The following is a 411,933-nucleotide window of genomic DNA, read 5'->3' as shown; positions in this document are numbered from 1 at the left end:
GCGCAGCAGTTCGCGGATCACGGCAGTCAAGTATTCGGCATTGCCCTCACCATCCACGATGCCGCAGGGCTTGCCGCCAGCAGCCTCGCCAAAGCTCACACCCTTCAGGAAGCGGATGGACTCTTTGGCTGTGTCCGGCTGGTTCTTGCTCAGGAACTCTTTCTGGCTGCGCCGGGCGGAAAACAGGTTGTTGTCCGTGGGCAGCGTCTTGTCCCAGCTTCGTATGATGTCCGGAAGGGCAGCGCCTTCCGTCTTTGATTTCGTATAGCTTTTCAGCGCACCTATGCTGTCCGTCACCTTGTCGAACTTGCCCACCTGCAGCGCATCGCTTATCTCGATGTCCATCTGCCCGGGTTCGTTCACCTTGCGGCTGATCTTGGTGATACGGCTCTGACGGTAGCCTTTTTCCGGGAAATACTTCCGGCTCTCCAGCTTCACCCGTCTGCCCACAAACAGGTCTATGCCGTGCTCCTCGATGTATACCGGGTCTGTCGGGGCTTTGTAGGCGGCAATGTCCAGCCAGTGGTCCCGATTGTACTCGTCCACCGCAACCGCAAACTCCTCTTCGGCCAGCCGGTAATACTCATCCGGCATCCGGATATTCCACAGGATATAGGTGTCGCCTGCTCGGGGCACCAGCTTGCCGCCCGGCAGCTGGGTGTCGTCATCGTAGGGCCAGATGGTGATCAGTTCGAATTCACGTGCCGCGCTGTCGTAGTTCACCTCAAAGTAGTGGTCATCGCTTTCTCCCAGTCCGGCAAGGTCGCCCGTCTGGAACGACACACGTTTGGTTTCTCCGGCCAGCTCGTACAGGTTGGGGTCAAAGTCCAGTTCCCCGTCCCGGAAATAATAGACGGTGAATTTGTTTCCTTCATCGTCTGCCACCTCCTCGCTGCGAACCGAGCTCACCGTACCGACCCGACGGGGGAAGATGCCGCTGAAAGCATCCTGCTCGTAATGGTCATAGATGCCATATTCCTCCACGCCCTGCTCGATGTACTTCCTGCCGCCGGGAAGCATCAGACGCGGGCTGCCGTATTTCTCCGCATCGATGTTGCGGGTCGAGCCTACCGGGAACAGGCGCGTATAGAATTTGGCCGTGTTGCTCGTATCTCTTTCCAGGGAGGTCAGCCCCTTGCCATAGCCAAGGGTGATTTCTTCCCCGTGTTCGCAGCGGCACACGTTCACAGTCTGCCCCTCAACCCACCATTCCACCTTGCCGCCTGCCTTTTCCGCGATGGCTTTCAGCGCTTCGTCGCAGTACATCCCCTCGTAGTCTATCGTGATCAGCTCCGTACCTTCCACCGTACCCGTCTTCCAGTCAGTAATGTGGCCCATGCCGTTATTGATAGCCTTCACCACCATCGCCACATGCTCGCGGGGCGTGGCCGTCAGGGTAAACAGGGGGTTGGTGTCCCCGTCCGTCGTCTCCAGCACCAGGAACCGCTTGATCAGGCTCTCGATACCGTACAGCTTCAGGTTATACTCCCATTCACCATCGCTCACCTGCTTCGGCGTGTAGCGTTCTGTCAGCCAGTACCGTTCGCCCAGATAGTCCGTGTAGTCGTTCACGTCCAGGGGCAGGAAGGCATAATAGCTGAACGACAGGGAAAGCACATTGTCTCCCTGCACTTCCTTGCTTTGCGTCGAGCTGTCGTTCACGGCCACATCCGCACGCTTGGTTCCGGCTTTATCATATATCGTTAGAAGCATATTCTAATAGCGTTTGAATGGTTATATAATCGGTTTCGGTTCCCGGAACTTTACCCGGAACTTTCCGGCATGCACACCTTCCGTCCACAGATAGGTCAGCGGGGTGAACTTCGTACAGTCGGCATACTTCACCCGCAGCTGCAGATCCAGCTGGGGGAAACGGATCTCCAGCCAGCCGTCCTTCCCTTGCTTCAGGAAATTCACAAAGGCAAAGTACTGCTTCATCCAACCTGCCTGGGTCTTGTTGTAAAGCGCAAAATGCAGCGTCACGTCACGCGCTTCATTCCGTGGGGTCAGCACGGGGCTGTATTTTTCCCCGTGCTCTTCCCGTATGTCCACAGCCGTATCCTTCTTGGCCTTGCTCGGGGTCAGGATGGCCGTCAGGTTCTCCATGCCCCCGCGCCGGTCTTCCACCAGGAACACGCCGTATTCCGTCCAGATGTCCGTGCCGTTCACCAGCACCAGTCCGCTCAGTATATTGCCCATATCACTTCACTTTTAGTCCGTCACGTATCATTTTCTTTATCACTTCCTTCAGTTCGCCCAGGTGTCCGGCACTCACACCGGTGTTCTCGGCTATCCGGGCCAGATGCCCTTCAGCCGTGTCCATCTTCTCCACCACGCTTTCCAGCCGGTCGTCCATGCTGCTCCAGTGCTGCAGCCCGCCGGTGAACATGCCCTCCAGCTTCGTGCCCTGGTCCTGCGTCATGGCCGTAAAGCCGCCCGCTTTCGCACTTTGGCTCGTACCGCCCTGCTGCGTCTTGTCATAACCGGTGGCTGCCGCCAGGTTGTCACGCAGGGCAAGGGCTTCATCCATATACTGCATGTACTCTTCCATCAGCGCGTTCCGTTCCGCCTCGGTCAGTTCGTTGTCCTCCATGGCCTTGCCGAACTTCTCCCACCAGCCTTTCAGTTTGTCGCTGTACATCTCACCGATCTTGTTGCTCAGCATCGCCCGCATGAAGTACTCGGATATATCCTCCGCCGCATCCTTGGCACCGTACTTCATGTTCATCAGGTTGTCGATGAAGCTGCTGTACATACCGTCGAACGAAATGCCCGTCAGCCCTTCATACAGCTGGTCGGTCAGTTCCTCCAGCTTGCCGGCCTGGTCTATGTAGTCATCCAGTTTCTCGGTCAGTCGCCCGCCATAGCCTCCCTTACCGGTATTCTGGATTTGCGTCCACATATCCACGTTGCTGCGCAGTGCCTTCATTTCCTCCGGGCTCAGGCTCCACAGGTTCCCGTCCCACTGGCGGCCGATCTGTCCGCTCAGTTTGTCTATCTGTGCCTGGTTGAAACCGCCCCAGTAGTAGTTCCAGCTGTGGTGACTTCCGCTGTAGCGTGCCTGTTCCTTTGCTATCTGCAGATAGTTTGCATTCGTTTCTTTTTGGTATTTGTAAGCATCCCGGTAAGCTTCCACCGATTTTGTCCCCTTGCTTGCCTTAATGGTATCGGTCAGGTCTTCGATGGAAGTCTGCAGTTTCTCGTTCCGGTCCGTAAGACGGTCTATAGCCGCCTGCACTTCCCTGGCGTTCCCGCCGATGCCGAACAGTTTGTTGAAACCTCCGAAAGACACCGTGTTCAGCAGTCCTCCGATACCATTCACAAGGGAACCGCCTATCTGTTTGAACAGGTCTCCGCTGAGGATATTGTCGAGTATTCCGGTTATCGCATTGAAAATGGTATCTATCAATGATGAGATAATCGGGCCAATACCGTCTTTCAGCAAATCCAGTATGGAGAGAATGGCCGATATGATTTGTCCGATGACTCCGGCACTTGACAGGGTTTCGGACATCCGGCTGATGGCATCGCCGACCTTGCCTCCGATATTCAGTTTTGAAAGACCGGTAAGCATGTTCTGGATTCCTTCAAATGATCCCTGCAAGGTTCCGCTCGCAAAGCCGTGCAACCCGTCGGATACCATGTTCAACCCGTCAACCGTGTCCCGGGAGGCACTTTTCACCTCCCCGGCAAGCGCCTTCATTTCAGAGGTGGCGTTCAGGTATTCTTCGTCAGCTGAAATGCTGGACGATTGGGCCATTTGAAGAGCGATTTTAGTACGTTCTATTTCTGCCTGGTTACCGCTTTCAAGAGCCTTGTTGTAATCGGTCTGCGCTGCTTTTAACCGAATGAATGCCGCTTCCTGCTGCAGTTCCGCATTTTGCACGCGTGTTACGGCATCCCCCAAAGCGTGCATCTGCGTTTGCAGCCGGGCAAAATCCAATGTCCCGTTGCCACCGGGGAGCATGCTTTGAATCCGTTCGATGGCATCGTAAACGACCTGCTGGTCTGCGGCTCCCGTTTTTTTGAACTCATCCGTCTTGACATACTGTTTAAGCTCGCCAAGCAGGTTCTTCATCTGGTCTGCAAGCAGACCGGTCAAATCCCCGAACGCTGCTCCCCAGTCTATCTTCTGGGTAAGGGCTTCCATGTCCACTTTGTGCACAGCCGCATCACGCTGCTTCTCCAAAGTCAGCCTTTCTCCCTGGGACTGTGCCTTGCGGATTTTCTCGGCATATTCTTCAGCGATGGCCAGTTTCTGCTGCTGGAAGGTACCGTATTCCTTCAGATAGTCACGCATGGCTTCCGCCTCTTCCCTGTACACGTCCGCCTCCGCTTTTTTCCTTGACTCGGTGTTTGAGGCACGGGCTTTTTCAAGTTCATCCTGTTGCTCCCGGGTAAGTCCGTTATCTCCGGTGGAAAGACCGGCTTCCTTGTTCTCACGCTTCCAGTCGGCTTCCTGCCGGTTTATCTCTTCTTTCCGGGCGTTATAGTCATATTCGATTTGTGCCAGTTTCTTTTCGGTACCGGCTTGCATACGGTCTATCTCTTCCTTCCGGTTCTCGGCCTGCAGGGCGGCAAGATCCTGCGCCAGCCTGCGCTCTGTGGCAAGCCGTTGCTTGGCTTCCGCTTCCGGATTCTTCCCGGACTGTTCGGGGTCGGTATGTCCGCCGATATTTCCTTTTTTGGCTGCTTCTGCCGCTTTCTTTACCTCTTCCTCCGCTTTTTTCAGATAACCGTCGCGTTTGTTTTCGGCATTTTTCAACAGTATGTCATAAGCTTCCTGATCATGTTTCTTAATGGCAGCCTGTGCATCATAGAACTGCCCGGATTCTGCCATGCTTGACTGCATGATATATTGTCCCCATTTCCCGAAAAAACCCATGGCGCTTTCCGCCTCTTCCGGTTTCTGCGCCTTGATTTTATTCACCTCTTCATCGGCTTCTGCAGCTTTTTTTACAAGGTTCTGGACATTGGCCTGGTGCAGCAGGACCTGTACATAGTCCTCGCTCTTTTGGATAAGGGTATCATACCATTCGGAAAGTGTTTTATAATACCCGAAAGATTCCCCGTACTTGCGGTTCAGTTCCTCTACCTTCGCCTTTTCCTGTTCCTTGCTGCCGGTGAAGTTCTTTATTTCATCGATGACCGATTTCAGTTCGAAGCGGGTACGCACCATCTGGGCACGGCCGTCCTTCTCTATCTCGGTCATTTCCTTGACTGATACGTTGAATTCATCCACGCCTTTTTTGGCACTGAACAGGTTTTTCGTCCAATCCCAGATTTCATCACCGTACATTACCAGCAGCATGATGCCGGTGGTCATGGCCGTCTGCCAGGAAAAGAGCGAGGACAGGACCTGTTTCCATACCGGTGTGCCTTTCTTGCCTGACTTCTGCAGCTCATCATATTCCTTACGGGCACGGGCCAGTTCGTCCGTAAAAGTCGGCAGGTTGTTGGATATGGCCAGAAAGAACATCTGCGGTCCCATGGCCAAAGAAGGCATTTCACGGGCCATCTGCTGGATGCTGTTGTGAAGCCCGTTGAACTGGCGCTGTGCATTGGGCATGTCTGCAGGGGTGACCTGCACGGATTCCGATTCCTCCTGCAGCAGTTTCAGTTTGCCGCGCAATTCCTCAAGCTGCTTCTCCAGTGCATGGATCTGCGCGATATTGGCACTCTGGTCCAGATTGGGGGCAGCCGTCTCCCCGGCAAGGCGCAGCCTTTCCAGTTCAGCCTCCAGCAGCCTGACGGTATTACGCAGTTCCAGCGCCTCACGTTCGGCCTTGTTCATGCCGGGCGTGAGTTTGTCCTTCATCAAAAATTCAACTTCTACAGGTTTGCTCATTCCAGTTTGCTTTGAAAAAATCCTACTATATCGTTCGCTTCATCCTCGGCGCTGTGTTCCGGTCTGGGAGCACCGTTTCCGCCGCCTTGCTTTTTCCGCACATACCGCGGCGCGTCGCTCAGCATCATGATCAGCGTCTGGTAATTCACCCCATCAAGGATGTAATCCACGCTCCAGCCGGTCGCCGATGCAATCTGCCACACGAAGCCGAAAGGGCTATGGGAACCTTCATACCGGGTTCTTAACTCCCCTTCCTTGCCTGGCTCAGTCTCGGAGTCATCGGGTTCGCCCGCGCTGTCGAGCTGATAATACGCATAAAATCCTTCGTGCCCATCAGACGCTCGAATGTTCGGAACATGGCCGTCAGATAACGCCACTCCACAAAGTTCCGCAGTACCCACGCTGTCACCCCGATGCCCACGTGCCGCGACACGTATCCCCGGCATACCGTATAGGCCAGCAGGCGGCTCACAGCCTTACCATGCTCCGCCACAAAGGCCAGTTCCTCGGTCTTGTCCTTCGGTTGCCAATCGGGTTTGACACCCGTCTTCAGGTATTCCCGCGCCAGCAGAATCTGACCCCGCAGCCTCGGACGCTTCATCGTCACACGCACCTCCACCGGGCGTTTCAGCCACGGAAGCTTCCACCTTTTAAGAGGTACGGACACGCCGCTGTCAAGCAGCGCGTCCGCACACTCCATCTCTATCAGTTGTTCCAAACGGTCAGCCATACGTTAGCCCTCCTCACTTTGGAGCGATGCTGCAGCCGCGGCTTCCGCCGGCGGCAGCTTGTACTGCCCCCACTCGTCCGGTATTGCTTCCGTATCGAACACGCCGTAAGGCTGCGAACCGTCCTCCGGCATCGCCACTTCGAGCGTAACCTCTATCTTGGAGGTTTCTGTAAGGGTCAGCTTGCCTGCAGGATTGGAAAGCAGCGTGGCGTTGGGAATCAGTACGCTCTGTCCGGACACGAGGGAGAGTTCCCATGGTCCCTGCATGACAAGCACCTCCGACGGGGCTGTCCAGCCGATCGGAGTTTTCTTTTCCGAGTCTTCTTTCTTATAATGCAGGCTGCCGCCAAGCAGTTTGTGCAGGTTCGAATAGTTCATCTGGATCACATTGAACGTCGGGGCGATGCCGCCGTTACTCTGTGGGATGACCAGCACCGGGGCACCCTGCACCTGTTCGGCCTCGATCTTCGCGGCCTCGGGTTTCTTGCCGCCCAGGTCAAACGAGTTCTTTTCAATATACCCGATTGTGAAATCCTTATACTTTACGGCTCCTATGCCGTACATGAAATTCTTGTTCATCGTTTATAAAGTTTGATGGTTAATAACACACCGGCCAATAAGCCGGCCAATACACCTGTGATAAACGTCCGCATCCGGTTCGGAGGGCGTTTTTCTACTGTTTGAACGTCATTTGAAATTTCGCTCTTGGTTTCGCTACGGATGCGCGCCAGCTCTTCTTCATACCATAGCACCAGCTGCTGCAGACTGTCACACGAGGCTTCGGCCACGATGTTCCCGCTGTCGTCGCTGCCTACGGTCAGATTCGCCTGTCCGCTCTTGCCACGGTACACGGCACCTTCAGGAAGTTTACGGAGGCTGTCCGCAGGTATAGACAGCTTCACCGAACTCGCCGGTATACCCGCCATCACCAGTCCCGCCCGTCGGCTTCCGCTCGCGCTGTCGGTGCTTGCCGATTCCGTCTGTATCTTCTCCACCGTCGTGCTCTTCCTGCTGCTTGCGCAGCCCGCCAAGCACAGGACAGTCATCATGATGGCGGCAACTGTTGGCAGTGTCAATGGCCTTGCGCAGTCGCGCCATTTCGCGCTTGTTGGCCTGCAGGTCTTTTCTTGTTGCATTCAGTTCTTCTTTTAAGGGTACCACAATATTGCTCACCAAAACGCGGGTGGCATGTTCTGCGTTATCCACACGCACACCCTCTGCGTCGGCTTCGGCTTTCATCGCTTCCGCTTTCGCTTTCCTCACCGTAGCACGCAGGGAACCGATGGCTGCTGCAGTACCCACAAGGCCGCCGCTAAGAATAATGTTCATGATCTCGCTAAAGTCCATACCACCCGTTTTTTAGTCAGTCAACCTTTTATTCTGCTTCCTCGCGTTTCTTTCGGAATAGTCCGATAACCCATTGCACCAGTCCCGTGTCGGCTACCCCATTGGCTACAAGTGAGGCACCAAAACCATAGAGCAAGGCAATGTCCCAGCTCACATCACTCACAAATCCGGCATCAAGCCACCACAGTAGCATCGCGCACACCAAGCCCACACACCAGCTCACCAGCTGCGTCACCCAGCCTTTCATGTTGGGGAACAAACCTTTCAACCCTTCAGTAAGCACCACCACACCGCCGACGAAACCGGCAAAGGTGCCAATCATTGCGTCATAGTCCGTTGCCGGAACATCGGCCCCTTGGGCCATCACAGCCGATACTGTTCCCAGCATCAGCATCATAAACAGCATAATTCGTTTCATTGATTGCTTCTTTTATTATTGGTTAATACCTATTTCTTTCAGCCATTTCTGTACATCGAAACTGGGGCAGGCTTTGGCCGCCAGCTCGTTGTGTCCCACAATGCGCACATCCGGGAATCTGCGATGGAAGTCCTTCACATACTTCTCCAGTGCCTTTTTCTGGCAGCCGGTGCGGGTGTCCTTCGGGGTCTTGCCGTCCTTGGCCACACCGCCGGCATACACAATGTGGCGGCTCACGCTGTTGTACCCCTTGGCTCCGTTGGTCACTTCCCAGGGATCCACCTGCGCATCCTCGTTGTTGTTCACCAAGCGTTCCACACCGCCCTGCAGGTGGAACAGGTCGGTGTAGCCCACCTGTTTCCAACCTCTGCCACCCTGGCTTACGGGCGAAGTGTGCCACTTCCGGATGTCCGCCGATGATACCTCACGCCCCTCCGGGGTTGCCGTACAGTGAATTACCAGATACTTCAATTTTGCCATACCATCTTATCCTTTCTGGTTTTGGGTAATGGTAATCTTGGCCGTCTTGCTGCGGTCGGCATTGAGCGTAAGGGTCAGTGTACCGGTTTTCTGACTGCCACTGTTTGCACCGGCCGAAATCTTCACGCCTTTATCCGTCGCTTCCACCTTGAAGCCGGCAGGGGCACTGCCTATCTCATATTCTCCGCTGGCGGTCACGGTCACTTCTTCACTGCCACCGGTTGCCTCAAGGGTCACACTGGCAGGGTCAACTGAAATCTTCTTCTCGCTCGCCTTGAACACGGGGTTGCTTCGCTTGTCCAGCACCACCACTTCTTCACCGAAGGCAATGTTCGTGTCAGCCTTCATCAGCATCTTGAAGAAGTACAGTTCGCTCGCGTTCGAGATCTTGTCAATCTGAATCACGTCTTCATCGTCCTGCAGGTTCACAGCCGCAAACAGGTTGCCGCCGGCATCGGGCGAACAGAGGGTGCACACAATCAGATCATCGGGCCAGGCCGCAAGCGTCTCAATGGTAATGCCCTTGTAGCGACGGGCATTCACATCGGTTTCGCTCGTGTTCTTGGACTCGCGCTGGGTCAGCTCGTCATCATACTTGTCAAAGTCGTTCACGCTCATCAGAATGCGGAGGTCCGGGTTGTTGCGGATGGCCACGGGAATCTTCGCACGCATGGCTTTCAGTCTGCCCAGCATGGTCGATTCTGCGCTGTCCACCACAATCACCTCAGTATCCTTGGCCATCTGGGTCAGGATGCCGTTAAACAAGTGGTCGTCATCATCCCCATATTCACCGTTCACATAGTGGTCACCCAGTTCAAACTGTACCCGCTTGGCCAACTCGGCAAGCAGGGCGTTCTGCGCTTCGGGCGGAAGTTCCGAGAATACCAGGTTGCCCTTCGGCTGCCATTTGCGCCAGATGTTCTCGAACGTGCGGGGGTTAAACACCGTAAAGGCCATGAAGTCCACCGGGTCAAGACTCTTTTCGTCGTAGTTGAAGTTGCCCTTCGAATCCTCCACGCCGGGGTTCTCCTTGCGCTTCTGGAGCATCTTGCCGGTCTTCAGGCGCGGCAGGCTGATTTTCTTCTCCACACCGGGAATCACCATGATCAGCCCCTTTTCCACAATCTCATTGCTCGTAGCGGCAAGCGTCAGCAACTGTTCCAGTACCTCGCCGCTGTAATTCGTGTTTCTTACAATTATTGCCATAGTTCAATCACTTTTTACGTTTGTCCTTAATTTCTCGCATACGCCTGTTCCAGGGGCTTTCTTCACCATTCGGTTCCAGATGCAGGTCTTCCATCACACGGCGCTTTACCGGCAGTTGGGCCAGGGCCTTTTCGCCGTTCTCGCGGTCATTGGCCAAAAGGTTTTCGTAGATGGGGCGGGTAGTCGCATCAATGCGACCGTCCTGCTCGGCTGCGTCAAGCAGCTGCTTGCGGGCGGCAAGGTCTTCGGCTTCAGCCTTGTCTTCGTAGGTCTTCACCTTGGCCTTCAGGTCGGTGTTCTCTTTCGTAAGGATAGGTACCTTGCCTGCCTCTTCCTCCAGTTGGTCCATCAGGCGGAACACATCCGCATCACTCGCGCAGTCCTTGAAGCGCGGGCGTTTCTTTACGTCTTCCAGATTCATGTCTTCTCTGTTTTTTTGTGGCTCAACGAGCCGGTTATTGAATAAAGTATATATCTGCGCCGGTGTACTGTCTGCCGGCACGGGGTCTGCATCATAGATGTCGTCTATGAAACCAAGGTCCAGGGCTTCCTTGGCGGTCAGCCAATGGTCCTCGCCGTCAAAATAGGTCTGTTTCACTTCTTCCTTGCTCATGCCCAGCCGCTCGGCATAGATTTCACTCAAGCTGCCTTCCAGGCTTTCTATCTCTTCCATGCAACGCTGCAGGTCCTGCTTGTTGCCGTAACACCCGCCGCTCACACTGTGCAGCATCAGACGGGCATATTTGCTCATTTCTACGGGCTTGCCGCAAAGGGCTATCACACTGGCCATGCTGGCGGCTATGCCATCCACATAAATGCGGATGTCGGCCTGGCTATGGCGCAGGGCGTTGAATATCGCAATGCCGCTGTACACTTCCCCGCCGTTGCTGTTGATACGCACATGGATGCGTCGGCTCACGCGTTCGGCTTCCATCAGTTCCTGGGCTATGCGCCCGCTTTGCACCTCCGTATAGTCTCCGATGTCCCCGTACAGGAATATCGTACTGGTGCCGTCGTCACTCGTTGTAATATTGAAAAATCTGCTCATCGTCATGTCTTTACCAGCGGTTTCCCCGCCTTTCGATGGTGCGAAAATAGAACATTCCCATGGCACCAAGAAACCGCGTCCGCATCATAACGTTTTCTGGCGTTATCATAACGCTGTAACCCGTCATCATGCGTACGCGCTTTTACAAACCCCGCTTTTTCATGCAATTTTGTAACGTGATTTACAACTAAAAAGGACGATTTATGGCAGATTTGACGAATGCCCAGAAAAAGGAATGGGCAAAAACTTTGTACCTCAAGGAAAACCTCACACAGCAGGAAATCGCCGACCGGGTGGGCGTGTCACGGGTGTCCGTGTCCAACTGGGTACGGGCCGGGAAGTGGGAGGAACAGAAGGTGGGGCTTACGCTCACAAGGCAGGAACAGGTGGCTAACCTCTACCGGCAGGTGGCCGAAATAAACAAGGCCATCGCCGAACGGCCCGAAGGGGAACGGTTCCCCTCATCCAAGGAGGCTGACATCCTCGGGAAACTGTCGGCGGCCATACGCAACATGGAGCAGGAAGTGGGCATTGCCGACATCATCAGTGTCCTCACCGGGCTCATCGACTGGGTACGGGCGGCCGACCTCGAAAAGGCAAAGGAAATTACACGCCTGGCCGATGCGTACATTAAAGACAAATTATAAAGGGATAGACAATGAAACAGACTGACAGACTCGCTCTCCTCGATTGGGAGAAGTACAAAGAAGACATCGCAAGGGCTACACCGGTCGATAGGAACATGACGGCAGCCGAACGGGAAAAACACCGGGAATATCTTGAGAAACATCCCATAGAATGGATCAAGTTCTTTTTTCCGAATTATGTCAAATATGAATTTGCCGACTTCCAGAAAAAGGCTATCCGGCGGATCATTGCACACGATGAATGGTTTGAGGTGCTTTCTTGGAGCCGTGAGCTGGCCAAATCCACCGTCACCATGTTCATCGTCATGAATCTCACGCTTACCGGACGCAAAAAGAATGTGATTCTGACCTCCAACAGCAAGGACAATGCGGTGCGCCTGCTCGATCCCTACCGGGCCAATCTCGAAGCCAACGGACGCATCATGGCATACTACGGCAAACAGGAACTGCCGGGCTCATGGACCGAGGATGAATTCACCACCAAAGGGAAGGTCTCTTTCCGCGCACTGGGTGCCGGACAATCTCCGCGTGGTTCGCGAAACGAGGCCATACGTCCCGACGTACTGCTGGTCGATGACTTTGATACGGACGAGGATACCAAGAACCCGGACATCATCCAGAAGCGCTGGGACTGGTGGGAAAATGCGCTGTATCCCACAAGGTCCATTTCCGAACCTACACTGGTCATCTTCTGCGGAAACATCATCGCCAAGGACTGCTGCGTGGTGAGGGCGGGCGAAATGGCCGACTCCTGGGACATCGTGAACATCCGCGACAAAAACGGTTTTTCCACATGGCCGGAAAAGAACTCGGAAGAGGACATCGACCGCACACTGTCCAAAATATCCAAAAAGGCGGCACAGGGAGAATATTTCAACAACCCGATTTCCGTGGGAGAGGTATTCGAAAACATTGCATACGGCAAGGTTCCGGCACTCTCCAAATTCAAGTTCCTCGTGGTGTATGGCGACCCGGCACCGGGCGAAAGCAAGGGTAAGAAAGGCAAATCCTTCAAGACGGTTTCGCTCTGTGGCAAATTGGGTGGCAGGCTTTACGTCATCAAGACTTTCCTGGCACAGGCGCTCAATGCGGAGTTCATTGACTGGTATGTCCGGATGCTTGAATTTGTCGGGGGCAAGACCAATGTCTATTGCTACATGGAGAACAACAAGCTGCAGGACCCTTTCTTCCAACAGGTGTTCAAACCGCTGGTGGCAAAAGTACGCCGCGAACAGAAGATTGCGCTGTTCATCCGGGGCGACGAGGAGAAGAAGACGGACAAGGCTACGCGCATCGAGGCCAACCTTGAACCGCTCAACCGCGAGGGGAACCTCATCCTCAACGAGGCTGAACGGGACAATCCGCACATGAAGGAACTGGAGGATCAGTTCAAGTTGTTCACCCTGACCATGCGCTATCCGGCCGACGGACCGGATGCGGTCGAAGGGGCGAACCGTATCATTGACGAACTGATCAGGCGCATTGAACCGCCCGTATTCCGATCACGGAAGGATGTAAGAAAACGGAATAAGAAAAGATTATGACAACTCTAAAACAATAGGACTATGAGCAAATTTGTTGAACTTACCGATTACGATGCGAGCATCCACCGAGACATCCTCGACGCACTGGTTCGCGAAGACGAAACGGTCATTGAGGTTTGCGAGGACAGGGCCATTGCCGAAATGCGGTGTTATCTGGGCAAACGCTACGACTGCAACAAGATTTTTGCAGCCACCGGCGAGAACCGTAACCAGCTCGTGCTGATGATGGTCATCGACATGGCGGTCTATCACATCTTCTGCATCCACAACCCGCAGAAACTTTCCCAGGTACGCAAGGATCGTTACGAACGGGCGGTGGAATGGATGAAGGCGGTGGCCGACGAGGACATTTCAATCGAAGGGGCTCCGCTGCTGCCCGAGGAACAAAGGGCGGGCAGGTCGGATTTCCGCATTCAAAGCAACCGCAAACGAACGAACCACTGGTAAAAAGCAAGCATCATGAAAAAGAAAAACAGAAAAAACAACAAAGCCGGCATCATCACCGTAGGGGGAAACTTCACGTTGCCGGGACAAAAGAGACCGAATGTGATTGTGCTCACACAGCCCAAACGCTTCGGGCTGGACATTTCCGACTACATGGCAGCCGTAAGGGTGGCCGAGAATGTCGATTTCTCGCGACGTTACAAACTTTATGACCTCTACGAGGACATTCTGATGGATACCCACCTTTCCTGTGTGCTCGAAAAGCGAAAGAATGCCGTGCTGTGCTCCAACATGGAATTCCGGGTGGACGGGAAGCCCGACGATAAAATCAACGAACAGATACAGTCGCCCTGGTTCAACCGGCTGGTGGGTGACATCCTTGATGCGAAATTCTGGGGCTTCTCGCTCTGCCAGTTCTACAAGCTGCAGGAGTGGGTGGATTATGACCTGGTACCACGCAAGCATGTGGATCCGGTCAGGGAACTCATCCTGCGCCACCAGACGGACATTACCGGCCATTCCTGGAATGAATATACCGACCTGCTGTTTGTGGGTTCACCGTCCGATTTGGGGCTGTTGGCCAAGGCTGCACCTTGGGTCATCTACAAACGTAACACTACGGGCGACTGGGCACAGTTCTCCGAGGTATTCGGCATGCCTATCCAGGAATATATCTATGATTCCGACGACGACGAGTCACGCCAGCGGGCCATGGAGGATGCGGCCAATGCCGGAAGTCTGGCGCAGTTCTTCCATGCCAAGGACACGGAACTCAAACTCACGGAAGCCGGAAACAAAACAGGGTCTGCCGATGTCTATGAACGCCTCTGCGAGCGGTGCAACAACGAAATTTCCAAACTGATACTGGGCAATACGCTGACCACCGAATCGTCCGAAAAAGGCACGCAGGCTTTGGGTACGGTTCATAAGAAAGTAGAGGACAAGGTACTGGAGGCCGACCGGAAGTACGTGCTCAACGTGCTGAATTACGACATGACGGACATTCTGCTGCGCATGGGCATCAACACCGAAGGGGGTACGTTCTGTTTCCCCGAACCGAAGGAAACGGATGCCGGTACCAAAATATCCATCCTCACGCAGCTGAAGAAGAACTTCAACATCCCCATCGACGACGACTATCTCTATGAGGAATTCGGTATCGACAAACCGGCCAATTACGAGCAGCTGAAGGCGGAACAAAAGACGGCTGAACAAGCCGACCAGATTCCAAGCCCGAAGAAGGAGCCGGAGCCAGCGAATAAGGGACGGGATGATGAACCGACACCGAAACAGAAAAGAAACTTCCGGAACTGGCTCAAAGGTTTTTTCGTGAAAGCCCCGGCAGACGGGGCAGCTTTAGACTGGTAGTCGACAGACTGTATGCGGCTGATAATGGCAGCATCTCCATGGAGTTTGACTTCTCCGAAGAGGTGCTGCGGCGTGCCTTGCTGAACATATACAGCAGGGACTTTCATCCGGCAACCGAAATCGAAATCAACCTGTTCAATGAAATATGGGCAAAGATGGACAAGGCGGCAAAGGAAGGGTTCAGCAAATCCAAGGCCATTACTCCGGACGAGGATTTCAGAAATGCCATACTCCGGAACAATGCCGTATTCTCGGCATTCAAGGTACATCGTATGCAGAATGACATGGCACGACTTTTATTGGATTCAAACGGCATTTTAAAACCGTTCGACAAATGGGTACAGGAAGTCTTGCCCATTGCTTCCCATCAGGTTCGTCACTGGCTGCAGACGGAGTATGATACGGCGGTCATCCGGGCGCATCAGGCGGCTGACTGGCAACAGTTCCTGCGCGAACGCGATATTCTGCCCAACCTCAAATGGCTACCGTCCACCTCCATTCATCCGGGGGCTGACCACCGCCCGTTCTGGAATACCATCCGGCCGATTGATGACACGTTCTGGAACATCCACCGACCGGGCGACCGGTGGAACTGCAAGTGCGACCTCACTGCCACCGACGAGGAGCCGACACCACTTCCGGACGAAGACGACAAGAACAAACCCCAGCCCGGACTGGATAACAATCCGGGAACGGACGGCAAACTGTTTTCCGACAATCATCCATATCAGGCAGAAGCCCACAAGGGTGCCCAAAAAGCGGTGGATAAACTTATGGCCCGTATTGACGAGATGATTGCGGAAATGCCGGACTACCTTACCGGGGAGGAAAAAATGGCCATTGCCCGGAACAACCTCGAAATGGAAAAGGCTCTTAAAATCAAAAAAGGAAAACCTATGGATGTGGATAAGGCGGACAAACAGAATGCAAATCCCAAACATGTGGAAGAGTATATTTTGGATTCCAAAGGAATATACCGCGATAAAAGGGGAAACAGATACCGGAAGAACAGCGATTACGATAAAAAACGGGATACTCCATACAGTATCAACTGCCAGACTTGCGCACCGGCATACGCTTTACGATTACGTGGATGGGATATTACCGCCAAAGGCAATGTCGCAGGGTCTAAACTTGAATATCTGAGTAATGGACGTGCTTTTGAAGTCTGGAAAAACACCGACGGTACTCCGGCGCAACATATAAGTATAAACAGCTGGCTTGCGCACAAAGGATACCTGAAAATGACCCCTAAAAGGTACATGGAGTATTTCAATGAGGTATGTAAGGAAGAAGGCGTGTATGAATTGTGCATCGGCTGGAAAAGTGGAGGAGGTCATGCTACAATCCTGCAACGGTTTGCGGATGGTGAACTAAGGTATATCGAACCCCAAAGCGATAATTCTGCCGGTTCAGGAATGGAATGGAAAGACGTAAAATATTTATGTGAAATAGGAGCTGCGACTTCCCACAACTGCAGGGGAGTCCTGAGAATTGACAATAAGCTATTCGATGTCTCCTTCCTCGATATTTTCGATACATGAATCGATAACGTCAAGGGATAACGGACCGGTTATTTCGGTTGCGTCTTTACCGTCATACAGATAGACGAAAGGATAACCGGTACAGGAGTCCCCCGGAAACTTGAACACATAGGCTTCCTGGCCTTCATAAATACCAAGGTATTCGAAGGTGTCACCGTATTGCTCAATAAGTACACGGGCCTCGTTCTTTACTTGTTCCGGTATATTCATAACGCATAAAAGGCATATTGGAAGCCTCGGTTGCAAAGTTATAAATTATTCTTGAATTACTGATGATTATGGACATAAAAGATTTTACGGAAATGATAAAGCGGAAACGTGACAGGCTGGACAGTATGATGCGCCGCAAAATGCCAGTCATGGTAGGACGAATGGCCAAAGACCATTTTCAGGATAACTTCCGGCAGGGTGGATTTGTCAATGGCGGTCTTCACCCTTGGCCCAAAGCCAAACGGCTGTCCTCGGGAGGTTCCGATGCCGCCAGCAATTATGGAACGCTGCTCTCCGGCAGGAAACATCTGTTCAAATCGGTCGGATATACACCTGCAGACTACCGGGTAAGGGTATTCAACGAGGTGGTCTATGCACCCATCAACAACTGGGGCGGGGAAATCGATGTCACCGTCACAGACCGCATGAGGCGCTTTGCATGGGCCAAGTTCTACAAGGCTTCGGGAAAAAGAAAAAAAGCCGGCACAGGGCAAAAGAAACGCGTCAAACGACGTTCCAAGCCGAAGGAACTGAATCCGCAGGCACAATTCTGGAGGAACATGGCGCTTACCCAAAAAAAGAAACTGCACATCCGCATCCCGCAGCGCCAGTTCATGGGCGAAAGCGAAGAATTGAACCGGCGTATCCGGGAAAAGGTGGACCAGGAAATTACCAACATTTTAAACCAATAACGATATGGACGAAATTTTTATCGCAATCATGGAACAGATTGCACAGGAAATGCCGGAACTCTCTCTCATCGACGAGGACTACGGACAATTGGAAATGGGAGCAGAAGAAGACCAGTACCCGGTCACTTTCCCTTGTGTATTAATCGGAAATACAAACTCCGACTGGCACGACCTCGGATACGGGGCACAGAAAAGCGAATCCGCACTGACCGTCCGGCTGGCCATCGATTGTTACGACGATACAAGCTACGCATCCGGCACGTATGACAAGGTGAGGGAAAGGCAGCAGCTGGCCAAGAAATTATACAAGTCGCTGCAGTGTCTGCAATGCACGGACAACGCTTCGCCGCTGGTACGCGAGAAAAGCCGTTCGTATGCCATGCCGCATTACATCAAGGTCTATGAAATGACGTTCTCATTCACACTGCACGATGAATCGGCCATGCCGTCATCTTATGGGGAATAGTTCCAGCTGGGCGGCAGTCAGACGGGGGGCTTTCACCTTGGGAACAGGCTTCAGATTGTAGTCTGTTCCCTCACGTGATTTCCGGCGGATGATGGTCATGATACGTTCCTCGGATATAAAGAATTCGCGCTCCGACAACACTTTTAAAGCATCGTCGAACCGCAACCGCTGTATTTCTGTCCAATAGTAGTAACGACGGCATAGTGCCTCGTCACGCAGCTTGATCAGTTCTTTATCCCGTCCTTTGCCCATACATTTTATTTCTCTTACAAAAATAACTGATTTCCATCTATTTTAAGAACAAAAGCGCCGCAATTATAACAACTGCGGCGCTTTCTGTTTATAGGGTTAACGGGTTTCGGCTACAAACGGCAGAAACTGGGTTCAATGCGGGTCCATACGCCGTTTTCAGGGTTGCGGCGGCTGAAGTAGTAGTTGGTGGCATTGCGCTGCACTACATTAGCTTCCTTGAACAGGCGCATGATGTCTGCATACTCTTCATCGAACTTATCTTCCAGTTCATACAGCTTTGAAATGCTCTTGTAGTCCAGGTCGCCCATCTTGTTGCGCTCCAGCAGGGTCATGGCCATCTGATACATCGGATCATCAGAACCTTTCTCGCTGTTCTGCATGTAGCGCTTCAAATAGTCAATCAGACGGTCGGCTGCCATGTCGGCTCGTTCATCGAAGCCTTTCACCTTGTTGCTTTTCACTTCCAGACGGAAGTCTCCGTCCGTAATGGTATAGCTGCGCTGTTCGTCGCTTTTCACCTGGCCGTATTCCTTCATCACCTTGGTAAAGGCATCGGCTTCTTTTTCCAGCCATCCGCGGAACCCGGTCACGGCATTCACCATCTCAAGAACGTTGGTCTTTACTTCGTGCATAAACTCACCGCGTAATGCCTCGTAAGTTTCACGACGGGCGATGCGGTCTTCTTTCTCTTCTTGCTGCAGCTGGGCCATGAGGGCTGCTCGCTGTTCTTTACTCAGGGACTTGATGTCCACACTTTGATTGTTCTTTTCCATTTTAAATCATTTTAGTTGTTAATCAGCTATTACTTTGTCATCCTTCAGCAGCAAAGCGAATGTCCTGTCTCTTTCTGCTTTGGTTTCAAACTTCTTGTATGTCTTCCAGCCACCGTTTATGCCGGTACACATCTTTATCCTCGGGCCTGGATAATCATCCTTTCGTATTATACAGAACCCCGCTTTTATCAGCTTGTCTTGGTCATCTATCCTCATAATCATCCTGCTTTTCCGGTTCATCGTCTATCAGCATGGCCTCCCCATTGGCATACGCCCAGTCGGCCAGTTCGTTGAAAAACTCCGCTGCATCCTGGTTCTCCATATCGGATGTCGTAAGGGTCACGTCTTTTCTTATGCGCTCAAGCGCTTCATGTGCTTTTTTATCCATATTGCTCTATTTATCGGTTAAACCTCCTTTTCGTTGGATAGCCCGCAGTTTGATGGCCAGTTGTTCCAGCTCGGCTGTACTAACCTGAACAAAGGGCTTGCCGGCTATCCGGGGGTTGTTGCAGAATTCGTTCACCCGGTTCCAGTCGGTGGTGTCTATACCCAACTGTTGCATCAGCTTCAGGCAGACGCTGCGTTTCCGTCGCAGTTCCTCGCGAAGTTTCTGCCGCCATTCGTCTTGTCCGCTCAGTTTCTCCAGAGCAGTACAACAAACTTCATACTCCTTGGCCGTCATTTCCTTCAGACTGTCTGTCCGGTTCCACGTGTACTGCAGCACGATTTGTTTTTTTGAATTCCTCCCGATCGCCCTGATAAGGCAGTTTGTTGAACAATGCATAGAACCGGGCGAAATTGGTTACTTCCTGTACCATATCATCCTTTCACTTTTTTCTCCACTGAAAGAATTGCCAAACTTATCATCATAAGTTTTACAGACTGGCTGTCCTCTTCAAACAAATCAATATCCGCAACCACAGGCTCACCGCTCATGGTGTTCCATATTTGCTCTACCTCTTTCGTCTTCTTTTGATTCATCAAAAAGAGATACGCGTCATACTCGGAACGGTCAAATTCAAATACGACCTGAACTTTCTGTTTTTCTTCCATACATTCACTATTAAAAGGTTATTCAAACAATACTTTAATGCCACACGAACTGGCTACGTCAAGCTCCAGTTTGGCTCCCTTGCTCAGTTCCCAGTCCTTCAGCATGTAGATATAGTCACAAGCCAGCAACAGGGCAATGTCGGCCCGCATGTGGGCTCTCCAATGAGCTTCATCCGGCAATCCGTTCCTGAAAGGGTTTACAGGATCATAGCCTTGTGCCATCAGTTTCTCCTCGGCACGGCTGAAGGCTTCCTTGCGCTCATTCATATCATAGTGCGCGATGGCTCCGCTGATGTACACTTTCCCGGCACCGGTCGCTTCACCACGTTGAAAAGCCTTGTGTCGTTCCCACCGTTCCGGAACCACCACACTGTAGTTGCACGATTGGCAGCAGCAGCCTTCTTCTTTCACCGGGAACGGATTGTATCCGTAGCCCTCATACTCTTTGCCGCAGATGCAGCACACTTTCTTTTCTTCTTTCTTTTCCATCACTTCAAATCTTTAATGTTTATTTGGCAGGACGGATGCCATACCTGAATATTCCGAGCAAACATCACATCCCTGGTTTCTATCACTACGTGTCCCTTTGTCTTGGCCTGCGCAGACGGAGGTCGCTTTGTATGTTACGTTCTACCCAATCGTCCACCACGGCCTCCGCTTCCTGTTCTTTCAGGAGTATCTGGTACAGCTTATTCTCCCATTCCATCATTCAAATAATCCTCCATATTATCGTCCTTCAATGTTTTGGCAGCACCTTCTTCCCATATCACGTAGGGCTCACCGGGCCGCTCCATAAAGCGGCTTTTGCACCAGGCTTTGAAACAGCTTACCATGATTTTCACATCGGCATCATATTCCACCTTGCGGGCGCTTCTACCTGCCGGATGAAGCCCCTCGGCATGGCTGATGAAGATAAACAGTTTCTTGGGATGACGTTCCTTGAACTCCTTGTAGGTTTTGTAGTTCAAGCCGCTGTATTGGAAGCTGTCGATAATCACGATTCCGGGACTGCCTCTGCGCCGTAACCGTTCCTCCAATTGCTCCATCGGTTCCCGGTCAAGGATAATCAGCTTCTTTTTCACTTCACCCATCTTGTGCCGTTTCAGGCTCATCTGGAACGACAAACCGGTACTTTCTTCCAAACTGTCATAAATTACGCGTCCGAAGCTACACAGGTACTTGGCCAGCTGCATCACAAAGCTGCTCTTACCGTTTCCGCTGGCTCCCCAAATAATCCACACGCCGCTCTTGGCCGGGTTGCCTATCGAGGTTTGCCAGTCCCCGGAAAACTCGAACCGGGGAATCTTCATGTTCAGCACCTCACCGGGACTGTAGGCTCTCTTCAGTTTCACGGTTACCTCCTTTCAATTCTTCAATAAGAGCATCAGCATAGTCCACAGCAAGTCTGGCAACTTGTTTTATAGACATTATACCTGATGAATTGCTTCTTACTACCGGAAGCATGCTTTTGGCAATTTCATATCTGCGCTGTTCCCAGTCTATCTCATTCGCTTTTCTCATCTCGCGATGGATACCGATAACAGCATCCATCGCTTGCATTTCTATCTTGCTTATCATGCCTGCATCCTCCTTAATTTTTCGATTTCGGTATATACGCGCCGCAAGCCGCCTCCGGTGCTATGAACAATCTTGGCAATGTCGGCACCGTCCGGGGCATTGATTTTTGCGACGATGGCAGCCTGTGCCTTCAGAAACTTTTCGCGTTCCTGCGCATCGTCCGGGGTCACCTTGCTGTAGGAGTCACCGTAGCGGCTCAACATTTCGGTATAGCCCACCTTCTTGCCTTCGATGGCGCGGTTGATCTTCTCCTTTAATCCGTCGGCACCCATCATATACCAGGCACAGCAGCGTTCCGTAGCGTTCCAAAGCGCCTTTAACTCCAGGAAGGCTTCATACTGCAGGTCCCCGGCTTCATCCAGGATAACCAGGGGCGTATCAATCGTGCGCAGGTAGGCCACCAGATCCTCATACACGTCGCTATAGCGTCCGTTGCTGGTCACACCGAATTCCTTGGCAATGTAGCGTATCAGCTTCAGTTTGGTCTTCACCTGGCTGCAGTCCACATATACGGCGTGCTTGTGCTGCTTCACGTAAGCTTTCGCTGTAAAGGTCTTGCCGATATTGGGCATATCGCACAGGATGGCACTCAGCCCGCTTCCCTGGCACACTTCCAGCTGCTTGCTCACAAACACGTAGGTCGGGGTCTGTGCTGCCAGCCAAGGTATTTCTGTACGCAGTTGCACGCCTAATCTTCGGGCTATACCTACCCAGTTGGCATCACTGACCTGCTTTTCATAATTGCCCCGCTTGATGGCATTGTAAACGCTGGGGGCTATGCCCAGTGCCGTGGCATGGCGGTTGTCACTGGGATAATTTTCACGGTCGGCGGCTATCGCTGCCACAATACGTTGCTTTACTTCATTTGTTATTTCCATTTGAATGCTGTTTTAAATTCGTTCTAACGTCGTTAATTATATCTTGGCTACTGCATCATGCTCGAAGGCACTGATGTCCATATAGGCTGAGTAATCTTCTTCCTCGGCTTGTGCAGGAAGGGGAACGGCTTCCGCCTGTACCTCTGTTATCAGCTTTGCTTCCTCTTTGGCAAGGATGCCCACACGCTTGATCTTGCCGTCCTTCATCATCTTGTCGAATTGAGCTACATACTTGGACTGTTCGGTATAGGCTGCCTTGTCGTACTCGGTCTGCTCGGCTGTATTCTCATTGTAACGGGCTACGGGCTTGCAGGTGGCGATATATCGTCCGTTCTGGTAGATATATACCTCGTTGATGGTTCCGTCGGCATCGGGCAGATAATAGGCATCTACCTTGTAGTTCCTCGGCTCCAGCTTTTCGATGATTTCCGGGCTGGGCAGTCCGTATTGGTTGTACATCACCGTGCAGTAGGTGTTCTGCCGGATGGTTGTTTCGGTGTGCTGTCCGATGAACCGGTAAAGAACGGCCTTGTCCCAAGGTGCAAGGTTCGGGTTCTGATGGGCGCAAAGCACATCCCAACGGCTCATGCCCGGATAGCGCTTTTGGTTGGGGTGAGGCTGCGCGTTGAAGGTCTGGATGGCGCGTATATCATCGGCTACCAGTTCTTCATAGCTATAGGTCTTCACCTTGTAGGTGTTGTTCTTTTCGTCATACACCTTTTCTTCCTTCGGGCGGTTGGCCTCCAGCTTGGCATACCATCGGCCGATACCTACCTGCGTGCGTTTCTCCACACCGTATTTCTTTTCGCGGTTCTTGTGCTCGGCACGTTTTTCACGAGAGTTCCCGGGGTTACACCAGCGGATCAGGGGGAAAACGGTACCGGCTTGCATCAAGCCGTCGGCAAAGTCACTTACCAGGTGGTGTTCCACTTCCAGCTCGGCGGGGATATACATGCCGTTCCGGTCCAGGGTCTGGAACATGTTTCGCATGCAGTCCAAAAACAACTCGGTAGTCTTGTACCGGTTGTAGGCATATCCCACCACAGCACCGCTCACCACATCGTAGGCATAATAGGCTTTCACTCGGTTGCCATCCTTCATTGGGCGCGGCAGGTCGCGGTCGTCAAGAGAAACCTTACTCAAGGAATATTCACCGATGCTGCGCAGATGATAAGGACGGTAGGCATTGTTGAAATCCCATTGGCTCATGTGCAGCTTACCGCGAAGGGCCTTGTTCTTGGGGTTGTTCAGGTAGTTGGCTACTGTGGCCGGGCTCAATACCAGCGGATTTCCATCCTTGTCGGTAAAGTCTGCCGGATTCAACACCTCGCCGGTTTCGGGGTCATATAGCTCCAGTTCTCCTTGTACAAATAGATTGTACTGCTCCCACACAGTGGTATTGAAAGGCTGCTCCGGTTGGGCATCGATGCTCAGCAGCAGGCGTTCAATGTCGTAGGTCACCTTCCTTCGGTTCTGGTTCATGAACTTGCGGCTGATAAGGCTTTCGTAGCCGTTGGCCTTGAAGTCATTCACACGCTTCTTGAAGCGGTTGGAACTCACAGGCAAGGTATGTCCGAACTCTGCTTGATAGTAACTGATGGCTCCTGCCAGTTCGCCCCAGTTCACCGGCCCGGCCTTCATGGCCTTTCGCATAAACGTGGCATCCTCCATGGCACGCATCACTGCCTCAATTACCGAAGCGTTTACCGTATATTCTTGGATGTGTTCCGGTGGCAGTGTATCTCCGTTGTCAAAACGGAACCGGGTGTAAAAATCCCGGGCTTTCGCATCGATGTGGTAATGGCTGCCGAGCCAATTTCTTATAACGTCCTCTTTCATGTCTCCGTATTTTAGTTTTATCCTTTCCTGAAACCGCAGTGGCATGGTCGCTATCTCTACCAGTGCATAGCTTCCAAGCCCCTTGCCGGGTCGCACTACGTTGATTTCTTTCTTGGCCGCTAATTTCTTGTAATTGGGTACCGACAGGATGGGAGCAAGTTCTTCTTCGGAAAGAGTGGAAGGATGAACGCCTTTCATCGTGCGGCTTCTGCTGTAGTCAGCCTTCCCGTTCACCATCACCGGTCGGTCGTCGTAGGTCAGGTCATTGTAGGATATGCACAATATCTTTCCATAATACTCCATTTCATTTCTGTTTATAAGGCGGCTGCCATCTGTTGGGTCTCGTGCTGCAGCTGCATGAAGTCTGATACAAACTCACATTGGTAGGTTTCGGTCCGTTTTCCGTCCACGTATACGTCCACATCGTTGGTCTTCCGGTGGACTACCAGTTTTACACGGGGACCGAAGGTGCAGGTCATGGTTTTCTCGCACTCTTCAAAGGTGGTTTCGCAGTTCGGGATGAAGTTCCCGTCAGTCAGTTTGCCGCCTCGCTTCAGGGCAAGAGTGCGTATCCGGCGCGCCTGATCGCTGTCACGGACAAAATTCAGTGCTTGCCACACAGCCTGACGGCTGCATCCGAATGTCTTCATCAAGAAGGTCTTGGTCTCGTTATCTGTCAAAATCTGCTTTCTCATATCGTCATACTTTTTAATCGTTATCGTTCGTTCAAAGGTTTTCAACGGCTTCCGCTATTTCCTAATCACCCGTCAGTATTTCATGAAGGCGTGTCCCTTTCTGCAGTTCTTCGACCAGCACCTGCATCGCTTCCTCACACACACAGCTCACATTCTCTATCACCCGGTAGGCATCCGAGTTGCTTATCTCATCCTCCGTCATGAATTGTCCAGCCAGCTCCATCGCCTGGTCGGCAATATTCTGCGTATGTGCCGTACTGCCTATCATCGTGCGCAACTTCTGTTTGAACAGACTCTCTGCTGTTCTCGGATTGAAATTCTTTGCCATAACTCTAAATTTTAAAAGTTTATATCGTGGGGCGCGGGGAATCGAACCCCGACGGCTTTCTACGCTTTCTTATTTCGATTTACCAACTCTCCGGCCGTGCCTGCCGCCCCTGCCCGTCTTTCCGGGCTGCCAGTTATCCGGCAATCTATTTGCCTTGTTCTTCTATCATCGAAAGGACAACCATCCTGTCTTCATCCCAAAGCGGAAGCCCCAATTCAATGGTCCGTTTCACCACTTCCATCTCACCGACCAGCCCTACCGCTTCTTTGCGGAAATCGGTATCGTCATACGCATGCGCCTTTCCAATCAGGAAGTCGGTCAGGTTGCCGATAACTTCCTTTTGCCGTTCACATTTCATCTCATAGTTCAGCACCCGTACATGGACATCGCGGATAATCCGGCTGTCCCCATGTTTCTTGAAATCTTTGCAGAACTCATCCTTGTTCATCGAAGTGTTCAGATAAACCGCATGGATGTAATCAAAATCCTCTGCTGTAGGGGTTATCCCCGTCCGTTCCATAAATTCTTGCTGTGTCATAAACTCACTTATTTTATTGTATTATTCTGCATCTTCAATTTTGAAAGAAAAGCACTTATCCGCCAATACTCTTTTTACAAAGTCTAAGTCGTATCTATCAGCTGAAAAGAAAACTGCCTGATAATCTACACTGGGATAAGCCTTGATTGCTGTTGTATCTACCATCTTCTTGACCAGTCCGTAAAGAGTTTCGGCGGTCTCTGCTGTTGCTTGAGCTATAATTACTTTTGCTTTCATTTACTTTAATCCTTAAAATTCGCTAATCACACGCATTTTTTGTATATTTGGCGCGCTGTTTACATCTTAAACACGCTGCAAATATAGTGATAATTTTCAACCCTCGAAATAAAAACGGGGATAATTTTCAATTATGGGCAATATTTTATCAAGAATACAAGAAATAGCCTCCAATGAGGGGATAACTATTGGCGCCATGGAAAGAACTATTGGCGCAAGTAAAGGCGTGCTTTCAAGAGCAATCAATAACGGGACCGACATTCAAGCCAAATGGCTTAGTATAATAGTTGAAAATTATCCCCGATATTCAACAGGATGGCTGCTAACTGGTGCAGGAAGCATGTTGAAAGATGATTTGAACGGCATTAAAGCAATAGACGAAGCCAATCCTTCGTTCATGCCTACCACATCCATGAACCCATCTGTCGGCACACCATACTACGATGTGGACTTTATTGGGGGATTCGATGAGGTGTTCAACTCTCAGGTAAACATACCCGCCACCAACATCGTAATAAGGGGATTCGAAAAAGCCAGCCTCTGGTGCAATGTCACCGGCCACTCCATGGAGCCCAAAATAAACCATGGCGACATCATCGCCCTGCGACAATGCACACTCAACGACATCCAGTATGGAGAAATCTATGCAGTGGTATTGGACACCATCCGTACCATCAAAATCCTGCGCAGGTCGCCGGATCCAAGCAAGTTGCGCTTCATTCCCATTAATACAGAGGACTACGATGAGCAGGAATTCGACAAATCACGCATCATGAATGTCTTTGAAGTCATTGGAAGCATCAGCAAGTTCTTCTAATGAGGAAGCACATGCGTCATATCACCCAACAGGCACAATAAGACGCACGCACACACTTTTCAAGGCATTTACAGAGTATCAGAATGCAAAAACAACTGTAAATCAAAGGCTTCACGCTATATATATAATGTGTATCGATAAAATAAGTGTCGTTTTTCCTATCTGAAAACAACGAAAAACGGCACTTATTTTCTTTTACTACATTCTTTCCTATTTCGGGCGAACCCTACAAAATCCGAAAAAGTAACCCTAAAAGTAACCCTAAACTCATTAAAGTAGTAACCCTAAACAGTAACCGTAATAGTAACCCTAAACTCAAAATTACCACCCGTAAGGGCATAAAAAAGGGGAGCCATAAGCTCCCCAATCAGCATTCAAAGAAATAACGCCTACAAGCCTTTCTAACGGCGTTATTATGTCGTTCTAACCATTGCCCTTACTACCGCCCGAAATGAGCGTAGATTGCTTAATTATAGCCTTTTTCGTGCATATTGTGCCGTTACCAGACAGTCCGGCATGAAGCAGGTAATTCTTGGTTGCTCCCACCTGATCTGCAGTCAGAACCGTATAAACAGCCGATATACTGCTGAAATACCAATCTTTCTGCTTCGTCCCGTCTATTTTATGCAGCAAATGCACATGAATCACTTTTGCCATATTCGTTTCTATTATGCTGCAAATATACCAAATAATACTTATTTGGAAGAATTTTAAGGCAACATCTTTAAAAATAGGCACAAAAAAACGGCCACACAGCCGTTCACACCATCATATAACAAAATCCATCAACCCAGCCATAAAACGGCCACACAGCCGAAAATAAAACCCTTCCAGGCCGTTTTAGCCCCATCTGCAAGCCCGATGTAAAGCAATCCCCCGAATATCCGAAGAAAAGCCCCTCAAACGTAAAGCAGATGTAAGCCATGTAAAGAGAAAAACCGCTTCGAAATATTCAGCCCATTTTCCCGATCATGCCTAAACCCTTTGGTTTTCAAAACCTTTCGCCCATTTTTCCCGACCATTGAAAAAACCGCTTCGTTCTATGCCCCATAAAACAATCTGCTATAAAAAGAGAAAAGAGGATGATTATTTCTCTTGGGAGGGTAAAATGAGGTGGTAAAGTGTCTACTTAGTATCCTTATTTCATGGTATCACAGGTCTGATATATTATCTATTTGGATTAGAAAACTCTTTATACGAAAATGACGATATATTCAGCTGCAAAGTGCAATATCTATCTAATAGATAGAGTCACTTCGATGTTGAAAGCTGTGACGGATGAGTAGAGAATTAGCCACGAACTGACGAATAAGGAAATGAATACATAAAGACACAATGAAACAATAAACTGACGGACAGGGAGAATTAACGGCGGGTGGCTTTGCCAGTTAATCAGATTGTAGTGTCGAAATAGGTAGAGATGAATTATAATCAGGGAATGGAACAAAGAATAGCCATATTTACTTTTATTTTGTATAACTTGGGTATAACAGAATTTATTGAAGAAATACCCTCGGATGTTACTTGCGTCTTAAATGCATCCTATCAGTGTCTTTCTAAGATATTTATTTCCATGTATTACCTTTCGGGTTTTAATTTTATCGGCACTTTCTTCATTACGAGCCTAAATCCCTGCTAAGAGACTAATGCGGAAGCCGTGAGAGATAATTTCATATCCACTTTGCGTTCTGCAATAATAGTAGTAGCTGACCAATGTTTGCCCTAGGGGATTGTTTGTAAGTTATTTTGAAAAGTACTTATTGCTAAGCTCATTCATTTTCAATAGGCATTCTACCTTGTGTATCTTTGCTGAATCGATTTCCATCTTCAACTGCCGTATTACCTCCCCACCCGTTTCATTGACAATTCCGATTAGTGCATCTTTTATAATATTCGGTTCAACACGGTTAAGAGTACGTCTATGTATCTGCTCTAATAATACTTCGGGATCTGTCACGCCATTAAGTATACACTCTAATGTCTTTTTATAACTTTTTGAATCTGTTATTACACCATTGTAGACAGACATTCAACTTGGTAAATTTGTAGACAAATTTTTTGTTTAAGTCGAATATCCGACGGTCATACTGACAAAGGTGCTGAATTCCCGTTACTCTTCCTGCCAGGAAGTTGTTTGATAAAATATGAATTCTCTAACTTTTTTGAAAAATAACTTTCAAGAACTCGCCAAATAGGCATCCGATAGACTCTGGTACTTTTTATTGCAACTTCGCCTATTGCATTTTCAATTAATAAATTACGAAATTTATCTAATTTGCTAGTTAAGATACCAAACTTCTCTTGAATTTTATCTCCATTCTCACCTAATATGCACACAAAAACACTATCTTTGTGAACTTCAAGACCACAATTTTTCTCATGGGACATAAGATTTATGGCATAGAACACCATAAATAAAAAAGTATTTTTGGTTCACACACTGAGACCATTTCACCAACAAGGATAAGAGTAGTCTTGTTTTTTATCTAAGCTTAAAAACAGGATTCAATTATAAAACTCGCATCCTGTAGTTTCTTACTTTATACAAAATAGTGGACGGTGTAAGATATAAGATGATTATAGCTGAATCCTGTTTCTTATTTATATAATATTTTGAGCACTTCCTATTAAACAAAACTGTATGGTGAACTTTTTGTCGTCATTATCTTCACCAAAAGTATTTCTACTTTACCTTTTTTGTTAATTCATTTAATTGTTCTTGAGCTTTATATATTTCCAAACGTTCCTTGAGAAATTTAAAAATTGAAGGGTGAACGGAGAACTCGTTTATCTTATTCCAACCGTCCCCCAACGAGTATATCAGTTCGTTGACAAAGGACTCGTCAGGGGTTATGTCGCTGAGTATTTCTCGCACATACACTTTGTGGTTAATAGAGTGAAAATTTCCCTTTGTATTTGGACCAGCGCAATACTTCCACAACTTCGCATCCTGTTTCCAGTAATGTACATTAACGCATGCAGCCAATGTTTCCTCACTGCGACCTGCAGTTCTGAAGTCTTGCCCTTTCTTGATATTATACTTGCTAGTTACAAATCGCATCAGTTTCCGGGTAAGTTTCTCTTCCGGTGGAGCTTCCTTGCCCAGTTTCTTAATGTCTGAATAGAACAAGTCATGGGACACATTATCTGCATATTCACGAATACGCTGCTTGCATAGTACCTTCGACTCATTGCTTTGCACCATATTCATGAGGTCATGGTATACCTCAACTGGTACTTGTATATTCTTTAATCCCACGAGTGCCCGGTATATTTCCTCCATTTCAGGGAAGACAAACTCACAAGTGTCATAAATGTTGTATGTGATACCATCCTTCTCAATGCAATAGATAAAGTTCTCGTTATATCCCTTCTTAAATGCAGGAATATGATATTCGTGCGATTCAAAATTCTCTCCCAAAACTGTAATCACGCCATCGTGAGTCAATCGAGGTTCTCCAACCTTGTAAGCTATCGATCCGTCTTTGCCAATGGTAAGTTGTACAAAGTAATACAGATTATTTTTCTTTTTCTCTGCATATGTGATGACGCATCCTTTGAAACGGTCTATCATATACTGAGGCAGTGCCTCCTTTATACAATAGTCCTTAATCAGTATCTGACGGAAGATATTCTTGATAGTGGCCGCCTCAATCTCTGATTTAATCATCACATCTTGGGTAGGAATTTTCTTTTCTATCAGTTCCATTTTCTCTTTCAAACGTCTATAATCCAAAGTTTGGCGTTCGCTATCAGAAAGTTTTTCCTCCTGGTCTTTGTCACCAACGATACGAATGCAGATTTGTTTCCTACTCTTGTCCTTCTCATGGTAACCTTCAAAGCTATTACCAAACAGCTTTTTGATATACTCCCTTGATTTCTGCTCTATCAAATTTCGTAACTTTTCCACACCTGTTTCGGTGGTATGACAGGCTATCTCAATCCATGAGGTAGAGAGCATATCACGCAACAGTTCATCTTCTTTCCTGAACTCTGCATCCTGTGCTTTCAATAATGTAGGCTTTTTGTACTCTATTGGATTAACAGACACGTACTTTGAATAGGTTGTAAGAAAGTCCTGCAGCACACTTCGAATAAGGTAAGCTTGCGATTCCTCAAAGTGCTCTATATCACCGAACCCTAGGAAAGGTATGTGGTTCTTGTTATCTTTTCTAAAAACAGACGGATGGTTATAGTATTCCTTCGTTCCCTTCTTTTTCTTGGAAGAAAAATAGATTCGTTTTTCATCAAACTCCAAATGATATACTAGAGAATCTTTCTTGTTCTTCTTTTTTATCTTGTCTTCCTCGGCAAAAGTCAATGTGCGCGCAGTCAAGAGATTATCGTAATCGAAACTTATATGCAGGCCCAACTCCTCACCCGCACTTCTCCCTTTATTATATATGCTGCTGCAAGTGCCACAAATCAGTTTACCATGGGCATAGCTCAAGGCTTTATTACGATTTGGAATCATTGACAACAATAGGTTCAGCATATTGTTAGTATAGATACCCTCATCGTAAGCAGGACGATAGGTAATCTGTTTAATTTTGACATTAACATTCTTCAGACATTCTTGCAGCAGTGCCATTGTGAGTTTCTCCTTCTTGGATGAAGCAAATAGGAATATGCGGTGCTTGGATGATTCGCCAGGTTGTGTATTCTTAGCCATTTTGTTGAAAGCACAGATAGCACTGTTCGGGTACAAGCCTTCCAGTTTGCAATAAATACTTGTAATGTTGTCGAAGTCAACATTACCATATTCTATCTTGAAGAAATCGTAATCCTCCAGAAACTCTTTCCAGAGAAATTCCACTATCATGTGATTGGTTTTTATCTTTTCCATAGTTATTTAAGTTGTTAATCTATCAAGAATATTCTGCACGTTCTTGTCGATGACGGAACCTGTCTCAACATCTATCAGACCATTTATAACTGGTAACTGGGGATCACTTCCGAGGGTAAGTGAATGTGAGTAGTTACCAGCATATCGAGGCACATTGACTATGACATACTTACCACCACAATCCTTTATCTTGCCTTCCCAAGCCTGTGCTTTCACATGCCTGTTGAAGTCACCATCCACCATGTATTTTACATCTACATACAGTCGGTCGTTCACTACCCAGTCGGCCCTCTCCCAAATCTCCTCTCTTGGTGAGCTTATGGTACAACCTGCGCTCTCCAATATAACCTTGAACACTTGCTCACCGAAATAGCCAGTGTAAACCTGTTGAATAATCTGTGGTGAGATGACCCATGCCTTGCTCTTCCATGCAGTGCAATAGCCGTTCTTTTCAAAGTAGTCTCGTATGAATTGCTGCCTCATGATAGCATCCATGTGAACGCACGAGTCTGTATAGTTCAGGTTCATCTTCTTTACCTCCTCTGTTTGCACATAATACATGCGCATAGAAGTCTCAATATCCTCCCTGTTGTCAAATTCTGGATGCTTCATCACATACTCGCGAATCTTATGCACCCTATTACGAGCCTGACGGGCATATTCGTCAGTACCCTTGAAACTAATACCTATCAATTCACTAATATGTCGTTCTCTACGGTGTTCTCGATTTTTGAATGCAATGTCAACTTCTGACTCTTTACCATTAATTCGGTCAAGTATAGACGGATCTTCATCTATCGACTTGAGCACATGTTTCAGCAGCTCTGTCTGAACTTCTGGTTTTCTGGCGATAATCATAGAGTATGCCATATCCTTACCTATAGCCACATGGATGGTCTTGTTAAACACCGTCGAACGAGTGATACGTCCCAGTGCCTGTACTGCCCATTTTAAGCAGAAGGCATCATAGGCAGGTGTGCCTTTCAATGCTGCTTTTATTTGTATCTCTCTATGTTTTAACATTTCGGCCAGGTCATCAAGTATACGATGATGCCTTCTGCGGAGCAAGTCACGTTGGAAGTCAGATTTTTCTTTCAATACCAACTGGTTGTCAGTTCCCAGAATACTTAACGAGATGCAAGCTTTGAGGTAGTCATCCACATCCAACAGAGGGATAAAGTTCGTAGGCTTATCCATAATGATACCATCAAAGTTGCAGCGAGTGTCCTTGCGGTCTTTTGTATTTGGGGCTTCCAAACAGTGTTTCTTTCGGTACTTGGCATCGGTATCAAACAGATAGTTCACGCCTACAGCGCCAGACTGGTAGCATACAAAGCAGAACATCTTTAGTGCTGGCTGTTCGGCCAACAGTTTCTCTACAGCCTCCAAGTCATTTTTGAAATACTCACCACTCAAGAAACAGACGTTCAATTCAGGATAGATATCCGCGCGCCTTCTTGTTGTTTCATCGTCAATAACATGCTGGTCCATGACGTTAACTCCAAATGTCTCGCCACGCTTTGTCACTCTTGCCTGCTGCAGTATATTCAACACTTTCTTTATCCCTATACTACTCTTACCTGTATATGAGAATGGCTGGAAGTACAACCATGCTCTGGCTTCAGACTTCTTCATGAACTTCATATAATGATTCAACATATTCACTATTCGAGCAGAGTTGTTCTTGTCAAACTTGTTCTTACCATCCATCACGAAGTCTAAACAATCCTTCAGTGCTGAACTGCACTTACCGAGGTAATCCTCCAATATTTCTTTTGGTCGAGTCTCTTCTTCATTGTAGAGAGAGAACTCCACCTTTGGGTTTGCATAGTTGAGAGCAATATATTCTTCGATCTTATGCAAAGTCTCATTGCCCATCTTCTCCACCTTCACGCCTTGCTTTGCTATATAATTGAAATCATAGTTGTGGATAGGTGTCTGACAGTCAGCGGTAGCACTACACATTATCACCCGGTTGTGATTAACCATGTCCAACAGCACATTTTCAGGCATGCACCTCATTTCGTGATAGTCGAAGCAGCACGAATAGCGGTCGTTGTCATGAGAATATATCTCGATGAAGCTGATACCCTTGTCATAGATAGACTTGCCATCGGTTTCTTCACTGTTATTAGAGCGTGGAGTCTGGAAAGTGGTTCCGTTGCGTAATTCTTGCAGTGCAGAGCGATACTCCGTATTGCCTTCGTTTACGCCCATATATTTAATAATGTGGTAAAATGCCAAATCACCCTCCAAATCAACAGCTGTATTTGTACCTTTTTTCTTACGCAACTCGTTTTCTATTGAAGCATACACTTCTGCATGCTTATCCACAATTTGTACAAAGTCCTTCAAGAAGAGCATTATACGGTTTGCCACGAATGACAAAGTTTTGTCATTTTGATCTTTAGTTTTCTTCTTCGTGAGCAGGTAGGATGTGTATTCCTCCTTATTATTGTGAACAGAGAGAACAACATTCTCAGCAGAGAAAGTCTGGTCTTCGTCGTAAAAGATAAAGTTGCCATGATTTACATTTTCCTCCAATTCAAGCCCGCTCAATATTTTCTGAGGATTAATGCCATCAATCAACTCTTTCTTTTTCGTCCTTATTGCCTCCAACATGTCCTGAATGTTCATCTTGTGGTCTGCCCATTCAGGCATCTTCTGCATATCCATCACTTCTTGGTAGTGCTGACAGATAAAGTAGCACAATCCCCAGAAGTTAAAACGTCTTCTGCGACCACACTCACAATCAAACAAACGCTTCATTGCAGCCTCTTTCACACGATCAGACTCATCAATAATTACCAATGAGTTCTTTATATGCTTCCAGTAAGGCTGTGTACCTTTACGTACCAACTTTGGCGATGCCGTGGTATGCAGCTTTGAGGCAGTCAGCACGATAATCTTGCTCTTGTAAAATAATAGTTCTGGATATAGTTCCTCCAGAATCGGACATTCTGTGAGTATATGTGAGGCTATCACCTCATCAGTCTCTTTCTTGTATTTCTGTCGGATAGGAGTAAACACCTTTCTGCGTACTTTCTCCATCAGACGCAGGCGGTTCTTGCCAATCTCCTCAACCATCTCGTCCGTAACATCGGTGTACGAGTATAAACGTTTCAGGTTTGCAAATGTCCTTTCACCTTGAAACAGTTCGTTCCCCTCCATCTTTATACGGATATCAGGGTCGGTGAAGGCACGTTCCCACTGCTCCTCTTGTGAGTACACACGTAAGATGTCATGCTTCTTTAGTTTGAGACCATTCTTTTTTAGATTCTTTTCAATATCCTCGATGGTAGCATCCAACTGTTTCTTGGCATCAGTCACATAGATGATACGTCTAGCATCTTCCTTCTTCAACTCCTCGGCCATCATCTGGCAGGAGTTATACGTTTTGCCAGCACCAGTAGGCAATGGCATTACAAACAGGCCGCGATTAGGTTGTGCAGCCCTAAGCAGTTCTTCGAAAATATAATTGGTGTTTTCAGTCATGTAAATTACATTGTATAAGGTTACGGGATAAAAGTACGAAAAATAGTGCAGCTTCAGAAAGGAATCAAACGAAAATCTGAATACTTTCAAAGAATCTACCTTTGTCACAAGCGTAATTCATAAAAAAATACTGTATTTGTAAAAACAGAGATTGTACCTATTAAAATAGATCATCACAGATAATCACTACCTATTTGCCGATACAGAAGCTCACCTGTTTTTATTTACTTACAAAGGTGCGAAAACCGTGAGATTTTCGCCAAAAATACTAAATGTAAAAGGCTTTCACGAATATATTTTGTTGGCTAAAAGAAATAGGAGAAGAATATATTTTAAGGATAGCTTCTTGGTGAAGCCATTTCTTTTCTTCCCTTTATTTGACTTTACTTTAATGGACTTATATATGATACGGGGGTAAAGTAGAGGTAATCCTCAATTCCGCAATATTTGGTGGAAATATGTATTTGGGCAAAATTGGAATAGTTATGCTTAATGAACATTATGCTTTGGATTCATAATTATTTTTTTTCTTATAACATATCATTAAATAAATAAAAAGTGGTATATTCGCATATTATATGATATATTGCTTATGACAAAGAATACGATGGGAACCAAGTTACCCAGAAAATTGGAACAGAAGATGCAAGTGGTAGGAGAGCAGATTAAGCTGGCCCGCTTGCGCAGAAATCTGAGTGTGGTTCAGGTAGCAGAACGGGCTACCTGCTCTCCACTTACGGTGTCTCGAATAGAAAAAGGTGTACCAACAGTAGCAATAGGCATCTACTTACGTGTGCTGTATGCTTTACAGCTTGATGATGATATTCTGTGGCTTGCTAAAGAGGATAAACTCGGAAAGGCTTTGCAGGATTTGAATCTGAAGACAAGAGAACGCGCATCAAAAAAGGAATAAACGATGAAGAAATTGTATGTATATGCCGATTTCAACTGGCTCAAAGAGATAGAACTCATTGGTGAGTTAGGCTACGAATCCCTTCGTGGTTCAGATAGTTATAGCTTTACCTTCAATGATGAATGGTTGAAAAAGTATGGAGATTTGTTTTTGAGCGATGATCTGAATAATTACCCAGGTCAGCAATACACGCAGCCAGGGAAAGATATATTCGGATGCTTCTCTGATGCCTTACCGGATCGTTGGGGACGTACTTTGTTGTTACGTTGCGAGCAGATTTCGGCGGCAGAAGAAAATAGACCGGTACAACGACTGTCATCTTTCGATTTTCTTACCGGTATCGACGACTTTTCTAGAATGGGCGGTTTTCGCTTTAAGGAAGATAAAAATGGAGAATTTATAAATGTAAGTGAGTCATTGAAAATTCCGCCCCTGACAGATCTCCGGGAGTTGATAACGGCCAGTACGGAGATCGAGAAAAGCGAAGAAGAGAACATTCTTCCGGAAAGGAAGTGGATTGCTCAACTCGTAAAGCCGGGTTCTTCCTTGGGGGGTGCAAGGCCAAAAGCAAGTGTGGTTGATACGGATAAAACCCTATATATTGCTAAATTTCCTTCACGCAAAGATGATTACGATGCCGGGCTTTGGGAACATTTTAGCCATCAACTTGCCATGAAAGCAGGAATAAATGCTGCAACAACCAAAGTTTTGTCCAACGGGGAGAAATATCATACATTACTTTCCCGACGCTTTGACAGAACTCAAGAGGGGAAACGTATCCACTTTGCATCAGCAATGACATTATTAGGGCTTAATGACGGAGATAATGCTGCTACAGGCCATGGCTATCTGGATATTGTTGACTTTATTATTCAGAATTGCACAAATGTAGAAGACAATCTGCAGGAACTTTACCGCCGTGTAGCTTTCAACATCTGTATCGGTAATAGTGATGACCATTTTCGCAATCATGGTTTTCTTTTGACTGCAAAAGGATGGACATTATCGCCTGCATACGATATGAATCCCACTCTGAATGAATATCAAAGTTTGCTTATTTCATCAGCTACTAATAAAGCAGACCTTCGTTTTTTACTTGGTGCTTGTGAAGATTATATGCTTAATCTCAAAATTGCTGAAAAGATTATTTCAGAAATGGTTGAAGTCGTGAAAAACTGGCGAGGATTGGCGATACGATTTGGAATATCTAAAAGGGAGATGGATATGTTTGGTGAAATGTTGGATGAACGCTACAAGCAGGTAAGATAATAAGAGATCTGATTGGTGAGTAATGGGAATACAAGGTACTTCTCTGGCTGAGATATAATAGGGTTTCATTTTTTCAACACCTCGCCGCGCTTCTTTTCATAGCTTATCATTGATGATAAGGTCGTAGCCGACAAAATCTAGTGATATCGATTTTATTCGTAGGATATGCTCGGGCAACAAGACTATAGCTTCTCCTATGGTCAAATGATAATTCTTTAGATTGATTTCAAGGTCGATGTATCCTTTCCTGCATATAAATAGTGTAGCAGAATAGGCGCATATATAATTAAGGTATCTGTGGAAAGGTTCCATCGCTTTCCCAGAATGTCCATTTTTTATTTTCTTCAACCGCAAGGTGCTTTTGGTAAACAGAGTATAGGTTTACATTCATTTGTATAACGATTGTTTTTTTATAAATATACAAGTAATTTGGATCGTTCCACTATATTATTTGTGAAAAAATGTACGAAATGACCAATCTGATGACTTTTAGACCTTTATTAGCCTTTAGCGGACCTCTTCTTTGCACTGTAAAAATTAAAAGGATTATCAATTTAATAAAAAGGATAAGTATGAAAATGAAATTAATGGCATTGGCTGTTCTGTTTTTACTAGGCAGTCAAATGGGATGGGCTCAGACTGCTGCTTTTCGTTTTACCAAGGAAAAGAATAATCGGGTTGAAGAGTATCTTTTCTTCGATAATGAAGATGATTTCAGGGATGTCGGGCGGAGTTTATTGCTACAATCGACCAACCTGCGATTTTAAATACCGACGGATCAGTGACCTTTGACATGGATGGAACTTCTTGAATAAGGATGACCCGGCAACCGTCAATCTGAGTTTATGGTGGTAAAGTCAGTTAAACAAGACTCATGGCTTGTTTGAAGTGTTCCTGGGCAAAATCTGCCAGATACACGACTTTGATTTGACTAACATGACATTTGTCCGGACTAAGCAAGGTTAGGTGATAATAGATGTGGAAACATTTAATGCTACAGCGCAATCCGGATATGACCTGGTGGAAAAGCATCTGGGCGATTTGCCGGAGAAAGCCATAATATTTTCATCTGTCTGATTTTAAATCGGTAAATATCGAGTTCTCAGTAGTTAAGAATATGGAATGTTGGTTGCAGGGGTAATACAAACTATACAACAATCGAGTATTAGAATACTTGTAGATAATGGTAAATAAGCAACCTTGATATGACAACTGAAGTAAAGGTGGGCTATAATGCTGCTGAAATGAAGAAAACAGTGAAAGAGATGCTTCGATATATGTCCGGTACTAGCTGGGAGCATGATGTTGTAATGACGCTTTCCGATTATCAGTAAGTATATGCCAGATTGTTTTTATTATTTTGTGGACTATGGATGTGAACCGAAGGATATGCGAGGAGTTGATTGCCGACTGAATATAGGGTGATATCGTATACATTTTATATTTTGTATAAGTTAGTTGATTGACTCGAACGATTTAAGCAAAAGAAAGCTTTGGTTGGTGTTTATATGTACCTTGTTTCGCAATCTGCCTTCTCCGTACGAATTATATCACAACTTATTCAGGATGAACTAGAAGTTTCTTAAATACTATTTCTCATGTGATAAGAATGAATTGCTGGATTAAATCCATAATCATTGATTTAACTTGATTTGTTCTTATAAAAAAAGATATCTATTTTATAAAGTGAATATCCTTTTTTGCAATATATATTCCAAAATAATAAAATCTGTTGAGGAATTGAGTGAGGATTGCTGGTGATAACTCTTTTTTTACTAACTTTTTGCTTTATATGTTTTTAATAATCAGTGATTTAATGTAGATATATAAAATTATTTATTTGAGGAATCATACCTCATATACTTGTCATTATGTCTTCATATACTTTTGCAAATGGAATCTGAAGTGAATGGCTTCATTCTTTCTGATAACCAGAAATATAAAAGTGAAATTAATATGGATGAAAAAAAGTTTAAAAATTTGTCATTTAATGACATGCCGCAAGCGGTTGAATTTCTTATTGATAGAATATTATCAATGAGTGAACAAATTGGAGTCATTTCGGAACAGATTGGTCATGCCATTCCCGATCAATGGATGACTATTGATGATTTGACGAAGTATTTGCCAGATCGTCCTTCTGCCCAAACTGTTTATACTTGGGTAGGACAAAAGTTGGTCCCTTATAATAAAGTGGGTAAACGTCTGTACTTTCTGAAGTCCGATATTGACAATTGGTTGAAAGATGGTCGTCGAAAGACGGCTGCTGAGATTGCTGTCGAAGCTACTGCTCGTTTTGAAAAGGATACTACTCCTAAAAAGAAATAAGATTCTATTTTTATTTGATAGATGTGACATATGAATAAGGTCGAGTATATTTTGAATGAATTGCCGAAACCTGTTGCGACTCTCTATGACTATATAAAAGAGAATCCGGGAGTTTGTTTGGACACCATAAAAGAAAATTCCGGATATAGTATTATAACTATCAGGAGGTTTATTAGAACTTTGATATCCGCTGAACTAGTAATCATTGATCCGTCAAGTAATCTGTATTATGTTATAAAGTGAATAGTGCGTATTGCAGGTTATTTATGCTTCGTTAAATTTGCGTATTGCAGAAAATATCATTGAATTTGCACATTAGTAAAATGATGAATTATTGAATGTCGAAATATTTGACGTAAATTGTACACCAAACAGCTTGCCTGGAAATAGTAGGTAGCAGGCATTAAGGCACTTCTGATAGAAGGTGCCCGACGAATAGGTAAGTCCACCCTTGTGGAGGAGTTCGCAAAAAATGAGTACTGGGGCTACCTTTTAATAGACTTCAATAAGGTGAGCGACTCGGTTATTTCAGTTTTCAACAATTACATGAATGATCTTGATACTTTTTTCTTGATTCTATCTTCGGAATACGGCGTGAAAATTTATCCGAAGGAATCTATTATCATATTTGATGAGATATTACAATTTCCGAAAGCCCGGCAAGCGATAAAGTATTTGGTGGCAGATGGGCGGTTCGACTATGTAGAGACAGGTTCGCTCATCTTCATAAAGGAAAATGCAAAAGATATAGCCATTCCCTCGGAAGAGAGAACACTATTTATGTACCCCATGAACTTCGAGGAGTTTGCTTGGCTAATGGACGAAGAACCATTGATAATATATATACGTCAATGTTTTGATAAAAAGGTACCTTTGGAGCAGGGATTTCATGCCAAAACCATGCTGTTGTTCCGGCAATATATGATTGTGGGTGGTATGCCGAAAAGCTTGTCAGCATATAGGTCTTTTAGTAAAGTTTCTATATTAGCTTAAATCGCTTTTGTATTCTTTCGGGCTTATGCCGGTATGTCGTTTGAAATATTTCCCGAAAAACGATTGGTCCGGAAAGTTCAGGGCTTCACTAACTTCTTTGACCGATAGGTTTGTGGTTCTCAAAAGAATACCTGCCTCGGTTACTATGTAGTTGTCTATCCATTCGGCAGCCGATTGCTGGCTGGTTTCTTTTATCAGATTGGAGAAGTACCTCGGTGTCATCTGAAAATGCTCCGCATAAAACTGTATGTTGCGTTCCTGTTTATAGTGGACTGCTACGAGCTTCAGAAACTCTTGGAATATCTTTTCTTTTTTCCCAGTGACCTGCATTGTGTTTATCACTCCAGTGTAGAGTTGGTATATCTCATATAATAATGTTGTAATCAAGGTTCGCACTATGATTTGATTGTGGGTAGTCTGAGGACTGTTAAACTTTTCACTGAAGATTTTTAGGTAAGATAGTAAGAAGTCTGATTGGTGGGGAGTAATCGGGATACAAGGTACTTCTTTGGCTGAGGTATAATAGGGTTTCATTTTTTCAACACCTCGTCGCGCTTCTTTCCAGAGCTTATCACTGATGATAAGGCTGTAGCCGGTAAAATCGGGTGATATGGATTTTATTCGTAGGATATGCTCGGGCAATAAGACAATAGCTTCGTCTATGGTAAAATGATAATCCTTCAGATTGATTTCAAGGTCGATGTATCCTTTCCTGCATATAAATAGTGCAGCAGAACAGGAGCGTATATGATAAGGTATCTGTGGAAAGGTTCCATCGCTTTCCCAGAATATCCATTCTTTATTTTCTTCAACCGCAAGGTGCTTTCGGAAAACAGAGTATAGGTCTACATTCATTTGCATAACGATTGCTATTTTTTACAAATATACAAGTAATTTGGATAGTTTCACTATATTATTATTCAAAAAATGTACGAAATGACCAGCCTGATGACTTTTAGACCTTTGTTAGCCTTTAGTAGACCTCTATCTTTGCACTGCAAAAATTAAAAGGATTATCAATTTAATAAAAAGGATAAGTATGAAAATAAAATTAATGGTGTTGGCAGTTCTGCTTTTACTAAGCAGTCAAATGGGATGGGCTCAGACTGATGCTTCGCGTTTTACCAAGGAAAAGAATAATCAGGTTAAAGAGTATCTTCCCTTTGATAATAAAGATGATTTCAGGGATGCCGGACGTGGGTTTATTGCTACAATCGACCAACCTGCGATTTTAAATACCGACGGATCAGTGGCTTTTGACTTGGATGGATGGAACTTCTTGAATAAGGATGCCCCGGCAACCGTCAATCCGAGTTTATGGCGGCAAAGCCAGTTGAACAAGACTCATGGCTTGTTCGAAGTACTTCCGGGCAAAATCTACCAGATACGCGGCTTTGATTTGGCTAACATGACCTTTGTCCGGACTGAGCAAGGTTGGGTGATAATAGATGTGGAAACGTCTAATGCCACAGCGAAAGCCGGATATGACCTAGTAAAAAAGCATCTGGGTGATTTGCCGGTGAAAGCTATAGTATTTACGCATCCGCATGTTGACCACTATGCAGGTGTAGAAGCAATTATAGAAGGAGCTCCTAACAAGGATATAGAAATTATTACTCCGAAAGGATTCTTTGAACATGCTATCAGTGAAAATGCCACTGCCGGTACCACTATGGGGCGTCGTGCCGTGTATATGTACGGTGCGCTGCTGCCTAAAGATGAGAAAGGAAGTGTCGGCAGCGGGCTTGGGCAAGTCAATGCTTACGGAAAACAGAGTAACGCGCTACCTACTATCGAAATAGCCCGAACCGGAGAGAAGTTGAACATCGACGGATTAGAGATGGAGTTTATTTTTGCCGAAGCTACGGAGGCTCCGACGGAGATTATGATTTACCTTCCTCAGTACAAAGCATTCTGTACGGCAGAAGAAATGAACCACACACTTCATAATCTGCTGACGTTGCGAGGAGCGCAAGTACGTAACGGGCGTAACTGGAGCAAAACCATCGATGAAGCGATCCGTCTCTATGGTGATAAAGTGGAAGTGTCGTTCGGTACTCACCACTGGCCTACATGGGGCAACCGGGAGATTGTAACCTTTTGGGAGAACCAGCGTGACCTTTATCGTTAGCTGCATGACCAAACGTTACATTTAGCAAACAAAGGATATACTCCTGTTGAAATAGCCGAGATGATTAAACTTCCGGAAAGTATTGATAAACAATTCTATAATCGGGGGTACTATGGGACGGTAAGTCATAACGTAAAGGCACAGTATCAGCTCTACTACGGTTGGTTTGATGGAAATCCGGCTAATCTGAATCCGCTTCCTCCCTCTGAGCAAGGTAAAAAATATGTGGAGCGATGGGAGGTACAAAAAGAGTGCTTGAAGTGGCCCGTGCATCTTACGATGCAGGTGAATATCGCTGGGTCGCAACTCTGTTGAATAATCTGGTTTTTGCCCAACCTGACAATGGGGAAGCCCGTGAACTACTGGCAAAAACATACGATCAACTGGGCTATCAGGCTGAAAGCGGTCCTTGGAGAAATTTCTATCTGACGGGAGCACTGGAATTGCGTCAGGGAGCTAACAAGGTGGTGTATCCTTTGAATGTGTCTGCCCAAGTGCTGGACATGACCGGACTTGAAGAATTGCTGGATCTACTTGCCGTACAAATTGACGGAGAGAAGGCTGCCGGAAAAGAGATGGCTATTAATTTGAACTTTAAGGATAGGGGAGAAAATGCTTCACTGATTCTTAAAAACGGGGCGCTTACAAATCGTATCGGATACCAGATACCGGATGCCACAGCAAACATAGCCATCGACAAAATAGACTTTATTAAAGTCATGCTCGGTGAAACGTCTCTTGAAGTATTGGTTCGGGAGAATAAAGCTGAGATAGAAGGAATGGTTACTATATTGTCAGACTTGAAGAGTGTGACTAGCCCAGCAGACAAATATTTCAATATCGTTGAGCCATGACCGATTGAACCTCTCATTAAATTAAACAACTAAAGAGTCTGCATTTACACAAGGCGCGTGTATTTGCAGATTTTTGCAGTTAAATCATTTTTTTTGTTACTATAAACTTTGATCTATGTTTATGCGCTAGAAACTATGTTGCTAAAACTTCTTGTTTTTTAAGTAAGTGAGGGAAAAATACTTCTTTCAAATTTAGGAATGGACTGCAAAAAACCAGCGGATATAATGTTTAAAATTAGTAAAATTGTAAAAAAATACAAATGTGAGGATTGAAAAACTAACTCACTTGATTCTTCTAAATTATAAAGAAACGTTTAAAATATATCGTTATCATAGGATTCCTCCCGGAGGGTGCAGTTGTAGGGGCTGTTTATATTTTTTCTCGTCTGAAATTATAGTGAAATCCTTAACTGTGATAGTTAGCTGGATTGCTTTGGTATATTTGAAATTTCAAAGTTGGAAATTAGGGAAAAAGATGGCAAAATAAGGGAACGTTTGATAAGGGAGGACAAAGAACGTATAATGGCGTGAAAGGAACAAATATGTTATTTCTATTTACACCCATTCGGGTATAAATAGATATGTGTATGAATAAAAATACCCCCGAAAGGGTATATGATTAATGTGAGGTTAAATATCTATCTCAGATATTTTTAATGTTATAATTACGATTCTGTTGAAAAAAGTATGCTCCATATCACAATTAGTAGATTTGGTAGAATTCCATAATATCGAGCATTCTAAATAGTGTTCCATTGATGTCGCTATGCCAACTTTGATGAAAGTGCCCATAGAACCAATGTGATACTGGGTGGCGATCAGCCTTTAGCCGATCATAAAGTCTATCCATTGTAGTCCGTTCAGAAGTTACATCGGATAGTAGATTTTTATCTGTTGCAGTCCACTCGTCTAGATTGTTCTTGATCAATAACTCGCAGAACGACGGGGCGGTATGTGTAATAGCTGTATCAACAGTATATTGGGCACTAATGGTAATCATTTTCTCCTTGTCGAATATCGGTGCCTCAGTGCTCCAATACAGATTTCTTGTTAGTTTATCCGCTTGACTATCAGAAACAGATCGCACCTGTCTTTTCTCCCATACCTGCAAGCGATATTGACGATCAATGGAAATGCCTCCCCCCACACATAATACGGTATGAGAGCAAGCTTGAAGGATAGTATAATCGGGTACGGCTATAAATCTCTTATGTCTGAAGGTGTAACCATCAAAATATGCCGGATTGTCATGGTTTCCACGAATGAACACTATCCAGTTGTTTGCTTCGTTCATGCGTTTGGTATTTCGTTTCACCATATTCTCGTAACTTTCTTGCTTTTCAAAGCCAAATCCACAATCGCCTGCCACAATCAGCACGGTATTTCTCATTTGGTATTGTATACAGAGTTTGAACACCAACTGATTGAAGTTACCATGAATATCGCCCGAAACCACTATGCCTTGGCTTCCGGAAAAGAAAGAGTAAAAATATTGCTATCATTCATATTCATGTTTCAAATTTTCCCAGTAAGGCTTTAATGTCGTTTGCAGGTAGCGAACTACATCTGAAAAAGACAATTCGCTTTTGCTTGTAATCTTACGAATGAAGGCTTTCCATCTGGCTTGCATTTCGGCATTGCCGGGATATTCTGCTTTGAAGAACATTGTATCAGTCTTATATTCGGTATGGCGATTCTCAAAAGTCCGTTTGGTAGCCTCTTTTAGTACCTCTACATCATACTGATTAGTAGATAAGATCTGATAAAGGTCGTAATAGTCCTTCATACGGCTACTTTGGTCTGCCAAGTCAATCACGGCGGGCATCTTTTCGGCAATAACAGTTTCTATAGAGTAAGCCAAAATATTGGCAACTGGAAGATGCTTGAGCAAGTTTGGATAATCTAGAGGTATTGCTTCGGGAGTAACCACATCACCGAACCCGATATCCATAGTCATTACCTGTACGATGGTATCCATTGTTACCGGAATGCTCAATCTGATGCCATGGTAGTCCTTGAATTCAGTTATATTTTGTGCCGTAATGTGAGAAAGGTCGAAATTTACACCGTCCTCTTCACAAGGAACAGCACAAATTTCTTTGAATACACTGATTATTTTTTTACCGTCGTTACTGATGTTAGCCCCCAAAAAATCAATATCTAATGTAGGACGAGCAGAGAAACGTTCGTATGCATACATAAGAGCTCCTCCTTTCAAATAGAAATTGTTTCTATAATGGGTTAATGAAATACGATAGAGCAACCGTTCTTGAAAATAACGGGTTAATATCGTTTGGAAAAATACTTTTTCCACTCTAGCAACATTGAGTAAGCGTGCTCTAATAGACTTTCCGTAGTTCTTTATATCATCGCTCATAGCTTTATCTCCAAGTATTTTTCAAGAGTCTTTGTTACACGTAGCTTGTTTGCATAGTCCATCAGTAGGGTTAGGTTTCGATTGGGAAGAGCCAAATAGCTGTTGACTACTTCAGAACAAACATCAATTCCAACCTTATTTCGGTATTTAATGGCATCGCAAACAGAGCGTTCCACATTATATACTTTAACTTTATAACCACTAACAAACTTCTCTTCCGTGCCAAGTTCTAGGATTGATTCGGTAAGGAAGTGAAGTGCAATTGGTGGATATTCCGGAAGGCGAATCTTTCTACCTCTTTTTATCGCTACATGATAGGCTTGAGGCAAAGAAGTTGTGAGCCCATGGATATTCCATGCGGAAAATAAGCATAGAATACCATCTGGTATCACGACTTCAAGGTCTATCATAGTATCGGCTAACTGTTCCATTGTGGCATACACACCACGACGAATACAGACCATATTGCCTTGACGGGCATCTTCAAGTATCTTGTAGTATGATCCGCGGCCCTTTTCCTTGGCTTCAGAAGAAGTGACGAATCGACTCCTATTTTTAGTTGTGTCCATATCAAATTTTATTTTATTGATGTACAAATGTACTACAAATAATCAAAAGTGTAGTGTGTTTGTACAAAGAACAACTATCTATAGCTCATATTTAACATTTGAAGACCTACTTTATATAATGCCTAAATTTTTTATATACTAAAGTATATACCACTCATCCTCACAAAATAGTTGTATAAAGATTTGGCTGTATCAGGAAATAACCTAACTTTCGCAAACTTTTTTGATGCTGAGAAAGCAAAATCGGAATGAAAAACACAGACCTACCACCTGTATATATTCCCTATTAGTTAAATTGATTTATATGCGTAGTGATATGCAGAAAGGGAAAAATATGATGAGTTTTAAGAAGTACAGTTCCATTGAGAATTCCTTCAACCGTCAGTTTATGGAGTGTGTGATGACAGAAATGCCAACGGACTTACAATATGTAATTCAAGAAAAGGTACATGGTGCCAATACGAGTTTCCTGTGCGATGGGGTAGAAGTCCTATTTGCTAAGCGTACATCCGTATTACTTCATAAATATCGTATCCAACGTGTCATAGGCAAGAAAAATCACTCAAATTTTTGCTATAACTTTGCGCCTAATTTTTTAAAATAATCAAAATTGGCCTTAAAGTACTATATTGTGTATTCAGACAGATGAAGTATTTTGATGCATTTGTTAAATATGAAAAGAGTAACAATCTTGTAAGGATAAAGATCTTTACTTTGTTTTTGCTGAAATTACTTGTAAATGGACTATTTTTGTTTCAACAAAAAAATAATTGATGGAACCTAATATTCTTGTAGACGACATATTTAATTCACATTATAAGTTTTACTCTTCGCTTCATAGTGAAACGATCAAGCAACAGGCGGGCCAGATGTGCCAGGTAGAAGCAGATTATCAGGGACGTGTTTTGTACGAGCTTATTCAGAATGCTGTTGACCGTGCCGAGCACCGTATAAAAATAGTTCTTGAGGGCAAAAGGTTATTGGTTGCTAATGACGGTCAATGGTTTACTTTCCGGCATAATTACGACTATCAGGGAGGAAGTGTGCCTCGTGGAGATTTTCAGGCACTATGTTCCATTTCTACCTCTGCCAAGGAAATGAAAAATAGCATTGGTAATAAAGGAGTAGGATTTAAGTCAACTTTCTCTGTCTCTGCAACAGGTTACGTAAATGTCCATACCTCGGGGCAAATCATTGGACATAATACTTTGGTCCCTATTTCGTTCAGACTCTATAATTTGTTTGATAACAAAGAAGAAGTGAGTCGGCTGCTACTTGCTGATGACATAAAAGAGTTTATTGCCAGAAATATAGATATTTCGCAAAAAGAGAACAGTCTTTGGGGAGTTCCCGGATACTATTTCCCTGTTCAAATACCTTTGTCCAAAGAAGATAAAATCAGTGATTGGTTTGCAGAGGGCTTTGTAACTGTTATTGAAATACCGGTGGAAAATTCTAAAGAAATAGCGAATCTGATTAAGGAGATACAAGAAAGCCATTTCAGATTTATCGCTACAAAGTATAGGAATAGACATCTCGATATTATTTTTGAGCAATCGGGCGAGCTTCCGAAAAACATGTCGACAGAAAGCGGCTGCCGTCTATTTTCTGCACAAGTCTTGCCAGAAGTGATGGATAAGGCAAAGGTCGCTGGTATAAAGTTGAGTACATCTGCCGTTTCTGTGTATTTCCGCAGTCATGAAGAGATAAAGTCATCTCCCGGGAGACTTTATAACTACTTGGCAACTAATTTGCCTTCGCCTTTTGAGGGAGTAGACTTTAATGCAGATTTTTATACGACAGTAGACCGAAAATCTATAAATATGGATGGTCCGGTAGGTGAATATAACAGAGAACTATTGAAAGCATGCTATCAGTTCTATTTTTTATTGTTGGCACCGGATATTACATTTACTAATCCTTGTATTGAGGTGCCTGAAAGTACGGGAGTTCTTGCTGGATCGGCAGAATTTCAATGGAAATGGATAAGGTATAATAATGGAAATGACAACCAATCACTGGAAATTTTGCGAGAGATATTGCATGTAGCTAATAGTGATAACTCGTACACTGTTGACATTATGTGTAAAATTGCTGCTCAGTATTTCTCAGTCCGGCAGGTGGATGAAGAGGGAGCGAGAATGTTCTTCGATGTAGTCATCCAGATAGCATGGAGTGTTATCCATTATTATAATTGTAGCAAGGATAGTAGTTATAAGTTCCTGAAAGAAGTGGGAAGATGGCTAAAAATCAATTCTGTCCAGGTTCTGCCAGATGCAGATATCAAAAGTGAAATTCTCTATCGTCGTAAAGATGAAAAGGGTGACATTACTCTTCCTGATGTTTTGGGTGTTAACATCACCTCTTTTGAAGTTGGTGATGATTCGATAAATAAAGGACTTGGAATTTCCAAATTCAATGAATACAGTGAAGTTTATAAATACTTCAAGCAATGCTCAAATGATGGACAAATAAACAGTGAACAAATTTCAGAAGGTGTCCAGCTTGATCTGTTCTCTGCCTTATGTGCGCTGATTCGTAACAGTAAAGAGCGTGAGCGATGTTCTGCTGACCGTATGAGACATTTTTATACGAGTCAGTCCAGAGAGAATTACAGGGTTGTCAACCAAGCTGCCTTTGCGTTATCAACTTTGTTCTATAAAACCGTAGATGGAAAGTACAAGCCTGGTCAATTGCTTCGTTGTAAGGATATAGACGCAGAGTTTTTAGGCCGTATATCAGGGAGTGATGACGAAAAAGAGATGTTATTAAAAATGACTGGTGTTTCGTTTCAAGAGAATTTCTTTTATGCTGATCGGCGTATATTTGATTCTTTGAGTGAGGGACTTGATTACCTCCCTGCATTGATTGATGTAAAAACGGATACAGACAAACTTCAAGGTAAGGATATACTAACCAATATCAATGTTTTCAGGTACAAAAACGGTAAATGGATAGATTTGCACCCTTCTGTGATTAACCCCCGTTACGATTTTCTTAAAAAAGTGCCTGAAGAATCTAAGTTGACAAAAGAGCTGGATAAATTACTTGTTCGTCAGTATGCCGATTTTCCTGACGAGTATGTGAATGTCTTGGTCAAACACATGAATGCTTGCTTAGTTGATTATGCCAGTGAAATCATACAGTTTTACCAACGGTATGCACCTGTATTATTCATAGATCGGAAACATTACCTCATTATGAAAGACAGGCAGTTAAGTTGGGCTGACAGAAAGGATTTCTTTGTAGTTGAAAGTAAATCTATGTTTGAGTTGTGGACTAGAAACATACCTGGCAAAGCAGTTCTGTGCTATACGGCTGCTGATGGAACCATGCCGCAGGCAATACGTCCGAGATTGATAAAACCAACGGTGAGTGATTGTTCCTTCAAAGTAGAAGGGCCTGATAATGAAGATCTGAAAAAGCGTCTATACCAGAAAATAATCTATCTGATTTATCTGGTTTCAAATCATGCACAGTCCGAAGTTAATTATTTGGATGATAACTGTAAACTGAAAGAGCTGCGTGATAAGTTACACTCTTTATGTATCAAGACAGGTAGTGGTCTCTCCCGTAAAGTAACTTTCGACGAAACGGAACTTAATAATCCGGTCGAGTATGCAATTAATGATTCCTGTCTGTATTTAGAAGCGGGATGCGATAAAGATGTGCAGGCAAGGGCTGTATCAAGATATTTGTTTAATAATACATCTGTTGCCGATTCTCTTGAGCTTGTGCTGTTTCATAAGACCGAAGAAGAGTTAAGACGTTCGATAGGTGGTCAAAACTTGAAAATGTTACATAAACTCTGGCAAGAAGATTATGAAACTAAGTGGAGGGCATTTGAAAATGAGCTGGAGCGTCGCTTTTCATGTCTGAACTTAAAAAATGATAGTAAATGGTTTTGTTTTGATGCGCAACATGCTAAGTAAAGTGGACGAAAATGGTATGTTGGAAGCGCTCCAAGAGGCTGTGAGAGTTCTTGTTACGGCTGAGCCTTATGAAGATTATTTCCCTGAGTTCCATTTGGAAATAGATTACGGATACGTACAATCTGAAGCAGACAAGCTTTTACAGGTACTCTCTCTTCATTATCTAGAAAAAGAAAGTGAACTTTTAGACCGCCTTAAAAATAGAAAAGGCAGATTGTCTAATCCTGAATTTGTTGCTGGTGAGATAGAAAGACTGAAAAAACAATATAATGATTTTGAAGAGAAATATTTGGGTATAAATAAGCCGGACAAAGATTATGAGAAGGAGGGTAGGATAGAAGCTATTTATCGGAAGTATACAGGACTACCGCCAATTGATTGCGTATCCGTAGAGTTACCGGTGGATGGAGAACTGGAAGAGAAGCGCCCCGAACATACGGGAAATATCTATCATGATGAAAAGATCGGTAAGGATAAAGGAGAGCAATGTCATGTAACTGGCGTACAAGGTGAAGAGTTGGTATTGGTTGAATGTATCCGACGTTTTATTAAGGAATGTCCCGGTAAAGAAGAACAGGCGAGGGCTATTTGTCGCATAGAAGCTTTTATAAGAGAATATACGAATACTCCAATACAATCAAAAGTAGTAGAGGAGTGTTATAAGGTAGCTGGGACGTCGGGCATTACTCGTGCGTTGATTTCTTTATGTTATTATGCAATGGATCATGAATATGCTCCATTCGATTTGGTATGCTTTGTTGACGGAATACCTAAAGTGATTGAAGTAAAATCAACATCAGGACATTCAAGGCAGTTCTCTATTTCGCAACGGGAGGTAGCTTTTGCTTGTAAGTTAGAGAGTAGTTATGAGTTGACCAGAGTTGTTGACGGAAAAATTCTATTTATGGGTAATCCTTTTCCTCAATTGGCTGATAAACTGATCGAGATAGGCAGTGAGAAGTTTAATATTCGAGCGAAAGGCTATTTGTTTGAACTAAAAAACGAATAGAACTTTATTTATTTCTATAAACCTTATTTTTTTATTAAATAGCGCAATATATTGCGTATTGTATTTGCTTTATAACTATTAGATAGCTATATTTGCATCAAATACGCATTATATTGCACTATGAATATAGGAATCATAATAAAAGAAAGGCGTAATGTTTTAAACATTACTCAGGAATATCTCTCGGATATGTCTGGGGTGGGATTGAGGACCATTGGACAAATAGAAAAGGGACAAGGGAATCCTTCATTGGCTACTCTTTCTAAAATTGCAGATATTTTAGGAATGGAAGTCGTTCTACAACTAAAAAAGGCGGGTGTTAAATGAGAAAAGCTGAAGTTTATGAAAGCCATATTTTGGCAGGAATATTGGAACAGACGGATGAAGGAGAATTCGTATTCCGTTATGATGATCGTTACTTTGCTGATACTGGTAAAAGGGCTATATCCTTGACTCTACCTAAACTAAAACAGGAGTATCGAAGCCCGGTCTTGTTTCCATTCTTCTTTAATATGCTTTCTGAGGGTGCAAACAAGCGTATTCAGTGTCTGGAGTATAAAATTGATGAGCATGATCATTTTGGTTTATTGCTGGCTACTGCAGGCAAAGATACGATAGGGACTGTTACTCTAAAAAAAATAGATTGATATGAAAAAAATAACTTGCTGCCCTTCTACTTTAGCTGACGGTTTTACAACATACAGCCCTTCAGCTTGTAAGAAACTTTTTGCCGGGAAGAAAGTCAGCCATGTGATGAATTTCAGCTATGATGATGACCAGTATGCTGCCATAGCAGAAAATACTGTGCGTATATCTGTTTCTGGCGTACAGGAAAAGATGTCTGCAGTCGAAGAAAACGGTAGTATAAGATTGGCGGTTGAAAATGAGCAAGCCCGATATATTATTAAGCCTGCTCCGGAAAATAAGGCATTACGGGATAGAAAACAAATCCCTGCCAACGAACATTTGACTATGCAAATAGCCCGTCAGATTTACCGGATTCCAACAGCAGAAAACGGAGTTATATTCTTTTCTGACGGTACGCCAGCTTATATTACCAAACGTTTTGATATCCTTGACGATGGATCGAAGGCGCCACAGGAAGATTTTGCATCATTAATACAAAAAACATCGGAAACTCATGGTGCGGACTTTAAATATACAGGTAGCTATGAAGATATTGCATTGAAAATAAAAGAGCTGGTTCCTGCCTGGCAAGTAGAGATGGGGAAATTTTTCTCTCTTATATTGTTCAATTATCTATTTTCTAATGGGGATGCGCACTTAAAGAATTTCTCATTGCAGCAATCTAAAGACGGGGACTATTTACTGTCGCCGGCGTATGATCTAATGAATACTTCTTTGCATACGAATGATAGTGATTTTGCTCTGGAAGACGGACTCTCTGTTACATTAGAGAAATCAGATATTTATGAGAGTAAAGGGCATCCATGCCAGGAAGATTTTGTTCACTTCGGAAAAAAGATAGGATTATCAGATAAACAGATAGATAAATTGATCTCACCTTTCTTGGTTGAGCAACCCAAAGTATTGGAGCTTATTAATAACAGTTTTCTTGAAGAAAAACAAAAGCGGATATATTTGAGTAGCTATAAAGAACGATTAAGCAGGTTACAGAGAAAATCAATCTCCGAATAATCAGTAATGGACTGTTATTATTGTTAGAAGAAAATGCTATTTCAATCCTTTTTCGTATTCTCATTAGAACTAGTTTGTAAAACTCAATAAATTTTGCGAATATTGTATTTAGCTATTAGAGAACTTGACAATCCAGCTAGGAAATGATTTGTAATATATAGAGTTTACTAAACTCTCTTCCTGGTAAGTAAATTAATTATCAGGGGTTACGCCTGTACCTATATGTATCATCTATTTATGTTCTATTTCCACATTTTTAGCTTTAATACGCACAATAAGTTATGCATAATTTGGACGTTATAAAACTATATTTTAGGGGTGAGTTCAAAATATTCTCTTACCATTCCAGGCTCTCCAAATTCTCCATTCCTTCTATATGCTGAAAATTTATTTTCTGTGAGTTCATCTATATCCCAATAGCTATTATGACCCAAATAGATTACACCAAAACTAGGAGCAGAGAAAGTCCATGAACCATTAACTGTACTTTGTTGTTCTTTTCCATCTTTATCTGTAGTTATTAAGGTTCTTGCATATGTCCCATTGTTAGAAAACGTATATACGTTTTGATAGCTGACTCCCTTATCATTAGTTGTCTTCTTACTAATCCAAGTAATATCACAAATCAAACTGATTATACTATTTTCACTTTCTGTATATTGGTTTTCTTTTTATATTTATTGATATTGTGATATGTTTATGGATGTTTTTACCTTAAAATAATTATCTTTGCCCCAGTGATTTATATCTAGTGTGATAAATAGAGATTCATTATAGAATAAATGAGTCTATAATATTGATTTATTGTAATTTACAGGAAACGAACAGTTGTCGTTATAGCGATATAGTGTGATATATTTATCGAATATTTGTCACATTATTGTCACGTGTACTGTGCAAGTGATTGATAATCAGCTATTGTTGCTTTTGAAGAAGTCAAATGATTCCGATAAGTAAACAATAATAAACAATAAGCAAAAGCGTGCAGCTCAATGGGGTGCGCGCTTTCTGCGTTTAGCAATAATGGCTAATGGCATCAAGATGGCTATGGCGTAAAGTGCATTAGCCCGTGTCTTAGTGCTGACCTGCGGCAAAGATGCAAATAGAAAGGCGATAAGCAGAACGGCAATAATGGGCGAGTGGTATGAATGGAAATCCCATAGGTTTATTGTTCTGTTTGAGAGTTAATGATGATGCGCCAGTAGCCAGTTTTATCAGAACCTTCATGAGTCAAAATTCCCATATCCCTAAGGCTCTTGATGTTTTTTTCTATAGTGCGTTTAGTTACACCAACCTTGTTAGCTATATTATCGGCTGTGATTGATGGGCAAGAAATAACGAGGTCGATTATCTTTTGTGCAGTTTTACTAACTTTCTTCGGCGTTTCCGATGTGTCTCCGAACTTATCCGCATTTACACCGAATATTTTCTCCGAACTTTTTTCGTTTACAAGGTACTTGATGGTACTATTTACTCTGTCGGCCACTTTCTCAACAGGTATTCTTCCGTTTTTATCCCAGTCCAGATTATAAAAGGTCGTGAAGAAAGAAGTTTGGACAGCTATTTTTATTTTAGATTTTCAATGGGTTGGTATAACCATTTGGGAAACAAATATTTAATGTGGTATTTTAGAAATAGCGATAACGATTGGTAATTGTGCGATTTTCAGCGGTTTGTGATGCTTCTCTGTTAAATAATTTTCTTTGATGTAAAGGTAGAACAATTTTTTGATGTACAATGATAGGGGATAGAAAATATTACACATTTTGAGCAAAACAATAGTCCAAAAGTCAAAGAGACAAATGGGCTACTAAAGTTAGTTTTAATAGTTATTCTACCTCAAAAGCATTTTTGAGGAATATCTCAATCTTATTGAAAGGAATTGCATCCAGATTATCATATAAGTCGGTATGGTTCGCACCGGGGATAATCAGCAGTTCTTTGTTCGTTCCTGTCAGCCGCTTATAGGCATCTTCGCTGAAATAACGGGAATGTGCCTTTTCACCGTGTATCAGCTGTACGGCACTGCGGATTTCGTCTATATATGTGAGAACCGGCATATTGACGAATGACAGGATGGCAGTCTTGTTAATCCCCTCATTGGAATTGGGGGAGCGGCGATGATAGCCCCGCTTCGTTTTGTAGTAATCTCAATATTGGTGTACGAAGAGCGGTGCGTCGGCAGGTACAGGGGCTACGACACCACCGTCACGTTGATAATTACCATTCTGATAATCTTTCGTGCTGCCGACAACAATCCATGATATTTCTAAAAAATGCAATGTATCCAGATAGGTTTGAGAAACTTGTTCACTGACAATGCAAAGCACAGGATGTCCGTCTGATGTATTGGCTTGCCAACTCAATTTCCCGTAGGTGTCAACGACAATCGTATATTCATCGGATGAACGTGCGATGTGTATTGATTCTTGAAGAACAGGCTGTTCTCCTATTCTGTCGCTCTCCTCCTTGACAGCCGGACATTCAAGAGCAGCGGTCACTCTACCCGATAGTTTGGAGCAAAGTCCAAATTTATCCAATGCAACTTCATATTCGTCTGTGCTTAATTGCCCAACCATAGGGCAATCTATCCGACCATCAATAGAGGTCATCATATGAACAATGATATAAGGTTTCATATTTTAAATAGTTTTTAATTTACTTAGCTTCAATCTTTTTGATAAATCGGGCCGGATTGCCTGCAACCACTGTCATAGGCGGTACATCCTTCGTTACGACACTGCCGGCTCCGACAATTGCGCCGTAGCCGATACGTACACCCGGAAGAATGGTCGAATTGATGCCTATCCATGCCTTGTCCCCGATGACGATCGGACGACCATAGGTCGCACTGCGGTTCTCCGGTTTCGGGTCATGATTGATTGTAATCAGATTGACTTTTGGACCGATGAATACATCGTTGCCGATTGTGATACCGCCACGACCGAAGAATGTGCAACATTGCTGGATAAAACATCCCTTTCCGATAGTAATAGGTTTACCATAATCAACATAAAGCGGTGGCAATACTGTAGTACTTTCTTCGAGCGGTTTGCCGAGAATCCGTCCCATATAATCATGTACTTCTTCAGGGGTGCGGTAATCCGTATTCATCTCGGTAGCAGTCTTGATAGTAGCGAAAATGTCGGCACTCAATGCTTCATAACCCGGTTCGCTCGGCGAAACCATTTTGCCCGACAAATCTTTTTCAAAAATATCCTTCATTTATTATTCCTTATTTAATGGTGATACCTCCGTCTACAATTAAACCATGTCCATTCATATATGTCACCTGCGGACTGCACAGCCACAATACTGCATCAGCGATTTCCTCAGGTTTCCCAAAACGTCCGTTCGGAATCTCCTTTGTGAAAGCACTTTCTAACTGTGGGTTGCAGCTTATCAACTCATCCACTATTGCAGTCTGTATAACTCCCGGACATACGGCATTGATGCGAATGCCTTTTGCTGCATAATCAATTGCGGCAGTTTTTGTTAATCCGAGAACAGCGTGTTTGCAAGCTATATAGGCAGCCTGTCCGGGAAAGCCGACCACGTCTTCAGCCGATACGGTGTTGACGATGGTTCCGCTTCCTTGTTTCAGTATCAACAGAATTTCATAACGCATACAATTCCATACTCCTTTCAGGTCTACAGCCACTGTGCGGTCGAACTCGTCATCGGTAATTTCTGCCATCGGGCGTTGCGGAGTTTGTATTCCGGCATTGTTAAGAGCTGCATCCAAACGCCCGTAAGTGGACATAATCCAATCAATCATTTCTTTCACCGCCTGTGTGTCGGACACATTAAGACGATAAGTTGTCGCTTTGTACCCTTCAGCGATCAATTTTTCTGCCTGTACTTTCGGTTCGTTAATATCTGACAAAACGGTAATATAGCCTGCACGGGCAAACGCTTCAGCACAAGCAAGGCCGATTCCCATTCCTGCACCAGTCACCAAAGCCACTTTTTCTTCCATTGTTTTTGTTTCTGCCATAATTATCTAATTTTATCTGTTATAAGTTCTAATTGTTTTCTGATGCAAAGGTAAGAGGGTTATGGCATTATGACTTTGTTGTGTGGTTCAAAGTGTTTTGTTAGGAAGTCCATGAATAAAAAAGTCCCGCAATCTATGCGAGACTCATTTCATGTTGCAGTTTCCCTGTAGGAGGAATACCATATTTTTCTTTATAAATCTTCGAGAAGTGTGAAAGATTCTTGAATCCGACCTCAAAACAAATCTCAGACACTTTGCGCTCGCCTTTTCGTATCAACTCGTGAGCGGCTTCGAGACGGCGGTGGATTAGCCACTCTCGCGGTGAAAGCGAGCTGCATTTTTTAAAATCGCGTTTGAATGTGGAAAGGCTACGACCTGTATAGTTGGCTATTTCTTCCATTGAAATGTCATTCATGTAATTGCTCTCCAAAAAATTCAGGATGTCAATTTTCCAAGGGTCAGTAAAGTCAAAAACCGAAGCATATAGATTCTTGTTTGTTTTGAGCAACACATATATTCCCTCAACCATTTTCAGTTGCAACAGTTCATCTGTCGGTTGAATATCCGAATCGAAATAAGGTGTCATGGATTCGAACAGGCTTATGATGTCGGGACGGTTGGGCGGTAACTTATAGAGACTTACTTTCTCTCTTTTGGCATCCTTTGGGATTAAGTTCGGTTCTATCTTGTTGTAGAAGCTACGCAGGAATTTCGGCGTAAACATTAGAAAAATAGCTTTAAACTGCTCTCCGTTCCACGCCTGCTTTGTCATCCTGACGCTGAAATCCTTACGAATAAAGGCACAGTCGCCTCTATGCAGCCTTGTGGTTTTGCCTTTTTCTTCAATTGCCATTTCACCGGAATAAATATAAACCAGCACATGAGAATGGTTCCGGTGTGTGCAACTCATTCCTCCATCAAAATACATCGCAAAAAAGATGTCTGAATAACGTAGTGTATTGATTCCGTCTGTCATTTCCTTTATTTGATTATAACTATGATTTCTTTTGCAAAGATAGCTCTTTTCAAAAGGAATCATTTTGTTGTATGGTTCAAAATAACAAGAAAGGTATAGCTTTTTGACTCAAAGGCTTCGTCCTTTTTTATGTGGTTGTAGCGGTTGCCTGGTAGTTCAGGAATTAATCTATCAAAAAATGGAAATAGGATTTTTCGGAGAGTTCAATTGGTGTTAAATTATGCTCCTTGTGTATTTGTTCCCATTCTTTTCTTATAGGCAGAGCCTCTTTATTTTACCAACTTCTTTGTCAATCTGAATGAAGTAGTTATTTAGGGTATTTATTGGATGAACCTACAATCATTCTGCCCTCCCGCAAAAAGCAAAAGCTGATGAAATGGCAAATTATCATTTTGTATTTTCTGATGCACGTAGAATCAAATTTCTTCATATAAGCGGAGGGATAAACGGAAAGAATTTGTGGAATTGCCATTAGAAAAATTCAAGTAGAAAGAATACAAGATGAAATTATACCAAAGAGAAAGAGAACATCTCAACATCGGAGTAAAATAATGAAAAAGTGTCCAATAAACAATCTTTTTCATGCTTGCGGTTTTTCCCGTAAATGCAAGCAAGTAGAGAGAAAAACAGTCTCCAGTCACCCTATTTCCCCTTCAAATAGATGTCGATGGCACGAAATAAAAGTGTCTCCGGTAAGAAGTTAACTTCATACTTGCAAAGAACTAACTTTTTGCAAACAGAAAGGTAACTTATTAGAGGGAAAGAAGTGAATATCCTACCAATTACCCCTGTGTTATTGCATTTTTATGCAATAAATAGTCTGCTTGGCGGGCTGTCCTGAAGAAATTTAGCAGAAGACGTGTTAGCAGAAAGGAGGTGTATTGAAATAAACGGATTTAAACAGGCAAAGAAAGGTAACATTATGACACTTGAAGGGTTTGCCAAAAAACGAACTGTCATCCCATACAAGAATAAGGTTCATCCGACGGGTGTGTGGTTGTCATTCAAACTTATGTTGTTGATTCATGCTAATATTCAAGTCTGTTTATAGGGCGAAATGCAAAAGTCTGTTCATTAAATTAAAATGTCTAAAGTGCCGATTTATTAATAACAAGGTCTTTTTAGGGGTTTAGAATGTCGAAGAAGAAAAAAATATTATATTTGCAGATATAGACAAAAAGATGTACTATTATGGAAAATAAAGATCTGAATTGTCTTAAGGGCGGGTTTCTGCTGCCGCTTCTTGCTGAGACAAACGTAAATGCAAAGAATTTGTGGTGATTTATATTAAAGAATAAGTTTATGCTATGAGTACCTTCCGTTCCATAGAGGAGTTGGTTAAAAGCCTTGACCGCGAGAAAGAGCTTCTAAAAGAGATGTTTGCCAAGCGGAAGTCGCTTTCGTTCCGATATGATTATGCATTAGAGATGACTGACTATAAAGAAGAGCGCATCCGCTATCTGATAGATTATGGGGTGATTCGTGATACAGGTGATTTTTTGGAGATGGAAGATATTTATTTAAAATTCTTTGAAGATATACTGGAAGTGAATGAAGAGATAAATGTCTCTTATGTGCAGGACTATCTGGTGCGCCTCAATGAAAACATAGATTACTATCTGAAGGAAAATAACGAAAAGCGAAAGTATAATTATCAGCGTGAGGTGAAGCGCTGCCTAAAGAATATCGCCCTTACTACTGTTCGCAATGTGTTGGATCTGAAACGTAACATGGACAATACGTACAAGAATGAACCCAACTACCAGATCAAAAAAGCCAAATTGACAAGGCTGAGTGAAAAGTTAAGAAATATCTCTTTACTGATAACCAAATGTGAAGAGCTGATCGACCATCAACAGCCTGTGTTTTTTCGTATAGCTATGGATGTACAGATGCAGGATGTAGTGAGTGACGTAAAATTACAATTGAATGACTCTTATCATAATCTGCTTGAAATTCATAGACAGATTGTCCATTACCTGAATCTGATAGATTATCAAAACCGTATCTTTGAGAAGATAAGAAAGTTGAAGTACCTGAAAGACCAGTTCCTACTGGAAGAGAACACTAACATCCGGCAAGTGCTTTCGGGAAGAAATCCCGTATGGATGGAACCTCAAATCAATTATCGCATTAAACTTTCTGTAGATGCTTTGCGTACATCTGATGAAGCGTTTCAAATCATCCGGAAACTGGCGGCACGGCAGAAGATCCGGAAGAACACTTTGAAAAATCTGGCAGCACCCATTCCCGAAGGATACCTGGACGGGCAGTCGGAGGTGGTTGATATGGTGAATTTGCAGGAGGTGTACAATGCCTTTGAGGCCTCGGGCGCTCACCTGTTCTATTTTGTGATGAACTACCGCTACCGCAAAGATGTGACCAGTGAGGATAAACTGATTTATTTTTGTCAGTTAGCTTCTCAATATGCTGATAGGCTTAACTTTACAGAGTGTTATGAACACTCGGGTGAAGTGGAGTATCCAATTATTTATCCTAAATAACAAGAGTTTGAACGATGAAATATACAGAAGAAATTTTCAATACGCTTAGTCGTGGAGGGTTCATCTCCTCCAATAGCATTTCTGCCCAAGTGAAGCGTTATTACGATGTTATAGAGGAGGATTTCCCCGATTATTATGAATATTATAAAGGGATAGGATTCTATCTGGAAGGAGGCGATGGCTACTATCATTTTACGCGTCGGGAAGCGAAAGTGGATTTGGAACGAAAGCTTGAAGCCGCACAACGTTGGATTGAGTATCTTAGTTTTCTGAAAACCTATCATTCGGCTTTTGGACCGGGTTTCTTGTTTCGTGCTGCCGACATTGAGATTCAAATAGGCTGTGACCTGGAGTTGAAAGAGAAAGTCGCAAAGATATTCCCTGACAAAAAGAAGCATGAAGAAGTCGTTGCCAAGTTGATATCCGAATTGGAAAGAATGGGATTTGTTGAAAAAGAAAATGAAGTGGATGGGACTTACAAAGTGTTGACTGCTTTTCATTATATGGAAGAATTGATTGATTGTATTACCATATCGGAGGAGGTGCAAGATGAGATACCTGAATAAAATTATTTTTCTGAACAGCGCTCATATTCCTTATACAGAAGTTTGTCTGGATGGTAATGTTCATTTCATTGGTACGCAGGGAGTCGGAAAAAGTACGTTACTGCGCGCTCTGTTGTTTTTCTATAATGCGGATAAACTGAAATTGGGTATCCCTAAAGAAAAAAAGAGTTTTGATGCTTTTTACTTTCCTTATTCAAATTCCTACATCGTTTATGAAGTAATGCGTGAGAATGGGGCTTATTGTGTGGTAGCTGTTAAGTCGCAAGGCAGGGTTGCCTTTCGTTTTGTGGATGCACCGTTTGAGAGCTATTGGTTTGTCAATGAACAGAATGAAGTATATGCAGACTGGAGCCGTATCCGCGAGCATATTGGGAAGAAGTGTCAGGTCACTCCGCTGGTGAGCGGTTACGAGACTTATCGTGATATCATATTCGGAAATAACCGCAAGCAGGAGCTGTTGATTTATCGTAAATTCGCAATAGTGGAGAGTGCAAAATACCAGAATATTCCCCGTACTATACAGAATGTTTTCTTAAATTCCAAGCTGGATGCTGATTTTATAAAAGATACTATCATTCGTTCGATGAGTGATGAAGATATTTCTGTGGATTTGAGTTTTTATCGAAGTCAGATAAAGGAATTCGAGCAAGAATATAACGACGTGATGCTGTGGTTTACAAAAAATAAGAATGGCGAAATACCTATACGCAAGATAGCAGACAAAGTGATGAATTCATATCGCGATTTAATTTATACCCATAGGCAAATTGAGGAAGAGCGTGCTGAACTGAATTATGCGGAAAAACAGGCTTTACAGGAATTGCCTCAGTTCAGGGAGAAGATTACTAATACGGAGGCAGAGCGGGAACGCGGATTAAGGTTAATCAGTGAACTGCAACAGAAACGCAAAAAGGAAGAGGAGGTATTGATTGGCGATATTAGAGTTGTTGAAGAGGATTTGAAGAAAGCGCGCCGGCAACGGCAGTACTATGAACAAATAGGTATTGAAGAATTGATCCGACGAGTATCACAAGAAGAGTTTCAAAATCAGGAGCTGGAACGTATGCGGATTATGAAATCCGAGTTGACGCGCGCCTATCAGGATGTATTATCTAAGTATCGTTCGTTGACTGAAAATCTGGAGATTGACTTTCGTTCGTTTGAAAATAACAAGCAATCACTGATACTCGAAAAAGGAACTGCCGTCAGCAGGCTACAGGAAGAGGCCATGCAAAATCTTCGTTCGGAAGAAGAGTGGGTGCGTTCGGCATTCGAAGAGAAATTGCAAGCGGTAGATGCAAAAATGTTACAACTGCGTGATGAACAAGCGCAAACGGGAAGACAACAAGTGAAGGCCTCTTACGAAGCACCTTATAAAAAAGAAATATCCGACTGTGAAGAAAGTATCGGGGAGTTAAACCAAAGAGACCAAGAACTGAATTTTCTGATACACCGGCATCAAATGGATATAGATCGTTTGAGGCAGGAATGTGGCATCTTGCGGAAAGAGTTGGAAATGGAAGCTCAAAATAAAATAGAAGATATATGTAAAGAGAAAGAAAATCTTGAGGAAGAACTGAGAGTGCTGAATGCTTTGATTGAGAAACGGAAGGGCTCTTTTGCCGAATGGCTGGAGAGCAACAAACCCGATTGGCAGGATAGCATCGGCAAAATAGCTAATGAGGAGGCGGTGCTATATAATAATGGGCTGAATCCTCGTTTAACGGATAACTCCGGCACTTTGTTTGGTGTGTCGCTCAACTTGTCTGCCATAGAACAAAATATCCGTACTCCCGAAGATTTGAAACAGGAACGATTGGCGAAGCAGCATATACTTCAAGAAAGCAATAACCAATTGGTGCATTTATCGGAGGAACTGAATAGTGAAATAGAGCGTTTGGAGAAGAAATATTCCAAACTGGTGCGCGAAATAGCAGACAAACAACATTTGCTGGAAGCTGAACGAATGCAACTCCCCACTAAGCTAAAGAATCTCCAAGTGGCTCTTTCTTCCTGGAGGACAAAAGAGGGAGAATGGAAACGTATTCGTACCGAAGAGATTCAGGAAGCGTTGAACGAAATAGCCCATCGGCTTTATCGAATAGAAGAGGAAAAGAAGAAGATAGTAGACGAGCGGGAACGCAGGTTAAAGGCTTGTCAGAAGAACTATAAGGAACAAAAAACAGGACTTCAAAAAGAGTTAGAGCAGTATGTATCGAATATAAAGTCCGAAATCAATCTTCGGAAGCAACAACTGGAAGAACGAAAAAAGGAGTTAAGACAAGCGCAGGAAACAGAACTTGGTGGCAAAGGCGCAGATACGGTAACAATTCGCAAGTACGATGCCAGAATAGAACAGATCCAAAAGGAGTTGGTCTACATCCGTGAGCACCGTTCACAAGTTACGTATTATGAAAAGGATAAACAGGAACTTTTTGACAAAGAACCCTTCATGCGAAGTTGTAAGAAAGATCTTGAAGACAAGTTGGCAGCACTGAACGAACGTTTCGATTTGCGTGAAAAAAAATTACAACTTCAACGGAAGAATGTGGAAGAAGCATTGACTAAACTAAGGCAGGGATTACAGCTATTGGAAAACGGGCTGAATAAGGTAGAGGTTTTTCAAGAAGATGATATTTTTTGTCCGCCGGGATCAATGGAGGTGGGTGAAAAGAATACTAAGAAAAGTTGTGACGCAATAGTGGAGGGATTGAAGTCACTGATTATATCTGCTATCAGGAAGAAAGAGGAGTTTAGAAAAGTTGTCATACAGTTTAAAGGATATTTTTCAGCGAAGAACACTTTTCACTTCCGTACCGAATTGATCAGTGAGCAAGATTATTATGACTTTGCTTCAAACCTATGCGAGTTTGTGGATAATGATAAAATATCCGATTATCGGAAACACATCAGCGAGCGATATACAGATATCATTCGTCGCATATCGAAGGAGGTAGGCGATCTGACACGCAATGAAGGGGAGATACGTAAAACGATTGATGCCATCAATACTGATTTTATAGAACGAAACTTTGCCGGAGTAATCAAAGAGATTGCCCTTCGTCCTTTACCGAGCAGTGATAAGTTGATGCAATTGCTGTTGGAAATAAAGCGGTTCAATGATGAGAATCAACATTCTATGGGAGAAGTGAATTTGTTTGCACAAGACTCTCGGGAGAATGTCAATGCAATAGCGGTGCGCTATCTGCTTTCGTTTATGAAGCATTTGCTTGAAGATCCCGGACGGAAGCAACTGGCACTGGCGGATACCTTCAAGCTGGAATTTCGAGTCAAGGAAAATGACAATGATACGGGTTGGGTGGAGAAGATAGCCAACGTAGGTTCTGACGGCACAGATATTCTGGTAAAGGCAATGGTGAATATCATGCTTATCAATGTGTTCAAAGAAAAAGCGTCGCGTAAATTTGGTGATTTCAAGATACATTGCATGATGGACGAGATAGGTAAATTGCATCCTAATAATGTAAAAGGCATTTTGGACTTTGCTAATTGCCGAAACATTCTGCTGGTGAATAGTTCGCCAACTACCTATAATGTAGAAGATTATCGTTATACTTATTTGCTAAGCAAAGACGGGCACTCGAATACGCGGGTAGTTCCATTGATAAAATACTCAAGTAATCGGTAAGATTGGAATGCGTTCGCAAAATTTAGAGAACATGGCTATCAAAAAAGAAAATAAACTTCATCTGGGTGAAGCACGTTTGTTATTACGGATGATGAACGGTGATACGATTTCTTCCTCTCGTTTTTCATTTGCGTTGACGGAAGATCTATTGGGAGAAGGAATTCTTATCCAAATATCCAACGGACGTTTTAGGAAATTTAGGATAAACGATGCTGATGGATGTCGTGTATATCTTGCTCAGCACTATGACATTAAAGGAGGGTTGGAGGAGTGGATCAAGATAAAAGAACGTCAAAATGCGGTGTCTCGTGCAGAACAGGTGTCCGTAACCGGTGATTCTAAGACTAAACATACCCGTTCTTTCAGGGGTTTTCTTATCAGTAGTTATGTTCCGATAGAAGCAACTCTGAATGGCGAAGCTTTTTTAATTCAGCCGTTGCGGGGAACTTCCTTCTTTATTGAAGACTTTGAGCATTTTCATCTTCCCGGAGATGTCATAGTGATAGGCATGGAAAATGGAGAGAACTTTCAGCATATCCGCGAACAACAATATTTGTTTGAAGATATGAAAGTACTTTTTGTCTCTCGTTATCCTCAATCAAAAGATTTGCGTACCTGGCTACAGATGATCCCTAATCGTTATATTCATTTTGGCGATTTTGATTTAGCGGGAATTCATATCTTTCAGAAGGAATTCTATATTTTCTTGGGAGAGCGTGCCGAATTTTTTATTCCGGCGGATGTGGAGGAACGGTTGAAAAATGGCAATCGATGGCTTTATGATGTGCAATATGCCCGGTATAAATCTATGGATATTTTGGATAAACGGTTGTTGCCGCTTGTAGAGATGATCCATAGGTTCCGGAAGGGATATGAGCAGGAAGGATATATTGTTAGATAATGAGAGATTGAACAAAAAGTAGACCACATAATGAAGAGAAAGCAATTAAAAAAAGTGCTTTGTCTTCAATGCGGGACGGAATCATGGCATTCTGTAGAGAATGAATGACTGTTTTTGCATCGAAGTGCGTAAGCAGCATAGTTGGATATGCTGTAGCAGCCTTCTGCTATCTGAAGCAATTTTAACTCTTCGTTTGAAAACCAAGCTATCTCTTAGTTGTTGTACTCTGCAACGGTATAACGGACGGAGATATGTTTGGAAAATCAGGTGATTTAGAGGATATGAGGAAATGGCGGGTATGGAAGCTGAAATTGATAGATGCCCGTCTTTATTTTGTCAGTATATTCGTGGGATTGTTGACAGGGCTTGTTGCTGTACCCTATCACTATCTGTTACAATTCTTTTTTAATACTCGTAGAAACTTTTTTGATTCACAGCCACATTGGTATTGGCATATTCCTATCTTTTTGTCTTTATGGGGTATCCTCTTATTTGTGATGTGGCTGGTGAAAAAGATGCCGTTGATCACCGGTGGGGGGATTCCTCAAACCCGTGGAGTGATTAACGGACGTATCTCCTACAAGCATCCTTTTATAGAGTTAGTATCTAAGTTTGTGGGAGGAGTGTTGGCGTTGAGTGCCGGTTTATCTTTGGGACGTGAGGGGCCCTCCGTGCAGATCGGTTCTTATATCGGTTGTCTGGTGTCTAAATGGGGAAGAGTGCTTGCCGGTGAACGAAAACAACTGCTTGCCGCCGGTGCAGGTGCCGGATTGGCTGCTGCTTTTGCCGCTCCCTTGGCTTCTTCGTTATTGGTCATTGAGTCTATCGAACGTTTTGATGCACCTAAGACCGCCATAACCACTTTGCTCGCCGGAGTGGTGGCAGGTGGTGTGGCGAGTATGATCTTTCCCATTAACCCTTATTTCCAGATTGACGCTATTTCTCCCGGACTGGTTTTTTCTTCACAAGTCAAATTGTTCTTATTGCTGGCTGCGGTAATTTCCGTATCCGGTAAGATTTATTCGGTTATTACAGTTTGGTTTAAGCGACTTTATCCGGCCATCAAGCATCCGGCTTATGTGAAGATGCTCTATTTGTTGTTTATTGCTTATTTAATTTCACTCACGGAAGTGAATCTGACCGGTGGAGGTGAACAATTTTTATTGGAGCAGGCGATGCATGCTGACACCCATATTATGTGGATTGTAGGTATGATGATTTTGCATTTTGTTTTTAGTGTGCTTTCGTTTTCTTCCGGATTGCCGGGAGGAAGTTTTATTCCCACTCTGGTTACCGGGGGACTGATCGGACAGATCGTTGCTTTGATTCTGGTACGTCAGGGCATTATCGGATACGAAAATATCAGCTATGTCATGCTGATATGTATGTCTGCTTTTTTGGTTGCGGTGATCCGGACTCCTTTGACAGCAATCGTTTTGATTACCGAGATCACCGGACATCTGGAGGTTTTCTACCCCTCCATTGTTGTGGGAGGGCTGACCTACTATTTTACGGAGATGTTGCAGATCCAGCCGTTTAATGTGACACTTTATGATGACATGATCAGTTCTCCTGACTTTCAGGAGGAGAAGCGCTATACTCTTTCTGTCGAAGTGATGAGTGGTTCGTATTTTGATGGAAAGACGGTAAGCGAATTACTATTGCCGGAACGTTGTGAGATTATCAATATACACCGTGATCGGAAAGATATACCCCCGGCAAAGCAAAAACTTGTTCCGGGGGACCAGGTGCAGATCGAGATGGATGCACAAGATATTGAGAAATTATACGAACCTTTGGTAAGTATGGCCAATATCTATTGAGCTTGTTCTCTCAGCCAGGCTATTTCTTCGGGCCACAGTGTTTCGTCAATGGTCTCCAGAATTAATGGCATATTGTCGAAACGGGGATCTTTCATTAGTTTCTCAAAGAAAGCGAAACCGATTAGTCCCTTACCGATGCTGTCGTGACGATCTATTCGACTACCTAATTCTTTTTTGGAATCATTGAGGTGCATCCCCCGCAGATATTCAAATCCGACTACTTCACCGAATTCTCCGAAGACATCATCATAATCATTCAGAAAGTCATAACCGGCTGTAAAAGTGTGGCAGGTGTCCAGACAAACCCCTACACGACTTTTATCCTCCACGCGGTCGATGATGTACTTCAGCTGCCAGAATTCATTTCCCAGGTTGCTTCCTTGTCCGGCAGTATTTTCAATAACGGCAGTTACTCCTTGGGTCTTTTCCAAAGTCAGATTGATGCTTTCTGAGATCCGATCCAGACATTCTTCCACCGGTATCTTGTTGAGGTGGCTGCCGGGATGGAAGTTCAGCAATTTCAGTCCCAATTGTTCGCAACGTTGCATTTCGTCAAGGAAGGCAGCCCGGCTTTTGGACAGTCCCTCTTCTTCGGGATGTCCCAGGTTTATCAGGTAACTATCGTGCGGGAGAATGTATTCGGGGGCGAAGCCGAATTTCTCACAATTTTCTTTGAAGAGACGGATACTATCTTCGGTTAGTGGCTTACTGACCCACTGGCGTTGATTTTTAGTAAAGAGGGCAAATGCGTTGGCCCCGATTTCGTGTGCATTGACAGGAGCGAACTCAACGCCTCCTGATGCACTGACATGTGCTCCGATATATTTCATATTCTTTTCTTTGATTCATATGCAAAGATAACATTTCCGTAACAATATATGTTTTGCCCCATAACAATATATGTAATGAGTGATTACATATATTGTTATGGGGCAAAAGCTCTGATGGTATCCGACGGTTAAGCCAGATTGCCTATTTCATCCAGATTCTTTTGGATATCATCATCTGTAAGCGAATAGTTTACCAAGTCACCGGACAGGTATTTGTCATACGAAGCCATATCGATCAGTCCGTGACCGGACAGGTTGAACAGAATCACTTTCTCTTCTCCGCTTTCTTTGCATTTGTTTGCCTCACGAACGGCGGCTGCGATGGCGTGGCAAGATTCCGGAGCAGGAATAATACCTTCAACCTGTGCGAACAGGCATCCGGCTTCGAAAGATTCCAGTTGGCTGATATCGACAGCTTCCATCAGTTTGTCTTTGAGGAGTTGCGAAACGATCACTCCTGCACCGTGGTAGCGAAGTCCGCCGGCGTGGATGTTGGCCGGAGCAAAGTTGTGCCCCAATGTAAACATAGGCAACAGTGGGGTATATCCTGCTTCGTCGCCGAAGTCGTATTGAAACTTACCGCGGGTCAGCTTCGGGCAAGATGCCGGTTCGGCAGCAATGAAGCGTGTTTTTTTACCTTCAAGGATGTTATGGCGCATGAATGGGAACGCGATGCCACCGAAGTTGGAACCACCACCAAAGCATGCGATCACCATATCGGGATATTCACCTGCCATTGCCATTTGTTTTTCAGCTTCCAGGCCGATCACGGTCTGGTGCAGGGTGACATGGCTCAGAACGGAACCTAATGTATATTTACAGTTTGGAGTAGTTTGAGCCAGTTCGATGGCTTCAGAGATGGCGGTACCCAATGAGCCCTGATGATTCGGGTGTGCAGTCAGAATATCTTTTCCTGCACGGGTCGACATCGAAGGCGAAGGAGTCACCTGGGCACCATAGGTCTGCATGATGCTACGGCGGTAAGGTTTCTGCTCATAACTGATTTTCACTTGATAAACGGCTGCTTCCAAACCGAAAAGTTTGGCGGCGTAAGCCAGAGAAGCTCCCCATTGTCCGGCACCGGTTTCAGTTGTTACATTCTGTACACCTTCTTTTTTACAATAATAAGCTTGTGGAATGGCCGAGTTTAATTTGTGCGAACCCATCGGGCTGACACTTTCATTCTTGAAATAAATATGTGCCGGTGTGCCTAATGCTTTTTCCAGCCCATAGGCACGGACCAATGGAGTACTGCGGTAATATTTGTACATTTCACGAACCTCTTCCGGTATTTCTATCCATTGGTCGGTTTGGTTCAGTTCCTGGCGGCAAAGCTCTTCCGCGAAGATCGGATACAGATCTTCTGCCTTTAATGGCTGTTTGGTTCCCGGATGCAACGGGGGCATCGGCTTGTTCACCATGTCGGCTTGTATGTTGTACCAGTAATGCGGAATTTCTTCTTCAGGCAGTATGTACCTTTTTTTCTTGTCGCTCATAATATTGTAGTTATTTGATTATTCTGATGCCAAAAGTAAGTATAATTTTTAAGAATTATATGATTTCAGCAACAAAGAATCGGATATGTTTGTTATTTTAGTTAAGTTTGTGCGACTCTATTAATATGCAATCCGATGAAGATTTATCATAAATTCTTTTTGTACCAGAATAAATTGTTGCAGCCTTACGTACGACTTTTGTTACGATTAATGGCAATTATCACCTATCTGGCTTCCATCATGCTGATAGTCGGAGTGATTTACGAACATGGCTTTACGCTCTCTGCCCATGAAGTTACGAAAATACATCTTCTTTATAAGACGGTTTGGATTATATTCCTGATCGACGTTACGCTGCATATCCTGCTTGAATATAGAGATACGAAAAAGAATTTCCGGAAGTTGGCCTGGATACTGAGCTGGTTACTGTATCTGACTTTGATTCCTGTTATCTTCCATCGGCCCGAGGAGGGAGGGGCTATTCTGCATCTGTGGGAATTCCTGCACGGTTACTTTTACCATATTGTCTTGCTGTTGCTTTTCTCCTTACTGAATTTGTCTAATGGGCTGGTACGATTGTTGGGCAGGAGAACCAATCCTTCTTTGATTCTGGCTGTCAGCTTCCTGGTGATTATATTTATCGGATCGGGGTTGTTGATGTTGCCTCGTTGTACTGTGGAGGGGGTTACCTTATCGTGGGTCGACGCGTTGTTTACTTCTACCAGTGCCGTCTGCGTAACCGGGTTGGTTCCCGTTGACGTATCCGCTACTTTTACGCCGGCCGGACTGACAGTTATCATTCTTTTGATTCAGATCGGTGGTCTGGGAGTGATGACACTGACCAGTTTCTTTGCCATGTTCTTCATGGGAAATACTTCTTTGTACAATCAGTTGGTCGTACGTGATATGGTAAGTTCCAATTCATTGGGGTCGTTATTCTCTACTTTATTGTACATATTAGGTTTTACATTGGTCATTGAGGGGATAGGCATGCTTTCTATCTGGTTCAGTATACATGGTACGCTGGGGATGGATGTTCAGGATGAACTGGCTTTTTCTGCCTTTCATTCCATCTCTGCCTTTTGTAATGCCGGATTTTCTACGTTGCCTGGTAATTTAGGCAATCCGATGATTATGACCCAGCATAACTGGCTGTATATAACCGTGTCTTTCCTGATTATTTTTGGTGGAATCGGATTTCCGATTCTGGTTAATTTTAAAGATATTATAGTTTACCATGCCCGTCGTTTCTGGCGTTTGATCCGTACCCGCCAGTGGGACAATCATCAGGTACATCATCTGTTCAATCTTAATACTAAGATTGTATTGATAATGACTGTTCTGCTACTGGTTTTCGGAACGCTTGCCATTGCTTTTTTCGAGTGGAATCATTCGTTTGCAGGCATGTCGGTTGCCGATAAGTGGACACAGGCTTTCTTCAATGCCACTTGCCCCCGAACCGCCGGATTCAGCAGTGTAGACCTGACTTCACTGAGCATACAAACCATCATGCTTTATATAGTCCTGATGTGGATCGGTGGTGCGGCACAGTCCACAGCCGGTGGTGTGAAAGTAAATGCTTTTGCTGTTGCCTCACTCAACCTGATCGCTGTGCTGAGAGGAACCGAAAGAGTGGAGGTATTTGGCCGTGAGTTGTCACATGACTCCATCCGACGTTCCAATGCTGCGGTAGTCGTTTCTTTGGGAATCTTGTTTGTGTTTGTCTTTATTCTGAGCATACTGGAACCCAAGATGTCTATCATGACCCTGACGTTTGAATGTGTGTCGGCTTTAAGTACGGTTGGCTCCAGTCTGAATGCCACTCCTTTGCTGTGTGATGAAAGTAAGTTGCTGGTATCTCTGCTTATGTTTATCGGCCGTGTAGGATTTATCACTCTGGTGCTGGGCATCGTGAAACAGAAAAAGAATACAAAATACCGTTATCCGAGCGATAACATTATCATAAACTAATCAGTTGAATTTATTATGAAATACATTATTATTGGTCTTGGAAACTACGGTCATGTGCTGGCTGAGGAACTTTCCGCCTTAGGGCACGAGGTGATAGGGGCCGATTTGGACGAAGGACGGGTAGATAGCATAAAAGATAAGATTGCCACCGCCTTTGTAATCGATGCGACGGACGAGCAGTCTCTTTCCGTTTTGCCTCTTAACAGTGTTGATATGGTGATTGTTGCCATTGGTGAGAATTTCGGAGCTTCAATCCGTGTGGTGGCTATGTTGAAGCAAAAGCAGGTGCAACATATTTATGCACGTGCCATCGACGGAGTACACAAAGCAGTGCTTGAAGCATTTGGACTGGAGAAGATACTGACTCCGGAAGAAGATGCCGCCCGAAGTTTGGTGCAGTTGCTGGATTTTGGTACAAAGATGGAAACTTTCCGGATAGATTCGGAATACTATGTAGTCAAATTCAATGTTCCCGAGAAATTTGTAGGCTATTTTGTCAATGAGTTAAATCTGGATGAAGAGTTTCATTTAAAGCTGATAGGACTGAAACGCTCCAATACCATCAAGAATTGCTTGGGCATTTCGTTGGTAGAGCACAAGATAGTGAACGAATTGCCCGAGAATGCCAAGATTCGTCCGGATGACGTATTGGTATGCTACGGTAAATATAATGATTTCCAGAAACTGTGGAAGGCATTGTGATAGACAAATAACGGAAGACGACGAATCATTGATATAAAAATGCGCCATAAATGTTATTGTCTAACATTTAAGGCGCATATAAAAAGAGAGAAAATTATTCTTTCAATGCTTCTTCCAGATTAATACCCAAGGCACAGGCTACTCCTGCACCATAAGCCGGATCAGCTTTGTAGCAGTTGCGCACATGCCGTTGTTTGATAAACAGTTCTGCATCGCCCATAGCACGTGCGGTATTTTCGAACAATAATTGTTGTTCATCCGCAGGCATCAGTCGGAATAAGTCACCCGGTTGGCTATAGTAATCGTCATCGTATTCGCGTTCGTTATAGTTGAATACATCTCCATGAACCTTCAGAGGCGGTTCCTTTTTATCCGGAGAGTCTTGCCATTCACCATAGCTGTTCGGTTCGTAGCCTTTGGCCGAGCCATAATTGCCATCCACTCGCATAGCTCCGTCGCGATGGAATGCGTGGAACGGGCAACGTGGCTTGTTCACCGGAATCTGTTCAGAGTTTACTCCCAGTCGATAGCGTTGTGCATCGCCGTAAGAGAATAGGCGTCCCTGTAACATCTTGTCGGGAGAGAAACCGATACCTTCAACAATGTTCATCGGGTTGAAAGCCGATTGTTCTACTTCTGCGAAATAGTTTTCCGGGTTACGGTTCAGTTCAAGGATACCTACATCCTGTAACGGGAAATCTTTGTGCGACCAAACTTTGGTAAGGTCAAACGGGTTGATGCGATAGTTGTCAGCCTCTTCTTCTGTCATCAGCTGGATCTGGAATTTCCATTTCGGAAAATCACCTCGTTCGATACTTTCGTACAAGTCACGTTGATGTGATTCACGATCTTTGGCTATGATGGCTTCAGCTTCCTGATCAGTCAGGTTCTTGATGCCCTGCATGGTTCTCAAGTGGAATTTAACCCAGATACGTTTGTTCTCAGCATTTAGGAAACTGTAAGTATGACTGCCGAATCCATGCATGTGGCGATAAGAAGCCGGAATACCGCGCGGACTCATTGTAATGGTTACCTGATGGAGGGCTTCAGGCAATAGGGTCCAGAAATCCCAATTGTTATTGGCACTACGCATGTTGGTGTGTGGGTCACGTTTTACTGCATGGTTCAAATCGGGGAATTTCAGAGGATCGCGCAGAAAGAACACAGGGGTATTGTTACCTACCAGATCCCAGTTTCCTTCTTCTGTATAAAACTTCATGGCAAATCCACGGATATCGCGTTCTGCATCGGCGGCTCCGCGTTCTCCTGCTACAGTTGAAAAACGTACGAAACATTCTGTCTGTTTACCTACCTGGCTGAAGATAGCGGCTCGTGTGTACTTGGTGATATCGTGTGTGACGGTAAATGTGCCGTAAGCTCCGGAGCCTTTAGCGTGCATACGGCGTTCGGGGATCACTTCACGATCGAAATGAGCGAGTTTCTCAATCAACCATGGATCTTGTAGCATGATTGGCCCGCGGGGGCCTGCTGTCTGGCTGTTTTGGTTGTCGGCAATAGGACGACCATTAGCTGCTGTAAGTTTTTTCTTTTCCATATAGTTTTGGTTTTTACCGGAAGCAAAGCTTTCAATGATGTGAAGTCTTTTACAGCCCCTCTTCCGTGTTATTACTTGACAAAAGTAGCGCTAAATTGTTTACTCGTCAAATAGATAATTTCAATCCATGGATAGGTGATATCTATTTCTATCAAAGATATCAGTTTTACTTGGATTTGCAATGTTTCGTGGGGAAAAATATAAGATGTAAGTGATTCTATTTTTTCCAGCCGATTGTTTCCAAAAACCATTGGGTATTAGTCTCGTTCAGTTTTTGCTCCTTGAGCATTTCCGGCATTTGACTATAGTTTCTTTTGAATGCTTCTATCAGTTTGTTAAAACGTTCGGGCGAGTAATTCAGTGCAATGCTGGTCGCTTCGGTCGCTCCCATGGCAGGGGTCAATACGATCCCGGCATCCCGGTATTTGAGAGCAGTAACAGCCTTGCTGAATCGTTTGAATTGTGAAACCATTCCGTCATTTAATTCCGGGATAGAAGTCGGATATTGAATTTCTATCGTGTTTCCCTGGCTGCACGATGTTTCCGGTAGAGTGATCAGTAATGCCAATTCATCACCGATGTATTCATATTCTGCTTTGCTTCCATTCACGGTGATTGCTTCCGGAATGGCGGAACCTAATACTTTTATCTTAAACTGACGGTTAGGCGGCATGTTGCGATAGCTGCCTTTCCGAGGAGCAATCGTTACGGTTAAAAGATTATCTTTTCGTTCACAGGCTATCCGGGTACGGGCATATTCGTCGGCATAATATTTATCATTGCCGTTGTCTTCATAGAAACAGAACGAACCGCTTCCTCCGGGGAATACATTTACGATAATCTCTTCGTTATTGCTGTTCAGATTCTTCACCCGGTTGTAAAGAGGGAGTACGGAGCCCGCTTTTACGTATACCGGATATTCGGTCAGTGTAAACGAGCGCTCTACTGTCTGTCCTCCTTTCAACAAGGTTCCGGTTGTCCATTCAAACCAGTCGTTACCTTCCGGCAGCCACACCTTTACTGTGGAAAGTCCGTTTTGCATGGGAGTAGTGATGGGGGCTACCAAAATCTGGTCGCCAAACATGTATTCGTTTCTGAAATCGTATGCCTCTTTGGCTTCAGGATAATCGTAATACATCGGGCGGCAGATAGAAATACCATTATCGTAAGTCTCCCGGGCCATCGTATATATATAAGGAGCCAATTGGTAGCGGAATAGGATCGAGTTACGTAAGGCTTCGAAATAATCCCCTTTGAAATTCCATAATTCTTTATTCAGGACCGCATCCTTTGTAGAGTGAGTTCGCATCACGGGTGTCAGAGCACCGTATTGCATCCAGCGGGTGAAAAGTTCCGGATCGAGTATTTCTTTTTCACCGCCTTTGAACATGTGCCCACCGATGTCATGGCTCCAGTAACCATACAATACATTGGAGGCGCAGTTAGTAAAGTAAGGTTGGAATTCAAGCGATTTCCATGATATGACAGCATCTCCCGAGAAGCCGATCTGGTAACGGTGATTGCCCAGTCCTCCCCAGCGATGATAGAGCATCGGACGCGTATCACGGTTACGCTCCATATCCGAGAAGAAAACATAATTGATCCACCAGGTATTACTGAGGCTGTCCACTTTCTTGTCATACATCCATTGCTGCCAGTCGAGCCACCAGAAGTCTACTCCTTGTTTTTCCATGGGGCGGAGTACCTTGTTCAGCATACCGTTCATAAAATGTTTGTCCGAAACTACCCAGGGGATAGGTTCGTGTTTAGCCGTATCTATTCCCATCCATTGTGCCATCTCCGGATATTTTTCTTCATAAGGGGCCACACCATCGGCAGGATGTAGATTTAGGGTAATCTTTAAGTCATTGTCTTTCAGATAACCGAGGAATTTGGCAGGATCCGGAAAGAGTCGGTGATTCCATGTCCATCCTGTCCATCCGCCGAACCCCGGTTCGGTATAGTGCCAGTCCATGTCTACCACCAATACATCCAAAGGAATGTTATAAGTGTGGAAGTTGTCCACCAATTGCCGCATCTCCTTGTCCGAATAACTCCAATATCTTGACCACCAATAGCCGAATGCGTACCGGGGTGGTAGAGGAACTTTTCCCGCAAAGGCTGTATAATCTTTCAGGGCAGCTTTGTAGTCGTGTCCATAGGCCATGAAGTACCAGTCTTGTCCGTCTTTATTTTCACGTGTCTCTACCCAGGGCCATTCCGAATCATCAAACAGGAAATTCTTTGAATCGTCAATCAGAGTCCATCCGTCTGTTGAGAGAAGACCGTCTTCCAGCTTCATGTCCTGATGGCTGTATATGTTGTGGTTTCCTTCAAAACCATCCAGTGTGCGGTCCGTCCCTTTCAGGTTTCCCTTTTGCGTTGTACCGGGTGTCCACTCGAAGGGCAACATTCCTTTGGCCGATGTAATCGTTAAATTATCTTTCGTAAAAGGACCTTTCCCTTTTTTATATTTCAATTTCATACGGGCGGTACTTATCACTACCACCGCACTTTTATTTTGTACCGTGTACTCCGGAACCGGTAAGTTACGGTGGATTGCTACAAATGATGGGGCGTCGGTAAACGTACCCGAAGGACTCCATTCCATACGGATAACTCCATCTGTGAGAATGCTAAAACGTACGTTCCCATCACAATAGGCTATTGTGTTCTGAGGAGTTGCGGCCGAGAGTGAAAGGCTGAATAGAACTCCTTGCAATGCCAGTAAAAAATAGACTGCTAAATGTTTCATGTTGTATTTATGTTAGTTTTTCACAAAGATAAGAGTAATATTCATATATTTGTAATAATGAATTTTAAATCTTTTTATATCTTTGCAACCTGTGTAATAATTATCGTTCCTTTAGTTACAACAGATGATAGTATGAAAAAAGACGGTTTCTCACAAATTTATGATGTTTATTTTCCGAAGTTACTGCGTTTTACCCAAACGTATCTGATTTCAGAGGATGAATCGGAGAATATTGTCCAGGAAATCTTTATCTATTTATGGGAACACAGAGATATCATCGAAACACTTCAGAACCTGAATGCCTATCTGTTTACATTGGCAAAAAACCGTTGTATCGACTATTTTCGTAAAGAGATGGTTCGTGATATCCGTAAAGGTTCGCTTTCGGAGATAGAAAACAGGGAACTCCAACTGAAACTATATTCATTGGAAGCATTTGACAACGATCGCCTTTCGGATGCTGACATTGAGGAGATATTGAATAATGCCATCAATCGCTTGCCGGAGCGTTGCCGTGAAATATTTATTATGAGCCGTTTGCAGAATCTCCGCTATAAAGAGATAGCTATACGGCTGAATGTTTCTCCCAATACGGTTGAGAATCAGATTGCCATCGCATTGCGCAAGTTAAAAGAAGAACTGAAAGACTACTTTCCCCTTTTTGTTTTCATTATCTGAAAAAGAATCCCTATTTTTGTCAAGTTATTAGGAATTACTTATTTTATATTCAAAACACAACAATGAAACACTTAGTTATTTGCATCGTCCTGATGGTGGGCGGTGCTTGCTGCTTTGCACAGCAAAAGAAAGTGGCTGCCCATAAGGCCACGAGTGGTAATCCTGTACTCCAGGGGTGGTATGCCGATCCGGAAGGCATTATTTATGATGATACTTATTGGATCTTTCCAACTTGGAGCGACGTTTACGAAAAACAGACTTTCTTTGATTGTTTCTCTTCCAAAGACCTTGTGAACTGGACCAAATATGCTTCGGTTCTGGATACTACAGCCGTTAAATGGGCTAAGAAAGCGATGTGGGCTCCTTCGGTGATTAGTAAAAATGGAAAATATTATTTCTTTTTTGGAGCGAACGATGTTCACGAAGGAGAGATTGGTGGCATTGGCGTGGCAGTCAGCGATCGTCCGGAAGGACCGTACAAAGATTTGCTGGGCAAGCCGTTGATTAATGAGATAGTGAATGGAGCGCAACCGATCGACCAGTTTGTGTACAATGATGACGGGCGTTATTATATGTATTATGGTGGTTGGGGACATTGCAATGTAGTGCAGTTGAACGATGACTTTACAGGATTGGTACCTTTCGAAGACGGTACTATCTATAAAGAAGTGACTCCGGAAAATTATGTCGAAGGACCGTTTATGTTCAAGAAAGACGGCAAATATTATTTTATGTGGAGTGAAGGAGGTTGGGGAAGCCCTGATTACTCTGTAGCTTATGCTATTTCCGATTCTCCGTTCGGTCCTTTTAAACGTGTAGCCAAAATTCTGGAGCAGGATTCTTCAGTGGCAACCAGTGCCGGACATCACTCGGTGTTGCATGCTCCCGGGTCGGATGATTATTATATTGTTTATCATCGTCGTCCGCTGAATGATAATGCGCGCGATCACCGCGCGACTTGCATTGACAAAATGACTTTTGACAAAGACGGATTTATTAAACCTGTGAAGATGACTTTTGAGGGTGTACCTCCACAGAAGATCAAGAAGAAATAAGGAAATCGTTTGGGAGATGTGCCGGAAACAGAATGGCACATGAACAAAGCTGGTTTTGTAAACGGCCGCAGATGCTGACTTTTTCAAACTGTCGATGACATTTGAAATTGCATCTGAGGCCGTTTTATTGTTTGGGGTCAGTAGGGTATCTTCGGGCGAATACGGTGATCGTTAAGAGTGAGAAAGTGCATTAAGAAGTCCATTGTTTGATGGGATGTGCTTTTTTATGAAGTGGTGAAGTCATGACTGAAAAATCTTCTGGTCTGCATGTAAAGTTCATCTTAGCCGCTAAGATGGACATCTTGGCTGCCGAGATTTGCATCTTGGCGGCTAAGATACACATCTTGAGTGCTGAGATGGACAGTATGATATGAAGAATCCCATTTTCTTTAGTATTCTGACGAACTTTGATCAGGGACTTTTGTGTGTTTGATTTTAATCTTGTGATGGGCTTGTTCAGAAGAGGTTTCCGGAGAGGGAGAGGTATAAACCGATGAAAGGCCGGGACAGGGGATTGTGATGTTTTATTCTGGCTGCACGGGTCTGATTGCAAAGAAAAAAAGTTTTTTGAAAAAAAGTTGTTTTTCTTTTAGTGGATTTTAAAGGCTGTTACGCCTTATTAATAGAAACCCTAAAAAATGAATGAACTAATAGATAAATATTTTGCAGGAGAAATGACTGACCGGGAGAAAAAAGACCTTTTCGACCGGATAGAGACGGATGAAACTCTGAAGAAAGAATTTCTCCGGATGCAGAATGTAGTGGCGTTGACCGGAATACTCTCCCGGCAGGACGATCCTGAAGTCAGCCGAAAAGGGAAGCAGCATTTCGCGCAACTCCTGTTTCGTAAAAGATTGAAGCGGACAATTATCGTATCTTTGAAATATGCCGCTGTTTTTGCGGTGTTGATTGCAGGTACTTTCTATGTCACAAAGCAATACTTGTCAGAGGAATTCGGTAAAAACTATACTATGATTACAGCTCCCAAGGGACAGCGGGTAAAAGTGGATTTACCGGATGGAACCGTTGCTTGGCTGAGTCCTTGCAGTAGTCTCCGCCTGTCGGCATCTTTTAATGAGTCGGACCGTAAAGTAGAATTGGATGGTGCTACTTATTTTGATGTGGCAAAGAATCCTGAAAAGCCGTTTGTCGTTTCGGCCAAGGGCTATCGGGTCAGAGTGCTCGGAACTAAATTCAATATATCGGCCTATAAGAATAGTGCTGAATTTGAGACGGACCTTGTAGAAGGCTGTGTTCATATTTATGATCCGGCAGATATAAGGAATGAAGTATTTCTGCAACCCAAAGAGAAGGCGGTGCTGTGGGGAGACCGTCTGATGAAGCGGGAATCGGACTTTGATAATGAAGAATACCTGAAGAACGGAATAGTGAGCTTCCTGTCGGAACCTTTCGGGAGAGTGCTGAACAGCGTCGCTTTATGGAATGACGTAAATTTCAAGATAGAACGTTCGGTCAATGCAACCCAACGCATTTCCGGTAAATTCCGGCAAAGTGATTCTTTGGAGAGCATCTTAAAAGCTTTGCAAGGTGCCATGCCTTTCAAATACAAGATAGTTAGTGAAGAAGAAATTATTATTTATTGATAAATACGGATGATACTCTAACTAAAAACAGATGCCTATGAAATAGAAAAACAGTATGAAGTGAAAAAAAGGAGGAAATGGTCTGGTACACCTTTCCCTCCCGATAAAGTCAACACATTTGGCTGGTCCTAATAAAAAACAACAAAGTATTAACCTTATTACATTGCAAAAGTATGAAAAAAAACTTATTGCTGTTATCTTATGCAATTAAACAACGTGAAATTATTCAAATCTTGCGAATTATGAAATGCACAGTCTTGCTATTATTTCTGCTTATCCTTCAGGCACATGCCGGTGTAAGCTCGCAAAATGCAAGGGTAAACATGTCTCGAAACCAACTTCCGTTAAAGGAGTTTATGGCGGAAATTGAAAGACAGACAGACTATCTGTTTATCTATAGTGATGCAGAAATCAATGCTTCTCGCCAGGTAAGTGTGAAGAAAGGTACTCATAGGGTGGCCGATTTACTGAACGAGGTGCTCTCTAAGAATAATATTTCTTATAATTTCGCAGATAATTATATTTCTCTTCATGTACGCAAAGAGGCTGAAGCACAGTCTTTGGCTGCATCTCCCCAACAGAAAAAGAATACAATTCAAGTATCGGGAACCATCGTAGATACCGCAGGTGAGCCTATAATCGGGGCTAACATCAAATTGAAAGGTGCTCAGGGAACCGGAACGATTACGAACGTGGAGGGTAACTTTAAATTGGAAGTGCCTACCAATGGTGTACTGATCGTTTCCTTTATCGGATACCAACAGCAGGAAGTGCCGGTGAACGGAAAAACCATGCTGAGAATTAAAATGGCGGAAGACGCAGAAGTGCTTGATGAAGTGGTGGTAACAGCTTTGGGTATCAAACGCGAAGAAAAGGCATTGGGTTATGCTGTCCAGAAGGTGGGTGGAAGTAAGTTGTCCACTGTGAAACCTGTTAACATCGCTACTTCACTGACCGGTAAGGTTGCCGGTCTGAACGTAACCAACAGTACGGAGTTCAATACGGCTCCGACCCTCAAACTGCGTGGTGAGACTCCGTTATTGGTTGTGGACGGTGTGCCGTATAGCAATATCTCTCTGAATGATATCGCGGCGGATGACATTGAGTCTGTTGACGTATTGAAAGGAGCTACTGCATCGGCTTTGTATGGTGCCCGCGGAGGTTCGGGAGCTATCATGGTGACTACAAAGAAAGGTAGCCAGGAAGGACTGAATATTTCGGTAAACAGTAGTACGATGTTCAATGCCGGCTATCTGGTGTTGCCGGAAGTGCAACACGGATACAGTACCGGTCAGGGAGGTAAATATACCGCTGCTGACTTTGTTTGGGGTGATAAATTGGATATCGGCCGTACAGCCGTACAGTATGACCCGTATACTTATGAGTGGAAAGAGATGCCGTTGGTTTCGAAAGGTAAAGACAACTTTAAGAACTTCCTGGAAACAGGTTTCATCACCAATAACAATATCAGTATCAGCCAGACCGGTAAATACGGTAGTTTCCGCTCTTCTTTGTCGCATGTTTATAACAAGGGACAATATCCGAACCAGAGATTGAATAAGATTACTTATTCGGTAGGTGGAGACATGAAGTTCGGCAAACTGAGTTTCGAAGGAGGCGCGATCTACAACAAGCGTTTCTATCCCAATGGTGAAGGAGCCGGTTATGGCGGCGGCGGTTACATCTACAACCTGTTGGTATGGACAGGTACCGATTATGATGTGCGCGACTATAAAAACTATTGGAGAAAGAAAGACGAAGAACAGAACTGGATGAATGACGTGTGGTATGATAACCCTTATTATCTGGCGCATGAAATGACTTCATCGAATGATTATGATAAAGTAAATACTTACTTGTCGGGTAAATATGACATCATGCCCTGGCTGAACTTCTCAATGAGAGCCGGTGCCGATGCTTATGCCAGCCGTACGGAAAAGAAAAACGCAATGAGTGCCCGCGGCGGATGGGACAAGAACGGATACTTCTATACATCCAAATCTACCGGATTCAGTTTCAATGGTGATGCCTTGTTATCTGCCAACCACAGTTTTGGCGATTTTGCCATCGATGGTTTTGTCGGAGGTACCATCTATTATTACTATGATGATGCCATATCATCGAATACCCGTAACGGATTGAGCATCCCGGGCTATTATTCGCTGAAAGCATCGGTTGACCCGATTGCTTCTTCAAGTTCATACAAGCAAAAACAGGTGAATTCTATTTACGGAAAATTCTCTGCTTCCTGGAAGAGCACCGTGTTTGTGGATGTTACGGCACGTAATGACTGGTCGTCTACTTTGCCCTCGGAAACACGTTCTTATTTCTATCCGGCTGTATCGGGAAGTATCATCATGTCGCAGTTACTGAAGATGCCCGAATGGCTGAACTTCTGGAAACTGAGAGGTGCCTGGACTGTAACGAAGAGCGACTTGGGTATTTATGATACGAATCAGGCTTACAGTGTAAGCACCAACGTATGGGACGGAATGAATACTGCCGTATATCCGGAAATGATTCGCAGTTCAACCCTTGAACCGACTGCTGCGCGTTCTTACGAAATCGGTACTGCTTTCAATGTATGGAACAACCGTTTGCGCTTTGATATTTCTTATTATAACAAGCTGAAATACAACCTGACACGTGAAGCTACAATCAGTGGATCGTCCGGTTTTACCAAAACATTGGTGAACTATGATGAAGAGCAGGTTCGTCGGGGAGTGGAAGTTTCGTTGACAGCGTCTTTGATCCAATCAAAAGACTGGAATTGGGAAGTGAATGCTAACTGGGCCCGTGACCGTTACTTCTATGCTAAGGTTGACCCGGTGTACTCTACACAGAAACCTTGGGTAGCTGCCGGTAAACGTTGGGACTGGTATGGCATCTATGACTGGGAACGTGACCCTCAGGGAAACATCATTCATGAAAACGGTTATCCCGTACAAAGCAAATACCAGTCGGTAATGGGTAATGAATATCCGGACTGGATCTGGGGTCTCAGCACTACCTTGCGCTATAAAGAATGGACTTTGGGAATCTCGCTGGACGGACGTGTAGGCGGTATGGCTTATTCTCGTACGGAGCAGACCATGTGGAACACTGGTGTACACCCCGATAGTGATAACAAATGGCGTTATGATGAAGTGGTGAACGGCAAAAAGAACTATGTGGGCCAGGGTGTGAAAGTGGTATCGGGTAAGGTTGAATACGACACAACCGGAAAGATTATCAGTGATACGCGTGTGTTTGCACCGAACGATACACAGGTTTCGTATGAAAGCTATATCAAGAACTACAATCCGTGGTCGGGTGGCAAGGTTTACCAGAACGTTCACGACTGTACATTCCTGAAATTGCGTGAGCTTTCATTGTTGTACACAATGCCCAAATCAGTATGTGATAAACTGCATATGAAAGGCGTTACACTCGGTTTGATCGGACAGAACTTATTGATCTGGATGAAAGAGTTTAAGTATGCTGACCCGGATGTGGATTCGGATGACCTGAATTCACCTTCTATGAGATATGTCGGATTTAATGTTAAGTTTGATTTGTAAAAATGGAAATTATGAAACTAATAAATAAAACGTTGCTTTTACTTACAGCAAGTGCCGCTATCCTGGCATCTTGTAACAAGTTTGATGATTTGAATACGAACCCGGATGCCGCAACCAAGGTGACAGCCCCCATGTTGGCGACAAAACTTATCCTGAATATCACACAACAGGGTGCTGCAAAGAATTTTGTATACCACAGTATGCTGAGCAAGCAGATCGCATGGTCGGAGAATGCTTCGGATGAACAGTACAATTTGTTTGGCAGAACCGATTTTGACGGTTATACCATTCTCACAAACTGCCAGAAGATGATTGATGCGGCCAATGATGGAGATAAGGACTCGTATGCTGCTTTGGCTAAATTTATGAAGGCCTATAAGCTGTTCTATAAATCATTGGAAGTAGGCGATATTCCTTACAGTGATGCTTTGAAAGGCGAAGAGGGAGTTCAGAAACCTAAATACGATACACAGAAAGAGGTGATGCGCCAGGTATTGGAAGATTTGGAAGAGGCTTACACTTTATTCTCATCGGGTGATGACTTTGACGGTGACCCTATCTTTGGCGGTGACACTGAAAACTGGAAAAAGACCGTGGTTGCATTCGAACTGAAGGTACTGACCCACTTGTGTAAGAAAGAGGCGGACGCAGACCTGAAAGTGAAAGAACGCTTTGCCCGACTGGCTGCCTCGGGTTCGCTGATGACATCGAATGCAGATAACTTCCAACTGGTATATTCTAATAAGGCCGGACAGCTTTATCCGTTCTACTATACACAAAACAAGCATTCTGACTATCTGATGATGTCGAGCGTGATTATCGATAACCTGAAAAAGTTCAATGACTACCGCATGTTCTATTATGCTTCTCCTTCGAAAGCCCAGACAGACAAAGGGGTGAAAGAGTCCGAGTGGGATGCTTATCTTTCGGTAGATCCTTCGGACAGCTATTCAAATATCTCCGTTCTGTACGGAAAAGGTGAATTCTGCCTGGCTAACCTTCGTTATACCCGTATTCCGGAGGGCGAACCTCTGATGCGCCTGAGCTATGCGGAGCAGAACTTTATATTGGCTGAGGGAGCTGTACGCGGCTGGATTTCGGGAGATGCTTCTACTTATTATAAGAAAGGTATAGAAGCCAGCATGAATTTTATAGCGGACAACACGCCTGATAAGGAAGAGTATACTCATGGACGTACCATTACCCAAGAGTATATACAGGAATACTTGGCACAACCGGTCATCCAGTTATCCGGTGATAAGGAAAAAGACCTGGAGATGATCTTATTGCAACGTTATCTGGCCTCGTTCCTGCAACATCCGTATGATGCTTACTATGACTACCGCCGTACAGGATATCCGGTATTGCCTATCAATCCGAATACGAACCTGAATACAGAAAAGGATAAGATCCCTACAAGATGGATGTATCCGGAGGCTGAATTCAGTTATAATCCGGATAACGCCAACGAAGCTGTTCAGCGTCAGTACAACGGTTCGGACGATGTGAATAAGTTAATGTGGATTCTCCAGTAAATTATTATTCATTTGAAGGTAAACGCACAGGTATATCCTGTGCGTCCTTCTTTATACCCAAATAATCATAACCATGAAACAAATTTATTTATTGTTGGCTATCCTGTTGGGAAGCCTTCAGCTGGCAAGTGCACAGCAGCAAACTCTCCGGTTCAACAAAGACGGTAAATTCAAGATTGTCCAGTTTACCGATGTTCATTATATCTATAATGACCCCCGTTCGGACATATCGGTTGAGCGTATCAATCAGGTACTGGATTTGGAAAAACCCGATCTTGTTCTTTTCACAGGTGACGTGATTTATGGCAAACCCGCGGAAGAAGGGATGCGTACGGTATTGAATCTGGTATCTAAAAGAGAGATTCCTTTTGCCGTAACTTTCGGGAATCATGATAACGAGCAGGGATTGACCCGTGAAGAGCTGCTGAAGATTATCCAGTCCGTTCCTTACAACCTGACACAGACCACTCCGGGAATTTCGGGGGTGACCAATTTTATCCTGCCTGTGAAGTCGTCGGACGGAAAACGCAATGCAACGGTTCTTTATTGCATCGACTCCCATTCTTATTCACAGATAAAAGGGGTGAACGGATACGATTATATCAAATTTGACCAGATTCAGTGGTATCGTGAGAACAGTAAGAAGTTTACTGCGGAAAATAATGGCGTTCCGGTTTCGTCGTATGCATTTTTTCATATAGCTTTGCCGGAGTATAATCAGGCAGCCTCTTCCGAAAGCGCAATACTTTATGGTATTCGTAAAGAAAAAGCATGTGCTCCCCAGTTAAATTCGGGCTTGTTTACTGCCATGAAAGAGATGGGAGATGTGAGAGGTGTATTTGTGGGACATGATCATGATGACGACTATGCTGTGTCATGGAAGGGCATCTTGCTGGCATACGGACGTTATACCGGCGGCAATACAGTCTATAACCATCTGACAAACGGTGCGAGGGTGATAGAGCTGGATGAAAACGCAAGCAGCTTCCGTACATGGATACGCCTGAAAGAAGGGATTGTACAACAAGTGACCTATCCTGCCGATTTTACTAAAGAATAAAGGTTGCACAAAAGCATGATGCGATATGACACTGCCGCCACGATGGGATATGTTTTTGGAGTGAAACAGCCGCAAGTTTGGACAGGACGTCCGATGATACAGGTTTTCAAGTAAAACAGTACTGTCACAACCCGAAGAAAAACAATGCACATAATATAAATTGGATAAAATGAAAAAGATTTTTTTTATGACGCTTTTCCTGCTGGTAACTATGGTGGGGCAAAGTAAAGGTAAAGGTGAATTTACGGTTCTGCAATGGAATGTATGGCAGGAAGGTACAATGGTTCCGGGAGGATATGATGCAATCGTTAACGAGATTGTACGTTTGCAACCCGATTTTGTGACGTTCAGTGAAGTACGCAATTACCATAACACTCGTTTCAACGACCGTATTGTGGCTTCTCTCAAAGAGAAAGGGCTGGATTATTACTCTTTCTATACTTATGACACAGGCTTGCTGAGCAAACATCCGATCACGGATTCACTGACTGTATTTCCGGAAAACGGAGATCACGGAAGTATCTATAAACTGACCAGCTCGGTGGACGGACATAAAGTGGCTGTTTATACGGCGCATTTGGACTATCTGGATTGTGCATATTACAATGTGCGTGGTTATGACGGTTCCAGTTGGAAAGAGATACCTATTCCGACTACTGTGGAAGAGGTGCTCAAAGTGAATGTGGCATCTCAACGCGATGACGCTATCAAGATGTTTATCGCTGAGGCCAAAAAGGACATTGCAAACGGATATAGCGTGATTGTAGGCGGTGACTTCAACGAACCTTCACATCTGGACTGGATTGAGGAAAACAAGAATCTGTACGACCATAATGGTCTCGTAATTCCCTGGACAGTGACAACATTGTTGGAGAAGGACGGATTTATAGATACATACCGCCATATTTACCCGAATCCGCTGACTCACCCGGGATTTACATATCCGGCAGATAATCCGCTGAAAGAACCCGGTAAACTGACATGGGCACCGAAAGCGGACGAACGTGACCGCATTGATTTTATTTTCTATCAGGGAAAGGATATTGAAGCAAAGAAAGCGGTGATCTTTGGTCCGAAAGGTTCTATTGTACGTAACCAGAGAGTACAGGAGACTTCAAAAGACAAATTCCTGCTTCCGTTGGACGTATGGCCGACCGATCATAAAGGACTGTTGGTAACGTTTAAGATGAAGTGATGTTTCACCACAGAAGACATAGAGTAACACAGAGTGAATTTTAAGTCATTGATTATTGACATAAATGCTCTGTGTTACTCTGTGTCTTAAATCTCCCCACGCATCCGGTCTTCGAACGCTGCGAGCGCTGCTTTGGCACCTTCCCCCATTGCGATGATAATCTGTTTGTAGGGAACGGTGGAGACATCTCCGGCAGCATAGATCCCCGGAACATTGGTGCGGCAGTGGGAGTCTATTATGATTTCACCCGGACGGTTTACTTCTACCGTCTCCCGGAAAATACCGCTGTTGGGCATCAGTCCTATCTGTACAAAAATGCCGTCTAACCCGATTACCTGTTCCTGCTCTGTCTGACGGTCTTTGACACGGATGCCGGTAACTTTGTCGCCATTGCCTATCACTTCGGTGGTCTGCGAATGGACGAAGACTTCTACGTTCGGCAGGCTTTTCAGTTTCTCCTGCAACACTTGGTCTGCTTTCAGTTCATCCATAAATTCGAGTACCGTGACTTGGGAGCAGATGCCTGCCAGATCGATGGCAGCTTCGATTCCGGAGTTTCCTCCTCCTACGACAGCCACATGTTTTCCTTTGTAGAACGGGCCATCGCAATGCGGGCAGAATGCAACTCCCCGGCCGATGTATTCCGCTTCGCCCGGTACATTCAGTTTACGCCAGCTTGCACCGGTGGCAACGATTACTGCCGGAGCAGAGAAACGCTCGCCCCCTTTGGCTGTGAGCACTTTGTCTTTGCCTTCAAGCTCGAGCTTTTCAAGCCGGCGATGTTCGAGCAGGTCGATAGGGTATTGTGCCATGTGCGTTTTCAAGTTATCGGCCAACTGACTTCCGGTGGTTGAGGGAACGGAAATCAGGTTCTCTATGCCGACTGTCTCTTTTACCTGTCCGCCTATTCTTTCGGCAATAACGGCTACATTCAGGCCTTTGCGGGCCGAATAGATGGCAGCGGCGGAACCTGCCGGACCTCCACCGACTACAATCACGTCATACTTCCTGATAGAACTTTCACGGGCGCTTTGTTCCACTCCATATTGTTCTTCCAGTTTGCTCAACAGTTCGCCAAAGTCGCCGCGGCCTACATGAATCAGTTTGCCGTCTGCGAATACAGAGGGAACTCCCTGTATTTTCAAGGCTTCTACTTCGGCTTGATTGATGGCACCATCCACCGTCTGGTGCTGGATCCGGGCGTTGAGTGTGGTCATGGCATTGAGTGCCTGCACTACGTCGGGACAGTTGGTACAAGTCAGTGACACATAGGTTGTCAGGCGGATAGGTCCTTTCAATGCTTTTACCCGGTTGCAAATCCCTTCGTCCGGGAAGTTTTTGCCTTTTCCGTCCGCGTTCAGTACGGCGAGTAGTAATGAACTGAATTCATGTCCGTTGGGGACGGCGCGGAAAGTGATGCCCGTCCTTTGGTCGTCTTTGAGAAGCGTAAATTCCAGTCCTTCGCCCTCATGGATCCGGCAAGATAGTTTCTCTGAACAAGATGCCACGTCGTTCAGAAGGTCCAGGAGTTCGTTGCGGCTTTCGTGCTGTGGTGAGACAGTGATATCGAATGTGTACTTCGCCTCCAATCCGGAGAAGATGGTACGTAATTGTTCTTTTATAGCTGAGTCTAACATTATATTGAAGATTGATTAGGGTAAAAAAGACCGGCATTGGGGGATGCCGGTCTTCATAGAATTACTGCTTAGATCTTACCGACCAGATCGATGCTCGGCTTCAGGGTTGCTTCGCCTTTTTTCCATTTGGCGGGGCAAACTTCTCCGTCGTGGGTAGCCACAAACTGTGCGGCTTCTACTTTGCGGAGTAATTCATCGGCATTACGCCCGATGTTGTTGTCCTGTATTTCGGCAATCTTGATCTTTCCTTCCGGATTTACGAGGAAGGTTCCGCGATAAGCCATTCCGTCTTCTTCGATCATCACGCCAAAGCCACGGCTCAGTACGCCTGTCGGGTCTGCCAGCATCGGATATTTGATCTTACGGATACTTTCCGAAGCATCATGCCATGCTTTGTGTACAAAGTGGGAGTCGGTGCTTACCGAGTACACTTCCACACCCATGGCCTGGAATTGCTCATACTTTTCGGCAACGTCTACCAATTCTGTCGGACATACAAATGTGAAGTCTGCCGGATAGAAGAAGAAAATAGCCCATTTTCCCTTTACGTCTTCGCTGCTTACTGTTTTAAAACTTCCGTTTTGAAAAGCCTGTACTTTGAATTCAGGCATCTGTGAGTTGATAATTGGTTCCATAATTGTTTCTTATTTAGATTCATTCTTTATTTGTTTACGTTGCAAAAGTATGGCAAAATTTCCCGTTTCAACAAAAAATCCCATTGATAATATTTATCGGCTGATAGATGAAATCTTATGGGGTATGCAGCTCCATGTGTTTTTTGCCTGGTATAAGGACGGAACGTTCATATTGTAACTTATTTCTTTAGTCCTCTTCCGGAAAGAAAGTAAAAACGCTGATTGGCTGACAAGCCCTTTGGAGATTCGGATCAAACCGGCGGGAGCGGAGTGCAAAAACTGAGTTTTTCTTCCTCAAGAAGCAGGCTTGGGCGGCGCGAAAGCCGGTGTTTTCATCCAAAAGAGCCGGTGTTTCCGGAAAAAGAAGTAAGCATTTGGTCCGAAAGACGTAAGCAACTTGAGAAAATGCTTACTTCTTTTTGGAATATCTCTATATGTTTTCTCTCATTCCATATATTGTTCCCGTTTGAGAGATGAAAAGAGAGAGATTTTTTTCTGGTTGACCTTTGATTATGAAGGTGCCGAAACAGATAAAAGGGAAGTGCCGGACTTAAATAATACCCTTTTTGTTCTTATTCTTATAGAATAAGTGTTCTCTTGCCTGAAAATAGAGATTAAAGGTGATAAAACGGAAAAGGCTGACTGGGAAAGGAGACGAAAAAAACGTTCTACTGCATTCTTGCCCGGAAAAAAGCGAATCTGGGTCCATTCGATTATCAATTTGACAGAATGGCATTTTAAAGCCTTCGCCGTAGAAAGAGGAGGGAAGGGTGCTTGGAAGAGAAGGTGATATGGAAGCAAAGAGAGCGCAGACAGGTGTAGTCTAATCAAAATAGAAATAAGTTTGCGTTTTGTTAAAGTTGTATTCACGTTTAAACTTCTATCTGACTTTTTAGTCATATAGACAGTTGCAACAAAAAAGACAGATGATTATTTGATAATTTAAAAAAGAAAAGAACAATGAAAAGAATAAGTTTTTTGTTAGTGGCCCTTTTGATGGTAGGGGGAATGGCGATGGCACAAGGCCCGCGCAGAGGTGGTCAGAATATGGATCCGAAGGAACGTGCCGAGCGCATGACTGAACGTATGGCGAAAGAATACTCTTTGAACGAAACCCAGAAGAAACAACTGTTGGAAGCCAATATGGCTCTGATGGAGAAGATGGGAACACGTCCCGGAAAGATGAAACCCGAAATGAGGCAAGGTAAGGAGGGGCAGAGTCAGGCTACTGACAGCTGCACTTGTAAACAGGATAAAAGAAAAGCTCCCCGCATGTCGAAAGAAGACAGAGAAAAGATGCGACAGGAGATGAAAGCTTCGCGTGAGGCTTACGATGCCAGTCTGAAGAAAATAATGACGAAGGAGCAGTATGAGGCCTATACTAAGCAGAAGGCCGAACGCGGACCGAAAAGAGGAGGTAGAAAGTAAATTTCAGTATGGATGATCAGTGATGGACCGGCGTAGCGGTATAGGGCGCCGGTTCCTCACTAATTGTCAGCTACTAATTACCGAAATACTTGTATATTTCCACTGCTTTTTGTTCCTTTGCCGTACGATTTAATAAACAGATGATTCAAATATGAAAAAGCTTATTTATCTGCTTGGGTTGACAATGCTTATGGTTATCGTTGCGTGTTCCGGTACAGCTGAAAAGAAACAGAGCGATATCCGTGTCTTGATGCAAGATAGCACCGATGCACATGGCTTGCAGCGGATGACAGCCCGGAAGAGTGAGATAGATATTAAATACAAAGGCAAAGAGTACCATTCGTTTATATCCCGTACCCCTAATGATTCACTTCCCCGGGTAGTGAGCCAGATGGGAAATACATACGTTGACAATCAGATTGTTCTGAGGCTGACACGCGGGAATGAACGTATTTTTAGCAGGACTTTCACCAAGAAACAATTTGCGTCTCTGATAGGAGAGGACTTTATGGCAAAGTCCATTCTGGAAGGAATTGCTTATGATAAAACAACTCCCGAGGGATTTGTCTATGCCGCCAGTATTTGTTATCCTCAAACGGACTTGTATGTGCCTGTCTCCATTACGATCTCGACCGAGGGGAAGATCAGCATGAAGAAAGAAGAACTTCTGGAAGAGGTATACGAGGAGGATACTTCTGGCCGTTAAAAAATACAAAAAGAGTTTACCCTTTTGTTTATTACCAAATCTTTCCCGATTCTATCTCGTTATTTGCAGTGTAAAATAATTCCGAAACTTATTATTTACACTAAAAATAACGATTATGAAAAAGATTCTATCTATTCTTGCTTTGGCTATCATAGCCGTTCAATTTGCGTTTGCAGGTGATATCATTACGAAAGACGTGATGACACTGCCTCTTCCGGCACGCAACTTTATTAATCAGCACTTTTCTAATCCGCAGATTTCGCATATTAAGATAGAAAATGAGATTCTGCAAACAAAGAAGTACGATGTGTTGTTGACTAATGCAACCGAGATCGACTTCGATAACCGGGGAAACTGGATTGAAGTGGATTGTAAGAAAGCCGCTGTTCCCGCATCGATTATCCCCGGCTTCGTGAAGGAGTATTTGAAGTCCAATGGATATAACTCTGAATTTGTAACTCAGATAGAACGTGACCGCAGAGGTTATGAAGTCGAGCTTAATACGGATTTGAGTCTGAAGTTTACCAAAGACGGCCGTTTCCGTAAAGCGGAATATTGATAAATTGGAATAAACCTGTTAAAAAAAGACCTTGATTATGAAATCGTTGAAATTTAGTTTGTTGGCAGCTGTGCTGCTGTCGGTAGTGTTTGCTTTCAGTTCGTGTGGTGATGATGACGATACAGGATATCTTCCGCCGAGCCAGGCCATTCAGGATGCACTGAAGAAGCTTTATCCCAATGCCACTGCCATTAAGTGGGAGCAGAAGGGTGTTTATTATGTAGCCGATTGTCAGGCTGACGGCAGAGAAAAGGAAGTATGGTTTGATGCCAACGCCACCTGGCTGATGACGGAAACCGAGTTGAACAGCATCAATAATCTGCCCCCGGCAGTGCTGACGGCTTTTATGGAGTCGAGTTACAGCAATTGGGTGGTGGATGATGTAGCGATACTGGAATATCCGAATGAACCTTATACGGAATTTGTGGTAACCGTGGAACAGGGTAAGAAGATTGATTTATACTTTTCGGAAGGTGGCGGTTTGCTCCACGAAAAAGATGTGACCAACGGTGACGATACTCACTGGCCCAGAACTTAAAGGTTGAATCTGCCGACCGAGGCACGTGAATAGTAAAAACAAGAGGATGTGCAATCTGTGGTGAGTCATGCACACCCTCTTGCGCTTTATGGAGAATGGCCTTTTACATCGGCTTGTAATCCTTTGCCAGTCCGCCTTCGCTTGTTTCTTTATAAAGTGAAGGGAGATCGTGGCCGGTTTGTTTCATTACCTGTATTACCTTGTCGAAAGAGACGCGATGTATTCCGTCGGTGAATGACGAGTATAGATTGGCGTCCAGTGCACGTGCGGCTGCGTATGCGTTCCGTTCGATACAGGGGATTTGTACTAATCCGCACACCGGGTCGCAGGTCATGCCCAAGTGATGTTCCAGACCCATTTCGGCGGCATATTCAATTTGCGCAGGACTGCCTCCGAACAATTGGTTGGCTGCGGCCGAAGCCATTGCGCATGCCACGCCTACTTCTCCCTGGCAACCTACTTCCGCTCCGGATATGGAAGCGTTCTGCTTAACGATGTTGCCAATTAGTCCGGCCGTTGCCAGTGCGCGAAGAATGCGCATCTCACTGAAATCACGGCTCTTGGCAAGATGATAGAGAACGGCAGGCATTACTCCGCATGAGCCGCAGGTTGGTGCCGTTACGATTTTACCTCCCGAGGCATTTTCTTCACTTACGGCAAGTGCATAGGCAAAAACCAGTCCGCGGGATTGCAGGGAAGCTTTGTATCCGGTGGCCCGGATATAATATGTGGAGGCTTTGCGTCTCAGGTTCAACGGGCCGGGCAGTACACCCTCTTGTTCAAGACCACGCTGGACGGACTCTTTCATCGTATTCCATACTTCTCTCAGGTAGTCCCATATATCGGGATCTTCGCATTCTTTCACGTATTCCCAGTAACTCTTTCCGGTGTGTTCGCACCAATCCAGAATTTCGGTCATGCTGTTCATGCCATATACTTCCGGGCTTTCAATGGAAGCTTGTTTGTTGTCTTCGGCCAATGCACCTCCGCCAACGCTGTAAACGGTCCAGTTTTCAAGTTCGTTGCCATCAGCGTCGAGCGCAATGAAGTTCATTCCGTTGGGGTGGAAAGGTAGAAATATTTTAGGTTGCCATATAAGATCTACCGGTGCTGTCGGTTCCAATGTGTCGATGATGGCTACATCCGTCATGTGCCCTTTTCCTGTCGCAGCCAGGCTTCCGTAGAGGGTTACTTTGAACGATGCTGCTTCAGGATGTCGGGTGAGGAACATTTCTGCTGCCTTGCGAGGCCCCATGGTGTGGCTGCTCGAAGGCCCGGTTCCAATGCGATAGAGTTCTTTTATTGATTTCATATTAGCTAATTAGGTTGTTGCGCAAAGGTAATTGTTTTTTCAAGATTTTTGGTAACTTAATACCATTTCTTCTTACGGAAAAACCAGTATACGGCTGCGCCTACCAATATCATCAATATCCAGGCGTATACATATCCATACCGCCAGTCCAATTCGGGCATAATCTTGAAGTTCATTCCCCATACACCGACAAGAAAAGTCAACGGGATGAAGATGGTAGAAACAATGGTGAGCCGCTTCATGATGTCGTTCATCCGCAGATCATTGTTCGATATATAAAGGTCTACCAAAGACGATAACGTTTCCCGGCATATTTCGATTGTTTGCAATACGAATTGCAGATGGTCGTTGACATCATTGAAGAAGGCACGGTTCACTTTGTGCATCAGGGAGTTTTCCGCCCTCAGCAGTTTGACGTATTGTTCTTTTAACGGAAGAATGGCTTTTTTCATCAGCATATATTGCCGGCGGAGTGCCTGTATCTGGATGCCGATGTCGTTTCCGTCACTGATGGTGAGTAGCTCTTCTTCCAGGTCTTCCAGCGAGTCGTCGATGGTGGATACGGTGGAAATGTAGTTTCCCATCACGCTGTTCAGCAAAACGCTGAGCAGGTAGTCACTTTGCCGGCTCCGGATTTTCAGTACGTCATTGTGCAGGGCGGAGGTAACGTCATCGAAGAAGTCGGTTTCATTTTCCAGAAAGGTAAGCACAAAGTTGCTCCCCTGTATGATACACACCTGTTGCTGCTCCAATTCATCCATCTCATCTTCGGGGCTTGTTTCTTCTCTGTTGTTGAAGCGGAATATTTTCATGATCAATACCGTATACTTGTCATGCTCTTCTATCTTTGTGGGATGTTCGGCATTCAGAATATCCTGAAGGGTAAGAAAGTCTATTTCGAAGTGGCTGCATATTTCGCGGATGAGCTCGGTATTCTGAAGCCCGTGTATCTGCAGCCAGTTGATTTCTTCGTGGTTGAGTGCATTGGCTACAGCCTGGAAATCGGTGCCCGATACTTCCTGCATTTCGAGGGCATTGTAGGTACACAAATGCAGGTGAGTGGGAGTCTGGCTCTCACCGGTATAAACTAATCTTTCACTTAACAGGTTATTCTTCATATTCTTTGTTCTTTTATGCCAAATCGACTACCGTGATACCTGCTCCCCCAAATTGGACATGCTCGTCGGCGAAGTGACGGATACCCGGTACGGTTTGCAGATATTGGCGGATTAGGGTACGCAAAATTCCCGTTCCGGTTCCATGCAGAATACGTACCCGGCTCATACCGAACAGGATGGCGTCATCCACAAAATAGGTAACAGCCTGTAAGGCTTCGTCCCCCCGCATTCCCCGCACATCGATATCTTGCTTGAAGTTCAGCTTCTTCTCGTACATGCTGTCCTGGGTCTGGTTGCTGACAAAAGTACTTTTAGCAGGCTCCTGTTTCTGAGGAGTTGCATTGCTTCGTTCCAACCGTTCCAGCTTTACGGTTGTTTTGATACTGCCGAAAGCTACGACTGCATTCTTTCCGTTGATCTCAAGCACTTCTCCGACAGAACTCTGCCCTTTGATGCGTACCGGACACCCTTCGGTGATGGGAGCTACTTGGGGAGTTTGCTGTGCAGCTTGTTGTTCTTTCGGAACATTCTGCTTTTTTTCTTTCTTCCGGTTTTGCTTTTCTTTCAGCTTTTCCATCTTTCGGGCTATCTTGTCCTCCTGTTCTTGGGAAGTCAGGCTGTCCATCGACTCGCGGAACTCTGCCAGTTCCTGACGGACGAGGCGTGTCTTTTCTTTTTCAGCCTGTGCCTCTTTAATGGTACGTATGGTGTTCTCGATACGTGCGTTCGATTCTTGCAATAACCGTTCGGCTTCTTCTTTGGCCTGGCGGATGATTTCCTTTCTCGACTTTTGCAACTCTTCCATTTCCGATTGATAACGGGCGATGGTTTCTTCCATCTGTTTTTCACGTTGACGGATGGTTTGGCGTTTGCCTTCCCAATAACGCTTGTCCCGCACAATGTCCTGCAAGTATTTGTCAGCATTGATGTACTCGCTTCCCACTATTTCGGAAGCATCGGCAATGACATCTTCCGGTAAACCGATTTTCCGGGCTATCTCTACTGCGAAAGAACTTCCGGGATTACCGATTTGAAGTTGGAACAGTGCCTGCATCAAGTGGCGGTCGTAGAGCATAGCTCCGTTTACCACACCTTCATGGTCTTCTGCAAAGTGCTTCAGATTTTGGTAGTGTGTAGTAATAACGCCGAAAGTATGCTTTATGTTGAATCGTTTCAGAACAGCTTCCGCAATGGCCCCGCCAATCTGGGGTTCTGTACCGCCTCCGAATTCATCGATCAGAATCAGGCTGCGTTCATTGCAACTCTTCATCATGATCTTCATGTTCGTCAGGTGGGAAGAGTAAGTGCTCAAGTCGTCTTCAATGGATTGTTCGTCGCCTATATCGATGAAGATGCTGCCGAACAGACCGGCGTGGCTGCGTTCGTGCATGGGTACCAGCATACCGCATTGTAACATGTATTGCAACAGTCCTACGGTTTTCAGGCAGACTGATTTACCTCCGGCATTAGGGCCGGATATAATGAGGATGCGCTGTTTGGTACTCAGTTCTATATCCAGGGGAACTACCTTTTTTCCGTGCTTGGCAAGGGATAATTGCAGCAGTGGATGAACAGCCATGGTCCAATCCAGTAATTGTTCGTTTTCCAGACTGGGCTTGATGCTGCTGGTTTGAATGGCAAAGTAACTTTTGGCGCGAATGAAATCGATTTCGGCCAGAAATTCGTACGATTGGAGTATCTCCGGAATGGAAGGACGCAATGTATTGGAAAATGTGGTCAGGATACGGATGATCTCGCGACGCTCGTCTCCCTCCAGTTCGCGGATGCGGTTGTTGGCTTCTACCACTTCTGCCGGTTCGATGAATACAGTTTTACCACTGGCCGATTCATCATGGACGATACCTTTGATTTTGCGTTTCAGCCCCGGGGCAACCGGAATTACCAATCGACCGTCGCGCATGGTCGGAGTAACGTCTTTATCCACATATCCGTCCGATTGAGCGTTACGCAGGATGCTGTTCAGCGAGCGTGAAATACTCCCCATCGTATTAGCCAATTCCCGGCGGATGCGTGACAGTTCGGTCGAGGCGTTGTCCTTGATTTTACCGTATTTGTCCAGAATGCCGTCTATCTTGGTGATAAGTTGCGGGAATACGGCAATATCTCCTGCGAGTCTTTTCAGGCTGGGGTAAGGGTGGTCGGATTCTTCTTCCTCGTTCCGTTGCAGAAAACGTACGATGTCGCGGATTGTCTCTAACGAACGCCGCAAGTCGAACAGTTCCTGTTCGTCCATGTACATGCCTTCTACCCGTACCCGTTTTAATGACGGACGGACATCGAAGAAAAACTGATCCGGGAAGTTATCTTCTTCTTGTATGATGCGGACAAACTCTGTGACTTGGTTCAGCAGTTCTTCAACAGTTTCAAATTGATCGGAGAAGTTCATTTCCGATACTCTCTCTTCTCCCAACGTACTGAGACATTTGTCCTTTAATAATTGTCTGATCTGGTCGAATCCTATTTTTTGCTCAAAATTCTGGGGATATATCATGTACTGTCTTATTTATCTGTATAACGCTTTAAGTTGAAATGTGCCGCAAAAATACGATTATTTCGCGAAAAAAATGCCGAAACGTTTGCAGATTTGAAAATGATTCGTACCTTTGCAGCGCTTTAAGAGAAAAGCACTATTGAAAAGTAGTTTTGGAGAGGTGGCAGAGTGGTCGATTGCGGCGGTCTTGAAAACCGTTGTACTGCGAGGTACCCGGGGTTCGAATCCCTGTCTCTCCGCAACAAACGCTGAAAATCAGCAAATTGTAAAACAAACACCCAGTTTTACACCCAAGAATGTAAAGTCGGGTGTTTTTGTTTTATTTAAGATAATACAACCACTACATAATAAAAGAGTAGCGATATTAAAAGAATCCGATGAGAAAAGACTAATATTTATCTATCCATTCAGTTTGATTTTTCAGGACTTTACATCGTCCTGAAAGTATTTGTTATTGTATTCCAACGTCAGGAGTGGATTATAATACAAGTTTTTTGTGTGGATAGAATTTCGTTTTGCTTAATGTACGAAAGTACTTATCTATAAACGCATGAAATATTAGCACAATGAATCATTGGAAATCAACTTTGGCCGTGATAGGAATAGGCCAACTCATATCTATTTTAACAAGTACGATTGTTGGCTTCTCCATTATTTTTTGGATTAGCAACGAATTTAAATCCCCGACAGCTTTATCTCTGGCTATTTTAGCTGGATTTTTACCACAATTTGTATTAGGCTTGTTTGCCGGGGTCTATGTTGACAGATGGAATCGAAAGAAAACGATGTTTTATTCGGACTTGTTCATCGCGTTCTGTACCCTATGTCTTTTTATTGTGATAACCAAGGGTTATAAAGACCTTTCTTTTTTTTATCTATTGACTGCTTGTCGTTCAATAGGCAGTACGTTTCATGCACCTGCTTTACAGGCAAGCATCCCTCTACTGGTTCCCAAGCACCATCTTGTCAGGGTATCAGGTTTGTACCATTCCATTCAATCCTTCAGTGAGGTGATAGCTCCCGTTGTAGGGGCAAGCCTCGTTGTTTGGCTTCCCATACAGTATATTCTGCTCATAGATGTGATCGGAGCTGTTGCTGCTTGTCTGACCTTACTTTGTGTCCAGATTCCTTCTCTTCAAAAAACGAAAGTTCTTCCAGATTTCAAAAAAGAACTGACGGAATGTTGGCATACCTTGCGGCGTACAATGGGCATTTTGCCTTTATTCGTATGCTTTACGCTGGTGACTTTTGTCCTTATGCCTGTTTTTACGTTATTTCCTTTTATGACGCTTCTGCATTTCAACGGAAACATTTTGCAAATGGGAGTTGTGGAAATGGGTTGGGGCTCAGGGGCATTGTTGGGCGGTTTAGTACTTGCCTGTAAGGCTTTGAAAAGCAAGCAAACATTAGTGATGCATACGGCTTATGTGATATTGGGATTGTATCTGATTAGCGCCAGTTATTTACCATCAAGCGCATTTATAGGTTTTGTTTGCCTAACATTTACAGGAGGCATAGCCTATTCCATTTACCATGCGCTTTTCATCGCTATTATTCAGCAGAACTTGGCTTCGGACATGCTTGGACGGACTTTTTCTCTCATCTTTAGTTTGAGTACCTTTCCATCAATGCTGGGTATCGTAGCTTCAGGATATTGGGTGGAAGCATGGGGTATCACATCCGTCTTTATGATCAGCGGATGGGTTATCTTTCTGATTGGAGTGGGTGCAAATTTTATTTCTTCAATCAAGCAGTTGGATAATTACGCATAGTATTATTTATTAAAGAATTATTATATGACAAAGAAAGAACACACTACGATTACAGAGTTATTTCAAGTTTTGGACTTGTTGGAAAGCCTGGACATGCAGTTTTGGTTGGATGGAGGCTGGGGAGTGGATGTCTTGTACGGACAGCAAACCCGCTTGCATAGAGATATTGACATTGATTTTGATGCCAATTATACAGACCAACTCCTTGATCTTTTGCAGGAGAGAGGATATCAAATTGAAACAAATTGGTTGCCCACCCGTATGGAACTGTATAGCAAAGAATTAGGCTATATTGATATCCATCCTTTTGTCTTGAATGCGGACGGCACTTCCAAACAAGCCGACTTGGATGGAGGCTGGTATGAATTTCAACCGGACTATTTTGGAACAGCAGTCTTTGAAGGCAGAAGCATCCCTTGCATTTCTGCAAAAGGGCAACAAGTATTCCATTCGGGCTACGATTTAAGAGAGAAGGATATTCACGATTTATCTATAATTAAACAATGTATAACAACAATGAGCCTAACAATTAGATAAGAACAAGAAAATGACAGAAAAACAAATTGTCTGGTATATCTTACTTACAGAAGTAAAGATAGACAGTGACACCCAGTCTGTCACATCCCTGAGTGTAGCTCCATTGGCAGTCTTGCCGGAATTCCAGCGTAAGGGAATTGGGGGGGATGTTGATTCAGTAAGCCCATCAGAGGGCAGCACTTTTGGGTTACGGCACAGCAGTCGTATTGGGGCATAAAGAGTATTATCCTCGATTTGGCTATCGCAAGGCTATCGATTTAGGAATTGAATTTCCTTTCGAAGTCTCTCATGAATATTGCATGGTGGCTGAATTAATACCTGGAGCTACTGAGAATGTGAAAGGTATGGTTTGTTATCCAACTGACTTTAAATAGTTTAACAAGTAAAATTCATTATATAACTCGGACTGGGTATTTCAATTTCCCAGTCCGTATTCTGATAGTACTTATTCAATTGGAAGATTGTGTTGCTTCAAGAATGAAAGTTTATCCCAATACCCTCTTTGAAAGACGATTTTGTTATCTTTTACATGAAAAAATCCGCATCCACGAAGTCCAAGAGAGTCTTTCCATTCCATGATAGCCCATTCGCCATCTTCAAAAATATTTTCCACCATACAAACCATTTTAGCAGTGGCAAATTCATTCACAAACATTTTGTAGATTGATTCTTTACCTATTATTGGGTCGTTTGCGACTTGATGATTTACTGCATTAGTAGCATACAGCTCTGCTATATGATAAGCATCTGCTTTGTTAAAGCAATCTATCCATTTTTCCAAAACTTCTTTAGGCTTCATTTTTTATAAATTCTTAGGATTTTGATTCTGTAATAAAAACAATCTGTTTGGATGCATAGATACTTGATTTTATTAATAATAGGCTATTCTATATTCTAAATCCTCTGGATTTTTGCTCTCTCTGCACCGAGTTACGTAGATTCTGCTGTAACTTTTCCCATTGTTCCTTAAACCATTGTACTATGGGTTGTCGGTTTATGGTCAGCATAAGCTTACCACTATCCATCGGATGTTTCTCAACCCTAAAAATATCATTCTTGATGTCAAATTTCCACCTGTGTTCTTCGGAATAAATTTTGCCACTACATTGTATGGATTCTTTCTTTGTCAAGAGGTTTTCTATCATGTCTTTGGTAAACCCGATAACAGCGCATAATTTTTCCATTCTCAACATCTCTTTGAACATGGGAAACCATTTGTGGGCTTTTTCAAGCAAGGTGCTCAATCGTGATATTTCCTTGTCTTTGCCTTCAAGTTCTTGATTATGTATTCTTTGAAGATTACGAATTTGTCTGCTATGCTGTTCCTGTATTTGTTGTATCTGAATTTTTAATTCATCAGTAGCTTTGTCCCGTTTGGTAATTTCCTGATGTAGCTGCTCGATGTGATGTTCCAGTTCTTTCAGCTTACCGCTTCCGAAAAGAGAACCTACACCGCTTGCTATGGCGGTAGCAGCATTGGTGGCTGTTTTCTTTAGTTTGTCCGTGCGTATCTCTGCTTTTACCTGTTTGAGTTCCTGTTCGGCAAGGCTTACTTGTTGTTCCTTGTGTCGCTTGGTTTCCTCTATACGTTGCAGTTCGGCTTTCTGCTTCTCAATGATGAAATCATTTCGTTCCAGATGCTCTTTACCTGTGACAGCTTTTGCCTGTCCACGTTCCATCAGGAGAATATCGGAAGCAAGGGTCTGCATGGTTGCCATATCCTCGTCATTGAGCTTTCGGCTCTTTCCAGTTTCATGGTTCATCCAGTCGAATACGACATGAGCATGATAATTTGGTTTGAACCATCTGTTACCGACTTGGAAGCTCTCCTTGTCTTCTGCTTCCGGCTGACCGTTCAGCCAATGCCCTTCGTCTTTATGCAGGAAAATCTGTAGCGGAGTGATGCCCCAGCGTCTTTGGCACTCTTCACCGAATTTGCGTACATCAGCCAGTGTGGTGTCCGGTCTGATAAGCAATACTCCTTCACGGATGGGTGAGCATCCCGCCACCTTGATAATCTTTCCATTCTTTCCCTTGCGTTCCCTTTCCTTTTCCTGCATGGCACGTCCGGTCTTTTCCTTGACCATTTGCTTGATATTGTCATAATGAGTTCGCAGTTCGGGAGTGCCGAAGTCGGGATTTATCCACTGTTCGTTATCGGTGGAAAGTTCGGGAACGACATAGATTCTGGACTCCCCGATATTACGCATATACTCGGCAGTCCTTCGGTTGTGTGCCTCGCTCGATGCGATGTTGCAAGGCTTGATATGTATGCTTGATTTTGTTGCCATAGCTTCTTTCCTTTGTTTACAATTGATTTACTTTGCTCGCTTTCGCAGAGGGGTTCTTAGGGGTAACCCATAAGCGGAGATTGTAAAGAGAGGGTCACTCTTTGCTCGGGGTTCTCAGGGGTGAAACGCCCTGAGTGGGTCATTAGGGCAAAGCCCTAATCCCCTCGGGAGAGCCCACAACTACGAAAGCGAAGCGTGTAGTTATAGTGGGCTATAACTGGAAGCCGTTCTTCTTTTCCGGTGATTGGCTGCGCACCCCTTTGGCGGACTGGAGCTGCCTTTTTCTTTCAATCTGTTTCTGTAAGTATTCGTTCAAGTCCTTGCATCCTCTGTAAATCTGCGAAGCGTCCCGGATGTACCGCTCTCTGCCGTATTCCATGCGGATTTGCCGGAGTGCTTCCAGTCCTGCATGGTCGTTGTCGAAAAAGCAGTGGATGCGTTCGTAATTGCCCAACGGATAGAGAGCCTTGTTTACATTCGATACGGAGTTCAATACAATGTAGTCCTGCCCGTCCAATTCCGGATAATTTGGGCAGCTCTCTTGTCTCAATGTCAAAAAGGAGAGGTAGTCCATAAATCCCTCGAACACATAACAGGTATTCCTCGCTTTTCCCGACTGCCTGATGTGGGAGATTTCCTTTGGGGCGATGCAGCCCTTGAAATAGCGGTTGCGGATTTCATATCCACACGAACCATTGGGAAAGGCGATGGCAAAGTACCGCTTGCCGTTGTGAGTGAAACGTGCTTCACTACATTCTCTTTTCGCCAGTTTTATGTTAATTCCTCTACCTTGTAAGTAGGCAAGCAGGGCAGTAGATGACAGCGGAACAATCTCCAACTGTTGGAAGCTCGGCTCGGAAGAGTTTTGCTTTCCAAAAGAGAAAGATACCGGGCGCACGTGCGGTGTCTGCTCTGCTATCCGTTTCAAGATGTAAGGTACATGGTCGGTAGCGTACAGGTGTGCAGCCAGTTCTATGATACCACCACCTTTACCCAAACCGAAGTCATACCATTGTTCACGTTCGGTATTTACCTTGAACGAGGCTTCGGCTTCTTCCCTTAACGGTGATTTATACCACAGATTGACACCTTGTTGCTTGACGGGAGAATATCCTAAACTATGCAGATAATCCGCTATTCTGATTTGCTTGGCTGTCTGTATATCCATAAAATGATTGTTTTAGTAGTTGGTGAATTGGTTTATTTTTCTTTTTGCCCGTACCTTTTTAGGAAGTACGGTCTATAATCACTTCACTAAATTCTCGTATATATAGGATACGGTAATAAAGTGAAGTGATTTAGTCCCATTCCCCAAGCACTTCACTATATTCCTAATATATACACCCCGAGAATAAAGTGAAGTGATTGCAGGGAAATGGGCTAATAGTGGAAGTCAGGCATGAATGTGTATTTTCTGCCTGTCTCCTGCACTATCATCCGTTTGTTGCGGAGCATGGTGATGAGCGATACCGCCTTTTTATGGTTCAGCTTTACACCCACTGACATATAGGTCTTGATTAAGGCATCTTCCAGTTCCTTGTAGCCGTATTCCTCTTTCAGCCCGAAAACGGCTTCCAATGCGATACGGTGCTGCTGCTCGGTGATATGCCTGTAAGGGTCGAACTTCTCTTCTTCGGGTCTTCCCGGCTTCTTTGTTTCAGGTTTGTATCCCTCAATGAGTTCGGGAAGGGCTTTGTCGTTGATACGGAATGCGAAAGGCTCAAAGTCCATTGCCCGGATGTGAATGGCTGAAACATGGCTGATGTCACCGTTGCCCTTGTCCTTTTCTACCTGCAATACGGTTTCCGCCTTGTTGTTCAACTCCGTACCAATGTGCCCTCTTGCGTTCTCATCCCCTTTGTTCTGATGCAGTATCGTATGGATATGTATCTGCCTGTCGTCCGTCCACTGCATCAGCTTGGATATGATGCGTGTTGATTCACTGGGGCTGTTGATGTCATACACCATATCCCGTATGCCGTCTATAATTACAAGACCGATTTCGGGTGTATTGTAAATAGCCTGTTCCACAATCCTGATACGCTGCTCAGGCGTGTATTTTCTTAAGGCAAGAAATTCAAGATTCTCATTGTCCCTATCATCTGGCAAACCAGCCATTCGCAAAATGCGCGTCATGACTTTCAGACAATGGTAAGGGCTTTGCTCTGTATCAACATAAAGCACTTTCCGCTTATCTTCAGGCAGTTCAGCCACATACCGCAGCACTGTGCCGTTCTTCAATGCAGCGGCTACGATAGCCGATACATTGAACGTTTTTTTACTTTTGGCTTTGCCGATGGATGCGCTGAAATTACCCAATGTCCCAATGACAGAATCATGTACTTTAAGGATTTCAGGTGCTTTCTCATAACTTTTCGACAGGCTCAAACGTGAGGCTTGCCAAAGGATTATGGCTTCTTCAGCCGATATTTCCTTAGTCTCTTTCATATAGTCCATAGCCATGCCTCCCGTTATTTCCGTCCTCCTGTTTTCTTTCCAGCCAGTTCAAGGGCAAGCTCAACATCCACGATAATCTTACGTCCTATCTGAGTGATTGCCTTGTCAATCTTTCCGCTTTTCTTGATACGGTTGGCGGTGGGTAGGCTGCACCCGAACAGTTTGGCTATGCCCAGTATTCCGTACACATATTTTCTTTCTGTGTCTGTAATGGGCTGTGGCTGCGTTTCCGTTTGACGGGAAGCGTGCTTACTTAGGAATATGAACTCTTCACCTGTCATCTGCCAGACGGGTTTTGATAATAATTCTTGAAGATTTTTCATCGTTCAATCTATTTAGTCGTTTAACAATCAGCCCTGCGCACTGGCTGTTATCTCTGTTCTCGAACGATGCAAAATTAGGTAGGGTTGTAAGTGGTAAGGATGTGGTTGATATAAATGGAATATCTTGTTATTTATCTGAATATAAGATAATAAAAATACCACTCAAAAATTTAATTTGAGTGGTAAAAGTGGTTGTTTCGTAAAATGTCAGGGCATATCACAGATTATCGGAATATACCATCCATTTCTTTGGCAAATTTCCGGTTGCTGTCACTGGGGAAATCGGAAACAGGCTCTTTGTACTTTGACTTGTAGTAGCTTTCCTCAATATCCAATATTTTCAGGATATTCCTCTTCCAATTCTCCCTGTCCTGTTTGGGCAGTTTTTCGCTCATCAGGAATATCAGATAGCAGGTACGTATTTTTTCTCTCGGTCTGATTTGGGGTTTGGTGTCGCTTGGTAGCAGGTTCATGCAGGTATAGAAATCATGTTCGGAAATATTCTCGAACTGTTCTCCCACGCAGGTTACATGAATGAGCGAAAGCAGTTCCATATTGAAATACTCAGTCTGTTTCGTTCCCAGCACTTCTTCCTGTATGTTGGGGGCATTTGGTTCTTGTTCGGCTGGCTCTTCCGGCTCGTTTGTTTCATCAAATACATATTTCGCCAGTGTCTCTTTGAGGTGGCAGCCCAGCCGATAGATTTCATTGAAACGGCTTTTTGCATATTGCAGGGCTTTCTCTCTGGTCTGTTTTTGCAGATCGTAGAGTTCGGTCAGCTTGTTTTTTTTCTCCTCGTATTCATCTTTGCACCGTTCATATTCCATTTCCGCACGCTTTTCATCCTCTGCAGTGTGTTCCCGATAACCTATGGAATCGTATCGGTGGTATGCTTCGTTTAGCGGAGCATGGAGCTTGGTCGTCTTGTATTGCTGTTCTTCTATGGCTTCTTTATAGATTTCTGAAACTCGGAAGCAGATATTGTAAACGGTCTGTTCATCCGGCATACATCCTTTCTTGTAATAACTTATGTTTTCGCATACTTCCTTTTTCAGGCTATTCAGAATCAGTGTGTATTGCTCCTGTGGAAGATGAAACACCAGTTCAAGAATGGCTGTTTCAAGAACCGTTACATCATTGTAGTCCAGATAGAACTTGGTAATGAATTTCTGCTTTTCAAAAGAGAAACCTTTATTATCAAACCAGTCTTTATATATTCTGTTCAATTCTCCGTATCGGGGAATCAGCGTTGTAATTACATCTTTCATGGACGCAACTATTTTTGAGTGTTATTGTCTTTGTCAAGGAAAGAGGCCAGTTCTTCTTCCACTTCTTCCACGCTGGGCAACGCTGATTTCAGTTTCTCGGGAATCGCTTTGCTCAATTGGTAATCGCTGATGCCGATGGGCTGGTCATAGCCTGTCAATGCGTATTGTGCCACAACTTCGTCTTTTCCCTTGCATAGCAACAACCCGATAGTCTTGTTGTCATTCTCTCCCCTCAGTTTATCATCCACCACATTGATGTAGAAGTTCAGTTGTCCTGCATACTCCGGTTTGAATGGGGTAGCCTTTAATTCTACCACGATATATGCGTGCAACGGAATGGAATATAGAATCAGGTCGGCAAAGAAATCGCTGTTTCCGACTTGGAAGTGCTTCTGCCGGGCAACGAAGGCAAAACCGTTGCCCATTTCCAACAGGTAGCGGGTAACGTGTTTCACCAGCTGTTCTTCAATATCCCTTTCGTCTGCTTTTTCTTTGGCTCCTGCCAAATCAAAGATGTACGGGTCTTTGAGTAGGTAATTGGCAAGGTCGCTTTGTGGAGCCGGAAGTGTGGTCGTGAAATTGTTTACCTTGTTGTTGCTGATTTGTCGGCTATACAAATCACTGTCAATTTGCATTTTCAATACATTGCTGCTCCATCCCATTTCCACAGACTGCTTCATGTACCAGTAGCTTAGACCTAAAGGTAGCGAACTGTCAAGTATAGTCATTTGGCTTGTCCAGTTTATTTTGGCTATAGGAGAGGTCAAGAAAACTTCTTCTATTTCCCTGATTCCCATCCTGTAAATGGCAGACACGGTTTTTCCCACATCTTCAAATTGCGCAGGAACTTCCTGCGTAATTGCTAATGATTGACAATCAATCGATTGTATTTGCGCAGTAAGTTCCTGCGTAAATTGCTTGTCATTCAGTTTTAATACTTCATTGGTCACACTCTGTATGGTTGGGACAGACAGGCTTGCATCTGTTTCTATGAAACTTTGCAACGCTCTTAAAGGATATGCTTTTGCAAACTGGCACATATAGGTAAGGTTACGTTCCGAATAGCCTTTCTTTTCAGGGTAATGCAGTCGGATAGCCTTTGCCAACTGCTTGATGATTTTGCTTCCCCATCCGTGCAGCTGCTGGTGATAAAGGATGTAATTGCCTATCTTCCAGTAATGGAACAGCATTTGTGCATTGGCTGCAACAATCAGCCTTACTTGTGCCTGTTCTATTTCCGAACCGACCGCTTGTATGAATGCATCAAAATTCGTTTTCTCTATGTTGGATTCCTTGTTGCTCATATTGTGATGATAATTTCTACAAATATAGTCATTGGTAACTATCTATGAAACTGTTTGATACTTTTATAGTTGATTAAACTTGTTCATGGCATTTGCCTTAATATCATCCGCTATGTCAATGTAGGGTTTCATAGCTTTGTAGTCGCTGTGTCCCGTCCATTTCATGACCACCTGTGCCGGGATTCCGAGAGCCAGCGCATTGCAGATGAATGTCCTTCTTCCTGCATGGGTACTGAGCAAAGCGTATTTGGGTGTGACTTCATCAATACGTTCATTTCCCTTGTAGTAGGTTTCCCGTACAGGCTCGTTGATTTCTGCCAGTTCGCCCAGCTCTTTCAGGTAATCGTTCATCTTCTGGTTGCTGATGACGGGCAGAGCCATGTAATTCTCGAAATGGATGTCCTTGTATTTGTCCAGTATGGCTTTGCTGTATTTGTTCAGTTCAATCGTCAGGCTGTCGGCAGTCTTGACTGTGGTTATTTCGATGTGGTCGGACTTCACATCGCTTCTTTTCAGATTGCGAACATCCGAATACCGCAAACTCGTAAAGCAGCAGAACAGGAAAACATCACGCACACGTTCCAGGTATTGCTTATCCTTGGGTATCTGGTAGTCTTTCAGCTTGTTCAGTTCATCCCAAGTCAGGAAGATTACTTTTTTCGAGGTGGTTTTCAGTTTCGGTTTGAACGTATCGTATGCAATGTTCTGATGATGTCCTTTCTTGAAGCTCCAGCGCAGGAACCATTTGAGGAATCCCATTTGCTTGCCGATGGTGCTGTTTCTCATATCCTTGGTGTCACGCAGGAAGTTGACGTATTCGTTCAATCCAAACTCGTTGAAATAGTTGAACGTTGCATCCTCCTTGAACTCTTTGAGGTGGTTCCTCACTGCTGCAAATTTTTCATAGGTGGATGCCGTCCAGTTATTCTGGTTACCGCACTCTTTTACAAACTCATCGAACACCTCCCAAAAGCTGACAGGGGCTTCTTCCGGCTGTTCTTCGCTGGTGTCTTTCATTCTCATGTTGAAAGCTTCCTTCAACTGTTGGGTCGTTGGCATGACCTCCTGCACCTCAAATTCCTTGAAAATATTCTGGATTTCGGCATAGTATTTCAGCAAGTCCGTATTGATTTCGGCTGCACTTTGCTTTAGCTTGTTGGTACATCCGTTCTTTACCCGCTGCTTATCTGCATCCCATTTGGCTACGTCAATCCGGTAGCCCGTTGTAAACTCGATGCGTTGGCTGGCAAAGATGACACGCATACGGATGGGTACGTTCTCTACGATTGGCACACCGTTCTTTTTCCGGCTCTCCAATGCAAAAATGATGTTGCGCTTGATATTCATAATTGGGTGCGTTTGAAATTCTACACCCAAATATACACCCAATTATTGAGATAGCAAAAGATATTTAGAAACATTTACTTTTACTCTATATTGTAATTTACACTTGATTATCAGTCGTTTGCAGTTTTATGATATTCTGTGAAAGTATAAGTTCGAGAGCCTGTCTCTCCGCAAACTTATCGAATGGTAAGTGGATAAAAAGCCTACAAGTTCACAACTTGTAGGCTTTTTACTATTTATACTTTTTATTTCCAGAACACCTGAGTGAATAAAAAGGTATGATAATGCTACCATTTTATAATCAGACATTGCCGTATTGATGGAAATTATATTATTTTGACCGGTAGAAAATAAGCTATGAGACTCACAGACCCTAAATGCAAATACATTTTTGCCTTCATTCTTTTATTGGGGGTCTTCTTATGTGGGTATAATTCCAAACAGTGGTATGTCACAAATCATCGGATTAAAAAAAACATTTCTCTTATTTATTCTTGTTCAAAAGATAAAATCGGGCATGGACGCTTTGAAGAACTTGTAAAACAAGAGTTTAAAGCGCAGGGTATAGAGCCTGTGTTTGATGAATTTTACCTTGATTGTGACCGTTTCGACCAGAAAGTAGAAATGGAACATATGGGTAATTATCTTGAAATTCTGAAAACTAAGCCGATAGATCTTATTTTAGCGGTAGGGGACCAAGCTGCTTTTTCTTTGTTATCGACCCGTCATCGCCTTCTCTATTCTATTCCTGTGGTAGCCTGCAACGTGCATTTCCCTGATGAAAATCTTATAAAAGAGTACGAATCCAGAAAGGTATATGTGTTGAGAGATACTCCGGACTTTAAACGCAATATGGATTTTATAAAGTCTTTGCAACCCCATGTAAATATGGAGATTGTTTATAATATTGATTTAACTGCTCTTGGGCATAAATCTTTTGACTTGCTGAATCGGGTTATCGACAGAAAGAATGTGCAGATTTGGGGGCATAAGTCAGCGTTTTCTATGGAGTATGAATACAAGGAAATGAGAGAAATGATAGAGTATTACAGTCTGATGCCTGCTGTCGCAAATCATAATTCAGAAAAGGAGGAACTGACTGTGAGCCTCTGCCCTTTCCGGTACATAAAAGGTGCTTCTTTGCTTGTTATGATGGAAAATTCGAAATGTGAGCAAGAGAGGAAGGCATTCTTACTTGATAAATTTGATCTGGTATCGCTTCCGATAGTAAATGCTCTGAATATACCTTCTTTCAGTTGTGTACGCGAGGGATTTGGAGATGGGAGTAAAATTGTAGGTGGTTATATGGCTACTGAAGAGATCTCTGCACAAGCTGTTACCGGTTTATCCGTCCGGCTAATGAATAAAGAGAAAATAGGTATGCCTAAGATAAGGGATCTGGAGAAAGAGTATGTGCTGGATTGGAGTGTCTTTTCGTCCTATAATGGTTATGATATTGGAAATGTGGCAAAGGATGTGCGTATTATTAATTATCCGTTCTATGACCATTACCGAAAGGAGGTTTATTTATTGGGTGTGCTATTTATTCTTGCATTCATTTTCATATCAATCAGCCTGTTGCGTACACGCCGACGTTCTCTGATAGAACGTAAGAACTTACAAATATTGGAAGAAGCACACAAACGGTTGACTCTTTCTGCCGACGGAGGGCAGATTTCATTATGGAATATGCAGGGAGATGACATTGAGTTTGATGATAATTATACGCGTCTGACAGGTATGGGAAAAAGGAGGGTTAAGAGAAGTACCTTTTTAGAGTATGTACATCCCGATGATTCTCAGTTATTGAGTTCTTTTTACGGAGCACTTTACAAATCTCCGGGCATGCAAATACAACGGGCACGTTTTTGTTTTGATGAAACGGAAGAATATCAATGGTACGAATTGCGCTGCCGGAGTCTGAAAGATGTAGAAGGCGAGATGATGCTGGCAGGTATCATGCAGAATATTCAGGAGGCGGTAGAACGTGAGCATCAGTTGATTCTGGCTAAACAAATGGCTGAGAAAGCTGAATTGAAACAATCTTTCCTTAATAATATGAGTCATGAAATTCGTACCCCGCTCAATGCAATTGTCGGATTTACGAATGTGTTGATAGGCGAAGGTTCCGAAGAGATAGATCCGGATGAAAAGGCAAGTATGCTTGATATCATCAATCATAATAATGAATTGCTTTTGAAGCTTATTAATGATGTGCTGGAAATATCCCGTCTGGACTCCGGAAGTCTGGATTTCGAAATAAAGGAATGGGATATGACAGAGATTATGAAAGAGATTTATCTGACGTATCAGCCGTTAATTCAGCCTTCCTTGCAGTTTCATCTTGAATTGGGTAATCCGGTTCCTTTACTTGTGCATATTGATCGTTTCCGTTTTACTCAGGTTATCTCCAACTTTTTGAATAATGCAAATAAGTTTACTCAAAATGGTCATATAACATTGGGATGCAAAGTGGACGAAGAACATCATGAAGTTTGTATATATGTAAAAGATACCGGTAAGGGAATCGATGAAAAGGAACTTATGATGATTTTTGACCGTTTTTATAAAACAGACGAATTTGAACAGGGAAGCGGTCTCGGACTTGCTATTTCTAAAGTTATTATCGAGCGATTGTCAGGGCGTATAGAAGTGCATTCAGAGAAGGGGAAAGGCAGCTGTTTTGCAGTGATTTTATCATTGGTGGATGTACGGAAGGATCATTTGGATGAGCTTTTATAAAGTGTCGTGGCGGGTGATCCGCTTGATCTGATTCAGCGGGGTCGGTTTCATGATAGTGTACCCTCTGTACTTACATAAAAATCCCCCTCTGTCCTTTGAGGCAGAGAGGGATTTCAACTTATTATTTTCTCAATGTTTATTTACGGAAAGGCGGTTTTACTACCACAGCTTTCAGCTTACGGCCACGCATATCGATGCATATCTCCGTACCGACCTTGCTATATTCAGGCTTTACATATCCCATGCCAATACCGATTTTACGGGTTGGAGACATTGTGCCTGAAGTCACAATCCCGATCTTATCACCTTCAGCTGTTACCAGTTCGTAACCATGTCGGGGAATACCACGGTCGATCATTTCAAAACCTACCAGTTTGCGGACTGTGCCCTCAGCCTTCTGTTTTTCAAGCATTGGGCGATTTGTAAAGTTCTTGCCATCCACGAATTTAGTAATCCAACCAAGTCCGGCTTCAATAGGAGAGGTAGTGTCATCCAGATCATTGCCATACAGGCAAAATCCCATTTCAAGTCGAAGTGTGTCACGTGCGCCAAGTCCTATCGGCTTAATGCCAAACTCGGCTCCTGCTTCGAAAACGGCATTCCAGATCTTTATGGCAGCATCAGGATAGAAATAAAGTTCAAATCCACCGGCTCCGGTATATCCCGTGTTAGAAATAATCACATTTTTCTCACCGGCAAACTCACCAACCTTAAATGTATAATAAGGAATATCGGAAAGGTTAATGTCTGTCAACTTTTGCAGAGCTTGAATAGCTTTCGGACCTTGTACGGCGAGTTGCGCCATATTATCAGAAGAATTTTCCAGTTCGGCTCCTTCTGTATTGTGAGAGACGCACCAATTCCAGTCTTTCTCTATGTTTGAAGCGTTGACAACCAATAAATACTTTTCCGGTTCATATTGATAGACCAGCAGGTCATCAACAATACCGCCGTCTTCATTCGGAAAACAGGTATATTGAATTTTGCCCGGCACCAAAGCTGCCACGTTATTTGAGGTCACTTTCTGCAAAAAAGCCAATGCATGAGGCCCTTTCACCCAAAATTCACCCATGTGGGAGACATCGAAAACACCGACACTATTACAGACAGTAAGGTGTTCGTCAATGATACCGGTGTATTCAATAGGCATGTTATATCCTGCAAACTCGTGCATCTTAGCACCAAGTGCGATATGTTTCTCGGTAAATGGAGTGGTTTTCATGAAATGAGAATTTAAGAATTATATAAATAATGATTATTTAGAAGCTACAAGTTCAGCAATCTTCACAATGACTTTCATTGCCTTTTCCATGTTCTGGATCGGAACAAATTCATAGCGGCCGTGGAAGTTCAGCCCACCTGCAAAGATGTTAGGACAGGGTAAACCTTTGAATGACAATTGGGCTCCATCCGTTCCTCCACGAATTGGTTTCACATTCGGCTTCACGCCTACAGCCTCCATTGCGGCAAAAGCAGTATCGATAATATGCATCACAGGCTCAATCTTTTCTCGCATATTATAGTATTGGTCACGCAACTCAAGAGTGGCGGTACCTTTACCAAACTCTGCGTTGATCTTGTTTACCAGATGCTCTATTTCTTTCTTGCGATCTTCAAATTTATTGCGATCATGGTCACGAATGATATAGGATACAGTACTCTGCTCTACATCCCCCTGGATACCGATAAGATGATAGAATCCTTCGTATCCGGAAGTATGTTCCGGAGTTTCATGCCGGGGAAGCATGGTGATGAATTGGTTGGCTATGCGAATAGAGTTAATCATTTTATGTTTCGCATAGCCCGGATGTACATTACGTCCCTTAAAAATGATTTTGGCAGCAGCGGCATTAAAGTTTTCAAACTCCAATTCCCCGACTTCTCCTCCGTCCATCGTATAAGCCCATTCACATCCGAATTTCTGAACATCAAACTTATGGGCACCTTCACCTATTTCTTCATCCGGATTGAAACCGATCCGGATTTTGCCATGTTTAATTTCGGGATGTTCTTGCAGATAGACAACGGCTGATACAATCTCGGCAATACCTGCTTTGTCGTCTGCTCCTAATAAGGTTTTACCATTGGTGACAATCAGATCTTCTCCTTTGTGATCAAGCAATTCGGGAAATTGAGCCGGTGAAAGCACAATGTTTTCTTCGGCACAGAGTACAATATCCGAACCATCATATTTTTCTACAATGCGTGGAGTTACATTTTTTCCACTCATGTCGGGACTCGTATCCATATGTGCTATGAAACCGATAACAGGTAATTCCTTGTCTGTATTGGCCGGCAATGTTGCAAAAAGATAACCGTTTTCATCCAATGTTATATCTTCTAACCCCAAAGACTCTAATTCGGACTTTAGATATTCGGCAAATACCATCTGTCCCGGAGTACTGGGAGTAAGTCTTGTCAGTTCGTCCGACTGTGTGTCAAAGCTTACATACTTTAAAAAACGTTCTACTAAATTCATATCATTAAGAATTAATAATTTGCTAATCTATTATTTTTCACGCCTGTAAAGGTAAAAAAAGAGCCGTGAACTGCCAAGCAATTCACGGCTCTTTTTAATACATTATTCTATATTTAATCACTAATAGCTACTTAGAAACAGCTGGAGCCATCGAAACAATGGGTGCAGACCTTACATTTTGGCAGTCCGATAGCTTCAATTAGTGTTTCAATCGTATTGAATTTGAGGGAAGAAAGTCCAAAACGCTCAGCAATAATACTTACCATTTTTTCATATTCCGGTGAACCGGTAGTAGCATATTTATCCAGGTTTTTGTTTTCATCTCCTTCCAAGTCTTTTATTATTTGTCTGGTGATCAGTTCCATATCTGATTTTGAAGCAGTAAACCCAATAAAGGGACAGCCATAAATCAGCGGTGGACATCCAATACGCATATGTACTTCTTTTGCACCATAATCAAAAAGTATTTTCACATTATCGCGCAACTGCGTACCGCGTACAATGGAGTCGTCACAAAAGATGATACGCTTGTCCTGAAGCATTGCACGGTTAGGTATTAATTTCATCTTTGCCACCAGAGAACGTAATTCCTGCTTACTCGGAGTAAAACTACGAGGCCAGGTAGGAGTATATTTAGTAATGGCTCTATGATAAGGAATCCCTTTCCCTTCTGCATAACCTAACGCCTGTCCAATACCCGAATCCGGGATTCCACAAACGCAATCGGCGTCAAAATTATCCTGTTCTCCCATTTTCATTCCGCTCGTGAAACGCACTTCCTCTACATTACGGCCTTCATAGCATGAATTGGGAAAGCCGTAATATACCCAAAGGAATGAACAAATCTGCATTTTATCGTTGGGCTTACGGAGTTGTTCTAAACGGTCCGCGTGCATACGGACAATCTCACCGGGACCCAAATAACGTTCTATTTCAAAATCAAGATTCGGAAAACTGTTGGATTCACTGGTAGCAGCATAAGCCCCCTCTTTTTTACCGATAATTATAGGAGTACGTCCCCATTTGTCACGTGCGGCAATCACTCCATCTTCTGTTAACAGAAGCATGGAACACGATCCCTTGATATGGTTATATACGTTTTCAATCCCTTCAACGAAGTTTCTTCCTTGAATAATCAATAAAGCAATAAGTTCAGTCTGATTGGTGTTACCCGAACTAAGTTCGGCAAAATGCATGTTTTGTGAGAGTAGTTCCTCTTCAAGTTCTTTGAGGTTGGTGATCTTTGCGACTGTAACAATGGCGAATCTGCCAAGATGTGAATTGATAATAATGGGTTGTGCGTCTGTATCACTGATAATGCCTATACCGGCATTTCCTTTAAATTTATCAAGTTCCTCCTCAAACTTAGTCCGGAAATATGAACTTTGTAAATTGTGGATCGAACGGATAAATCCTTGTTCTTCACTATATGTCGCCAGTCCTCCCCGTTTTGTTCCCAGGTGTGAGTTATAGTCTGTGCCGTAGAATAAATCGGTCACACAGCTCGTTTTCGAGACTGTTCCGAAAAAACCTCCCATATGATTCTTTTTTGATGTTGTTTTTAAAAAGATGGCGCAAAAGTACAAAAAAGATTCGTGTTGGCATAGGTTTCTATAAGAAATCAGTTTTTCAGGCGATCCTCCAGAAACGCCTGTAAAATACGGGCATGATTATAAACCGGTTCCTTAGAAGCATATAAAAGAGTGACTGTTTTATAAGGATGTATCCGGACTAAAAAATCAGCTACTTTATCGGAGGTTTCAAGCTCTTTCCGGTACATTGCCGCAAATTCTTCCCAATGTCCTGAGATATCTCCGTGAAACCATTTTCTCAAATCGGAAGAGGGAGTCAGTTCCTTCGCCCAATAATCATACTTTAAATATTCTTTTTTCATTCCACGAGGCCAAAGCCGGTCAACCAGTACACGATAGCCATCCTGTTCCGAAGGATCTTCATATACACGTTTAATTCTTATCTGATTCATATCAATGATCTTTTGATTATAATAACTTAATAGAAATAGAAAAAGTTTATGGAAGAAAGGACAAATCATAATACCTTAAGAAAATGTGAGTTTTAAAATATAAACATTGTAAGTACATCGTTCTTCAAGTGGAGATTGATAAGAGAAGTTATGAAAGATGAAAATCGGAACATAAGGAATTAACAAACCATTCATTTTGTTTGTAGAGCTTCATATTGGTATTATACCTATTTAATTATTATAATCTGCTGAGAAACAATTTTATGTGAATAGCTCTGCAAAGCGATCTAAACGCTCTTTTTCTATTCCAATTATAAATACCTATTTTACAAAGGTTTGCATTTAATTCAAAATTTACTTCCCAGAAATAGGCTTGCGGAAATTTGCAAGCTACAAAAATAAATTATATTTTTGCGGCTGTTTTTGCAAAACCGGTTTACATGAATCGGATCGATAAAACAATTATTGGCGAATAATTAACTATTAATGTTTAACCAAACCAATTTAAAATTTAGAAAAAATGAAGAAAAGTATTATTATGTTTGCATTAGCAGCATTGATGAGCACAAGCGTTTTCGCTCAAAACAATGATGCAGAACGCCTTCCGGGGTACAAAACAACTTTCGAAGGTAATGGATTTTGGAATAATTGGTATATGTCTTTAAACTTTGGTGCGCAGTCTCTCTTCGCTGAAAACTCTAAAGATGCAAAATTCAGAAACACTATAACTTTTATGCCGACTCTTTCGGTAGGTAAATGGTTCAACCCTTATTGGGGAGTTCGTTTGCAGGGTACAGGTGGCTCATTGCATGGATTTACATCTGGAGCTAATTCAATGTTACATTATCAATATGGTGCCGTTCATGCAGACTTTATGTTTGGACTGATCAATTTCTTCGCTCCTTATAAAGAAAATCGTCGTTTTGACATCGTTCCTTTTGCAGGTATCGGTGGAGCATTCATCCGCAAAGGTGACCAGTCATTTACAATCAATGCAGGTATTCAGGCACGCTACCGTATTTCAAAGCGTTTCGATATCAATGTTGAATACCAGGGAGCTATTTTAGACGACGATATGGTAGTTCGCGGCGGTTTCCCGAACGATGGAATCAGTGGGCTGACAGCCGGCGTTACTTTCCGTTTCGGAAAAACCGGTTTCAAGAAAGGTTACTCTTCACGTCAGTACAATGCAATTAAGAGCAACTATTCTGACTTAGAGGCAAACTATACTTCTTTGAAAAAAGAAAATGCTGCACAACAAGCCGAAATAGCTGAGTTGAAAGCACGTAAGCCGGAGGTTATCAAAGAAGAAACCGTAATCGATAATTCAGAAATCAAGGCTCTCCCAAGTACTATCACTTTCCCGTTCAACAGCAGTAAAATTGAACTCTCACAGGAAGTAAGTATCTTCAATATTGCTGAATTCTTAAAAGCAAATCCTGAAATCCGTGTTCGTCTGACTGGTTACGCCGACAAACGTGGTTCGGAACAAGCTAACAGAATTGTTTCTGAAAGACGTGCCAATGCAGTGACAGAGGTATTTGTCAATAAGTACGGAATTGCTAAAGATCGTATCACTACAGAATTCAAAGGTACCAGCACTAAATTTGAAAATGATGACTGGAACCGTGCAGTAGTTGTGGAATTGATTAAGTAATAACAATTATACTACCTTTTTTAAGAAGGCGCATTGATAGATCATATCAATGCGCTTTTATTTTTAATGGCCTTTTTTCAGCTCTGCCGCACATTCCGCGCAACATCCTTTTAATACATAATTTATGCTTCGTACGGCAAATCCTTCAGGCAAATCTACTACGGGGACATGAATGTTTTCAAGGCAGAAAGTCTTATGGCAATATTCACAGTAAAAGTGCGTATGCAAATCTTTCACGGCACAAGTACATTCACTGTCACAAACCGCATATTTTAAAGATCCTGTACCATCATCTACGCTATGTGCCAGATGTTGGGAAACAAACAGGGTAATCGTTCGGAATATGCTCGACTTATCCACAGTATCCAGTTTGTTCTCCAAATCAAGAAGTGAAACAGCTTGTTCCGCATCTATCATAGCTTTTAAAACCAGCATCCTTATGGCAGTAGGTTTTATTCCTCTCTGTTCTAATATCTTCAAACACAAATTTTCCATTCTCATTTAATCATTTTCTGTATACGAATAGCATTCACTATGGCAATCAATGTCACACCTACGTCTGCGAAAACTGCTTCCCATAAAGTCGCAATACCACTTGCTCCCAATACCATTACCAGCAATTTTACTCCAAATGCCAGCGATACATTCTGCCAGATGATGCGGCGCGTACAACGTCCGACCTTTATGGCAGTCGCCACTTTCGAAGGTTGATCTGTCTGGATAACCACGTCTGCGGTTTCAATAGCGGCATCACTTCCTAACCCTCCCATCGCAATACCTACATCACTTAAGGCAAGTACCGGAGCATCATTCATTCCGTCACCGACAAAAGCAATCCGGTTATCTTTGTTTTCCTTCAGCTTTTCCATATGCTCTACCTTTCCTTCCGGTAGCAGATCACCATACGCCCGGGTAAGTCCCAGTTTGTTTGCAAAAATGCTAACAATACTCTGTTTATCACCTGACAAGATCTGAATATTCTTAATATTTAACTCTTTAAGTGATCTGACAGTATCTGCTGCATCGTCCTTTAACACATCGGACAATGTAATGTAACCTATATATTTATTTCCGACAGCACATACGACTGTTGTTTCCGTTATCGAAAGAATATACGCCGGAAACTCAATGGAATATTTCGACAACAATCTGGCGTTACCGACCAACACATTTTCTCCGTCAACCTCAGTCATTAACCCATAACCTGCAACCTCTTCTATATTCTTAGCAGCAGTAAGGCCAATCTTTTTCTTTTCGGCATAACTAACAATAGCTTTGGCTATCGGATGAGTACTATTTTTCTCAACGGAAGCTATTATACGTATCAGTTCTTCTTTTGAAACGCCTGGAATAACTTCACAGGATTCCACTTCAAAAACTCCTTTAGTCAGAGTACCTGTTTTATCAAATACGACTGTATTGACACGGGTTATGGCATCCAGATAATTTCCACCTTTGAACAAAATACCTAAACGGGAGGCTGCTCCGATTCCTCCGAAATATCCTAATGGAATACTGATAACCAATGCACACGGACATGAAATCACCAGAAAAACCAATGCCTTATACAGCCAATCATTAAAAACAAATCCGAATAACGGGTTTATGAATGAATAGATATATGGGATCAGCACAATCAAAAAGGCAAGGCCGATAACAATAGGGGTATATATACGGGCGAATTTTCTAATAAACAATTCGGCCGGTGCTTTACGTTCAGAAGCGTCCTCTACAAGTTCCAGAATACGAGCCAATGCGCTTTTATCAAAAGGCTTTGTCACCTTCATCCGGATCACTTTGTCTGTAACAATCATACCGGCAAGTACCTCCTCACCCTTGCGAATATCTCGTGGAACACTCTCTCCGGTAAGGGCCGCTGTGTTGAATGCTGCTATTTCGTTAAGCATAATTCCATCCAACGGTACACGTTCACCGGCTTTTATTTCGATAATTTCGTTTATAAAGACTGACTTCGGATTGACTGTAACGATCTCGTTCCCTCTCACTACCATTGCCTTTTCGGGTCTGACATCCAACAAGGCACTGATATTACGTTTAGCCTTGTCTATTGCTCGATCCTGAAATAATTCACCAACTGAATAGAACAGCATGACAGCAACTCCTTCCGGATATTCCCCGATATAAAAAGCGCCTAATGTTGCGACTGACATCAACGTAAACTCACTGAAGTAATCTTTCTGGAGAATACTTTCCCATGCTTCCTTTATCACAGGTAAGCCGACAGGCAGATAGGCCAATACATACCAAACCAAAGAAACTGTATTTTCCTTGAAAAAAGCAATATCCAGTTGATTCATTATACCGCCTGCTACCAACATCACCAATGAAAGCATTACTTTCCAATATTCGCCTATGAAGCCATTTGCTTCCTGGCAATTTCTGACCCGCATATTTGCATTCGTTTCACATTTGCATTGTCCCATAATCATGTTTATTATTAGGTTTATGATGCAAAGGTAGCGGATTGCAGGTGCAACAAAGTTGCAAAAACTCAACCGGAAAAGTTTCGAAGGCATTTCGGAATCCGGGAAGGTACTTTTTACATCAAAACAGGTGCAAGGAATTTAACCAGAAAATATCCCCCGGCAATTAGCCATAGATACAACAGGGAAGCAAGTATAAATGGTTTGGCACCAGCTTTTTTGAATTTGTCAATGCTGGTTTCGGCTCCCAATGCAGTCATCGCCATGGTAAGCAAAAAAGTATCCAGATTATTGATGAAAGTGATCAACCCTTGTGGCAGTAAATCAAAAGAATTAAAACCGATAACTGCCAGAAAACCGATGGCAAACCATGGAATGGATATGTCTTTCATGCGGCCGCCTTGTCCGCCTGTTTTCACTGCTGCCCTGGATACCATGAAACTGGTGATCAACAGTACCGGAACCAGCATCATTACGCGGATCATTTTCACGATAATGGCAACATCGGAAATTTCTTTTCCCATCGCATTTCCCGCACCTACCGTATGTGCAACTTCGTGTAACGTAGCACCGGTAAAGATTCCCATTTCGTTGGGCGACAACATAAAAGTTCCGTTTCTATATAATATAGGATAGATAAACATTGACAGAGTACCAAAAATAACTACGGTGGACACAGCTACCGCAGTTTTGTATGGCTTGGTCTGGATGGTCGATTCAGCCCCTAAAATAGCGGCTGCACCACAAATGCCGCTACCAATGGAAGTCAGTAGTGCGACCCCACGGTCCATCTTAAGCATACGTCCAATTAAGATACCTCCGAGAATAGTTGTAGCTACTACAATGGCATCGATAAATATGGCAGGTAGCCCCACTGCCAGCACATCCTGAAAAGTCAATTTAAAACCATAAAGAATAATGCCTATCCGTAAGACACGTTTTGAGCAGAACTGAATACCCGGTACCCATGTTTCCGGAAGATTGTTTCTGAGGCTATTGGCATATAGCATACCTAAAATAATACCTACGATCATCGGACTGAAAGAGAGTCTTTTTATGAACTCCATGTCGCCTATGTAAAAGGCTGCACATGAAAACAGGGCTATTAACAAGACCCCGTGAAGCATACTGTTTCTTTTTTCGCTTAACATAAATGAATTTATTTATAGTGTTTTTATTAGTACACCACAAAGTAAGCACTTTAAATCGGGACGCAAGCAATTAAAAAATTTATACCCCATAACTTATCGTTATTTCTGTTCTTGAAAATATGTTCCGGTTTTGTTATTATAAAAAAGCCCCATCCAAAGTATAATCTATACGCTTGGGATGGAGCTTGATTTTAGGAAAAGTCAGTCAGACTGATCACTATCCTTTTATTTTTCTGCAGGCATTGCCGGTGTTGTGGGCCAATATGGATTTTGGTACAGTGGAGATAAATGGACGGATGTATGGTCAGAAGCTGTCAACAGGAATTGTTTAATTGGCAATGGTTGTAAATAATGGGCCATATGCCAGGTATAACCATCCTTATATAAATTTTCGGATCCCATATTTTTCTGATAAGGCCGGAGATACTCACTTAAACTGGCATTTGAGACATTTGCCGATGAACTACCGTCAGCAACCAACTGATCGACATACCACTGTTCCATCGGAGTGTTCCAAAGATGGAATCCTTCCACATGATATGGTTCTGTAATCATTTGATCCAATGATCTCCAACGTATCAAATCCATCCAACGCAAACCTTCCACCATCAATTCACTACGACGTTCACGACGAATATTATACAACACAGGGTCAGTCAGCAATGCTCCGGCGGAATAAGCTCCCCAATCTAACTTTTCTTTAGTCATATCTGTCGCATCAATGGTCACTTGTGGATCAATAGCTGCGCCTTTGAAGCCCGCTGCTGTACGAATCGTTTTCCAATATTCCAATATTTTTCCAGAAGTGATATTGCGCGTCAACTGATATTCAGCTTCTATATAGTTCAATAGAGCCTCTGTGGCACGAAATACGATTGATCCGGTATAACCTTCATAATTACCACAAAGCTTTTTATCAAAAGTACCGCCTTTTCGAAGAGCATAACCTGTGCTATAGCCTTTCTCGGCATTAGTCGATAAGATGACCGGATAGGGCTCATTCTCCACACCCATATTTTCTTCTGCATCCATATTCTTAAATAAGTTTTTCTGATTTGGTTCTTTTAAGAATATGTACAAACGAGGATCGGCATTTTTCCTAACCAATGCCAGCGTCTCATCATTATAAGAAAAACCGTCATGCGAAGCATAGCTGGGCTTACCATCCTTCATTACGAAACCTTCAACCATGCTGCGGGTCAAGCCAATGCCATGATTTCCGTGCTGAACAGGAACTTCCACCTGGTTCATAACACCTAACCCTTTACTATATTCACGCCACAATAAAACATCCGTATATCCGGACATGTCGATGTTGCCGAACATACTAAAATAAGGATTATCAGGATCTGATTCCGATTGAGGCACTAATCCCGTATTTGAGGTCAAGTGTCCTTTGTACTTATCAGCGATGATTTCCGCATTCTTTGCCGCTACTGTAAAAAAGTAGGTGATTTCATTATCAATATTGCCGGAAGGATATTCGTAATTCGCATTATAATCTTTAGCTTTACCGGGCCAGCCTTCGCCGTTCGGAACAAAAGCAGTACCTTTAAAATAGTTCAGCCACGAACCTTCGAACAATGCTACGCGTGATTTCAGCAAAATAGCTACATCTGGTGACAATCGGTTATGGCGATCATCAAAATTATCACTCATATATATTTGTGCGCTATCCAAATCTGTGAGAATAAAACGAGCCACTTCGTTACGTGGGCTGCGCTTGTTGGCTGCCACCAGAATCGCTTCGTTATCGGGCATAGCTTCTTTCAATATGGGTAAATCGCCCCATTGTTGAAGCATACTGAAATATCTGTAAGCACGGAAAAAGTAAATCTCACCAATATATTGACGAATGTTACGGTCTGAACCGGCGATTTCGTTTTTATTGTAATAATTGAGTATCGTATTCAAAGAATAATTGATACTACGAATATTATCCCACGACCAGTTACTATTGGTCTGACCTACTTTCCATTGATCTGTTGCGTATTTGCCGTCCGCAGAAAAGGTAGCTTGATTATCTGTATGGTTGTCATATCCAAATGTACCATAACCTCCGCTATGAGAGGGCAATATGTCGGCGTATAGCTGATTAGCTATACTCTGAACCTGGTTTTCATCCTGATAGTAGTCTTCAGGAACAACGTAAGAAGGTGGTTGCTTATCTAAAAAATCTTCACACGCAACAACTGAAGTAGCCAGTACGGCTACAGCTAAAAATTGTAAAATATTGAGTTTCATAATTGTTCTCCATTAAAATGTTACACTTAATCCGCATGACAGAGTTCTTGATAAAGGATAGCCATTGCCTCCTGAACCACCGGAAATTGTTTCTGGGTCAAACTGGTCAACCAGACTTGTTCCAGTCCACAAATTTTCTCCGGAGAAATAGATGCGTAAATTTTGAACTCCATACCGGGCAGTTAACTTTGTAGGAAATGTATATCCTAACTGTAGATTTTTCAAACGAATATAAGCCGCATTCTGCAAATAGCGAGTCTGAGTCTGTAGATTCTTATTACTATACAATGGACGAGGTAAATACGAATTAAGATTAGGACTCTGATAGCCCTCCTGAACCGACCATGTGTTATCGTTACGGAAGTAATCATCTACACCTTCAAGACCGGTAGAATGCCACATTCCACTACTGGTTGCACCAAACATGTAGGCGCTTCCCTGCCAGTAATCACGTTTCATGACTCCTTGGAAAAACATACGAAGATCGAAACCTTTCCAAGTAGCATTTAGATCGAGGCCAAACAGATAGCGAGGAGTTGTATTACCTATTACGGTCCAGTCTCCGGTATCATTCAATGTTCCCGAACCACCTGAAATCTTGCCATCGCCGTTTAGATCAGCATACATAATGTCGCCTGCTTTCCAATCAGATCCTAACGCGTTCTGTCCACCATTGGGCATTGTTGCCAAATGAGCCTGCATCTCTTCATCGGTTTTAGCGAGACCAACTGTCTTATATCCCCAGATTTCATTGATATAACGTCCTTCAATATACGTACTGACTGCTTGAGTTGGATTATTCGGGTATCGCGTGATTTTCGTACGGGCATCCGAGATATTAAATTTCGCGCCATAGGTAAAGTCATTTTCTAACCGGTCATTCCAACCAATCGTAAGTTCCCATCCGGAGGTTCTCAAGTCCGTATTATTCGTAACCGGTACCGCTGTTCCTAATAGAGCCGGTAGCTCGGGAGCATTACCAACCATGTCTTTTGTGTCACGGATATACCACTCGAATGTTCCCGTCAAGCGGTTATTTAATATTCCCCAATCCAATCCTAAATTATAACTCTCAATTGTTTCCCAAGTCAATGCGGCTGAAACGAGACCCGGAGCGGAAGCGGTGTTCGGCTTACTTCCGTTCATTAACCATCCACCATTCGAAGAACCCACTGACATTGTCTGGAAAGTCTGATACCAGTTCGTTGTATTCTGATTTCCCAATAAACCATAGGAGGCACGAAGCTTAAGTACATCGATCGTATTATTCAAAGGCTCGAAAAAGTTTTCACGTGCGATATTCCATCCTAAAGAGAAAGAGGGGAACGTTTTCCACTGGTTTCCTTTGCGGAAACGTGAAGTGCCATCTGCACGCAGATTTGCTTCTAAAAGATATTTACTGTTATAACTATAATTGACACGCCCGAAAAAACCTGCTGTGGCCCATTCATTACGAGATCCGTTAACAGAAGGGGTAACCGGATTTCCATCGTAATCCAGACCGTTAGTCAAGTCTACCTGGGGTTTATTCGGAAACATGATGCCATTACGTGTCAGTCCGAATTGAGTTTGTTTCAGGTTCTCAGCCTGAAAGCCACCCATCACATGAAAATCATGCTTTTGGTTGAACAGATGAGTGTATTCTGTATATACGTTGAAATTATAATAATTTTCTTTATACTGACTCTCATGTACATTCGACGATTTGTCACACGCATAGGCATTGCCATTGGCGTCATGATTATAAAGCACTTGCTTATTCCAGTTGTTATTAGCCGATTTTATACGATAATTAAAATCTACGTGAGTAATCCAATTCTTTATCGGTTCAAGGGTGAAGCTCACCTGATGGTATACATTGTCCGTCTGAGTCTGATCGACTCCTCCTTCTTCCAATCCTAGTAGGGGGGAGGGGGCATAAAAATAGTAACCGTTTGGGTCGTACATAGGTAAAATAGGCCATCCTTGACGTGCCATATCCCTATACAGATCACTGGTCATTGTTGCCGGCCGCTTGTAATCTTCCCTGGTAAATCGCATCGTATAATCAAACTTCAGCCATTTAGTCAATTCGGAAGCAATCTTTGCGGTGCCATTATAACGTGATAATCCCTCTTCCCCCAAATTCATAAAACCACCTTGATCCAGATAACTGAATGAAGCGTAATAATTCAGCTTTTTGGTTCCTCCGCTGGCATTAAAGTTATGCTCTTGTGAGAAGGTCCACTTCTTGAAGATCATATCATAATAATCAATATCATCTATCCCGTTATCGTAACCATCTTGCCAATATCCATCATTCCCGGCTGCAATAGAGTTTAAGATCGTTCCATCCTCGGTTATACGTTGCGCAGGTCCATAAGGTTTGGCATTGTGATAGGCAACAATCTTTTTCATACGATCATTGTTGATGTAGATTCCACCTCCCCCATTGGTGTTGGTATCATTGATCCAACTGGCAAAATCAACCGAATTCATCATATGGTTCATATTAATGGGGTTTCCCCAGCGGAAACTATTATTATAGTTTACCTGGGTTTTGCCTTCCGTGCTTCCTGATTTGGTTGTGATCAAGATTACACCGAATGGTGCACGTGAACCATATATTGATGATGCAGCCGCATCCTTCAAAACAGAAATATTGGCAATGTCCTGAGGATTAATGGAATTAAGATCACCTTCCATTCCATCAACTAAAACCAAAGGTTCACCGCTGGTTCCCTGTCCGATAGTGGTAGTACCGCGAACATTTACACTTGGTTTATCTTCCAGGCTACCGTTCGTCTGTGTGATTCGTAGTCCCGGAACCATACCTTGCAATGCTTGTGCCGCATTTGTCACCGGACGTTCTTTCAACTCTTTGGCTGAAACAACGCTGACGGACCCTGTCAGGTTTACCTTTTTCTGGGTACCGAATCCCACAACCACGACTTCATCCAAAACCTCCGAATCTTCTTTCAAAGTAATATTATACGATTTTCCCGGAGACGTTTTTATTTCCTGAGACTTATAGCCGATATATGAAATTACGACTATCACACCATCCGGGACAGATAGAGAAAAGTCCCCCTCTAAATTTGTCACGACTCCATTAGTGGTTCCCTTTTCTACGACGCTGGCTCCAATAACCGGCTCTCCATTGGCGTCCGTCACTTTGCCGGAAATTGTATTTTTCCGCTGAAAAGCCTCTTTTACTACATCATTAGGCTTGCCCGATGTTGCAAAGACGGCCGAGGGAGCAAACCCGGCAGACAGCAATAAAGCTAATAGTAACTTACAATTGTTTTTCACTTTCATGTTTTTCATGTTTTTAATTTTTCTATAAAATTAACGTTAACTAAATTAATGTCATTGAATTAAGTATATCAAGTTTGGCCAAAAATGATTATATCTCCGAATCTAACGCAGTTTCTTTCTTCTATACGGGTTGTTTCGAATTCTTATCGAACATGTCTTTTATTTCCTCAAAGTTTTCAATGATTGTAGGATCGAAATCTGTGCTATTCATGTATTTCAGTAATGAAACAAGCATTTGTTTTGCTACCGGTCTGTTCTCTAAATCAGATTGCAAATCGAAAGTGGCTAATACCAATTTGCCTCCATGCACTTTGCCTTCATACAAAGAAGCCAGACGGCGATTATTAGTAAAGTTATCGACCATTTCTACAATGGGAGTTCCTCCCTGTATACTATCTGTTATCATGGTTTTGGAGTTCTTATTTAAATCCCACCATTGCCAATCGGTGTGCATGTCTGTCGGAAAATCAGCCAATGCTTTATGAGCCGGATTACATAATACTCCCATTGTCCCGGCCTGATTCGGAAAATGTACCGGGCTCCAGAATACAGGTACGAATTTGCCTTCGATACCTTTCATCTTTTTCCAATCCGGATTGAAAAGGACTTTTTGCCCTTCATTCAGCCATGCCATGGCCTGATCATAATTACGGGTATATTTCACATTACCCCATTCTACTTTTTCTCCTTCAGGATAAACCCATATGTTCCATCTGTTTACATAATCTGTTCCGATTACTTTTACACACACTTCCAGTTTTGAAGCATTCTGTATGTCTGTCAAGGGTACCGATATCTCACCCAATTTTCCATTATAACCAAATTTCAATTCTCCTACTTGTATTTCACCATGCTTTACAGAACGTCCTTTATCCAGAATATCCCAATGCAGTGTTTTGTTTGTCAGAATATCGTTTCCGTAATTGCATAACTCGATCTTAGCTTGAAACATTTCATCGTTTTTATATACTGCTTTAGGAAAGCGCAATAACGGCACCACCGGTGAACAAAACTCCCGGAAGGCTTTACCGTCGATAATTCCTTTACTTTCCCAGAAGGCATTCAATAGTCCGACGAGTGCTGTTCCTTGTCCCGGAAAGTCATGTAAATCAAGTAATTGAAAACCACTGATTCCATCAGTTTTCAATGCACGCTCAATTTCTTCTTTATATAAGATTGCGGCTAACTTTCCGGAAGCCATTAAATAATCGGGTGCTTTATCAAGTAATTTCTTTTTTTCAAGATCATTCTTCACAGCCATAAAATTTAAGGGTTTCAGAACTCCGGTATATTTGGAAATCTCGGTTAAATCCGGATAAACCGAATATTGGCCTATTTCGTGCGTAATCAGAGGGACCTGTATACCTGCAACCGACTCACTGTAATCTTTATCGAATGTAGGGGATAGTTGATTGAAAACTCCCTGTCCCCGTACCCAGCCTTTATTGGTCCACTGCGTGACAAAGAAATCATCGTTTGATTCCGGCCATCCGCCATGTCCGCCTTCGAACGTAAACGAAGTTGTTACGTATAAGTGTCTGTTATCCTTTGCTTTCAATTCGTCTAACATTACAGACAGAATGGTGAAATCTCCCTGCAATTCGTTTCCCAGGCTCCAAAGGCAAAAAGAGGGGTGATTGCCGTAATTTTTGATAATCCGGTCTGCTTCTTCTCTTAAAAAGCGTACGGCACTTGAATCCTGCCCAATTGTAAGTACCCATGCAGGAAGTTCAACCTGTAAATAAAATCCCATTTCATCTGCTGCTTCAAAAGCTGCTTCGGGAGGGCACCAGGAATGAAAACGGAGATGATTCAGCCCATATTCTTTGGCTGCGGCATATACTTTTTGCCAGCCTTCTTTATTCATTGGAGGAGTTCCGGTTAATGGGAATATGCAACACTCCAATGTACCTCTTAAGAACAAAGGTTTATTGTTCATCAACATTTTATCACCGTTTGTTTCCAATTGGCGCATACCGAAATCTTCTTTTATTTCTGATACTCTTCCATTGGCCTCCAATGTGACCGTAGCCTGATACATTTCAGGAGTAAATTCATTCCATAATATCGGGTTATCTCCCATGTTGTAAAGCAACTCAACCGATGAGGCTCCGGCTTTCACATCCATCTTTTTTACCTGCTCTTCAAGTTGTTGAGAGCCGTTTCTTGCAGATACTTTCATCGAAAGCAATGCATGTTCTGCGGCAGGTGTATTGTTTGAAAACGAAATAACGGCTTTTACCTGTTTGTTTTTTACATCGGGATATAGTTGTACGCTTTCTAAACGTATTTTTTCCATGGCCCGGACAGTCATATCTCCTAAAATACCATTCCATTTAATTTGTGTATGATCTGTATATGCATGTGCCATACCATTGGAGATATCATAACGCTTGCGATTATCGACGCGTATGGTCAGAATATGCTTTTTACCGCATGTCATATAAGGAGTCAGATTGTAGCGGTGTGGCGTGCTTAAGCTTTCTTCATGTCCTTCGACTTTCTTATTATCTACCCAAACCTGAGTATCCCACAAGGCTCGTTCCAAATCCAGAAACAGCTCTTTATCATTCCATTGGGCAGGGACCGAGATCTCTCTTGAGTACCATGCAACTCCTACGTAATTGTGCAAACGTGTGAGATATAATAACTGGGGTTTTGACAGTGCAGGTTCCAAGGCATTGGGGGTTCCAAGTCCGGCATCGTCAGTTGTACCCGGTAACTGCATGGACGTTTCAAACAGGTTGCCTTGCCATGATTCTTTTATTCCAACATCTGTACTGTCCAGCCTGACAGTCCACTCTCCGGAAATATCCAACTGTTTCTTTTCAGAAGAACATGATGTCGACAGAATAATGATCAATAAAGAAAATAGTAGTTTTTTCATATTATTACATTTTAAATATTACAAATAGCTGATCTTTCAACATTGCAAAATAGCTAAGAAAATATAACCTTGAAAATGTAAGAAAGGACTGTTATGATGTATAAAATCTCTAATTTTAAGTGATTATATCATTGATTATCTTTAGAAATACCCTAATAACCAGTGTTTTTAGATTAATTCAATAAAAAGAGTCGAAAAATATCTCGTTTTATAATAAAGATGTATATTTGCAAAAAGAGTGTAACTATGGAACGCAAAAAAGAAGGATTTACCAATCAAAGAGCGATTGTTCTTCCTGAAGCTATAAAAAAAATATTGGTCGGCAACGAGCTGACTAATTTGTTGTATGTAACGGATATCGGGTATTATCCACATGCCACCGGACACTATCGAGCCAGAAGATATGGTTCGCAACAGCACATTCTTATATATTGCACTGAGGGAGAGGGCTGGTATAGCATTCACGGTCAAAGACAGAAAGTATGCAAAGACCAATTCTTCATTATCGAAGCGGGCTTGCCACACATTTACGCCGCTTCAGAAAACAGTCCATGGAGTATATATTGGTTGCATTTCACCGGAGAAAAAAGTCATTTGTTTAATTCATTCTACAACAAACTGCATAAAATAGATGAATCTCCCAACGCACGTATTAAAGATCGGATGCAGTTGTTCGAAGAAATTTACCAGAATCTGGAAATGGGATATAGTATTGAAAACCTGGAATACACTACACTGTGTCTATGGCATTTTATAGCTTCCTTCAAGTTTGTTTCACAGTTTAGAGAAATTAATCGGGCCAAACAAGGAGATGTCACTCAGGAAGCGATCAGTTATATGAGAAAGAATATCGAAAAGAAACTCTCGCTGGATGATATAGCCGGCAGTGTCAACTACTCATCTTCGCATTTCGGACAAGTGTTTTTAAAGAAGTCCGGATACACTCCTTTAAATTACTTCAATCAATTGAAAATACAAAAGGCCTGTCAGTTACTTGACTTTTCAGACTTGAAAATAAAAGAAATAGCAGAACAACTTGGCTTTTATGATCAATACCATTTCTCTAAAGTATTCTATAAGCAGATAGGCGAGACACCAAGCAGTTACAAAAAAAGGAATAAAGGATAAAAAAAGAAAATGCAAAAGTGCAGCTGATAAATGTAGGAAAGTAGTACTTAAAGTTTGTTTATAAGGCAAATTGAGTGTATCTTAGCAGGCAAGATGTATATCTTAGCGGCCAAGATGCAAATCTTAGCTGCTAAGATGCAAATCTTAGCTGCTAAGATGCACATCTTGCGACGCAAGATGAACTTATCGCCTAAGGGAGGCCATTTACTGAAGTAGCCGGAGCGACTTTGTCCGGCATACTTGGCAAGTTTTTACCTTTACTTCCGACAAGCCCACTCTTTATCGGTTTTCTCTATTCACCTTTTAAAAACATTGCAAGCTATGGCTGAATATCAAATGCAAGAACTGACTCTTCCCAATGAGGAAGACAAGAAAATTCTTTTCCCGCGCATGAAACTGTCCGGGCAAGTAGACTTAAATTACATTGCTTCACACATTAATTATGCAAGTTCTTTTACCCCGGGGAATATCATCGGACTGACGAAGGCTTTGGCGCAGGCCATTGCCTATGAAATGGGGCAGGGACATTCAGTGAAAATCGACGGACTGGGTATCTTTACTCCTTCACTGGGGTTACGTGACGGAGCTGAGCGTGAGAGTGGTGAGAAAGGTGGTAAAAAACGTAATGCCATGAGCATCTGTGTAAAGAATATCAATTTTCGTGCTGACAAACAACTGATCATTGAAACAGGAGACCACTGTATGCTGGAGCGTTCGGAATGGAAGTTCAGGCACTCTTCGCAATTCTACTCAGAGCAGGAACGGCTCAAGATGGCACAAGACTATCTGGCTGTGAATCATTTTATGAAAGTGGCGGATTATTGTCGCTTGACGGGGTTGTTGCGTGACAAGGCTGCACGGGAGTTGAAACGCTGGACCAAACAACCTGAAACAGGTATTGATTATCGGGGACAGGGCTCGCATAAGATATACATGGTCCGTTCCAACTTATGAGTGTGTCCTTACAAAAAAGATAATCAGTGCATACGCATCGCGTTGCCGGGACATATCGGTATTTTTGCGGAAGAAACCTGATTCCGACTCGTCTTAAAATGACTTCATGTTATTATTGTGTGAAGTTGTTTTAGGGCAAGTAAGATACCGGACACCATTGATTGCGGATATGTATCGGACAGATTTTAAATGATCTGCTTTCTTTATAATATGCATCCGCTCTTTTCTTCTCTGTTTACGAAATATTTTTATCTCTAAATAATCACTATTTACATCCATATAAACTCTCGTATTTGCATTATATTCCATATTCTGCGTTTATTGATTTCTTTGAATTAATATATATTTGTATTTTTGATTCACTTTTATATCACAATGAAAAGAATGATTATATTGATCAAGAAGTGAAGTTTTTACTCTCTATGAAATAATAATGTAATTAAATAGTGATAGATGTATCACTGTTTTCAGTGACAAAAATGTATTTAATATCGTTTTATGGTGGCAAATAGTGAAGCGAATAATACGTGATTGATAAATTTTGAAATATTTTTTCTGTTAAGTATTTGAAATGATAAATCTATGCGCTATATTTGCTGTTACACTAAAAGATACTAAATGAAGAATTGCTCTTATTGAAATAATGTTAACTGTACGGCTAACGCTATTGGATCCGTTAAATAAGAATTCAATAAGAGAAAGAAAAGATATATTTGATAATAAAATTTTATAGGGGTATTACACTTACATAACAAATTACTTTATTATAGGTACAAGAATATTGGGGGGAGATGCGAGGATATTACAGTAAGTCAATTGACATTATTATTGCTCAAATATCAGTTGAAAAACGAGATTTATACAGGATAAGCTGCATTGGATGTTTTGTTCACTGAATAATAACCGGAATTGACGTTAATATAAAAGTTCTATATATGAAAAAAATATATCTGTTATTATCATTTCTTTCTGCATTCTTTTTGCTCTCGGCTTGCTCAGATGATACTGAGCAATGTTTATATTCTCCTAAAGTATTTGATACCGGTAATTTATTGAGTAATAAAGTAAAAGAGGAATTCTTGAATTTTGATTATCCTGCTGGAATTGTTCCGGTTCTTTTTGCGGCAGATAGCATAGAGCCCATTAAAATGGGTGCTTATGCTGACGAATGTTTTGATGCTCTTGTGGATTCAATATCTGAATCAAAAGATTTTAAACGTAGGGGAATGCTGGTACTTGTGTCCAGGAATCCGGAGCTGATTCAAATTCGTTTGGGGAGTCGGTATCGGGTTTATTGTAATATGACTGGCGCAACTTCCGGAGTCGATTACTTAAACTTGCAGAAACAAATACGGGAAAAAGGTATAGAAGAAACTCTTCCGTTGTTTTTACAAAATACATCAGTTCGCATTCAAGAGTTGAATGCTTTACCTTCGTATAAAAAATATCGAATAAATTCTGCCGTATCGGCTATTTCTACTTGCCTGGAATACATAGGAACTCCCTCGGAGAACTTTTATGGAAAATGTGTTTTAACTCCTATTCTGAAGACAACGTCATTGGGGTACTATGTTTTTAAATCTTGGCTGCTGACCTTCATGTTTGTATGTCTGATAATGCTTTTGTGTCGTTGGGCATTGTTTTTAGTAGTGAAGCGTTTATTGCAGAAACATGTTATAGGCCTTATTTGGTCTCAAAAGATTATCAATTGGGGATTAGGATTGTTGTTTTCTATTTCAGCAGCGGCTTCGGCTATTATTTTATCCAGCGGACGTATGGAAGATGCGATCGCATTACAGGCCATCGGAGTTCCTTTTATAGAAAATTTTCAGATAGCGGCTGCCGATTATGTGTTGAAAACATCTTTTGTGGCTGCGTTCTTTTTTGTGTTGATGTATGCTTTGAAACGTAATATAGTATCAGATATATTTTTATATAGCCTCTTGGAACCAGAGAAGCAACAGGCTATTTATCATAATTTGAGTGATGCTCAAAAGACTACTTTGGTTATAGGGCATGAAGCGGATCTCAGCAAAGTTGAAGAAAGTTCTGAACCATATTCCGAATTATTCACTTCTCGTGTTTCCCAACGGGAAACCATGACTATTGTTTCGTTGGCGATGGCAGCTTTATTTTTGATTCCGCGTCCATTGATAATTATGGGCATTGCTTTAACCATTTATCCTTTGGCCGGACAATGTGCGAAGATCTATCATGTTGTAAGTAATAATACACTTCCTGAACAAATAAAAAGAGATAGGAGGACATCGTTAATAACTAATTTGCTTATCATTTTTATTATAGCTTTTATTACTGTTTTGATGGGATTGTTTTTTAATCCTATGCCGGATAAAAAAGAGATTGATTTAAATGAGGCAAGAACCGAACTGGTCACATCGGATAGGCTTGAGGGGAATTATACCGTTAGTAAATCTATTGCCGGACAAGTTCAGGTATCCAGTGGAATTATAAAAAAAATAAAAAATGGTGCGTTTCAATTATTGATAACCGGCAAGTCTTCACCTAAAGTGTACAAACTTGGTTTTGACGCTGATGAAATGATATTTGTTTCTGAGGAATTGGGTAATGGGATCATTCATTATGACAAAGATTTGGATAAAATTAAAGTTGTATTTACTATAAATGAACATACGACATGGACAATTTCAAAATGATTTATTCGATTCCATTTCTGTTTTTTACTTTTGTATCTTGTAGTAACTCGTCAACAGAAATGGTTGCTAAAAGTAAGTATGATGCTCAAATTGCTGAGTATAAAGAGTTAAATGAACAGCAAGCTGCTGTTATAGAAGATAACTTAGAGAAAAGTAAGATCATCAATAATGTAGTGACAGAGTTGAACCAAATAGCCGGGAATACGCAATCTTTACGTGTGAATGTAGAACATGGGGTCGGAGAACTAAGCCAGGCTGAAGAGATTAACCGGAAACTCCAGATTTTGAAGAAACGATTGACCGCTGTCGAGGGGAAGCGTAGTGACAGCAGTAAGAATCTGTTGGCAACGATGGATAACCTGAAAAGTATTATAGAACAAAAAGAAATTGAAATAAATAATCTCAAACAAGAGATTGCGAATCAACAACAGACCATTGCTAATCAGAAAAACACAATAGCTAATCAGCAGGTAACGATTGATGCCCAAAGTCAGGAACTGATGGCTAAGCAACAGGAAATGTGGTACAAATTAGGTGTTGAACTGCATTCAGTTGTAGAAGAATTGCCAAAAGTGAAAGGCAGGAAGGATAAGCGAAACATTAAAAACACCAGATATTATATTCTTAACAAAGCAAAAGAGTGCTTTGAGCATGCTGCACAATTGGGACATTCGCTCGCAAGTTCGAAAGCCCGGCAGATAGAAGGTGAGATGAGCAGGTTATAATACGTGATTTTATTGTTTTTCTGTTTTTAATTAGTAGAAAACATTAATTTTGCATTCGATTTAAATCCGATTCGAATGTCACAACTTCCAACGTTAATAGCCGACCTCGCTCTGATTTTGATTTGTGCCGGTGTTATGACTTTGTTATTCAAGAAACTGAAGCAACCACTTGTGCTGGGTTATGTCGTTGCCGGTTTTCTTGCCAGTCCACACATGCCTTATACGCCTTCGGTGATGGATACAGCCAATATTAAAACCTGGGCGGATATTGGAGTCATCTTTTTGCTTTTTGCCCTTGGACTGGAATTCAGTTTTAAAAAGATAGTGAAGGTTGGAGGTACGGCTGTCATTGCTGCCTGTACCATTATCTTCTGTATGATTCTGTTGGGGGTTGCTGTCGGGATGGGCTTTGGTTGGCAGCGTATGGACAGTCTGTTTCTGGGCGGGATGATTGCTATGTCTTCTACTACCATCATCTACAAAGCGTTTGATGATTTGGGGTTGCGGAAGAAACAATTTACCGGTTTGGTGCTCAGTATTCTGATTCTTGAAGATATACTTGCCATTGTGTTGATGGTGATGCTTTCAACGATGGCTGTCAGCAATAATTTTGAAGGAACAGAGATGTTGAGTAGTATCGGTAAACTACTTTTTTTCCTTATTCTTTGGTTTGTGGTAGGTATTTATGCCATACCCGAATTTCTGAAACGTTGTCGGAAATTGATGAGTGAAGAAACATTGCTGATTGTTTCTCTGGCTCTCTGTTTCGGTATGGTGGCTATCGCTGCCAATACGGGCTTTTCTGCTGCATTCGGTGCCTTCATAATGGGGTCTATTCTTGCCGAAACAATTGAGGCCGAATCTATTGACCGATTGGTGAAACCTGTGAAGGATTTGTTTGGAGCTATCTTCTTCGTATCAGTGGGAATGATGGTAGATCCTGCAATGATTGTTGAATATGCAGTTCCAATTATAGCTATTACATTGGCAGTAATCTTGGGTCAGGCTTTTTTCGGCACAATGGGCGTTATGCTGGCGGGACAACCTTTAAAGACAGCCATGCAGTGTGGTTTTAGCTTGACACAGATAGGGGAGTTTGCTTTTATTATCGCTTCTCTCGGTTTGTCCTTGCATGTGACAAGTGATTTTTTATATCCGATCGTAGTTGCTGTTTCTGTTATCACCACATTTCTGACTCCTTATATGATCCGTGTTGCCGAGCCGGCTTCAAATTTTGTAGACCGTAAGTTGCCCGAGTCGTGGCGACGTTTCCTGATGCGGTATACTAACGGTTCCCGGACCGTCAATCATGAAAGCCTTTGGCGGAAATTACTATTTGCCTTGGCACGGATTCTGGTGGTTTACTCCATTGTCAGTATTTCTGTGATTACCCTTTCATTTCGTTTTGTGGTGCCCTTGTTTCGTGAACATCTTCCGGGTATCTGGGGACCACTGGCGGGAGCTGTTTTTACTATTTTGTGTATATCTCCTTTCCTGCGGGCCATTATGGTGAAGAAAAACCATTCGGCAGAATTCATGACTTTGTGGAATGACAACCGTGTCAACCGGGGACCTTTGGTTTCTACGATTGTGTTTCGTGTAGCTGTTTCCGTTCTGTTTGTCATGTTCGTGATTACCCGTCTCTTTAAAGCGTCTGTCGGATTGATGTTCGGAGTTGCCTTGTTGCTGGTAATCCTGATGGTTCTTTCACGGCAGCTGAAGAAACAATCTATTTTGATAGAACGTAAATTTTTTCAAAATCTCCGTTCCCGTGATATGCGTGCCGAATACCTGGGGGAGAAAAAGCCGGCTTATGCCGGGCATTTGTTGTCGAGAGATTTACACCTGACCGATTTTGAAATTCCCGGAGAATCGGCTTGGGCCGGAAAAACATTGCTCGAGCTGAATTTGGGCAAAAAGTATGGAGTGCATGTTGTTTCTATTCTACGGGGAAAGCGTCGGATTAACATTCCGGGAGGTTCTGTCCGTTTATTCCCGATGGATAAGATACAGGTTATTGGTACTGATGATCAGTTAAATACATTTGCAGAGGAAATGTCTCATGTTTCTGTCATTGATTGGGATGTGTTTGAGAAAAGTGAAATGACATTGAAACAATTGTTGATTGATACTGATTCTGCTTTTCTGGGCAAAACGTTGCGTGAATCAGGTATCCGGGATAAGTACCATTGCCTGATAGCCGGTGTGGAGCGGGGAGGAGAGGCTTTGATGACTCCTGACGTAAATATTCCTTTTGAAGAAGGAGATGTGGTATGGGTGGTAGGTGAGAATGAAGATGTATACCGGTTAATAGGGCAAAATTGTGATAGAAAACGTTAACAGGATACTGGCATATCATAAAAAAATGCGATATTTGCGAAATGATTCAGATAGAGACTATACTTGATATACTTGTTAAAGGATTCGTGATTGGCATTGTGGTTTCTGCACCGCTGGGGCCTGTAGGTGTCCTTTGTATTCAGCGTACTTTGAATAAAGGACGCTGGTACGGATTCGTTACCGGTCTGGGTGCTTCGTTGAGTGATATTGCTTATGCCCTTCTAACGGGATATGGCATGAGTTTCGTGTTCGATTATATCAATAAGAATATTTTTTATCTACAGCTTCTCGGAAGCATTATGCTATTGGTTTTTGGTATATATACATTCCGTAGCAACCCGGTACAATCCATCCGTCCGGTATCAGCCAATAAAGGTTCTTATTTCCACAATTTCATCACCGCTTTTGCGGTTACACTTTCAAACCCTCTTATAATTTTCCTTTTCATCGGTTTGTTTGCCCGTTTTGCATTTGTGCAACCCGGTGTGTTGGTTTTTGAAGAGATAACCGGTTATCTGGCCATAGCTCTCGGAGCATTGGCATGGTGGTTCGGAATTACTTTCTTTGTCAATAAAGTGCGGACACGATTCAATTTGCGTGGCATCTGGATTCTGAACCGGGTGATCGGAAGTATTGTGATGGCTGTGTCTGTGTTTGGATTGATATTCACTCTGTTGGGGGAATCTATCTATTAATGTAGGAGAAAAGAAAGAAGATGAAAATAGCGCAACAACTGAAAGAAAAGAATATTGCCGAGTACCTTATATATATGTGGCAGGTAGAAGATCTGATCCGTGCCAATGATTGTGATATCGACCGGATTAAGGAGAACATTATATCCTGTTACAAGATTGGCGATGAAGAACGCCGTGAGTTGACGGAATGGTATTCTAATCTGGCTTCAATGATGCGGGAAGAGGGAGTCCGTGAGAAAGGACATCTCCAGATAAACCGAAATGTAATCATTAACTTGACCGAACTGCATGCAGCTTTGCTGGCGTCGTCTAAGTTTCCTTTCTATAGTTCGTCTTACTTCAAAGCACTGCCTTTCATTGTAGAGTTACGAAATAAAAACGGTCAAAAGGAAGAACCGGAACTTGAAACCTGTTTCGAGGCTTTGTATGGGATGATGTTATTGCGTTTGCAGAAGAAGCCTATCAGCCCGGAGACTACAAAGGCAATGGAGGCTATCAGCAGTTTCCTGTCTATGCTGGCTAACTATTACGACAAGGACAAAAAAGGAGAGTTAAAATTGGAATAGAAATGAATACGATTCACCACAGAGTACACGGAGGACACAGAGTTTTAATCTCTTGTTTATTAAGATATTTAAGAAAAAGATATTCTCTGTGTTCTCTGTGTCCTCCGTGGTGAATTAAACTCAAAAAAAGATAGAAATGAATATATTAGTCACCGGAGCCAACGGGCAACTTGGTAATGAAATGCAGGTGCTTGCCAAAGAAAACCTGCAGCATACGTACTTTTTTACGGATGTGCAGGAGTTGGATATTTGTGATGAACAAGCTGTTTATGCCTATGTGAGTGAACACAAAATTGATGTCATTGTGAATTGTGCGGCTTATACAGCGGTGGATAAGGCGGAAGATGATGCTGAATTTTGCGACAAACTGAATAATGTCGCACCAGGATATTTAGCTCGGGCGGCGCAAGCCAACGGAGCTGCGATGATTCAGGTTTCTACCGACTACGTGTTTGATGGCACAGCCCATATCCCTTACACAGAAGATCAACCCACTTGTCCGGCCTCAGTTTATGGCTCTACCAAATTGACCGGTGAGCAGAACGTGATGAACCATTGTGAAAAAGCTATGGTAATCCGTACGGCATGGTTGTATTCTATCTATGGCAACAATTTTGTGAAAACAATGATTCGTTTAGGACGTGAGCGTGAGTCTTTGGGGGTTATATTTGATCAGATCGGTACGCCGACTTATGCCAATGACTTGGCTCTGGCTATTTTTGCAGCCCTTAATAAAGGTATTGTCCGTGGTATCTATCACTTTAGCGATGAGGGAGTTTGTTCTTGGTACGACTTTACAATAGCCATTCATCGTTTAGCGGGAATCACTTCATGTAAGGTGAAACCATTGCATACTGCTGATTATCCGGCAAAGGCACCTCGTCCGCATTATTCCGTACTCGATAAGACGAAAATAAAAGAGACATTTGGCATTGAAATCCCGCATTGGGAAGAAAGCCTGAAACGTTGCATTAATCAATTAAGAGTGGAGAATCTGTGATTCTTCATCCTCAATTCTTGAAATATGGCAGATAATACAGAAATATTAAGAAGGCGCACTTTCGCCATTATTGCACACCCGGATGCCGGTAAGACTTCACTGACTGAGAAATTGTTGTTGTTTGGCGGACAGATACAGGTGGCAGGAGCAGTAAAAAGTAACAAGATTAAAAAGACGGCGACTTCCGACTGGATGGAGATCGAAAAACAACGTGGTATCTCAGTCACTACTTCGGTGATGGAATTCGATTACCGGGACTATAAGATTAATATTCTGGACACTCCGGGACACCAGGATTTTGCCGAAGACACATACCGCACTCTGACGGCAGTGGATAGCGTTATCATCGTGGTAGATGGCGCGAAGGGTGTGGAAACCCAGACTCGTAAGTTGATGGAGGTTTGCCGGATGCGGAATACACCGGTGATTATCTTTGTCAACAAGATGGACCGTGAAGGGAAAGATCCGTTTGACCTGCTGGATGAATTGGAAGAAGAACTGATGATTCAGGTGCGCCCATTGTCGTGGCCTATCGAACAGGGTGCCCGTTTCAAAGGAGTTTATAATATTTACGAACAGAAACTCGATCTTTATCAACCCTCTAAACAGGTGGTAACGGAAAAAGTGGAAGTGGATATTCATTCCGAGGAATTGAACAAGCAGATTGGTGATACGCTGGCTGATAAATTACGTGGTGATCTGGAGCTGATTGAAGGTGTGTATCCTGAATTTGGTGTAGAAACTTATTTGCAGGGAGAGTGTGCTCCTGTATTTTTCGGTTCGGCTTTGAATAACTTTGGTGTGCAGGAATTGCTCAATTGCTTTGTTGAGATTGCTCCCGCTCCCCGTCCGGTACATGCTGAAGAACGTGAGGTGATTCCCGAAGAACCTAAATTTACCGGTTTTATTTTCAAGATAACAGCTAACATCGACCCTAACCATCGTTCATGTGTGGCATTCTGCAAGATTTGTTCTGGCAAATTTGTAAGAAATGCGCCTTATTTGCATGTGCGCCATGGCAAGACGATGCGTTTCTCTTCGCCCACCCAATTTATGGCACAGCGTAAGACAACTATCGATGAGGCCTGGGCGGGAGATATTATCGGTTTACCGGATAACGGAACGTTTAAGATTGGCGATACGCTTACCGAAGGCGAACAGCTTCATTTCCGTGGTTTACCGAGTTTTTCACCGGAGATGTTCAAGTATATTGAGAATGCCGATCCGATGAAGCAGAAACAGCTTGCTAAGGGCATCGACCAGTTGATGGACGAAGGTGTGGCCCAGTTGTTTGTCAACCAGTTCAATGGCCGCAAGATTATCGGTACAGTGGGGCAATTGCAGTTTGAGGTCATTCAGTATCGTTTGTTGAACGAATACAATGCTTCTTGTCGCTGGGAGCCATTAAGTCTGTACAAAGCATGCTGGATTGAGAGTGATGATCTGGAAGAACTGGAAGCATTCAAAAAGCGTAAATATCAGTATATGGCCAAAGACCGCGAAGGGCGTGATGTCTTTCTGGCCGATTCGAATTATGTGCTTCAGATGGCACAGATGGATTTCAAAAATATTAGGTTCCACTTTACGAGCGAGTTCTGATTCGCTTTACGAAATAAATTGGATTAAGACGGTGGGCGGGTTGCAGAACAGTGCAACTTGTCCACCGTTTGTTCTCTTTCTGACAATATAAAAACACCTTGTTAACGCATTCTTATGGTATAATTTTCCCTAAATAAGGGGCGATGTTGCCTTAAAAATTTTACCTTTGTAATCTAAACAAAAACTCGAAGTCATGAAGTATAAATTGTTAGTCCTTGATGTAGACGGGACATTGCTTAATGATGAAAAGGAGATTACTCCACGTACCCTCGCTACCTTATTGAAAGTGCAGCAGATGGGTGTACATCTTGTTTTAGCATCGGGCAGGCCTACCTATGGGATTTTGCCATTGGCTAAAAAACTGGAATTGGGTAACTATGGCGGATATATTGTGTCTTATAACGGTGCGCAGGTTATTAATGCAAAAAATGGAGAAGTATTGCTTGAGCGGCGTATTAATCCGGAAATGTTGCCCTATTTGGAGAAAAAGGCACGTAAAAACGGATTTTCTATCTTTACATACACCGAAGATCGGATGATTGCCGATTATGCTAATAATGAACATATTCTTTGGGAAGCACGTCTCAATGGGATGGAGCTGATTGAGGAACCCGAATTTTCGGCAGCTGTAGATTTTGCTCCTTCCAAATGTATGTTGGTCAGTGATGATGAAGAAGCATTGGTAGCTTTGGAAGAACATTGGAAGAAACGTTTGAACGGTGCACTCGATGTATTCCGTTCGGAACCTTATTTTCTTGAAGTGTTGCCTTGCGGTATCGATAAGTCTACCTCTTTGGGAGCACTGTTGTCCCACCTTGATATTACACCCGAAGAAACGATTGTGATAGGCGACGGTGTCTGCGATGTTTCGATGATACAGTTTGCCGGATTGGGTATTGCCATGGGGAATGCCCAGGACTCTGTGAAAGTTTGTGCCGATGTGGTGACTGCATCTAACGAAGAAGACGGAGTTGCCCTTGCCGTAGAAAAGGCGATTCTTGCAGAGATCCGTCCTGCCGAGATTCCACTTGATCAGTTAAACGAGCGTGCTCGTCACGCATTGATGGGGAATCTGGGTATTCAATATACTTATGCGTCCGAGGACCGGGTTGAGGCTACCATGCCGGTGGACGAACGAACCCGACAGCCTTTTGGCATTCTGCATGGAGGGGCTACTCTGGCATTGGCCGAAACAGTAGCCGGATTGGGGTCGATGATTCTTTGCCAGCCTGATGAGATTGTCGTTGGTATGCAAGTCAGCGGTAATCACATGTCATCTGCCCACGAAGGAGACACGGTGCGGGCTGTCGGCACCATCATCCATAAAGGTCGTTCATCTCATGTCTGGAATGTGGACGTATTTACGTCGACCGACAAGTTGGTGTCTTCTATTCGGGTGGTGAATAGTATATTAAAGAAGAGATGACGTCAGAAGAAACAAATAATTGTGAGATTATAGATGAGTTGATCCGGCAGGGAAGAAGTTTTGCGATGTATCGCAATCCGGGGGAAGAAGAACCTCACTTTCTGATGCAGACTTACGGAGAAGTACGTTTGGTTCGGGAAATGGAAGAACTAAACGGACAGACAGGTTTTGTTATCGCTCCTTTCCGGGTTACTCCGCAATGTCCTATCATACTGATTCAACCGGACTGTCAAGAAATTCCTTCCTGTGCAGGCAGCCCGCGCAGGAGTGTGCAGCCTGTCTGCACAGAGGTGTGCAACCGGTCTGCACAAAACGAACGGCCTGTGAGAGCAAAAGAAGCTTATGCAGCCTGTTTTGATATTTTTATCCGGGCTTTACGGGCACATACTTTTGATAAGCTGGTGCTGTCCCGCAAAGTGACGGTGAAGAAAGAACCGGGGTTCTCTCCTGCAAGCGCTTTCTATAAAGCTTGCAGGCGTTATATTTACTCCTATGTCTATCTTTGCTATACTCCGCAAACGGGAGTGTGGATGGGCAGTACACCGGAAATCATTTTATCGGGTGAGAAGGGAGAGTGGAATACTGTGGCATTGGCCGGAACCCAGTCTTTACAAAATGGTGAACTTCCTCAGCATTGGGATGAGAAGAACCGGGAGGAACAGGAATATGTAGCCGCATATATCCGTAATCAACTCCGATCGTTAGGTATTTCTCCGGTGGAGAAGGGACCTTATCCGGCTTTTGCCGGAGCTTTATCGCATCTGAAAACCGATTTCCGTTTCTCACTGAACGATAGTCGTAAATTGGGGGATTTGTTGAAGCTATTGCATCCTACTCCGGCTGTGTGCGGATTACCCAAGGAGGAAGCCTATCGGTTTATTCTCGATAATGAAGGCTATGACCGCAGTTATTATTCCGGATTTATCGGCTGGCTCAAACCGGAGGGGAAGACAGACCTGTATGTCAACCTACGCTGTATGAATGTGAAAGAGGATACTCTGACACTTTATGCCGGAGGTGGGTTACTGGCATCTTCCGAATTGGATGATGAATTTCAAGAGACTGAAAAGAAGATGCAGACGATGAAGAACTTGAACTCTTTATAAATAACTTAATAGAGCGATGTATTCAGATAAGGAAAACATATTGCAGTTGGTAGCGTTGCTTCGGGCACACGGAGTGACGAAAGTGGTCTTATGCCCCGGAAGCCGGAATGCTCCGATTGTACACACACTTGCCGGACATCCTGATTTCACCTGTTATTCGGTAACAGACGAGCGGAGTGCCGGTTTTTTTGCTATCGGGCTTGCCTTACATGGCGGAAAACCTGCGGCAGTCTGTTGCACATCCGGTACGGCTCTGCTGAATTTGCATCCTGCCGTGGCGGAAGCCTATTATCAGAAAGTACCTTTAGTAGTTATTTCTGCCGATCGTCCCGCAGCCTGGATTAACCAGATGGATGGGCAGACTTTACCGCAACCGGGTGTCTTTCAGTCGTTGGTGAAGATGTCTGCGAACTTGCCTGAGATACATACCGACGAAGACAAATGGTATTGTAACCGTTTGCTGAACGAAGCATTACTTGAACTGAATCACCATGGCAAAGGACCTGTGCATATTAATGTACCGGTTTCGGAGCCTTTGTTCCAGTTTACGGCAGATGTTCTTCCCGAAGAGCGTGTTATAACACGTTATCAGGGACTGAATGTTTATGATCGCGATTACGACGGTCTGATTGATCGGCTTAATAAATACAACCGGCGCATGATAATTGTCGGACAGATGAATCTGATTTACCTGTTTGAGAAGAAATATTCAAAGATGCTGTATAAGCAGTTTGCTTGGTTTACCGAACATTTGGGTAACCAGACTGTTCCCGGTATTCCGATCCGGAATTTTGATGCTGCTTTATATGCCATGTCTCCGGAAATGCAGGAAAAGATGATGCCCGAACTGGTAATCACTTATGGAGGACATATCGTCTCCAAGCGGATGAAAAAATTCCTTCGTCAACATCCGCCCAAGGAGCATTGGCATGTGTCGACGGATGGTGAAGTGATTGATCTGTTCCAAGGTTCACTCACGACGGTCATTGAAATGGACCCGTTTGAGTTCCTTGAGAAAATAGCTTTCTTGCTGGACAACCGTACACCAGAGTATCCTCGGCAATGGGAAAATTTTTGCAAAGAACTTCCCCAACCAGAGTTGCCCTATTCGGAGATGTCTGCCATAGGAGCGTTGATAAAGGCTTTGCCTGCTTCATGTGCTTTACACCTGGCCAATAGTTCGGTTGTACGCTATGCTCAACTATACCCTTTACCCGATACAATAGAGGTTTGCTGTAACCGTGGAACAAGTGGTATCGAAGGTTCCTTATCGACAGCAGTCGGTTATGCCGCCGCCTCCGGAAAGTTGAATTTTGTGGTCATTGGAGACCTGAGTTTTTTCTACGACATGAATGCGTTGTGGAATAATCATTTCGGAAGTAATCTCCGCATACTTCTCTTAAATAATGGGGGAGGGGAAATCTTCCATACTCTGCCCGGTTTGGAAATGTCCGGCACTTCGCATCGTTTTGTGACTGCCGTACACAAGACGTCTGCTAAAGGGTGGGCTGAAGAACGTGGCTTCCTTTACCAGGAAGTGCAGGATGAAAATCAGCTGGACGAAGCAATGAAGGTTTTCACCCAAGCCGAGTTATTGACTCAGCCTGTGTTAATGGAAGTTTTCACAAACAAGAATAAAGATGCACGTATTTTGAAAGACTATTATCATCAACTAAAAAAATAAGATTATGATTAAGCAAGGGGTGATGTTGATTGGTGGCTTATTGCTGTTTGTTATAAGCCCACTTGTGGAGAAGGTTGGGGCCATGTCTCCCGGGAATACCGTATTACAGGAGGTGATGACTCATGTAGATACAATCGATTTTAGGTTGGCCTCTGCCGAAGAAGCTAAACGCCTGATAGCGGTTGAGGATCATTATACGCGTAACTGGACTCCGTTTGATATTGCAGCCCGTCTTGAGAATCCCGAAGGAAAAAGAGAAGATCTCGTCAGTCTGGCTATTGGTGAAGTTCGTGGATGGACTCCCCGGGAGGCGCAACAGATTGAACGGATCAGAAAAAGCCTGAATGACACGATTCGTAAGTATGGTTACCGGATTCCTTTCCCGAAAGAAATAATATTGGTAAAAACAACAATGAAAGATGAAGGAGGAGCCGGAGGGTATACTCGCAGTAACTGGATAGCACTGACCGACGTTACTTTTCAGCGGGGAAACGAGCAGTCGCATACTCGTCTGTTGGTGCATGAAATTTTTCATATCCTGACACGTTTCAACCCCGGATTCAAAAAGAAAATGTACGAGGCTATTGAATTTAATATTCTGCCAAAAGAGATTGAATTGCCCGAAGATATTCGGGAATACCGGATTTCCAATCCCGATGTCAGCCGTTGGGACAGCTATGCCACTTTTACAATCGATGGTAAACCTCAGAATTGTACCATGATTATATATGCCAACAGGCCCTATACCGTTGGTAAGTTCTATCAGTATATCAATGTCGGTTTGATTCCTTTGGATAAAGCATTCAAACCAGTTCGGGAAAATGGCAAGACGGTTATTTATCCGTTGCAGAAAGCTGCCGACTTTTTTGATAAGGTTGGGCGGAATACCGGATATGTTATCGATCCGGAAGAGGTGATGGCAAATAATTTCGCTATCGCAATGTTGAACAACCCCAATGTAAAGACACCCGGACTCCAGAAGAAAGTACAGGAATTATTAAAGAAATAACCATTAAAATGAATAAAGATGGAAACGAAAAGAGAGTGGACTCCTATTAAAGAATATGAAGATATTCTATTTGATTACTATAATGGCATTGCTCGTATTACAATTAACCGCGAGCGTTATCGCAACGCTTTCACACCGACCACAACGGGTGAGATGAGTGATGCTTTGCGTATTTGTCGTGAAGAGCCTGACATTAATGTCGTGGTACTGACCGGTGCCGGTGACAAAGCTTTCTGCTCGGGAGGTGACCAGAATGTAAAGGGACGAGGCGGATACATCGGTAAAGACGGGGTGCCCCGTCTGAGTGTGTTGGACGTACAGAAGCAAATCCGTTCGATACCTAAACCGGTTATTGCCGCTGTCAACGGATTTGCTATCGGTGGCGGACATGTACTGCACGTAGTATGTGATCTTTCCATTGCCTCCGAAAATGCAATCTTCGGCCAGACCGGACCTCGTGTAGGTAGCTTCGATGCAGGATTCGGCTCTTCTTATCTTGCCCGTGTGGTGGGACAAAAAAAAGCTCGTGAAATTTGGTTCCTTTGCCGCAAGTATAATGCTCAGGAAGCTCTGGATATGGGACTTGTCAACAAGGTAGTGCCTTTGGAAAAACTGGAAGACGAGTATGTCCAATGGGCCGAAGAGATGATGCAGCTCAGTCCATTGGCGCTCCGCATGATTAAAGCCGGCTTGAATGCCGAACTTGATGGGCAGGCAGGTATTCAAGAGTTAGCCGGTGACGCGACTCTGCTTTATTATCTTACCGATGAGGCACAGGAGGGCAAGAATGCATTCCTTGAAAAGCGCAAACCAGATTTTAAGCAATATCCTAAGTTCCCATAAGTAAAAAAGGCCTTCTTGATGGGAGGCCTTTGCTTTATAGTATTCCTATGTATACAATAAATATTATTCCCCGTATCCTCCATTTCAAGCAGCCGGCAGGAACTTCCCGCGGTACCTATACTACCCGGAAGGTTTGGTATATCTATCTTTCTACGACAGAGTATCCGGAACGTGTCGGAGTGGGAGAGTGTGCTCCGTTGCCTAAACTGAGTTGTGACGACCTGCCGGATTATGAACAAATACTCTGCAATGCTTGCCGGTGTTTGGAGCAGACAGGCGAACTGGATACGGAAGTTTTGCGTGATTATCCTTCGATTCTGTTTGGACTTGAAACAGCTCTTCGTCATTATGAAACTCAGAGTTGGGCATTATGGGATACTCCTTTTTCCCGGGGAGAAACCGGTATACCCATCAACGGACTTATCTGGATGGGCGATTTTGATAGGATGTTGCAACAGATCGAAGTAAAGATGCAGTCAGGATACCGTTGTATCAAACTGAAAATAGGTGCGATAAACTTCGAAGAAGAATTGGCACTGCTGAAGCATATCCGTGCTCATTATTCGGCGAGGGAAATAGAGTTGAGAGTGGATGCCAATGGTGCTTTTTCACCCATTGACGCTATGGAAAAACTGAATAGGTTGGCTGAATTGGAACTACACTCCATCGAACAGCCCATCCGTGCCGGGCAGTGGGAGGAAATGGCCCGCCTGACAGCAGACACTCCGCTTCCCATTGCATTGGACGAAGAACTGATTGGCTGTAATACTCCCGAAGGAAAACAAGATTTGTTGACGTCTGTCCGTCCTCAATACATTATATTGAAACCATCTTTACATGGTGGAATCAGTGGTGGTAATGAATGGATTGCAGAAGCGGAAAAGCAGCATATCGGTTGGTGGATTACTTCTGCACTGGAATCGAACATCGGACTGAATGCTATTGCACAATGGTGTGCTACTTTCCGTAATCCGCTGCCTCAGGGATTGGGAACCGGACTGTTGTTTACAGACAATATCGAAATGCCCCTTGAGATTCGAAAAGATTGTTTATGGTTTTGTAAATAAAAGAAATACTTATGATATTTAATCGGGAAGAACAACAGCTGATGCTGGAAGGCAATTTGCTTTCCCGGGAAGATGTAAAAAGACTTGTTGCCAATTGTACAGACGCAACGCCGGTATTTCTGTGTGAACTCTACCGTTTTCTGGACGATTGGTTCAACGATTCTCCTTATCTTACTGTAAAGACGTCCGGTTCTACCGGAACACCTAAACAAATGAAGGTCCTTAAAGACCGGATGATGCAGAGTGCCCGGTTGACTTGTGAGTATCTGGGGCTTCGGCGGGGGGATAGTGCGCTATTGTGTATGCCTTTGCAATACATTGCCGGAAAGATGGTTGTGGTGCGGGCTTTGGTTGCCGGGCTGGATCTGGTTGTCCGCACTCCTTCCGGTCATCCGATGGCGGATTTGGATCAGCCGTTACGTTTCTCGGCAATGGTTCCGCTGCAGGTTTACAACACTTTGCAGATAGCCGCGGAAAGAGAAAGGCTCTGCCGGACCGATATTCTTATAATTGGCGGTGGTGCGATAGATGCCGGTCTGGAAGCTGAGATACGCCAATTACCGGGTGAGGTGTATTCTACGTACGGCATGACGGAAACCCTGTCGCATATTGCTTTAAGACGGCTGAACGGACCGGATGCGAGTACTCTTTATTATCCTTTTCCTTCGGTACGACTTTCTTTGTCACCCGAGCATACATTGATTATTGATGCTCCGCTGGTTTGCGATACGATTTTGGTGACAAATGATGTGGCGGAAATAAATTCGGATGGTAGCTTTTCTATCCTGGGCAGAAAAGACAATGCCATCAACACCGGAGGTATCAAAGTGCAGGCGGAGCAGGTGGAAGATATACTGCGTCCCTGGATACATGTTCCCTTTGCCGTCACTTCCGTTTCCGATGCCGCATTAGGGGAGGCTGTTGTTCTTTTGATAGAAAATGGAGGGTATACGGAACGGTTGGAGGAGAAGATGAAAGAGCTTCTTACCAAGTACCAGTTGCCTAAAATGGTTTTTTCAGTGGGCGCTATACCCTTGACGGAAACAGGGAAAATAAATCGTGCCGGTTGCCGGCAATTAGCTGCTACTTATCAGGTGGGGCGTTAAGTGTTTTTTCTTTTTCAGTTGTATCATATACGGAATGGCTTTAAATTTAATAACCAACACATATAAACTAATGAATAAGATTTGCTTTTTTATCGGAACTTTTATTACCCTGCTTCTGGCGGGTTGCAGTTCCAGTCCGATTTCACATGTCCGTTTGGCTACCTTCAACATCCGTTACGATAATCCGGGCGATAGCCTGAATTCTTGGAAATACCGTAAAGACCGGGTTTGTGAGTTTATCCGTGAAAAACAACCGGATGTACTGGGTATGCAGGAGGTGTTACATCATCAGTTAGAAGACTTGTTGGTCGGACTGCCCGATTATGCCTATGTAGGCGTGGGACGTGAGGATGGAAAGACTCAAGGTGAATATGCTCCGGTTTTCTATCGGAAAGATAAATATGATTTACTGGACAGCAATACATTCTGGTTGTCCGAACATCCGGATAGTGTCGGTAAACTTGGTTGGGATGCTGCTTGTACCCGTGTTGCCACCTGGGCTAAACTGAAGGAGAAATCCACCGGAAAAGAATTCCTGATGGTAAATACTCATTTTGATCACGTAGGGACAGAAGCCCGGAGGAACAGTGCATTGCTTATTATTGATAAGATAAAAGAGATAGCCGGTACACACCCCTCTATGATGACCGGAGACTTTAATGTTTCTGAGGAATGGGAAGCTTATAAAACAATTACATCCAATGAGTTCATATTGAAAGATGCGTGGAAGATAGCTGCGAAACAGACAGGAGAAAGCTATACTTTCCATGATTTTGGAAGGGTACCGGTGGCTGAGCGGGAGAAGATCGATTTTATTTTCGTAACTCCGCAAATAAAGGTGGCGGATGCGGAAATTATTTCTTCCGCGATTACAGACTCTACCTATTTGTCTGATCACAACGCGCATTTGGCCGACCTGGAATTCTAAACCACACAAACAGATTACATGACCATGAAACAAAACTTGCATTTGTTATTTGTCGCTTTTATACTGATGAGTTTTTATAGTTGTACTCCAAAGACTGAGTTATCCTCTCCGGACGGACACATCAAGGTGGCTTTTGCAACAGAACCTGACGGAAAGATGGTTTATCGGGTGGCGGTCAATGATACTCTTTTGTTGGACAACTCATCGCTTGGTTTCGAGGCGAAAGACGGGATTGACCTTAATCAAGGATTTCGTGTCGTGAAAACTACGTTTACAGATAAAGATGAAACCTGGACCCAACCGTGGGGAGAGAATAAAACGAACAGGAATCATTATAATGAAATGGCGGTTTTCTTGAAGAACGATGCCAATATAGAGTTAACTCTTCGTTTTCGTGCATTTGATGACGGTATAGCTTTTCGTTATGAATATGAGGTGCCCGGCGTTGACTCTTTGCTGGTCACCGACGAATTGACTGCTTTCCGCTTTCACGAAGATGGAATTTCCTGGTCAATTCCGGCCAGCTTCGAAACCTATGAATTGTTGTATTCGGAACAGAAGATCAGTGAAGTGAAAAATGCCAATACTCCTTTCACTTTCAAAACTCCCGGTGGGATATATGGCAGCATTCATGAAGCTGCTCTTTATGATTTTCCGGAGATGACACTAAAGCAGGATGGAGGCCATGCTCTAAAGTCGGAACTTGCTTCATGGCCCGACGGTATCAAGGCCCGTAAAGGGAATAATTTCATGACATCATGGCGTACCATTCAGATTGCTCCGGCAGCTGTCGGCCTGATTAATTCATCCTTGATTCTGAATTTGAATGAACCTTGTAAACTGGAAACTACCGACTGGATTAAACCGATTAAATATGTTGGCGTTTGGTGGGGAATGCATCTGGGGGTAGAAACCTGGAAGATGGATGACCGTCACGGAGCCACAACCGCTAATGCGAAAAAGTATATCGATTTTGCTCATGACAATAATATCGAAGGGGTATTATTCGAGGGGTGGAACGAAGGCTGGGAGAGCTGGGGTGGTATGCAGAATTTTGATTTTACCAAACCGTACGCTGATTTTGATATTGATGAAATAGCCCGTTATGCACGTGAGAAAAATGTTCAGATCATCGGACATCATGAAACCGGAGGAAATATTCCCAACTACGAACGCCAGATGGAAAAAGCGATCAAGTGGTATACCGAAAAAGGTATTCATATACTGAAAACCGGTTATGCGGGTGCTTTTCCCGACGGACATTCGCATCACGGACAATACGGAGTCAACCATTACCAAAAGGTAGTTGAAACGGCTGCTCGTTACCATATGACTTTGGATGCGCACGAGCCTATCAAAGATACGGGAATACGCCGTACCTGGCCCAATATGATGACTCGTGAAGGTGCCCGTGGGATGGAGTGGAATGCCTGGAGTGAGGGAAATCCTCCTTCCCATCACGAGATGTTACCGTTTACCCGTTTACTGGGTGGCCCAATGGATTATACTCCGGGTACTTTCGACATATTGTTTACACAGACGAAAGATTCTCCTAAACGCCAGAAGTGGAATGACCAGGATAAAGGCAATAGCCGTGTCAATACGACACTGGCCAAACAGTTGGCAAATTGGGTTATCTTATATTCCCCGTTACAGATGGCTTCTGATATGATCGAGCATTATGAAGGACATCCTGCTTTCCAGTTCTTTCGTGATTTCGATCCGGACTGTGATGAATCAAAAGCATTGGCCGGTGAGCCGGGAGAATTTGTAGTGATAGTGCGCAAGGCTAAACAGAATTATTTCCTGGGAGCTTCTACGAATGAGGAACCACGGACTTTACCGGTCAGCCTTGATTTTCTGGAAAAGGGGAAGACCTATAAAGCAATAATCTATGCTGATGGCGAGCAGGCTGATTGGAAAAACAATCCGACCGAATATCAGATTACGGAACAGGAGGTGACGGCAAGAGACACAATAAATATCCGCATGGCCGCCGGTGGTGGGCAAGCCATCTCATTTATGCCCTTGCAGAAATAGAAACAGCATGATAAGAGGGAGGTAATCCTTCAATTCCGAACGCAATATTTTCAGGGCTTGCCCTATGCGATAATTGACAGTTTGCGGAGAGACGTTTAGTTTCTCCGCAATTTCTTTATGAGTCAGTTGTTGATTTCGGTTCATTTCATATGCCTGACGAAATTCTGCCGGTAGCTTTCTTAAAGCTTCTTCATACAACCTGAAAAGTTCGTTTTCCAGATAAAAGTCAGGTGAAGAAAATTCGCTTTCATATTTTTCGGCAATTTCCAGATGTACCTTACGCTTTATTTCGAAATGGGAGATTTTATTAAGTGCCTTGTTCTTGACAATAGTAAAAAGAAGAGTTTTTAAGGTTAGTTCCGGAATGAGGGTTTTTCTGTTTTCCCATAACCACATCATGGTGTCCTGCACGATTTCTTCCGATTCACTCAGTGTGACGTACTGAGAACAAAAGACGCATAGTCCGCGAAAGTAATGGCGGTAAACATTGTCAAATACTTCTTCGCACCCTTCTCTCAAGGCTGATATAACGGCATTATTATCATTTATGTTTAGGTTAGTCAGAGTCTGTGCCATTCTTTTTTTCATTGTTATTAGCGAACAAACGTAGCTAAATTTTCGGTACTGACAAAATGATTCTTCGAAGAAAAAAAGTTTGTGTTTTTATTTAGTAACTTTGCTTTCTGAAATGTATTATACATAACAACGTATGATATAGGTATAAAAGATTTGGTTAATACAATGGATGAAACAAAACTACTGAACTACTTGAAAGGAGAATCAGATGCTGAAGAGTGTCTGGAAGTAGAGACATGGTACCATGACTCTGCGGAACATAAAAAACAACTTGAACAACTATATTATATGCTTTTTGTCGGTGAGCGCAAAGCGGTGATGGATGCGGTGGACACCGAAAGTTCACTGAGCGCTTTGAAGGATCGGATGAAGCAGAAAGAGCCGGATAGAAAATCGGTGGGTAAAATGCGTGTTTCAAAATGGAAGCGTTATGCAGTACCTTTGGCTGCCTTTTTGTGCGGTTTACTGATTTCTACCGGAGCTTTGTATTGGATGTCTTCCGGCAAGTCTGCCGGATATGTTTTTGCTACGGAAGCCGGTCAACGGGCACGTGCTGTTTTGCCGGATGGCACGAAGGTGTGGTTGAATGCTTCAACGCAGCTTGTTTATAAACCTTCTTTCTGGAAGCGGGAAAGATTGGTTGATTTGAATGGTGAGGCTTATTTTGAGGTCTCTCATAATAAGCACAAACCCTTTGTTGTTAATAGTAAAGATGTCAGGACTTGTGTGCTCGGTACAAAATTCAATGTCCGGGCACGCTCGTCCGAAGCAAAGGTTGTGACGACTTTATTGAAAGGATTGGTGCAAGTGCAGCTGCCGGGACAGTCCGAAGAAGAAGGGATCTTACTGAAACCGGGACAAACGTTGAGTGTGGATACCCGTACGATGCAGTTGATGCTTACCGAAGCTGATCGTCCGGGTGATGTGTTGCTTTGGATTAACGGAAAACTGAAATTCGAACAAGCTACACTCGTGGAGATTGTGCAATGTCTGGAAAAGCATTTTGATGTACATTTCATTATTTCTGATGCACAGCTGAAAAAAGAACGTTTCACCTGTACTTTTAGTACGGATGATGATATCAGACAAATTCTTTCTATACTTGCTCTTACCAAACGTTTTGATTATAAATGTGAGGATAATAACATAATATTGACTCCCAAGGCGGGTAGATAGCGATTTATTATTATAACCTAAATCACTAAAAGGGACTGTTTCCAATGTGGAATGGTTCCTTTTTTTTATTTCTCAATCTGTATTCTTATTCTTTTTTTATTCTTTTTTTGAAAAAAGTCGCTTCTTGATTTAGTATGCTTATAGGTTGAAATGTATTATTAGCAGAAAAGTGAATATAGTTAACCCTAAAATCTGTAACGATGAACAAGGACCCTTAATTAAAAACCAACCTTAATATGAATTAGCAGTTTTCTTTTGCTAAACCTTTCAATTTTTACCTAAAACATTTTCTAATTAAAAAAGAACAAGATGAAGAAATCAGTGAAACACAAGTTTCAGTACTTGCTATTTTTTCTATTGTCGATGCCTGCTTTTATTTTTGCTTCAGCGCAAGATATCCGGGTAAATATCGACTTCACTAAAGCCCCTTTAGGTAATGTCCTGGATGAAATCGGACATCAAACCTCATTATCTATCGTGTATAACACCAGGGATGTTAACCCCAATCAACCCGTTTCCGTTAAAGCTACTAATGAAAATATTACGTCTGTGATGAATCGTTTGCTTCGGGGGACGGGGATTTCCTATTCTATTATGAACAAACACCTCATTCTTTCAGCTAATGATAAGGATAAAGCTATTCAGCAGGAGAAAATCACGGTTACGGGAAATGTCTCGGACGCTAAAGGCGAACCATTGATCGGAGTAAGTATACTGGTGAAAGGAACATCCAACGGGACAATCACCGATATGAACGGACACTTTTCAATATCGGCTGCCAAAGGAGATGTCATCGAGATATCCTATATCGGCTATGCTTCGCAGGCCATTACAGTGACAGACTCTAAGCCACTGAAAATTGTGATGCAAGAAGACACGGAAGTGCTTGACGAGGTTGTTGTAACGGCTTTAGGTATCAAGCGGGCACAAAAGGCATTGAGCTACAATGTGCAACAAGTGGGTGGCGATGCCATCAATACAGTGAAAGATGCCAATTTCATTAACTCTTTGCAGGGCAAAGTTGCCGGAGTAACGATTAACAATTCCGCCGGTGGTGTCGGTTCGGCCTCCAGGGTAGTGATGCGAGGTACTAAGTCTATAACAAAGGATAACAATGCCCTTTATGTAATCGATGGTATTCCAATGTTCAATGTCAGTTTTGGCAAGAGCGAAGGTTCCTTTGCTACTCAGAGTGGTTCGGACGGTGTGGCCGACCTTAATCCGGATGATATTGAAAGTATTAATATGCTGACCGGTCCTTCCGCAGCTGCTTTATACGGCAATGCGGCTGCCAATGGAGTTGTATTGATTAACACGAAAAAGGGATCTGCCGAGAAGACAACTCTGACAGTCAGCAATAATACCATGTTCTCTGATGCGTATATTATGCCGGAGATGCAAAACCGGTATGGAAATAATCCGGGAGAATTTGCAAGCTGGGGCAATAAAACCAGACAGAGTTATGATCCTGCCCGTTTCTTTAATACCGGAGTGAATGTAATTAATGCCATCTCTTTCTCGACCGGAACAAAGAAAAACCAGACTTATGCATCGGCTTCAACAACGAATGCAACCGGTATCCTGCCTAATAACAGTTATAGCCGTTACAACTTCTCAATCCGGAATACGGCTACTTTCCTGAAAGATAAACTGACTCTGGACATCGGTGCCAGTTACATCATCCAGAATGATAAAAATATAACGGCACAGGGACAATATTTCAATCCGTTGCCGGCATTATATCTGTTTCCTCGTAATGATAATTTTGAGGAGATCCGTATGTTCGAACGTTATAGCGAGAGCCGTGGGGTGAATGCGCAGTTTTGGCCTTATGGGCATCAGGGGCTGAGTTTGCAAAACCCGTACTGGATTATGAAACGCATGAACCGTAAAACAGAAAAGAAACGTTACATGATCAATGCAAGCCTGACTTATAAACTTACGGATTGGCTGAACGTTGCGGGCCGTGTTAAAGTAGATAATTCGGATATTCGTTTGACTCAGGAGCGTTATGCATCTACCCTGACTACTTTTGCGGGAGCCAATGGTTTCTACTCGGACCAGAACCGTACAGACCGTAATACATATGCTGATATTATGGTAAATATCGATAAGAGGATAGGGGATTTCTCGCTGAATGCCAATATCGGTGCATCTATTAAAGATTTGGTTTACGAACAAATGGGTAATGAAGGCGATCTGGCCGGTATACCCAATTTCTTTACAGTGAGAAATATTAATTATGAAAGTAATTATAAGCCCAAACAGTTCGGATATCATGATCAGTCCCAGGGAGTATTTGCGAATATAGAATTAGGTTGGCGCAGCATGGCATATCTGACCTTGACCGGACGGAACGACTGGGAGTCGCAGCTTGCCTTTACTAAACACTCCTCTTTCTTCTATCCTTCCATCGGCGGATCTGTCGTTCTGTCGGAGATGTTCCGGTTGCCCGAGTTCATCTCTTATGCGAAACTGCGTGGTTCATACAGTTCGGTGGCTTCGTCTTTCGAACGTTATTTATCGAATCCGGGCTTTGAGTTCAATGAACAGTCCCATCAGTGGGGCTCTTCAACAACTTTGCCTGCCACTAATCTGAAGCCGGAAGACACACGTTCGTGGGAGGTGGGTTTAAATGCCAGATTATGGAACCACTTCAGTATAGATGCCACTTACTATCATTCGAATACGTATAACCAAACCTTTAACATCACCCTGGCGTCGTCGAGCGGTTATTCTTCGGCTATTGTACAGACAGGTAATATCCAGAATTATGGTTTGGAACTGGCATTGGGATATAATAATACATGGAGGGATTTCAGTTGGAACAGCAGCCTGACTTATACCATGAATCGTAATAAGGTGAAACGTCTGGCCAGTGGCGCGACGAATCCGATAACCGGTGAAATCATCGATATGCCGGAGTTGCGTATGGCTGTGTTGGGAGCCGACGGATATGGTCCCAGAGTCATCCTGAGAGAAGGTGGAACGATGGGGGATCTGTATGTAGATAAAGGGCTTCGTACGGATGGTAACGGAAATATCTGGGTAGATCCCCAGACAGGTAAAGTCGGAGTGCAGGACTATGCCGAACCTAAAAAAATAGGTACGATGAATCCTGATTTCAATATGGGATTCAGCAATACCTTCTCTTATAAAGGCGTCAGCCTGGGCGTGGTTCTGACCGCGCGTGTCGGTGGATTATGCGTGTCGAACACTCAGGGTATACTCGATTATTACGGTGTGTCCAAAGCTACAGCCGATGCACGTGATGCCGGCGGAGTGTGGATCAATAACGGATTCGTAGATGCCAAGTCTTATTTTCAAACCATCGGAGGCTCTACCGGAGGATTGGGACAATACTACACTTATAGTGCGACGAACGTACGCCTTTCTGAGTTGAACCTGAGTTATACATTACCTCGTAAGTGGTTTAACAATAAAGTGGGCATAACGGCAGGTATCGTAGGAAAGAATCTTTGGATGATTTATTGTAAAGCACCGTTCGATCCGGAAATGACCCCTTCCACTACCAGCAATTTCTATCAGGGGGTAGATTACTTTATGCAGCCGAGCACACGTAATATTGGCTTCAATGTTAAGTTTCAATTTTAAAACAAGTCGATTATGAAAAATAAAATATTAAATATGGCTTTGGCCGCAGCTATCACGCCACTCTTGTGTTGCTGTACCAGTAATTTTGAGGAATACAACACTAATCCGTACGAACCCCATTCACTTAATCCGCCCATGCTGTTTGCAACAATGATTACTACCGGAATCAATGTACAGCAGAATGACAATCAGATGATTGACCAGATGGTAGCGGGACCTTTTAGCGGCTATCTGACAATGGCTAACTCATGGGGTGGTTCTAACTTCAATACATTCAACCAGACGGAATCCTGGAATCAGATTCCTTTCAATACGCCTTTTGAGAAATTCTATTCCAACTACTTTAAATTGGAAACGGCAACCGGCGGAAAAGGTCACTATTGGGCAATGGCGAAGCTGCTTCGCGTAAATACAATGTTGCGTGTGACCGATTGTTACGGCCCCATTCCCTACAGTCAAGTGGCCAATGGCAAAACGGCTGTTGCATACGACAGTCAGGAAGATGTATATAAACACATGTTTGAAGATTTGGATTATGCAGTACAGATATTGGGCGAATTTGTAGACGAGGTCGGCGGATTGAAGCCGTTGGAGGGCTATGATCCGGTCTATAATGGAGATTATAATAAGTGGATGCGTTTTGCTAATTCGCTTAAATTGCGTCTGGCTGTCCGTATCAGCAATGTGGCGCCCGAACTTGCCCGTGCGAAAGCTGAGGAAGCGGTAAAGAGTGCCCGCGGACTGATAGATACGAATGATAATAATGCATATGTCGGTGTAGGTGCCGAACCCAATCCGCTGTGGCTGGTAGCCTCCAGTTGGGGCGAAATCCGTATCAATGCCACTATTGCCAGTTATATGAAAGGGTATTCCGATCCTCGTAGCGCAGTCTATTTCACGACATCCAAGTTGGGAGGCAATAGCCCGTATATGGGTATGCGTTCGGGATTGGAAGGAGTGAAGCCGGCCACTTATGCAGGATACTCTATGCCCAATTACGATCAGAAAGACGATATGTTGATGTTCTGTGCGGCTGAAACAGCCTTTTTGCGTGCTGAAGGTGCTCTGCGTGGTTGGGATATGGGAGGTAGTGCCCGTGACTTTTACGAACAAGGTGTTAAACTTTCATTCGACCAGCGGAAAGTGGGTGGAGCAGAAGAATATCTGGCAAATGCAGTGGCAGTGCCTGAACCTTTTGTCGACCCGACTAACCCGGTTAAATGCAATTATACACCGAAAACCAAGATAACGATTGCGTGGAATGAAGGTGCTCCTACAGAAGAAAAACTGGAGCGTATCATTACTCAGAAATGGATAGCCAATTTCCCTCTGGGCTTTGAAGGTTGGGCCGATTATCGGCGTACAGGTTATCCGGAAGTGTTTCCATCTGTCAGCAATTTGAGTAACGGAGTAATTGACACCAACCGGCAATTGCGGCGTTTGCCTTTCCCATTGTCCGAGAAGCAGGGAAATGCTGCCAATGTTTCGGTAGCCGTCTCAATGTTGGGGGGCCCGGATACTGGGGCTACCGACCTTTGGTGGGCTAAAAAGAATTGATGTTTAAGCTAAAAAGAGAAAAGAAAATGAAAAAGAGATATTTAAATATAGTGGTTTTTGCGTTGTTCGTCAGTATGCTTCTGGGTTGCAGTGACTGGACCAAACCCGAAGCAGAGGATTTTTTTGAAATGCCGGGAAATGACTACTACGAGAATCTGAGAGCTTATAAACGTTCGGAGCATTCGGTTGCGTTTGGCTGGTTTGGAGGCTGGACAGGTGTGGGAGCTTCGATGGTGGGGAGTCTGATGGGACTTCCCGATAGTGTGGACTTCGTTTCCATCTGGGGAAACTGGAAGAATCTGGATGAAGCCCGGATGCTGGATAAGAAAAAAGTGAAAGAACTGAAAGGTACGCGTGCATTGATGTGCTTTATCGTAGCTAATGTAGGCGATCAGTTGACTCCCGAAGAGTATAAAGAGAATTATAAAGAATATTGGGGTTGGAAAGATGGAGATCAGGAAGCTATCGACGGCGCGATCAGAAAATATGCAAATGCCATTTGTGACTCCATCGATAAGTATGGATATGATGGTTTCGATATTGATTATGAACCTAATTATGGGTCTCCCGGAAATTTAGCCAGCTATCCCGAAAATATGCTCACTTTCGTAAAGGCGTTAGGAGAGAGAATAGGACCCAAATCGGGCACGGGGCGACTGCTTGTGATCGATGGTGAGCCACAAAGCATTCATCCGGAAACCGGACCTTATTTTGATTACTTTATCGTGCAGGCATACTCCAACCTTGCGGGTAACTCCGATACTAATCTTGACAGGCGGCTGGCCGGTACAATTGCCAATTTTAAAGAGGTACTCACTCCCGAGAAAGTGGCTAATATGTACATCGTCACAGAAAATTTCGAATCCTATGCTCCGACAGGAGGAGGCGATTATGTAGATCGTTACGGAAATAAAATGCGGGCACTTGCCGGAATGGCACGCTGGACTCCGGTCATTGATGGTAAACAAGTTCGAAAGGGCGGAGTAGGGACGTATCATATGGAATATGATTATCCGGGCGACGTTGAATACAAATATTTGCGTGAGGCAATCAGAATTATGAATCCCGCTGTAAAATGACTTAAATGAATTTGATTATGAAAAGAATAACAATAAAATCTTATTTGCTTGCTTGTGTTGTTCTGCCGATGATTCTGGCTGGATGCGAAGATGCCGATTACCGTGTGATTGACAATGCTATTTATCTGAATGAAGCATCCGAGAATGGTTCGGCAAAGGTTACGGTTGATCCTGAAAATGTTACCACAACTACTTTGACCGTACGCATGGGGCAGCCTGTTGCCGGAGATGTAACTGCTGTTTTGACGATTGACCCCTCTATTCTTAAAGAGTACAATGAAGCCAATGAAACTTCGTACGAGGTTCTTCCTGAACAATATTTTTCTTATGATAAAGAGATAAAGATTCAGGCGGGTGATGTAAGTGCGGTACCATCAGAATTTAAGGTGAAACCTTATTCGAATGAAAACGGAGAACTCTATGCCATTCCGGTATCCCTCACCGAAATTCAAGGACCGGTGTCTACGATCGGGCTTTCGTCGAAGTTTATTATTTTACTGGACAAGCCGCTGATACAGTCCGTACCGTTTATGAATACGGCCAATGCTGTAAAACCGTCCAAAGAAGGTTTGTGGGGAGTGACAACCAACGAATGGTCGCTTGAAGCCTGGGTACAAATGGATGGCTTTGACATTAATAATCAGGCTATCTTCAATTCGGGGAGCAAAGACCATGAGGTATATATCCGTTTTGGTGACGCTATGATTCCTTATAATTCATTGCAGGTGAAAACGCTGGGAAGTCAGGTTAATACGGTGACTTTGTTTGAGAAAGACAAATGGTATCATCTGGCGTTCGTCTATAATTCTTCCGGATTGTTATCGATTTATATTAACGGGGTGCTTGATGTGACTTTACAAACGAAAGGAGGCCCGGTACGGTTCGACACGATGAACATGGTTTCAAGCGGCAGCTACTTCCGGAACAATTGCCAGATGGCTCAGGTACGTCTTTGGAAGACAGCGATCAGCCAGACACAAATTCAGTCTAACATGTATTTTGCCGTGAAACCCGCTGATCCGAATCTGATAGGCTACTGGAAAATGGACGAGGGCAAAGGAAATGCTTTTGCCGATTGTACCGGACACGGATACGACCTCACGGCAGGAGGGACTCTTGTATGGAAAGAGCATGTTCGTTTTGATAAACAATAACTATGTAAAAGAAGAATAAGATATGAATAGACATTTGAATTTTGTGACCTTAATCTGTTTGATAACAGGGTTTGTATCATTGGCTTCGTGTAGTAACGATGATGATGAAATGAACAAATATCAAAAAATATATATCAGAACGGGAGTAGCACCGGGGGCTGAAATGAGTGCTGTAGTAGTGGTAGATCGCGTAAGTAATTCATCTACCGCTGACCGTTCTGATTTTGAAATACAACTGTGTGCCGTACAACCGGTTTCACGGGAGGTCATCGCTACTTTAGGTATCGATACCCTGAAAGTAAATGCTTATAATTCGGCTAAAAAGACGAAATGTGAGTTATTGCCCGGAGATAATTATGACATTGAGAAAAAAGAGTCCACTCTGAAAACCGGACAGACTGTGGCCGAGTCTTCTTTCCGTGTGGTTTTGAAGAACATAGAGAAATTGAGTAACCCTGACGGATACGTACTCCCGGTGATGCTTAAAGAAGTTACCGGTATGGACGGACAGGCTGTAAGTACATCTATGAATACGGTCTATATCCGGATTTATGCCAGCATACTCTATACCGGCTATACGAAGCCTGCAGACTGGGCGGCAGTGGACCGCAGTGCATGGGATGTAAGTTGCAGTAATGCATACGCAAACGATGATGCCAGATATGGTGCACATCTGGCTATCGATGGTGAAGCAAATACATCTTGGTTTTCGTGGGGAGTAGCCAATGCTGAAGAGTGCTGGTGGAATACAGTATTGCCCTGGCCTGTTACTTTGGCAGGATTTTCGGTTACTAAACAGAGTGCTTACGGATCGTCATACAATCTGAAAAGTGCGGAGATCAAAGTCAGGAAAGACGGAGCGACAGAATGGGTGACTTATCAGAGGACTTTGACTTTCAGGAGCTTTAAAGGAAACGAGCCGCAGTATGCAGTCATCGAACCACCTATCGGGGATGTTAAAGAGTTCAGGATTAATTGTCTGAGCCCGGATAGCTATACCGGATTTGCGGAAATAAATTTATTTGTGAAGCAATAGAGGTGTTTAGATTGTAGATAAGGGGGAGAAGCATCGGGGCCATGGGGTTTCGGTGCTTCTTTTGTGTACTTCATCCCGACAGAGCAAAAAAAAGAACCGGTAAGGATTAGTGATTTTGTGAAGTCAGTTGTATTATTATATAGTGAATGCAACTTCTTGTCGTAATTTTGGGCTATGTTTTTAATATCCCCTATCTTTGCTTACTGGAATTGTTAACCGATGGAATTATTATAAAAAACTAACTGATGAATAAAAAGCCGATAAGCCCTGTATGTTGGGTGCCTACTGTTTACTTTGCGATGGGATTGCCGTTTGTGGCCCTTTCGATGGTTTCTGTCCTTATGTTTTCCGATATGGAGGTGTCGAATGCACAGATTGCTTTCTGGACTTCTCTCATTATGCTTCCCTGGACATTGAAGCCTTTATGGAGTCCGTTTCTGGAGATGTTTAAGACGAAGAAGTACTTTGTTGTCGCTACAGAAATCATTACCGGACTGGCATTTGCGTTGGTGGCACTTTCGCTGCCGTTGCCCGATTTTTTTCGTTATGCCATCGCTCTGATGGGGATCATTGCTCTCAGTGGTGCGACTCATGACATTGCGGGTGACGGAGTATACCTGACGGAGCTGACTGCTACCCAGCAAGCCAAGTATATCGGTTGGCAGGGAGCTTTTTATAATCTGGCCAAGATACTTGCCAACGGAGGCTTGGTTTGGCTGGCAGGTATGCTGAAGGATGAATTTGGAGTGGTACATGCCTGGATGATTGTGATGTTGATGTGTGCGGGTATTATGATTTTGATCGGGCTTTACCACATTCGGATTCTGCCTTCGGGAGGAGGTGCTTCCGGTGAAGTAAATACGGTGAGAGATACATTGAACGTGCTTTGGGAAGTTATTCGTTCTTTTTTCCAAAAAAAACATATTGCTTTCTACATTGTCTTTATCATTTTGTACCGATTTGCCGAAGGATACGCCCTGAAGATTGTACCGTTGTTCCTGAAAGCACCGGTTGCAGATGGCGGATTGGGGCTTAGTACTCAGGACATCGGATTGGTATACGGTACGTTCGGAGCAGGAGCATTTATCCTCGGTTCGCTCTTGGCGGGTTATTACATTTCGGCTTACGGACTTCGGAAGACCTTGTTTTCTTTGTGTTGCGCTTTTAATATTCCGTTTTTGGTATACTTACTGTTGGCACTTTACCAACCCTCTAACCTGTTGATTATCGGTACGACCATTGTATTTGAATATTTGGGGTACGGATTTGGTTTCGTCGGATTAATGCTCTTTATGATGCAGCAAGTAGCCCCTGGCAAACACCAGATGGCACATTATGCTTTTGCCACCGGTATCATGAATTTAGGAGTAATGCTTCCGGGGATGATGAGTGGATATCTGAGCGACTGGCTGGGTTATCGTGATTTCTTTGTCTGGGTGCTGATCGCTACCATACCGGCTTTTGTCGTCACTTGGCTGGTGCCTTTTACGTATCCGGACGGAAAGAAGAAATAAAAGAGAATTTCAATATAAACGATATATATACATAATATTAATTTAATCGAATCATGGAAGAATTTAAAATTGCAGGTGCTGCTTTGCCGGCCATGCCTTGGGAAGAACGTCCGGCAGGATGCAAAGATGTAGTGTGGCGTTGTTCGGCAAATCCGATTATTCCGCGCGACTTGCTCCCTACTTCAAACAGTATATTCAACAGTGCCGTAGTCCCGTTTAAGGATGGCTATGCAGGAGTGTTCCGTTGTGATGATACCAACCGTCGCATGCGTCTGCATGTGGGGTTCAGTAAAGATGCCGTTCGTTGGGACATCAATGAAGAGCCGTTGAAGTTTCAATGTGATGATGCGGAGATCGGGAACTGGGTTTATGGATATGATCCCAGGGTTTGCTTCATTGAGGACCGCTATTATGTGACTTGGTGCAACGGTTATCATGGTCCTACTATTGGTGTTGCTTATACCTATGACTTTGTAACGTTCCATCAGCTGGAAAACGCCTTTATTCCTTTTAACCGGAATGGAGTTTTGTTTCCTCGTAAGATAAACGGCCGTTTTGCCATGTTGAGTCGTCCGAGCGACAATGGACATACTCCTTTCGGAGATATTTTTTATAGTGAATCTCCCGATATGGAATTTTGGGGACGCCATCGTCATGTAATGTCTCCGGCTCCGTTTGAAGACAGTGCCTGGCAGTGCACCAAGATCGGTGCAGGACCTATTCCGATTGAAACATCAGAAGGCTGGTTGCTGATCTATCACGGTGTATTAGCTTCATGCAATGGTTTTGTGTATAGTTTCGGTTCCGCATTGCTTGACCTTGATGAACCCTGGAAAGTGAAATTCCGTTCGGGGCCTTACTTGATTTCACCCCAGAAAGAGTACGAATGCATGGGCGATGTGCCTAATGTCTGCTTCCCGTGCGCAGCGCTTCATGATTCGGAGACCGGACGAATTGCTATCTATTACGGATGTGCAGATACGGTGACGGGACTTGCATTCGGATATATTCCGGAAATTATAGAATTTACAAAACGTACAAGTATCATCTGAATCGGATAAAAGAGAAAGGGTGTAGCTATCCCGTCGGGATGGCTACACCCTTTTGTCTGTATGGCTACACCCTTTAGATAAAAGGGCGTAACCCTGTTTGGAGTTATCCGTTGTATGCTGTCAGCATCCAAACCATTTTCTCCTGTTCCTTCAGGTAGTCGCTCATCATAGCCACTGTTACCTCATCGTTGTGTGAAGAGGCGAGAGACAGGACTTTACGCTCTTCTGCTATCAGATACCCGTAAGTTTCAAGAATATGATTCAACGCGTCATCGGCTTTGCTCACTCCGTCCACTTCCTTGATTTGTGCCATCTTCAGGTAGTCACTGTACTTATTGGCAGGAGTTCCTCCCAGCATCAATATGCGTTCGGCAATTTCGTCCACCTTTTCGGCAGCTCCGTTATAGAGGTCTTCGAATTTACCGTGCAGTACGAAGAAACCGTGTCCTTTGATATTCCAATGAAATCCTCTTAAGTTTGCATAGTGAATTTGAAAATCGGCAAGTAATTGCTGCAATGATACTACGATGTTGTTAGCTCCCTTTTCATCCAAATGTGTATAATTTAAAGTTTTCATAATGCTATTGTTTTTTTGAGTTAATACTATATATCTTCTTTTTATCTGGAACAAAGATACGGCACAAAATGATTCGTGTCAAACTGAAAATTTCTATCTTTGCATTGATAGATTCTATATCTTTAATAAATCAGAGAACGATGACTATACAACAATTGGAATATATTCTGGCCGTCGATCAGTTCCGGCACTTTGCAAAAGCTGCCGAGTATTGCCGGGTGACGCAACCTACTTTGAGTGCGATGATCCAGAAACTGGAAGACGAATTGGGAGTGAAGCTGTTCGACCGCAGTATGACTCCGGTCTGTCCCACTGCCATCGGTAAGAAGGTGCTGGAACAGGCACGCAAAATCCTTTCGGAAACTACCTGCGTCAAGGAGATTATCAATGAGGAACAGCATTCTTTGTCCGGTACGTTCCGGCTGGCCGTATTGCCTACGATTGCACCTTATCTTTTGCCCCGTTTTTTTCCGCAACTGATGGAGAAATACCCCGATCTTGATATACGGGTCATGGAAATGAAAACACCGGATATCCGCAAGGCTTTGCTGACCGGTGAAGCAGATGCCGCTATCATTGCCAGCCTGCTGGATGATGCTGCATTAACAGAGGAGACTTTGTTTTATGAGCAGTTCTTCGGTTACGTTTCGAAAAAGGAACCATTGTTCAAACACGATGTGATTCGTACGTCCGACGTGACCGGAGAGCGGCTTTGGCTTCTTGACGAAGGACATTGCTTTCGCGATCAGTTGGTCCGTTTCTGCCAGATGGAAGCGGTAAAGGTCAGCCAAATGGCCTATCGCTTGGGCAGTATGGAGACTTTTATGCATATGGTGGAGAGCGGTAAGGGCATTACATTTATTCCGGAGCTGGCAGTGATGCAACTGAGCGAAGAACAGAAGGAACTGGTCCGTCCGTTTGCCATCCCAAGGCCCACTCGCCAGATTGTCCTGGTTACACGAAAAGACTTTATCCGTACCAGCCTGCTGCAAGTATTGAAAGAAGAGATCCAGGCAGCAGTCCCCAAAGAGATGCTTACTTTACAGGCTGTTCAGTGCCTGGTATAAAAAAAACAGCGGCGATATTTTCACAAACATCGCCGCTTTATTTCTTTTATATATCAGAATTATTCTTAGTTTTGTCAAATTTGTGCAGGTGTCTTCTGTTGTTTTATTGAGAATGAAATGATTTTATTTTTAAGTTCTTATCTTCATTGATATCTATTGTGATATACTGTATGTTGTCATAAATCGTGTTTACACGGAGCTTTATTCCTTTTGCTGTCGGCAACAGATCGGCTATATTGGCCAGTTTGAAGGAGACGAGGCTTGAACCCAGTTTACTGGGAGAGTCGTCAAAGGCGTTATGCCTGAATTCCAGACAGATATATCCGTCGTCTTCAACAGGACCTGTAATTTCGTTTTGTACCAGATTCAGCATGTGCTTTTTATTCTCGTCCATACTGCCCAGATACTGGTATTCGATGGTGAGATAATCCTTTGTAAGTGCATGCGCCGTGACGTTGATGCGGTCGTCTCCAATGCTGTCCGCCGTTGCTTCCGTCAGCGGGATGATATCCTTTGTCAGTATATCTTCTATCGTGAATATCTTACCGTTTTCATATCCGGGTTTTTCTTCTCCTTCCATCTTCACGTAACCCACAAAAACCCTCTGTCCTTCTGCGACGGTGTATTTCCAGTTGCGAATATCGGCCGTATCTGCGGGGAATACGTTATTTCCGTTGTCCAAGGCAATAAAAAAATCCCTCGGGGTGTCCGCATTGGGAATTTTCATTGTACCGATGGCCAGTACCCCACCCGGAGGACAAGTGACCCAATAATCATTGTCTTCATTGTCCAGACAAGACTGCAGGATGGGCAGTAGTGCCAGAATGAGGGTAAAAGTTACTAATTTAAATTTTCTCATAAGTTCCTGTTGGTTTTAGTATCCTATTTATTCATTGAGATTTATTCTTCGCTGTATTGAAGAAATGCGGGGAGCCGTGAAATATTGCATCGTAAAATGTTAAAGAAACAAAAGTGATAAAAGAGTTGTTCTCTCAGTGCAGTATTTCTATCTTTGCTGCATTTATAAGGTAAACACGTGTTTAGGAGAATGAATGAATTAGAGCTGTCGGAACGTTGCAGGCAGGGAGATAATCGTGCCCGCAAAGAACTTTATGAGCAGTACGCAGGGCGCATGCTTGGTGTCTGTCTTCGTTATGCCGGAGACAGAGACATGGCACAGGACTTGGTACACGACGGTTTCCTGAAAATTTTCGACTCCTTCGACAAGTTTACCTGGCGGGGTGAAGGCTCTCTTAGAGCATGGATGGAGCGTGTAATGGTGAATACGGCTTTACAGTTCTTAAGAAAGAACGATGTGATGAACCAAACCATGGCACTGGATGAAGTTCCCGAAACTTATGACGAACCCGATGCTTCGGCTGTCGAAGCGATTCCTCAGAAAGTGCTGATGCAATTTATTAACGAACTCCCCGCCGGATATCGTACCGTATTCAACTTATACACCTTTGAAGATAAGTCGCACAAGGAAATCGCACAGATGTTGGGGATTAATGAAAAATCTTCGGCTTCACAACTTTTTCGGGCAAAGAGTGTATTAGCCAAGAAAGTAAAGGAATGGTTGATGATCAACGGTTGACGTATGTCTTCGGACACCAAGTGAACCCGGGATTTCTAAAATAGAATAGAATGATGAAAGAAAACGAAAAATGGATAAAGGCATTCAAAGAGAAGCTCGAGGATTATTCCGAGCCGATACCTGCTTCCGGTTGGGAACGACTGGAAAAGGAGCTGATGCCCGTAACCGAAAGACGAATATATCCGTACCGCCGATGGGCCGTTGCCGCGGCTGCCGTAGTGTTGGTGGTGACGACTGCTGTAAGTTTGTATTTCCTGAATAGTCCGGTCGCAGATGAAATTCGCTATGCGACGGCTCCTTCATTGGCTGTCAATCCGGATATATTGCCGGAACCGGCTTTACCGGATGTACAGGTCGCCGTGTCCGAGCCAATGAAGCCGGCGGGAGGGACAGACGTGAGTTCCGCTTCTGGATATTTGGCGAAAGGGAATGATCCAAAGATCACTCCGGAAGCCTTTCCGGGGGCAGAGAAACATCCGGAGGCTGTGGTGGCGGAGAAGCCTGCCGAATCACAGTCTGAAGCAACTGCTGTAACGGAGAAAAAAGAGAGTACTGCCTCACAAATAGAGAAAAGGAAAGAGGCCCGGAGGCCATCCGGTAAAGACAAATACCAGTTGCCTATTGAGAGTTCTTCTGCAAAGCGGAATGGAAAATGGTCGATGGGAGTAGGGGTAGGCAATGGGGGAGGACTTCCGACGAATGGTTCGGAAAGTTTTGCACCCCGTCCAATGAGCAACAGGGTAGACCTGATGACAATTATGAATGGGGCCGTGAATATTCCCGCAGATCAGGAAGTTGTATTTGAAGGGGGAGTTCCTTATCTGAAGTCCAGTACGACTACCGTGATGGATTATGAACATCATCAGCCGGTAAGTTTCGGATTGTCCGTACGTAAATCCCTTCCGAAAGGTTTCTCCGTAGAAACCGGATTGACTTATACGTTGTTGTCTTCCGATGTCAAGCGACAGGGAGATAACAAGATGCAGACTCAGAAACTGCATTATATCGGTATCCCGGTACGCGGAAACTGGAATTTCCTGGAAAAGAAATACTTTACGCTTTATGTATCTGCCGGTGGAATGGTTGAGAAATGCGTATATGGAAAACTGGCGGGCGATAAGGTGAATGTGAAACCTTTGCAATTTTCTGTAGCAGGTGCAGTAGGAGCTCAGTTCAATGCAACGGAGCATGTGGGATTTTATGTGGAACCGGGAGTTTCGTATTTCTTTGACGATGGTTCGAAAATACAGACTATCCGAAAAGAAACACCTTGTAACTTTAATTTGCAGGCAGGATTGCGATTCACTTATTAAAGTAAGGCAGATGTAAGTCGGAGTGGCGGTGGTGTTTGAACAGAGTGGCGGTGGCATTTAATCGGAATGCCGGTGGCACTTCATTAGAATGGCGGTGGCTCTCTGGAGTGATAAAAAAATAAAGGGGATGGGGCTGTGTCCTCTGTGTTGAAAAGACTCTTGATACACTCTCATCCCCTTCTTAATGATAAGCTAATTTACTTGTACTGTCCGGAAGTATTGCCTGAATAATTTTTCGGCCTTTTCTATTTGCTCCGGAGTGTTTTCTTTCACTCCTTTCAAGAGATATTCTTTGTCCATCGCTTCGTATTTATGAACTCCTAAAGTATGATAAGGCAATATCTCTACACGCTGAATCATCCGGTACGTTCCAAGATGTTCTCCCAACTGCCGGATATCGTCTTCGAAGTCGCTGTAGCCGGGCACTAATACATAGCGCAGCCAGAATGGCTTTTGATTGGTTTCGAGCCAGGCGGCGGTTTTCAGTGTTTGTTCGTTACTTCTTCCGGTCAGAGACTGGTGGTGTTCCGGATTGAACTCTTTGATATCCAATAAAACCAAATCAGTTAACCCCAAGAGTTCTTCAACATCATTGTTCCACAGTCCGCCGTTAGTGTCGAGGCAGATGTGGATTCCAGCTTCCTTCAGTCTTTTAAAAAGTGGGATAAGAGCTTTCGCCTGAAAAGTGGGTTCTCCACCGGAGAAAGTTATTCCTCCTTTCTTACCGAAAAAAGCTTTTTGGCTGACAGCCATGCGGACAATTTCATCCGGATGGGTTGGCGCACCTCCTTTGGCTTCGATTGTGTCCGGATTGGCACAATACAGGCACCGGAAGTTACACCCCTGAAGGAAAACGACGAGCCGGAGACCCGGCCCGTCGAATGTTCCCATTGACTCGTATGAGTGTACGTTTATCATTCAATTACATTCTTTCGTGGAAACTTCGGCTGATAACTTCCAGCTGGTGTTCGCGGCTCAGCTTCACGAAGTTGACGGCATATCCTGAAACGCGGATAGTCAGTTGTGGATACTTTTCGGGATGTTCCATTGCATCCTGTAGCATTTCACGGTTCAGTACGTTCACGTTCAGGTGGTGTGCGCCTTTGGTGAAATATCCGTCCATCATGGTCACCAGGTTGTCGATACGATCCTCTTGAGTTGCGCCTAATGATTTCGGAACGATAGAGAATGTGTTACTGATGCCATCCTGTGAATCACGGTAGCGCAACTTAGCTACTGAACTGAGCGAAGCAATCGCACCATTCTTGTCACGTCCGTGCATGGGGTTGGCACCCGGTGCAAAGGCGATGCCTTTGGCACGTCCGTCGGGAGTGGCACCTGTTTTCTTACCATACATCACGTTCGAAGTGATGGTCAGCAACGAGAGGGTAGGACGGGCATTTTTGTATACCGGGAGTTTCTTCAGTTCTTCGCTGAAGAAGTATACCAGGTCTACACCCAAGTGGTCTACACGGTCATCATCGTTACCGAAGCAGGGGAAAGCACCTTCGATATCGAATCCTTCAGTCAGGCCGATGTCATTGCGGCGCGCTTTCACATGCGCATATTTGATGGCAGACAGTGAATCGATAGCGATTGAAAGTCCGGCTACACCATAAGCAAGGTTAATGCGCGGATCAGTATCTACGAAAGCCATCTGAGCCTTTTCGTAATAATACTTATCGTGCATATAGTGGATGATGTTCATGGCCTCGTTATATACACGGGCGATCTGTACCAATACCTTTTTATAGTTGGCCATTACTTCTTCGAACTTCAGCGTTTCGCCTGTCAATACAGGGATGTCTTTTACCATGACAGTGCCTGTGTTTTCGCAACGTCCTCCGTTGATTGCCAGCAACAATGCTTTTGCAAGGTTGGCACGGGCGCCGAAGAACTGAATTTGCTTTCCGATTTCCTGGTAAGAAACACAACAAGCGATACCGTAATCGTCCGATTGGCGGACCTCACGCATCAGGTCATCGTTTTCGTACTGTACGGATGAAGTATCGATGGATACTTGTGCACAGAATGCCTTGAAACCTTCCGGCAGTTCAGGACTCCATAGTACAGTCATGTTAGGTTCCGGTGACGGACCTAAGTTGTAGAGTGTCTGTAAGAAACGGAAAGATGTTTTAGTGACCTTTGTACGTCCGTCGTTGAAACGTCCTCCGATGGATTCGGTTACCCATGTCGGGTCACCTGCAAAAATATCGTTGTACGACTGCATACGCAAGTGACGTACCATACGGAGTTTGATAACGAACTGGTCGATCAACTCCTGAGCGAATGTTTCCGTAATAGTTCCCTGGCTTAGTTCATATTCCAGATAGATATCGAGGAATGAAGACACGTTACCCAATGACATAGCAGCACCGTCCTGCTCTTTTACAGCAGCCAGATAAGCCATGTACACCCATTGTACGGCTTCTTGTGCGGTATATGCCGGGCGGCTGAGATCCAGACCGTAGTATTCACCCAACACCTTGATTTCTTTCAGTGCCTTGATCTGTTCGGCCACCTCTTCGCGGAGGCGAATGCGGGCTTCTGTCATCGGACCTGTAAGATTATGGAGGTCCTCTTTCTTGGCTTCGATCAGACGGTCGAGACCATAAAGGGCAAGGCGGCGATAGTCACCGATGATACGTCCGCGTGCATAATTATCAGGAAGCCCGGTCAGGAATCCCAAAGAACGGAATGAACGGATTTCATCAGTGTATACATCGAATACTCCGTCGTTGTGCGTCTTGCGGTAATGAGTGAAGATATCCTTTACTCTATCATCCACCTCTACTCCGTTTTCACGGCAAGCCTTCATTACTACATTAATTCCGCCGAACGGTTTGATGGCACGTTTCAGTACCTGATCGGTTTGTAATCCGACGATCAGTTCGTTCTCTTTATCGATATAGCCGGCAGGGTGGGAGGTTATAGTAGATACTGTAGTGTAATCAAGTGCGCGAATTCCATTGTTGTTTCTCTCTTCTTCGAGAGCTTTGAGACAGTTGTTCCAGACAGCCTTAGTGCGTTCAGTAGGTCCTTGCAGGAAAGAAGCATCCCCTTCGTAAGGAGTAATGTTGTTACTGACGAAATCTCTGACGTTGATTTCTTTGCTCCAAAGTCCATCTTTAAAGGTCTTATTCAATTCCATAAAATTAATCAGTTAGTGGTTAGTTATCCTTTAGAGCGTGCAAATTTACGATCTTTTTTCGGTTTAGGGATATAAAAGGTTCCTATTTTATGTTGAATAGCATAAAAATACCTACTTATAGGGAGGTTGTGTTCCTCTCTGTTGAAGTACTCTTTCCAAATATTTTTTGCGGAAAAATTTGCAGATTTGAAAATGATTCGTACCTTTGCAGCGCTTTAAGAGAAAAGCACTATTGAAAAGTAGTTTTGGAGAGGTGGCAGAGTGGTCGATTGCGGCGGTCTTGAAAACCGTTGTACTGCGAGGTACCCGGGGTTCGAATCCCTGTCTCTCCGCAGAACCCCAAAGACAAAAAGGGGTCAAAGTATGACAAATCCCGTAAAATCAAGGTTTTACGGGATTTTTTATTTCTCTTCTCGGACATCCGAAATACACAGAAAAGCCCTGTTTAGACAGAGTACCGTTACTAAATCGTTACTGAAAATTGACGGTTGATTTTAGTGACGATTTTTAGGGTAGTCTCTGATTTGTTGTCTGTTGTCTTTAATATGTCTGCTCGTAACTCAATTATTAATCATTTCTTTGCCACTAAAAGTTTTTACCCTCGGCAAAAAGGCAGAAAAAGGAGGTATTATGAGCAAGAGTGCATTCAAGATTCTTTTCTACATTCGAAAGGATCAAGTAAACAAAGAAGGCAAGTCGGGAATCATGATCCGTTTGACTGTCAATGGCGAAATCGTACAATTCAGCTCCAACTTGGATGTAGTGCCGGAGTTGTGGGATGTCAATACGTAAAGAATGGCGGGCAATTCCTTGAAAGCATGCTAACTCAATTTCCTGTTGGACGATGTGCGGGCGACATTTCGGGTCTGTCAAACGTGATGCTAAAATTTGGGAGGATTTCTTGAAAGGCATGGGGATTCCTTTTGAAATGCCCCATCTGAAAAATGGCCGGACGAAAGTCGATGATACAGAGTTTTGTAGGATATTCGGAGTATATACAGGTTTGAGGATAGACATTCTCTCTATCTACGCTTATCGTTATTCAGTTGTTCTCTTATTTTATTAATACCAGGTGTGCCCGTAATTTCATATCCTAAATTTCGATAGAATTTTAAACGTAATTCATACTCTTCATTTTCCGATTGTTTTACGTCTTCCTGAATGATTTCTGCTCCAAGTTTTTTGCAATGTCTTCTATGTAATAAATAATTTCACTTCCTAAACCTCGGTTACGGTAATCAAATACTGCAAGAAGGGAATCAAGATAAAATATGTTTTCTCAGTGAATATACTTTTGTAACAGATACGGCATTCAGCGATTGTTGCTTTCCATTTAAAATCAGGTAGTACCAGATGCAATACAAAGTCTATATTTTTTATATAAAGGCCTTTGTCTGTTATCGTAAAGGAGACTACGTATGCTATCTTGTTCCTTTGTCTGTAAACTCCTTCGCTGATTTTCTTCAACTCAGCCATGATAGCTTCACACTTAGATATATGGGTTTGTAAAACCGTGATTTGCAACATTTGCTTATGGGATACCTTACTCAACTGTTCATATTTCTCTTTGTAATATCGAGTATTATACATTCTTTTATACCTCCATCGCTCCCGAAGTTCTTGTAACTTGTAACAGGCTTCACTGCACAAATCCAGGAAACTACATGAATCTCCCTGTTAGTCCTTCATATAAAAACGGTAGTTCGCCAGTTTAAGAGTTCTTATTTCTCTTAAATTATATCAAAAATAAGTGTTTGATAACAGCAGGTTCTTCTTTAAATTTGGTGGTAAGTTTTCTTTTACTCATGGAATCTAATTCCGTTTTCGGAAGTGTAAGCTCTCGTTTATAGTTGACAAAAAAGCAAGTATCCCGGCTTTCCCCCGAAGAGTCCATCCATGAGGTGAAGAAGCAAATTTAAAAATAAACCATCTGAAAATCAATATCTTTAAAAAGTAAGATTTCTATCCTCAAAAGCTTTGTTTTAACACAGAGTTAAAGCTTGTTCTTTGGATGTGAATAACAAGTTCTTTAAATGCAAAAGCCTTATTATTTGCGCATAAGAACCTGACAACCTGCAAAAGGCGTTAACAATGTTAATTGAAGAAAGGGATAAGGATGAAGATACCGGTTCAGACGGCGCAAATTCACTTCCGAAACTTGAGTTATCTTATTCAGCCGGTGTCTATTTTTTCTTATTAAAGCAAGCAAAAAGGATAATTATCAACTTGAAAATAAAGAAATAAAGAATTTACCACCAAATTTGAAGAAGAACTTAACAGCAGTTGTATCAATATGAAGATACAGCCGCTGTATATTTGTATGAAAATATGTAATTTCTCAGATAAGTTCATATTTTTTGCCTATTTCATGGAAGGCGTTTATCAGCCTGTCACAGTCTTCAAGCGTATGTGACGACATCACGCCAATTCTAATTCGGCACATATTAGGAGGTACAACCGGTGGAAATATTGCATTTGTGAAGATATCTCTGTCGTAGAGTTCCTTTGTCATCCGGGTCAATATGTATTCGTTTCCTACAATAACAGGAATAATAGGTGTGATCGAGTTCAAAGTATTAAAGCCAATTGCTTTCAATCCGTTTCTTACATATTCAGCATTCTGTTTCAGTGCATTCTGAATATCCGTATTACGCATCTCTTTGATTACTTCAAGGGATGCCGCACATATACTCTGGGGTAAAGAGGTGGAATACATGTTACTACGAGCATAAACTCTCAGGTAATCAATAATGTTTTGTTTGGCAGTTATAAAGCCTCCTATCGCCCCTATTGCTTTACTGAGCGTTCCTGTAACGATTATATTTTCGCGCTCTTTTATGCCGTAATAGCTTAGCGTTCCGGCTCCGTCTTTCCCAATTACTCCCGTGGCATGGGCATCATCTATTAAAAGCAATGCATTATATTTCTTCACAATCTCTAGGATAGCCGGAATATCGGCAATATCTCCATCCATACTAAATACTCCGTCGGTTACCACCATCATGCCATCTTTGTATTGCCCGACATTTTCTTTTAATATTTTTTCGAGTGCTTTAGGGTCATTATGCTTATATCTTACCATTTTGGCGCCAGACATAAGAGCTCCGTCAATTAAACTGGCATGGTTGAGTCTGTCATATACCAGCAAGTTGTTAGGGCGTATCAATCCTACTATCACACCTATATTGGCAGTGAAGCCGGAAGAGAATAATATAGTGTCATCAAAACCGGTCAGCTTGGCTATCTCTTTTTCCAATTCATTTTGGAATATTGTCGTTCCACTCAATAGTGGAACCCCGCCACTTCCTATTCCATAGTCAGTTGTTACATGAACCGCTTTTTCTACTACTGACGGCATGCCGGTAGCATCCAAATAACTATTGGAACCGAACATTAGCATTTTCTTTACTTTATTAGTTTTTCTATCAACAACCTCGACCTCCCTGCCGCAACCGGAAACCATCGGGGATTTGACGTAGATGTGTAGCGAGTTCTCTTCGTGTAGTTGGAGTTCTTTTTGGAAATTGGAAACTTTCTCCATAATACTGCCACCGGGGCTATTCTTACATATCGAATAGTCAATTTTGAACCCAGATATGTTCTCTTTCATTTTAGTATTTATACGTTATAAATTTGTTTGCAAAGATAATGACAAAAATAAAATAAGCAAATTAAATAGTCTATAATTAAATTGCTAAAACAACTACTTGCTAATATTTGAATTACTTGTTTGTTGCTTGTAAGGCGTAAAATACCTATATTTGCAACATATCTCTTGTTTATACAAAACAAACATGTGGGGGAGAATCAAACTGTTGGATAAACAAACATAAGCCTTCTTTGAACTACCCAACCGATTCTTTAGGGATGAAATGTTATTGGAGGGAACAAAAAATACCTCCCGACTTTTGGTGATTAAATTTTTTATTATTTAATAAGTACTATATAATAATGATGGGACAGGGGGATAAAAAAACTCGCATAAGGAGAACCAATGAGCAATTGGACAAGGAGGTGATATCTGAATTTGAAAAGCTTGTAGGTGAACTTGGTTTTGGAAACGTCAATTTGAGTGCCTTAATGAAAGCTGCTGACTTAGAGGCTAATGTATTTTATAGAAGATACGGTTCGATGGATAATCTTTATGATAGACTGGCCAAACAATACGACTTCTGGATCAATAATACTATTGATATTTCTACGCTTAATACGTTGGGACCTAAAAAGTTTTTTGCAGAAACGTTCAAAACATTGTTCAGGAATCTGTCAGAGAACAGTGTGATGCAAAAGCTGCTGCTTTACGAAATGACGACTATTAATAGTACTACAAAGAGATCTGCGGAAACACGGGATGTTATGAACTTAAGCTTAATAACATTTTACGAAAATCTTTTTGCGTCTGCGAAAATCAATATTAAAAGTATTGCGTCAATCCTAATAGGAGGAATTTATTATCTGATATTACATAGAGAGTGTGCTAAAATCTGCACGATAGACTATAAGACTAAGGAAGGAGAAAATGCTTTTTCAGAAGGAATCGACTTTTTAGCTGATATTATTTTTGATAGGTTGGAGATGTATGACAGAGATAAAAAGGCAATCCGGCAAATGATATCGGATGGTATAAGTGAATCCAAAATATGTAAGTATATGGGTATCAATAAAAATGACCTGAAAACATTGCTTTCGGAATAATCGCAGGAGACTATATGGGCAGGTGCTTAAGGAAATTCTGAAATTTTACGGCCTTCCTAATTTAGCAATATACTTAATGGCAATATCCATACGTAAAGACGAAGGTATTGCCATTATTCTTTTCATATAATGCAATCTCAATAATCGCCTTCATGTTTTCAATAAGATTCTAAATAGGTGTATATACGTCTTTTTATCAATCAGTTATACTTCTTTAATTATAATTTCTCTCAATAATAGATTTCATTATTTGTTTATGAATATATAATTATTAGAAAATATATTTCATTTTTTAAGCAAACTATTTTTCGTATATTGTTTTTGTTATATATTTGCATGCTGAGGACTATATAGAAGCCATGCACTTTTATAATGAAATGAAATCGTAGTTTTCTTGTAGTCTGTATTAAACAAATTATTAACATTTAAACTCCTAAAACATGGCATTTAGAGCAACCTTAAGCTTTGCAGGAAAAGAGTTTGACGTGCTGGATTGCACGTACAGTCTCAAGAGAGATGTGGATTCCAAAGGACGCCCATCTTCAAACATTTATGGCGGACAAATTCGTCTGCATGTGGAATCGACTGATGATACTTCGATTCTGGAGAACATGACCAATCAGTTTAAACCTCATTCCGGCAGCATCGTCTTCAAAAAAGGAGATGAAGAAGCCAAGATGAAGGAACTTACCTGGGAAAACGGATACATTACCGAATTTACCGAAAACATCGACATTGTCGGCTCACAGCCGATGACTATCACTTTTGTCGTATCGGCTCAGGTAATCAAGATTGGTGGCGCACAATTTGAACAGAATTGGCCGAAGTAATCATTTAGTATTCATGTAGGTAACAGAAGCCATCTGCTGTTTTTTTTAATATGTGGATGGCTTCTGTAGCTTAAAAACAAAAAAGACAAATGGCAATACTTGAATATGGAATTGGTGGTAATGAAGTGAAAGTTGATACTTCCGAAGCCATCGCAAACATTCCGGAGAATCGCTCCCTCATAGTTGAACAGTTAACTGCTGACGAACCTGTAACTCCTGAAGCGGTCAAAGGCTTAAGCACTATCGAAGAGGTGTTTGCGCACTTCTTACCCAACATTGATGTTGAATTTGAAAATGAAGAAGGGCAACCGGTAAAAGAAAACTTTAGATTTAGCTCAGTGGCGGACTTCAGTGTGAAGAATATGACACAGAATAGTCCATTCCTCCATAAGTTGGATACGGAGAAAACATTCTACGAGGGGATGGTGACGCAATTGCGCTCTAATAAAGTTCTACAACGGGTGTTGGAGAATCCAGAATCCAAAAAGGCGTTTATCAGCGCACTGGAAGCATTGAGTAACGAATTAAAGACCGAATAAAAGACAATAAGAACTATGGAAGATAATAAAAATAAGTCTGAAGTTCAGGCGCAAGAAACCGTTCAAGTTTCCTATAAAGAGAAAAACGGGGAATCCTCTCTGGCTTCGGCACTGGATGTGTTGTCCAGATTCGGCGGCTTCAATTTTCTGGAATCAACAGTGGATGGTGTTCAAAACCTGAACCCCGAGCGTAAGGCACGCAAAAAGATATTCTTAACCGATGAACAGAAGCAAGAAGAACGGGAAGCGCTGAAGAATAAGATAGATATGTGGATCGACCTGCTGAACTCATCATCGGCAGTGACGGAAATGATTGCCACTTCTAAAGCTAAATCGGAAGCTGCCGCATCGCATCTTGCCAAAAGCCAATTGGTGGCAGTGCAGAGTGTGAGGAATATGGAACAGGCATACCGTGGAGTGATGTTGTTCTATAAGAATACGGAAGCGGACAAAGTGAACAACGTGACGATAGTCAATGCTTCCAAAGAACAACTGACCGACCTCGACAATCCCCGCTTCATTGATTTCGTTGCCCGCGAACTAAAACAGAACTATGACAAGTTGGATTTACGTCAAAATTACTCACTGTTAGCCATTCCGGGCTATCTTGGTTCGAATAAGGTGCTTGAAAAATGGGCGAAAATCGCTTATGAGAATAAAGTGATGCTCTATACGGACTTTGCCGACCTTGATAAGCCGGAAGATGTGGTGGAACTGTTCTCTTCCTCCAATATGGCAAGTGGGGAGGCCTTCAAAAGCAATACCTGCATGACCTGCAACTGGCTGGTGGGACGTGCCGGATATCGGGAAATCGGTGAAGAGGAAGACCTCCATGTTTCTCCGTCTATTGCTTTGATGGGTAAAGTTTACACCACTCTGATGTCTCAGGTAACTGCCGGTAAGAAGTATGGCGGCATTAATGAAATAGATGCGGTGGTATTCCCGTTGAAGAAAAGCGAAATCTCACAACTGGAGAAAATGGGTTTAATTCCGATGGTTAATGAATATGGTAAAGTGATGGCGTTCTCCGCAAAGACATTGTTCAACGGTGACAATCTGGGATTGCAAACTTATTCTGTGGTACGTGTATTCGACTATATTACCAAGGTGTTGTTTGATTTCCTGAACCGCCGTTCGTTCGAGAACTGGAGTTCTAAAACCGAACGTGACCTGAGAGGGCAGATTGTACAGTATCTTGATAGTGTACAGGGAGCCGACCGCCTTATCGAAAAATTCAAGATAATCCGTTTCGAGCAAGACCAAAAGCAGAAGGACCGTATTTATCTGGATATTCACATGACTCCGTTCTTCCCTGCCAAGAGCTTTGTTATCAAGTTGGACGGCACGAAAGGTGATGATGGTACAAACTGGAATACAAATTACGAACAGGCGTAATAAGAATAAAATATGGATTTTTTGAACATCAATGAAACAGTTCAGAGCGTAATCCGAATATCAAAAGGTGTCGCCCGTGAGTATGGCAATGCCAGCTATGCTCCGGCACACCTTTTGTTTGCCTTGATGCACAAAGAGGTAGGTCTGCGTTCGTTTGTCGAATCGTTGGGTAAGGATGCGGATTACTTGCGCGAATGGGCGGAGGTAAGAATAGAGGAGTACCCCAAGGCTGCCGGCGCAGGCGAGATAATGCCCGATCCGAAAGTTAGCGAACTGTTTGAGCAAGCCGATAATGTACGAATCAAGTGGGGACTGCTGGAAATCAATCCACTTTGCCTGCTGGCAGCCATTGCTACACCCGAAGCAGGTTTCAGTACGGACGAGTTGCGCTCGTTCCCTATTCGGGAGCGTGAGATACATGACCTCTTCACGAGCGGAATGGGTAATATGAAAAAATCCGTAAGTACGCAGACTGACCTTCCGGGGATTGAAGCCCCCCTATGGACAGCCGGGGCGGGCAATTTAGATAAGTACTGTACGGATAAGACTGCTCTTGCGGCAGACAAGAAAGTATATCCTATCGTGTGCCGTGACCGTGAGACACGCATGATGATGGAAATTCTGGGGCGGATGGGTAAGCCCAACGTGCTCATCATCGGCGATGCCGGTGTGGGTAAGACTGCCTTGGTAGACGGTTTGGCATGCAGCATCATTGAGGGTACAGTTCCCCAATATCTAAAGGACATGACTATCTATGAGCTTGACACAGGAACACTGATTGCGGGTGCTACCTACAAAGGGGAGATAGAAGAACGGCTGAAAGGAATCATCAAAGAATTGTCGGCTCACGGCAATGCGATTCTCTTCATTGATGAAATACATACGCTGATCGACCCCAAGTCGGGCAACAGCGGAGCGGCAAGCATCCTGAAGCCGGAGCTTGCCAAAGGAAATATAACGGTAATCGGAGTCACTACGGTGGACGAATACCGTAAACTAATTGAACCGGACCATGCCCTTAACCGGCGTTTTGAAGTATTGCAAGTATCGGAACCTGACCTTGCATCCACCGTAAATATGATACAGGCAGCTTTGGAAAGATATGAAAGCTACCACGGTGTGGGGGTAGATGTAGATTCGTTGCCGGAATGCGTGGCACTCGCCAAGCGTTATGTCAAGGAACGCCGTTTGCCGGATGCCGCTATTGATTTGATAGACCGTACCCTCTCTGCGGTTAAGATGATTAACCAGAGCGGGGAAAAAGATATAAAGGGACTGGCAGAGCAGCTTGCCGCAATTGAAGCGGCGGAAGACCAGCCCGAAGCGGAGCGCACGGAGAAGTTGCGGTTAGTCAATTTCACCATGAAGAACCGGTTAAGCCCTATCCTTCTGGGAATGCTCTCCGATGGACAGAATGAACCGGAGTCATCAGACTACGGTGAATGGATGGATTATATTTTAAGTGTACTTGACCGATTACGTGAATTGACCAAAGAGAAAATCGGGAAAATCACTTCCCATGAAGTGGCAGCCGTTGTTTCTTCTTCTACAGGTATCCCTATCGGCAAGATAGAGTCGGGCGAGAAAGAGAAGTTGCTCAATATGGAAGATATTCTGCGTCGTAGAGTTGTTGGACAGGACAATGCGCTGAAGGTATTGACAGATGCCATTGTCGAATCACGAAGTGGAATGAACAAACCGGGACAACCGATTGGCTCATTCTTCCTGCTGGGACCTACCGGAACCGGTAAGACCGAGTTGGCAAAAACATTGGCAGAAGCACTTTTCAATGACGAAAAGGCGATGATTCGTTTTGATATGTCAGAGTTTAAGGAAGAACATTCGGCAGCCCTGCTATTGGGAGCGCCTCCGGGATACGTGGGCTACGAAGAAGGTGGCGTACTCGTGAACCGGATACGTCGTCAGCCTTATGCGGTGGTGCTTTTCGATGAGATAGAGAAAGCCCATTCTTCCGTTTATGACATCTTCCTGCAAATCATGGACGAAGGCAAGCTACACGACCGTTTGGGCAAAGAGGGTGATTTTTCCAATTCTATCGTACTGTTTACGTCCAATGTAGGTAGCGAATGGCTTAGCAAGCAGATTAATGAGGGTAAGAATCCTTCTACCACTGACCTGATGGAAGTCATGGGCAGTTATTTCCGTCCGGAGTTTCTTGCCCGTTTGTCGGAAATCGTGCCTTTCTCTCCTATTAACGAAACAATGCTGGTTCGTATCTTTGAGATACAGTTAAAGGGAGTTATAGCATTGCTTGAGAAGCAGCATATTGACATTGAGATTACGGAGAAGGCAAAGAACCTGCTTGCTACCCGTGGCTTCACTCCGAAATACGGAGCACGTCAGGTGGCGGGTACGATACGTAACTATATCCGCCGTCCTATCTCAAAGATGATTGTTGCAGGAACATTGACGGCAGGGAATACAGTTGTTGTCGATGTGGCGGATAATGGAGATATTGATTGGAATGTGAAATGATAAAATGAAGATACTATGTTTGGACATAAAAGTTTTTTGAGGATAGGTGCTTTGAGCGATTCCAGTATTTCGGGATTGTACAAAGACAGTTACGAACTGGAGAGTTGCAGTTTCAACTTCTCACAAGGGGTAGACACTAACGGCAGTCCGCAGACAGAGGTTCGTGGTGGTACACTTTATCTCACCTATAGCGGATTGCCTCAGGAAGATATGCTTCACTGGATGTTAGGTTCGACAAAATACGAAGATGGAGCCATTGTTGTGTGTGATGACAATAATGAGCCTTTAGAGAAAATTTTCTTTGAGCAGGCAGCTTGCGTTGGTTTGGAGATAGATTATGTCCAACAAGGAAAAGGATATATACAAACTAAGATAACATTACAGGCACGTAAAATCAAAGTGGGTGAAACTACCCTTGAAAATCGTTGGACAATAAATAAATAGGCGTTATGGAATTATTTAGTTTACCCAAAATAGACAGTGACCTGACCGCATGGTTCATCCTTGACGGCAAAGAGTATGAGATGAGCCAATTTAGCATAAGTTTCGGACAGTCGGTTGATCATAAAGGTCAACCGCAAGACGAAGTCCGTGGCGGTAGAATGCTTGTTGTTTTGACGCAGGCGCTACCGGACAATCTTTATCGTTGGGCAATGACTTCATCTCCTAAAAACGGGGAGATTGTATTTCGTTCTAAAACCGCCAATTCACCTTTGCGGATAATGTTTAATAATGCGTATTGTGTGAGTTTTCAGCGTCAGGTTGGTAATGCTTCCGGTATGATTTCAAAACTATTAATTTCTCCTGATGAGATTTTGATGAATGGAATTAGCTTTGATAATCACTGGGGTTAAATAGGTGTAGATATGGCTTATAGAAATGAATATAAAACGCAAAGTGAATTTAATGTCATCTTGGAACGGGGGGATGACTATGAAGGATTTGTAGTTGGCTTGGGATATACTTGGATGAGTAGCAAGGTAATTCTACCGGTAAATCAAAACGGATGGAGTCCAATATCTCGGAATGTTTCGGTGGACGAGAGTTTTCATACGATAGTCTCAGAAAGGAAATACGATACCTCCCAATATGCCTATGAAAAAAGTCTGATGCAAGATCCAACAAAAGTTTCCGAAAAGGTCCGTGACTTAATAGTTAAAAACAAAGGTAATAATATCACTGAGATAAATTTAGGCCAAGAAAAGCAATATTTGCCCACGGATAATAGTCAGATAGGTATTGTAATTACTGACACTGGCAGTCGGTACGAAATTGTGATTAGTGCCACGGATAACTCAAATGGAAAGACTTATGAGGCAAAGTATGAGAGTTTGACGGACTTGGTGTCAGCGGTACGCGATTCTGGTAGCCTGCCTGCTGTAAATAAGGAAGGACCCAATCTGGAAGGACTGGCAGGGTTAGGATTCGGAATTGCTGAAACAGCCGGAAATTGGGCTGAGAAGATTATGGATAATCGAGGTGCGTACTTACCTAAGCAGATGCGTTTCTCGCCCAAAACGCTTCCGCCGATTATAAGATTGCCTTTAGGGAACTATCAAGTCCCCGCTAAAGGTATGAGTAGAGTGCGTGGAGTAGGTAAAGCTTTGGGATGGGCAGGAATGGTGCTTACTGGCTATCAAGTTGTGCGTGATGTGCAAAATGGTCGATTTGCCGTAGCAGGTACAAGAATTGCCGTAGCAGGTTTAGCTTATGGCGTTACTTTTATTCCCTATGTCGGTTGGGTATTAGCTATCGGTATCGGAGTGGCTGATTATACTTGGGGTGACGAGTTCTATGACTGGATAGACAATAGAGCTTCTGAATTGGAAATGTGGTGGGACGGTGTAAGATTAGCATTATGATTCTGTATGATTATTTATTTTACTGTTCCTACAAAATGGGTATGAGGTCACATAACTTTGACGGATTACCTGTGTTAGCAGGCATGATGATGGTAACTCCTAATATGATGTTACATTTAGCTATATTGCAAGTTGTATTACAGACATTAGAAATTCATTGGTTTGAAGAATTGTTAGCTCTAGGTTGGTGGGGACATATTATCTATTTAGGATTTTTTGTCGGTGTCTATTGCTATTATTGGTATAATGGTAGATATAAAAGAATAATTGAGAAATATAATTTAGAAAAAAATACTTATTGGAAAAGGCATCCATTTGTGACAATCTTATTGTACGTAATCACAAATTTTGTGGTGTTTTTCATAGTTGTATGTATTAAAAAGGGATATATATTTTGATTAGTGCATATCATGCAGAAAAGAATTAGCATTATGATGTCTACGGTTGTTCATTTGATTGCTCGTACAAAATGGGAATACGCTCGAATAACTTTAATAGATTACCGGTTTTAGCGGATATGATTAATAGTGTTAGATTATTATCAAGGATATAATCATTGGAAATGGGAATTTTAATTAAAATATAGATTTATGCAAACGCACCTGTACCTTCATAAAGAGAACACCGACCTACCCCACGACGAGTACCGGGGGAAGTATCCGCTGAAACACTTTGATTACGGATTGAGCCGTAATGTGGGGCGTAAAGGTGAAATCACTTCCGGCTTATGCGGCGGAGAAATACGGATCGTCATTGACGAATTTGCCGACGCTACCCTGCTGGGATGGCTCTTTGACACCTTCCGTAAAGAAGATGGGGCGATTGTTACATTAGATGAACACGAAACGACCTTTGCCAAACTGCAATTTTCGGGCGCATCGGTAAGGAGCTATCGTATGAACTACGATTCGCGGGTTAAAAAAGGTGTGGTGACTATCATTGTGATAGAAGCCAAAGAGATTGTAACGGACAATGACTTATTTTTTAAAAACAAATAACTATGGGCTTTTTCGACAGGCTGTTTAAAGGAAAAGAAGTGTTTGCGGACAGACGCAATCCGGATATGGTATGCGAGATGACGCTTTGCGGAGAGTCGCACATCTTGTCCGAGTTTGATATTGCCTATGAGCCGGATAATTCCTCGAAAGAATATATGGAAGCATACGCCGTGTTCTCGGAGCCGGTAAATGCGGAGGTGGAGAACTGGATAATGCAATCGAACAGAAAAGAGAACGGAGTAGTCCGATTCTACCGCAACAGCGATGCGATGGACGAAGGCGCACTGTTCGAGATAAAATTCAGTGATGCAAGTTGCGTGCATTATCGCAATGTATCGCAGGGAGACACATCGGTAAAGACCATTGTGATGACTTTTCCGTCTGTCCGGATGGGAGGTGATGAATTTGAACTAAAACGATAATACTATGGCTATATACTCACTACATGAAATGGCAGGACTACTCAAAACGGGTCTTTGGCAAGGCGGTGAAGTCGAGAAGCTCGGATACATCGGGACGGCAGTTCCCCATGCTTCCCCCGCACCGGCTTGCGGGCTGACGGGAGTATATATCAGTTATGATACCATGTTGGAGAGATGCGAAGTCTCGATGCAAGGCGGCGGGTGTGAATTATTCATTTCACAATACCACCCCTATACCGGAACTTATATGACCTATGTTCTGGAAAGCAATCTTTCCGACAGGAGATTACTTTTGGCTAAGTTGGAGGAGATACTGGCAGACCGGAGGAATCCCTACCTATGGTCGCATAACTTGTACAAAAGAAATTCATTCGGCATCGAGCGCCGGTATGACACAGGACATAGCAGTATGTGGGGCGGTAGAATAGCCGTACCACGACAAAGTAAATTCTTTGGAAGATGAAACAGAAATACTATAAACTACCGGTACGTTTGGAAAAGCTCTTCGAAGGAGATATCCGGCAACTGGAAAGATGTTCCGAACTGGAATCCATCGACCAGCACATCGAACTGTTGCTGACCACCTGTCCGGGTGAGCACCGTTTCGACCCCAAATACGGTTGTCGGATCTGGGAGTTGGACTTTGAGCGCATTGTTTCTACCGAACAATGGAAAGAACTGTTTACCGGATACGTGATGCAGGCGATTTCCACTTATGAGAAACGCATTTCCGACATCACCCTCTCGGTAAACCTACAAGAAGTAGTCAGGGAGGAAGTTCTGGATAACCGGATGATACGTAAGCGGGTAGATATTACAGTACTCGCCACATTGAATTCCACCGGTGCTCCCTGCGGTTTCGGTTACAAATTATACATGGGACCTTTATCAAACGAATAATCAGGCAGTTGAAATATAAAATTAAAACGTATGGCAAATCTATTCACAAAAGAAAGCATTAAAGCCCGGATGTTCAAACAGGCGGCAACCCTATATGACATACGAAATATAGATGGCATAGACCCCCTTATCCGACTGCTGATTGAAGCCTTGTCGGGCGAAATTTTCAAGCTGTCCGGTGATATGCACGCCATTGAAAGCCGATTGTTGGAGAAAGTCGCTTCCGCCCTTACTCCACACACGGCATTGGTTGCCAAACCCGCCCATGCTATTGCTGCTGCCCGACCATATACACCGCAAGCTACTGTATCTCCCACAGACCTGTTTTCTTATAAAAGCACGGAGATAGTGAAGAAGTATAAGATGAAAAATCTCTTCTTTACTCCGCTGCATGAAACCCGCATAATCAATGCCGAACTGAAGTTTCTCGTGACGGCGGATGAATTTTGCACAATCACTCCCGAAGGAGAACGTGACGCCACTGCCCGCTTTCGTTCCGATGTGCCGGTAATGGGGCGGAAAATCAGTATCGGGATGAAAATAGGCAACAATGTAACTACCCTCAACGACTTGCCGTTATATATAGATATACCGCTTGTAGCAGATAAAAGCAGTTATCTGAAATTACTGCCGTACTGCCATTGCACGATTGCCGGTATTCCTGTAGAAATTAAAGGGGGAATCGAGTACGACCCCACACGTTCGGTCAGTGAGAAATACGATCTTGGCAGGTTGATTACGGAAGAAATAACCAGCAAATATGCTTCCCATTACCTGACATTGAAAGCTCACGGATTAAAAGTCAGAGATTTGTCACGTAGCAGAGTGCCCGAAGAAATCTCTTTCCTGCTGCCAAGTGATTTCATTGCTGAATGTGATGCGGATACTGTTTGGATAGATATAGAATTTCCCACCGCTTTTTCAAAAGAAATACTGGAACAGATAAAGGTGCAGATGAACACTTTTATCGTAGTAAACAAATATCCGGCAAAGATTACCAGAAAGGTAGATTCCGTCTCGGCCATTCTCCCTTTGGAAAAGACGGAATTTGAATATTTCCTGTTTGTGGATTCGATTACCGATAACCACGGAGACCAGCTTAGGGAAATTTCCAGCACACAGGATGAAGGTAGAGCCGGCTGTTATTCGGTCAGAAGGGGCGGTTGCGAACGCTTCAATGCGATGGATGCCAAAGATTTTCTGAACCGTCTGACAGACCTGCTATATGACGAAAGCATGGCCTTCTCTTCGACAGACAAAGACGGGATGAAAGAGGTGATCGAGCAGATAGAGGAACGGGTAAACCAATTGGGAGATAAGAATAAAGACGGAGTCGGAGGACAGGAAATGCTGTCGTATGTAGTCATAGACCAACGTTATGACAAGGATACCCGGTTAACTGTGGATTATACTCTTACTAATGGCGAATTTGCCAATGACATCTATGCGGGAGAACCGTTGAATGACTGTGCAAATCCCGATATAGACAAAGATACGCTGCAGTTTGTCACTTCCGTTCATGGAGGAAAGCCGTCCCCATCCGTAAAGCGCCGGATGGATATGTACCGATTCATGCTGTTGTCACACGGCAGCATATACACGAAAGAGGATATACGCAACTTCTGCATGGCAAGGTATGGCGACAGCATTCGCTCTGTGGAGGTAAAGCTGGGGTATGCAGCCGGTAAAAAAGAAAGCGAAGGTTTCATAAGGACACTGGACGTGTATCTACGGTTATCGGAGGGGATGCAAGGATTGGACAGGGAAGAGTTCGTTGTCGATTTGGACAGTGAGCTCAGGCGGTTGTCTCCGGAGACCTATAACTACCGTGTTTTTATTAACTCATAGTATTCACCCATAAAACATATTAACTATGGCATCGACAAACTTGGACGCTGTAAGCGTGGAGATAAAAGTAGCAGGAAAAGTCTGCGATTATGTGACAATGGAACTCTTTCAGTCGGTCAGCACACATCACCGTTTCAAAATCAAAGTGAACTACCGTCCGGACAAGCCAAGTGTCTGGGCTATCGGTCCCGATGTGATATTCAAGCAACTGGGTGAGAAGGTATCCATCCTCATGACCCATCATGAGAGCGGAGAGAAAACGGAATTTCACGGACTGATTTCTGATATTCATGTGGAAGGCTTCGACGGTAATCAGGGATTTGTCATTCTGGAAGGGGGAAGTCCTACCATCCTGCTTGACAGAGACCCCTCTATGGACTGTTATATAGAACAAAACCTGAATACGATAGTCAGCGACATACTTGACAAGAGCGGGGTGAAAATGAATGTGACCAACAATCCCAAACATACGGACATCATCCCCTATGTCGCCCGCTATAAAGAGACAAGCTACGGGTTTCTTTCCCGTCTGCTGCGCTCCTACGGCGAGTGGTTCTATTACAACGGGGAAACGCTACAGATAGGAGATCCGGAAATAGATACGGAAATCCGTGCAGGGTATGATGTAGATCTGACGGGTATCAACATCAATGCCACCATCCGTTCGCTAAACCATAGTACCTATGAGTTCGACCCTGTCAATGATAAGTTCTATTACGACTTTAGCGGAACGCCTAAAGGCGCTACCCTTGGTTCCCGTTCGGCTGAGAAATGCAGTGAACCTATCTTCCCTACCGAAGCGAGACTCCCCTCGATAAGACCCGCATATAGTGCAATGGATTTGGAGCACTACGGGGATGCCGGATTTCACCGCAACTATTCCCAATTGTCTCAAATCAGGGCTACGAGCCGTTACTGCGGCATCCGGCTGGGAGAATTGGTGGTTACCCGTGTACCCGAAAGTTTCCCGGGAGTTAAGATTCCCGATTTGGGACGTTACCGCATCACGGAGATTACCCATACGGTAAACAGTAAAGGACAATATAGCAACACCTTCTGCGGTGTGCCCGGCGGTACGCCCGTCATGCCGTGGGGAGACGCCGTGATGCCGATAGCTTATCCGGAGATGGCAAGAGTGTTGAGCAATGACGACCCCAAGAATCAGGGGCGTGTCAAGGTGCGGTTCATGTGGCAGGAGATAGACGGCGGCGAGAGCTACTGGATGCGGGTGCAAAGCCCGGATGCAGGCAAGAGCGAGCAAGTAGCCAAGAACCGTGGTTTTGTGTTTATTCCCGAGCCGGGTGATTTGGTGATGGTAGGCTTCGAACAAGGTAATCCCGACCGTCCCTATGTGACAGGCAGCCTTTTCTATAAGGCTAATTCAGAGGGAGCAGCAACGGATAACAGTGTAAAGAGTATGCGGACACGCAGTGGGCATACGCTGGAGTTCAATGATGATGAGGGTGGAGACTGGGGCATTACGATTAAGGATGGTAACGGTTGTATACTCCATTTAGACACTAAAGGAAAGAATATTGAAATCACCGCACCGGAAACCCTGTCTTTGACAGCAAAGAACGTCAGCATCAATGCTGAAGAAAATGTTCAGATTGCAGCTAAACAGAATGTAGATGTAACTGCCGAAGCCGATATAAATCTTGCAGCCAAGGGCAATTTGATGCAGCAGACTGATGGTGACATGTCAGCATCCGCAAAAGGAAGCATCAATGCCGAAGCAAAAGCCGATGTCAATCTCTCCGGTCAAAATACAACGGTAGACGGCAAGACCAAAGCGACAATAAACGGTGCAGAAACATTAGTATCGGGCAAGATGACAACTGTGCAGGGAGCTGCCCACAAAATAGATGTAATGTAAAACATAGAACGTAAGCTTATGAAACAGATTGTGACAGTGACTTTAAATCATATATGCCCAATGGTCACAGGTGTAACGCCCCATATGGGAGGTCCAATCATAGGTCCCGGTTGTCCGGGAGTATTGGTAGACGGAACCCCGGTATCCCTTATGGGAGATGCCTGCGTATGCTGTGGTCCTCCTGACATGATAGCTCAGGGATATCCGGGAGTAATGGTTGACGGCGTCCCTGTTGTCGTACAAAACTGTATGACTGCCCACGGAGGTGTGATCCCGGTAGGAGTGCCCGGAGTCGTCATCGGTAGCGCCACCCCTATAAAACCGATTACGATGAATATCCGGAAAATACCGTTCCCGAAAATCCGTACAGTTGATAGCGTAGGCGCTGCAGTTACAGGCAATTCAAAGAAAATGAAAGAAGCCAAAAACAATATCGCAGAATTAAAAAAAGAAACTTCGGGTCAGACTCCAATGATTTATAATCTTAGATGGGAGAAAGAAGGCGTCCGTCTTTATTCCGATAGAATTGACGAAGGTACGAAAATGGTAGCCGATGTTACCAATATTCCGGATGGAGACACTGTGAAAATTAGTGTTCTGATTGATGAGGATAATCGTATTGTCAAACAGTTTGAAGGAACAGTAAAAAACGGAACGGTTGAAATAGACTGGGATATACTATCCAAACACTTTAAAAAGGAGGAGTAAAATATGGATGATGTTAAATTAGGTAGCTATAAATTTAGCGCTGAATATCAAGACATAAAGGTAGAGTCTCCAAAGCTTGACATCATTGACGGTATCAGGCTCTTTCCAATGCGATTCGGCATCTATTGCGACAGCGAGGAAGCAAAAGCAAGCGTTTACCCTTCCGGTAAGCTCACACTTCTCGATGGCCGGGGCGGTGCGATTCCTGTAGTCAAAGGTTATGGCTATCATTTGAGTCCGATGATTTTACGCAATGGTTGGCTATATGTATATAGCCATAATACGGAATCCGTATATATCTATGAATGCACAAATAATAAATATACATTAACAGGGATAAAAAAGAAAGATAATGCGTCTACGAAGAAGGATTGTATGGAAAAACATATAAACCAGACCAATGATTTCATCCTTTTACTCTCAGACGATGTGGTGCAGTTGTTTTATACATCCATTGAATTATCCGATTCTTTTATTAATGAAACTTATTATAATAAACAACCGATAGGTTCTGTTTTCAAATGTAAGGAATGGAGCGATGGTACAACTAAGAGTGATATTGAAAGAAGACATGTCGATGCTGATTCCATCTGGTTTATGCCGGATAAGACAGTGATGCCGGAAGACGGATATGCTAATGCAATAGCTTATGATTACGAACGGCTTATAGATTCTGTAAAAATACAACATCAGGAAAAAAGAACGAAATTCCGGGATGTATTTTTTGTTTTAGACGACCCTCTCGGTTGTGTAGAAAAACTTATCCATGATTTGAACGATGCGCGCATCGAGCATGAATCCTTGATTCGTTCTATCAAGATAGGAGTGTCTCCTGAAAAAATCAAGCGCTTACTTATGAAGAGCGCCGGAATGCAAGGTTTAGAAAATGGGGAGATAATCTATCTCTTATCCGAGATGGACTTGTTACAGGGAGAAGATTTTGATACCCGGAAAGAAGAGATTAAGCAAGCCCAGTATATACATACTCTGCTACTTTATTTCTATAATTTTGCCTATTCTAAAGAAGAAAATCACTTAAAAGCAGGAGCAAAAGCATTAGACCGGGATTCTATCGAAAAACTGTTAGCTACCGAAGAACGAAAAGAAAGCAGAGCAAAAATTGAAAATCTGCGTAAACTGATTGCATTGTATATTAATAGTCCCATCTTCACCCGACTTTGCGAACGGTTTACCGTAGATACAGTCAATATAGCAGCCGACGAAAATGATGTGATGCATTCTGAAATGAAATTTAAACTTCAGAGTTCCCTAATGACTATCTTGCTGGCGCTATCACCTGTTCCCCATATAAATGATAAAGGGCTGGATTTACCGGATGTATATAAAAAATACAATGATCCTTGCGCTTCTACAATAAAATCCATATTCGATGCTTTTATTGGAGAAGGTGACAATAAAGTAGGTTTATTACTAAAAGATATTCCTACTCTTGCTTCGTTAAACCTTGATATAGCAAGAGATACTAATGCAGCATATAAAGAGAAAAATAGCGCTGGGGTAGATGGAAGTTTTTCTGCATTTATGCTACTGATAGACAATGCAATAAATACTTTTTGGAGAATAGCATACGAAACAAAAAAAACAAAATTAGTGATAGACAGATTTCTAATAGATCGGGATAACCTGTTAATAGAGTTTGATAAAGGAGATGTCACCAGACGCCTCAATGAGATTGGACGTAGCCGACTAGACGAAACAGTAATTGATGGCAGAGGTTATATTCGAATTAAAGTAAAAAAACCAGAGGATTTAACAAAACCTGTTTATATTAAAACTATCGCCAAAAATCCAAAAAAATATCAAAAGTTTCTCAAGCGTATGTCATGTAATAAGTCTTATTTAGCTATATTTTCTTTTATACAGCTATCTGCTATTGTGGAGGGATATGACAAAGAAAATGAAGAACTAAAAACACTAGCTCAAACTGTTGGATTTGCATCTGCTATTGCAACAATACAACGTCGTTTTATTGAAACAGGGTTGGATTTGAGAGCATCAGTTTCGAATAGACAGGCGTTAATCTACCAAGCGTCTTTGGAACGGATTAGATTACAAATAACAGTACTTGGTGCTGTAGGAATGTTTGCTGATGCCGCTACTGCAGTATTTGATGGGATTGCCCGTATAAATAGGAATGACAAGGATGCTGCTACATTTTATTTTATATCAGCTCTATCCTTTGCTACAGGCGGAGGGCTGGCTCTATTGGGTCTTAAATTTGCTTGGGCTGGTGGTCCTTGGACCATTCTTGTTTGCGCCGCAATTGGATTGATATGTGGTTTCATTGCTAGTTATTTGATAGATAGCGATATTGAGACATTTATAAAACAAACAGTCTTATATGAAGATATAACAAAGAGTCTCACGGGAGAGCCTTACCAGCAAATTCAAAAACTTTCTTCCGTAGAAATCAGAACTAATATTTTCAATAATAGATTCCACAAAAAGAAAAACAATAAGCACCTTAAAGCTTTATCAGATTATAGATATCAGCTCGAAGCGTTTTTCTATACCCAGGTAATGATACCATTTTTCAGTGCTAAAATAGAATACAGACGGAAAGAATATGTTTATTCTGCAGATTCACGAGTACGTCCTCCTTTGTATGACGAGGTGCTGGTACACATTTATAGCGACATTACACAAATAGCGATGAATCTTTCTGGAATAAAAATGCGTGTTAAGTTCGTTAAAAAAATACCGGTGGGTGAGAATCCATATTTTGATGTAGATTTAAAAGAAGTGAACAGTAAAAGTCAGAATAATATTCCTTATTCATCCTACTTTCATGGCCAAGAACCTATAATGACCGACAGTTTTTATCATTATATTTTTCGGGATGGAAACCTTGCGAACACTTTCTATGCCAGTCCAGAACTATATATATTATTATATGTGAGTTTTAGGCACAATGATGGAAGTATTACTCCAATGCCCCGTAACGGAGAAGAGACATTTCTTATCTACAGGTATAAAGTTGATATTCCCCATGTACCTTTAGATTCAAGAAGGCTTCTTTATCACGAAGCAAAGACCGTATTAGAACAAGTATTTATATCTCCAAACAGTAAAGATGTGTGGAATTTTTAAAAATAGAAACAGTTATGGAAATGGAAACAGATAGAAACCGCCCCTCTACAATCAGAATTATAGCCGGAATCATTGTATTGTTATGCGGATTTCCGGTATTTGGGGTTTGTTGTTATGGAATGTGGCGCTTTACAAATTGGTCTTATGAGGAGCTATGGATTTTTGAGTATGTATGGGGTAAGCTATTAATACTCTTCGTATCCGGAATGATATTTTTGATGTCGATAGGACTGATTTTGGTAGGTGTATTAATCGCAACAAAGATATGGATGGGGAAAAGCAGAATGATGGAGCATATTATATATCCCTTTCCAACTGTATTAACGGCTGAGCTTGCCGATAGCATGAATGTAGAAAGAGCTGATGATAAATTTTTCGTCTTCAATCCGAGTTCCTTAATCCGGAGTACTTTGATAGTCATCGGGGGGATTCTTTCATGCGTAGGAATAATCGTCATTTATCGAGAAATAAATGATCCATCTAGTGATCTTTATTCACCTCCCATAAGTGGAGGAATAGTAGCCTCTTTTTTTCTGCTTTTAAACGGATTACTTGCTCCTTCCCGTCGTTTTGTACTAGACAGAATGAAGGGTACTGTGACTTTTCCCCGCCATTTGTTTTTTCCACGTTGTACCATTCTCTTTTCAAAAGTAATTCCGGGGTATTCTAACGGAAACTTAGGTTTTGCACATCCTTACAGTGGAATTGTCATTCCTGTCCTTGGTGCGTATGATTCCGGCTGGTGGTCATTTTATGTCCTCTATATGGATAAAAATCGTCCGTTACCTCAAGGGGACACTTTCGATCCTTACAGGGAGAAAGACTTTTTACGCCGGAAGGCAGAAGGATTCCCTAAACCGATATATCCTAATACCATACTTGTTACAGATGCTTATATGGGTTATATATATGGTACGGATGAGTTTAAGCAGAGATTATCTAAAATAAAACACAGAATAGTATATTATTATGACAGAGTGTCATGGTATTGTCAGAAGCATGAAATAGAAATACCGAATGATAACGATTTGGTCTTAATCGGCATCTGGAAAAAACAATTTGTATTTAAGTTGTTTGCTCCTGAAAATGTGGAATATATCGTACTTCCCGACGACACTGTATTGACCGACTGTTTTCTTTGTGATAGTAACACAGCGGAGGTAAAATATATCAAATAACCTGATAGCATGAAAGTACAGAAGTCATATAATCCATTAGAACAAGTATTTATATCTCAGATTAACTTAAAACAAGAGTAGAAATATGAACTCATTCTTCCAAACCCTTGCCTTAACCTACCTGCTCTACCCGATACTGGGATTGTTGCTGGTAGGCTTAGGCATTTTCATAGCCAAGAAGAACGCCTTGCTGGGCAACAAGCGGCTGGTAGGTTATACCGTCGGTGCAATCGTCATCCTGACGCTCCCTGCTTTGCTGGGATTTCTTGACTACGGTTTCATGCCCTACGGCTACATCTTCCTTGCCATGTTGTATCTCCTTCTGGGCAGTTATAACATACGAATGATTGCGTGGGTTTTTAAGGACGACTACAAGTACCGCCACGAAATCATTCTCACCGGTTTTATACTGGTAGTATCCATGTTGTTCTTCACCCTTGTCTTCAATCTCTGCAATGAACTGAAATACGGTCTGTGGGCATCCACCTGTCTGCTTCCATTCGTCATTGTCTCGGTATTTATCCGCACCTACCGAATCTTTATCGCCATTCCGATTCCCGTGTATGAAGTATGGAGATACACTGACGATACCGGGCAGGAGGGATATTTTGACCCGGGCAGCCTGCAAGTCCTGCAAATAGAGCTATACAAGCAAGAAAGCGACCGGGAACCGGTCAAGCTCAGTGTGAAAGCACCGGACGAAATGCAATTCGGCACATGGTTTCATCGGATGATTGACGACTATAATCTGAAATCTCCGCAAGCCCCGATAGACGACTATGCAGCAAAAGAGGGAGGATGGATTTTCTACCGGAAACCCACCTTGCTATCTCCCCGGCATTACATAGACTTCAACCTTACCGTAAAGGATAACCGCATCCGCAGCCGTGATGTAATTGTTGCTAAACGGGTAATGGAACATAATGAGAACTAAGAATATAAAAATAAAACTACATACTATATGGCAAAGAAAAATTTAGTAAACTGGTCGGACTGTATGCCGCTGTCAGCCGCCATCTTCAACCAACATGACGATTACTTTCTGGACAGCATTCGCGACAGCATAGAAGTACGAACCAACAGTTATAACTACGGGCTGTTGCCCGCACGGCAAAACAGGGATGGCGAAAACGGCATCCGTATCAGCCAGCACGTGACCGGACACATTGAAGTGCGGCTGAAATCCTGTGAAGCAATCACCTCTTCGGGCATCCGCATCCAATTTGATGCCACCGAAACGGGAAGCGAATTAGTGAAGAACTATTCTGTAGAATCGGATACCCGTAAGAATATCACGCAATGGGACATTATCCTCTCCGTGGATCCGTTCCACCGGGTAGGCTCGGGTGACCCCAATCCGGAGGAAGTTCCACCCCGCCATCCGAACGCCTTGCCCTCCTATCGGCTGTTTGTGATGCCCAAAGGAGAAATCAATGTGAGTGAGCTGGGGGCGCATTACCTGACCATCGGACGTATCCGCAAGGATGCCGAACGATTCATGGTAGATGCCGACTTTATCCCGCCCTGTACGACGATGAAAAGCCACCCCGAACTGCAAGAGTATCATGCCAAGTTCGGAAATATGTTCCGCTCACTGGAGAATTACAGCAAAATTATCATAGCCAAAATACATAACAGGGATAATCGCGGCGAACTGGGTGCGCACATCTCTCTGATATGTCGGGAGATGCTCCGCTATCTCGCCACCCTGCAATTCAGTTATACCAATAAAGGGCTGTACAATGCTCCTATTGATGTACTGGATTCCGTATCGAGTCTGGCGCATATCATGTATGTAAGTTTCAGCTACCTATCAGGGACGCAAAAGGAGGAAACGCAGAAATATTTCTACGAGTGGAGCGACGTAACGCCCGGTTCGTTCGACGAGCAACTCGCCGATACGTTGGAGATGCTGTACGAACATACGGATATCCGGGCTTCGATGGTTCGTGCCTATTCGTTTATGTACACACTTACCGAATTGTGGCAACGGCTCAGTACGCTGGAATATATCGGTCAGCATAAGGAGAATATTGTGGTATCGGAACGCACTACGGGGAACAATACTACGGGACAGAACAAAACATGGAGCATAATGGATTGATATGGAACATCGCTTACCCAAAGAGATAAAGGGGCTTCTTCCGCCCAATACAATGGACACCGACTTCAAGGCAGAGCTATACGGAGCCTTGCTGTCGGAAGCCGGGTTCGACACCGCTCAAATTATGATGGTGCGTGACGGTAATAACCTGAGCAATGTTTCGAAAGATATCCGATCGGTGAAGCATAGGAATCATGTCGGCATAGCGGAGGGGGCATACATAGAACTAAAGACCAACCGCCGGGGGATTTATGATTCGCTGCCGGAGGGATTGTTCCATGAGGCGCTCTTTCCCGGCAAGGTGAAAAATTTGGGACTTATTCTGGAAGAGATGCAGCAACATCGTAACGAAGAGTTCTTTATCCGACGTTTTTTCAGCCTGCTGGAGAGCGAAGTGGACAGAGAAGGGATACAGGCACAATTGCTCGAATTGCGGTATGATAAAAAGAACAAATATTCTGATTATGCGAAACTCTTTGCCGCTTGCTGGCCGGTCATTCATATTTTGTCCAGACAGGGGGCGTTGCTGTTCATCAAGTTCATGCCGCATATCCATTCGATCCGGGGCAGACTGGAAGAGGTAAGCGACGCACTGTCGCAGATTCTGGAAGCTCCGGTAAAGGTACGCCCCAAAATGGTGCAACGGACAATAAGGGCACAAAAACCGAACCGGCTGGGGAACATGAGACTGGGAGCAAACAGTGTGAATGTGGGGGTGCTTAATAGTGCTGAGGCTGATTTGCATATACACATAGGCGACCTGCCAACTCGGGAAGTCGAAAGGTTCCTGCCCGGCAACCGCTCCCGCAAAGCCCTTGAAATGCTGGCGGATATTTTTCTTGGCGCGTGGCAGGAGTTCGATGTGACGGTCAGCGTTAGCCCTGACGAACGCAAGACTTATTTAAAACCGACGGGTGACGCCAGTCCGTGTTACCTCGGGATAAACACTTATTTATAAGAATTATGAAAGCAAAGAACAGTGAGAAAATCATCCGTGGATATTTGGAGTTTGCCGGCGGACTGTTAATCAGTACGGCTTTGAGCATGGCACTGCTCACAGGCTTTATCCATACGAATGGAAGCGAATATAAGCTAATGGAATCCAAAACACAAGAATACGATAAGATTTACGCCAGACAGATTGCCCTGGTGGATAAGGTGGATTCGCTGTATAACTACCTGGTGCTGATGGGCAGTAACGACCGGCTGAATCAGGTGGTGCTCCAAAAAGTTATCAGTACACGCAAGATGGAACTTATCGAGGAACTGCAAATAATGGATAGCAAGGATGTACTTCTGTACAAAAAACTGGCTTCGCAAATCAACGTGTTTCTGGACACCAAAGAAGCCATACGTAAAGCGGTTATTGAAGAAAGCCTTGTGAGAAAAGACCTGATGCGGTGCATTCAGGACAATAAACAGGCTACCCGAAAGCTGACATTGGGAAACATTAGTGTAGAAAAGTAAAATAGGAAAGATATGAGCATAACCCCTAAAAATAAAAGCAGCAAAACCGTTAGCGAGCGTGAACGCTTTATCGGATTTGTATATGTGCTTACCCTGTTTATTGTTATCACAGGAGCCTGTGGATTTATTCTTTTCAAGTATGCAGGGACACGCCACATCTTCTCCAATAAAATAATGGTCATTAAAAAGATGGAGCGGCAAAAGGAATTTCAAAATATACAATCAGTACAGATTGTGAGCGCAGATACCCTATTTTCACGTATTGAACAGTTTGAGCCGGGCGTCAATGCCTCTTATGAGGAAAATGATATCAAGTTCCTGATAAACGACCTTGCCAAACAATGGGAAAGAAACAGTTTTGACAAGCGCAATAAGATGTTCTGGCATCTCGCTTCGGTATATGAAATGTGGTTTGCCGACAAGAAAGAACTATGGAGCAAGCAGGATAACATAATAAAATTCAAGAAGAATCTGGAGGAGTGCGAAGTCGGACTCCAGAAGAAGGAAGGCGAACTTAAAAATAAAGGAGGCAAGCCATGATGAATAAATTCCTAAATACTAAGGTTCTCTATATCTTTATCTCCGTTATCATACTTATTATGGTTTTTCTGCTGGTAATGAGAGCTTGCTCGCAGAAGCAGCCGATTCAGGCTACTGTAACTCCGTCTGACCCTGTCGTGGGGGAAGAAATATTTTTTTCCGATTCCACGTCGGGAGCGAGAATCTGGTACTGGGAGTTCGGAAACAACGAGACATCCACACAACGCAGCGGACACCATCGGTTCAAGCAAAAAGGGGTGTACAAAATACGACTGACCGTCAACGGAAATCTGGAACGCTACTTTGATGTGAGGGTAAAAGAGAAGACCAATACGGAAGACCTGCATCTGGTTCATATCATAGCTCCCAAGGAAGCTATTCAGGGAGAAAATATCATCTTCCGTGGCGAAGGACACGACGAACAATGGCGCTGGGAGTTCGGAGAGACGGGGATGATTGATTCCCGTGAAAAAACGGCTCTTTATGCTTATACCGAACCCGGAGAGTACGAAGTATTGCTTAATACGGAGAATACCCGGTATCCCATCAGACACCGGATAAACATTCTGCCCTACTATTCGGAGAATGATTCTACCGATGTAATGGTGCTCATCGGTTTAGACATCAAAGAGAAGTTGCAGAACATTGCAGACGGTAAACCCTTTAATGTAAACTACAACTATGTAGTGGACAAGTATTTTAATAATAACCCGAACACGCTGGTTATTATCAACAACAATAAATATAACGACTTTTATTCTTATTGCCAAGGACTGCACCATATCGGCAGAAAAGAAACGATTATCCAGAATGTCATCGTAGAGACGGAGGATGAAGAGAGCGGATATATCACCCAAATAACGGTTATGCAAATCGAAAAAAAGAAATGAAATGAGAAAGTTATTTGTCCTATTGATTTCTATCGTCGTTTTATCGGCTTGTGCTCCCGTACACCGCTTCACTCAACTGAGGAAGCTCCCTCGTGAATATTCTGAAAATTATTCCATAGAGGGGATAAAGGCACCCAGAAGCGCTGCCCACCGCAAACCGTGGATTGTCTATTCGGACAGGGTGGAGAATGCCGCCTATGTCAATCCGGGAGGCAGGGTAAAGTCTGCCGAGGTAGGATTACTGGATACGTTCTTAGTTATCAAGACCAAAGGAGATTATTTGCGGTTGATTAAATATAACCCCACAAATATCAAGCACAACCGTATGACCCAACGCAAAAAGGCGGAATATGTGGGCTGGATGCACCGCTCCCGACTGATACTTTCACCTTCTTCCATTACCGATGTACAGTCGGGACTGCATGACAAATTGTTGACTGCGATTACCGACACCACGGCAATCATGCAATCCGCAACTTATTTTACAACCGCCGATTCATTGAAAGTGTTTGGCGATCCGGAGCTACAGAATCAAACCGGCGTGGTGGGTATCCACGCTATTATATACGCGCTCAAGTATTCTGTTGACAGACGCAGTGTATTGGTATCGAAAACTCCTTCTCTCTCTGCCGATAAAATCGGTGAGCAGGTTATCGGATGGATTCCCGCCGTCATGCTGCAAGAAATCGGACATCAGGTGTTCACAGGAACGGCGTTTTCCAGAGTGCCGGCTTTGCAAAAGACGCTGAAATATGCTCCTATGATATATCCTTACCATACCGATTCCACCTGCTCGTTCGTCAGCGGAACATTAGAACCGGTTATTGACAAGAAGGACAACCACGTGTTCAACATCAACGGAAAGAGAATCTCTTATACCCGTGGAAATCAAATCAAGCAAGAATTGAAGCGAATAAATATCCTGTTCGCAATGGAACAGTCTTCCCGGCTACCGGAACAATACCCGATGCTGTTGAATGCCATACAGAATCTGGGACCGTTTTTTGCCGGTTCCGGTGAATCGTTCTCCTATCAATTCGGAGCGGCGGTAGCTACTCGCCGGGGCATGGAGACAATTCCCCTGACTGCTGACTACGAGATACTTATAGACCGATTGGTAAAAATGGCATCACATGTAGCTGACACAGAAAGTACTCCTTTGCCTGCATGGAAGGCAATGAGAAGTGCATTGGAACTTATCGGCAATACACCTGAAGCGGTTAATCTGATTATATCAGTCGGTGAAACGGGAGAACAGCAAGAGAATGCTCCCTCTTCCATTGTGAAAACCCTGAATGAAAAGAACTGCCGCCTGCTCGGTTGGCAACTGTACGCCTCGAACGACGATAAGTACAACAACTATGTGCTTCAACTTTCAAACATGATTGAACATTACGCCGAGTACCGCACTAAAAACAAGCGGAATATGATTTTGTATGCCGACCAGTTTTGCCGCAGCAACCTGCTGCGGGAAGCAGGCCCGAATTTTCTCATGCTCGACTATCCCTATGCCAGCATGACACAAGGCGGTTTCCTGTTTCCGGAGAAAGGTGAAACCCTGCCAATGGAATTGTTTGCCGGAGCGGTAGATTCCATCGTAACGCAGATAAAAGCGGATCACCAACTGCTCTCTGAAAGCATAGACCGTGCATTTGCCACGGTTGGCAACGGTAAAGACCGTTTAGACAGTCTTCTGATTGCAACCTATCATCTGCCTCAAGGGGTAAAACCGAATAAGGAGTTTAAAAAAATATTTGGTGATGTTGCTCCGGTATGGTATAGGAAAACAGGAAGAATTACCGTTCCGGACAGTTTGATGCGCTATTACCTGCTACTTTCCGACCCGGAACTGAAACAGACAATAGAACGCTTGGAAACACTCTGTGCAATAGAAGTGGATGTGAAGGACACGAATAAGCCAAAGAAAGGTAAAGTTAAACAGTTATGCCGCTATTTAAGGGAAAGGGTACTCCCCGATGAGGTGGAAACTATCGGCGCATCACCCGCAAATTCCGAAAGCAAAGTAGATACGGTGTATGTATCTACCGGAAAAATACGCCGCCACCTTTATCGCTTTTATATGTCAGAACTGCGCAACTGCCGGATCTGCAAAAATAAGCGAAAGGAAATCAGGCGATATTCTCTTTCTTATGCACACAGTCAGATATTTGGAGTTCCGGCTAACAGCTCTGTGCTTGATGACATAACGGTGAAGGATCTCAAAAAGAAAAAACAGTTAACCGACAAAGAGTTGGACGAACTTATTCAATATTTTAAAGAGAGGAAAGAAAATATGGCTAAGAAATACGGAGAAGAAAAAATAACGATGGAAGGACAAAGCTATTACTACATAGCTTCAGAACTGTTACCGTAGGAGAAAAAGTATTTTCCAAAGAAAAATAGCGTAATAAATTGTGATACGAAAAAATCATAAGCCGGCGTTTTGTGATGAAAATCCAATAGATTGCCATTTTGATGTGAAAAGCTTTCCTGCCGGGACAACGGTGCATAGCGACGATACGAATATCATCCACCTGATATTCTGCATGAAAGGGCATGCACGGATTACCAGCACATTCTTCTATGATGAAATCCTGTGTGCGGGAGAGGTAATGTTCGTTCCTTGTGGGAGTGAATACAGTGGCATGGCGTTAAGTGATGTTACGCTGCAGGTTCATAAATTTTTCATCCCCGCAGCATTTCAACAGTTTTTGTAAACAGTATTTGGGTGATACGCCCGGCAATTTGAGAAAATCAAAGCAATAACTTTCGGTATAATTTTTCCGATGATTAATTTATATGATAATATGCCAACTATCTGTGATAGACTATCCTGACAATACCTGTATCTTTGCACCCAAAACCAGAAATAGAATTTGTATGCAAGAAACGTATGAAGAAATGATGCAGGAAGTGGACAAACGGGTATCCGGCATTGACCTGAACGGAAAGCATATCATTAGATTGTAAGACTATTATTGTCTTCCTGAAAGAAAAATTGAGTGAAATGAAAGTGCTTGTAGAATCAATGCCTTTCAGTGATGAAACCGAAGAAATCTCTTTTTTCAAGTATCAAAAAACGATGTTGCTGGGACGGCTGATCTTATTTTCACAAGATACTCAATGTGGAAAGCCAGCGTCCGCTGGACGAAACTTTCTGGATAAGATACGGGAAAGGTTGAACAAGCGGATGCAGCAGGATGACGAGAAGAAAAGGAAGCGGAAATAGCAATACTCTTACGGTTTTTAACTACTTTTGCAAATGATTGAAAATAAAACGAATATGAGATGAATAGAAATTTATTAGTGACGGCAGCGGCTCTATTGCTGCTAACAAGTTGTGGAGAGCAGAGTAAATATGAAAAGGCGATTGCCGATTTCGTGCAGACAGATAAAAGAGGTATTTGGACGGATTTGCAATTCAAAGTAATTGAAATGGGTGAACGAACCGACCGACATCACAGTCAAGGACAGTGTAGCTATCTTTGAAAGTTCTAAAATTCCCTTTTCTGATAAATGAATTATTTTAGACCTTTTGTTCTTAATATTTTGCTTGATTTGAACTAAATTCTCATTTTCCATTTCTCTTATTATGTTTTTAACTGTTATGTGAGAAAAGCAATAATATTAGCTAAATCTAAAACAGTCAATGGCTTTTTGGATACAGATAATGCATAATATGCTGAAAAACAGATTGCTTTAAACAGTACTTTTTCATCACTGTATAGTTTGTTTCCATCTATGTACAACTTGTCGCTTATTCTTCTAAATCTTGTTGCACCTGCTAAATAGCCTAATTTTATAACTTCATCCATTTTTTTAAGTTTTATGAAAGTACTTTTGTATGTACAAATATTTTTTTAATAAAACTTGCATATGTAAAAAAAAAGATAAGATTTGGATGTAAGGTGCAAGTATATATTTATATAGCTTGCACCTTACACCTAAGCTGAAACATTTATATTTAGCCATTTGCATAATTCAGAAAAGGTTTGTATCTTTGAAATGAAGTTTTAGACAGACAGCAAACAGCCAAAGAACGATAGATAAACGTCTTTTTTGAAATCTAAATTGTACCTCCTAAGGCATTGATGTATTGATAAAGAGTTGAATTAAGGCGACTAAGTAGATGGATTCAGTACCCTGTCTCTCTCTATATATAAATATTGATAATCAATATTTTACGGAATAAACACCCAACTTTACGTCCAAACTGTAAAGTTGGGTGTTTCTATTTTAAGGCTTAGTCTGAATGACTTTTATAGATATTCAATTATCCGAAGCTTTATGACGAATGTTATAGATAAGATAAATTCTGTGTGTCTGCTTTCTGACGATACAATACAAGCGTTGAAAGAGAGTGTGACCTTATGCCATTTTCCCAAAAAACATTTGTTGATAAAGGAAAATACATTTTGCAAGTTCGCTTATTTTATAGAAAAAGGGATGACCCGTTCTTTCTGGCTTGTGAACGGAGAAGAAATAACTACTTCTTTTTCTTGTGAAGGGGGAATTGTCTTTAGCATGGATGAATTATATTATAATAAGTTGAGTGAAGAATTTGTAGAAACACTTGAAGACGTTGTTGCATACAAAATATCACTGGCTGACTTGAACAGGTTTTTTCAAACCAATATCGAACTGGCTAACTGGGGACGGATTATCCATCAAAATGAATATAGACGTTTGCAGCGTTCACATAAGGAACGGCTTGCATTGCCGGCCAAAGAACGTTACGAAGAGTTTAAGCAGCAGTTTCCTCAAGTGTGCCAGCGGGCTAATTTGGGATATATCGCATCATATCTGGGGATCAAGCTTTCTACACTTAGTCGTCTTAGGGCCCAAAAATGATTTTTATACGATAAGATTTTGCCATAGAACAAATTTTATGTTTTTCAAGTTGCGTAACTTTGCCGCATTATTATGTAACCGTTAACAAAAAACAAATTTGTAAATTATCATGCAAAAAGGAACTACTACTGCATTTTTAGACACAAAACCTCATTATGAACTTCTTGACGGATTGAGAGGGGTCGCTGCTCTCATGGTAATATGGTACCATATATTCGAAGGTTTTGCAACAAGTCCCATGGACCAGCGATTTAATCACGGATATCTGGCTGTCGATTTCTTCTTTATCTTATCGGGGTTTGTTATCGGCTATGCTTATGATGACCGTTGGAAAACGATGAAAACAAAAGACTTTTTCAAACGCAGATTAATTCGTTTGCATCCGATGGTGGTTCTGGGAGCTGTTTTGGGTAGCATTACGTTTTGCATACAGGGTTGTGAGAAGTGGGATGGTTCACAGGTTTCCATTTCGATGGTAATGTTGGCTATGCTTATGGGAATATTTTTGATTCCTGTTGCGCCGGGGGCAGGTCCCGAAGTCCGTGGAAACGGTGAGATGTACCCTTTGAATGGTCCCAGTTGGTCTTTGTTTTTTGAGTATATCGGAAACATACTATATGCATTGTTTATTCGCAAGTTGTCTACGAAGGCTCTCACGGTGCTGGTTGTATTGGCCGGAATCGGACTGGCTTCATTTGCCATATTCAATTTTTCCGGTTATGGTCACTTGGGTGTGGGATGGTCAATGGCAGATTATAATCTGATCGGAGGTTTCCTGCGTTTATTGTTTTCATTCTCTATCGGATTGTTGATGACGCGTGTTTTTAAACCGCTTCAGGTTAGAGGTGCCTTTTGGATATGCAGTCTGGCAATTATTGTTTTGCTTTCCATGCCTTATATCGGTGGTAGTGAATTTCCGTGGATGAATGGTATTTATGATTCTGTATGTGCCATCATTATTTTTCCGTTACTTGTCTATCTGGGTGCTTCGGGAAAAACAACAGATAAAAAGTCATCTAAAATCTGTGAATTCTTAGGAAACATATCTTACCCGTTGTATATAGTACACTACCCTTTCATGTATCTGTTTTATGCGTGGGTATGGAGTAAAGAACTCAGCTTTTCACAGGCGTGGCCGATGGCATTGGTTGTATTTTTCGGAAACATCTTACTGGCTTATCTCTGCCTGAAGTTCTATGATGAACCAGTCAGAAGATGGTTGACTAAGAAGTTTCTGGCAAAGAAATAAAAATAACATCACTGTATCATAAATGAAGGGGTTGCAAAAATCGTTTTTTGCAACCCCTTCATTTATGCCCGGCATATAAACTTAAAGTCTGACCCTCTGCTCCCCATTATCCTGCGTACAGAGATGGGCCAAAGAATAAATTTAATCTTTCCATCTTATACAAGACAGATTTCAGTGTATATAAGAAAATCAATTCTCGTATATTCCGATTAGCCCATCCGCCGTGATGGTTTCTGCATTTATTTTTAGTTTCCGGCATCTGCTATTATTGTAGAAGCGGATGTGGGCTTTGCCGTCCTTGTCCGTACTAACTGAGGGATTCCAGTAAAGAGTACGGCGATAATCGGGAACGGGAGGAAGTGCGGAGTAATTCGGCTGATAGAACTCTTTGACCGGACTATATCCGTCAAGCCATGTTTTTCTGACACCTTTGCCTGCCTCTGTCGGTATTTTGCCTTCCGGATAGGTTTCAATCAATACGGCGCAACCATATAAGTCGGATACATCGAAGGGTGAAAGCCGTGGGTCTGCATACCGGCAAATAGTGGAAAGGTTTTCAGTAATATAAATCGATTTGATGGCTTCAAGCCTTATATATTTGTATTTATTATAGTCCATCTCAGTATGTCGGGTACATTCATAATTGATAACGAAGAGCGGCATTTTACTTTTGTAATATAGATAATTCCTTTGTGGGACAGGACTGAAATTCTTATTCATATTCAGCATCAGTTCGTGTATGTCGTCACCGATGAATTTTCCGCTGTCCTTTATGTCGTCCAGTTCAGAATGGACGTCATAATAAGCTATTGATTTTGAACGACTGTCGTAAATCTCTTTTTCTTTACTTCTTTTTTTAGCTTTGATGGTCACCTCTTTCAATCGATAGTTCTTTTCGTGGTTGCCTGCTTTAGCCAGTGAATCTGTATAGGCGGCAAAGAAGGTTTCGATGTCGTCTTCTGTCAAGACATTTGTTTCTTTATCCAGAATAGTATCTTCTTCTTTTTTCGTATTGGCGATGTTCACCTGCATGTCGGCATAATGATATTTTGCGGGGGGAGGGCTGAACAATCTGTCTAATAGAATACGATAATCTTTCTTTTTTCTGTTGACTGTCACTGCCAATATCAAGTCCCATTTCCCATAGATATCCGATATCAGTGAAAAACGTCCTAAACTATCGGTAGTAATAGCCTCGATGAAGCTGCTGTTTTCTTCATTTTCTCCCCGTTTTTTCAAAAAGCACGATACTTCTACGTTGGGTTTTGGAAGTTGCCGGACGAAAGAAACAACCTGGCCCCGTGTTTCGATACCTCTTTCGGGACCATATTTGAGGTTGAGAGATTCAATTCCGGTCATTTGCTTCCAAGAGTAGCGGCGCCAACCCTGTATCCTCAATAACAGATCGATTGCCATGCGGTGTGTGTCGTCTTCCGCTTCAAAATAATAGCCGGGATTGCGGACATACCCTTTTATCTCGGACATTAATAGGAGGTCGGTTAGTATATTGCGTCCTGATTCCACTTCATTCATGCCATCTCTTACGGATAAAGCAAATGTGTTTTGTACCGGTTGCATTTCAGCTCCGGTTAAGGTAAATTCCAGATTTACTAATTCATAGGGATTGTATGTTTCTTTGTCTGTCCGTGCTTTTATAGATAATCGTTTTTGAGGGTGAATGAATATCAAACGGTCGGACAGGACTTCTCCGCCACCATTGAATAACGCGATACGGGAGACTCCAGGTGTTAATCTGCTTTTATCTATTTTGAAGCGAATGATTTCATTTCCTTCAACGTCGATCAGACAAAACTTGTGAAGCTTTCCTCCGCTGATAACTGCTAATCCCAATAGAGTGGCGGGAGTATTGGGATTCTTTTGCAAAGCAATTTCCACACTGTCTGTGTATGACAGATTATCAACATGTAGCGCATACCCTGCTGGCAGGGCTTCCGGCATATTAAACTGGTGTTTTTTACCATTAAACTCGACGACTGCTTTTTGTTTATCACCTGTAGGTGTGTAATTGAAAACTCCCCGTCCGTCATGGATTGCGGTGAAATGGGCTGTTTCCTGTTTTTCGTCGTTGATAACAGTACCACTCAATGTTATGGGGTTGCCATAGGCATCTGTCGCTTCGAAAGCGATTTGTGACTCTATTCCCTGAATCAGGTTTCCACTTTCGGGGAAGAACTTTAAATTTACTTTTTTGCCTTTTGTCGGTTTGGGGCGCTCCATCGGGTAATTTCCTGTTGAATATTTCCGCATCTCTTTTTCAGCGAAGTTTCCTTCTGTTTGGGGCTTGTCGAAGACCGGCAGAAGTCTTGAAAAAATAATATCTTCCCCAAAGTTAAGCATGTATTTCGTATAGGCACGAACCTCGTAAAAGCCCGAATAAAAGGGTATTTGGTTTAAAGTGAAATCTCCGTGACATTGACCGTTCTCTATTTTTAATATCCGTTTGTCGATTATTTCACCTCCGGGATTCAATAATTCGACATATAAAGTTTTACTCAGGTTTGTGGCCGGGTATAGATCGGAGGTGACCAGAAAACATTTAAACCAGATATCATCACCTTGATAATAGCTGGTATTATCGAATTGCAGGTAAACTTTCTCCTGTGGAATATGTTTTGAGAAATTTTCTATCAGACAGGCGTATTGGCTCAACTTTTGGACAAGGCTGTCTTTGTTTTGTGCAGATACATGAAGACAAAACAGGCATAGGAATAAGTATCCCGTCCATTTTTTTGTTGTTTTCATCTTATTATAGCTTGGTTAAACGGTTATTCTTATTTTCTGCTATATCTTGTTTCAGGTAAAGTTCCTTACTGTCATGCCGGGATTTACCTCTTGCAGGGCTTTTATCAGTTCCTGAGGTGACTCCGGGTCTACCATGACAAATCCAGTGGCATGTTTGATTTTTATTTTCTGTATACCCAAGGCATGGGGAGTATATGTAATACTGGTGATATGATTGAAAGAGCGTTTTTGATGGAAGCCGTTCACAATTTGCAGCATTCCGTTTTCTTTGACGATGTATCTACTGGTTGCTTGCGAAAAGTAGATTGTCGCACCCGGACCTAAGCATGCAGCGCCTATCCATATTGCCTGAATTGTTATGAAACTGATGACAATGCAAGCTACTATGCCTATAGCGAATAGCCAAAGCCCTATCTTGGGATTTCTTGCTTTAAATGTTTGTTCCATCTTTTTTAAGATTATGTTTGTAACTGTCTGATAAAGATAGGAAAAAATAGAATAAAAGAATGAAATAACTTTCTTTTTTTGAGTATTGGCTATGAAAAGATTGATTTGGGTCCTATCCGTGCAGAGATAGACCGGAAAAATAATTCTTTGCCGGTAAACCATTAATTCTGCCTTTTTATCTATTTTTGCCACTTGAGAATTTTTTTAATATTAATCTAACTATCATGAGACGAAAAGCGACTTTACTATTGCTCGTAACATTCGGACTACTGCTTGGCGCAGTGGCACAGGAAAAAATGAAAACAGTGATCGAACCCTTGAAAAATGAAAGATGGTGGGGAGGATTCGTAGCTTTAGGTAACCAGATGCCGTTTGGTGATCATTTGCGGATGCAGGATATGTCACGCAATAATATGAATAATCAGGTAGTTCCGTTCATGCTTTCTTCCGAAGGCCGATATATATGGGCCGAGAAATCTTTCTGTTTTGAGGTGAAAGACGGACAATTGATTATCTATTCGGATTCGGAAAAGATAGAACCGGTAAAAGCGGGGAATACACTGAAAGAAGCTTTACTGGCAGCTTCGGCGAAACACTTTCCACCTTCGGGACAGATACCGGAACCTGCTTTCTTTTCTCTTCCACAGTATAATACATGGATTGAACTGATGTATGATCAGAATCAGGAGGACATTATGAATTATGCCCATAAAGCCGTAGAAAACGGATTTCCCCAAGGCGTATTCATGGTAGATGATAACTGGCAGAGATATTATGGTAACTTTGACTTCAAATCCGAAAGATTTCCTGACCCGAAAGGAATGACCGACGAACTGCACAAGATGGGATTCAAAGTAATGCTGTGGGTTGCTCCTTATGTATCGCCGGACAGTCCTGAATTCCGTGAACTGGAAGCAAAGGGATATTTATTGAAAGATAAGAATGGACGTACAGCCATCATCCATTGGTGGAATGGTTACAGTGCCTGTTATGACACCACGAATCCGGAGGCTATGAATCATCTGAAGGAACAGTTAAAAGCCAATCAGGAGAAATATGGTATCGACGGATTTAAATTTGATGGTGGAGACGTTGCTTATATGACAGGAGAATATGCTTTTCATGATAAAGAGGCCGATGTGAATACTTTTATGGAGAAATGGGCCGAGATAGGTTTGAGCTTTCCCTACAATGAATTGCGTGCTGCCTGGAAGTTGGGTGGTCAGGCATTGGTACAGAGGCTGGGCGATAAGGATTATTCCTGGCGTGCGACTCAGTTGCTAATTCCCGATATGACTGCCGCGGGATTATTGGGACATTATTATACTTGTCCGGACATGGTAGGCGGAGGCCAGTTTGGTGCTTTTCTGAATGTGAAGAAGTTTGATGAAGAGTTGATTGTACGCTCCTGTCAGGTACACGCCCTGATGCCGATGATGCAATTCTCCGTGGCTCCCTGGCGCATCCTGAGTAAAGAAAATGTAGCGATTTGTGCTAAGTATGCCCATTTGCATCAACAAATGGGAGATTATATTCTGGGATTGGCAAAGCATGCTTCCGAAACGGGTGAACCTATTGTTCGGCACATGGAATACCAGTATCCCCATCAAGGATTTATCGATTGTAAAGACCAGTTTATGTTGGGTGACAAATACTTGGTTGCTCCGATGCTGACTTCCGGGACAAGCCGTACGGTGATGCTGCCCAAAGGTAAATGGAGAGATGATCGGGGGAAGGTATTTAAAGGTCCGAAAACAATAACAATAGATGTCCCGCTGGAGCGCTTGCCGTATTTTGAGAAGCTGACTAAATAGTAATTTCTATAATTAAAGAGAAAAGCCACACTAACATTACATAGCGTGGCTTTTGTTTTGGGTTTAAACTACTTTTGTGTTATTTTACACGAATGATGTTGTAATTCAGGTCGCTGGCAGATACTTCCAGGCTGTCGTCAGCCAGGGTAAGGGTAGTATCATTAGCGATTACGAAATAAACAGGTTCGCTTCCGTCACTCGGGTTCAGTTTAAGAGCCGTTTTCTTTTTATTCTTTACGGTTTTCTCCACTGTCACCGGTTTTCCTTTAGAAGTGAAGGTTTTGTCTTTACCTTTGCCTTCGGCATCCAGATAAGTGACGTCCAGTGTATACGTTGTATCGGCCGCATTCGCCAGTGTGTTCAAGGTTAACACGTAGCGGATACCCGGACCGTCAGCAGCGGGAAGTACACCTTCGTAAACCTGAGTTTCTTCCATAGTGGGTTCCATAACCACTGCCAAACTGTCTGCGGCTGCTTCTTCAGCTTTTGTTCCTTTTGATTGGCAGGATACCAATGCAGCAACAACGGCTGCCAACATAATTACTTTTTTCATTGTTAAGTGCTTTAAATTAATATAAAAAGTGAGTGCTATTCCTACTCTTCTTCTTTCTTTATGACAAGCAGCTTATCGACCCTCCCGCGGTCCATGTCCACTACTTCGAACTGCAGGTTTTTATAAATGAATATATCTCCGGCTTTTGGAATGCGTCCTATCAGGAACATCGCCAGTCCGCCCAATGTGGTAAAGTCTTCCGACTCGATGTCATCATAGGAGAGAATTCCCATCTCTTCCATAAAGTCCCCGATGTTCATCGAAGCTTCTACCAACAAAGAGCCGTCCTGTCTGCGAACGATTTCCTCTTCTTCAGTATCGTCCTCTTCCAGAATGTCTCCAAAGATACTTTCGGTCAGGTCGTGCAGGGTAATAATGCCCTCCGTGCTGCCATACTCGTTAACAACAACTCCGAACTTATTTTTGTTCTTCTTAAATAGCTCTAAAACTTTTTTTGCGTACAAACTTTCCGGTATAAATAGTGCCGGACGGGTGATTTCTTTCAGATCAAACTCCTGTTCGGTGCCTACCATTAAGATAATATCTTTTACAGAAACGACGCCTGCTATCTCTTCTGTATTATCATCGATCAGCAGGTATTTGCTGAAGTGTTTATCTTCGATGGTCTGAAGGACTTTTTCTTTACTGTCTGTCGTATGCAGAACGATCAGGTCGCGACGATGGGTCATCAGTTCGTTGGCACGTTTATCCGAAAACCGGAATACATCGCGCAACATTTCGGTTTCTTCTTTGTCGATGACTCCCTGTTCCGAACTTTGATGCAGAATCATTTTCAATTCTTCTTGGGTCATCAGCCGCTCTTCACTTTTCAGCCCAATCAGCTTATTAAGCAGGCGGGTAGAGATGCTGAGTAACCATACGAAAGGATAAGAAATTTTAGTCAGCAGAATCATGACGGGGCTTAACAGGGTTGCATAGCGTTCCGGATTACTAAGAGCAATGGATTTGGGAACCAGCTCTCCGATGATCAGCGACAAATAAGTAATGATGACTACTGTGGTAATCATAGCGAGATCTTTTGCATAAGGTTCGGCTCCCGGAATCATAGCGAAAAGGGGAACTACATCGTCGGCAATGGCCACTCCACCATAAGCACCCGATATGATACCGATCAGCGTAATACCAATTTGGATGGTAGAAAGAAATTTTTCGGGTTCTTCCAATTGTTTCAGTACTCCCCGTGCTGATTTATTTCCTTTGCTTACCAGGGTTTCAAGGCGTGCTTTACTTGAAGATACTAAGGCGATCTCGTACATGGCAAAAATACCATTCAGTACGAGTAAAAGAATAATGATTAAGAATTCCATATAGATGTGAATAGTTTCATGACCGCAAATTACACTAAAGTACGGACTCATGCAAAATCTATCGAAATTATTAATGAATTTTTTCAAAAAAAGTTGAGGCCGACCCTCCGGATGTGGGGGCCGGCCTTATGCAGGATCAGAAAATGTTGTATCCGGGTTTATTTATTCTTGGTGTATTCGTCAGCTTTTTCTTTAGCACGGGCTACGCGTTTGGCTGTATCCGGATGTGAAGAGAACATTTTCTGGAATTTGGATTCTTTCGGGGCTTCGGCCGATAATTCCAATAATTTGTTCAATGCATTGTACATTGCGTATGGATCGATATTATGTTTGATGCTAAATTCAAAACCATAGTCGTCCGCCTCTGTCTCCTGTTTCTGAGAGTATTGCGCACCGGCCAATGCTTCCGCCATGGCACCCAGTTCAGAATCTGACAGTTTAGCTACAGTCGAGCTGGCAGCTCCTGCGGCATTTTTTACGGCCGAACGGAGATAAGCATTCTTCATTGCATCTTTTGAGTCTGTATGAATCACGTGTCCGATTTCGTGTCCTACTACAGCCATTACTTCATCGTCTGTCATAATGTCCATCAGACCGGCACAAATGCGTACACTGCCGTCACCACATGCAAAAGCGTTCACATCCACAACCTCGTATACGCCGAAATTTACTTTCAGTCCGTCCACTTCTTTGATGTGTCCGGTCAGTTTCTCCAGTCGTTTGCCATACTCACTGTCAGCAGCTGTCAGCGGATTGTGGGTATCCATCCATTGCATATATTCTTTGCTCATAGCTGCAATGTCGGCATCCGACAGCGTGATTGCCTTAGCTGCGTCACTTCCTGCCTGTACCACTTTGCCTACATTGATTTTTTTACCGCCGATTTTAAATTGTGCCGAGGCAGTCGTGAAGCACATTCCACATAACAGTGCTGCGATAAAAACAATTCTCTTTTTCATTTTAGTAAGTTTTTGTAATTAATAATATAGTTGTCTATGTGTTTAATATTCAAATGTGATTCCTAATGTAGGCATTAAAGTTCCGCTTTTTTGAGAGATGTATTTCATCTTATAGCGTTGTTCGGCTATCGGAGCCGACGGATTTTCGATGACTCCCGTACTCATCAATATGTCCGGCTGGCGGAACTTGCTGTTTGTCACATTTTGCAGGTCAATGTAAAAACCGAGCATACAGCGTTTCAAATAGAATGTTTTGTCAACGCGGACATCCAGTTGCCCAAAGGCCGGCAAGCGTCCTGTGTTATATTGGCCGTAATCATAATAGGGCCGTCCTTGGGCATTCCATGCCGTCACCAGAGAGGATTTGTCAATATCGTAAGGTGTGTAGGGGGCTCCGCCGATGCAACTGACCTTCATTCCCAGACTCCAGTTGTGAGGAAAGTTATAGGTTCCACTCATATTGAATATGTATCGGTTGTCCCAGGCGGAAGCTATGTACTCGGATTCTTTGTTGTTGCGGTATTCACTTTTGAATAACGTGAACGAAGTGGACAGATTCAGCTTTTTGGCTATCAGCCATTTCATCAGTATTTCTGCTCCATATGCCCTTCCTTGTGAGGTAGAACTTAATGCTTCATTCCCGATCACTCCGTAATCGTTTCCTTTACAGGCCAGAGGTATCCCGTCGACAATAGAGAATGGTATTTTATCATATTTTTTATAGAAACCTTCAATAGATAACTCGAAGGTATTGCGCGGACGCCAACTCAGCCCTATGCTTTCCTGACTGACTCTCATGTAACGGAGGTATTTGTTGACCAGTTTGCCATTGTTATCTTTGAATCCCAATCCGGTATAAGGAGGCAACTGATAATACAGTCCGGCATTCCCGCTCAAGTAGACTCCATCCGTCAGCCGGTAGGAGAGTGACAGGCGGGGAGACAACTGATCGGACATTCCCTTCATGCCGGAAGAGAAGTTGTTGGCATCAGTCCGTACTCCGAGTGAGGTGGTAAACCGTTCGTCGGGTGTAGCATAACTAATGGTTCCGAATAATCCCCAGCGCCAAAATCCCAAATAGGTATGATAATCGAAGGTCTTGCCTCCATCGATATAAACCCGCTGGAAAGTGGTATTGGTATATTGCGAATAGTCCAGGTTAGCTCCCAAATTTACTTTCCAGTTTCCGAACGTCGAGGCATTTTCTATCCGGAACTTGGTCTCCTGTTCCACCGAGCGTAATTTCAATGACAGTTTTTTTGCACTACTTTCGTCGTTGTTCAGATATTTGGTGTTGCGGTTATTCAGATAACTGTGGCTTATAACAACAGATTGTACATGGGCTCCGGCATAATGACGGTATACCGCTCCCAGTGTGAAGGTTTCCTGCTGAATTTTAGGTAAATAGCTGAGGATATATTCGGCTTTTTCTCCGTCGAGTTTCGTGTTCAGTTTCATGTTGTCGATGCCGCCAAGCCCCAGTACAGTCAGTTCGTTAGTCGTATTGAAACGGGTTTTCAATTTGAATTGCGCATCTGTAAATGTAGGCAGAAATGGTAGGCCCAGCATATCGAACAGGAATTGGAGGTAAGACTGCCGTACTGAAACCAAATAGGAAGTCTTTTTGCCAAGATGTCCGTTAGATGCTAAAGATACCTCCGAGGCACCCAGTGTCGCCTTGAGTGAATTGCGTTCCATGTCGCCGTCACGCAATTTGAAGTCAAGCACCGAGCTGAGTGAATTGCCTTTGTCGGCAGGAAAGGCTCCGGTATAGAAATTCACTTCACGGATCAAGTCGGCATTGATGATTCCTACGGGACCACCCGATGCCCCTTGTGTACTGAAATGATTAATGTTAGGTATTTCCACTCCGTCCAGATAGAATCGGTTTTCGGATGGAGAACCACCCCGGACAATCAGGTCGTTCCTGTATCCTGCCGGAGAGAAAGCAACCCCCGGATATGACTGTACGATGCGTGAAATATCCCGGTTGGCCCCCGGACTTTTCTCAATTTCCTGCAGGCCGATGATGCGTAGTCCGACAGGACTTTCCAGATCATGCCGGAAAGGGGAGGCGGTGACTGTGACTCCTTCCAGTTCGGTCAGGTTCTCTTCCGTTTCGATTTGGATGGTAAGATCTTTAGTGGAGACAATATATTCGGGGGTAAGTACCGTTTTATATCCTACCGCAGATGCCTGAAGGCGATAAATACCGGGGGGGACTTCCTGGATGTTGAAGTGCCCTTCAGCATCTGTCACCGCTCCACGTCCCAGCCCCAAGATCAGTACATTGATAAATTCCAGTGGTTGACGGCTGGCTTTGTCAATTACAGTCCCCTTGATTTTGTGCGTTGGTTGCGCACCGGCTGCCGTGAGCAAGCCCAAAAGAAACAGGAAGAAAACAGTTTTTTTCATTGGCCTGGTTTCGATATACTTTGTGAATTCTGTGCAAAGTTATATAAAAAAGGTTTTGGCTCTCGTTTTTATCTGCTATTTTTGTGGGGAAGTTTTAAATATAAATTATGAAAACCATAAAGCTGATTACTTGTAATGATGCCGTTCAAGCTCATATCATTCAGGGAGCACTTGCTAACGAAGGCATCGACTCTCTGTTACATAATGAAAATATGTCGACATTGTTGCGAGGTTATGTCCGTGACATCTCCGGAGTAGATGTTTTGGTGGCCGATTGTGATTACGAAGCGGCCGTGCGATTGTTACAGCAGAATCAGATGATTCCTGAAGAACAGAAGTTTTGTCCTTTCTGCGGTTCAGATCAAATCAGGTTTGTTCTTAAAAAGGAGCACCGGATGAAAGCCATCAGCGCTGCCATCGCTTCTATGCTGGCAGGTGTTCCGCCGGGAGATAATCATTGGGAATATATTTGCAGCCACTGTGGAAAAGCTTTTGAGAAACCGGTTGCGGAATTCAATCCTGTTGTTCCCGAAGTGGGGGATTAAAATGGTAAACTCTAAAAAACATAGATTAAAAATGAAAAGAAGAAACTTTATTTTGGCTTGTCTGCTCTTACTCGCTTTACCTCTTAGTGCTGCAAAAGTGGATACGCTGATGGTGAAGAGCCCCTCTATGAATAAGGAGGTTCAAGTAGTGGTAGTGACTCCTGATGTTGCTTCTGGAAAACAGGCAGTGGAGTATCCCGTGCTCTATTTGTTGCACGGTTATGGCGGCCATGCCAAGACTTGGATTCAGATAAAACCGAATTTACCGGAAATCGCAGATGAAAAAGGGATTATTTTTGTATGTCCCGACGGGAAAGACAGTTGGTACTGGGATAGCCCCAAGAATCCGGCGTACCGGTATGAAACATTTGTTTCTTCGGAGTTAGTGAGTTATATTGACCAGAATTATAAAACGATTGCCGACCGTAAGGGGCGTGCCATCGCCGGACTCAGTATGGGAGGACATGGGGCTATGTGGCTCGGCATCCGTCATAAAGATGTGTTTGGAGCAGCAGGAAGCACCAGTGGAGGTGTCGATATCCGCCCTTTTCCGCAGAATTGGAGTATGAACAAACAGTTGGGTGAAATGGCTTCCAATAAAAAGGTGTGGGATGAACATACGGTAGTCAATCAACTTGATAAAATTCAGAATGGCGATCTCGCTTTGATTATTGATTGTGGTGAAGATGATTTTTTTCTGAATGTAAACAAAGACTTTCATAACCGGTTGTTGGGGCGCAAGATCAATCATGATTTTATTACCCGTCCCGGTGAACATAACGGGAAATACTGGAATAATTCCATTGATTATCAAATCCTCTTCTTCAGTAAGTTCTTTGCCAAGAAGTAGGGAACAGGTGATAAAGAGCATTCTGGGATTATAAGTGCCACTCTTCTCCCTCCGTATATGAAGCCTGGGTAGGTTTGGATGGGGCATTACTTCACTACTTCGTGAGGGCAGAGGCAAAGCCGTTCTTCTTATTCAATATTGATATTGATGGTTCTCGTATCTGTTTTCGTTTCATTGTATGCATTACCGTTTATATCGATCACAGTACCCGTAGAGGTAGTCTTTGCTATGATTCCGGTTGGTTTGCCGTCTTTATCCAGTTCATAAGTGTATTTTGTATATTCCTCCTCGTTTCCTTCCGGAGTGTTTCCGGTAATCAGATACTTTGACTGGGTGCCCAACAGTCTGGCATAAATAGCGTCGGTGTGGAGGGACAGGGGGTAAATATCACAAACCTGCAGGCAGGGAAGCTGATACAGGTTCTTCGTATTTCCCACCTGATAATTGGTTTGCTGGCCATTGGCTATGATATGGCTTAAATTTCCGTTATCGTATGCCAATTCCACAGAAGAATAAGGCGTACCGTCTATTTCTTCGTCGATCCGGGTAAGATATTCGCCGGAATATGTGAATTTATACTTTCTGATCTGGCTGGACAATTTATAAGTGCATTCGGTGGCATATCCCGTATCCCCTAAAATATAGGTACCCGTATTCCCGTTTTCATCTGTCAACGTCACTTCGTTGCCGGAGTAGGAAAGAGTCACTTCGTGTGTCAGGCTCTGTCCGTAGAACTCCTGTACAGTGGTGTGGGTCGTTAATTTATTGTTATTGAATACGTAAGTATCCGTGCGGTATACATCGCCTCCGTCACTGTGCAAATTTTCCTTCAGGGTCATTTGGTTGAAATCGGGAACCGGGGGAAGATTCTGCTCTTCCTTATCATCGGTACATGCCGAAACAGCCATGACAGAAAATGATAAAAGGAAACAGTATAAAAGTTTATTCATATCAATAATGTTTTATTCGCCTGCAAATGTAGTTAATAACCTCTTTATCTACCACGATTATGGTATAAAAATGCCTTCAATGTGCGATTTCTTCCCCGGTCGGATTCTTCTATCTTTGCAACATATAAAAATTGGACACTGACAATGAACTCTAAATATAGATAGCAAATGGAAACGAAGAAATTACATTTTGAGACTTTACAACTCCATGTTGGACAAGAGACTCCCGATCCGGCAACCGATGCACGTGCCGTACCTATTTATCAGACAACTTCCTATGTATTCCGGGATTCGGCCCACGCTGCCGCACGTTTCGGATTGCAGGACCCGGGGAATATTTATGGACGTCTTACCAATTCCACTCAGGGAGTATTGGAAGAGCGTATAGCGGTTCTCGAGGGTGGAGTAGGCGGTCTTGCCGTTGCTTCCGGAGCCGCAGCCGTGACATATGCTATCGAGAATATCATTCGTTCCGGTGACCATATTGTAGCTGCCAAGACCATTTATGGGGGCACATACAACTTGCTGGCACATACTCTGCCTACTTATGGAGTAACAACCACTTTTGTAGATCCGTCCGACCTTTTTAATTTCGAACGGGCTATTTGTGAAAATACAAAGGCGATATTTATCGAAACTCTGGGAAATCCCAATTCCAATATTATCGATATGGATGCCGTAGCCGCCATTGCCCATAAATATCGGATTCCGCTGATTGTGGATAATACTTTCGGTACGCCTTACCTTATCCGTCCCATTGAGCATGGAGCAGATATTGTAATACATTCTGCCACTAAATTCATTGGTGGACACGGCAGTTCGTTGGGAGGGGTTATTGTCGATTCCGGTAAATTTGATTGGGTCGCTTCCGGTAAATTCCCTCAACTGACCGAACCTGATGCAAGCTATCATGGTGTACGGTTTGTAGATGCTGCCGGGGCAGCTGCCTATATTGTCCGTATACGTGCCGTACTGTTGCGCGATACGGGAGCTGCCATCAGTCCGTTCAATGCTTTTATTCTGTTACAGGGATTAGAGACTTTGTCTTTGCGTGTAGAACGACATGTAGCCAATGCTTTGAAGGTTATTGATTTTCTGGTGAACCATCCGAAGGTAGCAGCTGTTAATCATCCATCGCTGCCCGATCATCCGGATCATGCTATCTATCAGCGTTATTTCCCTGATGGAGCAGGTTCTATCTTCACTTTTGAGGTAAAAGGAGGAATGGAGGAAGCACAGAAATTTATCGATAGTCTGCAGATATTCTCTTTGCTGGCCAATGTGGCCGATGTGAAGTCGCTGGTGATTCATCCCGCCACTACCACACACTCGCAACTGAATGCACAGGAGTTGGCGGAGCAGGGAATTAAGCCCGGAACGGTAAGACTTTCGATAGGTACGGAACATATTGAAGATATTATTGATGACTTGCGTCAGGCATTAGAGAAAATTTAAAAAATGGATATAGCAGCATTATTATCAGGAGGAGTAGACAGTTCGGTTGTGGTACACTTGCTTTGTGAGCAGGGATATAAACCTACACTTTTTTACATAAAAATAGGGATGGACGGAGCGGAATACATGGATTGTTCCGCCGAAGAGGATATCGAGTTATCTACTGCCATAGCCCGGCGTTACGGTTTGGAACTGGAAGTTGTGGACCTGCATCGGGAATATTGGGATAATGTGGCTGCTTATGCCATCGAGAAGATACGGAAGGGACAGACACCGAATCCGGATGTGATGTGCAATAAACTGATCAAGTTTGGATGTTTTGAACAGCAGGTAGGAAAAGATTTCGATCTTACGGCAACCGGACATTATGCTACGACTTTGCAACTGGGGGAGAAAACTTGGTTGGGTACAGCTAAAGATCCTATAAAAGATCAGACCGATTTTCTGGCTCAGATTGATTATCTGCAAGTTTCAAAGTTACTGTTTCCGATAGGAGGACTGATGAAGCATGAAGTTCGCGAGATAGCTTTGAAGGCCGGGTTGCCCAGTGCCCGCCGGAAAGACAGCCAGGGAATTTGTTTTTTAGGCAAGATAAATTATAACGATTTCGTCCGTCGCTTTCTGGGTGAAAAAGAAGGGGCGGTGATCGAACTCGAAACAGGTAAAAAGATTGGAACCCATCGCGGCTATTGGTTTCATACCATTGGCCAGCGAAAGGGGTTGGGATTGGGGGGAGGCCCCTGGTTCGTTGTGAAAAAGGATATTCAGGATAACATTATTTACGTCTCACATGGGTACGATGCTGATAAACAGTACGGATACGAATTCAGGATGAAAGACTTCAACTTTATCACAAGTAATCCGTGGAAAGATTCGACAGGTGAGGAGGACGTTACGTTTAAGATCCGGCATACACCGGAGTTTATCAAAGGCCGTTTGATACAGGATGCAGACGGTTACCGGATTATCTCTTCCGAGAAATTACAGGGAATTGCTCCGGGACAGTTCGGGGTGATTTACGATGCCGAATCCAGAATTTGTTTCGGGAGTGGTGAAATAGGATAATGCCCCTCCCGAAAATCTTTCTTTCGTTTTTTCAAATATAATATTCCGCCAAGTCAACAATGCCTGCCCGCATGGCATATTTGATGGCCTCGTGCACATTGTTCACTCCCAGTTTACGGAATATATTCTTTCGGTGACTGTTGATGGTATGGAAGCTCAGATTCTTCTCTGCGGCTATCTCTTTGGTCGTTTTTCCCAAAGCTATTTCTTTCAGGATTATTTTTTCTGTCGGTGTAAGCAGGCGGTCTTCCTGCGGCACGAAAGTATGCACGGATGAAGCAGTGTTTGTATTTCCGCTTCCCGATAACAGCAGATTGCTTACGTGATTGCAGATAAAGCGTTCTTTGCGTGATGCGCATTGCAGAGCCGACATAATTTCTTCTTTGGAGTTATCTTTCAACACTACTCCGAACGCATGGCTGCTGAACAAGACCTGCCTCAGGAAGCCGATACTCAATTCGTCGGAGAACAAGAGCCAGTCCGACTCTTTGAATCGTTCCTGAAGGATAATCAGTTCATCCGCACCGGAAAAATCGAACAATGTATAATCTAAAATAACCACCGCTTGCGGATGAATGCGTAATAGCTGAACCAACTCTATTTTATTGTCGGCTTCCAGCAACAGGCTTACTTCTTTCTGCTTGCTTAACAAAAACATCATTCCTGCTTTCGTGATGTCCTGGTTATCTGCGATGATATATTCTCTCATAATCTATCCATAAAAAAACTCCGTTGCAAATGTACACTTTTTGTGCGATTTGCAACGGAGTTATGTGAATTAGTTACGAGTAGAGGGCCACTCGTTACTTTTATTACCATGAACGGCCTTTAAATACATCCGACTGACTCAGCGGAACGAGGTTACCGCTCAGAGTTAATGTATTGGAGTTGAAGTTCGGGTTAATGGTTACAGTAGCGTTATTTCCACCGTTGGTCAATGTGATAAATACCTGAGCCGAGATACCGATACCCTGTACGCTGAAGTTACAGTTTACGTTTCCTCTTTTATCGGTAGTCACTTTTACGTCCGAAGTAGTTCCATCCACAGTTACACCACCAATTCCGTTAGGGCCGGGGTACGGAGTGTTGAATGCCACCTGCACAGTTGCTCTCTGTCCATTCAGCATCACAAAGTTAGTGTTTGACGACACGAAAGCGGTCTGGCCACGTTTGAAAATCACTTGGTCGGCTTCCAATACAAACTGTTTGTCTTTGATAGCTTGTACGGCTTGTTGATACGCTACTTGGTCGGCAGCCTGTTCTTCGGCTTTCAGTCTGGCTCTTTCGGCGTCTCTTTGTGCCTTGCGGTCTGCCCGACGCACCTCCCTGTTAGACTCTTGTGCATACATCATGGTCGATGCACTTACTAATACCAATGCTACTAATGCAATAAACTTTTTCATAACTTTTTTTTGTTTAGGTTTAAAACTGTTGTTCGTTTATTCCAAGAACAACTCCCTTTTCAGATTGTTCACTTGCGTCTCACAATTTTATATCCGATAGCGGCAATCGTAATGCTCATTAACGGACTGATAATGTTGAAGAAGCAATAAGGAAGATAAACCAGTGTCGGAACACTTAATATCGTGGCCTGTGTCATTCCGCAGGTATTCCATGGTATCAAGACGGAAGTTACTGTAACAGAATCTTCCGTAGTCCGGCTGAGCAGACAGCTTTCATAACCTTTCTTTTCATATATATCCCGGAACATGTTTCCGGTCAGGATAATGCTGATATATTGGTCGGCTGTGGCGAGGTTCAGGAAGATACCCGAACAGACCGTAGAAGCCACCATGCTAACCGTATTTTTCATGAAGCGGACAAATACGGAAGTGATACTTCCCAACATTCCGCTGGCAGTCATGGCTCCTCCGAAGCACATGGCACAGATGATAAGCCATACCGTATTCATCATGCCCGCCATGCCGCGGGTGGCCACAAGTTCGGTGAGCGCTTCGTTGCTTGTCTGTAGGCTGGTTCCTCCATAAAGGGTCATCATCAATCCTTTAAAGATGGACTGAATACCTTCGGAATTCTGAGCACCGGATATTTCTTGCAACAGATCGGGTTGGAAGAATACCGCAAATACTCCTGCCAATGCTGCCGACAAGAACAAGGTGATAATGGAAGGTACCCGACGGGCAATCAGTATGCCTGTTCCTATCGGTACAATCAGCAACCATAGCGTAATGTGGAATTTTCCTGCCAGTGCTGCCGAGAACTCTGCTATATGTTCTGTATTTCCGGCATTGTGTGACAGCCCGGCTACAGTGAAGATTATCAAGGTGATGATTAATGATGGCACAGTGGTTATCAGCATATAGCGGATGTGCTTGAACAGGGGGGTGTCGGTAACCGAGGCGGCTAATATCGTAGTATCCGATAATGGTGAGATTTTATCTCCGAAGTAAGCTCCCGAAATAATAGCTCCGGCGATCCATCCTTCTTCAAAACCTTGTGCTTTCCCGATTCCCATCAGGGCGATCCCGATGGTGGCAATCGTGGTCCAGGAACTTCCGGTCATAACCGATACCAATGCGCAAATAATGCAGGTAGAGGTCAGGAAAAAACTGGGATGAATGATTTGTATGCCGTAATAAATCAGTGTCGGAACTACGCCACTGATCATCCACGCACCACTCAGGGCGCCAATAATTAAGAGGATAATCAGTGCAGAAGATACACCGGTAATATTGTTCGTAATAGCCAGTTCAAAGTCTTTCCATCCTATCTTGTAGAATCCCATGCCGATCAGTACACAAACAGCTGTTGTGGTCAGGAGGGACACCTGGCTGCCTCCGCTGAGTGCATCGCTGCCAAATGTGCGTATGGTGGCAAATAGCAGGGCAACCAGTACGATCAAGGGGATCAACGAGACAAGGGGCGAGGGGATTTTTTTCATGATTCTTCTTTTCCTTTTTTATTTTCAAGCATCTATTCCTGTAAATGTTTTCAGTGCGTAACCTATCAGGAAGCTGATACCGGCTACACTGAAACTGAGTACCACCATTTCGGTAAATCTTTTGCGGAAGCTCTCTCCGCGTGCCACGGAATAGTAGTAATTGAACAATGCGATGATCATTAAAGCCATGGCCAACATTACCCCTAAAGCTATCAGTACGTTTTCAATCAGGATGAACGGAGCAACCAGTGCCGCCACCGTGATGATATAGGCGATTCCCGTATAGATAGCTGCTTTCACCGGGTGTTTGTTTTCTCCGCCTTCCGATTTGGTCGAGAGGTATTCGGACGAAGCCATTGATAAAGCTGCCGCTATTCCGGTGATGCTTCCGGTCAGGGCAATCAGCCTGGAGTCGCTTAATGCCAAAGTGAAACCGGCCAGTGCTCCGGTAAACTCTACCAAGGCATCATTTAGGCCGAGTACTACCGATCCCATATATTCAAGCCGCTCTTCGTTGATCAGTCCGATTAGTTTCTGTTCGTGGATTTCCTCTTCTTTGGCCAACTGCTGGAGATCCGGAAAATCGGTATATTTGGCATAATCATGATGTGCGTTCTCTTCGCTCGATTCCATCAGCTTAATTGCAAATGTAATACCCAGGACCCGTGCCAACCAGTAGTATTTGGCTATACGCATCCGGTCGGGTGCTACATCGGTTCCTGTATACTTCTTCAGTGTGGCATAATGTGCCTTTTCTTCTTCTGAAATCAGGCGTAATACTCTGCGGTTCGATTCGTCTTTTTCAATAGAGGCCAGCCGTTCGTATACGATGCTTTCGGTTTTTTCGTTTCTTTGGAAACGGATAAACTCTTCATTCATTTCTTTATTCAGGTTCGTTTTCATAACTCTTAATTTTGCAAGATATCCTGTCTTCTGCACCACCAATAGCGGATAAATAATATCCCTGTGAACATAAGTGCCAGTGAGAGTCCGGTGTAGAAAACCGAGATGAACGTGTCGGGTAACAGATGTAGCGAACGAATGGTAATTCCCATCGCTATCATGAAGCACATGACAATCCAGCCCTTTGCGTCAAAAAAAGAGAAGGGGCAATTTTTTTCCTTTTTCTTTTGTTCGATCCGGCGGGTATGTTTATAGTAGAGCTTTCGGAAGACGAGAATAAAAAACAATAGGAAGACGACCGTAGCTTCGCCTACCTTGAAGTGCCAGTGTCGTGAGTCATTGAGCCAGGTCACAATACCTATACGCAGGAGATTGGCCCCCGCTATTATCCAAACGATACCGGCTGTGATTAATAATACTTGTCTGTTTACTCCGTACTTCATGTCTATATAACAATTATTAGGTGACTTCGGATTATCGTTTTGAGAAAAAAGTAATCAGCAGTGAACCGATGGTCAATGCTATTCCCGTACCAACAACTCCATGCCAACCGAATGCCTGCCAGAATGTTCCTGCCAGAAACGTCCCCGTAGAGGCACCTATGAAGTAAGTGGTCATAAAAATCGTATTAATGCGGTTAGAAGCACTCGGACAGAGTTCGAAGATGCGGGTCTGGTTGCTTAATTGGATACATTGCATACCTATATCGATGATAATGATGCCGGCAACTATACCCCAATAAGAGTTTTCCCCTGCAAACAGCAGGAACCAAGCCAATAAAATCAGTCCGCATCCGATGAAATTGAATCGTCTGACCCCGACTCTCCGTACATACTTTCCTACGAGGGAAGCTGACAAAGCACCGGCAATGCCACACAACCCTAACATACCGATGACATGGCTGTCGGCATAGAATGGGGCACCTCCCATCTTAAATGCCAGACACGACCACATAGCCAGAAATGAACCGAAAGCAAGTGCAGCACGGACAGAGAAAATGCGAAGTTCGGGATATTGCTTCAATAATGAATACAAAGACTTCATTAAGTCGCTATACCTCCCCTGAAAGTTAGGGCGTATGTCCGGCAATACCCGCATGACCACAATGCCACATAACAGCATCATACCTGCGGCGATATAATACATTTCGCGCCAGCCAAACAGTTCTCCTATAAATCCGCTGACCACTCGTGAAGCCAAGATGCCGGTCAGTAATCCCGAAACTACGATCCCTACGTTCCGTCCCTTGTTTTCCGGACGCGAGAACTGAGAGGCTATCGGGATAAATATTTGTGGCATCACCGAACAGATACCTGTGAGAAGCGAAGCACAAAGAATGATATGGATGTTGGGAGCCATTGCGATGACGAGCAACGAGAGAATCAATACGGAGAAACTGGTAAGAATGATACGTTTCCGCTGGTATAAGTCACCTAAAGGAACGATAAACAATAATCCGAGCGCATAACCGATCTGTGTCACCATGGCGATCAGATTGGTTTTAAACTCCGAAACGCCCAGTTCATGGCGAATCATGTTCAGTAAGGGCTGGTTATAGTAAAGGTTGGCTACCGATATGCCTGCAACAATGGCGAGTGTCCAGAGTATCGAAGCTGGTAATCCACCATTTTCTTTCAAAATCTGTTTCATGGCGCAAAGTTACCATTTTGGGGGCTATTCCACAAAGAACGTTGTTGAAATTGTATTTCCTTCGTCGTCTACTGCTGTCAGCGAGTGCTTTCCCGGAGCAGGGCGTAGAGAGAATTTATGGAAGTCTTGTGTCTGCATCAGGTAGGTTTCGTCCAGATGCCAGTAGACAGTTGTGTTGGGATGGCTGTGGACCAATTCGACGGTCAGCTGTCCTTGGTTACCATCCATCTGTTTAGGCAGATGGATCCGCGCTCCCATCGGAGGATAGATAAACTGCATCGGCTGGAAACGGTCTTCTCCGCATCCGGGTTTGAAGGGGGGGAGCGGATGATACTCAGGATGATGCTGTTTATAATACCACTCCCATACGGGTGGAAGGGTAAACCAGTTTTGGCGGGCAACCGGTTCACTGTCAGCACAGTTTTCATAGATACGGAACCGTTCATCTGCTGATAGGGTGACCGGGTGGTGATAGGGGCAGGCTTCCGTTCTGAGGCCTTCCGGAAGAATAAACAGGGTATCTGTTTCTTCACAAAACCGTCCTTTCAAATGTCCGGATTGCCGACAGATCTCTGCTTCAACCAGTTTACCTTGTGGCCGCTCGAACCAAGGAGAGGAGGGGAGCAGATTGAATACATCGAACAGGACAGGCCCCGCTGTACGGGCTCCTACCAGTCCGGGCTTGCCTTCACCCGTAGCATTTCCGACCCATACACCTACGGCATATTTTGGAGTTACCCCCACTGCCCAGGCATCCCGGAAACCATAACTGGTACCCGTTTTCCAGGCAATGGTTTGCATGGAAGGAATGGTACGCCAGTCTATCTCTTCGGGGCGGTTTACTTCTTTGATGGCGTCAAATGTCTGCCAGACTGCTCCGGGTTGGAATGGCGGATGTTGAATGATGGCCGGGGATCGGTGGGCGGAGAGGGAGTCCGATAATAATAAGGTACAAGGGGTCTGTACCAGTCCGTTGAGGCTGCGTCCCATATTGGCATAGGCCGAAGTGACATCCCAAAGGGTAGCTTCCGCTCCTCCCAGAATCAAAGAAAGTCCGTAGTGTCCTGAGGGACGGTTTAAGGTGGTCAGCCCTATCTGCTTCAGAAAATTGTGGAACTTGGGTACTCCATACCGTTGTAACATTGTGACCGAAGGAATGTTGAGCGAACGTGCGATGGCTTCCGAAGCCGGTACGGCACCTTCGAATTGCTGGTTGAAGTTTTGTGGAGTAAAGCCATTAATGTTGACCGGAACGTCCGGTAACAGAGTATTGGGAAGAATCTCTCCTTCCTGTAGCATTGCATAATAAAGAAAGGGCTTGAGAATGCTTCCTGTGCTGCGTGGTGACCGGATTACATCTACCTGGTTACCGCTCTTTTTCTTGTCGAAGTGTACATTGCCGCAATAAGCAATGGCCTGATTGGTACGAATGTCAATTACGAGGATGGCCATATTTCGGATATCACTTCGCTTGAATTCGCTGTTCCACCGTTCTACCAGACTTTCTATCTGAGTTTGTATACCCTTGTCGATGGTCGATACGGAATATTCTCCATTTCGGGTCTGATAGAAATGGTCTGTCAGATGGGGGGCTATCTGTGGAAGAGGCAAAGGTTCCTGGGGAAGTGGCTCACTGATAGCCAGTTCATAAGTGGAAGTATCGAGAATACCTTTTTGGTGCAGGTGTGTCAGCAGTCGGTTTCGTTTGTCAAGTAATGCTTGCCGGCTTTTCGAAAGGTGGATCATGGCGGGAGAGTTGGGAAGTACGGCAAGCATAGCCGATTCCGCCCAGGACAGTTCTTCTGCCGAGTGTCCGAAATAGCGCCATGCAGCAGCATCCAGTCCCACTACATTACCTCCGAAGGGGGCATGCGAAACATAAAGTGACAATATCTTCTTCTTGGAATAACGGAACTCCAGCCGGGTGGCTCCTATCATCTCGATCAGTTTTTCCTTGAATGTACGCGGCTTGTTCCGTGCCAGCCGAATCGTTTGCATCGTAAGAGTGCTTCCCCCGCTGACGATTCGCTTGTGTCTGAGATTTTGCAGGGCGGCTCTGCCTATTGCCAAGGGGTTGACTCCCCAATGGCGGTAGAATTGACGGTCTTCAAATTCAACCAGACAGGTAGCTACTTTTTCCGGTGTGTTGTCGCGCGGAGGGAAACGCCATTGTCCATCCGTGGCGATACGGGCACCGAGAAGTTCCCCATTACGGTCGACCAAGACAGTAGAATAGGGAGAGGTGAATAATTGCCGGGGAAGACAAAATAAGTATAGGAGAAGTAGGAGGAAGAGAGAAATCTTCCACCAACTTTTGAAATATTTCTTCCACCCCCTCCCTTGTGGGGAGGGGGGAAGATTGTTTGGTTTAAGAATACGGTTCATCAGGTTTTATTTGATAGTTTTACCTGATGACTTGCGTCCTTCCGGCCTGTGTCCTTGCCTGTGCATTAGCATCATACATCGCTTCACACTGGATAGCCGGCATAACAAAATCACCGGCATAGGTCGCCTGTAAGCGGACGGTAAATGTTTTGGCTTGTCCCTGCTGTAAGTTAAAGTAGGTCAGTATCCGGTCATCGCGAATATCCTGATAGCTATAAGGAGCAGAGGTTGTAATCTGTCCTGCCATTCGTTCATTAAAGATCTCCCAGCCGGCAGGAATGATATGTGTCAGTGCCAGATTCGTATAATCCGTCGTACCACTGATGTTGGCTACAGTTACCACTGCCATAAAGTCCGTACCCTGATTCAGAGAACGTGTATCTATCGGCGAGCCGTTATTGTCTAAATACCTTACGTTCAGGCGTAGATTATTGGCCATCGGCGGCAATGTGTCGTTCAGTAATTGGGTACGTGTGATCAGATCTGCGTTTAGAGACCCTTTCCCGTTATTTTTCAGGATTACTTTTCCTTCATGTGGTGAAGTGGGGAGTGATGCCTCGTATATGGCTTTGGCTGATTTTACAGCCGGTTGCTGTTTGCCATTCAACGTCCAGTTAAAGTCCAGCGTACCGGACAGTTTTTCTGCCAAACGTCCCATTGCCATCAATGAAAAGGCAGTAGACTGTGTGCTGAACCATGTCTCTTGTGCCAGGTTGTGTGAAACGATTTTGGCTTGTTCCATGGCCTCACGCTGGCGGTTCATCAGCAGTAAGGTTTCAAGTATCATTGCTTCGTCACGATCGGATGAACCGTATACATAGTTATTCGATGAATAAGGTTCTACGGTTGTCTTAGCACTGAATACCAGTTCACCGGCTGCTTTCTCTTTGCCGTTGAGTGCATAGGCGGCTGCCAAACGCCATTTGGCTTGTTGCGAGAGTGCCGGCAATTCTTTCATCCGGTTCATGGCTCCATGTTCAGGTGATCCCGCCATAGCCAGTGTGTAAAGGCGGAAAGCCTGCTGGAGGTCTGCCTGCCAATACCACCAGTTCTGCTCTTGTGTGACGGGTTGCCAATTCTGGGATGCTGCCTTTTGGAAGCGTTTCCATTTGTTCAATACATTACTGTTCACTGCATAACCCTTTTCTTGTGCCAATACCAGGAACATACCTGCATAAGAGGTGATCCATTCGTTTGCCGAGGCATCTCCCGGCCAATAGACGAAACCTCCGTTGGGAAGTTGACGCCCGTATAGTTGACGGATAGCTTCCTGTACATTGGTTTTTATCTTTTCCGATTCCTCGTTGTCTACTGTTTTGAACTGGCTGACGAACAGCAGCGGAAGGGCTTTTGAAGTCAGTTGCTCTGTACAGTTGTGCTGATAATTGTATAGGAAATCGAAACGGCGGCTTATGTCGACAGACGGGATGCGTGAGACCTCCAACTGTATACTGTTTCCTTCCGAATCGTTACTTAACTGGTAATGGAGCTCTTCACTCTTTCCGGTTTCCACCCATTTACTCTCACGCAAAGTGACTACCGGATTCGGATTACGTACCTCTATCTCGATTGTTTCTTTGGTACTTTGTCCGTTACCGTTAGCAGCCAGATGGATGGTAGCTTTCCCGGTTTTCGTACCTGTCTTTAATTTAAAGAAGATAAGCCGGTCACCGGTTTGGTTGAAAGTAAGCGTCTGTTGCTTGCTGCCGTTCACTTGTACTCCGGCACCGGAAGCCTGTATGGATACGTTTACATTCTTCACACTGTTTTCCAATGCGAATACGTTAACAGGAACTTCAATCTCTTCGCCGATACTCAGTACACGTGGCAGTGTCGAAAGAATCATTAACGGAGTGCGTACAGGAGCAGTTTTTTCTACATTTCCGTATGCTCCGTCCTGACCGGCCACTACCATGGCACGTACGGAACCTACATACATTGGTAAAGTGATCTGGTGAGTGCGGCTTTTTCCTTTGGCAATACTGAAAGGACCGATGAATTTCACTACCGGCTTGAAGCGGTTTGCTTTCTGGTCCGATGGCTTCAGGGTTTCATCACCGCCTGTGCTGAACATCGATCCATAGCTTCCCGCTGTGGCTCCCAGTACATCGTCATACATATCCCAAGTACGGATTCCCAGTGCCTCACGGGCATAGAAACTGTTCCAGGGATCCGGTGTCTTGAAGTTGGTTAAATCAAGCAGCCCGTCATCTACAATAGCGAGCGTATAAGTCATCGGTTTACCGTGCCTTTCGCTTACGGTCAGGTTGAATGCCTGTTCGGGACGAAGCACTTCCGGCATCTTGATTTGCGGCTCAAGAACCGTTTGCTTATCAGTTACGAATACCGGCATTATACCGTACATGCGGATAGGGAGGTCGTTTACCGTTTGCGCATGGGGTTGCAGCAGGCTGATATGAAGATAAACATTCGGAGCCATTTCGGGAGTCACCTTAAACTGATATTTGGTGTCCTCCTTCCCCGATACTTCAATCCACTCCCGTTGAATTACGGATGAACCGTTTTCAAGTGTTACCAGTGCTCTTCCTCCTGCGGAAGCCGGCAATATGGCTGTTACGGTTTCTCCCGGTTCGTAGGAGTCCTTGTCGATGGAGAAAGATAACATCTTGATACCACTCGGGTCACTCTTATTGGAACGTCCCCGCCAGTCAGGCCAGTCCACATAGATGGTACCTCCCGTAGCATGTCCGCTTTCGCGGTCTTTCACGTAAACCAGATACCGTCCCCAATCCGGATAATTCACTCTGAAGCTGAATTGTCCCTTTCCGCCTACTGTGTTGAGCCGTCCTGTAGCTACGGGGCTGATGGAGCTGCTGTTGATGTATGTTTCGAATGATTCGTTATCGTTTTCCCACCACCAACTCCAACTGATGCGGTATATTTTGTATTCCAGCCCGGAACGGTTCACCGGTTTTCCGTCGGGACTGACTGTAATGACATCAAACACATGATCTTTATCTGTTTCGATATATCTGCCCTGCGGTTGGTTCAGGTTGATACCTACGTATGACGGGAAAGGAGAGTAGGGGACAGACTGAGTTTGGATACTGGCATCTCCACCCGGCTCGAATACCTGAGTCGTGATGTTGGCTTGAAGCATGCCCGGGGCATTTTCCGAGGTAGGAAGTTTCAGCATGAATCCGGCATTGCCACTTTCGTCCAGTGTACCACTGAATACATCGGTTCTTACCGAGGTGAATTCCGTAGCCGGATTATTGAAAATGTAAGTTCCATAATTCTTGAATTGGGTGTTGACTTTCGATAAAGACATTTCTACCTTTGCCTTCAGGCGTGATGCAGTGGCTCCTGTCAGCCATGCTGACGAAAGGTGTGCCTGTACTTCTTTATCTGAAGCTTTCAGGATTTCTCCCGGCAATTTCAGGTTTATTTTCAGGCGGTTCGGCTTGATGGTTTCTACCCGAAGCGCTTTGTGAAAGGCAGTACCTCCCACCTTTATGTACGCATTCCATAGTCCGGTTGGGTCTTCTGCCTGCGTCGGTATCTTGAATGTATAGAATCCATTCAGTCCGTTGGTTGAAATAAGTTTGCTATAAAATTGCCCCCTTGGATTATAGAGCTCCAATGCTACAGGATGTTTGTCCGGGATACGTTTGGCACGATCTTCCAGAATAAACGAGATATGCAGAGTGTCTCCCGGACGCCATACTCCTCTTTCACCGTACACAAATCCTTTCAAGCCTTTTTGGATGTCCTTGCCGCCCACATCAAAGCGGCTGGTGGACTGTTCTTCTCCGTCTGCTACTTTTACGTAGGCTTTTTGCTTGTCTGATTCCGCTACTACGATGAAAGGCACCCCTTTCGTTTCAATTGTGGCGAAACCTTCCGAATCCGTCACTGCTTTACCTACAGGCTGTAACTGGAAATTGTAAACAGTGACTTGGGCTTTTTCCACCGGTTTGGTATCCAGGATGTTGTTTACTGCTATCCAAAGTTTATTCATTGAATTGCGTTTCACAATCATGCCGATGTTGGAAGCCAGCACATTACAAGTGGCTATCCGGTCAGATGTCATGTAATAAGACGGGTGACAAGGGTTGTCCCGTTCATCCCATCGGTACTGACTCCAGTCGGCATTTTCATTTCCGCTGAAATAATAATATGTTTCGGGTTTGTCCCAGACTGCTTCATCTTCTTCCGGAAGAGTGCCGGATGTGACTTTGGTCAAAGATTCGGTTTCCTCGGAAAATTGCATTCTCGGGCTTTCACCACCACAAGGGTAGGCCGAATACTCCTGTTTGAACGAAAGGATGACACGATAAATAGCACCCGGTTCCTGATGGATCAGACCTGCCAGGTCAATAGAATAGTTTTCCCATTTATGAAGGTCTTTTGATGAATCTTTGCCTAAAAACAATGTTTTTTTGTAAACCAGTCTTCCGGATCTTCTTAATTCATTGGCCGAAGAAAGCGAATTGTTTTGCATAAACATCAGTACATTGTTTTCAAAGATGCGGATAACCCGCAAATCTACTGCATACAGGTTGACGGCCCGGAACGGAATGACAAGGTTTTTTGAGTCGGGAATGATGGCACCTGCAGAGGCTATTTCTACCTGAGGTTTCAGACTCAGTTCGCCAAAAGAGATAGAGTGTGAGTTTCCCAGTGCTTTTCCTTGGCCGTTTTTTATGCCTTCGTGTATTTTCAGTGTAAGCTTGCTGAGCTGACTGGCTTCAAAATAAACATTCACACGGTTATCCGTTACCTGAAAGATATACGAAGAAATCTCCGGTATTTCGATCAGTCCTTTTAAATCCTGAGCATCCGAAACCGGGTCTGAGAAGACGATTTGTATTCCGTTTTCCGGTTGGTCGATGCGTTCGGCAGAAAGGAAGCGGAAACTGTCTTTGGCAGGAATAGTGATTGTTTCACTTTGCTTCCGGTCAATTCCGGCGGACTTTCCGTCTGCTGTGATTTCAAGTTCGTAGTCTTGTTTATTTCTTTGGATATTGCCGATGACGAAGCTATAGGCTGACGGATTGGAGGTGGACTCTACGGTGACTGTCGGAGAAGACAGCCCGCCACTGGCAGAAAGCATTTTTTCTACCTGCTCCTTAGTCGTTTTATCGCTGAAACGGATCTCTCCTTTCACAGTTACTTTATCGGGTGAAGAGGCGGTTATTTCAAGCGGAGCTGTATGTAATGTGAAATTGCTTTCCTGTACCCGGAAGGAGAAGTCGAATGATTTCAATTTGCTATCCACTTCAACGAAATTTCCCAGCTGGAATGTTCCTTGATACAGTTCTCCCGGTTTCAGTTGTCCCTCTTCCGGAAGAAACTCGACAGTATTATTACTGACCCAATAGGCCTTCCCTTTTATCGAAGGAGTGAAGCGGAACGGATTATCCTTTAGTTCATTGTTTAAGTCCACCATCGGCTGGTCCTGCGTCAACTCAATCCGTATGGGAGAAGATTGAGAAATGACACCGCCCGTATAGGCATTGACGTAAGGAGCGTATTCCGAAGACGGAATAATTTCTTTAGCGCTGCGTGTGCAAGCGAATAATCCTGCGATGATGATCATAAACACACAGGAGAATAGAATTAAAAGATTCTTTTTCCCTTTCATAATGAATCATGTTTAGTTAGTTATTATTTTATCATTCGTTCGTTTTTATCTCTACTTTCAAGATTTGGATTTACAAAGATACAATTTATCCGATAGAAAGTGTCGCGAGGCTCTGTTTTTTGGTTTGCCCGGCAGACGTGTAGCTTACGTCATCTATAGTGAGGGCATGTGGCGCTTCGGATGTAGTCATCATTTACACACCGAGGTAAATGCTTTTACATACCGGGGTAAATGCCTTTACACGCCGGGGTAAATGCTTTTACATGCCGGAGTAAATGCTTTTACATGTGCCGGTAAGGGCTTGGTAAATGTAATCAGTTGATTTTTAGTTGATATCTTTGGGGGAGATTCGGATAATCATTACCCGCTTTGTGTTGTTGCTTACTTTAAACCGATTGTCCGTTCGTTCTCCTATCAACCAGGCAATTCGTTCTCCGCAACACAACACCCATTGTTTCTTCTTGTCACTCAGGGAGAACTTCCGGTCCGTCAAATAGTCGCTTACACGCTTTTTGCCGATCATTCCAAAAGGAATAAACACATCACCTTGTTTCCATTTTCTTATACACCATGCTGCATCCATCTTGTCTGCATCAAAGCAAGCTGTTTTTTTATCTTTGGGAATTATAAATTCAGGAGTATAATCATATACTTCCGTAACCAGACGGAAAGGTGGTTTGGCTTCTTCCTCCTTTATATCTTCTTCAATTAGCAGCAATTCCCTGTCTTTTATGACTTTCCACCCTTTACCGATGAAGACTTTTCCCGGCTGTCCGTCGAGTGATTGTTGTATACTTTCTATTTGGGCGGCGTTGAAACCGAGCGGATGCAACAGTTCGAAGAGGATGGCTCCCGGTACCGGTTCTTGCAGTAAGGCCTCTATCCGGATACCTTCGGAGGTCAGCACGCGTGTCCGTGCTTCTTCTATACCTTTATTGTATAGAGTCGCCGTGTCATTCAGGTAGTTAGTCGTGCGGATAATGCTCTCTTTAACCGATGGATTGATTTCCTGCATCAGAGGTAACAGGTTCAAACGAATTTTATTCCGGGTATAATCATCCAAAAGATTGGTACTGTCCGTTACGTAATCCTGATTCATGCGTTGCAGGTATGCGATTATTTCATCGCGGCTCAGGCAAAGCAAAGGGCGTACGATGTTTCCGTTCTTTGGACGGATTCCGAGCAGTCCGTTAATGCCGGTACCCCGGATCAGATTCAGTAATACGGTCTCTACGCTGTCGTCTTTATGGTGAGCTACTGCGATAACAGCTGCTCCACGCTGTTTCCTGAGCGTTTCGAACCACTCGTAGCGTAATTCACGGGCAGCCATCTCGATAGAAATGTGTTTGTCGGCGGCATATTGAATTGTATCAAAATGTACGGTATGTAAAGGTACTTCCGCTTCATGGCACAACCGGCGTACAAATGCTTCATCTCTGTCCGATTCTTTATCCCGCAGATGGAAATTGCAATGGGTAGCTTCACAGGTGTACCCCATTGATAGCAACAATCGTAGCAAAGCCACAGAATCGGCTCCGCCGCTTAGTGCTACCAATACCTTGTCATTCAGATAAAAGAGCTTCTCTTTTTCGATGTATTGTGCTATTCTATGTTGTATCATATTGCAAAGATAATAGTTTTGTCAATATGGATAAGAATTCTCTCTTATTTAAAAACAATCTAAATAATTTGCATGCCACAAAGTTATGAATTATCTTTGCGCCAAAATTAGAGGTACACACACTATGCGATTGTCCGAATTAAAAACAGGTGAGAAGGGAGTCATAGTCAAAGTGCTGGGACACGGCGGCTTCCGTAAACGGATTGTGGAGATGGGTTTTATCAAGGGAAAAACCGTAGAAGTATTGCTTAATGCTCCACTGAAAGACCCGATCAAATACAAAATAATGGGTTATGAAATCTCTCTGCGGCGACAGGAGGCTGATATGATCGAGATCATCAGCGAGCAGGAGGCTAAGTTACAAACACAGGAATCTGCTTATCATCAGGGATTGACTGAAGATATTGACGTAAAAGAGGAAGATTTGAAGCGGGTTGCCCTTGGAAAACGGCGTACGATAAATGTGGCGCTGGTCGGTAATCCGAACTGTGGTAAGACTTCTCTTTTCAATCTGGCTTCAGGAGCCCACGAACATGTAGGCAATTATAGCGGTGTGACCGTAGATGCCAAAGAAGGATATTTTGATTTCCAGGGTTATCACTTCAAGATAGTCGACTTGCCCGGTACTTACTCTCTGTCAGCTTATACTCCCGAAGAAATTTATGTCCGCCGCCACATCATTGATGAAACGCCGGATGTGATCATTAATGTGGTCGATTCTTCCAACCTGGAGCGTAATCTCTATCTTACTACCCAGCTTATCGATATGAATGTACGCATGGTAGTAGCCCTCAATATGTACGATGAACTGGAAGCCAGCGGTAATACCCTTGATCACCGCCTGCTGGGCAATTTGTTCGGTGTTCCGATGGTACCTACTGTTTGCAAGAAAAATATCGGAGTAGACCGTCTTTTCCATGTCGTTATCAATCTCTACGAAGGTGCCGACTTTATTGATAAAAAAGGGCATATCCATCCGGAAGTGGCTAAGGAAATCATGGATTGGCATCAGACCCTGCCTAACTTTAAGGATCACGGTGAACATCCTGCCGACTATACCCATGGTAAAGAACCGGTGGGCAAAGTATTCCGCCATATTCATATCAATCATGGCCCCGATTTGGAGAAGGCTATCGATGCGGTGAAAGAAGAAATCTCAAAGAACGAATTTATCCGCCATAAATATTCTACCCGTTATCTGGCTATCAAATTGCTGGAGAATGATCCTGAAATAGAACGCTTCATTCATACTCTGCCCAATGCCGCAGAGGTGGAAAAGAAACGGGATAAAGCGGCCCGGCGTATACAGGAGACAATGAATGAAGATAGCGAATCTGCTTTGACAGATGCTAAATATGGTTTTATCAGTGGAGCGTTGAAAGAAACTTTCACCGACAATCATCTGGAGCAGGAACAGACAACGAAGGTGCTCGACTCCATTGTGACCCATCGCATTTGGGGATATCCCATTTTCTTCCTTTTTATGTATCTGATGTTCGAGGGTACGTTTGTAATTGGGGAGTACCCGATGATGGGTATCGAGTGGCTTGTCGAGGTGATGGGTAACCTGATTCGGGATAACATGTCCGAGGGCCCGCTGAAGGATATGATGATTGATGGTATCATTGGTGGAGTCGGAGGAGTGATTGTATTTCTGCCCAACATCCTGATATTGTATTTCTGCATTTCCTTGATGGAAGATTCGGGTTATATGGCTCGTGCCGCATTTATTATGGATAAAATCATGCATAAGATGGGCTTGCACGGTAAGTCGTTTATTCCTTTGATAATGGGTTTCGGGTGTAATGTGCCTGCAATAATGGCTTCACGTACCATTGAGAACCGGAAGAGCCGTCTGATCACCATGCTTGTCAATCCGTTGATGTCGTGCAGTGCCCGTCTGCCTATCTACCTGGTATTGGTGGGTGCTTTCTTTCCTAATAATGGCAGTTTGGTTTTATTGGGAATTTATGTTATCGGAATCGCATTGGCGGTTGTTATGGCTCGTTTGTTCAGCCGTTTTCTGGTGAAGGGAGATGATACTCCGTTCGTGATGGAACTTCCACCTTACCGCATGCCGACTATGAAGTCTATCTTCCGGCATACATGGGAAAAAGGCGCGCAATACCTCAAAAAGATGGGAGGTATCATTATGATTGCTTCCATTATCATTTGGTTTTTGGGCTATTATCCGGATCATAATGCTTATCCTACCCAGGCGGAACAGCAGGAAAACTCTTATATCGGGCAGATAGGTCAGGCAGTGGAGCCTGTACTTGAGCCGTTAGGATTCGATTGGAAGCTGAGTATCGGTCTTCTTTCCGGTGTGGGTGCCAAGGAGTTGGTAGTAAGTACGCTCGGTGTACTTTATACCAATGATGCCGATGCCGATGCGGTCAGTCTGGCTGAACGGATTCCGATCACTCCGCTTGCAGCATTCAGCTATATGCTGTTTGTGCTGATCTACTTCCCGTGCATTGCCACGTTGGTGGCCATCAAGCAAGAGTCCGGTAGTTGGAAGTGGGCTATCTTTACGGCAGGATATACCACAGCATTGGCATGGATTGTTTCATTTGCCGTTTATCAGATAGGAGGATTGTTTTTATGAATTGGCAAGAATGGGTTGTCGGGTTACTGATTATATTGTGTGTAGCCCGCATCCTCTATGGTATTTATGTTTTTTTCCGTCGTGTGAAAGAAAATGATAACCCTTGTGCAAGTTGTGCAAGTGGCTGTGAATTAAAGGATATGATGGATAAGAAGCGGAAAGAGTGTTCGTCTAAGAAAAAAAAGACAAAGAAAAATTGCTGCGGATAGTTTGGTAGTTTCAAAATTTGTACTACCTTTGCAACCGCAAACGAGAAACAAGGTTCCTTGGATGAGTGGCTTAGTCAGCGGTCTGCAAAACCGTGTACGGCGGTTCGAATCCGCCAGGAACCTCAATCATTACTTTAAATCCCTTGAAAGTCAAGTGCTTTCAAGGGATTTTTCTTTGTTGGATTCCAATCTGGGAACCAATAAATTCATTCTTTCCACACTATTGCAGCAAAAAATATTAGGGAGCAAGTTGCAGAATTGATAATAGGACACAATCCTCCAAATCCATATACAAGCCATTTGAGCATATCCGACAGATGAGGATTCCATATTTCCGTATAATATGTCGTAAGACATATAAAAATGCAGTACATAGTAGAGTGTATTGCATTTTTCTTATATTTGCAAGTACTTTCATGAAAGGTAAAAAAGACCATAAAAAAATGAAAACGAAAAAGTTATCAAAACTACTACTGTTGTTCTTGTGCACAATTAATCTTATTGGTTGCAACAATGAAGAAACGGAATCTGTCTGCCATTTGGAGTTGACTGTAAATTCATGCAAAATCATATTGGGCGGTAGTGAATCTGTAAAGCTGACGGCCCATGAAAACACGACATTGGATATAACTGATGGTGAAGTGGCTGATGCTGTTTATACATGGGGTGGAAATACGGAAGCCTCTGATATCAAAATTACAGGTAAGCGGGATGGAGAAACCAATATTATCGTTACCGATCATGAAACAGGAGAGACTGCCACGATAAAAGTGGAAGTGACCAAAGCGCCGATGCCTCACCTTGCACTTAAAAAAGGGAATCGGAAAAATGTTTTTGACCGTATGGATTTTTATCTAACAAATGATGGTTCGCAATCTATAACGATGGGATTACTGTCAGAGGTATGCGATTCAATAGTCTGGACAGTGAATGGACAGAAAGGCAGCTATCGGTTGTATGAACGTGAAAGTGGAGAAGGAGTAGTTAAGAGCCATTTGGTTATGGAGTGGGGGCACTGCTTTATATTCCCCGGAGATTATGAAACTTGCCTTACAGCATGGAAGGATAACAAGGTGCTTTACCAAGACATACTTTCGGTTACTATCATTAATGATAAAGATTTTCTGGGATTTAATTGGAAGGATGTGACTAATACTTCACAGGCGTGGACTTCTTATGCTGATGTTATCGGCAGTAACCCTGATTTGATGACTACTTATCGGTTTAATGCTGGTGTCCCATCAGTGGAAGTTGCATACTTTAATGTTACAAGCGACAAATATCTGAGCCAAAGCTATGATGTGCTTTATAACTACTTCTGTTCATTCTATTCGCAACCTACTTACGAAGATAAAAAGGATAAGCAAAAGATCTTTCGATTATATAAGGAACTGTTTTCCGAGCAAAAGGTATATCCGAATGCCTATCCGTGCGCTATATGGGTTACAGATAACGCCAATGCGGTTTTATTACTTGACGAAGACGATTCGGCACGCTATATCGTTTATGCAGAACCAAGACAGTGATAAAATTATTTTTTATGAAGGAAGCCCTCAGTGAAGTTTCTTCATTTAAATTCACTACATTGGTGCTTTGTGATTTATTAGTAATAGTCATAAAGTGGCACTATCCCGGTTAGTTGGTTGATAATATCTAAATTTAAAGTGAGGGTGCGTATGGATACTGATTTTGTAAATTTGACAACAGAAAACCTTGCCGGTGAGCATTTATGTTGTATTATCCGCAGTAAAAAGCCACATCAGGGTATTGAAGCAAAGCGGCGATGGCTTTCTGACCGGCTGAATGAAGGTCACGTCTTTAGAAAATTGAATGCAAAGGCTACGGTTTTTATCGAATATGCTCCCCTTGAAACAGCTTGGATCCCCATAACCGGTGATAACTATTATTACGTATATTGCTTATGGGTTTTAGGTAGTTACAAAGGAAAAGGGTATGCAAAGTCATTGATGGAGTATTGTTTGGCTGATGCCAAAGCAAAGGGTAAATCCGGTATTTGTATGCTGGGAGCAAAAAAACAAAAATCCTGGCTTTCTGACCAATCATTTGCGAAGAAGTTCGGTTTTGAAGTTGTTGATACTACTGATAACGGATATGAATTGCTTGCGCTTTCTTTTGACGGAACAATACCCCGGTTTGCGCAAAATGTAAAGAAGCAGGAGATTGAAAGCAACGAACTGACGATTTACTATGATATGCAATGTCCCTATATCTGTCAAAACATTGAAATAATAAAACAGTATTGCGAAATGAATGACGTTCCCGTATCTTTCATTCAAGTGGATACGTTACAAAAAGCAAAGGAATTGCCCTGCGTTTTCAATAACTGGGCTGTATTCTATAAAGGAAAGTTTGAGACTGTGAATTTATTGTTGGATGTCGACTATTTAAAGAGGATACTCAAAAAGTGAAAATGTAAATTCGGATATGCTTTGTGAGCTTTGCTGAAGGTGTCAATCATATTTTAAATGAAGGTGTGTCGAAAATGTCAATTCCGCATGGAGACATTCTCGACACACCTTCATTGGTTTTATCTATCTTTACTCCAGAATAAAGATATAGCCTTTGTCTTTCGGTATTTTGATTTTATCTTTGGCTGACAGTGTGAATCCTTCCTGGAAACCTTTGATAGCAGGTGCCGTCAGTTTTGCCTTGTCGGGGTCTATCCCCAGTTTCTCCCAGTCAATTTGTAGTTTCACCTCACTGTCTTTCTTTGCCCAGCTGGCAATGGCTATCATCACTTTGCCGTCTTTGACAAACGAAGTGCCCAGAATATCGCTGCGTCCTGTTTTCACCGGATTGTATGATACCCAATACCCCATCATCCGGCTGTCCTTGATACCGAAAGCATCCCATACCTTCCAGAGTTGTGAAGGGACGGACTCCATCGGTTCGCGTGCTGTCATGCCGTATAGCATACCCCGGTAAGGATTGCCACCGTCTTGTAACATTTCGCTCATCATGCCGAAGGGGATACCCGAAACATCTGTCAGCCAGTATTCCGGTGATTTTTCGTATTTGAAGTATTCGCCGAACCAAAGACGGTCCAGGTAAGGCATGTGTTCCATGTACAGGAAGATGCTGTTGATGTACCCGTCCGCCGGATTGAACTGGTTGGCGGAATGAACGTCGATGCGCGGGTCGGGACGATTGTTTTCCAGTACCCGGCGGATACGTTTCATGGTGTTGCGGTCGAAAGCCAGGTCGTCGATATATACACCGTCGATACCTACATTCTTTGTCAGCCAGTTCAGCCCTTCCACGTAAAAATTATGCCAGCGTGAAATGCCGGTATTCACGATGGCTGCATCTTTGTAGGCATCTACAAACCATGCGGCGATGTAGTCACCGTCCAGATGCTCTTGCAACCATGCATATCCTCCTCCTTTGCCCGGAGAGAAGATCTCGTGTCCGAGACTTTTCAGGGCAAAAAGCTCCGGTGCGTGATTGTTCAGCTCCCTTACGGTGTAGTAGATTTTCACTTTGTAACCTTTGGCATGCGATTCGTCAACGTACTGCTTCATGAAGGCCGGACGGAAGAACGGATAGTTGATATGCGGGTTGACTGCATTGCCGTGATGCAGGTTGATGACGTTCGCTCCGGTTTCGGCTACTACGTCTACCGCCTGATAAGCATGCGCATCACCCTCTTTCAGTTTTTCGGCAGGCTGGTAACCGTGATAGTAGCGATCGGTCCACTGCTTCATGGTGTCTATCGGTTTGAAAGGTGTCACCAGCACCAGGAAGTCGAAGTTCAGCTCTTCTCCTTTGGTCATGGTCCGCTTTCCGCTGTAGGTTTCGATATCCACTTGTTTCCCTTGTTCCCGGTAGCTGATACCTCCTTTGCCGTCGTTGAACCAGGATGGCGGCATGTTCAGCGGTTGCATTTTGTAGAAATTGGTGTTCAGCGGGCGGCGGTAGTTTTCCGCACGGAACAGGCATTGCATTCCACCGTTTACGTCGCCGAACCAGAAACCTTCCTGATTGCGTTCCACATTCCATTTCCATCGGTCGCTTTTAGGACGCAGAGAACCTTCATATCCCATTCCCAAACGATATTTGGCAGTCGCTGCCGGCATGGAAGTCATCAGAGCTATGTCATCTACCGATGTGTTTTCGGTTGCTTTTACTTTAATCTGATAACTCATGAAACCGTCGAACTCCATGCTGGCATGTACCGTCACATCGAGTGATCCGGCCTTCCCGGCAGCTGTCCAACTAACAATCCCGTCATCCTTCTTGCCGAATTTCAACGGTGAAGTGATGGTGACGGGCAGTTGCTTTCCATTCCGGCGGATGACGAGCTCCATCGGTTTTGCCAGGATGTCTTTGGCTTCTTTGCCAACGGAGGTCATCTCTTCGGTGAAATAACTCCGGATGGAAGCCGGTAACCCCAGTTCGCCGGCAGTGACGCTTCGTCCCAATACGCTGATTGTGTTGTCTGTCACCGTCATCGGAATGAACGGCTTCACCAGTTGGTCGTTTACGGCATATTGTGAATTCAGCCAGCGCAGGCGCGACAAACGCCACAAATCACTGTCTCCTTTGTCTACCAGCACATTGTCGGACAGGTTGATCGTGATCTTTACCTCCTGAGAGGCTCCCGATGAATCGCTGACAATGGCTTTACCGCTATAAATGCCTCTGCCGGCATGTTCCGGCATCTGAATGCCTATCCAAAGCGGCTGTACACGCCCCTTGCCCACGTTTACTTCCGGATGCATCGGGCGCCCTATCCAGTCGGTCCCTTCCGTATTGAAACAAGTGATAGCCGATGCCGGAATCATCCCGTCTTTACCTTTCAGGTCGGTGAAGGTTACTTTGACCCCGTTCACCGGATTCTTGAAAGCCCATAGTCCGAGTTGCAATACATAATATTCGTTTAAGTCTGCTTCACCGAAAAATTCGCCGGTGGCTCCTTGGGTTACCTGACGGTACGAGAGATCGTCGAACATACGGATAGGGAACTTACGGTCTTCGGGCAGCAGCAGGAACGGTTTATTGCTATTGGCTTCTGCCAATGCCTGTTTCTCTTTTGCTGTGGCAATGATTTCCATCGGATAGAAGCTGTTGAAACTGCCTAACGACTCGAATCTGACCAGTTTGGCCCGGGTCACCTTTGTTTCCGGAGTGGAACTGCAGATTGCTTTCCATTGTGCGTCGGCTCTGTCAGGTTGCTTCGGATAGTTCACTTTGGGGTATGGACCTCCCGATGTATGGTAGGGCAGATAGTATACATAGTAATTCCCTGTACCTGTACTGGCATCGAACCGGATACGTCCGTACTCACGGTTGATTTCCACCGGAAGTACATTGTCCACTACTTTGCCGGTAGAAGCATTTATCACAATAATCCCTTTCTGTTCGGGATTGGCGTCGCGTCTGCGCCAGGGGATATAAGCTTCCGCTACGGTGGCGGGAGTATTCATTGAAACAACGGCACGGTGATTACCCAGTGTGTCGGGAGTCCAGTAGTTTTCGCCGTAAAACGAAGCTTCGGGGACGAAGTCCTGAGCAGCTGCCGGAAAGGTTAACAAGGCTGACAGTGCCCATAAAAAGAGTTTTTTCATAATGTTTTGTCTAATAAATAAGTATGTGCAAATTTACAAAGAATCGTTTGGGATCGGATAAGATTTGCCTGTTTTTATTTGAGATGCGGTTTCTCTGTCGATTGGCGGACAGTATTTGGACACCTTTATTTGCATTTTCCCTTTTTGTATTATCTTTGCGCCCTCAAAAAACAAATAAACCCTACACTATGAACAAAAAGAAAGTTTTAGGTATTTCGCTTCTGGCACTCTCTCTGTTTGCTTGCCAGGATGATGATACCGTCGACATTCTCAATGCCTTTGGCACACCGCCTGCCTTGACTAAAATTTCGGCAGAGGAGTTTCTCAATCAGGGAGAACAGATGTTTGAAGATGGTGAGAGCGTTGATGACATTGTTTCGGCCGATCGTGCCTTCTATGTGAACCAACCGCTTAATGTATCGATGACAGACGGAAAGCTCCGCCTGTTCAATGGTATGGCCCACGATTTCAAAGAAGTCTCCGTATGGCTTACGATGCCCCATTTGCGTGATACCATCCATCTGATGCAGTTTGAAGAAGTTCCGGGCTTTTACAACATCCGGTTGGATTCTCCGCTGAAGATGGGCGAGGCAGTCTATCCCTCCAAAAGCGGCAAGCCTGTCCGTGTCAACAATCTGGCTTTGCTTTCTCCCGATCAGTACGAACTGTTGCTTACATGCAACGATTCTGTATTCGATATGTTGAAAACCATCAAGATGAAGACCCGCATTCAGATGGGAAAATACGGTAGTGGTAACTGGGGAGTGATGACGCCCAATGCAGCCCGTTATTATGCCACTTCAGCGGTAAATATGGCCGTTATGTTCAGTTCCGGAATTTTTCGTGATTCATTGATGAATTATAAAGGCAGCATCCATAACGATGCAGGGAAGGAGATTGACCGTGAGGGATTGTTGAAATCCATTCTGAATAAGCAAAGTCTGGTGTTCGGAGTAGTCACCGGACCCGGAATCGCTGGACTTGGCGGAGGAAACGCACTGGGATTGCGTGAGGAATATCTTTCGGGCTTCTTTTACCAGAACCGGGTAGCGATAGATTGCAATTGGGTGCTTCATGTCTGGATTCACGAATTGGGACACTGTCTGGGTTACGGCCATTCCAGCAGCTTGTGTTATGGATCGATGCCCGACGAGATTGTGCCGAAAGTATATCGTTACATGATGAAACACCGGATGTTGCCTTATGTCATCAATCCATTCAAGAGTTACAATGATTATAACCCCGGTATCAACGATGCCGATAATCCCGACATAGAGTTATGATGAAAAGATACAGCATTTTTATGGTAGTGGTGACTTTGCTGCTCACTTTTGCCGCATGTGATAAAAACAATATGCCGGGGTTCGGTTTCACTACCGATTCCATCCTTACACTGACTTTTGAGAAAGAGCTGGATGCGGCAGCCATCGGTGTAGGTACACAGAACTATAATCCTGTGGGAATGCGCCGTTCGGGTGATACCCTTTTTATAGCCAACCGTGCCGACGGATCGGATGGTGTCCGGATTGTTCGTGCCTCCACCGGCGAATTGCTTTACTCGTTGACAGGTTGGACGTATGACGGAAAAGCTGAAAAGTTCGATAATCAAGTGATGGATGTAGCCGTCAACAGCGATTATATTTTTGTGGTGAACCGCTCTTCCCGGATCGACATGTTTCGCCGGAACGATTATACGTATGTAACCACTATCGGGCGTACAGGTTGGCAGTCAAGCTCGTTGTTGCAATGCGAGTCTGCCGAAGTAGCCGGTGACAAACTGTTTATTCGTGATAAACAAAAAATCAAGGTGGTACAGCTTTCGGACTGTACACCGGAAAATCGTTTCAAGGTCCCCGTGTTTGCCCAGAACACCGACAGCACAACTTCCAACAATGGATTTAACCTCGAGACCGTGGCACGTTACAAGGAACTTATTTACGTATCGGACTATGAAAGTTCGCGTATCCTCGTAATCGATCCCTCCACCGTCACCACGAAAGGAGAGCCGGTCCGCTTTGTCCGTTCCTACCGTATGCAAAGCAAGCCGTTGAGTATGGGATTCTTTCAGGATGAAATGTACGTTGTCTGTGCCAATAACCGTATCGTAAGAGTGAATCTCCTCACCGGAGAGGAGAAGGATGCTTACTCTTCTTTTGCCGGAGGAATGGGATTCGGTACTCCGGGACGCCTCTTTTTCCATAACGATATGTTCTATCTTTCAGGTCGGAACGCGAACGCTCCGCGCCTGATACAGGGAAAAGTGATGTTTGTTGAAATATCCGAGTTGGACTAAAAAAGCTCACGACAGAGGATCACAGAGTCTCACGGAGTGAAAATATAGAGTACAAAACTCTGTGAGACTCTGTGAAACCCTGTAGTGAATGAAATTCAAAAAAATAAGTAAACATGAATTTAAAATTTTTATATCTGTTATTATTGCTGTCTGCTGCCTGTTGCGTATCCTGTTCCAAGGACGAAGAACCGACTGATAAAGGCAATACCTCTCCCGAAGAACCGGTTTATACCACGTTTACCGATGCCGGCGAAGTGATTATTCCCGGAGTGCTTCCGGCCAATTTTACTCCCCGGTCCGTACGGGTCAAAGGGGATACATTATTTGTTGCCAACAATAATGCCGCCGACCGTTCTGTTCTTTTGTTGAACTTGACGACAGGCGAGCTGATCGGACGCATCGATTCGTGGATGCGGAAAGATACTAAAGAGACATTTAACGCTGAGATAGGAGATATGGCTGTTTCGGACCGTTATATTTTTGTGGGCATGTACAACTCCCGTATTAACATTTTCGACCGTCGTACCCTTCAGTTCGTCAATGCCATCGGGCGTTCGGATGGAAAGTGGGGTGACGATATTTACAGCATGACTCATTGTTACGGTCTTCGCGAATGCGGCGATAGGCTGATGGTGCGTGATAAAAATACCATTCGCGGTTATTGGATTTATGAAGCTGTTACCGAGCCTGCGTTTCGTGTCCCCTGGATCGGAAAGGTAAAGGTACCCGAAGGGATCGGATATGACTATCAGCCCCGCATTCATGGCATGGCGGAGCATAACGGGCGCATGTACCTCACCGACTGGTACAATAAAAGCCTGCAAGTGTTTACTCCCTCAAAAATGGAGATTGTGTTCGGCGAAGAGACACACATCACTTCCGATGCCGTATTTAAGTACGACGCCATACAGCCTTTGGGACTGCTGTCCTATGGCGGAGAGCTCCTGATGTCAGTACAAAAGAGCGGGAAGATACAGCGCTATGACCCCGAGACGGGCGATTTGTTGGGGCTATTAGCCGAATTTCCGGACAAGGAAATCGGGCGTATGGAGATAGCCCGGGGAATGCTTTATTATATTGACCTCAAAGCCGGAAAACTGATGAAGGCAAAAGGAGAATGATTTACCACAGGGTTTCACAGAGTCTCACTGAGTTTTATTCTTCATCATTTTTACTCTGTGAAACCCTGTGGTGAATCTCTTTCCGTTATACATTCATCGCATTTGCTCCGAGTGCACCCAAGTCTTAGAAGTGAATTTATGCCGTTTGAACCGGTATCTTCATCCTTATACCTTCCTTCAATTAACATTGTTAACTCTTTTTTTAGACTGTCTTATTCTTATGCGCAAATAACAAGTCTTTTGCATTTAAAGAATTTGTTATTCGCATCCAAAGAACAAGCTTTAACTCTATGTTAAAACAAAGCTTTTGAGAACAGAAATCTTACTTTTTAAAGATGTTGCTTTTCAGATGGTTAAGTCTGAAATTCGCTTCTCCGCCTCACGGATGGACTTTTCGGGTGAAAGCTGGGGTACTTGCTTTTTTGTCAACTATAAACGAGGGTTTACACTTCCGAAACTTGAATAATTTATATAATTCCGGCAAATATATTGTATCTTTTTGAAAAGCAGATGTGCTTACGTGCGCGTAAGAGGAGAAAATCTTGTGTGTAAGTGATAGGAGGGTGGGATACCTATTATTGGGCTACAAACATATACGTTATGTAGAATTTATAGAAAAAATAGGGGGAATTGTTTCAAAAAACGTTCGTTTATAAACACAAAGGTAAGGCACATTTTTATAACAACAAAATATTTTTATAAATAAATTGCTTTTTTCTCTTTTTCACTAAAACACACTACTGATAATGAAGGAGTTATGAATAAAAAATAGTGTTTTTATCTATATTTTTTTCATAAGAACGGGATTTTTCAAAAAGGTCAAAAAAAGGTGTTTCAAATGACGAACGTTTTTTGAAACAATTTCGTCCGTTTTACCACTATAAATATTTTCGGAAATACTTACGGTTTGAATGAGAAAAGATGTCTCGTCCAAACCGCGTAGCGCACCCGAAAGTAACCTATCGAGTTTTAATTTCCAACAATAAATGTCTGAACAACAGGAGTATTGGTTTGCCGCTCGGACAAAGAAGGATCAGGAGTTTGCTATTCGTAATGCTTTAGAAAAGCTTGGAATAGAATACTTTCTTCCTACACAATTTGTCATTCGCCAACTGAAATATCGTCGTCGTAGGGTAGAAGTTCCTGTTATCAAGAATCTTATTTTTGTCCGGACTACCAAAGAGCGTGCCTGGTCCATCACGAAGGATGATCACGTTCCTTTATTTTATATGAAGGATCTTTATACCCATACTTTGCTCATCGTCCCCAACAAGCAGATGGAGGACTTTAAGTTTGTGATGGATTTAGCTCCGGAAAATGTAACTTTTGACGACCTTCCTCTTACCGTGGGTACAAAAGTACAGGTTGTCAAAGGAGAGTTTTGTGGTATCGAAGGTGAGTTATCCAGCCTTGCCAATCGCACCTATGTGGTGATCCGCATTCATGGGGTTCTGTCTGCCAGCGTCAAAGTACCTAAAAGTTACCTTCGTATTCTTTCAGCGTAATTCGTAATTTCAAAATTATATGAATCAAGTCCAAAATCTGCAACACATTGCCCGTGAGTTGCTTTATCTTGGTACGGATGGCTCTCCCATCTATACCGATCATTTCCGTCAACTGAACACCGAAGTTTTTCGCTTGTCCGAAGCCCTTTTCTCTATGAAAGGTGCCACTTTTGAGGAAGAAGCAGCGATTTGTCTATCCCTGTTAATGGGCTATAATGCTACCATTTACAATGATGGCGACAAAGAATCTAAGATACAAAGCATTTTAGATCGCTCTTTTGCTGTGTTAGATCATCTTCCCGCTTCTCTATTAAAATGTCAATTGCTGACATATTGCTATGGCGAGGTATTCGAGGAAGATTTGGCACAAGAAGCACATCAAATAATGGATGGCTGGAAAAGTAGGGCGCTCTCAGAAGAAGAATTGGAAGTGATGGAAACATTGCAGACAATGGAAGAGAATAGGTATCCATGTAGCGAGATAGAAGACTGATTATATGCATTTTTGATGAATAATATAAAATATGCTTAATGTAGATAATTTTATTGGCGATAATATCACTTTTCGTCGTTCCAGCATGTTTGCTCCCGATATTGCAGCAAACAGTGATCGTCTTCGCCAGGAGGTTGAAGGTAAGAGTTTATTGGTAATTGGCGGTGCCGGTTCTATCGGTTCTTCCTATATAAAAGCCATTCTTCCTTTTAAGCCTTCCAAACTTGTTGTGATCGATTTAAACGAGAATGGATTGGCCGAACTTACCCGTGATTTGCGTTCCACTTATGGGCTGCATATTCCGGAAGAGTATCGTACTTATACCTTGAACTTTGCAGATCCCATCTTCGAGCGGATGTTCCGTAAGGAGCAGGGTTTTGATATTGTAGCCAATTTTTCGGCACACAAGCATGTACGGAGTGAGAAAGACGAATATTCTGTACAGGCCTTGATTGAGAATAATGTAATCAAAGCCAAGAAACTGCTTGATCTGTTATCGGAATTTCCTCCCCGTCATTTCTTTTGTGTTTCTACGGATAAGGCTGCCAATCCTGTGAATATAATGGGTGCCAGTAAACGTATCATGGAAGATATGATAATGGCCTACTCCTCTAAATTTAAGGTCACTACTGCCCGCTTTGCCAATGTTGCCTTTTCTAACGGCTCTTTATTGGCCGGTTTTATTGACCGTATCATGAAGAAACAGCCTTTGGCTGCCCCCAATGACGTGAAACGTTATTTCGTTTCACCTGAGGAAAGCGGTCAGATCTGTATGCTTGCCTGTATTCTTGGGAATAACGGAGAGATTTTCTTTCCAAAGCTGGGTGAGGAAAAGATGATCACTTTTTCTTCTATCTGTGACCGTTTCCTCCGTACTCTGGGCTATGAAAAGAAAGAGTGTGCTACAGATGAAGAAGCCAGAAGATATGCTGCCGAAATGGCGGATGACAGTAAGATATACCCTGTTGTTTATTTTAAAAGTGATACTACGGGTGAAAAGGACTACGAAGAATTCTATGTGCCCGGTGAAAAGTTAAATTTAGAACGTTTTTCTTCTTTGGGTGTGATTGAGGATGTCAGTAAACGTCCTTTGTCTGAATTGGATTCCTTCTTTGATGACCTGGAATCTCTCTTTGCCCTTCCGGACTGTCATAAGTCTGATATCGTGACTGCGCTTAAAAGATTCCTTCCCAATTTCGAACACGTGGAGAAAGGAAAGAATCTGGATCAGAAAATGTAATGTTTACAAGTATGTATAATAATATAACTACTTTCATCCATAACTTGTTTGGTACGGATGAATTTGTTCCGTTGCACGCTCCTTTATTTATCGGTAACGAAAAAAAATACCTTGCAGAATGCATTGATACTACTTTTGTCTCGAGTGTGGGCAAGTTTGTCGATCGCTTTGAGGAGCAGGTTGCTTCCTATACCGGCTCAAAAAGAGCTGTTGTCTGTGTGAGTGGTACTAATGCATTGCACATGGGTATGCTTCTTGTCGGTGTTGAGCGTGATGATGAAGTTTTAACTCAGGCTCTTACTTTTATCGCTACCTGTAACGCCATCAGTTATATTGGCGCACATCCTGTATTTCTTGATGTGGATAGAGATACTTTGGGTCTTTCTCCTCTTGCTGTGAAAAGGTGGTTGTCTACGCATGCGGAAGTAAGGAATGGACAGTGTTATAATAAGAAGACGGGACGCCGTATCAAAGCTTGTGTTCCTATGCATACGTTCGGGCATCCTATGAAGATTGACGAATTGTCGGCAGTGTGCAACGAATATCATATAGAACTTGTCGAGGATGCGGCCGAAAGTATCGGCAGTTTCTATAAAGGCCGTCATACGGGTACTTTCGGAAGAGTGGGAGCCATCAGTTTTAATGGTAATAAAACGATCACCACCGGTGGTGGGGGTATGTTGCTTTTCCAGGACGAAGAGCTGGGCAAGTTTGCCAAACATTTGACGACTCAGGCCAAAGTTCCGCACCGTTGGGCATTTGTTCATGACCATATCGGTTACAATTACCGTATGCCTAATATCAATGCCGCATTGGGTTGTGCCCAAATGGAGAATCTTGACAAGTACGTTTCCAATAAACGTGAGACGGCGGAACGGTACCGTGAGTTTTTCTCTCGTATTCCTGATGTTGAGTTTGTTGTTGAGCCTGCGAACAGCCGTTCTAACTATTGGTTGAACGCTGTACTTCTGAAAGACCGTCGGGCCCAACAGTCTTTCCTTGAATATACGAACGATCATGGCGTAATGACCCGCCCTGTTTGGGAATTGATGAACAGGCTTGAGATGTTTCGGGGATGTGAGACGGATGGTTTGGAGAATACTGTGTGGTTGGAAGAAAGAATTGTGAATATACCAAGTAGTGTAAGATTATAAAAAATATGGAAGAGAAGATTTTAATTATTATCAATGGGATAAGGAAAGCTAAAAATTTGTCAGAATTGAGTGCTATTAACTTAAGTGATACTTTAAGAGATGATATTGGATTTACTTCATTTGATTTGGCAGAACTTACCGTTCGAATAGAGGATGAATTTGATATTGATATTTTCGAGGATGGGTTAGTAAATACTGTTGGTGAAATAATTGAGAAGTTACGTTAATATGGGGCTGTTTTTAGTAGATCAACATAAATCATATACTTATGAAGATCTGTTGCAACGGATAAATGAAGCAAAGTCATACATTCCACTGATGCAGACGAATAATTTATATGATTTCTTTTTGAATATGATCTTATCTTTGATTTCCGATCAGCCTCTAATTCTTTTAGACTCAGATACTAAAATGAATGAATTAGAAGGAATAGAAAATACAGATATAAACAAGCCTAAGAATATTCTTTTTGATGATAAAGCAGATATAGATGATCTGATAAATAGTGTTTTAACCTCAAAATCAGAAATAACTATATTCACATCTGGTACCACAGGGCAGCCTAAAAAAGTAGTGCATACTATTGAAACGTTGACTCGTTCGACAAGAGTTTCTTTTAAATATCAATCTCAAATATGGGCTTTTGCTTTTAACCCGACTCACATGGCTGGTTTGCAAGTCTTTTTTCAGGCTTTTGCAAATAAAAATGCTTTAATAAATGTTTTTAATAAAAATCGAGTTGAAGTATATGAATTGCTTTCGGAATACCATGTAACTCATATTTCTGCTACTCCTACCTTTTATCGTTTATTGTTACCAGTAGAGAAATCTTATCCTGAAGTGTGTAGAGTGACTTTAGGAGGGGAGAAATCTAATACTAAACTTTATGAATCAATGCTTTTGATATTTCCGAATGCTCGAATAAATAATATATATGCTTCAACTGAAGCTGGTTCTTTGTTTGCAGCAAAAGGAGATTTGTTTCAGATTCCAGTCGAATTGAAGGATAAGATTAAAGTTGAGGATGAAGAATTATTAATTCATAATTCTCTTTTGGGTAAATCTGATAGCTTTTCATGTGTAGGAGATTATTACCATTCTGGTGATTTAATAGAATGGATTGACTCTGATAAAGGATTATTTCGTTTTAAAAGTCGTAAGAATGAACTGATAAATGTTGGTGGGTATAAAATAAATCCTGGAGAGGTTGAGAGCGTCATAATGCAATTTGATGGTGTTCAACAGGCTTTTGTTTATGGCAAACCAAATTCTGTTTTAGGTAATATTCTTTGCGCTGAAATAAAGATTGAGGAGGGATGTAGTTTGTCTGAATTGGATATTCGTCACTGGTTGGCTGATAAGTTACAAGAGTTTAAAATTCCACGTAAAATAAAATTTGTGGAGAATATAGCATTAACAAGAACAGGAAAATTAAAACGAACATGAATATATTAGTTACAGGTTGTTCTCGTGGGGTGGGCCTTGAGATTTGTAGAGTTTTGTTGGAGGAAGGACATATTGTTTATGGAGTTTCTCGTAGTTATTCGAATGAATTCCGAATGCTTGAAGAAAAATATGAAAGTAAACTCTTTTTTAAAAGTGTTGATCTCTCAGATACGACCAATATTCACAAGATCATTTTTAAAGAGTTTCTTACTAACTCAGTCCCATTAGATGGTTATGTAAATAATGCAGCTGTGGCTTATGATGATATTATTACCAACTTACAAATAGATAAGTTAAGGGTAATGTATAACGTGAATGTATTCTCTCCGATGCTGTTGACTAAATATGCAATTCGTAATATGTTATTACATCATATTCAAGGAAGTATAATACATATATCTTCTATAAGTGTTCATACAGGGTATAAAGGGTTATCTATGTATGCTTCTAGTAAAGGGGCATTAGAAGCATTTTCCAAAGATACTGCTAGAGAATGGGGACAGTTAGGTATTCGTTCTAATGTGGTGGTACCTGGTTTTATGGAAACGGCGATGAGCTCTTCTTTAACAGAAGAACAGAAAGATCGTATTTACAAAAGGACTTCTTTAAAACAGGCTACTGATGTACGTTCTGTGGCAGAAACTGTCGCTTTTCTATTATCAAAGAAAGCTTGCTCTATAACAGGACAAAATATATTTGTTGATAACGGTACTATTTAGTGATGAAACCTACTCTTTTTATTGTTGGTGGTAGTAGTACTGCCTTGGAAATCCGAGAAACTGTAGATCAGTTTTTTAAGGATAAATATTTTGCTGTTTATAACGTTATATCAGATGAAGAACCTCCTATTTTACAAACTTATATTAGAGACTCGTCTTTATTAGATAGATTATCTACAATTGAGGTTTCTCATTATATTATAGGATTTACCAACAGAACTTTACGCTTACGGTTTGTTGATCTTTTTGGTGGATTTAACAGTGTACTTGATAATGTCATTCATCCATCTTCTTATATTTCTCCTTCAGCTATATTAGGTAAGGGTAATTATTTGGCTGCTAATGCTGTTATTTCTTCCAATGCTCTTATTGGAAATTCAAATCTGATTAATTACAATGTGACTATTGGGCATGATGTCGTTGTTGGTTCTGATTGTTTCTTTAATCCGGGAGCCAGAATTAGTGGTAATGTAAAAATTGGGAATGGATGTTTATTTGGTGCAAATTCTTTTGTATTTCAAGGACTTGAAATAAAAGATGATTGTCAGATTGATGCATTATGTTACATTGATAGAGTAATAGAAGCAAATAGTATGTGTACAAGTAATGGAGGGAGCTTAAGAGTATATAGGAAACGGTATTAATAGATACTAAAGAAATGGATTACCAACAGTTGATTGTGGATATAAATGTTTCCATATTGCATACATTGGAGCAAATGGATAAATGTAACAGGAAGCTTTTATTAGTGTTTTCAGAAGGAGAATATTTCGGTTTGGTTAGTATTGGAGATATTCAACGCGCTATAATTGGTAATAAATCCTTGGATACGCCTATTAAGAATATTTTACGAGATAGAATTATTACTGCTGACGACACTTTAAGCCTTGATGAAATCAGAACTTTAATGATGTCTTATAGAATGGAGTTTATTCCAATTCTGAATACCGAGAGGAGGCTTGTTAAAGTTTTAATGTGGAGTGAGCTTTTCCCCAATGAAGATAATGCTCCAATAGATCAGTTTGATCTTCCAATAGTTATTATGGCAGGTGGGCAGGGAACACGTTTAAAACCGTTAACAAATATTATTCCTAAGCCATTAATCCCTATTGGAGAGAAAACTTTTATGGAGGATATTATGGATCGTTTTGTTAAATGTGGAAGTAATAACTTTTATGTTTCTGTAAATTATAAAGCAGATGTTATCAAACATTATTTTTCTACTCTCAAAGATTCGTCATATCGAATAAACTATTTTCAAGAGAATGTGCCCTTGGGAACTGCTGGTAGCTTAACATTAATGAGAGATAAAATACACACTACCTTTTTTGTGTCCAATTGTGATATTATAATTAATGAAGATTACAGTCAGATACTGAAGTATCACAAAGAAAATAAAAATGAATTGACTGTTGTTGCGGCTCTTAAAAATTATCCAATAGCTTATGGCGTTCTTTATACTAAGGAAAATGGTCTGTTAGATTCAATCGTAGAAAAGCCTGACTTGACTTTTAAGATAAATACGGGACTGTATATTCTTGAACCCAACTTATTGGATGAGATTCCAGAAGGACAATTTTATCATATAACTTCTCTAATAGATAAACTAAGAAAAGAAAATAGAAGAATAGGGGTTTTTCCTGTTAGTGAAAAATCTTGGATTGATGTAGGTAATTGGAATGAGTATTTCTCAATTATTAATAAATAGTCAATTATTATAGGCATGAAGGTTCTAATAATTGGAAATCGAAGTCATCAGTTTATATACAATTATGTGAAGACTCTAAAAAAAGTTTATCTTAATTCAGATTTAGAAATTGATATTCTTTCTCAAGATAGTTCAGATCTCTTTTTTCCTTCTGATAAATTTTATAATAATATTTATGCTTTAATAGTACCGTCTTTTTTTCAAAAAAATCGTTTCTTAAAAGTTCTTTATCAACATATATTGTTTCGTAAATATATTAAAAGACTTGATTTTTATGATGTAGTTCATATTCATTATGTTGAGAATATAATAGTACGAGATATTAGGTTCTTTTCGAAATATATCCGTGGAAAGTTAATTGTTTCAATATGGGGAAGTGATTTTTTACGTGCATCGGAAGATAGGAAAAAAAATATGACTGTGCTATTTAATAGAGCAGATCATATAACTATTGCATCGGATAAAGTTATAGAAGAATTTAAAGCTTGTTATCAAAAGAGTTCTTTTCTTTCCAAGATCGTTTTATGTCGTTTTGGGTTGGAACCTTTAGAAAGTTTGATTTCGATTTTAAGGAGTGGTGCAAATGCAAGAATTAGTAAATCTAAAATAGGATTATGTGCAGACAAAATAGTAATAACTATTGGATATAATGCTAGTAGGTTACAACATCATATTGATATTATAGAGAATATAGAACGATCTCCTTTGCTGTCTCCCTTTCATGATAAGGTAGAATTTCTTTTACCTGTAACCTATCCCAAAGATGCCGAATATATTGGTATAATAAAAAAAACAGTTCTTAATTCGAAGTTTCATTATAATGTAATTGAACAATTTTTGTCTGATGAAGATATTGCACATTTAAGAGTTGCATCTGATATTTTTATTCAGCTACAACCTACAGATATGCTTTCTGGATCGATGTTAGAACATTTAAGTGCGCAGAATATAGTTATAACAGGTTCGTGGTTACCTTATGATTGTTTAGATCAGTGGGGCGTTTTTTATAGGAAAATAGATTGTTTGGAATTAATATCAAATGAATTACATGATGTTTTGAACAAATTTGTTCCTTATAAAAAGCTCACTTGTAAGAATTCAGATATAATAATAGACAAGTTTAGATGGAATAATGTAATTCACGATTGGCTGGATTTGTACATGAAAAGATATGATAATAAAGAAAGTTTTTAAGAAGGTCTATCATTTAATTTATCCTCCTAGAGTGAGATTTAAGCATGGCCAACGTTTTTACAGTAACTCTTTAATTGATACATTATTTCCAGAACTAGTGGAAATAGGTGATGATTTTATTTCTGCACCAGGATCTATTATATTGGCACATGATGCTAGTACTCTTTGGCATACAGGTAAGTATCGAGTACAAAGGACTAAAATAGGGAATCGTGTTTTTTTAGGAGCTAATAGTATTATTTTACCAGGAGTTGTAGTAGGTGATGATGTGATAATAGGCTCAGGAAGTGTTGTCACTAAAGACATAGCTTCTAATTCTGTTGTAGCAGGAAATCCTGCAAGAGTTGTTTCCACTATTAGTGAATATATTGATAAATGCGAGCAGCGTAAAATTCTTTATGCTCCTAATGAGAAATTTATTGATTTAATTACTAGAGGTGAAATAATTACTGAGGAACGACAAAATGAATTGAGGGACACTATTTATACTCAGCTGAAATGAAAAGAATGTGTTTGTCACTTATAGGTGATATCTGTTTTCCCGAAGAATTTAAACAGATTTTTACTTTAGATGGAAAGTTTCTAATTACAAGAAGTTTAGGATCCGATTGGTGTTTTGAGATGAGTGGGGAAAGTATGTTTTATGCATTATGTGAGATAGAGAAATCTCAAAAAGAATCTCTTTCTGATTATAAATTAAGAATAATAGAAGCCATTGATAGACGTATAACTTGGGGTAATGGAAAACTATTGCATCGTAGCTTTACAGGAGATTATGATATACAATTTCGTTCGACAAATTCTGCATTGAGAACGCTGTTGTATGCTTGTGAAGATGGATTTGATACAGATAAAAATATCAGAATCATAGCAAATGAACAATTTAAATATTTTTTTGAATGGAAAGAAGGTATTTGGTTTTGCCATGATTCAAGTGAGTATGGTGGAAAAACCCCCTTTTCACATATTAGATCAAAAGTGGCAGGTAAGAGTTGGAGGAATACTTTAACCTTGAATACTCATATTGATTCTTTGAATACACTTCTATTACTAAAATTCTATAGGAAAGAACATCTTCTTAACTTTGATTTAGACTATTGGATAAACAAAGGTCTTATTTCCATAAATCAACTTTTGGAATTAACTAATAAAGGAAAAATGATGAATAAATTGCAGGCAATGGATAATTATTGCTTGAATTTATTTTTGAAAGAACAACATAATTCTTTTTTGATTGATTGCGTATATGAAAAAATTGTTCATCCTATAATTTTTAAACTTGTATTTCCTACTGTCTTTTTTAATAATGGTTTTATTTCCAGGGATTTATCTGTTTTAAATAGGCATATAGATTATCAGTTAGTCAACATTGTTGATTTTGCTCGATTGCTGAATCTCTACAAAAAAAATAGGGAAACAGAGATACTAACTACAAGTATTTTAAACTATAATGAAATAGGGGATAAATTAGAACGAGCTATTGACTTTGTTGAAAATAATAAATCTCTGTTGAGTTACATCCAATCTAGTGATTTACAAAGAGCTTGGTATGCAGAGATGTATTATGCAATGTCAAATATAAATTCTAAGTATATAAAAATGGCACAGAATCTTTATTCTGATCAGTTATATTGTTCCGAGAGCCCCTTTTATAAATTGGATTTTTTGAATGAAAAGAATTAATTCAGATTTTATTTCAGGTTTTATCAAGAGAGGAGGTTTTTCTGTCTTTTTCTCTACAGCTTTGGTAAAGATAAGTGCCGCACTACTTTCTATTATTGTTGTGCAATTACTTACTAAAGAAGACTACGGAATATTATCTTACGTATTGTCTATATATGCCATAGCAATCGTTATTGCAGGATTTGGAGGGAATTATTCGTTGTTAAGATTTGGTTCAATTGTGAATTCATTCTTGAAAAAAAAACAGTATTATTATTATACTCAAAGGGTTGGGATAAACTATACTTCAATTGTTGTTGCTATTATAGTTGTTTATTCTTTTTTTCTACCTGAGGGTATGAAGAATGAGTGGCTTTTAATTGTTTATATGTGTCTAGGATTGTATAGCTTTTATATTTTAGAAACAATGCGTAGTTATTTCCGAATTGTAAATTTAAATAGAACCTATTCTAAAATAAACGTGTACAATTCTGTTATATTATTATTACTGACGGTTTGCTTGACTTTGTTTTTTAAGAACTATGGCTATATTACTGCTCTTATATTAGCACCGTTATTGACTTTCTTTTTGTTTAGGAAAAAAATCTCTTATATACAATTTAGTAACCCGATTGAGATTTCTAAAAAAGAATATTGGGGATATGGAATACATACAAGTGTTAGTGCAATTGCTAACCAGATTATTTTCTCTATTGCTCCTTTGCTTTTAGGTATATTGAATGAACCGGAACACAGTATAGCAAGTTTTAGGGTTGCCACTATAATACCTTTTAATCTTTTAACTCTACCTGGAATTTTGATGATCTCTGATTTTAGCTATTTATCTAGGAACTATATGGATAGTAATTGTTTAAAGCGATATTATTATAACTATCTGAAAGTGGTAATTCCTATTTCATTTATAGTCTTTTTATTATTGATTATATATGGGGATTTTGTGGTAGAGAATCTATTTGGGGCACAATATAATGATTGTGTATATATGTATAAGATGTTTATGGTTGCAACATTTGTTACATATATTTTTCGGAATCCATTAGGAAATATATTACTCGCTGTTGGAAAAGCAAAGTGGAATGGATATAATACTTATGCTTTTTGCTTTTTATATATTATTTTCTCACTTATATTTTATCAATATTGGGGTGTTATAGCAATTGTTTATGGTTTGTGCGCTATATTTATTTTGTCAGGTATAGTTTCTCTTTTTTTGTTTTATTACTATATAAAAGGTTTGCGGTAAAGGTCGATGTTTCCTTATTTTCTTATATATTTTTTCTTACTGGTCTTTTGCTCTTTAGGAAGTGTTACTAAAAATCGCTTTTTTCTAATTTGTGTATTTATTCTTTTTTCCATTTTCTCTGGGTTTAGGTATTATGTAGGAGTCGATTATATTAATTATGTGAAAATATATAATCTTGAAGAGGGGTATGGAAGTCGAGAATTAGGATTTAACTTGATTCTAGATTTTTTGCGATATATCGGGGCTAGCTATCAATTCATGTTTTTTATAATGGCTGTTGTCATGCAAATACTGGTATATAATGTTATTAAACGATATAATTACAGTGTTTGGATTTCAGTTTTTATTTATTATTGTATTTCTCCGTTTTATATTGCAACCTTTAATGGGATGAGGCAATACTTAGCAATCGCTGTTTTTATTGTTGCATTAAAGTATATTGAACAAAAAAAAATATTTAAGTATATCGTTTCTCTTTTGTTGGGAGGATTCTTCTTTCATGAATCGATTTTAGTTTTTATTCCTTTATATTATATATTAAATAAGACTATATCTATAAAAGGCAAATTACTTGTGTTTTTGTTGACTATTGCGGGTAGCTTGGCTATAGATAAACTTATTTCCTATACTCCATATATTGTGTATTTGACAAGAGATCGAGAAACTCATATAAGCTCATTCACTTATATTTTTGCGGGCATTTCAATTTTATTTATCATCTTTTGGAATAAGCTTAATTCTTTTAAAAGTAAGCTTATAATGGAGAATATGAATCTTTTTTGTTTTTTGTCATTATTAGTAGTGTTACTTCAATCTAATGGAGTACTTATTCAAATGACTCTCCGAATGAATAGTTATTTCTTCTTTGTGTATATCATATTGGTTCCAGCCGTTATATCATCTATAAAGAATGTCCATATGCGTATTGGTATGTATTTCAGCCTTCATTTAGTGCTGTTATTATACCTTGTCCGTACCATTTGTTTTAATGGACATTTGTATGATTTGGTTCCTTATTCTATGAATTTCAACTTATTTAAATAAATATCATATTATGAAGATTGCTGTTATTGGCCTTGGATATGTAGGTCTGCCTTTGGCTCGCTTATTTTCAACAAAATATCAAACAATAGGTTTTGATATGAATCAGAAACGAGTAGAATCTTTAATGGGGGGGCATGATACTACTTTAGAAGTTACTGATGTTTTGTTACAAGCAGCTTTAGATAGTGGTTTTAAATGCACTTCTAACTTGGAAGATATACGTGATTGTAATTTTTATGTAATAGCTGTACCAACACCGGTCGATAGAAATAATCGCCCTGATTTAACACCGTTGATATCAGCTAGTGAAACTGTGGGAAAAGTAATTTCAAAGGGTGACATAGTTGTTTATGAATCGACTGTGTATCCGGGGGTTACTGAAGAAGAATGTTTACCTGTTGTAGAACGTGTGTCTGGATTAAAATTTAATCTCGATTTTTTTGCTGGCTATTCACCAGAAAGAATAAATCCAGGTGACAAAGAACATACTGTTGAAAAAATAAAGAAGGTGACATCCGGATCTACTCCAGAAATTGCTGACATAGTAGATAAAGTATATAATTCTGTTTTGATAAATGGAACACACAAAGCTCCTTCTATCAGAGTTGCTGAAGCATCTAAAATCATAGAGAACTCTCAACGTGATGTTAATATTGCATTTATGAATGAATTAGCGAAAATATTTAATGCAATGGATATTGATACCAATGATGTGATTGAGGCTGCTTCGTCAAAATGGAATTTTATAAAATTGAGACCAGGATTAGTTGGTGGACATTGTATTAGCGTTGATCCATATTATTTGATACAAAAAGCACAAGTGTATGGGGTCTTACCAAGAATAATGTCTTCAGCCCGGCGATTAAATGATGGTATGGGCGATTATGTTGCTAATCAAGTAATCAAGTTGATGAATAAAAAGGGAGTATTGGTGAAAGATTCTAATATATTACTACTTGGTATTACTTTCAAAGAGAATTGCCCTGATATACGCAACACAAAAGTTGTTGATATATATTCAACTTTGTTAGAGTATACTAAAAATATTTCCGTTTATGATCCTTGGGCAAATGCAGAAAAAGTGTATGAAGAGTATGGTATTCGTATGATTGATAATGTTAATGAAAAAAAATACGATGCTATCATATTGGCGGTTGGACATAATGAGTTTAAAACAATTGATATAAAAGCACTTGGTAATGATATTTCTGTTGTTTTTGATGTAAAGTGTTTTTTAGATAGAGCAATTGTTGATGGACGGCTGTAAGAATAATATGGTTTCTGGATTGGTTAGTGTCATTATTCCAACTTATAAACGTCCCAATATGTTGGGACGAGCTATAGACAGTGTACTCGGTCAAAGCTATACTAATATAGAGGTGGTGGTTGTAGATGACAATTCTGATGGTGATAAATATCGATTGGAAACAATCCAATATATGGAAAGGTATGCTAACGATTATAGAGTTAAATATATAAAACATAAAACAAATCAGAATGGCTCTGCCGCTCGTAATACAGGTATTCAAAACTCTGTAGGAGAGTATATTGCTTTTCTTGATGATGATGATTATTTCTTAAAAGATCGAATAAAGGAAGCCATACATTTTCTACAAAATTCAAGTGCAGATTGTGGTGGTACTTGTTGTAATTACGTAAAGAAATATAAAAATAAGATATATAAAGTAAGTCGAAACGTGGGCTGCTTTAATTCATGTTATGAGTTGTTGTCAGCACAAATTGATTATGCTGCTGGTTCTACTTTAATAATTAAAAGGGAGATATTAAATAAGGTGGGGTTGTTTGATATTTCTTTTAAGCGGCATCAGGATTGGGAGTTTTTGATTCGTCTATTTAGATTCTATCAAATAGAAATTCTTCCTTATGTAGATGTAGTGATTTGTGCTGATGGAATAAGAAATACACCTCGTACTGATGTTTTGTTGGAGGTGAAGAGGAAGTTGTTACAAACGTTTGCCACTGATATCGAAATATTGGGGACTCAAGAGCAGGCTGATATTTATCAGGCACAATGGAAAGAAATTATATATAATTATTTAAAAGAGAAAAAATATAGTACAGCTATCGCTTTTGCTCAAAAGAATATTTCAAAGACTTCCTTTAGGAAGAGGGATATACTTAATGCTATATTGTCTTGTATCGTTGGTATCATTCCATCTTTTATGATTGTAGTGTATTCAATTTATGATCTTAAGTTTAACAGATTTAAAAAAGATATTATATAATTATATTCATGTTATATGTTATCATGTCTTTGTATGCGAAAGACACTTTATTGAAAGTTCAAGAAGCGATAGAAAGTTTGCTTAATCAGACATATACTTCTTTTTATTTATATATTATTTGTGATGGTCCTATAGAAAATGGTGTAGCTTCCTATGTAACTAATTTGTTAACAGAACAAATCTGTATAAATACGAGAGAAAAGAATCTGGGGTTGGCTTATTCATTAAATGAGTTGTTAGATGTTGTCTTGAAAAAGGAGGATTGTACCTATATTGCTCGTATGGATGCTGATGATATTTCCATGCCGGAACGTTTTGCAAAGCAGATCGCATTTATGGACTCACATTCAGATGTTGATTGTCTTGGTACTTGGGCAATAGAAATTGATAATGAGGGAAAAGAATACTTCCGAAAAAAAATGCCGACAACCCATGAGGAATGTTTGGAACTATTTAAAAAGCGGGATTGTATGATTCATCCTACTGTGATGTTTCGGCGTTCATATTTTGAGAAAGCTGGTTTATATCCGGAAGACACCTACTTTGGAGAAGATACTATGATGTGGGCTAAGGGTTTTAAAAGTGGATGTAAATTTGCCAATGTACCCGAATACTTATTCAAATTTAGATTAGATTTAAACTTTTTCGAAAGAAGGCGGGGGTGGAAACATGCTAAATCTATTTATACCTTACGTCGTCGCGTCAATAGAATGTTGGGGTTTGGATGGAAAGAAGACTGTTATGCTTTGCTGTATGCTATGGCTAAATTAATGCCTAAATCAGTTCTTGATATAATCTACAAAACAGTTCGTTAATTTTACTTTTCTTATAAAATATATAACTCATGAAAATACCATTTTCACCACCTTATATTGACGAGGCGGTCATCAACGAAGTCGTTGATTCGTTACGTTCCGGTTGGATCACATCCGGTCCGAAAGTGAAGGCTTTGGAGGAAGAAATAAAATCTTTCTCGGGAGCAAAGGAAGTACTTTGTGTCAATTCCTGGACATCAGGAGCTATTATGATGTTGCGTTGGCTGGGAGTGAAGGAGGGAGATGAAGTAATTGTTCCTGCTTATACTTATAGTGCAACGGCATTGGCCGTGCTTCATGCCGGGGCTAAACCGGTGATGGTGGATTCCGGAATGGATTTTAATATCTCGGTAGAGGCTGTTCGTAAAGCTATTACTGCTAAAACAAAGGCAATTATCCCGGTAGACATTGCCGGTTTTCCTTGCGATTATGAAAAGATCATGGCACTGGTACAGGAATCTGAAATGATAAAATTGTTCCGTGCGGAATCTCCGGTGCAAGAAAAATTAGGACGTATCTTGGTGATGAATGATGCTGCCCATTCTTTGGGGGCACGTTACAGTAACCGGCAGCGTACCGGTTGCGAAACTGATGTGGCTATCTTTTCACTCCATGCCGTGAAGAACGTGACTACTGCCGAAGGTGGAGCCATTTGTTTGAACTTGCCCAAGCCGTTCGATAATGCAGAGCTGTATAAAGAACTCCGGATGATGAGCCTGAACTGCCAGACTAAGGATGCTTTTTCGAAATCTAAAGCCGGAGGATGGCGTTATGATATTGTCGGTTTCGGAATGAAAATCAATATGGCCGATGTGAATGCTGCCATCGGACTGGCGCAAATACGGGAATATCCGGAGTTGCTGAAGGAGCGAAAAAGGGTGTTCAATACTTACAATGATGCTTTTTCGACTTGTGACTGGGCTATTGTGCCGCCTTCTGTAGATGGAGAAAAGGAAAGCTCTTATCATATTTATGCTTTGCGTGTGAAAGACTTTACAGAAGAGCAACGTGACCGGATGATTGACGAGATCGCTAAACGTGAAGTGGCTGTGAATGTACATTTTATACCGATGCCGATGTTGTCGTTCTTCAAATCGATGGGATATGATATGAATGATTATCCACAGGCTTATCAGAATTTTAAGGGTGAGATATCATTGCCGATATATCCTCAACTGGATAGTGAAAAATTGAATTTCATTATTGATACTGTAAAGGCGGCCTATACGACCGTAATCGCAGAAAACAGATAGTATATTTACAAACACTAAACAGATAAGCTTCTTGATTCGTTTTTTTGATATTGTTTTTTCCCTTTTGGGAATTCTTCTGCTTTCTCCCGTTTTTCTCTTTCTTTATATAGCCATCTGCCTTGAAAGTAAAGGAGGCGGTTTCTATAAACAACTTCGTGTGGGACAATACGGGCGGGATTTTTATGTCTATAAATTCCGTTCAATGCGTGTGGGGGCTGATAAGAAGGGACTGATAACGGTGGGGGGGAGAGATCCCAGAATAACCCGTACCGGGTATTTTATCCGGAAGTATAAATTAGATGAATTACCTCAGTTGTTCAATGTACTGAAAGGTGATATGAGTCTGGTGGGACCACGGCCTGAGGTTCGTAAGTATGTGGATTTGTATACTGATGACCAGAAAAAGGTATTGAGCGTACGTCCCGGAATTACGGATTATGCTTCTATTGAATATGTGGATGAAAACACGATTCTTGGAAAGGCTTCGGATCCCGACAAGGCATATATAGAACAGATTATGCCCGATAAAATACGGTATAATATGAAATATATATGTAATCGTTCGGTGAAGGAATATTTTAAAATTATATTTCTGACATTTTGGAGCATCATTCGTTAGATACGTTTTTGAAGAAAGTGAGGGAAGTTCTTCTTTTTGTTTTTGTACCTTATTACGTGAGAAAGAAGAAGGAGGAGTAGCTTGGGAGTAAGTTCCGGAAAGAAATTAATTCAATAAAAGAGAAAGGATCAGCAATTGCTGATCCTTTCTCTTTTATTGAGCCTCTTGTCGGATTCGAACCAACGACCCCGAGATTACAAATCACGTGCTCTGGCCAACTGAGCTAAAGAGGCGTCATTTCTGTTTTGCGGGTGCAAAGGTAGGAAAAACTTTTAAACTTGCAAATACTTTGGCAAAAAATGCTTCATAAAAATAGTGTTTGATAAATCGGATTCTTTGTTTACTTTTGCAAATCAATTAATTATAGAAAAGTATGAAGAAGAACTTTTTTTATGTATGTGGTCTGTCATTGCTTCTTTGGGGTATGGCAGCATGTTCCGGACAGGGAAAAGCGGATAAAGCAACCGTTGTTGCGGATAGTGTAGTGGTGAAAACGGATAGTGTTGCGGCAGACAGCACAGGATATATTGTGAGAGTAGGAGAGATGGCCCCCGATTTTACTATTACTCTGACAGATGGAAAGCAGATAGAGCTTTCTGCACTTCGTGGCAAAGTGGTGATGTTGCAATTCACGGCCAGTTGGTGCGGAGTATGTCGTAAAGAGATGCCTTTTATAGAGAAAGATATCTGGCTGAAACATCAAAGCAATCCGGAGTTTGCCTTGATCGGTATTGATCGTGACGAACCTCTTGACAAAGTGATTGCATTTGGTAAGTCGGTAGGGGTGACTTATCCGTTGGGATTGGATCCGGGAGCGGATATATTTGCAAAATATGCATTGCGTGAATCGGGTATCACCCGCAATGTACTGATAGACCGGGAAGGCAAGATTGTGAAGCTGACTCGTTTGTATAACGAAGAGGAATTTACTTCACTGGTAAATCAAATTGATGAAATGCTGAAGAAATAAGTTGAACAAGCAGGGGTGATTTTTTGTTTTTAGCATGGAATCACCCCATCTTTTTATTGTATGGCTATAACGATTATTATTCTCGTACTGTCGGCTGCCTTTTTCATGAGTGGAAAGGTACGGTCTGACTTAGTGGCATTGTGTGCGCTGGTATTATTAATACTTTTCAATATCCTTACTCCGGAGGAAGCGCTTTCGGGCTTTTCCAATTCTGTTGTTATTATGATGATCGGTCTGTTTGTGGTGGGCGGAGCTATTTTCCAAACGGGGCTGGCAAAGATGATCAGTAGCCGTATCCTGAAGTTTGCGGGAACAAGCGAGTTGAAACTCTTTGTACTGATCATATTGGTGACAGCGGCTATCGGCGCTTTTGTCAGCAATACGGGAACGGTGGCATTGATGCTGCCTATTGTGGTCAGCATGGCCATGAGTGCCAATATCAATGTAAGCCGTCTGCTGATGCCTCTTGCTTTTGCCAGCAGTATGGGTGGTATGATGACGTTAATTGGTACTCCGCCTAACCTTGTGATACAGAATGCCTTGATTGAAGCCGGATATGAACGGCTCTCTTTCTTTACCTTCACTCCCGTGGGACTGGTATGTGTTACTGTCGGTCTGATTGTGCTGATCCCGCTGAGCAAGATATTCCTGACGAAGAAAACAGATAAAGAAACGCGGGGAAAGCATAAGAATAAGTCGCTTCAGGAATTGGCGGGGGAATATCAGTTATCGCAGAACCTGTATAGGGTGGAGGTCGAAGAATCTTCAGGAATTGTCGGTAAAACAATACAGGAGTTAGGGATTCCGCAGAGGTATCATGTGACAATTCTGGAAGTGCGTCGCCGATCGGTTTCATCCCGACACTTTTTTAAGACAAAAAAGCAGGAGATGGCAGAAGCGGGAACCCTGATTGAAGCAGAAGATATTCTTTATGTATTAGGGGAGTTTGAGAACGTGAAACGTTTTGTCGGTGAGAATCGTCTGGCTTTATTGGATACACATAAGACGGAAGGTAATTTGCATAATACGGATGAAGGTTTCGATTTTCAGGAGATAGGCATTGCCGAAATCTTGTTGCTGCCTACTGCCAATTTGATAAACAAACCGGTAAAAGCTTCCGGATTCAGGGAGAATTACAGCATTAATATATTGGGAATTCAGCGCAAGCGTGACTACTTGTTGAAAAACCTGAAGGATGAAAAAATGCATTCGGGAGATGTCTTGCTGGTACAGGGAAGTTGGGCAAACATTGCCAGGCTTGGTGAAGACCAGTCGCAATGGGTCGTTCTGGGGCAACCATTGGCTGAAGCAGCTAAAGTGACCTTGAACCATAAAGCACCGGTAGCGGCACTGATCATGTTGGGGATGATTATAACCATGATGTTCGACTTTATTCCGGTGGCCCCTGTGACGGCAGTAATTGTCGCAGCTCTGCTGATGGTGCTGACCGGATGTTTCCGCAATGTGGAAGAAGCTTATAAAACAATCAACTGGGAGAGTATTGTATTGATAGCGGGAATGTTGCCCATGTCATTGGCATTGGAGAAAACCGGGGCTTCGGAAGTGGTGTCGCAATCATTGGTGAACGGTCTGGGTACTTACGGGCCTTTTGCTTTGTTGGCAGGCATCTATTTCACTACTTCGCTGATGACGATGTTTATCAGCAATACGGCTACTGCGGTGCTGCTTGCTCCTATTGCGCTTCACTCTGCCGTACAGTTGGGACTGAATCCCTATCCGTTTCTGTTTGCCGTGACGGTGGCGGCGAGTATGTGTTTTGCTTCACCTTTCTCCACGCCGCCTAATGCATTGGTGATGCCGGCAGGACGCTATACATTTATGGATTATGTAAAAGTTGGTCTTCCGTTGCAGATCATTATGGGCGTGGTGATGGTGTTCGTGTTGCCGTTATTGTTTCCGTTTTAGTCTTTTAGGAGGGCTGGTTATCGGGAGTTTTCATGCCTGCCCGGTCACGGGACAACAGTCAGTTTGGCCAGGTAGTCATAATGTTTGCCCTCTTTTATCATTTCGGCCTTGAAGCCATTGTCGGCAGCATAGGCACTGAGGGTCTGGAAGTCGATATACAGCCAGTCGAAAGAATCACCTTGAATGTCTTTGTACTGCATGCGGAAGTCGATTTCTCCATAATAATCTCCGGCCAGGTCGATCAGGAAACTTCCGTCTTCATCTTCGAACAGATAGCGGAGGTCACTTGAATCCATCAGGATGCAACCATTCGGGCGGAGTATTTGTTTCATCTTACGGAAGAAGACAGGCATATTCTCCAAGCGTCCGATGATACCGGAACCGTTCATCAACATTAGTATGGTATCGAAAGTATCGGCAAAGTGTTCGTCGAACAGATTGACCTGACGAGCATCTTTTACTCCCTGGAGTTTCATCACTTCGACGGACAAAGGAGAGATGTCGATGGCAGAAACTTCTTTGCCGGCTTTCTGAAGAGCAAGGGCGTGGCAGCCACTTCCGGCGCCTACGTCGAGTATTCTTCCGGTAGCCATCTGAAGAGCTGTGCGTTCGAGCAGGGGCATCTGTCCGGCTTCGCGGAAAAGTTGTTTGACGGGTATTTCGTCTTCATCGAACTGAGAAGAAAATACACGCAGTCTGTCTGCCTTGTGATTGTGATAATAATCGGCTATGGCGGCACCCATCGGGTCTTTTTCTGCCGGGAGCAGGAATGTATCCATTGATTGGTTTTTAGTTGTTACAGCGGGCAAAGATAGGGAATTCACAGAAAAAGAGTATCTTTGTCCACGGAAAATATAGAATAAGAAAGGAAAGATTATGAGTTTAGAAGATGCAATTATGGGTGGGATTGTCTTTAAAGGAAAGAAAGAAGGCCCGAAAAAAGATGAAAATAAAGTAAAAACAAAAGCGAAGAAAACAACTTATATAAAGGGAACCCATGGTTCCGGAGCAGCCAAGATGAAAGCTGAAATTCGGAGAAAGAGGGCGAATAGACACAAACGGTAAATAACGATGAACGATAAACTGTTTGCAATATTAATGTGCAGCCTGTTTATCGTTCATTGTTTAGAAACATGCGTCGTTTATCGTTTTAGAACCGCTCCGGCAATATTTCGATCCAGTAATCATCCGGATCGTTGATAAAATACAGTCCCATGGCAGTATTCTCAAAGCATACGCAGTTCATTTCTTTGTGATATTGGCGTATGGCATCATAATCTCCCGTTACACGGAAGCAGAGATGGCTTTCGTTCTCTCCCAATTCATATGCTTCGGTATGGTCTCTCAGCCAAGTGAGTTCCAATAAGAATCCGGTGGTGCTATCTGTGAGATATACCAGAATAAAGGAACCGTCAGCGGCTTCTTTCCGGTGGTGTTCTTTCAGTCCCAGTGCTTTTTCGTAGAAAGCAATGCTGCGTTCCAGATCAGTCACATTGATGTTAAAGTGGTCAAATCTACTTTTTATTTCCATTGTTGCTAAGTTTATTTTGTTTTAGGTTAAAATAGAACTTATAAAGTTGCACCACAGATTATACTGATTAGGGCAGATTGTCTATATTAATAATCTAATTAAAATTCAATCTGTGTTTATCCGTGTAATCTGTGGTGGCTGATTTATTTCATAAATGCTTTTGTTATTTTACCTGCATAAGTTCTGGGCTGTCCTTCCATTGGTGTCGGGGCAGGAAGCTTCTGACATTCCAGTATGACAGACGGCTCGCTTTGTCCTGTAGGATAGAAACGTATGCTATATGTCTCTGCTTTCTCCAGTTGCTCGTAAGGCTGGTCGGGCGAGAGGATGCTGAATACAACAGGGCTTCCGGAAATTTTTCCTATGGATCCTCCGGCGTTAGCTGTCATCATGGTCATGTTGAAAGGATCGGAGCCGATAGCGATCACCAGTCGGCCTGCACCCATCTGGATGGCGTTGGCAGGGACTTGATCGGGAGCTACCTCTTTATAGCCAGGCATTGTGCTTGGAGGGGTAACAGGGATTGCGGGGGTAACCGTAGCTGCTTTTTCTACCTTTTCAGTTTCTTTTTCACCACCGATTACCACAACTTTCGGAGCGGTCACTACTGCCGGCTTTTTCGGAGCGGCTTCTGCTGCTGCGGCTTCCTGAGGTTTTTGGCTCAGTGCTTTTGCTGCCTCTTCAAAAAGGTTATCGGCAAAGTCTACCGTCTTCCTGCGCCATTTGGCAAGACCACGTACCAGTTTGGTTTTGGTTTTATTCAGTGCAAATTTATCGGTGATCCATTCTTCGGCTGTATATTTTTCTTTTTCACGATAAGTGTAGCGGATTTTTTCTATTTCCATTGTGCACTTCTGCGGCTGGCAGTTGACGGTGATTTGATAGGTCAGCCAAGTACGGTCCAAAGAAAGAGCGGTAGAGCTGAATACCAGCCACTCTTCGCCGGTTGCGGCAATGACACCTTGGTCTTTATATACCACGCGGCTATTGTTTTTGTTCTGGGCCATGCGTCCGTCAAGCCACTTGAGCATCCGTTCATAGATTTCGTCTTGTGACATGCCGGGAATGCTGAATTCGCGGCTGAAAACTACCCGTCCGTCAACTTCGGGCACGGCGCCCGCAAGGTATCTGCTGTCATCATCATCTTTGTCATTGTCTGCCCAAAGGGTTGCAGGCAGGCAAATCATAAATAACACGAGAAAAAATTGTGTCAGTTTGTTCATAATCGTATGTTTTATTTAGTTATATCTCAAAGCTTTCGCCCCGGTGAGTGATGGTGATGAAACGGCATCCACCGGCTTCGGCTATAGACCGGAAAGCATTACCTCCCTCGTAGTCTTCGCTGAAGTGCATGGGTACAAATATAGTAGTTTTTATTCGTTCGATGAATTGTTGGGCGCCTTTCATATAATCTTTTCCCATTCGGCGGTCGACGGGGAACATTACCAGATCGACGGCCGGAGCAGATTCCCGGAGAAATTTCACTTCTGCCAGAAAGTCGCCTTCGGCTTTGCGTATCTCTTGTTCGGTAGACTCTTCGCTCCAATGCCAATTGTTGAGGTCACCGGCATGGAAGATGCTTTTCCCTTGCAGATGAATCAGGAAGGAGATGCCTACGTCCGTAGAACCGAAAGCCTGAATGCGCAGTGTATCATCTTCGTACTCCTCACCTTTATTAATATAGATAGCATCTTCACTTTGTGCCCGATGATGCTTCAGGATATCTTTTGAGAAGATATAGATGATGTCTGGACGTTGCTCTTTCCAGGTCAGTATTTCCCGGTTAAAATGGTCGGGATGAAAATGTGAGGCAAGTACATACAGCTTGCCGGGTCGTTGGAGCAGACGGTCGTGTACGATACCTTTATTTCGTTCCGTTTCCGAAGAGTCCTTGTAATAATCAATGATAAGGGTTACACCTTCTGCTTCGATGGCGAACCCGCTGTGGTATATATAATCCAGAATCATAAGCGGATGTATTTTATGAATGCAATATTACGTATTATTTGTTGGTTGCGCAAGCACAATAACCGGAAATATCAAGGGGCAAGCCTCTCTTTCCGCCAGCTTCCGTCCGCTTGGAGGGTGTAGAGAAAGCGGTCGTGCAGTCGGTTGGCTCTACCCTGCCAGAACTCGATTCGTTCAGGGGTGACGGCATAGCCTCCCCAGTGTACCGGACGTTCCACTTCTCTGCCTACCCATCGGGCAGCTTCTGCAACGAAACTGCGAATCAATTGCATCCGGCTCTTCAACGGACGGCTTTGAGGAGAGATGCGTGCTCCGATGCGACTTTTGTAGGGGCGTTGGTGGAAGTAGGCGTCGGATTCACCGGCAGGGACTTTTGAGGAAATACCTTCAATGTGTACCTGTCTTTCCAGCGCATGCCAGACGAAAGAGAGAGAAATATACGGATTCTTTGCCAGATGACTGCCTTTACGGCTTTCATAATTGGTATAAAAGATAAATTTTCCGTCATGCAAATCTTTCAGCAATACGGTACGGGTCGATGGTCGCCCTTCGGGGGATACGGTACCTACCAGCATGGCTGTAGGTTCTTCTACCTGTGCATCGATAGCTTCGTGCAGCCATCGGTTGAAAAGAGAAAGCGGGTTGTCGGGAAGATCTCCTTCCTTCAGCCCGCCTTTGGTGTACTCCTGCCGGATGGCAGCGAGGTTGATAGTCTCACTCCCGGCCCCTCTTCCGTGAAGAGGGGAATCAGGATGTGTGGACGTATGATCGGTTGACATAAGCAATTACTTTAAATTTACATCGGTACTTCTATCAGTAATATCTTGGAGTCTTTCAGGGTTTCTATCTCAAAGCTTTTGGTTTCAGAGATTCCCAATCCGTCGCGGCGGGTCAGGATGATATCGTCTATTTTTATTTCTCCTTCGATGAGGAAAACGTAGACTCCCGTATCCGTTCCATGTATCTTGTATTCAAGCGTTTTTCCGGCTTCTGCTTCACCCATTGAGAACCAGGTGTCCTGTAGCAGTTTGGCTGGTGTACTGCCATCCGGTGACAGAATCAGGGCCAGTTCGTTTTTCTTCAGCAACCCCCGGATGTCGTAGTCCTGATAGAGTGGGTGGGTGTTTCGCTCTTTGGGCATGATCCATATTTGTAGAAACTCCACAGGTTCCGACTTGCTGCCGTTCATTTCACTATGATAGATGCCTGTTCCGGCACTCATCACCTGAATATCGCCAACAGTGATGGTACGGCTGTTCTTCTTACTGTCTCCGTGTGCCAGAAATCCCTTCAGGGGGATGGAGACGATTTCCATGTTCTTATGTGGGTGGGTCTGAAAACCTTCTCCCGGTGCGACACGATCGTCATTCAGCACTCGTAAAGCGCCGAAGTGGATGCGTTCGGGATTATAATATTCATCAAAGCTGAAACTGTGGTGGCTGTCAAGCCAGTCATATAAAGATCGTCCGCGGGTATCCGAGCGGTGAACTACCTTTTTCATAATGTATCCTTTCTTTTAAAATGTATTCTATAAGCCAAACAATTGGGAAGTATAAATGGTTTGAAGCGTTCACTTTTTTATTAGGAACAAGGGGAAGGAGGCGGTTCCAGAAGAGAAACAATCAGACTCTTGAAATCCGGTAAACAGAAGAGATTTGAATGCGTTCGGTAAATATGAGCCGGAGAAAATTTTGTTGAAAATATTATTATCTTATTTTTGTGCTTCCAAAATCCGCCAATAGTAAGAAGATATGAGAAAGTTATTGTATGTTATTCTGTTAGTACTGCTTCATTGTTTTATATCTCCGGTGTCTGTTTGCGCCGGAACGTTTTCTTTACCAGACAGTTTGATTACAGATGACAACGTATATAAGTATACATTCTCCGACTTTGAAAAAGCGCAGCAGATCATGGAGCAGTTGAGGAAACAGAAGTCGCTTCCTCCGTTCCGCTTGGATGTGGTGGAAGGCGATTTGTATTTCAATGTAGGGCAATACTACTGGGCGTTGAAATTCTATAAGCGTGCTTTGGAAAGTGACTCGGTGCTCAATAGTGATAAAAACTATATGGAACAGGTGCACCGTATGATTTCGTGTTACGACTGTTTGCACAATGAGAATAAAAAGGCACAGTATGTGGATTTGCTTTTGAAGAGGGCTGAACTGTGTGATGATAAAGCGATGCAGTCCGTTGCTCTGTTTAATATGGGGAAGATGCTCTATTATCAGGGTAATAAGGATAAGGGATATGAATTTATGGAGCAGGCGGTAGCGATGATGGAAAAAACAGATTACCCATATAAGTACGATAACCTGCGCTATAATTACAATACTTTGCTGATATTTCAGGAGTCGGACAGGCGTAGTGAAGAGGCCCTGAAAACACTGGCTGCATTAGAAAGGATTGTGACGGAAGAGACCGGCAGTGAGATACCGATGGAGGGATTGAGCGGAAAGGAAAAAAAGGCAATGTACGCCCATTACGCTGTGGTTCTTTTCCGGTTGGGGCGGTCGGAAGAGGCTGACCGCTATTACCGGCTATTTTTGTCAGTAAGTAAGGAATACGATCGCGATGACTACCTGATTATGCCTTATCTGTTCGATCGGAAGATGTATGATCAGGTGATCCGCATGAATTCCGCTCGTGAAAAGGTATATGTCACGCGGAAAGATACGGTAAATTATTATATGGTCACCATTAAGAAGTCCCTCGGGCGTGCCTATCGGGATAAAGGTGATTACCGGACTGCTGCAAGATATTTTGAACAGCTGGCTGTGTTGCGTGATAGCATTAAGGCCAGAGAGCAGAAAAGTGCTGCATTGGAACTGGCAGCGGTTTATGAAACGAATGAAAAGGATATGTTTATTCAGCAGCAAGCCGCTGATATGCGGATGAGGAATGCCTTGCTGATATTTGTGGTCTGTATTGTTTTTCTGTTAGGGGTACTTTTATGGAGAACCATCCGACATAACCGTACCATACGCCGTAAGAATAAGGCAATGGTAGGAACCATCGAGGATTTGCTGGTTCACAAAGAAGAACTCTACCGGAAAAAAGAGGAGAACCATCTATTGAAAGAACAGTTACAGAAAGAGCGGGAAGTACGGACGTATATAGATGGAAATGCATTGCAGGCAGAAGAGCCCGGAAAGTCGGATGTTCCTGTCGATCCGGAGCCCGAGACGGAAGATAACAATGCGGTACACGATAAAATGCTGTTCGACAAACTGGAGCGTGAAATCATTAACCGGCAGTTATATCTTCAGCCGGACTTTTCGAGAGAGGAGTTAATCAAGACAATCTACATTCCCAAGAATAAGTTTGCGCCGCTTTTTAAGCAATATGCCGGAATGAGTTTTTCAAAATACATTAATAATCTTCGTTTGGAGTATGCTGCCAAGATGCTGAAAGATTACCCCGATTATACAGTAGACACGATAGCCCAGGAGTGTGGAATGTCTACCCAATCTTTTTATCGTCTCTTTTCCGGTAAATTTGGGGTGACTCCTACCGATTTTCAGGTAGGAGTACAACGTGTTAGTAATAAGGAAATTACTGAGTGAAAGTGAAAAAATGAGAGACTAAGAGTGAAAAAATGAGAGAATAACCCACTTCAAGTATTTTGATCTGTAAATCTTTCCCTTTACCTTTGAACCACATCAACGAATCTGGTTTAGGTGATGTACTGTACCCAAAATCTGCCGGGAGTTTTCTCCCGGCAGATTATTCTCAGCAAGGCCGGTCACTGCATCAGGCTATTAGAAAATTTCACAGAGTTAATCTTTTAAAAAACACGTATTGTTATGATTAGGAAAGCATTCAAAGTAGGTGATACAATCACCATCAAACGTACCTCACATGCAGGTACTGGTTATCGTTACGCTTTAGTACGCCTGACTGGTGGAGTTGCCCTTGTGGAGGAATTGTCAGAAGATGCCGATACCTTGGGTGGAATGTCTGTACAGTCTTTTACCTTCCAGTTTTTGCAGCCGGGACAGGTAGAGATTCAGTTTGCCTATTATCGTGATGTCACGGGAGTTCTTTACGAAGACGTATTCCCTTATACAGTAGTTACTTCCGAAAAAGCGGATATAATAATAGGAGGCTGGGGAGAATTTGAACCGTTGACGGATCAGGATAAAGAATTGTTCCAGACCTGCATGACTTTGAAAGGGGTGGATTACACTCCACTTCTGGTTGCCAAACAACTGGTAAGCGGCTATAACTACCGCTTCATCTGTATGACTAAAACAGTAACCCGCGAGCCCAAGTATGGTTTTGCTAAAGTAACTATTTATGCTCCTCTGAAGGGAGAGCCTTTGTTAGAGAGCATTGTGGAATACTGATGAAAAAAGGGTGAACCGAAGGCACATAAATAGAGAATGCTAAATAGTAATCCCGGACATTATGTATTTCATCCGGGTCCCCCCCTTGGATTAAGCCTGCCGTTTCTTGAGAAAGAAGTGGCAGGCATTATTGTTTGTTACACATCACTTTTTCGTGTTGCTCTTTTCTAAGCATTGCCCAGTTTCACTTCATTCACTAAAGGTTTCCGGTTCTTGAAGTCCCGTATGTTCTCCAAAGTCGTTGCTGCAATATTAGCCAGAGCCTCGCGGGTAAAGAATGCTTGATGAGAAGTTACGATCACGTTATTAAATGACAGCAAACGTGCCAGCACATCGTCGTCGATGATACGGTCCGATTTATCTTCGTAGAAGTATTCGCTTTCTTCTTCATAAACATCCAGTCCGGCCGAACCGATCTTTTTATTTTTTAATCCTTCGATCAGCGCATTGGTATGAATCAGCTGTCCCCGTCCGGTATTGATGATCATTACTCCGTCTTTCATTTTGCTGATCGAGTAGTCATTGATCAGATACTTTGTCTGTTCAGTGAGCGGGCAGTGCAATGATATGATATCCGAGCTGTGGTATAATTCATCGAGCGTCGTATATACTATCTGGTTCTCCCGTGCAAAGTTATAATCCGGATATAGGTCATAGGCCAATATGTTCATGCCGAATCCTTTGAGGATGTGTATCAGTATTTTTGCAATCTTTCCCGTACCGATGATACCTGCTGTTTTTCCGTGCATATCGAAACCCAACAGTCCATGCAGAGAGAAGTTCCCATCCCGTGTACGCCACGAAGCTCTCGGAATCTTCCGGTTGAGTGAAAGCATCAGGGCAACCGTATATTCGGCTACGGCATACGGTGAATAGGCCGGGACGCGGACAACGGTTACTCCGTTTTCGGCAGCGGCTTTTAAGTCTACATTATTATATCCGGCACAGCGAAGAGCGAGTAATTTTACCCCGTTGGCGGCCATTGTTTTTATTACTTCAGCATCAGCTGTGTCGTTCACGAAAATGCAGACAGCATCCACTCCCTGGGTCAGCAGCACGTTGTGCCGGTTCAAGTGACCTTTGAAAAATCGGAGTTCGAATCCGAATTCTTTGTTTTTTTCGTTGAAAGAAGCTTCATCGTAGGGTTTGGTACCAAAAAATGCGATTGTATATGCCATAGTTTTCCTATTTTATATTCTATAATATAAAAACGTTTAGCAATGGAGTAATGTTTGGCTTTCGGGGTGTCTTTTCTTGCGATGTTTTCTTATTCGTTTCAATCGAAACAGTTTGTGTTTCCAATTAATTTGTTGGTGAAAACGTAATTAGATGCACAAAAATATTCGTCATGTGCAATATTATTGTACCTTTGCGCCCGAAATAACTTAAAAAAGATTTAGATGAGAAAATTATTCTTGATTAGCATCGGGTTGCTAATCGTTTCAACTTCAACTTTTGCGGGAGGTCTCCTGACAAATACCAATCAGCACGTATTGTTTTTGAGAATGTTGGCTCGTGATGCTTCTACACAAATTGACGCAGTATATTCCAATCCGGCAGGTGTCGCCTTCATGGAAGATGGTTTTCATCTGTCTCTCAACGGACAGAGTGCTTTCCAGACAAGAACCATCACTTCTACTTTCGCTCCGTTTGCAGGCTTTGGCGGAAACGCTACAAAAGTATATAAAGGTGAAGCTTCGGCTCCGTTCATCCCCAGTGTATTTGCAGTATATAAGAAGGATAAGTGGGCATTCTCCGGGAATTTTGCAGTAACCGGTGGTGGTGGTAAGGCTACCTTTAATGAGGGATTGGGTTCATTCGAGTCATTGGTATCTGTAGTGCCCGGAATGATGGTAGCTGCCGGTAAAGAAATGGTAGACGGAGGCATTCTGCCGATTAATATCTTTGAAGGTACCAATAAATACTCGGTTGACAGCTATATGCGTGGTAAGCAGATGATTTTTGGTCTTCAACTGGGAGCATCTTATAAAATCACCGATTACTTGTCTGCATTTGCCGGTGTACGTATGAATTACGTAAGCAATGGATATGAAGGACATATTCGTAACATTGAAGCTAATATCGGTGGAGGGGAAATGGTAAATGTGAACAAATATTTCAGTGATTATGCCAAGCAAGCCAGAACAGCTGCAGATGCTTATCTGGCAGCGAATGATATGGTTAATTATGCAAAATATGATGCTATCGCAAAGAAAGCGACCGGTGTTGCAGAATTGACGGCTGATAAAGAGTTGGACTGCGACCAGACAGGTTGGGGGGTAACTCCTATTTTGGGCTTGGACTTTAAGATGAATAAGTGGAACATTGGTGTAAAATATGAGTTCAACACCAAACTGAATGTAGAGAACAAGACTCGTATAGATAATACAGGGCTGTTTGCGAATGGAGTAAATACTCCGCACGATATTCCGGCTTTGTTGACAGTAGGTGTTTCTTATGAAATTCTTCCGGTACTTCGTGCTTCAGTTGGTTATCATCATTTCTTTGATACCAGTGCACGTATGGCCGATGCTAAAGATCCTGTGACCGGCCAGACTATGGGTAAACAGCATTTCATCAAACAAGGTACTAACGAATATTTGGGTGGTATCGAATGGGATGTTTGTAAATGGGCCCAGGTAAGTGCCGGTATGCAACGTACCAAATATGGTGTAGGTGATAATTACCAGAGCGATATGAGTTTTGCAGTTAGTTCTTATTCATACGGTTTTGGTGCCGGATTCGACATTGCGAAGAACCTGAAACTGAACGTTGCTTATTTCTGGACTGATTACGATAAATATACCAAAGAGACTCCTAATTATGGAGGTACAGGAATCTCCGGAAAGGATGTCTTTACTCGTACCAATAAAGTATTCGGTATCGGTCTCGACTATAAGTTCTGATACAAGGCTTCTACTAATCTTTATTAATATAACTCTCAAGAAGGATCGGATTACTCAAATAATCCGGTCCTTTTTCATTTAACCTCCTATATTAAGATTATCTTTGTGTTCTAATCCCGAAAGATATGAGAGACACATTTTTTCTTTTCTTTGCTGCATTGAGCTTTGCATGCGTTTCTTGCAGCCGGACTAATCCCGTGAAAGAGCCCGATATTCTGAAAGTGGAGCTGAAAGAAACTCCTGTTTCCGTTTCCGAACTGTTTTCTAAAGTTGAAGTGATTCCGTTGGAAACCTCGGACAGTTGCCTGCTGGCCACAATTTTGAGAGTGCTTGTTTCCGGAGATACTACTTATATATTGACTCAGGATTATCCTACTTTCAGGCATATCACGTTGATGGCTTTTGATAAAAAAGGGAACTATCTCCGTTCTATCGGGAGAGTAGGGCAAGGTCCCGGTGAATATTCACAGATTTATGATGCAGTCATTAATGACCAACGAAAACTGGTGTATATGCTGTCTCCTTTCGGTTCGATGTATACCTATCGGCTGGACGGTTCGTTTATAGATAAAAAGATACTGCCGGAGAAGATAAACTTCCAGAAGATAGGATTGACTCCGGGCGGTGACCTGTTGACGTGGTCGGCACTGAACAAAGATGACGGGGCTTGCGTCATGCGGTTGGAGCCCGATTCGGCGAAGTTGATCAATGAGTTCTGGTCTGATCACTTCTGTCTGAACTGGGCTTGTTGGGATGTATTTTATTCTTATCAGGGTAAAGCCTACTTTTCTCCTACGTTTTATGAAGAAGTTTACGAAATCACACGGGATAGCCTTCGTGTAGCTTATCGCTGGGATATGGGAGAACAGAATATAAATATAGAGCAGTATCATTTTAATTCAGGGCCGGATACACGCAAGGAAGAGGAAGAACGGCTGAGGGAATACCGTAAAACGGGTAAGATAGCCTTTAATTTCACCAAGCAATATCAGACGGATAAATACTACTATGCGCAATTATTCAGTATGTCATCCTATCCCTAAAGGAAACTTACAAATCTTCTTTATCGCAAAAAGGATGGAGTTGTTTTTTATTTTGAGAAGACACGGGAGGGCATCCGGATCAGCCCGGAGGTGGTGACTGAGGACTTTATGCTTTGCATCGTTCCGACCGAGGAGTTGGAAAATTATAAGAGTATACTTCCCGAGGGAGAATATCGGGCATTAAGTAAAAGAGTGGAAGATGATAATCCCTGTGTGGTGAAATTTTATTTTTAGCCCCATCTCCGTAGGGTAATAACAGAGACGGGGCTGGGTTCGTCCTTGGACTTTTTTTACGTTAGAGTTCAGAGAGATTTATAAAAAGTTAGAACGAATATTGTACCAATGCGTTCATGCGGTTGGCATGACGGGTATTGCTACTGAAGTCCGTACGCCATCCTCTCAGATATTCGGCGCCTACCTGTAAGTTGCTGGTTACGTTCCAAAACAGGTTAGCCACCAGATATTGGCCCTTCCGGTACATATCGGGTACATCGCTTGGATACGTGTGTTCCGAGTAGAGGCGTGACAAACTGTAAGTGCCCGATACAAATACATCTTTGCTGATGTTGTATTGCAATCCGGCGAACCATCCCAACATGGGGAGCGTCTGCATGCGCCCTTCTTTTTCCGGGTTAGGAACAATATCCACATTCAGGTTGCTCAAGTCGTTCAGATATTGTCCGATACCCCTTCCGTAATTCACCTGTCCGTATACTTGCCATTTCGGAGTTACGTTGAAGGAAGTCGAAGCTTGAAGTCCGTATCCGGCTTTTGAGTGCGCCTTATTGTCTACGGAACTTGAATAAGTCATGCTGCGAACGATGGCAGCTAACTTCAGGTGGCTGTTGGCATTCCAGTTATACTGTGCTGAGGCAGTGAAGTCGGGCATACGCTGGGTGTTGATGGTGAGATACTGATTCGTGGTACCGTCTACCGATGGCATTTCGACACCGACGCCGAATTTCCAGTTCTTCAGCTTGTCACACATATAGCTCAATTGAGTGGTTCGATAGAAAGCCGAGCCGTTAGGGCCTGCAAAGTCGATGGTAGGAGGCAGGGCGGCAAGGTCCATAAAGTTACCATAGCTGTATCCCAGAGTAAAGCCGAGGAAGGTAGCATAAGCATTCTGCAACTCGAAAGTCTTTCCGTCTCCACGGAAGTTTGCAGCAGTATAAACCACGAAGTCACCCAGACGTTTGGTATGTCCCACCAGTTTCAGGAAAAGAGTCGAAGTGCTGATATCCATCTGGAACTGATTGCGTGCACGGTCGGCAGAGCTTTTATTAGGAATCAGCGCCGGATAGAAGTCTACATCTTTCACAATTCCCCCGAAGTCATATTCGGCGGTTGCCCGTACATATCCGCCGATACCCAGTGCGAACTTTCCTTGCCGGTCGGTCAGTACGAAGCGTGGAGCCTTCGGTTCCTGGAAACGCGGAAGACGCGTCTCGTTCATGATCCGGATAATCTCGTCTCCGGCTTTGTCGGTCGATACAAACATCACGGAGTTCGGTTCTTCATCTTCGATGATTACTTTTTTCTGGGCATGTGCCGCTACAGGCAAGAGTCCCAATCCGAGTAGCATAGCTACAGATCTAAAAAATGTTTTCATTATAAGTTAAGTTTTAGGTGAATTGCCCTATTGAACAACTTAAATGGGAAATGGTTGAAGGGCCGAGGGAAAAATCGCCAAATTATGCGGAAGAATTGCTATAGGACAGACCGTTTAAAATGCGAATCTTTGCATATTCGATAATCAGAAAGAAAGAAGAGCAATGGAAAAGATGAATATTACCCATAAGATAGTGGCTATGCAGCCCGAACTGGAACATTTTGCCTATAAACTGACTGCTGACCGGGAGTCGGCCAATGATCTGGTACAGGATTGTCTGTTGAAGGCATTGGACAACAAAGAAAAATTTGTGCATACCCAGAATTTCAAGGGATGGATGTATACCATCATGCGCAATATCTTTATCAATAATTACCGTAAGTCGTTACGTGAAGTGGATATGACCGATTCCACCTATAATCTCTATGCGCAAACCATGACGGAAGGTGAGGACGGCAACCGCTTTGAAACAATTTACGATCTGAAGGAACTCTATAAGGTGATTAATGCCGTTCCCGAAGAGTTGAAGAAGCCTTTCCTGATGTTTGTTGCCGGATTCAAGTATCGTGAGATAGCTGAGAAGATGGATTTGCCGGTAGGGACTATCAAGAGCCGTCTGTTCCTGATCCGCAAAAGATTACAGCAGGATTTGAAAGACTTCTCGTAAGAGCGCTTATTAAGATCGATGCCGGATTTTCCGGAAGTATGAATGGGCTTTTGCAACTCTGTGACAAGAGTAAAAAGAATAGTGTGTTAAGTGTTTGTTATGTTGTACCCGGACGGGGCATTACATTATATGTTATCGCGATAACAATATATGTAATGCCCCGTTACATACATTGTTATTTTGTCGATTAAAAAAGAATTGCTACCTTTGCTGCCCGTAAACGTATGATGCCGTGAATAGCGGTCGTGTATTCTAGAACACCACGTAAAAAACAGGAATTATGAAAGAAAAAGTATCTATACCCTTCATGTTGCTCGGCATTCTGTTCAACGTCTGCCTGATTGCAGCAAACCTTCTCGAAACCAAAGTGATTCAGGTTGGCAGTATCACTGTTACTGCCGGATTGCTGGTGTTTCCCATATCCTATATTATCAATGACTGTATAGCCGAAGTATGGGGATTTAAAAAGGCCCGTCTGATTATTTGGAGCGGATTTGCCATGAACTTCTTTGTGGTAGGCCTCGGGCTGATTGCCGTGGCGTTGCCCGCAGCACCTTTCTGGGAAGGCGAACAGCATTTTGATTTTGTGTTCGGCATGGCTCCCCGCATTGTTGTAGCCAGTCTGTTGGCCTTTCTGGTCGGTTCGTTTCTCAATGCCTATGTCATGAGTAAAATGAAAGTGGCCAGTGGCGGACGTAATTTTTCTGCCCGTGCCATCTGGTCTACGGTAGTGGGAGAAACGGCCGATTCACTGATCTTCTTTCCCATCGCATTCGGCGGACTGATTGCCTGGCCCGAGTTGTTGGTGATGATGGGCACTCAGATTGTGCTGAAGTCCCTTTACGAAGTGATTATCCTTCCGATCACCATCCGTGTCGTGAAAGCCGTTAAGAGAATTGACGGGAGCGATGTTTATGATACCGACATCTCCTATAATGTACTTAAGGTAAAGGATATATAATAAGGAGAACTTAAAAACACTTTTTTCAAGAAAATAAATGATGAAAAATGATTCAGCAGTAGTTCTGTTCAGTGGCGGACAGGACTCTACAACGTGTCTCTTCTGGGCGAAGAAACATTTCAGCAAAGTATATGCGCTTAGTTTCCTGTACGGACAGAAACATGCACACGAGGTAGAACTGGCCCGGGGAATAGCCGAAAGGGCAGGAGTGGAGTTTCATGTGATGGACACCTCTTTTATCGGGAGCCTTGGAAGCAATTCGTTGACGGATACCAGCATCTCGATGGACGAAGACAAGCCGGAAGATTCGTTCCCGAACACCTTTGTTCCGGGACGTAACCTGTTTTTTCTGAGTATTGCCGCTGTCTTTGCCCGTGAACAGGGAGCTTTCCACTTGGTTACCGGAGTTTCGCAGACCGATTATAGTGGTTATCCCGATTGCCGCGACTCGTTTATCAAGTCGTTGAATGTCACTCTGAATCTGGCGATGGACGAACAGTTTGTTATCCATACACCGTTGATGTGGATCGATAAAGCCGAAACCTGGGCATTGGCGGACGAACTCGGCGTATTCGATCTTGTACGGAACGAGACGCTGACCTGTTACAACGGGATTCCTGCCGACGGGTGCGGACACTGCCCGGCATGCAAATTGCGGAAACAGGGGCTGGAAGAGTATTTAAGTAAAAGAAACCGTTAAATGATTAATAGATTATGACTGAACTGAAAGACCAGCTTTCTTTACTGGGAAGAAAGACCGAATATAAGCAGGATTATGCTCCCGAAGTATTGGAATCCTTCGATAACAAGCATCCTGAGAACGATTATTGGGTACGTTTCAATTGTCCGGAGTTTACCAGCTTGTGCCCCATAACGGGACAACCGGATTTTGCCGAAATACGTATCAGTTACCTGCCCGATGTGAAGATGGTGGAGAGCAAGAGCCTTAAGCTATATCTGTTTAGCTTCCGCAATCACGGTGCTTTTCATGAAGATTGCGTGAATATCATAATGAAAGACCTGATCCGTCTGATGGATCCCAAATACATTGAAGTGACCGGTATCTTTACACCCCGCGGCGGTATTTCGATTTATCCGTATGCCAACTATGGTCGCCCCGGAACGAAATATGAAGAGATGGCTGCCCGGCGGTTGATGAATCATGAATAGGGGATAACCCTATTCATGGTGATAGGGCCCGCCGTTCAGTATGGTCATGGCCCTATACATCTGTTCTACAAAGATCAGGCGGATCATCTGGTGCGAAAAAGTCATTTTCGACATGGATATCTTTTCGTGTGCCGCATCATATACCTTTTGTGAAAATCCGTAAGGTCCTCCTATGATAAATACCAGGCGTTTGTTGACGTTTACCAGCTTCTTCTCCATCCAGCGTGCAAATTCCACCGAACGCATCTCTTTTCCGTGCTCGTCCAGCAACACTACCACGTCTCCCGGTTGGAGGGCTTTGCCTATCAGTTCGCCTTCCTTCTCCTTTTGTTGTTCCGGGGTGAGGCTTTTCGTGTTTTTCAGTTCGGGAATCACCTCCATATCGAAAGAAATGAAGTGTTTAGTACGCTCTATGTAATCGTTAATTGCAGTGATATAATGCTGCTCTACAGTCCGTCCTACGACGATAAGGGTTGTTTTCATTCAAGTGCAAACTCTTGTTTATTGCACAAAAATAAGAAAAAAATGTTGTTTTTAGCATTAAATACTTACCTTTGCGTATCGATAATACTTGTGATTATGAAAAAACGGGTACTTTTATGGATGGCCGGACTCGTATTCGCTGTAACTTCGCTCTTCGCACAGGACATACCGGTGGGCGTGGTCGTGGCGTTTAAGAAAGGAAACTCCCAAGAGCTGAACAAGTATTTGGGAGAGAAGGTGGATCTGGTAATTCAGAATCGCTCGACAAGCGTCGACAAACAGACTGCTGAAGCAACACTTGCTTCTTTCTTTAATAGCAACAAGGTGAGTGGTTTTAATGTAAATCACGAAGGTAAGCGAGAGGAGTCGAGTTTTATTATCGGTACCCTGACCACTGCTAACGGCAATTTCCGGGTGAACTGTTTTTTCCGCAGGGTACAAAACAAATATTTTATAAATCAAATAAGAATAGATAAAACCAATGAATGAGTTAATAGACAGACTGATTGATCTGGCCTTTGCCGAAGACATAGGTGATGGCGACCACACAACACTTTCCTGTATTCCCGCCACTGCAATGGGAAAATCGAAACTTTTGATTAAAGAAGCCGGTGTATTGGCCGGTATCGAAATTGCCAAAGAAATATTTCACCGTTTCGACCCGACTATGAAGGTTGAGGTGTTTATCAACGACGGTGCCGAAGTGAAGCCGGGTGATGTGGCAATGGTTGTGGAAGGTAAAATTCAGTCTCTGCTTCAGACAGAACGTCTGATGCTGAACGTGATGCAGCGTATGAGCGGCATTGCCACTATGACACGCAAATACGTGAAGCAGCTGGAAGGCACCAAAACACGTGTGTTGGATACCCGTAAGACTACTCCGGGACTCCGTATGCTTGAGAAAGCGGCGGTAAAGATTGGCGGGGGTGTCAACCACCGTATCGGACTTTTCGATATGATTCTTCTGAAAGATAATCACGTGGACTTTGCCGGTGGCATTGATAAGGCCATCAACCGCGCTAAAGAATATTGCAAGGAAAAAGGAAAAGACCTCAAGATTGAAATCGAAGTGCGCAATTTTGACGAACTTCAGCAGGTGTTGAATATCGGTGGGGTAGACCGCATCATGTTCGATAACTTCACTCCCGAAAATACAAAGATAGCTGTCGAGATGATCGGCGGAAAATATGAGACCGAATCGTCCGGTGGTATCACGTTCGATACACTCCGTGACTATGCCGAGTGTGGTGTAGACTTTATTTCGGTAGGTGCCCTTACCCATTCGGTAAAGGGACTCGATATGAGTTTCAAGGCATGCTGACATTTTGAACGGTCGGCGATAAACGTTCTTAAGCGATAAACGATGAACAGGCTACGCATTGATGCAAAGGCCTATTCATCGTTTATTGTTTCTTTAACTTCTTTTTGCACTATTGTTTGCAGCATTCGTTGCATCCTTGCGTCTAATAGACAAACGACGCAGACATACGTTCGATTTTAAAAAGACAATTGACATTGGAAAACGAGATAGAACTGATAAAGGGCTGTCGGGCAGGAAAGGATTCGGCCCGTAAGGAACTTTATACCCTATACTCGAGGCAATTGCTGGCGGTATGTTTCCGCTATACGGGCGATATGGAAGCGGCGCACGATGTACTGCATGACGGTTTCATCAAAATATTCACCAACTTCTCGTTTCGTGGTGAGTCTTCGCTCGGAACGTGGGTGACCCGGGTGATGGTGACTCAGGCACTGGATTACCTGCGAAGGCAAAAACGGATCAGTCAGTTGGTGATACACGAGGATCAGCTTCCTGATATTCCCGATCTTCCGGAAGGAGGGGAGGCAGGACCGATATCCGAAGAACAGTTGATGAAGTTTGTCGCAGACTTGCCCGATGGCTGCCGGACGGTTTTTAACCTTTACGTGTTTGAGGAAAAGTCTCACAAAGAGATAGCCGAAATGTTGGGTATCAAGGAGCATTCATCCACTTCGCAGTTGCACCGTGCAAAGTTTTTATTGGCAAAAAGGATTAAAGAATATAGAAATCATGAAGAGAGAAAATGATGAAATAACCGATCTGTTCCGTTCCCGTCTCGGCAATGCCGAGATGACTGTGCGGGACGGTTTCTGGGAAGAACTGAATTCTGATGTGATGGTGCGTTGCCATCGTCGGAAGGTGTTTTTCTTCCGCGTAGCGGCAGCCGCTTCCGTACTGCTGGTACTGGCTGCTTCATCGGCTGCTTTTTGGTTCTTCTCTCCGAAAGAGGAGATAGAAGAAGCCTTTACCCAGGTAGCGGTTGTCAGTGGAAATGCGACTCACCTGGATGGTGACGTGGTGAAACAGGATTTCACTCCCGTACATTCCGAGCCTGTTTTGAGTAAACCGACGCCTAAGCGTTTCGGTACTCTGGCCCAATATCAGGACGAAGATGATGATTCGGTTTCGGTTACGGTTTCCATGTCATTCAGCTTCTCTGCAACGACTACACGCAGGGGACAAAATAATCATCCGGATAAAAACTATTGGCAGGCTGGCGGAGATGGACAGACCTTAGTAAATTCTGCTGATGAATCCCCGTCTTCCGATTATACGGCTATGACCGCTAAAGCCCGGACATGGGCTGTAAAGGCGGCAGTCGGTACCGCATTGCCTGCCGGAGATGGTAAATATAAGATGCCTGTTATGGTCGGTCTGACGGTAGAGAAAAAAATAAATAAACATTTAGCCGTAGAAACCGGTTTATTATATTCCAGTTTGCGTGCCGGACAGAACTTGCATTATCTGGGAATTCCCGTAAAACTGAACGTGACACTTGCGGAAATGCCGAAGTTGGATATATATGCTTCTGTAGGTGGAGTTGCGGATAAGTGCATAGCGGGAGCACCCGATAACAGCTTCAAACAGGAGCCTGTGCAACTGGCCCTTACCGCAGGAGTGGGAGTGAACTATAAAATTAATGATAAACTGGCTTTATTTGCCGAACCGGGAGTGTCGCACCATTTCAAGACAGACTCCAAGCTGGAAACAGTACGTTCGGCACGGCCTACGAATTTTAACCTGATTTGCGGTCTGCGCATGACCTATTAACCATTTAGTACGGACGTTATGAAAAAAACATTTTTTATGCTGCTCACGGTTGTTTTATCATTGCTTACTTGTGTAAGTTGCAGCGAAGAGACATTAGATTACAATAACCCGGATGTAGACCTTTTCGTAAGGCAACTCAAAGCGGGGAACTATAATACCAAGAGCCCGAAGGGCTTTGTAGAAGTGCCTAAATTTACGGAGAAGGATATTCCGGCATTGCTGAATTATGCAGAAGACCTGACTCAGGTTGCTTCTTTTCCGCTTCCGCCGGTATCTGCTTACTATAGCGGTAAGGTCCGGTTGGGCGAGTGCATGTTGTGGATCGTAGAAACCATTCGGTTAGGGCATTATGCGTCGTTTGGCTGCAAAATGGTGAGAGCCAATGCCGAGAACTACGAGGGCATCTATTTCCTGACCGATGAAGAGTTACTTGATGCTGCTGCACGGTATCGTCGCTGGTGGGAAAACAGGCAGTATCCTCGTACGGCATGGACCATTGACGCATGCTTTGACGAGCCCCTTTGCGGGAGTGGATACCGTTGGTGGTAAAAAACTAAATCAGATGAAACGTATCGACTTTCTGGCGCTGTCTTCAGGGGCGGCAGTGATCCTTTATGCCCGATGAACAGCCACGTAAAGGAATTCAAAGACAGGAACATGCGAAGCAGGTACTTTCATCTTATTAAATAAGTGTAGAAGAATGAAGCGTTTGATATTGTTTATATGGTTATGTCCGATGGTCCTGATAGCCCGTGCCCAATGGACTGCGAAGGATTCATTGAATCTGCAACGCATCCTGAACGGCCAAGAGGATATCAAGCTGAATATGGATGCTGTGAAACAGATTGATTTCAACAGCTTGCCGGGTGCTCCCAAAATGTCGAAGGAGAAGCCCGGTCTGAAATTGGACGAGACGCTTCCACAAGTGCTTGATAGAAAGAAAATTGTGTTGACTCTCCGGCCTTATACGGCCAATACCAAATATAACTGGGACCCTATTTACCAAAAAAAGATACAGGTGGATGCCGATACGTGGCGGGGAGATCCGTTTGTTGAGTTTGATGAGACCGTTCCTTCCAACTGGGCTAAGAATGTATACGATAAAGGTATCCGCAGTTCATACGAGGAAATCCGTTCCAGTGGGTTGCGGCATAATCTGTTTGGCGAACGTGCCAATGGCAGGATGGTGACTACGCAGAGCATGGTGCATACCTCTGCCATGAAGCTTGGCAAAAGTGGAGTAACCGTGAGTGGAGGCACTATCGGAGGTCTTGACCTGATGACTATTTTCACAAAAGATTTCTGGGACAAAAAAGGACGTGAACGGAGGGCGCGTACACTGGAAGTTCTGAAAGCGTATGGTGATTCGACAACGGTGTTGCTTCCTGAACCGATTATACATTGAATTTGTTAAAAGATAAATAGGGGGATTCTTGCCTTCTTTTTTCAAAAACGATATGACTATGAACAGAATTTCTTCTCTTTTCGGTATTCAGTATCCCATTATTCAGGGCGGTATGGTGTGGTGTAGTGGCTGGAGGCTTGCTTCGGCTGTCAGTAATGCGGGTGGTTTGGGGTTGATAGGCTCCGGCTCGATGTATCCCGATATTTTGCGTGAACATATTCGTAAATGCCGTGCAGCCACAGACAGACCTTTTGGGGTAAATATTCCTTTGATGTATCCCCAGATAGAGGAGATCATGAATATCATTGTGGAAGAAGGGGTTAAAATCGTATTTACCTCTGCCGGAAACCCGAAGACATGGACCGGCTGGCTGAAAGAGCGTGACATCACGGTGGCACATGTCGTTTCTTCTTCTAAGTTTGCCATGAAATGCGAAGAGGCGGGAGTCGATGCCGTGGTAGCTGAGGGTTTTGAAGCCGGCGGGCATAATGGCCGGGAGGAGACAACGACGCTTTGTCTGATTCCTGCAGTGCGTGAAGCCACTACTTTACCTTTGATTGCGGCCGGAGGGATTGGTACCGGTGAGGCCATCTTCGCCACGATGGCGTTAGGGGCCGAAGGAGTTCAGATAGGTACTCGTTTTGCTCTGACGGATGAAAGTTCGGCAAGTGATATTTTCAAGGAATATTGTTTGCGGTTGAACGAAGGCGATACCAAATTATTGCTGAAGAAACTGGCGCCTACCCGTCTTGTGACCAATTCGTTCCGTGATAAGGTGGAAGTGGCTGAGGCGCGGGGAGCTTCTGCCGAAGAACTTCGTGAACTTTTGGGCAGAGGACGCGCCAAGAAAGGCATCTTCGAAGGTGATCTGGAAGAAGGAGAGCTTGAGATAGGGCAGGTGGCTGCTCTGTTCCGCCGCAGGCAAAGTGTGGACGAGGTAATGAAAGAATTGTTGGAGGGATACCGCAGAGCTTCGGACAAGGTATCTTCTTTTTTGTTATAAACGGATCATTCCACCACAGGGTAACACAGAATCTTACGGAGTTCTTCTTTTTATGATTCTGCTCCGTGAAACTGTGTTACTCCGTGGTATTACTTGTTATTCTAAATTCAATTGCTCGTATTTAAGCCCGAATACCTCAGCTATTGCTTTATATACCACTTTCCCTTCTACCACATTTAATCCCAAAGCCAGTGCCGGATCTTCTTTGCATGCTTGTTTCCACCCCTTTCCTGCCAGTGCTGTTACATAAGGCAGAGTGGCATTGGTCAGTGCCAATGTAGAAGTGTAAGGCACTGCTCCCGGAATATTGGCTACGGCATAATGTACGATTCCATCGACCACATACGTCGGTTCACTATGGGTAGTGGGGTGCGAAGTTTCGAAACATCCTCCCTGGTCGATAGCTACATCCACTAATACTGTACCCGGTTGCAGCATCTTCAGCATACTGCGGGTGATCAGGTGCGGAGCCTTGTCTCCCAGAATCAAGACCGAGCCTATTACAAGGTCTACGTCCGGCAACTCTTTCTTCAGCCTCAGTTCCGAAGCATATAAGGTTTTTACATTTTTGGGCAGTGTTTCACTCAAATAACGAAGACGGGCCAGGTTGATATCTGCAATTGTGACATCTGCTCCCAGTCCGGCTGCCATCTGGGCTGCATTGCTGCCTACGATGCCTCCGCCGAGAATTAATACTTTGGCAGGCTTCACACCCGGTACACCTCCCAGCAGAATACCTTTTCCACCTTGCGGCTTTTCCAGGAAACGGGCGCCTTCCTGTATAGCCATGCGTCCGGCTACCTCACTCATAGGAATCAATAAGGGTAAAGAATGGTCAGCTTTTTCTACCGTTTCGTAAGCAAGGCAAATCGAGCCGTTTTCTATCATGGCAAGAGTCAGTTCTTTATCGGAGGCAAAATGGAAGTAAGTGAACAGCAACTGTCCCTTGCGGATCAGCTTGTATTCCGGTGCGATAGGTTCTTTCACTTTCACTATCATCTGGGCTGCGGCATACGTCTCTTCCATAGTGGGCAGGATCTGCGCTCCTGCGGCTATATATGCCTCGTCCGGAAAACCACTGTTCTCTCCTGCGGTGTGCTGTATGTATACAGTATGTCCGCGTTTCACTAATTCGGCAACTCCCGAGGGCGTCATGCCCACCCGGTTCTCGTTGTTCTTAATCTCCTTAGGTACTCCGATAATCATAACGTTACTCTATTAAGGGTTAAACATGGCACAATGTAAGAAAATTCTGCTTATGTTGTTATCCTTATACGGATGTTTTACAGCAGAATGATAGTAGAGGTGCAGGTACGGCTCTTTCATTTAACAACCGCCTTCCTCCCTTGTTCCCCCCCCACAAAACCTTCCATTCGCACACAGCGATGCGGAAGCAGTGCTTCGTTGTTTCTTTTTTAAGAAAGAATCCGGCCGGCTATTACCGGAGAAGTGTAGTAGATTAACCAATGTCATACAACTCTTTATCCCAGCCCGCATACCCGGGCTGATGAGCCCACATGCCCGGGCTGATGAGCCCGCATACCCGGGCCGATGAGTCCGCATGCCCGGGCTGAGATAAGGATCCGACCATTTGCACTAAAGAAAGTAAGGGAAATGAAATGCTTTTAGAGAGATTAACGGATAAGAAATTGGATATATCCATTTGTTTCCCAAATAGTTACTACTAAAATGCTCCCTAAAACAGCGGGTGGAAGATGGAAGATGGGGGTGGAAGATAAATGGCATAAAAACCGCATCTTCCACCAATCTATACATCTTATAATCAACGATATGCATTCTAAAAGGTGGAAGATGGAAGATCGAAACGTATTTTTTGTATGAGAGGAAGGCGGGGTATAAAGAGCCGTGGCAGGCAGGAATAAAATCCATCTTTCTGTTTTCTGATATGGCAGGAATAATGTATTTTTGCAAAGATTCCATTTTTAAGCAAACTACATGAAACAGTATATAGTTGCTCTGATGCTTGCCTGCAGCATTCAGGGACATTCTCAAGATGTGAAGCAGGCTGCTTTTGTTCCTCCATTTGACTTTACACTGACTCTGAGCGGTAATTTCGGAGAAATTCGTGCCAATCATTTTCATGGCGGTCTTGACTTTAAGACTCAGGGAGTTGTCGGTAAACCGGTGCGCGCGCTGGCCGACGGATACATCTCACGTATTCGTGTCACCAATGGTTCGGGACATGTACTCGATGTGGTATATAATAACGGTTATACAACTATTAACCGGCACTTGAGCGGATTTATGCCGGACATTGCCCGAAGAGTGAAGAAGCTTCAATACGAAAAAGAAGATTGGGAAGTAGAGATTGTTCCCGAACCGGGGGAATATCCGGTAAAGGCGGGACAACAGATAGCCTGGAGCGGTAATACGGGTTATTCATTCGGACCGCACCTGCATCTGGACTTGCTGGAAACCGCTACCAGTGAATCTGTCGATCCGATGCCTTTTTTCAAATCAAAAATAAAAGATACCACTGCTCCCCGGGCTGAGGGCGTTATGTTGTTTCCACAGCCGGGAACCGGAATCGTGCAAGGCAGTTCGGAGCGGCAAACCTTCCAACCCAATGGGACGCGTCCCATCGAGGCATGGGGAGTGATCGGATCGGGTATCAAGGCTTATGATTACATGGACGGTGTTCACAACCGTTACGGTGTGCATACCGTTGTGCTCAAGGTAGATGGAACGGAAGTGTTTCGCAGTGTGGTCGATCGCTTTGCTCCGGATGAGAACCGGATGATAAACTCCTGGACCTACGGGCAATATATGAAATCATTTATTGATCCGGGCAATACGCTGCGTATGCTCCGGGCTTCGAATGATAACCGTGGATTGGTGGCCATCAATGAAGAACGGGATTACAAGTTCGAATATGAATTGAAAGACGCTTTTGGCAACACTTCCCGCTATCACTTTACGGTGCGTGGAAAAAAACAGCCGATAAAGCCGTCTGAACATCGGGAGAAGTACTTCTTTGCCTGGGACAAAACGAACTTTTTGCAAGAACCCGGTTTGACCCTTACCGTCCCCCGGGGGATGTTATACGACAATGTGGCTCTCAATTATGAAGTACGTTCCGACAGCGGGGCAATTGCTTACACCTATCAGCTCAATGATGAGAAAGTGCCGTTGCACGGTGGCTGTGAGTTGCGTATCGGGCTTCGTCATCAGCCGGTTGCCGATACAACGAAATATTACGTGGCTCGTGTTACTCCCAAAGGTGGTATGTATAGTGCCGGAGGAACTTACGAGGGTGGATTTATGAAAACCCGTATCCGTGAATTGGGTACTTATACGGTAGGAGTAGATACAGTGCCTCCCGAAATTATTCCGGTGGGCAAAAATGTCTGGGGACGTAATGGGAAAATTGTTTATCGGCTGAAGGACAAAGAAACCGGCATCCGGTCTTATCGTGGCACGATTGATGGAAAATTCGCTCTGTTCGGACGTCCTAACCTGACAAAATCGTATTGGGAGTGTAAACTCGATCCTGAATATGTAAAGAAAGGTAGACGCCATACGGTAGAGATGACCGCTACGGACGATTGCGGGAACGAGACAACGGTTCGTGAAACCTTCGTCTGGTAGCTTTCAAAACCAAATAACCGGAGATTATCCGGGTAAAACAGAATAAGATATTATATTAATAATTTATTATATGAAAAGAATCTTTCTCTTTGCCGCTCTCTTGACTGCGGCAGTGGCGGAAACCTTCGCCTGTACTAACTTAATTGTCGGTAAGAATGCTTCTACCGACGGTTCGACCATTGTTTCCTATTCGGCTGACTCGTACGGACTCTTTGGCGAGTTATATCATTATCCCGCAGCTACCTATCCCAAGGGTACGATGATGGATATCCATGAATGGGATACCGGAAAATATCTGGGACAGATTGAGCAGGCGCGTCAGACTTATAATGTGATCGGCAATATGAACGAGTTTCAGGTAACCATTGGTGAAACTACCTTTGGCGGCCGTCCTGAATTGGTAGATACACTGGGCATTATCGATTACGGAAGTTTGATTTACGTAGGACTGCAACGTTCGCGCACTGCCCGTGAAGCCATTAAGGTGATGACTGAGCTGGTTCAGGAATATGGATATTATAGCAGTGGTGAGTCATTTACCATTGCCGATCCTAATGAAATATGGATTATGGAAATGATAGGGAAAGGGCCCGGCATACGGGGAGCCGTCTGGGTAGCTGTTCGTGTGCCCGATGACTGCATCTCGGCACATGCCAACCAGTCTCGTATCCATCAGTTTGATATGAATGACAAGGCAAACTGTATGTACTCCAACGATGTCATTTCCTTTGCCCGTGAAAAAGGATATTTCAACGGAGTGAATAAAGATTTCAGTTTTGCCGATGCTTATGCGCCGCTTGATTTCGGTGCCCGCCGTTTTTGCGAGGCCCGTGTATGGAGCTATTTCAATATGTTTACCGATCAGGGTGAGGCTTATCTGCCTTATATCCAGGGAAAGACCAACGAACCGATGCCTTTGTTCGTGAAACCGAAACGCAAACTTTCAGTTCAGGACGTAAAGAATGCCATGCGTGACCATTATGAAGGAACTGCTCTTGATATCAGCAATGACTTTGGTGCCGGACCTTATAAAACACCTTATCGCCTCTCTCCGCTGACTTTTAAAGTGGGCGATCAGGAATACTTCAACGAACGTCCTATTTCTACACAACAGAGTGGGTTCGTTTTTGTGGCCCAGATGCGTGCCAATCTGCCTGATGCAGTAGGCGGTGTACTCTGGTTCGGTACGGATGATGCGAACATGACTGTTTTCACTCCCGTATATTGCTGTACTACCAAAGTTCCGGTATGCTATACCCGTGTGGATGGTGCCGATTACATCACTTTCTCCTGGAATTCTGCTTTCTGGATTTTCAACTGGGTGGCTAATATGGTATATCCCCGTTACGATTTGATGATCGGTGATGTACGTTCCACACAGAATGAACTTGAAACCACCTTCAACGAGGCGCAGGAGGGGATTGAGTCTGCTGCCGTTAAGCTGTACGAGAAAAATCCGGAAGCAGCTGTGGCGCTTCTGACCAATTATACCAACATGACGGCGCAAAGCACTTTCGACACCTGGAAACGTCTGGGAGAATTTATCATTGTGAAGTATAATGACGGTGTCATCCGCAAGATGAAGGACGGTAAGTTCGAGCGCAACGCTATCGGCCAACCCGCCGGTGTGGTACGTCCGGGCTATTCAAAAGAATTCCTTGAGGAATATGTGAAGCAAACCGGCGAACGTTATAAAGTGACTGAATAAACGCTTCCGGAGAGTTTTCTCGCTAAAAGATAGGAATTTCAAACTTATTCTTTTACATTTGTATTTTGAATAGAATAATTATTAATCTCTAAAAATAGATATAACCATGGGGAATGAAGAACTAATCAAACAGGTGACTGAGAAAGCCGAGAAGTGGCTGACCCCGGCGTATGATGCCGAAACTCAGGCTGAAGTGAAACGCATGCTGGAGAACGAAGATAAGACAGAATTGATTGAAGCCTTTTACAAAGACCTTGAATTTGGTACGGGCGGACTCCGTGGTATCATGGGAGTAGGTACCAACCGTATGAATATTTATACTGTTGGAGCCGCAACTCAGGGACTTTCTAACTATCTGAACGCAAACTTTAAGAATCTGAAACAGATTTCTGTTGTGGTAGGATACGATTGCCGTAACAATAGTTCTCTGTTCGCTAAGATTTCTGCGGATATTTTCTCTGCCAATGGCATTAAAGTATATCTGTTCGAGGAGATGCGTCCTACTCCGGAGATGTCTTTTGCCATCCGTCACCTTGGTTGCCAGAGCGGTATCATTCTGACTGCTTCACACAACCCGAAAGAATATAACGGCTATAAAGCTTACTGGGATGATGGTGCACAGGTACTGGCTCCGCACGATAAAGGTATTATCGACGAAGTGAACAAGATTGCTTCTGCTGCCGACATTAAGTTCCAGGGTAATCCGGAGCTGATTCAGATTATCGGGGAAGATGTCGATAAAATATATCTGGATATGGTGAAAACCGTTTCTATCGATCCTGAAGCTATTGCTCGTCATAAAGATATGAAGATTGTCTACACTCCGATTCATGGTACGGGTATGATGCTGATTCCCCGTGCACTGAAGATGTGGGGATTTGAAAATGTATACACTGTTCCCGAGCAGATGATTAAGGATGGTAACTTTCCGACGGTTGTTTCTCCGAATCCGGAGAATGCGGAAGCCCTGACAATGGCTCTCAATCTGGCTAAAGAAATCGATGCCGACCTTGTAATGGCTTCCGATCCGGATGCCGACCGTGTAGGTATTGCTTGCAAGGACGATAAGGGTGAATGGGTATTGATCAACGGTAACCAGACTTGCCTGATGTATCTGTATTATATCATCACTCAATACAATAAACTGGGTAAGATGACCGGTAATGAATTCTGTGTGAAGACCATTGTTACTACCGAACTGATCAAGAAGATTGCTGACAAAAATCAAATTGAGATGCTCGACTGTTATACCGGCTTTAAATGGATCGCCCGTGAAATTCGTTTACGTGAGGGTAAGAAGAAATACATCGGTGGTGGTGAAGAGAGCTACGGTTTTCTGGCCGAAGACTTTGTTCGTGACAAAGATGCTGTTTCTGCTTGCTGCCTGATTGCCGAAGTGGCTGCTTGGGCTAAAGACAATGGAAAGACTCTGTATCAGTTGCTGATGGACATTTACGTTGAATATGGATTCTCTAAAGAATTTACTGTAAACGTAGTGAAACCGGGTAAGAGCGGTGCCGAAGAGATTAAAGCCATGATGGAAAACTTCCGTGCTAATCCTCCGAAAGAGTTGGGTGGCTCGAAAGTGATTCTGTCAAAAGACTATAAAACTCTGAAGCAGACAGATGCAGAAGGTCATGTAAGTGACATCGATATGCCGGAACCATCGAATGTGCTGCAATATTTCACCGCAGATGGTGGTAAAGTGTCTGTTCGTCCGTCAGGAACGGAACCGAAGATCAAATTCTACATCGAAGTGAAAGGCCAGATGGGATGCCGCAACTGCTTTGCCACTGCCGATGCAGAGGCTACTGAAAAAGTGGAAGCTGTGAAGAAATCGTTGGGTATTTAAGGAACTTCTTTAAGCACTCTTTTAACAGATACTTTGGGTAATATAAATGTGTCCATAGTATTATAGTATTATCGAAATGCCCTGTCCTGAATTGGATGGGGCATTTCTTTTGGGATTATTCTTTTAAAGGGGCTGTGTCAAAACTCTTTTTACCACAGATTACACAGATTATCACAGAATAAGAATGTTGATAATCAATAACTTAAAAATTGCTCTATGTTACTCTGTGTCCTCTGTGGTGAGTTTCGACACACCCTCACAACACTAAAAGAACCGGGCAGACGGAGAACTAGGTGAAACTCACGTCTGTATTTCCCGGATGTATGGTTTTTAGTTAATGCCCAGATTTTTTTTTGCGATAGCCCTTTGCCCTGTGCTTAACTTGTTTCCGTATGCCGCATAGATATACTTTCCGATGGGACTGCTGGCATGTTTTATAATCTGTTCCATCAATAGCCCGGTAAAGCTTTCTTTTATTTCATGGACACTTTTTCCGGAGAAGTCGTGTTCCCCGAACTGATCGATGGCAAGAAGAAATTGCATCATCTCTGTGTTGAGTGCGGTCCCTTCCACTTGGACTACGTCTCCTATTTGCGTGCTGATTTTTCCCGCTTCGACAACGATAGGGAGAGTAACAGGAAAGCGGTCACTGTCGTTTTCCTGAATAAATAGCTCTCTGACTTGGGGAGAATTGATTTTTCCCTCAAATGCGAACCGACAGTCAATCACTTGTGTACTGTCATATCGGGTTGTGCTGTGGATAGCATCCTGCAAATAGATTGTTCTGCCTTCCATTTGAGGGTTGGTTACCATGCCACTGACATAATAGCTACCGTTCTGTCGGGCATGGTTGCATGCTGCCAGAAAGATGGTTCCCAGTATGATTCCTCCTGCTGTTATTCTTTTCATCTTGGTTGTGATGTTCGTTAAGTAAAAAATCACCCCATACATACCCGAAGGTAGGACGGGGTGATTTTTTCGTAATATCTGGACTTATTTAAAATCTAAATCCTAATTTCAAATAGGGTTGTGCAAACAAGTTTATGTTATGATGTCCCACTTTGTAAGTGGCTACCCCTTTCGGATAAATCTGAATCATGTCGTAGCGATAGGCTACCGGTTGCAGTTCAAATCCGAAAACTAGTCCTTTACCCAGGCTGTATTCGATGCCGGCTACTGCTGCCGCACGTAATCCGAATATTTGTCCGGTTTTGGTCGAAGGGATATATACTTGTAAAGGCAGTGTTTCTGCGTCATTCAAATCGTCATCGTCAGTTATTGCATCACCGTCGCTTACAGTTTCACCCGTGTTGGGAGACATCGTTTCGATTCGTCCCATTTGCCAGCCTATAAGGCCACCCACATAAAGATTGATACGTTCGTTTTTCGTATTGAAATAATAGTTTGAACCAATGTTTACCATCCAGTTGTTTTTCACCCGTCCTTCTACATATTTGGAAGCGGGGATTTGCATATCGGACACACTATTGTCGCCTTCAATGAAATCCTTTTTCGGGGTGACTCCAATGTTCATGCTGAACATCAGATTAACGTCCCAACGATCGGTCAGGAAATATTTTCCCTGCAAACCGATGATGTTGACCAAGCTATTATTATTCCAACTTCCCAGATTCAGATACATGCCCGGATCTTCAGACTTGTTGCCTGTATCATCGCCCAAGCCAATGCTCGGCGCGTTTCCGGTCCCGTTCCAGTATTTCGGTAACAAGTATTCCATACCATCGGCGAATTGCTGTGAATTGCCTAATGCGACGGATATCTGCCAGTTACCTTTTTCCGGGGCAAACGACGCATCGTCACTGCTGCTGCGTTGTTGCGCCATAAGTGGCGCAACAGTACATGCAGTCAGAAGGATTATGCATAGTTTTTTAATCATACTTTTTTCCTTTAGTTTTTATTTATTCGGCTGAAGTGTCTCCGGTCAGTGTTTTGATAAGCTGATCTTTCATCTCTTTTGCCTTGTTGAATAATACCGTCAATGCTTCGATTTCAAAAGTTTTGGCATCGATTTGAGCTTCTTTAAGTTTGATGGCTGTTGCTTGTTCTTGTTCGTAGCTACCGTCCTGTAGTGCTTTCAGCAAAGCATCGTACATATTCAGTTCAGCTTTTGCCTCTGCCAGAGTACCGCTCTTTACAGTGATGTTGCCACTTTCGTTGTCAACTTCAGAAGGTGCACCTTCGATTTTGGCTATTTCGTCCTTCAGGTATTTAATTGCATCCTCATAAGTGGACAATGGCTGATTATTATCACCAGTCTGAGGCAAAGCCTTTTTCATTGTACCTAAGATGCAATTCAAACCGGCTTTCTGCACTTCCAGACTTGCTTTCTCCGCATCGTACTTCTCTGTAATCTGGTTCAGGGTAATTTGTGCTGTTGCCAGTTTTGTATCTGTTGCGGCGATTGCTTTATCATTGTCGGTACCCATAGCCATTAATTTTGAGTTCAGGTCGGCCCATACAGATACATTGTTGATTTCATCTGTTAAAGCATCGTACTCCTTCTTTGCTTCAAATGTTTTGTCTGCCAGCCCGTTCTGGGTTAGGGAGATTCCGTCAGGATCGAATGTAAACTCTCCTTCTCCGGTGTGTTCGGCTAATGCTTTATTGTAAGCCGCCAACCATTCTGCGTAAACTGCTGTAGTTTGGCGTTCGTTACTGTAGCCGGCGGCTTTGGCTGCTTTGACGAAATCGGCAGCGAGGCCACCTTCAGCTTTAAACAAATCCTCCACACCGAATACGGCATCATAACTTGTTGTTCCGTTGTTCTCAGTGATAAGTGCCTTCCATGCATCCAGTTTGGCTGCATCTTTAGTAATGTCTGTTTCTTCTTTCAGCTTTAGTCCGTCCAAAGCGGTTCTGGCGGTAAGATAAGTTTTGTATTGAGCAATAAATTTGTCTAAAGCAGCTTTTTCTTTAGCTGCATCTCCGGCGGCACTTTCATAATCTTTCTGGTAAGTCTGATAATCTGCGATGATCAAGCTGCGTGCGTCGTGTCCCTCCTGACTGAGATACTTGCCTGCATCTACTGCCTTATAAAAAGCTTCAGATGCTTTTGCCCATGTACCCTCTACTTTGGTCAGCTCTGCTTGGAACGCATCATAGTCAACTTTAGCTTGTGCCTGTGCCAGTTTTGCCTGTGCCTGTTCTTCGCTGGTCTTTACTTTGTCGGTTAATAAAGTAGTGATAGCTTCTAATATGTTTCTTTTCTCCTGCATGGTTTTAGAGAAGCGGAACCCATCAGGAAAATAGTATTTTCCGGTTGCGGGATCTATCTTTATTGCTGGCCTAAAGGAATTGGCAAGGTCATTGTTGTCCAAAGTTTGTTTTTCCAGAATCATTCTGGCAAATCCATCCTGGATGGCAGCAGGAATATCGAAAGTGAATTCACCTTTTGCTTCTTTTGCTTTCCGCACTTCAGCTACCTGTTGTACGGCTGCCTGATAATCGGCGTCACTTACTTTTGATAAGTCGATAGCATTGATTTTATTGTCAAGATCCGTTTTCTTATCATTAAGTTCTTTGTATTTGGCTTCAAACTGATCCAATGGAATTTCTGCGACAACCTTCAGCTGTGCCAGGTTTTCTTCGATACCTTTTACTTCACCTTTCTGAATGGCAATCTGGTTGGTAACGCCGGCAATCAATGCTTCCGGATCATAGCTGAATTCTAATAAAGATTTCTGTCTCATCAGGTCAGCCAGTTCTTCTTGGGCATCGCTTAATGTACCGGAGAGTTCGATCAGGCCTTTTACGGTAGTCTCTTCTACATCTTCTACACTGATTTTCCCCGATTCTTCATTGTAGGTGATCTTTTTAGGAGTATATGCAAAACTTTGCGTGTATAGCAGTTCGTTCAACTTGGTAGCATAGGCATTATCTTTGTAACCAAGTAAAGCCACTTCGATATCGATCATTGCCTTTTCATAAGCGGCCTGTGCTTGTGCAGTCTGAATTTGTAGCTCAAGCATTTTAGCTTTGAATAACTCTGCGCTTTTCTCGGCTTTTTGTTGCCAATAGGCTTTCATCGCTTCTGTTTTGGCTGCTTGAACTTCTGTTTTAAGCTTTTCCTGGGCTACTTTTTCTTCCAGGTAAGCGGCTTTGGCATTGACGATAGCAATTTGTGCCTCTTTGTAAGCCGCTTCAGCAGTTTGTACAGCTGCTTTTGCTTTAATTAATTCTGTTTTCGCTCCGCGAAGTTCTGTGATGCTTGCCGGTTCATCATTATCGATACATCCGGTAAACGTTGTAGTTGCTCCTCCCACTAAGAGTGCAGCTACGAGATAAGTCCATTTTCTCATACCTCTGTTTTTTTAGTGTTAATAAAAATGTTATGTAAGTAAATCAATGTATTCTCTTGCCTATTGCGGCTTTTCCTCTATCTGTGTAATACCTCTATCTACCGTTACTTTATAGGTAACGGGATCGAAGTCCGCTTTTCGATAAGAAGCGTCTTTGAGAGGAGTTTTTAACATTAAATTCCGGTTATATGTAGCATAAAGCATATAGGAGATGGATCATCTCGTTGGGGATTAAAAACGGGATGAGCGAATTGTGCGCATTCATGATACTAATGTAATGTACACTAAAGACTATAGTCGTCTTTTTCTTTTATAAGGGATGATTCAATGACTTATTTTAATAAATAATCGTATTTTATTTGTTTTATTGTGAAAAATGATTTATGTTTGTAGCGCACTTATAGAGGAGTTACCTATAAAGTAATGGTTCAGATAATCAAAGTATTAGTCCTGTGTATGCTTCTTTTGTAAATGATATAATATGAGCATTTGTTTCATCTAATTTCTTAATGTTGAATGGTTTCAAGTAGGTTTCTGTCACTTTGATTGACGAATGTCCCATGGCTTCACTGATGATGCCCGGGTGAATTTCAAGATGGTAAGCTAAGGTAGCCCAGGTGTGTCGTGCGGTGTATGAACTCAGGTTTTTCGAAATTCCCAATAGATGCGCCAATTGTATCAACTGATAGTTAAATGCACGTAAAGCATATTGGTATTCTTGATAATTGATATGGCTTTTTTGCTTTTTGCTCAGAATAGGAAACAAGTAAGGTGAGTCAGGGTCGGTATCCATATATTCCAGAATAATCTCCATAGCTTCGGAAGGAACGGTTACTGTAAGTTGGCGTCCTGTTTTGTGCCGGTGGTAAGTGAGGATATTTCCTTTTAAGTCTCTCTTTTGCAGATAGGCCAAGTCGACAAAGGGAAGTCCGCGTAATAAGAACATAAGTACAAACATCTTGTGGGCACGGCAAATGGCTTCTGGATGCTGTGCAGTGTGGTTCATTTGCAGTAAAAGCCCCATTTCTTCTGCTTTGAGAGATCTTTTCACATCGGCTTGGGTTCCAGTATATACAGGTTTGAACAAGCGGGGAGAGTAGGGGGCCAGTTGGCGGTCCACTGCCCGGTTGTAGACAGCGCGTAAGGCTCGCATATAGGTGGAGACGGTATTCCAGCTATTTCCTCTCAGGCGGAGATAATGTTCAAATCGTTTTAGTAATGCAGGTGTCATCTGACGAAACAGGATGTTCTTGCTGCCTGTGAAAGCTCCGAATGCATTCAGGCTGGCTTGATAAATATGGGCAGTTCCGAGAAAATTACCTGCTTTTTGTTCGCTGATAATGCTATCCATAAATCGGATAAAATTTTGTTCTTTCATAATACATTTTGTTTTGATGGAGCTGTGTCAAAACTCTTTTCACCACAGATTATACAGATTATTATAGAATAATAATGTTGATAATCAGTTACTTGGTATTTGTTCAGTGTTACTCTGTATCCTCTGTGGTGAGTTTCGATACACCCTCCGGGTTCCTAGTTTTTCTTTTCCCAAGATATTAATTTTCTTTTGATTAATCATTAACTATTGGTTTACGTAATTAATTGTTTGGTTCCAAATGATTAACTTTAACACATCATTAAAACAAACATTCTGTTAGTATGCTATCTATAAGATAAACAGTTGATTTAAACTTGATAATTGCTTGAAACGAACTCTTTGAATGATAGGCAGATTGATGGAATATCTGTTTGAACTTACCAAATTGATAGCTTCACATTTTTTAGTATTTTGTCTTCTTCGTCTTCTTTTGCTTTCTTTATGGAGCAGAGGCTAATCATTCTTGGCAATATATTGTTCTTACTGCAACATCTAAACTTAAAAACGTATGAAAGATCTTGTGTCCGGCATCCGTTATGATGCCTCTAATGTGATTAGTCAGGCTATAGGGCCAAGTAAAGAATTTTGCATGGGATATTTGAATCCCGGAGTTGCAAGTGGTGAAGGATATATTTCGACAATGAAATTGTCAGTCGGTACAGTCGACGTGAAAGACCTTGATGCAATAACTGAAAAGATTGTAGCAAAGGACCGCTGTGAGAAAAACGACGCATATCTCGGACAAGTCAATTTGATGAAGGCTTCTTCATTTTGTGGACAAAATGGAGCTATCTGGGGATTTGACCTGGCAATGCACGATGACATTGCCAAAAGAAAGGAGATGCCTATCTATATGCAGGCACAGCCTGAAGGGGTAGACGTTCCTGTTTATAATATCCGTCCGTTGCTGGAGGCAACCGAACGTTTGTTCGGCCGTGCCAAAGAGCGTCGTTTTCCCATACTCCCCGGAGCTTATGTGCCGGGAGGAAGCCGAAAGGTTGTAGCATGCGGTCCCACATGGGTGTGGTCTGTGATCGGACTGGCTATTTTGAAAAACCGTAGTAAAGGAGCCTGCCTGTTTGTGAAAGACGCCGGAACTTACGGGGATGATTCGACAACAGAAGGCGAAGCAATTGGTTTTTTGGAAGGGATACTCCGGAAAGCCACCAACAGCATTGTACTTTGCGGACAGGATCAGGATGTGATTTACGACCGTATTTATATTGGTTATAAATATACGTTTGTAGAACCCGATCAGGTTGGTTGTGCTTTGTCGTGCACTCCTGCTGTCTATTTGGCCCAGAATGCTGTCCCTGCCGATATGAAACCGGCTGATCTTTGCCAGATGACCATCAGTGACTGGGAAGAGAAGTTAGGGCTGGAAGAGCTGACTATTTTTGAATAGAAGTTTAATGGTAAAACACAGGCTACGAATAGGTACACAGGTTTATGATGCTGAGAACGGATTTCTTTTCTATCCGTTCCTGGTTGTTCGTTTGTGGTGGGTGTACCTTTCGTAGCTTGTCTTTTTTCACTGTTGTGCTATCCACCAGTCAATCATCTTACGTGCCAGACTTAGCTTCCGCGGAAGTTCCGGCAGATTATTTTTTGTATAGAAATTCCCGGAACTGAGTTCGTCATCCTGCAAGCGAATGCTGCCCCCGGCATAATCGGCAATAAAACCTACCATGAGTCCGCTCGGATAGGGCCAGGGCTGATTTCCAAAATACTGAATGTTCTTCACATCCAGTCCGGTTTCTTCTTTAACTTCCCTTTCCACACATTCCTCCAAGGTTTCTCCGGTTTCAAGGAAGCCGGCCACCAAGCTATTGAATGTACCTTTAAAGTTGCGGGCATGTACCAGTAACAAAGAATCTTCTTTGCGTACCAATACCAGAATTGCCGTTGAAATGGCGGGATAGACTTCTTTACCGCAATCCGGACACTTTTTCATAATAGGCTCTTTCTGTACCAGTGGAGTTCCACATGTGGGGCAAAAGCGGTTGCTACGGTCCCAGTACAGGATTTCGTGAGCTTTACCTGCTGCTTGATAGTGTTCGAGCGGCAGGTAATCATAAGAAGCGCGCAACCCCATTTGTACATATTCCGGTGTTTCTGTGATCGGAGAATCTATGTAGAAACTTTTGCCGGATATGCCATCGGGCGTAGTTAGGGTGTGTACGGTTGTTCCTTCCGGTATGGCGATGGGGGCGCTTTCTCCTGAAGGGATGGAGAAAGCGTTGTTTTTCTTTTCCAGTAATAACTGATCTTGGTAGAAGATGAACCACCGGTTGTTTTTTGTATGTGTCATTTTGGATAATTCTTTATTAAACCGATGCAAAATTATAAAAAGATACTCTCTTTCATGCCGGTCTCCTTTATAAAATATTCATCATGTGATACCAGCAGTACACTACCCGTATAATTCCGGATGGTGGCGGTGATGATTTCGATGCTGTGTATGTCCAGATTATTGGTGGGTTCATCCAAGATAAAGAGGTCAGGAGTGTTATTGCTGATCATCAGGCAACAGAAAGCGAGCCGCATTTTTTCACCTCCACTAAGCTGTTTGCAAGGTTTGTCCCAACTTGCCACCGGGAAGAGAAAGCGATTCAATATGATCTTTATTTCGTGTTCCGGCAGGTTCCGGAGGTTGAATGACTCTGCTTGCTGGAGCACTGTCAGCCCGTCGGAAATGATGGAATACTCCTGATTGAGATAGACGTAACTGAACCCGGTGCGCTCCAGTCTACCCGAAGCAGGCAATAGTTCTCCGGTGACCAGTTTCAATAGGGTGGTTTTACCACTCCCGTTGTCTCCTTCGATACGTATCCGGTCGCCGCTTTTCAGTTGGAAACTTAGGGGAACCTTCCATAAAAACGAATCTTCATAAGTGAAGTTTATATCACGGGCAGTCAGTAATATTTTTCCCGGATGTAAAGCAGAAGCATTGAAATCGGTTTTAAGCAGTGACACTTCGCCCAACCTGTTGCGTATCTGACTTCGTTCGGCGACAAGTTTTTCCGATTTGTCCCAGTGGATGTCCGCCAGTTTGGTGGTACTTTTTTCTGCCCGGTCTTTCAGGGTATTGATGGCCATACGGGAAATGCCTTTTTGAGGAACCGCTTTTTCGCTCCGTACATTCTGCTTGTCTTTCCGCTCGGCAACCTCACGTGCAAGCTTCCGTACTTGCCGGAGTTCTTTCTCCTTTTCATTCAGTTGTTGTTGCAAAGCACTTAGCAGAAGCTCTTTCTGCTGTTTGTAGAATTCATAGTTTCCTCCGTAAAATACAAGTGCGCTACGGCTCAGTTCGCAGGTTTCGGGAAGCAGATTGAGCAGAGTGCGGTCGTGGCTGACTACAATCAGCGTAGAACGGCATTTCTTCACCCATTCATACAGTTTGTTGCGTCCTTGGCTGTCGAGGTGATTGGTAGGTTCATCCATCAATATCACGGAAGTTTCCTGCAGTTCGATGCCTGCCAGAAATACGCGTGTCTTTTCTCCGCCACTCAGTGTATGCATGGGCTGGTCAAGAGACATTGTTCCGAGCCCCCATCCATTGAGAGCTGCTGTGGTTTTTTCTTCGATGTTCCAGTCGTCATTGAGGATATTGAAGTTGACGATGGAAGTATCTCCATCCAGAATGGCATGGAGGGCTTTTCGTTTTCCGTCTATTCCGAGGGCTTCGGCAATGCTCATTTTATCATATTGTCCGAAGTGTTGGGGCACATAATAAAGAGCGAATGGACGGAGTACGGTTCCCGAACACGGTTGCAGTTGTCCGGATATGATTTGCAGCAATGTTGACTTGCCACAACCATTATTGCCGATCAGAGCCAGTTGCTGTCCTTTGCTGACAGAGAAACTGAGATTTTGAAAAAGAACTTCTTTATCGGGATGGATATAGGTGATTTGTTGTACTTGGATACACATACTTGTCTATTGGTTTGAAAGTAAATACTTGCTGTTGATGATAGCGGGTAGGGGAGAGACAAACACAATAGGGGTTAAACAACACGGATTCGTGATGCTTAACAATACATGAAAAGAAGCATATGTGAAAAGTGATGTTTACCGGAAAGTGTTGTCTTACTTAGATATTCTCATGGGTATACATATGAAATTAGACTGCAAAGATAGAAGATATTCCGGCAATTACAAAAAGAGAGGGGAGAAATCTGAAACTTCTCCCCTCTTCTCGTTAAACTAATCTATTGAAAACAATTCATTCAATCCTTCGCCCATACTTGGATGTGTAAAGATGAAATCGCGAAGGAAAGTATAATGTTGTCCGGTCTTCATTGCCATGTTTACTATGTTAATGACTTCGGAAGATTCGGCACAGAACAGCGTGCAGCCCATGATGCGTCCCGAATGGCTGTCGATGATGGCTTTCAGTATACCGTCAGTCTGTTGTAAAGTACGTGCACGTGGTAGTGCTGAGGCCGGGAGACGTGATACTTTGAAGGAATATCCCCGTCTGATGGCTTCTTCTTCGGTCAGCCCGACATGTGAAAGCGGCGGATCTATAAATACCGAGTATGCCACCGGGTTGCGGTCGTCGGCCGTACGTTCTTTATTTCCGAAAAGGTCGTCCCGGATAATCCGGTAATCGTCCAGTGAAATATAAGTAAACTGCAGCCCGCCTTTTACATCACCCATTGCCCAAATGTTTGGGGAGGTGGTGTGCAGATAACCGTTTACAACAATAGCCCCGTGGCTATCCACTTCTACTCCGGCTGCCTGAAGATTCAGTCCCTCAATCATTGGCTTGCGTCCCGTAGCTACCAGGATGGCATCACCTTCTATGTCAGAAGATGTACCGCCGGCGGTATCCGTGTAAGTCAGGATTACACCGTCCGTTGTATCGCGGATGGATTGTGCACGGGCGTTGAGGCGGATTTCTATTCCTTTCTTTTCGAGTGCCTCTTTTACAGCGTTTGCTATATCGCGGTCTTCGCGGGCAATAAATTTGTCACCTCCTTCGAGCACGGTCACTTTGCTTCCGAAGCTTGCATACATGGAAGCAAACTCCAGTCCGATATAACCTCCGCCCACGATAATCAGATGTCGGGGCAATACATCCAGTTCCATCAATGATGTGCTGGTATATACCCGTTTGCTGTCTTTCAGCCCGTCTATTGCCGGTATAATGCTGGTTGATCCGGTATTGATGAAAATCTTTTTTCCCTGAAGTTCGATCACTTCGTCGGGAAGGGTTACTTTCACCACATCTTTTGAAACGAACGATGCCATTCCGGTGTAAATGGTCACATTGGGGAGACTGCTCAGTTTGTCGAACATATTAGCCCTTGAAGCTGCTGTCATTTCGTTTTTCCGTGCGATGGCGGCTTTATAAGCTTCGGCCTGCTTTTCGTAACTGGTTGGGTAGAGCCAACTCACCTTTTCAGCTTCGTGGATAAGGCGTTTGGTAGGCACACAGGCTATATTGGGGCAAGTACCTCCATACATCATGGCAGAGCGTTCAATCAGTGCGACTTTCCAGCCGCGTTTGGCTAATTCGGCGGTCAGCGTCTTGCCGCCCTTGCCGAAACCGATAATAATGGCATCATATTGTTTCATAATTCTTATACTTTAGAAGGATGTATCTTTAATGTCAGTTTATAACATTCCGTAACCCTTATTTGTTCCGTTTTTCCCAGTCGGCTTTTTTGAGGGAGTTCAGTACACGCTGCGATGAATCGGAAAGCAGGGTAACGGCACTTGCCAGAATTACGATATCTTTAATTACCAGACGTCCGGCACCGGATAGGAGCGGGAAGCCATATTCTCCGCTTCCCAGGTTCGGAACCCAGACTTCGGGAGTGGTCACCAGGAAGGAGAGTGTACCGAGTGTCATGATGATGGCCAGTGTGTCGCCGATAAGCGCCACTTTGGGGAAGAAGATGCCTAAGAATACTAGGATACCGATGGACATAATCAAAGCTCCCAGTCCATAAGAGAACGTGTAGGTTCTGTTCGCTTCGTGCCATTCGCGGTTGGCCGGAACATAAGCACCTTCCGGATTTTTGTGTTCCTTGTATTCGGGGGCATCTTTGGCGTAGAAGAAACTCATAAACGGACTGTTGGCTACAAATGGTACAATGCCGTCGGCCTCGTAATGAAAATACTTCAGTCCGCCGATCCAAACGAAAACAACGAGGATGGCTACGCGGATAAATTTCAGTCCGAAACCTTTCAGACCGGATGCTACTGTGAGCAGAGTGATAAATTTCTCTTTCATGCTATTTCTTTTTATGGGTTTAACTTTCTGATGCAAAGAACCGGTTTTTCCCATCGGCGGGAAATAGCAATATCGCCGGATGAATTGTCAATTCTTCCCTTCAACCGAATTTCGGTATTGCACAGGGCTTTCTCCGGTCATGTTTTTGAAGAAACGGCTGAAAGAGGACTGGTCCTCAAATCCCAGAATATCAGCAATCTCTTTCGAACTTTTGTTACTGTATAAAAGGAGTCGTTTGGCTTCTGCTTCCACCCGTTCATGGATGACGCGCAGGGGCGAAGGCAGTTTACAGGAAGAAAAGATGTTCGAGAGTGTTTTGGGTGATTTATGCAGCATGTCGGCATAATCCTGCACTTGCTTTTTAGTCCGGAAGTGTTCGTCTACCAGATTATAGTATTGGCGGATAATCTCGAAGCTGTACTCCTTCTCCTGGGTGATATTCAGTCTTTGCCGGGCGATGCGTGTACTCTGGATGATGAAACGTTTAAGCAGGATGCGGAGCATCTCTTCCTGTAGATTGTCCGATACGGTGAATTCGCGGTCCAGCAAACCCACTACATCTTCCATCGACCGCCGTTCCGATTCGTTGAGCATAAATCTCACCACGTGCGAAGAACCGTTGAACAGAAATCCACTGCACGACACTTCATGGTCGTTGCCGTAAATACAATAGAAGTTGCTGTTGAACAGCACCGTCAGATACTCTCCATCGATGGACAGGAACTCCAGATGCTGGAGATTGGAGAGGGAGATCACCTCGTTTTCGGCCAGTGTCACTTCCTGATGGTCTATCTCCAGGGTAATGCTTCCTTGGCGTACCCATATGAATTTATACAAACTCTTTTCTTTCTGCAAGTTCTTTTCGGTATGATAGCTTGTGGTCAATGCAAGCATACCTTTCAGTTTTGTCTGGTAAGTTCTTATCATAATCAATCCTCCATGGCTGATGCGTCAAATGACAGGGGTAATAAATGTCCCACACTCTGTATTTCGTAAATACACTTTTTGCCGTAAAGCAATATACGTATGGGTTGTTTATATCTTTTTTCCGTTTCCAGAATCACCTGGCGACAGGCGCCGCAAGGAGGAATCGGAGTGTCGATAAAGTCTTTTTCCGTACGTGCGGCGATGGCAAGAGTCTTCACTGCCTGGTCCGGATACTGCGAATTGGCATAGAACAACGTAGTTCGTTCGGCGCAAAGTCCGGACGGGTAGGCTGCGTTTTCCTGATTGGTTCCTGTCACTATCACTCCGTTGGCCAGCAGTACTGCCGCTCCTACCGAGAAGTGCGAGTAAGGTGCATAGCTACGCCGGGTTGCCTCGATGGCATCATCCAATAAGGCACGGTCTGCGTCATTGAGTTCGTCATATTCATATACTTTAATTACAGAGGTAATAGTCAGGTCTTTCATGTGGGTAGGTGGTTTATAGTTCTACAAATCATGTTACAAAGTTAGAAAAGAGATTGATAATCCCAATTATTTTTATGATTTTTGTGCCGCATAACCTAACATACACAAATTAATAGATGAATAGCAAACTTCTCAGGCTGATTGCCGTAGTTACAGTTCTTGCTTTTTCTGTCGGTGCCCAGGCGCAGCGCAGGAATTCCCGTTACGTAGATTATATAAATAAGTATAGTGCCCTGGCTGTAGAGCAAATGAAGGAGCACAAGATACCCGCCAGTATCACATTGGCGCAGGGGTTGCTTGAAAGTGGTGCCGGTATGAGCACGCTGGCGCGTAAAAGTAATAACCACTTCGGCATCAAATGCGGTAGTAGCTGGAATGGACGTACCGTACGCCATGACGACGATGCCCGTAACGAATGCTTCCGTGCTTATCGCAATCCCCGTGATTCGTACGAGGACCATTCGGCATTTCTGAAACGCGGTGCCCGCTATGCTTTCTTGTTTAAACTGAAGATAACGGATTATAAAGGCTGGGCCCGTGGGTTGAAAAAGGCGGGATATGCTACCGATCCTTCGTATGCCAACCGTCTGATTACGATTATTGAAGACTACGACCTTTATAAATATGACCGTAAGGGAGGATGGAGTTCGTCAAAGAGTGAACCGACGGTACTCAATCCGCATCAGGTCTACATAGCAAACGGTATCGCTTATATTGTAGCCCGTGACGGAGATACGTTTAAGTCGTTGGGTAAAGAGTTCGATATCCGTTGGAAGAAGTTGGTGAAGTATAACGACTTGCAACGTGATTATACCTTGATGGATGGTGATATCATTTATCTGAAAGAGAAGAAAAAGAGAGCATCGAAACCTTATACGGTTTATATCGTCAAAGACGGAGACTCCATGCATACCATTTCTCAGAAATATGCCATCCGTTTGAAGAACCTGTATAAGATGAACCGTAAGGACGGGGATTATGTTCCCGAAGTGGGAGACAGGTTGAGGCTGAGGTAGATTTTTCCGCTACGGTATATAAGAAATGTATTAATAGCAAAAGGGTGTAGCCATACTTTATGCATGGCTACACCCTTTTGCTATTAGGGCTACACCCTTTCTGCCGGATGGCTACACCCAAACGTGTGTTTTTCACCGCAGAGAACACAGTTACGCTTTGTTACGAAACTGTACAGGGTGTTCATTATCGGACACCCTGTTTCTCTTCTTCCTGCTGAAACACAGTGCTTTCCTTTTTTGGCATAAGGTTTGATCATAGAAATACAAAGAATATTTGTAAATCTATAATTGACTATATATGGACAGAGAAATTCCAAAAGAGGTGCGCAATAAAGAGCGTAATAAAAAGATTATTCGTTTTTCGGCCATCGGTATTATCGGGATAGTAGGCATTAGCTTATTAATTTCGTTGTTGCGTACGGGAGTACAGAAGAAGGATCTCGTGTTGTCTACCGTTGACAAGGGGACGATCGAGGTCAGTGTCAGTGCTTCGGGCAAAGTGGTTCCGGCTTTTGAAGAGATCATCAATTCACCGATCAACACCCGCATCGTGGAAGTATATAGAAAGGGTGGTGACAGTGTAGATGTAGGTACTCCCATCCTGAAACTCGACTTACAAAGTACGGAAACCGACTATAAAAAACTACTGGATGAAGAGCAAATGAAACGTTATAAGCTCGATCAGGCGCAGGTGAACAGCCAGACCAAATTGAGCGATATGGCCATGCAGATCAAAGTGTCGGAAATGAAACTGGCGCGGATGAAGGTGGAGCTTCGCAACGAACAATACCTCGACAGTCTTGGAGCCGGTACGACCGATAAGGTACGCCAGGCCGAATTGAGCTACAATACGTCCCGCCTCGAATTGGAACAACTCAAACAACAATATGCCAACGAGAAACAGGTAGCAGCCGCCGACCTGAAAGTGCTTGAACTCGACCTCAACATGTTCCGTAAGGGACTTGCCGAAATGAAGCGTACGTTGGACGATGCACAGATACGTTCGCCGCGCAAAGCCATCCTTACTTATATCAACAACCAGATCGGTGCGCAGATTCCTCAAGGAGGGCAGGTGGCTATCATTTCGGATCTGAGCCATTTCAAAGTGGATGGCGAGATTGCCGATACTTATGGCGACCGTGTGGCAGCGGGCGGAAAGGCTATTGTGAAAGTGGGCAGTGAGAAACTCGAGGGGACCGTAAGCAGTGTCACTCCGCTTTCAAAGAATGGAGTTATCTCTTTCTCCGTGCAGCTGAAAGAAGATAATAACAAGCGGTTGCGTTCGGGACTCAAGACTGATGTATATGTGATGAATGCCGTGAAAGAAGATGTGTTGCGTATAGCCAATGCCTCTTATTATGTAGGCCGCGGCGAATACGATCTGTTCGTGATGACTTCGGACGATGAAATCGTAAAACGGAAAGTTCAGCTGGGCGATTCGAACTTTGAGTTTGTAGAAGTGGTGAGCGGACTCAATCCGGGAGACAAGGTGGTGGTCAGCGACATGACCAACTACAAAAATAAGAACAAACTCAAAGTGAAATAATCCGCCGAAAAAACTTTTTAAATCAAGGCACCTTAGGGTTTAAACCAAAGGCTTGTTGGTTTTAAGCCAACGGAATTTTGGTTTAAAAGGTGGATTGTGTGCCTTTTAAGATGTGAAACTATGATAACAATTTATCTCAAACAATCTTATAATTTGCTGAAAGAGAACCGTTTCGTAAATGGAATCTCTGTAGCGGGTACCGCTTTGTCGGTGGCAGCAGTGATGCTTGTTTACCTCGTCTATCAAGTAAATTTCTCTGCGTATGCGCCGGAGTCTAACCGATACCGCATCCTTTTTGTCAACAGTCTGCAAGCATGCGGGAGTGACGGGAATCCCATCAATAATGGGGGTATGAGTCACAAGGTAGTACGCGAATGTCTTTATCCTTTGCAGACGCCCGAGGCAGTGACTGCTTTTACCGACAGACAACTTCCGGTCAATATACGCGGACAGCAGTTTTATGATAAATATACGATTAAGTTTACCGATGACGGCTTCTGGAAAGTATTCGATTTCACCTTTCTTTCCGGTGTCCCCTTTACACATGCCGATTGGGAATCGGGTATACGGCAAGCGGTTATTTCTGATAAACTGGCACGTAAGTTATTTGGTACGGTTGAAGCAACAGGGCAGACTTTACGCATGAATTATGCCGATTATCAGATATGCGGTGTGGTGAAAGAGGTGAGTCAAGCTGCCGAAAACGCCTATGGAGATGTATGGGTGCCTTATACGGTCAACTCCTCCTTATTAAAGGAAAATGTTAACTATTGCGAAGGAACTACGGGGGAGTTTACCTCCTGCATCCTGGCACGTTCTTCATCCGACTTCGAACCGATCCGCAGAGAGATGCTGAAGTTGCAGGCGGCTTTCAATGCTTCGCTTACCAACACAAAACTTGACTATATGTATTCCCCCTATACCCAGTGGCAGGCTGTGCTGGGTACAAATGGTTTCGACCGGGGTACAGTGGGCGAATGGTTCAAAACTACCGGTGCGACGGTTCTTTTCCTTTTGCTCCTGCCTGCCTTGAATATAATAGGTATAACGCTGACACAGTTTCGCAAACGTCGCAGTGAGATTGGGGTTCGTAAAGCGTTCGGTGCTCGTTCGTTTTCGCTGGTAGAGCAAGTGATGACCGAGAACCTGTTGATCTCCTGCATAGGTGGGCTGATCGGACTGGTGTTGTCATACGCCCTGTTATCTCTTTGCAAGTCATTTTTCTTTTCGGGAACTATTGCTCTGACGCACGATATGCTGATACAGCCCTTCACTTTTGTTGCGGCTTTCTTTTTCACGCTGTTACTGAATTTGCTGAGTGCCGCGATCCCCGCTTGGCGGGCCTCACGGATGCCTATTACAGAGGCGTTGCATGATATGGAATAATTTTAAAAACAAAGACCCGTTATGATAAAGCAAATATTTAAGATAATATGGAACCAACGCCGCTCTAACGGTTGGATATGGATGGAACTTCTGGTCGTATTCGTTGCGCTGTGGTATCTGGTAGATATGTTTGTGGTACAGTTCTATTCCTATTCCCGTCCGTTGGGCTATGATATCACGAATTGCTGGCGGCTTTCGTTTGATGTTTATCCCGAAGATGCCGCCGAGTATGTCAGCGACACTACTCAGGCTCCTACCGAAGGCGAAGCATTGGCCCGGATCCTTGAACGCCTGCGTCGTGCCCCGGAAGTGGATAATGCTTGTGTTGCTTTCTATTCCTCACCCTATTCCGGAGGTAATTCATGGACACAGATCATGCCTTGTACGGCCGATAGCGGTAAGTTCAAAGAGCAATCCTATCACCAATATACCGTTTCTCCCGAATTTTATGATGTATTTCGTATCCGGAGCCGCGAGGGGCAGCTTCTGAGTGAATTATTGAACAAAAAACAGTTGGAATATTTTATTACTCCGGATCTGGAAAAAGATTTCTTCGGTGAGGAGTCGGCAGTAGGACAGAAAGTATGTTATCCCGGCAGTAGTATGCGGGAGATACGCATTGCGGCAGTGACCGTCCCGGTTCGTATGACCGAGTTTGTAAAGCCGGAGCCCGAACTTTTCTTTACTATGAGACCGAAAGAACTGGAACGTCAGGTGAATGCTTCCGGGGTAGCTAATATGGAGATAACCGTGCGGATGAAAGAAGATTTGACTCCGGAACAGATGGGGACTTTCCTAAACCGGATGAAGAGCCAGTTGACGGAGAATAATCTCTACGTTGCCAGCATGAAGGATATGAAGCAACAACGCAGTGAACGATTGCGGTCTGAATGGCGGAAAATCAGTATTAACCTTCTGTTGTCCGTTTTCATCTTGCTGAACGTGCTTTTCGGCATTACGGGAACTTTTTGGCTACGCATCGAGCAACGGCGTAGTGAAACCGGTCTGCGGATGGCACTGGGTAGTACACGTAGGCGGGTAGGATGGTTCTTCACTGCCGAGGGGTGGTTATTGCTGACCACCGTAACTCCGCTGGTGCTGTTTGTTATGTTCAATATGATACACATGGAAATTCCCGATTTGTACAATCTTCCTTTCTCCTGGTGGCGTTTTGCTGTCGGTTTTGGTGGGGTACTGTTGCTGATGGGGCTGATCATTGCGTTGGGCACGTGGTTGCCTGCCCGTCGGGCCATGAAGTTGCAGCCGGCGGAAGCGCTGCATTATGAATAATAAATTTAGTACCGAACAGACATGATAAAACTCTATTTCAAACAATCGTGGGCGTTGATCCGCCAGAATAAACTGTTCAGCAGTCTCTATGTGCTGGGCACAGGGCTGGCCATTGCCATGACAATGATTATTGTCATTGTGTATTATGTAAAGATCGCTCCTATCTATCCCGAAACGAACCGGTCTCAGACGATGGTATTGACGTCGGTAGCCGTAAAAAACACCGAGCAACATTCTATGACCAGGTCCTCCTGTTCTTATCATATGCTGAAAGAATGGATCTATCCGTTGAAAAACGCGGAAGAAGTGACGGCCGTTTTGGGACGTATGTTATTTGGAAATTATGTACAGCCCGAAGACGGTGGGAATGTAATTCCCGTAATGGTGAAACAGACCGATCCTGCATTCTTCCGGGTGTTCCCGTTTGAATTCCTGGGCGGACAGGCTTTCTCACAGGCCGATTTTGAAAGCGGAATCCACAATGTAGTGCTCTCGGAGAGTGGTGCCCGCCGGATATTGGGTGACACAGAAGCGGTGGGACGTACGTTCTCGCTGAATTTTGAAGACTATCGGGTAGTGGGCGTGGTGCGTAGCGGCAGTTATATGCTCAGCGACTCTTATGCCGACGTGTATATGCCCTATACTTGTATAACCGGTTATGATCGGGGGGATAAAATGGCCAATATGGTAGGTCCTTATCAGGTGTTTATCAAACTGCCTGGGTCGGATGATGGCCCGAAGCTACGTGCTGAAATACAGGAGTTGGTTCATAAATTCAACCACTCTCAGCCCGATCTGGAAATAGACCTGAACAATCAGCCTCTTCCTTATTGGCAGTATCCTCTTAAACAAATGGGGTATTCGGAGATTGACTGGGCGAACGTATTCAAAATACATGGTTGGCTGTTGCTTGCTTTCCTGTTTGTTCCGGCCATCAACCTGGGCGGGATGATTTCCAGCCGGATGGAACAACGTCTTTCTGAGATGGGGATACGCAAAGCCTTCGGAGCCAATCGTTCGGTATTGTTGGGACAGGTGCTTTGGGAGAATCTGGCGCTCACCTGTGTAGGCGGTCTTATCGGTCTGCTGTTGTCATGGGGAGGCCTGGTGTTGGGGCGTAATTGGATTTTCGGTTTGTTCAATTCGTGGCCGGTACCCATCCCCGAAGGAGTGGAGGTTAATCTAAGTCCGGATATGTTGTTCAGTCCGTTTGTGTTTGTCCTTGCGTTTGGTACGTGTGTATTGCTCAACCTGCTTTCGGCTTTTTGTCCCGCATGGTATTCACTGCGTAAAAACATCATATATTCCATCAACGAAAAGATATAAATAGCCATGAATCAATTAATACTGAAAAACTTGTGGGCGCGCCGCAGTCGCAACCTGTGGCTATTGGCCGAGATTGTATTGGTTTGTATTGTCTCTTGGAAAATAGCGGACCCTTTGGTCGTGCTTACCCATGACCGTACGTTACCTGAGGGCTTTCGTTCCGATCATTTGTTTGTTCTTGAACTGGCGACTTTGCCGGAGAAATCCGGGAAGTTTCGTCCCGAAGAAGACGACAGTCTGTCCCGCAGGGAAAACCTGGGCCGCATTTTTCAACAGGTGAAGAATTATGAAGGTGTGGAGTCTGCTACGTTCTTTTTCAATCGTATAATGCCTTATTCCGGTAGTAGTACCACTTCTCCCCAGACGTTTAAGGGAGATTCTACCTATATGCCGGCATGGCAGATCTCTTTTCTGAACCGTTCGGACTTTTTCCGGACCATGGGATTTGAAGGAGCTGAGGGGATAACAGCCGAAGAACTGGACGAACGTATCTTTGATAAAGATGAATATGTGCTGACAGCCAATACGTCGGAGTTCTTTTTGCATCCGGAGAGTCCTCTCACCGGGCGGACGACATGGAACAACGACAGCACTGCCGAATATCGGGTGGCGGGTGTGATAAAACCTTTTCGCTATCGAAGCTATATGCAACCTCAGCCGGTCCGTCTGAATCCTCTGTCGGTTATGCCCGAACGGTATTATTCGGATTTGCCCCAGATTGTTTTCCGAATTGGGGATCGTCTTTCCGAAGAGGTGTTTTTACATCACTTCATCCCTTGGACGGGGAAGGAGTTGAAAGCTGGAAATATATATGTGAATTCGGTGCAGTCGTATACCGATTTGCGTAAACAGTCGGAGTTCAGTGCCGGTACTACCGATACATACCGTAAAAATATAACTTTGGGCTTGTTCTTTCTGATCAATCTCTGTCTGGGGGTGGCCGGAACGTTCTGGCTGCAAACCCGTACACGGCGGGAGGAAGTCGGCATTATGCTTTCATTCGGAGCCCGGCCGCAAAACATTGTTCGCATGCTGCTGGGTGAAGGATGGGTACTGACAACAATCGGAACGCTGTTGGGATGCCTTGTTTATTTGCAATATGCCTTGAAAGAAGGACTATACTCCACAAATTGGGGATCATGGTCACCCGAAGTGGCTTCGCCTGCTTATTGGATCAATCATTTCGGTTGGCACTTTCTGGCAACTTCCCTGATGGTGTACATCTTGTTGCTGATTGTCGTTTCAGTCGGCATTTGGATACCTGCCCGGAAGATTAGCCGCATCAATCCGGTAGATGCTTTGCGTGATGAATAACTATTAAAATTACATACTATGATAAAACTTTATTTAAAACAATCGTGGATGTTGATCCGTCAGAACAAGTTGTTCAGCAGTCTGTATGTACTGGGTACGGGGCTTGCCATTGCCATGACGATGATTATTGCCATTGTGTATTATATTAAAATAGCTCCTATTTATCCGGAAGTGAACCGTTCGGTGACGATGCGGATGAAAGGGGTGAGTGCCATGCATGTGAAAGGAGGCGGAAATTCATATCTCTGTTCTTATGAAATGCTGAAAGAGTGGTTCTACCCACTGAAATCAGCGGAGCTGGTTACCGCTGTAAACGAACACTTTCTGAACCGGGAGGGGGCTTATATACAACCGGCCGGGGGAGGTGAGCAGATACCAGCTTTGGTAAAGTATACCGATCCTAATTTTTTTCGGTTATTTGAGTTTGAATTTTTGAACGGGAAGCCTTTTTCGGAGGCGGATTTAGCCAGTGGGATCCGTAATGTAGTACTTTCTGACCGGATGGCCCGCCGCATTTTCGGCAGGACCGATGTGGTTGGGCAAACGTTTAAACTGGATTTCAAAGAGTCTAAAGTCGTCGGAGTGGTACGTGAGGGTAGTTATCTGTTGCCGGCATCTTACGGGCAAATCTATATGCCCTATTCTTGCTTGCCAGGATATGACAGTAACAATGATGGCAGTCATAAAGTCGGTACCTATATCGTTTATTTCAAGGTTCGCCAGAAAGAAGATATGCCGAAACTGTATGCGGAGGTCAATGAAATGGTGCATAAATACAATATTTCCCAGAAAGAATATACAGTTGATATTTTTCATCAGCCGGATCCGTATTGGCAGACTTGGTTCAGAGAGGGCAATACGAACGAGATTGATTGGATGTCGGTCATTAAACTGTATGGAGGAGCTCTTTTGGCTTTGTTGTTAGTGCCTGCTATTAATTTGAGTGGGATGATATCCAGTCGCATGGACGATCGTCTGGCGGAAATGGGGATACGAAAAGCGTTCGGAGCCAACCGGAAACAATTATTGAATCAAGTGTTATGGGAAAATCTGCTTCTTACTTGCATCGGCGGGCTGATGGGACTTATTGTTTCATGGGGGCTGCTTGTGTTAGGGCGTAATTGGGTATTTAGCCTGTTCGACAAATATCCGACAGTTGTGTCCGACGGAGTCGATGTGGCTATCAATTCGCAAATGCTGTTCAGTCCTTTAATGTTTTGCGTAACGTTTGCTTTTTGTTTGATACTGAACCTTCTCTCTGCCTGGTGGCCCACATGGCGCTCGTTGCACAACGATATTATTGACTCACTTAACACTAAGAAATAAATCATGATACGACTTATAATAAAGAACCTCTGGGCCCGTCGCCGGAAAAACGGATGGCTGTTGGCCGAATTGATATTGGTATCGATTGTCACGTGGGTGATTGTCGATCCGTTGGTAGTGTTGACACACGATCGGAATCTGCCGGAGGGCTATCGTCCCGATCATCTTTTCTTGCTTCAGTTGGCATCGTTCCCTGCCGAATCGGAGCAATTCCATGCCGAAGAGAATGATACATTGGCGCGTAAAGCCAATTTTGAGCGGTTGCTCGACAAGCTGAAACATTATGAAGGAGTAAAGTATACTACTTTCATCTTGAATGGCCAATATCCTTCATCGAATTCCACGAGTAACGGTAATACGATGTTCGATACCATTCCGGTCCGCACTCTCCGTCTTACTTTCATGCCCCACACCGATTATTTCCGGACCATGGGGATGGAGGGAGCCGAAGGTATGACGGCCGAACAATTGGATAACCGTGACTTCCGTTGGACCGAATCGGTATTGACTGCGGACGTAGCGTATCGGCTGAAGGATGGAAAACCGCTTTACGGACGTCGTTTGGGGGAAAATGGAGATGATGAAGACTATCGGGTGGGAGGAGTGATCGTCCCTCTTCGTTACCGGAGTTATATGCAACCCATGCCCATAGAGTTATGCGTGTTTGAAGAGTTTCCTGATTATATGTACTATTATCTTCCGTTAATCGCTTTTCGTATAGACGACAATCTGTCGGAGAAGGCTTTTCTGCATCACTTCCGTGAGTGGATGGATAAAGGACTGACGGTAGGCAACTATTATGTGAAGTCTGTACGGTCCTTCAGCAGCATTCAGGATCAACATGAGTTTTCTGAAGGTATCACTAACCAGTATCGCCTGAACCTGGCTTTAGGTATATTCTTTTTAGTGAACCTTTGTTTGGGAGTGGCCGGAACTTTCTGGATGCAGACCCGTTCACGCCGTGAAGAGGTAGGCATCATGCTTTCTTTCGGCGGTAATCCTTCACATATCACCCGCCTGCTTTTATACGAAGGTTGGGTGCTGACCACATTGGGGACGTTGATAGGCTGCTTGCTCTATTTGCAATATGCGTTGAAGGATGGTCTCTATACTACCTGTACCGGTTCGGAAGAAGCGATGCCTGTTTATTGGATTAACCATTTCGGTCTGCATTTTGCGGCTGTTTCCCTGATTGTATACCTTTTGCTGTTGATTGTTGTTTCTATCGGAATCTGGATGCCGGCACACAAACTCAGCCGCATCAATCCGGTGGATGCTTTGCGGGACGAATAACCAATAAATAAAATAAATTGCTATGATGGTATTATACTTCAAACAGGCCTGGCAACTCCTGAAACAAAATCCTTTATTCAGCAGTGTGTACATACTCGGTACAGGACTGGGGATTGCCATGACCATGAGCCTGGTGATCATCTGTTACATCAAGATGGCTCCGGTCTATCCCGAAGAGAACCGGAACCGTATCCTGGTCAGTAAAGGAATGACTGTTGTAGAGCAGAAAAATCAGGAGAATTGGTTCAGTTCGCACGTATCCTTTCAGGCAGTGAAGCGTTTTTATTATCCGCTGAAGAGTACCGAGGCTGTAGGGGCATCTATGGATGGGCGCAGTACATCATTACTTGAATTGCCGGGTGACGGAGATTTGAAAGAGGTGCAGGTGAAGCTGGTAGATGCCGGGTTCTGGAAGGTGTTTCAATTTGCCTTTGTAGACGGTAGGCCGTTTAGTCAGGCCGATTTTGATTCCGGATTACGAAAAGCTGTCATTTCGCGTACAATGGCTCGCCAGCTTTTTGGAGAGGCTACACCGGTAGGTCGTACTTTTGTTCTTGATTCCGATGAATATAGAGTATGTGGAGTTGTAAAAGATGTTTCCTTCATTACCCCTGCTACGTATGCGGATATTTGGTTACCACTGACGGTTGATGCCGATATTATAAAGGATAATAAGGGTGGCTATGAGTTGGTAGGTGATCTGAATGTCTATATGTTGGCTCCTTCTGTCGATGCTAAAGATAAGGTAATTTCAGAGGTACGTGACGTGTTCCGCAAATATAATTATTCTCAGAAAAAATACAGTGCCGATTTACATGGGCAACCGGTATCTTACTGGAAAAGTATTTTTTATGAATATTCTTCTTCGGCACCCGACTGGGGAGAGTTGTTACGAGTGTATGGCACTATCCTGTTAGCTTTACTATTTGTTCCGGCACTGAATCTGGCAGGAATGATTGCTTCACGTATGAAGCGCCAGCTTTCCGAATTGGGCATACGTAAGGCTTTCGGTGCTTCCAAAATTTCGCTTCTGTTGCAGGTATTTTGGGAAAATCTGTTTCTTACTGGCATCGGAGGTCTGTTCGGTTTGTTACTTTCGTATCTGATTGTCTATTGTGGTCGGAACTGGCTTCCGGACCTGTTGTCTTTCTCGGCAGATGTGATGCCTGAGGGAGTCGATAGCTTCTTGACTCCCGGTATGTTGCTGAATCCGGTGGTGATAGGTATTACCTTCATGGTCAGCTTGGTGCTGAATGTATTGTCGGCTCTGATTCCGGCTTTGCATGCTTTGAAGAAAGATATTGTATATTCGCTTAACGAAAAAAGATAAAAGATATGAACCTGATGATGATACTCCGCCAGTTGTGGAACCAGCGTGCTGCTAATGGATGGATTCTGGGAGAACTGGTGGTTGTGACTTATTTTTTATGGGGAGTAGTCGACCCTGTGTACGTATTATTATCCGATAAGGCATTGCCCGATCATTATGATCTTACCGATACTTACCTGCTCAGTATAGGTGAATATTCAACTAACCATACCAAATATAAACCGGAGATGGCTTCCGATTCGCTGAAACGTATTGACTTTATGCGCATCGTAGATCAGGTACGCCGCTATCCGGGTGTTTCTAATGTGACTGTCAGCCTTTTTAATTCTTATCCGCAAAGCGGGGGCTGGAACGGAGGACAGGTTTTCAATGATACGATCCTTGCATATTCACAGCAGATGACCTTCCTTTCCGGAACCGACTATTTTGGAGTTTTCCGTATACACGATGCACGGACAGGGCAAATTCCTCCGGTACTTGCGGAAGGAGAACAGGGGATCTACCTGACTCCTGATCTCGCAGAGAAGTTGTTCGGCGAGAAATATCCGCAAAATAAATGGGTGCATTGGGGAGATACGACCCGTAAGTTTCCGTTGACCGCTATAATCGACCCCGTACAGATAAGAAGTAATAACCAACCCGGTCCTCTGATATTCAAGACTACTTCTGAATTGAAACATCTTCCGCGCAGAGTGCGGATTTGTTTTCGGGTGCGTGATGGACTCGCTTCACCTGTTTTCACTGAGACATTTAAACGTGAAATGCGTCCCCGAATGCAGATTGGGAACTATTATCTGGCATCGCTTACGGATTTCAGGACGGAAAGTAAAAATTTTGAGTATTATATGGGAACTACGGGGACTATCCGGTTGCAGACCATTCTCGCTTTATTTTTTCTGTTGTGTGTCTTTTTGGGGATGGGGGGTACCTTTTGGCTGCGTTGCAATGCCCGCCGGGAGGAAATAGGGCTCTATATGGCAATGGGGTCTAACCGTCACCGGTTGATCCGGCAGTTTCTTTTTGAAGCCTGGTGGATGGTGACTATCGCATTTGTAGTAGGAGCATTGGTACAACTTCAAATAGTATATCTGAATGGCTTTGCTTTCCCGCCGGATAATCCGACCCCGGATTATATACAGAATCGTCCGGTGTTGCACTTCCTTATTGTATCGGTTATTTCGTATGTTCTGATTCTGGCTGTTTCGTTTGTGGCAACTTATATTCCGGTTTCAAAAGCAGCACAGATGAATCCTGCGGATGCTTTGCGGGACGAGTAGCCGGATTGGTCGACAAATACCTCTACCACAGAGGAAACATGAAGTAACACAGATTATTTATATTGATCAGCAGTGACTTAAATTTTCCTCTGTGTTCCTCTGTGTTCTCTGTGGTGAGTTTTGACACATCTCCATGATTTTCAAAAAATTTTGGACGGTATATAACTTTTTTAAATATCAGTTCTGCGAATGTCTGTATTCGTTGGGCGTTACTCCCGTAATTTTCTTGAAAAACAAGCAGAATAACTGCGTGTTAGAAAATCCCAGTTGACCGGCTATTGCTTTGATTGTATTCTCTTTATCAAGTAGCATTCTCTTTGCAGTTTCCATTCTTTTTAACTGGAAGAACTCCAGTAAGGTTTTACCGGTTTCAAACGTGAGTAAATCTTCAAAATAGGCAACGGAGAGCTTTAAATTTTCAGCACAATATGCGGAGGTAGGCGGACCTTCCCACTTTAGCTTACCGGAATAAATATAATCATCCAATAAACGGTCCGTTTTGTCGAGCAGCACTTTATTCTTGTTCTCCCTGGTGATAAACTGCCGTTCGTAGAACCGGGTACAATAATCCAACAATAGTTCGATGTATCGTGAAATCAGTGTTTGGCTATGGCGGTCTATCGGGTGATGTAATTCCTCGTCCATTTCCCGTAGGCATTCTATAATCTTATCCTTTTCGCGTTGGGACAGATGTAAAGCCTCTTCTTTCCGGTAGAAAAAGAAAGTATATTCTTGAATGTTTTTTTCAAGTGTGGTACCATAAAGCAGATCGGGATGGAAAGCCAGTAACCATCCCTGCTGTGGGAGTACTCTGTTTTTGTGGATGTCGAAGGTTTGTTCCGGAGGGAGGAAAACCATTGTCGCATTGGAATAGTCATAAGCTTTGCGTCCGCAACAACAGCAATCCTCTATGTTGTTCTCCATCAACAGTATTGTGTAAAAATCGAATTTAATGCTGTGCTGTTCCACATTCGTATGGTCCAGACGGATAATGCTTGCCTGTGGATGCAGCGTCTTGCATCCCAGGCAGCGGTTGCATTGATGCACCGTTTTGATATCTAATGTTTCTTTACCGGAAGAGGCCATTATACTTGAATTATCCTGTATTCTGTTGGGGTACAGCCAACATTCTTTTTAAATATGCGTGTGAAATGTTGTGGGTATTGGAATCCCAGTTCATATGCAATCTCACTGACTGTTTTTTCTGAAGCCAATATCTTTTCTTTGGCTACATTTATTATTTTACCCTGGATGTATTCCTGAGCAGTCTTACCCGTTTCCTTTTTAACCAGGTCGCCGAAATAGTTGGAAGACAAGTTTACCTTATCTGCAAAATATTTCACTGTGGGTAATCCTTCGGTTTGCGACTGCTCACTTTGGAAGTAGAGATCCAATAGTTCTTCGAACTTCACCAGTACGTCCTTGTTTACTTTTGAACGTGTGACGAACTGCCGTTCATAGAAACGCATGCAATAGTCCAATAATAATTCGATATTTCTTGAAATCAGGCGTTTGCTGTGCTTGTCTATCGGACGTGATAATTCCAACTGGACTTTATCCAGACAATCCTGAAAGATCTTTTTCTCTTCGTCCGAAAGATGAAGGGCTTCATTTGAAGCGTATGAAAAGAATGAATACTGTTTGATTTCCTGTCCCAGAGATGTGCCGCGTATCAGGTCGGGATGAAATAGTATACCGTGTGACTTCGGACGTATCCCGTCAGTCACCTTTACCTCTACTACCTGTCCGGGGGCAAAACTTGTTACTGTGCCTTCCTGATAGTCATACATCTGCCGTCCGTAGCGTAGATCGCCGCACTTTGTTTGTTTCAGAAACAAAGCGTACAGTCCGTAGTTGAGGGTGAAGTGTGTGGGGAACAACGTGGCTTTCGACAAGTCGACTACTGTCACCAAAGGGTGCAATGTTTCGAGACCGTACATCTGGTTATACTGGTCTACCGAATTGAGCTTAATTACTTCTTCCATAGGGCATATTGTTATTTATCTGTGACAAATGTAGGGATTTTCATCATATGTAGTATGGGTTGGAGGAATAAAACCGGAATAGGGGTAAGAATATCCGTAATTGAGGTAATTACATCCGTAATCCGGGTATACGATGAGAACGGAAAGGTGCCTAAATTTGCATCATAAATTTATAATCTTATGAAAATGAAACATTTTATATGGGCATCGGCAATGATAACGTTGCTGTGCTATACCACAAATTCTTTAAATGCACAGAATATGAAAAAAGAAGAAGTTCTCCAAAATCCGAGTGTGTTTCCCATAGGAGATGCAAACGTGCAATATGCGAAGTTTTTTATAGGGCAGTCCTATCTGGCACGCTTGACGCAGAATGATGAATTGAATTGCCCTGTCAGCAATGTGACTTTCGAACCCGGATGCCGTAACAATTGGCACAGCCATACGGGCGGACAAATCCTGATAGCTGTCGGAGGAAGAGGGTATTATCAGGAAAAAGGGAAAAATGCCCGTCTGTTACTGCCCGGAGATGTAGTGGAGATAGCTCCGGATGTAGTGCATTGGCATGGAGCTGCCCCTGACAGTTGGTTTTCTCATCTGGCCATCGAATGTAATCCTGAAACCAACCAAAATACTTGGTTGGAACCTGTAGATGACCAGGCATACGCTGAGGCAACTTCCCCCCAAGGGATAGCTGCAACGAGTGTTTCCCGCAATGGCACGACGAGGTTTATCAATCTCGGAAACAATCTTGCACAGACCGATCCCGAACTGGAGGAAATATTCACTAATTTTGCTTTTGGCGAAACACAGCAATATGGTGATTTGGATACTCGTATGCGGATTTTGGTTACAATGGCTTCCACCATTGCCATGAGCACTGCGGGAGAGTATCAAAAAACACTCCAGGCCGCTTTTGTCAACGGAGTTACCCCGCTTGAAATAAAAGAAGTGCTTTATCATGCCGTTCCTTATGTGGGTATGGCAAAGGTTGTGGAATTGATTTCTATAGCCAATGGATTCTTGTCGTCAAAAGGAGTGAAGTTGCCTTTGGAACCACAGGCGGTGATAACTTCCGAAAACCGTATGGAGAAGGGACTTGCTTTGCAGAAATCCATTTTTGGCGAACGAATAGACAAAATGTATGAAACCGCACCTCAAGGACAATTGCATTTTCAGGAATATCTTTCCGCCAACTGTTTCGGTGATTATCAAACGCGTCCGGTTCTGGATGTAAAAACGCGTGAAATGTTAACTTTTGCCATCCTTGTGTCACTTGGGGGCTGCGAGGCGCAGGTCAAAGGCCATATTCAAGGCAATATAAATGTTGGCAATGATAAATCTGTGTTGCTGACTGTCATTACTCAATTGTTGCCCTACATTGGTTATCCGCGTACACTCAATGCATTGGCTTGCTTAAATGAGATTGTTCCGGAGGATAAGTAAATCAGGCAGTTCGTTAACGGGCAGTATGTTCATTATCGGACATCCTTCTGTTAGTTTAATGTGCAATTTATGAGGATGTTATTCTTTTGGCATACCATTTGACATGTCTTGTTCATATAAGCCAAAATGGAACAAAACGAATCATCTAAATAAATTAAAGTTATGATTACATTAACTTCCCTCTCAAAAATCTATCGTACAAACGAGATTGAGACAGTAGCTCTCGAGAATGTGAACCTGAAAGTGGATCGCGGTGAATTTCTTAGCATAATGGGACCTTCCGGTTGTGGCAAATCGACTCTATTGAATATTATGGGGTTGCTGGATGCGCCTACAGCTGGAACAATCGAAATAAACGGCACGCACACGGAAGGGATGAAGGATAAAGAACTGGCTGCCTTCCGTAATAAAACGCTTGGTTTTGTGTTCCAGTCATTCCATCTGATCAATTCTCTTAATGTATTGGACAATGTAGAGCTTCCCTTATTATATCGTCGTATAGGCTCTTCCGAACGTCGGAAACTGGCTCAGGAGGTGCTTGAGAAAGTTGGTTTGACTCACCGTATGCGGCATTTCCCCACACAGCTTTCCGGTGGTCAGTGCCAGCGCGTAGCCATTGCCCGTGCCATTATCGGTAATCCGGAGATTATCCTTGCTGATGAGCCTACCGGTAACCTGGACTCCAAGATGGGGGCTGAGGTAATGGAGTTGCTTCACCGGTTAAATAAAGAAGACGGACGTACCATTGTGATGGTAACCCATAACGAGGAACAGGCCAAACAGACTTCACGCACCATTCGGTTCTTTGACGGACGGCAAGTGCAATAATTCAGAAGCATTACACGAGGAATAAACGTTCATTTTTGATAAGAAAGAGAGTTCATTTGTGGGCAGAGTGTTCATTATCGGACACTCTGCCCAAATATTAAGTGGTTGTTTATAAGTGTATTAATTCTTTGGCATGTCATTTGAACATGATCTTAATAAAAAGAAATAATTTAAAACCATAAGTTTATGATTACATTGACTTCTCTCTCGAAAATCTACCGTACGAACGAAATCGAAACAGTGGCTCTTGAAAATGTGAACCTGACAGTAGACCGTGGTGAGTTCCTGAGCATAATGGGACCTTCCGGTTGTGGTAAATCGACTTTGCTGAATATTATGGGGTTGCTTGATGCACCTACTACCGGAACCATAGAGATAAACGGTACACACACTGAAGGCATGAAAGATAAGGAACTGGCAGCTTTCCGTAATAAGACACTTGGATTCGTATTCCAGTCGTTTCACCTGATTAATTCCCTGAATGTACTGGATAATGTGGAGCTTCCGTTACTGTATCGCCGTATGGGCTCTTCCGAACGTCGGAAACTGGCTCAGGAGGTGCTTGAGAAAGTCGGTTTGACTCACCGTATGCGGCATTTCCCCACTCAACTTTCCGGTGGTCAGTGTCAGCGCGTGGCCATTGCCCGTGCCATTATCGGCAATCCGGAGATTATTCTTGCTGATGAACCTACCGGAAATCTGGACTCCAAGATGGGGGCTGAGGTAATGGAGTTGCTTCACCGGTTAAATAAAGAAGACGGACGTACCATTGTGATGGTGACCCATAACGAGGAGCAGGCCAAACAGACTTCACGCACCATTCGGTTCTTTGACGGACGGCAAGTACAATAATAATCATAATACAGTCATTCATCTCGAAATTAGGAAACGATGAAAATAAGAGTAATGTTAGTGGCTTTAGCTCTCACAATGGGGGCAACTTTCAATATGATACAGGCTCAATGCAGTGATGATTGCCAATGTGGTAAAACTACCGGAAGTAAGGGAGTCATTGTTGATAACCGTAAAGTTCCCGGTTTTTCTTCTATCCGTCTGGATGCAGTCGGAGATATCATTTTTACGCAGTCCGATCGTTGTTCTGTTCGGATAGAGGGCCCGCAGAGATATGTATCCGAAACTACAACGAAAGTGGAAAAAGAGACTTTGGTGATTGGATATAAAGAGAATAATAGCAATTCCAAAAATGTTAAACTGTATATTGCCGCTCCTGATCTGAAGAGTGTAAAATTGCAGGGAGTAGGCAGCTTCAATTGCCGGACCGCACTTCGGTTGGATCAATTGAAGATAACTCTTTCGGGAGTAGGCGGTGCTGAAATTAGTGATTTGGTTTGTGAAACTCTCAAAGTACGGTTGGATGGTGTAGGCAGTGTCAATATCCGGGTGGATTGTGATGAACTGGCAGCTCGTGCCGACGGTGTAGGAAGCATGACCCTGAAAGGTAAAGCCCGTAAAGCTGATATTTCTAAAGGTGGAGTCGGAGGGGTTAATACACGCGGATTGAAAGTAGGAGAATAAAAAGAACACAATGATTAAACAATATTTCAAGCAGGCCCTGTCGCAACTTAAGCAACAACCATTGTTGACTACGATAAGTGTGCTGGGCACTGCACTGACCATTTGCCTGATTATGGTAGTGGTGATGCAACAGCAGATAAAGACGGTTCCTTTTGCTCCTGAAAGTAACCGGAATCGCTTGTTACACGTCAAACAGATGAGTGTAGGCAACAAAACCTGGAGTGACGACGGATCAAGTAACGGTCCAATGGGAATAAAAACGGCGAAGGGATGTTTCGAAGGATTAAAAACTCCCGAAGAAGTCAGTATATATAGTATTCCCGGAACGATGCAGGTTTCTTTGTCGCGGGGAGTGCGTACAGGAGTTGATGCACTTGAGACAGACGGAGCTTTCTGGCGTATATTCGACTTTTCGTTTATCGACGGCAAACCCTATTCGGATGTTGAAGCTAAATCGGGTTTGCCCGTGGCTGTTATAACAGAAAGTGTGGCCCGCCTTCTTTTCGGTACTGCTACAAATGTGGCCGGGAAAGAGATTTTTGTGAATGATGCCCCTTACCGGCTAAGCGGAGTCGTGAAAGATGTCTCTTCAATGGCTTCGACGGCTTATGCACAGATATGGGTCCCATATCTTTCAACTAATATCACAGGAGGGGATAATGTATGGAGTGATGGTATCATGGGAGCGATGCGGGTTGTGATTCTGGCTCGTAGTTCTTCTGATTTTGATGCGATTCGGGCAGAGTGTGAACGACGTCGTTTGGCGTATAATGCCGGATTGGGAGATTATTTTGTTTTTTACCGGGGTCAGCCGGATGACCAGTTGACCATGTCACAGCATAAGTGGGCAAATGAGCAACCGGATATGGCGGGTTATTTTCGCCAACAAGTGATCATTTTCCTTATTTTGTTGTTGGTTCCTGCCATTAACCTGAGTTCGATGACTCACAGCCGCCTGCGACAGCGTGTGGCGGAGATTGGCGTGCGCCGTTCGTTCGGTGCTACCCGCGGAGGGGTGATGGGACAGATTGTTGCCGAGAATTTAGTGTTGACTTTAATGGCGGGTGTTGTAGGATTATTGTTCTGTTTGCTGATCTCCTATGTGTGGGGCGGTACACTTTTTGCCGATTCACGGCTGATGTATCTCAATACGGCTCCGGTCATTGAGTGGAAGATGCTTTTCAAACTCTCTACGTTTATTTATGCTCTGCTCTTTTGTCTGCTGCTAAACTTGCTCAGCAGCGGGTGGCCGGCTTGGCGGGCATCCCGGATGTCAATCATAAATGCTCTTAGCGGAAAACTCACTTAAACACTACATGAACGATGAATAAGAAATTATTAAAACAAATAGTTAATGAACGGCGTTCGAATGCGTGGTTGTTCGTAGAGTTACTGTTAGTAAGTATTGTGCTTTGGTATGTGGTCGACTATATGTTTGTGACTCTTTATACTTATTTTGAGCCTCGTGGTTTTGATATAGAGAATACTTACAGGGTTGAATTTAATTATCTCACGGAAAAAAAGCCCCGATTATATAGCCGGCCGTACGGAAGAGGAAAATAATGCCGATATACGTGAGTTATTAAATCGTTTGCGTCGTCGTCCCGGAGTAGAGGCAGTCAGTATGTCACAAAATTCTTTTCCTTACAATGGCAGTAACAGTGGTATGACGGTACGTTTGGATACGATGGAAAGAAAATATAATATAATATCCGGCGGTGGGTAACCCCTGACTTTTTCCGTGTATTCCGTTATCGGGGAGCTAACGGAGAAACACCGGAACAATTGGGAACTTTGCTGAAAGAGGGTACTTTTATGGCATCGCGTAATCTTTTTGAATCCCGTTATCATATAGACTTGAAAGATTATATTGGCAAAGATTTTTATTTGGATCAGGATACGGTTCGCGGTACAAAGTTATCAGCCGCACTTGAAGTGATTCGTTACGATGATTTTTCACCTGCTTGCTACAGTTGGTCGGTAGTCATTTTAATGCGGGAGGATCAATTAGCATATGGCAATGAAATCTGTCTGCGTACCAGTGATGGTGAACCTGCCGGATTCGCCGAACGGTTAATGAAAGACGCACCATCTCAATACAGAGTGGGGAATGTCTTTTTATCGAAAGTAAATTCATTCCAGAATATTCGTCGTACTTTCCAGTTAGACGATATGAATACTTTACGAAACTATTTGGTGGGGATGAGCTTTTTGCTGCTTAATATTTTCCTGGGATTGTTGGGCACTTTCTGGTTCCGGACGCAGCAGCGTAAAGGAGAGATGGCTTTAATGATGGCGGTAGGCGGCAGCAAGAAGAGTGTCTTTTTCCGTTTGCTCAGTGAAGGCTGGTTCATGCTGCTTCTGGTCACTCCGTTGGCACTGGGCATTGACTGTTATATTGCCAAAAGCGAACTGACACCTTCGTGGCAATTCTCCACGTTCACTGTCAGGCGTTTTGTGTTGTGCGAATGTGTTACTCTGCTGTTGATGGCATTGATGATATTGGCCGGCATTTGGTTCCCGGCCCGTCAGTCCATGAAAATCCAGCCGGCAGAAGCACTGCGTGAGGAATAAAAGCTTATTGCAATAAATCGTAATCTATCTGCGTTGTTTTCAAGATTATAACGTATATTTGCGTCCATAATCCTGATACAACGCAGTTTTTTTACTATGAACAGACGATCGTATACTATATTTCTTATATCTATCTTTTTATTTCTCACAGAAATATCCACTGCTGCGGAACGCATTTATAATGTTCTTTTCATTCAGTCGTATGCTTCCGAAACACCTTGGCATGGCGATTTGGCCAAGGGATTGAAAGAAGGATTCAGCGAATCCGGACTGAAAGTGAATGTGACAACAGAATTTCTGGATGCCAATTTCTGGACTTATCAGTCAGAGAAACTTATTATGCGGCGTTTCTGCGAACGAGCCCGCGAACGGGGAACGGATTTGATTGTTACTGTCAGTGACGAGGCTTTCCATACTTTGTTGACTTGCGGGGATTCATTGCCTTTACAGTTGCCTGTTGTCTTTTTTAATATAAAATATCCGGAAGGCAGTCTGATCGATTCGTTACCCAATGTGTGTGGATATACGGCAAATCCGGATTTCGGGGAGCTGTTGAGGCAGGCGAACCGCCTTTTCCCGAGTCGGACGGAAGTAGTCTGTATCTCTGACAACAGCCTTCTGAGTTCTAAAGGAAGAGACGACTTTATGAACGAATGGAATGGCTTTGTGAAAGAGCATCCGGAATATACGGTAACTTTCTATAATTCGCAAACGGATACAACCAACAAAATCATAGCTTCCACATGTTATCCGCGCAATACGCACAGGACACTGATTATTGCCCCTAAATGGTCGCCTTTTATGTCATTCATCGGACGTAATTCAAAAGCTCCTTTCTTTTCGTGTGAAAATCTTGCATTGACTAATGGCGCCTTCGGGGCTTATGATGCCGATTCATATACTTCTGCACGTGAGGTGGGGCGGACAGCTTCCGATGTGTTACGTGGGAAGACTCCTTCGGAAGTGGGGATTATTGAATCTCCCTTGAATTTTATGTATGATTTCAAGCAGCTGGTGTTTTTCAAGGTAAATCCCAAGCAGGTGCAGGCTATTGGAGGAACCATTATCAACGAACCATACGGAGAGAAATATCGTTTGCTCTATATCTTACTGTATAGCTCGATATTAGCTTTACTGGTGTTTTTGATAGTGTGGCTGTATCGCATCAACCGCCGCGAATCCCGTCGGCGCATCCATGCCCAGACCCGTTTACTGATACAAAACCGGTTGGTTGCCCAACGTGATGAATTCGATAATGTATTCCATTCTATCCGTGACGGTGTGATCACGTACGATACCGATCTCCGTATTCATTTTACGAATCGTTCTTTACTGAAAATGCTGCATTTGCCTAAGGATGAAGCCGCGCGTCCTTATGAAGGATTACCGGCAGGCAGTATCTTCAAGATTTACAATAATGGTAAAGAGATTCTCCGTTCCATGCTCGAGCGGGTGGTAACTGAAGAGGGCAGTGTGGTCATTCCCGAAAATTCGTTTATGCAGGAAGTCCACAGTGGCAGCTATTTTCCTGTTTCGGGTGAGATCGTTCCTATCCGGGCACATGGTAAAATCACCGGAATGGCCCTTTCGGCCCGTAATATATCGGATGAAGAGATGCAAAAACGTTTCTTTAGTATGGCGGTGGACGAAAGCTCCATCTATCCCTGGCAGTATAATATCCGTACCGGTTTATTTACTTTTCCTGCGGGCTTTCTGGTACGCTTCGGGTTTGCAGAGAACAAGACCACCATTTCACGGAATGAGATGGACCGGATGGTTCATCCGGACGATCAGGAGTTGGCGTTCGAACTCTTTAACCGTGCATTGGCAGGTCTGAGCCAGAGTACCCGTATGAGTTTCCGCCAGCTTAGCGGTGACGGCAGATACGAATGGTGGGAATATCGTACTTCGGTGCTTGCAGGACTTACGACAGACACACCTTACAGCATTCTGGGCGTATGTCAGAGTATACAGCGCTATAAGACTACCGAAGAGCAATTGACCGCAGCCCGCGATAAAGCACTTCAGGCAGATAAGCTTAAATCGGCATTCCTTGCTAATATGAGTCACGAAATACGTACACCGCTGAATGCCATCGTGGGCTTCTCCGATTTGTTGAGTGATACCAGTGGATTTACCGAAGAGGAGGTAAAGTTGTTTATTGAGACAATCAATAAAAACTGTGGCCTGTTACTGGCACTTATTAATGATATTCTTGATTTGTCCCGTATAGAGTCCGGTACGATGGATTTCCAGTTTGCCGGGCACAATCTTCCGTTATTGATGAAGAATGTATACGATTCACAACAGTTGAACATGCCTTCCGGAGTCCGGTTGGTATTGAAGTTGCCGGAGAATAGTAAAAAATATCTGGTGACGGATAATGTCCGCTTGCAACAAGTGGTGAATAACCTGATAAACAATGCTGCCAAGTTTACAACACAAGGGTCGATCACATTCGGTTATACGGAGGAAGAGCCGGGATATACTTCTATTTTTGTAGAAGATACCGGAAAAGGTATTTCGGAAGATGGGTTGAGGCATATCTTCGAACGTTTCTATAAAGTCGACAGTTTTACCCAGGGAGCTGGGTTGGGACTGAGTATTTGTCAAACCATCATCGGACGTTTGAATGGAGTCATCACGGTTACTTCGAAGGAGGGAAAGGGAACCCGTTTCACAGTTCGTTTACCGGATACTTGTGAATAAGTACACCGGGGGCGTCCGTCTGCGGACAAACTGTTCATTTTCGGACAGAAGAAGGAGGATTGATTTTAGACGGTGAACGATAAACGGTGAAGGATGAACAAAAGGAGTGGTGGATGACGAACAGGAGAAGAGTGACCAGGAGGGAAGTGGAGTGAGGATTATCATACACTGAACTCTTTCAAATGAATGTTTATGTTATATGGCGAGCTGGAGTGATCGCTGCAACACTCAATATTTGGCACAGGGTTTGCTTTTCTGCCGGTAAATAAACAAATTCTATATGAAACGATCTTTTCTACTCTCTGCTTTTGCCTTCTGTTCGTTGGCATTGAGTGCACAGGAAACACGGGAGATTACCTTGAATGAAGCCATTGCATTGGCGCGTACACAGTCTGTAGATGCAGCCGTTGCTCTCAATGAGTTGAAGACAGCTTATTGGGAATACCGTACGTTCCGTGCCGATTTGTTGCCGGAAGTAAATTTCAGCGGAACTTTGCCAAGCTATGGAAAACAATATAACAGTTATCAGAATGAAGACGGCTCTTACTCCTTTGTCCGCAGTAATAAGTTAGGGCTGAACGGTACGCTTTCCATTGATCAGAATATCTGGTTTACGGGTGGTAAGATAGCCCTGTCTTCTTCACTCGACTTTGTGAAACAGCTGGGGAGTGGTGGAAACCGGCAGTTTATGTCCGTGCCTATCGCTTTACAATTGACTCAACCTATCTTTGGAGTGAATGACCTGAAATGGAATCGCCGCATTGAGCCGGTTCGTTATGAAGAGGCAAAAGCAGCCTTTATCACTGCTACAGAGACTGTAACCATGAACGCGATCACTTACTTCTTTAATCTTCTGCTGGCTAAAGAAACTCTGGGAACCGCCCGCCAGAATCAGATAAATGCAGATCGCTTGTACGAGGTGGCCGGAGCGAAACGAAAGATGGGGCAAATTTCCGAAAATGAGCTTTTGCAATTGAAACTGGCTGCATTGAAAGCTCGGGCTGCCGTTACCGATGCACAGAGCAATCTGAATGCAAATATGTTCCGGCTGCGCTCTTTCCTGGCAATAGGAGATGATCAGGTATTGGAGCCGGTAATACCGGAATCAGCACCCGATCTTAAAATGGAATACAACAAAGTGCTGAATAAAGCATTGGAGCGCAATTCTTTCGCTCATAACATACGTCGCCGGCAGTTGGAAGCTGATTACGAAGTGGCTACCGCACGTGGCAATCTTCGTAGTATCGATCTTTTCGCAAACGTGGGATATACCGGACTGAATAAGGATTTCTCTGCTTCTTATCAAAAATTACTCGATAACCAAGTGGTAGAGGTTGGTGTGAAGATTCCGATTCTTGATTGGGGAAAGCGTCGTGGAAAAGTGCGTGTAGCCAAGAGTAACCGGGAAGTTACCTTATCCAAAATACGTAAAGAACAAATTGACTTTGATCAGGACATCTTCCTGCTTGTAGAGAATTTTAATAATCAGGCGCAGCAACTTTCTATTGCCAATGAAGCGGATAAGATTGCACAGCAGCGTTATAAAACCAGTATCGAGACTTTCCTGATAGGTAAAATCAATACACTCGACCTGAATGATGCCCAGAATTCGAAAGATGATGCCCGGCAGAAACATATCAATGAACTCTACTGGTACTGGTATTATTTTTACCAGCTCCGCAGTCTGACGCTGTGGGACTTCCAGAATAATACACCACTGGAAGCCGATTTTGATGATGTTGTGAAGAATTAGTTTGGTTTTAACCCCAAAAAGAGTAGTTTTGCAAATCAAAAAAATAACACTTATGCTTTTAATTATAGATGATGATAGTGGAGTTCGTTCTTCGTTGAGTTTCATGCTGAAACGTGCCGGTTACCAAGTGGTAACTGTACCCGGTCCGCGTGAGGCGATGGAAGTAGTCCGTTCGGAAGCTCCTTCTCTGATTTTGATGGATATGAATTTTACACTTTCCACTTCCGGAGAAGAGGGATTGACCCTTCTTAAGCAGGTCAAGATATTTCGTCCGGATGTTCCTGTAATTCTGATGACTGCATGGGGTAGTATCCAACTTGCCGTACAGGGAATGCAGGCCGGTGCATTCGATTTTATCACCAAGCCCTGGAATAATGCCGCATTGCTGCAACGCATAGAGACTGCTTTGGAGCTTACTGCAACTCCGAAGGATACGCTTCAGGAGCAAAGCGGTTCATTGAACCGGAGCCATATTATTGGCAAGAGCCGTGGATTGACAGAGGTGTTGAATACGGTGGCTCGTATTGCACGAACCAATGCTTCGGTATTGATCACCGGTGAGAGCGGAACCGGTAAAGAACTGATAGCCGAGGCTATCCACATCAATAGTCAGCGTGCCCGTCAGCCTTTTGTGAAAGTCAATCTTGGAGGAATATCCCAGAGTCTGTTTGAAAGTGAGATGTTCGGTCATAAAAAAGGAGCCTTCACAGATGCCACTTCCGATCGTATGGGGCGTTTTGAGATGGCGAATAAAGGAACTATTTTTCTGGATGAAATCGGCGATCTCGATCCCTCATGCCAGGTGAAACTGTTGCGGGTATTGCAGGACCAGACTTTTGAAGTACTGGGTGACAGCCGTCCGCGTAAGACGGATATACGGGTTGTTTCGGCTACCAATGCCGACTTGGCCAAGATGGTAAGCGAACACACTTTCCGTGAAGATCTGTTCTATCGCATTAACCTGATAACCATAAAACTTCCTGCGTTGAGAGAGCGCAGAGAGGATATACCGTTACTCGCCAGACACTTTGCCGATCGTCAGGCTGAGATCAACAACCTACCCCGTACGGAGTTTTCGTCGGATGCATTGAACTTCCTGAGTCGTTTGCCTTTTCCGGGCAATATCCGTGAGTTGAAAAATCTGGTGGAGCGTACGATTCTGGTCAGTGGCAAGGAAGTGTTGGATGCAACCGATTTCGAGAGTCAGTACCAGCGACATGATGAAAGTACGTCAACTGCCTCTTCGTTTGCGGGAATGACACTCGATGAAATCGAAAGACAGACAATTCTTCAGGCATTGGAGCGTTATAAAGGGAACCTGAGCCAGGTGGCTACAGCGTTAGGTATCAGCCGTGCGGCATTGTACCGTCGTTTGGAGAAATATGATATCAGTGATAAGTGACTCGTCGCTTATCATTACTTTTTAATCGTTAATCATCAATCACATGCCGGTAAAAGGATTTTTCTTCATACTTATCTTTCTGTTGTTTTCCATCATGGGCTTTCTGTTCTATGTATCCGAAACCATTGTGGCGAAATATCTCTATATCGCAGAAGGGTTGATGCTGTTCCTCGTTTTATATCTGATTTTGTTTTACCGGAAGATAGTGAAACCAATGAATACGATTGGCAGTGGTATGGAACTTTTGAGAGAACAGGATTTCAGCAGCCGCCTGAGCCACGTCGGTCAACAGGAAGCCGATCGGGTAGTGAATGTGTTCAACCGTATGATGGATCAACTAAAAAACGAGCGTCTCCGGTTGCGTGAACAGAATCATTTTCTTGATCTGATGATTAACGCTTCACCTATGGGTGTTGTCATTATGACACTGGATGAAGAGGTATCCCAACTAAACCCGATGGCGATGAAGATGATGGGAGTCCGTCCGGAAGAAGCCGAAGGCAGGAAACTGTCCGAGATCGATTCGCCGCTTGCCATAGAACTGGCTGCCATTCCGAAGGGAGAAACCAGCACCGTGCGACTGAATGATTCAAATATCTATAAATGTACTCATTCTTCGTTTGTGGACCGCGGCTTCCAGCATCCTTTTTATCTGATGGAAGGATTGACAGACGAAGTGATGAAAGCGGAGAAAAAGGCATACGAGAAAGTGATCCGTATGATCGCGCACGAAGTGAATAATACAACGGCAGGGATTACTTCTACACTGGATACAGTCGAACAGGCATTGTCTGAGTCGGATGGTATGGAAGATATTTGTGATGTGATGCGTGTCTGTACGGAACGTTGTTTTTCTATGAGCCGTTTCATTACCCGTTTTGCCGACGTGGTGAAGATTCCCGATCCCCGTCTTACTCCGATCAACCTGAATGACCTTGCATTCAGTTGCAAACGCTTTATGGAGGGGATGTGCAATGACCGGAATATCCGGTTACAACTGATATGTGATGAATCATTGGACGATGTGAAACTGGACGCCTCCCTGTTTGAGCAGGTATTGGTGAATATTATTAAAAATGCGGCTGAAAGTATCGGGAAAGACGGTCAGATTACCATCCGCACCTCATCACCTGCTGCTATCGAAGTGGTGGACAATGGGCCCGGCATAACAAAAGAGACTGAAGCAAAGCTCTTCAGTCCCTTCTTTTCTACCAAACCCAACGGACAAGGTATCGGCCTGGTCTTTATCCGTGAAGTTTTAAGCCGTCATGGCTGTACGTTTTCATTGCGTACATACGCTGACGGACTGACAAGATTCAGGATTTTATTTCCGTGATTCCTGCCATCTCTGGGCATATTCATCCAGTATCCGTTTGATTCCCTGGCCTATTTTGACATAATCCTTTTCATTCAGGTTGGCAAGTGATACACGTACGCTCCATTCCGGTCCGGCAAAACCGCCACCGTTCAGCAATACCAATGAGGTTTCGTTGGCGAGGCGGAAAACAACATCCAATGGGCTGTACGTTTTCTTGAGGTAGTCTACAAACTCTTCTCCGTAGAATATCTTAGCCCACACCAGCATATCTATCTCACTATAATATCCTACACGCAGCGGATCGTCCACCAGTGAGAATCCGGTATTATCCCACAGAGCTTTCAAGCGTCTCCGGATGATCTCCTGCATCTTGTTTTTATACCGGTTCTCTTTATCCAGTATGGCGAAAGAAGCGAAGAGGCTCATCTGCGTCTGTTGCGGCAGAGACAATCCGGCTGTATGATTGAGCGCCACTTGCCGACTGTCGGCTACCATGCGGTCGATGAATTTTAATCTTTCGGGGGCAAGGGTCAGGCTGGAGTAACGCTTATTGAGGATTGCCTTTTGTTCTTCCGGTAAGTGGGCTATCATCCGGTCAAAAATATTCTCTTCGTGCAGAGCGATTACGGCATCGCGCCATCCGGTAGCCCCGAAATATTTGGAGAAGGAATAGACGCACAAAGTATTTTGCGGCAGTTCGGCCATCAGCGAGCGGAAATGCGGACTGAATGTACCGTATACATCGTCTGTGATAATCATCAGGTTCGGATTGTCTTTCTTCACGATATCTACAATCCGTGCGGCAGTCTCGGGACTCAGTGTATAACTGGGCGGGTTACTGGGATTGGTAATGAAGAGTGCTTTGATCTGCGGGTTTTTCAGGCGGTCTATATCTTCGTCTTTGTATTGCCAGGTGTGCAGCCCGTCTGCTGTCATTTGGTCCGCAGATATTTCCGTAACGTTAAATTCATAGCGTCTCAATTGAGGGATTTCAATATAGGGGGTGAAGACAGGTACCATCAAGGCGATTCCATCTCCTTTATTGAGCAGGAAGTTTTCTTGCAGAGAGTCGAAAACGTAGCACATGGCTGCCGTACCGCCTTCGGTGGCGAACAAATCGTATTTGCCCTTTGGCGGACGACTGTCGCACATTTCCTGTGCCAGATAGTCTTGTACAATCATCTCGGTAAACTGGAGGATGCGGTCCGGTACCGGATATTGGTCACCTATTACCCCTTCTGCCCATTCGTGGACAAGGGTGTCCGGGTCGGCGGCATGTTCCAGTAACATGTATTGATAGGTTCCTTTTAATAGCTCCGCACCCGGCTGGCTATGATTGGTTTTGAGAAAAGTCTCAAAGCGGGCGGCAATCCCGTCTTTTTGCGGGATACCAGCAATTCCTTCCGGCAAGTACATCACGTGCCGACATTCTTCCAGTCCGAATTTACCTAAAAGGAAGAAAGCTTCACGTGGAGTGGTGGCAATCCAGTTCGGGTTTCCACGTCCGGCATTCAGCATGGTATGAGCTATCTTTTTGATGCTCTCATCAGCCATTTCAATCAGTCTGTTTTTCAGTTCGAAAGGACTGATACTCTCCATCTTTTTAGCAAAACTTTTAGTTACTGCTCCGTTGTTTTCATTACTTTTCATTATTATGTCAGGGTTATGTTTAGTTAATATCAAAATCTATTTTACATGAGTAACACAATTACGACTCCCCAGATAATCAGGAGAGTATTTCCCACAGCATACGTCACTGTATATCCCAAAGCGGGAGTCTCGCTTTCGACAGCTTCCTGGATGGCACCTAATGCGGCGGTAGTAGTACGTGCACCTGCTGTGCATCCCAATATCAGTGCCGGGTGGAATTTGAAGAGATACTTTCCCATAAGTATGCCTACTATCAGAGGAATGGAAGTAGCCAGTGCGCCTACAATGAACAGGCTTAGCCCCACTTCTTTGAATCCCTGTACGAAGCTGGGACCTGCAGCGATGCCCACGACAGCAATAAACATGTTCAGACCTACGTTGTCCAGTATCCAGAGAGCAGGTTCGGGAATACGTCCGAAAGTCGGATGTTTGCTCCGTAGCCAGCCAAAGAACAATCCTCCGATCAATGCGCCCCCACTGGTGCTGAGACTGATGGGGACACCACCCATGTGGATACTCAGGGCACCTATCAGTCCTCCGATCAGAATACCCAGACCAACGAAAATCATATCTGTCTGGTTGGTTGGACGGTCAGCGTACCCCATTTTCTTGGCAGCTTCATCCACTTCGTGTTTGGTCCCTACCAATTCGACAATATCACCTGCATCCACAATGGTTTGTGGCAGTACCGGTATATCGATTCCCGCCCTTTTGATACGGCGTATGCTGACACCGTGCATGAATTTCTGTGAACGTATTGAACTTATTTTTTCTCCGGCAAAGGTTTTCCGGGTTACCATGACGGGCAATACTTCAGCCGGAAAGTCCAATAACTGAGGATCCAGTACCTCGGGACCGATCCAATCTTCCTCGCCGATAACATATTCACGGCGACCACTCAATACCACCTCATCCCCTTTCCTGAGAATCAGGGTCGGGGTGATTTCTTTTACGATAACTCCGGCTTGTCTGACACGTTCGACAAACAAGTGCTTGTCATTCTCCTGGAAATAGCTTTCAAGATCTGATACCCGTTTTCCGTCACCAAACCACTCATTATCTACTTTATAAGCCCGGAAAGTCACCGGACGTGCAGCGGGCATAAAGCCGGGTTGATCCGCTTCGCTATTCCCCATTTTAGCCTCCAATTCTTTACAGGCAGCTTTTACTTTATCGAGTCCGCCCAATAACTTGGGGCCGAGAGAGCCCAATACCCATGCCGAACCTGCCGTACCGAAGATGTAAGTTACGGCATATGATACCGGGATAATATTATTATAAGCCTCTTTTGTTTCAGGAGATATGTTTAGTTCATTGATCGTATCTCCTGCCACGCCTATGACGGCCGATATCGTCTGTGAACCGGCCAGTAATCCGGCTGCTTCCCCTACATTGTAACCCATAATTTTAGCCAATATCCAAGGAATAATCAGACAGAATACACACATGATGGCAGCAAATCCCATTTGGGGGAGTCCGTCCTTTTTCAGTCCCCGGAAAAACTGCGGACCGACTTTATAGCCGATAGCGAATAAAAAGAGTAAAAAGAAAACAGATTTAATGGGGCCGTCGACCGTAATGTTCAATTGCCCCACAAGGACACCTACCAGCAATACGCTTGTAACGACACCCAGGCTGAACTTTCCGATTTTTATTTTGCCAATCCAAAACCCTACGAAAAGGGTCAAAAAGATGGCAAGCTCGGGGTGAACCCTAAGTTGATGAATAATCCAATCCATAGTTAATTTGTTTAGGTTTAAATTCTCATTAAAAACAGCTTGTGCAAGAAAGTGTTTTGTTAAACGGGCTATTCTTATATCATTGTATAAATTATTAACGTTATCTTTGATGCGTTAAATTGTATATTGTTTTGAAGAGTAAATTTCGTAATTTCTTTTTGGCCTTTGGCATTCTGGCCGTCATCATCATGCTGTTCACTTTCGATGTGTCTTATGATGAACTGCTGGACAACCTGCGGCGTGCCGGATTTTATCTGCCGCTGGTTCTGGTCCTTTGGCTTTTCATCTATCTGATTAATACCCTTTCGTGGTATATCATCCTTCGTAGCAGTGGTCCGGTGAATTCATTGTCGTTCGCCCGGCTCTATAAATTCACGGTTTCCGGTTTTGCGTTGAATTATGTCACTCCCGTGGGACTGATGGGAGGGGAGCCTTACCGGATTATGGAGCTTACTCCCTATGTCGGAGTGGAGCGTGCCACATCTTCGGTCATCCTGTATGTGATGATGCATATCTTTTCGCATTTCTGTTTCTGGCTCAGCTCGGTGTTGATTTATGTCTTTTTTTATCCGGTCGGTTGGGGGATGGGCATTGTCTTGGGGTTGATCACACTCTTCTGCCTCTTACTTGTCACTCTTTTTATCAAAGGCTACCGGAACGGTATGGCTGTGGCATGCGTACGTCTGGGTAGTCATATCCCTTTTTTGAAGAATCGTGCAGTCTGCTTTGCGGAACTTCATAAAGAAAAACTGGAGACTATAGACAGTCAGATAGCTCTGCTTCATCAACAGCGAAAAAGTACTTTTTATTCGGCATTGGGTTTAGAGTATACCGCTCGCATAGTGGGGTGTCTCGAAGTCTGGCTGATTCTGAATGTATTGACTACGGATGTCAGTTTTGTCGGTTGTATCCTGATCGTTGCTTTCTCTTCTCTACTGGCGAATCTGCTTTTCTTTCTTCCCATGCAATTAGGGGGCAGGGAAGGAGGCTTTGCCCTGGCGGTAGCCGGTTTGTCTTTGTCCGGAGCATATGGGGTATTTGCCGCTCTGATTACGCGGGTGCGGGAGATGGTCTGGATTGTTATCGGGCTGGCGTTGATGAAGATAGGAAATCGGAAATAGAGTAATGATGAAAGGGTGGGGATGTTCTGCATCTGAACGATAAAATAAAGAGGGATGATTTGATAATTGGTTTAGAAAATCGGATTTGCTTCTCGTAGTCATTAGGATGTAATAATAGGGATATTATTATCCCAAGCAGAATCGTTATTGTCACAGGGCATAAAAACTAAAAAGATAGACTAAAAAATGGTTGTAAATTTTTATAAAATAGAAGAGTAGACAATGGAACAGTATTTAGAAAAATATTCAGATGAGTTATCGGCTAATGGATATGTTTTATGTAAGGGTAAACATCTGAAAAAGCTGAATTTACAATTTGTTCCCGTCATAAATGTCGGGAGCAAATGTTGCAAGGTATCTTTGCTATAATGAAAAACTTATGCCTAAAGTTACAAACGCTTTGGGAAATAACAAAGCCTTGATTTGAGAAAGTCGGGGTTTTGTGTCGCAAAAGGAGATATGCTAGTTTTGACAGCCCTTTGTTACTTAGGGGGGCTGTATTATAAAAGAACTCCTTTAGTTGATAATATCCCTGCGAATGATAAGAATGCAGTAGAACTCTCTGTCACGTCCGACATAGTTATTGCATACGAAAAAGAACATTATCCGATAAAAAAAACAACTGTTGCAGAATTAATAGAATTTTATCTTGAAGAAAAAGGAATGAGCTAAAAGCAACTTGCCATTGAGATTGGAATAAGTCCTTCACGGGTGAATGATTATATTGCAGGACGTTCAGAGCCTACTTAAAAAATAGCCCGTTTGCTTTGTCGGGTATTGAATATTCCTCCCGCTGCAATGTTGGGGGGTAAATTGAGGGTTATGATACATGCAAATGAAAAGGCTGGATTTATGTAGCATGTTGCTCTGAGAATAATATCGTAACAATTAACATTGTTAACGCCATTTCTCCGTTATTTTATTCTTGTGTGCAAATAACAAGCCTTTTGCATTTAAAACACTTGCTATTTGCATTTAAAGAACAAGCTTTAACATAGTGTTAAAACAAAGCTTTGGGCGAGAGAAATCTTGTGCTTTAAAAACACTGTGTTTTAGTTCGTTAAGCACACTCTTTACTTCTTTGTTTCACCGAATCTCTTCCTGGGTAAAAGCCTGTATACTTGCTTTTTTGTCAACTACAAATCGGGGACTCATACTCCCTGCTATCTTCTTTTCGCCTTGTTTAGTGCCGCTATCAGATACCTTCCTTTTGCCCCTATGTCACTCCAGCAAGTGTTGGCAATCAGCCGCCACACCGTCGTTCCCTTTCTGCCATAGTCCGACAGCCTAAGAATGGCGTTTACTTCATTTACCTCGTTAATTCCCAATCTTTGGAGCGTATCCGTCAGTCCCGGATAATTGTGTGTCATCGTATTGAAAGCGTATCCCGGTATCGGGAGAGAAGCAGAATCCTCCATCCTTTCTTCCTCCTTCCCCTCGGGGGGAGCTGAGGGGGGTAATTCTTTATTTTCCTTTGCTCTACTTTTCTTTACTTTACTTTGTCCGGAATTGCATGCATTTTTTGCGTTAACGGCTACATCGTGTACTACATTTCCCGGGCTAACGGCTACATCTCCTGTGCTGACAGCTACTTTTCCTTCTTTAAGCGGCTTGGGTCGTTCAATTTCCTGTTGTGTGGATGCATTGTCCGGTTTATCGTTTTCCTTTTCCGGTTTCACCATCAGGTAGGGGAGTTCCGACAACTCTCTCTTTCTCCGCTTTGTCGCCTCCATCCATACCTTTTGTATACTTTCCGAAGTCAGTATTCCGTTTTCCAGATAACTGTTTTTGTCCATTATCCCTTTGATAAAGAGGATCTCAATGATCCCCTGCACCTCAGCGACTTGTACCTCCCTTCCTGCCTTGTTGGCAAAGATCAGGCACTGTTCCTCGTCCCAACGGATGAAGTATCCCTCCTTGTATATTTTACACAGCAGTTTCAGTACGATTGCCGGGCCCTTTATTCCGTATTTAGCTTCTATCACTTCCATTGCGTTCTCTTCCATGAAGTTTACGCCCACCGGGAAATAGTTGATCCCGTCATATATTGTTGCCATATTTGTTTTTTTAGATTAGTTGTTTGTACTTTCAATAATACATTAATACATTCACCACAAATTACCCCGGATTCCCAAAGACGTTTTCACTTGATTCCTCAAAATAGAAATCATTCATCTGTGAAAATCCGTGTAATCTGTGGTGGCGCCCTATACGATCGGTCTCCACTCCATGAAGTTCTCCACCTGAAATGTTGTCCATCGCTGTTCGTCCACATTCCAGTAGACTACTGCGCCTTCTATTTTTGTGGGATCATACTTCTTGTGGAATTCCGCTTCATAGTAGATCAGTGTCGCTTTCACCAGCCTGAAATCTCCGTTCTGCTTCTGATAAGCAATAACTGCGTGCCCGTATTGCAAGTGGTCTATTAATTCTTCCAGGCGTTCCGCCATCCATTCGGCACACTGCTCGGTATATCCTTTCTCAAAGACAATCCGTCTCTTCCATCTCAGTTTCATGGCTTCACTTTGTGATACCGGTCTTTTTTTCCGTTTCATACGTATATTTTTTAAGTTGATAAAATGTTATCGCCACGAAGATAGGGGGCGTTTCATGTAAGACGGATTATGATAATTCATTGTGCGTATTTTTGTGGATGGCGGGTTTGTGCTGTCTATCCTTTTCCACTTCTTCCCAAATGCTGCTGATGTAGACCAATATTGAACTGATGGATAGTGGTTTAAATACTCCGTTTCTAATATTTCCGATTAGTCTTTTTTCATTGATGTAGCGTGCGAGTGAAGCCTGACATGTATTGATATTTTGTATGTTCGCATCCTCTATGTAGGATTCTATCAACGCTCTGATAAGCTCTGCTTTGTGCGAAGTAATTCCTTCTATTGGTTTTCCTTCTTTTCTACCTCTTGATTCTTTAACTATTTCAGTATTAGATTGTTGTGCTTTGTTAATGGCGTTTTTTTACACTTTTGTCCGCAATCTGAAATAATCCTTTTTCTTTGTCCATAATTTCTTTTATTTTGTTAATAATTAAATGTTGTTAATTTGTTGCAAAGGTAGAAAGGAATCTATCGGTAGGCAAGTAAAGATGGAATTAAAGAGAAAATGAACGCTTCTGATTAGATAACTATTTGTTATATAGTATGATATTAATTGAAAAAGTGAGTGTTTCAATAGACGTTCGTTTAATTGAACGCAAAGATAGGGGGTATTTTTAGAACTACAAAATGTTTAATAAAAAAAATGATTTTTCTCTTTTGATTGTTATCCCAATATCTTAAACCACAGGTATTTATGAATTAACAAAAAACAGTTTATTATCTGTCTGATTTTGTTTTCTGTTCTCTTCTGATTTATATACAAAAATCATGTGTTTTTAAACGAACGTCTATTGAAACACTTTTTGTTTTCAATACCCTCGTTTAAAGGCTATTATAATAAATAACTATTTTCTGCCTCTCCTTCTGTGATAGTGGAGGGTCATTAAATAACATGGATGCACTGAATTTTTCATTAAAATCCGCATTACATAACTTGACCGGGAGGTATGCTTCGCTACTCCGGTGTCCCCAAAGAACATCCTGACGTGAACGACATGACAACATCCGTATCTATCGAATCTTCGATGGAGCGTTCTCAATCCCTCCTGTCTTCTTCCGCTTTGAACTGGTATGCTTTGCGTATCACTTACGGGCGTGAACTGGCTTTGCAGGAGTACCTCAATTCGGAGGGGATAGAGAATTTCATTCCCATGCACTACGAATATACCATTAAAAACGAGCGTCGGGTCCGTAAGCTTGTTCCTGCGGTCCATAATCTGGTTTTTGTCCGTTCCTCGCGTAGTTGTATCGATGCCATCAAAGAAAGCAAGGGCACCACGCTTCCTATCCGTTACATTATGGACCGTGAATACCATCGTCCCATCATTGTTCCTGATTCTCAAATGCGTAATTTCATGGCTGTCTCTGCGAATTATGATGAATCCCTGCTTTATTTCGAACCTTCTGAGTTGAACATCCGCAAGGGTACCCGTGTGCGTATCACCGGAGGGCTTTTCGAGGGGGTGGAGGGCGAGTTTGTCCGTGTCCGCAATGACCGTCGTGTCGTAGTCACCATTGAAGGAGTCATGGCTGTCGCCACCACTTTTGTCCATCCTTCATTGGTCGAACCTGTTACCGAAAAATAACATAACAAGATATGAACTATTTAGAATCAGAAATCTCCGCTCTTTATGCTTCTGCCCATGAACTTTGCTACTTAGGCATGGACGGTCGGCCGATCTACAGTGATCAATTCACCCGTCTGAATCGTGATGTTTTTTCTCTGGCTAATGCCTTGTACGACAAGCATGGCAATAGTCATGAAGAAGAGGCCCGGTTGTGTCTGTCGCTCCTGATGGGATATAATGCGACTCTCTATAATAACGGTGACAAGGAGGAACGTATTCAGCATATTCTGGATCGTTGCTGGGATGTATTGGAACATCTGCCTGCCTCTCTGTTGAAAGTCCAACTGCTGGTTTATTGTTACGGAGAGGTTTTCGATGAGGAATTGGCCAGGGAAGCTCAGGCTATCATCGATACGTGGCAGGACAGAGAGTTGTCGGAAGAGGAGCGTGAGGTGATGGAACGCCTGAAGGATGTACAAGAGAATCCGTATCCTTGGAGTGAGGTGGAATGATTTCGATCTAGTAATTTAATTTTAATAAGTATATTGATGAAAGGTATTGTCTTGGCCGGTGGTTCGGGCACTCGCTTATATCCGATCACCAAAGGAGTCAGTAAGCAGTTGCTTCCGATATTTGATAAGCCGATGATCTATTATCCTATCTCTGTACTCATGTTGGCGGGGATTCGTGAAATATTGATTATCTCCACTCCATACGATTTACCCGGCTTTCAACGTTTGCTGGGTGACGGTTCTGACTTTGGAGTACGTTTTGAGTACGCTGAACAACCTTCTCCTGACGGCTTGGCACAGGCATTTATTATAGGAGAGGAATTTATAGGTGATGATTCTGTATGTTTAGTCTTGGGTGATAATATTTTTCATGGTAATGGCTTTTCGGCTATGTTAAAAGAGGCAGTCCGTGTTGCTGATGAAAAGCAAAAGGCAACAGTGTTTGGTTATTGGGTGAATGATCCGGAGCGTTATGGGGTTGCGGAGTTTGATAAAAGAGGTAATTGTCTTTCCATTGAAGAAAAGCCGAAAGTGCCTAAAAGCAATTATGCCGTTGTTGGACTTTATTTTTATCCTAATAAGGTTGTGGAAGTTGCTAAGAACATAAAACCTTCTGCCCGTGGTGAGTTGGAAATTACAACTGTGAATCAGTATTTTCTGAAAAAAGAACAATTGAAAGTGCAGATTTTAGGACGTGGTTTTGCTTGGCTGGATACAGGTACGCACGACTCTTTGAGTGAAGCAAGTACCTTTATCGAAGTGATTGAGAAACGTCAAGGGTTGAAAATAGCATGTCTGGAAGGCATTGCACTTCGTCAAGGGTGGATTAATTCTGATAAAATGAAGAAATTGGCTCAGCCTATGTTGAAAAACCAATATGGGCAGTACCTTTTGAAAGTAATTGATGAATTAGCTGCAGACCAATAATGAATATAATAGAAACTGATATAAAGAGTGTTGTGATTATTGAACCTCGTTTGTTTCGTGATGAACGCGGTTATTTCTTTGAATCTTTTAATCAAAATGTGTTTATAGAGAAAGTTTGTAAAACGATGTTTGTCCAGGATAATGAATCTAAGTCGAGTTATGGAGTGATTCGTGGTCTGCATTTTCAGAAACCACCTTTTGCACAAAGTAAGTTGGTCCGGGTTGTGAAAGGCGCTGTTCTTGATGTAGCTGTCGATATCCGCAAAGGCTCTCCCACATTTGGAAAACATATTTCGGTTGAATTGACAGAGGATAATCATCGTCAGTTTTTTATTCCCCGTGGCTTTGCTCATGGCTTTTCTGTTTTAAGTGAAGAAGTGGTTTTTCAATATAAATGCGATAATTTTTATGCTCCTCAGTGTGAAGGAGCTATTGCTTGGGATGATCCAGATTTAGGTATTGATTGGAAAATACCAATGGAGGAAGTCATTTTGTCAGAGAAGGATTCTTGTCATTCAGCCTTAAAAGATGCCGCCTGGTTATTTGATTATTATGATAAACAAGATATGCTCTAAGGCGGGTATTGACAATAAAAACGTATCGGGACGTCGTGATTATGAGAATCTACTCCAAATGATGATAGAAATTAAAATTAATAAACTTTAAAAAGAATGAGAGTGTGTCGAAACTCACTACAGAGGACACAGAGTAACATAGAATGACTTTTAAGTTATTGATTATCTGTTTTGATGATCTGTGGCTTCTGTGTGGTCTATAGTGAAAAGACTTTTGACAGCTCCCGCTAACAAGATTAGAAAGAATGCAAGCGATTATATTGGCTGCCGGAATGGGTAAACGTCTTGGAGATCTGACCAAGGACAATACTAAGTGTATGGTGAAAGTTAATGGAGTTCCTCTTATAGATCGATTGTTGACTCAACTGTCGAGATTTTCATTGGTGAAAGTAATAATTGTAATAGGTTATGAAGGAAAGAAGCTTCGTGATTATATTGGGCAGGAGTATAAAGGACTGGCTATAGAATATATTGAAAATTCAATATACAATACTACAAATAATATTTATTCACTTTCATTAGCGAAACAGCAACTTCAAGAAGATGATACATTATTGATCGAATCGGATCTTATTTTTGAAGATTCATTATTTGATATGATACTGAATAGTCCTGATCCTAATGTAGCATTGGTTGATAAATATGAAACGTGGATGGACGGGACAATGGTTCATTTGGATGAGGAAAATAATATTGTAAACTTTGTACCTAAAAAAACTTTCAAGTATAGTGATGTAAGTTCATACTATAAAACGGTCAATGTTTACAAATTTAGCAAGGAGTTTTCGAGGAGTAAATATGTTCCTTTTCTTGAGGCTTATTCTATAGCTTGGGGAAATAATGAGTATTATGAGCAAGTGTTGCGTGTGATTACTTTACTTGATAATACGGACTTAAAAGCGTTACCTTTAACTGGTGAAAAATGGTATGAAATAGACGATGTTCAGGATTTGGATATTGCTGAAACTCTTTTTGCTGACTCTTCTGGTAAGTTGTCTCTTTATCAAAAACGTTTTGGAGGTTATTGGCGTTTTCCTGGTTTGCTTGATTTTTGCTATTTAGTAAATCCCTATTTCCCATCTCGGAAAATGCGAGAGGAGATGAAAGCCAATTTTGATACATTATTGACTGAATATCCCTCAGGAATGGGAGTTAATAGCCTATTGGCGAGCAAATATTTTGGTGTAAAAAAGGAATATATTTGTGTTGGAAATGGTGCAGCTGAGCTTATAAAAAGTTTAATGTCATATTTAGATGGCAATTTGGGAGTTATTTATCCTACTTTTGAAGAATATCCAAATAGGCGAGAGAGCCGAACTATAATTTCTTATATTCCTGATAATACTGATTTCTCTTATACAGTAGAGGATATTCAACTCTATTTTGAGCATAAAGATATTTCTTCTTTATTGTTGGTTAATCCGGACAACCCTTCTGGTAATTTTATTTCTAAAACAGATCTTTTGGAATTGGCTTTTTGGGCTAAAAGGAGAAATATCCATTTGATAGTTGATGAGTCTTTTGTCGATTTTGCAATGGATGGTTTAAATAGTAGTCTGCTTTATAATGAGCTGTTAGAATCATATCCTAATCTGATTGTAATGAAAAGCATATCTAAGTCCTATGGAGTTCCAGGACTTCGTTTAGGAGTGCTTGCTACCTCAGATATAGAATTGATTTCTTGGATGAAGACGAATGTAGCAATATGGAATATTAATTCGTTTGCTGAATTCTATATGCAGATATTCGGCAAGTATGAATCAGATTATAAGATGGCTTGTGAAAAGTTTGTAGCAGAACGTTCTCGTTTCTTTAAGTCTTTGCAGAGAATTAGTTTTCTTCGTGTGATTCCTTCTCAAGCAAATTACTTTTTATGTGAAGTTACGAATAAATATACCTCATCTGAATTAACTCGCATCTTACTTTGTGAAAATGATATATTGATAAAGGACTGTAGCACGAAAAAGGCTTTTAATGGTCGAAGCTATGTTCGTATAGCTGTGAGGGGAAAAGAGGAAAATGATAAATTGGTAGGAATTTTGTTGAACTTATAATTATTGATGGGGCAATCTGTTCTAAAAAATTTATTGGCAAAAAGTACGCTTAGCGTATTTAACATACTTATTCCTTTTCTGATATTACCTTATGTTTATCGGGTTTTAGGGCCGGAAAAAGTCGGAGACGTTGAATATGGCACGACTTTGTATACTTATTTTGGATTATTGGGGTTGCTTGGAATATATAATTATGGTTTGAGAGAAATTAGTATAAATAGAAATGATAGAGAAAAAGTTGGAGTAATATGTTCGAACTTATTTTATATAGGTTTTATTAGTAACATACTGTTTTTTGTTCTATATGAAATATTCGTGTTGATTTTTATTAAAGAACCGAATATTCGTTATATAATGTATATTTTGGGCTTTAATCTTATAGCTCAAATCTTTTATATAGAGTGGATGCATGAGGCTTTTGAAGATTTTAGATTTATAACAATAAAGACTGTAATAATAAGGTTGATAAGCGTTGTGTTTATTGTCTTGTTAGTACGTGGGGCTGCCGATTATTTAGTTTATGTTTTGATTATTGTTGGGACTCTTTTTCTTAATAATATAGTTAGTTTTATAAAAGCTCAAAACCGTATTGGTAGAAATATAATTAGTAGCGTAAAAAAAATAGATGTTAGAGTATACGTTATTCCGCTATTATTGATTTTGGTTTTGAATAATACTAATGTATTATACACGATGGCTGATAGAACAATGTTGGGCATATATTCGGAAGCTAAAGATGTAGCTTATTATAGTCTTGGCCAAAAGGTAGCAGAAGCTATTAAAGTCTTATTGTTATCGATTGTGTTTGTGACATTACCTCGTTTATCTTCGTATTTGGAAACTAATAAAGACTTATATATAAGTAGTGTGAGAAAACTAATTCGGCTAATGTTGCTTCTGGTTTTACCTGTTTCCATAGGTATGTTTATGCTTTCAGAACAAATTGTACTTCTTTTTGCAGGTGAACAATATTTAAGTGCTGTGCCTTGTTTTAAAGTTTTTTCTTTGAGAATAATCATTCTGGCTGTAGAGGCAATTCTCTATAATCAAGTAATCTTTTTGCATAGAAAAGAACGGATTTTATTGGTAATGAATCTTTTTTGTGGGGTTCTTAATGTAATATTGAATTTTGTTTTTCTGAAGCATTTTACTCCTTTTATAGCAATCACTACAACTGTATTGTGTGAAATATTGTTTCAGTGTTTTTGTTTGATATATGTTAAAAAGGCATTGCATTTATCATTGCATATCTTTAAAAAGGAAAATTTGTTGTATTTGGGTTTATCACTAATCTTCATTCCGGTGATATGGATTCTTAGCTACTTTGTTAACGTATCTGGATTTATGTTAGTTCTTTTATCTGTAGTTTGTTGTACGATAATCTATATTGGAGGTTTGTATTGGAAAAAAGATGAGCTATTTCTCGAAACAATGAAACGGATATTATAATATTTAATAAATATGAAGATGAATTATTTAGATATCAGGAAGTATTCTCCTATACAAGATTTTAGAACAAGATCTATTGCCGATTTGATTTGCATGTCTGTATCTCCTTTCCTTTCATTATTTTTTATAGCAAAGAAAGTAAGACCTAATTCTATCACTTTGTTAATGATATTGAGTGGGTGTGTGGGTGCTGTTTTGTTTGCGTTACCATGGGGAATAGCTAAGTTAGCTGGAATTTTCTTTTTTTATATGTGGTATATTTTGGATTGCAGTGACGGAGAAGTGGCCAGGGTAACAAAATGTTTTTCAAAATATGGAAAGGAGTTTGATTATTTGGCACATTTAATTTGTCATCCTTTGATGAACCTTGCTTTATGGATTTCTTATATTCAGTTAGACAAGTATGATAGTTTGCTCGTATCTTTCTGTTTTATTACCTTTATTTCGCTGGAGCTTGTTATCAGGAATTATATTTCGTTTGAAACTTATCTTAATGAAGAAGGAAGCGTTCAGGAAGTAAAAAAGAAAAATACGCTTAGATATTTTTTAGTTCAGTTTTGTATATATCCTAATTTTATACTGATATTTCCTATTTTCTTTTGTCTTGATTATTATATGGATATTCCCTCATTTGCAATACTCTGTTTATTCTTGTTTTCTTTTCTTCTGTTGGTTGTAATAGGAAGTTATAAGAATTTGAGAATATTTTATAATAGTTGACTTTTAGATTAAGAAATTTGTTTGTGGCGTTTATAATAAGGATGGTTAGTGATAATTGAGCTACATTAATGGTCGAATGAAGAATCTGTTTTTAATTATATTATTTCTTATTTTAGGTCTAAATCTCTCTACAGCTGTCTGCTATATTTTATTAGCTATAGCTTTTGTGGGATCACTAATATATTTATTTTGTACTAAAAGTAAGATCAGTTATAGAAAAGAAATTGATTTTATACCATTCAGTTTTTTCTTGATATGGATTTATGGTATTGTGATAGGCTTTTTTAATGGAAATAAAAGCGAGTATATCATAGCTAATTTTGCTGGAATGTTTTGCTATATCTTGTATTATTTTCTTGTTTTGTTTAAGGTTTCGGTTTCTAGTTTGGTAAAAATATTATTAGTTGCTACTATATCTACTTCCACCATTGCAAGTGTATATTATATTTTTGACATCATAGGTATTGATAGTTCATTTTTAAATAACTTTCTCGGTGAGATAAATCAAGGGTCTAGTACAGGGCAGTTGAGAGCTTATTTTACAGGATTAACGGTTGGCTTTACTATATGGGTTCTTTCATTTATGTATCTATTAATTGGTAAGTCAGAGAAAAACTTATTTTTGTTTGAAGGCATTAAATCCAGAAATTATATATGGTTGTTCTTGTTGACAACATTTATTTTGTATTTTGCTACAGCATCGAAAGGCTTTATGCTTTCTGGAGTATTTTATTTTTTAGTATTACCGGTCTTGTTGTATGGTAAGAAAATGGTTTCGGGAAAGATGTCGCCAAGTTTTTTTCTTTTTATTGTTTTCATTTTATTAGTCATTGGTGTTTTGGTAGTCTTCGATTATTCTAATATTGTCACAAAGATGTTTGATAGCGAGGATTCATCAAATGCGTTACGTTATTTGCAATTGACATATATAGTAGATGATATTACTATTTTGGGGAAAGGACTTGGTGCTATAATACCTAATTTTTCTCGGAGTGATGAAGCTGAATACGGCTTTGAATTATCTTATATAAATCTTATTCATAAGTTCGGAATTTTTGCTTGCGTACTTTTCTTCAATTGGGCGTATGTATTGTTTAAAGCTAGTTTAAACGTTTATCATAGAAAAAATGTTTTTAATTCTTCACTTTCTTTAGGTTGTATGGGATATTTATTCCCTTCTGCGGGTAATCCTCTTTTAATGCATCCGGCTTGTGTTATTCTCAATTGTATCGCTCTTTATCTATTACGTAAAAAATAGTGATGAAAATATCAGTTTGTCTTGCATCATATAATGGGCAGCTTTTTATAGAGCAACAAATAAAATCAATACTTGCTCAACTTTCGGAATATGATGAATTAATAGTTTCAGATGATTGCTCTACAGATAAAACCTTGGAAATAGTTGAAACACTTAATGATAAGAGAATTAAGATCTTTTCGGGCATTAGGTATGGATCTCCTATTAGAAATTTCGAGAATGCGTTAAAGCATGCAACTGGTGATGTTATTTTTTTGTCAGACCAAGATGATGTATGGCTTCCTAATAAAGTGAAAATAATGACTTCTTATTTTCACCAATATGATGTGGTGGTTAGTAATTGTTCTATTGTAGACAAAGAACTCAATATAATCAAAGATTCTTTTTTTCTATCGGTAAATACTCGAAAAGGTTTTTTTAATAACCTCTATGACAATCATTATTTAGGATGTTGTATGGCTTTTAAGAAAAAAGTATTAGATATCATTTTGCCATTCCCTAAAAAGATTGCGATGCATGATATTTGGATTGGATTATGTGCTGAAGCTTTTTATAAATCCATTTTTGTGGATGATGTTTTGTTGTTGTATAGGCGACACGGAGGTAATGCTTCGCCTACATCGGAGAGAAGCAGTGCTTGTTTGCTTACAAAACTGTGGTATCGGTTTTACTTTTTGATACAAGTTGGTTATCGGATGTTATTATGGAGAAGATGAAAATACAAAAAAGGATTCAAGATCGAGTACTTCTGATAAATCAGTCAGCGGGATATTTGATGGTTGATATTGTGAATGCTTATGCTCAAAAATATTCTGATGTTGTTTTGCTAACAGGAAGTTATAATACGCAAGACAGAGAATTGAACAAATCTGTTAAAATACACAAAATAGCTGTTTATATTCGTTCTTCTTTTTTCATGCGTGCGCTTACATGGTTGATAGCTACATTACAAATTTTTTTCTTGTTACTTTGGAAGTACAGGCATTATAAAATTATTTATGTTACAAATCCTCCTATGTCTTATTTCCCATCACTGATTCTTAAATGTCAGTATTCCATTATTGTTTATGATGTATATCCGAATGCGCTGAATAATATTGGAATATATAAATCTTCTTGGATGTATAAAGTGTGGGTTAAAATTAATAAACGGATATATAGAGCTGCTGATAAAGTGTATACATTGAGTAATGGAATGGCGACTTTGCTTTTAGAATATTGTGATGAAAATAAAATAGAAGTAATTCCTAATTGGGCGGGAATAGAGTCTTTGCAAAGGATTGATAAAGCGAAAAATCCATTTATTAGGGAGCATAATTTATTTAGTAAATTTGTTGTGATGTATTCTGGAAATATAGGATTTACACATAATGTGGAGTCTATTATTGAAATAGCTGAAGTACTTAGAACAGATGAAGATATTGTCTTTCTTATAATTGGAGAGGGCTTGAAAAAGAATGAGTTAATGTTATGTGTAAAGGAAAAAGCGTTGAAAAATTGTTGTTTTTTATCATGGCAAGACTCGAAATGTTTAAAATATTCATTGAGTGCAGCTGATATTTCAATTATAACATTGACTGACGAAACAGCTTTAGCCAGTGTTCCAAGTAAGACTTATAATTTGCTTGGCATAGGTAGTCCTTTATTGTGTATAGCACCCGATGAATCGGAATTGGCACTTTTGGTAAAGGAATATCATTGTGGAAGATGTTTTTCAAAAAATGATGTTTCTTCTATGGCTGATTTTATAAAAAAGTTGAAGGCTGATAGTGAACTTTGGAAAGTTTACTCCAATAACTCCTTGAAAGCCTCATTGAATTATACCTATAAAAATGCAGAACAATATGTATCGTAATTATATTAAACGTTCTATAGATGTTGCTATAGTTATTGTTATTTTATTGATTATTTTGCCTGTTTTATTGGGGGTGATTTTTTTGCTCTATTTTACAAATAAAGGTTCAGGAGTGTTTTTCTTTCAAGAACGTCCAGGAAAGAATGGAAAGATATTCAAAGTTATTAAGTTTAAAACGATGACAGATGAGTTGGATCAACAGGGAAACTTGTTGCCTGATGAAAAAAGATTAACTAAAGTTGGTAAGTTCATTCGTTCTGTTTCTGTAGATGAGTTACCACAATTAATCAATGTGTTAATGGGGGACATGTCGTTAATTGGACCACGACCTTTATTACCTCAATATCTTCCTTTATATAATAAGCAACAAGCTCGGAGGCATTATGTTCGGCCTGGAATTACAGGTTGGGCTCAGGTAAATGGTCGTAATGGCATTTCATGGACAAAGAAATTTGAACTGGATGTGTGGTATGTGGATCATTGCTCTTTTTTACTTGATTTGAAAATTGTTCTATTAACAATAAAAAAGGTTTTTATTCGTGAAGGAATTAGTTCTAATAATTCAATCACGATGGAGCCTTTCACAGGAAATAATTAGTTGTATGAAAGATATTGCAATTTATGGCGCAGGTGGATTTGGAAGAGAAATGGCTTGTGCCATACAGCGGCTTAATTCTCAAGAAACAGTGTGGAATTTTTTGGGCTTTTTTGATGACGGGATAGATAAAGGTGCTCATAACCAATATGGTGAAATCTTAGGGGGGATTGAAGAGTTGAATAGATGGAACTCTCCTATAGCTATTTTAATAGCAATAGCTACTTCTTCTATTAGAAAAATAATTTTGGAAAAAATACATAATAACTTGGTAGACTTTCCAAATTTTGTTTTAGATTTCAGATGTGCTGATCCTAATAATTATTTTTTGGGTAAGGGAAATATTATCTTGGGAACTTTCTTTTCATGTAATGTTCGGATTCAGGATTTTAACATCTTTAATGGAGGTGCTGTGTTGGGACATGATGACGAGATAGGCTCTTACAATACTTTTATGCCTGGTACTCGTATTTCTGGCGAAGTCCATATTGGAGACGAAAATCTTTTTGGTGTAGGTTCTATCGTTTTACAGAAAATATATATTGGAAATAAAGTACGTGTTGGAGCGGGTAGTGTTTTGATGCGTAAGACAAAAGATGGAAATCTGTATATAGGAAATCCAGCTAAATTATTTAAATATTAATTTATAAATATACAATTATGGAATTAATCGATTTTATTGAGAAATTTGCAACACAATTTGATGAAACAGATGTTTCTGTTTTTACTGCAGAGATGGAGTTCAAGAATTTGGATGAATGGTCTTCTTTGATAGCTTTGTCTGTTATAGCTATGGTAGATGAAGAATATGATGTTACATTGAAGGGGGATGATGTTAGAAATGCTGATACTATCGAAGATTTGTTTAATGTGGTAAAAAATAAATTGTAATGGCTTATTTGGAGTTTAGAAATATTAGTATAGCTGGAATAAGTGCAGGCGTCCCTAAACATGTGGAGAAAACAGTCTCCACCACTTCTAAGTATGAAGCAGAGAGTTTCATAGAATCAACAGGGGTAAAAGAAAAAAGATATTCAAACGATTTTACTACTTCTGATTTATGTCAAGCAGCGGCGGAACGTTTATTGGATGACTTAAAATGGAATAAAAATGAAATTGATGCTTTAATTTTTGTGTCTCAAACACCTGATTATATTCTACCTGCAACATCTTGTGTATTACAGGGGAAGATGGGATTTAAAAAAGAGTGTTTTTCTTTGGATATTTCGTTAGGATGCTCGGGATGGGTGTATGGTCTTTCTACATTAATGAGTTTAATGAATGGAGGAAATATAAAGAAAGCACTACTTATGGTTGGCGATGCAAGAAAGCAAGCCTATGAGGAACCAGACCAGTTGTTTGGTTTTGCTGGAACTGTAACGGCATTAGAATACTGTGATTGTGTAGGGAGTTATAGATTTGAACTCGGTACGGATGGAACTGAATATGATGCCATTATAAAGCCTGAGGGAGGAACCCGAAACCAATTAACAGAAAGATCTTTAGATTTGATTGAATGTGAAGATGGACGTAAGAGACATCGTTTACAGACCAGAATGAATGGTTTGGATGTGTTTGCTTTTGGTATAACTACAGCTCCAAAATCAATAAAACGTTTGGGGGAGCATTTTGCCTTTGATTATAAAAAATGTGACTATCTTTTATTGCATCAGGCAAATATAAAGATGAACGAAGCTATAAGGAAAAAATTACAATTGAATAGTGAGCAAGTTCCTTATAGCTTGATAGATTTTGGTAACACATCTTCGGCCTCAATTCCTTTGACTATAGTGACGCAATTAAAAGGTAAGGTTGAGAATAAGTTGACGAAGTTTGTTTGTTGTGGTTTTGGGGTAGGTCTTTCATGGGGAACCGTTGCCTTTGAGACTCGACAATTGATCATATCTGATTTAGTAGAATTGTAAGATGAAAAATCCTTTTTCATTAGAGAACAAGACGATACTTGTCACTGGAGCATCGTCTGGGATAGGAAGAGCTATAGCTATTGAATGTTCTAATATGGGAGCTACATTGATTATATCAGCTCGTGACGAAGCAAGATTGAATGATACATTTGCCCAATTAAGTGGAAAAGAGAGGGCACATCAGTGTATTATTGCGGATTTACTTAATATGGAAGAAATGAATGGTTTGTTGAGTAAAATAGTAAAAATTGATGGGCTTGTTCTTTGTGCTGGTAGGGGGGTAACTTTGCCATATCAATTTGCATCTAGAGAAAAATTTGATGGAATCTTTGATGTTAATTTTTTTAGTCCTGTAGAATTACTTCGTTTGTTGTATAAAGGAAAGAAATTTAATAAAATGGCATCGGTGGTAATTTTAGCCTCCTTAGGTGGTACTCGAATATTCAGCGGTGGCAACTCTATTTATGGAGCGTCTAAAGCTGCATTAAATTCGATCATGAAGTTTTGTGCAAAAGAATTTGCTTCGAGAAAAGTTAGGGTAAATAGTATTTGTCCGGGAATGGTTGATACTCCTATGGTCCATCGTGGAACTATTTCAGAAGAACAACTGAAAGAAGATATGGAACGTTATCCGTTGAAGCGTTATGGGCTTCCGGAAGATGTTGCTTATTCTGCGGTTTATTTATTGTCCGATGCATCTTCGTGGATCACAGGTATAGATTTAATTGTTGATGGAGGAATTTCTATAAAATAATTGTATGGATGTAGAACAAGAAGTTAAAGGGGCTATTTCAAGAATCTTGAATATTGCAGAAGAGAAAGTTACAATGAATCTTTTTATTGGGGATGTTGAAGAATGGGATTCTATGGGAAATATGGCAATTATTGCGGCTTTGGAAGAACAATTTGAGGTGGAATTTCCAGTGGAGGAATTATTTGAACTTACTTCTGTAGCAGCATTCGTTGATATGATAAAATCTTTAAAGAAATGATGGATTTGTCTCATAGTCCTTTATTACAAGCAATTAGTAATAATGCTGAAAAATTTGCCAATAGAGTGGCATTGATTGAGGGTAACAGTCAAGTGAGCTATTCCGAACTTTGGAAGAAAATTATTGATGCAGCATCTTTTCTTTGTTATATTGGTTTACAATATGGTGATAACATTATTCTTTCAGCTCGAAAAGAGCTAGAATTTGTTTATATTTATTTTGGAGCGCATTTGTTAGGTGTTAGGAATGTGGTGATAGATCCAACTTCCAATGATGAAAGGAAACAATATATTGTTTCCACGGTACATCCTAAGTGTATATTTGGATTTTATTGTAAGAATATTCAGTCTATCGATTATAGAGATGTGAGCTTTCGAATGCCAATTATCAGTAATTTATCAAAAGTATCTTTGCATGATGTGGCTGACATAATGTTTACTACAGGTACTACTGGTAATCCTAAGGGAGTTTTGTTGACTCATTTGAATATTTATGCTTCGGCTTATAACATTAATAATTATATGGGTAATACATCTAATGATATAGAACTTTTAGGATTACCCATTTGTCATTCTTTTGGATTAGGGCGTTTGAGATGTACTTTGATAAATGGCGCAACTATTGTGATACTTGGAAACTTTGCAAATATCAAGTTAGTATTTCAGGCTATTGAGCAATATCATGTAACAATGTTTGGAATGGTCCCCGCTGTATGGGCTTATATTAAAAAGTTTAGTGGTACTAAGATTTCTAAATATGCAAATCAGATAAAATATATTGAGATAGGTAGTGCAGCAATGCAAACTAGTGAGAAAGAGGAACTGATGAAATTATTTCCTAATACGAGAATTTGTATGCACTATGGTTTAACAGAGGCTTCACGTTCAACGTTTATAGAGTTTCATCAATCTAAAGGGCATTTAAATTCTATTGGGAAACCTGTTTCGTCAGCCGTAGCTATTCAAATAATGGATAGTATGGGAAAAGAATGTCCTGTTAAGACAGAAGGGGAGATATGTGTAAAGGGCAATATGGTGATTTCTTCATACTTGTTGCCCGAAGATAATCAGAATGCTTTTAGGGATGGGTTCTTCAGAACAGGTGACTGGGGATATAAAGATGAAGATGGATTTATTTATCTAACAGGACGATTAAAAGAAATGATCAATGTTGGAGGAAAGAAAGTCAGTCCTGTGGAAGTAGAGAACGCTATTATTTCCTTGGGCATAGAGGACTGTGTTTGTGTAGGTATAGATGATCCTCGAGGCGTTCTGGGACAGGTTGTAAAGGCTTATTTACTAAAAGGAACATCAAACTTAACATTTGAAGATATTATGATAAGTCTAATGGCTAAACTTGAGCATTTTAAAGTGCCAGTAGAATATGAGTGGGTAGATAAAATTCCCAAAACATTATCAGGAAAGAAACAACGTTTATTATTATGTAAAAAGTAACTATGGCATCATTATCAATAAATCATTTAAAAGTAGTAGGAATGTCGGCTTGTATACCGACACAAATAGAGGAAAACAAGGATTTGTCTATTTTCAAGGATATTGCAGAAGCGGAGAAAACAATTACTTTGACTGGTATCGAGCGTCGTCGTATGGTGACTCCTGGAACTACAGCTTCTGACTTGACGGTGAAAGCTGTTGAAAAAATAATAAAAGATTTAAAATGGGAAAAAGAAACGATTGATTGCTTTATTTACGTATGTACTTCACGAGATTATATTGCTCCTCAAACATCATGTACTCTTCAGCATAGATTGGGGCTGAGTGAAAAGTGTTTTGTCCTTGATTTGCCATTAGGTTGCTCTGGTTGGGTATATGGATTAAGCGTAATTGGTTCACTTCTTTCACATGGTTGTTTTAAACGTGGACTTTTAGTCGCTGCTGAAACAAATACCCAGAACAGGAGTTTAAAGGATCGTACAGTGAGACCTTTATTTGGTGATGCTGCGACTGTTACAGCAGTAGAATATTCTCCGGAAAGTAATAAACCATTCAATTTTGTTTATGGTGTTGATGGTTCTGGATTTGATGCTGTGTGGACTAAATATGGAGGTATGCGCTATCCTACGACCGTGAATAGCTTACAAGAAACAGAGGTGGAGCCAGGAGTTATTCGCAAAGGTACAGATATGGTAGTTAAGGGGATGGATGTGTTTGCTTTTGCCATAAAACGACCGCCGCATTCCTTAAAAGAATTGATTTCGATTTTTAATATAGATACAGATTCTATAGATTTTCTATTCTTGCATCAGGCTAATAAGTTTATTAATGAAAAGATAAGAAAATCACTAAAAATACCTGTTGAGAAAGTTCCTTATTGTATTCAAGATTTTGGTAATGTGACAAGTGCTTCTATCCCTCTTACTATGATTACTCAATGTCAAGATGCGTTGTCTACTAAAAAAAATCATTGCATAGCATGTGGGTTTGGAGTCGGGTTGGCTTGGGCTAGTGTAGAGTTTGAAACAGAAAACATGATTGTTTCTGATTTAGTTGAATATTAATAGCTTTTATATGAATATTGGGCAGACTATATACAAACAATGGAAGGTTTATCGAATTGTAACTGTATTAAAGTATTTTCGGGAAAGTTGGGTTAATAGTAAATTTGTATTGAAAAAATGCCCATCAAAGAATAGAGCGTTTATTTATTTAGATTTGTTATACTGGTATGTTTTTTACGGTGATGATTTTAATGATTATTGTACTTTTACGTTTTGGAATAAGTCTAATAGAGAACGTAAGACATATATATCATTGCGAAGAAATGACGTTCTAAGATATGCTTTTAGTACTCCGGAAGTGCATGAATTGTTCCTTGATAAAGCTAAATTCAATCAGCGATTTCGGAAATATATAAATAGAGGATGGTTAACAACAGTAAATAAGAGTTGGACTGAAATTGTGGAATTTATAATTCAATATAGAGATGTTATTGCTAAACCTTTAAAAGATTACGGAGGGCATGGTGTATTTAAAATATGTACGTCTTCTGATAACTATAAAGATGCATTAGATATTTTGGAACAAAAAATTGTTGCTGGAGAGCAATTTATAATAGAGGAAATTATAACAAATTGTGAGAAACTTAAGAGTTTAGCGCCAGGTTCATTGAATACTATTCGTATTGTTACCGTATTAGATCGGGAAAAACAATTACACATACTGGCTGCATTACTTCGTATGGGTAACGGGGTTGCACTAACTGATAATTATCATGATGGAGGTATGGCTTGTGCGATTGATCTTGAAAGCAGCACTTTGAAAGGGGAGGCTTATAGTATGAATTGTCAAAAATATGAATTACATCCTTATTCTCATATTAAATTTGATAGTTTTATTATTCCTGATTTTGATAAATGTGTTTCAGTGGTAAAAGAGGTTGCATATTATGAGCCTGATGCACGATATGTAGGATGGGATTTGGCTATAACTCCAAATGGTGTTGAACTGTTAGAAGGTAATATTCCTCCAGGGGAAGACATTACTCAAATCGCATCAGGTTGTGGATTATGGTATCAAATGCAAGAATGGAAGTAATCAATAATAATAAATAATGGAATATTTGACACTCAATAATGGCATTGAAATGCCGAAAGTCGGACTTGGTACATTTCTTATTCCTAAAGAGAATATAACAAAAGTTATAGGCGAAGCTTATGATATGGGTTATCGTCAATTTGATACAGCATGGAGATATCATAATGAGAGAGAAATAGCAAAGGCTTTAAAAGCTAATAGTATTAGTCGTGAAGATATTTTTATTACAACAAAAGTAAATGCAGATGCTTTGTATTACTTTGGTTATAAGTACGGTAAACGTAGTCTCTTCAATATTAGATCATTCAGACCGGTTAGAAAAGCAATAGAAGAGTCTTTTGAACATTTGGGAACTGATTATATTGATTTGTTTCTCGTGCATTGGCCTTGGCCGATTTATAGAAAAATGTATAAAGAGCTAACTTCTTTGTATTATGAGGGACGAATAAGAGCAATTGGTGTTTGCTCTTGCTTACCTCCACATCTTGAGGCATTGAAAGATGTGTCAGATGTTATTCCTGCTGTTAATCAGTTTGAAATAAGTCCCCTTAATACACAGAAACAGCTTATTAAGTATTGTCAGGAAAGAGGAATTTGTGTGGAAGCAATGTCTACATTTAGTCATTTTAGATCCAATGAACCAAGAAAAGAAATTATTGAAAGTGAAATAATAAAACCTATTGCGGAGAAATATGGAAAAAGTATTCCACAAATAGTATTACGTTGGTTGATTCAACAGGATATAGCAATAATTCCTAAAACATGGGCCAGGGAACATCTTGAAGAAAACATTTCTCTATTTGATTTTGTGTTGACTACGGAGGAGATGACAATCATTGATTCGCTTGACGAGGGTCAGTTTTTAAATTATAATCCTTACAATGCTTTTAAAGGTCTTCCCAACAGGTATAAGAACTGGGAAGGTTTCAGAAAATGAAAAAGATAGAACTTTTGAGTAAAAAGTTAGAACTCTATCTTCCATTTATAATTGATAGGGTGTTTTAGATAAAGCAAATGGAAGTTATTCGCATAGTTAATTCTGTCTTTAGATCGAACACTTTTTTAATTGAGGATGAAAGTGGAATGTGCTTTTTAGTAGATTGTGGAGACATAGGGTCTATTGTTCGATATTTGCAATGTAAGGAGTTTACTCTTGGGGCAGTATTTATAACTCACGCACATTACGATCATATTTATGGATTGAATGAATTGTTTGAGGTGTACCCTCAACTGATTGTTTATACATCTTTACATGGAAAAGAGGGGCTTTATTCAGATAAACTTAATTTGTCTAAATATCATTCAAATACATTTGTTTTTCAGTATGATAGTGTAGAGACATTACAGGAAAAGCAACTAATAGAGATATCGAAAAATAAACATCTGGAAGTCTATGAAACCCCAGGACATGATTGGAGTTCACTTTGTTATAAAATAGGAAATAATGTTTTTACAGGTGACTCCTATCTACCGCAATATGGTGTAGTAGCAAATCTTCCCAAAAGTGATAAAAATGAAGCTTTGAAGTCTATAGAAAGAATAAAGAACATTTCTATTGGTTGTAACATATTTCCGGGGCATGGAGATATTGTGCAAATTTAATTTCTGTGTTATGAGATTTATTATTGTTATAGTTCTGTTTTTGTTGGGTATATATGGATGTACGACTGATGAGAAAATGCCTTCTCAAGGAGTTATTTTATTAAAACATAAAGTTAATAGTTTGGATAATATTTCGGACTATATTGAAGGGGGATATAATGGTATTGAATTTGACTTGCATATTAGTGATGCATCTCTTTTAGTTTTCTATGATGATCTGGGAAAAGCGAATTCTTTTATCGATTATATCAATTATATAAAAAAGCATCCCAAAGACTATTTCTGGATAGATTTGAAAGAATATACTTTAAAAGGTCTTCTTGAATTTTGCCGGGAAATACCCCCTTTGCCTAATGTTTTTATTGAAACAAATGTGGATGAAGTAGTTGACTTTTTGACGGGTAAAGGGTATAACGTAATATATACTATTCGGCATGTTGGGCATTGGTATGAAAGTAACATCCTGTTATTAAAAGATGAAATTAGTGGAGTAATAGAAAATGATCCTATCACGGGGCTGGCTTCCAATCATGTGATGTATTTTCGTATGAAAGATACTTATCCATTATTTCCTAAATATGTATGGTATACTTCTTCTGAGGGTGAAGTGGATATGGATATACCAGAACAAATATTAACAGACCCATCTGTAGTGGTGTTGCTGTTAGATTTTGATGATGTACATGAGTTGAGGCTTTATGAAGAAAGGGTTAATAAGTAAATATCGATATTGTAAAAATATGTAAATAAAGATAAGTTTGTTTTAAACTTAATCAACGATGAATTGTTTGGAAAGCTGCTACTCTAAAATGAGCCGTTTGATTATTTTTTTAATTATTCCATATTATGCTCGTAGAAAATGTAAGAATCATTAATGTTCTGTTGTAACTAAAGACGTTTCGTATAGTGTTTTAGCAGTAAGAAATAGATGTAAAGTAATCAAATAAACATAGATAATTTCGTTATGAACAAACGAATCTGGCTTTCGCTTGCTCACATGGGTGGCCGTGAGCAAGACTTTATAAAAGAGGCCTTTGATACGAACTGGGTTGTCCCTTTGGGACCTAACGTGGATGCCTTTGAGCAATCTTTGGTTGAATATTTACGTGAGGACCGTCGTGTGGTGGCCTTGAGTGCCGGAACGGCTGCACTTCACTTGGGCTTGATTCTCCTGGGTATAAAACCCGGTGATGAAGTGATCTGCCAAAGTTTTACTTTTGCCGCCTCTGCCAATCCGATTTCTTATCTGGAGGCCAAACCTGTTTTTGTGGACAGTGAGAAGGATACCTGGAATATGGATCCGGTATTACTCGAGGAGGCTATAAAGGACCGTTTGCACAAGACGGGCAAGTTGCCGAAAGCGATCATTCCCGTTCACCTTTACGGTATGCCTGCCAAGATGGACGAGATCATGGATATTGCGGGTCGTTATGGTATCCCCGTATTGGAGGATGCTGCGGAGGCTTTGGGTTCGGAACTGAACGGACGGAAGTGTGGCACATTCGGTGAACTGGCCGCTCTCTCTTTCAATGGCAACAAGATGATCACGACTTCCGGTGGAGGTGCTCTGATCTGTCGTACGGAAGAGGAGGCCCGACAGACAAAGTTCTACGCTACGCAGGCTCGTGATGCCGCTCCGCATTACCAGCATACCCATATCGGTTACAATTACCGTATGAGCAACATCTGTGCGGGTATCGGTCGTGGGCAGATGTTTGTCCTCGATGAACATATTGCCCGTCGCCGTGCCATTCACTCTTTGTATGTTGATTTGCTGAAAGATGTGGCGGGTATTACGGTCATGGAGAACCCTGATTCGCGGTTTGCTTCCAACTTTTGGCTTACTTGTATTCTGGTTGATCCGAAGCTTGCGGGTAAGAGTCGTGAGGATATCCGTTTGAAGCTGGACTCCGAGAACATAGAGACACGTCCTTTGTGGAAGCCGATGCATCTTCAGCCTGTGTTCACGGATGCTCCGTTCTATGGGAATGGTACGAGTGAGAGGTTGTTCGATATCGGCTTGTGTCTGCCTTCGGGACCTACATTGACAGATGAGGATATCAGGAGAGTGGTGGATACGATCAGAGCGATATAAATAAAATAAATCTAATTACTCATGGAAAACTTAACAGAAAATGATTTTCAGCGTGTGGCGGATTTACTTGGCATTGAGGTAGCAGTGGTAAAAGCTGTACAGGCAGTTGAGACCGGTGGGCATGGGGGCTTTGTGGCTCCGGGGCGACCGATGATCTTATTCGAAGGTCACATCTTTTGGCGTGAACTCAAGAAGCGGGGACTTGATCCGGATAGGTATGTTGCGGGCAATGAAAATATTCTTTATCCTAAATGGGAGAAGGGTCATTATTATGGCGGGATGAAAGAGTATGAACGTCTGGAAAAGGCCCGGGAAATACATAAAGAAGCTGCTGACGCTTCCACTTCATGGGGAATGTTCCAAGTGATGGGCTTTAACTATGCGATGTGCGGGTATGGCAGTGTGGAGGAAATGGTGAAAGATATGTGTGTCGGAGAAGATAAGCAACTGGAAGCTTTTGCGAGGTTTGTGAAACTTGCTAAGTTGCAGTCCTATCTGGAGCAGAAAGACTGGGTCGGGTTTGCCAGGAGGTATAATGGACCCGGATATGCCCAAAATCAGTACGATAAAAAACTGGAAGAGGCTTATCGGAAGTTTACGAAGGAATAGAAATGTAATAGATAGGAGAAAATAGGTTTTACTGAAAATATCAGGAAAGTCATAGATGTAATCAGATATAATGAGTGAAAATATACCCAAATGGGTATAGATTCCTGTCTTGCTCCCACTTTTATACCATATCGGGTATAAAAGTGGGAGTCTTTTTATTGTATTTGTACCTAAACGGGTATAATATGGGAAATCAAACAATAGCAGAGTATGTGAAGCGGATGCGTAGGGAAACAGGGCTTACGCAGGTGGATTTATCAGAGAAGGCAGGTGTCGGATTGCGTTTTGTACGAGAGCTGGAGCAGGGAAAAGAATCTCTCCGGCTGGATAAAGTAAATCAGGTACTTAGCTTATTTGGTAGTCAGGTAGGAGTAGTGCCAACTAGAAAAGAAGAGTTATGAAAAAGGCTGAAATTTATGTTAGCAATCAGTTAGCCGGCATTTTGATTGAAGATGAAAATGGTTTTTCTTTCACTTATACAGACGAATATATTTCAAAAGGGAACCGACGACCTGTTAGTCTGACGCTTCCGATAACTCATGTCCCCTATACAAGCTCTGTGCTGTTTCCTTTCTTTGATGGATTAATCCCTGAAGGATGGTTGCTTGATATTGCGGAACAAAGTTGGAAGATAAGTAGTCGGGATAGAATGGCTTTGCTGCTGGCTTGTTGTAAGGATTGCATAGGAGATAGTACTCTTCTCTTGGATTACGGGAAATTCTGATATGCATTTGAAGAACTTTTCTTTATATAGTACGAAACCTGTTAATTATATTCTGACACCCGCTTATGACTTACTGTCAACGAAGTTAGTCCTTCCTGCCGATTCTGAGGAATTGGCATTAACCCTTAATGGGAAGGAGAAGAAAATAAAGAAGTCGGACTTTGTTGTTGCAATGAACTCGATCGGCTTGGAAGATAAGATTATTGAAAATGTTTTTAATAAGTTTGATCACCTTCAGTCTAAATGGGAAGAGTTTATAGATGTTTCTTTTATACAAGAAACAACCAAAGAAAGGTATAAGGAACTTATACATGAAAATTGGAAAAGGATTAAGTGATAGCTCAATAAAAAGAAAGGCGACTTGATTGCAAGCCGCCTTTCTTTTTATTTAATCTCAAATTCTTCCTTCATATCAATCTCTTCTCCATGTGAATCGTAGAATACGTATTCAAGAAAAGCGAGTTTCTGACTCGGAATAATTTTAATACCAAATCCGTATTTCATCTGCCATTTGCGTTTCAGCGACATAAGTCCCTGATTCAAATAAGCAGCCACATACGGGTGGATGTGCAGTGAGAATTTCTTTATCTTCAGTTTATTGACCAGATAATCAATTTTACTCTCCAGTGTGTCCGTAAAGAGGATGGACGATTTGATGGTGCCTTTACCAAAGCAAGTCGGACAGGTTTCTGTAGTGTTCACGTCCATGGCCGGGCGAACCCGTTGGCGTGTAATTTGCATCAGTCCGAATTTGCTTAAGGGCAGAATGTTGTGACGCGCCCTGTCTTTTTGCATATTGGCACACATACGTTCGTAAAGCTTCTGACGATTTTCGGCTTCATTCATGTCGATGAAATCCACCACAATGATACCACCCATATCCCTTAGTCTTAACTGGCGTGCCAACTCATCGGCAGCTCCCAGGTTAACTTCGAGTGCATTACCTTCCTGTCCGTTGGCATTCTTGGTGCGGTTACCGCTGTTCACGTCTACTACGTGAAGCGCCTCAGTGTGCTCAATAATCAGGTAGGCACCACTCTTGTAGGATACTGTTTTACCAAAAGACGATTTAATCTGTTTGGTGATACCAAAATTGTCATAAATGGGAAGCTGACCTTTGTATAATTTGACAATGCCTGCCCGTTCGGGGGCAATCAGTGTCACATAATCCCTGATTTCGTTGAATACCGCTTCGTTGTTGACGTAGATATTTTCGAACGAGGGATTGAAAAGGTCGCGTAACAAGGCTACGGCACGGCTGGTTTCCTCATAAATCAGTGTAGGAAACTTTGTAGCCTTTTGTACCTTGGTGATACTTTCTTCCCAGTGCTTCAGCAATACTTTAAGCTCTCCGTCGAGTTCGGCAACACGTTTGCCTTCTGCCACTGTGCGTACGATCACTCCGAAGTTTTTCGGTTTGATGCTCATCAGTAACTGTTTCAGGCGCGCACGTTCTTCGCTCGATTTAATTTTTTGAGAAACGGAAACCTTATCATTAAAAGGAATCAGTACCAGATATCTTCCTGCAAACGAGATTTCGGAAGTCAGGCGTGGTCCCTTGGTAGAGATAGGTTCCTTTACGATTTGCACCACTACTTCTTGTCCTACCTTTAATGTATTGGCTACAGTGCCATCCTTGTCAAGGTCGGGAAGCAGGGTTGCTTTCGAAATGGGATTAAGCTTTTTTTTGTCGCTTAAAGTCTGCTTTACGTACTTTTCGAGTGAGTTAAATTGAGGACCCAGGTCTAAATAATGAAGGAAAGCATCTTTCTCATAACCGACATCCACGAAGCAAGCATTCAGTCCGGGCATCAATTTCTTGACACGGCCTAAATACATATTGCCCACCGAAAAAGAAATATTTCTTCCTTCGCTTTGAAGTTCCACCAGACTCTTGTCCTCAAGTAGGGCGATGGATACTTCTTTGGGCTGTACGTCTACTACTAGTTCGCTTGTCACCTCTATTTCCTATATTATTTAATTTTGTAAAAAATGAACGAATAACTCAATGGGTTTGTTCATTCAATCGGGCATTTAAACAAAGAACAAACTCGAAAGACATAGCTTCACAAGTTTGTTCTTTATTTCTGTCCAGATTCAGACTAAAAATTACTTTTTGCTTTTATGTCTGTTCTTTCTTAGTCTTTTTTTACGCTTGTGCGTAGACATTTTATGTCTTTTTTTCTTCTTTCCGCTTGGCATAGCTTCAAAATTTTATGGGTTAATACTCTTGTTTATTATTTCTTTACCGAAAGGGTGAATGTCTTAGCTGGTTTGAACGCCGGAATGTTGTGTTCCGGAATGATGATAGTCGTATTCTTAGAAATATTACGAGCGGTTTTTTGAGCTCTTTTCTTTACGACGAAGCTACCAAATCCACGGAGGTAAACATTCTCGTCCTTAGACAAAGAATCTTTCACTGCATCCATAAATGCCTCAACTGTTGTAAGTACTGTTACTTTGTCAACACCGGTGTTCTTTGCAATTTCGTTTACAATATCTGCTTTAGTCATTTTTCCTTAAAAAAAATATTATTACTATGTTCTTTCTAATTTTTTGGACTGCAAATATATAGCTTTTTAGTCTCCCAAAAAAATATATCCCGAACAATTTTCTAAAAAAGTCGCTTCATTAAGCTTTCTTAGTTCGTAATTAAACGAAAATGACTACTTTTGTGCAAGGATAAAGTTAACAAAAAGAAGAATCCGTCCAAAAAGCATGAACCGGAATTTCAGCAATGCAATAGAGAATTGGTACAAGGAATATAAACGTGAACTTCCCTGGAGGGATTCGGCAGATCCGTATGTAATATGGATATCGGAAATCATTCTTCAGCAAACGCGTGTGGTGCAGGGGTACGATTATTTCGTCCGCTTTATGAAACGTTTTCCCGATGTCGCCACTTTGGCCGAGGCGGATGAAGACGAAGTGATGAAGTATTGGCAGGGACTGGGCTATTATTCGCGTGCCCGTAATTTGCATGCCGCCGCCAAGAGCATGAATGGGGTGTTTCCGAAAACTTATCCTGAGGTGCGCGCCCTCAAAGGGGTAGGGGAGTATACAGCCGCTGCCATTTGTTCTTTTGCGTATAACATGCCTTATGCGGTGGTCGATGGAAATGTATATCGAGTACTGTCGCGTTATCTGGGCATCGATACTCCGATTGATTCTACGGAAGGGAAAAAATTGTTTGCGGCTGTGGCGGATGAATTGCTGGATAGAAAGAACCCCGCATTATACAATCAGGCTATTATGGACTTCGGAGCGATCCAATGTTCTCCTCAAACTCCCAACTGCATGTTTTGTCCATTGGCTGACAGTTGTGCGGCGCTGGCAAAGGGGACAGTGGTGGAGCTTCCGGTCAAGCAGCACAAAATAAAAACGACCAATCGTTATTTCAATTATATATATGTACGCATGGGCGTGCATACTTTCATAAATAAAAGGATGGGAAATGATATCTGGAGAAATCTGTTCGAGCTTCCGTTGATTGAAACTCCGGTTGCTGTTTCGGAGGAGGAATTTTTGGCACTGCCCGAGTTCAAGGCATTGTTTGCCCCCAAGGAACTTCCGGTAGTCCGTTCGGTTTGCCGGGACGTGAAACACGTGCTTTCCCACCGGGTGATTTATGCCAATTTTTATATAGTAGATCTTCCGGAAGATAGTCATTCGTTTGCTGCTTATCAAAAAATAAAGGCTGAAGAGCTGGAACAATATGCCGTCTCAAAACTGGTGCATGCCTTTATAGAGAAATACATCGATTGAAATAGAAACTGAATATATTTTGTTGAATTATAAATATCTAAAATTATGAAACGACCTTACTTACTATTAGCCTGTCTTTCTCCCGTAGCTTGCCTGATGGCCGCAAGTGGACAAAAAGGAGGAAAAAACAAACAGAAGGTGAATGACCGACAACTGCCGAATGTGGTGTTTATCTATGCAGATGATTTGGGATATGGCGATCTGGAATGTTATGGAGCTAAAAATGTACAAACTCCTAATGTTAACCGTTTGGCATCCGAAGGTATTCGCTTTACTAATGCGCATGCTACTGCGGCTACCAGTACTCCTTCACGTTACTCCATGCTTACGGGAGAATATGCCTGGCGTCGTCCGGGAACGGATGTAGCAGCCGGAAATGCCGGAATGATTATCCGTCCGGAAGATTACACGATGGCCGATATGTTTAAAAATTCCGGTTATGTGACTGCTGCTCTCGGTAAATGGCATTTGGGACTGGGAGATAAAAGCGGAGAGCAAGACTGGAATGCTCCACTTCCCGCTGCATTGGGGGATTTGGGATTTGACTATTCATACATTATGGCTGCTACTGCCGACCGTGTGCCCTGTGTATTTATTGAAAACGGAAAAGTGGCAAACTATGACCCGAGTGCCCCTATCGAAGTCAGCTACCGCAAACCTTTTGAAGGAGAACCTTTAGGGAAAGATCATCCGGAGCTGTTGTATAACCAGAAACACAGTCATGGACATGATATGGCTATCGTAAACGGAATCGGCCGCATCGGTTATATGAAAGGGGGAGGCAAGGCTTTATGGAAAGATGAAAATATTGCCGACTCGATCACTACACATGCCATCAACTTTATTCGCGAACATAAGGATGAACCGTTCTTTATGTATTTTGCAACGAATGATGTGCACGTTCCACGCTTTCCACACGAGCGTTTCCGTGGTAAGAATCCGATGGGGGTGCGCGGAGATGCCATTGTACAGTTCGACTGGAGTGTAGGGCAAATCCTGGAAACACTTGACAAGCTGGGACTTTCTGAAAACACATTGATTATTCTTTCCAGTGATAACGGTCCTGTTGTGGATGATGGTTATCAGGATCGTGCAGAGGAGCTGCTCAACGGGCACAGTCCGGCAGGTCCGCTGCGTGGCAACAAATATAGTGCTTTCGAAGGTGGAACCCGTATTCCCGCCATTGTGCGCTGGCCTAAGAAAATTACTCAGCCGCAGGTGTCGGATGTATTGGTTTCACAAATCGACTGGCTGGCCTCTTTAGCTTCCCTGGTTGATGCAAGGGTTCCCAAAGGAGCGGCTCCCGATAGTTTTGACCGTCTGGGCAACTGGCTGGGAACGGATTCTACCGACCGTCCTTGGGTGATTGAGCAAGCCTCTAACCACACACTGTCAGTACGTACCAAGGACTGGAAATACATTGAACCTAACGACGGCCCTCACATGATAACCTGGGGACCTAAAATAGAAACGGGTAATCTGAGCATTCCGCAATTGTATGACATGACTAAAGATTATGAACAGGAGAATCTTGCAGAGAAGAATCCAGCCAAGCTTTTTGAATTGCAAACCATTTTGAGAAAAGTGCGCAATAAAACTTATAGAGCTTTATAAAAGTTGTAACAATTCTTGCATTCTATTGTTATTCTATTTAATTTTGGCAACGAAATTCGGTATTTAGAAACATAAAATTCTGAGAATATGTCAGTAAATAAAGTGATATTGATAGGAAATGTCGGAAAGGACCCTGAAGTGAGATATTTGGATACAGGTATTGCTGTAGCCAGTTTTCCTTTGGCTACGACCGACCGCGCATATACTTTGTCGAATGGTACACAAGTACCTGAACGGACCGAATGGCACAATCTTGTCCTTTGGCGCGGACTGGCAGAAACTGCCGAAAAGTATGTACATAAAGGTGATAAGCTCTATGTGGAGGGGAAAATAAGAACCCGTTCTTATGATGACCAGAATGGGGCTAAACGCTATGTTACCGAGATTTTTGTGGATAATATGGAAATGCTCACTCCGAAAGGTACCGGTTCGGGATCGTATGCTCCGGCACAGCAGCAGGCTGCTGCTCCCGTGAGATCTCAATCGCAACAACCGCAGCAACCGGTGTCTTCGCAAGATAATTCGGCGGATGACCTGCCGTTTTAATGGTTAATGGCTACAAGTTAAGAGTTAGAATTGCCATCCGGCATCTAACCTTAACTTGTAGTGATAACTTTTAGCTGACAACTTGTGGCACATGATTTGCATGTAGCTACTTATTATTAACTTAAAACCAATATTTTGGACCCAGACGCTTATTTATGCCAATTGGCAGAAATTTTTAACGGAATATCCGTAAACACACCTTCATTATCGGCAATAATAGCCATTATTCTGGCAGGTTTGCTCCTGCTCGCCTCGGGCTTTGCTTCGGCATCCGAAATCGCTTTCTTCTCACTTTCGCCTTCCGATCTGAATGATATAGAAGAAGGCAATCATCCTTCTGATGGGAAAATCAGCAATCTGCTCGCAGACTCCGAACGTTTGTTGGCAACCATTCTTATCACAAACAACTTTGTGAATGTTACCATTATCATGCTCTGTAACTTCTTCTTCATGAATGTCTTTGTCTTTCATTCGCCTCTTGCAGAGTTTTTGATACTGACTGTTATCCTGACTTTCCTCTTGTTGCTTTTCGGAGAGATTATGCCTAAGATCTATTCGGCCCAGAAGACATTGGCTTTCTGCCGTTTCTCCGCTCCGGTCATCTATATGTTGCGTAAAGTATTTGCTCCTATCTCTGCTGTGTTAGTACATTCTACGGCTTTCTTGAATAAACATTTTGCCAAAAAGAATCACAATATATCGGTTGACGAACTTTCTCATGCCCTTGAACTGACCGACAAGGCCGAACTTACGGAAGAAAATAATATACTGGAAGGCATCATTCGTTTTGGTGGCGAAACAGCCAAGGAGGTTATGACTTCCCGCCTCGACGTGGTCGATCTTGATATACGTACTCCTTTTAAAGATGTAATTCAATGTATTATCGACAATGCATATTCCCGTATCCCCATCTATTCGGGCACACGTGATAATATCAAGGGGGTACTTTATATCAAGGATTTGTTGCCCCACCTTAATAAGGGTGACAATTTCCGTTGGCAGTCACTGATCCGTCCGGCATATTTTGTGCCGGAAACTAAAATGATCGATGATCTTTTACGTGATTTCCAGGCAAATAAGATTCATATTGCCATTGTTGTGGATGAATTCGGGGGTACATCGGGAATTGTGACAATGGAGGATATCATTGAAGAGATCGTTGGGGAGATTCATGATGAATATGATGATGAAGAGCGTACCTATACGGTGATTAACGATCATACCTGGGTGTTTGAGGCTAAAACGCAGTTGACCGATTTTTATAAGATTACGAAGGTCGACGAAGATGATTTTGACAAAGTAGATGGAGATGCCGATACACTGGCCGGACTGTTGCTCGAGATAAAGGGAGAATTTCCGGCACTCCACGAGAAGGTTCTCTATCATCGATACGAATTTGAAGTGCTGGCTATGGACAGCCGGAGAATCCTGAAAGTGAAGTTTACCGTTAACGAGCCTTCCCCAGAGGAAGAAACCTCCTGATATCTGTTTTTACCATGGCTTTGTTGCGGGAATATAAAGAAATTGCTTATCAATGGGGAATCTGGAAAACAGAAGAGTCCACGGAAGAACTTTTGGCACTGTTGCCCGATCCGGAAAGATATGAGCAACAGTTGACGCGTTTTTCTTCACCACATCGTAAATTGGAATGGCTTTCCGTACGTGTATTGCTATATCAGTTGTTAGGGGAGGAAAAGATAATTGAATATGCTCCCAGTGGCAAACCCCGTTTGGCGGACTCTTCTTATTTCATCAGCATTTCTCACACTCGCGGTTATGTCGCGGTTATACTGAGTCCCAGGTCCGAAGTGGGAATCGATATCGAGCAATACGGGCAGCGGGTGCACAAGGTCGCTCATAAATATATGCGTCCGGACGAGTTGATTTCTGAATATCAGGGAGAAGATACCTGGTCTTTACTTTTACATTGGTCAGCAAAAGAAGTGATGTTTAAGTGTATGGATACTTCAGAGGTCGATTTTAGGGAGCATCTTCGCATCATGCCGTTCCAGGTATGTGAACACGGGGAGTTTCCGGCGGAAGAATACCGTACGGAACATAAGAAGAAGTTCATGATCCGCTATTTGCTGCATCCGGACTTTGTGATGACGTGGCAGGTGACATCTGCGTATTCCGTGAATGAATGTGATACCCCATGAAGAAAATACAATGATAAAAGCGTATCCTATTATTGGCGATCGTTATTGGGGGCGGTATGACAACTTGCAGGCCGGCAAAGATATATATGAAACTGGAGAAGATTTATGGTTTAAAGCCTATCAATTGGATGCCAAATCGTTTGCGCTGTCGGAACAAAGCGAAACACTCTAAATCTTATAACCGCAGTTTGTGGACGGAGAGGAAATAAGAAAAATCGCTGGAAAATTCTTTCAAATGATATTTCCGGCGATTTTGCTTATTTCTTTAGTTTGTAACTCAACGCTCCCGACGGACACATTTTGATTTGAGCAATCAGTTCTTCCGTGGTAGCATTCTCCATCTTTATCCACGGACGTTCTTTCGGGTGATATACGTTAGGCAGTGTCTTTACGCAGATTCCGGCATGCCGGCAGAGTTCCGGTTGCCATACAATGGTTAGTTCGCCATTGCTGTATTCTATTTGTTTTCCCATAACTGTTTTTATATTATTGAATGTGAGCACCACGAAGTACAATACGCTTCCATTCCGGATGTTTGTGTATGTATCCCGCCACGAACGGACAGAGAGGAACCAGGCGCAAGCCCTGCCGTTCAATGTCAGTGAGAACTTTCTCTGCAAGTTGTGAACCTATTCCGTGTCCTCCCAAGGCGGCCGGTACTTCGGTATGGGTCAGATAAATCTCGCCATTTAAGGATTTTATGTATTCTATCCGGGGAACATAACCTTCAACATGAAATTCATATTGATGTTTTTCTTCATTGTCTATCAGTTCATAATTTTCAGTCATAATCTTCTTTCTTTTAAATCTTGTTTTATTCTACAACATTTAGAGGATAAACTTTGTTTTCTCCGCTTGTTTATTTATGAATCATTTAAACAATAGGATGACGCGATATAACTTTAACAGATAATAATGATTCATGGCAAAACAAATGCATAATCTTTCTGTTGATATTTGATTTATGCGGAGCAACGGTGCCTCGCTTACAAAACTACCATACGGGAAGTATCTTGGTTTTAGGATACTGATTTCTGAGTGATTGAACGAATTGTTTTATATTTAAACTTTAGAGATTATGAATGGAAGAGTAATACAGATCTTCTGCATGGTAGTTGGCATGGTACTTGCTTCCTCTTGCGGAGACGAATGTCCGGTAGAACAACCTTACTCGGTTCGGGTATCTGTTAAGGACAAGAACTATTTGAATATATCGCAGTTTCCACAGTTGAGCCCGGTAGACGAAAATCTGCCTTTCCGGACTTATACAGGAACTCTCTATTACGCTCTGTATGATGCATCTACCGGGGTATTGATCAGAGAGTCGGCGGTCATCTCTACAGAAGGTGAAGAAAAGGAATACACCCTTGCTTTTCCGGGCATACCCGACGGTGATTATAAATTGGCCGTATGGGGAAATCTGACCACGGACTATCCCACCGGTATCTTGCATCAGGATGGGAAGGAACATACTGATATTTATGTGACAAGCGGGGTCTTGCATTTCTCTCCCGATTGTCAGACAGAAGAATTGACACTGGAACGGACGAAGGGAAAGTTGTTACTGCTCTGTTCCAATTTCCCGGCTGAGATAACACGTATTGAACAGAATGTAAGTCATGTTTATCAGTCGACGGATGCGGGCCTCAATTATGCCGGAAGCACTCAAGTTGACAAAAATGTGCCGTTCACCAATGTCCTGGAGACATTGCTTGCTCCTACTTCGGCAGAGGGACATTCCAAATTGACTTTGACTTTCTACACCGGTGGTACACGTGCATCAGAAACTCCATATCTGAAATTGCCGGTGATGGAGATGGATATGCGGCGTAATGAAATAACCGCTGTCTCTATAGACTACAATACATCAGAAGGAATCTGGGAAATCAAGATGTTTATCCGTGGGGAATGGCTCACGATACATCGCCTGGATATCTACTGATCTCTTTTTCCTTATCTATTTATTTAAACTAAACTTTGCTATTATGAAAAAATTAATGTTTCTGGTGGCAGCAAGCCTCTTTGTATTTGCTGCTTGTTCCAACGAAGATGATCCTTCGTCTGAAGTGAATCCTGAAAATAGTGGGATTACATTTGAACTGTCCGCGGTTAATGGTCTGACAGATGGGATTGGAACCCGAATGCCGGTGTATAGCCAGGAGGCTACACAGCATGTCACTCGCGTCAGTGTTTATGCTTTTGTGCAGAACGGTTCGACTTATCTGCATCAAAAGACCTATGATATCACCGGCTGGACCGATGGTACTACTTTCAAACGTTTTGCCGTTCCCGATGCTGACAAGCTTCCTGCAGGGGTATATAAGTTTTTGGCTGTAGGCCGTGACGCAAGTGATCGCTTCTCTGTGACTACGCCGACTTCCGGTAATACCAAATACGGATATGCTTGCTACTATTATGAATTCGGGCGATGAATCGGAAATCTTTGCAGGTTCGGCCGATGCGGAAGTAATGGCTCAGGGCGGAACTCGTGTCAGCATTGAGATGACCCGTAAGGTGGCCGGTGTACTGGGATACTTCAAGAATGTTCCTCAAGTGCTTAACGGAACCACTGTGAAGTATTTGCGTCTGAAAGTCAGCAACTCCAATCAGCAGGTGAATCTGACTAATGGTGTAGGTATCAATACTGCCGCTACTCCTTATAATATAATAGATATGGATCTTTCCGGCCAGGCTGTTTCCAACGGCGTGTATGTGGGCAACGATTTGTCCGGACAGGGAGTGGTGAAAGTGCCTAATTCACAATTGGGAGGTTCGTTCTATATGCCGGTTAGTGGCGTGAGCATGACTTTAGGACTTTATGATGCGAGTGGTACCGCTATAAAAGAGTGGACCGTGAGCGACACTAATAGTTCGAGAGCAACACAGTTTAATCTGCTGGCAAATCATTTTTATGCATTAGGTGTGAAAGGTGCTACGGGTAGTGTGGATGGCGGAACACCGGGTAACCCGGGTGACGATGATGCTCCGGTAGATTTGCTGACCGATCAGAATATTGTGATCACTATCAGTCCGGCATGGGAATTGATACATAACCTGGTAATTCAGTAAAAGTAACTCAAAAACAGAATCATGGTATGGCTATGAGAAAGGCAGGCTATATAACTATCCTTCTGACGGGATTTCTGGCAACGCTCTTGTTGGGCAGCTGCTCAACAGATGATGTTGCCGAACTCCCCTTGGAAGAAGGGGTTCCGGTCCGTTTTGAAATAAAGCGGGACGGGGTCATGAGTCGTGCGCCGGGAGATGCAGCTCTCTCTGTCAACAGGATACTGATTCTGCCGTTTCGGAAAACGGATGAAGCATTGCCAAACGATGCAGCTAATTTCGTTCCGGAATATAGCGCAGCCCGACAATTGGATGTCAATTCGTTTCCGGCAGTAGTCACGATGCTTAATCTTTCAGCAGCCTCTACCTATCAGTTGTTGGTGATCGGATATAATCGGAGTGATTATGATTTTGCCAGTGGCGGAGGTGCAACGAAGCGGTTTAATATCGGTTCGACTGGTAATCCGGCTACGTTGGCTAATTTGTATTTGCAACCGGTCAATCCGACGGTAGTTCCGGAGTTCTTTTCGTGTTTCGGAAACGGTTACCAGGGTACAACGTTGGTTGGCCCTGTTTTTAAACCTTCGCAAATCAATTATGTGACAGGTACACTGAAAAGGCTGGTTAGTGGTTTAACGCTCGAAGTGACCAATATTCCCGCATATGTCAACTCTATGACATTGATAGCCGAGCAACTTGTGACGGCTACCCGTGCAACGGATGGGACGGCACTGGCATGGCAAACAGCCGGTGACAGCGGTATAAAAACATTGGCTACTCAGGCACCGGTTTCGGGGAAAGTCAGTTTCAACCAGTTTCTGCTGGCTATTCCGGATAGTAGAAAGACCTTATTTTATCTGGATGTGTCCTATGGAATCTTCACTGAACGTTATACGGTGAAACTGCCGGATACTCCCGGTGTGGTTTCGGGAAACCGGATTATTTTTACTCCTAATCATTGGGTGAAAGTGACCGGAAGTTATGCGAATATCAATATAGGTTTCACTTTGGCAGGAAACATCAACTTGGATGACAATGCCTGGGATGGCCTTCAATAGAAACTGAAAGCAAAAAGAACCGGAGATGAAAACGAAAGTGATAATAATGATAAGCCTTTTTCTTTCTCTCTTCCTGACGGGATGTGAGAAAGAGCTGGTCGAAGTGCCCGGTGAAGACCCCGGGCAACTTCCTCCGGAAGGTAAGCCTTCGGACTTGCCCGACGGATATTTTGAAGTAACCTTCTCTGCCGGATACGGAGGAGCGGATACCCGTACGCCCGTCACGGGGACCGATTCACGGGTTCGTCACCTGCGTTACGTCATTTATAAGTCGACAGGTGAGTTTGTGAAAGAAAAGGTGGTGCTGAAGACTACGGATGCTGCTCCTTCCTGGCCGATGGCTGCCTTGAAAGATACGCTTCCGAAAGGACAGTATACAGCTGTATTTCTGGCCAATGTAGAGAAAACGCAGTTCCCGATTCCCGTTTCGGGCGGAGGAACCAACTATGCAGATGTGTTGACGAATTACCAGACAACACGTGCGAATGCCCGGATCGTGTTACCCGGTGCGGAGTTTACCGACACTTCGGAATTTTATCTGGCCAATGTATCTTTCTCGGATACCTCTGCTCAACCTTATGTACTGTTGCAGCGCATTATCAGTATGCTGAATTTGCGAAGAGTGTTTGTGGATGCACAAACCGCTTTGAATTCTCTGACCAACAATATTGTGACGCAAGTAGGGTATAGGAATATAATCCGGACGACGGTACAAGGAGTTTTGCCAGGATTACTGAAAGCGGCAATGGATTTAGGGGTGGTTGGTAATGTTGTCTATAATGTTGTTGGCGGGCTCGATGCCGCAGTCAATCTGGTGGTGGCAGCATTGTTGGAACCGGTCGTGGATGCACTGTATGCACAACTTTTGCAAGGGCTGGTCAATCAGATAGGGCTGACTCTCTCCGGTAATGCTACGCAGAACGGTGCATTGGGAGCGTTGGGCGATTTACTGAATCCCTGGAGGGGCAGTGATGCTGCTTATGCTTTAGTGACCATAAACAATTTCCCGAAGACTGCGGACTTAGACCTGAATGTGAAGGATTTCTATACGGGTAATCATCGTTTCCGGTATGGATTCACACCTACACCCGGTACGACGAATAGTGAGAAAGATATTCTGATCAGAGGTTTTCATGGCCTATATGATGTGCGGGAGATTCATGTTGCCAAACCCGGACTGATCTCCGGATTGTTGGTGGACGATGTGATTGACGGTCCGTTGTTGCTGAATGGAGTATTTGTGAATATCACAGATCCGATACAGGCAACAGTCAATACGAATTACAGGTATCGTTCGAACTATTCGTTTGTCAGCCTGGGGTTGAAATCGTATGCACAGCAGAACGACGGAAACCATTCGCTGACACTCTCTGTACAGTTGAAGAATATTGCTAACCTGGATGGTATATTGGGAGGAATCCCCTTGCTCGGTCCTGTGCTGAATGGAACCGTTAAATTATTGATTGGTAATATAACGGTTACCGTTCCAGTGAATCTTCCTTTGCTTGGAACCGATAACCTGACGCTGTCCGGTAGCTGGAGTACACCACCGGTGCAGTATTAAAAAATAAAAGGGGGGTGTGTCGAAATTCGTATTCACCACAGACTACACAGATAAATCAATAGATTAAGTTCGCTCTATGGAACTCTGTGTTACTCTGTGGTGAATGATGACACATCCCCTTTTCAATATGGTTATATCCTGGTATGCCGGGGACTACACCTTTTTACTTTTATTCAAAGTCGTAAGTGAAGAATACTCCCGCGGGGAAGCGAGTCGCATTTTTGTAATCCTGCACCAATTTAGTAGTACCGCTTGTGAAGTTAAATACGCCGATGCTGTTGGTCAGGTAATCGTTACCGTAACCTTTGATTGTAGTGACGTATACATCACTGTTTTTCGGATTTACTGCAAGGTTATTGTAAGTCATTGTGGCATTTTGTATGTAATCACCGATTTTAGCCAGCTCTTTGGTCTGATTCTTCGCGAAATTATGGAGATAGATAGCAGTGCTGTTGTTACCAAAATAAATGCTGTCACCTTTGGCGCTGATTGCCGGAGTGGCTCCCCAGCCAGCTGATACCTGGAAACTTCCTAATTCGTTTGTTTTCAAGATTGAGTAGTCCTTAGATGATACCTTCATAATCTTTGCCGGAGTGCTGTTGACAGAAACCCATACATTACCGTCCGAAGCTTTTACAACTCCTGTCGGTGTGCCTTCCAAAGCGATGGTTTTTATCACTTTGTTATCTTTAATCACCAGCAGACTGTTGTTGGCTCCTGCGAATACTTTCTGGGCTGTTACCGCCATTCTGTTTTTTATCGCTCCGTCTGTTCCCTCTATTAAACTCAGGGAGGTTGTTGTCGGATCGAATAAGTGCACGCCGTTGTTGTCGCGGATGTATACGTGTGAGTCATCCAGAGCGGCTACGTGGGTGGGCCAATTGAGGTCGGCCAGTTGATCCTTGCTGAATCCTTTCTCTTTTTTCAGTGTTTCGGCATTGGCAATTACAAGCATACCGTCTTCGCCGCCATTCTGAGAAATGATATACATCTTATTGTTTGCAATGAACAGGTCTTGTGATACAACTCCCAAGTGTGTACCGTTTGCTTCGAAGTATGCTTCTTCTGTCATTTCATTTTCCGGAGAAATGAAGATGAGAGAGCTGGGAGGATTGCCGAAGTTGCCTTCATTTAGAACAAAGGTTCCATATTTGTATTTGCCGTATACGGTGACCGGAAGGTTTACTCTTTTCTCTCCTACTTCCGTAGATACTACCAGAGTTACATAGTATTTTCCCGGTTCGGCTTCAGTAAAGCTGAACTCCTTATCAGTTGACTTCACCTCTCCGTTGACTTCCCATCTTACTTCGGGGTTCACGTTGCTTGTATAGTTGGCGGTCAGTGCGAGTGTTCCACCTTGGATAACTTCGGTCACTCCGCCTTCACTTTCGATGGCGATACCCGTCAGGTTAGGGATGGTTTCGTCATCCGAGCAAGAAGCAAATCCTAACGCTAATGCTGTCACAAATAGCAATAGATACTTTTTCATTTTCATTTTTTGAGTCATTAAATTAAGTAATTGGTAAATGTTCATTTCTTATCTCTTTTCCACTTGGTTTTATTTCTTGTAGTGCAAATCTTCCACCGCCTGTATCTCCGTAGAAGCTTCACCCAGCCAGCCGCAGTTCTGGTTGACGGCTGTATAAATCTTCACGAAGTCGATGCCGTCCAGATGAACCGGTTTTCCGTCTTTATCTACTGTCCAGTCTATCTTGAATTGAGAATACTCCGTATTGTTCGGGTGGTTGTCGGCATATCCCCAGGCATAACAGTAGCCTACCCAGTGCTCGGGCATGCCCGGACGTGGCTCGTTGATAGAGTTGTCCGCCAGGCGGCTTCCGCGGAATGTGATTTCAGCCGGCATCCATGCCGGATAATAAGAACCCTGGGTGTGATATGTGTTCCGGTAGATGTATCCCTCTTTGCCTTGATTGTCTTTCCACTTCACATCCCCGTCTGCCGGAGTGGGACGGTAGTAAGTGATTTCGTAGTTGCGGATGGTGGCAGGCGAGTTATATTCGCTTCCTGCCAATTCGTACCACTCATCATCCGGCAATCCGTTGCCATTCGTGTCTTTGGATACAAGCACGATTCCCGGTTCGGAGTTTCCTCCGGGTTTATCCAGCAGAGTGCCATACATATCATAGTAGGCGTTGCCGTATATCTTGAAGTCATATTCACCGGGGACGTTAGGGATGGTATGGTCGAATCCCACGGTAATGTTACCTCCGAATCCTCCGAGCGTGAAGAGACAGGTGGTGCGGTCCTGTAGCAGTTCGGTGGCGCGTGCCAATACCTGAACGTCGGTGAATCCCTCTTCGTAAGCTGTATAAGAGGTATTCATATATTGTGATGGCGCCGGATTATACTCCAATACTTTATTAGCGAAGGCACCTGCTTCCGGGTCTGCGGGATTTTCGTCGGGATTGCCTTGCGAGGCTTTGTTCCGGAACAGGACGGTATTGGAGTTGATTCCCACATTGGGCAGCTTAAATATAAGTTGTCCCTGCGGGCTGAAGCAGAGCACATCACCTTTCACCTTATAGTCGTAAGCGTCGGTGATGTAGATGTTTCCGCTGTAAGGGTTGACACTGATGCTGTAAGGAGTACGTATCGCGGTGCCGTCCGTGATGAAGTTTTCCCGTTCCGTCTTTCCGGTTTTCAGGTTGAACACTTTGATTTGCGAGTCCTGAGTCCGGTAATCATAATTGTATAAATAGGCCATGTTGTCGTGGATGGTGAAACTCAACACCTTTTCGTCGAAGGTCCGTACCACTTGATCAGTATGACCGTCTATTTGCACGAAGTGATAGTCCCCCGTTTCGATGTTCTCGCCGTGCGTGGCTACATAAATGTTTCCGTCTGGTCCGGCCTGTATCTTTCCCGGATTAGGGCCTACTTCTATCTTCTTGATTTCGGTAAAAGAAGGGATGTCGATCACAGAGACCGTACGGTCTACCCCGATGCCTTCCCAGTCCAGTCCTCCGGAATTGGAAACATACAGCTTTCCGTTCTGCACGCAGATGCCGTCAGGGTTTCTGCCCGCCCGGGTCAGTGCGTCGATGGAAAGAGAGGCAGTATCTATTCGCGCCACTGTTCCGTCGAAGGAACACACGTATGCCTTGCCTCCGTCGAAAGCGATGTTGCGGGGTTGCCGGGAACTTCCGTTTTCCGATAACATCGGTATCTGTTTGACAGACTTTCCGCTTTGCAAGTCGACTACTTCTATCTGGCTCGATACGTTGACTACGATATAGAGTTTGCTGCCATAGATGGCCATATCGTTGGCTGTATCTCCCAGGCCGCGTCGGTTGATGCTGCGGAAGTAGTCGGTGTTCAGCTGATTGTTCTTGAAGGAATACAAAGCCAGCGAGCTGTTGTTCAGGTTGAAGAGTCCTTCGCTGAGGATGTAGAGTTCGGCTGTTCCGGTTTCGGTGGGTATACCGTCGTCGCCACCCGAAGGGGTATCCGTGTCTTCCAGGTCATCGCACGAGGCGAAGAGAAGCAGGAAGAGGAGGAAAAAGAAGGACACGCCTCCCATACCTCTCCGAAAGAGGGAGGAGGAATTGCTTCTGCCGTTATTGAATGAAATTGTTTTCATATTGCTGTTTCTTTTGATAATTACTGATTCAATGTCTGGAGTATCTTTAGTATCTTACTTTCATCGTCACTCTCACTGACCGTCCCGGCATGGGAAAGTTCTTCACTATCTCGTAATTCTTGTCCAGTAAGTTCAGCACTTCCACTGTCAGGGATGTGTTTACGTTACGGATGCGCTGATCGCGGCTGACGGATACACTATGGTCGCTGTAACTGTCCAGCCGGTTTTCGCGGAGGTTCTGCCCCAGCATATAGCGCTTGCCCGAAAAGAGGAACGAGTAGGAGAGGTTCACCCACGGAGTCTCGATGCCGGCTTGTCCCGATCCGGATACGCGGGGAGTATAGGCGATTTGTTGCTTGTAGGTTTTTCCTCCCGGTTCAGTCATATCCAGTGCACGCTGATAAGTGTAGTTCCCCGAAAGGTTCACCCGTAGTTTCTCCCAGGGTTGCAGGCTAATGTTTCCGGCAATGTCTATTCCCTTGATGTCCACTTTGCCGAGGTTCACCATGCTCCATATAAAGAGGTTCTTGGTGGGGATGGCGATGATTTTGTCTTTCACCTTATTATAATAAGCATCTGCCGTGACGGATACGTAGGGGATCAGTTCATTGATCGACCGGCTGTACGTCAGTCCCAGGTTGTATTGTGTGGTGCTTTCCGGTTTCAGGTTCGTGTTGCCCACCTGCCCGTAGTACAGGTCGTTGAAGCTGGGCAACCGGAAGATGTCTTTATAGAACAGGCGGATGCGGAACTCTTCGCCGGCAAAGGGCTTGAACGACGCGCTGACGTACGGAGAGAGTTTCCGTCGGTTGGCTGCGGCGCTGCCTTGGCGCACCTCCTCGTTGATGACCGTTGCCAGTACCGAGGCCGAAGCGGTCAACCAGTCGTTGACGTATTTTCCGGCAAAGGCCGTCAACCACGAATAGCGGGTAGGATACGCAAAATTTTTCAGGTTCGCGTTCAGCCGGTTGATGCTCCCGTCCGTCGAGAGTGAAAATGAGAGGTTGCTGAGCACCCGGTAGAGAGCCGAAGCCGAGAGGTAATACTCTTGTTGATAATAACTGTTTTCCGTTTTGCCTTCCGAACCTTTATAATCAGGATCGAGGTAACGTTGATAGCTCCAGTTCCACTTAGCCGAAGTCTGGAAAACCCATTGGCGGTTGAACTCCTTCTTATATTGGCTTTGCACGAAGACATTCTTGTCCCAGAGGTGCTGTGAAGAGTAGTCGTAATAATAAGTGGTGGCATTGGGCAGTCCGCGGGACGACTGATAATAGTAGGCTTTCAGCCGCCATTGTTCCGTATCCGAAAAGTTGCCGAATAATCCCGCTTCGGCACGGAGGTTTTTCACTTCCGTGTTTTTCCGTTTTTCGCGCGAGCTCAGGTCATTGTTTTCGCCATAATGCAATGTGAAAGGGTAGTGCCCGTCAGCCGACATCCACTCGCCGTTGGCGGAGAGCACCCATTGCCGGCTCAGTTTCTGTTCGATCAGGAGAGACGGATTGACCAGTCCCCACGAACCCGTTTTGAACGAGGCGCTCAGGTTGGTACGCCGGTTGTCTTTGAATTGCGGTGTCAGCGTCTGTATGTTCAGTATCCCGGCGGAAGCGAAAAACCTTGCGGGCTGAAAGATATTATCACTCTGTCCGTTGCTGAGCGAGAGGCGGTCTACATTGTCCAGTGAGAAGCGTCCGATGTCGATCTGCCCCGTCTGGCAGTCGCTGATCGTTATTCCGTCATATCCCACGGCGGTATGCTCGGCTCCGAGGCTTCGCAATGAAACGGTTTTCAGTCCGCCAATGCCGCCGTAGTCTTTCACCGTAACTCCGGCAAAGTGCTTCACGGCATCCGATACTTGCAATACGTTGAGGCTTTTGAGTTCTTCTTTAGAGAACACTTGGGTGGGAGCCATCGCTCTTACTTCGCGGGTGTGGTAAGCTTCGGCAACGGTTACTTCGGGGATTGAATAAGTACGGGCGGTATCTGCTTTCTGCTGTTGGGCGAAAAGTGAAACGGTAAGCCCCTGGCAGCAACAGAAAGCAACACAGACGTGTAGTAGCTTAGGCAATCTAAATATATTCATCTTCGTTTTTTTACAGTTAAAATGTCCGGACGAAGTCACTTCGGCCGGACATACTAAATAAACTTGGCAGAGTTTATTATCATAACTTACTTTCTCTGAATCAGAGTGATGAATGAAATGACGGATGGAATAATTCCGGCTCATTAGACTCAACGCTTTTTCCTCGAAAGCAATGAAATAGATGCACAGGCAGGTCTTCTGACTCGTTTCTGTTGATAAGCGCCTTCCCAGGAAAACGTTTCCCAGTGGCAAGTGGTGGTTGCTTACAACAATTTGATGTGAAACTTACAGCAGCGGGACTGTTCAGGATTTGCACCTGATTCCCTTTTAATTGCATCCCCGGTACACGGAGAATACAAACCAATGCACTGCAAAGATAAAAAGAATATTAGAAATAGCATAATAATTTGTGATTATTCGTTATGCATTGCGGAACGGACGGAGCAACATCGGACAGGTCGTCCGGATAGTGTCAGGCGGCACATTGGAATGACTTAGATAGGCGATGCCATTTATCTTGATTCCGGAGGGTTATGATGGCAGAATGATGGTTAATCAGCCTTTTGACTGACACACTCTTTCTTTAAAACGGATGAACCGGAGGGAAAACAAGGGGAAAGCCGGCCTTTTCTGTTCCGAAAGCCGGGCTTTGGGTGGATTAGAGCCGGGGTTTTGCGGAAAAGCAGTAAGCATTCACTCCAAAAGACGGTTACATTTCCCCCGAAAGAAGTAAGCATTTTCCGAAAATGCTTACTTCTTTTTCAAATATCTCTATATGTTATGCTCCATTACATATATTGTTATGAAAACCGGGGCTTATAGCTCCGGATTTTGCTCCGGTTGCTCACCCGATATGATCGTTCCGGAAGTGTCGGAAAGAGATGGTTTCAAGGTTAAAACCTGCTTTATGGACGGAACACTTTCCGGTCTCTTTCTTTCGGTAAACAAAAGCGGGAAATTACGGGCAAAGAGATAACCGGTAAATCGAATTGGAGACGTTTTTGAGAGGCGTATCGTGCGTCGGGCCGAAAGAATGGAAAATAGAGAGGCCGGATTATCATTCTGTCAAAATGATAATCCGACCTTCTCCGCATCTTTGGGGCAAATGCTCCGTTCCGGTATGTTTTTCTTAACCGCACTCTGCCAGATATTGCTCTACCTTTTGCAGGGTGGCGTCTTTCAACAATACGGTTTTGTTCTTATCCAGTAAGTAGAGGGTGGGAATAGCCCTCAGGTCATACAGGTTTTTGTTTTTGATGACCAGCTCCTTGTCGTATCCGTTGGTCCATTCTTTCGCGAAATCGCTCCGGTGCTTTTTCCATTCATCCAGTTCTTCATCCGGATAGAGAGACAGCACCTTCAGCTTCTTGTCGGCTATGAACCCGTTGATGACCGGAGAACTCTTTAGCCCTTCTATCATCTCAGAGCAGGCGTGGCAGCCGGGATTGTTGATAAACAGTAACGTGTATTCCGCCGGGAACTGATAAAGCGTACCCTTTGCACCCGAATCCAGTGTATATGTGAAGTTGAGGGCTTTTGTGCCCAACCGGTTCTTTTGTGCCAGTTCCAGCCGCGCCTGCGGACGTATCTTTTCCGTTTCATTCAGCATGGGGGAGGCTGTCAGAGCTTCCAGCACGGGGATGTAAAGCTCCTCGTTACGCATAGGCGAGTTAGGGTCGTAGAGATATTTATCGGCCAGTTCCGCAAAGAAGTCCAGCATCTTTTTGTTTTTCCCGGCCCGGCCGATCGTCTCTTTTATGGCAGTTTGCGCGTCGGACAAGGGCACATGTTCCAACAAATCGCAATAATCCACCCAAGCCTGTTCGGCAACGTCGATCTGACTGACGTAGGTGGTGTCTGTAAAGTCAAAGCGATCCCAATAGTGCTTTACCATATAATCTGCCCGTTGCGACACCGTGTTCAGCACTACGGGTATGTCGGGTAAATTGAAAACTTTAACCGTATCTTGCTTTCCGTTCTGCTCCTGGCTGGCCGCGGGGCCGCTTTTACAGGCAGTAAGCACCAATAACAGTACAAATGAAAGGTATTTTACATTGCTTATCATAATCTTTTGTTTTGATATGGGACAAAGATAGTATTTTTATTCTATATTTGTACTCAGTGATGAAAACGTTATACACACAACAAACAAGTCAGACATGAAGAATAAAAAAGGACAACCAACTACAGAGGCAATCTTTAAAGGAATACAGTCAGGAGAAGTATTTGATCTTTTTGACAAACTGCAATATCAGATCGTAATTCATGGTGAATTGACCTATAGCGATCCCTGGGGGGAGGTGCATTTGTTCAAAGAACAGTTTGAAAGTGCGAAGCATGATTCGGATTCACCAACAGCGATAGGGTGCTATCCGTTTGCCGATGTATGGATACGGTTTTATGAAGAAGAAGTGCGTGATTACTCACTTCTGTTGGAAATGTGCCTTATGGCGTCACATTCGCGGACTTGTGTCTGGCGCAAAGGCTTCGGTACGTTACTTGATAAATTATACGGAGAAATCCCTCTGGCACCATACGAACAGGCATTGGAGCGCCTTGAACATCCCTATGCACTGAGTGAGATTCTCTGGGCATTGGAGTGGGATTACCGCGACCAGGAGGTGTATCTGAAGTATTCACACTACGTCCTGCTTCATTTGCTTCCGATGCTTACTCCCCGGAATATCACCTTTCTGTACAGCGTCCGCGAATGGTATGGTTCCTCTCACGATTATCGTGTCGTACTGGTTCATTGCTATTGGATAGATTGCTGGCTGAAACATCCGAAACGTTTGCTGACGGATAATGAGTTTATAACCGATTTCAAGATCCGCTACGAGTTGTACCGCTTGTGTAATTTCCTTTCTTATAAGGTAGAGCCTTATCCGGTTGAGTTTCCCATTCGTGCCGTCGATTTCGGCAGGGCCTACCAGATGGGACTTCTGTCCGAAGATGGCTTGATTACCGAACTGATGGATCGCCCGCTTTCGCCTACGCTGATAGAGGAGGCTGCGGGCTTTTTTTATCAGAAAAAGGGAAGGGACGGACGGATATATACCGACTGCCGGGATTATGATTTCAGCGGATTTAAGAAAGTGCTGGAAAAGGTGACTGTACGCATTCTGGACATCGAACTGGAACGGGGGAAAGCCCGTACCGATGTTACTTCGCTGGCCCAGAAACTGGACGGGGTGTTCGGTGCCGAAGTGATGATCCGCCTGCTGAGCCTGATGGGGAAGGAGAAGTTCATACGACTGGACAAGTGGTACTATGATACCAGCGAAAGCCGTATCGGCATGTTCTGCAACCTGATGCTTCATTGTGCCCCTCTGCCTACGGACACACCGGAATGGTTGAAGATGCTTGCCGAACGTGCCGGCATTACTCCGAAGCGCATGGTCGAGATGGCTGTATATTCCCCCCGTTGGCTCAGGATGACGGAAGAGGCTATCGGTTGGGAAGGGCTGACCGCTGCGGCCGACTTCTTCTATGCTTATACCAGGGAGTACCATCGGGATATGGAAGAGTCGAGATTTACGCCTTACACCACCCTTTCGGCCTTGGAGATTTCTATGGGTGTGCTGGATACGGCATGGTTCTGGTCGGTATACAATACGCTGGGGCGCGAACGTTACGAAAAGGTTTTTGCGGCATCCAAGGCCATTACGGATTCGGCCGGGGTATATAGCAGACTTCGGAAATACACCGATGCGCTTGTCGGGAAGTATACGGTAGAGCAATTGGAAGGCTTGGTGATGGATAACCGGAACAAAGATTGGGTGCGTGCCTATCCGCTTGCCCCGTTTACGGGAAAAGCCCGGAAGAAGGAGGTGACTGAACGGCTCCGCTTCCTCAAGGCTTTCTGGATAAGCAGTGATTCTCTGTCCGGACGCCATTCCACCGAAAAAGAGGCTGTGCAGGTAGCTATAGACAACTTGTCCGGAAACTCCGGATTGGAGAATCTGGACACTAAATGGTTTAAAGACAGAGTGTGGTGACAGGATTTACTTTTCTTTAGCCAAAGTAAATACAAACTCCAGTCCGCCGCCTTGGCTGTTTTTGGCCGAAATGCTTCCACCGTGGATGATGACCGCATTCTTGACAATGGCCAGGCCAAGCCCTGTACCTCCCAACTTGCGTGAGCGTCCTTTGTCCACCCGGTAGAAGCGTTCGAAAAGACGGTTCAGATGTTCGGGCGATACGCCTATGCCTGTGTCGGCAAAGCTGAAGTAGTAGAAGTTCTCGTCTTCGCGGAAACAATTGATGTGGATGTGGATATTGTTTCCGGCATAAGCGATGGCATTGTCCATCAGGTTGCGGAAGATGGAGTAGAGCAATGAGTAGTTGCCCCGCATCTGAATCTCCTTTTTCAGTGAGTTGACAACTGTGATATGCTTCTCTTCCAGCTCCAATGACACTTCGTTCACGATGTTGGTCACCAGTACGCTGATGTCCACCTTTTCCATGTCGATCATGTTGGCGGCTTCGTCCATGCGGGTCAGCACGGAGATGTCGCGCAGCAACCGGCTCAGGCGGTTACTTTGTGCATAGCAGCGTTCAAGGAAGACGTTGATCTTTTCCCTTGGGATATTTTCGTTGTTGACGATGGTTTCCAGATAACCCTGGATGCTGCTGACCGGGGTCTTCAGCTCGTGGGCAATGTTTTGTGTCAGTTGCCGTTTCAGACGGATTTGCTCCTCTTCCTGAGTGACATCGTTGATACTGATTTCAAAACTCATATCCTGGAAGATGATGCACTCCACAATGAAGGTCTTTCCGTTCTTGTTGATCGTGATGGACATCCGTTTCTCTTCTTTGCCGACGGGGCGTTTGGGAGCTTTGTTGATGAAGTCCGTTATCTCTTTCAGTTCGCTGATGTTGAATACCTCTTCTGCCGTTTCAAGGTTTGAGTCCGATATCAGGTTGCTGTATTGTGTAAACAGGTTGTTTACCAGAATCTCTTTCTTGTCTTTGCTGAATACCCCCAGTCCCTCGTGCGAAATCTGGAGGTGTGTGATCAGCTTCTCTCTTTCTATGTAGAGTGCTTCCTTCGTTTCGTGGAGGCGTTTGTATATCTGGATGATATGTTGCGAGATCTCTCCCAGTTCGTTGTGGGGGAAGGCGGACTGCATCGCCATTTCGATAGGCTCGTTACGGTCGGCGCGCATGGCGAACTCCCGGAGTTGATTGATGGAAGTACCCAGTTTGTTGGTGAACTTATAGAAGATGACCATTAGCAACAGAGTGACGATAGCGGTGAACCAGATGTAGTGTGGGTCTGCCTTCAGGTTATTGATCAGGCTGACGCTGTAGGGCAGAGCCGAGCGGATGATATAATCTTTATATAAGGTAGCGGAGTAGAAATAGGGGACTCCGGTGGTTTCGGAGGTGCGGCGAACATCGAAACCGATGCCGTTATGCAGGGCTTTCTGTATCTCTTCGCGTCCGATGTGGTTGCCTAACTGTCCCGTGTTCTGCTCCTGGCTATCGAAAAGAACTTTTCCTTCAAGATTGACTACGGTGATGCGTAAGTCTTTCAGTACGTTATGACGCAGGTAATCGGTGATTATTGGAGTCATATCCTGAGGGTGGTCGTATAGCTTTTCGTACAGCAGGTTGTTGCAGTCCTGCAATTGTATGTTCAGTAACTCTACTTTATACTCTTTCTCCCGCTGATACTGATAGGCCATGAAGCAAGCCGCGAAGACCAGAAACAGGGAGATGACCGAAAGAAATAACTTCCGGCTGAAAGAGAGAAAATGCTTTTGGGTGACAGGTAGGTTCATACAAATTTGTTTTTTAAGTTGGATTCACCACAGAGTAACACAGAGGACACGGAGTTTTTTTTTAGACATAAGAACAAAAGAACAGATGATTCTTTATTCATTTGTTTTTGAGTTTAATTCACCACGGAGGACACAGAGGACACAGAGAATATCTTTCTCTTAAACATCTTAATAAACAAGAGATTAAAACTCTGTGTCCTCCGTGTACTCTGTGGTGAATCGTATTCATTTCTATTCCGTTTCGAAACAATAACCGTATCCCAACCGGGTGACGATACGTTTACCATAAATGCCGATCTTTTTTCTCAGTCGAGTGATGTTGACGTCGATGGTGCGGTCCAGTACGTAGACTTCGTCGCTCCAGATACGGCTCAGGATGTCTTCGCGAGAGAAAACACGTCCTTTGTTCTGTAGCAGCAGGAAGAGGATTTCGAATTCCTTTTTGGTCAGCGGCACTTCTTCACCATCGATGCTTACTTTCTTTTTAGTGATATCGATTACCAGTGACTGATAACTGAGCTGTTCCGGTACCTTTTCCATATCCGAAGTGGCGGTACGACGTAACACGGCTTTCACGCGGGCAATGACCTCACGCAGTGAGAAAGGTTTCGATATATAGTCGTCTGCCCCCAGATTGAATCCGGTGACGGTATCGTTTTCCGTATCTTTGGCAGTAATGAATATGATGGGAACCTGAGCTGTCTTTTTATCTTTCTTCAGGATATTGGCCATCTTGAATCCGGAGATTTCTCCCATCATCACGTCCAATAGCAGCAGGTGATAACTGCTGATATTCATTTTCAGAGCTTCTTCGGCAGAATTGGCTGTATCTACTTCATACCCTTCGTTCTCAAGATTGAACTTCAGAATCTCACAGAGGTCTTCTTCGTCGTCGACCACTAAAATACGGTAATCGTTCATTGTATTCTTTGTTAATGTAATGCTACAAAGTTAAACTTTATTCCTTTTTCTTTTGCAAAGATGGAGGCTTTTTGTTACGAGGGGGTGAAACACGTATTACGATTTGATTACATTTTATCCCCTCTGAGAGCCTCTATAGGCTGATGCGGTTGGTTTTAAACCCGACAGTGCCTACCTTTTAAACCAAAGTTCTCTTGGTTTTAAACTAACGACATCTTGGTTTTAAACCAACAATCCGCAGGTTCGGAGATACTTTATCAACAAAAAAGTCCTATCTTTGTTATGTCAATAAATTGAAATGCCACAATGATTAAGATAGATTTCAGGCAACGCAAACGTGAAGTGCTTTGGACGGTTGTCGCTTTGTTCTTTATAGCAATAGGCGTGTCCGTGTTTAAGTTCTCTTCTGCTACTTCCGGTTTTGAGATAACCGATGAACTGGGAGGGAACATTTTTCCTTCGGCCATCCTTTCGGTGGCAACGACTGATGCCCAGGTCATTCAGCCGGGTGACTCCGTATACTTGGGCAATCCCAAATCATGCATTGCCATCAAGGTAAAGTCCCGTTCCGCCTATAGCCGTGTGCGGATTGACGTAGCCGAAACCCCTTTCTTTTCCCGTTCCGTGTCGGAGTTTGTACTCAACAAGCCCCGTACCGAGTATACGATTTATCCCGATATCATCTGGAACTATGAAGCGCTAAAGAATAACAACCAGGCAGAACCCATCAGCGTAGCCGTTACGGTAGAGATGAATGGGGAAGATCTGGGACAGCGAGTGCGTACCTTCTCTGTACGCAGTGTCAACGAGTGCCTGCTGGGGTATGTGACGAATGGTACGAAATTCCATGATACGGGTATTTTCTTTGCTGCTTATGTCAACGAAGAAAATCCGATGATCGACCAGCTGCTGCGCGAAGCATTGAATACCCGTATCGTCAACCGCTTTCTGGGCTATCAGAATCCGGCTCCCGGAGCTGTGGATAAGCAGGTATATGCGTTATGGAACGTTTTGCAGAAACGTAAATTCCGCTATAGTTCGGTGTCGAACACCAGCCTTTCCAGCAATGTGGTCTATTCGCAGCGTGTGCGTACATTTGATGATGCACTGGAGTCGTCACAGATCAACTGTGTGGATGGCAGTGTCTTGTTTGCCTCTTTGCTCCGTGCCATTAATATCGAACCGATTCTGGTGCGTACTCCCGGCCATATGTTCGTGGGATATTATACCGACAATTCGCATAAGGATATGAATTTCCTGGAAACAACCATGATAGGCGATGTCGATCTGGACGACTTCTTCCCGGACGAGCAGTTAGATTCCACCATGGTAGGCAAATCACAGAATCAGATGTCCCTGCTCACTTTCGAGAAGTCGAAGCAATATGCCAATAAGAAGTATAAAGAGAATGAAAAGGGTATCCATTCCGGTAAACTGAACTATATGTTCCTTGAAATATCGAAAGATGTACGCAGGAGAATACAGCCGATAGGGAAGTGAATCACTATTCCCGTTGTCTGGTTCGTAGCTAAATAATCCTAATAAAACTCTGATATATCGATGAGTTTCGCCTCTTTGTTGTATTTTTGCCGTTCAATATTTGGATATATTCCAAACACACGTTAGAATGAAACGAAGAAACTATTTCATTATCAGCTGCTTGATGCTGATATCCCCTGCCACTGTGCAGGCGCAGTTTGACAAAGGCCTAAACTATAAGATTGAAACCAGTGCAACTGTAAGTGGTGGACACAATACGCCTTTCTGGCTCGTGGCAAATAAGCACGGGCTGTCGTCTATTCGTAAAAACAATGCTTACTTGGATGCAGGAATCTTTCGGGATTTGGAGAAGGATAAAAAGTTCTCTTATGCTTTTGGATTGGAAATGGTCGGTGCGAGTCGCTTCACGTCTAAGTTCTTCATTCAACAGGCCTATGTAGACTTGCGTTATCGGGGGATGGAAATCAGTGTCGGCAGTAAGGAGCGTGGCAACGAAATGAAAAATGACCAGTTGAGTTCCGGTAGCATGACTTTTTCTACCAATGCCCGTCCCATCCCGCAGGTTCGGATTTCAATTCCCGAATATATACCTTTTCCATGGACCAAACATTGGTTGCATATAAAGGGACATGTGGCTTATGGAATGTTTACGGATGAAAAGTTTCAGGAGCGTTTCACGGACGGACGTTCTAAATATACGAAAGAGACGTTGTTTCACTCGAAAGCGGCTTTCCTGAAAGTCGAGAACCTGGAGAAATCACCGGTTTCGGTGGAGTTGGGTATTGAAATGGCGGCCCAGTTCGGAGGCGATTGCTATTATCCGGACGGAACGGTGTTGCGCACACCGGACAGTTGGAAGGACTTTTTCCGTATTTTCTTTCCGAGTAATGGAGACAGTGGCGCATCGGAGAGTGACCAGATCAATATTCTGGGAAACCATGTAGGCAGTTACAGTGCTGCTGTGGGGTATCATTTCCCGACCTGGAAAGTAAAAGCATATTGGGAGCACTTTTTCGAAGACCGTTCGGGGATGACGCTGACTTACGGTATGTGGCGTGATTGTCTGACCGGATTGGAGGTGACCTTACCGGAGAATCCTTTTGTGAAGACGGTTGTCGGAGAGTTTTTGTATACGAAGCACCAGTCAGGCGCTTTCCATTATTTTGCTACTCCGGCCATTGATCATTCATTTACCGGGGCTGATAATTATTACAATAACTCGCAGTATGCCGGTTGGGAACATTGGGGACAGGGGATCGGCAATCCGCTGGTTACCTCGCCTATATATAATAAGGATGGAAATCTGGCTTTTGAAAGTAACCGTGTTAAAGGATTCCATATCGGGCTGAACGGCAGTCCGACTCCGGAGATAGATTACCGGATTCTGGTAAGTGTAGCCAAGCATTGGGGAACTTACGGAAGTCCTTACCGGACTATCAGGAGAAACCAGAACGGATTGTTGGAGGTGACTTATAAACCCGAACAGATTCCGGGATGGAGCTTCACACTGGCCGGTGCGGTGGATGGAGGTAATATGTTGGGAGAGAGCTGGGGCGGTATGCTCACCATTCGTAAAACAGGTTTAATTGGTAAGAAGAAATGAAAAAAGGAATCCTATTATTGTTCGTCGCCCTGATGACTTTTACGTCTTGTGGAGAGAAGTTCGGGCATCGCTATCTGGATGGGATGTGGCAGATGCAGCGTATAGAATATAAAGATGGTAATGCGGAAACTCCGCTGGACACTTATTTCAGTTTCCAGATGGACATTATCAATCTGAAGAAGTTGGGGTATGGTGAGTTCTATGGGACATATACCTACGAGAACGATTCTATGCATATACAGATACTTGACGCTACGGCGGAACAGATGAAAACTTTCGGCATGGATGCCCGGGTGCAGGATTTTGCCGTAGAGAAACTGAACAGTAACAAATTGATTCTCCGGTCGGACTATGCCCGTCTGGAGTTAAGAAAATATTGAGGACGCTAAAAGCTGTCTTCATTCATAGATGATGATTGGAACAGCCGGTTCGTGAGAATCGGCTGTTTTTTTATTCTATTTTTTGCATATCAGCGTTGGGATTGTTACTTTTGTGAGGTTATCAACATTCAGTAAGCAATATGATACAAGGTAAGAAATTTATCTCTCCGGGAACATGGTTCTCAATGATATATCCGTCAGATTGGAGCGAATTTGAAGACGGCGAAGGCTCCTTCCTCTTTTATAATCCCGAACTTTGGACGGGTAACTTCCGTATCTCGGCCTATAAAGCGGATGCTGCTGCTCAAGGTGGCATGAATTATGGAAAGGACTCCATCCGTCAGGAACTCAAGGAAAATCCTTCGGCCTCCTTGGTGAAGGTGGGGCAACTGGAGTGTGCCTATAGTAAAGAGATGTTTGAGGAAGAAGGTACCTATTACACCAGCCATCTTTGGGTGACAGGCATTGACAATGTGGCCTTTGAATGTTCGTTCACCGTACCGAAAGGAGAGCGTGTGGAGGAGGCGGAAAAGATCATATCCAGCCTTGAAATTCGTAAAGACGGACAGAAGTATCCCGCAGAAGTAATTCCCATTCGCCTTTCTGAAATCTATCAGGTGAACGAGGCTTATGAGTGGGTGACAGATACGGTGAAGACACAGTTGAAGAAGGACTTTCAGGGTGTGGAGGAAGACCTCGAAAAGATACAGGAAGTGATTGGCAGCGGTGTCCTTTCGCCCAAAAAGAAAGAGCCCTGGCTGGCATTCGGTATTGCCATCTGCACGATTCTGGCTAATGAAGTGGAAGGCATGGAATGGATGACGCTGGTTGACGGTAACCGGGAAGTACCGGTGCTTCGGTATAAAGATGCGGAACATCTGATTGATCCGATGAAACTGTTGTGGAGCCGGGTGAAAGCCGGAGAAAGATGCGAGGTGGCAGAGGCATATAAGAAAGCACTGGCACACTAACCACATTTTATCATATACGATTATTATGACCCCTTATTTGCAAGTAGATAACCTTACCAAATCCTTTGGGGATCTGGTACTTTTCGAAAATATTTCCTTCGGTATTGCCGAAGGCCAGCGTATCGGCTTGATAGCTAAAAACGGTACAGGTAAAACCACCCTGTTGAATATACTTTCCGGTAAGGAAGGATATGACAGTGGAAATATTGTGTTCCGCCGTGACCTTCGTGTAGACTATCTGGAACAGGATCCGCAATATCCCGAAGAACTGACTGTATTGGAAGCCTGTTTTCATCATGGCAACAGTACGGTGGAGCTTATTAAGGAATACGAACGCTGTATGGAAACCGAAGGACATCCGGGACTGGATGACCTGTTGGTGCGTATGGACCATGAAAAAGCCTGGGAGTACGAACAGAAAGCCAAACAGATTCTTTCTCAACTCAAGATACGGAATTTTGAGCAACAGGTGAAACATCTTTCCGGAGGCCAACTCAAACGGGTGGCTTTAGCCAATGCCCTGATTACCGAACCGGACTTGCTGATTCTGGATGAGCCCACCAACCACCTCGATCTTGATATGACCGAATGGCTGGAAGAGTACCTTCGTCGTACGAACCTTAGTCTGTTGATGGTAACGCATGACCGTTACTTCCTCGACCGGGTCTGTTCTGAAATCATCGAGATAGACAACTGTCAGGTTTATCAGTATAAAGGGAATTACAGCTATTATCTGGAGAAACGCCAGGAACGGATTGAGGCGAAGACGGTAGAGATAGAGCGTGCCAATAATTTATATCGTACCGAGCTGGATTGGATGCGCCGTATGCCGCAAGCCCGCGGACATAAAGCCCGGTATCGTGAAGATGCTTTCTACGAACTGGAGAAAGTAGCCAAACAACGGTTTAACAACGATAATGTGAAACTGGAGGTGAAGGCTTCCTACATTGGCAGTAAGATATTTGAAGCCGATCATCTCTATAAGAGTTTCGGTGACCTGAAGATATTGGAAGATTTCTCTTACATCTTTGCCCGTTACGAGAAGATGGGGATTGTTGGGAACAACGGTACGGGTAAGTCTACTTTTATAAAGATATTGATGGGACAGGTGCAGCCCGATAGCGGTACGCTGGATATCGGGGAGACCGTACGTTTCGGATATTACTCGCAGGACGGATTGCAGTTTGACGAGCAAATGAAGGTGATTGACGTTGTGCAGGATATCGCCGAAGTGATTGAGCTGGGTAACGGCAAGAAGCTGACAGCCTCTCAGTTCCTGCAACATTTCCTGTTTACTCCCGAAACTCAACACAGCTATGTTTATAAGCTGAGCGGTGGAGAGCGCCGTCGTCTTTATCTCTGTACCGTGCTGATGCGTAATCCGAACTTTCTGGTACTTGATGAACCGACAAACGATCTCGACATCATTACCCTGAATGTGCTGGAAGAGTATTTGCAGAACTTCAAGGGATGCGTGATTGTCGTTTCCCATGACCGCTATTTTATGGATAAGGTGGTCGATCACTTGCTGGTATTCAATGGACAGGGAGATATCCGTGACTTTCCCGGTAACTATAGCGATTACCGGGACTGGAAAGAAGCGAAGTCCCAAAAGGAGAAGGAAGCTGAGAAACCGCAGGAGGAAAAGACAGCCCGTGTCCGTCTGAACGATAAGCGTAAGATGAGTTTCAAAGAGAAACGGGAGTTCGAACAACTGGAGAAAGAAATAGCCGGGCTGGAAGCCGAGAAAGCACAGATAGAGGAACTGCTTTGCAGCGGTACACTTTCGGTGGATGAACTGACCGATAAATCAAAGCGGCTGCCGGAGGTAAACGATTTGATAGACGAGAAAACCATGCGCTGGCTTGAACTTAGTGAAATAGAATCATGAATCTGACCAATTATCATAGCCATACCCTCTATTGTGACGGCCGGGCCGGCATGGAGGATTTTATCCGTTTTGCCATCAGCCAGGGATTTACATCCTATGGTATTTCTTCGCATGCTCCGCTACCGTTCCCTACCCATTGGACGATGGAGTGGGATCGTATGGACGACTATTTGACTGAGTTTGCCCGGATGAAGGAGAAGTATGCTTCGGAGATTGAACTGGCTATCGGCCTGGAGATAGACTACCTGAATGAAGACAGCAATCCGGCTGTGCCGCGTTTCCGCGAATTGCCGCTCGATTATCGTATCGGCTCGGTACATTTGCTCTATAACGACCGGGAAGAAGTGGTTGATATTGATGTGTGTGCGGAGGTATTCAGGGATATTGTCGATCAGCATTTCGGTGGTGATCTCGATCGTGTGGTACGTCTGTATTACGAACGTCTGTTGCGGATGGTGGAATTGGGAGGGTTTGATATCTTAGGACATGCCGACAAGATGCATCACAATGCAGCCTGTTACCGTCCCGGCCTGTTGGACGAACCTTGGTATGATGACTTGATGCACGATTATTTCTCAGCTGTTGCGGCCAAAGGGTATATCGTAGAGATCAATACCAAGGCTTTGCATCACTTGGGTACCTTCTTTCCGAACGAACGCTATTTCCCGTTGTTGAAGGAGTTGGGTGTCCGCATACAGGTGAACAGTGATTCGCATTATCCCGAGCGTATCAACAGCGGACGTCCCGAAGCATTGGATGCTTTACGGAAGGCCGGGTTTGAGACAGTGACCGAATGGCATGGTGGAAAATGGGTGGAGGTCTCACTTTAAACCAATATATCATGAAACACAAAAACTTATTGTTAACCTTGCCGTTTGTCTTTTGGACATTTGCCGGCATATCATTGTCATCCTGCAAAGATACTCCTGTCCGTAAGCTTTATAAAAGTGATATAGACTGGAGGCTCACTTGGCAAGATGAGTTCGAGAAAGACGGTACACCCGATCCGGAAAAGTGGGTGTTCTCTCCTTGGCATCCCTTTTGCCGGGACAATAACTTTGTTACATTCGTAAAAGACGGTAAGTTGATTTTGCGTGCTTTGCCCAATAGCGATCCGAATGATACGATCCGCTACATGGCCGGTTGTGTTGAGACTTTGGGTAAAAAAGATTTCTTGTACGGACGCTTTGAGGTGTGTGCCAAACTGGGCAGCGCTAAAGGTTCCTGGCCTGCTATCTGGCTCAAGCCGACTGATTCTACAACGTATGGTGTGTGGCCCAAATGTGGAGAGATCGATATAATGGAACAATTGAACAAAGATACATTCGTCTATCATACCATGCATACCGAATATATCAAAGTGTTAGGACATAAAACAGATCCGGACTATTATACCACCGCATCCTACAATCCGCATGAATTTAATGTGTTTGGGATGGAATGGACACCGGATAAGATTGATATGTTCATCAATGATTCGCTCACTTTCAGTTATCCCCGCATCAAAGAGGAGGGTTCTGTGCAGTGGCCTTTCGATGTTCCGTTCTTCCTGCTGCTCAACCAGATACTTGGAGGATGGGCCGGAGAGATAGACGATGCGGAGCTTCCCGTACAGATGGAGGTCGACTGGGTGAGATATTACGAATTACCTGAAAATATGAGATAGCCGGAAGGTAGATTCTTAAATCTCTCCTTTGGGAAAAACAGCTTGGGAAACCGGGGTACCGTCTGCACGATACAGATAGGCTCCCGGTTTTTTTATAGGTATCTTTTTTCCGTTATACAGCTTGAGAGTCGTTGCCTGCCAAACAGCAACGTAGTACATTTTGTCGATAAATGCCACCTGTGCCTTTTTGTCATTTTGCAATACCTGTACTTTTGAAATATTGAATGCAGCCGTCTTCTCCTGAGTGGAAGCCGGGAGCACCAAATACCGGTAAGTGGCAGGGACACCTGACGGATGTTTGATGTAAATAGAGAAAATTTCATCTTCCAACATCCGGGGAGCGTACATTCCCATGAAGTCGTGCCACTGTCCTTTCTTCTTTTCTGCCAGTGCCAGGCAAAGTTCGTCTTGCAGAAGGATATATCCGGTGTTGTCGTGGAAATAACGGCGGTTTCCTTCCGTCCATATTTCACCATTTTTGAATCGTTGATCGATGGAGGTGATAAGTGTGGCAGTGCTGTCTGCATGGATATCGCTTCCCAGGCACAGGATAAATTCATTGGTGAATATCCATACTTTGTTCGCGGATAGCCCGTTACGGTTCAAGTGCATGGCGGTGATTCCCTGTTTTCCGTTTGTTACTCCACCTGTGAAATTGGTTTTGTTGCGTGAATTCGGTCCGTTATCTGTCGGGATGGGAGCATTGCTTTCATAGGTTGTGATACCGGGTATCCGACGCCAGTTCCAGAAAGGGAAAATATTGTGGTATTCATCTCCCCGAATATACGTATAGACAGCTCCGTCTGCCATGTAATATCCCTTCAGGTTATCCTCATTTACCAGTTCCGTACCGATCACCCGACTGGATGCCATGCGTAAAGATGCCATCCAGTCAGAGGTACGGTGAATGGTCAAGTCGGAATCTTTGAAGAACTTATTTCCTGTGAAATCGTTTTTTGCATCCGGATGTAGAAAGTTGCGGGCTATAAATGCCTTTATTTCCTGTGTCTGCTGTTCATTGCTTCCCTTCATCAGTGAGCAGGCTGCGAAGAGCAGGTTGAATGATTTGTGAAGATCGGCGCTGTGGAAGAGTTGCCGGTTCAATCCGTTTACGTCCCAATGACCTTTCCATACAATCCACTGATACCCTTTCAGAAGAAGGGATACAAGGATATCCTGTTGTTCCTGGCTGAATGCAAGAGGGGTGTCGGCAAACAGTTCGGAATAAAAACTCATGTTGCAGAGGAAAGAAAGTCCGTAATTGCCGAACTGTTGTTGGGGACCATGCTGATGGAAGCTCCAGTCCGGCTGAATACCCTCTTTCTGTCCCAGTACGATTTCCGAGCCAATGTTTTCCCGTGCCTCTTTTACCAGTTGGGAGTCATTCAAGAGCAAGCCCCGGATCAGTACATTGCCTGCCAGCCATACTTTGTTCTGTCCTGTCATGCCAAAATGGGATTGTTCCATCACCCGCACGGCTTCCTGCTTTTCTTTTTCCGTTATTTCTGCTTCGAAAAGGAGGAAAGCCGGTCCCAAGGTGCGGGGAATACCTATTTGATTGTACCACCAGTTTTTGCAGACCAGTTTTTCGGTGAACCAGTAATTCATGGCTTGGTGAATAATGCTGGTTACGGCTGAAATCTCCTGTGCGGAAGCATTCTCTTTTTCGCGGGCATAATATTTGGTTAGTTTCAGTATCCGCTCTGTGTGTTGTTTCGGTTCCCATCCCGAACGTTTGGTATCGGCATAATTGATGTCCGGCCATGAACCGTCTCCCCGTATCGTACTGATCAGTCGGTGTATCTCTTCCCGGCGAATAGGGTAAAGTTGTTGAAGTTCGATAACGTTCTGGTCGGATACCTCTTTTTCGGGAGGAATTTTAGATAATAGTTGTAAGAAAGCTTGTTTGCTCTCGTCCTGTCCGATAACCGACCGGATATAATTCTGCTTGATAAGTTCGCTTTCTTTGCCTGTTTGTGCAGTAAGATGAGAAAGGAAAGTACAGATAAACAGTACTGATAGGAAGATTCTTTTCATATATCGTGTGTCTTTCATTGCATGTATTAAATTAGGCCTTGACGGGAGGAATGTGTCAATACTCTTTCCACTACGGAGAATACGGGGTAACACAGATTATCTGTGTTGGTAACCAATGATCTGAGATTCTCTCCGTGTCACTCTGTATTCTCTGTGGTGAGTTCTGAATTTACCTCCGTTAAGCCCTGAGTGCATTTACTCCGTACGTTTACAGGAGTTTGCCTGTAAGAATTCGTTCAGTGCATCTTCATAATTACCTTGTAACAAAATGTGATGGTTCCCGAGTGGATTCTTCAAGAAATAATCAGCCGGTGCATTCATTTTTATACGTACTTGTGTACGGCACATATTGATGTAATTGGTGTTTTCGGTCAGAGTTCCCGTAGAAAGGTAATATTCGTCCAGACATTCTCCACCACATTTCACGATAGTGACATCTCCGGTCGGCAGCAGTCCCTGAATACCGATACCGCTTTCCGTTTCAAAATGGCTGCGGATGATGTAACGTTCGGTTTGCTTCATTCCGATTGTGCAATGTGCCAGTATTATTTCGTTGCTCCGGGCGTTAATCATTGAAGGATTTGCCATGAAACCTACTTTCCCGGTCAGTGCTTTGGCGGCGAGTAATGTAAATACAGATTGCAGATCCCCTTCACATCCGGCAATGATCCCTTCGTCGTTCAGCATGGCAAGAGCCAGGCAACCGGTAGTACCGGTGCGCTCTATCAGTTTGAAACAACTCAGGGTGACGGCGCTTAGTTTTTCTTCTTTACAGATTCGCTTGACGGCCCGGTAAAGGCGCATTGCCTTAATCATATCTTCGGGAGTCCCTTCACGGCATGCCAGAGCTTGCGAAGCAACCGCGGCGCATGAGGCACCGACTTCGTTGTCTGTAATACGGTCGTATACGTCATAAATCCGTTCCAACGGAATGTCCAGATACTCAATTCCCCAACGCCGCTTTGCGAGCAGATAATCCACATTACTTGCAATCAGCCATGAAGAAGGGGTGCCGATCACTCCGATGCGAAGCCCTACTAATGAACGTTGTGCCTTGAAATTGGTATAAAGTACCTGGATTCGTTGAACGATACTCATAAAGTCTCCATGGAGGATTTCACTTTTCATACCCCGCCCACGTAACCAAGAGGAAATTTCCAGTGCTGAAGCCAGGGAGTTTTGCATTCCGTCGGCCAGTATAATGGCAGGGCGGGGGAGCGATTCGAAGCATTGCATTACCAGTCTTTCTACCCCTCCGGTAGCAATGAAAATGATGCTGAATTCATCTTTTGGCAACTGGCTGATGTCCCGGTAATCAATAAAATTTACGGTGAAATATTTTTCCAGTTCACTGAGAATCGCTTCGTGCGAACTACGTACAGTGGCTTGCTTATGCAGAATCGATGCAAATGTGATCAGGTTTATGGTCATTATGTTATCGTTTTAGGTTTGTAGTTATACAAATGTATCGTTTTCCGTTGATATTACCACAACGTTTTTACCCTTGATAAGGTTTTTAAAGTTTTTATGTCTTTGTGTCCGATTTATTGTGTACATTTGCCGCTCATATTTATTAATTGACCATTTATAATTCAAGATTATGCCAACCATATCGATTCGCGGAACAGAGATGCCTGCATCTCCTATCAGAAAGCTGGCTCCCCTGGCAGATGCTGCCAAACAGCGGGGAATCCATGTATTTCACCTGAACATCGGACAGCCGGACCTGCCCACTCCTCAGGCCGCGATTGACGCGATACGCAACATCGACCGCAAGGTGCTTGAATATAGTCCCAGTGCCGGTTATCGTAGCTATCGCGAGAAATTAGTAGGATATTACGAGAAATTCAATATCAACCTGACAGCAGATGATATAATCATTACTACCGGAGGTTCCGAAGCTGTACTTTTCTCATTCATGTCGTGCCTTAATCCGGGAGACGAGATCATTGTTCCCGAACCTGCTTACGCCAACTATATGGCTTTTGCCATTTCGGCCGGAGCTAAAATACGCACCATTGCTACGACAATTGAGGAGGGGTTCTCTCTTCCGAAAGTAGAGAAATTTGAAGAGTTGATCAACGAACGTACCAAGGGTATCTTGATCTGTAATCCGAATAATCCGACCGGCTATCTGTATACCCGACGTGAGATGAACCAGATCCGTGACTTGGTGAAGAAGTATGATCTTTTCCTTTTCTCCGACGAAGTGTACCGTGAGTTTATCTATACCGGTTCCCCTTATATTTCGGCTTGCCATCTGGAAGGAATTGAGAATAACGTGGTACTGATTGACTCTGTTTCCAAGCGTTATTCGGAATGTGGTATCCGCATCGGTGCCTTGATAACCAAGAATAAAGAAGTGCGTGATGCAGTGATGAAGTTCTGTCAGGCACGTTTGAGTCCTCCGCTGATCGGACAGATTGCTGCCGAAGCCTCACTGGATGCTCCCGAAGAGTACTCACGCGAAACTTATGACGAATACGTTGAGCGCCGTAAATGTCTGATTGACGGTCTGAACCGTATACCGGGTGTTTATTCCCCCATTCCGATGGGAGCTTTTTATACAGTAGCCAAGTTACCGGTCGATGATTCGGATAAATTCTGTGCCTGGTGTCTGTCTGAGTTTGAGTATGAAGGACAGACAGTGTTTATGGCTCCGGCTTCCGGTTTCTATACTACTCCGGGCTCCGGAAAGAATGAAGTCCGTATTGCTTACGTATTGAAAAAGGAAGATTTAACCCGTGCGCTCTTTGTTCTGCAAAAAGCATTGGAGGCTTATCCGGGAAGAACAGAATAAGACCTGATGTCATCCATTCATTCACATAGTCAAAGCAACTCCGTTCCCTTTTCCAAAGAGAAGGGCAAGGTGAGGCTTTCCTATTTTCTTGCCCGTCGGATTTATCGTGATACGGACGGGGGGAAACAAGTTTCCCGTCCTGCTGTCCTGATTGCCATGATTGGCATTGCTATCGGCTTGGCGGTGATGATCATTGCCGTATCTGTAGTGATTGGTTTTAAGAGTGAGGTACGTAATAAAGTGATCGGCTTCGGCTCCCATATCCAAATCAGTAATTTTGATGCGGTAGGGTCCTACGAAACTCATCCGGTTGTGGTGGATGACAGTATGATGATCGCTCTTTCCGCCCGTCCGGAAGTGAAACATGTGCAGCGATATTCCACCAAACCGGGGATGATAAAGACAGATGACGCTTTTCAG

General features: G+C 43.2%; 350 protein-coding genes, 4 tRNA genes, 12 pseudogenes and 1 riboswitch (1 of these 367 only partly in view). Of the genes and pseudogenes, 232 read left to right on the top strand and 134 right to left on the bottom strand.

The genetic code is table 11. From position 1 onward, the window contains the following. From QK890_RS06570 to QK890_RS06515, 12 genes and pseudogenes are all read right to left on the bottom strand, one after another. Window positions 1-1,713, bottom strand: a pseudogene (locus QK890_RS06570) (hypothetical protein); the annotation flags it as partial. 21 nt (window positions 1,714-1,734) lie between these two features. Further along, a complete protein-coding gene (locus QK890_RS06565; RefSeq protein WP_005798248.1) occupies window positions 1,735-2,199 on the bottom strand; it encodes a hypothetical protein in 465 nt (154 codons plus the stop codon). 1 nt (window position 2,200) lies between these two features. Then, the gene (locus tag QK890_RS06560) at window positions 2,201-5,848 is read right to left on the bottom strand and encodes a viral A-type inclusion protein (RefSeq protein WP_367627256.1); all 3,648 of its coding nucleotides are present in this window, start codon (window positions 5,846-5,848) and stop codon (window positions 2,201-2,203) included. Beyond that, complete coding sequence (locus tag QK890_RS06555) at window positions 5,845-6,051, bottom strand: hypothetical protein (RefSeq protein WP_007562496.1); 207 nt, start codon at window positions 6,049-6,051, stop codon at window positions 5,845-5,847. The genes QK890_RS06560 and QK890_RS06555 overlap by 4 nt, the downstream gene beginning before the upstream one ends. A 38-nt stretch (window positions 6,052-6,089) precedes the next feature. Further along, window positions 6,090-6,578 (bottom strand): hypothetical protein, encoded by a 489-nt coding sequence (locus QK890_RS06550; protein WP_005798252.1) that lies wholly within the window; start codon window positions 6,576-6,578, stop codon window positions 6,090-6,092. 3 nt (window positions 6,579-6,581) lie between these two features. Then, on the bottom strand, window positions 6,582-7,157 hold the full coding sequence (locus QK890_RS06545; protein ID WP_005798256.1) for a hypothetical protein: 576 nt from the start codon (window positions 7,155-7,157) through the stop codon (window positions 6,582-6,584). Continuing rightward, on the bottom strand, window positions 7,154-7,480 hold the full coding sequence (locus tag QK890_RS06540) for a hypothetical protein (protein ID WP_224205180.1): 327 nt from the start codon (window positions 7,478-7,480) through the stop codon (window positions 7,154-7,156). The genes QK890_RS06545 and QK890_RS06540 overlap by 4 nt, the downstream gene beginning before the upstream one ends. Next, window positions 7,446-7,925: a hypothetical protein gene (locus QK890_RS06535; RefSeq protein ID WP_007562503.1), complete on the bottom strand. Its 480-nt coding sequence runs from the start codon at window positions 7,923-7,925 to the stop codon at window positions 7,446-7,448. Before QK890_RS06535 ends, QK890_RS06540 begins: the two co-directional genes overlap by 35 nt. Window positions 7,926-7,953: 28 nt before the next feature. Then, a complete protein-coding gene (locus tag QK890_RS06530; RefSeq protein ID WP_007562505.1) occupies window positions 7,954-8,343 on the bottom strand; it encodes a hypothetical protein in 390 nt (129 codons plus the stop codon). 15 nt (window positions 8,344-8,358) lie between these two features. Then, entirely contained in the window at window positions 8,359-8,823 is a 465-nt protein-coding gene (locus tag QK890_RS06525) for an N-acetylmuramoyl-L-alanine amidase (protein ID WP_007562507.1), read from the bottom strand. 6 nt (window positions 8,824-8,829) lie between these two features. Then, window positions 8,830-10,029 (bottom strand): BACON domain-containing protein, encoded by a 1,200-nt coding sequence (locus tag QK890_RS06520; RefSeq protein WP_007562509.1) that lies wholly within the window; start codon window positions 10,027-10,029, stop codon window positions 8,830-8,832. 7 nt (window positions 10,030-10,036) lie between these two features. Continuing rightward, on the bottom strand, window positions 10,037-11,077 hold the full coding sequence (locus QK890_RS06515) for a head maturation protease, ClpP-related (protein WP_022199168.1): 1,041 nt from the start codon (window positions 11,075-11,077) through the stop codon (window positions 10,037-10,039). 203 nt (window positions 11,078-11,280) lie between these two features. On the opposite strand from QK890_RS06515, the gene QK890_RS06510 reads away from it, so the two are divergent. Genes QK890_RS06510 through QK890_RS06490 form a run of 5 tightly spaced genes read left to right on the top strand, consistent with a single transcriptional unit; the run spans window position 11,281 to window position 16,624 of the window. Next, window positions 11,281-11,724: a helix-turn-helix domain-containing protein gene (locus QK890_RS06510; RefSeq protein ID WP_007562513.1), complete on the top strand. Its 444-nt coding sequence runs from the start codon at window positions 11,281-11,283 to the stop codon at window positions 11,722-11,724. 11 nt (window positions 11,725-11,735) lie between these two features. Further along, complete coding sequence (locus QK890_RS06505) at window positions 11,736-13,268, top strand: hypothetical protein (protein WP_007562515.1); 1,533 nt, start codon at window positions 11,736-11,738, stop codon at window positions 13,266-13,268. A gap of 21 nt (window positions 13,269-13,289) precedes the next feature. Next, on the top strand, window positions 13,290-13,715 hold the full coding sequence (locus QK890_RS06500) for a phage protein Gp36 family protein (RefSeq protein WP_007562516.1): 426 nt from the start codon (window positions 13,290-13,292) through the stop codon (window positions 13,713-13,715). Window positions 13,716-13,727: 12 nt separating this feature from the next. Next, complete coding sequence (locus tag QK890_RS06495; protein WP_007562517.1) at window positions 13,728-15,080, top strand: DUF935 family protein; 1,353 nt, start codon at window positions 13,728-13,730, stop codon at window positions 15,078-15,080. A gap of 38 nt (window positions 15,081-15,118) precedes the next feature. Further along, complete coding sequence (locus tag QK890_RS06490) at window positions 15,119-16,624, top strand: toxin glutamine deamidase domain-containing protein (protein WP_117878770.1); 1,506 nt, start codon at window positions 15,119-15,121, stop codon at window positions 16,622-16,624. On the opposite strand, the gene QK890_RS06485 is transcribed toward QK890_RS06490, so the two are convergent. Next, on the bottom strand, window positions 16,586-16,834 hold the full coding sequence (locus QK890_RS06485) for a hypothetical protein (protein WP_007562519.1): 249 nt from the start codon (window positions 16,832-16,834) through the stop codon (window positions 16,586-16,588). The two genes, QK890_RS06490 and QK890_RS06485, sit on opposite strands and share 39 nt — an antisense overlap. Window positions 16,835-16,902: 68 nt before the next feature. Here QK890_RS06485 and QK890_RS06480 point away from each other — a divergent pair, with 68 nt between their 5' ends. Together QK890_RS06480 and QK890_RS06475 are read left to right on the top strand one after the other, a co-directional pair. Then, complete coding sequence (locus QK890_RS06480; protein ID WP_181975829.1) at window positions 16,903-17,526, top strand: hypothetical protein; 624 nt, start codon at window positions 16,903-16,905, stop codon at window positions 17,524-17,526. 4 nt (window positions 17,527-17,530) lie between these two features. Continuing rightward, window positions 17,531-17,992, top strand: a complete 462-nt coding sequence (locus QK890_RS06475; RefSeq protein ID WP_007562523.1) for a hypothetical protein — start codon at window positions 17,531-17,533, stop codon at window positions 17,990-17,992. On the opposite strand, the gene QK890_RS06470 is transcribed toward QK890_RS06475, so the two are convergent. The 15 genes and pseudogenes from QK890_RS06470 to QK890_RS06400 form a co-directional block, all read right to left on the bottom strand. Then, window positions 17,975-18,244, bottom strand: coding sequence for a hypothetical protein (locus tag QK890_RS06470; RefSeq protein ID WP_007562525.1), 270 nt, complete (start codon window positions 18,242-18,244; stop codon window positions 17,975-17,977). The genes QK890_RS06475 and QK890_RS06470 overlap by 18 nt on opposite strands. Before the next feature lie 110 nt (window positions 18,245-18,354). After that, window positions 18,355-19,017 carry a DUF3164 family protein gene (locus QK890_RS06465; RefSeq protein ID WP_007751532.1) on the bottom strand — a complete coding sequence of 221 codons (663 nt, stop codon included), beginning with the start codon at window positions 19,015-19,017 and terminating at the stop codon, window positions 18,355-18,357. A gap of 18 nt (window positions 19,018-19,035) precedes the next feature. Next, window positions 19,036-19,233: a hypothetical protein gene (locus QK890_RS06460; protein WP_007562529.1), complete on the bottom strand. Its 198-nt coding sequence runs from the start codon at window positions 19,231-19,233 to the stop codon at window positions 19,036-19,038. A 178-nt stretch (window positions 19,234-19,411) separates the two neighbouring features. Further along, window positions 19,412-19,835 (bottom strand): annotated as a pseudogene (locus tag QK890_RS06455) (hypothetical protein). Window position 19,836: 1 nt separating this feature from the next. Continuing rightward, window positions 19,837-20,070: a hypothetical protein gene (locus QK890_RS06450; protein WP_007562534.1), complete on the bottom strand. Its 234-nt coding sequence runs from the start codon at window positions 20,068-20,070 to the stop codon at window positions 19,837-19,839. Between the two features lie 18 nt (window positions 20,071-20,088). Further along, window positions 20,089-20,370 carry a DUF4406 domain-containing protein gene (locus QK890_RS06445; protein ID WP_306434009.1) on the bottom strand — a complete coding sequence of 94 codons (282 nt, stop codon included), beginning with the start codon at window positions 20,368-20,370 and terminating at the stop codon, window positions 20,089-20,091. A 274-nt stretch (window positions 20,371-20,644) separates the two neighbouring features. Then, window positions 20,645-20,779, bottom strand: a complete 135-nt coding sequence (locus QK890_RS06440; RefSeq protein ID WP_367627255.1) for a hypothetical protein — start codon at window positions 20,777-20,779, stop codon at window positions 20,645-20,647. Further along, window positions 20,760-21,422: an ATP-binding protein gene (locus QK890_RS06435; RefSeq protein WP_032558186.1), complete on the bottom strand. Its 663-nt coding sequence runs from the start codon at window positions 21,420-21,422 to the stop codon at window positions 20,760-20,762. Before QK890_RS06435 ends, QK890_RS06440 begins: the two co-directional genes overlap by 20 nt. Beyond that, window positions 21,391-21,648 (bottom strand): hypothetical protein, encoded by a 258-nt coding sequence (locus QK890_RS06430; RefSeq protein WP_007751518.1) that lies wholly within the window; start codon window positions 21,646-21,648, stop codon window positions 21,391-21,393. Before QK890_RS06430 ends, QK890_RS06435 begins: the two co-directional genes overlap by 32 nt. Beyond that, on the bottom strand, window positions 21,645-22,526 hold the full coding sequence (locus QK890_RS06425) for an ATP-binding protein (protein WP_007751516.1): 882 nt from the start codon (window positions 22,524-22,526) through the stop codon (window positions 21,645-21,647). The genes QK890_RS06430 and QK890_RS06425 overlap by 4 nt, the downstream gene beginning before the upstream one ends. 36 nt (window positions 22,527-22,562) lie before the next feature. Then, entirely contained in the window at window positions 22,563-24,668 is a 2,106-nt protein-coding gene (locus QK890_RS06420; protein ID WP_367627254.1) for a hypothetical protein, read from the bottom strand. 11 nt (window positions 24,669-24,679) lie between these two features. Then, the gene (locus QK890_RS06415) at window positions 24,680-25,060 is read right to left on the bottom strand and encodes a hypothetical protein (RefSeq protein WP_007763199.1); all 381 of its coding nucleotides are present in this window, start codon (window positions 25,058-25,060) and stop codon (window positions 24,680-24,682) included. 61 nt (window positions 25,061-25,121) lie between these two features. Then, window positions 25,122-25,388 (bottom strand): hypothetical protein, encoded by a 267-nt coding sequence (locus QK890_RS06410; RefSeq protein WP_007751507.1) that lies wholly within the window; start codon window positions 25,386-25,388, stop codon window positions 25,122-25,124. Between the two features lie 145 nt (window positions 25,389-25,533). After that, window positions 25,534-25,926 (bottom strand): hypothetical protein, encoded by a 393-nt coding sequence (locus QK890_RS06405; protein WP_007751501.1) that lies wholly within the window; start codon window positions 25,924-25,926, stop codon window positions 25,534-25,536. Window positions 25,927-25,947: 21 nt separating this feature from the next. Continuing rightward, entirely contained in the window at window positions 25,948-26,163 is a 216-nt protein-coding gene (locus tag QK890_RS06400) for a DNA-directed RNA polymerase subunit beta (protein WP_117615990.1), read from the bottom strand. A 133-nt stretch (window positions 26,164-26,296) separates the two neighbouring features. On the opposite strand from QK890_RS06400, the gene QK890_RS06395 reads away from it, so the two are divergent. Beyond that, window positions 26,297-26,980 (top strand): S24 family peptidase, encoded by a 684-nt coding sequence (locus QK890_RS06395; protein ID WP_367627253.1) that lies wholly within the window; start codon window positions 26,297-26,299, stop codon window positions 26,978-26,980. Between the two features lie 423 nt (window positions 26,981-27,403). On the opposite strand, the gene QK890_RS06390 is transcribed toward QK890_RS06395, so the two are convergent. The 4 genes from QK890_RS06390 to QK890_RS06375 all read right to left on the bottom strand — a co-directional run bounded on the left by QK890_RS06390 (window position 27,404) and on the right by QK890_RS06375 (window position 35,321). Then, window positions 27,404-27,637 carry a hypothetical protein gene (locus tag QK890_RS06390; RefSeq protein ID WP_007562558.1) on the bottom strand — a complete coding sequence of 78 codons (234 nt, stop codon included), beginning with the start codon at window positions 27,635-27,637 and terminating at the stop codon, window positions 27,404-27,406. Window positions 27,638-29,062: 1,425 nt separating this feature from the next. Beyond that, complete coding sequence (locus tag QK890_RS06385; RefSeq protein ID WP_175413941.1) at window positions 29,063-29,368, bottom strand: IS110 family transposase; 306 nt, start codon at window positions 29,366-29,368, stop codon at window positions 29,063-29,065. A 295-nt stretch (window positions 29,369-29,663) separates the two neighbouring features. After that, complete coding sequence (locus tag QK890_RS06380) at window positions 29,664-31,826, bottom strand: hypothetical protein (RefSeq protein ID WP_233481268.1); 2,163 nt, start codon at window positions 31,824-31,826, stop codon at window positions 29,664-29,666. Window positions 31,827-31,832: 6 nt separating this feature from the next. Next, window positions 31,833-35,321: a DEAD/DEAH box helicase family protein gene (locus tag QK890_RS06375; RefSeq protein WP_032540740.1), complete on the bottom strand. Its 3,489-nt coding sequence runs from the start codon at window positions 35,319-35,321 to the stop codon at window positions 31,833-31,835. 592 nt (window positions 35,322-35,913) lie between these two features. Here QK890_RS06375 and QK890_RS06370 point away from each other — a divergent pair. The 6 genes from QK890_RS06370 to QK890_RS06345 all read left to right on the top strand — a co-directional run bounded on the left by QK890_RS06370 (window position 35,914) and on the right by QK890_RS06345 (window position 40,824). Beyond that, entirely contained in the window at window positions 35,914-36,234 is a 321-nt protein-coding gene (locus QK890_RS06370; protein WP_032540726.1) for a helix-turn-helix domain-containing protein, read from the top strand. 3 nt (window positions 36,235-36,237) lie between these two features. Continuing rightward, window positions 36,238-37,503, top strand: a complete 1,266-nt coding sequence (locus QK890_RS06365; protein WP_032540725.1) for a type II toxin-antitoxin system HipA family toxin — start codon at window positions 36,238-36,240, stop codon at window positions 37,501-37,503. 572 nt (window positions 37,504-38,075) lie between these two features. Continuing rightward, entirely contained in the window at window positions 38,076-38,270 is a 195-nt protein-coding gene (locus QK890_RS06360) for a hypothetical protein (RefSeq protein ID WP_137570012.1), read from the top strand. Between the two features lie 438 nt (window positions 38,271-38,708). Then, window positions 38,709-38,837, top strand: a complete 129-nt coding sequence (locus QK890_RS06355; protein WP_255580122.1) for a hypothetical protein — start codon at window positions 38,709-38,711, stop codon at window positions 38,835-38,837. Window positions 38,838-39,396: 559 nt separating this feature from the next. After that, a complete protein-coding gene (locus QK890_RS06350; protein WP_137570013.1) occupies window positions 39,397-39,831 on the top strand; it encodes a helix-turn-helix domain-containing protein in 435 nt (144 codons plus the stop codon). Between the two features lie 402 nt (window positions 39,832-40,233). Continuing rightward, window positions 40,234-40,824 carry an AAA family ATPase gene (locus tag QK890_RS06345; RefSeq protein WP_317473663.1) on the top strand — a complete coding sequence of 197 codons (591 nt, stop codon included), beginning with the start codon at window positions 40,234-40,236 and terminating at the stop codon, window positions 40,822-40,824. Here the strand turns inward: QK890_RS06345 and QK890_RS06340 are convergent. Further along, window positions 40,816-41,685 (bottom strand): AraC family transcriptional regulator, encoded by an 870-nt coding sequence (locus QK890_RS06340; RefSeq protein WP_032540717.1) that lies wholly within the window; start codon window positions 41,683-41,685, stop codon window positions 40,816-40,818. The two genes, QK890_RS06345 and QK890_RS06340, sit on opposite strands and share 9 nt — an antisense overlap. Window positions 41,686-41,863: 178 nt before the next feature. Here QK890_RS06340 and QK890_RS06335 point away from each other — a divergent pair, with 178 nt between their 5' ends. The 3 genes and pseudogenes from QK890_RS06335 (at window position 41,864) to QK890_RS06325 (ending at window position 43,809) form a co-directional block, all read left to right on the top strand. After that, a complete protein-coding gene (locus QK890_RS06335) occupies window positions 41,864-42,955 on the top strand; it encodes an MBL fold metallo-hydrolase (RefSeq protein ID WP_233481271.1) in 1,092 nt (363 codons plus the stop codon). A 60-nt stretch (window positions 42,956-43,015) separates the two neighbouring features. Next, a pseudogene (locus QK890_RS06330) lies at window positions 43,016-43,350 on the top strand (alkyl sulfatase dimerization domain-containing protein); the annotation flags it as partial. A 108-nt stretch (window positions 43,351-43,458) separates the two neighbouring features. Further along, entirely contained in the window at window positions 43,459-43,809 is a 351-nt protein-coding gene (locus QK890_RS06325) for an alkyl sulfatase C-terminal domain-containing protein (RefSeq protein ID WP_233481289.1), read from the top strand. Between the two features lie 703 nt (window positions 43,810-44,512). On the opposite strand, the gene QK890_RS06320 is transcribed toward QK890_RS06325, so the two are convergent. The 3 genes from QK890_RS06320 to QK890_RS06310 form a co-directional block, all read right to left on the bottom strand. After that, entirely contained in the window at window positions 44,513-45,226 is a 714-nt protein-coding gene (locus tag QK890_RS06320; protein WP_234218715.1) for a metallophosphoesterase, read from the bottom strand. Window positions 45,227-45,307: 81 nt separating this feature from the next. Then, window positions 45,308-46,186 (bottom strand): nucleotidyl transferase AbiEii/AbiGii toxin family protein, encoded by an 879-nt coding sequence (locus tag QK890_RS06315; RefSeq protein ID WP_032540716.1) that lies wholly within the window; start codon window positions 46,184-46,186, stop codon window positions 45,308-45,310. Continuing rightward, a complete protein-coding gene (locus QK890_RS06310; RefSeq protein ID WP_050550275.1) occupies window positions 46,183-46,755 on the bottom strand; it encodes a hypothetical protein in 573 nt (190 codons plus the stop codon). Before QK890_RS06310 ends, QK890_RS06315 begins: the two co-directional genes overlap by 4 nt. 304 nt (window positions 46,756-47,059) lie before the next feature. Here QK890_RS06310 and QK890_RS06305 point away from each other — a divergent pair, with 304 nt between their 5' ends. The 6 genes from QK890_RS06305 (at window position 47,060) to QK890_RS06280 (ending at window position 53,355) form a co-directional block, all read left to right on the top strand. Next, the gene (locus tag QK890_RS06305) at window positions 47,060-47,359 is read left to right on the top strand and encodes a hypothetical protein (RefSeq protein ID WP_137570014.1); all 300 of its coding nucleotides are present in this window, start codon (window positions 47,060-47,062) and stop codon (window positions 47,357-47,359) included. A gap of 169 nt (window positions 47,360-47,528) precedes the next feature. Then, entirely contained in the window at window positions 47,529-50,687 is a 3,159-nt protein-coding gene (locus tag QK890_RS06300; protein ID WP_367627252.1) for a hypothetical protein, read from the top strand. After that, window positions 50,644-51,696, top strand: coding sequence for a DUF3883 domain-containing protein (locus QK890_RS06295; protein ID WP_080715619.1), 1,053 nt, complete (start codon window positions 50,644-50,646; stop codon window positions 51,694-51,696). Before QK890_RS06300 ends, QK890_RS06295 begins: the two co-directional genes overlap by 44 nt. A gap of 120 nt (window positions 51,697-51,816) precedes the next feature. Beyond that, window positions 51,817-52,023 (top strand): helix-turn-helix domain-containing protein, encoded by a 207-nt coding sequence (locus tag QK890_RS06290; RefSeq protein ID WP_032540712.1) that lies wholly within the window; start codon window positions 51,817-51,819, stop codon window positions 52,021-52,023. Next, window positions 52,020-52,343, top strand: coding sequence for a HipA N-terminal domain-containing protein (locus QK890_RS06285; protein WP_032540711.1), 324 nt, complete (start codon window positions 52,020-52,022; stop codon window positions 52,341-52,343). The genes QK890_RS06290 and QK890_RS06285 overlap by 4 nt, the downstream gene beginning before the upstream one ends. Before the next feature lies 1 nt (window position 52,344). Beyond that, window positions 52,345-53,355, top strand: a complete 1,011-nt coding sequence (locus QK890_RS06280) for a type II toxin-antitoxin system HipA family toxin (RefSeq protein WP_032540710.1) — start codon at window positions 52,345-52,347, stop codon at window positions 53,353-53,355. Window positions 53,356-53,660: 305 nt separating this feature from the next. Here QK890_RS06280 and QK890_RS06275 read toward each other — a convergent pair whose 3' ends face one another. The 7 genes and pseudogenes from QK890_RS06275 to QK890_RS06245 all read right to left on the bottom strand — a co-directional run bounded on the left by QK890_RS06275 (window position 53,661) and on the right by QK890_RS06245 (window position 58,328). Then, entirely contained in the window at window positions 53,661-53,984 is a 324-nt protein-coding gene (locus QK890_RS06275) for a hypothetical protein (RefSeq protein WP_050550273.1), read from the bottom strand. A 536-nt stretch (window positions 53,985-54,520) separates the two neighbouring features. Beyond that, a pseudogene (locus QK890_RS06270) lies at window positions 54,521-54,907 on the bottom strand (winged helix-turn-helix transcriptional regulator); the annotation flags it as partial. Between the two features lie 277 nt (window positions 54,908-55,184). Continuing rightward, window positions 55,185-55,598 (bottom strand): annotated as a pseudogene (locus tag QK890_RS06265) (alpha/beta hydrolase); the annotation flags it as partial. After that, window positions 55,593-55,994: pseudogene (locus tag QK890_RS06260) on the bottom strand (5-amino-6-(5-phosphoribosylamino)uracil reductase); the annotation flags it as partial. The pseudogenes QK890_RS06260 and QK890_RS06265, both read right to left, overlap by 6 nt. Before the next feature lie 19 nt (window positions 55,995-56,013). Further along, window positions 56,014-56,580, bottom strand: a complete 567-nt coding sequence (locus QK890_RS06255) for a sugar O-acetyltransferase (RefSeq protein WP_032540708.1) — start codon at window positions 56,578-56,580, stop codon at window positions 56,014-56,016. Window positions 56,581-56,590: 10 nt separating this feature from the next. Continuing rightward, entirely contained in the window at window positions 56,591-57,352 is a 762-nt protein-coding gene (locus QK890_RS06250) for an SDR family NAD(P)-dependent oxidoreductase (protein WP_367627251.1), read from the bottom strand. Window positions 57,353-57,485: 133 nt separating this feature from the next. Further along, window positions 57,486-58,328 (bottom strand): AraC family transcriptional regulator, encoded by an 843-nt coding sequence (locus QK890_RS06245; protein ID WP_032540734.1) that lies wholly within the window; start codon window positions 58,326-58,328, stop codon window positions 57,486-57,488. Between the two features lie 1,307 nt (window positions 58,329-59,635). On the opposite strand from QK890_RS06245, the gene QK890_RS06240 reads away from it, so the two are divergent. The 5 genes from QK890_RS06240 (at window position 59,636) to QK890_RS06220 (ending at window position 67,771) form a co-directional block, all read left to right on the top strand. Then, window positions 59,636-60,832, top strand: a complete 1,197-nt coding sequence (locus QK890_RS06240; protein ID WP_032540706.1) for a hypothetical protein — start codon at window positions 59,636-59,638, stop codon at window positions 60,830-60,832. A gap of 14 nt (window positions 60,833-60,846) precedes the next feature. Beyond that, window positions 60,847-61,398 carry a hypothetical protein gene (locus tag QK890_RS06235; RefSeq protein ID WP_032540705.1) on the top strand — a complete coding sequence of 184 codons (552 nt, stop codon included), beginning with the start codon at window positions 60,847-60,849 and terminating at the stop codon, window positions 61,396-61,398. Then, window positions 61,382-65,047 (top strand): ATP-binding protein, encoded by a 3,666-nt coding sequence (locus QK890_RS06230; protein ID WP_032540704.1) that lies wholly within the window; start codon window positions 61,382-61,384, stop codon window positions 65,045-65,047. Before QK890_RS06235 ends, QK890_RS06230 begins: the two co-directional genes overlap by 17 nt. 31 nt (window positions 65,048-65,078) lie before the next feature. Beyond that, entirely contained in the window at window positions 65,079-65,948 is an 870-nt protein-coding gene (locus QK890_RS06225; protein ID WP_032540703.1) for a hypothetical protein, read from the top strand. Window positions 65,949-66,199: 251 nt separating this feature from the next. Then, a complete protein-coding gene (locus tag QK890_RS06220; RefSeq protein ID WP_005775949.1) occupies window positions 66,200-67,771 on the top strand; it encodes a ClC family H(+)/Cl(-) exchange transporter in 1,572 nt (523 codons plus the stop codon). Here QK890_RS06220 and nfo read toward each other — a convergent pair. Beyond that, window positions 67,765-68,601, bottom strand: coding sequence for a deoxyribonuclease IV (gene nfo, locus QK890_RS06215; protein WP_032540702.1), 837 nt, complete (start codon window positions 68,599-68,601; stop codon window positions 67,765-67,767). The two genes, QK890_RS06220 and nfo, sit on opposite strands and share 7 nt — an antisense overlap. Before the next feature lie 128 nt (window positions 68,602-68,729). Continuing rightward, complete coding sequence (locus QK890_RS06210) at window positions 68,730-70,097, bottom strand: TrpB-like pyridoxal phosphate-dependent enzyme (protein WP_005809773.1); 1,368 nt, start codon at window positions 70,095-70,097, stop codon at window positions 68,730-68,732. Between the two features lie 135 nt (window positions 70,098-70,232). Here QK890_RS06210 and QK890_RS06205 point away from each other — a divergent pair, with 135 nt between their 5' ends. Together QK890_RS06205 and QK890_RS06200 are read left to right on the top strand one after the other, a co-directional pair. Continuing rightward, window positions 70,233-72,068: a TrkH family potassium uptake protein gene (locus QK890_RS06205; protein WP_005809772.1), complete on the top strand. Its 1,836-nt coding sequence runs from the start codon at window positions 70,233-70,235 to the stop codon at window positions 72,066-72,068. A 15-nt stretch (window positions 72,069-72,083) separates the two neighbouring features. Further along, window positions 72,084-72,770, top strand: coding sequence for a TrkA family potassium uptake protein (locus tag QK890_RS06200; protein WP_005775954.1), 687 nt, complete (start codon window positions 72,084-72,086; stop codon window positions 72,768-72,770). 94 nt (window positions 72,771-72,864) lie between these two features. On the opposite strand, the gene QK890_RS06195 is transcribed toward QK890_RS06200, so the two are convergent. Both QK890_RS06195 and QK890_RS06190 read right to left on the bottom strand, forming a co-directional pair. Continuing rightward, on the bottom strand, window positions 72,865-74,325 hold the full coding sequence (locus QK890_RS06195; RefSeq protein WP_005809771.1) for a catalase: 1,461 nt from the start codon (window positions 74,323-74,325) through the stop codon (window positions 72,865-72,867). A 217-nt stretch (window positions 74,326-74,542) separates the two neighbouring features. Beyond that, on the bottom strand, window positions 74,543-77,080 hold the full coding sequence (locus QK890_RS06190) for a glycoside hydrolase family 31 protein (RefSeq protein ID WP_032540701.1): 2,538 nt from the start codon (window positions 77,078-77,080) through the stop codon (window positions 74,543-74,545). Window positions 77,081-77,212: 132 nt separating this feature from the next. On the opposite strand from QK890_RS06190, the gene QK890_RS06185 reads away from it, so the two are divergent. The 8 genes and pseudogenes from QK890_RS06185 to QK890_RS06150 all read left to right on the top strand — a co-directional run bounded on the left by QK890_RS06185 (window position 77,213) and on the right by QK890_RS06150 (window position 87,767). After that, window positions 77,213-77,758: an RNA polymerase sigma-70 factor gene (locus QK890_RS06185; protein WP_032535532.1), complete on the top strand. Its 546-nt coding sequence runs from the start codon at window positions 77,213-77,215 to the stop codon at window positions 77,756-77,758. A gap of 62 nt (window positions 77,759-77,820) precedes the next feature. After that, complete coding sequence (locus QK890_RS06180; protein ID WP_005809764.1) at window positions 77,821-78,813, top strand: glycoside hydrolase family 43 protein; 993 nt, start codon at window positions 77,821-77,823, stop codon at window positions 78,811-78,813. 638 nt (window positions 78,814-79,451) lie between these two features. Next, complete coding sequence (locus QK890_RS06175; RefSeq protein ID WP_005809762.1) at window positions 79,452-80,417, top strand: FecR family protein; 966 nt, start codon at window positions 79,452-79,454, stop codon at window positions 80,415-80,417. A gap of 173 nt (window positions 80,418-80,590) precedes the next feature. Beyond that, complete coding sequence (locus QK890_RS06170) at window positions 80,591-83,977, top strand: SusC/RagA family TonB-linked outer membrane protein (protein WP_032540700.1); 3,387 nt, start codon at window positions 80,591-80,593, stop codon at window positions 83,975-83,977. An 11-nt stretch (window positions 83,978-83,988) separates the two neighbouring features. Next, window positions 83,989-85,512, top strand: coding sequence for a SusD/RagB family nutrient-binding outer membrane lipoprotein (locus QK890_RS06165; protein ID WP_005809757.1), 1,524 nt, complete (start codon window positions 83,989-83,991; stop codon window positions 85,510-85,512). Window positions 85,513-85,585: 73 nt separating this feature from the next. Beyond that, entirely contained in the window at window positions 85,586-86,572 is a 987-nt protein-coding gene (locus QK890_RS06160; protein WP_005809754.1) for a metallophosphoesterase family protein, read from the top strand. Between the two features lie 9 nt (window positions 86,573-86,581). Beyond that, a pseudogene (locus QK890_RS06155) lies at window positions 86,582-86,686 on the top strand (alkaline phosphatase); the annotation flags it as partial. Between the two features lie 73 nt (window positions 86,687-86,759). After that, window positions 86,760-87,767, top strand: coding sequence for an endonuclease/exonuclease/phosphatase family protein (locus QK890_RS06150; protein ID WP_005809750.1), 1,008 nt, complete (start codon window positions 86,760-86,762; stop codon window positions 87,765-87,767). An 86-nt stretch (window positions 87,768-87,853) separates the two neighbouring features. On the opposite strand, the gene ahpF is transcribed toward QK890_RS06150, so the two are convergent. Together ahpF and ahpC are read right to left on the bottom strand one after the other, a co-directional pair. Further along, window positions 87,854-89,404, bottom strand: coding sequence for an alkyl hydroperoxide reductase subunit F (gene ahpF / locus QK890_RS06145; RefSeq protein ID WP_005809747.1), 1,551 nt, complete (start codon window positions 89,402-89,404; stop codon window positions 87,854-87,856). 68 nt (window positions 89,405-89,472) lie between these two features. Next, complete coding sequence (ahpC, locus tag QK890_RS06140) at window positions 89,473-90,039, bottom strand: alkyl hydroperoxide reductase subunit C (protein ID WP_005775969.1); 567 nt, start codon at window positions 90,037-90,039, stop codon at window positions 89,473-89,475. A gap of 960 nt (window positions 90,040-90,999) precedes the next feature. On the opposite strand from ahpC, the gene QK890_RS06135 reads away from it, so the two are divergent. The 4 genes from QK890_RS06135 (at window position 91,000) to QK890_RS06120 (ending at window position 93,270) form a co-directional block, all read left to right on the top strand. Next, window positions 91,000-91,467, top strand: coding sequence for a DUF4890 domain-containing protein (locus tag QK890_RS06135; protein ID WP_005809744.1), 468 nt, complete (start codon window positions 91,000-91,002; stop codon window positions 91,465-91,467). Window positions 91,468-91,618: 151 nt separating this feature from the next. Further along, window positions 91,619-92,173, top strand: a complete 555-nt coding sequence (locus tag QK890_RS06130) for a DUF4738 domain-containing protein (RefSeq protein WP_032540699.1) — start codon at window positions 91,619-91,621, stop codon at window positions 92,171-92,173. A 115-nt stretch (window positions 92,174-92,288) separates the two neighbouring features. Next, the gene (locus QK890_RS06125; RefSeq protein WP_032529782.1) at window positions 92,289-92,732 is read left to right on the top strand and encodes a PepSY-like domain-containing protein; all 444 of its coding nucleotides are present in this window, start codon (window positions 92,289-92,291) and stop codon (window positions 92,730-92,732) included. A gap of 37 nt (window positions 92,733-92,769) precedes the next feature. Further along, window positions 92,770-93,270, top strand: a complete 501-nt coding sequence (locus QK890_RS06120; protein ID WP_005775975.1) for a PepSY-like domain-containing protein — start codon at window positions 92,770-92,772, stop codon at window positions 93,268-93,270. Between the two features lie 103 nt (window positions 93,271-93,373). On the opposite strand, the gene QK890_RS06115 is transcribed toward QK890_RS06120, so the two are convergent. From QK890_RS06115 to QK890_RS06105, 3 genes are read right to left on the bottom strand one after another with little or no spacing between them, the layout of a single operon-like run. Next, window positions 93,374-94,582, bottom strand: a complete 1,209-nt coding sequence (locus QK890_RS06115; protein WP_005775976.1) for an L-serine ammonia-lyase — start codon at window positions 94,580-94,582, stop codon at window positions 93,374-93,376. Between the two features lie 56 nt (window positions 94,583-94,638). Then, complete coding sequence (corA, locus tag QK890_RS06110) at window positions 94,639-95,700, bottom strand: magnesium/cobalt transporter CorA (RefSeq protein WP_005809741.1); 1,062 nt, start codon at window positions 95,698-95,700, stop codon at window positions 94,639-94,641. A 13-nt stretch (window positions 95,701-95,713) separates the two neighbouring features. Further along, entirely contained in the window at window positions 95,714-98,212 is a 2,499-nt protein-coding gene (locus tag QK890_RS06105) for an endonuclease MutS2 (RefSeq protein WP_367627250.1), read from the bottom strand. Between the two features lie 154 nt (window positions 98,213-98,366). On the opposite strand from QK890_RS06105, the gene QK890_RS06100 reads away from it, so the two are divergent. From QK890_RS06100 to lnu(AN2), 3 genes are all read left to right on the top strand, one after another. Further along, a tRNA-Ser gene (locus QK890_RS06100) sits at window positions 98,367-98,451 on the top strand. Between the two features lie 327 nt (window positions 98,452-98,778). Then, window positions 98,779-99,984 carry a macrolide efflux MFS transporter Mef(En2) gene (gene mef(En2), locus QK890_RS06095; protein ID WP_005786079.1) on the top strand — a complete coding sequence of 402 codons (1,206 nt, stop codon included), beginning with the start codon at window positions 98,779-98,781 and terminating at the stop codon, window positions 99,982-99,984. 24 nt (window positions 99,985-100,008) lie between these two features. Beyond that, complete coding sequence (gene lnu(AN2) / locus QK890_RS06090) at window positions 100,009-100,521, top strand: lincosamide nucleotidyltransferase Lnu(AN2) (protein ID WP_009038171.1); 513 nt, start codon at window positions 100,009-100,011, stop codon at window positions 100,519-100,521. A 445-nt stretch (window positions 100,522-100,966) separates the two neighbouring features. Here the strand turns inward: lnu(AN2) and QK890_RS06085 are convergent, their stop codons facing one another. The 8 genes from QK890_RS06085 to QK890_RS06050 form a co-directional block, all read right to left on the bottom strand. Then, on the bottom strand, window positions 100,967-101,320 hold the full coding sequence (locus QK890_RS06085; RefSeq protein WP_117463697.1) for a nuclear transport factor 2 family protein: 354 nt from the start codon (window positions 101,318-101,320) through the stop codon (window positions 100,967-100,969). Between the two features lie 88 nt (window positions 101,321-101,408). Next, window positions 101,409-102,812: a mobilization protein gene (locus QK890_RS06080; protein ID WP_117463694.1), complete on the bottom strand. Its 1,404-nt coding sequence runs from the start codon at window positions 102,810-102,812 to the stop codon at window positions 101,409-101,411. 211 nt (window positions 102,813-103,023) lie between these two features. Further along, entirely contained in the window at window positions 103,024-103,980 is a 957-nt protein-coding gene (locus QK890_RS06075; protein WP_004308778.1) for a toprim domain-containing protein, read from the bottom strand. A gap of 212 nt (window positions 103,981-104,192) precedes the next feature. Further along, the gene (locus QK890_RS06070; RefSeq protein ID WP_008766855.1) at window positions 104,193-105,269 is read right to left on the bottom strand and encodes an AAA family ATPase; all 1,077 of its coding nucleotides are present in this window, start codon (window positions 105,267-105,269) and stop codon (window positions 104,193-104,195) included. Window positions 105,270-105,283: 14 nt separating this feature from the next. Further along, window positions 105,284-105,592 carry a DUF3853 family protein gene (locus QK890_RS06065; RefSeq protein ID WP_004308776.1) on the bottom strand — a complete coding sequence of 103 codons (309 nt, stop codon included), beginning with the start codon at window positions 105,590-105,592 and terminating at the stop codon, window positions 105,284-105,286. Window positions 105,593-105,816: 224 nt separating this feature from the next. Then, window positions 105,817-106,860 carry a hypothetical protein gene (locus tag QK890_RS06060; protein WP_004308775.1) on the bottom strand — a complete coding sequence of 348 codons (1,044 nt, stop codon included), beginning with the start codon at window positions 106,858-106,860 and terminating at the stop codon, window positions 105,817-105,819. Window positions 106,861-106,868: 8 nt separating this feature from the next. Continuing rightward, on the bottom strand, window positions 106,869-108,164 hold the full coding sequence (locus QK890_RS06055) for a YhcG family protein (protein ID WP_004308774.1): 1,296 nt from the start codon (window positions 108,162-108,164) through the stop codon (window positions 106,869-106,871). A 63-nt stretch (window positions 108,165-108,227) separates the two neighbouring features. Then, window positions 108,228-109,511: a site-specific integrase gene (locus QK890_RS06050; protein ID WP_004308773.1), complete on the bottom strand. Its 1,284-nt coding sequence runs from the start codon at window positions 109,509-109,511 to the stop codon at window positions 108,228-108,230. 357 nt (window positions 109,512-109,868) lie between these two features. Between QK890_RS06050 and QK890_RS06045 the strand changes: the two genes are divergently transcribed. Continuing rightward, window positions 109,869-112,253 carry a HAMP domain-containing sensor histidine kinase gene (locus QK890_RS06045; protein WP_032540696.1) on the top strand — a complete coding sequence of 795 codons (2,385 nt, stop codon included), beginning with the start codon at window positions 109,869-109,871 and terminating at the stop codon, window positions 112,251-112,253. A 136-nt stretch (window positions 112,254-112,389) separates the two neighbouring features. Here QK890_RS06045 and gcvT read toward each other — a convergent pair whose 3' ends face one another. From gcvT to QK890_RS06025, 4 genes are all read right to left on the bottom strand, one after another. Further along, window positions 112,390-113,475: a glycine cleavage system aminomethyltransferase GcvT gene (gene gcvT / locus QK890_RS06040; protein WP_022011869.1), complete on the bottom strand. Its 1,086-nt coding sequence runs from the start codon at window positions 113,473-113,475 to the stop codon at window positions 112,390-112,392. Between the two features lie 33 nt (window positions 113,476-113,508). Beyond that, the gene (gene pepT / locus QK890_RS06035) at window positions 113,509-114,732 is read right to left on the bottom strand and encodes a peptidase T (RefSeq protein WP_022011868.1); all 1,224 of its coding nucleotides are present in this window, start codon (window positions 114,730-114,732) and stop codon (window positions 113,509-113,511) included. A gap of 131 nt (window positions 114,733-114,863) precedes the next feature. After that, complete coding sequence (locus QK890_RS06030; protein ID WP_005809713.1) at window positions 114,864-116,270, bottom strand: amidophosphoribosyltransferase; 1,407 nt, start codon at window positions 116,268-116,270, stop codon at window positions 114,864-114,866. An 83-nt stretch (window positions 116,271-116,353) separates the two neighbouring features. Then, a complete protein-coding gene (locus QK890_RS06025; protein ID WP_032540694.1) occupies window positions 116,354-116,716 on the bottom strand; it encodes a DUF488 domain-containing protein in 363 nt (120 codons plus the stop codon). Window positions 116,717-117,236: 520 nt separating this feature from the next. Here QK890_RS06025 and QK890_RS06020 point away from each other — a divergent pair. Then, the gene (locus QK890_RS06020; protein WP_005775986.1) at window positions 117,237-118,373 is read left to right on the top strand and encodes an OmpA family protein; all 1,137 of its coding nucleotides are present in this window, start codon (window positions 117,237-117,239) and stop codon (window positions 118,371-118,373) included. A 63-nt stretch (window positions 118,374-118,436) separates the two neighbouring features. Here QK890_RS06020 and QK890_RS06015 read toward each other — a convergent pair whose 3' ends face one another. The 6 genes from QK890_RS06015 to QK890_RS05990 all read right to left on the bottom strand — a co-directional run bounded on the left by QK890_RS06015 (window position 118,437) and on the right by QK890_RS05990 (window position 130,396). Beyond that, on the bottom strand, window positions 118,437-118,868 hold the full coding sequence (locus QK890_RS06015; RefSeq protein WP_005809711.1) for a Fur family transcriptional regulator: 432 nt from the start codon (window positions 118,866-118,868) through the stop codon (window positions 118,437-118,439). A 2-nt stretch (window positions 118,869-118,870) separates the two neighbouring features. Next, on the bottom strand, window positions 118,871-120,817 hold the full coding sequence (locus QK890_RS06010) for a heavy metal translocating P-type ATPase (RefSeq protein ID WP_032540733.1): 1,947 nt from the start codon (window positions 120,815-120,817) through the stop codon (window positions 118,871-118,873). A 116-nt stretch (window positions 120,818-120,933) separates the two neighbouring features. Next, entirely contained in the window at window positions 120,934-121,968 is a 1,035-nt protein-coding gene (locus QK890_RS06005) for a YeiH family protein (RefSeq protein WP_032540692.1), read from the bottom strand. A gap of 225 nt (window positions 121,969-122,193) precedes the next feature. Next, window positions 122,194-124,212: a RagB/SusD family nutrient uptake outer membrane protein gene (locus tag QK890_RS06000; RefSeq protein WP_367627249.1), complete on the bottom strand. Its 2,019-nt coding sequence runs from the start codon at window positions 124,210-124,212 to the stop codon at window positions 122,194-122,196. Window positions 124,213-124,224: 12 nt separating this feature from the next. Further along, a complete protein-coding gene (locus tag QK890_RS05995) occupies window positions 124,225-127,518 on the bottom strand; it encodes a TonB-dependent receptor (protein ID WP_175413942.1) in 3,294 nt (1,097 codons plus the stop codon). A 112-nt stretch (window positions 127,519-127,630) separates the two neighbouring features. Further along, window positions 127,631-130,396 carry a glycoside hydrolase family 2 gene (locus tag QK890_RS05990; RefSeq protein ID WP_032540689.1) on the bottom strand — a complete coding sequence of 922 codons (2,766 nt, stop codon included), beginning with the start codon at window positions 130,394-130,396 and terminating at the stop codon, window positions 127,631-127,633. A 246-nt stretch (window positions 130,397-130,642) separates the two neighbouring features. Here QK890_RS05990 and QK890_RS05985 point away from each other — a divergent pair, with 246 nt between their 5' ends. From QK890_RS05985 to QK890_RS05900, 18 genes are all read left to right on the top strand, one after another. Then, window positions 130,643-131,524, top strand: a complete 882-nt coding sequence (locus QK890_RS05985; protein ID WP_005775995.1) for an AraC family transcriptional regulator — start codon at window positions 130,643-130,645, stop codon at window positions 131,522-131,524. Window positions 131,525-131,845: 321 nt separating this feature from the next. Then, window positions 131,846-132,478 carry an HU family DNA-binding protein gene (locus QK890_RS05980; protein WP_005818897.1) on the top strand — a complete coding sequence of 211 codons (633 nt, stop codon included), beginning with the start codon at window positions 131,846-131,848 and terminating at the stop codon, window positions 132,476-132,478. 935 nt (window positions 132,479-133,413) lie between these two features. Further along, complete coding sequence (locus QK890_RS05975) at window positions 133,414-135,153, top strand: hypothetical protein (RefSeq protein WP_005809703.1); 1,740 nt, start codon at window positions 133,414-133,416, stop codon at window positions 135,151-135,153. Then, on the top strand, window positions 135,135-135,878 hold the full coding sequence (locus QK890_RS05970) for a hypothetical protein (RefSeq protein ID WP_005809702.1): 744 nt from the start codon (window positions 135,135-135,137) through the stop codon (window positions 135,876-135,878). Before QK890_RS05975 ends, QK890_RS05970 begins: the two co-directional genes overlap by 19 nt. A 75-nt stretch (window positions 135,879-135,953) precedes the next feature. Beyond that, a complete protein-coding gene (locus QK890_RS05965) occupies window positions 135,954-138,218 on the top strand; it encodes a cation:proton antiporter (protein ID WP_367627248.1) in 2,265 nt (754 codons plus the stop codon). 41 nt (window positions 138,219-138,259) lie between these two features. Next, window positions 138,260-138,913 carry a LysE family translocator gene (locus QK890_RS05960; RefSeq protein WP_005776017.1) on the top strand — a complete coding sequence of 218 codons (654 nt, stop codon included), beginning with the start codon at window positions 138,260-138,262 and terminating at the stop codon, window positions 138,911-138,913. A gap of 20 nt (window positions 138,914-138,933) precedes the next feature. Then, window positions 138,934-139,479 (top strand): DUF4924 family protein, encoded by a 546-nt coding sequence (locus QK890_RS05955; RefSeq protein ID WP_044299746.1) that lies wholly within the window; start codon window positions 138,934-138,936, stop codon window positions 139,477-139,479. 136 nt (window positions 139,480-139,615) lie between these two features. After that, on the top strand, window positions 139,616-140,479 hold the full coding sequence (gene rfbD, locus QK890_RS05950; RefSeq protein ID WP_044299744.1) for a dTDP-4-dehydrorhamnose reductase: 864 nt from the start codon (window positions 139,616-139,618) through the stop codon (window positions 140,477-140,479). Window positions 140,480-140,503: 24 nt separating this feature from the next. Next, window positions 140,504-142,078: a peptide chain release factor 3 gene (locus tag QK890_RS05945; protein WP_044299742.1), complete on the top strand. Its 1,575-nt coding sequence runs from the start codon at window positions 140,504-140,506 to the stop codon at window positions 142,076-142,078. 193 nt (window positions 142,079-142,271) lie between these two features. Further along, window positions 142,272-143,504: a Cof-type HAD-IIB family hydrolase gene (locus tag QK890_RS05940; protein WP_005776021.1), complete on the top strand. Its 1,233-nt coding sequence runs from the start codon at window positions 142,272-142,274 to the stop codon at window positions 143,502-143,504. After that, window positions 143,501-144,610, top strand: coding sequence for an isochorismate synthase (locus QK890_RS05935; protein WP_022011861.1), 1,110 nt, complete (start codon window positions 143,501-143,503; stop codon window positions 144,608-144,610). The genes QK890_RS05940 and QK890_RS05935 overlap by 4 nt, the downstream gene beginning before the upstream one ends. 16 nt (window positions 144,611-144,626) lie before the next feature. Then, window positions 144,627-146,294 (top strand): 2-succinyl-5-enolpyruvyl-6-hydroxy-3-cyclohexene-1-carboxylic-acid synthase, encoded by a 1,668-nt coding sequence (menD, locus tag QK890_RS05930; protein WP_005776024.1) that lies wholly within the window; start codon window positions 144,627-144,629, stop codon window positions 146,292-146,294. A gap of 4 nt (window positions 146,295-146,298) precedes the next feature. Then, window positions 146,299-147,303 (top strand): hypothetical protein, encoded by a 1,005-nt coding sequence (locus QK890_RS05925; RefSeq protein ID WP_032540686.1) that lies wholly within the window; start codon window positions 146,299-146,301, stop codon window positions 147,301-147,303. A gap of 18 nt (window positions 147,304-147,321) precedes the next feature. Then, window positions 147,322-148,146 (top strand): 1,4-dihydroxy-2-naphthoyl-CoA synthase, encoded by an 825-nt coding sequence (gene menB, locus QK890_RS05920; RefSeq protein ID WP_005776026.1) that lies wholly within the window; start codon window positions 147,322-147,324, stop codon window positions 148,144-148,146. A gap of 47 nt (window positions 148,147-148,193) precedes the next feature. Beyond that, entirely contained in the window at window positions 148,194-149,213 is a 1,020-nt protein-coding gene (locus QK890_RS05915) for an o-succinylbenzoate synthase (protein ID WP_032540731.1), read from the top strand. 11 nt (window positions 149,214-149,224) lie between these two features. Then, window positions 149,225-150,319, top strand: a complete 1,095-nt coding sequence (locus QK890_RS05910; protein ID WP_032540684.1) for an AMP-binding protein — start codon at window positions 149,225-149,227, stop codon at window positions 150,317-150,319. Between the two features lie 70 nt (window positions 150,320-150,389). Then, on the top strand, window positions 150,390-151,247 hold the full coding sequence (locus QK890_RS05905; protein WP_032540682.1) for an endonuclease/exonuclease/phosphatase family protein: 858 nt from the start codon (window positions 150,390-150,392) through the stop codon (window positions 151,245-151,247). A 24-nt stretch (window positions 151,248-151,271) separates the two neighbouring features. Continuing rightward, window positions 151,272-153,287 carry a glycoside hydrolase family 97 protein gene (locus tag QK890_RS05900; RefSeq protein WP_032540730.1) on the top strand — a complete coding sequence of 672 codons (2,016 nt, stop codon included), beginning with the start codon at window positions 151,272-151,274 and terminating at the stop codon, window positions 153,285-153,287. On the opposite strand, the gene QK890_RS05895 is transcribed toward QK890_RS05900, so the two are convergent. Continuing rightward, complete coding sequence (locus QK890_RS05895) at window positions 153,264-153,863, bottom strand: RNA polymerase sigma-70 factor (protein WP_005776032.1); 600 nt, start codon at window positions 153,861-153,863, stop codon at window positions 153,264-153,266. The genes QK890_RS05900 and QK890_RS05895 overlap by 24 nt on opposite strands. Before the next feature lie 165 nt (window positions 153,864-154,028). Between QK890_RS05895 and QK890_RS05890 the strand changes: the two genes are divergently transcribed. The 8 genes from QK890_RS05890 (at window position 154,029) to QK890_RS05855 (ending at window position 166,046) form a co-directional block, all read left to right on the top strand. Beyond that, window positions 154,029-155,039, top strand: coding sequence for a FecR family protein (locus tag QK890_RS05890; RefSeq protein ID WP_022011854.1), 1,011 nt, complete (start codon window positions 154,029-154,031; stop codon window positions 155,037-155,039). Window positions 155,040-155,348: 309 nt separating this feature from the next. Further along, complete coding sequence (locus QK890_RS05885; protein WP_032540680.1) at window positions 155,349-158,654, top strand: SusC/RagA family TonB-linked outer membrane protein; 3,306 nt, start codon at window positions 155,349-155,351, stop codon at window positions 158,652-158,654. Window positions 158,655-158,666: 12 nt separating this feature from the next. Then, window positions 158,667-160,211 carry a SusD/RagB family nutrient-binding outer membrane lipoprotein gene (locus QK890_RS05880; RefSeq protein WP_005809684.1) on the top strand — a complete coding sequence of 515 codons (1,545 nt, stop codon included), beginning with the start codon at window positions 158,667-158,669 and terminating at the stop codon, window positions 160,209-160,211. 26 nt (window positions 160,212-160,237) lie between these two features. Further along, window positions 160,238-161,290, top strand: coding sequence for a glycoside hydrolase family 18 (locus QK890_RS05875; RefSeq protein WP_005818929.1), 1,053 nt, complete (start codon window positions 160,238-160,240; stop codon window positions 161,288-161,290). 17 nt (window positions 161,291-161,307) lie between these two features. Further along, on the top strand, window positions 161,308-162,444 hold the full coding sequence (locus QK890_RS05870) for a DUF1735 and LamG domain-containing protein (protein ID WP_032540729.1): 1,137 nt from the start codon (window positions 161,308-161,310) through the stop codon (window positions 162,442-162,444). Window positions 162,445-162,466: 22 nt separating this feature from the next. Continuing rightward, window positions 162,467-163,480: a DUF1735 domain-containing protein gene (locus QK890_RS05865; RefSeq protein WP_032540679.1), complete on the top strand. Its 1,014-nt coding sequence runs from the start codon at window positions 162,467-162,469 to the stop codon at window positions 163,478-163,480. A gap of 245 nt (window positions 163,481-163,725) precedes the next feature. Then, a complete protein-coding gene (locus tag QK890_RS05860; protein WP_032540677.1) occupies window positions 163,726-164,994 on the top strand; it encodes an MFS transporter in 1,269 nt (422 codons plus the stop codon). A 53-nt stretch (window positions 164,995-165,047) separates the two neighbouring features. Next, window positions 165,048-166,046 carry a glycoside hydrolase family 130 protein gene (locus QK890_RS05855; protein ID WP_005776041.1) on the top strand — a complete coding sequence of 333 codons (999 nt, stop codon included), beginning with the start codon at window positions 165,048-165,050 and terminating at the stop codon, window positions 166,044-166,046. A 103-nt stretch (window positions 166,047-166,149) separates the two neighbouring features. Here the strand turns inward: QK890_RS05855 and QK890_RS05850 are convergent, their stop codons facing one another. Then, window positions 166,150-166,623 (bottom strand): Dps family protein, encoded by a 474-nt coding sequence (locus QK890_RS05850; protein ID WP_032540676.1) that lies wholly within the window; start codon window positions 166,621-166,623, stop codon window positions 166,150-166,152. 140 nt (window positions 166,624-166,763) lie between these two features. Between QK890_RS05850 and QK890_RS05845 the strand changes: the two genes are divergently transcribed. Next, on the top strand, window positions 166,764-167,690 hold the full coding sequence (locus QK890_RS05845; protein WP_165016072.1) for a hydrogen peroxide-inducible genes activator: 927 nt from the start codon (window positions 166,764-166,766) through the stop codon (window positions 167,688-167,690). Window positions 167,691-167,793: 103 nt separating this feature from the next. Here QK890_RS05845 and QK890_RS05840 read toward each other — a convergent pair whose 3' ends face one another. Continuing rightward, on the bottom strand, window positions 167,794-168,549 hold the full coding sequence (locus QK890_RS05840) for a NigD-like protein (RefSeq protein WP_032540674.1): 756 nt from the start codon (window positions 168,547-168,549) through the stop codon (window positions 167,794-167,796). Window positions 168,550-168,738: 189 nt separating this feature from the next. Here QK890_RS05840 and QK890_RS05835 point away from each other — a divergent pair, with 189 nt between their 5' ends. After that, window positions 168,739-169,287 carry an RNA polymerase sigma factor gene (locus QK890_RS05835; RefSeq protein ID WP_005776045.1) on the top strand — a complete coding sequence of 183 codons (549 nt, stop codon included), beginning with the start codon at window positions 168,739-168,741 and terminating at the stop codon, window positions 169,285-169,287. Window positions 169,288-169,340: 53 nt separating this feature from the next. After that, window positions 169,341-170,600: an outer membrane beta-barrel protein gene (locus tag QK890_RS05830; protein WP_032540727.1), complete on the top strand. Its 1,260-nt coding sequence runs from the start codon at window positions 169,341-169,343 to the stop codon at window positions 170,598-170,600. Between the two features lie 192 nt (window positions 170,601-170,792). Here the strand turns inward: QK890_RS05830 and pflA are convergent, their stop codons facing one another. Together pflA and pflB are read right to left on the bottom strand one after the other, a co-directional pair. Then, entirely contained in the window at window positions 170,793-171,518 is a 726-nt protein-coding gene (gene pflA / locus QK890_RS05825) for a pyruvate formate-lyase-activating protein (protein WP_032540673.1), read from the bottom strand. Window positions 171,519-171,522: 4 nt separating this feature from the next. Next, the gene (gene pflB / locus QK890_RS05820) at window positions 171,523-173,751 is read right to left on the bottom strand and encodes a formate C-acetyltransferase (RefSeq protein WP_005776049.1); all 2,229 of its coding nucleotides are present in this window, start codon (window positions 173,749-173,751) and stop codon (window positions 171,523-171,525) included. A gap of 247 nt (window positions 173,752-173,998) precedes the next feature. Here pflB and QK890_RS05815 point away from each other — a divergent pair. The 3 genes and pseudogenes from QK890_RS05815 to QK890_RS05805 all read left to right on the top strand — a co-directional run bounded on the left by QK890_RS05815 (window position 173,999) and on the right by QK890_RS05805 (window position 175,995). Further along, a tRNA-Ser gene (locus tag QK890_RS05815) sits at window positions 173,999-174,083 on the top strand. A 298-nt stretch (window positions 174,084-174,381) separates the two neighbouring features. Beyond that, a pseudogene (locus tag QK890_RS05810) lies at window positions 174,382-174,573 on the top strand (Arm DNA-binding domain-containing protein); the annotation flags it as partial. A 1,269-nt stretch (window positions 174,574-175,842) separates the two neighbouring features. Beyond that, the gene (locus QK890_RS05805) at window positions 175,843-175,995 is read left to right on the top strand and encodes a hypothetical protein (protein ID WP_080720311.1); all 153 of its coding nucleotides are present in this window, start codon (window positions 175,843-175,845) and stop codon (window positions 175,993-175,995) included. Between the two features lie 94 nt (window positions 175,996-176,089). Here QK890_RS05805 and QK890_RS05800 read toward each other — a convergent pair whose 3' ends face one another. Continuing rightward, complete coding sequence (locus QK890_RS05800) at window positions 176,090-177,361, bottom strand: pyridoxal phosphate-dependent aminotransferase family protein (RefSeq protein WP_032540963.1); 1,272 nt, start codon at window positions 177,359-177,361, stop codon at window positions 176,090-176,092. A 344-nt stretch (window positions 177,362-177,705) separates the two neighbouring features. Here QK890_RS05800 and QK890_RS05795 point away from each other — a divergent pair, with 344 nt between their 5' ends. The 28 genes from QK890_RS05795 to QK890_RS05660 all read left to right on the top strand — a co-directional run bounded on the left by QK890_RS05795 (window position 177,706) and on the right by QK890_RS05660 (window position 205,099). Then, entirely contained in the window at window positions 177,706-178,446 is a 741-nt protein-coding gene (locus QK890_RS05795) for a TetR/AcrR family transcriptional regulator (protein WP_032540999.1), read from the top strand. Window positions 178,447-178,886: 440 nt separating this feature from the next. Then, window positions 178,887-179,276: a type VI secretion system tube protein TssD gene (gene tssD, locus QK890_RS05790; protein ID WP_005787106.1), complete on the top strand. Its 390-nt coding sequence runs from the start codon at window positions 178,887-178,889 to the stop codon at window positions 179,274-179,276. An 89-nt stretch (window positions 179,277-179,365) separates the two neighbouring features. Continuing rightward, window positions 179,366-179,815, top strand: a complete 450-nt coding sequence (locus QK890_RS05785; protein WP_005787103.1) for a hypothetical protein — start codon at window positions 179,366-179,368, stop codon at window positions 179,813-179,815. Window positions 179,816-179,830: 15 nt separating this feature from the next. Then, entirely contained in the window at window positions 179,831-181,210 is a 1,380-nt protein-coding gene (locus tag QK890_RS05780; RefSeq protein ID WP_220575682.1) for a DUF5458 family protein, read from the top strand. Between the two features lie 12 nt (window positions 181,211-181,222). Next, window positions 181,223-183,706, top strand: a complete 2,484-nt coding sequence (locus tag QK890_RS05775; RefSeq protein ID WP_005794654.1) for an ATP-dependent Clp protease ATP-binding subunit — start codon at window positions 181,223-181,225, stop codon at window positions 183,704-183,706. 15 nt (window positions 183,707-183,721) lie between these two features. Further along, entirely contained in the window at window positions 183,722-184,150 is a 429-nt protein-coding gene (gene tssD, locus QK890_RS05770) for a type VI secretion system tube protein TssD (protein ID WP_032533091.1), read from the top strand. Window positions 184,151-184,155: 5 nt separating this feature from the next. Next, complete coding sequence (gene tssD, locus QK890_RS05765; RefSeq protein WP_005794657.1) at window positions 184,156-184,560, top strand: type VI secretion system tube protein TssD; 405 nt, start codon at window positions 184,156-184,158, stop codon at window positions 184,558-184,560. 12 nt (window positions 184,561-184,572) lie between these two features. Then, window positions 184,573-185,568 (top strand): hypothetical protein, encoded by a 996-nt coding sequence (locus tag QK890_RS05760; protein ID WP_011202659.1) that lies wholly within the window; start codon window positions 184,573-184,575, stop codon window positions 185,566-185,568. Window positions 185,569-185,609: 41 nt separating this feature from the next. Continuing rightward, a complete protein-coding gene (locus QK890_RS05755; protein WP_224223382.1) occupies window positions 185,610-185,966 on the top strand; it encodes a hypothetical protein in 357 nt (118 codons plus the stop codon). A gap of 192 nt (window positions 185,967-186,158) precedes the next feature. Next, window positions 186,159-186,566 carry a type VI secretion system tube protein TssD gene (gene tssD / locus QK890_RS05750; protein WP_032533090.1) on the top strand — a complete coding sequence of 136 codons (408 nt, stop codon included), beginning with the start codon at window positions 186,159-186,161 and terminating at the stop codon, window positions 186,564-186,566. Between the two features lie 2 nt (window positions 186,567-186,568). Then, complete coding sequence (gene tssD, locus QK890_RS05745; protein WP_032533089.1) at window positions 186,569-186,988, top strand: type VI secretion system tube protein TssD; 420 nt, start codon at window positions 186,569-186,571, stop codon at window positions 186,986-186,988. 4 nt (window positions 186,989-186,992) lie between these two features. After that, window positions 186,993-187,451 carry a DUF5456 family protein gene (locus tag QK890_RS05740; protein ID WP_005787085.1) on the top strand — a complete coding sequence of 153 codons (459 nt, stop codon included), beginning with the start codon at window positions 186,993-186,995 and terminating at the stop codon, window positions 187,449-187,451. Further along, complete coding sequence (locus QK890_RS05735) at window positions 187,448-187,888, top strand: GPW/gp25 family protein (RefSeq protein ID WP_005787083.1); 441 nt, start codon at window positions 187,448-187,450, stop codon at window positions 187,886-187,888. The genes QK890_RS05740 and QK890_RS05735 overlap by 4 nt, the downstream gene beginning before the upstream one ends. 30 nt (window positions 187,889-187,918) lie before the next feature. Continuing rightward, window positions 187,919-189,736 (top strand): type VI secretion system baseplate subunit TssF, encoded by a 1,818-nt coding sequence (locus QK890_RS05730; protein WP_032533086.1) that lies wholly within the window; start codon window positions 187,919-187,921, stop codon window positions 189,734-189,736. 25 nt (window positions 189,737-189,761) lie between these two features. After that, a complete protein-coding gene (locus QK890_RS05725; protein ID WP_032540966.1) occupies window positions 189,762-191,612 on the top strand; it encodes a type VI secretion system Vgr family protein in 1,851 nt (616 codons plus the stop codon). 18 nt (window positions 191,613-191,630) lie between these two features. After that, complete coding sequence (locus tag QK890_RS05720; RefSeq protein WP_032540968.1) at window positions 191,631-192,320, top strand: PAAR domain-containing protein; 690 nt, start codon at window positions 191,631-191,633, stop codon at window positions 192,318-192,320. 3 nt (window positions 192,321-192,323) lie between these two features. Further along, window positions 192,324-195,431, top strand: coding sequence for a toxin VasX (locus QK890_RS05715; RefSeq protein ID WP_220575681.1), 3,108 nt, complete (start codon window positions 192,324-192,326; stop codon window positions 195,429-195,431). Continuing rightward, window positions 195,419-196,609, top strand: a complete 1,191-nt coding sequence (locus tag QK890_RS05710; protein WP_367627247.1) for a hypothetical protein — start codon at window positions 195,419-195,421, stop codon at window positions 196,607-196,609. Before QK890_RS05715 ends, QK890_RS05710 begins: the two co-directional genes overlap by 13 nt. 85 nt (window positions 196,610-196,694) lie before the next feature. Then, window positions 196,695-197,543, top strand: coding sequence for a TssN family type VI secretion system protein (locus QK890_RS05705; RefSeq protein WP_032540971.1), 849 nt, complete (start codon window positions 196,695-196,697; stop codon window positions 197,541-197,543). 27 nt (window positions 197,544-197,570) lie between these two features. Further along, entirely contained in the window at window positions 197,571-198,713 is a 1,143-nt protein-coding gene (locus QK890_RS05700) for a hypothetical protein (RefSeq protein WP_032540972.1), read from the top strand. Between the two features lies 1 nt (window position 198,714). Next, window positions 198,715-199,671 carry a type VI secretion system baseplate subunit TssG gene (locus tag QK890_RS05695; protein WP_032540973.1) on the top strand — a complete coding sequence of 319 codons (957 nt, stop codon included), beginning with the start codon at window positions 198,715-198,717 and terminating at the stop codon, window positions 199,669-199,671. Window positions 199,672-199,676: 5 nt separating this feature from the next. After that, window positions 199,677-200,180: a type VI secretion system TssO gene (gene tssO, locus QK890_RS05690; RefSeq protein WP_005787050.1), complete on the top strand. Its 504-nt coding sequence runs from the start codon at window positions 199,677-199,679 to the stop codon at window positions 200,178-200,180. 12 nt (window positions 200,181-200,192) lie between these two features. Then, window positions 200,193-200,720: a type VI secretion system transmembrane protein TssO gene (locus tag QK890_RS05685; RefSeq protein WP_005794693.1), complete on the top strand. Its 528-nt coding sequence runs from the start codon at window positions 200,193-200,195 to the stop codon at window positions 200,718-200,720. Then, entirely contained in the window at window positions 200,717-201,610 is an 894-nt protein-coding gene (locus QK890_RS05680; RefSeq protein WP_080715636.1) for a PKD domain-containing protein, read from the top strand. The genes QK890_RS05685 and QK890_RS05680 overlap by 4 nt, the downstream gene beginning before the upstream one ends. 1 nt (window position 201,611) lies before the next feature. Beyond that, window positions 201,612-203,984 carry a type VI secretion system protein TssR domain-containing protein gene (gene tssR / locus QK890_RS05675; RefSeq protein WP_032540974.1) on the top strand — a complete coding sequence of 791 codons (2,373 nt, stop codon included), beginning with the start codon at window positions 201,612-201,614 and terminating at the stop codon, window positions 203,982-203,984. Window positions 203,985-204,087: 103 nt separating this feature from the next. Continuing rightward, complete coding sequence (locus tag QK890_RS05670) at window positions 204,088-204,327, top strand: hypothetical protein (RefSeq protein ID WP_250709581.1); 240 nt, start codon at window positions 204,088-204,090, stop codon at window positions 204,325-204,327. Between the two features lie 290 nt (window positions 204,328-204,617). After that, the gene (locus QK890_RS05665; RefSeq protein ID WP_032540975.1) at window positions 204,618-204,839 is read left to right on the top strand and encodes a hypothetical protein; all 222 of its coding nucleotides are present in this window, start codon (window positions 204,618-204,620) and stop codon (window positions 204,837-204,839) included. 59 nt (window positions 204,840-204,898) lie between these two features. Beyond that, window positions 204,899-205,099, top strand: coding sequence for a hypothetical protein (locus QK890_RS05660; RefSeq protein ID WP_032540976.1), 201 nt, complete (start codon window positions 204,899-204,901; stop codon window positions 205,097-205,099). Between the two features lie 116 nt (window positions 205,100-205,215). Here QK890_RS05660 and QK890_RS05655 read toward each other — a convergent pair whose 3' ends face one another. Beyond that, entirely contained in the window at window positions 205,216-205,425 is a 210-nt protein-coding gene (locus QK890_RS05655) for a hypothetical protein (RefSeq protein WP_032540977.1), read from the bottom strand. A 472-nt stretch (window positions 205,426-205,897) separates the two neighbouring features. On the opposite strand from QK890_RS05655, the gene QK890_RS05650 reads away from it, so the two are divergent. Beyond that, window positions 205,898-206,461 carry a Crp/Fnr family transcriptional regulator gene (locus tag QK890_RS05650; protein WP_044299732.1) on the top strand — a complete coding sequence of 188 codons (564 nt, stop codon included), beginning with the start codon at window positions 205,898-205,900 and terminating at the stop codon, window positions 206,459-206,461. Window positions 206,462-206,570: 109 nt separating this feature from the next. Then, on the top strand, window positions 206,571-207,710 hold the full coding sequence (locus QK890_RS05645) for an acyltransferase (protein ID WP_005776051.1): 1,140 nt from the start codon (window positions 206,571-206,573) through the stop codon (window positions 207,708-207,710). Window positions 207,711-207,899: 189 nt separating this feature from the next. On the opposite strand, the gene QK890_RS05640 is transcribed toward QK890_RS05645, so the two are convergent. Together QK890_RS05640 and QK890_RS05635 are read right to left on the bottom strand one after the other, a co-directional pair. Then, window positions 207,900-210,473 (bottom strand): hypothetical protein, encoded by a 2,574-nt coding sequence (locus QK890_RS05640; RefSeq protein WP_005809648.1) that lies wholly within the window; start codon window positions 210,471-210,473, stop codon window positions 207,900-207,902. A gap of 51 nt (window positions 210,474-210,524) precedes the next feature. After that, complete coding sequence (locus QK890_RS05635; RefSeq protein ID WP_005776054.1) at window positions 210,525-210,920, bottom strand: PH domain-containing protein; 396 nt, start codon at window positions 210,918-210,920, stop codon at window positions 210,525-210,527. A 224-nt stretch (window positions 210,921-211,144) separates the two neighbouring features. On the opposite strand from QK890_RS05635, the gene QK890_RS05630 reads away from it, so the two are divergent. Beyond that, window positions 211,145-212,734 carry a glycoside hydrolase family 31 protein gene (locus tag QK890_RS05630; RefSeq protein WP_165016090.1) on the top strand — a complete coding sequence of 530 codons (1,590 nt, stop codon included), beginning with the start codon at window positions 211,145-211,147 and terminating at the stop codon, window positions 212,732-212,734. A gap of 79 nt (window positions 212,735-212,813) precedes the next feature. On the opposite strand, the gene QK890_RS05625 is transcribed toward QK890_RS05630, so the two are convergent. The 4 genes from QK890_RS05625 to QK890_RS05610 all read right to left on the bottom strand — a co-directional run bounded on the left by QK890_RS05625 (window position 212,814) and on the right by QK890_RS05610 (window position 217,989). Beyond that, a complete protein-coding gene (locus QK890_RS05625) occupies window positions 212,814-213,287 on the bottom strand; it encodes a copper resistance protein NlpE N-terminal domain-containing protein (protein WP_005776056.1) in 474 nt (157 codons plus the stop codon). A 41-nt stretch (window positions 213,288-213,328) separates the two neighbouring features. After that, window positions 213,329-214,615, bottom strand: coding sequence for a hemolysin family protein (locus QK890_RS05620; RefSeq protein WP_005776058.1), 1,287 nt, complete (start codon window positions 214,613-214,615; stop codon window positions 213,329-213,331). 158 nt (window positions 214,616-214,773) lie between these two features. After that, window positions 214,774-215,574: a M48 family metallopeptidase gene (locus tag QK890_RS05615; protein WP_005776059.1), complete on the bottom strand. Its 801-nt coding sequence runs from the start codon at window positions 215,572-215,574 to the stop codon at window positions 214,774-214,776. 42 nt (window positions 215,575-215,616) lie between these two features. Continuing rightward, window positions 215,617-217,989 carry a TonB-dependent receptor gene (locus QK890_RS05610; protein ID WP_367627246.1) on the bottom strand — a complete coding sequence of 791 codons (2,373 nt, stop codon included), beginning with the start codon at window positions 217,987-217,989 and terminating at the stop codon, window positions 215,617-215,619. A 107-nt stretch (window positions 217,990-218,096) separates the two neighbouring features. On the opposite strand from QK890_RS05610, the gene QK890_RS05605 reads away from it, so the two are divergent. Together QK890_RS05605 and QK890_RS05600 are read left to right on the top strand one after the other, a co-directional pair. Next, window positions 218,097-218,534: a DUF2007 domain-containing protein gene (locus QK890_RS05605; protein ID WP_005809635.1), complete on the top strand. Its 438-nt coding sequence runs from the start codon at window positions 218,097-218,099 to the stop codon at window positions 218,532-218,534. Window positions 218,535-218,565: 31 nt separating this feature from the next. After that, a complete protein-coding gene (locus tag QK890_RS05600) occupies window positions 218,566-219,384 on the top strand; it encodes an alpha/beta hydrolase (RefSeq protein WP_367627245.1) in 819 nt (272 codons plus the stop codon). A gap of 128 nt (window positions 219,385-219,512) precedes the next feature. On the opposite strand, the gene QK890_RS05595 is transcribed toward QK890_RS05600, so the two are convergent. Then, window positions 219,513-220,334, bottom strand: coding sequence for a DUF4595 domain-containing protein (locus QK890_RS05595; RefSeq protein WP_188521113.1), 822 nt, complete (start codon window positions 220,332-220,334; stop codon window positions 219,513-219,515). A gap of 168 nt (window positions 220,335-220,502) precedes the next feature. Here QK890_RS05595 and QK890_RS05590 point away from each other — a divergent pair, with 168 nt between their 5' ends. Both QK890_RS05590 and mnmA read left to right on the top strand, forming a co-directional pair. Then, window positions 220,503-221,789: an O-acetylhomoserine aminocarboxypropyltransferase/cysteine synthase family protein gene (locus QK890_RS05590; protein WP_367627244.1), complete on the top strand. Its 1,287-nt coding sequence runs from the start codon at window positions 220,503-220,505 to the stop codon at window positions 221,787-221,789. A gap of 3 nt (window positions 221,790-221,792) precedes the next feature. Further along, window positions 221,793-222,854 (top strand): tRNA 2-thiouridine(34) synthase MnmA, encoded by a 1,062-nt coding sequence (mnmA, locus tag QK890_RS05585; protein ID WP_005776066.1) that lies wholly within the window; start codon window positions 221,793-221,795, stop codon window positions 222,852-222,854. Between the two features lie 31 nt (window positions 222,855-222,885). Here the strand turns inward: mnmA and QK890_RS05580 are convergent, their stop codons facing one another. From QK890_RS05580 to tilS, 9 genes are all read right to left on the bottom strand, one after another. After that, complete coding sequence (locus QK890_RS05580) at window positions 222,886-223,563, bottom strand: response regulator transcription factor (protein ID WP_005809625.1); 678 nt, start codon at window positions 223,561-223,563, stop codon at window positions 222,886-222,888. A gap of 103 nt (window positions 223,564-223,666) precedes the next feature. Then, entirely contained in the window at window positions 223,667-224,257 is a 591-nt protein-coding gene (locus QK890_RS05575) for a DUF4251 domain-containing protein (RefSeq protein ID WP_005776068.1), read from the bottom strand. Window positions 224,258-224,325: 68 nt separating this feature from the next. Continuing rightward, on the bottom strand, window positions 224,326-225,756 hold the full coding sequence (locus tag QK890_RS05570; protein WP_032543599.1) for a Na+/H+ antiporter NhaC family protein: 1,431 nt from the start codon (window positions 225,754-225,756) through the stop codon (window positions 224,326-224,328). A 24-nt stretch (window positions 225,757-225,780) separates the two neighbouring features. Next, window positions 225,781-226,659 carry a VIT1/CCC1 transporter family protein gene (locus QK890_RS05565; RefSeq protein WP_032536020.1) on the bottom strand — a complete coding sequence of 293 codons (879 nt, stop codon included), beginning with the start codon at window positions 226,657-226,659 and terminating at the stop codon, window positions 225,781-225,783. A 5-nt stretch (window positions 226,660-226,664) separates the two neighbouring features. Further along, window positions 226,665-227,102, bottom strand: coding sequence for a hypothetical protein (locus tag QK890_RS05560; protein ID WP_005818972.1), 438 nt, complete (start codon window positions 227,100-227,102; stop codon window positions 226,665-226,667). A gap of 31 nt (window positions 227,103-227,133) precedes the next feature. Continuing rightward, a complete protein-coding gene (locus tag QK890_RS05555) occupies window positions 227,134-228,309 on the bottom strand; it encodes an MFS transporter (RefSeq protein ID WP_005809619.1) in 1,176 nt (391 codons plus the stop codon). A 24-nt stretch (window positions 228,310-228,333) separates the two neighbouring features. Beyond that, window positions 228,334-230,694: a penicillin-binding protein 1C gene (gene pbpC, locus QK890_RS05550; protein WP_005809617.1), complete on the bottom strand. Its 2,361-nt coding sequence runs from the start codon at window positions 230,692-230,694 to the stop codon at window positions 228,334-228,336. A gap of 19 nt (window positions 230,695-230,713) precedes the next feature. Continuing rightward, entirely contained in the window at window positions 230,714-236,302 is a 5,589-nt protein-coding gene (locus QK890_RS05545) for an alpha-2-macroglobulin (RefSeq protein WP_367627243.1), read from the bottom strand. Between the two features lie 325 nt (window positions 236,303-236,627). Then, entirely contained in the window at window positions 236,628-237,923 is a 1,296-nt protein-coding gene (gene tilS, locus QK890_RS05540; RefSeq protein WP_005809613.1) for a tRNA lysidine(34) synthetase TilS, read from the bottom strand. Between the two features lie 124 nt (window positions 237,924-238,047). Between tilS and feoB the strand changes: the two genes are divergently transcribed. From feoB to QK890_RS05515, 5 genes are all read left to right on the top strand, one after another. After that, window positions 238,048-240,531, top strand: a complete 2,484-nt coding sequence (feoB, locus tag QK890_RS05535) for a ferrous iron transport protein B (protein ID WP_005776077.1) — start codon at window positions 238,048-238,050, stop codon at window positions 240,529-240,531. Further along, window positions 240,528-240,740, top strand: coding sequence for a hypothetical protein (locus QK890_RS05530; protein WP_005818982.1), 213 nt, complete (start codon window positions 240,528-240,530; stop codon window positions 240,738-240,740). Before feoB ends, QK890_RS05530 begins: the two co-directional genes overlap by 4 nt. 51 nt (window positions 240,741-240,791) lie before the next feature. Continuing rightward, a tRNA-Cys gene (locus QK890_RS05525) sits at window positions 240,792-240,863 on the top strand. Between the two features lie 320 nt (window positions 240,864-241,183). Then, window positions 241,184-242,266 carry a pilus assembly protein N-terminal domain-containing protein gene (locus QK890_RS05520; RefSeq protein WP_032541003.1) on the top strand — a complete coding sequence of 361 codons (1,083 nt, stop codon included), beginning with the start codon at window positions 241,184-241,186 and terminating at the stop codon, window positions 242,264-242,266. A 150-nt stretch (window positions 242,267-242,416) separates the two neighbouring features. Continuing rightward, on the top strand, window positions 242,417-243,169 hold the full coding sequence (locus tag QK890_RS05515) for a GNAT family N-acetyltransferase (protein WP_367627242.1): 753 nt from the start codon (window positions 242,417-242,419) through the stop codon (window positions 243,167-243,169). Between the two features lie 129 nt (window positions 243,170-243,298). Here QK890_RS05515 and QK890_RS05510 read toward each other — a convergent pair whose 3' ends face one another. Next, window positions 243,299-246,328: a glycoside hydrolase domain-containing protein gene (locus QK890_RS05510; protein ID WP_367627241.1), complete on the bottom strand. Its 3,030-nt coding sequence runs from the start codon at window positions 246,326-246,328 to the stop codon at window positions 243,299-243,301. Between the two features lie 188 nt (window positions 246,329-246,516). Between QK890_RS05510 and QK890_RS05505 the strand changes: the two genes are divergently transcribed. The 3 genes from QK890_RS05505 (at window position 246,517) to QK890_RS05495 (ending at window position 249,742) form a co-directional block, all read left to right on the top strand. Then, window positions 246,517-247,611: a hypothetical protein gene (locus QK890_RS05505; RefSeq protein ID WP_005809599.1), complete on the top strand. Its 1,095-nt coding sequence runs from the start codon at window positions 246,517-246,519 to the stop codon at window positions 247,609-247,611. Beyond that, window positions 247,608-248,621: a hypothetical protein gene (locus QK890_RS05500; RefSeq protein ID WP_367627240.1), complete on the top strand. Its 1,014-nt coding sequence runs from the start codon at window positions 247,608-247,610 to the stop codon at window positions 248,619-248,621. The genes QK890_RS05505 and QK890_RS05500 overlap by 4 nt, the downstream gene beginning before the upstream one ends. 113 nt (window positions 248,622-248,734) lie before the next feature. After that, window positions 248,735-249,742: a hypothetical protein gene (locus QK890_RS05495; protein WP_367627239.1), complete on the top strand. Its 1,008-nt coding sequence runs from the start codon at window positions 248,735-248,737 to the stop codon at window positions 249,740-249,742. A gap of 50 nt (window positions 249,743-249,792) precedes the next feature. Here the strand turns inward: QK890_RS05495 and QK890_RS05490 are convergent. Further along, a pseudogene (locus tag QK890_RS05490) lies at window positions 249,793-250,014 on the bottom strand (hypothetical protein). A gap of 714 nt (window positions 250,015-250,728) precedes the next feature. Between QK890_RS05490 and upaY the strand changes: the two are divergent. From upaY to QK890_RS05395, 19 genes are read left to right on the top strand one after another with little or no spacing between them, the layout of a single operon-like run. Next, window positions 250,729-251,247, top strand: coding sequence for a capsular polysaccharide transcription antiterminator UpaY (upaY, locus tag QK890_RS05485; RefSeq protein ID WP_005776089.1), 519 nt, complete (start codon window positions 250,729-250,731; stop codon window positions 251,245-251,247). A gap of 19 nt (window positions 251,248-251,266) precedes the next feature. Then, the gene (locus tag QK890_RS05480; protein WP_005809592.1) at window positions 251,267-251,740 is read left to right on the top strand and encodes a UpxZ family transcription anti-terminator antagonist; all 474 of its coding nucleotides are present in this window, start codon (window positions 251,267-251,269) and stop codon (window positions 251,738-251,740) included. A 31-nt stretch (window positions 251,741-251,771) separates the two neighbouring features. Then, window positions 251,772-252,980: a UDP-N-acetylglucosamine 4,6-dehydratase gene (locus QK890_RS05475; protein ID WP_367627238.1), complete on the top strand. Its 1,209-nt coding sequence runs from the start codon at window positions 251,772-251,774 to the stop codon at window positions 252,978-252,980. A gap of 11 nt (window positions 252,981-252,991) precedes the next feature. Continuing rightward, complete coding sequence (locus QK890_RS05470) at window positions 252,992-254,134, top strand: LegC family aminotransferase (RefSeq protein ID WP_367627237.1); 1,143 nt, start codon at window positions 252,992-252,994, stop codon at window positions 254,132-254,134. A 5-nt stretch (window positions 254,135-254,139) separates the two neighbouring features. Then, complete coding sequence (locus QK890_RS05465; RefSeq protein WP_022011131.1) at window positions 254,140-254,361, top strand: phosphopantetheine-binding protein; 222 nt, start codon at window positions 254,140-254,142, stop codon at window positions 254,359-254,361. Window position 254,362: 1 nt separating this feature from the next. Then, a complete protein-coding gene (locus tag QK890_RS05460) occupies window positions 254,363-255,580 on the top strand; it encodes a fatty acid--CoA ligase family protein (protein ID WP_022011132.1) in 1,218 nt (405 codons plus the stop codon). Continuing rightward, entirely contained in the window at window positions 255,577-256,299 is a 723-nt protein-coding gene (locus QK890_RS05455; RefSeq protein ID WP_022011133.1) for an SDR family oxidoreductase, read from the top strand. The genes QK890_RS05460 and QK890_RS05455 overlap by 4 nt, the downstream gene beginning before the upstream one ends. A gap of 2 nt (window positions 256,300-256,301) precedes the next feature. After that, the gene (locus QK890_RS05450) at window positions 256,302-256,943 is read left to right on the top strand and encodes an acetyltransferase (RefSeq protein ID WP_005795360.1); all 642 of its coding nucleotides are present in this window, start codon (window positions 256,302-256,304) and stop codon (window positions 256,941-256,943) included. A 14-nt stretch (window positions 256,944-256,957) separates the two neighbouring features. Then, on the top strand, window positions 256,958-258,007 hold the full coding sequence (locus QK890_RS05445; protein ID WP_022011134.1) for a nucleotidyltransferase family protein: 1,050 nt from the start codon (window positions 256,958-256,960) through the stop codon (window positions 258,005-258,007). Between the two features lie 15 nt (window positions 258,008-258,022). Further along, a complete protein-coding gene (locus QK890_RS05440) occupies window positions 258,023-259,201 on the top strand; it encodes a glycosyltransferase (RefSeq protein ID WP_022011135.1) in 1,179 nt (392 codons plus the stop codon). Beyond that, window positions 259,179-259,703, top strand: a complete 525-nt coding sequence (locus QK890_RS05435) for a DapH/DapD/GlmU-related protein (RefSeq protein WP_005776101.1) — start codon at window positions 259,179-259,181, stop codon at window positions 259,701-259,703. The genes QK890_RS05440 and QK890_RS05435 overlap by 23 nt, the downstream gene beginning before the upstream one ends. After that, a complete protein-coding gene (locus QK890_RS05430; RefSeq protein ID WP_137570016.1) occupies window positions 259,700-260,884 on the top strand; it encodes a hypothetical protein in 1,185 nt (394 codons plus the stop codon). The genes QK890_RS05435 and QK890_RS05430 overlap by 4 nt, the downstream gene beginning before the upstream one ends. Beyond that, the gene (locus QK890_RS05425) at window positions 260,871-262,127 is read left to right on the top strand and encodes a lipopolysaccharide biosynthesis protein (RefSeq protein WP_367627236.1); all 1,257 of its coding nucleotides are present in this window, start codon (window positions 260,871-260,873) and stop codon (window positions 262,125-262,127) included. The genes QK890_RS05430 and QK890_RS05425 overlap by 14 nt, the downstream gene beginning before the upstream one ends. A gap of 6 nt (window positions 262,128-262,133) precedes the next feature. Beyond that, a complete protein-coding gene (locus QK890_RS05420) occupies window positions 262,134-263,171 on the top strand; it encodes an EpsG family protein (RefSeq protein WP_022011138.1) in 1,038 nt (345 codons plus the stop codon). 10 nt (window positions 263,172-263,181) lie between these two features. Beyond that, complete coding sequence (locus tag QK890_RS05415; protein WP_005795347.1) at window positions 263,182-264,438, top strand: nucleotide sugar dehydrogenase; 1,257 nt, start codon at window positions 263,182-263,184, stop codon at window positions 264,436-264,438. Next, window positions 264,425-265,417 (top strand): glycosyltransferase family 2 protein, encoded by a 993-nt coding sequence (locus QK890_RS05410; RefSeq protein WP_233481279.1) that lies wholly within the window; start codon window positions 264,425-264,427, stop codon window positions 265,415-265,417. The genes QK890_RS05415 and QK890_RS05410 overlap by 14 nt, the downstream gene beginning before the upstream one ends. Window positions 265,418-265,425: 8 nt before the next feature. After that, entirely contained in the window at window positions 265,426-266,232 is an 807-nt protein-coding gene (locus tag QK890_RS05405) for a glycosyltransferase (protein ID WP_032539823.1), read from the top strand. Window positions 266,233-266,261: 29 nt separating this feature from the next. Then, window positions 266,262-267,485, top strand: a complete 1,224-nt coding sequence (locus QK890_RS05400) for a DegT/DnrJ/EryC1/StrS aminotransferase family protein (RefSeq protein ID WP_032530178.1) — start codon at window positions 266,262-266,264, stop codon at window positions 267,483-267,485. A gap of 31 nt (window positions 267,486-267,516) precedes the next feature. Next, a complete protein-coding gene (locus QK890_RS05395; RefSeq protein ID WP_005776110.1) occupies window positions 267,517-268,104 on the top strand; it encodes a sugar transferase in 588 nt (195 codons plus the stop codon). 159 nt (window positions 268,105-268,263) lie between these two features. Here the strand turns inward: QK890_RS05395 and QK890_RS05390 are convergent. Next, window positions 268,264-268,337 (bottom strand) — tRNA-Thr (locus tag QK890_RS05390). Window positions 268,338-268,477: 140 nt separating this feature from the next. Between QK890_RS05390 and QK890_RS05385 the strand changes: the two genes are divergently transcribed. Further along, window positions 268,478-269,074, top strand: coding sequence for a TlpA disulfide reductase family protein (locus tag QK890_RS05385; protein WP_005776111.1), 597 nt, complete (start codon window positions 268,478-268,480; stop codon window positions 269,072-269,074). Window positions 269,075-269,134: 60 nt separating this feature from the next. Further along, the gene (locus tag QK890_RS05380; RefSeq protein ID WP_022011514.1) at window positions 269,135-271,000 is read left to right on the top strand and encodes an SLC13 family permease; all 1,866 of its coding nucleotides are present in this window, start codon (window positions 269,135-269,137) and stop codon (window positions 270,998-271,000) included. 44 nt (window positions 271,001-271,044) lie between these two features. Here QK890_RS05380 and QK890_RS05375 read toward each other — a convergent pair whose 3' ends face one another. Beyond that, the gene (locus QK890_RS05375; protein ID WP_032530179.1) at window positions 271,045-271,779 is read right to left on the bottom strand and encodes a bifunctional 2-polyprenyl-6-hydroxyphenol methylase/3-demethylubiquinol 3-O-methyltransferase UbiG; all 735 of its coding nucleotides are present in this window, start codon (window positions 271,777-271,779) and stop codon (window positions 271,045-271,047) included. Between the two features lie 97 nt (window positions 271,780-271,876). Between QK890_RS05375 and QK890_RS05370 the strand changes: the two genes are divergently transcribed. Beyond that, window positions 271,877-272,065 carry a hypothetical protein gene (locus QK890_RS05370; protein ID WP_005776115.1) on the top strand — a complete coding sequence of 63 codons (189 nt, stop codon included), beginning with the start codon at window positions 271,877-271,879 and terminating at the stop codon, window positions 272,063-272,065. 85 nt (window positions 272,066-272,150) lie between these two features. Here QK890_RS05370 and QK890_RS05365 read toward each other — a convergent pair whose 3' ends face one another. The 5 genes from QK890_RS05365 to QK890_RS05345 form a co-directional block, all read right to left on the bottom strand. After that, complete coding sequence (locus QK890_RS05365; RefSeq protein ID WP_005776116.1) at window positions 272,151-272,531, bottom strand: VOC family protein; 381 nt, start codon at window positions 272,529-272,531, stop codon at window positions 272,151-272,153. Between the two features lie 143 nt (window positions 272,532-272,674). After that, window positions 272,675-273,754, bottom strand: coding sequence for a DUF4468 domain-containing protein (locus tag QK890_RS05360; RefSeq protein WP_005776117.1), 1,080 nt, complete (start codon window positions 273,752-273,754; stop codon window positions 272,675-272,677). A 19-nt stretch (window positions 273,755-273,773) separates the two neighbouring features. Continuing rightward, entirely contained in the window at window positions 273,774-274,499 is a 726-nt protein-coding gene (locus tag QK890_RS05355; protein ID WP_005776118.1) for an MBL fold metallo-hydrolase, read from the bottom strand. A 71-nt stretch (window positions 274,500-274,570) separates the two neighbouring features. Then, a complete protein-coding gene (pdxH, locus tag QK890_RS05350; protein ID WP_080714202.1) occupies window positions 274,571-275,278 on the bottom strand; it encodes a pyridoxamine 5'-phosphate oxidase in 708 nt (235 codons plus the stop codon). Window positions 275,279-275,295: 17 nt separating this feature from the next. Then, window positions 275,296-276,000 carry a pirin family protein gene (locus QK890_RS05345; protein WP_032530180.1) on the bottom strand — a complete coding sequence of 235 codons (705 nt, stop codon included), beginning with the start codon at window positions 275,998-276,000 and terminating at the stop codon, window positions 275,296-275,298. Window positions 276,001-276,250: 250 nt separating this feature from the next. Here QK890_RS05345 and QK890_RS05340 point away from each other — a divergent pair, with 250 nt between their 5' ends. Both QK890_RS05340 and QK890_RS05335 read left to right on the top strand, forming a co-directional pair. After that, window positions 276,251-278,062 carry a helix-turn-helix domain-containing protein gene (locus tag QK890_RS05340; protein ID WP_032535977.1) on the top strand — a complete coding sequence of 604 codons (1,812 nt, stop codon included), beginning with the start codon at window positions 276,251-276,253 and terminating at the stop codon, window positions 278,060-278,062. 240 nt (window positions 278,063-278,302) lie between these two features. Continuing rightward, window positions 278,303-278,845, top strand: a complete 543-nt coding sequence (locus QK890_RS05335; protein WP_032530181.1) for a protease inhibitor I42 family protein — start codon at window positions 278,303-278,305, stop codon at window positions 278,843-278,845. A 167-nt stretch (window positions 278,846-279,012) separates the two neighbouring features. Here the strand turns inward: QK890_RS05335 and QK890_RS05330 are convergent, their stop codons facing one another. Then, window positions 279,013-280,023, bottom strand: a complete 1,011-nt coding sequence (locus QK890_RS05330) for a 2-hydroxyacid dehydrogenase (RefSeq protein ID WP_005776126.1) — start codon at window positions 280,021-280,023, stop codon at window positions 279,013-279,015. A 222-nt stretch (window positions 280,024-280,245) separates the two neighbouring features. On the opposite strand from QK890_RS05330, the gene QK890_RS05325 reads away from it, so the two are divergent. After that, window positions 280,246-281,751 carry an OmpP1/FadL family transporter gene (locus tag QK890_RS05325; protein ID WP_022011298.1) on the top strand — a complete coding sequence of 502 codons (1,506 nt, stop codon included), beginning with the start codon at window positions 280,246-280,248 and terminating at the stop codon, window positions 281,749-281,751. 125 nt (window positions 281,752-281,876) lie between these two features. Next, window positions 281,877-282,794 (top strand): 6-bladed beta-propeller, encoded by a 918-nt coding sequence (locus QK890_RS05320; RefSeq protein WP_367627235.1) that lies wholly within the window; start codon window positions 281,877-281,879, stop codon window positions 282,792-282,794. 322 nt (window positions 282,795-283,116) lie between these two features. Here QK890_RS05320 and QK890_RS05315 read toward each other — a convergent pair whose 3' ends face one another. Next, a complete protein-coding gene (locus tag QK890_RS05315) occupies window positions 283,117-284,406 on the bottom strand; it encodes a DcaP family trimeric outer membrane transporter (protein WP_367627234.1) in 1,290 nt (429 codons plus the stop codon). Window positions 284,407-284,569: 163 nt separating this feature from the next. On the opposite strand from QK890_RS05315, the gene QK890_RS05310 reads away from it, so the two are divergent. The 4 genes from QK890_RS05310 (at window position 284,570) to queF (ending at window position 287,204) form a co-directional block, all read left to right on the top strand. Beyond that, window positions 284,570-285,073, top strand: coding sequence for an RNA polymerase sigma factor (locus QK890_RS05310; RefSeq protein ID WP_005809512.1), 504 nt, complete (start codon window positions 284,570-284,572; stop codon window positions 285,071-285,073). A gap of 280 nt (window positions 285,074-285,353) precedes the next feature. Then, window positions 285,354-286,034: a queuosine precursor transporter gene (locus QK890_RS05305; RefSeq protein WP_005776226.1), complete on the top strand. Its 681-nt coding sequence runs from the start codon at window positions 285,354-285,356 to the stop codon at window positions 286,032-286,034. A 40-nt stretch (window positions 286,035-286,074) separates the two neighbouring features. Next, window positions 286,075-286,734, top strand: coding sequence for a 7-cyano-7-deazaguanine synthase QueC (gene queC, locus QK890_RS05300; RefSeq protein ID WP_005809507.1), 660 nt, complete (start codon window positions 286,075-286,077; stop codon window positions 286,732-286,734). 14 nt (window positions 286,735-286,748) lie between these two features. Continuing rightward, a complete protein-coding gene (gene queF / locus QK890_RS05295; protein WP_005776228.1) occupies window positions 286,749-287,204 on the top strand; it encodes a preQ(1) synthase in 456 nt (151 codons plus the stop codon). A gap of 9 nt (window positions 287,205-287,213) precedes the next feature. On the opposite strand, the gene rlmH is transcribed toward queF, so the two are convergent. Further along, window positions 287,214-287,687, bottom strand: coding sequence for a 23S rRNA (pseudouridine(1915)-N(3))-methyltransferase RlmH (gene rlmH, locus QK890_RS05290; RefSeq protein WP_005776229.1), 474 nt, complete (start codon window positions 287,685-287,687; stop codon window positions 287,214-287,216). A gap of 96 nt (window positions 287,688-287,783) precedes the next feature. On the opposite strand from rlmH, the gene QK890_RS05285 reads away from it, so the two are divergent. From QK890_RS05285 to QK890_RS05255, 7 genes are all read left to right on the top strand, one after another. Further along, window positions 287,784-288,176, top strand: coding sequence for a DUF4783 domain-containing protein (locus QK890_RS05285; RefSeq protein WP_022011300.1), 393 nt, complete (start codon window positions 287,784-287,786; stop codon window positions 288,174-288,176). After that, a complete protein-coding gene (nadC, locus tag QK890_RS05280) occupies window positions 288,169-289,008 on the top strand; it encodes a carboxylating nicotinate-nucleotide diphosphorylase (RefSeq protein WP_005809499.1) in 840 nt (279 codons plus the stop codon). Before QK890_RS05285 ends, nadC begins: the two co-directional genes overlap by 8 nt. Window positions 289,009-289,202: 194 nt before the next feature. Then, the gene (locus QK890_RS05275; protein ID WP_005809497.1) at window positions 289,203-289,754 is read left to right on the top strand and encodes an RNA polymerase sigma factor; all 552 of its coding nucleotides are present in this window, start codon (window positions 289,203-289,205) and stop codon (window positions 289,752-289,754) included. After that, complete coding sequence (locus tag QK890_RS05270; RefSeq protein WP_220575674.1) at window positions 289,738-290,778, top strand: outer membrane beta-barrel protein; 1,041 nt, start codon at window positions 289,738-289,740, stop codon at window positions 290,776-290,778. Before QK890_RS05275 ends, QK890_RS05270 begins: the two co-directional genes overlap by 17 nt. A 36-nt stretch (window positions 290,779-290,814) precedes the next feature. Then, window positions 290,815-291,327, top strand: a complete 513-nt coding sequence (locus QK890_RS05265) for a DUF4943 family protein (RefSeq protein WP_005819122.1) — start codon at window positions 290,815-290,817, stop codon at window positions 291,325-291,327. Window positions 291,328-291,478: 151 nt separating this feature from the next. Further along, window positions 291,479-292,183: a DUF4858 domain-containing protein gene (locus tag QK890_RS05260; RefSeq protein WP_367627233.1), complete on the top strand. Its 705-nt coding sequence runs from the start codon at window positions 291,479-291,481 to the stop codon at window positions 292,181-292,183. A gap of 58 nt (window positions 292,184-292,241) precedes the next feature. Then, entirely contained in the window at window positions 292,242-293,186 is a 945-nt protein-coding gene (locus QK890_RS05255; RefSeq protein ID WP_032530194.1) for a nitronate monooxygenase family protein, read from the top strand. A 96-nt stretch (window positions 293,187-293,282) separates the two neighbouring features. Here the strand turns inward: QK890_RS05255 and ald are convergent, their stop codons facing one another. Further along, window positions 293,283-294,392, bottom strand: coding sequence for an alanine dehydrogenase (gene ald / locus QK890_RS05250; protein WP_220575673.1), 1,110 nt, complete (start codon window positions 294,390-294,392; stop codon window positions 293,283-293,285). 750 nt (window positions 294,393-295,142) lie between these two features. On the opposite strand from ald, the gene QK890_RS05245 reads away from it, so the two are divergent. The 3 genes from QK890_RS05245 to QK890_RS05235 all read left to right on the top strand — a co-directional run bounded on the left by QK890_RS05245 (window position 295,143) and on the right by QK890_RS05235 (window position 300,355). Further along, the gene (locus QK890_RS05245) at window positions 295,143-296,795 is read left to right on the top strand and encodes a M23 family metallopeptidase (protein WP_367627232.1); all 1,653 of its coding nucleotides are present in this window, start codon (window positions 295,143-295,145) and stop codon (window positions 296,793-296,795) included. A gap of 70 nt (window positions 296,796-296,865) precedes the next feature. After that, complete coding sequence (locus tag QK890_RS05240) at window positions 296,866-298,503, top strand: C69 family dipeptidase (protein ID WP_032530190.1); 1,638 nt, start codon at window positions 296,866-296,868, stop codon at window positions 298,501-298,503. A gap of 106 nt (window positions 298,504-298,609) precedes the next feature. Continuing rightward, a complete protein-coding gene (locus QK890_RS05235; RefSeq protein ID WP_022012117.1) occupies window positions 298,610-300,355 on the top strand; it encodes a phospho-sugar mutase in 1,746 nt (581 codons plus the stop codon). A 330-nt stretch (window positions 300,356-300,685) separates the two neighbouring features. Here QK890_RS05235 and QK890_RS05230 read toward each other — a convergent pair whose 3' ends face one another. From QK890_RS05230 to QK890_RS05215, 4 genes are all read right to left on the bottom strand, one after another. Continuing rightward, window positions 300,686-301,264 (bottom strand): DUF4369 domain-containing protein, encoded by a 579-nt coding sequence (locus QK890_RS05230; RefSeq protein ID WP_032539861.1) that lies wholly within the window; start codon window positions 301,262-301,264, stop codon window positions 300,686-300,688. Between the two features lie 88 nt (window positions 301,265-301,352). Then, window positions 301,353-302,252, bottom strand: coding sequence for a BT1926 family outer membrane beta-barrel protein (locus QK890_RS05225; protein ID WP_032539829.1), 900 nt, complete (start codon window positions 302,250-302,252; stop codon window positions 301,353-301,355). Between the two features lie 22 nt (window positions 302,253-302,274). Continuing rightward, complete coding sequence (locus tag QK890_RS05220) at window positions 302,275-304,674, bottom strand: hypothetical protein (protein ID WP_032539830.1); 2,400 nt, start codon at window positions 304,672-304,674, stop codon at window positions 302,275-302,277. A 436-nt stretch (window positions 304,675-305,110) separates the two neighbouring features. Then, window positions 305,111-306,052: a site-specific integrase gene (locus QK890_RS05215; RefSeq protein ID WP_032539831.1), complete on the bottom strand. Its 942-nt coding sequence runs from the start codon at window positions 306,050-306,052 to the stop codon at window positions 305,111-305,113. A 508-nt stretch (window positions 306,053-306,560) separates the two neighbouring features. Between QK890_RS05215 and QK890_RS05210 the strand changes: the two genes are divergently transcribed. Continuing rightward, window positions 306,561-307,457 (top strand): histidine decarboxylase, pyruvoyl type, encoded by an 897-nt coding sequence (locus QK890_RS05210; protein WP_005809470.1) that lies wholly within the window; start codon window positions 306,561-306,563, stop codon window positions 307,455-307,457. Window positions 307,458-307,583: 126 nt separating this feature from the next. Here QK890_RS05210 and nudC read toward each other — a convergent pair whose 3' ends face one another. The 6 genes from nudC to cdd all read right to left on the bottom strand — a co-directional run bounded on the left by nudC (window position 307,584) and on the right by cdd (window position 313,708). After that, window positions 307,584-308,363, bottom strand: coding sequence for an NAD(+) diphosphatase (gene nudC / locus QK890_RS05205; protein WP_005819135.1), 780 nt, complete (start codon window positions 308,361-308,363; stop codon window positions 307,584-307,586). Between the two features lie 32 nt (window positions 308,364-308,395). Then, complete coding sequence (locus QK890_RS05200; protein ID WP_223129525.1) at window positions 308,396-309,985, bottom strand: ABC-F family ATP-binding cassette domain-containing protein; 1,590 nt, start codon at window positions 309,983-309,985, stop codon at window positions 308,396-308,398. A gap of 273 nt (window positions 309,986-310,258) precedes the next feature. Next, window positions 310,259-311,635: an FAD-dependent oxidoreductase gene (locus QK890_RS05195; RefSeq protein WP_005776257.1), complete on the bottom strand. Its 1,377-nt coding sequence runs from the start codon at window positions 311,633-311,635 to the stop codon at window positions 310,259-310,261. 58 nt (window positions 311,636-311,693) lie between these two features. Further along, complete coding sequence (locus QK890_RS05190) at window positions 311,694-312,296, bottom strand: DUF417 family protein (RefSeq protein WP_005809464.1); 603 nt, start codon at window positions 312,294-312,296, stop codon at window positions 311,694-311,696. Between the two features lie 87 nt (window positions 312,297-312,383). After that, window positions 312,384-313,223 (bottom strand): AraC family transcriptional regulator, encoded by an 840-nt coding sequence (locus tag QK890_RS05185; protein ID WP_005776259.1) that lies wholly within the window; start codon window positions 313,221-313,223, stop codon window positions 312,384-312,386. 2 nt (window positions 313,224-313,225) lie between these two features. Then, window positions 313,226-313,708, bottom strand: coding sequence for a cytidine deaminase (cdd, locus tag QK890_RS05180; RefSeq protein WP_032539834.1), 483 nt, complete (start codon window positions 313,706-313,708; stop codon window positions 313,226-313,228). A 116-nt stretch (window positions 313,709-313,824) separates the two neighbouring features. Between cdd and QK890_RS05175 the strand changes: the two genes are divergently transcribed. The 10 genes from QK890_RS05175 (at window position 313,825) to QK890_RS05130 (ending at window position 326,812) form a co-directional block, all read left to right on the top strand. Next, window positions 313,825-314,724, top strand: coding sequence for a glucosaminidase domain-containing protein (locus QK890_RS05175; RefSeq protein ID WP_005776261.1), 900 nt, complete (start codon window positions 313,825-313,827; stop codon window positions 314,722-314,724). 298 nt (window positions 314,725-315,022) lie between these two features. Beyond that, complete coding sequence (locus tag QK890_RS05170; RefSeq protein ID WP_005776262.1) at window positions 315,023-316,270, top strand: efflux RND transporter periplasmic adaptor subunit; 1,248 nt, start codon at window positions 315,023-315,025, stop codon at window positions 316,268-316,270. Between the two features lie 120 nt (window positions 316,271-316,390). Next, the gene (locus QK890_RS05165) at window positions 316,391-317,656 is read left to right on the top strand and encodes an ABC transporter permease (protein ID WP_032539835.1); all 1,266 of its coding nucleotides are present in this window, start codon (window positions 316,391-316,393) and stop codon (window positions 317,654-317,656) included. A gap of 21 nt (window positions 317,657-317,677) precedes the next feature. Continuing rightward, window positions 317,678-318,946, top strand: coding sequence for an ABC transporter permease (locus tag QK890_RS05160; protein WP_005776265.1), 1,269 nt, complete (start codon window positions 317,678-317,680; stop codon window positions 318,944-318,946). Window positions 318,947-318,967: 21 nt separating this feature from the next. Beyond that, window positions 318,968-320,272 (top strand): ABC transporter permease, encoded by a 1,305-nt coding sequence (locus tag QK890_RS05155; RefSeq protein WP_032539836.1) that lies wholly within the window; start codon window positions 318,968-318,970, stop codon window positions 320,270-320,272. A gap of 6 nt (window positions 320,273-320,278) precedes the next feature. Continuing rightward, complete coding sequence (locus QK890_RS05150) at window positions 320,279-321,586, top strand: ABC transporter permease (RefSeq protein WP_032539837.1); 1,308 nt, start codon at window positions 320,279-320,281, stop codon at window positions 321,584-321,586. Between the two features lie 18 nt (window positions 321,587-321,604). Continuing rightward, entirely contained in the window at window positions 321,605-322,912 is a 1,308-nt protein-coding gene (locus tag QK890_RS05145) for an ABC transporter permease (RefSeq protein WP_032539838.1), read from the top strand. Window positions 322,913-322,915: 3 nt separating this feature from the next. Continuing rightward, a complete protein-coding gene (locus tag QK890_RS05140; RefSeq protein ID WP_032539839.1) occupies window positions 322,916-324,205 on the top strand; it encodes an ABC transporter permease in 1,290 nt (429 codons plus the stop codon). A gap of 22 nt (window positions 324,206-324,227) precedes the next feature. After that, entirely contained in the window at window positions 324,228-325,535 is a 1,308-nt protein-coding gene (locus QK890_RS05135; RefSeq protein WP_032539840.1) for an ABC transporter permease, read from the top strand. A 5-nt stretch (window positions 325,536-325,540) separates the two neighbouring features. Next, the gene (locus QK890_RS05130; protein WP_032539841.1) at window positions 325,541-326,812 is read left to right on the top strand and encodes an ABC transporter permease; all 1,272 of its coding nucleotides are present in this window, start codon (window positions 325,541-325,543) and stop codon (window positions 326,810-326,812) included. A 177-nt stretch (window positions 326,813-326,989) separates the two neighbouring features. On the opposite strand, the gene QK890_RS05125 is transcribed toward QK890_RS05130, so the two are convergent. Continuing rightward, window positions 326,990-327,898 (bottom strand): AraC family transcriptional regulator, encoded by a 909-nt coding sequence (locus tag QK890_RS05125; RefSeq protein WP_032539842.1) that lies wholly within the window; start codon window positions 327,896-327,898, stop codon window positions 326,990-326,992. Beyond that, window positions 327,898-328,797, bottom strand: coding sequence for an AraC family transcriptional regulator (locus QK890_RS05120; protein WP_005809437.1), 900 nt, complete (start codon window positions 328,795-328,797; stop codon window positions 327,898-327,900). Before QK890_RS05120 ends, QK890_RS05125 begins: the two co-directional genes overlap by 1 nt. A gap of 180 nt (window positions 328,798-328,977) precedes the next feature. Between QK890_RS05120 and QK890_RS05115 the strand changes: the two genes are divergently transcribed. The 10 genes and pseudogenes from QK890_RS05115 to QK890_RS05070 all read left to right on the top strand — a co-directional run bounded on the left by QK890_RS05115 (window position 328,978) and on the right by QK890_RS05070 (window position 342,381). Then, complete coding sequence (locus QK890_RS05115; RefSeq protein ID WP_032538128.1) at window positions 328,978-330,243, top strand: carboxymuconolactone decarboxylase family protein; 1,266 nt, start codon at window positions 328,978-328,980, stop codon at window positions 330,241-330,243. Window positions 330,244-330,405: 162 nt separating this feature from the next. Beyond that, on the top strand, window positions 330,406-331,071 hold the full coding sequence (locus tag QK890_RS05110; protein WP_005809433.1) for an ABC transporter ATP-binding protein: 666 nt from the start codon (window positions 330,406-330,408) through the stop codon (window positions 331,069-331,071). A 186-nt stretch (window positions 331,072-331,257) separates the two neighbouring features. After that, the gene (locus QK890_RS05105) at window positions 331,258-331,923 is read left to right on the top strand and encodes an ABC transporter ATP-binding protein (protein ID WP_005776280.1); all 666 of its coding nucleotides are present in this window, start codon (window positions 331,258-331,260) and stop codon (window positions 331,921-331,923) included. A gap of 39 nt (window positions 331,924-331,962) precedes the next feature. Further along, window positions 331,963-332,607: a DUF2807 domain-containing protein gene (locus tag QK890_RS05100; RefSeq protein ID WP_234212069.1), complete on the top strand. Its 645-nt coding sequence runs from the start codon at window positions 331,963-331,965 to the stop codon at window positions 332,605-332,607. 10 nt (window positions 332,608-332,617) lie between these two features. After that, complete coding sequence (locus QK890_RS05095) at window positions 332,618-333,916, top strand: ABC transporter permease (protein WP_250720274.1); 1,299 nt, start codon at window positions 332,618-332,620, stop codon at window positions 333,914-333,916. Between the two features lie 14 nt (window positions 333,917-333,930). After that, window positions 333,931-335,181, top strand: a pseudogene (locus QK890_RS05090) (FtsX-like permease family protein). A 96-nt stretch (window positions 335,182-335,277) separates the two neighbouring features. Further along, complete coding sequence (locus QK890_RS05085) at window positions 335,278-337,890, top strand: ATP-binding protein (RefSeq protein WP_005776284.1); 2,613 nt, start codon at window positions 335,278-335,280, stop codon at window positions 337,888-337,890. Window positions 337,891-338,170: 280 nt separating this feature from the next. Continuing rightward, window positions 338,171-339,643 (top strand): TolC family protein, encoded by a 1,473-nt coding sequence (locus tag QK890_RS05080; RefSeq protein ID WP_005809422.1) that lies wholly within the window; start codon window positions 338,171-338,173, stop codon window positions 339,641-339,643. 52 nt (window positions 339,644-339,695) lie between these two features. After that, complete coding sequence (locus QK890_RS05075) at window positions 339,696-341,045, top strand: sigma-54 dependent transcriptional regulator (protein ID WP_005776286.1); 1,350 nt, start codon at window positions 339,696-339,698, stop codon at window positions 341,043-341,045. A gap of 43 nt (window positions 341,046-341,088) precedes the next feature. Next, window positions 341,089-342,381 (top strand): PAS domain-containing sensor histidine kinase, encoded by a 1,293-nt coding sequence (locus tag QK890_RS05070; RefSeq protein ID WP_005776288.1) that lies wholly within the window; start codon window positions 341,089-341,091, stop codon window positions 342,379-342,381. Here the strand turns inward: QK890_RS05070 and aspD are convergent. Further along, on the bottom strand, window positions 342,370-344,013 hold the full coding sequence (aspD, locus tag QK890_RS05065) for an aspartate 4-decarboxylase (RefSeq protein WP_005809417.1): 1,644 nt from the start codon (window positions 344,011-344,013) through the stop codon (window positions 342,370-342,372). The genes QK890_RS05070 and aspD overlap by 12 nt on opposite strands. Window positions 344,014-344,054: 41 nt before the next feature. Then, window positions 344,055-345,752: an aspartate-alanine antiporter gene (gene aspT / locus QK890_RS05060; protein WP_005776290.1), complete on the bottom strand. Its 1,698-nt coding sequence runs from the start codon at window positions 345,750-345,752 to the stop codon at window positions 344,055-344,057. 131 nt (window positions 345,753-345,883) lie between these two features. Between aspT and QK890_RS05055 the strand changes: the two genes are divergently transcribed. Together QK890_RS05055 and QK890_RS05050 are read left to right on the top strand one after the other, a co-directional pair. Beyond that, window positions 345,884-346,873, top strand: a complete 990-nt coding sequence (locus QK890_RS05055) for a lysylphosphatidylglycerol synthase transmembrane domain-containing protein (protein WP_005809415.1) — start codon at window positions 345,884-345,886, stop codon at window positions 346,871-346,873. A 459-nt stretch (window positions 346,874-347,332) separates the two neighbouring features. Next, window positions 347,333-347,620: pseudogene (locus QK890_RS05050) on the top strand (helix-turn-helix domain-containing protein); the annotation flags it as partial. A gap of 416 nt (window positions 347,621-348,036) precedes the next feature. Here the strand turns inward: QK890_RS05050 and QK890_RS05045 are convergent. Further along, window positions 348,037-348,930 carry a DUF4373 domain-containing protein gene (locus QK890_RS05045; protein ID WP_005809409.1) on the bottom strand — a complete coding sequence of 298 codons (894 nt, stop codon included), beginning with the start codon at window positions 348,928-348,930 and terminating at the stop codon, window positions 348,037-348,039. 150 nt (window positions 348,931-349,080) lie between these two features. Continuing rightward, window positions 349,081-349,428, bottom strand: coding sequence for an SH3 beta-barrel fold-containing protein (locus QK890_RS05040; protein WP_367627231.1), 348 nt, complete (start codon window positions 349,426-349,428; stop codon window positions 349,081-349,083). A 1,085-nt stretch (window positions 349,429-350,513) separates the two neighbouring features. Here QK890_RS05040 and upfY point away from each other — a divergent pair. The 27 genes from upfY to QK890_RS04905 all read left to right on the top strand — a co-directional run bounded on the left by upfY (window position 350,514) and on the right by QK890_RS04905 (window position 372,839). Next, a complete protein-coding gene (gene upfY, locus QK890_RS05035; RefSeq protein ID WP_080594406.1) occupies window positions 350,514-351,074 on the top strand; it encodes a capsular polysaccharide transcription antiterminator UpfY in 561 nt (186 codons plus the stop codon). An 11-nt stretch (window positions 351,075-351,085) separates the two neighbouring features. Then, window positions 351,086-351,568 (top strand): UpxZ family transcription anti-terminator antagonist, encoded by a 483-nt coding sequence (locus QK890_RS05030; protein ID WP_005809403.1) that lies wholly within the window; start codon window positions 351,086-351,088, stop codon window positions 351,566-351,568. Between the two features lie 36 nt (window positions 351,569-351,604). Continuing rightward, window positions 351,605-352,495, top strand: coding sequence for a glucose-1-phosphate thymidylyltransferase RfbA (gene rfbA, locus QK890_RS05025; RefSeq protein ID WP_005809401.1), 891 nt, complete (start codon window positions 351,605-351,607; stop codon window positions 352,493-352,495). After that, window positions 352,495-353,070, top strand: a complete 576-nt coding sequence (gene rfbC, locus QK890_RS05020) for a dTDP-4-dehydrorhamnose 3,5-epimerase (RefSeq protein WP_005809399.1) — start codon at window positions 352,495-352,497, stop codon at window positions 353,068-353,070. The genes rfbA and rfbC overlap by 1 nt, the downstream gene beginning before the upstream one ends. A 245-nt stretch (window positions 353,071-353,315) precedes the next feature. Continuing rightward, window positions 353,316-355,124 carry an aminotransferase class I/II-fold pyridoxal phosphate-dependent enzyme gene (locus QK890_RS05015; RefSeq protein WP_005809395.1) on the top strand — a complete coding sequence of 603 codons (1,809 nt, stop codon included), beginning with the start codon at window positions 353,316-353,318 and terminating at the stop codon, window positions 355,122-355,124. Between the two features lie 6 nt (window positions 355,125-355,130). After that, entirely contained in the window at window positions 355,131-356,573 is a 1,443-nt protein-coding gene (locus QK890_RS05010; RefSeq protein ID WP_005809392.1) for a flippase, read from the top strand. Window positions 356,574-356,585: 12 nt separating this feature from the next. Beyond that, on the top strand, window positions 356,586-357,293 hold the full coding sequence (locus tag QK890_RS05005; protein ID WP_005809390.1) for a CDP-alcohol phosphatidyltransferase family protein: 708 nt from the start codon (window positions 356,586-356,588) through the stop codon (window positions 357,291-357,293). Window positions 357,294-357,369: 76 nt separating this feature from the next. Further along, window positions 357,370-358,551 (top strand): hypothetical protein, encoded by a 1,182-nt coding sequence (locus QK890_RS05000; protein WP_005809388.1) that lies wholly within the window; start codon window positions 357,370-357,372, stop codon window positions 358,549-358,551. A gap of 2 nt (window positions 358,552-358,553) precedes the next feature. Continuing rightward, entirely contained in the window at window positions 358,554-359,267 is a 714-nt protein-coding gene (locus QK890_RS04995; protein WP_032533050.1) for a glycosyltransferase family 2 protein, read from the top strand. Continuing rightward, window positions 359,255-360,406 carry a glycosyltransferase family 4 protein gene (locus QK890_RS04990; RefSeq protein WP_229067055.1) on the top strand — a complete coding sequence of 384 codons (1,152 nt, stop codon included), beginning with the start codon at window positions 359,255-359,257 and terminating at the stop codon, window positions 360,404-360,406. Before QK890_RS04995 ends, QK890_RS04990 begins: the two co-directional genes overlap by 13 nt. After that, window positions 360,396-361,004, top strand: coding sequence for a sugar transferase (locus QK890_RS04985; RefSeq protein WP_005809381.1), 609 nt, complete (start codon window positions 360,396-360,398; stop codon window positions 361,002-361,004). The genes QK890_RS04990 and QK890_RS04985 overlap by 11 nt, the downstream gene beginning before the upstream one ends. Window positions 361,005-361,008: 4 nt before the next feature. After that, window positions 361,009-361,644 carry a serine O-acetyltransferase gene (locus QK890_RS04980; protein WP_005809379.1) on the top strand — a complete coding sequence of 212 codons (636 nt, stop codon included), beginning with the start codon at window positions 361,009-361,011 and terminating at the stop codon, window positions 361,642-361,644. A 17-nt stretch (window positions 361,645-361,661) separates the two neighbouring features. Continuing rightward, window positions 361,662-361,892 (top strand): hypothetical protein, encoded by a 231-nt coding sequence (locus QK890_RS04975; RefSeq protein WP_005809376.1) that lies wholly within the window; start codon window positions 361,662-361,664, stop codon window positions 361,890-361,892. Beyond that, window positions 361,892-362,926, top strand: a complete 1,035-nt coding sequence (locus tag QK890_RS04970; protein ID WP_005809374.1) for a 3-oxoacyl-ACP synthase III family protein — start codon at window positions 361,892-361,894, stop codon at window positions 362,924-362,926. Before QK890_RS04975 ends, QK890_RS04970 begins: the two co-directional genes overlap by 1 nt. Window position 362,927: 1 nt before the next feature. Next, complete coding sequence (locus QK890_RS04965) at window positions 362,928-363,680, top strand: SDR family NAD(P)-dependent oxidoreductase (protein WP_005809372.1); 753 nt, start codon at window positions 362,928-362,930, stop codon at window positions 363,678-363,680. Between the two features lie 4 nt (window positions 363,681-363,684). Further along, on the top strand, window positions 363,685-363,918 hold the full coding sequence (locus QK890_RS04960; protein ID WP_005809371.1) for an acyl carrier protein: 234 nt from the start codon (window positions 363,685-363,687) through the stop codon (window positions 363,916-363,918). Then, the gene (locus QK890_RS04955; protein WP_005809369.1) at window positions 363,915-365,372 is read left to right on the top strand and encodes a class I adenylate-forming enzyme family protein; all 1,458 of its coding nucleotides are present in this window, start codon (window positions 363,915-363,917) and stop codon (window positions 365,370-365,372) included. Before QK890_RS04960 ends, QK890_RS04955 begins: the two co-directional genes overlap by 4 nt. A gap of 2 nt (window positions 365,373-365,374) precedes the next feature. Then, window positions 365,375-366,436, top strand: coding sequence for a ketoacyl-ACP synthase III (locus tag QK890_RS04950; RefSeq protein WP_005809367.1), 1,062 nt, complete (start codon window positions 365,375-365,377; stop codon window positions 366,434-366,436). A 10-nt stretch (window positions 366,437-366,446) separates the two neighbouring features. Then, complete coding sequence (locus QK890_RS04945; protein ID WP_005809365.1) at window positions 366,447-367,472, top strand: sugar-transfer associated ATP-grasp domain-containing protein; 1,026 nt, start codon at window positions 366,447-366,449, stop codon at window positions 367,470-367,472. A gap of 16 nt (window positions 367,473-367,488) precedes the next feature. Continuing rightward, a complete protein-coding gene (locus QK890_RS04940; protein ID WP_005809363.1) occupies window positions 367,489-368,409 on the top strand; it encodes an aldo/keto reductase in 921 nt (306 codons plus the stop codon). Window positions 368,410-368,486: 77 nt separating this feature from the next. Further along, window positions 368,487-369,074 carry an MBL fold metallo-hydrolase gene (locus QK890_RS04935; RefSeq protein WP_005809361.1) on the top strand — a complete coding sequence of 196 codons (588 nt, stop codon included), beginning with the start codon at window positions 368,487-368,489 and terminating at the stop codon, window positions 369,072-369,074. A 10-nt stretch (window positions 369,075-369,084) separates the two neighbouring features. After that, window positions 369,085-369,795 (top strand): hypothetical protein, encoded by a 711-nt coding sequence (locus tag QK890_RS04930; protein WP_130071578.1) that lies wholly within the window; start codon window positions 369,085-369,087, stop codon window positions 369,793-369,795. Between the two features lie 243 nt (window positions 369,796-370,038). Beyond that, entirely contained in the window at window positions 370,039-371,169 is a 1,131-nt protein-coding gene (locus QK890_RS04925; RefSeq protein WP_367627230.1) for a DegT/DnrJ/EryC1/StrS family aminotransferase, read from the top strand. 21 nt (window positions 371,170-371,190) lie between these two features. Then, entirely contained in the window at window positions 371,191-371,778 is a 588-nt protein-coding gene (locus QK890_RS04920) for an N-acetylmuramidase family protein (RefSeq protein ID WP_005809353.1), read from the top strand. A 185-nt stretch (window positions 371,779-371,963) separates the two neighbouring features. After that, the gene (locus QK890_RS04915; protein WP_005800702.1) at window positions 371,964-372,179 is read left to right on the top strand and encodes a helix-turn-helix transcriptional regulator; all 216 of its coding nucleotides are present in this window, start codon (window positions 371,964-371,966) and stop codon (window positions 372,177-372,179) included. Next, complete coding sequence (locus QK890_RS04910) at window positions 372,176-372,502, top strand: HipA N-terminal domain-containing protein (protein ID WP_005800701.1); 327 nt, start codon at window positions 372,176-372,178, stop codon at window positions 372,500-372,502. Before QK890_RS04915 ends, QK890_RS04910 begins: the two co-directional genes overlap by 4 nt. A gap of 1 nt (window position 372,503) precedes the next feature. Beyond that, window positions 372,504-372,839: a HipA domain-containing protein gene (locus QK890_RS04905; RefSeq protein WP_005800700.1), complete on the top strand. Its 336-nt coding sequence runs from the start codon at window positions 372,504-372,506 to the stop codon at window positions 372,837-372,839. Between the two features lie 47 nt (window positions 372,840-372,886). Here QK890_RS04905 and QK890_RS04900 read toward each other — a convergent pair whose 3' ends face one another. Both QK890_RS04900 and QK890_RS04895 read right to left on the bottom strand, forming a co-directional pair. Further along, window positions 372,887-374,461, bottom strand: coding sequence for an Rne/Rng family ribonuclease (locus QK890_RS04900; RefSeq protein ID WP_005786352.1), 1,575 nt, complete (start codon window positions 374,459-374,461; stop codon window positions 372,887-372,889). 278 nt (window positions 374,462-374,739) lie between these two features. After that, a complete protein-coding gene (locus QK890_RS04895) occupies window positions 374,740-375,015 on the bottom strand; it encodes an HU family DNA-binding protein (RefSeq protein ID WP_005776335.1) in 276 nt (91 codons plus the stop codon). A gap of 205 nt (window positions 375,016-375,220) precedes the next feature. On the opposite strand from QK890_RS04895, the gene mutY reads away from it, so the two are divergent. The 6 genes from mutY (at window position 375,221) to QK890_RS04865 (ending at window position 380,758) form a co-directional block, all read left to right on the top strand. Continuing rightward, window positions 375,221-376,267 (top strand): A/G-specific adenine glycosylase, encoded by a 1,047-nt coding sequence (mutY, locus tag QK890_RS04890; RefSeq protein ID WP_367627229.1) that lies wholly within the window; start codon window positions 375,221-375,223, stop codon window positions 376,265-376,267. A 45-nt stretch (window positions 376,268-376,312) separates the two neighbouring features. Then, entirely contained in the window at window positions 376,313-377,881 is a 1,569-nt protein-coding gene (locus QK890_RS04885; RefSeq protein WP_005786357.1) for an arylsulfatase, read from the top strand. 87 nt (window positions 377,882-377,968) lie between these two features. Next, window positions 377,969-378,427: a single-stranded DNA-binding protein gene (locus QK890_RS04880; RefSeq protein WP_005786359.1), complete on the top strand. Its 459-nt coding sequence runs from the start codon at window positions 377,969-377,971 to the stop codon at window positions 378,425-378,427. Window positions 378,428-378,562: 135 nt separating this feature from the next. After that, window positions 378,563-379,909, top strand: coding sequence for a gliding motility-associated protein GldE (locus QK890_RS04875; protein WP_005809330.1), 1,347 nt, complete (start codon window positions 378,563-378,565; stop codon window positions 379,907-379,909). 14 nt (window positions 379,910-379,923) lie between these two features. Further along, window positions 379,924-380,586, top strand: coding sequence for a 4'-phosphopantetheinyl transferase superfamily protein (locus QK890_RS04870; protein ID WP_005809327.1), 663 nt, complete (start codon window positions 379,924-379,926; stop codon window positions 380,584-380,586). Between the two features lie 10 nt (window positions 380,587-380,596). Beyond that, window positions 380,597-380,758, top strand: coding sequence for a hypothetical protein (locus QK890_RS04865; RefSeq protein ID WP_005819218.1), 162 nt, complete (start codon window positions 380,597-380,599; stop codon window positions 380,756-380,758). An 85-nt stretch (window positions 380,759-380,843) separates the two neighbouring features. Here QK890_RS04865 and QK890_RS04860 read toward each other — a convergent pair whose 3' ends face one another. Both QK890_RS04860 and QK890_RS04855 read right to left on the bottom strand, forming a co-directional pair. Further along, window positions 380,844-381,059 (bottom strand): (4Fe-4S)-binding protein, encoded by a 216-nt coding sequence (locus tag QK890_RS04860; RefSeq protein ID WP_005786366.1) that lies wholly within the window; start codon window positions 381,057-381,059, stop codon window positions 380,844-380,846. Window positions 381,060-381,072: 13 nt separating this feature from the next. Beyond that, window positions 381,073-381,375, bottom strand: a complete 303-nt coding sequence (locus tag QK890_RS04855; protein ID WP_005809324.1) for a GNAT family N-acetyltransferase — start codon at window positions 381,373-381,375, stop codon at window positions 381,073-381,075. A gap of 289 nt (window positions 381,376-381,664) precedes the next feature. Here QK890_RS04855 and QK890_RS04850 point away from each other — a divergent pair, with 289 nt between their 5' ends. The 4 genes and pseudogenes from QK890_RS04850 (at window position 381,665) to QK890_RS04835 (ending at window position 386,274) form a co-directional block, all read left to right on the top strand. Then, window positions 381,665-382,528 (top strand): FimB/Mfa2 family fimbrial subunit, encoded by an 864-nt coding sequence (locus QK890_RS04850; RefSeq protein WP_005809321.1) that lies wholly within the window; start codon window positions 381,665-381,667, stop codon window positions 382,526-382,528. A 43-nt stretch (window positions 382,529-382,571) separates the two neighbouring features. Further along, window positions 382,572-383,655, top strand: a pseudogene (locus QK890_RS04845) (FimB/Mfa2 family fimbrial subunit). Window positions 383,656-383,681: 26 nt separating this feature from the next. After that, on the top strand, window positions 383,682-384,710 hold the full coding sequence (locus QK890_RS04840) for a hypothetical protein (RefSeq protein WP_296026951.1): 1,029 nt from the start codon (window positions 383,682-383,684) through the stop codon (window positions 384,708-384,710). A gap of 25 nt (window positions 384,711-384,735) precedes the next feature. Beyond that, complete coding sequence (locus QK890_RS04835) at window positions 384,736-386,274, top strand: FimB/Mfa2 family fimbrial subunit (RefSeq protein WP_005776350.1); 1,539 nt, start codon at window positions 384,736-384,738, stop codon at window positions 386,272-386,274. Window positions 386,275-386,443: 169 nt separating this feature from the next. Here QK890_RS04835 and QK890_RS04830 read toward each other — a convergent pair whose 3' ends face one another. The 4 genes from QK890_RS04830 to QK890_RS04815 all read right to left on the bottom strand — a co-directional run bounded on the left by QK890_RS04830 (window position 386,444) and on the right by QK890_RS04815 (window position 394,023). Next, a complete protein-coding gene (locus QK890_RS04830) occupies window positions 386,444-387,763 on the bottom strand; it encodes a DUF5074 domain-containing protein (protein WP_367627228.1) in 1,320 nt (439 codons plus the stop codon). Between the two features lie 69 nt (window positions 387,764-387,832). Further along, window positions 387,833-389,875, bottom strand: a complete 2,043-nt coding sequence (locus tag QK890_RS04825; protein WP_367627227.1) for a DUF5074 domain-containing protein — start codon at window positions 389,873-389,875, stop codon at window positions 387,833-387,835. A 46-nt stretch (window positions 389,876-389,921) separates the two neighbouring features. After that, on the bottom strand, window positions 389,922-391,958 hold the full coding sequence (locus QK890_RS04820) for a TonB-dependent receptor plug domain-containing protein (protein WP_367627226.1): 2,037 nt from the start codon (window positions 391,956-391,958) through the stop codon (window positions 389,922-389,924). 170 nt (window positions 391,959-392,128) lie between these two features. Beyond that, window positions 392,129-392,338: riboswitch (cobalamin riboswitch) on the bottom strand. Between the two features lie 749 nt (window positions 392,339-393,087). Beyond that, window positions 393,088-394,023 carry a DUF5106 domain-containing protein gene (locus QK890_RS04815; protein ID WP_367627225.1) on the bottom strand — a complete coding sequence of 312 codons (936 nt, stop codon included), beginning with the start codon at window positions 394,021-394,023 and terminating at the stop codon, window positions 393,088-393,090. Window positions 394,024-394,117: 94 nt separating this feature from the next. On the opposite strand from QK890_RS04815, the gene QK890_RS04810 reads away from it, so the two are divergent. After that, on the top strand, window positions 394,118-395,956 hold the full coding sequence (locus QK890_RS04810) for a DUF5724 domain-containing protein (RefSeq protein WP_101602953.1): 1,839 nt from the start codon (window positions 394,118-394,120) through the stop codon (window positions 395,954-395,956). 6 nt (window positions 395,957-395,962) lie between these two features. On the opposite strand, the gene QK890_RS04805 is transcribed toward QK890_RS04810, so the two are convergent. Further along, window positions 395,963-397,744 (bottom strand): cell wall metabolism sensor histidine kinase WalK, encoded by a 1,782-nt coding sequence (locus QK890_RS04805; RefSeq protein WP_005776358.1) that lies wholly within the window; start codon window positions 397,742-397,744, stop codon window positions 395,963-395,965. A 231-nt stretch (window positions 397,745-397,975) separates the two neighbouring features. Next, window positions 397,976-398,665, bottom strand: coding sequence for a response regulator transcription factor (locus tag QK890_RS04800; protein WP_005776359.1), 690 nt, complete (start codon window positions 398,663-398,665; stop codon window positions 397,976-397,978). A gap of 306 nt (window positions 398,666-398,971) precedes the next feature. On the opposite strand from QK890_RS04800, the gene QK890_RS04795 reads away from it, so the two are divergent. The 7 genes from QK890_RS04795 to QK890_RS04765 all read left to right on the top strand — a co-directional run bounded on the left by QK890_RS04795 (window position 398,972) and on the right by QK890_RS04765 (window position 406,676). Next, window positions 398,972-400,165: a hypothetical protein gene (locus QK890_RS04795; RefSeq protein WP_005809303.1), complete on the top strand. Its 1,194-nt coding sequence runs from the start codon at window positions 398,972-398,974 to the stop codon at window positions 400,163-400,165. A gap of 127 nt (window positions 400,166-400,292) precedes the next feature. Beyond that, a complete protein-coding gene (locus tag QK890_RS04790) occupies window positions 400,293-401,768 on the top strand; it encodes a capsule assembly Wzi family protein (RefSeq protein ID WP_005819228.1) in 1,476 nt (491 codons plus the stop codon). Next, window positions 401,765-402,148 carry a lipocalin-like domain-containing protein gene (locus tag QK890_RS04785; protein ID WP_122142418.1) on the top strand — a complete coding sequence of 128 codons (384 nt, stop codon included), beginning with the start codon at window positions 401,765-401,767 and terminating at the stop codon, window positions 402,146-402,148. Before QK890_RS04790 ends, QK890_RS04785 begins: the two co-directional genes overlap by 4 nt. A 140-nt stretch (window positions 402,149-402,288) precedes the next feature. After that, window positions 402,289-403,119 (top strand): DUF3805 domain-containing protein, encoded by an 831-nt coding sequence (locus QK890_RS04780; protein ID WP_032536332.1) that lies wholly within the window; start codon window positions 402,289-402,291, stop codon window positions 403,117-403,119. 25 nt (window positions 403,120-403,144) lie between these two features. After that, complete coding sequence (locus QK890_RS04775) at window positions 403,145-405,010, top strand: ABC-F family ATP-binding cassette domain-containing protein (protein ID WP_005776365.1); 1,866 nt, start codon at window positions 403,145-403,147, stop codon at window positions 405,008-405,010. After that, window positions 405,007-405,840: a histidinol-phosphatase gene (locus tag QK890_RS04770; protein ID WP_032536331.1), complete on the top strand. Its 834-nt coding sequence runs from the start codon at window positions 405,007-405,009 to the stop codon at window positions 405,838-405,840. The genes QK890_RS04775 and QK890_RS04770 overlap by 4 nt, the downstream gene beginning before the upstream one ends. Before the next feature lie 11 nt (window positions 405,841-405,851). After that, window positions 405,852-406,676 (top strand): glycoside hydrolase family 16 protein, encoded by an 825-nt coding sequence (locus QK890_RS04765; protein ID WP_005809291.1) that lies wholly within the window; start codon window positions 405,852-405,854, stop codon window positions 406,674-406,676. 15 nt (window positions 406,677-406,691) lie between these two features. Here QK890_RS04765 and QK890_RS04760 read toward each other — a convergent pair whose 3' ends face one another. Then, window positions 406,692-408,713, bottom strand: a complete 2,022-nt coding sequence (locus QK890_RS04760) for a polysaccharide lyase 8 family protein (protein ID WP_032536330.1) — start codon at window positions 408,711-408,713, stop codon at window positions 406,692-406,694. Window positions 408,714-408,908: 195 nt separating this feature from the next. Further along, window positions 408,909-410,144, bottom strand: coding sequence for a fucose isomerase (locus tag QK890_RS04755; protein WP_032539808.1), 1,236 nt, complete (start codon window positions 410,142-410,144; stop codon window positions 408,909-408,911). 169 nt (window positions 410,145-410,313) lie between these two features. On the opposite strand from QK890_RS04755, the gene QK890_RS04750 reads away from it, so the two are divergent. Both QK890_RS04750 and QK890_RS04745 read left to right on the top strand, forming a co-directional pair. Then, window positions 410,314-411,513, top strand: coding sequence for a pyridoxal phosphate-dependent aminotransferase (locus tag QK890_RS04750; protein WP_005776370.1), 1,200 nt, complete (start codon window positions 410,314-410,316; stop codon window positions 411,511-411,513). A 69-nt stretch (window positions 411,514-411,582) separates the two neighbouring features. Continuing rightward, window positions 411,583-411,933 carry the 5' portion of an ABC transporter permease gene (locus QK890_RS04745; protein WP_032531923.1) on the top strand. 894 nt of this gene lie beyond the right edge of the window, so 351 of the gene's 1,245 nt are visible here — the first part of the coding sequence; its start codon is at window positions 411,583-411,585; its stop codon lies off the right edge, out of view.

Origin of the sequence: Bacteroides sp. NGMCC 1.200775 (genome assembly GCF_040798045.1) — a bacterium.
Classification (GTDB): Bacteria; Bacteroidota; Bacteroidia; order Bacteroidales; family Bacteroidaceae; genus Bacteroides; species Bacteroides hominis.
The sequence above is the reverse complement of the archived record's forward strand: the minus strand, read 5'-3'. Positions and strand labels throughout refer to the sequence as shown.

Bases quoted from the DNA above. Each gene is read 5' to 3' on its own strand.
- QK890_RS06565 (WP_005798248.1), bottom strand. From the start codon at position 2,199: ATGGGCAATATACTGAGCGGACTGGTGCTGGTGAACGGCACGGACATC.
- QK890_RS06560 (WP_367627256.1), bottom strand. From the start codon at position 5,848: ATGAGCAAACCTGTAGAAGTTGAATTTTTGATGAAGGACAAACTCACG.
- QK890_RS06550 (WP_005798252.1), bottom strand. From the start codon at position 6,578: ATGGCTGACCGTTTGGAACAACTGATAGAGATGGAGTGTGCGGACGCG.
- QK890_RS06545 (WP_005798256.1), bottom strand. From the start codon at position 7,157: ATGAACAAGAATTTCATGTACGGCATAGGAGCCGTAAAGTATAAGGAT.
- QK890_RS06535 (WP_007562503.1), bottom strand. From the start codon at position 7,925: ATGGACTTTAGCGAGATCATGAACATTATTCTTAGCGGCGGCCTTGTG.
- QK890_RS06530 (WP_007562505.1), bottom strand. From the start codon at position 8,343: ATGAAACGAATTATGCTGTTTATGATGCTGATGCTGGGAACAGTATCG.
- QK890_RS06525 (WP_007562507.1), bottom strand. From the start codon at position 8,823: ATGGCAAAATTGAAGTATCTGGTAATTCACTGTACGGCAACCCCGGAG.
- QK890_RS06520 (WP_007562509.1), bottom strand. From the start codon at position 10,029: ATGGCAATAATTGTAAGAAACACGAATTACAGCGGCGAGGTACTGGAA.
- QK890_RS06515 (WP_022199168.1), bottom strand. From the start codon at position 11,077: ATGAGCAGATTTTTCAATATTACAACGAGTGACGACGGCACCAGTACG.
- QK890_RS06510 (WP_007562513.1), top strand. From the start codon at position 11,281: ATGGCAGATTTGACGAATGCCCAGAAAAAGGAATGGGCAAAAACTTTG.
- QK890_RS06505 (WP_007562515.1), top strand. From the start codon at position 11,736: ATGAAACAGACTGACAGACTCGCTCTCCTCGATTGGGAGAAGTACAAA.
- QK890_RS06500 (WP_007562516.1), top strand. From the start codon at position 13,290: ATGAGCAAATTTGTTGAACTTACCGATTACGATGCGAGCATCCACCGA.
- QK890_RS06495 (WP_007562517.1), top strand. From the start codon at position 13,728: ATGAAAAAGAAAAACAGAAAAAACAACAAAGCCGGCATCATCACCGTA.
- QK890_RS06490 (WP_117878770.1), top strand. From the start codon at position 15,119: ATGGAGTTTGACTTCTCCGAAGAGGTGCTGCGGCGTGCCTTGCTGAAC.
- QK890_RS06485 (WP_007562519.1), bottom strand. From the start codon at position 16,834: ATGAATATACCGGAACAAGTAAAGAACGAGGCCCGTGTACTTATTGAG.
- QK890_RS06480 (WP_181975829.1), top strand. From the start codon at position 16,903: ATGGACATAAAAGATTTTACGGAAATGATAAAGCGGAAACGTGACAGG.
- QK890_RS06475 (WP_007562523.1), top strand. From the start codon at position 17,531: ATGGACGAAATTTTTATCGCAATCATGGAACAGATTGCACAGGAAATG.
- QK890_RS06470 (WP_007562525.1), bottom strand. From the start codon at position 18,244: ATGGGCAAAGGACGGGATAAAGAACTGATCAAGCTGCGTGACGAGGCA.
- QK890_RS06465 (WP_007751532.1), bottom strand. From the start codon at position 19,017: ATGGAAAAGAACAATCAAAGTGTGGACATCAAGTCCCTGAGTAAAGAA.
- QK890_RS06460 (WP_007562529.1), bottom strand. From the start codon at position 19,233: ATGAGGATAGATGACCAAGACAAGCTGATAAAAGCGGGGTTCTGTATA.
- QK890_RS06450 (WP_007562534.1), bottom strand. From the start codon at position 20,070: ATGGAAGAAAAACAGAAAGTTCAGGTCGTATTTGAATTTGACCGTTCC.
- QK890_RS06440 (WP_367627255.1), bottom strand. From the start codon at position 20,779: ATGATGGAATGGGAGAATAAGCTGTACCAGATACTCCTGAAAGAACAG.
- QK890_RS06430 (WP_007751518.1), bottom strand. From the start codon at position 21,648: ATGATAAGCAAGATAGAAATGCAAGCGATGGATGCTGTTATCGGTATC.
- QK890_RS06425 (WP_007751516.1), bottom strand. From the start codon at position 22,526: ATGGAAATAACAAATGAAGTAAAGCAACGTATTGTGGCAGCGATAGCC.
- QK890_RS06420 (WP_367627254.1), bottom strand. From the start codon at position 24,668: ATGGAGTATTATGGAAAGATATTGTGCATATCCTACAATGACCTGACC.
- QK890_RS06415 (WP_007763199.1), bottom strand. From the start codon at position 25,060: ATGAGAAAGCAGATTTTGACAGATAACGAGACCAAGACCTTCTTGATG.
- QK890_RS06410 (WP_007751507.1), bottom strand. From the start codon at position 25,388: ATGGCAAAGAATTTCAATCCGAGAACAGCAGAGAGTCTGTTCAAACAG.
- QK890_RS06405 (WP_007751501.1), bottom strand. From the start codon at position 25,926: ATGACACAGCAAGAATTTATGGAACGGACGGGGATAACCCCTACAGCA.
- QK890_RS06400 (WP_117615990.1), bottom strand. From the start codon at position 26,163: ATGAAAGCAAAAGTAATTATAGCTCAAGCAACAGCAGAGACCGCCGAA.
- QK890_RS06395 (WP_367627253.1), top strand. From the start codon at position 26,297: ATGGGCAATATTTTATCAAGAATACAAGAAATAGCCTCCAATGAGGGG.
- QK890_RS06390 (WP_007562558.1), bottom strand. From the start codon at position 27,637: ATGGCAAAAGTGATTCATGTGCATTTGCTGCATAAAATAGACGGGACG.
- QK890_RS06385 (WP_175413941.1), bottom strand. From the start codon at position 29,368: ATGTCCCATGAGAAAAATTGTGGTCTTGAAGTTCACAAAGATAGTGTT.
- QK890_RS06380 (WP_233481268.1), bottom strand. From the start codon at position 31,826: ATGGAAAAGATAAAAACCAATCACATGATAGTGGAATTTCTCTGGAAA.
- QK890_RS06375 (WP_032540740.1), bottom strand. From the start codon at position 35,321: ATGACTGAAAACACCAATTATATTTTCGAAGAACTGCTTAGGGCTGCA.
- QK890_RS06370 (WP_032540726.1), top strand. From the start codon at position 35,914: ATGACAAAGAATACGATGGGAACCAAGTTACCCAGAAAATTGGAACAG.
- QK890_RS06365 (WP_032540725.1), top strand. From the start codon at position 36,238: ATGAAGAAATTGTATGTATATGCCGATTTCAACTGGCTCAAAGAGATA.
- QK890_RS06360 (WP_137570012.1), top strand. From the start codon at position 38,076: ATGAAAATGAAATTAATGGCATTGGCTGTTCTGTTTTTACTAGGCAGT.
- QK890_RS06355 (WP_255580122.1), top strand. From the start codon at position 38,709: ATGACAACTGAAGTAAAGGTGGGCTATAATGCTGCTGAAATGAAGAAA.
- QK890_RS06350 (WP_137570013.1), top strand. From the start codon at position 39,397: ATGGAATCTGAAGTGAATGGCTTCATTCTTTCTGATAACCAGAAATAT.
- QK890_RS06340 (WP_032540717.1), bottom strand. From the start codon at position 41,685: ATGCAAATGAATGTAGACCTATACTCTGTTTTCCGAAAGCACCTTGCG.
- QK890_RS06335 (WP_233481271.1), top strand. From the start codon at position 41,864: ATGAAAATAAAATTAATGGTGTTGGCAGTTCTGCTTTTACTAAGCAGT.
- QK890_RS06325 (WP_233481289.1), top strand. From the start codon at position 43,459: ATGACCGGACTTGAAGAATTGCTGGATCTACTTGCCGTACAAATTGAC.
- QK890_RS06315 (WP_032540716.1), bottom strand. From the start codon at position 46,186: ATGAGCGATGATATAAAGAACTACGGAAAGTCTATTAGAGCACGCTTA.
- QK890_RS06310 (WP_050550275.1), bottom strand. From the start codon at position 46,755: ATGGACACAACTAAAAATAGGAGTCGATTCGTCACTTCTTCTGAAGCC.
- QK890_RS06305 (WP_137570014.1), top strand. From the start codon at position 47,060: ATGCGTAGTGATATGCAGAAAGGGAAAAATATGATGAGTTTTAAGAAG.
- QK890_RS06300 (WP_367627252.1), top strand. From the start codon at position 47,529: ATGGAACCTAATATTCTTGTAGACGACATATTTAATTCACATTATAAG.
- QK890_RS06295 (WP_080715619.1), top strand. From the start codon at position 50,644: ATGATAGTAAATGGTTTTGTTTTGATGCGCAACATGCTAAGTAAAGTG.
- QK890_RS06290 (WP_032540712.1), top strand. From the start codon at position 51,817: ATGAATATAGGAATCATAATAAAAGAAAGGCGTAATGTTTTAAACATT.
- QK890_RS06285 (WP_032540711.1), top strand. From the start codon at position 52,020: ATGAGAAAAGCTGAAGTTTATGAAAGCCATATTTTGGCAGGAATATTG.
- QK890_RS06280 (WP_032540710.1), top strand. From the start codon at position 52,345: ATGAAAAAAATAACTTGCTGCCCTTCTACTTTAGCTGACGGTTTTACA.
- QK890_RS06255 (WP_032540708.1), bottom strand. From the start codon at position 56,580: ATGAAGGATATTTTTGAAAAAGATTTGTCGGGCAAAATGGTTTCGCCG.
- QK890_RS06250 (WP_367627251.1), bottom strand. From the start codon at position 57,352: ATGGCAGAAACAAAAACAATGGAAGAAAAAGTGGCTTTGGTGACTGGT.
- QK890_RS06245 (WP_032540734.1), bottom strand. From the start codon at position 58,328: ATGACAGACGGAATCAATACACTACGTTATTCAGACATCTTTTTTGCG.
- QK890_RS06240 (WP_032540706.1), top strand. From the start codon at position 59,636: ATGAGTACCTTCCGTTCCATAGAGGAGTTGGTTAAAAGCCTTGACCGC.
- QK890_RS06235 (WP_032540705.1), top strand. From the start codon at position 60,847: ATGAAATATACAGAAGAAATTTTCAATACGCTTAGTCGTGGAGGGTTC.
- QK890_RS06230 (WP_032540704.1), top strand. From the start codon at position 61,382: ATGAGATACCTGAATAAAATTATTTTTCTGAACAGCGCTCATATTCCT.
- QK890_RS06225 (WP_032540703.1), top strand. From the start codon at position 65,079: ATGGCTATCAAAAAAGAAAATAAACTTCATCTGGGTGAAGCACGTTTG.
- QK890_RS06220 (WP_005775949.1), top strand. From the start codon at position 66,200: ATGTTTGGAAAATCAGGTGATTTAGAGGATATGAGGAAATGGCGGGTA.
- nfo (WP_032540702.1), bottom strand. From the start codon at position 68,601: ATGAAATATATCGGAGCACATGTCAGTGCATCAGGAGGCGTTGAGTTC.
- QK890_RS06210 (WP_005809773.1), bottom strand. From the start codon at position 70,097: ATGAGCGACAAGAAAAAAAGGTACATACTGCCTGAAGAAGAAATTCCG.
- QK890_RS06205 (WP_005809772.1), top strand. From the start codon at position 70,233: ATGAAGATTTATCATAAATTCTTTTTGTACCAGAATAAATTGTTGCAG.
- QK890_RS06200 (WP_005775954.1), top strand. From the start codon at position 72,084: ATGAAATACATTATTATTGGTCTTGGAAACTACGGTCATGTGCTGGCT.
- QK890_RS06195 (WP_005809771.1), bottom strand. From the start codon at position 74,325: ATGGAAAAGAAAAAACTTACAGCAGCTAATGGTCGTCCTATTGCCGAC.
- QK890_RS06190 (WP_032540701.1), bottom strand. From the start codon at position 77,080: ATGAAACATTTAGCAGTCTATTTTTTACTGGCATTGCAAGGAGTTCTA.
- QK890_RS06185 (WP_032535532.1), top strand. From the start codon at position 77,213: ATGAAAAAAGACGGTTTCTCACAAATTTATGATGTTTATTTTCCGAAG.
- QK890_RS06180 (WP_005809764.1), top strand. From the start codon at position 77,821: ATGAAACACTTAGTTATTTGCATCGTCCTGATGGTGGGCGGTGCTTGC.
- QK890_RS06175 (WP_005809762.1), top strand. From the start codon at position 79,452: ATGAATGAACTAATAGATAAATATTTTGCAGGAGAAATGACTGACCGG.
- QK890_RS06170 (WP_032540700.1), top strand. From the start codon at position 80,591: ATGAAAAAAAACTTATTGCTGTTATCTTATGCAATTAAACAACGTGAA.
- QK890_RS06165 (WP_005809757.1), top strand. From the start codon at position 83,989: ATGAAACTAATAAATAAAACGTTGCTTTTACTTACAGCAAGTGCCGCT.
- QK890_RS06160 (WP_005809754.1), top strand. From the start codon at position 85,586: ATGAAACAAATTTATTTATTGTTGGCTATCCTGTTGGGAAGCCTTCAG.
- QK890_RS06150 (WP_005809750.1), top strand. From the start codon at position 86,760: ATGACGCTTTTCCTGCTGGTAACTATGGTGGGGCAAAGTAAAGGTAAA.
- ahpF (WP_005809747.1), bottom strand. From the start codon at position 89,404: ATGTTAGACTCAGCTATAAAAGAACAATTACGTACCATCTTCTCCGGA.
- ahpC (WP_005775969.1), bottom strand. From the start codon at position 90,039: ATGGAACCAATTATCAACTCACAGATGCCTGAATTCAAAGTACAGGCT.
- QK890_RS06135 (WP_005809744.1), top strand. From the start codon at position 91,000: ATGAAAAGAATAAGTTTTTTGTTAGTGGCCCTTTTGATGGTAGGGGGA.
- QK890_RS06130 (WP_032540699.1), top strand. From the start codon at position 91,619: ATGAAAAAGCTTATTTATCTGCTTGGGTTGACAATGCTTATGGTTATC.
- QK890_RS06125 (WP_032529782.1), top strand. From the start codon at position 92,289: ATGAAAAAGATTCTATCTATTCTTGCTTTGGCTATCATAGCCGTTCAA.
- QK890_RS06120 (WP_005775975.1), top strand. From the start codon at position 92,770: ATGAAATCGTTGAAATTTAGTTTGTTGGCAGCTGTGCTGCTGTCGGTA.
- QK890_RS06115 (WP_005775976.1), bottom strand. From the start codon at position 94,582: ATGAAATCAATAAAAGAACTCTATCGCATTGGAACCGGGCCTTCGAGC.
- corA (WP_005809741.1), bottom strand. From the start codon at position 95,700: ATGAAGAATAACCTGTTAAGTGAAAGATTAGTTTATACCGGTGAGAGC.
- QK890_RS06105 (WP_367627250.1), bottom strand. From the start codon at position 98,212: ATGATATATCCCCAGAATTTTGAGCAAAAAATAGGATTCGACCAGATC.
- QK890_RS06085 (WP_117463697.1), bottom strand. From the start codon at position 101,320: ATGAAGCCTAAAGAAGTTTTGGAAAAATGGATAGATTGCTTTAACAAA.
- QK890_RS06080 (WP_117463694.1), bottom strand. From the start codon at position 102,812: ATGGCAACAAAATCAAGCATACATATCAAGCCTTGCAACATCGCATCG.
- QK890_RS06075 (WP_004308778.1), bottom strand. From the start codon at position 103,980: ATGGATATACAGACAGCCAAGCAAATCAGAATAGCGGATTATCTGCAT.
- QK890_RS06070 (WP_008766855.1), bottom strand. From the start codon at position 105,269: ATGGACTATATGAAAGAGACTAAGGAAATATCGGCTGAAGAAGCCATA.
- QK890_RS06065 (WP_004308776.1), bottom strand. From the start codon at position 105,592: ATGAAAAATCTTCAAGAATTATTATCAAAACCCGTCTGGCAGATGACA.
- QK890_RS06060 (WP_004308775.1), bottom strand. From the start codon at position 106,860: ATGAAAGATGTAATTACAACGCTGATTCCCCGATACGGAGAATTGAAC.
- QK890_RS06055 (WP_004308774.1), bottom strand. From the start codon at position 108,164: ATGAGCAACAAGGAATCCAACATAGAGAAAACGAATTTTGATGCATTC.
- QK890_RS06050 (WP_004308773.1), bottom strand. From the start codon at position 109,511: ATGAATATCAAGCGCAACATCATTTTTGCATTGGAGAGCCGGAAAAAG.
- QK890_RS06045 (WP_032540696.1), top strand. From the start codon at position 109,869: ATGAGACTCACAGACCCTAAATGCAAATACATTTTTGCCTTCATTCTT.
- gcvT (WP_022011869.1), bottom strand. From the start codon at position 113,475: ATGAAAACCACTCCATTTACCGAGAAACATATCGCACTTGGTGCTAAG.
- pepT (WP_022011868.1), bottom strand. From the start codon at position 114,732: ATGAATTTAGTAGAACGTTTTTTAAAGTATGTAAGCTTTGACACACAG.
- QK890_RS06030 (WP_005809713.1), bottom strand. From the start codon at position 116,270: ATGGGAGGTTTTTTCGGAACAGTCTCGAAAACGAGCTGTGTGACCGAT.
- QK890_RS06025 (WP_032540694.1), bottom strand. From the start codon at position 116,716: ATGAATCAGATAAGAATTAAACGTGTATATGAAGATCCTTCGGAACAG.
- QK890_RS06020 (WP_005775986.1), top strand. From the start codon at position 117,237: ATGAAGAAAAGTATTATTATGTTTGCATTAGCAGCATTGATGAGCACA.
- QK890_RS06015 (WP_005809711.1), bottom strand. From the start codon at position 118,868: ATGGAAAATTTGTGTTTGAAGATATTAGAACAGAGAGGAATAAAACCT.
- QK890_RS06010 (WP_032540733.1), bottom strand. From the start codon at position 120,817: ATGGGACAATGCAAATGTGAAACGAATGCAAATATGCGGGTCAGAAAT.
- QK890_RS06005 (WP_032540692.1), bottom strand. From the start codon at position 121,968: ATGTTAAGCGAAAAAAGAAACAGTATGCTTCACGGGGTCTTGTTAATA.
- QK890_RS06000 (WP_367627249.1), bottom strand. From the start codon at position 124,212: ATGAAACTCAATATTTTACAATTTTTAGCTGTAGCCGTACTGGCTACT.
- QK890_RS05995 (WP_175413942.1), bottom strand. From the start codon at position 127,518: ATGAAAAACATGAAAGTGAAAAACAATTGTAAGTTACTATTAGCTTTA.
- QK890_RS05990 (WP_032540689.1), bottom strand. From the start codon at position 130,396: ATGAAAAAACTACTATTTTCTTTATTGATCATTATTCTGTCGACATCA.
- QK890_RS05985 (WP_005775995.1), top strand. From the start codon at position 130,643: ATGGAACGCAAAAAAGAAGGATTTACCAATCAAAGAGCGATTGTTCTT.
- QK890_RS05980 (WP_005818897.1), top strand. From the start codon at position 131,846: ATGGCTGAATATCAAATGCAAGAACTGACTCTTCCCAATGAGGAAGAC.
- QK890_RS05975 (WP_005809703.1), top strand. From the start codon at position 133,414: ATGAAAAAAATATATCTGTTATTATCATTTCTTTCTGCATTCTTTTTG.
- QK890_RS05970 (WP_005809702.1), top strand. From the start codon at position 135,135: ATGGACAATTTCAAAATGATTTATTCGATTCCATTTCTGTTTTTTACT.
- QK890_RS05965 (WP_367627248.1), top strand. From the start codon at position 135,954: ATGTCACAACTTCCAACGTTAATAGCCGACCTCGCTCTGATTTTGATT.
- QK890_RS05960 (WP_005776017.1), top strand. From the start codon at position 138,260: ATGATTCAGATAGAGACTATACTTGATATACTTGTTAAAGGATTCGTG.
- QK890_RS05955 (WP_044299746.1), top strand. From the start codon at position 138,934: ATGAAAATAGCGCAACAACTGAAAGAAAAGAATATTGCCGAGTACCTT.
- rfbD (WP_044299744.1), top strand. From the start codon at position 139,616: ATGAATATATTAGTCACCGGAGCCAACGGGCAACTTGGTAATGAAATG.
- QK890_RS05945 (WP_044299742.1), top strand. From the start codon at position 140,504: ATGGCAGATAATACAGAAATATTAAGAAGGCGCACTTTCGCCATTATT.
- QK890_RS05940 (WP_005776021.1), top strand. From the start codon at position 142,272: ATGAAGTATAAATTGTTAGTCCTTGATGTAGACGGGACATTGCTTAAT.
- QK890_RS05935 (WP_022011861.1), top strand. From the start codon at position 143,501: ATGACGTCAGAAGAAACAAATAATTGTGAGATTATAGATGAGTTGATC.
- menD (WP_005776024.1), top strand. From the start codon at position 144,627: ATGTATTCAGATAAGGAAAACATATTGCAGTTGGTAGCGTTGCTTCGG.
- QK890_RS05925 (WP_032540686.1), top strand. From the start codon at position 146,299: ATGATTAAGCAAGGGGTGATGTTGATTGGTGGCTTATTGCTGTTTGTT.
- menB (WP_005776026.1), top strand. From the start codon at position 147,322: ATGGAAACGAAAAGAGAGTGGACTCCTATTAAAGAATATGAAGATATT.
- QK890_RS05915 (WP_032540731.1), top strand. From the start codon at position 148,194: ATGTATACAATAAATATTATTCCCCGTATCCTCCATTTCAAGCAGCCG.
- QK890_RS05910 (WP_032540684.1), top strand. From the start codon at position 149,225: ATGATATTTAATCGGGAAGAACAACAGCTGATGCTGGAAGGCAATTTG.
- QK890_RS05905 (WP_032540682.1), top strand. From the start codon at position 150,390: ATGAATAAGATTTGCTTTTTTATCGGAACTTTTATTACCCTGCTTCTG.
- QK890_RS05900 (WP_032540730.1), top strand. From the start codon at position 151,272: ATGAAACAAAACTTGCATTTGTTATTTGTCGCTTTTATACTGATGAGT.
- QK890_RS05895 (WP_005776032.1), bottom strand. From the start codon at position 153,863: ATGGCACAGACTCTGACTAACCTAAACATAAATGATAATAATGCCGTT.
- QK890_RS05890 (WP_022011854.1), top strand. From the start codon at position 154,029: ATGGATGAAACAAAACTACTGAACTACTTGAAAGGAGAATCAGATGCT.
- QK890_RS05885 (WP_032540680.1), top strand. From the start codon at position 155,349: ATGAAGAAATCAGTGAAACACAAGTTTCAGTACTTGCTATTTTTTCTA.
- QK890_RS05880 (WP_005809684.1), top strand. From the start codon at position 158,667: ATGAAAAATAAAATATTAAATATGGCTTTGGCCGCAGCTATCACGCCA.
- QK890_RS05875 (WP_005818929.1), top strand. From the start codon at position 160,238: ATGAAAAAGAGATATTTAAATATAGTGGTTTTTGCGTTGTTCGTCAGT.
- QK890_RS05870 (WP_032540729.1), top strand. From the start codon at position 161,308: ATGAAAAGAATAACAATAAAATCTTATTTGCTTGCTTGTGTTGTTCTG.
- QK890_RS05865 (WP_032540679.1), top strand. From the start codon at position 162,467: ATGAATAGACATTTGAATTTTGTGACCTTAATCTGTTTGATAACAGGG.
- QK890_RS05860 (WP_032540677.1), top strand. From the start codon at position 163,726: ATGAATAAAAAGCCGATAAGCCCTGTATGTTGGGTGCCTACTGTTTAC.
- QK890_RS05855 (WP_005776041.1), top strand. From the start codon at position 165,048: ATGGAAGAATTTAAAATTGCAGGTGCTGCTTTGCCGGCCATGCCTTGG.
- QK890_RS05850 (WP_032540676.1), bottom strand. From the start codon at position 166,623: ATGAAAACTTTAAATTATACACATTTGGATGAAAAGGGAGCTAACAAC.
- QK890_RS05845 (WP_165016072.1), top strand. From the start codon at position 166,764: ATGACTATACAACAATTGGAATATATTCTGGCCGTCGATCAGTTCCGG.
- QK890_RS05840 (WP_032540674.1), bottom strand. From the start codon at position 168,549: ATGAGAAAATTTAAATTAGTAACTTTTACCCTCATTCTGGCACTACTG.
- QK890_RS05835 (WP_005776045.1), top strand. From the start codon at position 168,739: ATGAATGAATTAGAGCTGTCGGAACGTTGCAGGCAGGGAGATAATCGT.
- QK890_RS05830 (WP_032540727.1), top strand. From the start codon at position 169,341: ATGAAAGAAAACGAAAAATGGATAAAGGCATTCAAAGAGAAGCTCGAG.
- pflA (WP_032540673.1), bottom strand. From the start codon at position 171,518: ATGATAAACGTACACTCATACGAGTCAATGGGAACATTCGACGGGCCG.
- pflB (WP_005776049.1), bottom strand. From the start codon at position 173,751: ATGGAATTGAATAAGACCTTTAAAGATGGACTTTGGAGCAAAGAAATC.
- QK890_RS05805 (WP_080720311.1), top strand. From the start codon at position 175,843: ATGTTAATTGAAGAAAGGGATAAGGATGAAGATACCGGTTCAGACGGC.
- QK890_RS05800 (WP_032540963.1), bottom strand. From the start codon at position 177,361: ATGAAAGAGAACATATCTGGGTTCAAAATTGACTATTCGATATGTAAG.
- QK890_RS05795 (WP_032540999.1), top strand. From the start codon at position 177,706: ATGGGACAGGGGGATAAAAAAACTCGCATAAGGAGAACCAATGAGCAA.
- tssD (WP_005787106.1), top strand. From the start codon at position 178,887: ATGGCATTTAGAGCAACCTTAAGCTTTGCAGGAAAAGAGTTTGACGTG.
- QK890_RS05785 (WP_005787103.1), top strand. From the start codon at position 179,366: ATGGCAATACTTGAATATGGAATTGGTGGTAATGAAGTGAAAGTTGAT.
- QK890_RS05780 (WP_220575682.1), top strand. From the start codon at position 179,831: ATGGAAGATAATAAAAATAAGTCTGAAGTTCAGGCGCAAGAAACCGTT.
- QK890_RS05775 (WP_005794654.1), top strand. From the start codon at position 181,223: ATGGATTTTTTGAACATCAATGAAACAGTTCAGAGCGTAATCCGAATA.
- tssD (WP_032533091.1), top strand. From the start codon at position 183,722: ATGTTTGGACATAAAAGTTTTTTGAGGATAGGTGCTTTGAGCGATTCC.
- tssD (WP_005794657.1), top strand. From the start codon at position 184,156: ATGGAATTATTTAGTTTACCCAAAATAGACAGTGACCTGACCGCATGG.
- QK890_RS05760 (WP_011202659.1), top strand. From the start codon at position 184,573: ATGGCTTATAGAAATGAATATAAAACGCAAAGTGAATTTAATGTCATC.
- QK890_RS05755 (WP_224223382.1), top strand. From the start codon at position 185,610: ATGAGGTCACATAACTTTGACGGATTACCTGTGTTAGCAGGCATGATG.
- tssD (WP_032533090.1), top strand. From the start codon at position 186,159: ATGCAAACGCACCTGTACCTTCATAAAGAGAACACCGACCTACCCCAC.
- tssD (WP_032533089.1), top strand. From the start codon at position 186,569: ATGGGCTTTTTCGACAGGCTGTTTAAAGGAAAAGAAGTGTTTGCGGAC.
- QK890_RS05740 (WP_005787085.1), top strand. From the start codon at position 186,993: ATGGCTATATACTCACTACATGAAATGGCAGGACTACTCAAAACGGGT.
- QK890_RS05735 (WP_005787083.1), top strand. From the start codon at position 187,448: ATGAAACAGAAATACTATAAACTACCGGTACGTTTGGAAAAGCTCTTC.
- QK890_RS05730 (WP_032533086.1), top strand. From the start codon at position 187,919: ATGGCAAATCTATTCACAAAAGAAAGCATTAAAGCCCGGATGTTCAAA.
- QK890_RS05725 (WP_032540966.1), top strand. From the start codon at position 189,762: ATGGCATCGACAAACTTGGACGCTGTAAGCGTGGAGATAAAAGTAGCA.
- QK890_RS05720 (WP_032540968.1), top strand. From the start codon at position 191,631: ATGAAACAGATTGTGACAGTGACTTTAAATCATATATGCCCAATGGTC.
- QK890_RS05715 (WP_220575681.1), top strand. From the start codon at position 192,324: ATGGATGATGTTAAATTAGGTAGCTATAAATTTAGCGCTGAATATCAA.
- QK890_RS05705 (WP_032540971.1), top strand. From the start codon at position 196,695: ATGAACTCATTCTTCCAAACCCTTGCCTTAACCTACCTGCTCTACCCG.
- QK890_RS05700 (WP_032540972.1), top strand. From the start codon at position 197,571: ATGGCAAAGAAAAATTTAGTAAACTGGTCGGACTGTATGCCGCTGTCA.
- QK890_RS05695 (WP_032540973.1), top strand. From the start codon at position 198,715: ATGGAACATCGCTTACCCAAAGAGATAAAGGGGCTTCTTCCGCCCAAT.
- tssO (WP_005787050.1), top strand. From the start codon at position 199,677: ATGAAAGCAAAGAACAGTGAGAAAATCATCCGTGGATATTTGGAGTTT.
- QK890_RS05685 (WP_005794693.1), top strand. From the start codon at position 200,193: ATGAGCATAACCCCTAAAAATAAAAGCAGCAAAACCGTTAGCGAGCGT.
- QK890_RS05680 (WP_080715636.1), top strand. From the start codon at position 200,717: ATGATGAATAAATTCCTAAATACTAAGGTTCTCTATATCTTTATCTCC.
- tssR (WP_032540974.1), top strand. From the start codon at position 201,612: ATGAGAAAGTTATTTGTCCTATTGATTTCTATCGTCGTTTTATCGGCT.
- QK890_RS05665 (WP_032540975.1), top strand. From the start codon at position 204,618: ATGAAAGTGCTTGTAGAATCAATGCCTTTCAGTGATGAAACCGAAGAA.
- QK890_RS05660 (WP_032540976.1), top strand. From the start codon at position 204,899: ATGAATAGAAATTTATTAGTGACGGCAGCGGCTCTATTGCTGCTAACA.
- QK890_RS05655 (WP_032540977.1), bottom strand. From the start codon at position 205,425: ATGGATGAAGTTATAAAATTAGGCTATTTAGCAGGTGCAACAAGATTT.
- QK890_RS05650 (WP_044299732.1), top strand. From the start codon at position 205,898: ATGACGAATGTTATAGATAAGATAAATTCTGTGTGTCTGCTTTCTGAC.
- QK890_RS05645 (WP_005776051.1), top strand. From the start codon at position 206,571: ATGCAAAAAGGAACTACTACTGCATTTTTAGACACAAAACCTCATTAT.
- QK890_RS05640 (WP_005809648.1), bottom strand. From the start codon at position 210,473: ATGAAAACAACAAAAAAATGGACGGGATACTTATTCCTATGCCTGTTT.
- QK890_RS05635 (WP_005776054.1), bottom strand. From the start codon at position 210,920: ATGGAACAAACATTTAAAGCAAGAAATCCCAAGATAGGGCTTTGGCTA.
- QK890_RS05630 (WP_165016090.1), top strand. From the start codon at position 211,145: ATGAGACGAAAAGCGACTTTACTATTGCTCGTAACATTCGGACTACTG.
- QK890_RS05625 (WP_005776056.1), bottom strand. From the start codon at position 213,287: ATGAAAAAAGTAATTATGTTGGCAGCCGTTGTTGCTGCATTGGTATCC.
- QK890_RS05620 (WP_005776058.1), bottom strand. From the start codon at position 214,615: ATGGAATTCTTAATCATTATTCTTTTACTCGTACTGAATGGTATTTTT.
- QK890_RS05615 (WP_005776059.1), bottom strand. From the start codon at position 215,574: ATGAAAAAGAGAATTGTTTTTATCGCAGCACTGTTATGTGGAATGTGC.
- QK890_RS05610 (WP_367627246.1), bottom strand. From the start codon at position 217,989: ATGAAAAAAACTGTTTTCTTCCTGTTTCTTTTGGGCTTGCTCACGGCA.
- QK890_RS05605 (WP_005809635.1), top strand. From the start codon at position 218,097: ATGAAAACCATAAAGCTGATTACTTGTAATGATGCCGTTCAAGCTCAT.
- QK890_RS05600 (WP_367627245.1), top strand. From the start codon at position 218,566: ATGAAAAGAAGAAACTTTATTTTGGCTTGTCTGCTCTTACTCGCTTTA.
- QK890_RS05595 (WP_188521113.1), bottom strand. From the start codon at position 220,334: ATGAATAAACTTTTATACTGTTTCCTTTTATCATTTTCTGTCATGGCT.
- QK890_RS05590 (WP_367627244.1), top strand. From the start codon at position 220,503: ATGGAAACGAAGAAATTACATTTTGAGACTTTACAACTCCATGTTGGA.
- mnmA (WP_005776066.1), top strand. From the start codon at position 221,793: ATGGATATAGCAGCATTATTATCAGGAGGAGTAGACAGTTCGGTTGTG.
- QK890_RS05580 (WP_005809625.1), bottom strand. From the start codon at position 223,563: ATGAGAGAATATATCATCGCAGATAACCAGGACATCACGAAAGCAGGA.
- QK890_RS05575 (WP_005776068.1), bottom strand. From the start codon at position 224,257: ATGAAAAAGTTTATTGCATTAGTAGCATTGGTATTAGTAAGTGCATCG.
- QK890_RS05570 (WP_032543599.1), bottom strand. From the start codon at position 225,756: ATGAAAAAAATCCCCTCGCCCCTTGTCTCGTTGATCCCCTTGATCGTA.
- QK890_RS05565 (WP_032536020.1), bottom strand. From the start codon at position 226,659: ATGAAAACGAACCTGAATAAAGAAATGAATGAAGAGTTTATCCGTTTC.
- QK890_RS05560 (WP_005818972.1), bottom strand. From the start codon at position 227,102: ATGAAGTACGGAGTAAACAGACAAGTATTATTAATCACAGCCGGTATC.
- QK890_RS05555 (WP_005809619.1), bottom strand. From the start codon at position 228,309: ATGAAACAGATTTTGAAAGAAAATGGTGGATTACCAGCTTCGATACTC.
- pbpC (WP_005809617.1), bottom strand. From the start codon at position 230,694: ATGAACCGTATTCTTAAACCAAACAATCTTCCCCCCTCCCCACAAGGG.
- QK890_RS05545 (WP_367627243.1), bottom strand. From the start codon at position 236,302: ATGAAAGGGAAAAAGAATCTTTTAATTCTATTCTCCTGTGTGTTTATG.
- tilS (WP_005809613.1), bottom strand. From the start codon at position 237,923: ATGATACAACATAGAATAGCACAATACATCGAAAAAGAGAAGCTCTTT.
- feoB (WP_005776077.1), top strand. From the start codon at position 238,048: ATGCGATTGTCCGAATTAAAAACAGGTGAGAAGGGAGTCATAGTCAAA.
- QK890_RS05530 (WP_005818982.1), top strand. From the start codon at position 240,528: ATGAATTGGCAAGAATGGGTTGTCGGGTTACTGATTATATTGTGTGTA.
- QK890_RS05520 (WP_032541003.1), top strand. From the start codon at position 241,184: ATGAAAACGAAAAAGTTATCAAAACTACTACTGTTGTTCTTGTGCACA.
- QK890_RS05515 (WP_367627242.1), top strand. From the start codon at position 242,417: ATGGATACTGATTTTGTAAATTTGACAACAGAAAACCTTGCCGGTGAG.
- QK890_RS05510 (WP_367627241.1), bottom strand. From the start codon at position 246,328: ATGAAAAAACTCTTTTTATGGGCACTGTCAGCCTTGTTAACCTTTCCG.
- QK890_RS05505 (WP_005809599.1), top strand. From the start codon at position 246,517: ATGAACAAAAAGAAAGTTTTAGGTATTTCGCTTCTGGCACTCTCTCTG.
- QK890_RS05500 (WP_367627240.1), top strand. From the start codon at position 247,608: ATGATGAAAAGATACAGCATTTTTATGGTAGTGGTGACTTTGCTGCTC.
- QK890_RS05495 (WP_367627239.1), top strand. From the start codon at position 248,735: ATGAATTTAAAATTTTTATATCTGTTATTATTGCTGTCTGCTGCCTGT.
- upaY (WP_005776089.1), top strand. From the start codon at position 250,729: ATGTCTGAACAACAGGAGTATTGGTTTGCCGCTCGGACAAAGAAGGAT.
- QK890_RS05480 (WP_005809592.1), top strand. From the start codon at position 251,267: ATGAATCAAGTCCAAAATCTGCAACACATTGCCCGTGAGTTGCTTTAT.
- QK890_RS05475 (WP_367627238.1), top strand. From the start codon at position 251,772: ATGCTTAATGTAGATAATTTTATTGGCGATAATATCACTTTTCGTCGT.
- QK890_RS05470 (WP_367627237.1), top strand. From the start codon at position 252,992: ATGTATAATAATATAACTACTTTCATCCATAACTTGTTTGGTACGGAT.
- QK890_RS05465 (WP_022011131.1), top strand. From the start codon at position 254,140: ATGGAAGAGAAGATTTTAATTATTATCAATGGGATAAGGAAAGCTAAA.
- QK890_RS05460 (WP_022011132.1), top strand. From the start codon at position 254,363: ATGGGGCTGTTTTTAGTAGATCAACATAAATCATATACTTATGAAGAT.
- QK890_RS05455 (WP_022011133.1), top strand. From the start codon at position 255,577: ATGAATATATTAGTTACAGGTTGTTCTCGTGGGGTGGGCCTTGAGATT.
- QK890_RS05450 (WP_005795360.1), top strand. From the start codon at position 256,302: ATGAAACCTACTCTTTTTATTGTTGGTGGTAGTAGTACTGCCTTGGAA.
- QK890_RS05445 (WP_022011134.1), top strand. From the start codon at position 256,958: ATGGATTACCAACAGTTGATTGTGGATATAAATGTTTCCATATTGCAT.
- QK890_RS05440 (WP_022011135.1), top strand. From the start codon at position 258,023: ATGAAGGTTCTAATAATTGGAAATCGAAGTCATCAGTTTATATACAAT.
- QK890_RS05435 (WP_005776101.1), top strand. From the start codon at position 259,179: ATGATAATAAAGAAAGTTTTTAAGAAGGTCTATCATTTAATTTATCCT.
- QK890_RS05430 (WP_137570016.1), top strand. From the start codon at position 259,700: ATGAAAAGAATGTGTTTGTCACTTATAGGTGATATCTGTTTTCCCGAA.
- QK890_RS05425 (WP_367627236.1), top strand. From the start codon at position 260,871: ATGAAAAGAATTAATTCAGATTTTATTTCAGGTTTTATCAAGAGAGGA.
- QK890_RS05420 (WP_022011138.1), top strand. From the start codon at position 262,134: ATGTTTCCTTATTTTCTTATATATTTTTTCTTACTGGTCTTTTGCTCT.
- QK890_RS05415 (WP_005795347.1), top strand. From the start codon at position 263,182: ATGAAGATTGCTGTTATTGGCCTTGGATATGTAGGTCTGCCTTTGGCT.
- QK890_RS05410 (WP_233481279.1), top strand. From the start codon at position 264,425: ATGGACGGCTGTAAGAATAATATGGTTTCTGGATTGGTTAGTGTCATT.
- QK890_RS05405 (WP_032539823.1), top strand. From the start codon at position 265,426: ATGTTATATGTTATCATGTCTTTGTATGCGAAAGACACTTTATTGAAA.
- QK890_RS05400 (WP_032530178.1), top strand. From the start codon at position 266,262: ATGAAAATACCATTTTCACCACCTTATATTGACGAGGCGGTCATCAAC.
- QK890_RS05385 (WP_005776111.1), top strand. From the start codon at position 268,478: ATGAAGAAGAACTTTTTTTATGTATGTGGTCTGTCATTGCTTCTTTGG.
- QK890_RS05380 (WP_022011514.1), top strand. From the start codon at position 269,135: ATGGCTATAACGATTATTATTCTCGTACTGTCGGCTGCCTTTTTCATG.
- QK890_RS05375 (WP_032530179.1), bottom strand. From the start codon at position 271,779: ATGGATACATTCCTGCTCCCGGCAGAAAAAGACCCGATGGGTGCCGCC.
- QK890_RS05370 (WP_005776115.1), top strand. From the start codon at position 271,877: ATGAGTTTAGAAGATGCAATTATGGGTGGGATTGTCTTTAAAGGAAAG.
- QK890_RS05365 (WP_005776116.1), bottom strand. From the start codon at position 272,531: ATGGAAATAAAAAGTAGATTTGACCACTTTAACATCAATGTGACTGAT.
- QK890_RS05360 (WP_005776117.1), bottom strand. From the start codon at position 273,754: ATGAACAAACTGACACAATTTTTTCTCGTGTTATTTATGATTTGCCTG.
- QK890_RS05355 (WP_005776118.1), bottom strand. From the start codon at position 274,499: ATGATTCTGGATTATATATACCACAGCGGGTTCGCCATCGAAGCAGAA.
- pdxH (WP_080714202.1), bottom strand. From the start codon at position 275,278: ATGTCAACCGATCATACGTCCACACATCCTGATTCCCCTCTTCACGGA.
- QK890_RS05345 (WP_032530180.1), bottom strand. From the start codon at position 276,000: ATGAAAAAGGTAGTTCACCGCTCGGATACCCGCGGACGATCTTTATAT.
- QK890_RS05340 (WP_032535977.1), top strand. From the start codon at position 276,251: ATGAGAAAGTTATTGTATGTTATTCTGTTAGTACTGCTTCATTGTTTT.
- QK890_RS05335 (WP_032530181.1), top strand. From the start codon at position 278,303: ATGATTAGGAAAGCATTCAAAGTAGGTGATACAATCACCATCAAACGT.
- QK890_RS05330 (WP_005776126.1), bottom strand. From the start codon at position 280,023: ATGGCATATACAATCGCATTTTTTGGTACCAAACCCTACGATGAAGCT.
- QK890_RS05325 (WP_022011298.1), top strand. From the start codon at position 280,246: ATGAGAAAATTATTCTTGATTAGCATCGGGTTGCTAATCGTTTCAACT.
- QK890_RS05320 (WP_367627235.1), top strand. From the start codon at position 281,877: ATGAGAGACACATTTTTTCTTTTCTTTGCTGCATTGAGCTTTGCATGC.
- QK890_RS05315 (WP_367627234.1), bottom strand. From the start codon at position 284,406: ATGAAAACATTTTTTAGATCTGTAGCTATGCTACTCGGATTGGGACTC.
- QK890_RS05310 (WP_005809512.1), top strand. From the start codon at position 284,570: ATGGAAAAGATGAATATTACCCATAAGATAGTGGCTATGCAGCCCGAA.
- QK890_RS05305 (WP_005776226.1), top strand. From the start codon at position 285,354: ATGAAAGAAAAAGTATCTATACCCTTCATGTTGCTCGGCATTCTGTTC.
- queC (WP_005809507.1), top strand. From the start codon at position 286,075: ATGAAAAATGATTCAGCAGTAGTTCTGTTCAGTGGCGGACAGGACTCT.
- queF (WP_005776228.1), top strand. From the start codon at position 286,749: ATGACTGAACTGAAAGACCAGCTTTCTTTACTGGGAAGAAAGACCGAA.
- rlmH (WP_005776229.1), bottom strand. From the start codon at position 287,687: ATGAAAACAACCCTTATCGTCGTAGGACGGACTGTAGAGCAGCATTAT.
- QK890_RS05285 (WP_022011300.1), top strand. From the start codon at position 287,784: ATGAAAAAACGGGTACTTTTATGGATGGCCGGACTCGTATTCGCTGTA.
- nadC (WP_005809499.1), top strand. From the start codon at position 288,169: ATGAATGAGTTAATAGACAGACTGATTGATCTGGCCTTTGCCGAAGAC.
- QK890_RS05270 (WP_220575674.1), top strand. From the start codon at position 289,738: ATGAAGAGAGAAAATGATGAAATAACCGATCTGTTCCGTTCCCGTCTC.
- QK890_RS05265 (WP_005819122.1), top strand. From the start codon at position 290,815: ATGCTGCTCACGGTTGTTTTATCATTGCTTACTTGTGTAAGTTGCAGC.
- QK890_RS05260 (WP_367627233.1), top strand. From the start codon at position 291,479: ATGAAGCGTTTGATATTGTTTATATGGTTATGTCCGATGGTCCTGATA.
- QK890_RS05255 (WP_032530194.1), top strand. From the start codon at position 292,242: ATGAACAGAATTTCTTCTCTTTTCGGTATTCAGTATCCCATTATTCAG.
- ald (WP_220575673.1), bottom strand. From the start codon at position 294,392: ATGATTATCGGAGTACCTAAGGAGATTAAGAACAACGAGAACCGGGTG.
- QK890_RS05245 (WP_367627232.1), top strand. From the start codon at position 295,143: ATGAAACAGTATATAGTTGCTCTGATGCTTGCCTGCAGCATTCAGGGA.
- QK890_RS05240 (WP_032530190.1), top strand. From the start codon at position 296,866: ATGAAAAGAATCTTTCTCTTTGCCGCTCTCTTGACTGCGGCAGTGGCG.
- QK890_RS05235 (WP_022012117.1), top strand. From the start codon at position 298,610: ATGGGGAATGAAGAACTAATCAAACAGGTGACTGAGAAAGCCGAGAAG.
- QK890_RS05230 (WP_032539861.1), bottom strand. From the start codon at position 301,264: ATGAAAAGAATAACAGCAGGAGGAATCATACTGGGAACCATCTTTCTG.
- QK890_RS05225 (WP_032539829.1), bottom strand. From the start codon at position 302,252: ATGATTAAAAAACTATGCATAATCCTTCTGACTGCATGTACTGTTGCG.
- QK890_RS05220 (WP_032539830.1), bottom strand. From the start codon at position 304,674: ATGAGAAAATGGACTTATCTCGTAGCTGCACTCTTAGTGGGAGGAGCA.
- QK890_RS05215 (WP_032539831.1), bottom strand. From the start codon at position 306,052: ATGAAAGAACAAAATTTTATCCGATTTATGGATAGCATTATCAGCGAA.
- QK890_RS05210 (WP_005809470.1), top strand. From the start codon at position 306,561: ATGAAAGATCTTGTGTCCGGCATCCGTTATGATGCCTCTAATGTGATT.
- nudC (WP_005819135.1), bottom strand. From the start codon at position 308,363: ATGACACATACAAAAAACAACCGGTGGTTCATCTTCTACCAAGATCAG.
- QK890_RS05200 (WP_223129525.1), bottom strand. From the start codon at position 309,985: ATGTGTATCCAAGTACAACAAATCACCTATATCCATCCCGATAAAGAA.
- QK890_RS05195 (WP_005776257.1), bottom strand. From the start codon at position 311,635: ATGAAACAATATGATGCCATTATTATCGGTTTCGGCAAGGGCGGCAAG.
- QK890_RS05190 (WP_005809464.1), bottom strand. From the start codon at position 312,296: ATGAAAGAGAAATTTATCACTCTGCTCACAGTAGCATCCGGTCTGAAA.
- QK890_RS05185 (WP_005776259.1), bottom strand. From the start codon at position 313,223: ATGATAAGAACTTACCAGACAAAACTGAAAGGTATGCTTGCATTGACC.
- cdd (WP_032539834.1), bottom strand. From the start codon at position 313,708: ATGAAAGACCTGACTATTACCTCTGTAATTAAAGTATATGAATATGAC.
- QK890_RS05175 (WP_005776261.1), top strand. From the start codon at position 313,825: ATGAATAGCAAACTTCTCAGGCTGATTGCCGTAGTTACAGTTCTTGCT.
- QK890_RS05170 (WP_005776262.1), top strand. From the start codon at position 315,023: ATGGACAGAGAAATTCCAAAAGAGGTGCGCAATAAAGAGCGTAATAAA.
- QK890_RS05165 (WP_032539835.1), top strand. From the start codon at position 316,391: ATGATAACAATTTATCTCAAACAATCTTATAATTTGCTGAAAGAGAAC.
- QK890_RS05160 (WP_005776265.1), top strand. From the start codon at position 317,678: ATGATAAAGCAAATATTTAAGATAATATGGAACCAACGCCGCTCTAAC.
- QK890_RS05155 (WP_032539836.1), top strand. From the start codon at position 318,968: ATGATAAAACTCTATTTCAAACAATCGTGGGCGTTGATCCGCCAGAAT.
- QK890_RS05150 (WP_032539837.1), top strand. From the start codon at position 320,279: ATGAATCAATTAATACTGAAAAACTTGTGGGCGCGCCGCAGTCGCAAC.
- QK890_RS05145 (WP_032539838.1), top strand. From the start codon at position 321,605: ATGATAAAACTTTATTTAAAACAATCGTGGATGTTGATCCGTCAGAAC.
- QK890_RS05140 (WP_032539839.1), top strand. From the start codon at position 322,916: ATGATACGACTTATAATAAAGAACCTCTGGGCCCGTCGCCGGAAAAAC.
- QK890_RS05135 (WP_032539840.1), top strand. From the start codon at position 324,228: ATGATGGTATTATACTTCAAACAGGCCTGGCAACTCCTGAAACAAAAT.
- QK890_RS05130 (WP_032539841.1), top strand. From the start codon at position 325,541: ATGAACCTGATGATGATACTCCGCCAGTTGTGGAACCAGCGTGCTGCT.
- QK890_RS05125 (WP_032539842.1), bottom strand. From the start codon at position 327,898: ATGGCCTCTTCCGGTAAAGAAACATTAGATATCAAAACGGTGCATCAA.
- QK890_RS05120 (WP_005809437.1), bottom strand. From the start codon at position 328,797: ATGGAAGAAGTAATTAAGCTCAATTCGGTAGACCAGTATAACCAGATG.
- QK890_RS05115 (WP_032538128.1), top strand. From the start codon at position 328,978: ATGAAAATGAAACATTTTATATGGGCATCGGCAATGATAACGTTGCTG.
- QK890_RS05110 (WP_005809433.1), top strand. From the start codon at position 330,406: ATGATTACATTAACTTCCCTCTCAAAAATCTATCGTACAAACGAGATT.
- QK890_RS05105 (WP_005776280.1), top strand. From the start codon at position 331,258: ATGATTACATTGACTTCTCTCTCGAAAATCTACCGTACGAACGAAATC.
- QK890_RS05100 (WP_234212069.1), top strand. From the start codon at position 331,963: ATGAAAATAAGAGTAATGTTAGTGGCTTTAGCTCTCACAATGGGGGCA.
- QK890_RS05095 (WP_250720274.1), top strand. From the start codon at position 332,618: ATGATTAAACAATATTTCAAGCAGGCCCTGTCGCAACTTAAGCAACAA.
- QK890_RS05085 (WP_005776284.1), top strand. From the start codon at position 335,278: ATGAACAGACGATCGTATACTATATTTCTTATATCTATCTTTTTATTT.
- QK890_RS05080 (WP_005809422.1), top strand. From the start codon at position 338,171: ATGAAACGATCTTTTCTACTCTCTGCTTTTGCCTTCTGTTCGTTGGCA.
- QK890_RS05075 (WP_005776286.1), top strand. From the start codon at position 339,696: ATGCTTTTAATTATAGATGATGATAGTGGAGTTCGTTCTTCGTTGAGT.
- QK890_RS05070 (WP_005776288.1), top strand. From the start codon at position 341,089: ATGCCGGTAAAAGGATTTTTCTTCATACTTATCTTTCTGTTGTTTTCC.
- aspD (WP_005809417.1), bottom strand. From the start codon at position 344,013: ATGAAAAGTAATGAAAACAACGGAGCAGTAACTAAAAGTTTTGCTAAA.
- aspT (WP_005776290.1), bottom strand. From the start codon at position 345,752: ATGGATTGGATTATTCATCAACTTAGGGTTCACCCCGAGCTTGCCATC.
- QK890_RS05045 (WP_005809409.1), bottom strand. From the start codon at position 348,930: ATGGCAACAATATATGACGGGATCAACTATTTCCCGGTGGGCGTAAAC.
- QK890_RS05040 (WP_367627231.1), bottom strand. From the start codon at position 349,428: ATGAAACGGAAAAAAAGACCGGTATCACAAAGTGAAGCCATGAAACTG.
- upfY (WP_080594406.1), top strand. From the start codon at position 350,514: ATGGAGCGTTCTCAATCCCTCCTGTCTTCTTCCGCTTTGAACTGGTAT.
- QK890_RS05030 (WP_005809403.1), top strand. From the start codon at position 351,086: ATGAACTATTTAGAATCAGAAATCTCCGCTCTTTATGCTTCTGCCCAT.
- rfbA (WP_005809401.1), top strand. From the start codon at position 351,605: ATGAAAGGTATTGTCTTGGCCGGTGGTTCGGGCACTCGCTTATATCCG.
- rfbC (WP_005809399.1), top strand. From the start codon at position 352,495: ATGAATATAATAGAAACTGATATAAAGAGTGTTGTGATTATTGAACCT.
- QK890_RS05015 (WP_005809395.1), top strand. From the start codon at position 353,316: ATGCAAGCGATTATATTGGCTGCCGGAATGGGTAAACGTCTTGGAGAT.
- QK890_RS05010 (WP_005809392.1), top strand. From the start codon at position 355,131: ATGGGGCAATCTGTTCTAAAAAATTTATTGGCAAAAAGTACGCTTAGC.
- QK890_RS05005 (WP_005809390.1), top strand. From the start codon at position 356,586: ATGAAGATGAATTATTTAGATATCAGGAAGTATTCTCCTATACAAGAT.
- QK890_RS05000 (WP_005809388.1), top strand. From the start codon at position 357,370: ATGAAGAATCTGTTTTTAATTATATTATTTCTTATTTTAGGTCTAAAT.
- QK890_RS04995 (WP_032533050.1), top strand. From the start codon at position 358,554: ATGAAAATATCAGTTTGTCTTGCATCATATAATGGGCAGCTTTTTATA.
- QK890_RS04990 (WP_229067055.1), top strand. From the start codon at position 359,255: ATGGAGAAGATGAAAATACAAAAAAGGATTCAAGATCGAGTACTTCTG.
- QK890_RS04985 (WP_005809381.1), top strand. From the start codon at position 360,396: ATGTATCGTAATTATATTAAACGTTCTATAGATGTTGCTATAGTTATT.
- QK890_RS04980 (WP_005809379.1), top strand. From the start codon at position 361,009: ATGAAAGATATTGCAATTTATGGCGCAGGTGGATTTGGAAGAGAAATG.
- QK890_RS04975 (WP_005809376.1), top strand. From the start codon at position 361,662: ATGGAATTAATCGATTTTATTGAGAAATTTGCAACACAATTTGATGAA.
- QK890_RS04970 (WP_005809374.1), top strand. From the start codon at position 361,892: ATGGCTTATTTGGAGTTTAGAAATATTAGTATAGCTGGAATAAGTGCA.
- QK890_RS04965 (WP_005809372.1), top strand. From the start codon at position 362,928: ATGAAAAATCCTTTTTCATTAGAGAACAAGACGATACTTGTCACTGGA.
- QK890_RS04960 (WP_005809371.1), top strand. From the start codon at position 363,685: ATGGATGTAGAACAAGAAGTTAAAGGGGCTATTTCAAGAATCTTGAAT.
- QK890_RS04955 (WP_005809369.1), top strand. From the start codon at position 363,915: ATGATGGATTTGTCTCATAGTCCTTTATTACAAGCAATTAGTAATAAT.
- QK890_RS04950 (WP_005809367.1), top strand. From the start codon at position 365,375: ATGGCATCATTATCAATAAATCATTTAAAAGTAGTAGGAATGTCGGCT.
- QK890_RS04945 (WP_005809365.1), top strand. From the start codon at position 366,447: ATGAATATTGGGCAGACTATATACAAACAATGGAAGGTTTATCGAATT.
- QK890_RS04940 (WP_005809363.1), top strand. From the start codon at position 367,489: ATGGAATATTTGACACTCAATAATGGCATTGAAATGCCGAAAGTCGGA.
- QK890_RS04935 (WP_005809361.1), top strand. From the start codon at position 368,487: ATGGAAGTTATTCGCATAGTTAATTCTGTCTTTAGATCGAACACTTTT.
- QK890_RS04930 (WP_130071578.1), top strand. From the start codon at position 369,085: ATGAGATTTATTATTGTTATAGTTCTGTTTTTGTTGGGTATATATGGA.
- QK890_RS04925 (WP_367627230.1), top strand. From the start codon at position 370,039: ATGAACAAACGAATCTGGCTTTCGCTTGCTCACATGGGTGGCCGTGAG.
- QK890_RS04920 (WP_005809353.1), top strand. From the start codon at position 371,191: ATGGAAAACTTAACAGAAAATGATTTTCAGCGTGTGGCGGATTTACTT.
- QK890_RS04915 (WP_005800702.1), top strand. From the start codon at position 371,964: ATGGGAAATCAAACAATAGCAGAGTATGTGAAGCGGATGCGTAGGGAA.
- QK890_RS04910 (WP_005800701.1), top strand. From the start codon at position 372,176: ATGAAAAAGGCTGAAATTTATGTTAGCAATCAGTTAGCCGGCATTTTG.
- QK890_RS04905 (WP_005800700.1), top strand. From the start codon at position 372,504: ATGCATTTGAAGAACTTTTCTTTATATAGTACGAAACCTGTTAATTAT.
- QK890_RS04895 (WP_005776335.1), bottom strand. From the start codon at position 375,015: ATGACTAAAGCAGATATTGTAAACGAAATTGCAAAGAACACCGGTGTT.
- mutY (WP_367627229.1), top strand. From the start codon at position 375,221: ATGAACCGGAATTTCAGCAATGCAATAGAGAATTGGTACAAGGAATAT.
- QK890_RS04885 (WP_005786357.1), top strand. From the start codon at position 376,313: ATGAAACGACCTTACTTACTATTAGCCTGTCTTTCTCCCGTAGCTTGC.
- QK890_RS04880 (WP_005786359.1), top strand. From the start codon at position 377,969: ATGTCAGTAAATAAAGTGATATTGATAGGAAATGTCGGAAAGGACCCT.
- QK890_RS04870 (WP_005809327.1), top strand. From the start codon at position 379,924: ATGGCTTTGTTGCGGGAATATAAAGAAATTGCTTATCAATGGGGAATC.
- QK890_RS04865 (WP_005819218.1), top strand. From the start codon at position 380,597: ATGATAAAAGCGTATCCTATTATTGGCGATCGTTATTGGGGGCGGTAT.
- QK890_RS04860 (WP_005786366.1), bottom strand. From the start codon at position 381,059: ATGGGAAAACAAATAGAATACAGCAATGGCGAACTAACCATTGTATGG.
- QK890_RS04855 (WP_005809324.1), bottom strand. From the start codon at position 381,375: ATGACTGAAAATTATGAACTGATAGACAATGAAGAAAAACATCAATAT.
- QK890_RS04850 (WP_005809321.1), top strand. From the start codon at position 381,665: ATGAATGGAAGAGTAATACAGATCTTCTGCATGGTAGTTGGCATGGTA.
- QK890_RS04840 (WP_296026951.1), top strand. From the start codon at position 383,682: ATGGCTATGAGAAAGGCAGGCTATATAACTATCCTTCTGACGGGATTT.
- QK890_RS04835 (WP_005776350.1), top strand. From the start codon at position 384,736: ATGAAAACGAAAGTGATAATAATGATAAGCCTTTTTCTTTCTCTCTTC.
- QK890_RS04830 (WP_367627228.1), bottom strand. From the start codon at position 387,763: ATGAAAAAGTATCTATTGCTATTTGTGACAGCATTAGCGTTAGGATTT.
- QK890_RS04825 (WP_367627227.1), bottom strand. From the start codon at position 389,875: ATGAAAACAATTTCATTCAATAACGGCAGAAGCAATTCCTCCTCCCTC.
- QK890_RS04820 (WP_367627226.1), bottom strand. From the start codon at position 391,958: ATGAATATATTTAGATTGCCTAAGCTACTACACGTCTGTGTTGCTTTC.
- QK890_RS04815 (WP_367627225.1), bottom strand. From the start codon at position 394,023: ATGATAAGCAATGTAAAATACCTTTCATTTGTACTGTTATTGGTGCTT.
- QK890_RS04810 (WP_101602953.1), top strand. From the start codon at position 394,118: ATGAAGAATAAAAAAGGACAACCAACTACAGAGGCAATCTTTAAAGGA.
- QK890_RS04805 (WP_005776358.1), bottom strand. From the start codon at position 397,744: ATGAACCTACCTGTCACCCAAAAGCATTTTCTCTCTTTCAGCCGGAAG.
- QK890_RS04800 (WP_005776359.1), bottom strand. From the start codon at position 398,665: ATGAACGATTACCGTATTTTAGTGGTCGACGACGAAGAAGACCTCTGT.
- QK890_RS04795 (WP_005809303.1), top strand. From the start codon at position 398,972: ATGATTAAGATAGATTTCAGGCAACGCAAACGTGAAGTGCTTTGGACG.
- QK890_RS04790 (WP_005819228.1), top strand. From the start codon at position 400,293: ATGAAACGAAGAAACTATTTCATTATCAGCTGCTTGATGCTGATATCC.
- QK890_RS04785 (WP_122142418.1), top strand. From the start codon at position 401,765: ATGAAAAAAGGAATCCTATTATTGTTCGTCGCCCTGATGACTTTTACG.
- QK890_RS04780 (WP_032536332.1), top strand. From the start codon at position 402,289: ATGATACAAGGTAAGAAATTTATCTCTCCGGGAACATGGTTCTCAATG.
- QK890_RS04775 (WP_005776365.1), top strand. From the start codon at position 403,145: ATGACCCCTTATTTGCAAGTAGATAACCTTACCAAATCCTTTGGGGAT.
- QK890_RS04770 (WP_032536331.1), top strand. From the start codon at position 405,007: ATGAATCTGACCAATTATCATAGCCATACCCTCTATTGTGACGGCCGG.
- QK890_RS04765 (WP_005809291.1), top strand. From the start codon at position 405,852: ATGAAACACAAAAACTTATTGTTAACCTTGCCGTTTGTCTTTTGGACA.
- QK890_RS04760 (WP_032536330.1), bottom strand. From the start codon at position 408,713: ATGAAAAGAATCTTCCTATCAGTACTGTTTATCTGTACTTTCCTTTCT.
- QK890_RS04755 (WP_032539808.1), bottom strand. From the start codon at position 410,144: ATGACCATAAACCTGATCACATTTGCATCGATTCTGCATAAGCAAGCC.
- QK890_RS04750 (WP_005776370.1), top strand. From the start codon at position 410,314: ATGCCAACCATATCGATTCGCGGAACAGAGATGCCTGCATCTCCTATC.